Annotated in this window: 396 protein-coding genes, 7 tRNA genes, 16 pseudogenes, 2 CRISPR repeat arrays and 2 riboswitches (2 of these 423 only partly in view); of the genes and pseudogenes, 233 read left to right on the top strand and 186 right to left on the bottom strand. The window is 70.0% G+C overall.

Going from position 1 to position 460,354, the window contains the following annotated elements; genetic code table 11:
* On the top strand, window positions 1-219 hold the 3' portion of the coding sequence (locus OG741_RS14180; protein ID WP_266476408.1) for a nucleotide sugar dehydrogenase. It extends 1,065 nt beyond the left edge of the window; the window shows 219 of its 1,284 coding nt (coding positions 1,066-1,284); the start codon falls outside the window, past its left edge; it ends in the stop codon at window positions 217-219.
* A gap of 79 nt (window positions 220-298) precedes the next feature.
* A complete protein-coding gene (gene galE / locus OG741_RS14175; RefSeq protein WP_405597649.1) occupies window positions 299-1,279 on the top strand; it encodes a UDP-glucose 4-epimerase GalE in 981 nt (326 codons plus the stop codon).
* 72 nt (window positions 1,280-1,351) lie between these two features.
* Here galE and OG741_RS14170 read toward each other — a convergent pair whose 3' ends face one another.
* From OG741_RS14170 to wecB, 3 genes are all read right to left on the bottom strand, one after another.
* Window positions 1,352-3,475, bottom strand: coding sequence for a glycosyltransferase family 1 protein (locus OG741_RS14170; RefSeq protein WP_405597647.1), 2,124 nt, complete (start codon window positions 3,473-3,475; stop codon window positions 1,352-1,354).
* Entirely contained in the window at window positions 3,472-4,827 is a 1,356-nt protein-coding gene (locus OG741_RS14165) for a glycosyltransferase (RefSeq protein ID WP_405605554.1), read from the bottom strand. Before OG741_RS14165 ends, OG741_RS14170 begins: the two co-directional genes overlap by 4 nt.
* Window positions 4,828-4,993: 166 nt before the next feature.
* Entirely contained in the window at window positions 4,994-6,097 is a 1,104-nt protein-coding gene (gene wecB, locus OG741_RS14160) for a non-hydrolyzing UDP-N-acetylglucosamine 2-epimerase (RefSeq protein ID WP_266476415.1), read from the bottom strand.
* Window positions 6,098-6,507: 410 nt separating this feature from the next.
* Here wecB and OG741_RS14155 point away from each other — a divergent pair, with 410 nt between their 5' ends.
* Window positions 6,508-7,563, top strand: a complete 1,056-nt coding sequence (locus OG741_RS14155) for a hypothetical protein (protein WP_405597645.1) — start codon at window positions 6,508-6,510, stop codon at window positions 7,561-7,563.
* 73 nt (window positions 7,564-7,636) lie between these two features.
* Here OG741_RS14155 and OG741_RS14150 read toward each other — a convergent pair whose 3' ends face one another.
* Both OG741_RS14150 and OG741_RS14145 read right to left on the bottom strand, forming a co-directional pair.
* Window positions 7,637-8,239 carry an acyltransferase gene (locus tag OG741_RS14150; RefSeq protein ID WP_266476420.1) on the bottom strand — a complete coding sequence of 201 codons (603 nt, stop codon included), beginning with the start codon at window positions 8,237-8,239 and terminating at the stop codon, window positions 7,637-7,639.
* 76 nt (window positions 8,240-8,315) lie between these two features.
* Entirely contained in the window at window positions 8,316-10,142 is a 1,827-nt protein-coding gene (locus OG741_RS14145) for a hypothetical protein (RefSeq protein ID WP_405597640.1), read from the bottom strand.
* Window positions 10,143-10,449: 307 nt separating this feature from the next.
* Here OG741_RS14145 and rplU point away from each other — a divergent pair, with 307 nt between their 5' ends.
* The 11 genes from rplU (at window position 10,450) to OG741_RS14090 (ending at window position 24,070) form a co-directional block, all read left to right on the top strand.
* Window positions 10,450-10,770 (top strand): 50S ribosomal protein L21, encoded by a 321-nt coding sequence (rplU, locus tag OG741_RS14140; RefSeq protein WP_223774625.1) that lies wholly within the window; start codon window positions 10,450-10,452, stop codon window positions 10,768-10,770.
* 14 nt (window positions 10,771-10,784) lie between these two features.
* Window positions 10,785-11,039, top strand: a complete 255-nt coding sequence (gene rpmA, locus OG741_RS14135; protein WP_142217134.1) for a 50S ribosomal protein L27 — start codon at window positions 10,785-10,787, stop codon at window positions 11,037-11,039.
* 121 nt (window positions 11,040-11,160) lie between these two features.
* Window positions 11,161-12,597 carry a GTPase ObgE gene (gene obgE / locus OG741_RS14130; RefSeq protein ID WP_405597636.1) on the top strand — a complete coding sequence of 479 codons (1,437 nt, stop codon included), beginning with the start codon at window positions 11,161-11,163 and terminating at the stop codon, window positions 12,595-12,597.
* 328 nt (window positions 12,598-12,925) lie between these two features.
* Complete coding sequence (locus OG741_RS14125) at window positions 12,926-14,986, top strand: glycosyltransferase family 4 protein (RefSeq protein ID WP_405597634.1); 2,061 nt, start codon at window positions 12,926-12,928, stop codon at window positions 14,984-14,986.
* A 193-nt stretch (window positions 14,987-15,179) separates the two neighbouring features.
* Window positions 15,180-16,679 carry a bifunctional cytidylyltransferase/SDR family oxidoreductase gene (locus OG741_RS14120; protein WP_266476429.1) on the top strand — a complete coding sequence of 500 codons (1,500 nt, stop codon included), beginning with the start codon at window positions 15,180-15,182 and terminating at the stop codon, window positions 16,677-16,679.
* A gap of 151 nt (window positions 16,680-16,830) precedes the next feature.
* Complete coding sequence (locus OG741_RS14115; RefSeq protein WP_405597632.1) at window positions 16,831-18,939, top strand: hypothetical protein; 2,109 nt, start codon at window positions 16,831-16,833, stop codon at window positions 18,937-18,939.
* A gap of 85 nt (window positions 18,940-19,024) precedes the next feature.
* Window positions 19,025-20,152, top strand: coding sequence for a glutamate 5-kinase (proB, locus tag OG741_RS14110; protein WP_405597630.1), 1,128 nt, complete (start codon window positions 19,025-19,027; stop codon window positions 20,150-20,152).
* Window positions 20,153-20,283: 131 nt separating this feature from the next.
* Complete coding sequence (locus tag OG741_RS14105) at window positions 20,284-20,802, top strand: hypothetical protein (protein ID WP_405597628.1); 519 nt, start codon at window positions 20,284-20,286, stop codon at window positions 20,800-20,802.
* 74 nt (window positions 20,803-20,876) lie between these two features.
* Window positions 20,877-22,169, top strand: coding sequence for a glutamate-5-semialdehyde dehydrogenase (locus OG741_RS14100; RefSeq protein WP_361914144.1), 1,293 nt, complete (start codon window positions 20,877-20,879; stop codon window positions 22,167-22,169).
* Window positions 22,170-22,247: 78 nt separating this feature from the next.
* On the top strand, window positions 22,248-22,862 hold the full coding sequence (locus tag OG741_RS14095) for a hypothetical protein (protein ID WP_405597625.1): 615 nt from the start codon (window positions 22,248-22,250) through the stop codon (window positions 22,860-22,862).
* A gap of 134 nt (window positions 22,863-22,996) precedes the next feature.
* Window positions 22,997-24,070 (top strand): hypothetical protein, encoded by a 1,074-nt coding sequence (locus OG741_RS14090; protein ID WP_405597622.1) that lies wholly within the window; start codon window positions 22,997-22,999, stop codon window positions 24,068-24,070.
* 368 nt (window positions 24,071-24,438) lie between these two features.
* Here the strand turns inward: OG741_RS14090 and OG741_RS14085 are convergent, their stop codons facing one another.
* The gene (locus tag OG741_RS14085) at window positions 24,439-25,566 is read right to left on the bottom strand and encodes a M48 family metallopeptidase (RefSeq protein WP_405597620.1); all 1,128 of its coding nucleotides are present in this window, start codon (window positions 25,564-25,566) and stop codon (window positions 24,439-24,441) included.
* 317 nt (window positions 25,567-25,883) lie between these two features.
* Here OG741_RS14085 and OG741_RS14080 point away from each other — a divergent pair, with 317 nt between their 5' ends.
* The 6 genes from OG741_RS14080 to OG741_RS14055 all read left to right on the top strand — a co-directional run bounded on the left by OG741_RS14080 (window position 25,884) and on the right by OG741_RS14055 (window position 29,815).
* Window positions 25,884-26,045: a hypothetical protein gene (locus OG741_RS14080; RefSeq protein WP_405597618.1), complete on the top strand. Its 162-nt coding sequence runs from the start codon at window positions 25,884-25,886 to the stop codon at window positions 26,043-26,045.
* A gap of 53 nt (window positions 26,046-26,098) precedes the next feature.
* On the top strand, window positions 26,099-26,722 hold the full coding sequence (nadD, locus tag OG741_RS14075) for a nicotinate-nucleotide adenylyltransferase (RefSeq protein WP_142217123.1): 624 nt from the start codon (window positions 26,099-26,101) through the stop codon (window positions 26,720-26,722).
* Between the two features lie 19 nt (window positions 26,723-26,741).
* Window positions 26,742-28,460 carry an LCP family protein gene (locus OG741_RS14070; protein WP_405597617.1) on the top strand — a complete coding sequence of 573 codons (1,719 nt, stop codon included), beginning with the start codon at window positions 26,742-26,744 and terminating at the stop codon, window positions 28,458-28,460.
* Between the two features lie 83 nt (window positions 28,461-28,543).
* Window positions 28,544-28,975: a ribosome silencing factor gene (gene rsfS / locus OG741_RS14065; RefSeq protein WP_266478842.1), complete on the top strand. Its 432-nt coding sequence runs from the start codon at window positions 28,544-28,546 to the stop codon at window positions 28,973-28,975.
* Window positions 28,972-29,637: a histidine phosphatase family protein gene (locus OG741_RS14060; protein WP_405605552.1), complete on the top strand. Its 666-nt coding sequence runs from the start codon at window positions 28,972-28,974 to the stop codon at window positions 29,635-29,637. The genes rsfS and OG741_RS14060 overlap by 4 nt, the downstream gene beginning before the upstream one ends.
* Window positions 29,638-29,742: 105 nt before the next feature.
* A tRNA-Ala gene (locus OG741_RS14055) sits at window positions 29,743-29,815 on the top strand.
* A gap of 192 nt (window positions 29,816-30,007) precedes the next feature.
* On the opposite strand, the pseudogene OG741_RS14050 reads toward OG741_RS14055, so the two are convergent.
* Window positions 30,008-30,220 (bottom strand): annotated as a pseudogene (locus OG741_RS14050) (helix-turn-helix domain-containing protein); the annotation flags it as partial.
* Here OG741_RS14050 and OG741_RS14045 point away from each other — a divergent pair.
* The 4 genes and pseudogenes from OG741_RS14045 (at window position 30,179) to OG741_RS14030 (ending at window position 32,199) form a co-directional block, all read left to right on the top strand.
* A pseudogene (locus OG741_RS14045) lies at window positions 30,179-31,508 on the top strand (MFS transporter). The pseudogenes OG741_RS14050 and OG741_RS14045 sit on opposite strands and share 42 nt — an antisense overlap.
* A gap of 70 nt (window positions 31,509-31,578) precedes the next feature.
* Window positions 31,579-31,746 (top strand): hypothetical protein, encoded by a 168-nt coding sequence (locus tag OG741_RS14040; RefSeq protein ID WP_324980570.1) that lies wholly within the window; start codon window positions 31,579-31,581, stop codon window positions 31,744-31,746.
* Between the two features lie 3 nt (window positions 31,747-31,749).
* A complete protein-coding gene (locus tag OG741_RS14035) occupies window positions 31,750-31,983 on the top strand; it encodes a hypothetical protein (RefSeq protein ID WP_040916346.1) in 234 nt (77 codons plus the stop codon).
* A gap of 143 nt (window positions 31,984-32,126) precedes the next feature.
* Window positions 32,127-32,199 (top strand) — tRNA-Ala (locus tag OG741_RS14030).
* Between the two features lie 97 nt (window positions 32,200-32,296).
* On the opposite strand, the gene OG741_RS14025 is transcribed toward OG741_RS14030, so the two are convergent.
* Entirely contained in the window at window positions 32,297-33,892 is a 1,596-nt protein-coding gene (locus OG741_RS14025; RefSeq protein WP_266476450.1) for an NADH-quinone oxidoreductase subunit NuoF family protein, read from the bottom strand.
* Window positions 33,889-35,307, bottom strand: coding sequence for a hypothetical protein (locus OG741_RS14020; RefSeq protein ID WP_405597614.1), 1,419 nt, complete (start codon window positions 35,305-35,307; stop codon window positions 33,889-33,891). The genes OG741_RS14025 and OG741_RS14020 overlap by 4 nt, the downstream gene beginning before the upstream one ends.
* Before the next feature lie 585 nt (window positions 35,308-35,892).
* Here OG741_RS14020 and leuS point away from each other — a divergent pair.
* The 5 genes from leuS (at window position 35,893) to OG741_RS13995 (ending at window position 43,221) form a co-directional block, all read left to right on the top strand.
* Window positions 35,893-38,748, top strand: coding sequence for a leucine--tRNA ligase (gene leuS / locus OG741_RS14015; protein WP_405597612.1), 2,856 nt, complete (start codon window positions 35,893-35,895; stop codon window positions 38,746-38,748).
* 121 nt (window positions 38,749-38,869) lie between these two features.
* On the top strand, window positions 38,870-39,664 hold the full coding sequence (locus OG741_RS14010) for a hypothetical protein (RefSeq protein ID WP_405597611.1): 795 nt from the start codon (window positions 38,870-38,872) through the stop codon (window positions 39,662-39,664).
* Between the two features lie 77 nt (window positions 39,665-39,741).
* On the top strand, window positions 39,742-40,587 hold the full coding sequence (locus OG741_RS14005) for a DegV family protein (RefSeq protein WP_405597610.1): 846 nt from the start codon (window positions 39,742-39,744) through the stop codon (window positions 40,585-40,587).
* Between the two features lie 287 nt (window positions 40,588-40,874).
* Window positions 40,875-41,744: a helix-hairpin-helix domain-containing protein gene (locus OG741_RS14000; RefSeq protein ID WP_405597608.1), complete on the top strand. Its 870-nt coding sequence runs from the start codon at window positions 40,875-40,877 to the stop codon at window positions 41,742-41,744.
* A 10-nt stretch (window positions 41,745-41,754) separates the two neighbouring features.
* A complete protein-coding gene (locus tag OG741_RS13995; RefSeq protein WP_405597605.1) occupies window positions 41,755-43,221 on the top strand; it encodes a recombinase family protein in 1,467 nt (488 codons plus the stop codon).
* A 7-nt stretch (window positions 43,222-43,228) separates the two neighbouring features.
* Here the strand turns inward: OG741_RS13995 and OG741_RS13990 are convergent, their stop codons facing one another.
* Window positions 43,229-43,675, bottom strand: coding sequence for a hypothetical protein (locus tag OG741_RS13990; protein WP_405597603.1), 447 nt, complete (start codon window positions 43,673-43,675; stop codon window positions 43,229-43,231).
* Between the two features lie 386 nt (window positions 43,676-44,061).
* Here OG741_RS13990 and OG741_RS13985 point away from each other — a divergent pair, with 386 nt between their 5' ends.
* The 8 genes from OG741_RS13985 to OG741_RS13950 all read left to right on the top strand — a co-directional run bounded on the left by OG741_RS13985 (window position 44,062) and on the right by OG741_RS13950 (window position 47,975).
* A complete protein-coding gene (locus tag OG741_RS13985; protein WP_405597600.1) occupies window positions 44,062-44,298 on the top strand; it encodes a helix-turn-helix transcriptional regulator in 237 nt (78 codons plus the stop codon).
* Window positions 44,298-44,471 (top strand): hypothetical protein, encoded by a 174-nt coding sequence (locus OG741_RS13980; RefSeq protein ID WP_405597598.1) that lies wholly within the window; start codon window positions 44,298-44,300, stop codon window positions 44,469-44,471. The genes OG741_RS13985 and OG741_RS13980 overlap by 1 nt, the downstream gene beginning before the upstream one ends.
* A gap of 50 nt (window positions 44,472-44,521) precedes the next feature.
* Window positions 44,522-45,079 carry a DUF6907 domain-containing protein gene (locus tag OG741_RS13975; RefSeq protein ID WP_405597596.1) on the top strand — a complete coding sequence of 186 codons (558 nt, stop codon included), beginning with the start codon at window positions 44,522-44,524 and terminating at the stop codon, window positions 45,077-45,079.
* A complete protein-coding gene (locus tag OG741_RS13970) occupies window positions 45,076-45,606 on the top strand; it encodes a hypothetical protein (RefSeq protein ID WP_405597594.1) in 531 nt (176 codons plus the stop codon). Before OG741_RS13975 ends, OG741_RS13970 begins: the two co-directional genes overlap by 4 nt.
* Window positions 45,603-46,733, top strand: coding sequence for an AAA family ATPase (locus OG741_RS13965; protein WP_405597593.1), 1,131 nt, complete (start codon window positions 45,603-45,605; stop codon window positions 46,731-46,733). Before OG741_RS13970 ends, OG741_RS13965 begins: the two co-directional genes overlap by 4 nt.
* Window positions 46,734-46,935: 202 nt before the next feature.
* A complete protein-coding gene (locus OG741_RS13960; protein WP_405597591.1) occupies window positions 46,936-47,163 on the top strand; it encodes a hypothetical protein in 228 nt (75 codons plus the stop codon).
* 75 nt (window positions 47,164-47,238) lie between these two features.
* Complete coding sequence (locus tag OG741_RS13955; RefSeq protein WP_405597589.1) at window positions 47,239-47,631, top strand: hypothetical protein; 393 nt, start codon at window positions 47,239-47,241, stop codon at window positions 47,629-47,631.
* Between the two features lie 92 nt (window positions 47,632-47,723).
* Window positions 47,724-47,975, top strand: a complete 252-nt coding sequence (locus tag OG741_RS13950) for a hypothetical protein (protein WP_405597587.1) — start codon at window positions 47,724-47,726, stop codon at window positions 47,973-47,975.
* Window positions 47,976-48,086: 111 nt separating this feature from the next.
* On the opposite strand, the gene OG741_RS13945 is transcribed toward OG741_RS13950, so the two are convergent.
* Both OG741_RS13945 and OG741_RS13940 read right to left on the bottom strand, forming a co-directional pair.
* Window positions 48,087-48,572 (bottom strand): hypothetical protein, encoded by a 486-nt coding sequence (locus OG741_RS13945; protein WP_405597584.1) that lies wholly within the window; start codon window positions 48,570-48,572, stop codon window positions 48,087-48,089.
* A gap of 11 nt (window positions 48,573-48,583) precedes the next feature.
* Window positions 48,584-50,035 (bottom strand): hypothetical protein, encoded by a 1,452-nt coding sequence (locus tag OG741_RS13940; protein ID WP_405597582.1) that lies wholly within the window; start codon window positions 50,033-50,035, stop codon window positions 48,584-48,586.
* A gap of 578 nt (window positions 50,036-50,613) precedes the next feature.
* Between OG741_RS13940 and OG741_RS13935 the strand changes: the two genes are divergently transcribed.
* Both OG741_RS13935 and OG741_RS13930 read left to right on the top strand, forming a co-directional pair.
* Entirely contained in the window at window positions 50,614-50,781 is a 168-nt protein-coding gene (locus tag OG741_RS13935; RefSeq protein WP_405597580.1) for a hypothetical protein, read from the top strand.
* Window positions 50,782-50,993: 212 nt separating this feature from the next.
* A complete protein-coding gene (locus OG741_RS13930; protein ID WP_405597579.1) occupies window positions 50,994-51,335 on the top strand; it encodes a DUF397 domain-containing protein in 342 nt (113 codons plus the stop codon).
* Window positions 51,336-51,807: 472 nt separating this feature from the next.
* A CRISPR array of direct repeats spans window positions 51,808-52,437; the repeat unit is 27 nt; unit sequence GTTGAGACCCCTCACAGGGTCGATGAG.
* Window positions 52,438-52,601: 164 nt separating this feature from the next.
* Here OG741_RS13930 and OG741_RS13925 read toward each other — a convergent pair.
* Window positions 52,602-53,195 (bottom strand): Tn3 family transposase, encoded by a 594-nt coding sequence (locus OG741_RS13925; protein WP_405597577.1) that lies wholly within the window; start codon window positions 53,193-53,195, stop codon window positions 52,602-52,604.
* A 112-nt stretch (window positions 53,196-53,307) separates the two neighbouring features.
* Between OG741_RS13925 and OG741_RS13920 the strand changes: the two genes are divergently transcribed.
* From OG741_RS13920 to OG741_RS13880, 9 genes are all read left to right on the top strand, one after another.
* On the top strand, window positions 53,308-53,571 hold the full coding sequence (locus tag OG741_RS13920; RefSeq protein WP_405597575.1) for a hypothetical protein: 264 nt from the start codon (window positions 53,308-53,310) through the stop codon (window positions 53,569-53,571).
* Window positions 53,572-54,012: 441 nt separating this feature from the next.
* Window positions 54,013-54,435 carry a hypothetical protein gene (locus OG741_RS13915; protein ID WP_405597572.1) on the top strand — a complete coding sequence of 141 codons (423 nt, stop codon included), beginning with the start codon at window positions 54,013-54,015 and terminating at the stop codon, window positions 54,433-54,435.
* Between the two features lie 127 nt (window positions 54,436-54,562).
* On the top strand, window positions 54,563-54,766 hold the full coding sequence (locus OG741_RS13910) for a hypothetical protein (RefSeq protein ID WP_405597570.1): 204 nt from the start codon (window positions 54,563-54,565) through the stop codon (window positions 54,764-54,766).
* A gap of 2 nt (window positions 54,767-54,768) precedes the next feature.
* Window positions 54,769-55,305: a DUF6879 family protein gene (locus OG741_RS13905; protein WP_405597567.1), complete on the top strand. Its 537-nt coding sequence runs from the start codon at window positions 54,769-54,771 to the stop codon at window positions 55,303-55,305.
* On the top strand, window positions 55,302-56,141 hold the full coding sequence (locus OG741_RS13900) for a helix-turn-helix domain-containing protein (protein ID WP_405597565.1): 840 nt from the start codon (window positions 55,302-55,304) through the stop codon (window positions 56,139-56,141). Before OG741_RS13905 ends, OG741_RS13900 begins: the two co-directional genes overlap by 4 nt.
* 87 nt (window positions 56,142-56,228) lie before the next feature.
* Entirely contained in the window at window positions 56,229-56,426 is a 198-nt protein-coding gene (locus OG741_RS13895) for a hypothetical protein (protein ID WP_405597563.1), read from the top strand.
* On the top strand, window positions 56,423-56,602 hold the full coding sequence (locus tag OG741_RS13890) for a hypothetical protein (protein WP_405597560.1): 180 nt from the start codon (window positions 56,423-56,425) through the stop codon (window positions 56,600-56,602). The genes OG741_RS13895 and OG741_RS13890 overlap by 4 nt, the downstream gene beginning before the upstream one ends.
* Window positions 56,603-56,652: 50 nt before the next feature.
* The gene (locus OG741_RS13885) at window positions 56,653-56,808 is read left to right on the top strand and encodes a hypothetical protein (RefSeq protein ID WP_405597557.1); all 156 of its coding nucleotides are present in this window, start codon (window positions 56,653-56,655) and stop codon (window positions 56,806-56,808) included.
* A gap of 172 nt (window positions 56,809-56,980) precedes the next feature.
* Entirely contained in the window at window positions 56,981-57,322 is a 342-nt protein-coding gene (locus tag OG741_RS13880; RefSeq protein WP_405597554.1) for a DUF397 domain-containing protein, read from the top strand.
* A 374-nt stretch (window positions 57,323-57,696) separates the two neighbouring features.
* Window positions 57,697-58,251: direct repeats of the CRISPR family, unit length 25 nt; unit sequence GTTGAGACCCCTCACAGGGTCGATG.
* Window positions 58,252-58,262: 11 nt separating this feature from the next.
* On the opposite strand, the gene cas3 is transcribed toward OG741_RS13880, so the two are convergent.
* From cas3 to OG741_RS13855, 5 genes are read right to left on the bottom strand one after another with little or no spacing between them, the layout of a single operon-like run.
* Window positions 58,263-60,722, bottom strand: coding sequence for a CRISPR-associated helicase Cas3' (cas3, locus tag OG741_RS13875; protein WP_405597552.1), 2,460 nt, complete (start codon window positions 60,720-60,722; stop codon window positions 58,263-58,265).
* Window positions 60,723-60,745: 23 nt separating this feature from the next.
* Complete coding sequence (cas5, locus tag OG741_RS13870; RefSeq protein ID WP_405597550.1) at window positions 60,746-61,408, bottom strand: CRISPR-associated protein Cas5; 663 nt, start codon at window positions 61,406-61,408, stop codon at window positions 60,746-60,748.
* Window positions 61,405-62,433, bottom strand: a complete 1,029-nt coding sequence (gene cas7i / locus OG741_RS13865) for a type I-B CRISPR-associated protein Cas7/Cst2/DevR (RefSeq protein ID WP_405597548.1) — start codon at window positions 62,431-62,433, stop codon at window positions 61,405-61,407. Before cas7i ends, cas5 begins: the two co-directional genes overlap by 4 nt.
* Window positions 62,430-63,857, bottom strand: coding sequence for a hypothetical protein (locus tag OG741_RS13860; protein WP_405597546.1), 1,428 nt, complete (start codon window positions 63,855-63,857; stop codon window positions 62,430-62,432). The genes cas7i and OG741_RS13860 overlap by 4 nt, the downstream gene beginning before the upstream one ends.
* Complete coding sequence (locus OG741_RS13855; protein ID WP_405597544.1) at window positions 63,854-64,555, bottom strand: CRISPR-associated endoribonuclease Cas6; 702 nt, start codon at window positions 64,553-64,555, stop codon at window positions 63,854-63,856. The genes OG741_RS13860 and OG741_RS13855 overlap by 4 nt, the downstream gene beginning before the upstream one ends.
* 278 nt (window positions 64,556-64,833) lie before the next feature.
* Here OG741_RS13855 and OG741_RS13850 point away from each other — a divergent pair, with 278 nt between their 5' ends.
* From OG741_RS13850 to OG741_RS13835, 4 genes and pseudogenes are all read left to right on the top strand, one after another.
* The gene (locus OG741_RS13850; protein ID WP_405597541.1) at window positions 64,834-65,268 is read left to right on the top strand and encodes a hypothetical protein; all 435 of its coding nucleotides are present in this window, start codon (window positions 64,834-64,836) and stop codon (window positions 65,266-65,268) included.
* Window positions 65,269-66,684: 1,416 nt separating this feature from the next.
* Window positions 66,685-67,044: pseudogene (locus OG741_RS13845) on the top strand (ArsR family transcriptional regulator); the annotation flags it as partial.
* Window positions 67,045-67,355: 311 nt separating this feature from the next.
* Complete coding sequence (locus OG741_RS13840; RefSeq protein ID WP_405597539.1) at window positions 67,356-67,958, top strand: hypothetical protein; 603 nt, start codon at window positions 67,356-67,358, stop codon at window positions 67,956-67,958.
* Window positions 67,959-68,545: 587 nt separating this feature from the next.
* Window positions 68,546-69,076, top strand: a complete 531-nt coding sequence (locus OG741_RS13835; protein WP_405597538.1) for a hypothetical protein — start codon at window positions 68,546-68,548, stop codon at window positions 69,074-69,076.
* 216 nt (window positions 69,077-69,292) lie between these two features.
* Here the strand turns inward: OG741_RS13835 and OG741_RS13830 are convergent, their stop codons facing one another.
* The gene (locus OG741_RS13830) at window positions 69,293-69,517 is read right to left on the bottom strand and encodes a hypothetical protein (protein ID WP_405597536.1); all 225 of its coding nucleotides are present in this window, start codon (window positions 69,515-69,517) and stop codon (window positions 69,293-69,295) included.
* A gap of 26 nt (window positions 69,518-69,543) precedes the next feature.
* A complete protein-coding gene (locus OG741_RS13825) occupies window positions 69,544-69,876 on the bottom strand; it encodes a DUF6233 domain-containing protein (protein ID WP_405597534.1) in 333 nt (110 codons plus the stop codon).
* A 265-nt stretch (window positions 69,877-70,141) separates the two neighbouring features.
* Between OG741_RS13825 and OG741_RS13820 the strand changes: the two genes are divergently transcribed.
* From OG741_RS13820 to OG741_RS13805, 4 genes are all read left to right on the top strand, one after another.
* On the top strand, window positions 70,142-71,422 hold the full coding sequence (locus OG741_RS13820; protein ID WP_405597531.1) for a DUF6777 domain-containing protein: 1,281 nt from the start codon (window positions 70,142-70,144) through the stop codon (window positions 71,420-71,422).
* Between the two features lie 91 nt (window positions 71,423-71,513).
* Window positions 71,514-72,689 (top strand): hypothetical protein, encoded by a 1,176-nt coding sequence (locus OG741_RS13815; RefSeq protein WP_405597529.1) that lies wholly within the window; start codon window positions 71,514-71,516, stop codon window positions 72,687-72,689.
* A gap of 13 nt (window positions 72,690-72,702) precedes the next feature.
* Window positions 72,703-72,858, top strand: coding sequence for a hypothetical protein (locus OG741_RS13810; protein WP_405597528.1), 156 nt, complete (start codon window positions 72,703-72,705; stop codon window positions 72,856-72,858).
* Window positions 72,859-73,000: 142 nt separating this feature from the next.
* Window positions 73,001-73,585 (top strand): hypothetical protein, encoded by a 585-nt coding sequence (locus OG741_RS13805; RefSeq protein WP_405597526.1) that lies wholly within the window; start codon window positions 73,001-73,003, stop codon window positions 73,583-73,585.
* Window positions 73,586-73,948: 363 nt separating this feature from the next.
* Here the strand turns inward: OG741_RS13805 and OG741_RS13800 are convergent, their stop codons facing one another.
* Genes OG741_RS13800 through OG741_RS13785 form a run of 4 tightly spaced genes read right to left on the bottom strand, consistent with a single transcriptional unit; the run spans window position 73,949 to window position 74,962 of the window.
* Window positions 73,949-74,176 carry a hypothetical protein gene (locus tag OG741_RS13800; protein ID WP_405597525.1) on the bottom strand — a complete coding sequence of 76 codons (228 nt, stop codon included), beginning with the start codon at window positions 74,174-74,176 and terminating at the stop codon, window positions 73,949-73,951.
* A complete protein-coding gene (locus OG741_RS13795; protein WP_405597523.1) occupies window positions 74,176-74,451 on the bottom strand; it encodes a hypothetical protein in 276 nt (91 codons plus the stop codon). Before OG741_RS13795 ends, OG741_RS13800 begins: the two co-directional genes overlap by 1 nt.
* On the bottom strand, window positions 74,448-74,735 hold the full coding sequence (locus tag OG741_RS13790; RefSeq protein WP_405597521.1) for an HNH endonuclease: 288 nt from the start codon (window positions 74,733-74,735) through the stop codon (window positions 74,448-74,450). Before OG741_RS13790 ends, OG741_RS13795 begins: the two co-directional genes overlap by 4 nt.
* Window positions 74,732-74,962, bottom strand: a complete 231-nt coding sequence (locus OG741_RS13785) for a hypothetical protein (protein ID WP_405597518.1) — start codon at window positions 74,960-74,962, stop codon at window positions 74,732-74,734. The genes OG741_RS13790 and OG741_RS13785 overlap by 4 nt, the downstream gene beginning before the upstream one ends.
* Window positions 74,963-75,112: 150 nt before the next feature.
* Between OG741_RS13785 and OG741_RS13780 the strand changes: the two are divergent.
* The 4 genes and pseudogenes from OG741_RS13780 to holA form a co-directional block, all read left to right on the top strand.
* A pseudogene (locus OG741_RS13780) lies at window positions 75,113-77,704 on the top strand (ComEC/Rec2 family competence protein); the annotation flags it as partial.
* Window positions 77,705-77,817: 113 nt separating this feature from the next.
* Complete coding sequence (locus tag OG741_RS13775) at window positions 77,818-78,594, top strand: arylamine N-acetyltransferase (protein WP_405597515.1); 777 nt, start codon at window positions 77,818-77,820, stop codon at window positions 78,592-78,594.
* 11 nt (window positions 78,595-78,605) lie between these two features.
* Entirely contained in the window at window positions 78,606-78,851 is a 246-nt protein-coding gene (locus tag OG741_RS13770) for a hypothetical protein (RefSeq protein ID WP_405597513.1), read from the top strand.
* A gap of 51 nt (window positions 78,852-78,902) precedes the next feature.
* Entirely contained in the window at window positions 78,903-79,889 is a 987-nt protein-coding gene (gene holA, locus OG741_RS13765; RefSeq protein WP_405597510.1) for a DNA polymerase III subunit delta, read from the top strand.
* Window positions 79,890-80,553: 664 nt separating this feature from the next.
* On the opposite strand, the gene rpsT is transcribed toward holA, so the two are convergent.
* Complete coding sequence (rpsT, locus tag OG741_RS13760; protein WP_266476461.1) at window positions 80,554-80,820, bottom strand: 30S ribosomal protein S20; 267 nt, start codon at window positions 80,818-80,820, stop codon at window positions 80,554-80,556.
* A 210-nt stretch (window positions 80,821-81,030) separates the two neighbouring features.
* Here rpsT and lepA point away from each other — a divergent pair, with 210 nt between their 5' ends.
* Entirely contained in the window at window positions 81,031-82,896 is a 1,866-nt protein-coding gene (gene lepA / locus OG741_RS13755) for a translation elongation factor 4 (RefSeq protein WP_389369740.1), read from the top strand.
* Window positions 82,897-83,163: 267 nt separating this feature from the next.
* Complete coding sequence (locus OG741_RS13750) at window positions 83,164-85,053, top strand: AMP-dependent synthetase/ligase (protein WP_405597506.1); 1,890 nt, start codon at window positions 83,164-83,166, stop codon at window positions 85,051-85,053.
* A 60-nt stretch (window positions 85,054-85,113) separates the two neighbouring features.
* Here the strand turns inward: OG741_RS13750 and OG741_RS13745 are convergent, their stop codons facing one another.
* Window positions 85,114-85,698 carry a two-component system response regulator gene (locus OG741_RS13745; protein ID WP_405597504.1) on the bottom strand — a complete coding sequence of 195 codons (585 nt, stop codon included), beginning with the start codon at window positions 85,696-85,698 and terminating at the stop codon, window positions 85,114-85,116.
* Between the two features lie 10 nt (window positions 85,699-85,708).
* Entirely contained in the window at window positions 85,709-89,824 is a 4,116-nt protein-coding gene (locus tag OG741_RS13740) for a HAMP domain-containing protein (RefSeq protein ID WP_405605550.1), read from the bottom strand.
* Between the two features lie 251 nt (window positions 89,825-90,075).
* Here OG741_RS13740 and OG741_RS13735 point away from each other — a divergent pair, with 251 nt between their 5' ends.
* Entirely contained in the window at window positions 90,076-92,028 is a 1,953-nt protein-coding gene (locus tag OG741_RS13735; protein WP_405597502.1) for a SpoIIE family protein phosphatase, read from the top strand.
* Window positions 92,029-92,056: 28 nt separating this feature from the next.
* On the top strand, window positions 92,057-93,289 hold the full coding sequence (gene hemW, locus OG741_RS13730; RefSeq protein WP_405597500.1) for a radical SAM family heme chaperone HemW: 1,233 nt from the start codon (window positions 92,057-92,059) through the stop codon (window positions 93,287-93,289).
* Window positions 93,290-93,619: 330 nt separating this feature from the next.
* On the opposite strand, the gene OG741_RS13725 is transcribed toward hemW, so the two are convergent.
* Window positions 93,620-94,441, bottom strand: a complete 822-nt coding sequence (locus tag OG741_RS13725; RefSeq protein ID WP_405597498.1) for a DUF3097 domain-containing protein — start codon at window positions 94,439-94,441, stop codon at window positions 93,620-93,622.
* 10 nt (window positions 94,442-94,451) lie between these two features.
* Window positions 94,452-95,174: an MBL fold metallo-hydrolase gene (locus OG741_RS13720; protein WP_405597495.1), complete on the bottom strand. Its 723-nt coding sequence runs from the start codon at window positions 95,172-95,174 to the stop codon at window positions 94,452-94,454.
* A gap of 167 nt (window positions 95,175-95,341) precedes the next feature.
* Between OG741_RS13720 and hrcA the strand changes: the two genes are divergently transcribed.
* From hrcA to OG741_RS13700, 4 genes are all read left to right on the top strand, one after another.
* Window positions 95,342-96,367 carry a heat-inducible transcriptional repressor HrcA gene (gene hrcA, locus OG741_RS13715; protein WP_266478854.1) on the top strand — a complete coding sequence of 342 codons (1,026 nt, stop codon included), beginning with the start codon at window positions 95,342-95,344 and terminating at the stop codon, window positions 96,365-96,367.
* On the top strand, window positions 96,368-97,504 hold the full coding sequence (gene dnaJ, locus OG741_RS13710) for a molecular chaperone DnaJ (RefSeq protein WP_405597493.1): 1,137 nt from the start codon (window positions 96,368-96,370) through the stop codon (window positions 97,502-97,504). It begins immediately after the preceding gene.
* A gap of 127 nt (window positions 97,505-97,631) precedes the next feature.
* Complete coding sequence (locus tag OG741_RS13705; RefSeq protein WP_405597491.1) at window positions 97,632-98,705, top strand: nitronate monooxygenase; 1,074 nt, start codon at window positions 97,632-97,634, stop codon at window positions 98,703-98,705.
* Window positions 98,702-99,445: a 16S rRNA (uracil(1498)-N(3))-methyltransferase gene (locus OG741_RS13700; RefSeq protein ID WP_266476479.1), complete on the top strand. Its 744-nt coding sequence runs from the start codon at window positions 98,702-98,704 to the stop codon at window positions 99,443-99,445. Before OG741_RS13705 ends, OG741_RS13700 begins: the two co-directional genes overlap by 4 nt.
* On the opposite strand, the gene OG741_RS13695 is transcribed toward OG741_RS13700, so the two are convergent.
* A complete protein-coding gene (locus tag OG741_RS13695) occupies window positions 99,442-99,864 on the bottom strand; it encodes a hypothetical protein (protein WP_405597489.1) in 423 nt (140 codons plus the stop codon). The genes OG741_RS13700 and OG741_RS13695 overlap by 4 nt on opposite strands.
* A 76-nt stretch (window positions 99,865-99,940) precedes the next feature.
* On the opposite strand from OG741_RS13695, the gene OG741_RS13690 reads away from it, so the two are divergent.
* The 17 genes from OG741_RS13690 (at window position 99,941) to era (ending at window position 118,319) form a co-directional block, all read left to right on the top strand.
* The gene (locus OG741_RS13690; protein ID WP_405597487.1) at window positions 99,941-100,468 is read left to right on the top strand and encodes a hypothetical protein; all 528 of its coding nucleotides are present in this window, start codon (window positions 99,941-99,943) and stop codon (window positions 100,466-100,468) included.
* Window positions 100,469-100,514: 46 nt separating this feature from the next.
* Window positions 100,515-103,712 (top strand): S41 family peptidase, encoded by a 3,198-nt coding sequence (locus OG741_RS13685; protein ID WP_405597484.1) that lies wholly within the window; start codon window positions 100,515-100,517, stop codon window positions 103,710-103,712.
* A gap of 190 nt (window positions 103,713-103,902) precedes the next feature.
* On the top strand, window positions 103,903-104,262 hold the full coding sequence (locus tag OG741_RS13680) for a histidine triad nucleotide-binding protein (protein WP_266476484.1): 360 nt from the start codon (window positions 103,903-103,905) through the stop codon (window positions 104,260-104,262).
* 16 nt (window positions 104,263-104,278) lie between these two features.
* Complete coding sequence (locus tag OG741_RS13675) at window positions 104,279-105,187, top strand: ribonuclease Z (RefSeq protein WP_405597480.1); 909 nt, start codon at window positions 104,279-104,281, stop codon at window positions 105,185-105,187.
* Window positions 105,188-105,201: 14 nt separating this feature from the next.
* Entirely contained in the window at window positions 105,202-106,206 is a 1,005-nt protein-coding gene (locus tag OG741_RS13670) for an adenosine deaminase (RefSeq protein WP_405597477.1), read from the top strand.
* A 300-nt stretch (window positions 106,207-106,506) separates the two neighbouring features.
* Window positions 106,507-107,805, top strand: a complete 1,299-nt coding sequence (locus tag OG741_RS13665) for a glucarate dehydratase family protein (protein ID WP_405597474.1) — start codon at window positions 106,507-106,509, stop codon at window positions 107,803-107,805.
* Between the two features lie 96 nt (window positions 107,806-107,901).
* The gene (locus OG741_RS13660) at window positions 107,902-109,011 is read left to right on the top strand and encodes a carbohydrate kinase family protein (RefSeq protein ID WP_405597472.1); all 1,110 of its coding nucleotides are present in this window, start codon (window positions 107,902-107,904) and stop codon (window positions 109,009-109,011) included.
* 146 nt (window positions 109,012-109,157) lie between these two features.
* The gene (locus tag OG741_RS13655; RefSeq protein ID WP_405597471.1) at window positions 109,158-110,174 is read left to right on the top strand and encodes a PhoH family protein; all 1,017 of its coding nucleotides are present in this window, start codon (window positions 109,158-109,160) and stop codon (window positions 110,172-110,174) included.
* A 12-nt stretch (window positions 110,175-110,186) separates the two neighbouring features.
* Window positions 110,187-110,684, top strand: a complete 498-nt coding sequence (gene ybeY / locus OG741_RS13650) for an rRNA maturation RNase YbeY (protein ID WP_266476494.1) — start codon at window positions 110,187-110,189, stop codon at window positions 110,682-110,684.
* Window positions 110,681-111,979, top strand: coding sequence for a hemolysin family protein (locus tag OG741_RS13645; protein ID WP_405597468.1), 1,299 nt, complete (start codon window positions 110,681-110,683; stop codon window positions 111,977-111,979). The genes ybeY and OG741_RS13645 overlap by 4 nt, the downstream gene beginning before the upstream one ends.
* Entirely contained in the window at window positions 111,976-112,329 is a 354-nt protein-coding gene (locus OG741_RS13640) for an MmcQ/YjbR family DNA-binding protein (protein ID WP_405597466.1), read from the top strand. Before OG741_RS13645 ends, OG741_RS13640 begins: the two co-directional genes overlap by 4 nt.
* Window positions 112,330-112,661: 332 nt before the next feature.
* Window positions 112,662-113,522 carry a helix-turn-helix transcriptional regulator gene (locus OG741_RS13635; RefSeq protein WP_405605548.1) on the top strand — a complete coding sequence of 287 codons (861 nt, stop codon included), beginning with the start codon at window positions 112,662-112,664 and terminating at the stop codon, window positions 113,520-113,522.
* A 94-nt stretch (window positions 113,523-113,616) separates the two neighbouring features.
* On the top strand, window positions 113,617-114,360 hold the full coding sequence (locus OG741_RS13630) for a hypothetical protein (protein ID WP_405597464.1): 744 nt from the start codon (window positions 113,617-113,619) through the stop codon (window positions 114,358-114,360).
* A 56-nt stretch (window positions 114,361-114,416) separates the two neighbouring features.
* The gene (locus tag OG741_RS13625) at window positions 114,417-114,770 is read left to right on the top strand and encodes a cytidine deaminase (RefSeq protein ID WP_405597462.1); all 354 of its coding nucleotides are present in this window, start codon (window positions 114,417-114,419) and stop codon (window positions 114,768-114,770) included.
* A 204-nt stretch (window positions 114,771-114,974) separates the two neighbouring features.
* On the top strand, window positions 114,975-116,351 hold the full coding sequence (locus OG741_RS13620; protein WP_405597460.1) for a beta-xylosidase: 1,377 nt from the start codon (window positions 114,975-114,977) through the stop codon (window positions 116,349-116,351).
* A gap of 55 nt (window positions 116,352-116,406) precedes the next feature.
* Window positions 116,407-117,357: a WxL protein peptidoglycan domain-containing protein gene (locus tag OG741_RS13615; protein ID WP_405597458.1), complete on the top strand. Its 951-nt coding sequence runs from the start codon at window positions 116,407-116,409 to the stop codon at window positions 117,355-117,357.
* Window positions 117,358-117,368: 11 nt separating this feature from the next.
* Window positions 117,369-118,319: a GTPase Era gene (gene era, locus OG741_RS13610; RefSeq protein ID WP_405605546.1), complete on the top strand. Its 951-nt coding sequence runs from the start codon at window positions 117,369-117,371 to the stop codon at window positions 118,317-118,319.
* Window positions 118,320-118,612: 293 nt separating this feature from the next.
* Here era and OG741_RS13605 read toward each other — a convergent pair whose 3' ends face one another.
* On the bottom strand, window positions 118,613-118,879 hold the full coding sequence (locus OG741_RS13605) for a protealysin inhibitor emfourin (RefSeq protein WP_405597456.1): 267 nt from the start codon (window positions 118,877-118,879) through the stop codon (window positions 118,613-118,615).
* A gap of 25 nt (window positions 118,880-118,904) precedes the next feature.
* Entirely contained in the window at window positions 118,905-119,972 is a 1,068-nt protein-coding gene (locus OG741_RS13600; protein WP_405597454.1) for a M4 family metallopeptidase, read from the bottom strand.
* Between the two features lie 363 nt (window positions 119,973-120,335).
* On the opposite strand from OG741_RS13600, the gene leuA reads away from it, so the two are divergent.
* From leuA to OG741_RS13570, 6 genes are all read left to right on the top strand, one after another.
* On the top strand, window positions 120,336-122,096 hold the full coding sequence (gene leuA / locus OG741_RS13595; RefSeq protein ID WP_405597451.1) for a 2-isopropylmalate synthase: 1,761 nt from the start codon (window positions 120,336-120,338) through the stop codon (window positions 122,094-122,096).
* Window positions 122,097-122,298: 202 nt separating this feature from the next.
* A complete protein-coding gene (locus tag OG741_RS13590; protein WP_266476512.1) occupies window positions 122,299-122,991 on the top strand; it encodes a TerB family tellurite resistance protein in 693 nt (230 codons plus the stop codon).
* A gap of 174 nt (window positions 122,992-123,165) precedes the next feature.
* On the top strand, window positions 123,166-123,303 hold the full coding sequence (locus OG741_RS13585) for a hypothetical protein (protein WP_405597448.1): 138 nt from the start codon (window positions 123,166-123,168) through the stop codon (window positions 123,301-123,303).
* A gap of 565 nt (window positions 123,304-123,868) precedes the next feature.
* A complete protein-coding gene (locus tag OG741_RS13580) occupies window positions 123,869-125,059 on the top strand; it encodes an IS110 family transposase (RefSeq protein WP_405597445.1) in 1,191 nt (396 codons plus the stop codon).
* A gap of 116 nt (window positions 125,060-125,175) precedes the next feature.
* Window positions 125,176-125,529, top strand: a complete 354-nt coding sequence (locus OG741_RS13575) for a hypothetical protein (RefSeq protein ID WP_405597443.1) — start codon at window positions 125,176-125,178, stop codon at window positions 125,527-125,529.
* Window positions 125,530-125,814: 285 nt separating this feature from the next.
* Window positions 125,815-126,405, top strand: a complete 591-nt coding sequence (locus OG741_RS13570; RefSeq protein WP_405597441.1) for a tetratricopeptide repeat protein — start codon at window positions 125,815-125,817, stop codon at window positions 126,403-126,405.
* 136 nt (window positions 126,406-126,541) lie between these two features.
* Here OG741_RS13570 and OG741_RS13565 read toward each other — a convergent pair whose 3' ends face one another.
* Window positions 126,542-127,504, bottom strand: coding sequence for a response regulator (locus OG741_RS13565; RefSeq protein WP_405597440.1), 963 nt, complete (start codon window positions 127,502-127,504; stop codon window positions 126,542-126,544).
* A complete protein-coding gene (locus OG741_RS13560; RefSeq protein WP_405597438.1) occupies window positions 127,501-129,033 on the bottom strand; it encodes a PAS domain S-box protein in 1,533 nt (510 codons plus the stop codon). Before OG741_RS13560 ends, OG741_RS13565 begins: the two co-directional genes overlap by 4 nt.
* Before the next feature lie 801 nt (window positions 129,034-129,834).
* Here OG741_RS13560 and OG741_RS13555 point away from each other — a divergent pair.
* The gene (locus tag OG741_RS13555) at window positions 129,835-132,195 is read left to right on the top strand and encodes a putative bifunctional diguanylate cyclase/phosphodiesterase (protein WP_405597436.1); all 2,361 of its coding nucleotides are present in this window, start codon (window positions 129,835-129,837) and stop codon (window positions 132,193-132,195) included.
* A 111-nt stretch (window positions 132,196-132,306) separates the two neighbouring features.
* Window positions 132,307-132,542, top strand: a pseudogene (locus tag OG741_RS13550) (MMPL family transporter); the annotation flags it as partial.
* Between the two features lie 17 nt (window positions 132,543-132,559).
* Here the strand turns inward: OG741_RS13550 and OG741_RS13545 are convergent.
* Window positions 132,560-133,921: an FAD-dependent oxidoreductase gene (locus OG741_RS13545; protein ID WP_405597434.1), complete on the bottom strand. Its 1,362-nt coding sequence runs from the start codon at window positions 133,919-133,921 to the stop codon at window positions 132,560-132,562.
* Window positions 133,922-134,226: 305 nt separating this feature from the next.
* Here OG741_RS13545 and OG741_RS13540 point away from each other — a divergent pair, with 305 nt between their 5' ends.
* A complete protein-coding gene (locus OG741_RS13540; protein WP_405597433.1) occupies window positions 134,227-135,069 on the top strand; it encodes a hypothetical protein in 843 nt (280 codons plus the stop codon).
* Here the strand turns inward: OG741_RS13540 and OG741_RS13535 are convergent.
* From OG741_RS13535 to OG741_RS13525, 3 genes and pseudogenes are all read right to left on the bottom strand, one after another.
* Window positions 135,020-135,130, bottom strand: a pseudogene (locus OG741_RS13535) (DUF397 domain-containing protein); the annotation flags it as partial. The gene OG741_RS13540 and the pseudogene OG741_RS13535 overlap by 50 nt on opposite strands.
* 78 nt (window positions 135,131-135,208) lie before the next feature.
* A pseudogene (locus tag OG741_RS13530) lies at window positions 135,209-135,289 on the bottom strand (DUF397 domain-containing protein); the annotation flags it as partial.
* Window positions 135,271-136,104 carry a Scr1 family TA system antitoxin-like transcriptional regulator gene (locus OG741_RS13525; RefSeq protein WP_405597431.1) on the bottom strand — a complete coding sequence of 278 codons (834 nt, stop codon included), beginning with the start codon at window positions 136,102-136,104 and terminating at the stop codon, window positions 135,271-135,273. The pseudogene OG741_RS13530 and the gene OG741_RS13525, both read right to left, overlap by 19 nt.
* A gap of 115 nt (window positions 136,105-136,219) precedes the next feature.
* Here OG741_RS13525 and OG741_RS13520 point away from each other — a divergent pair, with 115 nt between their 5' ends.
* Both OG741_RS13520 and OG741_RS13515 read left to right on the top strand, forming a co-directional pair.
* Complete coding sequence (locus OG741_RS13520) at window positions 136,220-136,459, top strand: hypothetical protein (RefSeq protein ID WP_405597429.1); 240 nt, start codon at window positions 136,220-136,222, stop codon at window positions 136,457-136,459.
* On the top strand, window positions 136,456-136,671 hold the full coding sequence (locus OG741_RS13515) for a hypothetical protein (RefSeq protein WP_405597427.1): 216 nt from the start codon (window positions 136,456-136,458) through the stop codon (window positions 136,669-136,671). The genes OG741_RS13520 and OG741_RS13515 overlap by 4 nt, the downstream gene beginning before the upstream one ends.
* A gap of 26 nt (window positions 136,672-136,697) precedes the next feature.
* Here OG741_RS13515 and OG741_RS13510 read toward each other — a convergent pair whose 3' ends face one another.
* Window positions 136,698-139,223: a SpoIIE family protein phosphatase gene (locus OG741_RS13510; RefSeq protein ID WP_405597425.1), complete on the bottom strand. Its 2,526-nt coding sequence runs from the start codon at window positions 139,221-139,223 to the stop codon at window positions 136,698-136,700.
* A gap of 172 nt (window positions 139,224-139,395) precedes the next feature.
* Here OG741_RS13510 and OG741_RS13505 point away from each other — a divergent pair, with 172 nt between their 5' ends.
* The 3 genes from OG741_RS13505 (at window position 139,396) to OG741_RS13495 (ending at window position 141,460) form a co-directional block, all read left to right on the top strand.
* The gene (locus OG741_RS13505; RefSeq protein ID WP_266476529.1) at window positions 139,396-139,665 is read left to right on the top strand and encodes a DUF1905 domain-containing protein; all 270 of its coding nucleotides are present in this window, start codon (window positions 139,396-139,398) and stop codon (window positions 139,663-139,665) included.
* Window positions 139,666-139,838: 173 nt separating this feature from the next.
* On the top strand, window positions 139,839-140,585 hold the full coding sequence (gene recO / locus OG741_RS13500; protein WP_324977518.1) for a DNA repair protein RecO: 747 nt from the start codon (window positions 139,839-139,841) through the stop codon (window positions 140,583-140,585).
* A gap of 14 nt (window positions 140,586-140,599) precedes the next feature.
* On the top strand, window positions 140,600-141,460 hold the full coding sequence (locus tag OG741_RS13495) for an isoprenyl transferase (RefSeq protein ID WP_405597423.1): 861 nt from the start codon (window positions 140,600-140,602) through the stop codon (window positions 141,458-141,460).
* Window positions 141,461-141,609: 149 nt separating this feature from the next.
* On the opposite strand, the gene OG741_RS13490 is transcribed toward OG741_RS13495, so the two are convergent.
* Window positions 141,610-142,047, bottom strand: coding sequence for a hypothetical protein (locus OG741_RS13490; protein ID WP_405597422.1), 438 nt, complete (start codon window positions 142,045-142,047; stop codon window positions 141,610-141,612).
* Window positions 142,048-142,519: 472 nt separating this feature from the next.
* On the opposite strand from OG741_RS13490, the gene OG741_RS13485 reads away from it, so the two are divergent.
* Complete coding sequence (locus OG741_RS13485; RefSeq protein ID WP_405597419.1) at window positions 142,520-145,477, top strand: AAA family ATPase; 2,958 nt, start codon at window positions 142,520-142,522, stop codon at window positions 145,475-145,477.
* A 147-nt stretch (window positions 145,478-145,624) separates the two neighbouring features.
* Here the strand turns inward: OG741_RS13485 and OG741_RS13480 are convergent, their stop codons facing one another.
* Genes OG741_RS13480 through OG741_RS13465 form a run of 4 tightly spaced genes read right to left on the bottom strand, consistent with a single transcriptional unit; the run spans window position 145,625 to window position 147,544 of the window.
* Window positions 145,625-145,999, bottom strand: coding sequence for a hypothetical protein (locus OG741_RS13480; RefSeq protein ID WP_405597418.1), 375 nt, complete (start codon window positions 145,997-145,999; stop codon window positions 145,625-145,627).
* Window positions 146,000-146,042: 43 nt separating this feature from the next.
* Window positions 146,043-146,426, bottom strand: a complete 384-nt coding sequence (locus tag OG741_RS13475) for a hypothetical protein (RefSeq protein ID WP_405597416.1) — start codon at window positions 146,424-146,426, stop codon at window positions 146,043-146,045.
* A gap of 30 nt (window positions 146,427-146,456) precedes the next feature.
* Window positions 146,457-147,143, bottom strand: coding sequence for a hypothetical protein (locus tag OG741_RS13470; RefSeq protein WP_405597414.1), 687 nt, complete (start codon window positions 147,141-147,143; stop codon window positions 146,457-146,459).
* Between the two features lie 23 nt (window positions 147,144-147,166).
* Window positions 147,167-147,544 carry a hypothetical protein gene (locus tag OG741_RS13465; protein ID WP_405597412.1) on the bottom strand — a complete coding sequence of 126 codons (378 nt, stop codon included), beginning with the start codon at window positions 147,542-147,544 and terminating at the stop codon, window positions 147,167-147,169.
* 489 nt (window positions 147,545-148,033) lie between these two features.
* Here OG741_RS13465 and OG741_RS13460 point away from each other — a divergent pair, with 489 nt between their 5' ends.
* The 3 genes from OG741_RS13460 to OG741_RS13450 all read left to right on the top strand — a co-directional run bounded on the left by OG741_RS13460 (window position 148,034) and on the right by OG741_RS13450 (window position 152,751).
* Complete coding sequence (locus tag OG741_RS13460) at window positions 148,034-149,617, top strand: sigma-70 family RNA polymerase sigma factor (protein ID WP_405597410.1); 1,584 nt, start codon at window positions 148,034-148,036, stop codon at window positions 149,615-149,617.
* Between the two features lie 144 nt (window positions 149,618-149,761).
* Entirely contained in the window at window positions 149,762-151,114 is a 1,353-nt protein-coding gene (locus tag OG741_RS13455) for a carbohydrate-binding protein (RefSeq protein WP_405597408.1), read from the top strand.
* 287 nt (window positions 151,115-151,401) lie between these two features.
* The gene (locus OG741_RS13450; protein ID WP_405597406.1) at window positions 151,402-152,751 is read left to right on the top strand and encodes a hypothetical protein; all 1,350 of its coding nucleotides are present in this window, start codon (window positions 151,402-151,404) and stop codon (window positions 152,749-152,751) included.
* A 3-nt stretch (window positions 152,752-152,754) separates the two neighbouring features.
* On the opposite strand, the gene OG741_RS13445 is transcribed toward OG741_RS13450, so the two are convergent.
* The 4 genes from OG741_RS13445 to OG741_RS13430 are packed head-to-tail and all read right to left on the bottom strand — an operon-like array spanning window position 152,755 to window position 155,906.
* On the bottom strand, window positions 152,755-153,189 hold the full coding sequence (locus OG741_RS13445; RefSeq protein ID WP_405597405.1) for a Fur family transcriptional regulator: 435 nt from the start codon (window positions 153,187-153,189) through the stop codon (window positions 152,755-152,757).
* Window positions 153,190-153,244: 55 nt separating this feature from the next.
* The gene (locus OG741_RS13440; RefSeq protein WP_405597402.1) at window positions 153,245-154,138 is read right to left on the bottom strand and encodes a metal ABC transporter permease; all 894 of its coding nucleotides are present in this window, start codon (window positions 154,136-154,138) and stop codon (window positions 153,245-153,247) included.
* A gap of 2 nt (window positions 154,139-154,140) precedes the next feature.
* The gene (locus OG741_RS13435) at window positions 154,141-154,911 is read right to left on the bottom strand and encodes a metal ABC transporter ATP-binding protein (protein WP_266476556.1); all 771 of its coding nucleotides are present in this window, start codon (window positions 154,909-154,911) and stop codon (window positions 154,141-154,143) included.
* Window positions 154,912-154,931: 20 nt separating this feature from the next.
* A complete protein-coding gene (locus tag OG741_RS13430) occupies window positions 154,932-155,906 on the bottom strand; it encodes a metal ABC transporter substrate-binding protein (protein ID WP_405597399.1) in 975 nt (324 codons plus the stop codon).
* A 201-nt stretch (window positions 155,907-156,107) separates the two neighbouring features.
* On the opposite strand from OG741_RS13430, the gene OG741_RS13425 reads away from it, so the two are divergent.
* From OG741_RS13425 to OG741_RS13415, 3 genes are all read left to right on the top strand, one after another.
* On the top strand, window positions 156,108-157,490 hold the full coding sequence (locus tag OG741_RS13425) for a glycine--tRNA ligase (RefSeq protein ID WP_405597397.1): 1,383 nt from the start codon (window positions 156,108-156,110) through the stop codon (window positions 157,488-157,490).
* 209 nt (window positions 157,491-157,699) lie between these two features.
* A complete protein-coding gene (locus tag OG741_RS13420) occupies window positions 157,700-157,903 on the top strand; it encodes a hypothetical protein (protein WP_266476560.1) in 204 nt (67 codons plus the stop codon).
* A gap of 217 nt (window positions 157,904-158,120) precedes the next feature.
* The gene (locus tag OG741_RS13415) at window positions 158,121-158,324 is read left to right on the top strand and encodes a DUF6243 family protein (RefSeq protein ID WP_405597394.1); all 204 of its coding nucleotides are present in this window, start codon (window positions 158,121-158,123) and stop codon (window positions 158,322-158,324) included.
* A gap of 61 nt (window positions 158,325-158,385) precedes the next feature.
* Here OG741_RS13415 and OG741_RS13410 read toward each other — a convergent pair whose 3' ends face one another.
* Complete coding sequence (locus OG741_RS13410; RefSeq protein ID WP_405597391.1) at window positions 158,386-159,825, bottom strand: MFS transporter; 1,440 nt, start codon at window positions 159,823-159,825, stop codon at window positions 158,386-158,388.
* Window positions 159,826-159,926: 101 nt separating this feature from the next.
* On the opposite strand from OG741_RS13410, the gene OG741_RS13405 reads away from it, so the two are divergent.
* The gene (locus OG741_RS13405; RefSeq protein ID WP_405597389.1) at window positions 159,927-160,778 is read left to right on the top strand and encodes a helix-turn-helix transcriptional regulator; all 852 of its coding nucleotides are present in this window, start codon (window positions 159,927-159,929) and stop codon (window positions 160,776-160,778) included.
* Here OG741_RS13405 and OG741_RS13400 read toward each other — a convergent pair.
* Window positions 160,751-161,299 (bottom strand): MFS transporter, encoded by a 549-nt coding sequence (locus OG741_RS13400; protein ID WP_405597387.1) that lies wholly within the window; start codon window positions 161,297-161,299, stop codon window positions 160,751-160,753. The two genes, OG741_RS13405 and OG741_RS13400, sit on opposite strands and share 28 nt — an antisense overlap.
* A gap of 52 nt (window positions 161,300-161,351) precedes the next feature.
* On the opposite strand from OG741_RS13400, the gene dusB reads away from it, so the two are divergent.
* The 3 genes from dusB to OG741_RS13385 all read left to right on the top strand — a co-directional run bounded on the left by dusB (window position 161,352) and on the right by OG741_RS13385 (window position 167,402).
* A complete protein-coding gene (gene dusB, locus OG741_RS13395) occupies window positions 161,352-162,500 on the top strand; it encodes a tRNA dihydrouridine synthase DusB (RefSeq protein ID WP_405597385.1) in 1,149 nt (382 codons plus the stop codon).
* A gap of 687 nt (window positions 162,501-163,187) precedes the next feature.
* On the top strand, window positions 163,188-165,896 hold the full coding sequence (gene ppdK / locus OG741_RS13390; RefSeq protein WP_405597384.1) for a pyruvate, phosphate dikinase: 2,709 nt from the start codon (window positions 163,188-163,190) through the stop codon (window positions 165,894-165,896).
* Window positions 165,897-166,409: 513 nt separating this feature from the next.
* Window positions 166,410-167,402, top strand: coding sequence for an ArsR/SmtB family transcription factor (locus tag OG741_RS13385; RefSeq protein WP_405597381.1), 993 nt, complete (start codon window positions 166,410-166,412; stop codon window positions 167,400-167,402).
* A gap of 172 nt (window positions 167,403-167,574) precedes the next feature.
* On the opposite strand, the gene OG741_RS13380 is transcribed toward OG741_RS13385, so the two are convergent.
* The 5 genes from OG741_RS13380 to OG741_RS13360 all read right to left on the bottom strand — a co-directional run bounded on the left by OG741_RS13380 (window position 167,575) and on the right by OG741_RS13360 (window position 174,270).
* Complete coding sequence (locus OG741_RS13380; protein WP_405605544.1) at window positions 167,575-168,735, bottom strand: alkaline phosphatase PhoX; 1,161 nt, start codon at window positions 168,733-168,735, stop codon at window positions 167,575-167,577.
* A gap of 337 nt (window positions 168,736-169,072) precedes the next feature.
* Window positions 169,073-170,008 (bottom strand): oxidoreductase, encoded by a 936-nt coding sequence (locus OG741_RS13375; protein ID WP_405597380.1) that lies wholly within the window; start codon window positions 170,006-170,008, stop codon window positions 169,073-169,075.
* Window positions 170,009-170,145: 137 nt separating this feature from the next.
* The gene (gene nirD, locus OG741_RS13370) at window positions 170,146-170,496 is read right to left on the bottom strand and encodes a nitrite reductase small subunit NirD (RefSeq protein ID WP_405597377.1); all 351 of its coding nucleotides are present in this window, start codon (window positions 170,494-170,496) and stop codon (window positions 170,146-170,148) included.
* Window positions 170,493-173,090 carry a nitrite reductase large subunit NirB gene (gene nirB, locus OG741_RS13365; RefSeq protein WP_405597374.1) on the bottom strand — a complete coding sequence of 866 codons (2,598 nt, stop codon included), beginning with the start codon at window positions 173,088-173,090 and terminating at the stop codon, window positions 170,493-170,495. Before nirB ends, nirD begins: the two co-directional genes overlap by 4 nt.
* A gap of 1 nt (window position 173,091) precedes the next feature.
* Window positions 173,092-174,270 carry an NAD(P)/FAD-dependent oxidoreductase gene (locus OG741_RS13360; RefSeq protein ID WP_405597371.1) on the bottom strand — a complete coding sequence of 393 codons (1,179 nt, stop codon included), beginning with the start codon at window positions 174,268-174,270 and terminating at the stop codon, window positions 173,092-173,094.
* Between the two features lie 512 nt (window positions 174,271-174,782).
* On the opposite strand from OG741_RS13360, the gene OG741_RS13355 reads away from it, so the two are divergent.
* Together OG741_RS13355 and OG741_RS13350 are read left to right on the top strand one after the other, a co-directional pair.
* Entirely contained in the window at window positions 174,783-175,586 is an 804-nt protein-coding gene (locus tag OG741_RS13355; protein WP_405597369.1) for a putative protein N(5)-glutamine methyltransferase, read from the top strand.
* A gap of 84 nt (window positions 175,587-175,670) precedes the next feature.
* On the top strand, window positions 175,671-176,456 hold the full coding sequence (locus OG741_RS13350) for a sulfite exporter TauE/SafE family protein (protein WP_405597367.1): 786 nt from the start codon (window positions 175,671-175,673) through the stop codon (window positions 176,454-176,456).
* Between the two features lie 223 nt (window positions 176,457-176,679).
* On the opposite strand, the gene OG741_RS13345 is transcribed toward OG741_RS13350, so the two are convergent.
* From OG741_RS13345 to OG741_RS13335, 3 genes are all read right to left on the bottom strand, one after another.
* Window positions 176,680-177,321: a class F sortase gene (locus OG741_RS13345; protein WP_405597364.1), complete on the bottom strand. Its 642-nt coding sequence runs from the start codon at window positions 177,319-177,321 to the stop codon at window positions 176,680-176,682.
* A 93-nt stretch (window positions 177,322-177,414) separates the two neighbouring features.
* Window positions 177,415-177,921 (bottom strand): hypothetical protein, encoded by a 507-nt coding sequence (locus OG741_RS13340; RefSeq protein WP_405597361.1) that lies wholly within the window; start codon window positions 177,919-177,921, stop codon window positions 177,415-177,417.
* A 221-nt stretch (window positions 177,922-178,142) separates the two neighbouring features.
* Window positions 178,143-178,742 carry a Uma2 family endonuclease gene (locus OG741_RS13335; RefSeq protein ID WP_405597358.1) on the bottom strand — a complete coding sequence of 200 codons (600 nt, stop codon included), beginning with the start codon at window positions 178,740-178,742 and terminating at the stop codon, window positions 178,143-178,145.
* Window positions 178,743-179,018: 276 nt separating this feature from the next.
* Between OG741_RS13335 and cutA the strand changes: the two genes are divergently transcribed.
* A complete protein-coding gene (cutA, locus tag OG741_RS13330) occupies window positions 179,019-179,351 on the top strand; it encodes a divalent-cation tolerance protein CutA (protein ID WP_405597355.1) in 333 nt (110 codons plus the stop codon).
* Window positions 179,348-179,815 (top strand): gamma-glutamylcyclotransferase family protein, encoded by a 468-nt coding sequence (locus OG741_RS13325; protein ID WP_405597352.1) that lies wholly within the window; start codon window positions 179,348-179,350, stop codon window positions 179,813-179,815. Before cutA ends, OG741_RS13325 begins: the two co-directional genes overlap by 4 nt.
* A 234-nt stretch (window positions 179,816-180,049) precedes the next feature.
* Here OG741_RS13325 and OG741_RS13320 read toward each other — a convergent pair whose 3' ends face one another.
* The 3 genes from OG741_RS13320 to OG741_RS13310 all read right to left on the bottom strand — a co-directional run bounded on the left by OG741_RS13320 (window position 180,050) and on the right by OG741_RS13310 (window position 183,609).
* Window positions 180,050-182,203, bottom strand: a complete 2,154-nt coding sequence (locus tag OG741_RS13320; RefSeq protein WP_405597349.1) for a molybdopterin oxidoreductase family protein — start codon at window positions 182,201-182,203, stop codon at window positions 180,050-180,052.
* Between the two features lie 110 nt (window positions 182,204-182,313).
* Window positions 182,314-182,895 (bottom strand): TIGR03086 family metal-binding protein, encoded by a 582-nt coding sequence (locus tag OG741_RS13315; protein WP_405597346.1) that lies wholly within the window; start codon window positions 182,893-182,895, stop codon window positions 182,314-182,316.
* 99 nt (window positions 182,896-182,994) lie between these two features.
* Complete coding sequence (locus OG741_RS13310) at window positions 182,995-183,609, bottom strand: vancomycin high temperature exclusion protein (RefSeq protein ID WP_405605542.1); 615 nt, start codon at window positions 183,607-183,609, stop codon at window positions 182,995-182,997.
* 293 nt (window positions 183,610-183,902) lie between these two features.
* Between OG741_RS13310 and OG741_RS13305 the strand changes: the two genes are divergently transcribed.
* The 5 genes and pseudogenes from OG741_RS13305 (at window position 183,903) to OG741_RS13285 (ending at window position 190,869) form a co-directional block, all read left to right on the top strand.
* A complete protein-coding gene (locus tag OG741_RS13305; RefSeq protein WP_405605540.1) occupies window positions 183,903-184,802 on the top strand; it encodes a sirohydrochlorin chelatase in 900 nt (299 codons plus the stop codon).
* A gap of 46 nt (window positions 184,803-184,848) precedes the next feature.
* Window positions 184,849-186,180, top strand: a complete 1,332-nt coding sequence (locus OG741_RS13300) for a deoxyguanosinetriphosphate triphosphohydrolase (RefSeq protein WP_405597344.1) — start codon at window positions 184,849-184,851, stop codon at window positions 186,178-186,180.
* Between the two features lie 129 nt (window positions 186,181-186,309).
* The gene (locus OG741_RS13295; RefSeq protein ID WP_405597341.1) at window positions 186,310-187,572 is read left to right on the top strand and encodes an NAD(P)/FAD-dependent oxidoreductase; all 1,263 of its coding nucleotides are present in this window, start codon (window positions 186,310-186,312) and stop codon (window positions 187,570-187,572) included.
* 35 nt (window positions 187,573-187,607) lie between these two features.
* On the top strand, window positions 187,608-189,512 hold the full coding sequence (dnaG, locus tag OG741_RS13290; protein ID WP_405597339.1) for a DNA primase: 1,905 nt from the start codon (window positions 187,608-187,610) through the stop codon (window positions 189,510-189,512).
* A gap of 106 nt (window positions 189,513-189,618) precedes the next feature.
* Window positions 189,619-190,869: pseudogene (locus OG741_RS13285) on the top strand (RNA polymerase sigma factor).
* Between the two features lie 275 nt (window positions 190,870-191,144).
* Here the strand turns inward: OG741_RS13285 and OG741_RS13280 are convergent.
* The 4 genes from OG741_RS13280 to OG741_RS13265 all read right to left on the bottom strand — a co-directional run bounded on the left by OG741_RS13280 (window position 191,145) and on the right by OG741_RS13265 (window position 196,670).
* Complete coding sequence (locus OG741_RS13280) at window positions 191,145-193,067, bottom strand: ABC transporter ATP-binding protein (protein WP_405597337.1); 1,923 nt, start codon at window positions 193,065-193,067, stop codon at window positions 191,145-191,147.
* Window positions 193,064-194,797 (bottom strand): ABC transporter ATP-binding protein, encoded by a 1,734-nt coding sequence (locus tag OG741_RS13275; protein ID WP_405597335.1) that lies wholly within the window; start codon window positions 194,795-194,797, stop codon window positions 193,064-193,066. Before OG741_RS13275 ends, OG741_RS13280 begins: the two co-directional genes overlap by 4 nt.
* 91 nt (window positions 194,798-194,888) lie before the next feature.
* The gene (locus tag OG741_RS13270) at window positions 194,889-196,334 is read right to left on the bottom strand and encodes an FGGY family carbohydrate kinase (protein WP_405597333.1); all 1,446 of its coding nucleotides are present in this window, start codon (window positions 196,332-196,334) and stop codon (window positions 194,889-194,891) included.
* Window positions 196,335-196,370: 36 nt separating this feature from the next.
* On the bottom strand, window positions 196,371-196,670 hold the full coding sequence (locus OG741_RS13265; protein ID WP_405597330.1) for a YtxH domain-containing protein: 300 nt from the start codon (window positions 196,668-196,670) through the stop codon (window positions 196,371-196,373).
* Window positions 196,671-196,843: 173 nt separating this feature from the next.
* Between OG741_RS13265 and OG741_RS13260 the strand changes: the two genes are divergently transcribed.
* The 3 genes from OG741_RS13260 (at window position 196,844) to OG741_RS13250 (ending at window position 197,256) form a co-directional block, all read left to right on the top strand.
* Window positions 196,844-196,916: transfer RNA gene (locus tag OG741_RS13260), tRNA-Asn, on the top strand.
* Window positions 196,917-196,921: 5 nt separating this feature from the next.
* A tRNA-Asn gene (locus OG741_RS13255) sits at window positions 196,922-196,994 on the top strand.
* Between the two features lie 188 nt (window positions 196,995-197,182).
* Window positions 197,183-197,256, top strand: a tRNA-Ile gene (locus tag OG741_RS13250).
* Window positions 197,257-197,831: 575 nt separating this feature from the next.
* On the opposite strand, the gene OG741_RS13245 is transcribed toward OG741_RS13250, so the two are convergent.
* The gene (locus OG741_RS13245) at window positions 197,832-198,263 is read right to left on the bottom strand and encodes a transposase (protein WP_405597328.1); all 432 of its coding nucleotides are present in this window, start codon (window positions 198,261-198,263) and stop codon (window positions 197,832-197,834) included.
* 170 nt (window positions 198,264-198,433) lie between these two features.
* Between OG741_RS13245 and OG741_RS13240 the strand changes: the two genes are divergently transcribed.
* Complete coding sequence (locus tag OG741_RS13240) at window positions 198,434-202,090, top strand: SpoIIE family protein phosphatase (RefSeq protein WP_405597325.1); 3,657 nt, start codon at window positions 198,434-198,436, stop codon at window positions 202,088-202,090.
* Here the strand turns inward: OG741_RS13240 and OG741_RS13235 are convergent.
* The 3 genes and pseudogenes from OG741_RS13235 to OG741_RS13225 form a co-directional block, all read right to left on the bottom strand.
* Complete coding sequence (locus OG741_RS13235; RefSeq protein WP_405597323.1) at window positions 202,083-202,598, bottom strand: GNAT family N-acetyltransferase; 516 nt, start codon at window positions 202,596-202,598, stop codon at window positions 202,083-202,085. The two genes, OG741_RS13240 and OG741_RS13235, sit on opposite strands and share 8 nt — an antisense overlap.
* A 22-nt stretch (window positions 202,599-202,620) precedes the next feature.
* Window positions 202,621-202,992, bottom strand: a complete 372-nt coding sequence (locus OG741_RS13230; RefSeq protein ID WP_405597320.1) for an ArsR/SmtB family transcription factor — start codon at window positions 202,990-202,992, stop codon at window positions 202,621-202,623.
* A gap of 46 nt (window positions 202,993-203,038) precedes the next feature.
* Window positions 203,039-203,336 (bottom strand): annotated as a pseudogene (locus OG741_RS13225) (FAD-dependent oxidoreductase); the annotation flags it as partial.
* A gap of 105 nt (window positions 203,337-203,441) precedes the next feature.
* Between OG741_RS13225 and OG741_RS13220 the strand changes: the two are divergent.
* The 9 genes and pseudogenes from OG741_RS13220 (at window position 203,442) to OG741_RS13180 (ending at window position 213,002) form a co-directional block, all read left to right on the top strand.
* Window positions 203,442-203,660 (top strand): hypothetical protein, encoded by a 219-nt coding sequence (locus tag OG741_RS13220; RefSeq protein ID WP_405597317.1) that lies wholly within the window; start codon window positions 203,442-203,444, stop codon window positions 203,658-203,660.
* Between the two features lie 53 nt (window positions 203,661-203,713).
* Window positions 203,714-205,108: an NAD(P)-binding domain-containing protein gene (locus tag OG741_RS13215; RefSeq protein ID WP_405597315.1), complete on the top strand. Its 1,395-nt coding sequence runs from the start codon at window positions 203,714-203,716 to the stop codon at window positions 205,106-205,108.
* On the top strand, window positions 205,105-206,334 hold the full coding sequence (locus OG741_RS13210) for an MFS transporter (RefSeq protein WP_405597312.1): 1,230 nt from the start codon (window positions 205,105-205,107) through the stop codon (window positions 206,332-206,334). The genes OG741_RS13215 and OG741_RS13210 overlap by 4 nt, the downstream gene beginning before the upstream one ends.
* Before the next feature lie 2,459 nt (window positions 206,335-208,793).
* Entirely contained in the window at window positions 208,794-209,132 is a 339-nt protein-coding gene (locus tag OG741_RS13205; protein WP_405597309.1) for a MerR family transcriptional regulator, read from the top strand.
* A gap of 260 nt (window positions 209,133-209,392) precedes the next feature.
* A pseudogene (locus tag OG741_RS13200) lies at window positions 209,393-209,534 on the top strand (cold shock domain-containing protein).
* A 610-nt stretch (window positions 209,535-210,144) separates the two neighbouring features.
* Complete coding sequence (locus OG741_RS13195) at window positions 210,145-210,348, top strand: cold-shock protein (protein ID WP_266516097.1); 204 nt, start codon at window positions 210,145-210,147, stop codon at window positions 210,346-210,348.
* A 325-nt stretch (window positions 210,349-210,673) separates the two neighbouring features.
* On the top strand, window positions 210,674-212,185 hold the full coding sequence (locus OG741_RS13190) for a DEAD/DEAH box helicase (protein ID WP_405597306.1): 1,512 nt from the start codon (window positions 210,674-210,676) through the stop codon (window positions 212,183-212,185).
* A 61-nt stretch (window positions 212,186-212,246) separates the two neighbouring features.
* A complete protein-coding gene (locus OG741_RS13185; protein WP_405597303.1) occupies window positions 212,247-212,636 on the top strand; it encodes a CBS domain-containing protein in 390 nt (129 codons plus the stop codon).
* Between the two features lie 54 nt (window positions 212,637-212,690).
* Window positions 212,691-213,002 carry an SCO5918 family protein gene (locus OG741_RS13180; protein WP_405597301.1) on the top strand — a complete coding sequence of 104 codons (312 nt, stop codon included), beginning with the start codon at window positions 212,691-212,693 and terminating at the stop codon, window positions 213,000-213,002.
* Window positions 213,003-213,166: 164 nt separating this feature from the next.
* On the opposite strand, the pseudogene OG741_RS13175 reads toward OG741_RS13180, so the two are convergent.
* Window positions 213,167-214,099 (bottom strand): annotated as a pseudogene (locus tag OG741_RS13175) (DMT family transporter); the annotation flags it as partial.
* Between the two features lie 112 nt (window positions 214,100-214,211).
* Here OG741_RS13175 and OG741_RS13170 point away from each other — a divergent pair.
* The 3 genes from OG741_RS13170 to tgmB all read left to right on the top strand — a co-directional run bounded on the left by OG741_RS13170 (window position 214,212) and on the right by tgmB (window position 217,030).
* A complete protein-coding gene (locus OG741_RS13170) occupies window positions 214,212-215,117 on the top strand; it encodes a LysR family transcriptional regulator (protein ID WP_405597298.1) in 906 nt (301 codons plus the stop codon).
* A gap of 496 nt (window positions 215,118-215,613) precedes the next feature.
* A riboswitch (cyclic di-AMP (ydaO/yuaA leader) is annotated at window positions 215,614-215,769 on the top strand.
* A 105-nt stretch (window positions 215,770-215,874) separates the two neighbouring features.
* Entirely contained in the window at window positions 215,875-216,087 is a 213-nt protein-coding gene (gene tgmA / locus OG741_RS13165) for a putative ATP-grasp-modified RiPP (RefSeq protein WP_405605538.1), read from the top strand.
* A gap of 10 nt (window positions 216,088-216,097) precedes the next feature.
* The gene (gene tgmB / locus OG741_RS13160; protein WP_405597295.1) at window positions 216,098-217,030 is read left to right on the top strand and encodes an ATP-grasp ribosomal peptide maturase; all 933 of its coding nucleotides are present in this window, start codon (window positions 216,098-216,100) and stop codon (window positions 217,028-217,030) included.
* Window positions 217,031-217,044: 14 nt separating this feature from the next.
* Here tgmB and OG741_RS13155 read toward each other — a convergent pair whose 3' ends face one another.
* From OG741_RS13155 to OG741_RS13140, 4 genes are all read right to left on the bottom strand, one after another.
* Entirely contained in the window at window positions 217,045-217,464 is a 420-nt protein-coding gene (locus tag OG741_RS13155; RefSeq protein ID WP_405597292.1) for a cupredoxin domain-containing protein, read from the bottom strand.
* Window positions 217,465-217,682: 218 nt separating this feature from the next.
* Complete coding sequence (locus OG741_RS13150; RefSeq protein WP_405597289.1) at window positions 217,683-218,471, bottom strand: leucyl/phenylalanyl-tRNA--protein transferase; 789 nt, start codon at window positions 218,469-218,471, stop codon at window positions 217,683-217,685.
* Window positions 218,468-221,743: an amino acid adenylation domain-containing protein gene (locus OG741_RS13145; RefSeq protein ID WP_405597286.1), complete on the bottom strand. Its 3,276-nt coding sequence runs from the start codon at window positions 221,741-221,743 to the stop codon at window positions 218,468-218,470. The genes OG741_RS13150 and OG741_RS13145 overlap by 4 nt, the downstream gene beginning before the upstream one ends.
* 71 nt (window positions 221,744-221,814) lie before the next feature.
* Window positions 221,815-224,994: a putative bifunctional diguanylate cyclase/phosphodiesterase gene (locus OG741_RS13140; RefSeq protein WP_405597283.1), complete on the bottom strand. Its 3,180-nt coding sequence runs from the start codon at window positions 224,992-224,994 to the stop codon at window positions 221,815-221,817.
* Window positions 224,995-225,397: 403 nt separating this feature from the next.
* On the opposite strand from OG741_RS13140, the gene OG741_RS13135 reads away from it, so the two are divergent.
* Window positions 225,398-226,588 carry an MFS transporter gene (locus tag OG741_RS13135; RefSeq protein WP_405597280.1) on the top strand — a complete coding sequence of 397 codons (1,191 nt, stop codon included), beginning with the start codon at window positions 225,398-225,400 and terminating at the stop codon, window positions 226,586-226,588.
* Window positions 226,589-226,638: 50 nt separating this feature from the next.
* Here the strand turns inward: OG741_RS13135 and OG741_RS13130 are convergent, their stop codons facing one another.
* Together OG741_RS13130 and OG741_RS13125 are read right to left on the bottom strand one after the other, a co-directional pair.
* Window positions 226,639-227,058, bottom strand: coding sequence for a molybdopterin-binding protein (locus OG741_RS13130; protein ID WP_405597277.1), 420 nt, complete (start codon window positions 227,056-227,058; stop codon window positions 226,639-226,641).
* Window positions 227,059-227,395: 337 nt separating this feature from the next.
* Window positions 227,396-228,652: a S8 family serine peptidase gene (locus OG741_RS13125; protein ID WP_405597275.1), complete on the bottom strand. Its 1,257-nt coding sequence runs from the start codon at window positions 228,650-228,652 to the stop codon at window positions 227,396-227,398.
* Window positions 228,653-229,058: 406 nt separating this feature from the next.
* On the opposite strand from OG741_RS13125, the gene OG741_RS13120 reads away from it, so the two are divergent.
* The 4 genes from OG741_RS13120 to OG741_RS13105 all read left to right on the top strand — a co-directional run bounded on the left by OG741_RS13120 (window position 229,059) and on the right by OG741_RS13105 (window position 234,651).
* Entirely contained in the window at window positions 229,059-229,454 is a 396-nt protein-coding gene (locus OG741_RS13120) for a molybdopterin-binding protein (RefSeq protein ID WP_266476645.1), read from the top strand.
* A 94-nt stretch (window positions 229,455-229,548) separates the two neighbouring features.
* Complete coding sequence (gene modA / locus OG741_RS13115) at window positions 229,549-230,349, top strand: molybdate ABC transporter substrate-binding protein (RefSeq protein ID WP_405597273.1); 801 nt, start codon at window positions 229,549-229,551, stop codon at window positions 230,347-230,349.
* Window positions 230,350-230,415: 66 nt separating this feature from the next.
* Window positions 230,416-232,341, top strand: coding sequence for an ABC transporter permease (locus OG741_RS13110; protein ID WP_405597271.1), 1,926 nt, complete (start codon window positions 230,416-230,418; stop codon window positions 232,339-232,341).
* 315 nt (window positions 232,342-232,656) lie between these two features.
* The gene (locus OG741_RS13105; RefSeq protein WP_405597270.1) at window positions 232,657-234,651 is read left to right on the top strand and encodes a ricin-type beta-trefoil lectin domain protein; all 1,995 of its coding nucleotides are present in this window, start codon (window positions 232,657-232,659) and stop codon (window positions 234,649-234,651) included.
* A 10-nt stretch (window positions 234,652-234,661) separates the two neighbouring features.
* On the opposite strand, the gene OG741_RS13100 is transcribed toward OG741_RS13105, so the two are convergent.
* Window positions 234,662-235,075: a winged helix-turn-helix transcriptional regulator gene (locus OG741_RS13100; RefSeq protein WP_405597268.1), complete on the bottom strand. Its 414-nt coding sequence runs from the start codon at window positions 235,073-235,075 to the stop codon at window positions 234,662-234,664.
* Between the two features lie 143 nt (window positions 235,076-235,218).
* Between OG741_RS13100 and OG741_RS13095 the strand changes: the two genes are divergently transcribed.
* Together OG741_RS13095 and OG741_RS13090 are read left to right on the top strand one after the other, a co-directional pair.
* Window positions 235,219-236,181 carry an NADP-dependent oxidoreductase gene (locus tag OG741_RS13095; protein WP_405597266.1) on the top strand — a complete coding sequence of 321 codons (963 nt, stop codon included), beginning with the start codon at window positions 235,219-235,221 and terminating at the stop codon, window positions 236,179-236,181.
* A 253-nt stretch (window positions 236,182-236,434) separates the two neighbouring features.
* A complete protein-coding gene (locus OG741_RS13090) occupies window positions 236,435-237,157 on the top strand; it encodes a flavodoxin family protein (protein WP_405597264.1) in 723 nt (240 codons plus the stop codon).
* Between the two features lie 61 nt (window positions 237,158-237,218).
* Here OG741_RS13090 and OG741_RS13085 read toward each other — a convergent pair whose 3' ends face one another.
* Window positions 237,219-237,854, bottom strand: coding sequence for a LysE family transporter (locus tag OG741_RS13085; protein WP_405597263.1), 636 nt, complete (start codon window positions 237,852-237,854; stop codon window positions 237,219-237,221).
* Between the two features lie 70 nt (window positions 237,855-237,924).
* Between OG741_RS13085 and OG741_RS13080 the strand changes: the two genes are divergently transcribed.
* Window positions 237,925-238,365 carry an Lrp/AsnC family transcriptional regulator gene (locus OG741_RS13080; RefSeq protein WP_266476654.1) on the top strand — a complete coding sequence of 147 codons (441 nt, stop codon included), beginning with the start codon at window positions 237,925-237,927 and terminating at the stop codon, window positions 238,363-238,365.
* Window positions 238,366-238,389: 24 nt separating this feature from the next.
* Here OG741_RS13080 and OG741_RS13075 read toward each other — a convergent pair whose 3' ends face one another.
* Window positions 238,390-239,433 (bottom strand): rod shape-determining protein, encoded by a 1,044-nt coding sequence (locus OG741_RS13075; RefSeq protein WP_324989751.1) that lies wholly within the window; start codon window positions 239,431-239,433, stop codon window positions 238,390-238,392.
* Between the two features lie 143 nt (window positions 239,434-239,576).
* Entirely contained in the window at window positions 239,577-240,134 is a 558-nt protein-coding gene (locus OG741_RS13070) for a hypothetical protein (protein ID WP_405597259.1), read from the bottom strand.
* Window positions 240,135-240,277: 143 nt separating this feature from the next.
* On the opposite strand from OG741_RS13070, the gene OG741_RS13065 reads away from it, so the two are divergent.
* Window positions 240,278-240,979 (top strand): hypothetical protein, encoded by a 702-nt coding sequence (locus tag OG741_RS13065; protein WP_405597257.1) that lies wholly within the window; start codon window positions 240,278-240,280, stop codon window positions 240,977-240,979.
* 30 nt (window positions 240,980-241,009) lie between these two features.
* On the opposite strand, the gene OG741_RS13060 is transcribed toward OG741_RS13065, so the two are convergent.
* A complete protein-coding gene (locus OG741_RS13060) occupies window positions 241,010-241,453 on the bottom strand; it encodes a MarR family winged helix-turn-helix transcriptional regulator (RefSeq protein ID WP_405597255.1) in 444 nt (147 codons plus the stop codon).
* A gap of 91 nt (window positions 241,454-241,544) precedes the next feature.
* On the opposite strand from OG741_RS13060, the gene OG741_RS13055 reads away from it, so the two are divergent.
* Together OG741_RS13055 and OG741_RS13050 are read left to right on the top strand one after the other, a co-directional pair.
* Window positions 241,545-242,564 (top strand): NADP-dependent oxidoreductase, encoded by a 1,020-nt coding sequence (locus tag OG741_RS13055; protein ID WP_405597253.1) that lies wholly within the window; start codon window positions 241,545-241,547, stop codon window positions 242,562-242,564.
* Between the two features lie 65 nt (window positions 242,565-242,629).
* Entirely contained in the window at window positions 242,630-243,052 is a 423-nt protein-coding gene (locus tag OG741_RS13050; protein WP_405597251.1) for an organic hydroperoxide resistance protein, read from the top strand.
* A gap of 82 nt (window positions 243,053-243,134) precedes the next feature.
* On the opposite strand, the gene OG741_RS13045 is transcribed toward OG741_RS13050, so the two are convergent.
* Complete coding sequence (locus OG741_RS13045) at window positions 243,135-245,696, bottom strand: M14 family zinc carboxypeptidase (RefSeq protein WP_405597249.1); 2,562 nt, start codon at window positions 245,694-245,696, stop codon at window positions 243,135-243,137.
* A 110-nt stretch (window positions 245,697-245,806) separates the two neighbouring features.
* Between OG741_RS13045 and OG741_RS13040 the strand changes: the two genes are divergently transcribed.
* Window positions 245,807-246,598 (top strand): EI24 domain-containing protein, encoded by a 792-nt coding sequence (locus OG741_RS13040; RefSeq protein WP_405597248.1) that lies wholly within the window; start codon window positions 245,807-245,809, stop codon window positions 246,596-246,598.
* Window positions 246,599-246,758: 160 nt separating this feature from the next.
* Here the strand turns inward: OG741_RS13040 and OG741_RS13035 are convergent, their stop codons facing one another.
* From OG741_RS13035 to OG741_RS13020, 4 genes are all read right to left on the bottom strand, one after another.
* Complete coding sequence (locus tag OG741_RS13035) at window positions 246,759-247,475, bottom strand: carbon-nitrogen hydrolase family protein (protein WP_405597246.1); 717 nt, start codon at window positions 247,473-247,475, stop codon at window positions 246,759-246,761.
* 61 nt (window positions 247,476-247,536) lie between these two features.
* The gene (locus OG741_RS13030; RefSeq protein WP_405597245.1) at window positions 247,537-249,006 is read right to left on the bottom strand and encodes a hydrolase; all 1,470 of its coding nucleotides are present in this window, start codon (window positions 249,004-249,006) and stop codon (window positions 247,537-247,539) included.
* A 233-nt stretch (window positions 249,007-249,239) separates the two neighbouring features.
* Window positions 249,240-250,475 carry a pyroglutamyl peptidase gene (locus tag OG741_RS13025; protein ID WP_405597243.1) on the bottom strand — a complete coding sequence of 412 codons (1,236 nt, stop codon included), beginning with the start codon at window positions 250,473-250,475 and terminating at the stop codon, window positions 249,240-249,242.
* A 209-nt stretch (window positions 250,476-250,684) separates the two neighbouring features.
* Window positions 250,685-251,593: an SGNH/GDSL hydrolase family protein gene (locus OG741_RS13020; protein WP_405597242.1), complete on the bottom strand. Its 909-nt coding sequence runs from the start codon at window positions 251,591-251,593 to the stop codon at window positions 250,685-250,687.
* A gap of 260 nt (window positions 251,594-251,853) precedes the next feature.
* Between OG741_RS13020 and OG741_RS13015 the strand changes: the two genes are divergently transcribed.
* On the top strand, window positions 251,854-252,348 hold the full coding sequence (locus OG741_RS13015) for a DUF3145 domain-containing protein (protein WP_405597239.1): 495 nt from the start codon (window positions 251,854-251,856) through the stop codon (window positions 252,346-252,348).
* Window positions 252,349-252,409: 61 nt separating this feature from the next.
* On the opposite strand, the gene fabF is transcribed toward OG741_RS13015, so the two are convergent.
* From fabF to OG741_RS12990, 5 genes are all read right to left on the bottom strand, one after another.
* Entirely contained in the window at window positions 252,410-253,672 is a 1,263-nt protein-coding gene (gene fabF / locus OG741_RS13010; protein WP_405597237.1) for a beta-ketoacyl-ACP synthase II, read from the bottom strand.
* Window positions 253,673-253,750: 78 nt separating this feature from the next.
* The gene (locus OG741_RS13005) at window positions 253,751-253,999 is read right to left on the bottom strand and encodes an acyl carrier protein (RefSeq protein ID WP_078077492.1); all 249 of its coding nucleotides are present in this window, start codon (window positions 253,997-253,999) and stop codon (window positions 253,751-253,753) included.
* A 55-nt stretch (window positions 254,000-254,054) separates the two neighbouring features.
* A complete protein-coding gene (locus OG741_RS13000; protein ID WP_266476672.1) occupies window positions 254,055-255,059 on the bottom strand; it encodes a ketoacyl-ACP synthase III in 1,005 nt (334 codons plus the stop codon).
* A 16-nt stretch (window positions 255,060-255,075) separates the two neighbouring features.
* Entirely contained in the window at window positions 255,076-255,987 is a 912-nt protein-coding gene (locus OG741_RS12995) for an ACP S-malonyltransferase (protein ID WP_405597233.1), read from the bottom strand.
* Between the two features lie 89 nt (window positions 255,988-256,076).
* Entirely contained in the window at window positions 256,077-257,261 is a 1,185-nt protein-coding gene (locus OG741_RS12990) for a CdaR family transcriptional regulator (RefSeq protein ID WP_266476674.1), read from the bottom strand.
* Between the two features lie 90 nt (window positions 257,262-257,351).
* Between OG741_RS12990 and OG741_RS12985 the strand changes: the two genes are divergently transcribed.
* Window positions 257,352-258,011, top strand: a complete 660-nt coding sequence (locus OG741_RS12985; RefSeq protein ID WP_405597231.1) for a pirin family protein — start codon at window positions 257,352-257,354, stop codon at window positions 258,009-258,011.
* Between the two features lie 21 nt (window positions 258,012-258,032).
* Here the strand turns inward: OG741_RS12985 and OG741_RS12980 are convergent, their stop codons facing one another.
* A complete protein-coding gene (locus OG741_RS12980) occupies window positions 258,033-258,845 on the bottom strand; it encodes a serine hydrolase domain-containing protein (protein WP_405597228.1) in 813 nt (270 codons plus the stop codon).
* A 154-nt stretch (window positions 258,846-258,999) separates the two neighbouring features.
* Here OG741_RS12980 and OG741_RS12975 point away from each other — a divergent pair, with 154 nt between their 5' ends.
* The gene (locus OG741_RS12975) at window positions 259,000-259,455 is read left to right on the top strand and encodes a MerR family transcriptional regulator (RefSeq protein ID WP_266476679.1); all 456 of its coding nucleotides are present in this window, start codon (window positions 259,000-259,002) and stop codon (window positions 259,453-259,455) included.
* A 6-nt stretch (window positions 259,456-259,461) separates the two neighbouring features.
* Window positions 259,462-260,490 carry an aldo/keto reductase gene (locus OG741_RS12970; protein ID WP_405597224.1) on the top strand — a complete coding sequence of 343 codons (1,029 nt, stop codon included), beginning with the start codon at window positions 259,462-259,464 and terminating at the stop codon, window positions 260,488-260,490.
* A gap of 255 nt (window positions 260,491-260,745) precedes the next feature.
* Here the strand turns inward: OG741_RS12970 and OG741_RS12965 are convergent, their stop codons facing one another.
* Window positions 260,746-261,615 (bottom strand): DUF4429 domain-containing protein, encoded by an 870-nt coding sequence (locus tag OG741_RS12965; RefSeq protein WP_405597221.1) that lies wholly within the window; start codon window positions 261,613-261,615, stop codon window positions 260,746-260,748.
* Between the two features lie 75 nt (window positions 261,616-261,690).
* Window positions 261,691-262,902, bottom strand: a complete 1,212-nt coding sequence (locus OG741_RS12960) for an alpha/beta hydrolase (protein WP_405597218.1) — start codon at window positions 262,900-262,902, stop codon at window positions 261,691-261,693.
* A gap of 346 nt (window positions 262,903-263,248) precedes the next feature.
* Here OG741_RS12960 and OG741_RS12955 point away from each other — a divergent pair, with 346 nt between their 5' ends.
* Window positions 263,249-263,623: a peptidase inhibitor family I36 protein gene (locus OG741_RS12955; protein WP_405597215.1), complete on the top strand. Its 375-nt coding sequence runs from the start codon at window positions 263,249-263,251 to the stop codon at window positions 263,621-263,623.
* A 47-nt stretch (window positions 263,624-263,670) separates the two neighbouring features.
* Window positions 263,671-263,979, top strand: a complete 309-nt coding sequence (locus OG741_RS12950) for a small hydrophobic protein (protein ID WP_405597213.1) — start codon at window positions 263,671-263,673, stop codon at window positions 263,977-263,979.
* A 3-nt stretch (window positions 263,980-263,982) separates the two neighbouring features.
* On the opposite strand, the gene OG741_RS12945 is transcribed toward OG741_RS12950, so the two are convergent.
* The gene (locus OG741_RS12945; protein ID WP_405597209.1) at window positions 263,983-264,810 is read right to left on the bottom strand and encodes a potassium channel family protein; all 828 of its coding nucleotides are present in this window, start codon (window positions 264,808-264,810) and stop codon (window positions 263,983-263,985) included.
* A gap of 232 nt (window positions 264,811-265,042) precedes the next feature.
* Entirely contained in the window at window positions 265,043-267,790 is a 2,748-nt protein-coding gene (gene aceE / locus OG741_RS12940) for a pyruvate dehydrogenase (acetyl-transferring), homodimeric type (protein WP_405597206.1), read from the bottom strand.
* A gap of 459 nt (window positions 267,791-268,249) precedes the next feature.
* On the opposite strand from aceE, the gene OG741_RS12935 reads away from it, so the two are divergent.
* The 6 genes from OG741_RS12935 to OG741_RS12910 all read left to right on the top strand — a co-directional run bounded on the left by OG741_RS12935 (window position 268,250) and on the right by OG741_RS12910 (window position 272,675).
* The gene (locus OG741_RS12935; protein ID WP_266476695.1) at window positions 268,250-268,678 is read left to right on the top strand and encodes a DUF3052 domain-containing protein; all 429 of its coding nucleotides are present in this window, start codon (window positions 268,250-268,252) and stop codon (window positions 268,676-268,678) included.
* Window positions 268,679-268,792: 114 nt separating this feature from the next.
* Window positions 268,793-269,251, top strand: a complete 459-nt coding sequence (locus OG741_RS12930; protein WP_405597204.1) for a peroxiredoxin — start codon at window positions 268,793-268,795, stop codon at window positions 269,249-269,251.
* A gap of 150 nt (window positions 269,252-269,401) precedes the next feature.
* The gene (locus tag OG741_RS12925) at window positions 269,402-269,977 is read left to right on the top strand and encodes a TerD family protein (RefSeq protein ID WP_405597202.1); all 576 of its coding nucleotides are present in this window, start codon (window positions 269,402-269,404) and stop codon (window positions 269,975-269,977) included.
* A 98-nt stretch (window positions 269,978-270,075) separates the two neighbouring features.
* Window positions 270,076-270,651 (top strand): TerD family protein, encoded by a 576-nt coding sequence (locus tag OG741_RS12920; protein WP_405597199.1) that lies wholly within the window; start codon window positions 270,076-270,078, stop codon window positions 270,649-270,651.
* A gap of 49 nt (window positions 270,652-270,700) precedes the next feature.
* Window positions 270,701-271,840 carry a DUF475 domain-containing protein gene (locus tag OG741_RS12915; RefSeq protein ID WP_405597196.1) on the top strand — a complete coding sequence of 380 codons (1,140 nt, stop codon included), beginning with the start codon at window positions 270,701-270,703 and terminating at the stop codon, window positions 271,838-271,840.
* Window positions 271,841-271,937: 97 nt separating this feature from the next.
* The gene (locus tag OG741_RS12910) at window positions 271,938-272,675 is read left to right on the top strand and encodes a Tellurium resistance (protein ID WP_405597194.1); all 738 of its coding nucleotides are present in this window, start codon (window positions 271,938-271,940) and stop codon (window positions 272,673-272,675) included.
* A 10-nt stretch (window positions 272,676-272,685) separates the two neighbouring features.
* Here OG741_RS12910 and OG741_RS12905 read toward each other — a convergent pair whose 3' ends face one another.
* Entirely contained in the window at window positions 272,686-273,492 is an 807-nt protein-coding gene (locus tag OG741_RS12905; RefSeq protein WP_405597192.1) for a TerD family protein, read from the bottom strand.
* 203 nt (window positions 273,493-273,695) lie between these two features.
* Between OG741_RS12905 and OG741_RS12900 the strand changes: the two genes are divergently transcribed.
* The 3 genes from OG741_RS12900 to OG741_RS12890 are packed head-to-tail and all read left to right on the top strand — an operon-like array spanning window position 273,696 to window position 278,276.
* On the top strand, window positions 273,696-274,859 hold the full coding sequence (locus OG741_RS12900; protein WP_405597189.1) for an HpcH/HpaI aldolase/citrate lyase family protein: 1,164 nt from the start codon (window positions 273,696-273,698) through the stop codon (window positions 274,857-274,859).
* 1 nt (window position 274,860) lies between these two features.
* A complete protein-coding gene (locus OG741_RS12895; protein WP_405597187.1) occupies window positions 274,861-277,461 on the top strand; it encodes a phosphoribosyltransferase in 2,601 nt (866 codons plus the stop codon).
* Complete coding sequence (locus OG741_RS12890) at window positions 277,458-278,276, top strand: HAD family hydrolase (protein WP_405597184.1); 819 nt, start codon at window positions 277,458-277,460, stop codon at window positions 278,274-278,276. The genes OG741_RS12895 and OG741_RS12890 overlap by 4 nt, the downstream gene beginning before the upstream one ends.
* A 39-nt stretch (window positions 278,277-278,315) precedes the next feature.
* On the opposite strand, the gene OG741_RS12885 is transcribed toward OG741_RS12890, so the two are convergent.
* From OG741_RS12885 to OG741_RS12870, 4 genes are all read right to left on the bottom strand, one after another.
* Entirely contained in the window at window positions 278,316-278,549 is a 234-nt protein-coding gene (locus tag OG741_RS12885) for a zinc ribbon domain-containing protein (RefSeq protein ID WP_405597181.1), read from the bottom strand.
* Window positions 278,550-278,558: 9 nt separating this feature from the next.
* Entirely contained in the window at window positions 278,559-279,221 is a 663-nt protein-coding gene (locus OG741_RS12880) for a DUF4383 domain-containing protein (RefSeq protein WP_405597179.1), read from the bottom strand.
* A 118-nt stretch (window positions 279,222-279,339) separates the two neighbouring features.
* The gene (locus tag OG741_RS12875; RefSeq protein WP_405597178.1) at window positions 279,340-280,713 is read right to left on the bottom strand and encodes a hypothetical protein; all 1,374 of its coding nucleotides are present in this window, start codon (window positions 280,711-280,713) and stop codon (window positions 279,340-279,342) included.
* 71 nt (window positions 280,714-280,784) lie between these two features.
* Window positions 280,785-281,576, bottom strand: a complete 792-nt coding sequence (locus OG741_RS12870; protein ID WP_405597176.1) for a DUF4097 family beta strand repeat-containing protein — start codon at window positions 281,574-281,576, stop codon at window positions 280,785-280,787.
* A 192-nt stretch (window positions 281,577-281,768) separates the two neighbouring features.
* Here OG741_RS12870 and OG741_RS12865 point away from each other — a divergent pair.
* Window positions 281,769-281,843, top strand: a tRNA-Val gene (locus OG741_RS12865).
* A 55-nt stretch (window positions 281,844-281,898) separates the two neighbouring features.
* On the opposite strand, the gene OG741_RS12860 is transcribed toward OG741_RS12865, so the two are convergent.
* From OG741_RS12860 to OG741_RS12805, 12 genes are all read right to left on the bottom strand, one after another.
* Window positions 281,899-283,065, bottom strand: coding sequence for a tyrosine-type recombinase/integrase (locus OG741_RS12860; RefSeq protein ID WP_405597174.1), 1,167 nt, complete (start codon window positions 283,063-283,065; stop codon window positions 281,899-281,901).
* Window positions 283,065-283,253, bottom strand: coding sequence for a helix-turn-helix transcriptional regulator (locus OG741_RS12855; RefSeq protein ID WP_405597171.1), 189 nt, complete (start codon window positions 283,251-283,253; stop codon window positions 283,065-283,067). Before OG741_RS12855 ends, OG741_RS12860 begins: the two co-directional genes overlap by 1 nt.
* Window positions 283,250-284,536 carry a replication initiator gene (locus tag OG741_RS12850; RefSeq protein ID WP_405605536.1) on the bottom strand — a complete coding sequence of 429 codons (1,287 nt, stop codon included), beginning with the start codon at window positions 284,534-284,536 and terminating at the stop codon, window positions 283,250-283,252. The genes OG741_RS12855 and OG741_RS12850 overlap by 4 nt, the downstream gene beginning before the upstream one ends.
* A 142-nt stretch (window positions 284,537-284,678) precedes the next feature.
* Window positions 284,679-284,873, bottom strand: coding sequence for a hypothetical protein (locus tag OG741_RS12845; protein ID WP_405597168.1), 195 nt, complete (start codon window positions 284,871-284,873; stop codon window positions 284,679-284,681).
* Window positions 284,870-285,076, bottom strand: coding sequence for a hypothetical protein (locus OG741_RS12840; RefSeq protein ID WP_405597166.1), 207 nt, complete (start codon window positions 285,074-285,076; stop codon window positions 284,870-284,872). Before OG741_RS12840 ends, OG741_RS12845 begins: the two co-directional genes overlap by 4 nt.
* 93 nt (window positions 285,077-285,169) lie before the next feature.
* Complete coding sequence (locus tag OG741_RS12835) at window positions 285,170-285,496, bottom strand: SpdD-like protein (RefSeq protein WP_405597163.1); 327 nt, start codon at window positions 285,494-285,496, stop codon at window positions 285,170-285,172.
* Window positions 285,497-285,519: 23 nt separating this feature from the next.
* Window positions 285,520-285,714, bottom strand: coding sequence for a hypothetical protein (locus tag OG741_RS12830; protein WP_405597161.1), 195 nt, complete (start codon window positions 285,712-285,714; stop codon window positions 285,520-285,522).
* Window positions 285,715-285,731: 17 nt separating this feature from the next.
* Window positions 285,732-285,923, bottom strand: a complete 192-nt coding sequence (locus OG741_RS12825) for a mobile element transfer protein (protein WP_405597158.1) — start codon at window positions 285,921-285,923, stop codon at window positions 285,732-285,734.
* A gap of 20 nt (window positions 285,924-285,943) precedes the next feature.
* Window positions 285,944-286,627: a DUF2637 domain-containing protein gene (locus OG741_RS12820; protein ID WP_405597155.1), complete on the bottom strand. Its 684-nt coding sequence runs from the start codon at window positions 286,625-286,627 to the stop codon at window positions 285,944-285,946.
* On the bottom strand, window positions 286,624-286,896 hold the full coding sequence (locus tag OG741_RS12815) for a hypothetical protein (RefSeq protein ID WP_405597153.1): 273 nt from the start codon (window positions 286,894-286,896) through the stop codon (window positions 286,624-286,626). The genes OG741_RS12820 and OG741_RS12815 overlap by 4 nt, the downstream gene beginning before the upstream one ends.
* A gap of 138 nt (window positions 286,897-287,034) precedes the next feature.
* Complete coding sequence (locus OG741_RS12810; protein ID WP_405597151.1) at window positions 287,035-288,396, bottom strand: FtsK/SpoIIIE domain-containing protein; 1,362 nt, start codon at window positions 288,394-288,396, stop codon at window positions 287,035-287,037.
* A 5-nt stretch (window positions 288,397-288,401) separates the two neighbouring features.
* Window positions 288,402-288,743, bottom strand: coding sequence for a hypothetical protein (locus OG741_RS12805; protein WP_405597149.1), 342 nt, complete (start codon window positions 288,741-288,743; stop codon window positions 288,402-288,404).
* A 352-nt stretch (window positions 288,744-289,095) separates the two neighbouring features.
* Between OG741_RS12805 and OG741_RS12800 the strand changes: the two genes are divergently transcribed.
* On the top strand, window positions 289,096-290,229 hold the full coding sequence (locus OG741_RS12800; RefSeq protein ID WP_405597146.1) for an XRE family transcriptional regulator: 1,134 nt from the start codon (window positions 289,096-289,098) through the stop codon (window positions 290,227-290,229).
* Here OG741_RS12800 and OG741_RS12795 read toward each other — a convergent pair.
* Together OG741_RS12795 and OG741_RS12790 are read right to left on the bottom strand one after the other, a co-directional pair.
* Complete coding sequence (locus tag OG741_RS12795; RefSeq protein ID WP_405597143.1) at window positions 290,213-291,004, bottom strand: NUDIX domain-containing protein; 792 nt, start codon at window positions 291,002-291,004, stop codon at window positions 290,213-290,215. The two genes, OG741_RS12800 and OG741_RS12795, sit on opposite strands and share 17 nt — an antisense overlap.
* 519 nt (window positions 291,005-291,523) lie before the next feature.
* Entirely contained in the window at window positions 291,524-292,261 is a 738-nt protein-coding gene (locus tag OG741_RS12790) for a hypothetical protein (RefSeq protein WP_405597141.1), read from the bottom strand.
* A 153-nt stretch (window positions 292,262-292,414) separates the two neighbouring features.
* On the opposite strand from OG741_RS12790, the gene OG741_RS12785 reads away from it, so the two are divergent.
* Window positions 292,415-292,493: transfer RNA gene (locus tag OG741_RS12785), tRNA-OTHER, on the top strand.
* Window positions 292,494-292,597: 104 nt separating this feature from the next.
* Window positions 292,598-292,744: a hypothetical protein gene (locus tag OG741_RS12780; RefSeq protein ID WP_405597139.1), complete on the top strand. Its 147-nt coding sequence runs from the start codon at window positions 292,598-292,600 to the stop codon at window positions 292,742-292,744.
* Window positions 292,745-292,807: 63 nt separating this feature from the next.
* Here the strand turns inward: OG741_RS12780 and OG741_RS12775 are convergent, their stop codons facing one another.
* Window positions 292,808-293,551 (bottom strand): aquaporin, encoded by a 744-nt coding sequence (locus OG741_RS12775; RefSeq protein WP_405597137.1) that lies wholly within the window; start codon window positions 293,549-293,551, stop codon window positions 292,808-292,810.
* Window positions 293,552-294,601: 1,050 nt separating this feature from the next.
* Window positions 294,602-294,955 carry a hypothetical protein gene (locus tag OG741_RS12770; protein ID WP_405597134.1) on the bottom strand — a complete coding sequence of 118 codons (354 nt, stop codon included), beginning with the start codon at window positions 294,953-294,955 and terminating at the stop codon, window positions 294,602-294,604.
* A gap of 102 nt (window positions 294,956-295,057) precedes the next feature.
* On the opposite strand from OG741_RS12770, the gene OG741_RS12765 reads away from it, so the two are divergent.
* The 5 genes from OG741_RS12765 to OG741_RS12745 all read left to right on the top strand — a co-directional run bounded on the left by OG741_RS12765 (window position 295,058) and on the right by OG741_RS12745 (window position 303,015).
* Entirely contained in the window at window positions 295,058-295,216 is a 159-nt protein-coding gene (locus tag OG741_RS12765; protein WP_405597132.1) for a hypothetical protein, read from the top strand.
* Window positions 295,217-296,325: 1,109 nt separating this feature from the next.
* The gene (locus OG741_RS12760; RefSeq protein ID WP_405597130.1) at window positions 296,326-297,270 is read left to right on the top strand and encodes a peptidase; all 945 of its coding nucleotides are present in this window, start codon (window positions 296,326-296,328) and stop codon (window positions 297,268-297,270) included.
* Window positions 297,271-297,459: 189 nt separating this feature from the next.
* Window positions 297,460-300,294 carry an FG-GAP-like repeat-containing protein gene (locus tag OG741_RS12755; RefSeq protein WP_405597127.1) on the top strand — a complete coding sequence of 945 codons (2,835 nt, stop codon included), beginning with the start codon at window positions 297,460-297,462 and terminating at the stop codon, window positions 300,292-300,294.
* Between the two features lie 270 nt (window positions 300,295-300,564).
* On the top strand, window positions 300,565-302,163 hold the full coding sequence (locus OG741_RS12750; RefSeq protein ID WP_405597125.1) for an endonuclease/exonuclease/phosphatase family protein: 1,599 nt from the start codon (window positions 300,565-300,567) through the stop codon (window positions 302,161-302,163).
* Window positions 302,164-302,664: 501 nt separating this feature from the next.
* Entirely contained in the window at window positions 302,665-303,015 is a 351-nt protein-coding gene (locus OG741_RS12745) for a hypothetical protein (RefSeq protein WP_405597123.1), read from the top strand.
* Between the two features lie 809 nt (window positions 303,016-303,824).
* On the opposite strand, the pseudogene OG741_RS12740 reads toward OG741_RS12745, so the two are convergent.
* Window positions 303,825-304,015 (bottom strand): annotated as a pseudogene (locus tag OG741_RS12740) (hypothetical protein); the annotation flags it as partial.
* 169 nt (window positions 304,016-304,184) lie between these two features.
* Here OG741_RS12740 and OG741_RS12735 point away from each other — a divergent pair.
* Together OG741_RS12735 and OG741_RS12730 are read left to right on the top strand one after the other, a co-directional pair.
* Entirely contained in the window at window positions 304,185-304,616 is a 432-nt protein-coding gene (locus tag OG741_RS12735) for a hypothetical protein (protein WP_405597121.1), read from the top strand.
* Window positions 304,617-304,900: 284 nt separating this feature from the next.
* Window positions 304,901-305,314 (top strand): hypothetical protein, encoded by a 414-nt coding sequence (locus tag OG741_RS12730; RefSeq protein ID WP_405597118.1) that lies wholly within the window; start codon window positions 304,901-304,903, stop codon window positions 305,312-305,314.
* A 263-nt stretch (window positions 305,315-305,577) separates the two neighbouring features.
* Here the strand turns inward: OG741_RS12730 and OG741_RS12725 are convergent, their stop codons facing one another.
* Window positions 305,578-306,048, bottom strand: a complete 471-nt coding sequence (locus tag OG741_RS12725; RefSeq protein WP_405597116.1) for a hypothetical protein — start codon at window positions 306,046-306,048, stop codon at window positions 305,578-305,580.
* A 130-nt stretch (window positions 306,049-306,178) separates the two neighbouring features.
* Here OG741_RS12725 and OG741_RS12720 point away from each other — a divergent pair.
* Window positions 306,179-306,373 (top strand): annotated as a pseudogene (locus OG741_RS12720) (IS110 family transposase); the annotation flags it as partial.
* A 103-nt stretch (window positions 306,374-306,476) separates the two neighbouring features.
* Complete coding sequence (locus OG741_RS12715; RefSeq protein WP_405597115.1) at window positions 306,477-306,941, top strand: hypothetical protein; 465 nt, start codon at window positions 306,477-306,479, stop codon at window positions 306,939-306,941.
* 186 nt (window positions 306,942-307,127) lie between these two features.
* Here the strand turns inward: OG741_RS12715 and OG741_RS12710 are convergent, their stop codons facing one another.
* Window positions 307,128-307,382: a hypothetical protein gene (locus OG741_RS12710; RefSeq protein ID WP_405597113.1), complete on the bottom strand. Its 255-nt coding sequence runs from the start codon at window positions 307,380-307,382 to the stop codon at window positions 307,128-307,130.
* Window positions 307,383-307,959: 577 nt separating this feature from the next.
* Between OG741_RS12710 and OG741_RS12705 the strand changes: the two genes are divergently transcribed.
* The 3 genes from OG741_RS12705 to OG741_RS12695 all read left to right on the top strand — a co-directional run bounded on the left by OG741_RS12705 (window position 307,960) and on the right by OG741_RS12695 (window position 309,713).
* Complete coding sequence (locus OG741_RS12705; protein ID WP_405597111.1) at window positions 307,960-308,370, top strand: hypothetical protein; 411 nt, start codon at window positions 307,960-307,962, stop codon at window positions 308,368-308,370.
* A 200-nt stretch (window positions 308,371-308,570) separates the two neighbouring features.
* Entirely contained in the window at window positions 308,571-308,858 is a 288-nt protein-coding gene (locus OG741_RS12700; protein WP_266476800.1) for a DUF3303 family protein, read from the top strand.
* Window positions 308,859-309,161: 303 nt separating this feature from the next.
* Entirely contained in the window at window positions 309,162-309,713 is a 552-nt protein-coding gene (locus tag OG741_RS12695) for a tellurite resistance TerB family protein (protein WP_266476802.1), read from the top strand.
* A 234-nt stretch (window positions 309,714-309,947) separates the two neighbouring features.
* On the opposite strand, the gene OG741_RS12690 is transcribed toward OG741_RS12695, so the two are convergent.
* The 3 genes from OG741_RS12690 to OG741_RS12680 all read right to left on the bottom strand — a co-directional run bounded on the left by OG741_RS12690 (window position 309,948) and on the right by OG741_RS12680 (window position 313,545).
* Window positions 309,948-310,217, bottom strand: coding sequence for a hypothetical protein (locus OG741_RS12690; RefSeq protein ID WP_405597109.1), 270 nt, complete (start codon window positions 310,215-310,217; stop codon window positions 309,948-309,950).
* Window positions 310,218-310,386: 169 nt separating this feature from the next.
* Entirely contained in the window at window positions 310,387-311,940 is a 1,554-nt protein-coding gene (locus OG741_RS12685) for a protein kinase domain-containing protein (protein ID WP_405597106.1), read from the bottom strand.
* A gap of 141 nt (window positions 311,941-312,081) precedes the next feature.
* Window positions 312,082-313,545 carry an MFS transporter gene (locus OG741_RS12680; RefSeq protein ID WP_405597104.1) on the bottom strand — a complete coding sequence of 488 codons (1,464 nt, stop codon included), beginning with the start codon at window positions 313,543-313,545 and terminating at the stop codon, window positions 312,082-312,084.
* A gap of 197 nt (window positions 313,546-313,742) precedes the next feature.
* On the opposite strand from OG741_RS12680, the gene OG741_RS12675 reads away from it, so the two are divergent.
* The 4 genes from OG741_RS12675 to OG741_RS12660 all read left to right on the top strand — a co-directional run bounded on the left by OG741_RS12675 (window position 313,743) and on the right by OG741_RS12660 (window position 316,378).
* On the top strand, window positions 313,743-313,868 hold the full coding sequence (locus tag OG741_RS12675; protein ID WP_405597102.1) for a hypothetical protein: 126 nt from the start codon (window positions 313,743-313,745) through the stop codon (window positions 313,866-313,868).
* Between the two features lie 80 nt (window positions 313,869-313,948).
* Complete coding sequence (locus OG741_RS12670; RefSeq protein ID WP_405597099.1) at window positions 313,949-314,347, top strand: YybH family protein; 399 nt, start codon at window positions 313,949-313,951, stop codon at window positions 314,345-314,347.
* Between the two features lie 108 nt (window positions 314,348-314,455).
* Window positions 314,456-315,217, top strand: a complete 762-nt coding sequence (locus tag OG741_RS12665) for a tyrosine-protein phosphatase (RefSeq protein WP_405597096.1) — start codon at window positions 314,456-314,458, stop codon at window positions 315,215-315,217.
* A gap of 285 nt (window positions 315,218-315,502) precedes the next feature.
* Window positions 315,503-316,378, top strand: coding sequence for a glycosyltransferase family 2 protein (locus tag OG741_RS12660; protein ID WP_405597094.1), 876 nt, complete (start codon window positions 315,503-315,505; stop codon window positions 316,376-316,378).
* A gap of 157 nt (window positions 316,379-316,535) precedes the next feature.
* Here OG741_RS12660 and OG741_RS12655 read toward each other — a convergent pair whose 3' ends face one another.
* Together OG741_RS12655 and OG741_RS12650 are read right to left on the bottom strand one after the other, a co-directional pair.
* Window positions 316,536-317,024, bottom strand: a complete 489-nt coding sequence (locus OG741_RS12655; protein WP_405597093.1) for an SRPBCC family protein — start codon at window positions 317,022-317,024, stop codon at window positions 316,536-316,538.
* Window positions 317,005-317,358: an ArsR/SmtB family transcription factor gene (locus OG741_RS12650; protein WP_405597091.1), complete on the bottom strand. Its 354-nt coding sequence runs from the start codon at window positions 317,356-317,358 to the stop codon at window positions 317,005-317,007. Before OG741_RS12650 ends, OG741_RS12655 begins: the two co-directional genes overlap by 20 nt.
* A 202-nt stretch (window positions 317,359-317,560) precedes the next feature.
* On the opposite strand from OG741_RS12650, the gene OG741_RS12645 reads away from it, so the two are divergent.
* Window positions 317,561-318,718: a serine hydrolase domain-containing protein gene (locus OG741_RS12645; protein WP_405597089.1), complete on the top strand. Its 1,158-nt coding sequence runs from the start codon at window positions 317,561-317,563 to the stop codon at window positions 318,716-318,718.
* A gap of 56 nt (window positions 318,719-318,774) precedes the next feature.
* Complete coding sequence (locus OG741_RS12640) at window positions 318,775-319,050, top strand: DUF2277 domain-containing protein (protein WP_266476831.1); 276 nt, start codon at window positions 318,775-318,777, stop codon at window positions 319,048-319,050.
* Here OG741_RS12640 and OG741_RS12635 read toward each other — a convergent pair.
* The 5 genes from OG741_RS12635 to OG741_RS12615 form a co-directional block, all read right to left on the bottom strand.
* Window positions 319,004-319,663, bottom strand: coding sequence for a DedA family protein (locus OG741_RS12635; protein ID WP_266476833.1), 660 nt, complete (start codon window positions 319,661-319,663; stop codon window positions 319,004-319,006). The two genes, OG741_RS12640 and OG741_RS12635, sit on opposite strands and share 47 nt — an antisense overlap.
* 412 nt (window positions 319,664-320,075) lie before the next feature.
* Window positions 320,076-320,534: a DoxX family protein gene (locus OG741_RS12630; protein ID WP_266476835.1), complete on the bottom strand. Its 459-nt coding sequence runs from the start codon at window positions 320,532-320,534 to the stop codon at window positions 320,076-320,078.
* A gap of 58 nt (window positions 320,535-320,592) precedes the next feature.
* Complete coding sequence (locus OG741_RS12625; protein ID WP_405597086.1) at window positions 320,593-322,683, bottom strand: FAD/NAD(P)-binding protein; 2,091 nt, start codon at window positions 322,681-322,683, stop codon at window positions 320,593-320,595.
* Between the two features lie 96 nt (window positions 322,684-322,779).
* Complete coding sequence (locus OG741_RS12620) at window positions 322,780-324,474, bottom strand: alkaline phosphatase D family protein (RefSeq protein WP_405597084.1); 1,695 nt, start codon at window positions 324,472-324,474, stop codon at window positions 322,780-322,782.
* Window positions 324,475-324,567: 93 nt separating this feature from the next.
* Complete coding sequence (locus tag OG741_RS12615; RefSeq protein ID WP_405597082.1) at window positions 324,568-325,221, bottom strand: HNH endonuclease family protein; 654 nt, start codon at window positions 325,219-325,221, stop codon at window positions 324,568-324,570.
* A gap of 166 nt (window positions 325,222-325,387) precedes the next feature.
* Here OG741_RS12615 and OG741_RS12610 point away from each other — a divergent pair, with 166 nt between their 5' ends.
* Both OG741_RS12610 and OG741_RS12605 read left to right on the top strand, forming a co-directional pair.
* On the top strand, window positions 325,388-326,128 hold the full coding sequence (locus tag OG741_RS12610; RefSeq protein ID WP_405597080.1) for an ABC transporter permease: 741 nt from the start codon (window positions 325,388-325,390) through the stop codon (window positions 326,126-326,128).
* Window positions 326,129-326,396: 268 nt separating this feature from the next.
* Window positions 326,397-326,981, top strand: coding sequence for a TMEM165/GDT1 family protein (locus OG741_RS12605; RefSeq protein ID WP_405597078.1), 585 nt, complete (start codon window positions 326,397-326,399; stop codon window positions 326,979-326,981).
* Window positions 326,982-327,017: 36 nt separating this feature from the next.
* Here the strand turns inward: OG741_RS12605 and OG741_RS12600 are convergent, their stop codons facing one another.
* Window positions 327,018-327,695, bottom strand: a complete 678-nt coding sequence (locus tag OG741_RS12600) for an HAD-IA family hydrolase (protein ID WP_405597076.1) — start codon at window positions 327,693-327,695, stop codon at window positions 327,018-327,020.
* Between the two features lie 153 nt (window positions 327,696-327,848).
* Entirely contained in the window at window positions 327,849-328,754 is a 906-nt protein-coding gene (locus OG741_RS12595; protein WP_405597075.1) for a peptidoglycan-binding protein, read from the bottom strand.
* A gap of 162 nt (window positions 328,755-328,916) precedes the next feature.
* Here OG741_RS12595 and OG741_RS12590 point away from each other — a divergent pair, with 162 nt between their 5' ends.
* Window positions 328,917-330,968, top strand: coding sequence for a DHA2 family efflux MFS transporter permease subunit (locus OG741_RS12590; protein ID WP_405597073.1), 2,052 nt, complete (start codon window positions 328,917-328,919; stop codon window positions 330,966-330,968).
* A 334-nt stretch (window positions 330,969-331,302) separates the two neighbouring features.
* Here OG741_RS12590 and OG741_RS12585 read toward each other — a convergent pair whose 3' ends face one another.
* Entirely contained in the window at window positions 331,303-331,782 is a 480-nt protein-coding gene (locus OG741_RS12585) for a GNAT family N-acetyltransferase (protein WP_405597071.1), read from the bottom strand.
* A 61-nt stretch (window positions 331,783-331,843) separates the two neighbouring features.
* Window positions 331,844-332,986 (bottom strand): N-methyl-L-tryptophan oxidase, encoded by a 1,143-nt coding sequence (gene solA / locus OG741_RS12580; RefSeq protein WP_405597069.1) that lies wholly within the window; start codon window positions 332,984-332,986, stop codon window positions 331,844-331,846.
* Between the two features lie 271 nt (window positions 332,987-333,257).
* On the opposite strand from solA, the gene OG741_RS12575 reads away from it, so the two are divergent.
* The 4 genes from OG741_RS12575 to OG741_RS12560 all read left to right on the top strand — a co-directional run bounded on the left by OG741_RS12575 (window position 333,258) and on the right by OG741_RS12560 (window position 337,301).
* Window positions 333,258-334,238, top strand: a complete 981-nt coding sequence (locus OG741_RS12575) for a BTAD domain-containing putative transcriptional regulator (RefSeq protein WP_405597066.1) — start codon at window positions 333,258-333,260, stop codon at window positions 334,236-334,238.
* Window positions 334,239-334,381: 143 nt separating this feature from the next.
* On the top strand, window positions 334,382-334,804 hold the full coding sequence (locus OG741_RS12570; RefSeq protein ID WP_405597064.1) for a type II toxin-antitoxin system RatA family toxin: 423 nt from the start codon (window positions 334,382-334,384) through the stop codon (window positions 334,802-334,804).
* Window positions 334,805-334,830: 26 nt separating this feature from the next.
* On the top strand, window positions 334,831-336,075 hold the full coding sequence (locus OG741_RS12565) for an aspartate aminotransferase family protein (RefSeq protein WP_405597062.1): 1,245 nt from the start codon (window positions 334,831-334,833) through the stop codon (window positions 336,073-336,075).
* A gap of 53 nt (window positions 336,076-336,128) precedes the next feature.
* Window positions 336,129-337,301 (top strand): thioester reductase domain-containing protein, encoded by a 1,173-nt coding sequence (locus tag OG741_RS12560; protein WP_405597061.1) that lies wholly within the window; start codon window positions 336,129-336,131, stop codon window positions 337,299-337,301.
* A gap of 89 nt (window positions 337,302-337,390) precedes the next feature.
* Here OG741_RS12560 and OG741_RS12555 read toward each other — a convergent pair whose 3' ends face one another.
* The 4 genes from OG741_RS12555 to OG741_RS12540 all read right to left on the bottom strand — a co-directional run bounded on the left by OG741_RS12555 (window position 337,391) and on the right by OG741_RS12540 (window position 346,889).
* Complete coding sequence (locus OG741_RS12555) at window positions 337,391-340,153, bottom strand: LuxR C-terminal-related transcriptional regulator (RefSeq protein ID WP_405597059.1); 2,763 nt, start codon at window positions 340,151-340,153, stop codon at window positions 337,391-337,393.
* A 624-nt stretch (window positions 340,154-340,777) separates the two neighbouring features.
* Complete coding sequence (locus OG741_RS12550; RefSeq protein WP_405597056.1) at window positions 340,778-342,517, bottom strand: ABC transporter ATP-binding protein; 1,740 nt, start codon at window positions 342,515-342,517, stop codon at window positions 340,778-340,780.
* Window positions 342,517-344,310: an ABC transporter ATP-binding protein gene (locus OG741_RS12545; protein ID WP_405597053.1), complete on the bottom strand. Its 1,794-nt coding sequence runs from the start codon at window positions 344,308-344,310 to the stop codon at window positions 342,517-342,519. The genes OG741_RS12550 and OG741_RS12545 overlap by 1 nt, the downstream gene beginning before the upstream one ends.
* Window positions 344,311-344,690: 380 nt before the next feature.
* The gene (locus OG741_RS12540) at window positions 344,691-346,889 is read right to left on the bottom strand and encodes an MMPL family transporter (RefSeq protein WP_266476863.1); all 2,199 of its coding nucleotides are present in this window, start codon (window positions 346,887-346,889) and stop codon (window positions 344,691-344,693) included.
* A 245-nt stretch (window positions 346,890-347,134) separates the two neighbouring features.
* Here OG741_RS12540 and OG741_RS12535 point away from each other — a divergent pair, with 245 nt between their 5' ends.
* Both OG741_RS12535 and OG741_RS12530 read left to right on the top strand, forming a co-directional pair.
* Window positions 347,135-347,737, top strand: coding sequence for a WHG domain-containing protein (locus tag OG741_RS12535; protein WP_324979306.1), 603 nt, complete (start codon window positions 347,135-347,137; stop codon window positions 347,735-347,737).
* Window positions 347,738-347,948: 211 nt separating this feature from the next.
* On the top strand, window positions 347,949-348,323 hold the full coding sequence (locus tag OG741_RS12530) for a hypothetical protein (protein ID WP_405597049.1): 375 nt from the start codon (window positions 347,949-347,951) through the stop codon (window positions 348,321-348,323).
* Between the two features lie 28 nt (window positions 348,324-348,351).
* Here OG741_RS12530 and OG741_RS12525 read toward each other — a convergent pair whose 3' ends face one another.
* Window positions 348,352-348,858 carry a hypothetical protein gene (locus OG741_RS12525; protein ID WP_405597047.1) on the bottom strand — a complete coding sequence of 169 codons (507 nt, stop codon included), beginning with the start codon at window positions 348,856-348,858 and terminating at the stop codon, window positions 348,352-348,354.
* Window positions 348,859-349,079: 221 nt separating this feature from the next.
* On the opposite strand from OG741_RS12525, the gene OG741_RS12520 reads away from it, so the two are divergent.
* Window positions 349,080-349,484: a hypothetical protein gene (locus OG741_RS12520; RefSeq protein WP_405597045.1), complete on the top strand. Its 405-nt coding sequence runs from the start codon at window positions 349,080-349,082 to the stop codon at window positions 349,482-349,484.
* Complete coding sequence (locus OG741_RS12515; protein ID WP_266551577.1) at window positions 349,481-349,777, top strand: hypothetical protein; 297 nt, start codon at window positions 349,481-349,483, stop codon at window positions 349,775-349,777. Before OG741_RS12520 ends, OG741_RS12515 begins: the two co-directional genes overlap by 4 nt.
* Before the next feature lie 679 nt (window positions 349,778-350,456).
* On the opposite strand, the gene cyaB is transcribed toward OG741_RS12515, so the two are convergent.
* Together cyaB and OG741_RS12505 are read right to left on the bottom strand one after the other, a co-directional pair.
* Entirely contained in the window at window positions 350,457-351,014 is a 558-nt protein-coding gene (gene cyaB / locus OG741_RS12510; protein WP_405597043.1) for a class IV adenylate cyclase, read from the bottom strand.
* Window positions 351,015-351,028: 14 nt separating this feature from the next.
* Entirely contained in the window at window positions 351,029-351,880 is an 852-nt protein-coding gene (locus tag OG741_RS12505; protein WP_405597040.1) for a helix-turn-helix domain-containing protein, read from the bottom strand.
* Window positions 351,881-351,982: 102 nt separating this feature from the next.
* On the opposite strand from OG741_RS12505, the gene OG741_RS12500 reads away from it, so the two are divergent.
* From OG741_RS12500 to OG741_RS12490, 3 genes are all read left to right on the top strand, one after another.
* On the top strand, window positions 351,983-352,408 hold the full coding sequence (locus OG741_RS12500; RefSeq protein ID WP_405597037.1) for a hypothetical protein: 426 nt from the start codon (window positions 351,983-351,985) through the stop codon (window positions 352,406-352,408).
* Complete coding sequence (locus tag OG741_RS12495; RefSeq protein ID WP_405597034.1) at window positions 352,405-352,680, top strand: hypothetical protein; 276 nt, start codon at window positions 352,405-352,407, stop codon at window positions 352,678-352,680. Before OG741_RS12500 ends, OG741_RS12495 begins: the two co-directional genes overlap by 4 nt.
* A gap of 178 nt (window positions 352,681-352,858) precedes the next feature.
* Window positions 352,859-353,074, top strand: a complete 216-nt coding sequence (locus OG741_RS12490; RefSeq protein WP_405597032.1) for a hypothetical protein — start codon at window positions 352,859-352,861, stop codon at window positions 353,072-353,074.
* A 262-nt stretch (window positions 353,075-353,336) separates the two neighbouring features.
* On the opposite strand, the gene OG741_RS12485 is transcribed toward OG741_RS12490, so the two are convergent.
* From OG741_RS12485 to OG741_RS12420, 14 genes are read right to left on the bottom strand one after another with little or no spacing between them, the layout of a single operon-like run.
* Window positions 353,337-355,730 (bottom strand): SDR family NAD(P)-dependent oxidoreductase, encoded by a 2,394-nt coding sequence (locus OG741_RS12485; RefSeq protein ID WP_405597030.1) that lies wholly within the window; start codon window positions 355,728-355,730, stop codon window positions 353,337-353,339.
* The gene (locus OG741_RS12480; protein ID WP_405597028.1) at window positions 355,727-357,109 is read right to left on the bottom strand and encodes a cytochrome P450; all 1,383 of its coding nucleotides are present in this window, start codon (window positions 357,107-357,109) and stop codon (window positions 355,727-355,729) included. Before OG741_RS12480 ends, OG741_RS12485 begins: the two co-directional genes overlap by 4 nt.
* Window positions 357,106-359,850 carry a KR domain-containing protein gene (locus tag OG741_RS12475; RefSeq protein ID WP_405597025.1) on the bottom strand — a complete coding sequence of 915 codons (2,745 nt, stop codon included), beginning with the start codon at window positions 359,848-359,850 and terminating at the stop codon, window positions 357,106-357,108. Before OG741_RS12475 ends, OG741_RS12480 begins: the two co-directional genes overlap by 4 nt.
* Window positions 359,847-363,485, bottom strand: coding sequence for an SDR family oxidoreductase (locus tag OG741_RS12470; protein WP_405597022.1), 3,639 nt, complete (start codon window positions 363,483-363,485; stop codon window positions 359,847-359,849). Before OG741_RS12470 ends, OG741_RS12475 begins: the two co-directional genes overlap by 4 nt.
* A gap of 29 nt (window positions 363,486-363,514) precedes the next feature.
* Complete coding sequence (locus OG741_RS12465) at window positions 363,515-364,831, bottom strand: acyltransferase domain-containing protein (RefSeq protein ID WP_405597019.1); 1,317 nt, start codon at window positions 364,829-364,831, stop codon at window positions 363,515-363,517.
* 49 nt (window positions 364,832-364,880) lie between these two features.
* Window positions 364,881-365,639: a 4'-phosphopantetheinyl transferase family protein gene (locus OG741_RS12460; RefSeq protein ID WP_405597017.1), complete on the bottom strand. Its 759-nt coding sequence runs from the start codon at window positions 365,637-365,639 to the stop codon at window positions 364,881-364,883.
* A complete protein-coding gene (locus OG741_RS12455; protein ID WP_405605534.1) occupies window positions 365,636-366,979 on the bottom strand; it encodes a 3-deoxy-7-phosphoheptulonate synthase class II in 1,344 nt (447 codons plus the stop codon). The genes OG741_RS12460 and OG741_RS12455 overlap by 4 nt, the downstream gene beginning before the upstream one ends.
* 5 nt (window positions 366,980-366,984) lie before the next feature.
* Window positions 366,985-368,865, bottom strand: coding sequence for an anthranilate synthase family protein (locus tag OG741_RS12450; RefSeq protein ID WP_405597014.1), 1,881 nt, complete (start codon window positions 368,863-368,865; stop codon window positions 366,985-366,987).
* Window positions 368,862-369,530 (bottom strand): isochorismatase family protein, encoded by a 669-nt coding sequence (locus OG741_RS12445; RefSeq protein ID WP_405597011.1) that lies wholly within the window; start codon window positions 369,528-369,530, stop codon window positions 368,862-368,864. The genes OG741_RS12450 and OG741_RS12445 overlap by 4 nt, the downstream gene beginning before the upstream one ends.
* A 27-nt stretch (window positions 369,531-369,557) precedes the next feature.
* Complete coding sequence (locus tag OG741_RS12440) at window positions 369,558-370,334, bottom strand: 2,3-dihydro-2,3-dihydroxybenzoate dehydrogenase (protein WP_266476892.1); 777 nt, start codon at window positions 370,332-370,334, stop codon at window positions 369,558-369,560.
* The gene (locus tag OG741_RS12435) at window positions 370,331-371,815 is read right to left on the bottom strand and encodes an amidohydrolase family protein (RefSeq protein WP_405597006.1); all 1,485 of its coding nucleotides are present in this window, start codon (window positions 371,813-371,815) and stop codon (window positions 370,331-370,333) included. Before OG741_RS12435 ends, OG741_RS12440 begins: the two co-directional genes overlap by 4 nt.
* Entirely contained in the window at window positions 371,815-372,084 is a 270-nt protein-coding gene (locus OG741_RS12430; protein ID WP_405597003.1) for a phosphopantetheine-binding protein, read from the bottom strand. The genes OG741_RS12435 and OG741_RS12430 overlap by 1 nt, the downstream gene beginning before the upstream one ends.
* 1 nt (window position 372,085) lies before the next feature.
* Window positions 372,086-373,723: a (2,3-dihydroxybenzoyl)adenylate synthase gene (locus tag OG741_RS12425; protein ID WP_405597001.1), complete on the bottom strand. Its 1,638-nt coding sequence runs from the start codon at window positions 373,721-373,723 to the stop codon at window positions 372,086-372,088.
* Between the two features lie 10 nt (window positions 373,724-373,733).
* Window positions 373,734-374,771, bottom strand: a complete 1,038-nt coding sequence (locus OG741_RS12420; protein WP_405596999.1) for a ketoacyl-ACP synthase III family protein — start codon at window positions 374,769-374,771, stop codon at window positions 373,734-373,736.
* Window positions 374,772-375,056: 285 nt separating this feature from the next.
* On the opposite strand from OG741_RS12420, the gene OG741_RS12415 reads away from it, so the two are divergent.
* Complete coding sequence (locus tag OG741_RS12415; RefSeq protein ID WP_405596996.1) at window positions 375,057-376,367, top strand: phenylacetate--CoA ligase family protein; 1,311 nt, start codon at window positions 375,057-375,059, stop codon at window positions 376,365-376,367.
* A 111-nt stretch (window positions 376,368-376,478) separates the two neighbouring features.
* Window positions 376,479-381,620 (top strand): type I polyketide synthase, encoded by a 5,142-nt coding sequence (locus tag OG741_RS12410; RefSeq protein ID WP_405596993.1) that lies wholly within the window; start codon window positions 376,479-376,481, stop codon window positions 381,618-381,620.
* Between the two features lie 190 nt (window positions 381,621-381,810).
* Here the strand turns inward: OG741_RS12410 and OG741_RS12405 are convergent, their stop codons facing one another.
* Window positions 381,811-382,869 (bottom strand): VWA domain-containing protein, encoded by a 1,059-nt coding sequence (locus OG741_RS12405; protein WP_405596992.1) that lies wholly within the window; start codon window positions 382,867-382,869, stop codon window positions 381,811-381,813.
* A gap of 232 nt (window positions 382,870-383,101) precedes the next feature.
* Here OG741_RS12405 and OG741_RS12400 point away from each other — a divergent pair, with 232 nt between their 5' ends.
* Window positions 383,102-383,653: an RICIN domain-containing protein gene (locus tag OG741_RS12400; RefSeq protein WP_324979356.1), complete on the top strand. Its 552-nt coding sequence runs from the start codon at window positions 383,102-383,104 to the stop codon at window positions 383,651-383,653.
* Window positions 383,654-383,799: 146 nt separating this feature from the next.
* Window positions 383,800-384,345, top strand: a complete 546-nt coding sequence (locus OG741_RS12395) for a hypothetical protein (RefSeq protein WP_405596990.1) — start codon at window positions 383,800-383,802, stop codon at window positions 384,343-384,345.
* A 30-nt stretch (window positions 384,346-384,375) separates the two neighbouring features.
* Here the strand turns inward: OG741_RS12395 and OG741_RS12390 are convergent, their stop codons facing one another.
* Window positions 384,376-385,071, bottom strand: coding sequence for a TetR/AcrR family transcriptional regulator (locus tag OG741_RS12390; RefSeq protein ID WP_405596987.1), 696 nt, complete (start codon window positions 385,069-385,071; stop codon window positions 384,376-384,378).
* Window positions 385,072-385,320: 249 nt separating this feature from the next.
* Here OG741_RS12390 and OG741_RS12385 point away from each other — a divergent pair, with 249 nt between their 5' ends.
* From OG741_RS12385 to OG741_RS12340, 10 genes are all read left to right on the top strand, one after another.
* Window positions 385,321-386,868 (top strand): MFS transporter, encoded by a 1,548-nt coding sequence (locus OG741_RS12385; RefSeq protein WP_405596986.1) that lies wholly within the window; start codon window positions 385,321-385,323, stop codon window positions 386,866-386,868.
* Window positions 386,869-387,116: 248 nt separating this feature from the next.
* Window positions 387,117-389,072, top strand: a complete 1,956-nt coding sequence (locus tag OG741_RS12380; RefSeq protein ID WP_405596983.1) for a BTAD domain-containing putative transcriptional regulator — start codon at window positions 387,117-387,119, stop codon at window positions 389,070-389,072.
* Between the two features lie 320 nt (window positions 389,073-389,392).
* Complete coding sequence (locus OG741_RS12375; RefSeq protein ID WP_266476925.1) at window positions 389,393-389,659, top strand: acyl carrier protein; 267 nt, start codon at window positions 389,393-389,395, stop codon at window positions 389,657-389,659.
* 377 nt (window positions 389,660-390,036) lie between these two features.
* Window positions 390,037-396,915 carry an SDR family NAD(P)-dependent oxidoreductase gene (locus tag OG741_RS12370; protein WP_405596980.1) on the top strand — a complete coding sequence of 2,293 codons (6,879 nt, stop codon included), beginning with the start codon at window positions 390,037-390,039 and terminating at the stop codon, window positions 396,913-396,915.
* A 105-nt stretch (window positions 396,916-397,020) separates the two neighbouring features.
* Window positions 397,021-404,397, top strand: a complete 7,377-nt coding sequence (locus OG741_RS12365) for a beta-ketoacyl synthase N-terminal-like domain-containing protein (protein ID WP_405596977.1) — start codon at window positions 397,021-397,023, stop codon at window positions 404,395-404,397.
* A 41-nt stretch (window positions 404,398-404,438) separates the two neighbouring features.
* On the top strand, window positions 404,439-406,064 hold the full coding sequence (locus OG741_RS12360; RefSeq protein WP_405596975.1) for a PfaD family polyunsaturated fatty acid/polyketide biosynthesis protein: 1,626 nt from the start codon (window positions 404,439-404,441) through the stop codon (window positions 406,062-406,064).
* On the top strand, window positions 406,061-407,767 hold the full coding sequence (locus OG741_RS12355; RefSeq protein ID WP_405596972.1) for an acyl-CoA dehydrogenase family protein: 1,707 nt from the start codon (window positions 406,061-406,063) through the stop codon (window positions 407,765-407,767). The genes OG741_RS12360 and OG741_RS12355 overlap by 4 nt, the downstream gene beginning before the upstream one ends.
* Before the next feature lie 9 nt (window positions 407,768-407,776).
* The gene (locus OG741_RS12350) at window positions 407,777-409,570 is read left to right on the top strand and encodes an acyl-CoA dehydrogenase family protein (protein WP_405596969.1); all 1,794 of its coding nucleotides are present in this window, start codon (window positions 407,777-407,779) and stop codon (window positions 409,568-409,570) included.
* 20 nt (window positions 409,571-409,590) lie between these two features.
* A complete protein-coding gene (locus OG741_RS12345) occupies window positions 409,591-410,304 on the top strand; it encodes a 4'-phosphopantetheinyl transferase superfamily protein (RefSeq protein WP_405596966.1) in 714 nt (237 codons plus the stop codon).
* 8 nt (window positions 410,305-410,312) lie between these two features.
* Complete coding sequence (locus OG741_RS12340) at window positions 410,313-411,617, top strand: NAD(P)/FAD-dependent oxidoreductase (protein ID WP_405596965.1); 1,305 nt, start codon at window positions 410,313-410,315, stop codon at window positions 411,615-411,617.
* A gap of 67 nt (window positions 411,618-411,684) precedes the next feature.
* Here the strand turns inward: OG741_RS12340 and OG741_RS12335 are convergent, their stop codons facing one another.
* Entirely contained in the window at window positions 411,685-412,635 is a 951-nt protein-coding gene (locus OG741_RS12335; protein ID WP_405596963.1) for a BTAD domain-containing putative transcriptional regulator, read from the bottom strand.
* Window positions 412,636-412,864: 229 nt separating this feature from the next.
* Window positions 412,865-413,515, bottom strand: coding sequence for a MerR family transcriptional regulator (locus tag OG741_RS12330; protein WP_405596960.1), 651 nt, complete (start codon window positions 413,513-413,515; stop codon window positions 412,865-412,867).
* Between the two features lie 85 nt (window positions 413,516-413,600).
* On the opposite strand from OG741_RS12330, the gene OG741_RS12325 reads away from it, so the two are divergent.
* Complete coding sequence (locus OG741_RS12325) at window positions 413,601-414,014, top strand: DUF3291 domain-containing protein (RefSeq protein ID WP_266476943.1); 414 nt, start codon at window positions 413,601-413,603, stop codon at window positions 414,012-414,014.
* Window positions 414,015-414,150: 136 nt separating this feature from the next.
* On the opposite strand, the gene OG741_RS12320 is transcribed toward OG741_RS12325, so the two are convergent.
* Entirely contained in the window at window positions 414,151-414,822 is a 672-nt protein-coding gene (locus tag OG741_RS12320) for an O-methyltransferase (protein WP_405596957.1), read from the bottom strand.
* A 32-nt stretch (window positions 414,823-414,854) separates the two neighbouring features.
* The gene (locus OG741_RS12315) at window positions 414,855-415,937 is read right to left on the bottom strand and encodes a DUF2330 domain-containing protein (RefSeq protein WP_405596955.1); all 1,083 of its coding nucleotides are present in this window, start codon (window positions 415,935-415,937) and stop codon (window positions 414,855-414,857) included.
* Between the two features lie 251 nt (window positions 415,938-416,188).
* Between OG741_RS12315 and OG741_RS12310 the strand changes: the two genes are divergently transcribed.
* Complete coding sequence (locus tag OG741_RS12310) at window positions 416,189-418,216, top strand: bifunctional glycosyltransferase 87/phosphatase PAP2 family protein (protein ID WP_405596953.1); 2,028 nt, start codon at window positions 416,189-416,191, stop codon at window positions 418,214-418,216.
* A 212-nt stretch (window positions 418,217-418,428) separates the two neighbouring features.
* Here OG741_RS12310 and OG741_RS12305 read toward each other — a convergent pair whose 3' ends face one another.
* Window positions 418,429-419,685 (bottom strand): cytochrome P450, encoded by a 1,257-nt coding sequence (locus OG741_RS12305; protein WP_405596951.1) that lies wholly within the window; start codon window positions 419,683-419,685, stop codon window positions 418,429-418,431.
* 265 nt (window positions 419,686-419,950) lie between these two features.
* On the opposite strand from OG741_RS12305, the gene OG741_RS12300 reads away from it, so the two are divergent.
* Entirely contained in the window at window positions 419,951-421,120 is a 1,170-nt protein-coding gene (locus tag OG741_RS12300; RefSeq protein WP_405596949.1) for a steroid 3-ketoacyl-CoA thiolase, read from the top strand.
* 96 nt (window positions 421,121-421,216) lie between these two features.
* Here the strand turns inward: OG741_RS12300 and OG741_RS12295 are convergent, their stop codons facing one another.
* From OG741_RS12295 to OG741_RS12270, 6 genes are all read right to left on the bottom strand, one after another.
* Window positions 421,217-421,639 (bottom strand): transglycosylase SLT domain-containing protein, encoded by a 423-nt coding sequence (locus OG741_RS12295; protein WP_405596947.1) that lies wholly within the window; start codon window positions 421,637-421,639, stop codon window positions 421,217-421,219.
* A 317-nt stretch (window positions 421,640-421,956) separates the two neighbouring features.
* On the bottom strand, window positions 421,957-422,817 hold the full coding sequence (locus OG741_RS12290) for an ECF transporter S component (protein WP_405596944.1): 861 nt from the start codon (window positions 422,815-422,817) through the stop codon (window positions 421,957-421,959).
* Complete coding sequence (locus tag OG741_RS12285) at window positions 422,781-424,502, bottom strand: ABC transporter ATP-binding protein (protein WP_405596942.1); 1,722 nt, start codon at window positions 424,500-424,502, stop codon at window positions 422,781-422,783. Before OG741_RS12285 ends, OG741_RS12290 begins: the two co-directional genes overlap by 37 nt.
* A complete protein-coding gene (locus OG741_RS12280; RefSeq protein ID WP_405605532.1) occupies window positions 424,499-425,569 on the bottom strand; it encodes an energy-coupling factor transporter transmembrane component T in 1,071 nt (356 codons plus the stop codon). The genes OG741_RS12285 and OG741_RS12280 overlap by 4 nt, the downstream gene beginning before the upstream one ends.
* A 506-nt stretch (window positions 425,570-426,075) precedes the next feature.
* Complete coding sequence (locus OG741_RS12275) at window positions 426,076-426,738, bottom strand: SCO2322 family protein (protein WP_405596940.1); 663 nt, start codon at window positions 426,736-426,738, stop codon at window positions 426,076-426,078.
* Window positions 426,738-427,964, bottom strand: a complete 1,227-nt coding sequence (locus OG741_RS12270) for a prenyltransferase/squalene oxidase repeat-containing protein (protein ID WP_405596937.1) — start codon at window positions 427,962-427,964, stop codon at window positions 426,738-426,740. The genes OG741_RS12275 and OG741_RS12270 overlap by 1 nt, the downstream gene beginning before the upstream one ends.
* Before the next feature lie 132 nt (window positions 427,965-428,096).
* Window positions 428,097-428,169: riboswitch (cobalamin riboswitch) on the bottom strand.
* A 286-nt stretch (window positions 428,170-428,455) separates the two neighbouring features.
* On the opposite strand from OG741_RS12270, the gene OG741_RS12265 reads away from it, so the two are divergent.
* Complete coding sequence (locus tag OG741_RS12265) at window positions 428,456-428,794, top strand: SCO0607 family lipoprotein (RefSeq protein ID WP_405596934.1); 339 nt, start codon at window positions 428,456-428,458, stop codon at window positions 428,792-428,794.
* A 47-nt stretch (window positions 428,795-428,841) separates the two neighbouring features.
* Here OG741_RS12265 and OG741_RS12260 read toward each other — a convergent pair whose 3' ends face one another.
* The 4 genes from OG741_RS12260 to OG741_RS12245 form a co-directional block, all read right to left on the bottom strand.
* The gene (locus OG741_RS12260; RefSeq protein ID WP_405605530.1) at window positions 428,842-429,663 is read right to left on the bottom strand and encodes a MerR family transcriptional regulator; all 822 of its coding nucleotides are present in this window, start codon (window positions 429,661-429,663) and stop codon (window positions 428,842-428,844) included.
* A gap of 81 nt (window positions 429,664-429,744) precedes the next feature.
* Entirely contained in the window at window positions 429,745-430,785 is a 1,041-nt protein-coding gene (locus OG741_RS12255; RefSeq protein ID WP_405596931.1) for an MBL fold metallo-hydrolase, read from the bottom strand.
* Between the two features lie 924 nt (window positions 430,786-431,709).
* Window positions 431,710-432,381, bottom strand: a complete 672-nt coding sequence (locus tag OG741_RS12250) for a nucleotidyl transferase AbiEii/AbiGii toxin family protein (RefSeq protein WP_405596929.1) — start codon at window positions 432,379-432,381, stop codon at window positions 431,710-431,712.
* Window positions 432,378-432,725 (bottom strand): transcriptional regulator, encoded by a 348-nt coding sequence (locus tag OG741_RS12245; RefSeq protein ID WP_405596926.1) that lies wholly within the window; start codon window positions 432,723-432,725, stop codon window positions 432,378-432,380. The genes OG741_RS12250 and OG741_RS12245 overlap by 4 nt, the downstream gene beginning before the upstream one ends.
* Window positions 432,726-432,999: 274 nt before the next feature.
* Here OG741_RS12245 and OG741_RS12240 point away from each other — a divergent pair, with 274 nt between their 5' ends.
* Together OG741_RS12240 and OG741_RS12235 are read left to right on the top strand one after the other, a co-directional pair.
* Complete coding sequence (locus OG741_RS12240; RefSeq protein ID WP_405596923.1) at window positions 433,000-433,659, top strand: TetR/AcrR family transcriptional regulator; 660 nt, start codon at window positions 433,000-433,002, stop codon at window positions 433,657-433,659.
* A complete protein-coding gene (locus tag OG741_RS12235; RefSeq protein WP_405596920.1) occupies window positions 433,659-434,540 on the top strand; it encodes an alpha/beta fold hydrolase in 882 nt (293 codons plus the stop codon). Before OG741_RS12240 ends, OG741_RS12235 begins: the two co-directional genes overlap by 1 nt.
* Here OG741_RS12235 and OG741_RS12230 read toward each other — a convergent pair.
* Window positions 434,527-436,308 (bottom strand): helix-turn-helix domain-containing protein, encoded by a 1,782-nt coding sequence (locus OG741_RS12230; protein ID WP_405596918.1) that lies wholly within the window; start codon window positions 436,306-436,308, stop codon window positions 434,527-434,529. The genes OG741_RS12235 and OG741_RS12230 overlap by 14 nt on opposite strands.
* A 206-nt stretch (window positions 436,309-436,514) precedes the next feature.
* Here OG741_RS12230 and OG741_RS12225 point away from each other — a divergent pair.
* A pseudogene (locus OG741_RS12225) lies at window positions 436,515-436,686 on the top strand (RNA polymerase sigma factor); the annotation flags it as partial.
* 6 nt (window positions 436,687-436,692) lie between these two features.
* Here the strand turns inward: OG741_RS12225 and OG741_RS12220 are convergent.
* Entirely contained in the window at window positions 436,693-437,265 is a 573-nt protein-coding gene (locus OG741_RS12220; RefSeq protein ID WP_405596916.1) for a TetR/AcrR family transcriptional regulator, read from the bottom strand.
* 121 nt (window positions 437,266-437,386) lie between these two features.
* On the opposite strand from OG741_RS12220, the gene OG741_RS12215 reads away from it, so the two are divergent.
* The 7 genes and pseudogenes from OG741_RS12215 to OG741_RS12185 form a co-directional block, all read left to right on the top strand.
* Window positions 437,387-437,827 (top strand): nuclear transport factor 2 family protein, encoded by a 441-nt coding sequence (locus OG741_RS12215; RefSeq protein WP_405596914.1) that lies wholly within the window; start codon window positions 437,387-437,389, stop codon window positions 437,825-437,827.
* A 131-nt stretch (window positions 437,828-437,958) separates the two neighbouring features.
* Entirely contained in the window at window positions 437,959-439,419 is a 1,461-nt protein-coding gene (locus tag OG741_RS12210; RefSeq protein ID WP_405596912.1) for an aldehyde dehydrogenase, read from the top strand.
* The gene (locus OG741_RS12205; protein ID WP_389372476.1) at window positions 439,419-439,652 is read left to right on the top strand and encodes a ferredoxin; all 234 of its coding nucleotides are present in this window, start codon (window positions 439,419-439,421) and stop codon (window positions 439,650-439,652) included. Before OG741_RS12210 ends, OG741_RS12205 begins: the two co-directional genes overlap by 1 nt.
* 161 nt (window positions 439,653-439,813) lie before the next feature.
* A complete protein-coding gene (gene lanKC / locus OG741_RS12200) occupies window positions 439,814-442,465 on the top strand; it encodes a class III lanthionine synthetase LanKC (protein WP_405596910.1) in 2,652 nt (883 codons plus the stop codon).
* 54 nt (window positions 442,466-442,519) lie between these two features.
* Window positions 442,520-442,666 (top strand): SapB/AmfS family lanthipeptide, encoded by a 147-nt coding sequence (locus OG741_RS12195; RefSeq protein WP_405596907.1) that lies wholly within the window; start codon window positions 442,520-442,522, stop codon window positions 442,664-442,666.
* A gap of 82 nt (window positions 442,667-442,748) precedes the next feature.
* Window positions 442,749-444,440: an ABC transporter ATP-binding protein gene (locus tag OG741_RS12190; protein WP_405596906.1), complete on the top strand. Its 1,692-nt coding sequence runs from the start codon at window positions 442,749-442,751 to the stop codon at window positions 444,438-444,440.
* A pseudogene (locus tag OG741_RS12185) lies at window positions 444,433-445,779 on the top strand (ATP-binding cassette domain-containing protein); the annotation flags it as partial. The gene OG741_RS12190 and the pseudogene OG741_RS12185, both read left to right, overlap by 8 nt.
* A 285-nt stretch (window positions 445,780-446,064) precedes the next feature.
* Here the strand turns inward: OG741_RS12185 and OG741_RS12180 are convergent.
* On the bottom strand, window positions 446,065-446,673 hold the full coding sequence (locus tag OG741_RS12180) for a LuxR C-terminal-related transcriptional regulator (protein WP_405596904.1): 609 nt from the start codon (window positions 446,671-446,673) through the stop codon (window positions 446,065-446,067).
* A 172-nt stretch (window positions 446,674-446,845) separates the two neighbouring features.
* Window positions 446,846-447,493: a TetR family transcriptional regulator gene (locus OG741_RS12175; protein WP_405596903.1), complete on the bottom strand. Its 648-nt coding sequence runs from the start codon at window positions 447,491-447,493 to the stop codon at window positions 446,846-446,848.
* Window positions 447,494-447,692: 199 nt separating this feature from the next.
* On the opposite strand from OG741_RS12175, the gene OG741_RS12170 reads away from it, so the two are divergent.
* The 3 genes from OG741_RS12170 to OG741_RS12160 all read left to right on the top strand — a co-directional run bounded on the left by OG741_RS12170 (window position 447,693) and on the right by OG741_RS12160 (window position 451,106).
* Complete coding sequence (locus OG741_RS12170) at window positions 447,693-449,012, top strand: glycosyltransferase family 4 protein (RefSeq protein ID WP_405596902.1); 1,320 nt, start codon at window positions 447,693-447,695, stop codon at window positions 449,010-449,012.
* 292 nt (window positions 449,013-449,304) lie between these two features.
* Entirely contained in the window at window positions 449,305-450,039 is a 735-nt protein-coding gene (locus OG741_RS12165; RefSeq protein ID WP_405596901.1) for a class I SAM-dependent methyltransferase, read from the top strand.
* Window positions 450,036-451,106, top strand: a complete 1,071-nt coding sequence (locus OG741_RS12160; protein ID WP_405596900.1) for a prenyltransferase/squalene oxidase repeat-containing protein — start codon at window positions 450,036-450,038, stop codon at window positions 451,104-451,106. Before OG741_RS12165 ends, OG741_RS12160 begins: the two co-directional genes overlap by 4 nt.
* Window positions 451,107-451,297: 191 nt before the next feature.
* On the opposite strand, the gene OG741_RS12155 is transcribed toward OG741_RS12160, so the two are convergent.
* The 6 genes from OG741_RS12155 to OG741_RS12130 all read right to left on the bottom strand — a co-directional run bounded on the left by OG741_RS12155 (window position 451,298) and on the right by OG741_RS12130 (window position 455,805).
* Window positions 451,298-451,588 (bottom strand): hypothetical protein, encoded by a 291-nt coding sequence (locus OG741_RS12155; protein WP_405596898.1) that lies wholly within the window; start codon window positions 451,586-451,588, stop codon window positions 451,298-451,300.
* 35 nt (window positions 451,589-451,623) lie between these two features.
* Window positions 451,624-452,631: an LLM class F420-dependent oxidoreductase gene (locus OG741_RS12150; protein ID WP_405596896.1), complete on the bottom strand. Its 1,008-nt coding sequence runs from the start codon at window positions 452,629-452,631 to the stop codon at window positions 451,624-451,626.
* Between the two features lie 100 nt (window positions 452,632-452,731).
* Window positions 452,732-453,565: a hypothetical protein gene (locus tag OG741_RS12145; protein ID WP_266476982.1), complete on the bottom strand. Its 834-nt coding sequence runs from the start codon at window positions 453,563-453,565 to the stop codon at window positions 452,732-452,734.
* Between the two features lie 146 nt (window positions 453,566-453,711).
* Entirely contained in the window at window positions 453,712-454,671 is a 960-nt protein-coding gene (locus tag OG741_RS12140; RefSeq protein ID WP_405596895.1) for an N-acetylmuramoyl-L-alanine amidase, read from the bottom strand.
* Window positions 454,672-454,694: 23 nt separating this feature from the next.
* Window positions 454,695-455,345, bottom strand: coding sequence for a class I SAM-dependent methyltransferase (locus tag OG741_RS12135; RefSeq protein WP_405596893.1), 651 nt, complete (start codon window positions 455,343-455,345; stop codon window positions 454,695-454,697).
* Window positions 455,346-455,388: 43 nt separating this feature from the next.
* Window positions 455,389-455,805 (bottom strand): ATP-binding protein, encoded by a 417-nt coding sequence (locus OG741_RS12130; RefSeq protein ID WP_405596891.1) that lies wholly within the window; start codon window positions 455,803-455,805, stop codon window positions 455,389-455,391.
* Between the two features lie 84 nt (window positions 455,806-455,889).
* On the opposite strand from OG741_RS12130, the gene OG741_RS12125 reads away from it, so the two are divergent.
* A complete protein-coding gene (locus OG741_RS12125) occupies window positions 455,890-456,738 on the top strand; it encodes a Scr1 family TA system antitoxin-like transcriptional regulator (protein WP_405596889.1) in 849 nt (282 codons plus the stop codon).
* Complete coding sequence (locus OG741_RS12120; protein WP_405596888.1) at window positions 456,698-456,976, top strand: DUF397 domain-containing protein; 279 nt, start codon at window positions 456,698-456,700, stop codon at window positions 456,974-456,976. The genes OG741_RS12125 and OG741_RS12120 overlap by 41 nt, the downstream gene beginning before the upstream one ends.
* Here OG741_RS12120 and OG741_RS12115 read toward each other — a convergent pair.
* From OG741_RS12115 to OG741_RS12105, 3 genes and pseudogenes are all read right to left on the bottom strand, one after another.
* Window positions 456,945-457,214: a helix-turn-helix domain-containing protein gene (locus tag OG741_RS12115; protein WP_405596886.1), complete on the bottom strand. Its 270-nt coding sequence runs from the start codon at window positions 457,212-457,214 to the stop codon at window positions 456,945-456,947. The genes OG741_RS12120 and OG741_RS12115 overlap by 32 nt on opposite strands.
* A 23-nt stretch (window positions 457,215-457,237) precedes the next feature.
* A pseudogene (locus tag OG741_RS12110) lies at window positions 457,238-457,762 on the bottom strand (DUF6879 family protein).
* Window positions 457,740-457,970, bottom strand: coding sequence for a hypothetical protein (locus OG741_RS12105; RefSeq protein ID WP_405596884.1), 231 nt, complete (start codon window positions 457,968-457,970; stop codon window positions 457,740-457,742). Before OG741_RS12105 ends, OG741_RS12110 begins: the two are co-directional and overlap by 23 nt.
* On the opposite strand from OG741_RS12105, the gene OG741_RS12100 reads away from it, so the two are divergent.
* Window positions 457,959-458,216 carry a hypothetical protein gene (locus tag OG741_RS12100; protein ID WP_405596883.1) on the top strand — a complete coding sequence of 86 codons (258 nt, stop codon included), beginning with the start codon at window positions 457,959-457,961 and terminating at the stop codon, window positions 458,214-458,216. The two genes, OG741_RS12105 and OG741_RS12100, sit on opposite strands and share 12 nt — an antisense overlap.
* Window positions 458,217-458,238: 22 nt before the next feature.
* On the opposite strand, the gene OG741_RS12095 is transcribed toward OG741_RS12100, so the two are convergent.
* Complete coding sequence (locus OG741_RS12095) at window positions 458,239-458,580, bottom strand: DUF5713 family protein (protein WP_405596882.1); 342 nt, start codon at window positions 458,578-458,580, stop codon at window positions 458,239-458,241.
* A gap of 172 nt (window positions 458,581-458,752) precedes the next feature.
* Between OG741_RS12095 and OG741_RS12090 the strand changes: the two genes are divergently transcribed.
* Window positions 458,753-460,354: the 5' portion of an acyl-CoA dehydrogenase gene (locus OG741_RS12090; RefSeq protein WP_405596880.1), read on the top strand. It continues 549 nt past the right edge of the window; 1,602 of the gene's 2,151 nt are visible here — the first part of the coding sequence; it begins with the start codon at window positions 458,753-458,755; its stop codon lies off the right edge, out of view.

The raw sequence follows: 460,354 nt of genomic DNA, 5'->3' as shown, positions 1-460,354 counted from the left end.
GTGTCGGACCCGATGTACACGGCCGAGGAGCTCACCGCGCACGGCCTGACCCCGCACGAGGGCCAGACCGTCACCGCCGCGATCCTGCAGGCCGACCACGCCGAGTACCGCGAGCTGGCCGCATCCGACCTGCCGGACGTCCGCGTCCTGGTCGACGGCCGGCGCACCACCGACCCGGCGCGCTGGGAAGGCGTCCGCCGGGTTGTCATCGGCGGCTGATTTAGTACGCAGTACTGGAGCGACACAGTGGCCCCGTCCCGAGTCACCGGGACGGGGCCGTTCCACAAGGGGTATTGACATGACGTGGCTGATCACGGGCGGTGCCGGATTCATCGGCTCCCATGTGGTGAAGGCGATGACCGACGGTGGCGAGAGCGTCGTCGTCCTCGACGATCTGAGCACCGGCAGCGCCGACCGGCTGCCCGCGGGCGTACCGCTGGTGGCCGGCTCCGTCCTCGACGGTGAGCTGGTGGGCCGTGTCCTGGCCGAGCACGCGATCACCGGAGTCGTGCACATCGCGGGCAAGAAGCAGGTGGCCGAATCGGTCGAGAAGCCCCTGTTCTACTACCGCGAGAACGTCGAGGGTCTGCGGGTCCTCCTCGAAGCGTCGGCCGCGGCAGGCGTCGGCCGGTTCCTCTTCTCCTCGTCGGCGGCCGTCTACGGCATGCCCGACGTCGACCTCGTGACCGAGGCGACGCCCTGTCTGCCGATGAGCCCGTACGGCGAGACCAAGCTCGCGGGTGAATGGCTGGTCACCGCCGTCGGCAGGGCGCACGGCATGGCGACCGCGTCCCTGCGCTACTTCAACGTCGCCGGCGCTGCCTCGCCGGAGCTGGGCGACGAGGGCATCTTCAACCTTGTGCCGATGGTCTTCGAGCGTCTGACCGCGGGCGAGCCGCCACGTATCTTCGGCGACGACTACGCGACGCCCGACGGCACCTGCATCCGCGACTACATCCACGTCGAGGACATCGCCTCCGCGCATGTCGCGGCGGCACGGCGGCTCGCCGCGGACCCCTCGGCCTCTCTGGTCCTCAACATCGGCCGCGGCGAAGGGGTTTCGGTCGCGGAGATGGTCGGCATCATCCTCGACGTCACCGGTCACACGGACAGCAAGGCCGAGGTCACGGCCCGCAGGCCGGGCGATCCGGCCCGCGTCGTGGCCGCCGCCGACCGCATCCGCCAGGAGCTCGGCTGGGAGGCGCGCCACGACGTGCGCGCGATGGTGACATCGGCGTGGGAGGGCTGGTGCCTGCGCCACCCGGAGGCACGCGGCTGACCCGCGTTCGCACCCGTACGTACGACGAAGGGCCCCGGGAAGTCCCGGGGCCCTTCGTACTGCCTTACCGCCCTACTCGCCGAGCAGCAGCTCGTCGAAGCGACGGCTCACCACCGGCCAGTCCCACGCGGACAGCGCGTGCTCGGAGGCCAGCTTGCCCGCGTTCTGCCAGCTCTCCTCGGTCGCCGTGGTCTCGAGGATGCGCTTCGCGGCCTCCTCCGGGGAGCCGACGACCCAGCCCTCGGGGTAGAGGGTGCGGGCGCTGTGGTCGCGTCCGGCGTAGAACGGCCAGTCGCGCACGACGGGGACGGCGGCACTCGCCGCGCCCTCCATCAGACCGACGTGGCAGCCCTCACGCACCGAGGAGCTCAGGATCGTGCCGATCCCGGTGAGCGCGGACGGTACGTCGTCCGTCGGCCCGAGACGTACCACGGCACCGGACTCCACCAGCGGTTCGAGCTGCCGCTCGAACTCCTTCAGGTAGTCCTTGGTGGCACGGCTGGTCTTGGGGTCCATGTCACTGCCGACCAGCAGCAGCCGGTAGCGCTCGTCCTGCTTGCGTACGCGCTCCAGGACGTCGAGGGCCCACAGCGGGTCCTTCGCCACCTGCGAGACACCGATGAGCCCGAGGTTGAAGCGGGCGTCGGCGGACTTCGCGCGGTTGAAGACGCTCAGGTCCATGGCGTTGTCGATCATGTGCGTACGAGGCGCCTCGGGGCCGCGGAGCTGCGGCACCAGAGCGGTCGTCAGGTCCTGTACGTGGTCGGCGACATAGATGAGGTCGTCCACGCGGGAGAAGTCCACCAGGTGCGGCCACCGGGTGAAGGCCTCGTAGCTGTGCAGGCGCACCACGATCCGGGTGTCGCCCGGGTCGATCGTCGTGAGCATCACGGCCGGTGCCACACACCAGTCGAGGAACACCGTGTCGGCCCAGTCCAGATGGGGCCGCATGAGCTGCTCGACCTGCTCCGCGTAGAGGGCCTCGCCCCCGAGACGGTTCTCTATCATCCGCCGGCCGGCCCACGAGATGCGCTTCATGGCCGGCGTGGACGCCAGGTCCAGGTAGCGGACCTCGACGCCCTGGTGGGCCTCGTAGTGGGACAGGATCAGCTTGAGGAAGTTGTCGTTGGCGCTCGTGGTGACCAGCAGCCGCAGCGGCCGGTCCTTCGGAGGCGTCGCGGCCGGGGTCTTCCTGCCCTGCGGCTGCTGGATCTTCTTCATGACCGCCGAGCCGTGCACCGGCGCCGAGAAGGCGGCCGGGTCACTGGCCAGCGGCGAGCTGAGCTGGTCGATGTGGACGACCCGGTGGAAACCGAGGACGAGCGCACGGTCCAGCGTGGACGCCGCGCCCTCGGGATCCCCGGACGCGTACTGCTCGTCCGCGGCGGTCAGCAGCTCCTTGACCGTGCTGTCGAAGGCGCGCGGTGCGATGCCCCTCTTGAGCTCGGTCTTGGCCGCCTCGTCCAGCAGCGACGTCCTGATCGCGGGGTCCGAGATGCGCCGTGCGGCGGTGGTCAGAGCGAGCGTCGCGCCGCCCGGCCGGCCGGCCCAGCGCATGCCCTCGGCCACCTGGCGGGACAGGCGCGCCCGGACGTTGGCGGGAACACCGGGTGCGCCGAGCGCGGTGCGCCACAACCGGGCACCGACGCTGCTGCGCATCAGCGGACGCGCCGTGGCCGTACGGATCACGGTCTCGGGCAGCGCCTTGGCCTGACGGCGTACATCACTGACGATCACCGAGCGGGGCGGCAGAGCCCTCCGCCTGGCCGGGGCCGGGGTCCGCTGCGGATCCGACAGGGCCCGCAGCGCCGGCGCGATGCCGAAGCTGGCGTCCGCGTCGGTGTACTGGGACAGCCGCCAGACCGTGTACACGGCGTTGGCGTCGAGCGCGACGAGCTGCTGCGCTCCCAGGCCGTGGCGGCGCAGCCACGGATTGCGGCGCATCTGGATCCACAGGCGGCGGCTCGCCGGGAGCCTGCGCAGCCTGCGGCGGGTCGCGGTACGAAGATGCCCTATGCCGTACGGCAGTGCCTGGTACCCGTCCAGCTCGAGCCGGTCGAGCTCCTCCTGGCAGCTCTTCGTGTCGAAGGCGCAGGCCAGATAGACGCGGGCGCCCTGGGCGCGGAACTTCTGCACCGCGCCGGCCAGCACGCCGAGTTGCGGCTGGGCGGCGGCGACGAGCAACACATCGGTCACGGGGTGGGACCTCCGGCGACGATCGACTTCGATGAGAGGTCGTCCACATCCGTGGCTTCGGCAGTCAGGGGGACAATGCTCTCCGCGGGCGCGGCCGGCACACCGTGCTCGGTGGCGAGCCGGTCGACGAGGTTCTTCACGGCGAGGGACATCAGGGCCTCACGGGTGAACTGGTCGGCGTGCGCCATCGCTTCCGCGTGGACCTCGTCGCTCGTCTCGACGGCCATGTGGGCCGCCTTCACGAAGGACTCCGCCAGGCCTTCCTCGTCGATGCCGACGGCACCGGTCCACAGGGGATGACCGTTGAGAACGTTCGAGGCGTCGTGCTCGACGACATGCGCCGAGACGATCGGCAGGCCCGTGGCCATGTACTCGTACACCTTGCCGGAGGTCACGAAGCGACCGCCGATCAGGATGAGCACCATGGCGTCCCAGCGGGCGTAGATCGAGGAGACCTCGGCCTTGGCGGCGGGACCGCCGAAGAACACGCCGTCCGCTTCGGCCTGCTTGAGCATCTCGGAGTGCTTGTTCGCCTCGCGGCCCGCTCCGTTGCCGATGTGGCCGCGTACCTCGAAGCGCGCGTTGGCGAGCAGCGGCTCCTTCTCACGGGCCGCGCGCCAGGCGTTGAGCACCGTCTCCAGGTGCGCGGGCGTGAAGTTGACCGTGCCCAGATAGCCGAAGACCAGACCCGACTCGGGGTCGGGGTTGTGGGCGCGGCCGGGCGAGCTGTCCGCGTCGTAGCCGTTGCGCACGACCTCGACGCGGGAGGCGAACTCGGGGTAGCGGGCGCGGTAGTGGTCGGCGATCGGGTCGTTGACGACCCACAGCGAGACCGCGCTGTCGAGGACCTTCTGTTCCCAGCGGCCCATCTCGGAGTCCTTGGTGAACGCCTCGATGCCGGTGATCACATCGATCGACCAGCCGTCGCGGAAGTCCACGGCGTACGGGACCTTTGCCTCTTCCCAGAGCTTCCAGGCCGCGGCGAGATTCACGTACGGAACACAGCTGGCCACGAGCAGATCGGCCGGGTGCTCCGCGTGGATGTCGAGCACTGCCCGCTCCAGATCGCCGCGCCACTCGCCGAAGTTCGGCTCGGGGAACGCCTTCTGCTGCCGCTTGCGCAGCTGCGAAACCCACCTGTTGGGGTTGAGGGCGCGGTCCTCGCTGTAGAGCCGGATGTCCGTTTCCAGGTCCTCACGGGACAGCGGCAGCTCGACGATCTTCACCCGCGGGTCGACCTGCTCCAGCAGGGTGAGGTCGACACCCGAGTCCCGCTCCCAGGACTCCTGGGCGATGTTGACGACGGTGACGTCCCAGCCTGCTTTGCAGAACTGGTTCGCCGTCTCGCGCATGCGGTAGGCGCTGCTCTTGGCAGCCGGCGGGAAGCCGATGGCGAGATAGATGACGTGCGGTCGCGGACCTTCTGAGGGCAGCCCGGACCTGGGAGACGCTGACATAAACGGTGACGCTAGCACGGTGACAAGTACGGATTAGAGCCTGCATTGAGGCGCTTGTCCGTCACACGCGCCGGCTGCCCCCCTTCCACTCTTCCATGATCCGGACAACGTTCTGCGCGGCTCGTCCGTCGCCGTAGGGAGTGCCCGGGTCGGCCGTCGGAACGGCGCGGGTGACCGTGGCGGCCCACTCGTCGGCGGAGAGCTCGTGCGGGTCGGGAACCAAGACGTTCCAACCGGTGTCGACGGTTTCGACCCACTCGGTCTCGGGACGGATCGTGGTCGTGATCCGCTCCAGGAGGAAGGCCTCCTTCTGCAGGCCGCCGGAGTCGGTGACCACACCGGTCGAGGCCAGCACCGCGGCGACCAGACCCGCGTACGGCAGCGGACGGCCGACGTGCACCGAACCCTGCGCGAGCTCGATCCCGTGCTGCTCGGCACGCGCGACCAGGCGCGGGTGCGCGAGAAGCGCCACCGGCACCGGGAGCTTGGCCATGGCGCCGATGATCGCGGCCAGGCGCTCGGGGTCGTCGGTGTTGTCGGGCCGGTGCAGGGTCGCCAGCAGGAACGGCTTCGAGGGGTCGATGCCCTCGGGCAGCGCGGGCGCGGCGTGCTCGCCGGCGAGCACCGCGTCGCGGATGCGCAGGCAGATGTCGACCATCACGTCACCGGCCAGCACGGCGCGGTCCTTGAGGCCCTCGTCGGCGAGGTGGCGCATGGCCTCCTCGGTCGGGGCCAGCAGGACGTCGGCGCAGTGGTCGGTCAGTACGCGGTTGTGCTCCTCGGGCATGCGCCGGTTGAAGGAGCGCAGACCGGCCTCCAGGTGCGCGACCGGCAGGTGCATCTTCACCGCCGAGAGCGCACCGGCGATCGTCGAGTTGGTGTCGCCGTAGACGAGGACCCAGTCGGGCTGCTCGCGCTCCAGCACCGGGTCGAGCGCGGTGAGCACCGAACCGGTCTGGACGCCGTGGCTGCCGGAGCCGACACCGAGGTGGACATCCGGGTCGGGGATGCCGAGACCGTCGAAGAAGACGTCGGAGAGGTCGGCGTCGTAGTGCTGCCCGGTGTGCACGATGACGTGCTCGTGGTCGGTCTCGGCGAACGCGGCCGCGATGGGGGCGAGCTTCACCAATTGCGGACGGGCACCGACGATGCTGATGACTTTCACTGAACACTCTTCTTCTGGGTCAGGTCACTGGCGGGGCGTGCCACGGTCTCATACTGCGGGCCGACACCCCGCGCGATCGCGCCACCGCCGAGGCGGCCGGACCGGCCCGGCGAAGCGCGCGCTCCCAGGGGTGCTCCACGCAATGGTAGGCAATGGCCGAGGTGAGCGGACCGGCGGCCGGGGCTTCGCGCGGGGGCGCGCGTCCTCGATAACGATTTCGTGAACCCGGCACGGGAGTGAGGGCCGACCGCGGCCCGGTCGGTGCCGCGAACCTGTCGTACTATCGTCGCGCAAGTTTTGCGGGGCGGTCACGCGAAAGACGATGGTGAGCCATGGCGGTCTGGTCCGGACGGAAATCTGCGCGCGGCTCGGACGAGCCGCCGAGCCGAAAGGCCGCGCCGATACCCACCGTGGACACGTCGTCGGCCCCCACCACCGGCTGGCTGGTGCGCGGCAAGGACGGCAGGCTCACAGCGTACGCACCGGGCTCGGACGGCGTGCTGCGCTGGACCGAGACCCGGCCCGGTGGCCCCCAGTGGACCGGGCCCGAAGTGATCCCCGGACGCGGCGTGCTGCCGTACCTGTCCATCGCCCAGGGCGCCGACGGCTATGTCCACCTGGTGAGTCTGCGCCGCAGCCGCCTCGCGGACGGCCGGACCGGCACCGATGTGGTGTACGCCGTGCAGTACCAGTCCGGTCTTGCCGTACGCGACTGGTATCCGCTCGCCTCCCCGTACCCGAACGACCCCGATCTCGCCGGCCAGATCGGACTCCCGTCGGCCGTGATCGACGCCGAGGGCTCGCTGCATGTGTTCGTACGCAACGCGGGCGGCGGCGTCTGCGGACGCGCCCAGGTGCCTTCCGGCAAGTGGAACAAGTGGGCCGACCTCAAGGGCAGCGGCGGCGTCGGTACGGTCTCCGCCTCGCTGACTCCGGACGGCCTGATGGAGCTGCTCGTCCCGACCGCGGACCACATCATGCGCTGGGAGCAGGAGACGCCGGGCGTCAAGTTCCAGCGTGCCGACGACATCCCCGCCAAGGCCGCGGCCGACTCGCTCAGCTCGGAGCGCACCGGCGGCAACCGGCTCACGCACTTCTGGCACGACGCCGGGGACAACACGGTCCGCGCCTGGCGCCCGACCTCCGACGCGGCCCCGCTCGGCAACGGTGCGGGCACCGGACCTGTCGCGCTGCTGCGTACCCCGGTCGACGGTCACGACTGCACGATCCTCGCCCACCGCGATGCCGCCACCGGCCGCCCGGCGCTGGCCGCGTATCCCACGGAGGACGAGTCCTCGGGTGTCAGCTGGACTCTTACGGGTGAGCCCTGCGTGGGCGCTCCGGCGCTCGCGATCGACGCGAGGGGCCGGGTCGTGATGGCGGCGTTCGGTACGGACGGCACGCTGCGGGTCACGCGCCAGAAGGACGAGTCCGGCCTGGCGATGGAGGCCTGGAGCCGGGCCTGACCGAAGACAGGTATGCGAAACCCCCCGGACCCGGTCCGGGGGGTTTCGTCTGGCGTGGCGGAGCCGTCGCGCGTCAGACCGCCTGCTCGGCGAGGACGCCGTCCTTCTCCACGTACACCGTGCCGGACTGCGGGCACTCCCAGACGCCCGCCTCGCCCTCGCGCTCCACGAGACGGACACCGGCCCGGCCGACCCAGCCGATCTGCCGGGCGGGCACGCCCACGACAAGCGCGAAGTCCGGTACGTCCTTGGTGACGACCGCGCCCGCGGCGACCATGCTCCAGCGTCCGATCCGCACCGGCGCGACACACACCGAGCGCGCGCCGAGCGATGCGCCCTCGGCGACCTTGACGCCCACGGCCTCCCAGTCGCCGCCGCGCTTCTGCTTGCCGTCGGGGTCGACGGAGCGCGGGTTGTGGTCGTTGGTGAGCACCACGGCCGGGCCGACGAAGACACCGTCGCCGAGCTCGGCGGGCTCGTACACCAGGGCGTAGTTCTGCAGCTTGACGTTGTCGCCGATCTGCACGCCGGTGCCGACGTAGGCGCCGCGGCCGACGACACAGCCCTCGCCGAGTTTGGCGCCCTCGCGGATCTGGGCGAGCTCCCAGACGCTGCTCCCGGCGCCGATGACGGCGGTCTCGTCGACCTGGGCGGTGGGCTGGACCCTGTAGTTCACTGTTCTGCCTTCCGGTGCGCTGCTTCGCCCGGCGAGCATACGGCCCGCCGTCCTTTCATGGCTGGGTGCGTGCCTTTCATGGCCGCTGGGCCCGCGCCTTCCTGAGCTGGAGCGCCAGGTACAGCGCGGCCGCCGTCGGGACGATCGTGCGGTACCAGCTCACGTCCGGGGACCACCAGGCGTACGCCGCCGCGGGGACGAGGACCGTCAGGCCCACCATGCGCAGCACCCACCAGCGCCGCGGGCGGGGGACCGGCAGGTCCGGGGTGCCCAGGTCCGTCGACATGGTGTCGCGGATGCCCTTGAACACCCCGCGCTTGGCCAGGAGTTGGGCCCCGGGCATGCCGTCCAGGATCTCGTCGCGCTCGCCGAAGCCGTCCGGGAGCGGGGGCAGTCCGAGCGCGGCCACCAGCTCCGACTGCCGCCGGGCCGGGCTGTCGGTACCGCGCAGCAGCGAGACCAGCGGGCGCGGGTCCACCGCGGTGAACACGGCGGCGAGGGCCTGCGCGGTGGCGGTGGCCTGCGCGTGGTCGGTGACCGGGGCCGCCGGGTCCCACAGATGGGAGGCGCGCGCCCTGCCCTTGTGGAACAGCGTGAAGCCGCAGCGGTCGGCGGTGCGGCGCAGCACCAGGGCGGGCCATTTCTCGCCGGTGGTGAAGTTGTCCGCTGCCGCCGTCAGCATCTCCTCCCCGGCGAGGAGGCTCGCGCGTCTGCCGGGGGACGCGTCGGGGACGAGTTCGACGTAGCTCATCCCCGTCGCGGACGGGGCGGGAGCGATACGGAGCGAGATACCGCACATCAGCGCCGCCTCGGCGACCTGGTGGAGGCGGGCCGCCGCTATCGCCAGGGAGCGCGGCGCCGGGACGGCCAGTACGGGAGCGGTGGGCCGGGCGTGCCCCGGCGGGCGGCCGAAGAACGGGGTCTGGGAGGCGACCTGCATCCGTACGCCGAGCCGGAACTCCAGGAACTCCTTGCGGCTGTCACCCACGTACGCCCACGGGAATTCGCGGGCGTGCACGCCGATCGCCCGGAAGACCTCCAGGGCATCGCTCCAGCGCTCGGCGAAGATCAGCATCAGAGCCAGGTGGTTGCGGAAACCGGCGGCTTCGGGGTCGCCCGGCTCGTACCAGCCCGACAGCTCCAGGGCCCGGGTCACGGCGGCCTCGACCCGGGCGCGGTCGATCGGGCCGTCCTCGGTGGAGTCGTCGGACACCACCTCGTACTCGACGGCGGCCAGCAGCGGAAGCGCGTGCAGTTTCGAGCCGGGCAGCGCCCCTTCGGCGGCCCGCTCGGCGAAGGCGAACATCTCCTCGTGCGAGCCGTACCACTTGTCGCACAAGTACTGCAGGGCCGTGGCATGACAGCCGTAGTGGTGCGGCGCGCGGGCGACGGCCTCCGCCCAGTACGCGTCGAACACATCGCGGGGCGCCTGGATGCCGCGGGCGTGGGTGAGCGCGATCTCCCACGGCACCGGGTCGGTGGGGTTCAGCTCGGCCGCGGCGGCGATGACCGGAACAGCGTCCTCCAGGAGCGCGAAGAAGGCCCGGAACTGGTCCTGGGACACATGCCGGGCGCGGTGGCCGGTCCGTATCTCCCAGGCCTGCTGGATGCACAGATCCGCCTTCACCAGCACCGCGTCGGGGTCATCGGGCGACTTCGCCAGCCAGTCCTCCAGCCAGCCCGGGCTGTGCAGCGCGCACTCGGCGAGCTCCGAGACGCACACACTGCGCCGCTCCCACTGGGCGCCCAGCCGGGTCTCGGCGAGCAGTTCGCCGGCGGGTGCGGCATCGCCGCTCGCGGCCGCGGCGAGCGCGGCACGCAGGGCGGTGTCGGCGACAGCACCGACGGTGACGGCCTCGTCCGGTGGCAGATCCGCGCCCACGGCCGAGCCGTGGCGGAGCATGCGAGGCATGGTGATGAGGGAGCGCAGGGACACGAGCTGATATTGAACAGGCCGCGGTGAGCCTGCACCAGAGACGGGGGCCGGAGCCCGCAGAGACGGGGGCCGGGTACCCGGTTTGACCCCCTGGGGGCGGGCCCCGTAACCTTGACCCTCGGTGTGTTTCCATGCACACCCACCCCTGAGCAACTCCCTCCCGACGGCTCTGCCCGTTCAGGAGAGGCCGCTCATCCTTCCGGATCGTCGCGGGCTTCGGCCCGTGCGAGCGGCTGGCATCAGGGGATCCGTTCCGAGCGAGAGTGAGATCCGCGTGTACGCCATCGTGCGCAGCGGTGGTCGTCAGCACAAGGTTGCTGTTGACGACATCGTTGAGGTTGACAAGATTCCCACTGCCAAGGTTGGCGACACGGTCGAGCTCTCGACCCTGCTCGTTGTCGACGGCGACGCCGTGACCAGCGACCCGTGGGTGCTGGCCGGAATCAAGGTCACGGCCGAGGTCGTGGACCACCACAAGGGCGCGAAGATCGACATCCTTCGCTACAAGAACAAGACCGGCTACCGCCGTCGCCAGGGTCACCGTCAGCAGTACACGGCGATCAAGGTCACCGGCATCCCCACGGCTGCGAAGTAAGGGACTGAGGAGACATGGCACACAAGAAGGGCGCATCGTCCACTCGGAACGGTCGCGACTCCAATGCTCAGCGGCTCGGCGTGAAGCGCTTCGGCGGTCAGGTCGTCAACGCCGGTGAGATCCTGGTCCGCCAGCGCGGCACCCACTTCCACCCGGGCAACGGCGTCGGCCGTGGCAAGGACGACACGCTGTTCGCGCTGGACGCCGGCGCGGTGGAGTTCGGCACTCGCCGTGGCCGCAAGGTAGTGAACATCGTTCCGGTCGCCTGACTCAGGCGCCCGTAGAGCGGTTTGCTTCGCGAGGGCGGACCTCGCTTCCCGTTGATCGGGAAGCGGGTCCGCCTTTCGCTTGTTACGTAAGAGACATTCCGTACTTTCTGGAGGCACACCCATGACCACCTTCGTGGACCGCGTCGAGCTGCATGTCGCCGCGGGTAACGGGGGCCACGGCTGCGCCTCCGTTCACCGGGAGAAGTTCAAGCCGCTCGGCGGCCCCGACGGCGGCAACGGCGGCCGTGGCGGCGATGTCACCCTGGTCGTCGACCAGTCGGTGACGACGCTGCTCGACTACCACCACAGCCCGCACCGCAAGGCCACCAACGGCCAGCCCGGCGCCGGCGACAACCGCTCCGGCAAGGACGGCCAGGATCTGGTCCTGCCCGTCCCCGACGGCACCGTCGTCCTCGACAAGCAGGGCAATGTGCTCGCCGACCTGGTCGGCCAGGGCACCACCTTCATCGCGGGCCAGGGCGGCCGCGGCGGTCTCGGCAACGCGGCGCTCGCCTCCGCGCGCCGCAAGGCGCCCGGCTTCGCGCTGCTCGGCGAGCCCGGCGAGGCCCGTGACGTGGTCATGGAGCTCAAGACCGTCGCCGACGTGGCCCTCGTCGGCTACCCGAGCGCGGGCAAGTCCTCGCTGATCTCCGTGCTCAGCGCGGCCAAGCCGAAGATCGCGGACTACCCCTTCACCACGCTCGTACCGAACCTCGGTGTGGTCACCGCGGGGTCGACCGTCTACACCATCGCCGACGTCCCCGGCCTGATCCCCGGCGCCAGCCAGGGCCGTGGCCTGGGCCTGGAGTTCCTGCGCCATGTCGAGCGATGCTCCGTGCTCGTGCATGTCCTGGACACCGCGACGCTGGAGTCCGACCGCGACCCGGTCTCCGACCTCGATGTGATCGAGGAGGAGCTGCGGCAGTACGGCGGTCTCGACGACCGTCCGCGCATCGTGGTCCTCAACAAGATCGACATCCCGGACGGCCAGGACCTCGCCGACATGATCCGCCCGGACCTCGAGGCGCGCGGCTACCGCGTCTTCGAGGCGTCCGCGGTGGCGCGTACCGGCCTGAAGGAGCTGTCCTTCGCCCTGGCCGAGATCATCGCCGAGGCGCGCGCGGCCAAGCCCGTGGAGGAGGCGACCCGCATCGTCATCCGCCCGAAGGCGGTCGACGACGCGGGCTTCTCGGTCGTGCAGGAGGAGGACGGCCTCTTCCGGGTGCGCGGCGAGAAGCCGGAGCGCTGGGTCCGCCAGACGGACTTCAGCAACGACGAGGCCGTGGGCTACCTGGCCGACCGCCTCAGCCGCCTCGGCGTCGAGGACCAGCTGATGAAGGCCGGTGCCCGCGCGGGCGACGGCGTGGCCATCGGCCCCGAGGACAACGCGGTCGTCTTCGACTGGGAGCCCTCGATGATGGCGGGCGCGGAGATGCTCGGCCGCCGCGGCGAGGACCACCGCCTGGAGGCCCCGCGCCCCGCGGCCCAGCGCCGCCGGGACCGCGAGGCCGAACGGGACGACGCGCAGCGGGAGTTCGACGAGTTCGACCCCTTCTAGGGAACGTGCCGGACGGCTGAGCCGGGTCGGCGGACGGAGTCCGGCGCAGCCGTCCGAAGCCCGTGAGGCCGCTTGCGGCCGAGCGGCGCGAGGGCGGCGTTGAAGATCGGTCCGCGAGGCGGAACGGGACGACGCGCAGCGGGAGTTCGACGAGTTCGACCCCTTCTAGGGGTTCGTTCCGAGGACTCGGCCCCGATCGCCGGACGGGCTTGGAGAACAAGCCCGTCCGATTCGCTCCATTGCGTGAAGCGGCGCAACCTCTCGCCCCCAATGACCGTCTTGTACGGGGGGTGTGGCGTATCGCCCCGGCACACGGAACGGAGCGTCGATGAAGATTTCTTTCCTCATCCACACGATCTACGGCATCGGCGGGACCATCCGGACCACGCTGAACCTCGCCGAGGAACTCGCCGACCGGCATGAGGTGGAAATCGTCTCGGTCTTCCGGCACCGCGACGACCCGATCTTCGCCATCGACCCGCGCGTGAACGTCGTACCCCTCGTCGACACCCGCCCCGCCTCCCCGTCCAACGAGACGAAGCACCCGCTCCAGCTGGAGCCCGCAGCGTGCCTGCCCCGGTCCGAGGCGCGGTACAAGGAGTACAGCAGGCTCACCGACGAGCGGGTGCAGGCCCACTACGCGGGCTCCGACGCGGATGTGGTCATCGGAACCCGGCCCGGACTCGTCGCGTACGTCGCGCAGTTCGGCCCGGAGGGCGCCGTGCTCATCGGGCAGGAGCACATGACGCACAACCATCACAAGCCCGAGCTGCGCGCCGAGATGTACGACCACCTCGCACGGCTCGACGCCTTTGTGACGGTCTCCGAGGGCGACGCCGCCTCCTACCGCGCGCAGATGCCGCTGCCGGACACCCGCGTGCTCGCCATCCCCAACAGTGTGCCCGAGCCGATGGTCGCGCCGTCCGACACCTCGGGGACGACCGTGGTCGCGGCGGGACGCCTGGCCACGGAGAAGCAGTACCAGGTGCTCATCGAGGCCTTCGGCAAGGTCGTCGCCGCCCGGCCCGAGTGGACGCTGCGGATCTGCGGCTGGGGCAACCAGAAGGACCGGCTCCGCCGGAAGATCGACGAGCTCGGCCTCTACAACAGCGTCCATCTCATGGGTCCCCGCTCGCCCATCGAGCCGGAGTGGGTCAAGGGCGCGATCGCCGTTTCCACTTCACGGCACGAATCCTTCGGCATGACGCTCGTGGAGGCCATGCGCTGCGGTCTGCCGGTTGTCAGCACGGACTGCGACTACGGCCCGAGGGAGATCATCGAGGACGGGGTGGACGGGCTGCTCGTCCCGGTCGGTGACGTCGAGGCCATCGCCGATGCCCTGTTGAAGCTCATCGACGACGAGGAACTGCGCCGCCGGATGGGCGCGGCCGCGCTGCGCAACGCGCGTCGCTTCGCCCCAGGTCCGGTCGCCAAGCAGTACGAGGAGCTCTTCGCCGAGCTGGGCGCGGCCACGGCCTCGCGCGGAGGCGCGGGCCACGTAGCCAGGGCGGCGGGGGAGGGCGAGCAGTTCACACCCCTCGCGGACTGCGTGGTCGCCGATGACGGCGGGCTGACGGTCAGTCTGGTCCCCGGCGGCGGCCGCCCTGTCGGCCGGGGTGCCGGGCTGCACCTGGTGTGTACGCACCCGGACGCCGCGGTCGAGGCGCGGCGCTTCGCGTTCGACGCGGAGGGGCGGGCGAGGGTGCCCGCCGGAGCCCAGTTCCCGGAGGGCGTGTGGACCTGCCAGGTCGAGCTGCCGGACGGCGAGCGGATCGCGCTGGCGGCCCGGGCCGTCGACCAGCGCGGATCGATGCGGGCCGCGGGCCGTACGCCCGCGGGCGGCCCGGTCCGCAATCTCGTCCCGTATGTGAAGCAGGGAGTGCTCTCCCTGCGGTCCTGGATCAGGCCGGTCCACGCCGAGGTCGGTGAGATCCGGCTCACTGGGCAGAGGATCACCGTCTCCGGGCGGCTGTTCGCCCCGGGCACTCCGGCCGGCGACCCGGCTCTGCTGCTGCGCCGCCGTGGCACGGCTCACGCCGAGCTGACGTTCCCGGCGAGCCGCGAGGGGGCGGACGGCTTCCGGGCCACCGTCCCGTGTGCGGCCCCGGCGGACCGGCAGGCGAATGTGCACGACGTCTGGGACTTGTGGCTGCGCCCTGCGCCCGACGCGCAGCCGGTCAGGCTCGCGCGGGTCCTGGACGACGTGGTGGAGAAGGGTTCCCTCTTCCCGTATCCCGGCATCGACCTGCGCAAGCGGCGCCCCCTGGCGACGCTGCGCGCGGTGGCCCGCAGACTCGGCGGCAAACCGCAGGAGCTGGTGACGGTCAAGGTCTTCTACAGCGCGGCCAATGAGCTCGTACTGAACGTTGTCGACAAGCCGATCAAGTAGCCGTGCGCACTCGTGGCAACTGTGCTTTCAGTCACCCGGACCCCGCGCCGGGGCCCAGCAGTATCCCCTGTCCAGGGGGTGAACGCCCGGTTTCGAGGAGGTGTGGGGTGCTTGACCACCGCCTTGCGAGACCGTCACGGAGAGTGCGACCATCAGCCCGTCCCCCATTCGTCGCAAGGTAGGTCGGTCGTCTGTGTCTGTGCCGCACGTAGCCAAGCCCCGCACTACAGCCGTTGTGCTCGCCGGTGGTACCGGTCAGAGAGTGGGACTGGCGATCCCGAAGCAGCTGCTGAAGATTGCCGGCAAGGCCGTTATCGAGCACACACTGTCGATCTTCGAGCAGGCGGAGTCCGTCGACAACGTCATCGTACTGATGGCGCCGGGTTTCGTGCCGGATGTCGAGCGGATCATCGCCAGGGCCGGGCTCACCAAGGTGACGAAGGTGATTGAGGGCGGCGCGACCCGCAACGAGACCACCGAGCGCGCCATCGAGGCGCTCAGCGAGGGGCTCGCCGAGGGTGAGGACCACAACGTCCTCTTCCATGACGCTGTCCGTCCGCTTCTGTCACAGCGTGTGATCAAGGCGTGCGTCGACGCCCTCGACCGCTATCAGGCCGTCGATGTCGCAATTCCGTCCGCGGACACGATCATCGTGACCCGGACCCACGGCGAGGACGGCGAGTTCATCACCGACGTGCCGGACCGCTCGCGGCTGCGCCGTGGCCAGACCCCGCAGGCCTTCAAGCTCTCCACCATCCGGCGGGCCTACGAGATCGCGGCCGGCGACCCCAACTTCCAGGCGACCGACGACTGCAGCGTCGTGCTCAGGTACCTGCCCGACGTGCCGATCTATGTGGTCGCGGGCGACGAGTACAACATGAAGGTCACGCAGCCGGTCGACGTCTTCATCGCCGACAAGCTCTTCCAGCTGGCATCCAGCGCGGCTCCGCGCCAGGCCGACGCCGCCGCCTACCGCGAACTGCTGACCGGCAAGACGCTGGTGGTCTTCGGTGGTTCGTACGGCATCGGCGCCGACATCTGCGCGATCGCGAAGCAGTACGGCGCTCATGTCTACGCGCTGGGCCGCTCCACCACCGGTACGCATGTGGAGAATCCCGAGCATGTCGACGACGCCCTTTCCCGGGCGTATGCCGAGACGGGCCGCGTCGACTACGTCATCAACACGGCCGGTGTGCTGCGTATCGGCAAGCTGGCCGAGACCGACAACAGCACCATCCAGGAAGCGCTGAACGTCAACTACCTCGCGCCGGTGCAGATCGCTCGTGCCTCATACAAGTATCTGGCGGAGACGAAGGGGCAGCTGCTCCTCTACACCTCCTCCAGCTACACCCGCGGTCGCGCCGAGTACAGCCTCTATTCGTCGACCAAGGCGGCCATGGTGAATCTCACCCAGGCCCTTTCCGACGAATGGGCGGGCGACGGAATTCGCGTCAACTGCGTGAATCCCGAGCGCACGGCCACTCCCATGCGCACCAAGGCTTTCGGCACGGAACCGGAGGGCTCGCTGCTCTCTTCCGAGGCCGTGGCAAGGACCTCGCTCGACGTCCTGCTGTCCGAACTCACCGGCCATGTCATCGATGTCCGGCAGCAGGATCCGACGCGTGAGGCGAGCGAGGCATCAGACTTCGAGAAGGCCCTCGAAGCCGTCCTGGACCGCCAGGAAGATGTGTAACAATCGTTCGTTAAAGTAATTATCGGGCCTTTGTGGTCGCCCTGAGGCGAAAACCTTGAGGCGAGGACAGAGGCCCGAGTTTGTGAAGCCCCACCTTCACAAAACCCGCCAAACGTGAATCAACCGGCACCCCCCTTGGAGCAGGTTCTTCGTGATTTCGACCGCCATTCGACTCGCTCGCGTCGGCAGCCGGTCAGAGCTGGCCGCAGCGGCTCTGATGGGACTCGGCTATCCGTGCGTGATGATCGCCGCACTGATCCCGAACCTCTGGTTCTTCGCGGCTGCCGCTGCCGTGACCTACCTCGCCGACTGGTATCTGCACCAGAAGGGCAGCTACCTGGTCAACCGGCTCAACAAGGTCCGGGCCGGTCTGCCGATCCGCTTCCTGCTGCGTCAGCTGCTGCTGGTTCTGCTGCTCGCCCGTGAGGGTCTGGCGGAGACCAACTTCTTCTACGCGGCCGTCGCCGGGTTCCTGATCTTCTACGGCCTCCAGGCACCGCAGGGCGCGCTCACGACCCTGATCCGCCTGCGCCGCACGATGCCTGTCGTCACGCGCAACGTCGACCTGAACGCCGTCCGTATCCCCGACGCCCCGCCGAACGCGCTGCTGCGCCGCTCCGGCGAGAAGATGCTCCACCTCGACATCCCGGCGATGGCCGGCGTGGTGATCGCCGCGGGGACCGGCAAGCACGTCATCGGGTATGCGGGCGTCGCCGTCACCCTCGCCCTCGGAGTGCTCTACACGGCCGCCCTCGTCCCGTATCTGCGGCGCAGTCGCCGGGTGCCGGGCGCGGCCGCCGTGCTCAAGGGCGTCCAGACCTGGCTGCGCGAGTACCAGCCGACCGTCGTCCTGTACTTCTCCGGCTCCGACGAGTCCGCGTACCAGGTCAACATGTGGCTCGAGACGATGGAGCAGATCGACGGCCGGCCGCTGATCATCATGCGTGAACGCGGCATGGTGAAGAAGCTCACCGCGACCGCGGTACCGGTCATCTGCGTGCCCGGCGGCATGCATCTGATGAGCCTCGACCTGTCCTCGGTCCGCGTCGCGCTGTACCCGGCCAACGTCGGAAAGAACATCCACAATCTGCGCGTGCCGACCATGAAGCACGTCTTCATCGGACACGGCGACAGCGACAAGCTGGCCAGCGTCAACCCGTTCAGCAAGGTGTACGACGAGGTGTGGACCGCGGGCCGCGCGGGCCGCGACCGCTACGCGCTGGCCGACGTCGGCGTGCGTGACCAGGACATCGTCGAGGTGGGCCGCCCGCAGCTGGCTCCCATCACCTCATGGGCAGGCACCCCGAAGAACCCGATCCCCACGGTGCTGTACGCCCCCACCTGGGAGGGCTGGGACGACAACCCGGGCAACACCTCCCTGCTGCTGGCCGGCGAGAACATCGTCCGGCGGCTGCTGGAGGCCGAGAAGCCGGTCCGCGTCATCTACAAGCCGCACCCCTTCACCGGCATCCGCAACAAGAAGGCCCTGGCCGTCCACGAGCGCATCACCGCGATGGTGCGCGCCGCGGCCGCCGAGCGTGCCGTCGACCCCCGCTGGGCACCCGAAGCCGCCGCCACCCAGTCGGACCAGGCCGAGGCGAAGGCCGAACTGACCCGTATCCAGGCCCGGTTGACCGAGCTGTCCAAGCCCGGCCGCGCGGGCGGCGACGAGTCTGAGGAGTCGCGGGTCTCCCTCGCCGACCCGGAGCGCCAGGCCGAGATCAAGAGGCTGCGGGCCGAGTGGAACGACGCGTACTGGCGCTCCTGCGGCTGGTGGGAGCACCGGGTCGTCACGGGCTCCGAGCCCAAGCTGTACGACTGCTTCAACGAGGCCGACGGCATGGTCTCCGACATCTCCAGTGTGGTCTCGGACTTCATCGCGAGCGGCAAGCCCTACGCCGTGACCGACTCGGGCCAGCTGGGCGAGGAGGAGTTCAAGCGGCAGAACACCGCCGTACGGGCCGCGGTCATCCTCTCCAACAGCGCCGAGGAACTGAGCGAGCTGCTCGACGCGGTGGCGGATCGTTCCGGCGACAAGCTGGTGGACGCCAGGCGCGAGTTGAAGCGCTATCTGCTCGGCCCGGACGAGCCCAGCTCGATCGAGCTGTTCAACGCGGCCCTACGGCGGCTGTCGGCCAAGGCCGAGGCACGCAACGCCGGTGTGGAGCAGCGCATCGGAGGCCAGCTCATCGGCGAGCTCGACCCCGAGTCGGAGACCCCGGACGCGGAGTCCCAGGAGTCGACCCCGGTCGCACGCTGAACTGCGTGGCGCGGGGTGGGTGTGCGCTGTCCAGCCGGTGAAATGACCGCGCACCCGCCCCGCGCCCTGGCATAGATTCGGCACTGTGACAGTGGCAAGACAGCAGGTAACGCAAGCCCGCAGGATCGTCGTCAAGGTCGGCTCGTCCTCGCTGACCACGGCATCGGGAGGGCTCGACGCCGACCGCGTCGACGCCCTGGTCGACGTGCTGGCCAAGGTCCGCAGCGGCGGCGAGAGAGAGATAGTGCTGGTCTCCTCCGGCGCCATCGCCGCCGGTCTCGCACCGCTGGGCCTGGCCCGCCGCCCCAAGGACCTGGCCCGCCAGCAGGCGGCCGCCAGTGTCGGCCAGGGCCTGCTGGTCGCCCGCTACACCGCCTCCTTCGCCCGCTACGGCGTACGCGTCGGCCAGGTGCTCCTCACCACCGACGACACCAGCCGCCGCGCCCACTACCGCAACGCCTACCGGACCCTGGACCAGCTGCTCGACATGGGCGCCGTCCCGGTCGTCAACGAGAACGACACCGTCGCCACGGACGAGATCCGCTTCGGCGACAACGACCGGCTCGCCGCCCTCGTCGCCCATCTCGTACGCGCCGATCTGCTCGTCCTCCTGTCCGACGTCGACGGGCTGTACGACGGGGATCCGGCCAGGCCCGGCACATCGCGGATCGACGAGGTGCGCGGCCCGGAGGACATCGCACACGTCCAGATCGGCAGCGCGGGCAAGGCAGGCGTCGGTACCGGCGGCATGGTCACCAAGGTCGAGGCCGCCAGGATCGCCGCGGCGGCGGGCGTCCCCGTCGTCCTCACCTCGGCCGTACGCGCGGCCGACGCCCTCGCGGGCCGCGCCACCGGCACGTACTTCCACAGCACCGGACGCCGCTCGGCCGACCGGCTCCTCTGGCTCGCCCACGCCTCGACCCCGCAGGGCGCACTGACCCTCGACGACGGCGCGGTACGGGCGGTGGTGCAGGGGAGGAAGTCGCTTCTGCCCGCCGGGATCGCCGCCGTCGAGGGTGAGTTCAGCGCGGGCGACCCGGTCGAGCTGCGCGACACCGCGGGCCGGGCCGTGGCCCGCGGGCTCGTCAACTTCGACGCCAAGGAAATCCCGCAGCTGCTCGGCCGCTCGACCCGGGAACTCGCCGAGGAGCTCGGCCCGGCGTACGAGCGTGAAGTCGTACACAGGGACGATCTGGTCGTCCTGCACCCCTGAATCGGCTGAAAGTCCCGTCTTCTCTCGGAGACCTTCACCAAAAGCGCCCCACATCCCGTCCGGGACTGGTCAACTTTGTTGCGGAGGCATGGCGGGGACATCAGGACGACACATACAACAGGAGGCCGCCGGTGAGACGAGCGCGCCCAGGGGATGTGCCCCGAGGGCCGGGGGGCTTCCCCCACGCCCGGAGGGCCGTGGGCGAGGAACGAGCCCTGACCAGCGTCGGAGCGGGCGCCGACTTCGACGACGGCGCGGAGAGCCGGGAGAGTGCGAAGGAGACGGACACCCACGGCGAGGACCGTGTGCAGTCCAAGCTGTGGCACATCACGCTCAGCGTCTCCGGAGCCGAAGCCCCGCTCAAGGAGGTCCGCCGCGGTCTGGAACAGCTCGCGCACGACCATCCCTTCCTGCTGACCAGCCGGTACGCCAACGACCACGCGGAGATCCGCTACTGGGAGGAGGCGCGGGACCTGCACGACGCCGCGGCCGTGGCGCTGCGGCTGTGGGGCGAGCACCGCTCCAGCGCCCAGCTGCCGCCGTGGGAGATCGTGGGCCTGGAGGTCATCGACCGCCAGACCTACCACCTGCGCATCGCGGAGGGGTACGGTCCGCCGCCGGCCGCCCCGGTGGGCGTACATCCCTTCTGAGGCTTGCGTCTCGCAGTTCGGGACAGCCGACGACGCCCGCCGGGAGCCCCCGCAAAGCGCAGTACCCTGCGGTCATGACGACGTCCTCGCCGCTTTCGCCCTACGACAACCTCTCGCCCGTCGCCCGGGCCGCCTACCGGGCCCGTGGCGCCGCCGCCGACCTTGCCCCGCTGCCGCGCTCGGCGAAGGACGACGCGCTGCTGGCGATCGCGGACGCCCTCGAGGTCCGTACGAGCGAGATCGTCGCGGCCAACGCCGAGGACATCGCACGGGCCAGGGAGGCGGGCACCAGCGAGTCGATCATCGACCGGCTCACCCTGACCCCCGAGCGGGTGCGGGCGATCGCCGCCGACGTGCGGGACGTGGCCGCGCTGCCCGACCCGGTAGGCGAGGTGGTCCGCGGCTCGACCCTGCCCAACGGCATCGACCTGCGCCAGGTGCGCGTCCCCCTCGGCGTCGTCGGCATCATCTACGAGGCCCGTCCCAACGTCACCGTGGACGCCGCCGCGCTCTGCCTGAAGTCCGGCAACGCGGTCCTGCTGCGCGGCTCCTCCTCCGCCTACGCCTCCAACAGCGCCCTGGTGAAGGTCCTGCGCGACGCGGTGGGCGGCTCGGGCCTGCCCGCCGACGCGGTGCAGCTCGTGCCCGGTGAAAGCCGCGATTCCGTACGGGAGTTGATGCGCGCCCGCGGCCTGGTGGACGTGCTCATCCCGCGCGGCGGCGCCTCCCTGATCCGTACGGTCGTCGAGGAGTCCACCGTCCCCGTCATCGAGACCGGCACCGGCAACTGCCATGTGTACGTGGACGCGCAGACCGACATCGACATGGCCGTCGACATCCTGATCAACTCCAAGGCGCAGCGGCCGAGCGTCTGCAATGCCGCCGAGACCCTCCTGGTCCACCAGGACATCGCGGCCGAGTTCCTGCCGCGCGCGCTCGACGCCCTGGCCGAGGCCGGGGTGACCGTGCACGGCGACGAGCGGGTGCTGGAGTACGGCGACGCCACCAAGGCCACCGTCGTGGCTGCTACGGCCGAGGACTGGGAGACGGAGTACCTCTCCTACGACATCGCCGCCGCCGTCGTCGACTCGCTGGACTCGGCCGTCGCCCACATCCGGCTCTGGTCCTCGGGGCACACCGAGGCGATCGTCACCACCTCGCAGGCCGCGGCCCGCCGGTTCACCCAATTGGTGGACTCCACGACGGTCGCGGTGAACGCATCCACGCGTTTCACCGACGGTGGCCAGTTCGGATTCGGCGCCGAGATCGGGATCTCCACGCAGAAGCTGCACGCACGAGGTCCGATGGGCCTTCCGGAGCTGACCTCGACGAAGTACATCGTGACAGGAGACGGTCACACCCGGTGACTGTCGGGCGGGTCACCCGAGCGGGCAGAATTCGGACTCCGCCTGCCCAAAGTGACCGCCCAGGTTTACTCTGAAGGCGTGCCGGACGACGTGGGGGGCAGGCCGTTCCCGGACGGCTGGGAGCCCGACGACGACCGCGGGGGCGCGGACGAGGACTTCGCCTCCGTGGTGTTCGACGAGGATTTCGTGCGTGCAGCCGAGATCCATGAGCCGACCGCCGTCGAGCGGCTTCTGGCTGCCGCCGAGGCCCGCGCCGAAGCCGACGCCTCCCGAGCCGGATCCCGCGGCGGAGCGCCCGACGACGAGCTCTACGACGACGGCTACGGCCCCGGTCTGTACGGCCGCGAGCGGGCATACGACGACGATGACGACGGCCTGGACTTCGACGACGAGTACACCGGACCGTACGGCCGTCACGGCGGCGCTCTGCGCCCCTACCGCGGCAGCGCCCGCTGGCACCGCCCCGTGGCCTGGATCCTGGCCCTGCTGATGGGCATCGGCATGGTCGCCCTCGCCTTCACGGCCGTCTACCGCGGAGCCTCGGGCAACCGCCAGGACCAGGTGCCGCCGCCCGCCACGACCGGCGTCGACGCCACCCCCACCGGCGGCCCGGCCGCCGACCGGGTGGGCGGGCCCTCCGCCTCCGCGGAGTACTCCGCGCCACCGGTTTCGGCGGATCCGCGCACCCCGTGATCACCCCCTGAGCACCCTTGGACAAGCCCCTGATCAGGGGCTGTGCGCCCGCTTGACAAACTGCGTGAGAACTCGTCAGACATTGTCGTGTACCAGCGCGTTTACCGGGGCCCCGGCGGACCTACCCTGAAAGTATGGCTGGGCGCGGAGACCCGCCCGAGGGGACACCCGAGGGACTCCCCGGCGGTGAGGACGAGTACCGATCCGTCGTCTTCGACGAATCGTTTGTACGGGCTGCGCGGCTTCAGGAATTCTCCGCGCAGGAACGGATGGGCGAGCACGCGCGCGCTGTGCGCAGCCTTCCCGCGTGGAGCCGCAGGACGGGCTCCAAGCAGGTCCTGGTGCTCGTCCTGCTCGTCGCGATGGCCTTCGGAACCGCGATCTACCTCGGCATCCGCCACCCCTACCAGACACCGGCCATCAAGCAGGCCGAACCGCTGCGCATCACCATGATCCCGCTCGCCCCGCAGCGCCCCGTCCCGGGCGGCACCCCCGCCGAGCTCTACGCTCACAGCCCCGCCGCGAACTTCCGCCTCGGAGCCTCGGGCATCAATCTGCCCGGCGCCCGGCGCACCAAGAACTTCTCCGAGAGCCAGGTCATGACGGCCCTGACCACGGCGAAGGACTACCTCGTGGAGTCCTCGCTCGACCCCGACGTCCTCACGGGCGGCGCGGTGCGGCCGGTGCGGGTGCTGCTCGACCCGGACCAGCTGGAGCAGTTCGACCGGAGCATCGCCACGCCGGCCGCGGACGGCCGCCATGCCGCCACGGGCTGGCTGGTCCGCTTCGACCCGGCGAAGGTGGCGCTCGCGGACACGCACGTGCGGGTGCAGGGCACGCTGCGCTTCGCCGAGGCGGGGCCCGACGCCCTGGAGGTGACGTCGGACCACACCTTCGCCTATGCGCTGCGGCCGGTCGGCGTGAGCGGGCCCGGGGCGAACCAGGCCTCACTGTTCACCGTCCGCCGCGAGCTGCACTTCCGCTTCGACCGGGACGACCTGCACCAGCACCGCGCGGAGCTGCTGGTCAGCTACATCCAGGCCGGTCCGCAGGCCTGCTCGGCGGACGCCTCCGGAACCCTGCGTCCGCTGCTCGCCGGCGAGCGGGCGACCGCGGACGGCCCGGCCGGCACGGACCCGTATGCGACGGGCCAGGCCACCGCGGCACTCTGCGGCTCCCTGTCACCAGGCGCGCAGCCCTCGCCGTAACGGACGGGCGGGCGGTATGGGCGGTACGGGGCGTCGGGCGGGCGGCCGCCGACGGCCGCCCGCGCCGCCTGGCCAACGACGGCCGCCTGACCGTCTGGCCGACGACGGCCGCCCGCGCCGCCTGGCCAACGACGGCCGCCTGACCGTCTGGCCGACGACGGCCGCCCGCGCCGCCTGGCCAACGACGGCCGCCTGACCGTCTGGCCGACGACGGCCGCCCGCGCCGCCTGGCCAACGACGGCCGCCTGACCGTCTGGCCGACGACGGCCGCCCGCGCCGCCTGGCCAACGACGGCCGCCTGACCGTCTGGCCGACGACGGCCGCTTGGCCGCCTGCCCGACGACGCCCGGTTGGGCCGTTCCCCGTGCTCAGCTGCCGCCCTGACCGCCTCCGCCCCCGGTCTCAGGCGCCGGACCGCTGCCGTCGCCGTTGCCGCTGCTCTTCGTGCCGCCGGAGCCCGAGCCGCCGGCCGCCCCCGCGGCGGTGAACTTGTCCCGCAGCTTGCCGCCCAGGTCGCCCGCGCCGCCGGCTATGTCGCCGACCAGCTTCATCAGCGGATCCTTGCTGGTGCGCACGGTGTCCGCGTAGTGCGATGCGGACTCGCGGAAGGAGTCGGACACCGATGCGTCCTTGTCCTCCGTACGCCGCGGGTAGTGGCCGTCCATGATCCGCTGGTAGTCGCGGCTCGCGGCCCACTTCTTGAGCTCGGCCGCGCGCACCGTGGTGAACGGGTGCGAGCGGGGCAGCACATTGAGGATCTTCAGGACCGAGTCGCGCAGGTCGCCGCCCGCCTCGTACTCCTCGGCCTGCTCCAGGAACGCGTCGACATTCATCTCGTGCAGATGGTTGCCACCGGCGATCTTCATCAGGCCGCGCATCGACGCCTGGAGGTCCTGGCCGACCAGCAGTCCGGCGCGGTCCGCCGAGAGCTCCGACTTGCGGAACCACTCGCGCAGCGCGGTGACGATGGCCATGATCGCCACATTGCCGAGCGGGATCCACGCGATCTTCAGCGCGAGGTTGGTGAGGAACAGCAGGATCGTGCGGTAGACGGAGTGGCCGGAGAGGGCGTGGCCCACCTCGTGCCCCACGACCGCCCGCATCTCCTCCTCGTCGAGCAGCTCCACCAGTCCGGTGGTGACGACGATGATCGGCTCGTCCAGGCCGATGCACATGGCATTGGGCCGCGGGTCCTGCGTGACGTACATCGAGGGGACCTTCTCCAGGTCCAGGATGTAGCAGGCGTCCCGCAGCATGGTGTTGAGATGGGCGAACTGAGCGTCGCTCACCCGCACCGAGTCGGAGAGGAAGAGCAGCCGCAGGCTGCGCTCGGGCAGCAGGCCGCTCAACGCCTTGAAGACGGTGTCGAAGCCGCTGAGTTTGCGCAGCGCGACCAGCGCCGAGCGGTCCGCGGGATGTTCGTACGCCCGTGAGGAGATGCCGGCGAAGCGCTTGCGCTGCCTGCTCGGCACGTTCTCGTGGCTGCTTTCGGTCATTCAAGCCCCCTGTTGCGCCTGTTGGTGCGTCTTATGGCTCGTCCCCCTGACGGACCCCAGCGTAGGTGCTGCGGCTACGGCGTGGCGGGGGCTGTGGATAACTGAGGAGCACGCCCGGCATCGCTTGCCGGAGCGGGCCCCTCCCGCCTTTTCCTGCTGCGCGGATACCGCGGAAACGGCACCGACGAGCAGGACAACGACTGAGTCGGCGTGAGCGTGCCCGGGCGCCCCGCATACGATGTGCGCGAAGTCTCTCCGCTCCGTCGGAGGCGTCCGATTCCTGAGCTCCGACTCCCGATCGATAGGTCCTGCTGAAGATGAGCCTCACCAGCACCGCCGCCAGCCTGGTCACCCTCGCCGAAGGCGCCGAGCACGGTGGCAACCACGAAAGCCTCAGCCCGTACGTCACCGGTGGCGGCGCGCTCTTCGCGCTCCTCCTGCTGCTGTGGATCACCACGCGCTTCAACCGCGACCGCTGAGTCCGCGGCCGGCGAGTGGGGGCCGTTCTGCGGTGCCAGTAGGCTCTGCACGCATGGGAGAGCAGGAAGTGCCTACCGGTTCCGGTTCCGGCAAGCGCCGACTCGGTGTGATGGGCGGGACGTTCGACCCGATCCACCACGGACACCTGGTGGCCGCCAGTGAGGTGGCCGCCCTGTTCCACCTGGACGAGGTGGTGTTCGTGCCGACCGGGCAGCCGTGGCAGAAGACCCACAAGGCCGTGTCGCCGGCCGAGGACCGGTATCTGATGACGGTCATCGCGACCGCGTCAAACCCGCAGTTTTCGGTCAGCCGCATCGACATCGACCGCGGCGGGCCGACGTACACGATCGATACGCTGCGGGACTTGCGCTCCCTGAACAAGAACGCGGATCTTTTCTTCATCACCGGAGCCGACGCCCTTTCCCAGATCCTCGGCTGGCGGGACGCCGAAGAGCTGTTCTCGCTCGCCCACTTCATCGGTGTGACCCGGCCGGGGCACGATCTGACGGACGACGGGCTGCCCGAGGGCGGTGTCTCCCTTGTGGAGGTTCCGGCGCTGGCGATCTCCTCGACCGATTGCCGTGCGAGGGTGGCGCAGGGCGATCCGGTCTGGTACCTGGTGCCGGACGGCGTGGTGCGCTACATCGACAAGCGCCAGTTGTACCGCGGCGAGTGAGCCACGGAGAGGGGCACCTGTGAACGACCAGCAGAGCCACCCGTACGACCCGTACTACCAACAGCCGCAGATCATCGGCTACGACGAGTACGGGCAGCCGGTCTATCAGCAGCCCCAGCCGTACGACCCCTACGCGCAGCAGCAACAGCAGCACCCTCAGCAACAACAGGCTCCCGGCCAGGGATACGGCTACGACCCGTACGCACAGCAGCAACAGCAGGCGCCGCAGCCGCAGGCCGACCAGTCCCAGCAGTACGACCCGTACGGCCGTCCGCAATCTCAGCAGGGCCAGGCCCCGGGGTACGGCTACGACGGCTACGGCTATGACACCGGTCAGCAGCCCGCCGTCGACACCACCGGGCAGTGGAACATCCCGCAGCAGCCCCCCGCCCCGCCCGCGCAGGCGCCCAGGCAGGAGCGGGAGCAGCCCGCGGTGCCCGGCCAGCGCAGGCCCGCGCCCGATCGTGACTACCGCACCGAGCAGTTCTCCTTCATCGAGGAGCCGGACGAGGACTCCGAAGACGTCATCGACTGGCTGAAGTTCAGCGAGAGCCGCTCCGAGCGGCGCGAGGAGGCCAAGCGCCGCGGTCGCAACCGCGTCGTCGCTCTGTTCGTCGTCCTGGCGCTGGCTCTCGCCGGCGGCGTCGGCTACCTCTGGTACGCGGGCAAGCTGCCCGGTCTCGGGGACGCCGAGAAGAAGAACAACACGGCCGCCGGACCGCAGAAGCGGGACGTGATCGTGGTCCATCTGCACAACACCAAGAAGAAGGGCACCTCCACGGCCCTTCTCGTCGACAACGCCACCACCAAGCAGGGCACCACGGTTCTGCTCCCCAACGCCCTCTCCGTCGCGAACGACGACGGCACCGCCACCACACTCGGCAAGTCGGTCGATGACGACGGCTCGACGGGCACCCGCGAGTCGATCGGCACCCTCCTGGGCGCCAAGATCACCGGCACCTGGCGGCTCGACACCCCGTACCTGGAGAACCTCGTCGAGCTGGTCGGCACCATCGACCTGACCACCGACACCGCGGTGCCCGGCGCCAAGAAGGGCGAGGCGCCGCTGGTGAAGAAGGGCGAGAACCAGACGCTCAACGGTCGCGCGGCCGTCGCCTACGCCACCTACCTCGGGCCCGGCGAGGCCGAGGCGAAGCAGCTCCAGCGCTTCGGCCAGGTCATGCAGGGCGTCCTGAAGAAGTTCCCCGACGACCCGAAGTCCGCGACCGTCACCGTGGAGACGCTGGCGCAGATCCTCGACCCCTCGCTGCGTGAGAGCGATCTGGGCGCGTCGCTGGCCAAGCTCGCCGAGCACGCGAAGGGCGGCGACTACAAGACCGCGCTGGTGCCGGTCCAGCAGGACGGCACGCTCACCGAGCAGGCCGCCAGCAGTGTGGTCAAGGACATCCTGGGCGGCTCGGTCACCGCGCCGGACAAGGACGCAGCCCTCCGGGTGGGCATCAAGAACGCCACCGGGAACAAGGGCGCCACCGAGAAGGCCCGGATCGACCTGGTCAACGCCGGTTACGCGGTCCTCGACAACGGCAAGGCGGACACCGAGTCCACCTCGAAGATCACCTACGGCGACGAGGCGCAGAAGGCCAAGGCCGTCGAGGTCGCCAAGACCCTGGGCCTTGCGACGAGCGCGGTCAAGAAGGGCGCCGGCGCCCCCAACGCCGATGTCTCCGTCGTCCTCGGCAAGGACTACAAGTCCGGGAGCTCGTCCAGCGACGGATGATCAAGGTTTAATAATCCCGGCAAGGGGTGTCGGTGGTCCGTGAGACCCTTGAGGGGTACCTGACCGCCGACGAAAGCCTGCTTGTGACCGCCACGGATCGCTCCATCGAGCTCGTCAACACCGCCGCTCAGGCGGCTGCCGACCGGCTCGCGCACGACATCATCGCCTACGACGTCAGCGACGTGCTGTCGATCACCGACGCCTTCCTGCTCGCCTCAGCGCCCAACGACCGCCAGGTCAAGTCGATCGTCGACGAGATCGAGGAGCGGCTCAACAAGGAGCTCGGCGCCAAGCCGGTGCGCCGCGAGGGGGACCGCGACGCCCGCTGGATCCTGCTCGACTACGTCGACATCGTCGTGCATGTCCAGCACAGCGAAGAGCGTGTCTTCTACGCCCTGGAGCGACTGTGGAAGGACTGCCCCGAGCTGCCCCTCCCCGAGGACGCGCTGAAGACCCGCGGCAAGGCCGAGGAGCACGCTCGGCTCACCGGTGACCCGGACGGTGAGCTGAGCTGAACGGCAGAGACACCGGAAACAATCGCGGCGCGGGGCGCCGTGTCGTCCTCTGGCGGCACGGCCAGACCTCGTGGAACCTTCAGCGCCGCTTCCAGGGCTCCACGGACATCGCCCTGACCGATGCGGGCGCTGCCCAGGCGCGCCGGGCAGCCCGGCTGCTCGCCTCTCTCAGGCCCCACGCGATCGTCGCCTCCGATCTGAAGCGGGCGGCGGCCACGGCCGGCGAGCTGGCCGGGATCACGGGGCTCGACGTCTCCTACGACTCGGCCCTGCGCGAGACCTACGCGGGCGCCTGGCAGGGCCTGACCCACGACGAGATCGTCGAGCGGTACGGCGAGCAGTACGCCGCATGGAAGCGCGGTGAGCCAGTGCGCAGGGGCGGCGGTGAGCTGGAGACGGAGGTCGCCGACCGAGCCGCTCCTGTGGTGCTGCACCACGTCGAGAAGCTCCCCGAGGACGGCACGCTCGTCGTGGTCAGCCACGGCGGCACGATCCGTACCACCATCGGCCGGCTGCTCGGCCTGGAGTCCCACCACTGGGAGAGCCTCGGCGGCCTCTCCAACTGCTGCTGGTCGGTGCTCGGCCAGGGCGCGCGCGGCTGGCGGCTGCTGGAACACAACGCCGGCACGCTGCCGGAACCGGTCCTCGGCGACGACGACTGACCGGCTCCGGGCCCGGCATTCGGCCCCGTGACCCCGGATTTCACTTTCCGGCAGGTCGCAGGCTAAAGTTCTTCTTGTTCGCAGCGCGGAGCGCGAAGAACACGCGGGGCTATAGCTCAGTTGGTAGAGCGCCTGCATGGCATGCAGGAGGTCAGGAGTTCAATTCTCCTTAGCTCCACAATCCGGATCCCGTCCTCACCAGAGGGCGGGATCTCGCGTTTCCCGGCCGTCATCGTGCCCGTCATCCGGTTCGTCGTCCGCCGGTTTGTCGTCTCCGGTTCGCCAGCGGCCGCGGCGGTCGCGCAGCGCCTCGAGCCGCTGTCGGCTCTCCTCGTCGTTCGGGGTGTAGGCGACGATCCGGCACTCCGGCACCCTGTTCGAGCCAGGTGTACCAGGTGACACCGACGCCGGAGAGCTGGGCGACCTCCTCGCGGCGCAGCCCCGGGGTGCGCCGCCGCAGCCCGGGCGGCATGCCCACGTCGGCGGGCGTCACCCGCGCCCGGCGGCTGCGCAGAAACGCGGCGAGCTCGGGTCTGCGGCGGTGGTGTGTCGCCGCGCCCGTGGTGTTCGTCGTCGCCGTCATCGTGGTCACGAACTCGACGCGTCCGGCGCCGGGTTGCAGCTGGTCATCGCCGGCTACACCATCTCGTACGCCGTGCTCATTACCGGCGCGCGGCTCGGCGATCGGCTCGGACACCGACGGGCCTATCTGGGCGGGCTGTTGCTCTTCACCGCCGCCTCGCTCGCTGCGGACTCGCCGTGGACACCGGCCAGTTGATCGCCTTCCGGCTGGTCCAGGGCGCGGGCGCGGCGCTGATGATTCCCCAGGTGCTCAGCCTGATCCAGCGGAACTTCACCGGCGAGGGACGGGTGCGGGCGCTCGGCGCGTACTCGGCGGTTCTGGCCACCGGAGCTGCCGCCGGGCAGGTCGTGGGCGGTGTACTGGTCAGTGCCGACCTCCTCGGCGCGAGCTGGCGGCCGGTCTTCCTGGTGAACGTTCCGATCGGCCTCGCACTGCTCGTCCTGGGCGCGCGGATACTGCCCAGGGACCGGCGCGAGGAGCCCGAGCGCGCCCGCGGCCTCGACCTGCCCGGTCTGGTGCTGCTCGCAGCCGCTGTGTCGCTGTTAACCGTGCCGCTGGTGCTCGGGCAGGAGCAGGGCTGGCCCGCATGGTCCTGGCTCTCTCTCGCCGCCTCCGTGGCGTTCTTCGGCGCCTTCCTCGCGTACGAGTCACGGCTGGCCGCGCGTGGCGGCGCACCGCTGGTCGCGCCGCGCGTTCTGCGCATCCCCGGCATGGGCCGCGCGGTGCTCCGGATCACCTTGGTCATGGCGGTGAACGCGGGCTTCCTCTTCACCCTCACCCTGCCTGTCCAGGGTGGTCTCGGCCACAGTGCGCTGCGCGCGGGGCTGATGTTCGCGCCGACCGCGGTGATCTTCGGAGCGGTCGGGCTGACCTGGCGGCGCCGGCCCGCCGGCCTGCACTAGGCGCTGGTCCCGGGCGGGTTCGCGCTGACCGCCCTCGCCTGTCTCGCGGTCGGTCTGACGCTGCGGGACGGAAGCGACGGCGGGCTGTGGCTGTACGGCGCCTTCATGGGCGTCGAGCCGGTCTGGCGCTCGCCTACAGCCCCACGCTCACCGGCGCGCTCGCGACCGTACGACAGGAGGATGCCGCGGACGCCAGTGGGCTGCTCGTGACGATCGCGCAGCTCGGACAGCTGATCGGAGTTGCCGCATTCGGCACACTCTTCCTGAATCGGCAGACAGTACCCGGGGCGCAGGGGCCGGCTGATGCGCTGTGGGTGTGCGCGCTCGCGCTCGCCGCGGCTTCGATCTTGGGTTCGGTGGCCGGTCTGGTACGCAAACGCCGCTGACCCTCTTGCGTGGCCATGGCAGAATCGGACGGCCGGAGGGGACACCGGCCAGAACGGGAGGGAGAGCACGATGTCCGCCAGCGGGAGCGAGGAGGCCGAGGATGACCTGCTTGCCGCGGCGGAAGCACGCGCTCGTCTCAGCTGCCCGTCCTGTGGTTCGGCGCATGTCGCCCAAGTCCTCGGCGACAATGGCGGAGTGTCCTACGTGTGCACGGCCTGCGGCCACAGCTGGAGCTGAATGATGGGTGCACACAGGCGTAAATGCGACTGGTGCGGCAGTGGTACGCCCATCGTCCGGGACATGGACCCGATCAATCCCGAGTACCAGTACTGGTGCGAGGAGTGCGCGCGGGCGCTGATCATAAAAGGCGACCCCATCGAGACGTACAGAGAGCTCGAAGGGGAGCCGATCTACGGGCGGCTGCTGGACGAGCACTGCACCCTGAAGAGGTTCTACTCCTTCGCCACGGCGTGACAGGGACGGCTCGCGCCGTCGGCGGTGTCCCCTCTGAGCGTCCGTGTGAGGCCCGGAAACGATTTGGTGAAGCACCGGGGGGACCGTGTAATGTTGTCGACGTCGCCGCGGGGGAAGCCTTCCAGCAGGGCGGCACATCGCAAGGGGCTATAGCTCAGTTGGTAGAGCGCCTGCATGGCATGCAGGAGGTCAGGAGTTCAATTCTCCTTAGCTCCACAGAAGCAGTACAGATCGAGCAGTACACATGCAGTACGCATAAGGAAGCGGGCCACCCGGATCGGGTGGCCCGCTTCCTTATGTCCCGTCAGTCCCGTCAACCCCGGCCGCTGCCAAGGGCCTTGCGGTTGCCGCCGGGCAGTTCCCGTCGGCCGGAGGGCGCGGGGGCCCGCTCGGCGGGCATCTGCTCGATACGCATCGCCAGTGCGGGACAGCGGCGTACGGCCCGCTGAGCGCGCCCCTGAAGGTGCATGGGAACGACCGCGTCGGCCACCGAGGGGTAGCCGTCGGGGTTGAGCCGGATCAGCTCCGGGATGATGTCCGCGCAGAGCCCGTGGCCCTGGCAGAGCGTCCAGTCGATGAAGACCTTCTCGCCGCTCGGAATCGACTCTTCCGCCTCCTCGTAGCCGGGCAGCGGGAGCGGCAGCACGCCGGTCGTCTCGCGTCCGCAGCCGCCGTGGAGCACATGGGCGGCGAGATCGTCGGTGAAGGCGGACAGGGTCGAGGCGAAGAAGCGGGCCGAGCCGTCGGGGTGCTTGCACGCGCCCCGGCCCTTCACGGCCTGGGTCACCTCGCGCAGCGCCTCCAGGGCGGCCGGTCCACCGCCGTTGATGACATCGGACAGACCGCCGGCCGCGGCGGGCAGGCCCAGCTTGCAGGGGCCGCACTGCCCGGCCGTCTCGGCGGCGAGCCAGTTGGCCACCCTCAGCGCCTCACCCAGCGGGCAGGTCTCGGGGCCGATCGGGAGGATCGCTCCCGCGCCCAGCGAGCCGCCGACGGAGGCCAGGGACTCTCTCGAGACGAGCGATTCATGGACGGCGACCGAGTCGATCCAGTTGCCGTGGTAGCCGCCGGTCAGCACGCCCTGGGGGAGCGGCGGGGCGCCCGCCAGCTGGAGCACGTACCGCAGCGGCACACCCGTGGGGACTTCGACGACCATCGGGCGCGCCACCGCCCCGGAGATCGTCAGCATGACCGTGCCCGGCTCGGTGTCCAGGCCGGTGTGGCTGTAGCGGCGTGAGCCGATGCGGGCGCCGATGGCGAGCTGCGCGAACGTCTCCGCGTTCGACAGCAGGGTCGGCGCGCCGCCGACGCCCGTGTCGGAAGCGCGCTCACGGCGGCCCGGCGGCAGGGCGGGGCCGCCGTTGACGGCACGGATCACGGAGGAGGCCTCGCCGGAGACCATGCGCTCCGGGGTGCGCACCACCCGCGCGCGCAGCTGCTGCCCGCGCCGGTCGGACAGGCCGCGCTCGGCGAGCGCGGCGCGCATGGAGATCTCCGTGGAGTTGCGGGTGACCGCGACGACCAGAGTGCGCGCGCCGAGCGCCTCGGCGGCGAGCAGCGCGCCGTCGAGGATCAGATGGGGGGCGCGGTTGAGCAGGACGGTGTCCTTGCGGCAGGCGGGCTCGCCCTCACTGCCGTTGATCACGACGACGGGCCGCACCCCGCGCCGGATGGCGGACTTCGCAACCGCTCTGAGTTTCTGTCCGAATGGGAAGCCGGCGCCGCCGCGGCCGCGCAGGGATATCTCCTCGGCGAGCTGGGCGAGCCGCTCGCCGGTCATGGGTTCAAGAGGGCCGTGCACCTTGAGATGCATGGGGAGGTCGAGTCGTTCGACAAGGTCGAACCCCTGCGTCAGCTGGGGAAGGCCGACGACTCGGACCTCGGGGACATCAGGAAGGGGGGTGTTCACGGTCGGTCTCCTGCGGGCGCGTTCCAGGGCTCTCCCGCCGGAGGCGGAAAGAGGGGTCCAGGCATTGGCGCTGTGTCTTCGTAGCCACCGGCAGTGCCGGATTGGTACGGGGAGGGGGGTTCTTCGTACGGGGACGAGGGATCGTAAGCGGACGGTGTCTCGTACGAGGCTGTGCCGTACGAGGGGGAGGGAGGTGCTTCGTACACCGGAGGGGGCTCGTACGCCGAAGGAGCGGGGGGCTCGGACGGCTCCGGCAGGAAGGCCTGCGCGGGGGGCGGGGGCGACGGGGCCGGCCACAGGCCCGGCATGGGGCCCGACTCCGGGACGACGGGGATCTCCTCGGTCATCGGGATGCGCTCGGCCAGCGGGGCCGCCTGGTCGCCCGCAAGGGACACCGCACGATACGCGGCGGAGATCCCGGTGCCGGGGCCCATGCCGCCGCCCGCGGTCCTCTCGGCGGGGGTTTCCGCGATCGGGGGCGGCGGGGCTTCGTAGAGCTGGGGCGAGGGGGCGGCGAGCCGGCGGGGCTGCGCGCGCGACTGGCCGAGGGGGCCGCCGAGCGGGGTCTCGCGCTGGAACTCGGCCTCGTACGGGCGCTGCGAGGGGATGCCGTTCATGCCGTTGAGTCCGGCCGGTGCGGTCACTCCGCTCGCACCGGGGAGCGGGGAGGCGTTCAGATCGCGCCGTTCCCACTCCTCCGCGCCCTGTCTGTCGGCGGCCGAGCCGATCAGGGAAAGGATCTTGGCGGCGAGGCGGCGCTTCACAGGTTGCGGCAGCATCCGTATGGCGACGGCAGCGGCGACGGCGGTGAGCGTCAGGCAGTACATGGTGATCACCCACGTCGCGGCCGGCCGACCGGTGTACAGCCCGTGCACAAGGGCGAAGCACCAGGCCGGGTAGGCCAGCATGTGGAGCGGACGCCAGCGGCCCGCCACCTTGACGTTGGCCGCGAGGGCGCTGCGCAGCGCGCCGGTCGTGGCGGCCACCACCATCAGGAACCCGGCGAGCGAGCCGAAGCCGATCAGGCTGGACGTCCCGGTGACGCCGAGTCCGAACGGGACCAGGGCGCCGATGAGTTCGACATGGCCCAGCGACACCTTCACGGTGGCGTGCAGCAGCAGGAAGCCGAGCGAGGCGATCGCGGTGCTCCGGTGGATGCCCTGGGCGAGGAGGCGGTGGCGTGTGGAGAGCAGCAGCCGGTCGGTGGCGATCAGGCCCCACGCCACGGATGCGGTGAGGGACACCAGGGACAGGACCCCGGTCGTGAAGTCCAGCGCTGCGCGGAAACTGTCGCTCCCGCCGACGGCGAGCAGGGGTATGAGTACCAACGCCGCAGCGGTCAGGCCGCCTTGGACCTGGCGACTGAGCCCGGGGCCCGGCGCTGGCGAAGAACGGCTTTTGCGATGAGGGTTCATGGGGCGACTCCGAATGGTGCGGGAAATGCGGTCCCGTTGACGCATGCTAGGTCGACCCATACCAAGTGGTCTGAGGTTTCGGCGTTTAGAGAGCGGAACCACAGTCAACTGACTCTGGGGTTGCCCCGGATAAGCCCGATACGCGGAGTAACTTGAGTGCCTTGAGGTATTGGCCTATGCCAATCGGGGGTGCTCCGGGGCGCGACGTGGGGCGTGCGCCGGTGGCGCGTGAGGGGTGCGTGGGGGTGTTCGGTGGTTCGACGGGGAAACGGTGAGTGTCATGCGCGGGGTATGTGCGCGGGTTAGGTGGGGGAAGTGTGCAGAGGTGCGGATCGTACCGCCCTGATCCCCCCGGTCGGGTACTGGAGTGGCTCGGCGACCCCGCTCGGGTGCCATGCGGCCGGTTCGCCCGCTGCGGTACCCTGACGCCATGCGTGCCGTACGCCTTCTGCTTAGCGAGCCGCGCTGATCAGTCCCGACGGATGAAAGATCCGGTCGGAATCGGCGCGGCGTCCCCTCCTGTGCGAGGGGTTTTTTCGTTTTGGATTCCGCTGGCAGAGACGAATCGATGGAGCTTCAAAGATCATGAGCGAGACGAATTCAGCTGCAGAGGTGGCCGCAGCACACCGCTATACGGCTGCCATGGCGGCCGACATCGAGGCACGCTGGCAGGACTTCTGGGACGCCGAGGGCACGTACGAGGCGCCGAACCAGACCGGCGACCTGGCCGGGGACCCCGCCCTGGCGGCCAAGCCCAAGAAGTTCGTCATGGACATGTTCCCGTACCCCTCGGGCGCGGGTCTGCACGTCGGCCACCCCCTGGGCTACATCGCCACCGACGTGTTCGCCCGCCACCAGCGCATGACCGGGCACAACGTCCTGCACACGCTGGGCTTCGACGCCTTCGGCCTGCCCGCAGAGCAGCACGCGGTCGCCACCGGCACGCACCCGCGGGTGTCCACCGAGGCCGCCATGGAGAACATGAAGCGGCAGCTGCGCCGACTGGGCCTGGGCCACGACCAGCGCCGGTCGATCGCGACGATCGACCCCGAGTACTACAAGTGGACCCAGTGGATCTTCCTGCAGATCTTCAACTCCTGGTACGACGAGGATGCGCAGAAGGCCCGTCCGATCGACGAGTTGGTGGCGCAGTTCGAGAGCGGTGAGCGCGCCGTTCCGGGCTCCACGCGCGCGTGGAGCGAGCTGAGCGCCGTCGAGCGCGCCGACGTACTGAGCGGCTACCGGCTGGCGTACGCCTCCGACGCGCCCGTCAACTGGTGCCCGGGCCTGGGCACCGTACTGGCGAACGAGGAAGTCACCGCGGACGGACGCTCCGAGCGCGGCAACTTCCCTGTCTTCAAGGCCAAGCTGCGCCAGTGGAACATGCGCATCACCGCCTACGCCGACCGGCTGCTGGACGATCTGGACGGCCTGGACTGGCCCGAGGCGATCAAGCTGCAGCAGCGCAACTGGATCGGCCGCAGCGAGGGCGCACGCGTCCACTTCTCCGTCGACGGCCGCGACGACGCGCGGATCACGGTCTTCACCACCCGCCCCGACACGCTGTTCGGCGCCACCTACATGGTGCTGGCGCCCGAGCACGGCCTGATCGACTCCATCGTCCCGGCGGAGTGGCCCGAGGGCGTCAAGGAGCAGTGGACGGGCGGTGCCGCCACTCCTGCGGAGGCGGTCGCGGCGTACCGTAAGCAGGCTCAGACGAAGAGTGATGTCGAGCGGCAGACCGAGCACAAGGACAAGACCGGTGTCTTCAGCGGTTCCTACGCCCTGAACCCGGTCACCGGCGAGAAGATCCCGGTCTTCGTCGCCGACTACGTGCTGATGGGCTACGGCACGGGCGCGATCATGGCCGTCCCCGGCCAGGACGAGCGCGACTGGGAGTTCTCCGAGGCCTTCGACCTGCCCATCATCCGTACCGTCCAGCCCCCCGAGGGCTGGGAGGGCGAGGCTTTCACCGGCCAGGGCCCCGCGATCAACTCCTCCAACGACGAGATCTCGCTGGACGGCCTGGGTGTCGCCGAGGCCAAGGCGAAGATCACCGAGTGGCTGACCGGTCGCGGCATCGGCGAAGGGACCGTCAACTTCCGGCTGCGCGACTGGCTGTTCAGCCGGCAGCGCTACTGGGGCGAGCCCTTCCCGATCGTGTACGACGAGGACGGCGTGGCACACGCCCTGCCCGAGTCGATGCTGCCGCTGGAGCTGCCCGAGGTCGACGACTACTCGCCTCGTACGTTCGACCCGGACGACGCCGACACCCAGCCCGAGACGCCCCTGTCGCGCAACGAGGACTGGGTCGACGTCGAGCTGGACCTGGGCGACGGCGTCAAGCGCTACCGCCGCGAGACCAACACCATGCCCAACTGGGCCGGTTCGTGCTGGTACGAGCTGCGCTACCTGGACCCGCACAACAGCGAGAAGCTGGTCGACCCCGAGATCGAGCGGTACTGGATGGGGCCGCGCGAGGGCCTGCCCCACGGCGGCGTCGACCTGTACGTGGGCGGCGCGGAGCACGCCGTACTGCACCTGCTGTACGCGCGGTTCTGGTCGAAGGTGCTGTTCGACCTGGGGCACATCTCCTCGGTCGAGCCGTTCCACAAGCTGTACAACCAGGGCATGATCCAGGCGTACGTCTACCGGGACAGCCGCGGCTTCCCGGTGACGGCGGCCGAGGTCGAGGAGCGGGACGGGAAGTTCTACTTCAACGGCGAACCCGTCAAGCGCGAGCTGGGCAAGATGGGCAAGTCCCTGAAGAACGCGGTCACTCCGGACGAGATCTGCGCCGAGTACGGCGCGGACACGCTGCGTCTGTACGAGATGGCGATGGGCCCCCTGGATGTCTCGCGGCCGTGGGACACCCGGGCCGTGGTCGGCCAGTACCGGCTGCTGCAGCGGCTGTGGCGCAATATCGTCGACGAGGCGACCGGTGAGATCACGGTCGTCGACACCGAGGCCGACGAGCCGACGCTGCGCGCGCTGCACAAGGCGATCCACGGCGCCGGACAGGACCTGGCCGCGCTGCGCTTCAACACCGCCATCGCCAAGATCACCGAGCTGAACAACCACCTGACCAAGGTGGGCGGTCCGCTGTCGCGCAGCGTGGCGGAGCGGCTGGTGCTGCTGATCGCCCCGCTGGCCCCGCACATCGCCGAGGAGCTGTGGCGCAAGCTGGGCCACGCCGACTCGGTCGTGCACCAGGACTTCCCGGTCGCCGACCCGGTCTATGTCGTGGACGAGTCCGTGACGTGCGTGGTGCAGATCAAGGGCAAGGTCAAGGCGCGGCTGGAGGTCTCCCCGTCGATCTCGGACGAGGAGCTGGAGGCGCTGGCGCTGGGTGATGCGGCAGTGGTCGCGGCGCTGGGCGGCGCGGGCATCCGCAAGGTGATCGTGCGGGCGCCGAAGCTGGTCAACATCGTCCCCGCGTAGCGCAGGGCCGGTTGACGGCAGGGGTTTTCCCCTACGGGCAGGTTGGGGGTTCCGATGGAACCCGCGGCCTGCCCGTTCCGTTTACGGTGGAGGGACAACAGCCGACGCCGGAGGGGCGCTCATGGAAGCCGCGATTCTGATACTGGCGCTTCTTTTCGTCGCCTTTGTGGCGTTGGGGGTGTATGTCAGCGTGAAGGTCATCGGCGCGGCCAAGCGAGGTGTGGAGCGCACGGTCACGCAGGCGCGCCGCACCGTCGAGGAGACGACGCTTCGCGCGAAGAGCTACGGACAGGGCGGCGTGGTCGGCGAGCTGGCGCAGCTGCGGCTGTCGCTGCGTACGTCGATGAGGGCGACCCAGGACGCGCTGCACGCCGGCGCTGCCGAGGACGCCTCGCTGTCGGAGTCGATCGGCCTGTTCCAGCGGCTGAGTGCGCACGGCCATGAGCTCGACGGCGAGCTGAAGCGACTGGAGCGCGAGCCGGACCGCGCGACGGTGGCGTCGCTGCTGCCCGGGCTGCGTGAACGTACGGAGCGGATCACGCGCTCGGCCGAGTCCCTGCGGTGGGCGGCGCGGGACCGGGCACGCAAGTTCGCCGACGACGATCTGGACGCGCTGAGCACGCAGATCGATGTGGAGTCCGGCGCGCTGCGGCACTGGTCGGGAGCGGAGACGGCGGAGCCGCAGGCTCCTGCGGCGGCGTCGTGGCCGGAGGCCGGGGGCACGGGCGGTGCCGGTGTTGGCGTTGACGGTGGTGGGGACCGTGGTGTCGCGGAGCAGACTTGGCCGGAGGCCGGGGCCGGCGTTGGGCCCGGGCAGACCGTGGCAGAGCAGCCGCAGGCGATCACGGCACCCGATCCCCGGCAGCAGACGTCCTACCCCTGGCAGAAAACAGCCCGTCCGGAGACCACGAACTGAACCACCAGGCAGGCGACGCGACCACCGACGAGGGCCCGGGCTGCCGTCCGGCCGCCCCTGCGGGTAACCTCCCGCTCATGTCCCGCCATGTCGCGATCGTCACCGATTCAACGGCCTACCTGCCGCCGCCGACGATGGAGCGCCACGGCATCATCGCGGTGCCGCTGACCGTCGTACTTGGTGATCAGGCGCTCGAGGAGGGCACCGAGATCTCGGCCCGCTCGCTGGCGCTCGCATTGCAGAAGCGACGGCCGGTGACCACCTCCAGGCCGAGCCCCGAGGTGTTCGCCGAGACGTACCGTGCGAGAGCCGAGGCCGGAGCGACGGGAATCGTCTCCCTGCATCTGTCGGGCGAGTTCTCGGGGACGTACGACGCGGCTGTGCTGGCCGCCAAGGACGCGCCGGTGCCGGTGCGGGTGGTGGACACCGGGATGGTGGCCATGGCCCTGGGGTTCTGCGCACTCGCCGCCGCGGAGACGGCGGAGGGGGGCGGCACGCTGGACGAGGCGGTGGCCGCCGCCGAGAAGCGCGCCGCGGGCACGTCGGCCTACTTCTACGTGGACACCCTGGACTATCTGCGCCGGGGCGGCCGGATCGGTGCCGCGCAGGCGCTGCTGGGCTCGGCGCTTGCAGTGAAGCCGCTGCTCCAGCTGGACGGCGGCCGGATCGAGCTGCTGGAGAAGGTGCGTACGGCCTCGAAGGCGATCGCCCGGCTGGAGGAGATCGTCGTCGACCGGGCGGGCACGAGCAGCGTCGACATCGCCGTGCACCATCTCGCCGCGCCGGAACGGGCCGCGGCACTGGCGGAGCGACTGCGGGAACGGGTTCCCGGCCTTGTGGATCTGCATGTGAGCGAGGTGGGCGCGGTGATCGGGGCGCATACGGGACCGGGGCTGCTGGGGGCTGTGGTCTCGCCTCGCTGAGGAGCCGCCGACGCTCTTGTGGGTGACGGGGTTATCCACAACAGGGCGGTTGTCCACGGAAATTGAGCCTGCTCAGCGGGTTCGGGCGGATGTGCCTACCGTCCTGTGACATGGCTCTGAGAACACGTTCCGCACGTAGTGGCCCGGGCAGGGCGCGGGCTTCGGACGGCCGCGCCCGCGATGGCCGCGTCGCTGATGGCCGCGCCCGCGACTTGGGCTCGCGTAGTGGCCCCGGCCGTGGCATCTACCGTCCTGCTCGCCGACGCGCTCGTCTTCGCGGCGGGCGGGTGGCTGCCGCGTCGATCACAGCCCCGCGCCGGCGCGCGGACGCCCTGTTCGACGGATCGCCGGGCGGTACGGGACCTGCCGAACCGCCCGGAGCGATTCTCGACGCTGCTGTCGGGCGCTCGCGTGCCGAAGGGCGCGCCGTCGCGGCCGCGGATGTGGACGTCGGCGCGGATGTGGACTTCGGTACGAGCGCCCGGCAGCGCATGCGGCTGGCGGTGCGGGAGCGCTTGCCGCTGTGGCTGCAGCTCAGATGCGGTCTGGAGCCCAGGGCTCTCGCCGCCCTGGCCGTCGTGCTCCTGCTGGCCGCGGGCTTCGCGGTCCAGCACTTCTGGGTGGGGCGGCCCCAGACCGTACGGGCCCCGGAGCTCGTCCAGCAGGGCGCGGTCACGCCGGAGCCCCGGACGGCCCCCGGGCCGCCGCCGCCCGATCCGGGGCCGGGCGGCGGGCGGATCGTCGTCGTCGACGTCAGCGGCAAGGTGCGGCGGCCGGGGGTGCACCGGCTGCCGGCGGGATCCAGGGTGGCCGACGCGCTGCGGGCGGCAGGTGGCGTCAGAGCGGGTACTGACCTGACCGGCCTGAACCGGGCTCGGGTGCTCATGGACGGAGAGCAGGTGGTGGTGGGCGTCGCCGTACCGTCCGGGTTGCCCGCCACCGGATCGGGCCCGGGTGCACCGGGTCCGGCAGGGGCTCAGCCGGCGGGGCCGGTGAGCCTCAACTCGGCGACCGTGGAGCAGCTCGACACCCTGCCCGGGGTCGGTCCCGTGCTTGCCCAGCACATCGTCGACTACCGCACCCAGCACGGGGGTTTCCGGTCCGTCGACGAACTCCGAGAGGTCAACGGGATCGGCGATCCGACATTGGCAATGTAACCTATCGAACATGACGCCAACAAGGGCCGTACTCCTGCTCCGCATCAGCTACCGCAAGGCTGAGGACGACGAGCAGACCAGCGAAGTCGAGGCGGCTCGGGCCGAGTTCTCCAAGGGCATTGGCCGCCAGGAGGAGGACGGGCGCGCCCTCGCGAAGCGTCTCGGCTGGACCGTCACCAAGGTGATTCCCGAGGACGACACCTCGGCATTCAAGCGGCGCAAGATCAAGCTTCCCGACGGCACGACCGCGCTGCGCACCGTACGGCCCGGATTCCGCGCGGCCTTGGACATGCTCGCGTCGGGGGAGTGCGACGGCCTGATTGCCGACGACCTCGACCGCGTGGCCCGCGATCCTCGGGACCTTGAGGACCTGATCGACGTTGTGGAGTCCCGTCGGCCCCGTGTGCCTGTCGAGTCCGTCACGGGCTCCCTGCGGCTCGCGAACGACGCCGATATCACCATGGCTCGCATCATGTGCGCCGTCGCGAACAAGAGCAGCCGGGACACCTCCCGCCGTGTCTCCCGCAAGCATGAGGAGTTGGCGGCCGAGGGCAAGGTAGGCGGCGGCGGCTTCCGCCCGTACGGGTACGAGCGCGACGGCATGACCGTCTGCGACCCCGAGGCCGAGGTCATCCGCTGGATGGCGGCGTGCGTCCTCAACGGCTGGTCACAGAACGAGATCTGCGACGACCTCAACGCCCGCGGCGTCAAGCCGGCCAAAGCTGAGGAGTGGAACTCGCGCTCCGTGTCCTCGATCCTCCGGGGCCCCCGCATCACCGGACTCCGGCGGTTCCGCGGCGAGATCATCGGTGACGCCTCATGGTCCGCGATCATCGACCGCGAGACCTGGCACGACGTGCAGGCCCGCCTCAACGAGCGCGGCGGCGGCTCTCGCAACGACTTCGTACGGTGGCTCACCGGCGCCCTCATCTGCTCGCGGTGCAACCGCCCGCTGTGCGGTTGGCAGGGCAACCGGGGCCCGCGGTACTGGTGTGCCACGCCGCGGGGCGGCTGCGGGAAGATCACCATCAATGCTGCGCACGCCGAAGCGGAAGTAGAGCACCAGGTGCTCGACTTCCTCGGCAAGCGGGACGTCCTCGCGCGGCTGCGGTCACTCGCGAGCACGGAGACGAGCGACGCGGCGCGCGCCGAGCTGGCCGAAGACGAGGCACAGCTAAAGGAGTTGGCGGCCATGTGGGCGCGCAGAGAGATGGGGCTCCAGGAGTACACCGAGGCGCGGCGCATCATCGCCGCGCGGGTGAAGGAGTCGGAGGCGCTGCTCACGTCGCAGGCTCCACGGGTGCTGCGGGCGCTGCTCGCCGGGGACGTACGGGCGGGTTGGGCGGAGTTGAAGCCTGCCGGCCGCCGTGAGGTGCTGCTCGCGATCCTGCCCGGCTACCGGGTGATGCCCATGGCAGAAGGCGTGGCCCGCCGGTTCGACCCGGCGCGGCTCATCCCGCTCGATCCGGCAACTTAGGCCGACGTCACTCGGGGGCGTTCTGCCCAGCCTCACGCATGGCTGCCTGAGCCGCGGCCAGTCGCGGCCCGGGCTCGGCGCCCTCGCGGCCAGCAGCTCCAGGCCCGAGCCACCCTTCCTTTCGCGCACGCGCTACCCAACGCGAGACCGTCTCTTCTGGGCGCTTGAGCACTGCGGCCAGCCTTTTGACGGCACCTCGCGGCTTTCCCGGTGCGGATTCGGCGATGTACCCCTCCGCCACCGCCATCAGGAGCTCGTCCGGCAGTGCCGCGCGCCCGGGACTGGGCTTGTCTGAGGTCGTGGACGCCGCAATGATCTCGTCAGCCGTCCGCTCTGGCGGATTGATCATGATGGCCCACGGTCCAGTGTTGGCAATCTCGTTCATGGCCGTCCACTGGCGAGCAGCATCCAGGATTTCGCCAACAGGGATATCACGAAGGAGGCGAGAGGTCACGCTTGGGCCGATCGGTTCGCCCGGCTGCCCCGGGATGACCTCAAGCCGAGTGATGACCAGGCCCTGAGGACCTCGCGCCACGGTGCCGGCGGCCGTCCATCCAGCGCCCAAGCGCCGAAAGTGACCGACCACCCCTGCCGATTTCTCGTCGGCGGTCGGATGGAACAGGGCTGTGGCCGTGGCTCTTGAGCTGCCGCGGAAGACAGGCGCCGAGGCGTCTTGCTGATCATCTTGGGGGCTACTCACCCTGAGAATGTCGCACTCTCCGTCACGTGCGGTCAACGCCGGTGAGCCAATTGGGCCGGATTGGGCTCACCCCGACATTGAAGTGACGGATTGAGCCCACCTCGTAGACAAACTGACGGGGTGGGCCCAATACTGGTCACGTGAACGCAACAGCGGAGCACATCCGCAGCCGCCTGCGCATTCGGCGCGAGCTTCCCGCTCCTCGTGAGCGTCGGGAGCTTCGGGCCGCTGCCGGGCTGACGCAGCAGGAACTCGCCGACGCCATCGGCGTCACTCGCGCAGCTATCTCGCAGTGGGAGGCCGGCACACGCACCCCCCGCGGGGTGCTGCTGGACCGATACGTGGACGCCATCCGCGAGCTTCGGGATGCCGCCTGATGGCCGCCCAGCGGACCATCTCCGACGTCTACGCGGACCGCGAGCTCACCGAGACCCAGGTACGCCGCCTCTTCGCTCTCCTCGGCCTCGGACGCGAGCGACGACACCAGAACGGCGCCGAGATTCCCGTCTCGACGCCGCCCAACGAGAACACCCGTCAGCGCGCTAGCTGAAAACACAGACGGCCGGGGTGCAACCCGGCCGTCAGAAGTGGAGCATCCTCATGCAGAACGCTACGACCACCATCCCCGCGGACGCAACCGCGCCGACCGGCAAGACGCTGCCGCTCCTCGCCGGACTGCCGCCGCAGCCCGCCTCCCTGATCGAGGCCGCCGAGTCGCCGCTCACCCGGTTCGAGACGGAATTCGAGCGGTTCGCCGAGCAGCTGGGCAGCCCCGCTGAGGCCGCCGGCCGAATCCTCGCCGCGCTGGAGCAGGACCGGGCGCAGACCGCTGCGGTCCCCTCGGGAGACAGCACCTGCCCCGACGGGCGAGCCTGGTGCACGGGTGACCCCGACTCGCACGCAGACCCGCGTGAGCACATCCACCACGGCCCCGCGCACGCCATCACCGACCCCGCAGGGCAGCGGGTGATGGAGTTCTCCATCGTCCAGTGGCACGAGGGTCGGCCGGAGCTGGAGTTCGAGAGCGGCGGCAGGTGGGAGACGTTCGACCTTGACCAGACTGACGAGCTGATCGCTGCCACGGCCGCGCACCTGGGCAAGCTGCGCAAGGCGCGGAACCACCTCGCCGAGTTGCTCGCCGCCGAGGCCCGCGCGTGACGGTCCAGGCCCGCCCCGGAGCCCCCGACGCCACCACGGCGCCGGGGGCCTCCGGCGTGACCCCGGGCGACGTCACCGCCCTGTGGGCCTCCGCGCAGGTGACTGCACTCGATGTCGAGAACTTCCCCGACTACGGCAGCGCCGCATGGCTGGCCCTCAGAGCGACCGATCCCCGCCGCGCGGCCGCCATCCTCACGGCCGCCGAGCAGTGGCGCCGCCACACCGAGCGTGAGGCATGGCTCGACCAGCTCCTCGATGAGGACCCCGAGCGCTGGTACCGCATCGTCACCGCGGACGCCGAGGCGTACGCCCGCCGCGTCGCTCCTTCCATTGCCCGTCGCCCCACACACGCCGAAGTCCAGGCCCGCAGAACCAAGGCACCCGCCGCGCGGGCGGTGGTCGCTACTCCCGGCTGGCCTCCCATCGCCATCCCCGGACGCCCCGGTTGGTACCGGCACTGCGGGCCCAACGGCGAACAGATCGACCGCCCGGACAACCAGCCCATCGGTCAGGAGAGAGCAGCTTGACCACGCACCACGAAGTAGACGCGCCGCCGGCCGAGCGCCCGCCGCTCGATCCGGTGGTGAGTCTGCTCGGCGCCGTTCCGGCCGCTCCCGATGGGATCGACTGGAGCGATCTGGCCCCGCAGGGAGACACCGCCGACGCGGTCGCGGACCAGCCGCTGTCGACATCCTTCAAGGCTGGTGGCGCGTTCTTCCACGACGTGCCGGACACGCCGCCGGCCGTCTGGGGAGCGGGCAGCGATGTCCTGTGGGCCGAGGGCGAGGCGCTGCTCATCGCGGCTCCGCAGGGCGTCGGCAAGACCACCTTGGCCCACCAGATCATCCGGGCCCGCCTCGGCCTCCAAGACGGCGTGCTCGGCTACCCGGTCGTACCCGGCCGCAGGGTGTTGCTGCTCGCCATGGACCGGCCAGCGCAGACGCGCCGTGCGGGCAACCGCATCTTCGCGAAAGACGACCCCGTGTTCCTAAACGAACATCTCGTCGTCTGGGAGGGGCCGCCACCCTTCGACCTCGCGAGGCACACGGACATCCTCGCGGCAATGTGCGACCGAGCGAAGGCCGACACGGTCGTCATCGACAGCATCAAGGACGCCGCAATCGGCCTTGCTGACGATGCGGTCGGCGCCGGATACAACCGCGCCCGGCAGAAGGCTTTGGCCGAAGGCGTCCAGGTCATGGAGAACCACCACGTCGTGAAGCGGGGCCCCAACGGGGCCGCGCCCAACACCATGGCGGACATCTACGGCTCGACCTGGATCACGTCCGGCGCGGGCTCCGTCGTCCTGCTCTGGGGTGAGGCAGGCGACCCGGTCGTCTCGTTCCGCCACCTCAAGCAGCCCATGGACGAAGTGGGGCCGTTCCAGCTCGTACACGACCACGCGGCAGGCCTCACGACCGTGCTGCACTCCGCTGACCTCCTAGAGCTCGCAGGCCTTGGAAGCGTCCACGGACTCACCAGCGCTGGTGCCGCTGAGGCCATCTTCGAGACGAAGAAGATCACCCCGGCGCAGAAGATGAAGGCGCGCCGGAAGCTCGACAAGCTCGTCAACTCCGGCCATCTGGCCCGCATCGAGCCGAAGACCCCCGGCGAGCCCACCCGCTACTACCTGGCCCGAGCGGACGCCTCATGAACCGCGCGGGGGTGCACGCAGGGGTATACGCACTCCCTCAGCCGTGCACCCGCACGCACCCCGTACGCGGGTGCACGATCCGCGAAACATGCCAGGTCACAGCCGTACGCACGGGTGCACGCACCCGCACACGCCTTAGGTGCACGTTCCCCACCCCCCTTACAGGAGGGGAACCGTGCACCCCACCAGAAAGAGAGACCCCATGAGCAACGGCCCGGAGCGCTCCGACATCGTCGGCGGCCCCGCCCTTCTCATCGCCGCTCTCCTCTCCAACTACCAGTGCGGCCACTGCGACAGCGAGACCGAAGTGCGACACGACCGGCACGGAAACCCCCACCTGATCATTCACCACGACGACGGATGCCCCGTTCTCACCGGCGCCATCAGCAGCATCCCCGACACCGTCCGGGCCGCAGCCGGACAGACCTGACCCACCGCGCTCATCCGGTTACAGACCCCCCGCGCACATTCGCCTGCTCACGCGCGACACCACACGGAGACCCTCATGACAGACACCACCCCCACCCCCGCCGTACAGCCCGTCAAGCGCCGCGGCGGCTATCCGGGCCGAACCGAACTCAACGCCGCCGGCGACCAGTTCCGCCGAGCCGTGGCCCGCCTCCACCGCGAAGGCGTACGCCACGACCCCGCGCTCATCCCTCGCATGACCGCGATCGTCACCGAGGCGACCGACACCCTCAACCGTCTCGCCAAGGAGGCCGCGCAGGCTGAGGGCAACTCCGTACGCCATCAGCGCGCGCTGAAGGCCGAGGAGGACAAGTTGCGTGCCACCCTGCGCAAGGGCGTACGGCAAGGCAGCACACGCGCTGCGGCACTCCTGGTGCAGCTCGACGAGCGTCGGCCGCAGAGCGGACCGCACGGTGACGACGCGGCATGAACTGCCGCCCGGGGCCAGGCATCCTCACGCGAGGGGCCGGGCGTTGAGCCATCTCGCGCACACCGCCAGCCAGACGCGTCTATCGTCTCGCCATGAGTCAGTCATTCGAAGCACTCGAAGCGCAGTACAAAGCCGCTCTGAACCGTGTCAGCAAGGCGCACGCGGAACTCCAGCAGATCATGGGTGACCCCAAGCCACTCGGCGCCGGAGAACCGCCGGTCCTCACCAAGGTGGAGCGCGACGCGCAGAGTGAGGCACACCAGGCGTACGCGACGTACATCCCCATCCGTGACCTGTACTGGGCGACACGGTGGGGGCGCGAGGGCAACCCGCCAAAGTCCTGACGGCCGTACGCCCGCGCCCGGCTCCTCGCCCCGAGGACGCGGGCGCTGCTGCATCACCATGTGACCGGCGTCCCTCCCCGCCCGGGAAGGGACGCGTTCGTGCGTCCGGGGTCAGGCGCGGCGTGCTGCCCCGGCTGGCCACACCACATCCACAGGGATACCAGCCTCACGGGCCTCGATCACCACGTCCGCGGTACCCCCGCCCTTGCCTGACGGCGGCTCACCGTTCCACACCGCGACCAGACGATCCGCCCGTTCCAACAGCATCTTGTTCGCCGTCTCGTATGCCTCGCGATTCGCGGTCGCATGAGGAATGACGAGAACCTCGGCAGCGGACGCGACGAGGCGATCGAACACGACCGCGTGGTCAGGCTTCACCTTCGCTGCCCGATAGTCCTCGGACGGAATCACCACCACCAGCCGGCCACCGGCCTCGACGACCGCCTCAGCGAAGAGGGAGTCGCTGCCAGCCGCGATGCACGACACCCCCACGAGGCCCTCTCTGTGCGCCTGGAGCAGTTCGCGCAGCGCTGCCCGGACGAGCGGCACGCTTCCCTCGGTCAGGTCCATGTGCCCGGTCACGGCTAGCGTCGCCATGCGGCACCTCCTCAGCTCGACAGCAGGTCGCGGATACTATCGCGCGCCTCCCGAACGGACCGCGACGCGCCGTGACCCACGGTGTACGGGTAGAGCTCGCTGAGTTGCGTGCGTACCCGGCCGGACTGCGTGAGCCGCGCGGCGTCGACCGCTCGGTGAGTCTCCTCTACGGCGCCCGCGACGTCCCCGACGAGGAAATGGCATTCGGCCAGGCCGATGCGGTCGAGGGCGTGCGAGCGGCCGGCCTCGGGGCCGCGGGCTAAAAGTGCGCTGCGGATCTCGGCGGCGGCGCGGTCAGCGTGCTTGCGCGGGTCCTTCCTGGCCAGATCGAGGAACCGGCCTCCGGTGACCCCGGCGAGTTCGGCCTCGTCGAAATAGGCGATCCAGTACGGCTCTTCCCCGCCATCGTCAGCATGAGCCAGCGCCTCCGCTGCCCACGCGGTTGCTCTCTGGAACCCCGCGGTACGCCCCTGTGCTGCGTACGCCCATGCCTCGCGGGTGTGGAGCATGGCCCGCACGCGCGGACCGATGACGTCGCGAGCTCCCTCCTGGGCGAGGTTGATCAGCTGCAACGCATCGTCGGGCCGGTCGCGGTAGAGCATCTGTCGGGCCATCCCCGCAAGGACATTGGCGCCGAACACGGCATCGCCTCCGGCGTGCGCGGCTCGCAGCGCAAGCCGGTAGTACTCCTGCGCGCGCCGCTGCAAACCCGAGTCCCATGCCATTGTGGCGGCGATCCCGGCGAGCTGCGCCATGATCCGGTACAGGCGTGTTTCGACGTCCGGGGCCTGGTGCTCATCGAGGGCACCGGCGACTTCGTTGAGCTGCCCGAGCACGGCCTTTCGGCGCAGGCCTCCGCCGTACCGGTGGTCCCACTGGCGGAACGCGCGCGCGGTCGTTTCCAGCTCGTCTATCTCCCGCAGTCCCAGGCGCCCTCGACGCCGCGGCCCGGTAGCAGGGGTAGCCGGCAGGAGCCATCCCTCAAGGGAGTCGAGGAGCGCGGCACCGGTCACCGCCGCTCCAGCCAGGGCGCGCGTAACAGCGCGTCGGTCCATCACGAGATCGCTCCTCGTCAGGTGTGAGGCCAGGTCCACGGTGGCGTCGGGCCGCCACGGAACCTCGTCTGCTGGCCGTTCACCCGGCGGCTCTGGCGGGTGCTGCTCTGTCTGCTTCTGGGTCTCCCAGGGCCGGGGCGCGAGGCCGAGCAAGTTCCCGGGGATGCGGAGTCCGTCGGCGATCCGGCACACCACGTCGAAGGAGGTGACGCGCTGGCTGCCACTGATGATTGTGCTGACCTTGCCAGGGGTGAGCTCGCAGGACACCGCGATGCGGTTCTGGGAGAGCCCGCCCCACTTCTTGACCAGGGTGAAGACGGCGGCGAAGTCGTGCTCAGCCAGCGCCCGTCGGATGTCGTCCCTGTCGAGGACTTCGGCGGCAAGGGGGCCGGGGGTGGTGGCGTCCATGGGCCGACTTCCGGAGCGATCTTATGCACACGGGTGCGCCTGACTGGAGCGTTAACGAGTGTATTACCGCCTCGGTAACCCCCGCCGGTTATCCCGGAGTTGAGCGCCTCGGTCGACGCTACTGGAACAACGAATCCGAGGGCGACGACGAGGGGCCAGGCCGTGATGACGTTGAGGGTGTGCCGGGTGGACGTCGCCTCACGCTCGGTGGAAGCCGAGACAACGCCAGACCCTCGCGACCGCTCGCGACGGTCCGGGGGCGTGGCCGACTGCGAAGGAGTCGACATGCGACAAGGTACCGCCCGAACGGACAGGTGCGAGCCCGCCATCGATGATCTGGTCTGGGACACGAGCACCCGGCGGGTGGGTCAGGTGATGGACCACGTCGGGAGTCGCTGGCTCCTCCGCCCGGCGGGGGGTGGGTGCGAGTGGGAGGCGGACGCGGAAGGCCTTCGCCCGGCCACGCCCAGCGAGCGGCTGACGTTCGGCGTGACGCAGGCGAACGCTCGATCAACCGGAGGGCTGCTGTGACAGCAGCCCCGTGGAAGAGCCATCTCGGTGGCGTGTCGAGCCCCCTCATGAGCGCCATCAGCGCGGTCGAGACCGCGATGCAGGGCACCTATCGCCAATGGATCGAGCACGCCTCGAAGTGCGACGAGTGCCGTGCCACGGGGAACCGGTGCAGCACGGCCGAAACGGTCTGGCAGGCATACAAGGCCGCACAGCGCGAGGTGCGGTCGTTATGAGGCAGTGGCTTGCCGTGCTCATGTACGTCACGGCCTGCGCGTTCTTTGTTCACCTTCTTGTCTGGCCGTGAGCGGTCACGCAACTCCCCACCCAGGCGGCCGCAGGTCAGGGCCGCAGCCCCATTGATCCCCGCCCCGGCCGATGCATCCGGCCAGGAGACCCGGCCGGGGCGGACTGCAAGGCAGAACACATCCACGAGAGGACACCACGCATGGGCACCATCAGCAATGGACACGGCACGAAGTCGTTCGAGAACGTCCACGCCCCCGGCCTGGACTGGCGCAAGTCCAGCCGAACCGACCTGGACCCGATCTTGAAGGACTGCGTCATCCTCGCCGAGGCGCCGGACGCGAAGGATCACCCGCACGACAGCATCCCGGACGGCACCCGCATGGTCGCCCTCTCGGACGACAAGGACCCCAACTCGCCCGTCCTGTACTTCAGCCGCGCCGAGATCCGGAAGTTCGCCGAGGGCATCCGGGACGGAGAGTTCGACGCCCTCATGGCCAGCGACGAGGAGATGGAGCAGGCCGCCGCGGTCGTGGCTGTCTGACCATGGACGCGGGCCAGGTCGATGCGGCACACAGGTCTATCCAGCCGCTCCGCGGTACCCCGTGTGGGGAGTGCCGGGGTCGGCAGACGGTTCCGATGATCTATCAGGGCGTGGTCATCGTCTCCTGCGAGGCCTGCGGAGGGGCCACCCGGAAGGGCCGTCTCGTTCGTATGGCGCCAGCCACCGCCTAACCCCGTCCCCGTGCCCGCCCGCTACTCCGATAGGGCCGTGCGGGCACGGAAGCGAGACGCCCGGTTGGCAGAGCAGTACGGGCGTCTCGCTGCCTGGCCCCGGTCTGCCACTTGTCCCCCGTCATGGGGCAGGCCGAGGCCAGCGAACGGCCCCCGAAGCGCGTACGCGTGTCCGCGCCTCGGGGCCGTGGCGCGCCGAACCTGCGCCTTACGGTGGAGACCCCCTCACAGGGTCGATGAGGACAGGACGCCCGGCAGCTCATCACCCTCGCGCACGTCTAGTTGAGACCCCTCGCAGGGTCGATGAGGACGGCGGCAATCTTCGCTCGCTCCGCCTCAACATCGAGGTTGAGACCCCTCACAGGGTCGATGAGGACGCCCAGTCAGCCACCGCGATCCGGTGCCATGTCGCGTTGATACCCCTCACAGGGTCGATGAGGACCTGATCCGGAAACAGACCGCCCACCCCAAGGCCATGATGTTGAGACCCCTCATAGGGTCGATGAGGACCATCATCACCGCCCCCATCCTCGCGTCCTGGGCCATGTTGAGACCCCTCATAGGGTCGATGAGGACCGGAGCCCGAGTGCGGCAGCCATGTGCTCGGGATGAGTTGAGACCCCTCACAGGGTCGATGAGGACATGTGGCCGCCTGAGCGCGTCATCATCCGCCCCGCCAAGTTGAGACCCCTCACAGGGTCGATGAGGACACAACCACTCCCACGGCATGTACGCGGACCGCATGGTGTTGAGACCCCTCACAGGGTCGATGAGAGGACACGGCTCCGCCTGGGGCGGCCACGTCCGCATGAACTCGTTGAGACCCCTCGCAGGGTCGATGAGAGGACCGGCCCGCTCCGCCCGGTCGGCCTGCGCCCACTCGAGTTGAGACCCCTCACAGGGTCGATGAGAGGACCCCAGGGTAAAGCCGGTCCCTATAGCGCTTGTCGGCATAGCCTTCACTGCAGCAACAACGGGGCCGCTCGAGCCGGGGCTGCTCACTCTCGTCGCCCCCAGCGTGCTGGTCCCGGCGGCCGCATCGGTATACCTCTTCCGGGCAGGGCGCCGCATGTCGTCATGATGAGGAATCGCCTGTTCTGGCAGCGTCACCGACCGCATGGCGCGGACCGGGCACCCTGACGGCCGGCGCAAGTTCGAGCCGCTTGTCCATGTCGAGGCGGAAGGTGCCGTACGGGTTGATGTTCGACCAGAACAACGCGGTCAAACCGCGCCGGTCCTCGTCGGACAGCTTCTTGGCCCAGGCCGGTTCGGCGAGGACCTGTTGCAACAGCAGGGTGTTGACGTGGACGAGCGCAGACTGGAGCAGGTGCAGGGCGAGCATCGAGGTCTCGGCGTGTTCCTTGTCCGGGCCGGTCAGGGCGCCGTCCTTGCCGTAGTGCAGCGCGGTGTTGGCGCTGTTCCAGTTCTCCACGATCTGGAGGCCGCCGTGGATCTCCCGACGCAGGTCGGGGCTGGCCAGGTAGTCGCAGGCGAAGATCGTGCGTACGGCGCGGCCCAGCTCTTCGAGGCCGGCGGGGTGTTCCTGCCCGCCGAGGTCTGCGACCCCTATGGCTGGCCCTGCGCGCGCAGCTCGCCCGTCACCGCGCGGACGGGGGCCAGGTGCGGCCCGAATTCGTTGCGGCCCTCGATGCGTTGCGGGCAGCGGCACTTGACCACCTCAACGGCCCGTCCGCGAACGGACATGCAGAGCCGACACCAGCGGACATCAGCGCACCCTCGACACGTGCCCTGGTCACCAACGAGGTGCCCTCACGGCGATCGTGGACAACTCGGAGGGGCACGCCATCCGCGATTGGGCACGTGAGCACCTGACCACGGCCGGATACCTCGATGAGGTCACTGTGCTGCGTGCCCAACTCAGCGGCACCTCAGGTGATGCCCGGCAGGCGTGCAGGCCCGTACGCGTCCCGGAGGAGGTTCGGCAGCTGCCGCAGCTCCTGCGCCTGCGGGACGCGGAGCAGTCTGCTGCTTCCGTGGCGCACTCCGTGGCGCACTCTCGCTTCCCTCAGCCCGGCCGTTTCTGACCTCTGCCGCCCTCGTCGCCCGGCTTTCTCACGAAGGGGCCGGGCGCACGGCGTTCTGGCCATAGCCTGGCCTCCTCATCACCGCAGGGGGGACCTGTGAACGCAACGCCACCACAGCGACCGCCAAGACCTGACGAGGACCTTGAGCGGTTTCACAACGGGGACACCCTCGACAACATCCCGATCATCAGGGAACGCAGGCGGTTCCCATGGAAGACGATGACGGCAGCTTCTGGCGGGGTGCTCCTGGTCGCCGTGTGTTCCCTGTCGCTGGTGTTCCACCCTGGCAATCGCAACAACGAGGCTTCAGACCTGCCAAGGTCCAGCCCCACCACTGCCGGCGCCACACGCGCCGAGAGCTCGCCGCCCGCCAGCAGCCCGACGGCTAAGCAGGAGACCGCCCCCTCAACTGCGCCTCCGACTCAGACATCAGATCCCACGGTGCGCTCCCAGAAAAGCTGCGTCCCGGTCTCCTACAAGTTGCCCGACGGCCCGGGTCTCTGCGAGTCGAAGGCCGACGTCTGCGCCCTCGGGTCGCCCATGTACACCCCGGACATCGAGACCATCTGCGGAGCGGCTCCCGTCGCGCACATCTACGTGCAGAACACGGACTTGGTAGAGGCCGGAGGCTGCCTGTCGCTGGAGGGCACGGCATGGGTCACGGGCACGGCCAGCTATCTCGGCGCAGGCGCACCGGGCTACCAGTGCCATGCGTTCGTCGACCGCACCGACCTTGAAACGGGCGGAGTGCCGCTGACTGTCTGCCAGGAGTACTACCCGAACACCCGGCAGACGTTCCTCGCGGAGCTCACGACGCCGGCGGGAACCATGACGGCCTGTCTCACAGCCCATCACGGCGCCTGACGACTTCATAGTCCATTGCACGCAATCCACGGTCCGCCCGCGGGCTCCCGCAATCTTGCGCAACTGCCACCCGCACCACTGCCGGTGGCTCCATCCTGGTGCTCCACCCAGCGAAAACGGAGCACCCATGAGGCTCAGGTTCATTGGCACCACCTCCGAGCACGGGAACTGCCCGACCCTGTACGAGGTCGAGGAGACCGGCGACATCGTCGTCCAGGGCGACCAGCTGACCGACCCCGAGCACCTTGCTCAGCTCCGCGACGTCGGTGAGCATGAGACGTTTGTCGTCATCCCCCGCGAGCTGCTGACCCGCTTCGCCCCGAAGGAGTAACCGTGCCGCCGCTGATCCCCTTCGAGGAGATCACCCACCTGTTCACGGAGTTCGAGCACACCGCGTTCCGGCTGGAGACCCGCCGCGGCTACGCCTCCGACCGGCAGGGCGCCCGCTTCCAGGCGTTCATGCACGGCATCACCCCGCAGCCGGAACCAGGCCACCCGTGGAACCTCAACGTGCGCGCGAAGGCCGAGCAGGGCGCAACGTTCTCCCGCGTGCGGATCATCGATGAACCACCGACCGACGGGCAGCGGTTCCTCATGGCGACCGCGGCAGGCAACGTCGAGGCGGGAGAGGACATCCGTGTCCTGCCCCGGTCCGAGGCTGAGCGGCTGGAGCTGCCGGACTTTGATCTGTGGCTGTTCGACTCCCAGATCCTGGTCCGCATGCACATCGACGACACCGACACGACGATCGGCGTTGAGGTTGTCGAGGACGAAGCCGAGGTCCTCGCGGCGTGCCGGGTGAGGGACGCAGCATGGCGCGTTGCTGTCCCTACTGCTGAGGTGTGGGCGCAGGTACGTTCGTCCGTGTGAGCACGGACTTTCAGAGCGCGAGGGTTGCCCTCGGCGCGCGCTTGCGCGAGCTGCGCGCCGAGGCGGGCCTGAGCGGCAAGGACATGGCCGAGCGGCTCGGCTGGCAGCGCTCGAAGGTGTCGAGGCTGGAGACCGGAAAGCAGACCGCGACCGCGGCCGACCTCACCGCGTGGGCGGCCGTCACGGACTCGTCGCAGGCGTCCGATCTGGAGAGCCGCCGCCGCGGGCTGGAGTCCCAGCAGCGGTCATGGCGCCGGCAGCTGTCCGCGGGGCACCGCTCCGTGCAGGACCGGTACGTCGTCGAGTACCAGCGCACGGCCACCATGCGCGGGTACGAGGCCACCGTCATCCCGGGCCTGTTCCAGACGCCGGGCTACGCGCGGCACTTGCTCGTCAAGAATTCCGAGTTGATGCGGTCCCCTCGCGACACCGAGGAGGCCGTGCATGCCCGCATGCGCCGTCAGGAGGTGTTGTACGAGGCGGGCAAGTTGTTCCGCGTGCTGGTGTGGGAGGGCGCGTTGCATGCGCTGATCTGCCCCCGTGAGGTGATGGCCGGGCAGCTCGACCGGCTCGTTGGGCTGATCGGGATGAGCACGGTGGAGCTGGGCATCGTGCCCCTCGGCGCGCCGCTGCCGCTGACTCCGAAGCATGGTTTCTGGATCTTCGATGAGGAGCGGGTCATCGTCGAGACCATCAACACGGAGCTGTCGTATGACTCGGCCGAGGACGTCGAGCTGTACGGCAGGGTGTGGGACGGACTCAACGAGGCCGCGGCGTACGGGCCGCGAGCGCACCGGCTGATTGCACGGGCCCGGGTTCAGCTCCAGTCCGTGTGAGCAACCCCGATCAACCGCCCACGCGGCTCGCGCAATCCCGCGCAATCGTGGCGCGCGCCACCGCCGGCCGTTCCTACGGTCCAGAGCATGGACCTAGTAACCCGCCCCTCGGGAGCCTCGGAAGCGGGACAGTCCGGCTTCTGCCACTTGCACGGCGGCGAGTCCGCGACGGCCGAGGTGATCCAGATCGTCGAGCGGCCGTCAGGCGCCGCACCGTACGCTCTGTCCGCCTGCGCCCCGTGCCGCAAGGAACGCGGCCTGGCCGTGCTGGCGGTGGCGGCATGACGCGGCTGACGGATGTGACCCGGTACCCGGCCAAGTCGATGACGCGGTGCGGAGAGCTCGACCCGGAGCGGCCGCGGACGTTCTGCACGCGCGACGACCCCGACCACCAGAGCGACCACGAGCACGAGTACACCGGGCGCACTTGGCCCTGTGAGTCCAACTCCGGGCCGAAGTGACCACCGCAGCGCGGGCGCGCCGCGCTGTGAAGCTCTGCCGGAGACAGCCCGTGCCGGACGCGGGCGACCTTTCGTGGGAGCAGTACGCGGGCCGGGCCTGCTTCGTCTGCGGCAAGCAGCTCACCGTCGGTGCCGTCTCGTGCGGGCGGGCCGTCGGCCGGCAGGGCGTGCATGTGCTGGACGTTGAGGTGTGGTCGTGCCCCTGATCTCTGCGCGCGCTGCCTCGGCTGAAGGCAAGAGCGACGAGCCCGCTGAGAAGGCGCGCGGCCGAGTACGTACACCCCATTGATCCCCGCCCCGGCCGACAACTCCGGCCAGGAAATCCCGGCCGGGGCGGATTGCAAGGACCGAGCACTTCCACGAGAGAGGACACCACTCATGGGCACACTCAGCAATGGCCGCGGCACGGTCTCGTATCAGAACTCGCATGCCCCCGGGCTGGACTGGCGCAAGGCGAGCAGGACCGACCTTGACCCGATCCTGAAGGACTGCGTCATCGTCGCCGAGGCGCCGGACGCGAAGGATCACCCGCACGACAGCATCCCGGACGGCACCCGCATGGTCGCTCTCTCGGACGACAAGGACCCGAACAGTCCGGTCCTGTACTTCAGCCGCGCCGAGATCCGGAAGTTCATCGAGGGCGCCAAGGACGGCGAGTTCGACGACCTCATGGCCAGCGACGAGGAGATGGAGCAGGCCGCCGCGGTCGTGGCTGTCTGACCATGGACGCGGGCCAGGTCGATGCGGCACACAGGTCTATCCAGCCGCTCCGCGGTACCCCGTGTGGGGAGTGCCGGGGTCGGCAGACGGTTCCGATGATCTATCAGGGCGTGGTCATCGTCTCCTGCGAGGCCTGCGGAGGGGCCACCCGGAAGGGCCGTCTCGTTCGTATGGCGCCAGCCACCGCCTAACCCCCTTGACCGCCCCGGTCTGCCACTCGTCCCCCGTCATGAGGCAGGCCGAGGCCAGCGAACGGCCCCCGAAGCGCGTACGCGTGTCCGCGCCTCGGGGGCCGTGGCGCGCCATGACTGTGCACCCCTCACAGGGTCGATAAGGACGTTCTTCGTCCGGGAGTCCCGCGAGACCGGCTACCGGTTGAGACCCCTCACAGGATCGATGAGGACGCCCGGATTTCGCGGACCACACTGACCGGCTCGTCGAGTTGAGACCCCTCACAGGGTCGATGGGGACTGGGTGTGTTCCGTGTCGACGAGATAGGCGGGGACGTGTTGAGACCCCTCACAGGGTCGATGAGGACCTGATCCGGAAACAGACCGCCCACCCCAAAGCCATGATGTTGAGACCCCTCATAGGGTCGATGAGGACTCTCGATGCGGAGATAGAAACCGCCATCGATGAGAGGTTGAGACCCCTCACAGGGTCGATGAGGACCAGGTCCTGATGTGCCGGGTCCATTGCCGGAAGCATGTTGAGACCCCTCACAGGGTCGATGAGGACTGGTGATCTGCTACGACCCGGACACGACCGGCGGCACGTTGAGACCCCTCACAGGGGCGATGAGGACTGTCGCCATCGGACGCGGCGCCCCCGTCAACATCATGTTGAGACCCCTCACAGGGTCGAAGAGGACGGCACGCATGGGCAAAGAGAGCCCGGGCTACACGTTGAGGCCCCTCACAGGGTCGAAGAGGACCGTCGATCACAGGACCTCCCCGGCCCGGTAGGTCTGCTGGGGCAGTCCGCGTACGGCGAGCAGGCCGTGGTCGGGGTCGTAGTCGCCGTCGACGATGCGGATCTTGAGGTTTTCCTCGTAGCGGGTGAGCGACCCGGCCCAGTGGGGCATGGGGATGAGGTACTCGTCGGCGAGGAGCCGGCCGGCGGACTGGTGGTCGTGTCCGGCTTCGGCGAGGGCATCGGCGTAGTCGTCGCGGTCTTCAGCGAGGATGGCCTCGGTGCCGTCGAAGAGTTCGTCGAAGGTCTCGGACAGTGCGGTGCGGTCCTCGAAGGGGTAGCGGAACTGCAGGAAGGCGCGGTCGAAGCTGTCGCGGCGTTCTAGCACCTCGTTGCGCCACTGGGCACCCCAGTCCGTGGCGTACACCTCGTCCAGCCAGCCGGTGGCGTCCGACTCGTCGATGGCCCCGCCCTTGTGGCGGGTGAGGATGTGCCAGGCGCTCTCGACCGGTTCGCGTGGGTAGATGCCGTCGGCGTACTCGCCGCTTTGACGGCGCCGGGCGGTCCAGGCGGGGTGGTGGACGATCACGTCGGCGGGCGGGCGGGCTCCGATGCGGTTGATCCGGCCGAAGCGCTGTAGCAGAGCCTCCAGCGGGGCCGCGCTGGTGAACAGGACGTCGAAGTCGACGTCGAGGCTGACCTCTACGACCTGGGTGGCGACCAGCAGGCCGGGGAGGCGGGTGTGCTGGGCATCCGGGGCTACGGTCCCGAACCGGCGGGCAATCTTCTTCTCGATACGGGAGCGGTCCATTCTGCGGAACCGCGAGTGCAGCAGGAGCGCGGCGTCGTCGCCGTGGCGTGCCCGGACGGCGGGGGCGAGCTCCTCGTACAACTCCAGGGCAAGGGCGACGTTGTTGGCGATGACCAGGACGGACTCGTCCTGTGCCAGTCGCAGGCGGATCTCCTCCAGCGCGGAGGGGTCGGTGAGGTGGTGGCTGCGGGTGCGCAGGAGATGACGGGTCGGCAAGCCGAGGTCGGGGGTATCCAGCAGGGCAGTCCGTCCGGTGAGGGTCTCCTCGAACAGGCTGGCCAGGACACCCGGCAGGGTCGCGGACAGGACGGCGATCCGCCCGCCGAGGCGCTCCCACAGCCGGGCGCTGGCCAGGATGTAGCCGAGTCGGCGGGCATCGTAGGCGTGCAGCTCGTCCAGGATGAAGACGGAGTTCGCCGCGTCGACCAGGATGCCGGAGTGCGCTGGACCGGCCAGGGCAGCCCGCAGCAGCTGGTAAGGGGTGCCGACGCGGACGCTTTCGTGGAACAGCTTGGTGGCCGCGGCGCGTGACAGAGCCTTGGTGGCGGCGTCGACACGGCACGGGGAGCCGTCCTCGTGCTCCTCGTCCCCGTCTTCCGCGGAGATCGCTGCGGCGAGGTGGTACGAGGCGGCGCGGGAGTGGGCGACACCGACCGCCGTGGGGTCGCCGAGTGTCTCGCCCAGCCGTTTGGCCATGGCGTTGATGGAGGACAGGTACGGGAGAGTGAAGAAGACGCGCGGCGCCCCGCCGTCGGCCGCCGCCAGAGCGGCGACTTGGCGGGCAGCCCAGAGCAGGGCGGCTTCGGTCTTTCCGCTGCCGGTCGGCCCGCGCAGCAGAAGGTGTTCGGTGATGTCCGCGGCCTGGAGTTGGTGCTTGCGCAGTGTCCTGCCGCGGTCGGCGAACTGCTTCTCCAGCAGGAGGCGGAAGGTGGCGTCCAGCGGCTGGACAGTGGACAGGGCCTGGTGGGCGGAGGAGAGGTGGTCGGCCAGGGTGACGGCGCCCTGCAGGAGCACGGCGGCTAGGCCCTCCGTGCGGCCCACGCGGTCGGCCCAGCGGTCGAGGACCTCCCCCAGCATTTGGTGGGCGGAGGTCACCAACTGGACGGTGGTGAGGTCGTCATGGTCCTGGGAGGCTGTCACCGGCAGCCCCGCCCGCCTGGCGGTTTCACGCAGCCATGCCTCCAGAGCCGCGACAGCACGCGGGTCGACCGTGCCGAAGCGGTCAGCGAGTTCTGTAGCGGTGACGCTTCCGTAGAGGGTCTCCAGGTCGTGTCCGGTCTGGCCGGTGAGCGCGCGGTGGTGGGTGGCGACCGCGGTGGCCACCCACGACAGGAGGTCGGGGTCGTTGATGAGGGAGGGCAGGAAGCCAAGTGAGGCGACTTCGTGGCGCTCGCCCCAGCTGCGGATCCGGCCGGTGAGCATCTTCTGGAAGCCCTCGGGGACCTTGCCTCCGTCGTGGGTGAGGCCGGCGAGTTCCACGGCCGTCCAGAAGCTGCCGTCGAAGATTTCCTCTGCCGCGTTCAGCCGACCCACACGCCGCCGCAGCTGGGCTGCGGCGGCGCGGGTGTACGCGAGGTGGGTGGTGAGGAGTTCCGCTGGGCGCTGCCGTTGGGCGCTCTTGGCCCGCAGCGTGGACAGGATGTCCGTCATCGCGAGGGTGATCCGTCTCTGTGGCACGGGCCGGGGCTGGGACAGGTCTGTCAGAAGCGCAGGCCGGTATCGGGATGGGAGGTGGGCAGCAGGGTTACGGCTTGCCCGTCGGTTGTCGACCGACTGCCGGTGACGGGGTGTTCGGAGCGTCCGGAGGAGTCGAACCGGTAGGCGTCCCATTGGGTACGGTCCCGGCCGAGCGCGATCGCGGTGGGCAGCCGCAGCAACGTGCCCGCCGTACCAGCCCCGTCTGGCACGACCGCGGAACGCTGTGCTCCGGGCGTCGTACGGAGCGAGATGCGCTCCATACGGATGCCGACCAGGTCCTGGCTGCGGCCCAGCCGAAGCGGCCACACCGGTCGGCGTAGCCTGCGCTGCCAGGCTTCGGGCTCGTCGAGCAGCCACACCGTCAGTACGGCGTCGGTGAGGAACTCGCGGTTGCGCGGGGTGGGAGATGCCTTCTTCCCGGAAGCGTCCAGAGGGTGGTAGGTCTCGTAGTCCACTCCCTTGCTGCCGGCGCGGAAGGCCATGGCGAAGCGCAGCCCCGGATCCACCCGTGGCCATCCGCCGGCCGCGGCGGCGAGCAGGCCGCCGACGGTGGCCGGTGGCGGGCACGGCAGGGTGACCTGCACCCCGGCGTACAGGGGGTTGCGGAAGGAGACGACGGGCGCGGTGAGGGTGACCTCCAGCGCCGTGGTGTCCGTAGCGGTCATGCCGTGGGGTCCTCGAACCACGCGTCGTGGTCACCCTGCTGGATCTGTTCGGCCAACTGGTTCAGCAGCAGGCGCGGGTGTTCCAGGAGCAGACGGCCCTCGTCGATCAGATCCTTGAGTTCTCCTCGGACCTGCTCACGCTGCTCGCCGAGGAAGCCGGGGGCCCAGCCGAGCAGCACCGGGCCGTCCTCCAACTCATCACTCCAGGCATGGAGCTCCTCGCGCAGTACGTCGGGGAGAAAGACCGGCTTCCCGTCGCGGGCGCCCAGGACGCGAGTGAACGGGTTGACGCCGCCCTTGAGGGGAGCGAGCAGGACCAGTGAAGGCGTGCGGTCCCCGTAGTGCAGCGCCTGCTTGGCGCCGCCACGTACAGAGGCCAGGGTCTGCAGCAGGGTGGCGATCCGGCGGCGGCGCTCCGCGAGCGGCAACCGGACAGCTGCGGTGCCGCGCAGTGTGGTGGCCTCCGCGCCGGCGGCCTGGGCCTCCTCGGCGACGGTCTGGCTGATGGCCACCCGCAGGCCGTTGCCGTCGGTCTCGAAGACCCCGGCGCGCGGCAGGTCCAGCAGCAGATCCCCGGCGAGGGTGGCGCTGTAGAGCTCGTGGGAGTGGATGACGGGGTGCTCGCCGACCGGGAAGTCCCGGCTCATCGTGCCGAAGTCCATGGTGGGGCGTTGCGGAACCACAGAGACCAGTGTGCCGGTGGCCAACACGGTGTCACGCTGATAGTTCTCCTTCTTCACCGCGACCATGTAGCCAAAGAGGTCGTCGTCCAGGTGCCGGTCGGGGCGACCCGCGGTGTACGCCTGCTGCTTGGCCCCCTTGCCGATGCGGGTGACCGCCGAGCGAGACTCCTCGAGCGGCAGCGAGTCGCGCACCCACCGGCGGAATGCCTGCGCGGAGACGTACGGGTATTCCTCGCGCCCGACCCTGAGCTTTTTGATCCGGCCGGTGTTGTCGTCGCCCTCCCCGTTGTTGGGAGCACCTGCGACCACATCCAGCACGATCTTGCCCACCAGAAAACTCACTGCTTGTCCTCCGCTTCGTCGGTGATGAACTTCCGGTCGAGAGCGTCGAGTTCGTCGTCGCCCCCGTCATCCATGACGTCCTTGGGCCAGCCGAGGCGGGACAGTTCCTCCAGGACCCCGACCAGCAGCAGCTCCCGGTGAAACCAGGCCGGGTTGTCCGATCCGGGAGCGAAGAGCAGGACGAAGGCCCGCTCGGTCACCAACGGTCCCTTGGAACCCTCGGGCGGCCGGATAGCCCACCCCACCCCCTCGCCGATCAGCCACCTCCGCAGCCTGGGCACGTCCTTGAGGTAGGTTTTGAATGTGTTGAGCTTGCCGCGGGAGGTCTCCTCGCTGAGCAGGCTCGCGATCCTGCTGGCGGTCGCCCTGATCTCGGACAGGTCTTTCTCGTTCATCAGCATCACCTCGGTGACGAAGGAGTCGAGCAGAGCCACCAGGTTGGCCACCCGCTCGCGGTCGGGGGCCATACCGGTCACCAGCCGGTCCAGGCGGCGCACACCGCTGCTCAGGATCCGCGCGGGCTCCCGGAAAGCATTGCGGGCCAGGCCCACCACACCGGCGTCGGCTTTGGTGGCGTGGGCACGCAGCAGGTCGGTGAATCCGCGCCGCAGATCGGAGTCGCGCGAGGTGCGCCGCAACCACTCGGCCAGGGGCTGTTCCAGGCTGTACTGCTCCAGGGCCTGGCCCCGGTTGTTGTTGTTGAAGACCAGCAACTCCACCCCGGCAGTGACCCTGTCGCCGTAGTGCCGCAGAGCGGTCAGCGCCACGACCTCGCGGACATCGGTCTGACGCCGTCCGGGATCGCCGGTCTCCGCGAGAGGCAGGTTGCGCTCAACCTGACGCGTTGCGATGCGCTTGAGGAAACGCTCGTCCCAACTGTGCACAGCGATAGAGGAACCGCCGGTCAACTGACTTCCGTACGGAAGCGCGTGGAAGCTGGCCCGGCATGGGTGGCACAGGGCCATCCCCGCGTGCCCGCGAGGGGTGGTGTTCCGATACGCCTCACTCTCCGCCAACGCGACATCGAGCTTCCCGAAGAACCCGACAGCCTGACGACCGCACAGGACGCAGCTAGCCTCGGGCCAGGAGGCCGGGTCGGGCATGCGGCGCCAGATACAGATCGCGTCCCGTACGGCATCGTCGGTCTTCTTGCCGTTCCCCGGGTGGTTCATCGGCGCGTTGGGGAAGAAGGAGTAACTGGCCTTCAGCCAGAATCCGTTAGCACCCTTGCTGTCCCGAACCAAAGCCGCGTGGATGGCGTGCTGGGTGATCTGCTCAACCGCTCTGTCGAAGCCCTCTGGTGTCAGATCCTCCGGACGATTGTCCTCGGCCAGCGCGGTGATCGCGTACGCCCCGATCCGCTGCAGCGGATGCGCGGTGAGTACCAGCCGGGACTGCGCGCCCAGATCGGGCGCGGCGTTCACGCGGCTACCCATCCGAAGCCAGCTGCGTTCGCCTGGCCGAGTCCCCAGCTCCACAGGGCTTGCAGGGTCTCCGGAGGACCGGCCAGTTTCACCTCCACAGCGGCGCCGGGCTTCAGTCCCTGGCCTACGCTGAACGACCGCTTCGGTCCGATCCAGGTGACGGACTCCAGCTCCACATCCGGGGCAAGCCCCAGGGTCTCGGCCTTACGGCGAAGGTTGCCCTGGAAATATCCGGCCCACTGCGGCTCGGTCGGCAACAGCCAGTCCTGCCGGGTGGTACGAACACCGTCCTCGCCGCGTCCGGAGCCCTTCATCACTACCGGCGTCGTCGTACGCAGAATGGCCCGGCCGAAAGTGAAGTCCGGAGGGGTGAGCGCCGTGACACCGGTCAGCCGGAGCGCGACGCCGCCCCAGTCAAGCACGTCTCGCCCGGCGAAGCCCCGGCCCAGCGCTTCCATCACCTCCGGCATCGGGCTGCCGAACTCCACCACACCGCGTCCGCCAGCCGCGTAACGACCCGACTTGCGCGGCGCCGAGGCGAACACTGGGGCGCTGTGGCCGAACGGCACCATGCCGTGCACCCCGGCACCCTTCTCGTGGAGTTGTCTGCCTAACTCGGGGGCTGTACGGGCCAGTACGTCGTAGACAAGGCCACGCCCCGGTGCCAGAACAGCCGCCCAGGGCAGCTCAGAGGCCATTGTTGTGACAGCTAACCTCAGTCGCACACCACTCACTCTCCGAAGCCTCAGCATCGATCGGGACGGGACAGCAGATACCGATCTCCCAAACGGTGCAGAGCCTAGAGCGCCCCACTGACAATCGCTCCGGAAGCCTGATCAGACGCCTACCTCCAGCGTTCATTCGCTATCTTGGCAACTGTCTTGTACCTGACGGCTGCCGGACGATGCGCGCTCCGACGCCTCCTTTCACCTGCCGTGCGGGCTCTCATACCTCGCGAGAGAACTACGCTCCGCTTATGACAGCCACAGTCCTATCAATCTGCGCGCTCGTCGTCAGCCTCACATCCCTCGGCTGGCAGGTGGTGTCCTGGCTCAGAACCGGGCCGGTGATCAAGGTGAAGCGGCACTACGTCATTGCCGTCATTGCAGGCGCAGTTGCCCCCGGGCATTACCTTGCAGTGGCTGCCACCAATCGCGGCCGAGCGCCCGCGTCGATCACAAACTGGGGACTGCTGCTGCCCGACGACGTGACGACGTCATCCATCAGTGCTCCACTGCCAGGCGTTGAGCCGCTGCCCCACCGGCTCGATCCGTACGCCGAGGTGAGCTGGTACCTCGGGGAAGAGGAAGTGGACAGGATCTGTCAAGAACGCGGGATCTCAAGAGCGCAGATGCGCCCGTTCGTCAATGTTTCGGGGCAGGGGCGGAAGGTTGGCAAGCCCCTCGGATGACTCGCGAATGTGTCGTGAGCCCCGCCGCGAGGGACGACAGCGGCGGGGCTCGACCGTGCGGGTGCTTCTGCGGGAGGATTCGTCAGTGGCTGTGCGGTGGGTACCACCAGCCGCAGACCTCGCAGTACGCGAAATCGGCAGCGGCGATCAACAGGCGTCGGATCACGGCTCGTTCACCCCCCGACGCACTGTGTGGATGGTGCACCTAACCCCTTCCGAGCCCCACTCGACGCGGTCAACTTCCTCTGTCTCACCTGCGTATTCATCCGAATCGAGGCCAGGGGGAAGCGGTGGGGGAGTGGCAGACGAATCGGACACCCGGTACGCGGCCACCACCCACGTGAAGACAGCCACCCACCAGGTGACGGGAGTTGCGATGGCGCAGCCGCCGAGCATCCAGGCGGCCATGACCGAGCCGAGCACACGGCCGATGGCGGACTTCCAGCCGCCTGCCAACAGCCACCGCCCATGGCGGCGGGTGAGGACTGCGCTCCCGGCCGCGACGCGGGCGACCTGCGGGAAGGGCCCGGTCATCCGAACGCCCCGGTGAAGCCTGCGCCGAGCATGTTCACGTCGCGCGCGAAGCCGTCACCCGGATCGAGGCTGTCCTCGACGTCGCCGACGGGTGCAAGGAGCTCAGTGACGAGCACACGTGCGCGTGCGGCGGCCGGATCGTGGTGTACGGCGGGGCTGGCGCCACCCCATGCGCACGCTGCCAGGGTTGTGGCGCACTGTGGACCGAGGAAGGCGTCATCGCCGCATAGCCACCACTCGCCACTCTCGTCCCCCCAACCAGCGCTCTGGAGGGCGGCTTGGCACAGATCACGCCAAAGCCCTCCCCGTAGTTGGCGTCCATCGCTACGGTCGAACCGGCAAGCAAGAGGGGGAGTCGTGGACGAGGCAGCACGCCGGTTCGGCTTATTCATCGTCAAAGCAGCCCACGATCAGTCCGGCGGTTGGGAAAGGGACGCGGAAAAGCTCGCCGCCGTCCTCGCCTATATGGCGCGGGAAGCCAGCAGTAGAGACCGGGACCGGGACGACTGGAAGAGTCGGCTCGTTCGAACGCGCGCGATCCTCCAAGGCGACGTATCGCCAGTGGTCGTGACGGCAGAAGTCGATGCCTGGGCACGAGAGATCCGAGCTCTGGATCAGGGCTGGGGTCCTCGGCAAGCCGATCTGCTGCGGGCCAGCGAGCATGCGACGAACCCCAGACTTGGGGATCTTGTCTTCGCGCTCACTCATCTACCGTCCAACCGTGGCCCGGTGAACCAAGAGCTGATGGACAGCCTCCGCAGGATCGGTGACGGTCCCTTGGAGGAGACAGATGACTCTTCTAGCCAGGAGCGCCAACTCAGTCCGCGGAATGAGCCAGTTGACCCTTCTAACCAAGGGCGCCCCGTCAGTCCGTGGCGGGGCGTGGGCTCGTTAACGCGTCGTGAGCGCCCCTCATTCTTTGACCCCGAGGACAATACTGGGGAGGCCCCTCCGGAGGAGTACGCGACCTGGGAGCGGTCCACGCGCAACCGTGTCGTGCGGTCCATCCTGGATTCTGGGCCGTCCACCGTCGCCGATCTCGCGAGGCGCCTCGGTCTGACCCCAAGCAGCGTTCGCCGCCATCTCGACCAGCTGGTCTTCGAGAGTGTGGTCGAGGCCAGTGGGCTGGATAGCGCCCAGCTGTTCGCACTCACCGACTATGGCCGGGACGCCTTCGAACAGTCGAACGACGCCCTCGCCGTGGACGCCCGCCGCCGGATCGAGGACAGCGCCAGCGGCGAAAGACTGCAAAATTCTCCGTTCGTCGACATGGAGAGCGTGTCGCCGGAGCGGATTCTGGACCTTGTCAGACTTCTTCGCGAGGCTCACGAGGAAACTGAGATCGCTCGTCGTCGGGCGATGCTCTGGGACAATTCGTGGCGCGGGGAGGACTTCCCTGACCCCCCGGACACCTTCGACGCCGAGGACATTGCGCCTGCGGTCGCCACGATGAACCACGCTCTCGCCGCGCTGTTCCTCCGGCTCGGACCGCCCCCATCACCAACCGAACAGGACTTTGCCCCGGTCGGCAGTGGAGACGGAGGTGCGCAGGCATGAGCCTTGATGACCACCGCCCCACTGTTCCCGGGGCGGACCCGTTCATCGCCGCGGGCATGAGCGTCGCCGCCCAATGGGGCGCCGCCCTGGGAGGACCCGAGAAACTTGAAGTATCCCTGAAGGCGCTGGAACCCATTCTCAAACGTGAGCACCAAGTCCGTCTCCGTCAGCTGGATTTTCAGGAGGCAGCAGCAACCCGAAAGGAGGCAGCAGCAGCCCGAAAGGAGGCAGCCGAGGAGGCAGCAGCAGCCCGAAAGGAGGCAGCCGAGGAGGCAGCCGAGGCGCGGAGGGCAGCGGCCGCTCAAGCGGACGCAGAACGCGTAGCGCTGGAAGCGGACAATAAGCGCCAACATACCTATCGCATAGCAACTCTCATCGCGGGCATGGTTGCGTCCATCGTCATGCTCGGCAGCGGTATCTATGTCGCTCCCGACAACGCGTGGCTGGCCGCAGGCCTGTGCGGGCCCAGCATGCTCGCTCTGGTGAAGATCTTTGTCCTAAAGAAGAGCGACGCCGCCGACATGCGCGCATCTGAGAGGACCGCACGAGAAGCTGCGAACGTCGGCGCCCCGCCCCCGGGCGGTCCGCCAGTGCTTTGACCCGTGCCAGTGCGGCGGCACGATCGAGGTGTACGGCGGGGCCGGCGCACGTCCGGTCGCCCGCTGTAAGGCCTGCGGTGCGCTGTGGACCGAGCGGGGTGTAATTGCCGCGTGACAACTACCCCGCCCAACCGGATCCCAGACCTCGGGTTGCGGACAAGCCCGCGGAGCATGGCGAGACTTGCCGAATCGACATCGCGAAATGGGGAGCGTAGGCTCGAAAGCCGAGAGAAGTCCACCCATGATCTGTCGGGTTGAACTATCCTCCGCGGTCGACTGGTTCTCATGCCGACCGCCACAACTCGGGGGCCTGACTCTCTTCAGCGTTGCGCGCATTCCCTCTCGGAGATGGTTGTTCAGTTGCGACTCTGACCTTTCGTTGCTGGGTGACTGTGCCGCTTCGGGGATGCATACTTCCGCGGAGGTCGCCCGGCTTGTCGCTTTCCATGAGGGAGATGGTCACATTGGCCTGCCACTCGACTTACGCAGCGGATTCAAGAGGCGACGTCGGTTTGCCTCTGGCATCTGAAGAGTTCCGATCGCTGTGGGCCCGGCGAGATGAACCGATCAAGCGACAGCAGCCGTACATGCCGACCGTACCCCTGGTCCTCAACGGAGAACTCGTCGAAGACCTTGAGCGCATGAACAAGGAGTACCCCGGAAATCTGTACGTCACGCCGGTGGTATACGGCGGAGCCTTCGCTCTTGCGGCCTTCACTGACGGTAAAGAGATGTTGGCCGAGGCGCAAAGAATGGCGGACAGTGCCGAATTTCGTTGGCACATGGAGGAGCGCGCAATCGGCTGCCTTCCGGAAGACGCACCAGCACCCCAGACGTTGGAATGCTGGGACCTCCCAAATCTTCGGGGTGAAGTACTGCGCACACGTCCCGGAAAGCATCGCAGCGATCTGTCTGCCATTCCTCGCAGGGGGTTCCTCAACTGGGACAACGCCATCCGGTCTGTTGACGCGTGCGCTTACCCCTACTCCGCTTCCAGCGAGAAGGACTTCCACGGGGTAACGCACTTCATCAACTTCCGCTGCGGGTTTAATCCGACCGCGTTTGGAATCAACACATCGTCGATAGTTAATTGGGGGACCCTGCCGCCCGATTTCTGACGGCCTGTCCGGTGGGTGCGGAGCGCGTCCGCAAAAGACGTGGCGATCGCTCCTACCGGCCCACCCCGTGTCCCTCACCTCGATCCCGCCGAGTTACGTCACGTTGGTGATCCAGCACCGTCGGGCGAACGCGGACACGGCGACGGCGGTGGCCATGCCCCCGCGTTCGGCGAGCGTAGGCGACCCCTGTGGAAAACCCGGTCAGGGCGGCCCCGGTCAGGGCGGCGACTCGGCCCACACATGCGGGCCGCCGCCCCGCCACTCGATGATCTCGGAGCGGGCGACGTCGTCCTCGTCAAGGCCTTCGAGTCCAGCTCGGCGCAGGAACTCAGCCACGTCCTTCAGATCGTGGGCGAGGCCGAGGATCTCCCCATCCACACGCACGCGTCGGCCGCCCGTCGGCGATGGCGGGTAGACGATCACAGGCAGTGGTCCGGCCATGCCTCCAGCCTGCGTCACATCGGCAGTCACAGCAGCCCCAGCGCCGTATCCGGCCGGCAGAACTGGCACGCCTCGACACCCTCGCCGATCGCCCGCCGCGCATCCTCCTGACTGACCACCTTGCGGTGCTTGGCCATGCCGCAGTCCCCGATGTGCACCTCGATGGGCCGCCGATCGGCGCCGATGCCGTACGACACGCACCAGCCCGGATCCTTCGGCGGCTGGAGACGCTCGGCGCGCGCCTGCTCGGCTGCGTGCTGCTCCTCCTGCACGATCCACCGGTCCGTCTGCTGGAGCTGCTGCTCCTGGACACGGCGGAGGAACCGGAGCAGCTCCAGACGAGGCAGATTTTCGGACACATATTCGATTCTAGATCCGGCCAGGCAACGCGAACCCCCCGACGCTCGGCGACGACTTGACATGTCGCGGATAGGGGAGAAACGTGAATAGTGGGGGCGAGGTGTGACGTGAATAGATTGCCCACCGGGGTCACAGCTCATGTCCGATCCGCTTCGGGCCGGACCCCCGTCCGGTCCACCGTTCTGGCCACCATCCGGCCTACCGCCTGAGACGCCGCCGCCGGGAGAGGGGCCCCCTGCGGGCCCGCGTCGGAGCAAGGCGAACGTGATCAAAGTCTTGATCGGCGTCGTCTCGTTGATTGTGGCGGGCGTTCTGTTCTTCCAGACGAGGCAGGGCCAGGAGCAGAAGGGGGAGATCCTTCTGCAGCCCGCCGCGGAGGCGGGCCCCGACCCGTTCACCTCGTCGGTCGCGGCCGGCTCCCCCACACCCACCACCACCGGGGGCGCGCGGCCTCCCCCCGCGGACACCGGTAGGGGGACCGTTCTCGCCAGTCGGCGGGGAGGGGAACCCGGTCTGTTCGGCGGCACCAGGAAGGTGTCCCAGTGCGACTCCCGTCGCATGGTGGACTTCCTGGCCCAGAACCCCACCAAGGGCCAGGCCTGGGCAGGGACCCTCGGCTTCACCTCAGCGGACATCCCCCGATACGTCGCGACGCTGACCCCCGTGCTGCTTGTCACGGACACCCGGGTCACCAACCACAGCTTCCGCGGCGCCCGGGCGGTGCCGTACCAGGCGGTCCTGCAGACGGGCACCGCGGTCCTGGTGGACCGGTACGGGGTACCGCGTGTGCGCTGCGCCTGCGGCAATCCGCTGATCCCGCCGACGCCGGTCAAGAAGAAGCCGGCCTACAGCGGTCAGCGCTGGCCAACGTTCCAGCCCGTGACGGTGGTCGTGGTGGTCCCGGCCGCCCAGCCGCTGCAGTCCCTGGTGCTCCGAGACGTGAACACCGGGCGCGGGATCGTCCGGCCGGTGACCAGCACCGGGTCCACCGACAGGGACGCGCCCCCACCGCCCCCACCACCCCCTCCACCCACCAGCCCACCGGGGACGCCGACGACGCCGGGGACGCCGACGACGCCGACTCCCACAACTCCGACGGCGCCGCCCACACCGACGACGCCGCCCGGCAGTCCACAGCGCCCGGCGCCCCCGCCGACGGTCCAGCCCACGGACACCGCCCGCCAGCTTCGGATCAAGGTGGTCACCACGCAGGCGTGCAGCGACGCGGGCGCCGCCGAACCCAAGCCGGACGCCACCGTCCGCATCGGCAACACCGAGATCAAGACCGGCCCGGACGGCACGGGCAGCGGCACGATCCCCCCTGGGCAGCACCAGGTGACCGGCACACCGCCGCCCGTGATCTCGGTCAACGTGGCCCTCACCGTCGGCACGGGCTCGGGCGTCCGCGGGCCGAACGAGTCGGAAGTCGTCTTCGAGCCGATCCCCGACGACGTTCCGGAAACTGCGAGCGACTACGAGGTCGCGGTGCGCTTCGAGAGGACCGACGGCAGCTGTCCCAGCCCCGGGACGGGGGGACCGCCTTGACCACCATCAGGGTCCGAGCGCCGAACGGGGCGAGGCTGTGGCAACCCCGGACGCGGCGGACCGCCGTGAACCAGCCGAGCAAGGAGCCATCATGACCACGCAGCCGGACCAGCCGGGTCCGGAAGGACCGGGCTTCCTGAGTCGAGTGATCGACACCTACAAGAGCATCGAAAGCAAAGTGACCGAGTGGGTCAAGAGCGGGGCCCGGCTGTACGAGAAAAAATACCAACTTGGGCTACAAGGGCGCACCATCACAGACGCCCTGAAGGGCCTCTGGCCCCCGAGAGTCGGTTTTCACAACCTCATGGCCTTGATCGGCGGCGCCATCACTTTCACTCTCGGCTGGGGGCGCGCCGCACTCACGGCCATCGGCGCCTTCTTCACCGGTCTCAGCTGGCCTGCGGTCCTTGCTGGTCTCGGGATAGCCGCGGTGCTGGCTGCCGGAGGCTACGCATTGAGCAACACCGGCGGCACACCCGACACGGCAGGGAACCAGCAGCAGCAACAGCAACAGCCGGGTGGTCAGGAGCCGCAGGGCGGGGTCGAGCCCCCGCCACCTGGTGGTGGCCCGGCACCCCCGCCACCTCCCGGCAGAGAGCCAGCACCGGCGCCACCGCCCGGCGATGAGCCGGCGCCCCCGCCACCTCCCGGCAGAGAGCCAGCACCGGCGCCACCGCCACCCGGGAACCAGCCGCAGGGCACCGCGCTGCGGGTCAAGGTGATCACCACGGAGTCCTGCACCAATGAAGGACCCGCCGCCGTCAAGGGGGGTGTGACCGTCCGGATCGACGGTGTTTCCATCACGACCGGGGCCGATCCGCAAAGCAATGACGAAGGGGTGGGGCGTAAGCCCGTGCCTCCCGGCACCCACACTGTGACGGCTCCGGGGCAGATTCACGAGATCAGGGTGACCCCCACCGGAGAGCCCGCCAAGTTCAAAACGGGTGGTAACGGGATGAGCGCGGACTTCGTCAATGCCAACCCGGGCGGGAGCCAAAGCGACTACGAGGTCGCAGTCAGATTCAAGGCCGCCGACTGCCCGGCGGAAGGCGAACCGGCTGAACCGGGCGTGCCGCCAGCCCCGCCGCCGCCAGTCCCGCCACCCGAGCCGCCCGCCCCGCCAGCCCCGCCGCCCGAGCCGCCCGCCCCACTGCCCGAGCCGCCCGCGCCGCCAGCCGAGCCGCCCGCCCCGCCGCCCGAGCCGCCCGCGCCGCCAGCCGAGCCGCCCGCCCCGCCGCAGCCAGTCCAGCCAGCGCCCCAGCCGTAACAACCCGCTGGTCGTGGTGCTCCCGGCCGCCCAGCCACTGCCCGCGAAGAACGACCCCCGCCTGAAGGGGCACGAGACAACGTACAGCGCGTCCCGCGGCGGCTGGGTCAAGCCGACCAAGAAGCCCGCCCCGGGCACGACCAAGAAGCAGCCCAGAGCAGGACACTGAATACGAAGGCCCCGACCAACCCCTCCGGTCGGGGCCTTCACCGCGTGTCACACGTTTGGGCGGGCCTCCGCCGTTCCTGTGACGTGCGCATCCGACGTGCCCGACGATGTCGCCCTCACACGCAACGTCCTGGGGGGACGCCATGCGCACCCGCACCGCCGCCATCACCGCGGCCCTGCTCCTCGCCCTCACCGCTTGCGACAGCAGCAGCGAGGGAGACGACAAGCCTGCCGCCGAACCCAGCCGCAGCCCGAGCACCTCCGCGGCTACGACGCCCGAACCGACTGCCACCGAGACCAGGAGCATCCGAGCCGACTTCAAGGTCGGGCAGGAGGCATCGAATTACGGCACCATCGTCACGATCAACAAGGTGCAGGAGGCCAACACGATCACCATCGCCGGCACCACCAAGCAGGCCGACGCAGACGCCAAGTACGTGACCCTAGAAACCGTTGTCCGCAACGACACGAAGACCAGCATGGACCTCACGTGCTCGTTGCCCATCATCAATGCCCTGATCGATGACCAGGACCGGCGTTTCGACACGATCGACGATCTATACGAGATCCCGGGGAACCCCGAGTGCAACGCAGGGTTGCAGCCCGGTTTCAAGGACGAGATGAAGTTCGTTTACCTCGTACCCAAGGACGCGAAGATCGTGCTTTGGGAGTTTCAGGAGTACGACTTGGAAGCTGAACTGGTGCCGACTCTCGTCGATTTGACCTGATCGCCACTCGGCCGGGGGCGGTCATGCAGCTGCTGCGGTCCGGGTCGGGTGGCAGCCAACGACGGGCCCGTGACCGTGCTGCTTCCCTATGGCGCATAGGACAGGCGATCGTGTCTAACGTCGGCTTCGACCGTCACCTGTGGACTGTGGATCTGACGGGCACGGGTCCGGCACCGGCGTGGTCGGTCGGCCCCTTGCCAACCTGGTAGCTACGCGCCGGATAATGCCCGGCACCCCCCGAGGGGAAGCCCCGTCGGCCGTGCTGGCGGGGCTTCGACGTGTCCCGCGCCGGTAACAGATCCGACTGAATCCGATACGGCCCGCTACCCCCACCGATACATTCACGTTCCCCCCCACACCACATCAGCTCCACACGAGGGGACAGGCGATGAGCCACCAGTACCCGGGCCCGCAGCAGCCCGACCAGGGCGGTCCCGCGCCCGACCAGCCGCCGCCCCCACCCAAGAAGGGCATGTCCGGCTGGGCGACGGTGCCTGTAAAACGGGGCACGTCGTGAAGCGCGACGGCGCAGAGGCCGAACAGCGCGAGCAGCGCGGAACCGGCGAAGAACACGCCGAGGACGGCGAACATCACGGCCCCTTGTCTGACGCTGTCGTACGGCCGCCAGGGGCTGTCATACGCGCGTCGTACGGGGCCAGTCCGCAGTCGGTGACCTGCGGCATGACACCTTCGGGGTAGTGACCGGACTCCCACGCGTGGCGCCACGCCCCGGCGATCAGGGAGACCGCTTCACGGACGGCATCGGACGCTGTAATACCGGCGCGCATCATCACGGCGAGGTCGTCATACAGCGTCTCGTCGACGCGGACGGACAGGCCCTTGCCAGGCTTCGGCGGGGTGCTCACGCAGCCACCCTCCATGCGTCGCGGCCGCCAAGGAGCAGCACCAGGCCGAGCGGCAGCGCGGAGCCCTTCGCCCCGTTGCAGGGCTCGCAGGCCAACACGAGGTTGAAGGGCCGGTTGGTGGGCCACAGGCAGTACGGGACGTAGTGGTCGAGCGTCGCCGTGGTGACGTCCGGGAAGGGCGTACGGCAGTAGAAGCAGCGGCGTCCGTCGCGGCGGGCGAGGCGGTGGCGCAGGGCTCGGCCTCGCTCGCCTCGGATGCAGCCCGCGCGGTGCCGGCGGCTCACTGGGTGGCCTCGGCGTCGAGCGCGTCGAGGAGCTGGCGCAGCGCGACCGTGAGGGCGCCGTGCGAGCCGTAGACCTGAACGGGCCGGTCGTAGTCGACCGCTTCGGCCTCGGCGAGGAAGCCGCGGGCGACATTGCGGGCGACGTTGAGCGGGACGACGTGGGCGAGCGCGTTGCGGCCGCCGACCGAGGGCTTGCCGGGCGCGGGCAGGGGCGTGGGAAGATCCATGGAGCCGTACTCCTTGCGTGATCAAGGGTTCGGTCAGGCCCCGTTGCGGTGTTCCACCACCGCGGCGGGGCCGTTCTGTTGGGCTTAGATAGGTTCGTACTGCACTATCGGCGACCGCCGGTTCGCGGACCTCCAGACCCTCGTACGGCCATGACGCGCCCCGCGGTGCATGCCGCGTCGGGCCATCGGCTGGGGGCGTCCGACCCGCGGCAGGAGGGACCGGCCGATCTTCGGCTGGTGCCCCCTGCCCTGGCGGCCTGGGCCGCGGCTGCTCTCGCCGTGGGCGTGCCGGGCTGGTGGACCGGGCTGGCCGTGACCGTCTGTGTTGTCGTCGCGGGGCTGCTACTGGCTCCAATGTCGGTGCGGGCGCTGCGTGTCGGAACGGGCGGCGGAGATCCGGCGGCCGATGGCGAGGATGCGGGTGCCGGGCGACGCGGGCTCCGGCTCAATGCCACCGCGCTGGCGGCCATGTTGCTGTGCGGCGCCGCGGGTGCGGCCTCGGCCGGTCTGCACGGCGCGGATCTGCGGCGCGGTCCGCTGCCGGAACTGGCGGACCAGTATGCACACGTCACGGCCGAATTGACCGTCATCTCAGATCCGCGACTGACCCGGCCCCGGGTCCGCGGCGATCAGTTGGCCGGACGATCCGTGGTGCTGGACGCGGAGGTGAGCCGAGTGACGGGGCCGGGCGGCTCTGTGACCGTGACCCGGACGCCCGTGCTGGTGATCGTGCGGGCAGGTGCGTCCGGCAAGGCGGGCGATTCCACAGCCCGGTGGCTGCGACTGCTGCCCTCCACCCCGCTCCGGCTGGCCGGACGGCTCGCGCCGCCTTTGAATGCCGACGACCGGTTCGCCGCGGTCCTGCGGCCGGACGGGGCCGGTCCGCCGCCGATCACGGGGCCGCCGACCGCCCTTCAGCGCACGGCCGGAGGGCTCAGGGCAGGACTGCGCGCTGCGACGGACGGGCTCGCCCCGGATGCCCGCGCTCTGCTCCCCGGGCTGGTCGTGGGCGACACCTCTCGGGTCCCGCCCGACCTCCAGGATGCCTTCGAGGCAACGGATCTCACGCATCTGCTTGCCGTATCGGGCAGCAATCTGACCGTGGTGCTCATACTGCTGATCGGACCGCCGGGCACCGCGCTGCTGGCCGAACGGCGGGGTCTCGCGCCCCGGTTGGGCATCACGCTGCGAGGGGCCGCACTCCTCGGCGGTGGGCTCACGCTCGCGTTCGTCGTCGTGTGCCGACCGGAACCGAGCGTGCTGCGGGCCGCGGCCTGCGGAGCCGTCGCCTTGCTCGCCATCGGCACGGGACGCCGCCGGTCGCTGCTGCCCGCGTTGGCCGCCGCCGTACTGCTGCTCGTCCTGTACGACCCGTGGCTCGCGCGGAGTTACGGCTTTCTGCTCTCCGTTCTGGCCACGGGCTCGCTGCTCACCATCGGCCCCCGCTGGAGCGCGGCGCTTCAACGCAGACGGGTGCCGCCCCGGCTAGCCGAGGCGCTGGGTGCGGCGGCTGCCGCACAGGCGGTATGCGCTCCCGTGGTGGCGGTCTTCGCGGCCAGGGTCAGCCTGGTGGCGATCCCCTGCAATCTCGTCGCCGAGCTCGCGGTCGCCCCGGCCACGGTTCTCGGGTTCGCCGCTCTCGCCGTGGCGCCGGTGGCGATGCCGGTTGCCGAGGCGGTGGCCCGCTGTGCCGGGTGGCCCGCGGGGTGGATCGCCTCCGTCGCGCGCACCGGGGCGGCATTGCCCGGGGCTGAGGTGGGGTGGCCGGACGGCTGGCCGGGCGGGCTGCTGCTGGCCGCCGTCACGGTCATGGTCGTGCTCGCCGCCAGGCGCCTTCCCAGGCATCCCTGGTGGGCGGCAGGCTGCACGCTGCTGCTTCTGCTCGCCGTGCTGCGTCCCGCCCCGCTCACCAGAGCCATGTCCGGCTGGCCGCCACCAGGATGGACGTTCGCGATGTGCGATGTCGGTCAAGGGGACGCCACCGTGCTTGCGGCGGGCGGGGGTTCGGCCGTCGTCGTGGACGCGGGGCCCGATCCGGAGCTCGCCGACCGCTGCCTGCGTGACCTGGGCGTCACCCGCGTTCCGTTGATCCTTTTGACGCACTTCCATGCGGATCATGTCCGCGGGCTGCCAGGTGTTTTGCGGGGCAGAGCTGTCGGTGCGGTCCAGACGACGACGTACGACGAGCCCTGGGAGCAGAGCGCGTTCGTACGGAGGACGACGGCCGCGGCCGGCGTGCCCGTGATCCGTGCGGGGCCGGGGGAGCGGCGGAGGGTCGGGCGGCTCGCCTGGCAGGTGCTGTGGCCGCCTGCTGCCCGTGCGTCGGGGGCAGCCCCTGCGGCCGGGCTTGGCCTTCCGGGGGTGGGCTACGTACCGGAGGGGCCCAATGACGCCAGTGTGACGCTGCTCGTACGGATCGAGGGCGGCCCGACCCTGCTGCTCCTGGGTGACCTCGAACCACCGGCCCAGAGGGGGCTGTTGCGAGCCTTCCCGGCGCTCCCTCCCGTCGATGTCCTCAAGGTCGCCCACCACGGCTCGGCCCATCAGCACCCCGGTCTGCTGCGGGGCGTACGCGCACGGCTGGCGCTGATCTCTGTGGGCGCGGACAACACGTACGGCCATCCCTCTCCTCGGACGATCGGCGCGTTGCGGGCCGGGGGCGCGGTGGTGCTGCGTACGGACACCGACGGGGCGATCGCGGTGGCGGGAGGCGGCCGGGACCTGCGGGCGGTGCCGCGAGGCCCCGACCCGCCGCCGCGGCTGACGTCGGCGCATCGGACAGACGGGACTTTGAGGACACGACCTAGGACCAGGGGTCGATGGTGTGCGGACAACCCGCGCGCCACACTTCCCTCATGGATGCCTACCTCCGCCGTATCGGCGCGAGCCGCCCGCGGCGCGCCGATGCCGACGCACTGCGCGAGCTGCAGCTGCGGCACTTGCAGACAGTCCCCTTCGAGAACCTCTCCATCCATCTCGGCGAGGACATCGTGCTGGAGGAGAAGGCGCTCCTGGCCAAGATCGTGGAGGCCGGGCGCGGGGGCTTCTGCTACGAACTCAACGGCGCCTTCGCCGCGTTGCTGCGCGACCTCGGCTTCGGTGTCAGCCTCCTCCAGGGACGGGTCTTCGGCGACGGGGGCCGCCTCGGTGTCCCGTACGACCATCTCGCCCTGCTGGTCGAGACCGCCGACTCGACTGGTCCCTGGCTGGCGGATGTCGGCTTCGGCGATCACTGCCACTACCCGCTGGCGTTCGACGAGCGGGGGGACCAGGAGGACCCGGCCGGTACGTTCCGGATCGTCGAGGTTCCCCAGAGCGGTGATCTCGATGTCCACCGCGACGGGAAGCCGCAGTTCCGCCTGGAGCGGCGGCCCCGCGTCCTGGACGACTTCCGGGCGGGGGCCTGGTGGCACCGCACCTCGCCCGATTCCCACTTCCCGCGGTCGCTCGTGTGCTCGCGGCTCACCCCGGAGGGCCGGATCACGCTCAGCGGCCGCAAGCTGGTCACCACCCTGCGGGGCGAGCGCCACGAGCAGCCGCTGGCCGACGACGCGGCGGTGCTCGCGGCCTACCGCGAGCACTTCGGGCTGGTGCTCGACCGCCTGCCGTCGGCTCCCGGCCGGGCGACCTGAACAATGTCTCTGTGAGTGCTGTGAGACATGTACTGGTGCTGCCCGACCGCGACGCCGCGGAGGAGACGGCCGAGGCCCTGCGGGACCGCTTCGGTATCGCCGATGAGCCCTTGCTCGTACGGGACGCGCTGGCCGGTGAGGACGATGCCGAGGACGCCCAGTGGCTGGTGGTCGTCGAGGACCCGGAGCGACGGCTCGATCCGGTGAAGCTGGACGAGTTCGCGGGGGAGTGGGACGGCTGGCTCGAGGGGCCGTGATGATTGCGAGGCCGGGGGCGGTGTCAGTGGTGCGTGGGATGCTGGACCGCGATGGCCACCAGGAAGAATTCGACCGACGATCCCCTCGCCCCCGTCACGCTCGCCGTGGGCCAGGAGGACCTGCTCCTCGACCGTGCCGTACAGCAGGTGGTGGCGGCCGCCCGGGCCGCCGACGCCGATACGGACGTGCGCGACCTCACCGCCGATCAGCTGCATCCGGGCACCCTTGACGAGCTGACAAGCCCTTCGCTCTTTGCCGAGCGCAAGGTCGTCGTCGTGCGGAACGCGCAGGATCTGTCCGCGGACACGATCAAGGACGTCAAGGCGTATCTCGACGCGCCCGCGGAGGAGATCACGCTCGTTCTGCTTCACCCCGGCGGGGCGAAGGGGAAGGGGCTGCTGGACGCGGCTCGTAAGGCGGGGGCGCGCGAGGTCGCCTGCCCCAAGACGACGAAGCCCGCGGAGCGGCTCACGTTCGTACGCTCCGAATTCCGTGCGCTCGGGCGGTCGGCGACGCCCGAGGCGTGTCAGGCGCTGGTCGACTCGATCGGCAGCGATCTGCGGGAGCTTGCCAGTGCGGTGTCCCAGTTGACGGCCGACGTAGAGGGGACCATCGACGAGGCGGTCGTCGGGCGCTACTACACCGGCCGGGCCGAGGCCTCCAGCTTCACGGTCGCCGACCGTGCGGTGGAGGGGCGGGCGGCGGAGGCGCTGGAGGCGCTGCGCTGGTCGCTGTCGACCGGGGTCGCCCCTGTCCTGATCACCAGCGCGCTGGCGCAGGGGGTGCGGGCGATCGGCAAGCTGTCCTCGGCCCGCGGCGGGCGGCCCGCGGATGTCGCGCGTGAGCTGGGCATGCCGCCGTGGAAGATCGACCGGGTGCGGCAGCAGATGCGGGGCTGGACGCCGGACGGGGTGGCGGTGGCACTGCGGGCGGTGGCGGATGCGGACGCGGGGGTCAAGGGCGGCGGGGACGACCCGGAGTACGCGCTGGAGAAGGCGGTGGTGGCGGTGGCGCGGGCGGCGAGGTCGCGGCGCTGAGCCCTGCGGTGGGCTTTCCCCACCCCGCCCCTGCCCGAACCGGGGGCAAGCCCCCGGACCCCCGGGGAGGTGGAGACGTGGGGGTACTTCGTACCCCCACACCCCCGAAGCGCCGGCTCCGCGGCGCGAGAGGCTGACGAGGACGCCCAGGCGCGCCAGGCGCACCCGGGCTCGGCGCCATGCGGCCTGGACCCGAGCGCCAGCTCCGCGGCGCGCAACGCGGCCCGGCCGCCCCTGTGCCCCGGCGTACCCTAAGCGCCGCCTGCTTGGTGCCATGCTGCCTGGACCCCGAGCGCCAGCTTCGCGGCGCGCGAGGTTGATGAGGATGCCCAGGCGTGCCGGGCGCACCCGCTTCCGGGCCCGGCGCCAGCTCCGCGGCGCGCTGCGCCGGCGCATGCTGCCCGACGTGACGGCGCACCCTCGGTCCAGGGCGCCCCCGATGCCCGGCGCACCACGAAGCGCCGCCTCGCCCGCCCCGCCCCCGAGCCCCCCAAACGCCGAAAGCCCCGGTCCCGTCCTGGGGAAGGACGGTGGCCGGGGCCGCGGATCAAGCTTGGTGCGCCGCACCCGCGTGGCGAACGCAGGCCGCGTGCGGCGCGGAGGGTGCCGGGTCAGGAGCGGAAGAGAGGGCCCGCTGAGTCCCTACCGGCGACAATCAAGAGGTTCAGCCCTGCAGGGAGCCAACCTTGGCGGCCAGCGCCGACTTCTTGTTGGCGGCGGCGTTCTTGTGGATGACACCCTTGGAGACGGCCTTGTCCAGCTTCTGCGACGCCTCACGGACGGCCACAGTGGCCTTCTCGACGTCACCCGCTACGACAGCCTCACGGGCCTTGCGGATCGCGGTCTTGAGCGACGACTTGACGGCCTTGTTGCGCAGGCGCGCCTTCTCGTTCGTCTTGTTCCGCTTGATCTGGGACTTGATGTTCGCCACGAAAGAGCCTTTTCAGGTTCGGTGAAACTTCGATCTCTGAGGTTGCGTCCCGCACTGAGAGGGCACGAGACACAGCTGCCCACGTTACCAGCCGTTCATCCGACGGCCCAAACCGGGCGCAGCCCCGCAGCCATGGGACGATAGAAGCTACGTATCGATCCGACATCGCCCGAGACGAGACGCCCCGCGTCTCAAGAATCAGGACCCTGCGTGCCCGCGACGCCTACCAACGTGCCCGAGCCGAGCCGTACCGACCCGGCGCTGATCCGCAATTTCTGCATCATCGCGCACATCGACCACGGCAAGTCGACCCTTGCCGACCGGATGCTTCAGCTGACCGGGGTGGTCGAGCAGCGGCAGATGCGTGCTCAGTACCTCGACCGTATGGACATCGAGCGCGAGCGCGGTATCACGATCAAGTCCCAGGCAGTCCGGCTGCCCTGGGCGCCGACCGAGGGGCCGGATCAGAGCAGGACCCACATCCTGAACATGATCGACACCCCCGGGCACGTCGACTTCACCTACGAGGTGTCGCGGTCCCTCGCCGCCTGTGAGGGCACGGTCCTGCTGGTCGACGCCGCGCAGGGCATCGAGGCGCAGACCCTCGCCAATCTCTATCTGGCGATGGAGAACGACCTCACGATCGTTCCGGTCCTCAACAAGATCGACCTGCCGGCCGCCCAGCCGGAGAAGTTCTCCGAGGAGCTCGCCAACCTCATCGGCTGTCAGCCGGAGGACGTCCTCAAGGTCTCGGCCAAGACCGGCGTCGGCGTGGAGGCCCTGCTGGACCGCGTGGTCCGCGACGTCCCCGCCCCGGTCGGTGTCGCCCCCGCCCCCGCCCGCGCGATGATCTTCGACTCGGTCTACGACTCGTACCGCGGTGTCGTGACGTATGTACGAGTCGTCGACGGGCAGCTCAACAAGCGCGAGCGCATCAGGATGATGTCCACCGGCGCCACCCACGAACTCCTCGAGATCGGCGTCTCCTCTCCCGAGATGACCCCGGCCGACGGCATCGGCGTCGGCGAGGTGGGCTACATCATCACCGGCGTGAAGGACGTGCGTCAGTCCAAGGTCGGTGACACGATCACCTCCCTCACCAAGGGCGCCACAGAGGCGCTGGGCGGCTACAAGGACCCCAAGCCGATGGTGTTCTCCGGCCTGTATCCGCTGGACGGCTCTGACTACCCCGAGCTGCGCGACGCCCTCGACAAGCTGCAGCTCAACGACGCCGCCCTGGTCTACGAGCCGGAGACCTCCGCCGCGCTCGGGTTCGGCTTCCGCGTCGGCTTTCTCGGGCTGCTGCACCTGGACGTCATCCGTGAGCGCCTTGAGCGCGAGTTCGGGCTCGACCTGATCGCCACCGCCCCCAACGTGGTCTACCGCGTGGTCATGGAGGACGGCACCGAGCACACCGTCACCAACCCGAGCGAGTTCCCCGAGGGCAAGATCGACGAGGTGCACGAGCCGGTCGTACGGGCCACGATCCTCGCCCCCAGCGAGTTCATCGGCTCGATCATGGAGCTCTGCCAGACCCGCCGCGGCACGCTGCTCGGCATGGACTACCTCTCCGAGGACCGGGTCGAGATCCGCTACACCCTCCCCCTCGCCGAGATCGTCTTCGACTTCTTCGACCAGCTGAAGTCCAAGACCCGCGGTTACGCCTCCCTCGACTACGAACCCACCGGCGAGCAGGCCTCCAGCCTGGTCAAGGTCGACATCCTGCTGCACGGCGACAAGGTCGACGCCTTCTCCGCCATCACGCACAAGGACGCGGCGTACGCGTACGGCGTGCGGCTGGTCGCAAAGCTCAGGGAGCTCATCCCGCGGCAGGCCTTCGAGGTGCCCATCCAGGCCGCCATCGGCTCTCGGGTCATCGCCCGCGAGACCATTCGCGCCATCCGCAAGGACGTCCTCGCCAAGTGCTACGGCGGTGACATCTCCCGTAAGCGGAAGCTGCTGGAGAAGCAGAAGGAAGGCAAGAAGCGGATGAAGATGGTCGGCAGCGTGGAGGTCCCGCAGGAGGCCTTCATCGCGGTGCTGTCCAGCGACGAGGGCGGCAAGGCGAAGAAGTAGTCCAGGAGACATGACAAGCGACAGCGCCCGCCGGGGGTCCGGACGGGCGCTTTTCGCGTGTCGGGCGAGCGCGTCCCCGGATACGTGAGACGTGCACCGATTATCGGTTCCGGCACGTGATCCTGCCGTCTCTTCGTTATGAAGCGGCAGCCCGCAGCCTCTTACGCACCGGCTTGGTGCGCTCTACTCTGATCACGGCTCGATGGTTACTCGCCAGTTAAACAACCAGCCAGTCGTGCAGTGCTTGCCGCAGGCCCGGAGGACGTCGTGAGCGACACACAGACCCTGATCGAGAACCGACCGCCCTCGGTGGCGACCCTCTTCGCCGAGCGCGTGGCGGCCACGCCCGACGCCGAGGCCTACCGGTATCCGGTGGCCCCCGCCTCCGGCCATGGACCCGACGACTGGAAGTCGTTGAGCTGGGGCCAGGCCGCCGAGCGGGTCTACTCCATCGCGGCCGGCCTGATCGATCTCGGCGTACAGCCCGAGGAGCGGGTCGCGCTCGCCTCCTCCACCCGGGTCGAGTGGATCCTCGTCGACCTCGGCGTGATGTGCGCGGGCGGCGCGACCACGACGGTCTACCCGTCCACCAACGCCGAGGAGTCGGCGTACATCCTCGCCGACTCCGTCAGCCGGGTGCTGATCGCGGAGGACGCCTCCCAGCTCGCCAAGGCGCGTGAGAAGCGGGCCGATCTGCCGGAGCTGAAGCATGTCGTGGTCATCGACATGGCGGGCGTCGAGCCGGACGAGAGCGACCCCGAGGGCTGGGTCCTCTCGCTCGCCGACCTGGAGGCGCGCGGCGCGGAGTATCTCGCCAAGCACCCGGAGGCCGTCAAGGAGCGGGTCGGCGCGATCAGGGCCGACCAGCTGGCGACGCTGATCTACACCTCGGGCACCACGGGCCGCCCCAAGGGCGTCCGGCTGCCGCACGACAACTGGTCGTACATGGCCAAGGCCATGGCCGCCACCGGCCTGATCGGCCCGGACGACGTCCAGTACCTCTGGCTGCCGCTCGCGCACGTCTTCGGCAAGGTGCTGACCTCCGGGCAGATCGAGGTCGGCCATGTCACCGCCGTCGACGGCCGCGTCGACAAGATCATCGAGAACCTGCCGGTCGTGCAGCCGACCTACATGGCCGCCGTGCCGCGCATCTTCGAGAAGGTCTACAACGGCGTCGCGGCCAAGGCGCGGGCCGGCGGCGGCGCGAAGTACAAGATCTTCCAGTGGGCGGCCGGGGTCGCCCGCGAGTACGCCAAGGCCACGCAGGACAACTACCGGCGTACGGGCACGGCCGCCGCGCCCTTCGGGCTCAGCGCCAAGCACAAGGTCGCCGACGTGCTCGTCTACTCCAAGCTCCGCGACGCCTTCGGCGGGCGGCTGCGCGCAGCGGTCTCCGGCTCCGCGGCCCTCGCACCGGACATCGGTTACTTCTTCGCCGGCGCAGGGATCCACATCCTGGAGGGCTACGGCCTCACCGAGTCCAGCGCGGCGTCCTTCGTCAACCCGGGCGAGGCGTACCGCACCGGCACCGTCGGCAAGCCGGTGCCCGGCACCGAGGTGCGCATCGCGGACGACGGCGAGATCCTGCTGCGCGGTCCCGGCATCATGGAGGGCTACCACGGGCTGCCGGAGAAGACGGCCGAGGTCCTGGAGCCCGACGGGTGGTTCCACACCGGGGACATCGGCGAGCTGTCCGCGGACGGCTATCTGCGGATCACGGACCGCAAGAAGGACCTGATCAAGACGTCGGGCGGCAAGTACATCGCGCCGGCCGAGGTCGAGGGCCAGTTCAAGGCGGTCTGCCCCTTCGTGTCCAACATCCTGGTCCACGGCGCGGACCGTAACTTCTGCACCGCGCTGATCGCGCTCGACGAGCCCACGATTCTCGGCTGGGCCAAGGAGAACGGTCTTGACGGCAAGTCGTACGCCGAGGTCGTGGCCACGAAGGAGGCCGAGCAGCTCATCGAGGGCTATGTGAAGCGGCTCAACGAGGGGCTGCAGCGCTGGCAGACGATCAAGAAGTTCCGGCTGCTTCCGCGGGACCTGGACATTGAGCACGGTGAGCTGACGCCGAGCCTGAAGCTGAAGAGGCCGGTCGTCGAGCGCGAGTACAAGGACCTGATCGAGGACATGTACGCGGGCTCGCGCGAGGCGTAGGGGAGGTCCGGGGCGGAGCCCGGCGGAAGACCCGGACCTTCCCGCCAGGCCCCGCCCCCGCTACACGCACCTGCCGCGGCGCAGGTCCGTCAGGAGTTCCTCCATCCGCGTCAGCTGCGTCCGCAGCTCCGGCACATCAGCCGGACCGCTGCGGCCCAGTTCCGTTTCTATCGTGCTCAGCCGCTCCGCGAGCTCGCCCAACTGCTCCTGCTCGCGCGCCAGCATCCGCTCCAACTGGCGGTTCTTGCGGTGCAGATCGAGGAACACGTTCACCTTCGCCCGCAGCACCCACGGGTCGAAGGGCTTGGTCAGAAAGTCCGCCGCCCCCGTCGCATATCCCCTGAACGCATAGCCGCTGTCCGCCTCCGTCCCGGTCAGGAAGATGATCGGAACGTCCTTCGTCTGGTCGAGGCGCTTGATGTTGGACGCGGTCTCGAAGCCGTCCATGCCCGGCATCCGTACATCCAGCAGGACCACCGCGAACTTCTGCCGCAGCAGTGCCTTCATCGCCTCTTCCCCCGAACGCGCGCGGACCAGCGGCTCGTTGAGGGACCCCAGGACAGCCTCCAGGGCGACGAGATTGTCCTCCATGTCGTCCACCAGGAGGATGCTCGCGCGGTCGGCGGTGGTCGCCTCTGTGCTCATCGTGTCTGCCTCACGTGATCGTCGGTGGGACGGCTGCCGGATTCCCATCGCCGGTTGACTGTCCCGGTATCGCGGGTGCTGCTCCAGGTGTCGCGCCGTCCGGTCCGCCCGTCCCGCTGCCCTCCGGGTCCAGCAGGGCGCAGACGACGGTCAGCAGACGGTCGACGTCCACAGGTTTGGGCACGTACTCGTTCGCGCCCTGGGCGATCGACTTCTCACGGTCGCCGGGCATCGCCTTGGCGGTGAGAGCCACGATCGGCAGATCCGTCCACAGCGGGCTCCGTCTGATCGCCTCGATCGTCTCGTAACCGTCCATCTCGGGCATCATGATGTCCATCAGAATCAGTTCGACGTCGGTGTTCCGCTCCAGCGTCTCGATGCCTTCCCGGCCGTTCTCCGCGTACAGCACGGGCATGCCCACCCTGCCCAGCACATGGGTGAGGGCGAAGACGTTGCGGATGTCGTCGTCCACGATGAGGACGCGCCGGCCCGTCAGGATCCGGCCCCGGCCCGACTTCCACGCCTCCAGCTTGGTCGTGGTCGGCCAGCCGTCGTCCAGCTCCGTGCGCTGCATGTGTTCGGCGTGATGGCGCTCCGGCGAGGTCATCGGCACGTCGTGGACGTCGTGGATGCCCAGGCCGTCGTGGGAGCCGTCGCTGTCGGCGCCGATGTGGCCGGGGTAGAGGACGGGGACGTACAGCGTGAAGGTGGAGCCGCGGCCCGGCTCGCTCTCCGCGATGATCCGGCCGCCGAGCAGCCCGGCGATCTCCCGGCTGATCGACAGGCCCAGGCCCGTGCCGCCGTATTTGCGGTTGGTGGTCCCGTCGGCCTGCTGGAACGCCTCGAAGATCACCGGCAGTTTCTCCGGCGCGATGCCGATTCCGGTGTCCGTGACGGCGAAGGCGATCAGGTCGTCGATGCCCTTGAGCAGCTTGTTGTCGGGGTCCTTGAGCCGGTTCACCCTCAGCTCGACACGGCCGCTGGAGGTGAACTTGATCGCGTTGGAGAGCAGATTGCGCAGGATCTGCTGGAGCCGCTGCTCGTCGGAGTACATCTCGCGCGGTACGTCCTCGCCGACCGCGACCTCGAAGGCGAGCCCGCGGTCGAGCGTTATCGGGCGGAAGGTGGCGTGGACGTAGTCGAGGAGTTTGATCAGCGGCAGCTTCTTCGGACGCACATCCATCCGGCCCGCTTCGATCTTCGACAGGTCCAGGATGTCGTTGATCAGCTGGAGCAGGTCGGAGCCCGAGCGGTGGATCGTGGTGGCGAACTGCACTTCCTGGTCGGAGAGATGGCCGTCCGGATTGTCGGAGAGCAGCCGGGCGAGGATCAGCAGGGAGTTCAGCGGGGTGCGCAGTTCGTGCGACATGTTCGCCAGGAACTCCGACTTGTACTGCGAAGAGGTGGCCAGAAGCGCCGCCTTCTCCTCCAGTTCGGCGTTGGAACGCTGCAACTCGGCCTGCTGGCGCTGGAGTTCGTCGGAGCGCTCCTGGAGCTGGATGGCCAGGCGCTGGGACTCGCCGAGGAGCGATTCCGTACGGGAGTTGGCGATGATCGTGTTGATCGCGACGCCGATGGTGTTCACGAACTGGTCGAAGAAGGCCAGATGGACATCGGAGAAGCGGGAGAAGGACGCCAGCTCGATGACGCCGAGCAGCTTGTCCTCGAAGAGGATCGGGATGATGACGACGCTGGCGGGGGACGCCTCACCGAGCCCCGAGTTGATCTTGATGTAGTCCGGCGGGGCCTCCTCCAGGAGAATCCGCTTCTTCTCCAGGGCCGCCTGGCGCACAAGACCGTGTCCCGGCATTCCGGTCGTGTCGATGGTGGCGGACTGGGCCGAGCCGTAACCCGCGATGAAGGCGAGTCCCTTGGTGGTCGATGTCGTACGGGACGGAGTGCCGTCGCCGTCCGGGTCGGCCAGGAAGAAGGCGCCGTACTGCGCGTTCACCAGCGGGGTCAGCTCGCGAAGGATCAGGTCGGCGACCTCCATCAGATCGCGGTGGCCCTGCATCAGACCCGCCAGGCGGGCGAGGTTGGACTCCAGCCAGTCCTTGGCGCGGGTGGTCTCGCGGAGGTTGGACACCATCAGGTTGATGTTGTCCTTGAGCTCGGAGACCTCGCCGCGGGTCTCGACGGTGATCGAGCGGGACATGTCGCCTTGGGCGACGGCGGAGGCCACCTCGGCGATGGCGCGGACCTGGGTGGTGAGGTTGAGCGCGAGCTCGTTCACATTGGTGGTCAGGCGCTTCCAGGTGCCGTACACGCCCTCGACGCGCGCCTGGCCGCCGAGCTGGCCCTCGCTGCCCACCTCGCGGGCCACACGCGTGACCTCGGAGGAGAACGAGGAGAGCGTGTCCACCATGGTGTTGATGGTGGTCTTGAGCTCCAGGATCTCGCCGCGGGCGTCCACGTCGATCTTCTTGGACAGGTCGCCCTGAGCCACGGCCGTCGCCACCTGGGCGATGTTCCTCACCTGCGAAGTGAGGTTGTCGGCCATGTAGTTGACGTTGTCGGTGAGGTCCTTCCACAGGCCGGTGACGCCGAGGACCTGGGCGCGGCCGCCGAGCCTGCCGTCCGTGCCGACCTCGCGGGCGACCCTGGTCACCTCGTCGGCGAAGGCGCGCAGCTGCTCCACCATCGTGTTGACGGTGTCCTTGAGCTCCAGGATCTCGCCGCGGGCGTCGACGGTGATCTTCTTGGAGAGGTCGCCGTTGGCGACGGCGGTGGTGACCTGGGCGATGTTGCGGACCTGCGAGGTCAGGTTGGACGCCATGAAGTTGACGTTGTCCGTGAGGTCTTTCCAGACGCCGGATACGCCGCGGACCTGGGCCTGGCCGCCGAGGTTTCCTTCGGTGCCGACTTCGCGGGCGACGCGGGTGACCTCGTCGGCGAAGGCGGAGAGCTGGTCGACCATGGTGTTGATGGTCGACTTGAGCTCCAGGATCTCGCCCTTCGCCTCGACCGTGATCTTCTTGCCGAGGTCGCCCTGGGCCACGGCCGTTGACACGAGCGCGATGTTCCTCACCTGTGAGGTGAGGTTGTCGGCCATGAAGTTGACGTTCTCGGTGAGGTCTTTCCAGACGCCGGAGACGCCGCGGACCTGGGCGCGGCCGCCGAGGTTTCCTTCGGTGCCGACTTCGCGGGCGACGCGGGTGACCTCGTCGGCGAAGGCGGAGAGCTGGTCGACCATGGTGTTGATGGTCGACTTGAGCTCCAGGATCTCGCCCTGGGCGTCGACGGTGATCTTCTGGGACAGGTCGCCGTTGGCGACGGCGGTGGTGACCTGCGCGATGTTGCGGACCTGGGAGGTCAGGTTGGACGCCATGAAGTTGACGTTGTCCGTGAGGTCTTTCCAGACGCCGGAGACGCCGCGGACCTGGGCACGGCCGCCCAGCTGGCCCTCCGTGCCGACCTCGCGGGCGACGCGGGTGACCTCGTCGGCGAAGGCGGAGAGCTGGTCCACCATCGTGTTGACGGTGAGCTTCAGCTCCAGCAGCTCACCGGTCGCCTCGACCGTGACCGTACGGGTCAGGTCGCCGCGGGCGACGGCGGTGGTCACCGCCGCGATGTCCCGCACCTGCGCGGTCAGCCGGGAGGCCATCGTGTTGACCGCCTCCGTCACATCCCGCCAACTCCCGGACAGGCGCTGGACCTTGGCGCGTCCGCCGAGGCGGCCTTCGGTGCCCACCTCGCGCGCGACCCGGGTCACTTCGCCGGTGAAGAGCGAGAGCTGGTCGACCATCTTGTTCACGGCGCGGCCGAGTCGGCGCAGATCTCCACGCAACTGGCGGTTGCCGTCGTGCAGATCGACCCGCTGGGTCAGATCGCCGCCGGCCACCGCGTCCAGCACCCGGGTGGCGTTCGCCGCGGGCACCACGAGGGCGTCGAGGAGCGCGTTCGTACTGATCACGCCAGAGGTCCAGGCGCCCTGGCCGGGGCTCGCCGCCAGCCGGTCGTCCAGGCGTCCGTGCCGTACGACTTCCCTGCGTACGCGCGTCAGTTCATCCGTGAAGTGCCGATTGCGCACCGCGATCTGGTTGAACATCGCCGCCAGCTCGGCGGACATCCCTTCATGCGTCTCCGCCACCCGTATCTTGAAGTCCCCGTCCCGCAGGGCCGTCATGGCGGCCAGCAGAGGGCGGAGCTCCGAGACCCGGATCCAGGCACCGTCGGGCGGCGGCTCGGCACCCGGCCGGGATCCCGACGGGGCGGGCGGCCCGGAGGACTGGGCGGGCGACAAAGCACTCTGTTCGTTCATAACCGCCCACTTCAGTGACTCGGCGCTTATGGGCAGGCTCAGTCTGTCACTCTGTCGGTGTCATAAGCGGCGCATTGCCAGAACCGACCAGGAGCCGCACAGTGGGGCCCGTTCCGATGCAGCGAGACACCGTCCAGCGCCCAACCCCGTTGTACCCACTACGGGATGACGCGCGGTCGGTTTCCCGCACGAGCCTGCCCGGAAACCCTCTCGCGCCCTGTGCGGCGCGACGTTTCGTCCGAGCCGCACTCGCCGACTGGACCAACCTCGGACTGCTCGCCACCTGCGCCTTCTGCCGGGGCACGGCGGGCCGCGGGGGCTGCCCGCCGGGCAGGCACAGTACGGACCGGCTCGCAGACGATGCCGTACTCGTCGTCAACGAGCTCGTGACAAACGCCGTAGTCCATGCGGGCACCACCGTCGAACTCCTCTGCCGGCTCGATGAATCGGCCGAGGGCGAGCCCGCCGCGCTGGTGATCGAGGTCTCCGACCACCACCCCGCCAGGACCGTACGCAACGAACCGCACGGCGAGGACCGCACCGGCACCCCCGAATACGGACGCGGCCTCCATCTCGTCGGCGCCCTCGCCGAGCGCTGGGGCATCACCTATCGCGCCGCCCTCAAGACCGTCTGGGCCCGCCTGCCCGTCGACGGCCTGGAGTCCTGCCCCGTGCCGGGCGCCGAACCCGCGCTCCAGCGCGGGCTGCGCGCGGCCGAGATCCTCGCCCCCACGCCGCGGCGCACCGCCCGTGAGGACCCGGACTGGATCAGCCGAGGGGCGCTCTCCTTTCTCGCCGAAGCCTCCGACCTGCTCGCCGGACAGCTCGACGAGGACATGGTCGCGGCGCTCGCCGCCCAGCTGCTGGTGCCACGGCTCGCCGACTGGTGCGCGATCTGGCTCGACGGCGAGGGCGGACACCCCAGGTGGGGAACGGGCCGCCCTTCGGGAGCCGCGCCCCGGCTCGCCCGGGTCTGGCACAGTGACGAGTCCCGGATCGAGGAACTGCGCGAGATCCTGAGCAAGGAGCCCCCGCGGCTGCCCGACACCCCACGCAACGGCCCTGTGCCGATCCCCTGGCCGCGCGAGGGCGAGCCGGGCGCGGGCGAGGGGACGGTGCTGGCCTTCCGTCTCGTCACCGGCGGGCGCGGTCTCGGCACGCTGCTCGTCGCCCGGCAGGGTCTGGCACGTGTGCCCGACGAAGTGACCGCTCTGATCGAGGACTTCGCGCGGCGGCTCGCCCTCGCGATCGGCGCGGCCCGGCAGTACACCCGGCAGGCCACCATCAGCAAAGTCCTCCAGCGGGGTCTGCTGCCCGGCAAGGTCGGCGAGATCCCCGGCGTGGACCGCTTTCTCGTGTACGAGCCGAGCGACGACGGAGTCGCGGGCGGCGACTTCTACGACATCTTCCCGGCGAGCTCGGGCGGCCGCTGGTGCTTCATGCTCGGCGACGTCCAGGGCAGCGGGCCCGAGGCCGCCGTCGTCACCGGCCTCGCCCGGCCCTGGCTGCGGCTGCTCGCCCGCGAGGGCTACCAGGTCGGCGAGGTGCTCGACCGGCTGAACGGACTGCTGCTCGACGACGCGATGGAAGCGGCGGAGGCGGCCGCGCTGATGGTCGCAGCGGCCGGCGGCCAGGGCCTGCCGGAAGGGCCGCAGGCACGGTTCCTGTCCCTGCTCTACGGCGAGCTGGTGCGCTCGCCCCTGGGCGGTGTGCGGTGCACCGTCGCCAGCGCCGGGCATCCGCTGCCGCTGCTGCTGCGGCCCGACGGCACGGTGCGTACGGCGGCGGAGCCGCAGGTGCTGCTCGGGGTCGTCGACGAGGTGGCGTACCAGAGCCAGACCTTCGACCTGGAGCCCGGTGACACGCTGCTCTGTGTCACGGACGGGGTGACCGAGCGGCGCTCGGGGGCGCGGATGTTCGACGACGGCGACGGTCTCGCGACGGTGCTCGCGGGGTGCGCGGGGCTGACGGCGCAGGGGATCGCGGAACGGATCAAGCAGGCAGTGCACGAGTTCGCCGAGACGCCGCCGGGGGACGATCTCGCGCTGCTGGTGCTGCAGGCGATGTAAGCCTCGCGGGTGACGGACAATGGGAGGCATGCCTTCCGTACTGCCCGATGGTGAGCCCATGCCCGAGGACGGGGCGCTGCCCGCATCCGCCCTCGAAGAGGCCGCCGGCCGGCCGCTCGCCTTCTATCTGCATGTGCCGTACTGCGCGACGCGCTGCGGCTACTGCGATTTCAACACCTACACGGCGACCGAGCTGCGCGGCTCGGGCGGCGTCCTCGCCTCCCGCGACAACTACGCCGCGATGGTCGCCGAGGAGATCCGCCTCGCCCGCAAGGTGCTCGGCGACGACCCGCGGCAGGTGAAGACGGTCTTCGTCGGGGGCGGTACGCCGACGCTGCTCGCCGCCTCGGATCTCGTACGGATGCTGTCGGCGGTACGCGAGGAGTTCGGCCTCGCGGACGACGCGGAGATCACCACCGAGGCGAACCCGGAATCGGTGGATCCGGCGTACCTGGCCGAGCTGCGGGAGGGCGGCTTCAACCGGGTGTCCTTCGGGATGCAGAGCGCGCGGCAGCACGTACTGAAGGTGCTGGACCGTACGCACACGCCGGGGCGGCCCGAGGCGTGCGTCGCGGAAGCGCGGGCGGCGGGCTTCCGGCATGTGAACCTCGACCTCATCTACGGCACGCCGGGGGAGAACGACGACGACTGGCGCGCGTCCCTCGCGGCGGCGGTGGGGGCCGGCCCCGACCACATCTCGGCGTACGCGCTGATCGTGGAGGAGGGCACCCAGCTGGCGCGGCGCATCCGGCGCGGCGAAGTGCCGATGACCGACGACGACGTCCATGCGGACCGCTACCTGATCGCGGACTCGGTCCTCGCGGAGGCGGGCTTCGACTGGTACGAGGTCTCCAACTGGTCGACCTCACAGGCCGGCCGGTGCCTGCACAACGAGCTGTACTGGCGCGGCGCGGACTGGTGGGGCGCCGGCCCCGGAGCGCACAGCCACGTCGGCGGGGTGCGGTGGTGGAACGTGAAGCACCCGGGGGCGTATGCGGCGGCGCTCGCGGAGGGCCGGTCGCCGGGAGCGGGCCGCGAGGTGCTCGCGCCGGAGGACCGCCGGGTGGAGCGGGTGCTCCTGGAACTGCGCCTGCGCGAGGGCTGCGAACTGTCGCTGCTGCGGCCGGCGGGGCTGGCGGCGGCGGGGCGGGCGTTGGCGGAGGGCCTGCTGGAGGCGGGGCCGTACGGGGAGGGACGCGCGGTGCTGACGCTGCGGGGGCGGTTGCTGGCGGACGCGGTGGTGCGGGACCTGGTGGATTAGGGGTGCGGTGGCGCGGGGTGCGCCTGCGGCGGGCTTTCACCCCACCCCGCCCCTTCCCGCTGTGACATTTTGCGGCTCCGCCGCGTGGGGGGCTCCGCCCCAGACCCCGTGCGGGGGCTCCGCCCCCGGACCCCCGCGCCTCAATCGCCGGCGGGGCTGAATCATTCAGCCCGTCCGGCGTTTGAGGACATGCGGCCGAAGGTCGCATTCGGGGTCCGGGGCGAAGCCCCGGCGGGGGTCTGGGGGCTTCGCCCCCAGTTACGCGATGGGGGTACCTCCCACGGCCGCCAGGCCGTAGGGGGAGGGCGGGGTGGGGAAACAACCCCCGGGTCACACCTCCGCCGCCGTCACGAAATCGATCAGCTCCTCCACCCGCCCCAGCAGCTCCGGCTCCAGGTCCTTGTACGACCGCACCGCCGACAGGATCCGCTGCCACGCCGCCCCCGTGTTCTCCGGCCAGCCCAGCGCCCGGCAGACCCCCGTCTTCCAGTCCTGGCCCCGCGGGACCGACGGCCACGCGCTGATGCCCACCGAGGAGGGCTTCACCGCCTCCCACACGTCGATGTACGGGTGGCCCACCACCAGTACGTCCTCGCCCGTGACCTCCGCCGCGATGCGGGACTCCTTCGAGCCCGGGACCAGATGGTCCACCAGCACCCCCAGGCGCGCGTCCGGGCCAGGGGCGAACTCGCGGACGATCGAGGGGAGGTCGTCGATGCCTTCCAGGTATTCGACGACGACCCCCTCGATCCGCAGGTCGTCACCCCACACCCGCTCCACGAGCTCCGCGTCGTGGCGGCCCTCGACATAGATGCGCCCCGCCCGCGCCACCCGCGCACGCGCCCCTGGGACCGCGAGCGAGCCGGACGCGGTGCGGGCCGGGCGCACCGGAGCGGCGGCGGAGGGGCGTACGAGGGTGACGACGCGGCCCTCCAGCAGGAAGCCCCGCGGGACCATCGGGAACACCCGGTGCTTGCCGAAGCGGTCCTCCAGAGTGACCGTCGGCCCCTCCGCCGTCTTCTCGCAGCGGATCACCGCACCGCAGAAGCCCGTACCGACCTCCTCGACGACCAGATCGTGCTCGGCCGGCACCTCCGGCGCGGGCTGAGACTTCTTCCAGGGCGGGGTCAGATCCGGGCTGTAGCTGCGCATTCGCCAGACGCTACGACACCCCGAAGCGCGCCGCCAGCAACTCGCGTTGGGCGCGTACGAACGCCGCGTCGACGACCGCGCCGTGCCCCGGTACGTACACCGCGTCCTCGCCGCCCAGTGACAGCAGCCGGTCCAGTGCCGCGGGCCAGCGGGAGGGCATCGCGTCCGGGCCCGCCTGAGGTTCGCCCGACTCCTCCACGAGGTCGCCGCAGAAGACGACCTCCGGGCTGCCGGGCACCAGGACCGCCAGATCGTGGCCCGAGTGGCCGGGGCCGATGTTCGCCAGGAGCACCTGGCGGCCGCCCAGGTCCAGCGTCCACTCGCCGAACACCAGATGGTGCGGCGCCACCAGCACGTCGGCCGCCTCCGTCGCGTCGGCCTCGGTGACCCCGTGCCGTACCGCGCTGTCGCGGATCTCGTCCCGCTCCCGCCGCATCAGTTCGGCGATGCCGACCGCTCCGTACACCTCCGCGCCCGAGAACGCCGCCGTGCCCAGCACATGGTCGAAGTGGGGATGGCTCAGTGCGATATGCGTCACCCGTCGGCCGCCGAGCAGGGCTTGCGCCTGGGCCCGCAGCTCGGCCCCCTCGCGCAGTGTCGAGCCGGTGTCGTACAGGAGGACACCGTCCTCTCCGGCGATCAAACCACTGGTCGCGTCCCAGCCGGGAAGCCGCCGGCGCCCCACCCCGTCGGCCAGCCGCTCCCAGCCGAAGTCTTCCCAACTGACGTCCATACCGCGACGCTATCCGCAACCGACCAGCACTGTCGCTCGGTGGCGTGGTCGGCCGCCCTTGCTAGGGATGTACCCCACGGCCGTACACTGGCACGGGGAAATGCTGGCACTCGTACGCATCGAGTGCCAAGCGGTCACCGAGGAATCACAGCTTGGAGGTGTGCGCGATGCTCAGCGAACGCAGACTCGAGGTGCTGCGCGCCATCGTCCAGGACTATGTCGGCACCGAGGAGCCCGTCGGCTCCAAGGCGCTCACGGAGCGTCACAAGCTCGGGGTCTCCCCGGCCACCGTCCGCAATGACATGGCGGTGCTGGAGGAGGAAGGGTTCATCGCCCAGCCTCATACGAGCGCGGGGCGTATCCCCACGGACAAGGGCTACCGGCTCTTCGTCGACAAACTGGCCGGCGTCAAGCCGCTGTCGTCGCCCGAGCGCCGTGCCATCCAGAACTTCCTCGACGGAGCCGTCGACCTCGACGACGTCGTGGGCCGTACGGTGCGGCTGCTGGCGCAGCTGACCCGGCAGGTCGCGGTGGTCCAGTACCCCTCGCTGACCCGCTCCACCGTCCGGCATGTGGAGCTCCTCTCCCTCGCGCCCGCCCGGCTGATGCTCGTGCTGATCACGGACACCGGACGGGTCGAGCAGCGCATGATCGACTGCCCCGCGCCCTTCGCGGAATCCTCGCTCGCGGACCTGCGGGCCCGGCTCAACAGCCGGGTCGTCGGGCGCCGCTTCGCGGATGTGCCGCAGCTGGTGCAGGACCTTCCCGACTCCTTCGAGGCGGAGGACCGGGGTACCGTTTCCACGGTGCTCTCGACCCTGCTCGAAACCCTGGTCGAGGAGACCGAGGAGCGGCTGGTGATCGGCGGTACCGCCAATCTCACGCGCTTCGGACACGACTTCCCGCTGACGATCCGGCCGGTGCTCGAAGCTCTCGAGGAGCATGTGGTGCTCCTCAAGCTGCTCGGCGAGGCCAAGGAAGCGGGCGGCATGGGCATGACCGTGAAGATCGGTCATGAGAACGCCCACGAGGGCCTCAACTCCACGTCCGTCGTCGCGGTCGGCTACGGTTCGGGCGACGAGGCAGTTGCCAAACTCGGCGTGGTCGGACCGACCCGCATGGACTACCCCGGAACGATGGGAGCGGTACGCGCAGTGGCACGTTACGTCGGACAGATCCTGGCGGAGTCGTAAGTGGCCACGGACTACTACGCCGTACTCGGCGTACGCCGCGACGCGTCCCAGGACGAGATCAAGAAGGCCTTCCGCCGGCTTGCCCGTGAACTCCACCCGGATGTGAATCCGGACCCGAAGACGCAGGAGCGCTTCAAGGAGATCAACGCCGCGTACGAGGTGCTGTCGGACCCGCAGAAGAAGCAGGTCTACGACCTCGGCGGAGACCCGCTCTCGCAGGCGGGCGGCGGAGGCGCGGGCGGCTTCGGCGCCGGTGGCTTCGGGAACTTCTCGGACATCATGGACGCGTTCTTCGGTACGGCTTCGCAGCGCGGCCCCAGGTCGCGTACGCGGCGGGGCCAGGACGCGATGATCCGCCTGGAGATCGAGCTCAACGAGTCTGCCTTCGGCACGACGAAGGACATCCAGGTCGACACGGCCGTCGTCTGTACGACGTGTTCGGGCGAGGGCGCGGCGCCGGGTACCTCGGCGCAGACCTGCGACATGTGCCGCGGCCGCGGTGAGGTCTCGCAGGTGACGCGGTCCTTCCTCGGCCAGGTCATGACGTCGCGGCCGTGCCCGCAGTGCCAGGGCTTCGGAACGGTCGTCCCGACCCCGTGCCCCGAGTGCGCGGGCGACGGGCGGGTACGGTCCCGCCGCACCCTGACGGTCAAGATCCCGGCCGGTGTCGACAACGGCACGCGCATCCAGCTCGCGGGCGAGGGCGAGGTCGGCCCGGGCGGTGGCCCCGCCGGCGACCTCTACGTCGAGATCCACGAGCTGCCGCACCCGGTGTTCCAGCGCCGGGGCGACGATCTGCACTGCACGGTGACGATCCCCATGACGGCGGCGGCGCTGGGCACGAAGTGCCCGCTGGAGACGCTGGACGGCGTGGAGGAGGTCGACATCCGCCCGGGCACCCAGTCCGGCCAGTCGATCCCGCTGCACGGGCGCGGCATCACGCACCTGCGGGGCGGGGGCCGTGGCGACCTGATCGTCCATGTCGAGGTGATGACCCCGTCGAAGCTGGACGTGGATCAGGAGCGGCTGCTGCGGGACCTGGCGAAGCTGCGCGGCGAGGAAAGGCCTACGGGTCAGTTCCAGCCGGGGCAGCAGGGACTGTTCTCCCGCCTGAAGGACGCGTTCAACGGGCGTTAGGCCCTCTCGAACGCCGGAGGGGCTGAATCTTCAGCCCCTCCGGCGTTTTCAGGACAGCGGCCCGCAACCGCGGCCGTTGCGGAACGCCCGATTCGATGGGCCGCGAGCGGCATGGCACCATGCCTGCATGTCCTCCGCACTGACCGATCTTTGCCGTCATCCGATCGTGCAGGCCCCCATGGCGGGCGGCGCATCCTGCCCCCAGCTCGCCGCCGCCGTGTCCGAAGCCGGCGGGCTCGGGTTCCTCGCTGCCGGATACAAGACCGCGGACGGCATGTACCAGGAGGTCAAACAGGTGCGCGGGCTCACCGCGCAGCCGTTCGGCGTCAATCTCTTCATGCCGCAGCCCAACACCGCCGACCCCGGTGCCGTCGAGATCTACCGGAATCAGCTCGCCGGTGAGGCCGCCTGGTACGAGACTCCTCTCGGCGACCCCGACTCCGGGCGCGACGACGGCTACGAGGCCAAACTGGCCATCCTCCTCGACGACCCCGTGCCCGTCGTCTCCTTCACCTTCGGCTGCCCGACCCGCGATGTGCTCGACTCCTTCGCCAAGGCCGGGACCTTCACCGTCGTCACGGTCACCACGCCCGAAGAGGCGCAGGCCGCGCAGTGGGCCGGGGCCGACGCCGTGTGTGTGCAGGGCATCGAGGCCGGCGGCCACCAGGGCACCCACCGCGACGACCCCGAGTCCGACGGCGCCGGGATCGGTCTGCTCTCGCTCATCGCGCTGATCCGCGAGACCGTGCAGCTTCCCCTCATCGCCGCAGGCGGCCTGATGCGCGGCGGCCAGATCGCGGGCGTGCTCGCGGCGGGGGCGGTCGCCGCGCAGCTCGGCACAGCGTTCCTGGTCTGCCCCGAGTCCGGTGCGAACGCGCTGCACAAGCAGGCCATGACGAATCCTTTGTTCGTACGCACCGAACTCACCCGCGCCTTCTCCGGGCGGCCCGCCCGCGGCCTCGTGAACCGCTTCATGCGCGAGCACGGCCCGTACGCGCCCGCCGCGTACCCCCAGGTGCACCACCTGACCAGCGGCCTGCGCAAGGCCGCGGCCAAGACGGGCGACGCGCAGGGCATGGCGCTGTGGGCCGGGCAGGGCCACCGGCTGGCGCGTGAGCTGCCCGCCGGCCGCTTGGTCGACGTCCTCGTCGCCGAAACGGACTCCGCGCGCGCCGCGCTGGCGCTGGGCGGTTCCCGATGACCGCGCCGGTCTTTCTCGTCGACTCGCTGGAGGGCGTCGGCCCGGGGGCGACCGTCACCCTGGACGGGCCCGAGGGGCGGCACGCCGTCTCCGTACGCAGGCTGCAGCCCGGCGAGGACATCGTGCTGACGGACGGCCGCGGGCGGGGGGCGGCGGGGGTCGTCGTACGGACCGAGGGCAAGGACCGGCTGATCGTCGAACCGCGGGAGTTCCCGACGGAACCGGAGCCGACGCCCCGTATCACCGTCGTCCAGGCGCTGCCCAAGGGCGACCGCGGTGAACTCGCCGTCGAGACGATGACGGAGACCGGAGTCGACGCGGTCGTGCCGTGGGCCGCCGCGCGCTGCATCACGCAGTGGAAGGGCGAACGGGCTGCCAAGTCGCTCGCGAAGTGGCGGGCGACGGCACGCGAGGCGGGCAAACAGTCGCGCCGGCTCCGTTTCCCGGAGGTCGCGGACGCGGCAACGACCAAGCAGGTTGCGTCACTTCTGGCCGAAGCGGATTTCGCGGCGGTGCTGCACGAGGAGGGCGCAGAGCCGCTGGCGACGGCGGAGCTGCCAGCGGAGGGTTCGATCGTGCTGGTGGTGGGCCCCGAAGGGGGCGTGTCCCCGGAGGAGTTGGCGGCATTCGCCGAGGCGGGCGCGAAGCCGTACCGGCTGGGCCGGAGTGTGCTGCGCACGTCGACGGCGGGCACGGCGGCGACGGCGCTCCTGCTCGGCCGCACCGGCCGCTGGTCCTAGCTTGTCCTCAATCTCCCCCAGACTTCGTCCGGGGGGACCCCCAACGGGCTTGAGAGGTTCCGGCTCACCACCGCGTCGAACAGTGGCCAGCCGTCGAGCTCCACCGTCCTGCCGTCTGCCGGCAGAACGCCGCGGGCCTCGGCCTCGTCCACGAAGCGGCGTACGACGCCGGGTTCATGCAGGTTGAGCCAGTGGTCCCGGTCGTCCGCCACCGTGCCCGAGGGGACGTAGGCATCGGGTGTGAACCGCCCCGGACCCGCCCGGAAGACCAGTCGCAGCCGCGTCTGTGTGCCCTCGCGCGCGAGGGAGAGCACTTCGGCGCAGTGTTCGCCGGTGCTGTCGTGGTGGCGGTGCCGTACCGACCACAGATGGATGGTGTCGCCGACGACGAGGCGCCTGACCTTCCGGCTCGCTCCCATGACGTCACCCTACGGTGTTCACGAGTGGCGGCAACCGGACTACCGCAGCCGGTGACACAGTGGGAGGCTGCCTCTCATGGGGGCCTTGAGACGCGTACTCCACCCGCGCACCCTCGCGGCAATCTGCGCTGCGGGGGCGGCAGTTGCAGGGGTTGCGGCATGTGAGCCGTCGACCGGCGGGCTGAGTTCCGTCGCGGTCGCGGTCACCACCGACAAGACGGCGACCAGCACCCTGGAGCGGATCGGCTTCAAGGTGCGCTGGCTCAGTTGTACGGCGAACATCGACGACGGCAAGGCGCCCGTCACCGCCTCCGCCTCGCCGTCGAGGCCGAGCGTAGCCACCGTCGACTGTCACGGTGAGACCGAATCCGGCCAGGAGATCACGCTCAAGGGCAAGGTGACGGACGAGCGTTCCGGCAGGTGCGTACGCGGTCGTCTCGTCGCGAAGGTCGGCGGAAAGGTCGTCTTCGAGGCGAGCGTGCTCGGCAACTGCAGTGCCGCGCCCAGCAGTACGCCGCAAACCCGGCCGCCGGGCGGGCCGGCGCGTCCCACGGTCACCGTCACGGTGACCGTGACCGAGACGGCCGACCCGCCGGGCAAGTGATCCGAAAGCCGTGACCGGGCGGCGGCCACCTGCCTAGGGTGACGGTGTGACGCACCCTGCCTACCTCCGGTATCCGCATGTCCACGGCGAGTTGATCGCCTTCACCGCAGAGGACGACGTCTGGGTCGCCCCGCTCGACGGCGGGCGCGCGTGGCGCGTCAGCGCCGACAACGTTCCGGTGAACCATCCGAGGATCTCCCCCGACGGCACGCACATAGCGTGGTCCTCGCAGCGGGCAGGCGCCCCCGAGGTGCATCTCGCGCCCGTCGACGGCGGCCTGACGAACCGCCTGACGTACTGGGGCAGCAACAAGACGTCCGTCCGCGGCTGGACCGCCGACGGCCAGGTCCTCGCGATCACCACCCACGCCCAGGCCTCGCTGCGCCGCACCTGGGCGCGAGCCGTGCCGCTCGACGGCGGGCCCGCGGCCGTCCTGCCGTACGGGCCCGTGGGCGATGTGGCACACGGGCCGCACACCGTGCTGCTCTCCGCCACGATGGGCCGCGAGGCTGCCGCCTGGAAGCGCTACCGGGGCGGCACCGCGGGCAAGTTGTGGATCGACCGGGACGGCGAGGGCGAGTTCGTACGCCTCCACGAGGAGCTCGACGGGAACATCGAGTACCCGCTCTGGGTGGGGGACCGGATCGCCTTCCTCTCCGACCACGAAGGCACCGGCGCGCTCTATTCGTCGGCCGCCGACGGCTCCGGCCTGCGCCGGCACACCCCCCTCGACGGCTTCTACGCCCGCCACGCCGCCACCGACGGCACCCGCGTCGTCTACGCGTCCGCCGGTGAACTGTGGCTCCTCGACGGCTTGGACGCCGCCGAGCCGCGCCGCCTCGACATCCGCCTCGGCGGCCAGCGCACCGATCTGCGCCCGCACCCCGTCAAGGCCGACCGCCACTTCGGCACCGCGACCCCCGACCACACGGGCCGCGGCAGCGCCGTGGAGGTCCGCGGCGCGGTCCACTGGGTCACCCACCGGGAGGGGCCCGCGCGGGCGCTCGCCGCGGAGCCCGGCGTACGGGCCCGCCTGCCCCGCACCTTCCGTGTCGAGGGCGAGGAACAGGTCGTCTGGGTCACCGACGCCGAGGGCGAGGACGCACTCGAATTCGCCCCGGCCACCGGCCCCGCGCCCGGCGCGACACCCCGCAGGCTCGGCGCGGGACGTCTCGGCCGCGTACTGAGCCTCGCCGTCGCACCGGACGGCAGCCGCGCCGCCGTCGCCTCGCACGACGGCCGCGTCCTGCTCGTCGAACGCGAGTCGGGCGAAGTCCGCGAGGTCGACCGCAGCGAGCACGGCGACGCCACCGGCCTCGCCTTCTCGCCCGACTCCGGCTGGCTCGCCTGGTCGCACGCGGGACCCGACCCGCTGCGTCAGCTCAAGCTCGCCAACACCGCCGATCTGTCGGTCGCCGAGGCGACCCCGCTGCGCTTCTGCGACTACCAGCCCGCCTTCACGCTCGACGGAAAGCACCTCGCGTTCCTCTCCGAGCGCGCCTTCGACCCGGTCTACGACACGCATGTCTTCGACCTGGCCTTCGTCCGCGGCTGCCGCCCGCACCTGATCACGCTGGCGGCCACCACGCCCTCGCCGTTCGGGCCGCAGCGCCACGGCCGGGCGTTCGAGACGGACAAGGACCAGGGACGGCAGGACGGCGAGGACAGCGGCGTCCCCGTGACCCGTATCGACCTCGAAGGGCTCGCCGACCGGATAGTGCCCTTCCCCGTCGAGGCCGCCAGCTACTCCACGCTGCGCGCCGCCAAGGACGGACTGCTGTGGCTGAGTCACCCGCTGCGCGGCGTCCTCGGCGCGACCCGTGCGACGCCCGACGACCCGGGGCCCCAGACCGCCCTGGAGCGGTACGACCTCGTCCAGCAGCGGATCGAGGAGCTCGCCCCGGACGCGACGAGCTTCTCCGTCAGCGGCGACGGCAAGCGGGTGCTGCTGTACACCGACGGCAAGCTCAAGGTGGTCCCGAGCGACCGCAGGGCCTCACGCGACGAGGAGAGCGACTCCAACATCACCGTCGACCTCTCGCGGGTGCGCGGCAGCGTCGACCCGGCCGCCGAGTGGCGGCAGATGTACGACGAGGCCGGGCGGCTGATGCGCGACAACTTCTGGCGCGCGGACCTCGGCGGCACCGACTGGGACGGCGTGCTGGACCGCTACCGCCCGATCCTGTCCAGGGTGGCCACCCATGACGATCTGATGGATCTGCTCTGGGAGGTGCAGGGCGAGCTGGGCACCTCGCACGCCTACGTCATGCCGCGCGGCGGGTACGGAAGCGCGAGCACCCGCCAGGGCCTGCTGGGCGCGGACATCTCCCGCGCGGCGGACGGCGCCTGGCGCATCGACCGCATCCTGCCGTCCGAGACGTCCGACCCGAACGCCCACTCCCCGCTCGCCGCGCCCGGCGTCGCGGTCCGCCCGGGCGACGCGATCCTCGCGGTGGACGGAAGGCCGGTGGACCCCGTCGCCGGGCCCGGACCGCTGCTCGTGGGCGCCGCGGGCAAGCCCGTCGAACTGACCGTCTCCCCGGCGGGCGGCGGCGATCCGCGCCACGCCGTCGTCGTACCGCTCGCGGACGAGGAGCCGCTGCGCTACCACGCCTGGGTCGCGGACCGGCGTGCCTACGTCCACGAGAAGTCCGGCGGCCGCCTCGGCTATCTGCACGTCCCCGACATGCAGGCGCCCGGCTGGGCCCAGATCCACCGGGATCTGCGGATCGAGGTGGCCTGCGAGGGGCTGGTGGTGGACGTACGCGAGAACCGCGGCGGGCACACCTCCCAGCTCGTCGTCGAGAAGCTGGCGCGCCGGATCGTGGGCTGGGACCTGCCGCGCGGGATGCAGCCGTCCAGCTACCCGCAGGACGCGCCGCGCGGCCCGGTCGTCGCGGTGGCGAACGAGTTCTCGGGCTCGGACGGCGACATCGTCAACGCGGCGATCAAGGCGCTCGGCATCGGCCCGGTGGTGGGGACGCGCACGTGGGGCGGCGTCGTCGGCATCGACAGCCGGTACTCCCTGGTGGACGGGACGCTCGTCACCCAGCCCAAGTACGCCTTCTGGCTGGAGGGATACGGCTGGGGCGTGGAGAACCACGGCGTCGACCCGGACGTGGAGGTGGTGATGACGCCGCAGGACCATGCGGCGGGGCGTGACCCGCAGCTGGACGAGGCGGTACGGATGGCGCTCGCGGTGCTGTCCGAGAACCCGGCGAAGACTCCTCCGGACCTGCCGTAGGGCTGTTCTGCGACGCCGGGCGCCGGTCCTCATCGGACGGCGCCCGGCGTTGGGGGCGGCGCTCTGCGGCTCGCCCGCGAAGCCCACCACCGGACAGCAACCGTCAACGCCCCCTGGCCCACGGCGCCCGCGAACCCGGTCACTCGATACGATGCAAGTCGTAGTGAAACCACGCGAGGAGGATCCCGGCATGGCGGGAGAACCGCAGGCTGACTGCCTGTTCTGCAAGATCGTCGCGGGGGAGGTGCCCGCCACCGTCGTGCGGGAGACCGAGCGGATCGTCGCCTTCCGCGACATCAATCCCCAAGCCCCCACCCACATCCTGGTCATCCCCAAGGCGCACTACCGCGACGCCGCCTCGCTCGCCGCAGCCGAGCCGCAGCTCGCCGCCGATGTGCTGCGCGAGGCGGGCGAGGTCGCCGCCGAGGAGAAGGTCGACGGCGCCGGATACCGGATCGTCTTCAACACCGGAAGCGGCGCGGGCCAGACCGTCTTCCACGCCCACGCGCATCTGCTGGGCGGCCGCGGCCTCGAATGGCCCCCGGGATAAAGGGAGCCGACTCGCCTTGTCCGTACGTGAATTGGTCGTGCTCGGCACCGCCAGTCAGGTCCCGACCCGCCACCGCAACCACAACGGCTACCTGCTGCGCTGGGACGGCGAAGGCATACTCTTCGACCCCGGCGAGGGCACCCAGCGCCAGATGCTGCGGGCCGGGGTGGCCGCGCACGACATCAACCGGATCTGCGTCACGCACTTCCACGGCGACCACTCACTCGGCCTCGCCGGGGTGATCCAGCGCATCAACCTCGACCGGGTCCCGCACGAGGTTTCCGCTCACTATCCGGCGAGCGGGCAGCGCTTCTTCGACCGGCTGCGGTACGCGACGGCCTACCGCGAGACCGTCGAGCTGATCCAGGCCCCCGTCGTCGCCGACGGTGTGCTGGCCGAGAACGGCTCGTACACCCTGGACGCCCGCAAGCTCTCGCACCCCGTCGAGTCGTACGGCTACCGCGTCACCGAGCCGGACGGCCGCCGGATGCTGCCCGAGAAGCTTGCCGAGCACGGCATCAAGGGCCCCGACGTCGGGCGGCTCCAGCGCGAGGGCGAGGTGAACGGCGTCACCCTGGCCGAGGTCAGCGAGGTCCGCAGGGGACAGCGGTTCGCCTTCGTCATGGACACCCGCCTCTGCGACGGCGTGCACGCGCTCGCGGACGGCTGCGACATGCTCGTCATCGAATCGACCTTCCTCGACGAGGACGAACAACTGGCCACGGACCACGGCCACCTGACCGCCGGGCAGGCCGCGCGGGCCGCCCGCGACGCGGGAGTGCGGCATCTGGTTCTCACGCACTTCTCACAGCGCTACAGCGACCCGGACGAATTCGAACGGCAGGCACGGGCGGCCGGGTTCGAGGGCGAACTGACCATCGCCCAAGACTTGTTGCGCGTCCCCCTCCCCAAACGCCACCAGTGAACGAGGCGAGAGCCGTGTCCGTCCAGCCCCTCCCCAAGGCCGAACTGCACCTCCACATCGAAGGCACCCTCGAACCCGAACTCGCCTTCGCGCTGGCCGCGCGCAACGGCGTGGAGCTGCCGTACAAGGACACCGAGGCGCTGCGCCGCGCCTACCTCTTCGAGGATCTGCAGTCCTTCCTCGACCTCTACTACGGCCTGATGACCGTCCTGCACACCGAGGACGACTTCGCCGAACTCGCCGAGTGGTATCTGGCACGCGCCGCCGAGCAGGGCGTACGGCATGCGGAGATCTTCTTCGACCCGCAGGCGCACACCGCGCGCGGCGTCCCGCTAGGCACGGTGATCGAAGGGCTGGCCCGGGCGCTGGACCACAGCGAGGAGCGGCACGGCATCTCGACGCGGCTGATCATGTGCTTCCTGCGGGACGAGTCCGCCGAGTCGGCGATGCAGACGCTCACGGCCGCGAAGCCGTATCTGCACCGGATCACGGCCGTGGGCCTCGACTCGGCGGAAGTCGGGCATCCGCCGTCGAAGTTCCGCGAGGTCTACGAGGCGGCGGCGGCGCTCGGCCTGCGCCGGGTGGCCCACGCGGGCGAGGAGGGCCCGCCGTCGTACATCACCGAGGCCCTGGACGTCCTCGGCATCGAACGCATCGACCACGGGCTGCGCTGCATGGAAGACCCCCAACTCGTGGAACGCCTGGTCCGCGAGCGGATCCCGCTGACGCTCTGCCCCCTGTCGAACGTCCGCCTGCGCGCGGTCGACACCCTGGAGGACCACCCGCTGCCCCGGATGATGGCGGCGGGCCTGCTGTGCACGGTGAACTCGGACGACCCGGCGTACTTCGGGGGGTATGTCGGCGAGACGTTCTACGCGGTGCGGGAGGCGCTGGGGCTGGACGAGGGGGCGCTGCGGGAGCTGGCGCGGAACTCGTTCGTGGCGGCGTTTCTGGAGGACGACGAGGGGCGGAGGGCGGGGCTGATCGCGGAGGTGGAGGCGTACGAGTTCGGGCGGTAGGCGGGGCGGGGGCGGTGCCGCTGCGCGGGGCTTGTTCCCCTACCCGCCCCTTCCCGAACTGGGGGCAAGCCCCCAGACCCCCGTACGCGCTTCGCGCGTGTCCTCAATCGCCGGACGGGCTGAATAGTTCAGCCCCGCCGGCGTTTGAGGCGCGGGGGTCCGGGGGCAGCGCCCCCGGTTACGGGAAGGGGCGGGGTGGGGGACAGGCCCGCCGCAGGCGCCCCATTGACGGCCCCAGCTCCCATACCTAGTCTCGATCACGTTCTCATCCATGTACGCCATCTACATAGGGAGACAGCGGTGACGCACAACCTCACGATCACCGACGTGCGGCTCACCCCGATCCTCGTCGCCGATCCCCCGCTGCTCAACACCCAGGGCGTGCACCAGCCGTACACCCCCCGCCTCATCGTCGAAGTCGTCACGGCGGACGGCGTCACCGGCGTCGGTGAGACCTACGGGGACACCAAATACCTCGATCTGGCCGCCCCCTTGGCGGACGCGCTGCCCGGCTGTCAGGTCAGCGATGTGAACGGCCTGCACCGGCTCGCCGAGCTCGTGTGCGGCGACTCGCCCGAGGCCACCGGCGCGGGCGCCGTCGACGCGGGTGGACTGCGCGGGGTGCAGACGGCCGACAAGCTGCGGCTCTCCGTCGTCTCCGGCCTCGAGGTCGCCTGCCTCGACGCGCTCGGCAAGGCACTGGGCCTGCCCGTGCACGCGCTGCTCGGCGGCAAGGTGCGCGACGCCGTCGAGTACAGCGCCTATCTCTTCTACCGCTGGGCCGAACACCCGGGCGGGGCGGGGGAGCCGGACAACTGGGGCGCGGCGCTCGACCCGGCGGGCGTGGTCGCCCAGGCCAGGCGCTTCTCGCGCGAGTACGGCTTCGCCTCCTTCAAGCTCAAGGGCGGCGTCTTCGAGCCGGACCGGGAGATCGCGGCCGTACGGGCGCTCGCGGAGGCGTTTCCCGGACAGCCGCTGCGGCTGGACCCCAACGGCGCCTGGTCGGTCGAGACCTCGCTGAGGGTCGCGGAGGAACTCGGGGACGTACTGGAGTATCTGGAGGACCCGGCGAGCGGCACCGACCGGATGGCCGCGGTCGCGGCCGCCACCGGTGTCCCGCTGGCCACCAACATGTGCGTGACCACGTTCGCCGAGATCCCGGAGGCCTTCACGCGCGGCGCCGTTCAGGTCGTACTCTGCGACCACCACTACTGGGGCGGACTGCGCAACACCCGTGAACTGGCCGCGATCTGCCGGACGTTCGGCGTCGGCCTTTCCATGCACTCCAACACGCACCTGGGCATCAGCCTGGCCGCCATGACCCATGTCGCGGCCGTCGTCCCCAACCTCGACCACGCCTGCGACAGCCACTACCCCTGGCAGACCGAGGACGTCATCACCGAGCGCCTCGACTTCAAGGACGGCCGCCTCGCCGTCAGCGATCTGCCGGGGCTCGGCGTCGAGCTCGACCGGGACAAGCTCGCCCGCCTGCACCGGCGCTGGCTCGACGACGACGGCACGATGCGCGAACGCGACGACGCGGCGGCGATGCGGGTCGCCGAGCCGGGCTGGGCCGCACCGCCCGTCCCGCGCTGGTAGCCGGGCACGGGCCCGGCTACCACCCGCCGCACCCGCACACGCGCCGCTCCATCAGGCAGACTGGCCTGATCTGCACCACGTACCAGGAGCGGCACGGTGAGCACTCGACACGGTGAGCAACGGGATCACGCGGCCGCCTGCCTCGACCCGCTCGCGGGCCTGCGGACCCCCGAGGACCCCGCCTGCGACGTCTACCTGACCGGCAACGTCTTCCTGGACATCATCTTCACCGGCCTCGACTCCGCCCCCGTCCGCGGCACCGAGTCCTGGGCGCGCGGCATGGGATCGAGCCCCGGCGGCGTCGCCAACATGGCCACCGCCCTTGCCCGCCTCGGCCTGCGCACCTCGCTCGCCGCCGCCTTCGGGGACGACCACTACGGCGAGTACTGCTGGGACGCCCTCGAACAGGGCGAGGGCATCGACCTCTCCCTCTCGCGCACGGTCCCCGGCTGGCACTCGCCCGTCACCGTCTCCATGGCGTACGAGGGCGAACGCACGATGGTCTCCCACGGCCACGAGGCCCCGCCGCCCGAGCCCGCCCCCGACTGCCCGCCGCCCGCGCGCGCCGCCGTCGCATCGCTGACCCCCGGCCGGGCCGACTGGATCGCGCAGGCCGCCCGCAAGGGCGCCCGCATCTTCGCCGACGTCGGCTGGGACGAGACCGGCCGCTGGGATCCTCAGGACCTCGCCGATCTGGAGCACTGCGAGGCCTTCCTGCCCAATGCGGAGGAGGCAATGCGCTACACCCGCACCGACCGCCCCCTCGCCGCCGCGCACGCCCTCACCGAACGCGTTCCGGTCGCCGTCGTCACGCTGGGTGCGGAGGGCGCGTGCGCCGTGGACGGGGCGACCGGCGAGAGCGCCCAGGTTCCGGCCATCGCGGTGGAGGCGCTGGACCCGACGGGCGCCGGGGACGTGTTCGTGGCCGGGTTCGTCACCGGCACCCTCGCCGGCTGGCCGCTCGCCGACCGGCTCGCCTTCGCCGGGCTGACCGCCGCCCTGTCGGTGCAGGAATTCGGCGGATCACTCTCCGCGCCCGGCTGGTCGGAGATCGCGGCCTGGTGGCAGCACGTCCAGGGCGCCGCCGGCCAGGACCCGGCAGCCCTGCAGCGGTACGCCTTCCTCGAAGCGCTGCTGCCCGCCCCCGCCAGGCCCTGGCCGCTGCGCAGGGCCGTCCCGACCATCGGCTTCGGCCGCTCCGCTTAGGGGGTGGCACCGGACGGACCACGGAGGGACCCCCTCGGAAAAGCCCTCGGTGTTGTCAGTGCCAGGTCGTACGCTGGGTATCTCAGAGGTTGTCGAGCAGCGAGAACCCTGCAACGGGAGGTATGTGCAGGCCACAGAGCCGGCCCATGACTCAGACACCCACAGCCCAGAGCCCAGCACCGGGGCAGGCACGAGCCCACTTCACCGTCCCCGCCAAGCATCCGATGGTGACGGTCCTGGGTTCGGGTGACGCCCTGCTGCGCGTGATCGAGAAGGCCTTCCCGGCGGCCGACATCCATGTCCGGGGCAATCAGGTGAGCGCGGTCGGTGACGCGGCGGAAGTCGCCATGATCCAGCGCCTGTTCGACGAAATGATGCTGGTGCTCCGCACCGGTCAGCCGATGACGGAGGACGCAGTGGAACGCTCGATCGCCATGCTCAAGGCGAGCGAGAACGGCAACGGGTCGGACGAGACCCCGGCCGAGGTGCTCACCCAGAACATCCTCTCCAGCCGCGGCCGCACCATTCGCCCCAAGACCCTCAACCAGAAGCGGTACGTCGACGCGATCGACAAGCACACGGTCGTGTTCGGCATCGGCCCCGCCGGTACGGGCAAGACGTATCTCGCCATGGCCAAGGCGGTCCAGGCCCTGCAGTCCAAGCAGGTCACCCGGATCATCCTGACCAGGCCCGCCGTCGAGGCGGGAGAGCGGCTGGGCTTCCTGCCCGGCACGCTCTACGAGAAGATCGACCCCTATCTGCGCCCGCTCTACGACGCGCTGCACGACATGCTCGACCCCGACTCGATCCCGCGGCTGATGGCGGCGGGCACGATCGAGGTCGCGCCCCTGGCGTACATGCGAGGACGGACCCTGAACGACGCCTTCATCATCCTCGACGAGGCGCAGAACACGAACCCCGAGCAGATGAAGATGTTCCTGACGAGGCTCGGCTTCGACTCGAAGATCGTCATCACGGGCGACGTCACCCAGGTGGACCTTCCGAGCGGCACGAAGAGCGGTCTGCGCCAGGTCCGGGACATCCTGGACGGCGTCGACGACGTGCACTTCTCGCTGCTCACGTCCCAGGATGTCGTACGGCACAAGCTCGTCGGCCGTATCGTCGACGCGTACGAGAAGTACGACAGCCAAAACGGGAAGTAGCAAAAGCGCGCCATGTCGATCGACGTCAACAACGAGTCCGGAACCGAGGTCGACGAGCAGGCGATCCTCGACATCGCCCGCTACGCGCTCGCGCGGATGCGTATCCACCCGCTCTCCGAGCTCTCGGTGATCGTCGTGGACGCCGAGGCCATGGAGCAGCTGCATATCCAGTGGATGGACCTTCCCGGTCCGACCGATGTCATGTCCTTCCCGATGGACGAGCTGCGTCCGCCGGTCAAGGACGACGAGGAGCCCCCGCAGGGGCTCCTCGGTGACATCGTGCTCTGTCCCGAAGTCGCCAAGAAGCAGGGCGAAGAGGCCGAGACGCAGCACTCCATGGACGAGGAGCTCCAGCTTCTGGCCGTCCACGGAGTGCTGCACCTGCTCGGTTACGACCACGAGGAGCCGGACGAGAAGGCCGAAATGTTCGGGCTCCAGGCTGCGATCGTCGACGGCTGGCGGGCGGAGAAGGGCCTTTCCGGTCCGTCCCCGGCGCCGACCGTCTCATGAGCGGCCAACTGATCTTCGGCGCGATCCTGCTGGTCGTCGTCGCCTGGCTGGCCGCCTGCGCCGAGGCGGGCATCGCCCGCACCTCCAGCTTCCGCGCCGCCGAGGCCGCCCGCTCCGGGCGCCGCGGCTCCGCCAAGCTGGCACAGGTCGCCGGCGACCCGACCCGCTATCTCAACGTCGCCCTGCTGGTACGGGTGTCCTGCGAGATGGCGGCAGGGGTCCTCGTCACCTACGCCTGCCTGCAGGAGTTCTCCGAGACCTGGGAGGCGCTGGCCGTCGCCATCGGCGTGATGGTCCTCGTCTCGTACGTCGCCGTGGGCGTCTCACCGCGCACCATCGGCCGCCAGCACCCGCTGAACACCGCGACGGCCGCGGCGTACGTGCTGCTGCCGCTCGCCAGGATCATGGGTCCCATCCCGCAGCTGCTGATTCTGCTCGGCAACGCCTTCACGCCCGGAAAGGGGTTCCGCAAGGGCCCGTTCGCGAGCGAGGCGGAACTGCGGGCCATGGTCGACCTCGCCGAGCAGGAGTCACTGATCGAGGACGACGAGCGCCGGATGGTGCACTCCGTCTTCGAGCTCGGCGACACGCTCGTACGCGAAGTGATGGTCCCGCGGACCGACTTGGTCTGCATCGAGCGATACAAGACCATCCGCCAGGCCCTGACGCTGGCGCTGCGCTCGGGCTTTTCCCGGATCCCGGTGACCGGGGAGAACGAGGACGACATCGTCGGGATCGTGTACCTGAAGGACCTCGTCCGCAAGACACATATCAACCGGGACTCCGAGTCCGACCTGGTGTCGACGGCGATGCGGCCCGCCGCGTTCGTGCCCGACACCAAGAACGCGGGCGATCTGCTGCGCGAGATGCAGCAGGAGCGCAACCATGTCGCCGTCGTCATCGACGAGTACGGCGGCACGGCGGGGATCGTCACCATCGAGGACATCCTGGAAGAGATCGTCGGCGAGATCACCGACGAGTACGACCGCGAACTTCCGCCGGTCGAAGAACTCGGCAACGGACGCTTCCGGGTGACCGCCCGGCTCGACATCGGGGACCTCGGCGAGCTCTACGGCCTCGACGAACTCGACGACGAGGACGTGGAGACGGTCGGCGGCCTCCTGGCGAAGGCACTCGGCCGGGTCCCGATCGCGGGCGCGTCCGCGGTGGTCGACCTGCCGGACGGCCGCGAGCTGCGCCTGACGGCGGAGTCCCCGGCGGGCCGCCGGAACAAGATCGTGACGGTGCTTGCGGAGCCGCTGCCGAAGCGGCCGGAGGGGGGAGCGGCGGCGTGAAGGCGAAGGAACTGAAGGCGTTCTGCCTGGAATTCAACGCGGCGGTGGAGGAATTTCCGTTCGGGCCCGAGGTGTCGGTGTTCAAGGTGCACGGGAAGCTTTTCGCGCTGACCGCGCTGGATGCGGAGCCGCTGAAGGTGAACCTGAAGTGTGAGCCGGAGATTGCGGTGCAGCTGCGGGCCGATCACGCGGGGATCGCGCCGGGCTATCACATGAACAAGCGGCACTGGAACACGGTGACGGTGGGGGAGTTGCCGGACCGGCTGGTCCGTGAGCTGATCGAAGACTCCTACGACCTGGTGGTCGCGGGCCTCCCAAAGGCGGTCCGGCTCCGCCTGGACCGGGGCTGAGGGTTTCGCCTGCGGCGGGCGTTGCCCCCACCCCGCCCTCCCCCAGACTCCGTCCGGGGGGACCCCCAACCTCCCCGTACGCGCTTCGCGCGTGTCCTCAAACGCCGGACGGGCTGAATGATTCAGCCCCTCCGGCGATTGAGGAGCGGGGGTCCGGGGGCAGCGCCCCCGCAAGGGGTCTGGGGCGGAGCCCCAGTTCGGGAAGGGGCGGGGTGGGGTGAAGCCCGCCGCAGGCGCTCCGTTTCGGCGCCGCGGGCGACCTATCCTGTTGGTCGCACCAACACGCGGACGCACAGGGGGAGTACGTGGCCACCTCGGCCGAGCACGCTGCGATGAAGGCGTACCGCCTCGGTGAGCTGCGCGAGTTCCTGATGAGCAGGCGGGCCCGGATCAGCCCGGCCGAGGCGGGCCTGCCGGCAGGCGGAGCCCGTCGTCGTACGCCCGGACTGCGACGGGAGGAGGTCGCCGTCCTCGCGGGCGTCGGTGTCTCCTGGTACCAGTGGCTGGAGCAGGGCCGGGACATCACCGTCTCGCCCCAAGTCCTCGACTCGGTGGGCCGGGTGCTGCGGCTGAGCAGCGCCGAGCGCCGCCATCTGTACGTGCTGGCGGGGCTGAATCCGCCCGCGCCCGAGGTCGATCCGGGCGACGCCGGCATGTGCGCCGGGCTGCGGAGGCTGATCGAGGCGTGGATGCCGTTCCCCGCGCACATCATGGACCGGTACTGGAACACGGTCCTGTACAACGACGCCGCGGGGATGATCCTCGGAATGCGCCCCGACCTCGTCCAGAACTGTCTGATCGCCTTCTTCACCGACCCCGTCTTCCGGGCCCGGGCCACGAGCTGGGAGCACAACGCCCCTTATGTCGTCGCGCAGTTCAGGGCCGCGTGTTCGGAGTGCCCGGACGACGAGGGCTTCCAGGCGGTCGTGGAGGAGGCGAAGGCGGTCAGCGAGGAGTTCACCGGGCTGTGGGAGCGGCGCGACATCGCGCCCGGCGGTCAGGTCCGCAAGGAGATGGAGCATCCGCTGGTGGGGACGCTGTTCATGGAGGCGACCCAGCTGCGGGTCCCGGCGCGTCCGGATCTGGCGATCGTGATGCACACGCCCCTGCCGGAGGCGGACACCGCCCGGAAGCTGGAGTGGCTCGCGAGCCCGGAGGGCAGGCGGGGGTCGATGTATCCGGTGGCGGGCTGACCTGTGCGTATGTGTATCCTCGGCCCGTGAAAAAAGGGGAGGGGGGAAGCTCCCCACGAGCGTTTTGAGCTTGATTCAAGGGGAGTTACTGCTGATGCGTACCCGTATGCGCGGCGTGGTCGCCGCTGTCGCCGTTTCGACGCTGTGCCTCACGGCGGCGGCATGCCAGAGCTCGTCCGGCGATGACAAGAAGCCCGCCAAGACGGATTCGGCCACGACGGATTCGGCCAAGCCGCAGGAGACCAAGACGGAGGAGCCTGCGGCCAACACGCCGCTGACGGCCGCGCAGATGAAGGCCGCCACGGTGGAGCTCAAGGACCTGCCGGCCGGCTGGAAGTCCAACAAGGTCTCCGCCGGCGACGACCCGGCGCCGAAGGCCGACCGCCCCGGCTGCCAGCCCATCGCCGACATGATGGGCGACGAGATCAAGGGCGCCACCAAGGGCCCCGACGTCGACTTCAAGCAGGCCGACGGCAAGTCCGAGCTGAGCCAGAAGGTCTTCACGTTCGCGGGCACGGGCGCCGCCGACTTCACCAAGGCCATCGGCACGGCGCTGGGCACGTGCACCACCGTCTCCTTCGACATGGCAGGCCAGAAGGTCCCCGTCAAGATCAAGAAGCTGGAAGCCCCGAAGGTCGGCGAGGAGTCGCACACCTTCCAGATGGCCATCGTGTTCGGCCCCGGTGTGGAGATCAAGGCGAATCTGCTGGTGGCCCACCAGGGCACCGGCGCCACCCGCGTCGCGTACGTGAACACCGGCAACGCCGCCCCGCAGAAGAGTTTCGAGGACCTGGTCCAGCTGATCGGCGACAAGTTCGTCAAGGGCGTCCAGAGCTAGGTCGTGTCCGACCGGCCGCCCGGGCCCCGTCCGGGCGGCCGATCTATGCTCGGGGCATGACGCAGAGCACCGACCTCAGTCCCGAGGACCGCAAGATCATCACGCTGGCGCGCAGCGCCCGGGCCCGTAACGGTGTGCCCGAGGGTGCGGCCGTACGGGACGAGACCGGGCGTACCTATGTCGCCGGGACCGTGGCTCTGGAGTCGCTTCAGCTCAGTGCGCTCCAGACCGCCGTCGCCATGGCAGTCGCCAGCGGCGCGCAGTCCCTGGAGGCCGCGGCCGTCGTCTCCGAGGCGGACACCGCCTCCGACGCGGACCGCGCGGCGGTGCGTGATCTGGGCGGGCCCGGGACGCCGGTGCTGCTCGCCGGGCCCGACGGGGAGCTCAAGTCCTCCGTGGCCGCGGGCTGACCGCACGCGCCGAGGCGGGCGTGACAGCACGAATGTGACAGGGGTCGGCGTCATCAACCGGTGGCGCCGATTCCCCTTTCTGCCTGCGAGAATGCGGATCTTGACAGTATCTGATGGGTCATCAGACGGTGCATTTCGATTCCATTGACTTCTTTCGGCCATGACACGTCAATAGCCCCCGGCATTCCTCAGAAGGGGGCAATCATGGCTACGGCCACCCGAAGATCAGCAACCCGGCCCACCCGAAGATCCATCGGCCGGTTCGCCAGCCGGACGCGGCGCTGGACCGCCGCGCTGGGAGCGGTCGCCCTTGTCGCCGGTACGGCGGCACTCGCCGGGCCCGCGCACGCGCTGGCCGCCGCATCCGCACCGGTGGACTTCGCGACACACTGCGTACCGCCGCCCATCGCCGGTATCCCGCCCATCGACGGCACCACGACCGCCCAGATCACCGTCGACAAGGCCGCACCGAAGGTCGGCGACACCGTCACCGTCACCTACACCGTCACCAAGCCCGCGGCCAGTAACCCGGTCGACCTCGCGCTGCCCGCCGACATCATGACGCCCAGCGGCAAGGTCGCGCTCGGCGGCGCCCAGGCCGGAAGCGTCACGGTCACGGGGCCCAAGAAGAACCCGCCGGTCCCCGGCAAGGGGGCCTTCCCGCCGTTCTCGATGACCGGCACGTTCACGGTCACCGCGCCCGGCTCGATCACCCTCTCGCCCGGCGACTACAACATCCACACCAGCTACATCATGGAGCTGGACACCCCCTGTACGGTCATCAATCCGCCCGCACCCGTCTCCGAGACGGTCACCGCGACGGACCAGCCCGGAGCCAATGAGCGCTCCGTCCAGCTGGCGACGGCCTCCGGCAAGCCCGGCGACAGCGTCACCGTCACCGGCGCCAAGTTCACTCCGCTCGCCGACGTCACCGTCGTCGGCCGGGCCGGAGCGGCCGAGACCGCCGACAGGACAACCGTCAAGGCGAACGCGGCAGGCGGCTTCACGGCACCTCTCGCGGTCAACGACAAGGCGACCACGGGCATCGTCGCGTACGAGGGCAGTGCCTGGTCGGCGGAGAAGGGCGCGGGCCCGGCGGCGTACACCGTCATCGACGACACCCCGCTGCCCGGCAACAGCCAGAAGCTCAACTCCTCCGTCGCGGCAGGCACGTTGTCCATGTCCCAGGCCGGTGACACCGTCGCCATGTCGGCGGTCGACTTCGGCACGGGCGGGGCATCCACCGGCGATCTGAAGACGGTGACGGTCAAGGACTTCCGCGGCGGGCCCGCGGGCTGGTCCCTGACCGGCAAGGTCACCGACTTCACCGGTCCCGGCGGAAAGATCGACGCCGGAAAGCTCGGCTGGACTCCGGCCTGCACCACCAAGCCCGGCAGCCCCAGCACCTGCGTGGCCGGTTCGGCGGGAGCCGTGGGCAGTGCGGGCGCGACCCTGGCCTCCACCCCCAACGGGGCGCTCACCGGAGGCGAGTTCACCGTGGACGCGAAGGTCTCGCTGAACGTCCCGGCGTACACCGCCCCCGGCGCGTACTCCGGCGTCCTGACCCTCACGCTCACCTGACACCCGGCGGGCCGGGCGCGCACCCGGTCGGCCCGCCTCGGCCTGTGGGGGTTTCATGCGCAAGCTCTACGCCATCGTGCTGCCCGTCCTCGCCATGCTGTTGTACGGGCACGGAACCGCGCGCGCCGCCGACAACGGCAACTGGTCCGTCTACCCCGCAGCCTCCGAACTGGGCGGGCGGCCCTACTTCTATCTCTCGGCCGATCCCGGCACGACCCTCACCGACCAGGTGACGGTCACCAACAAGACCGCGGCCCCGCTGACCTTCCGGCTGTACGCGGCCGACGCGTACAACACCGAACGGGACGGCGGCTTCGCCGTACGCACCCGCGGCGAGAAGCAGCGCGGCGTCGGCGCGTGGGCCAGGCCCCAGCGCGAGCGGGTCACCGTCCCGGCGAACAGCTCGGTCACCGTGCCCTACACCCTCACCGTCCCCGACGACGCCGAGCCCGGCGACCATCCCGGTGCCCTGGTCGCCCTCGACGAGCGCATCGGCGCCGCGAGCGGCCCGGTCGCCGTGGGCATACAGCAGGCCGTCGGCGCACGCGTCTATCTGCGGGTGGGCGGCCCCACCGTGGCCGCGCTCTCCGTCGAGGACGTGAGGTTCACCCACGACCAGCCCCTCGTCCCTGGCACCGGCGAGAGCAGCGCGCTCATCTCGTACACGCTCTACAACCGCGGCAACGTCACGCTCAACCCCAAAGTCGCCCTCAAGGCCGAGGGCCTGTTCGGGCGCGATCTGCTGAGCCGCGACCTGAAGAAGGTCCCCTCCGAACTGCTGCCGCGCCAGAAGATCCGCCTCACCGAACGCTGGTCGGGCGCACCCCAGCTCGAATGGGGCGAGGTGAAGCTCACAGCCAGCGCGCGGGACGTACGCGAGTCGGCCGGGGTCTCGTTCTTCGCGCTTCCGTGGCTGGTCGCGCTGCTGCTCGTGGCTGCCCCGGCGGGTGCCGGGGTGTGGGTCAGGGTGCACCGGCGGCGGGCGCGCGTAACCGGGGGCGCGTGACATCAGGGACAATGGGCGCCATGAGCGCTCGTACAGATGAGAACAACGCCCCCCACCGGGCAGGCTTCGCCTGCTTCGTGGGCCGCCCCAACGCGGGCAAGTCCACCCTCACGAACGCTCTGGTCGGCCAGAAGGTGGCGATCACCTCCAACCGGCCCCAGACCACCCGGCACACCGTGCGCGGCATCGTGCACCGCCCCGACGCGCAGCTGATCCTGGTCGACACCCCCGGCCTGCACAAGCCGCGCACGCTGCTCGGCGAGCGGCTGAACGACATCGTGCGCACCACCTGGGCCGAGGTCGACGTGATCGGCTTCTGCCTGCCGGCGAACGAGAAGCTCGGCCCCGGTGACCGCTTCATCGCCAAGGAGCTCGCCGGGATCAAGAAGACCCCGAAGGTCGCGATCGTCACCAAGACCGACCTGGTCGACTCCAGGACCCTCGCCGAACAGCTGATCGCGATCGACCGGCTCGGCAAGGAGCTGGGCATGGAGTGGGCGGAGATCGTCCCCGTCTCCGCGGTCGGTGGCAAACAGGTCAAGCTGGTGGCGGACCTGCTCATCCCGCTGCTGCCCGAGGGCCCGACGCTGTACCCGGAGGGCGACCTCACCGACGAGCCCGAGCAGGTCATGGTCGCGGAGCTGATCCGCGAGGCCGCGCTGGAGGGCGTACGGGACGAGCTGCCGCACTCGATCGCGGTGGTCGTCGAGGAGATGCTGCCGCGGGAGGACCGCCCGGCGGACAAGCCGCTGCTGGACATCCACGCGAACGTCTACATCGAGCGCCCGAGCCAGAAGGGCATCATCATCGGCCCGAAGGGCAAGCGCCTGAAGGAGGTCGGGGTGAAGTCCCGGCACCAGATCGAGGCGCTGCTGGGGACGCCGGTGTTCCTGGACCTGCATGTGAAGGTCGCGAAGGATTGGCAGCGGGACCCGAAGCAGCTGCGGAAGCTGGGCTTCTGACGCGTCGCCGGGTCCGGTGGTGGCGGTGCCGCTGCGCGGGGCTTGTTCCCCACGCCGCCCGTTCCCTTAACCGGGGCTCCGCCCCGGACCCCGCGCCTCAAACGCCGGAGTGGCTGAATTATTCAGCCCGTCCGGCGTTTGAGGACACGCGCGAAGCGCGTACGGGGGTCTGGGGGCGGAGCCCCAGTTCGCGCCGCGAGCAGGCGCAGGGGTCTGGGGCTTGCCCCAGTTACGGGAAGGGGCGGGGTGGGGAACAAGCCCGCCGCAGGCGGCGGGTCTGGCGACCGGTCCCGTCACGCACCTTCCTTGAGTACCCGCGAGATCAGCTCGCGCTGCGCCTCCGACAGGCGCGGATCAGCGCAGTGGACGGTCCGCCCGTCGACGGTGATCTGGTAGCTGAAGCCGTCCGGCACCCCCGCCGGCGGCGTGCCCGAGCCGTCGGCCATCGCCCGCTCGGCCAGGGCACGCCATTCGCTCGCGTCGGTCCGCCCCGAGGTGTCCACCTCGGCGAACCGTTCGATGCCGGCGAATCCGCCTGTGCGCCTTACCTGGATACGCATGGGTCCTGTCTAGTACGAGAACGCCTCAGTTGGTAGGCACGCCGACCTGGGACCATGCCTTCAGCAGAGCTTCCTGCTCCGCGCCCTCGCCGTAGCGCGCGCGGGCCGCGGCCACCGACAGGGCCGCGAAGTCGGTGAACTGCGCGGTCGTGGAGAGCTGTCCGCCGGTCAGCACGTCGTACCAGATCTGGCCCGCCCGCTCCCACGCGTTGCCGCCCAGCGCGGTGGCGACCAGGTAGAAGGCGTGGTTCGGGATCCCCGAGTTGATGTGGACGCCGCCGTTGTCGCGACCGGTCCTGACGTAGTCCTCCATCGTCGCGGGCTGCGGGTCCTTGCCGAGGACGTCGTCGTCGTACGCCGTGCCCGGCTCCTTCATCGAGCGCAGGGCGATGCCCGACACATTGGGGCCCAGCAGGCCCGCGCCGATCAGCCAGTCGGCATGGTCGGCGCTCTGGCCGAGCGAGTACTGCTTGATCAGCGAGCCGAAGACGTCCGACATGGACTCGTTCAGCGCGCCGGACTGGCTGAAGTACTCCAGGTTCGCGGTGTACTGCGTGACTCCGTGCGTGAGCTCGTGCCCGATCACGTCCACGGGCAGGGTGAAGTCCAGGAACAGATCGTTGTCGCCGTCGCCGAAGACCATCCGCTCGCCGTCCCAGAAGGCGTTGTCATAGTTCTCGCCGTAGTGGACGGTCGCGTTGAGCGGGAGGCCGGAGCCGTCGATGGAGTGACGGCCGTAGGCCTTCAGATACAGCTCGAAGGTGGCGCCGAGGCCCGCGTGGGCGCGGTTGACCGTGGCGTCCTGGGCGGGCTGGTCGCTCTCGGAGTGGACCTTCCTGCCCGGCACCGTCTCCTGGTGTTCGGCGTCGTAGATCGTGCGGTTCGGCTTGTCCGACACCGTGCCGGTGACGCCCGGGGCGAGGCCGCGGACCGTGGTCAGACGGCGGCGGGTGCGCTGGAGGGCGTCGTGCTCGAGGGTGCGGGCGGCTGGGTCGGCGATGGCGGGGTCCTCGGCGCGGGCCAGTTTGTCGAGGACATGCGGCGGCACGATGGTGCAGAAGACCGGGTTGATCCGGCGGGCGTTGGCGTCCATGCCCCCGGACTGTGGCACTGGGTCATGACGCTGTCACTAGTTGCCACCATGATTAGTGAAATGGAGTGATAACGGAGGACTGGCGTCCACGGCACGGGCCGCTGGTGTACCGCTGACATGGCACGCGAGTGCGGTACGTCACTATTTGTCCGTTTGTGGAGTCGCGTCCCGCATACTGATACGGCACCGCCGTCCCCGCCCGCACTGGGCTACGCTGCTCCGCATCATGCGTTTCGGGCTGCTTCTTCTTAGCTGCCGCGGCGAGGGCCTGTAGTCGTAGGCCGACCCCCTCCCCGCGGGATCTGGTGCTGCTTCGACTCAGTCGGCCGTCCTACTTGATGGACCCCGAGGAGCCCTACGCAAATGTCTGACAACTCTGTCGGTCGCCCCACGCCCGTCACCAACGCGACCCACACCCAGAAGCCGTCCGGGATGCCCATCCACAAGTACGGGCGGTACGAGGCCGTCGACATCCCCGACCGCACCTGGCCCGACAAGCGGATCACCAAGGCCCCCCGGTGGCTGTCGACCGATCTGCGCGACGGCAACCAGGCCCTGATCGACCCGATGTCGCCCGCCCGCAAGCGCGAGATGTTCGATCTGCTGGTCCGCATGGGCTACAAGGAGATCGAGGTCGGCTTCCCCTCCTCCGGCGAGACCGACTTCGCCTTCGTACGCTCCATCATCGAAGAGGGCGCGATCCCCGAGGACGTGACGATCTCCGTCCTGACGCAGGCGCGCGAGGACCTGATCGAGCGGACCGTGGAGTCCGTCGTCGGCGCCCACCGCGCGACCGTTCACCTGTACAACGCGACCGCGCCCACCTTCCGCCGGGTCGTCTTCCGCGGCTCGAAGGACGACATCAAGCAGATCGCAGTGGACGGCACCCGGCTGGTGATGGAGTACGCCGAGAAGCTGCTGGGACCGGAGACGACCTTCGGCTACCAGTACAGCCCGGAGATCTTCACCGACACCGAGCTGGACTTCGCGCTGGAGGTCTGCGAGGCCGTCTGTGACGTGTGGCAGCCGGAGGAAGGCCGCGAGATCATCCTCAATCTGCCTGCCACGGTGGAGCGTTCGACCCCCTCCACGCACGCGGACCGCTTCGAGTGGATGTCGCGCCATCTGTCGCGCCGCGAGCACGTGTGCCTGTCGGTCCACCCGCACAACGACCGCGGCACCGCCGTCGCCGCCGCCGAGCTGGCGATCATGGCCGGGGCCGACCGTATCGAGGGCTGTCTGTTCGGGCAGGGCGAGCGCACCGGCAACGTCGACCTGGTGACGCTGGGCATGAACCTGTTCTCGCAGGGCGTCGACCCGCAGATCGACTTCTCGCAGATCGACGAGATCCGCCGTACGAGCGAGTACTGCAACCAGATGGAGATCCACCCGCGCCACCCCTACGCGGGCGATCTGGTCTACACGGCCTTCTCCGGCTCCCACCAGGACGCCATCAAGAAGGGCTTCGACGCCATGGAGGCCGACGCGGCCGCCCAGGGCAAGACGGTGGACGACATCGAGTGGGCCGTGCCGTATCTGCCCATCGACCCCAAGGACGTCGGCCGTTCCTACGAGGCGGTCATCCGGGTCAACTCCCAGTCGGGCAAGGGCGGTGTCGCGTACGTCCTGAAGAACGAGCACAAGCTGGACCTGCCGCGCCGGATGCAGATCGAGTTCTCGAAGATCATCCAGGCGAAGACGGACTCCGAGGGCGGCGAGGTCACACCGAAGGCGATCTGGTCGGTCTTCCAGGACGAGTACCTGCCGAACCCGGGCAATGCGTGGGGCCGTATCCAGCTGAGTTCCGGCCAGACGACGACCGACAAGGACGGCATCGACACCCTGACCGTCGAGGCGGTCGTGGACGGCGCCGAGACGGTCCTGACCGGCACCGGCAACGGCCCGATCTCCGCGTTCTTCGAGGCGCTGAACGCGGTGGGCGTCGACGCGCGGCTGCTGGACTACCAGGAGCACACGATGAGCGAGGGCGCGTCCGCGCAGGCCGCGTCGTACATCGAGTGCGCGATCGACGGCAAGGTGCTGTGGGGCATCGGCATCGACGCGAACACGACGCGTGCGTCGCTGAAGGCGGTCGTCTCGGCCGTCAACCGCGCGGGGCGCTAGTACCCCCGGACAACCGGGGTCCGGTCCTGATCGCCGGACAGGCTTGAAAACAAGCCTGTCCGGCGTTCGTGTGTGCGGGCGACAGGCGAGGGAATCGGCCATGTCCCGGTGCACTGCTGCCGGGGGTGCTGACGTGACATCACCGATGTGGCTAACATCACGCCAATGCGGCAATGTTGCCGGAGCGTTTCGGAGGTGCGAGGTGCAGCCAGACCGGGGACTGTTCGGCCGAAAATTGCTGGTCTGCGGCGTTCATACCTCTTGGAACACTGTGGGGGACGGTGAGTTCTTCTGCCCCGATTGCGGAGGCGACCGCAACTACCGCCGCCGCACCGGCCGCCGGCGCTTCACCTTCCTCGGTGTGCCCCTGCTGCCGCGCGGCTTCGCGGGCCCGGTCGTCGAATGCGCCGCCTGCCACGGCCACTTCGGCATGGACGCCCTCGACCACCCCACCACCGCCCGCTTCTCCGCGATGCTCCGTGACGCCGTCCACACCGTCGCTCTCGCCGTCCTTGCCTCCGGCGGCACCTCCTCCCGCCCGGTCCGGGAGACCGCCGTCGCCACCGTCCGCGCGGCCGGGCTCGACGACTGCACGGAGGACCAGCTCACCGGCCTGATCGAGGCGCTTGCCGCGGACACCGGCCGTTTCGTCACCGACACCGGGCCCTATGGCGCGGCCCTCGCGATCGAACTGCACGAGGCGCTGGAGCCGCTGGCACCCCATCTGGCGCCCGCGGGGCGGGAGTCGATCCTGCTCCAGGGGGCACGGATCGCACTCGCGGACGGGCCGTACAGCGCGGCGGAGCGAGAGGTGCTGACGACGGTCGGTACGGCGCTGCAGCTGTGCGCGGACGATACGGCGCGGCTGCTGGCGACGGCGCGTGCGCCCTTCTAGTCCGGTTCTGGTCCGCCTTCGGCGCGTACTCCCCGGGGAGTAACGGGGGGCCGCTGCCACCCCGGGCAGTAGGGACCGTCTCCGCCGCCCGCGCGACGTATTGAGCACTCCCCGACGGGAGTCTGGTGATCGGATCCGACACCGGACGCCACCCGTGACGAAGGGGAGACACCCATGGGGCCCGTGCCCGCAAGCAATCGCCGCCGAGCCGTGCCCTGGGCGGTGCTCGCGCTCTGGATCGCCGTCATCGCCCTGGCAGGACCCTTCGCGGGCAAGCTCGGTGACGTACCGCGCGACAACGTCGTGGACTAGACAAGGCCCGCACGGGCTCAGTGACCGTCCCCAGGAACCACGTAGAACCAGCACCACCAGGCAGCCGGTGAGCCCGACCGCGCTGCCTAGTCGCGGAGCCAAGGGCGGCCTCGGCGGAGCGTCAGGTCCCACTGGTCTTCAGACCGGCATCGGCTTCAGTCTCGCCCTCTGCTCCGTAGGAGCCATTGGCTACACGGTCGCCCGACGCCGACGCGGCATCTGACAGGTCCGACTTCAGCGCGTTCCCGCTCAAGCACGCCCGGGAGATCCACTTCAGGCGCGAGTTCGGCGGGGCCATCGCCAGCGCAACAAGCCGACTTCAATCTCAGCTTGTCCTACCTTTCAGGCGTGGGTCTGAGTCGGTCATTCGTAAGATCGGCGGGCCCAGGGGTTCTGGGTATGGCTGTGAGCTTGTCGCCGTTGGATGGCTCAAAGAACTTGGCCGCCCGGAGCTCCGCGACGACTCGACCGCTGATTGGGATACGCGACTCGATCGCTGTGTAGGACAACGTCGGCGAGGTCGTCTGCGGGATCGATCTGTGACGACGAGCTGGCGGAGGTGACCGTGCCCCAGATCTGGGCCGGAGTGGACATCGGCAAGGAACATCATCACTGCGTGGTGATGGACGCTCAGGGAGAGCGCCTGCTCTCGCGCCGGGTCCTCAACGACGAGCCGGACCTGCTGCAGCTGATCTCAGACGTGCTCGCGCTCTCCGAGGAGGCGTTGTGGGCGGTGGACATCAACCACGGCGGTGCCGCCTTGCTGATCGGACTGCTGCTCAGTCACGACCAGCCGATGGTCTATATCACCGGACTGGCCGTTCACCAGGCATCGACGGCTTACCGGGGTCAAGGCAAGACGGACGAGAAGGACGCGTTCGTCATCGCCGACCAGGCGCGGATGCGCAAGGATCTCGGCCTGCTCCGGCCCGGCGACGAGATAGCCGTCGACCTGCGGACCCTGACCGCCCGCCGCACTGACCTGGTCAACGACCGCACCCGCCAGATCAACCGACTGCGAGCCCAACTCCTAGAGATCTTTCCCGCGTTGGAGCGGGCACTGAACTTGAGCAAGAAGGGCCCGGTCGTCCTGCTGACCGCATATCAGACACCGGCAGCGACCCGCCGAAGCGGGGCCAAACGGATCGGGACCTGGCTGAAGAACCGCAAGGTCAAGAACGCCGCCACGCTCGCCGAGACCGTCGTCGAGGCGGCCCACTCTCAGCACACCGCACTGCCCGGAGAGAAGCTGGCGGCCACGATGGTGGCCCGCATCGCGAAGGGGGTGATGGCCCTCGATGAGGAGATCGCCGAGCTCGACGCACTCATCGAGGCCCGGTTTCACGAGCATGCGCACGCTGGCGTAATCCGCAGCCTTCCTGGCATGGGTGCCCTGCTCGGAGCCGAGTTCATCGCCGCTACGGGCGGTGACATGGAGGCGTTCGGCACCGCCGACCGGCTGGCCTCGTTCGCCGGCCTGTCACCCGTGCCTCGTGACTCCGGCCGCGTCAGCGGCAACATGCGCCGGCCCCGCCGCTATCACCGCGGCCTGCTGCGGGCCTTCTACCTCTCCGCCATGGCCAGCCTGAGAACCTGCACCGCCTCCCAGGCCTACTACTCGCGCAAGCGAAACGAAGGCAAGGGGCACAAGCAAGCCCTGCCGGCTCTGGCCCGTCGCAGAGCCAACGTTCTATGGGCGATGATCCGCGACGGAGCGTGCTACCAAGTCCGACCGTCCGTCACCGCAGCAGCTTGACATCGTCATTGGGAAGTTCTTTATGGTCTGCCTGGTCACAACAGTAGGCTGCCGAACGCCGAGATGTCGGAGGTCGGCAGGAGACCCCGCACCGGCCGGAATGAGTCGAGGAGCCGATGCAGCGACGGCGGGCAGTCTCTCCCGAGAAGCGGTACGAGCAGCTGGTCGCGCAGTTCGCGGAGCTGGACGGGGTGACTATCCCTGGCGACGAGCTGGGACGGGAGGGAAAGTTCGGCGCTGCTGCGCTCAAGGTCGGCGGGAAGATTTTCGCGATGCTCGCGCAGGGCCGTCTGGTGGTGAAGCTCCCGCGGGCCCGGGTCGACGAGCTGGTGGATGCCGGTGAGGGCGAGCGCTTCGACCCGGGGCACGGGCGGCTCATGCGCGAGTGGCTCAGCCTGGACCCCGGCTCGGAGCTCAGCTGGGACGGACTGGCCCGTGAGGCCCTGGACTTCGTCAACCCTACCCACTGAGCCGCACAAGGATGGCTTTCCAGTCCAGGCGACCCGCAGGCCGCCGATCTGGCGGCAGCGCGTAGCGATCGTGGGAGTGTCAGCTTGTTCTTATCGACGACGGACCTGCCTACGGCGGTCATTGACGCTGGACGCTCCACTCAGCAACCGTGGTCGTCTAACACCCCGGGAGGGCCAGTGGCATGGTGGCGCAAGCAGCGTGAGCAGTCCGGTGAACCGTCGGGTGGGCTGCCTCCGAGCATCACTCAAGTCGGGGGTGGCAGACCATGGCAAGTAGTCCTCCAAATGGCTGCTGACCGGCGAGAGCAGGGGGATCTGGACGGTGCGCAGGAGCTGTTCGTCCAGGTCATGGAGTCCGGGGACTCGGAGTACTTCCCGCTGGCCGCAGCCAGCCTCGGCCATTTGCTCGAGCTGCGGGGCGACGAGGCTCAGGCGGAGTCCGTCTATCTCCATGGCGTGGCGTCCGAGAATCCGGATGCTGTCGTGAAGTGCGCCTTCAACCTCGCTTTGCTGATGCGCAAGCAGGGGCAGGCACGGACAGCGCCGGCACCATCGGCCGCCTCGTTCGCGATCACCGGGCCGAGGATCTGCCAGACACCCATGTTGACGGCGTTGAAGACGGCGAAGGCCAACGTCACCCGTCCAGATCCACGGCTGGGAGCTGAAGTAGCTCCAGCCCTCCCGCAGTTCGCCGAGCAGCGTCGGACCGCCCTCGGCGCGCGGTGGCAGGTTGGGCAGCGACATCCGGGCGAAGAACGCAGCTGCCAGGAGGAAGGAGGCAGCGATCGCGGATCCGACTCGCACGCCAGGGCGGGCAATCACCCCACTTGGGGCAGCGGCACGGCCGCCCGTCTCGGTAGCCCTGAAGGGTGTTAATAGGCTCCGATCAGGCCGCTGAGCTGGGGAGCTCCTGCGGGCCGCGGGGGCGCGCTCATCGCGGATCCACCGCGTGTGTGATGCGCTTGTCTACCACGTTGGACTGCCTGGGCCCGGCAGCCGGGCCCCCGCCTCGTCATCCGCGAGGCACTCCGCGCCGCCGTTGCCGTATCCGCGGCACCCAGGTGCTCCGGCTGTGGTGCGGTTTGGCTTCGAGTTCCTTGCGGTGCGTGAGATCCGTGATGACCTTGATTTCGCCGGTCGTGCGTCCATCAGGGTCGGTGAGTGCGGCGCGGGCGATCTCCACGTACACCGTGCCGCCGTCGCTGCGCGTGTGCTGCGAGGGCTCTGGGTTGGCGGGTCCGTCGGCCAGGTGGACGGCCCGAGGCGGTGTGGGGTTGGGGTCGGGTCGGCCGAGGACGTCCTCTGCGCTCCATCCGTAGATGCGCTCGGCGGCGCGGTTCCAGCGCAGTATCCGGTCGGCGGTGTCGGTTTCGACGATCCCGACGGGAGCGGCGTCGAGCAGGCCGGCCAGCCGTGCGCTGAGCGCTTGGTTCTCGGCGTGACGCTCGGCGAGATCGCGTGCTTCGGCTTCGGCTTCGGCTCGCAGTTTGCATTCCGTGGTGAGGGTTTCGACCAGCCGGTCCACCAAGGGTTTGGTCAGTGATCCGGACACACGAGTCTCGCCGCGGGCGGCGGCCTCGATCGCGTGGGTCAACTCGTTGGCGTCGGCGCCCTTGAGTAGGTAGCCTCGGGCGCCGCGCAGGAGGGCTTTGACAACCAGGGAGTCGTCGCCGTAGGCCGACAACACGATGACGGCGGTGTCGTTATGCTTCGCCGCGATCTTGCCGGTGGCTTCCAGGCCGTCCATGACCGGCATGCGCATGTCCATGAGGACCACCGCAGGCCTTAGCTCATCGACGAGCCGCACCGCCTGCGCGCCGTCGCCGGCCGTGCCCACCACCTCGATCGTGGGGATACGGGCGAGCAGCCGGGCGAGCCCGTCACGTACCTCATCGACGTCGTCGACGATGAGGGTTCGTACGGCGGGCCGTGCCCGGTCCGGATCGCTGTCGGGAAAAGCGCCTGCAGTGGTCATGGCTGCCCTTCCTTCTCGCCGGCGGCCGTCCGGCCCCGGCCTACTGGTATGCGAACCTCGATGCGGGTACCGGCGCCCAGGGACGAGGTGAGGGTGTAAGTCCCGGAGGCGATATGGACGCGTTCGCGCATCGAGGCCACGCCGAAATGCCCGTCGGCGACGAACCCGGGGGTCCGCGTCGTATCGAAGCCGACGCCGTCGTCGGCCACGGTGAGGACCACGGTGCTGTCGGAGGGGTGGCTGGACCCGGGCGCGGAGTCGGCCAGGGTTACGGCGGCGTTGGTGGCGTGCGCGTGTCGCGCGATGTTGGCCAGGGCTTCCTGGACGACGCGGTAGAGCACGGTCTCGACGTCGGGGGCGAGCCGATGCGAGACCGATATCGTCACGGGGCAGCGCACGCCGTGCCGTCGGCTGAACTCGTCGGCGAGGTCCCGCAACGCCACCGCCAGGCCCTGCTCGTCGAGGGCGGGCGGGCGCAGGACGGTCATGAGCGTGCGCAGGCCGCGGATCTCCTCGCCCAAACGCGCGCGGGCCTGGGCGAACAGCGCCCGGCTCGCCTGCACGCCTTCGCGGTCGAGGACGAGGCAGGCTTCCTCGAAGCCGTAGCCGACGGCGGTGAGCCGCTGGATCGGGCCGTCGTGCAGCTCTGCGGCCAGCCACGTGCGTTCCTGCTCGCGGCTGCGAATGGTCTCGGCCAGCAGGTGCCTGCGTTCGGTCTCAAGGACCAGGGCCTGCTCGGCCTGCTTACGCTCGGTGATGTCCCGGATGAAGGCGTTGAAACAGCGGATGGCTCTCGATTCCAGCCGCCATACCCCCAACTCGACCGGCAGCTCATGCCCGTCGCGGTGCAGTGCCGAGATCTCGATCTGCCTGTCGAGCACACGCGGCTCCCCGCCTGCCAGTACGCGCTGCAGACCGGCCAGGTGCGCAGCGCGGTAGCGCTCGGGGATGATGGTCTCGACCAGGGCCCGTCCCAGCACTTCCTGGCGCGTCCACCCGAAAAGGTTCTCGGCACTCTGATTCCAGTCGAGAACCACGCCCTGTTCATCGATGCGCACGAACGCGTCACGAGCGGTGTCGATGATCGAGCGTGCCTGCTCCTGCACCGCCCGTAGCGTCTCTTCCCCCTCCTGTGGCCCCTCAGCCTCCCGGGTGAAGCCGCGTACCTCGATCGGCGTGCCCCGGTCGTTGCGGACGACCCAGGCAGTCGACTCGGTCCACACCCAGCGCCTGTCGCTGCGTCGCAGCCGCACACATACGACCACCCGGCCCGAATCGGCCAGAGTCCGCTCCGCAGTCTCAAAGGCTTCCATGTCGTCGGGATGGATCCACTCGGCCACGGAGGTCCCGACAACTTCCTCGCAGGGGCAGCCGAGCAGCGCCCAACTCGCCGGGGACACATCCAGGTACGTCCCGCCCACGCTGCGCCTGAAAACCATGTCGGGGGAATTCTTCAGAAGCAGGCGGAAGCGCTCCTCCTCCGCCACGTCCGGCCACTCCTGCGTCGGCGCTTTCGGGTCTGGCTCCACGCCACCTCCCCGTACATTGAAGTGGCCCTGCGGCCACCGCTTTGTATCTCCCGAGTCGACCCGCGTCCCAGGTCCCAGGAAAGAAGCCACTGGGATGGACCGCCTACGGAATTCTCCGGCCACACCCTGGGACCGGGCTCGTGTCTTCGTTCGGCACATGTCCTCCCGAAGTCAGGCGGCCTCGTCTGAAAGCCGGCCCAGTGAGGAGGCTGAGACAGCGCCTGATTACCCTTCGTACTCTTTTGGATACTGCAAGGTCCACTTTACTGCTCCATTGCCCACCTCGCACCCATGGTGACCGCCGGCCGGAGGCAGGAGGATGGCTCTGGTCGGCGCACCCGGGCAGGCGTCTCCCGCAGGCGCCCGGTGCCCTGTCTACGCTCTCGGCTCGGTGGCCAACAACACGCACCGCCACTAAATTTGCGTTGCCGGTCGAGCTCGGCCGCGAACAAAAACGCCGATTCCTTGAGGAACCGCCGCACCGCTCTGTCCGCCGTGGCACCCGGTGAGAGCCAAGCACCGAACCGTGCTCCCCTGACCGGCAACCTGCTGATCGCACGCTGGCCGGCCGCCAGGCGAGTACGCCCGGGCGCCCCCCGAAGTCGTTACCAGATGGCCGCTGAGATGGGCTGTTACGAGGCATCGACCCGTCGGCGCTGGTCGGTTGAGTCGATTTGCGATTTTCCGTAGTCAGGTCTTCGCTTGAAGTGACCGTTTCAGGCTTTGGCACGAATCACGCCCCTGTCTGCCCCAGGCCACGTACGGCACCTTCGCGCCGTGCGGGCCCGCGTAGGAGGGCTCATGGACGACGTTCAAGGCCGGGTGAGGGCTGGTCGTCAATCCGCGTGGTGGCTGTACCTGGTAGCGGGGGCGGGGGTGATCGTCGCCTATCTGCTCATCTCCGTCCCGGTCCGCCACCTGATCTCCCCGCTGCTGGCTGCCTCAGCCACCGCCGCGATGCTGGCCGGGATACGCATGAACCGGCCACGCCCGGCCACCCCCTGGTATCTGTTCACCGCGGGGATGGGTCTGTTCGCTGCGGCGGACGTGATCTTCGGGCTGTACCAGTTCCAGGGCACCTCCGTGCCCTTCCCCTCGGCGGCCGACGTGCTCTACCTGGCCGCCTACCCCTTGTTCGCCGCGGGCCTGATCACCCTGACCCGGGTGCAGAGCCGACGCCTGCGCTGGGCGGGCCTGCTGGACGCGGGCATCATCACCCTGGGTGCGACCACCCTGGCCTGGGCCTTCATCATCGCCCCCTACCTGCGCAGCCACCTGTCCCCGCTGCCGCTGACGGTCTCACTGGCCTATCCGGTGGCCGACCTGGTGCTTCTGTGCATGGCCACCCGGCTGGTGCTCACCACCGGCACCCGCACCCCCTCCTTCCTACTGCTAACCGCCTGGTTGGGCGCCACACTTGGTGCCGACGCCCTCTTCTACTCCACCCTGGCCACGACCGGCGCCCCGATCGCACCGGAGGTGTCCTACGCCACCTGGATGACTTCCTACCTCTTCATGGGTGCCGCCGCCCTGCATCCGTCGCTGGTCAGGACGGCAGAGCTGATGGAAGGGCGCCAGACGGCCCTGTCCGGCACCCGCCTGGCGCTCCTCATGCTGCTCGCGGTCATTGGGCCGGTGCTGGTGATCGTCGAGGCCGGCGATGTCCGCGACCAGTCCTCGCACGTCGCGGTTGTCTCCGCCATCGTGGCCTGTCTGACCCTGCTGCTGGTCCTGCGGGTCGCTCTCCTCGCCCGGTACGCCCAGAGCCAGGCCGGCCAGGCGCACACGCGGGCCGAGGCCCTGGAACGGTCCTTGCGTGAGCAGACGTCGCTTCAGAAGCAGCTCAGCCACCAGGCATTCCACGACCCGCTGACGGGCCTGTGCAACCGGGCCCTGTTGTCCGAACGGCTGGAACACGTACTGAGCCGCCCTTCGGCGGTGGGTACCACCGGCCTTCTGCTGATCGACCTCGACAGGTTCAAGGATGTCAACGACAGCCTGGGCCACCCCGTCGGCGACGAGGTGTTGATCGCGGTCGCCCACCGGCTGTTGGGCGGCGTACGCCAGCAGGACACCGTGGCCCGGGTGGGCGGGGACGAGTTCGCCGTGCTGGCGGAAGAACTGCCGCCCGACGCCATTCTTGCCTACGCCCAGCGGTTCCTCGAGCGGTTCAAAGACCCCTTCGCGCTCTCCGGCAACCGCTCCGTCTACGTGACGGCCAGCATCGGCTTGGTCGCGATCGACGAGCCGACATCACCCGCCGAAACGCTGCGCGCCGCGGACCTCGCTCTCTACGTGGCCAAGGACCAGGGGCGCAACCGCACGGTCGTGTTCGAACCGAGCATGAGCGCCGCCCAGCAGGACCAGGCCCGCATCGCCCAGGACCTGCGCTACGCGCTCACCCGGAACGAACTCACCGTCCTCTACCAGCCCGTGGTCGAGCTGGACACCGAAGAGACCACCGGAGTGGAGGCCCTGATCCGCTGGCAGCCACGTGGCCGCGCCCCGATCCCGCCCGAGCATTTCATCCCCATCGCCGAGGAGACCGGCCTCATCATCCCCATCGGCGACTGGATCCTGCGCGAGGCGTGTCGCCAAGGCCGGCGCTGGCAGGACCGCTCACTCGGTCGACGGGCGCTGACCATCGCCGTCAACGTCTCCGGCCGCCAGCTCAAGGACCCCACCTTCCTCGACAATGTCACCCGGGTCCTGTGCGAGACCGGCTTCCCCGCCTCCTCTCTGGTCCTGGAGGTCACCGAGAACGTGCTCATCGCCGACGCCGAGACCGCTGCCGCTCACATCTCCGCCCTGCGCAGTCTCGGCGTCCGCATCTCCATCGATGACTTCGGCACCGGCTACTCCTCCCTGTCCTACCTGCGCAATCTGCCCGTTGACATCGTCAAGATCGACCAGAGCTTCGTCAACACCCCCGGCGTCGCGACGGACAACGGCCTCATCCAGGCCATCCTGTACCTGAGCCATGCCCTCGGCGTGGACACCATCGCCGAAGGCATCGAAACCCCGGAACAGGCCGACCGCCTCTACACCCTCGGCTGCCCCCACGGCCAGGGCTTCTACTACGCACGGCCCTTGACAGCACACGCACTGGAGGAGCACCTCACCAACCACCCCGCACCGGAACTGCACCGGCCCGCCCGATAGGCATGGTGGTGCCGGGGCCCGGGTGTTCCCGTCTGATCTTCGAGGTGGTCGTGGAGTGCCGTGCGAGCGAGGTGAGTATGGGGGGAGAGGCACCACCTTCAGCGGATCGGCCGAACCCTCGCAGGTCTCCCGGCCGGCGCGGACTCCACCCAGGTCGCCAAAGTCCAGCAGCAGCTGCCCGGTGTGAGTCCACCGAGCTCGTCCTCGTCTACCACCGCGACGGCGGGCTGACCGCGGCCTACCGTTCCGCCGCGGACCGGCAGCTGGGGGAGATTGCCGCGGCCCATCAACTGGCTGGCGGAAAGCGGACGTTGAGCGTCCCGTCCAGGGACGGCACGACCCTGATGCAGCGGCCCGCCAAGGGCTACGCCTGGCTCGCCCGCAGCATCTCCTCGCGCTCCACGATCTTCACCCGCTCGCGCCCCTCCGCCTCACCGCGCGCCCGCTCCGCCGCGTCCAGCCGGTGCCAGCCCTCCCACGTGGTGTACGAAACGCCCTTCCCCTCAAGGAAGTTGACGACCGCTTCCTCCTCCGGCGCAGCCGGAACACGCAGCCGCCCGTTGCCGTGGTCCTCGAGCAGGTTCGCGACCGTCTCGTTCGCGTCGCCCTTCGTGTGGCCGATGAGCCCGACCGGGCCGCGCTTGATCCAGCCGGTCACATACGTCGACTGGAGGTGCTCGCCGGCCTCGATGACGCGGCCGCCCTCGTGCGGCACGGTCCCGCTGATGAAGTCGAAGGGCAGCTTGGGCAGTTCGTCGGAGAGGTAGCCGACCGCTCGGTAGACGGACTGTACGTCCCAGGTGTGGAACTCGCCGGTACCGGTGACGTTGCCCGTGCCGTCCAGCCGCGTCCGCTCCGTACGCAGCCCCGCCACCCGGCCGTCTTCGCCGACGACTTCGACGGGGGACTCGAAGAAGTGCAGGAACAGCTTGTGCGGCCGGTCGCCGACGTCGCGGATCGCCCAGTTCTCCAGGGTCTTCGCGACCATGTCCGCCTGCTTGCTGGATCGGCGGGTGGCGATGGAGCCGTCGTCGTAGTCGATGTCCTCGGGGTCGACGATCACCTCGATGTTCGGCGAGTGGTCGAGCTCCCGCAGTTCCATCGGGCTGAACTTGGCCTGTGCCGGGCCGCGCCGTCCGAACACGTGCACTTCGAGGGCCTTGTTGGCCGCCAGGCCGTCGTACACGTTCGGCGGGATCTCGGTCGGCAGCAGCTCGTCCGCTGTCTTGGCCAGGATGCGGGCCACGTCGAGGGCGACATTGCCGACGCCGAGTACGGCCACCTTCTCCGCCTCCAGCGGCCAGGTGCGCGGCACATCGGGGTGCCCGTCGTACCAGGACACGAAGTCCGCGGCGCCGTACGAGCCGTCCAGCTCGATGCCGGGTATGTCGAGGTCCCGGTCCGCGTCCGCGCCGGTGGAGAAGATCACCGCGTCGTAGAACTCCTGCAGATCGTCCAGGGCGATGTCGCTCGGGTAGTCGACATTTCCGAAGAGACGTATCTGCGGCTTGTCGAGCACCTGGTGGAGTGCGGTGATGATGCCCTTGATCCGCGGGTGGTCGGGCGCGACGCCGTACCGGATGAGACCGAACGGCGCGGGCATCCGCTCGAAGAGGTCGATGGACACACCGGGCTCGACTGCGGCCTCGGACTTCAGCAGGGCGTCGGCGGCGTAGATTCCGGCCGGGCCGGCACCGACGATCGCGATCCGCAGAGGGCGGGGCATGAATGGTTCCCTTCGAACGATGTCCACGGGCGTGACCCGGCGAGTGAGACGGCCAGGCGTGTGCGGAGGGAGCCGACTCTCGTGCGCCACCCTGGCAACAGCGCTCCCACCGCGGTACCCGCCCTGCACCTATGGACCCATAAGCCTGATCTATGACCCGGCACCCGGGGGGGGCGGGGTAAGGACACCCTAACCTCCTGCCCTGCGGCCGCCCTCGGCGGCCCCGGCCTACCGCTGTAGCGCGGCGGGGGATCTCGGAGCACGCTGGAGAGCAGGAGGATCTGCCCGGCGAAGGGGCCCCCGCCATGAACCCTGCGTCACGCACGGCACCCGGCGGCCGTCTCGCCGCCGCGCTGGAAAGCCCGATCGTCGGTCTGTCCCCGTGGATCGTCTTCTCGGTCCTCGTCGGCCCCGGCCGCTTCGGACTGGCGGTGAGCCTCGCCCTCGCGCTGTCGGTGGTGCTCTTCTGCGCGGGGCGGATGGTCTACCGCGGCACCCCGCTCAAGATCCTCGAAGTGGCGGGCGTCGTCTCCTTCGCCGTCCTGGCCACCGTCGGAGTCACCGCGTCGCCCGGCACCTATCGATGGCTCGACACCTACGCGGGCGAGATCTCCAACCTCACGCTGGTGGTCATCGCCTTCGGCTCCATGGTCGTACGGGTGCCGTTCACGATGCAGTACGGACGCGAACGGGTCGGCCCCGAGTACTGGAAGTCCCCGGAGTTCCTCCACATCAACTATGTGATCACCGGCGCCTGGGGAACGGCCTTCCTCGTCGCGGCCCTCGCGGGCGGCTTCGGCGACCTCGTCCTGCACAACCCGGACAACCTCTGGACCACCTGGATCATCCAGATCGCGGCGATGGTCACCGCGATGAGCTTCTCGGAGTGGTACCCCCATGTCGTCCGCGCCCGCAGCCATGGCGCCGGGACCCCACCGCCGGTGCGCAACCTGCTGACCCCGCTGGCGGGCCTCATCATCCCGGTGGGCGTCGTCTCCCTGATCTTCGACGCAGCGGCGTCCTGGTTCAGCGTCGGGCTGATCCTCATCGGGGTGATCATGGCCCGCGCCATCAACAAGGACGTGGAGATGACACCGCCTAGCGGCGAACACCCTCGACGAAAGCGGTCCAACTGGCGGCTCCGATGACGAGAACGGGGCCGGTGGGGTTCTTGCTGTCGCGGACGGGGACGACGCCGGGGACGTTGTCGAGGACTTCGACGCACTCGCCGCCGCTCCCGTCGCTGTGCGTGCTCTTGCGCCAGGCGGCGCCCGGGAAGTCGTAAGCCACTTCGACGCAGTCGCCGCCGTGCCCGTCGCTGTAGCTGCTCTTGCGCCACTGGGCGGTGCTCAGGTCGTACTCACGCATCGTCTGAAGTCCTCCGCCGCCGAGTCGATCAGGGCCAGGGACGCCTCCGGCGACAGCGCGGCGGCCCTCAGCAGATCGTAGGCCGCTTGTGTCCGCTTCACCACTGCCGGATCGTCCAGCAGATTCCCCGAAAACACCGCCTCTGTATAGGCCGTTGGCGGAGCGTCCTCGAACTCCATGAGCTTCAGGGCCTTGCCCATCTCCGGGTACGCACCGGCGGCGTACGGCAACACCTGGATCAGGGTCTTGCGCTCGCGCACGAGCGCCGCGATGTGGTCCAGCTGGCGCGCCATGGCGGCAGGGCCGCCCGCGGGGATCCGCAGAGCGGTCTCGTGCAGGATCGCCCAATACACGGGCCGTGCAGCGTCCTTCAGGATCTGGGCGCGGTCTATCCGCGCCTTGACCGTCTCCTGGACGTACTCGTCGGAGGCGAGCGGATTGCTGGCCAGAACGACCGCCTGGGCGTAGTCCGCGGTCTGGAGGAGCCCGGGGACGACGGTGGGCGCGAACTCGCTGATCCTCGTCGCCAGCGCTTCAAGCTCCGCCGCGGCCGCGAAGTAGTCCGCGTACCGCGAGCTATTGATCAGCTTCCGGCACATCCGCTCGAAAAAGCCTCCGGTTTGCAGCGTCTCGTCGATCCGCTGAGCCACATCCAATTGCGGCTTCCGAATGGCCTGTTCGAATTGGCCGATGTATCCGCCTGACACAAAAACGCTTGCCCCCAAGGCCGCCTGAGTGATTCCCGCGTCCTCCCGGAGCCGCTTCAGCTCGGCACCGAAGAACTCCCAAGCCGCCTGTCGTGAACCGTTGGCCATGGATCAAACCCCTTGTTACTGCTGCCCAGTTGTAGTGCGCGGCCCTCTGTTGAGCGTAGCTGCGAGCCCTCACAGTTGTAATGCGAAAGGTGAAACCGGATCGGGAAGGGCAGTCATGGCGAGCAAGGAAAACCCGCGGCACTCGATGGAATGCATCGAAGAGGCCGAGGAGGCTGTGAACAAATTACGGACGGCCCTGGAGCGTTCCGGCATCACTCTGCCGTCACTGCGCCTGGAGCCCGCTTCGTACGCACGGGAGGCGCCCTGTCCCCTGGTCGAATTGGGGCGCTGCACGATCGACATCGTCCGGATGCTCACGGCAGTACTGCCGAAGGAAGAGGGCGCGGCACGGTGACCGCGCCCATCGGGACGTACGTCGTCGACATGCGCAGCGGCACGGTGGGCCGGCTCATGGGGGAGGCGGGGGTGCGGCTGCTGCTGAGACCGGTCGGCGGGGGCCGGGAGTGGGAGTGCGAGCCGGACCAGGTGCGGCTCGCGACCGCGGTGGAGCGGATCAGTGCGACGACGGCGTACGTGAACGCGCGCAGCCGGGGCGAGGTGACCTGAAGCGGCCGTCCGGTGCCCGCTTCCGCTCACCCGGCGGGGGCTGTCGGCGGCGATGCACGGGTGTACTTCGTGAGCAGCAGCGCGATGTCGTCCATGCGGTTCGGGGACTGGCGGGCGTCCCGCAGGAGGGCGTCGGCCAGTTCTTCGAGGGAGCCCGCAGCGGCATGGGCCAGCAGGGTCCGCAGCCGGTCCATGCCGACACCGATGTCGGACTCGCGGGTCTCGATCAGTCCGTCCGTGTAGAGGGCCAGGACCGAGCCGGGCACGAGACGCAGCTCCGATTCCGGGTAGTCGGCGGCGCGGTCCACCCCGAGGAGCAGGCCGCCCGGCAGATCCAGGATCTCGGTGTGCCCGTCGGGTCGGCGCAGGAGGGGCTGGCAATGCCCCGCGCGCACCACGTGGGCCACTCCCTGCCCCGGGTCGAGGAGGACGTAGCAGCAGCTGGCGAGGAGCCCGGGGTCGAGGTCGATGAGCAGCCGGTTGGTACGGGCGATCACATCGCTCGGTCGGTGGCCTGCGGAGGCGAAGGCCCGTACCGCGCTTCGCAGTTGGCCCATGGCGGCCGCAGCGGCGACGTTGTGGCCCTCGACGTCCCCGACGACCAGCACGACGCCGCGGTCCGTGGGGATCACGTCGTACCAGTCGCCGCCGATGTGCATCCCGCGCGTACCGGCCAGGTACCGGCCGGTGACGCGGACGCCCGGCAGTACGGGCAGTCGGTGCGGAAGCAGCGCGTTCTGCAGGCCCCGGGCGAGGGTGAATTCGGCGTCGTAGAGCCTGGCACGTTCCAGTGCCTGGGCGATCAGGCCGCTCAGCGCGGTAAGGAGGCTCCGTTCCTCGTCGGAGAAACGGTGGACCTCGTCGAAGCCCATGATGCAGGCACCCACGGGGCGGCTGGAGGCGATCAGGGGCAGGAACACGAAGGAGCTGGACTCGGGCTGGAGCTCGGGATAGGCCGCATTGAACCCTTCCCGCGATTCGATGAACAGCGGCACCCCGGAGGTCAGCGCCCCGGTCACGGGCTCCCGGGCGGCGTCATGCAGCGGCAGGCCCTCGAGCCGCTCCAGAAAGTTCTCACGGTAGCCACGCTGCGACAGCACATATACGTGCCGCTCGTGCACCACGAGCATCGCCAGTCGGTCTCCGCCGACGGCGGGCATGAGCTGGTCGGCGACGACGTCGCACACTTCGCGCGCGGTGACCGCCTCGGTCAGCGCGCTGCTCATCTGAAGGACGCGATAGATGGCGCCCAGGGGCGTCGGCGCGGGCCGCGCCGAGGACGGAGCGGCCCCGCCTGCCTCCTCGGGGGGTGCCCCGGGCTCGGCACCGGCCGGGACCGCCTGACCGGCCGGGGCGGCCCAGCCGGTCAGGCCCTGCGCATCCGGGCGGAGCGAGAAGACGAGCCACCGCTCGGGGGATCGGGCCAGGAAGGAGACGGGCTGCTGGGAGACCCTGGCGGCCCGGAAACGGTCTTCGTAGGCGGGTTCGGCCAGCCACGGCAGTACGTCCCAGGGGCGGCGGCCCACCAGATCCTCCCGGCGTACGTGCAACAGCCGCACCAGGCTGTGGTTGGCGTAGGCCACGCGCCCCTCGCGGTCGAGCGCGAAGAAGCCGTCCGCGAGCCGTTCGATCGCCGCGACGGCGGCCATTCCGGCTCCGAGGTCGAGGACCCCGCCCACCAGGTGGGGCGGCGACTCCCGGACGGCGCCGGGTTCGGGTATCCGGCCCCACAGCTCGATGGTGCGGTGACCGCCGCCCTTCTCCGGCACGCGCAGACTCTGGGCGAGGACGCGGCCGTCCTTGAGGGCGGCACGGGCGGCACCGCGGAAACCGGGACGGTCCGCGGGGTGCACCTGGGCCTCCAGCGTGGCCGCTCGTCCGTCGTACTCGTCCGGGGCGAGGCCGAAGGCCGCGCACACGGTGGCATCCGCTTCCAGGGCTCCGGTGTCGAGGTTCCAGTCGAACAGGCCAACCCGTACCGCTGAGGGGGAAGGTACCGGGACCTCCAGCGGACCGGTCTCCATTTCGTACCCGACGTCGACGCCGCGCGCGTTCAGATGGGCGAGCGCGGTGCCGAGGCGGCCGGCCGCGGTACGCAACTGCCGTCGCTGGGCCTTGGACAGCCCTTCCCCTCCGGACCTGGCGGCCCAGACCGCGGCCATGGAGCCGAAGGTCTCCTGCCCCGCCGTGACCGGTACGGAGGCGGAGCCGAAGGGGTAGGGCAACGCGACAGCGAGCTGAGGAAAACGCCGCATGGTGTCCTCGGCGTCGACCAGATGGACCGTGCGCCGGGAGCGGAACGCCTCCGCCACGGGAATGGAACTGTTCACAGGAATCCGCCGCCAGCCGCCGAGCAGGGAAGGCGGCATCCCGGCCGCCGCGGCGAGTATCAGCGTCTGACGGTTGCGCGAGACCAGGAACACACTCGCCGCATGGGCCCCGGTCACCTCGACGGCTTTGAGGACGGCTTCAGCCAGTGCGTCGTCACGCTCCGCCGTGCCGTCGGCGTCCGTGCCGTCGGCGCTCGTGGTGCCGAAGGGATGCGTACTCAACCTGGTATCGCTGGACGACACGCTGGCCCCGATCGCTGCAATGGTGGCGTGGCCCGCACGTCAGGGGTGTCTGCCCAATTCTTCTATGGAATGGGTCCGTGCGAAACCTGGCGGGACGCCGCACCGATCGGGAGGGGCGATGAGTTTGCCCGCCTCGCGCCGTCCTATCTGCATGGACAAACAATTCAGCGCGACGCTGCAGAAGAGCCCTGAGAAGGGCGGCTGGACGTATCTGGTGTGGCCCGAGTCGGTCGAGTACTTCGGCACCCGGGGCCTGGTCAAGGTCAGGGGGACGATCGACGGTCATCCGTTCCGCAGCTCCTTCATGGCGCTCGGGGACGGCACGCACAAGCTGCCCGTGAAGGCGGACGTGCGCAAGGCGATCGGGAAGGAGGCCGGGGACTCGGTGACCGTACGCCTTGAGGAGCGCGTGGAGGATTGACGATGCGATGGCGGGCGGCCGTTGTCCGTACGGGACAATGGCTCCATGAGCCTGTTCCGTGATGACGGCGTCGTGCTGCGCACCCAGAAGCTGGGCGAGGCCGACCGCATCATGCTGTGCTCACCCGGGGGACACCCCCCGTGCCCCCGGCCGCACACCCGTGGGGGCGCGCGATGAGTCTTTTTCGTGACGACGGCGTCGTGCTGCGCACCCAGAAACTCGGCGAGGCCGACCGCATCATCACGCTGCTCACGCGCGGGCACGGGCGCGTGCGGGCCGTCGCCCGCGGCGTGCGGCGGACCAAGTCCAAGTTCGGGGCGCGGCTGGAGCCCTTTTCGCATGTGGACGTGCAGTTCTTCGCCCGCGGCAGCGAACTCGTCGGCCGCGGGCTTCCTCTGTGCACCCAGAGTGAGACCATCGCCGCGTACGGTGGCGGCATCGTCACCGACTACGCCCGCTACACCGCGGGCACCGCGATGCTGGAGACCGCCGAGCGGTTCACCGACCACGAGGGCGAGCCTGCCGTCCAGCAGTACCTGCTCCTCGTCGGCGCCCTGCGCACCCTCGCCCGTGGCGAGCATGCGCCGCACCTCATTCTCGACGCGTTCCTGCTGCGCTCCCTCGCCGTCAACGGCTACGCGCCCAGCTTCGAGGACTGCGCGAAATGCGGCATGCACGGGCCGAACCGGTTCTTCTCCGTCGCCGCCGGCGGCGTCATATGCGGCGACTGCCGGGTGCCCGGCAGCGTCGTACCCTCTGCGGAGGCCATCGGTCTGCTCAGCGCGCTGCTGACCGGCGACTGGCCCACGGCGGACGCGTGCGAGGCGCGCCACGTCAGGGAGGGCAGCGGGCTGGTGTCCGCCTATCTGCACTGGCACCTGGAGCGCGGCCTGCGCTCGCTGAGGTACGTAGAGAAATAGGAGATGTGAGCCGCATGGCACGACGCGGAATCCTGGGCCGGTCCCGCCGCGAGTACAAGGTCCCCGAGCCGCACCCGTCCGGCGCGCGCCCGCCGAAGATCCCCGGCGAGCTGGTGCCAGGCCATGTGGCGTGTGTCATGGACGGCAACGGCCGCTGGGCCAAGGAGCGCGGGCTGCCGCGCACCGAGGGGCACAAGGTCGGCGAGGGTGTCGTCCTCGATGTGCTCAAGGGCTGCCTGGAGATGGGCGTCAAGAACCTCTCGCTCTACGCCTTCTCCACCGAGAACTGGAAGCGCTCGCCCGACGAGGTGCGCTTCCTGATGAACTTCAACCGGGACGTCATCCGGCGCCGGCGCGACGAGATGGACGAGCTGGGCATCCGTATCCGCTGGGTCGGCCGGATGCCGAAGATGTGGAAGTCCGTCGTCCAGGAGCTCCAGATCGCGCAGGAGCAGACGAAGGACAACGACGCCATGACGCTGTACTTCTGCGTCAACTACGGCGGGCGCGCGGAGGTCGCGGACGCGGCGCAGGCGATCGCGCGGGACGTGGCGGCGGGGAAGCTCGACCCGTCGAAGGTCAACGAGAAGACCTTCGCGAAGTACCTGTACTACCCCGACATGCCGGACGTGGACCTGTTCCTGCGGCCGAGCGGCGAACAGCGGACGTCCAACTACCTGATCTGGCAGAGCAGTTACGCGGAGATGGTGTTCCAGGACGTGCTGTGGCCGGACTTCGACAGGCGGGACCTGTGGCGGGCGTGCCTGGAGTACGCGCAGCGGGACCGTCGCTTCGGGGGCGCGATCCCGAACGAGGAGCTGGAGGCGATGCGCGGTCGGCCGGAGGGTACGTGGGCAACCGACGAAACTCGCTGACCTGCTGAAACGCGGCCTGCTTCCCGTGGAGATCGCGTACTGGGTCGTGGCGATTCCCGGTGAACACCGCAGGCGGGCTGTCGTCGCAGGGCCGCATTTCCGGGGCGGTGCCCGGGTCGGCCGCCGACCCGGGCACCCAGTTCGGGCCTCTACTCCATGAACTGGAAGGTCCACGCCTGGCGTCGTTCGCTGACGTCGAGTGGCCTCAGGGCGGTTCGGGGAGGGAAGATCCTCAGCAGGCTGAGGTCCAGGGCCAGCTCCTCGCCGTCGACGGGGCCTCCAGGGACGACGACGTGGAACGTGTGCGGCTCCGCGCTCTGGTAGAGCGCCCACTCGCGCGGCTCGGGGTACCCGACGACCGGCTTGTTGATCTCCGGGTCGCCGTCGAAGGACAGATACGTCTGGGTCCTCAGATTGCGGATCGTGCAGTTGCCGTTGCTGAGCCCCTCCAGCTGCCATTCCTGCTCGCCGGGGTTGCCGGTGGGCGGCAGCAGGACAACGGGTGTCTTGGGCTCCTCTTCGCCCAGCGTGAGCAGTTGCTCGCCAGGACGGGCGATCATGTAGAGGCCGTTCGGTACAGGCGCCAAGGCCGACTCCACTTCTGACGTGCGGCGCCCGCGCGGGATGCCGCCGAATCTTTCGGGCCTCCGAATCACTTCCCCGCCAAGGCGCGACAATGGTCGGAAAGGCTCTGCGTCACCCTTCGGGAGTACAGCGCATTCGTCCTGGGGGCTGGCGCCCCCACACCTGGGCGGCAACTTCGCGCCGCGGCGCTTCGCCGCGCGGGGTGCGCCGGTTCCGTTCCGCACGCAGGGGACGCGTAGGGGGCGTGTTCTGGACGTAAAGCGGCGCAGCTCGCGCGAAGCGCGGTGACCACGCGGCGGAGCCGCAAATCGAATGCAGCGCGGTCCAGAATACGAGCCCCGTAGCGGCCCCAGACGGTGCGCACCCGGCGCGGGAGCCCGCAACCCGCGCCCCGGGTGAGGAATACGCTGCTCCGGCGCAACCTGGACCGATGAACCGTCGTCTCGCATTCCGAACGACGGAAGTGGGCACCGGATGCACAGCAGCCAGCGAAGCGACGGGACAAGTCGGGGTGAATCACCTGGTTCGGACCCGCTGGAGAGGGGCTTACGGGCCTACGGGGAGTGGCCGGTCGTCGGGCGCGCCGATGAACTGGCGGCCTTGGATGCGGTGGCCGAAGAGGTCCTGTCGGAGCGGACGCGCGTGGTGCTGCTGGACGGGCACGCAGGTATCGGCAAGTCGGCTCTGCTGCACTTCTGGCTGGACCGGGCCCGGCAGTTCCACATTCTGCGGGTGCGCTGCCGGCAGCTGGAGCGGGACTTCGCATTCGGTACGGTCCGCCGGCTGTTGCAGCCCCTCATGGCCGCCACCTCCGACAGCGATCGCCGGTCCCTGCTGGAAGGAGCGGGCGATACGGTGCTGCGCATCCTGGACCCCGAGAACTGCAGGAACGACGACGGGCCCGGCGTGTGCTCCGACGCCACCGAGACGCTGCTGAGTCTGGACAACCTCGCCTTCCGCCTGTCCCGCCGACAGCCGTTGCTGCTGGCGATCGACGACCTGCAGTGGATCGATCCGCCGTCGCTGCGCTGGCTGGCACGCCTGGTCCACCGGGCGGACACGCATCCGATCCTCGTGGCCGCCACCACCCGCACCGGTGAGAAACCGGCCCCCGGCCATCTGTTCAATGATCTCGTCCACCCCTCGACGTGCCGCAGCGCCGTCCTGGAACCGCTCGGTGTCCACAGTGTGGAGAAGCTGGTGGCCGCGGTGTTCGGTGCGGACCGGCCGGATCCGTCCTTCTGCGCCGCCTGCCACGCCGCTACGGATGGAAACCCACTCTTTCTGCGCGCGTTGCTGTGCGACGCGTGGCGCAGCGGCGTACAGCCCACGAGGGACGACCGGGAGAAGGTCAGGACATTCGGGCTGCATACGCTCAGTCGCGAGATCGGGCACCGGCTGGGCCACGGATCCGAGGACATGGCCGCACTGGCGCGGGGGCTGGCGATCCTGGGCGACCACAAGCCGCCCGCGCTGCTGGCCGCGTACTGCAGCAAAGGGGAGGCCGTGATCCGGTCGGCGGCGGCGGAGCTCCACTCCTCCGGTCTGCTGCGCGCGGGCGATGGACTGCGCTTCGTACATCCCGTGGTCAGGGAAGTCGTCCTGGCCCAGTGGCCGCCCCAGGAGATCGGTGAGGCGCACGCACGGGCGGCTCATGTGCTGCATCTCAGCGGCCGCCCCGACGAGGAAGTGGCGGCGCACCTTCTGGCCGCCGGACCGGTGCCAGGGCACTGGGTCCTGACGGTGCTGCGCCGGGCTGCCGGAGAGGCGCTGCGCCGAGGCGCGGCCGAGGCGGCCGTGACATATCTGCGTCACGCCGTGCACCAACCGGTTCAGCCGGGGGAACGCGCCCAGGTGCTCCTTCAGCTCGCCGTCGCCGCGAGCCACTACGACACGGGACTGGCGGTGTCGTACGGGACGGCCGCGCTTGAGGGCCTGACCGACGACTCCGCCCGCTCGGAGGCCGTCGGCGTACTGACGTACTCCCACCTCCTGTCACGAGGCAAGGCGTATGCGCCGGATCTGGGCCACCTGACCGCAGAGTTGTCCGTGCGGGCAGACCCCACATCCTCCGACCGCGAGCCATTGCTCCGCATGCACGCGCTGCGCTCGTGGCTGGAGTTCGAGCGACCCTCCACCCGGGCCGAGGCGACCGCATCCCGTGCCGTCCTCGACACCGAACTGGCCGGCAATACCCCTGGGGAACGGCAACTCCTCGCGATCCGCGCCTTCAACGCCTTGCGGGCGGCGCAACCGGCCCCCTGCATCGCCGAAATGGTGGACCGGACTTCCGTCAATCTGCCGACGTTCTCCCACGACCTCTTCCCCTTGCACTACTTCGTCGCCCAGGCCCTGCTGTATCTGGACGAGCTCGACAGGGCCGACGACCTGTGCACTCATCTGCTCCGGGAGACCAGGGGGAGGGGTCTGGAGCTGCTGGCCTCGTCCCTGCTGGTCTACCGGGCCGGGATTTCGCTCCGCAGGGGCGACATCGGCAAGGCCGCAGCGGCGGCGCGGGCCGCGTCCGAGGGACCCTCCGCGGCCGGCGAACGGCCGTACACGATGACGATGGACACGATCAGGATCGACACCCTCCTCGAACAGGGCGACCTGGAGGCCGCCGAGCACATCGCCGGCGCCTACTCCACCGCGGATCCCACTGAGGTCTCCTGGGAGTGGCCACGGTTCCTGATGAGCCTGGCAGCACTGCGTACGGCGCGGGGGGATGTCCGTGCGGGTCTGTCGCTGCTCCGTGAGTGCGGTCACCACTTCGATGCGGCGGGCACGGTCAATCCGGTCATCTGCCCTTGGCGTTCCCGCGCTGCCGCCGCCCAGCTCGCCCTGGGCCACCACGGCGACGCGCGAGCCTTGATCGAGCAGGAGCTCGAACTCGCGCGGCGCTGCCGGATCCCGCGGGCCCTCGGGGTGGCGCTGCTCGCCGCCGGAAGTGTGGCCGGAGGAGCGCGAGGGCTGGAACACCAGGCTGAGGCAGTGAGCCTTCTGGAGCGCACGCCGGCTCACCTCGAACTCGCCCGCGCTCTCCATGAGTACGGGTCCGCGCTGCTCCGGCGCGGCGACAAGCACGGTGCCCGTACAGCCCTGCGGCGCGGGCTGGACATCGCGGTCAGGTGCGGAGCTTCCTCGCTCGCGGGGCGCCTGCAGAAGCGGCTGTACGACGCAGGCGGCCGAGTCGGCAGCCGGGGGACGTACGGCTGCTCCCTGACGGCCGGCGAAGAACGCGTCACCGCTTTGGCCGCCCAGGGATACAGCAACAAGCAGATCGCCGAGCGCCTCTTCGTGTCGTTGAGGACAGTGGAGACCCACCTCACCGGGGCCTACCGCAAGCTCCGCATCACCGGCAGGTCCGAACTCGTCGCCGTGCTGGGTGACGTCTCGTCCCGTGGCCCAAGAGACCCCCACGCCGAGGGGTGACTCCGACAGGCCAGTGAGTGGCGGGCGCATGAAGGGGCCCCCGCGCTCCGGTACTCGTGGAGAGCCCGGGGAACGCGGGGGCCGGCTGCGGATCTTCCCGCGGCTATCGTTCGTGCTCCGTCGTTTCCGAGCCGCCGGACGGGAAGCTCAGCACTGCACGCGGAGGACGTGGCCGTTCGGCCAGACCCCTGTGAACTTGAAGCAGTGATTCGTGTTGGCGTCGTCGATGTAGATGGGTACCGAGTGACTTCCCGTGAAGTTCACGGTGACGGTGACTCCGGTCGCTTCCGCCGGGAAGTACGCCTCCCAGCCCGTCCCGACGGGCTTGGCGTGGTGACAGTAGTTCTTGCTCTCTGTGCCGTCCGGGCCCTTCCAGGTGTAGCAGGTGTCGATGAAGTACCCCGAGTCGTTCGTGAACCGGATGTAGTTGTCCGAACTCGCGGACGCCGGCGGTGCCGTCATCACCGCGCCGGCCAGAGCAACTCCGAGGGCAGCGGCACCATATGCCGCCGATCGTTTCATCTTTCGCAGCCCAGCGTTCATCTTCTCGCTCCCGTAGTCGGGTCTAGCAGTCCTTCTTGGCGATACTCGGGCCGAACGTGGTGCCCTTGAGTTCGTAGCAGTGGCTGCGATTCAGGTCGGTGATCTGCGGCGACACGTTGCCTCCGGCGACCTGTCCGGCGACGGTCACCTCGACCCTGACACCCGTCGCATCCTCCGGTATTTCCACCCGCCAGTCCGTATTGATGGGCTTGGCGTAGTCGCACGAGTCCGGGGTCGTCGAGGACTGCCACTTGTAGCAGGTGTCGACCACGAACCATCCGTTGTTCGTGAACCCGATGTAATTGCCCGATCCGGCCGAAGCCGGCGGCGCAGTACACACCGCGCCGGCCAGAGCGATTACGAAGCCGGTGGCACCCCATGCCGCCGACCGCTTCACATTTCGCATGGGATTGACCTTTCTGCAGGACCTGCTGGATCAGCGGCCGTTCAGCAGGGTGCCACCGCACTGCACTACGTCGGTGCCCACCCGCATGCCACCCTTGAGGGGAATCTCCAGCCGCAGTCCGGAGATTTTCGCACCGCCGAACTTGCCGCCCTGGATGGTTACATCGGAGATACTGCGCTCCATGTCGTATCCCATCTTGAGCATCCCCTTTTCTCCCTTCTTCACGGTGATCCTGATGTCACCGCTCTTGGCTTCGGCGGTGCTCTCGTTGTATTGCGCAGTGGCGCCCACCTTCAGCACGTCTTTGATGGTTACATCCACGCTGCCGCCGACGTTCCACCCCCAGGTGAAGGTGTGGGTCCCGCCGATTGTCTGGTTGATTTCCCCTTCGCCCTGGCCGCAGTTTTCGATAGGACCGGTGCCCGTGCCGGTGTTTTCCACGTCGAACCACTTCGTCACCTGGGTCGGGGTGCTGACGGTGGTCGTCACGCACGACACGGATCGGTCCTTGCACTGATCCAGAGCGGCCCGGACCTCGGCTTGTGAGTCGACCTTGTACCCGTTGTCGTACTCGACCGACGGAGTTCCCTCGTTCACCCAGTTGTCCGTGTGACCGTTCACCTCGGGGAAGGGAGCCGCGGACGCTGTCGGTACGGCTGACGCAACTGCGATCGTGAGCGCACCGGCGACGAGACCTGTTCGGGATATCGAGATCACTGTTCTTTCCTCCTGTCCTGCGTTCAGCAGCCGGTTTCGAGCAGCGTCGGATTGAGGGCACTGCCGCTGATTTCGAAGCAGTGGTTCCGGTTGGTGTCGGTCACCACGGCGCTGGCTTTGGCGGTGTAGCCGGGCCAGATACTCAGGTCGATCATGGCTCCGGTCGCTTCCGCGGGGAAATATGCCTTCCAGGAAGTCCCGACCGGCCGTGCGTTGTTGCAGTAGTTCTTGTTCTCGGCGTCGCGCCAATTGAAGCAGGTGTTCGCGACGAAGCCGGCGTTGTGCGTGATCTGGATGTAGTTGTCGGTTCCTGCGTGTGCAGCAGGTGTCAGCGCCACGATTGAGAGGCACGTAACCCCCAACGTGACCAAGCCGAGTAGGCCTTTCCGGCGATTGTTCACGGTTCCACTCCCTTCTCTGTGTCATGGAGGCTCTGTCTGTACTGCGGCAGCGACGAGCATTTCTTTCCGTGCCTGCTTTTCATGCCGAAGCTCGGGCCGCGTCCTCGCCACGTTAGGCCGGGCAGGGGCGTTGACGTAAAGCGCTGTGCCTGAATTCTTCGGTTCACGAGTGAAGGGGGTGTGGGCGACCACGAGAGTCTGCGGAAGGAACCACGGGATCAGCGGGCCAGTTCCCCCACGAGACGATCCAGGATTCAACCGTGTACCAAACCTCGTTGACGACGCAGAGGCCTCGACGTGCCAGAACGCCTCGGCGTTGGGAGGGAGCCGGATTACCTGAAAGCGCTTCCGTCGATATTCGAACATCGGCCAGAATGCCGTTTCCAGCCAAGTGGAAGGCCTCGGTGACGCATGCCCGATGACCAGGAGACGTCCCCATCTGACTCCGAACTCACCGCAGCCATCAGAGAGTTGGAGTCAGACGCTCCAGTGGATGAGCTGTACCGCCGGCACCGGTCCGCCGTTTTCTGCTACGCACTCGCCTGCTGTCGCGATCGGCATACCGCCGAAGACCTCACCTCGGAAGCCTTCGCCCGCACACTCCGAGCCGTACGGTCCGGCGGCGGTCCCGAAGCCGCCTGGCGCCCGTACCTCCTCACCATCGTCCGCCGCACCGCCGCCGACTGGGCGGGCACAGCTCGCCGCACCGAACTGTCACCGGACTTCGAGCAGTGGCTCGCCAACGTGCCCGACACCCCCGAGGCGGAGAGCGGCGAGGAGCGGATACTCCGCCTGGAGGAGAACAGCCTTGTCCTACGGGCGTTCCGCTCGTTGCCCGAGCGCTGGCAGACCGTCCTGTGGCACACCGCCGTCGAGGAGGAACCGGCCACGAAGGTCGGCCCCCTGCTCGGCCTGGGCGAGAGCGGTGTCAGCTCGCTGGCGTACCGCGCCCGGGAAGGTCTGCGCGAGGCATATCTGGCGGTGTACGCAGAGCACGCGTCCGGCACCGAGGAATGCCGCCGTTACAGTTCCCTGCTCGGCGCGGCCGTGCGCCGCACCGGCCGCCGTGCGAACAAGGACCTCGACCGGCACCTTGCAGAGTGCGAGCGCTGTCGCGCGGCGCTCATCGAACTCACCGACCTCAATGAGCGGCTGAGCTCGGCGCTGCCGGCCGGGGTGCTGCTGTGGGGAGGCTCGGCGTATGTGGCGGCGCGGCTGGCGGAAGCGGGCGCGAGTGCTGGTGGTATGGCCGTCGCACCCGGCGCACCGGACGGCTCCGTCCCCCTGGACGGCGGTACGGGGTGGTGGGCCAAGGCCAAGGACTCCCCGTTGTCCTCGGGCGCGGTCGCCGGTTCCGTTGTCGCCGCTATCGCGATCGGAGTTCTCGTCCTGCCGATGCCTTTCGGTGACGACGGGAAGGGGCCTGCGAGCTCGCCGCCTGCGCACATAGGGCAGCCGCCCATTACGGTCTTCGAGCAGCAGCCGCCCGTCACCCTCACGGCCACGCCCTCCCAGGCCGCTGCGGCGCGCCGTGCCGTGCCCTCCGCCACAGAGTCAAAACCGGCGCAGCCATCGCCCACCGGGGCAGACCTCGGGGCCGTTAAATGGTCAAGCCGCCTCCGCAACGCAGGAATCAGCACAGTGTGCCTCGAGCCCGCCGGTAGGAGTGTCGTCCAGAACGCGTGCGACGACAGTAAAGACCAGGTGTGGGAGACCTTCTCCTTCAAGCGCGATGCGAACTACACCTGGCTGCGTAACGCCGCCACCGGCGAGTGCATCGACTACCGCGAAGGCACCCTCGTACAGGGGCAGGCCGACCACATTCCCATCGCGATGAGACCCTGCCGCACGGACGCCACAGGACAGCTGTTCCGCTTCGACCCGTGGTGGGGAGAGAGTGACGGCAGCTACCTGGTGCGTGCCGAACTCGAAGACGGCAAGCCCTGGGACGAGATGCAAATCGGCATGCTGGACTGGTGGGCCGATACGCCGCCTGAGAAGGACGCCCCCGTCGTGATCACGTACAACTACTACAACAGCGCACGGCTCCGATACCTCCTCGACGGCAAGTGACTGACTGGCCGGGGCCCGTGCGACGCCCGTCACCGCCGCACGGGCCCATTGAGCAAAGTGTTAGCAAAGTGGCGGGAGGGTCTCCGCCGGGCGCCGTCCTCCTTGTGACCGTCTGTACATACGACACACATCCCGGGGGACCCGATGGTCCGAAGTGTCCTCGCGCATCACCTCCACCGGCGCTTCAGTGATGCGGAGATCGGACAGCTCGTACGACACGGCAGAACGGCGGCCTTTCAGACCGTCGTGGTGCGTCACTGGCCCGCCGTCGTCGCTTACCTCACCACCTGTTTCAAGGACCGGGCCGCTGTCTCGAGGGGCACCGAACAGGTATTCAGCGACCTCTACGACGCGACGGTGGGCGGTAGCCCACCCGCAGGCTCGATACGGGTGCACCTGTTGACCACCGCGCGCACGCTGGCGCTGCGCGAGTGGAACCGCGCGCCGGAGGCGTGGGACATGGCGGACGGGTTCCGCAACTGGGCGGCGGCAGGGGGCACATGGCCGCTGTCAGTGAATTCCAGAATCACCGAGGCGTACCACCTCCTGCTCGGGCGATCGCAGGGATTCCTGTGGCACGCCGTCGTCGAACGGGACCCGGAGGCCCACGTCGCGCGTGTGCTCGGCATGAAGAAGCAGGAATTCGGGGCTTTCGCGGAGCTGTCCCGCACCGCTCTGCGCGAGGCGTACCGGGCGCTGCAGGGTAATGCCCCCGACGCCGACATCACGGAGCCGGCTCTCTCCCGCGAAGCGCGAGTTGACCTGAGCGATCTCGACGGGCAGCTTCGCGCTCAGCTCCCCGTCATACTCCTCGGGTGGTGGGAAGGGACCCGGTATGAGGAAGTGCGCGCCGCGACAACACCGCCTGCCGGCTTCCCGCCCTTCCTCGCACGTGCCGTGCGCGCCGCTTCCCGGGTCCCACGTGTCCGCCGCCGGAACAACATGCTGCGTTGTTTCGCCGGTCTGAGGCTGGGCCTGGCAGCCGGTGGTGCGGCAGCCACGGGAGTGGTCCCCGCTCCGAGCAATCTGAGCGCGTCGCACGACGACGCGGCCCCGTGCGCTCCTTCCCCCAGTCCTTCGACCGCCCCGGACGGGAGTCAGGCAGGCCATGTGAGTCCCCGCCTCGTCCCCGCGACGGACGTGATCCGTGCCGCCGACTACACGGCGGAAAGCGGCACCCTGGCCGCGGGGGGCACGGTCCGCACCCTCACCGACGGCAGCTTGCTGCGCTTCGACACCGTCGATTTCGGTGACGACGCCAGGATTGGCATCACGCTCGGCCTCATGGGCCAGGGCCCGCCCGGCGCGGAGGTCGCCGTCCGCCTCGACCGGCCCGACGCTCCGGTGGTGGCCACGATCCCGGCCCCCGAAGCGGGTTCGGCACGTTGGGTGCGTGCGCCCATGCGGCCCACCGCCGGTGTCCACACGGTGTATCTCACGGCGTGCTGTGCCGCGGGCAACTCCTGCGTCAGCATCACCGCATTCACCTTCAGCTGAGTCTCCCCGGAATTCTCTGCCGGCTCCGGAGCAAGACGACGGCCGGCAGGCCGGTGACGCCATGCGGGCCCTTCACCCATGGCCGCCACCGGACTTGAGTGGAAGGTTTCTCGATGCAATTGGTCCTGGGTTCGCGACCGTCACAGCAGCCCCTTTCCGATACAGCTCTGATTCAGGCGGTGCGCAAAGGACGAGTCGAACTCTTTCGGCATCTCTATCGCCGCCACTACGCCGCCGTGCAGGCGTACGCCTCCCAATGCATGCCGGGTCCACTGCATGCGCACGAGGTGACATCACAAGTCTTCGCGCAACTGCTGCAACGGATGGTGTCCGGGGAGGGCTTCGTCGGACAACGTCATCCGGGCTGCCTGCGACCCCAGTTACTCGGCAACGTCCGCACCGCGGCGATCACGAGCTGGCACCGGGAGCGCGAAGCGCTGTCGCCGGACTTCCGGGCCTGGGTCGCGGCGGGAGGCCGGTGGCCGTGGGGAGAGGACGGCCAGCTCGCTCTCGCGTTCCAACGCCTCCCGGCCACCACCCAGTGTCTGCTGTGGCACTCGGTGGTGGACCGGGACGATCCCGCGTCGACGGCCCGCATCACGGGGCTGGCCCTCCATGCGGTTCCGGCTGCATGCGAACAGGCCAGAAGCGCGCTGCGCCAGGCCCGTACGGACCTGTACCTCGAGCGGCTGGAGCGTCAGGACTGCAGGGAGGTGATCAAACGGCTGTCCCAGCGGCCCGAGGCGCCGCCGACCGAGGAGGCCGCGGAACATCTCCGCATCTGTCCGGCATGCATGGGTCTCTACAAGGATGTGTCCCGGCTCGACGGACAGCTGGAAATGCAGCTGCCCGTACGGCTGTTGGGATGGTGGACCGGTCAGGATTACCTGCGTGCCAAGGCCGCCATCCCCGTGCCACTGGACGATCCGCCGTTCCTGACGAGGCTGTTGGAGCGATCCCGGGTCGAAACCCCCGCACAGCGGTCGCGCGTACGCCGGGCCCCGGCGGCCACCGCCCCGCGGCACCGGGGAAGAAGGGGGGCGGCGTCCCAGCGGATCGTTCGTGGCTCCCGGGCCGCCGTCGCGGTCATCGGCTTCCTGACCGGTGTTGGCGTGGGCATGGCCGCGCTGGCCGCCTGCGATCAGCAGCGCGGCGGCCAGGGACACCCGCCATCTGCGTCCCGGTCCTCGCCCGCGCCGGACGACCAGCCGTCGCCCGAAGCACCGACTGCCCCTACGCTCCGGGCCACAGACCGCGTCCCTGCCGATGCGTACACGTCCCAGCAGGGGACAACTGCCGGCTCCGCCCCGGGCACCCGTGTGCTGGGAAGCTCCGCCCTCCTGCACTACGACCGTGTCGAATTCGCCATCGGGGACACCCTCGCCCACGCCAGGCTCGCCGGGCCGCCGGGCGGCGGTGCCTGGATAGAGCTCGTGCTCGATTCCCCTGCCCGATTACCGCTGGCGCGGATCACTCCAACCGCCGACGGTTCCGTGCACGACATCTCGGTGCCGATCATCCCCGTCGACGGCGCGCACCGTGTCCACGTCACCGCGCACTGCCCGACGACCACCGAGCCGTGCATCGAACTCCGGGCATTCGGTACCGCGTCGTCCATGCCGCCGGCACCGCTGTGACCTTCAGGCCGAGGCCGCCGCTGCGCACTCCGCGCAGGTGCCGAAGATTTCCACCGTGTGTGCCACGTTCACGAACCCGTGCTGCGACGCCACCGTCTCCGCCCACTGCTCCACCGCCGGGCCCTCCACCTCCACCGCCTTGCCGCAGACGCGGCACACCAGGTGGTGGTGATGGTCGTCCGTCGAGCAGCGGCGGTAGACGGACTCGCCGTCGGACGTGCGCAGTACATCCACCTCGCCCGCGTCCGCGAGCGACTGAAGGGTCCGGTAGACCGTGGTCAGGCCGACCGAGTCGCCGCGGTGCTTGAGCATGTCGTGCAGGTCCTGCGCGCTGCGGAACTCGTCCACCTCGTCGAGCGCCGCCGCCACCGCGGCGCGCTGCCGGGTCGACCGGCCTCGCACTGGGGCCGTGTTCCCGCCGGTTGGCGCCGTCACCACAGCTGCCTCCTCGCTTCGCCCGCACATCCGTCGGGCCATTCTGCCAGGCCCGCGATCAGACCTTGACGTCGTCGCCGGCCTGCCGGGTGCCCGGCAGGTCCGCCGTGCACTCCGCCGCGTTCGCCTCCAGTGTGCGTGCACGCCGCCTCGCCAGCGGTGTCGCCAGCGCGGTCAGCGCCACGAAGACCCCGATGGCCATCAGTACGATCGTCGCTCCTGGCGGCACGTCCTGGTAGTAGGAGGTGGTGGTTCCGGCCAGAGTTACGGCGACTCCGATCGCCACGGCCACCGTGAAGGTCGCCTTGAAGGAGCGGGAGATCTGCTGGGCCGCGGCCACCGGGACCACCATCAGGGCGCTGACCAGCAGCAGCCCGACGACCCGCATCGCCACGCTCACCGTGACCGCCGCGGTGACGGCGATCAGCAGATTCAGCCAGCGCACCGGAAGTCCGGTCACCCGCGCGAACTCCTCGTCCTGGCTCACGGCGAACAGCTGCCGCCGCAGCCCCAGCGAGACGAGCATCACGAACGCGGCGAGCAGCGAGATCGCGGTGAGGTCCGCGTCGGAGACCGTGGACAGCGAGCCGAACAGGAACGAGCTGAGATTCGCCGTGGAGCCGGTGTCCGAGATATTGATCAGCAGGACACCGCCCGCCATACCGCCGTAGAAGAGCATCGCCAGCGCGATGTCGCCGCGGGTGCGCCCGTACGCCCGGATCAGTTCCATCGCGACCGCGCCGACGACGGAGACGAGCGTCGCCATCCAGATCGGGTTGGTCGACAGCAGAAAGCCGAGGCCGACGCCGGTCATCGCGACATGGCCGATGCCGTCGCCCATCAGCGCCTGCCGGCGCTGCACCAGGTAGATGCCGATGGCGGGGGCCGTGATGCCGACCAGCAGGGCGGCGATGAGCGCCCGCTGCATGAAAGCTGTATCGAGGATTTCCATGATCAGGTCAGCAGTCCCGTGCGGAGCGGCTCGTCGGCCGCGTGCGGATGTACGTGGTCGTGGCCGGGCAGGGCATGCTGGCCCACCGCCTTCGGCGGCGGCCCGTCGTGGACCACGCAGCCGTCGCGCAGCACCACCGCGCGGTCGATGAGCGGCTCCAGCGCGCCCAGCTCGTGCAGCACGAGCAGGACCGTCGTACCGGCGGCGACCTGCTCGCGCAGTGTCCCGGCGAGGATCTCCTGGCTGACCAGGTCCACGCCCGCCATCGGCTCGTCCATGATCAGCAGTTCGGGGTCGGAGGCGAGCGCGCGGGCTATCAGCACCCGCTGGTGCTGGCCGCCGGACAGTGCGCTCACGGAGTCCTTGGCGCGGTCGGTGAGGCCGACGAGCTCGATGGCGCGCTGCACGGCGGCCCGGTCGGCCTTCGACAGCAGGCCCAGCCTGCTGCGGGACAGCCGGCCCGAGGAGACGACCTCGCGCACGGTCGCGGGCACGCCGCTCGCGGCGGTGGTGCGCTGCGGTACGTAACCGATGCGCGCCCATGAGCGAAAGGCGCGCAGCTGTGTGCCGAACAGGGCGATCTCGCCGTCGGTGAGCGGCACTTGGCCGATCAGGGACCGTACGGCCGTGGACTTGCCCGAGCCGTTGGCGCCGAGCAGGGCGACGACCTCACCGCGCTGGACGGTGAGGTCGATGCCGCGCAGCACCGGTCGCGAGCCGAGCGAGGCCCTGGCCCCGCGGACGGATATGACGGGCTCGCTCACCGATGCCACGGTTGCCTCCACAACAGACTTCACTTCGCGCCGAGCGCCTTTTGCAGCGCGGCCAGGTTGGACTCCATGACCTGCAGATAATCATCGCCCTTGGACTTGTCCGTAATTCCCTCGAGGGGGTCGAGGACGTCCGTCTTCAGACCGGTGTCCTCGGCCAGGGTCTTGGCGGTCTTGTCGCTGGCGAGCGTCTCGAAGAAGACCGTGGTGACCTTGTCCTTCTTCGCGATGGTCTGGAGCTCCTTGATACGGGCGGGGCTGGGCTCGGACTCGGGGTCGAGGCCCGCGATGCCCTCCTGGTCCAGGCCGTACCGCTCGGCGAGGTAGCCGAAGGCGGAGTGGGTGGTGATGAAGGTCTTGGTGGCGGTGGTCCTCAGGCCCTGCTGGTACGCGGTGTTCAGCCCGTTCAGCTTGGTGACCAGCGCGGCGGTGTTCTTCTTGTACTCCGCGGCGTGGTCCGGGTCGGCCTTCTCCAGGGACGTGCCGACCCCCTTGGCGACCTCGGCGTACTTCACCGGGTCGAGCCAGATGTGCGGGTCGGCGCCCGCCTCGCCCTCGCCCTCGTGCTCGTCGTGGCCGGCCTCCTCGCCCTCGTGGCTGTGGCCGCCCCCGGTGCCGTGGTGCTCCAGCTCGGTGAGGGTGGCGGCGTCGACCTTGTTCTTCGCCTCGGACTGGGCGATGGCCTTGTCGACGGCGGGCTGGACGCCCTTGAGGTAGAGGATGCAGCCCGCTTCGTTGAGCTCTGCGGTCTGCCGGGGCTTCAGCTCCAGGTCGTGCGGCTCCACGCCGGGCTTGGTGAGGCTGGAGACGGTGACGTGGTCACCGCCGATCTGCTCGGCCAGGTACTGCATGGGATAGAACGACGCCACCACCTTGAGTTTGCCGTCGCCGTTCTTGCCGTCGGCGGCGCTGGAGGTGGAGCAGGCGGAGAGGGTCACGAGGCCGAGGGTGACGGCTCCGGCGGCGGCGGTGGCGGGTATGAGGCGGCGTACGTTCATGACAGTCATTTTCAACAAAACTGGAAACGATTGTCAACAACGACCTTGGGCTCCCCCTACCCCGAACCGATTTGATCCGGGGGGTGCGGCCGCCGGTAACCTGAAGCATTGCCTGCCCGTCTCCCGACCACCACCCCTCACCGAGGCGCTTCGCGCCGCACCCTGTTTATTTCCCGTCGTCGTCGTAATGAAGAGAGCACCGTGGCCGCCGACAAGATCGACACCATCGTCAACCTGAGCAAGCGCCGTGGCTTTGTCTACCCGAGCAGCGAGATCTACGGCGGTCAGCGTGCCGCCTGGGACTACGGGCCGCTGGGTGTCGAGCTGAAGGAGAACCTCAAGCGCCAGTGGTGGCGCTACATGGTCACCTCGCGCGAGGACGTCGTCGGTATCGACTCGTCGGTGATCCTGGCCACCGAGGTCTGGGAGGCCTCGGGCCACGTCGCCACCTTTACCGACCCGCTCACCGAGTGCACCTCCTGTCACAAGCGGTTCCGCGCGGACCACCTGGAGGAGGCGTACGAGGAGAAGCACGGCCACGCCCCCGCGAACGGCCTCACCGACCTCAACTGCCCCAACTGCGGCAACAAGGGCACCTTCACCGAGCCCAAGCAGTTCTCCGGCCTGCTCGCCACGCACCTCGGCCCCACCCAGGACTCCGGCTCCGTCGCCTACCTGCGCCCCGAGACCGCGCAGGGCATCTTCACCAACTTCGCGCAGGTGCAGCAGACTTCGCGCAGGAAGCCGCCGTTCGGCATTGCCCAGATGGGCAAGTCCTTCCGGAACGAGATCACGCCCGGCAACTTCATCTTCCGCACCCGCGAGTTCGAGCAGATGGAGATGGAGTTCTTCGTCAAGCCGGGCGAGGACGAGAAGTGGCAGGAATACTGGATGGAGCAGCGCTGGAACTGGTACACGGGCCTTGGTCTCCGTGAGGAGAACATGCGCTGGTACGAGCACCCGGCCGAAAAGCTCTCCCACTACTCCAAGCGCACCGCCGACATCGAGTACCGCTTCCAGTTCGGCGGCAGCGAGTGGGGCGAGCTCGAGGGCGTCGCCAACCGCACCGACTACGACCTCACCGCGCACTCCAAGGCGTCGGGCCACGACCTGTCGTACTTCGACCAGGAAGCCGGCGAGCGCTACACGCCGTACGTCATCGAGCCCGCCGCCGGTGTCGGCCGCTCCATGCTCGCCTTCCTCCTCGACGCGTACAACGAGGACGAGGCGCCGAACGCCAAGGGCGTCATGGAGAAGCGCGCCGTGATGCGCCTCGACCCGCGCCTCGCGCCCGTCAAGGTCGCCGTGCTGCCGCTGTCCCGCAACCCGCAGCTGTCCCCGAAGGCCAAGGGCCTCGCGGCCGACCTGCGCAAGCACTGGAACATCGAGTTCGACGACGCGGGCGCCATCGGCCGCCGCTACCGCCGCCAGGACGAGATCGGTACGCCGTTCTGCGTCACCGTCGACTTCGACACCCTCGACGACAACGCGGTGACCGTGCGCGAGCGCGACACCATGCAGCAGGAGCGCGTCTCCCTGGACCAGATCCAGCAGTACCTGGGCAGCCGTCTGCTCGGCTGCTGATCCCCAAGTACCCAGTAGGCACTGCGCAGTACGCACTGCGCGGTCGCCGAGGAGCCCCCGGTGTCGCCGACGCCGGGGGCTCCGGCGGTTCTCCGCCACGTGGGGGCGGCGCCTGAGCAAGCGGTGAAGCCTGAGCAACAGAGCGGGAAGAATCCGCTGTTGATGTTGTTCGTGCTGCACACTGGGCGCAATCGTCACCAGGAGGACCGATGCCGTCCATGACCACAAGCAAGGTCAGCAGATGGGATCAGCACGGCCGCGAACACGTCGTGCACGTAGCCAAGTCGGGCATGCAGCGCACGCTGACCTGCGACACCTGCGGCTGGCGCAAGGGGGCGCAGTTCCTGCCGTGGCTCAAGGCCGAGGAACACCTCGCCGAGGCGCACCAGGCGACGGTCGACCCGAGCGCCTGAGACCGCGGGCCGCCCCGCGGTCATGCCCCGCAGCACCGGATCCGCGACGCCCTCCGGGGCAGCTGTCACGCCGGAATTGTGTGCCCCACCCTTCCCGGCGCGGTACCGTCGCCTGCATGTATGCGTATCTCCCGATCTACGAGTGAGAGGGCGGCGGGCAGCCCCCGCCCCCGTCTGACGATCCCCAGTCACTTCTCACCACCAATGGGAGACCCCCATGGCCAAGAGCCGCAACAACCTCCTCGGCGTCGGCGGACAGCGAAAGAAGCTGTCCCGGGCCGACCAGCAGGGCAACGGTCCGGCGCGCAACGCCGACCGCAAGACGTCCGCCGAACAGAAGCAGGAGCTGGTGCGCAAGATGCGTGAGCGCGCCCAGGGCAGCAGTGGCGGCGCGGAGGCGCCGCAGGACGAGCAGGCCTGATCACAGCCGTGGGCCCGGACCGCGTGACGCGGTCCGGGCCCACGGGCGTGTACGGCCTGCGTCAGCTCACCGTGCGCGGCAGCCGCAGGCTCAGCAGCGCCGTCAGCGCGATCATCCCCAGCTGCACCAGCAGCGTGACGGTCAGCGCCTGACGCATCCCGCCCGAGCCGGCAAGCGACAGGAACAGCGAGCCCAGGGTGGCCACGCCCAGTGCCAGGGCCGACTGCTGCGTCGTCACCATCACCCCGCTGCCCACTCCGGCCCGCTCCGCCGGTATTTCCGAGAGCACGATCCGGAAAATCACCGGCAGTTGGAGCCCCTGGCCGAACCCGGCCAGTGCGACGCCCGGCATCAGTTCCAGGACGCCCAGGTCCGGCCAGTCGCGCCGGACGGTCAGTACCAGGATCGCGATGCCCACGGCCTGGATCACCGAGCCCGCCGTCACGATCCGGGTGCCGTACCGCACGACCAGCCGCGGACCGGCCAGCGATGCCCCGAAGAAAGCCACCGCCATCGGCACCAGCGCCAGGCCGGAGGCGATCGCCCCCATCCCCAGGCCCTGCTGAAGCGCCACCGCGATCACGAACATGAAGCCGCCGAAGCCGATCGAGAACGGCAGCACCATCGCGAGACCGCGCCGCAGCGAGAGCAGCCCGAACAGGCTCGGCGGCACCAGCGGCGTGCGCCCCTGCCGGTCGGCGTGTCGCTCCACCCGGTAGAAGGCGACCGCGGCGAGCGGGAACACCGCCAGCGCCACCCACGTCCACAGCGGCCAGCCCGCCGCACGGCCCTCGGTCAGCGGCGCCAGCAGCGTCAGCAGGGCAACGGTCAGCAGCAGCGTGCCGGGCACGTCGACGGGTGCGGGGTGCGCGGAGCGCGTATCGGGGACCGAGCGGGCGGCGAGCACCAGGCCGATCAGCACCACCGGCACGTTCACCAGGAAGACCGCCCGCCAGCCGCTGCCCGCAATGTCGGCCGCGACGAGCACGCCGCCCAGGATCTGCCCGGCGACCATCGAAAGGCCCGCGGTCGCTCCGTACAGGCTCATCGCCCGGGCCCTGCGCGGTCCGGCCGTCGCCGACTGGATGGTGGCGAGCACCTGCGGCAGCATCAGCGCGGCCGCGGCGCCCTGCGCCACCCTCGCGCCCACCAGCGTCCAGGCGTCCGGGGCGAGTCCGCAGGCCAGTGAGGTCAGTCCGAAGGCCGCCATGCCCGCCAGGAAGAGCCGGCGGCGGCCGAACATGTCCCCGAGGCGTCCGCCGAGGACGAGCAGCACGGCGTACGAGAGCCCGTAGCCGGCGATCACCAGCTCCAGCAGTGCGGGGCCCGCGGCGAGATCGTGGTCGATGGTGGGCAGGGCGACATTGACGATGAAGAAGTCGATCAGCGGAAGTGCCGCGCCGAGCAGCAGGGTGAACAGGCCGAGCGGGCCGAGGGCCGGTTCGTTCGAGGTGCCGGTGGCGCGGACGGGGGTTGGGGGAAGGACACGGGTCTCACTCACGGCCTCGACGATCCTCGCCCGCCCAGCCTGGTACCAGAGTCTCTTTATCCTGGTACAAGTAGTACCTGGCAACGGGCTGAGCCGTTCGGCACTCTGGGAGTATGACCACGATGGCGCAGGAGACCGACGTGCGACGGCACGAGCTCGCGGGTTTTCTGCGCAGCCGTCGCGAGCGCATCGCCCCCGAGCAGGTCGGTCTGCCGCACGGCCGCCGCCGGCGCACCCCCGGTCTGCGCCGGGAGGAGGTCGCCCAGCTCTCCGCGGTCGGCGTCACCTGGTACACCTGGCTGGAGCAGGCCAGGGACATCCAGGTCTCCCCGCAGGTGCTCGACGCCATCGCCCGCGCCCTGCTCCTCGACGCGAGCGAACGCGCCCACCTCTTCGCCCTGGCGGGCGCGGCCGATCCGGCGCCCGGCACACCGTGCCCGACCGTGACTCCGTCCCTGCGGAAGATGCTCGAGCAGCTGGAGCCGCTCCCGGCCTGCGTCCAGAACAGCCGGTACGACATCCTCGCCTACAACCGCACGTACGGACGGCTGCTGTGCGACCTCGACGCGCTGCCGCCCGAGGACCGCAACTGCATGATCCTGGCCTTCACCAACGACGACTGGCGGGCCTCGGTCGCCGAACTCAGCGATGCCAAGGGGATGATGGCCGCCAAGTTCCGTGCGTCGATGGCCGGGCATCTCGCCGAGCCCGCCTGGAAGTCGCTGCTGGCGCGGCTGGAGAAGTCCACGGAGTTCCGCGAGGTGTGGGCGCGGCACGAGGTGGTCGGCCCCGGCGGCAGGAACAAGCTCATCCGCAACGCCCATGTCGGGCTGCTGCACCTGGAGCACCAAGACCTGTGGCTGGGGCCGAGCGCCGGTCCCCGGCTGATCACCTACGTACCCCTGGACGCCGAGAGCCGCGAGCGGCTGGAGAAGCTTCAGGCACTGGCGCTCGCCGAGGTCTGAGGACCCCTCCGCTCGTCCAGACGTTCCGCCGTGCGCCGCGCCGTCTCCTGCGCCCAGGCGCCGCTCGTCAGCGCGCCGATCCCGAGGACGCACAGCCCGCACCCGGTGATGACCCACCAGGCGGGGCGGCTCGCCGCGACAAAGCCCTGCGCGTACGAGGTGGAGGCGACCCCGGCCGCGATGACCGCCCCGATGACCGCGACGCCGAGGATCTGGCCGATCTGGCGGCTCGTGGAGGCCACGGCCGCGGCGACGCCGAGTGTGAACAGGACCAGCCCGGCCTTGAAGACCCGGCGGCGGCCGATCCGGTCGGCGGTCGAGCCGGAGAGGATCAGCAGTGAGGCGAGGACCAGGGTGTACGCGTCGATCGTCCACTGCATTCCGGCGACGGAGGCGCCCAGCTCCTGGCGGATGGAGGGCAGCGCGACATTGAGGATCGTGTTGTCGATGCTGACGATCAGCAGGCTCATACAGCAGATCGCCGGCACGAGCAGCCGCCGTCGGTGTGTGAGCTCGGACATATGCGGATAGTACGGCTAACTAACGAGTCCCGTCGTACGCGACAATGGACGGATGACCACGCTTGCCCCGTCCCCCTCGATGCTCACGATCGGCCCGCACGCCGTACAGCCCCCGGTGGTGCTCGCGCCGATGGCGGGCATCACCAACGCGCCCTTCCGCACGCTGTGCCGCGATTTCAGCGGCGGCAAGGGGCTGTTCGTCAGCGAGATGATCACGACGCGGGCGCTGGTCGAGCGCAATGAGAAGACGATGCAGCTCATCCACTTCGACGAGACCGAGACGCCGCGGTCGATCCAGCTGTACGGAGTGGATCCGGTGACCGTCGGCAAGGCGGTCCGCATGATCGTGGACGAGAATCTGGCCGACCACATCGACCTGAACTTCGGCTGCCCGGTCCCGAAGGTGACCCGCAAGGGCGGCGGCTCCGCGCTTCCGTACAAGCGGCCGTTGCTGCGGGCGATCCTGAACGAGGCGGTGTCCAACGCCGGGGCGCTGCCCGTGACCATGAAGATGCGCAAGGGGATCGACGACGATCACCTCACCTTCCTGGACGCGGGCCGGATCGCCGTCGACGAGGGCGTGACGGCGATCGCGCTGCACGGGCGCACGGCGGCGCAGCACTACGGCGGTACGGCGGACTGGGACGCGATCGCCCGGCTGAAGGCGCACGTCCCGGAGATCCCCGTTCTCGGCAACGGCGACATCTGGTCGGCGGACGACGCGCTGCGGATGGTGCGCGAGACCGGCTGCGACGGGGTGGTCGTGGGACGGGGGTGCCTGGGGCGGCCGTGGCTGTTCGGGGACCTGGTGGCGGCGTTCGAGGGTACGGGCACGTACGCGACGCCGACGCTGAAGGAGGTCGCGGTCGTCATGCGGCGGCATGCGGAGCTGCTGGGGGAGTGGATCGGCGACGAGGCGCGCGGGGTGATCGACTTCCGTAAGCACGTGGCCTGGTATCTGAAGGGCTTCGCGGTGGGCTCCGAGATGCGCAAGAAACTGGCGATCACGTCGTCGCTGGGGGAGCTGGACGAGCTGCTGGGTGAGTTGGACCTGGACCAGGCGTGGCCGGTGGGGGCGGACGGGCCTCGGGGCCGTACGTCGGGGAACAACCGGGTTGTCCTGCCGGACGGGTGGCTGAAGGACCCGTACGACTGCGCCGGGATCAGCGCGGAAGCCGAGCTGGACACGTCGGGCGGCTGAAGGGGCTTCGCCTCCTGGACCCCTGAGCGCGCTTCGCGCGTAGCTCAACTCCGATTGGCTGAAATCAAGCCGCGGCCGGGCCGGACGCTCATCTGATACGGGTCGCGGGAGCGGATGGCCCGGACCGGATGGCCCTGAGTGCCACCGCGGTGGCAGCGGCGCTGACCGCCGGTTTCCACACACCGTACGGACCAGCCGCATCCCGATCCTTATCGGGCGGCCGCCGAGCGGTGCCGTCGTTGCTGCCGGTGCCCGCGTCCCGGGGCCTGGAGGACGTGGATCTTGCCCTGCTCAGCCGGTGTGTTGCGGCCCGGGACAGGGGTCCGGATGATGGGACGGAAGGCTCTTCGGCCGCGTGATTCTCGCCACCCCTGATAATGGGCACGCTCAGATGAGCGATTCGGGATGGATGCACCTCCCGAAGGATGGCACGGAGTGCCACCCTTCGGGGGTTCAAGTCTTGAACTCAACAGCGACATTGGCTGCTCATTCGAGCGGTGAAGGTCTGCTTTGAGTCAAGCTCTCTTCGGAGGGTGAAAGGTTTTCTACTCGCCAGTTACTTTCGATCTGGTGGCGGACGTGTGGTTACAGCCGCATGACGGCTAAGTGGACGTACCCAGACGCCTTCGATCTGGGTATGTTCCTCGCCGTCAGGGCAGCCACCGAGTCCTCGAGGAGTCGAGACCCGTGTCGGAAAACAAAGATCAGAAGTTCGTCTACGACTTCACCGAGGGGAACAGGGACCTCAAGGACCTGCTTGGTGGCAAGGGCGCGAACCTCGCCGAGATGACCAACCTCGGGTTGCCCGTCCCTCCGGGCTTCACGATCACCACCGAGGCGTGCAAGGTCTACCTCGAGAGCGGCCAGGAGCCCTCGGCGCTGCGCGACGAGGTGAGCGCCCATCTCGACGCCCTCGAGCAGTCGATGGGCAAGAAGCTCGGCCAGGCGGACAACCCCCTTCTCGTATCCGTACGCTCGGGCGCGAAGTTCTCCATGCCGGGCATGATGGACACCGTCCTCAACATCGGCCTCTCCGACGCGTCGGTGGTCGGGCTCGCCAAGCAGTCCGGTGACGAGCGCTTCGCCTGGGACTCCTACCGCCGCCTGATCCAGATGTTCGGCAAGACCGTCCTCGGCGTCGACGGCGAGCTCTTCGAGGACGCGCTCGACGAGGCCAAGACCGCCAAGAAGGTCACCGTCGACACCGACCTCGACGCCGCCGACCTCAAGAAGCTGGTCAAGCAGTTCAAGAAGACCGTCGCCCGCGAGGCCGGCCGGGACTTCCCGCAGGACCCGCGCGAGCAGATGGATCTCGCGATCCGCTCGGTCTTCGAGTCCTGGAACACCGACCGCGCCAAGCTCTACCGCCGCCAGGAGCGCATCCCCGGCGACCTCGGCACGGCCGTCAACATCTGCTCCATGGTCTTCGGCAACCTCGGCCCCGACTCGGGCACCGGTGTCGCCTTCACTCGTGACCCCGCCAGCGGCCACCAGGGCGTCTACGGCGACTACCTGCAGAACGCGCAGGGCGAGGACGTCGTCGCGGGTATCCGCAACACCGTGCCGCTCGCCGAGCTGGAGACGATCGACAAGAAGTCGTACGACCAGCTGATGCAGATCATGGAGACCCTCGAAACGCACTACAAGGACCTGTGCGACATCGAGTTCACCATCGAACGCGGCCAGCTGTGGATGCTGCAGACCCGGGTCGGCAAGCGCACCGCCGGCGCCGCCTTCCGTATCGCCACCCAGCTGGTGGACCAGGGCCTGATCGACGAGGCCGAGGCGCTGCAGCGCGTCAACGGCGCGCAGCTCGCCCAGCTGATGTTCCCGCGCTTCGACGAGGACGCGAAGGCGGACCTGCTCGGCCGCGGTATCGCCGCCTCCCCGGGTGCGGCCGTCGGCAAGGCCGTCTTCGACTCGTACACCGCGGTCAAGTGGTCGCGCTCCGGCGAGAAGGTCATCCTGATCCGCCGCGAGACCAACCCCGACGACCTCGACGGAATGATCGCCGCCGAGGGCATTCTGACCAGCCGTGGTGGCAAGACCTCGCACGCCGCCGTCGTCGCACGCGGCATGGGCAAGACCTGTGTCTGCGGCGCCGAGGACCTCGAAGTCGACACCAAGCGCCGCCGGATGACGGTCAACGGCACCCTCGTCGAGGAGGGCGACGTCGTCTCCATCGACGGCTCCACCGGCAAGGTGTACCTCGGTGAGGTCCCGGTCGTGCCCTCCCCGGTCGTCGAGTACTTCGAGGGCCGGATGCACGCGGGCGCCGACGACGCCGACGAGCTGGTCGCCGCCGTGCACCGGATCATGGCGTACGCGGACCGAGTACGCCGTCTTCGCGTACGGGCCAACGCCGACAACGCCGAGGACGCGCTGCGCGCACGGCGCTTCGGCGCGCAGGGCATCGGCCTGTGCCGCACCGAGCACATGTTCCTCGGTGAGCGCCGCGAGATGGTCGAGCGGCTGATCCTCGCCGACACGGACGACGAGCGCGAGCAGGCGCTGGGTGCCCTGCTGCCGCTGCAGAAGAAGGACTTCGTCGAGCTCTTGGAGGCGATGGACGGGCTGCCCGTCACCGTGCGGCTGCTGGACCCGCCGCTGCACGAGTTCCTGCCGGACATCACCGAGCTGTCGGTACGCGTCGCCCTCGCCGAGTCCCGCAAGGACGCCAACGAGAACGACCTGAGGCTGCTCCAGGCCGTGCACAAGCTGCACGAGCAGAACCCGATGCTGGGTCTGCGCGGTGTACGCCTCGGTCTGGTCATCCCCGGTCTGTTCGCCATGCAGGTGCGGGCGATCGCCGAGGCCGCGGCCGAGCGCAAGAACGCCAAGGGCGACCCGCGCGCGGAGATCATGATCCCGCTCGTGGGCACCGTCCAGGAGCTGGAGATCGTCCGCGAGGAGGCCGACCAGGTCATCGCCGAGGTGGAGGCCGCCACCGGCACGAACCTCAAGCTGACCATCGGCACGATGATCGAGCTGCCCCGCGCCGCGCTGACCGCCGGTCAGATCGCCGAGGCCGCGCAGTTCTTCTCCTTCGGCACGAACGACCTCACCCAGACGGTGTGGGGCTTCTCCCGCGACGATGTCGAGGCGAGCTTCTTCACCGCGTACCTGGAGAAGGGCATCTTCGGGGTCTCCCCGTTCGAGACGATCGACAGGGACGGCGTCGGCTCGCTCGTACGCAGCGCCGTCGAGGCCGGTCGCGCCACCCGCCCCGACCTGAAGCTGGGCGTGTGCGGTGAGCACGGCGGCGACCCGGAGTCGGTGCACTTCTTCCACGAGGTGGGCCTGGACTACGTCTCCTGCTCGCCCTTCCGGATCCCGGTGGCGCGCCTGGAGGCCGGCCGCGCGGCGGCCGAGTCGAAGGGCAGCGACTCCCGATAGAACGCCGGAGCCGTCACCGGTCTGCTGGGGGCCTCGGCCCCCGGGAGATCGGTAACCCTCACCCTCACCGACCCGGTGGCGGCTCCGGAACACAGAAGCGGAAGAGGCGGGCGCCTGTGCGGGGCGTCCGCCTCTTCCGCTTATTTCACGCTTGCCGGAAAGTCCATGTTGAATTCCGGACCGTTACCATGAATCGAATTTTTGCCATTTACTGCGCAAACAACGGGCGGAGCGCGGCCTGTGGATCCCCATCCGCAGGCCGCGCCCCATTACCCGTGCCGGACAGGGAGCCGCAACCCTCTGTCGCCCGCCGCCGGACGCGCAAAGCCCCCCACGGTCTTCGCTGCGTCCATCGGAGACAGAAGATTTCCTGCCCGACGTCGTACAGCCTTTCGGTTGGCACCCACCCCTCGCGAGGCGTTTCAACTGTGGCTGAAACACCGTGGTAACGTCCTGTGATTGCATGCATACTCAGTGGTGGGGGCGATTGCGGATGCAACAAGTGGGGGTTCAGTGCTGCGTATCCATTTCACTGGGGATGACCTAGCCAGAGTTCGGATGGCGGCCAGACCGGATGTTCTGTGGGAAACGATTCTCAGCTTTCATCGATTGAGGGAGCGCCGGCGCGCGCTGATGTTCGGCGAATGGCGTGCGGAAACCCGGGTCCGGCTGAGTGGTGAAACACGCCTGCTGGCCGCGCTGGTTCCGCCGCGGGGCTATTTCCCCGACTTTCTGACACCCCCCGAGGGGGCCTACGGGCTGGAGGCGGGCCTGGAAGCCCTGCGGGCCACCCCGCCCGCCCGGCTGCACTCCGAACTCGCCCTGGCGGCCGCGGGACGGGCCACCACGCCCGTACTGCCGGGCCGGCTCTCCGCACTCGCCGAGGGCAGACCCGAGGCGCTCGCCGGTCTCGTCGGCGCGCTGCGCACCTACCACCGGGCCGCCATCGAACCGTACTGGCCGCACATCCAGGCGACGGTCGAGGCGGACCGCGCGGTGCGCGGCCGGGCGCTGCTGGACGGAGGCGCCGGAGAACTGCTCGCCTCACTGCCGCCGGTGCTGCGCTGGCGGGCGCCGGTCCTGGAAGCCGACTATCCCGCGGAGCGCGAACTGCATCTGGACGGGAGGGGGTTGCTGCTCCAGCCGTCGTTCTTCTGCCGCGGCACCCCGGTGGTCTACCGGGACACCGGGCTCCCGCCGGTGCTCGTCTACCCCGCCGCCCACAGCTGCGCTCCGGCCTTCGGCGAGTCGGGCGACCCCTCGCTCGGCAAGCTCGTCGGCCACACCCGCTCGGTCGTCCTGCAGGCGATCCGCTACGGCTGTACGACCAGTGAACTCGCCCGCAGGGCAGGGGTGTCGCTCGCCTCCGCCAGCCAGCACGCGGCGGTCCTGCGCCAGGCGGGCCTGGTGGTGACCCTGCGCCACGGCAATGCCGTCCTGCACACGGTCACCCCGCTGGGCGCCGCCCTGCTCAGGGGCGGCGCCACAGCGGAGGCCGCGGGCTGACGGGCAGCCGCTAGGCCCTGTCCGGCCGATCTTGCCGGGCTCGCGGGCCCTGGCACGGCACCTCGCTGCGTTGTCGTCAGTCGCCTACGCTCCGCGTGGGCTCCATCCTCCGCCTTGCGATGCACCACGCCAGACCCCGCTCACTGATCCGGCCTGATCGACCGGACAGGACCTAGGCCCGGAAGGGGCCCGTCACCTCGTACGTGATGCCGCCCGACGAGGAGCCGCTCGTACCGCGCTGGCTGGAGAAGTACAGCCGCGTGCCGTCGGGGGAGAAGGCCGGTCCGGTGATCTCCGACGAGGACTGGCCGTTGATCCGCAGGAACACGGCCACCACATCGTCGGGTGTGATGATGCAGATCTCCATGTTGCCGCCGTCCTCGGCCACGAAGAGATCTCCGGAGGACGAGCCGGTGACGTTGTCCACGCCGGTCAGCGGGGCGCCGCCGCCGACCACCAGCGAGTCGTCGTAGGCCAGCTCGTAGGTGCTGCTCGCGAGGTTGAGCTGCCAGACCCGGTTGTCGCCCTTGGTGGTGAACCAGACGGTGTCATTGGCGTAGTGGCAGCCCTCGCCGCCGTTGAAGTGCTTGGCGCCGGAGACCTGGGTACGCGTCGTGGTCGGCGAGCCGTCCGGGTCTGGCACGTTCTGCCAGCTGAAGGAGCCGGAGGTGCCGGAGCCCGCGACGAGAACCTGGAGGGTGCCGGAGGCGAGGTTGCCCCAGGTGGTGGGGATGAACCGGTACAGGCAGCCGTTGGACTCGTCCTCGGTCAGGTAGATCACCTTGCGCACCGGGTCGGCGGCGGCGGCCTCGTGCTTGAACCTGCCCATCGCGGACCGGCGCACGGCGGCGTTCACGCCGTACGGGTCGGTCTCGTAGACGTATCCGAGGCTGACCTCCTCGCACGAGAGCCAGGTGTTCCACGGCGTCTTGCCGCCGGCGCAGTTCTGGCGGGTGTTGGAGAGGATTCTGTACGCACCGGTGATCGCGCCGGCCGAGGAGAACTTGACCGCGCTCGCGCCGCCGGAGGGGTTGATTTCCGAGTTGGAGACATAGATCCAGCCCGAGCCGTCGGCGAAACAGGCGCCGCCGTCGGGGGCGTTGTGCCAGGTGTACGAGGTCGAGCCGACCCGCTGGCCGGACCGGGCGATCACCCTGCTGCTGAACCCGCTGGGCAGCTGGATGCCGTTGGCGTCCGCCGTACGGAGGGCCCCGTAGGGACCGGGGCCCGGCTGGGCGGGAGCCGCGTAGGCGGCGCCCCGCATCAGCGTGCCCCCGAAGGCGGCGGCGGACGTGCCGATGACCGCTCCGCGCAGGAAATTGCGACGTTCCACTGTCACTCCAGGTGAGGGTGGTGACCGCCCCGGGACGTCGGCCGACGACCCGGGGTAGCGCGCTACCGGAACCTAGGAGTCCTGAATTGACAGCACGTCAACACGTGGTGACGTAGAGCGGTCCACTCACCTCGGGGGTGTCTTTCGGATCTTGCCGGGCTCGCGTGCCCTGGCACGCGCGCTCGCTGCGTTGTCGTCAGTCGCCGACGCTCCGCGTCGGCTCCTTCCTCCGCCTTGCGATCGCACGCACCAGAGCCCGCTCCCTGATCCGGCCTGATCCGAAAGACACCCCCGAGCCCTGGCCGTGATCGCCCGGCTCCGCCGCCGTGACGTGCTCTCAGGACACGGAGGACCTGAGGCCCTCGTACGTCACACCGGTGAGCTGCTCGGAGGCGACCCACAGCCGCTCACCCGTCGCGTCGTTCTTCGACCACTTGATCCGCCACGAAGGCGCGGGCGCACCGCGCCAGCCGAGCAGCCGCGGCCCGGTGAAGGAGTCGGGCCGCACACCCGGCGCGGTGGCCGCGTACAGCGTCGGCAGCGCGCCCGACTCCGCGGACTGCGCGAAGAGCCGGTTGCCGACCGCCATGAACTGCTCCTTCGCCTTCTTGCCCTCCATCCGCGCGCCCGCGGTCTGCAAGTTGGTGTTCGAGTAGCCGGGGTGGGCGGCGGCAGCGACGATCTCGGAGCCCGCCGCCGCAAGCCGCCTGGCCAGCTCGTGCACGAAGAGCAGGTTCGCCGTCTTGGTGCGGGAGTAGGCGGTCCAGGGGCTGTAGCGGCGTTCGCTGTTGAGATCGCCCATGTCGAGGCCTGCCATGGCGTGCATGAAGCTGGACACGCTCACCACCCGCGCACCCTGCGCCTTCTGCAGCTTCGGCAGCAGGAGTCCGGTCAGCGCGAAGTGCCCGAGGTGGTTGACGCCGAACTGCCTCTCGAAGCCGTCGGCGGTCTTCCCGTACGGAAGGGCCATCACGCCCGCGTTGTTGATGAGCAGATCGAGGCTGTCGTACGGGTAGCGGGCCGCGAACTCCCGTACCGAGGACAGGTCCGCCAGGTCCAGCGGGCTGAACTCCACCTTCGCGCCCGGCACCCGGCCCGCGATGTGGGCCTCGGCCTCCTTGCCGCGTGCCTCGCTGCGGCAGGCGAGAATCACCCGCGTGCCGCGGCGGGCCAGCTCCCGTGCCGTGATGAGTCCGATGCCGCTGTTGGCCCCGGTGACGACGGCGGTGCGCCCGTCCTGGTCCGGTATGTCGCTCGCGTTCCAGCCCGACATGGCTGAACTCCTCAATAGGGAAACTGGGTTGAGTTCAGCCTATGAACGAACGGGCCCGGGAGCCACAGTCGGCGCCCAGATCTGATCCGGCCGCTCCTCCCGCGTCAGCGGATGTCAGGCCGGACAGCGGGCGCGACTCACCCCACGCGCACCTCGTACGCCGTCACCGACACCGCATCGTCGTCCAGACAGCGGCCCGTGCGCAGGTCGAAGCGCTGCTTGAGCAGCGGCGACGCGACGAAGGGGCCGCCGGCCGCCGAGCCGAGCAGGCCGCGGGAGAGGACCTGGGCACCGGTGAAGGGGTCCCGGTTGTCGATGGCGTGGACAGCGCCCTCGCGGTCCACGAACACCGCCGCCTGGGTGCCGTCGGGCAGGAGGGCCGCGACACCGCGGCCCGGCGTCAGCAGCGACAGGGCGCAGAGAGCGAACCACTCCTGGCCCACACGGAGTTGGACCTGAGTTTGCGTCTTCTCGGGGGCGATCGTCATCGGGCGGCAGTACCTTCCAGGGCTTCCAGCGGACGGATGGACAGCAGCGGCAGATCAGGCTTGACCTGGTCGCGCTCGGGCACGAACTTCACCGTCGGGTCCGGGACGTCGGGCGCGTTGACGAAGGAGACGAAACGGCGCAGCCTCTCCGGGTCGTTGATCGTCTCGGACCACTCGTCGCGGTAGTTCGCGACATGGTTCGCCATCAGCGACTCCAGCTCGGCGCAGATGCCCAGCGCGTCATGGACCACCACGTCCCGTACGTGATCGAGGCCGCCCTCGATCCGCTCCAGCCAGGTCGAGGTGCGCTCGAGCCGGTCGGCGGTACGGATGTAGAACATCAGGAACCGGTCGATCAGCCGGACCAGTTCGGCGTCGGAGAGATCCTGGGCGAGCAGATCGGCGTGGCGCGGAGTCGCGCCGCCATTGCCGCCCACGTACAGATTCCAGCCGTTGGCCGTGGCGATGACGCCGAAGTCCTTGCTCTGCGCCTCCGCGCACTCGCGCTGGCAGCCGGAGACCGCGGACTTGAGCTTGTGCGGGGAGCGCAGGCCCCGGTAGCGCAGCTCCAGGTCGATGGCCATCTTGACCGAGTCCTGTACGCCGTAGCGGCACCAGGTCTGCCCCACACAGGACTTCACGGTGCGCAGCGCCTTGCCGTACGCGTGCCCCGACTCGAAGCCCGCGTCGACCAGCCGGGCCCAGATCTGCGGCAGTTGGTCCACCCGGGCGCCGAACAGGTCGATCCGCTGGCCACCCGTGATCTTCGTGTAGAGGCCGTAGTCGCGGGCCACCTCGCCGATCACGATCAGCTTCTCGGGGGTGATCTCACCGCCGGGGATGCGCGGCACGATCGAGTACGAGCCGTTCTTCTGCATATTGGCGAGGAAGTGGTCGTTGGTGTCCTGGAGCGCGGCCTGCTCGCCGTCCAGCACATAGCCGCCCGCGCCGATCGTCGGGGCCAGCGAGGCGATGATCGAGGCGACGGCCGGCTTGCAGATCTCGCAGCCGTTGCCGCCGCGGGCAGCCTCCCGGCCGTGCCGGTCCAGGATCTCCTGGTACGAGGTGAGGCGCAGCGTGTGCACGATCTCGTACAGCTCCTGGCGGCTCTGCCCGAAGCAGCCGCACAGGCCCTTGTCGACCTCGACGCCCGAGGCCTCCAGCTCGGCGTTGACCAGCTGGCCGAGCACCTTGACGCAACTGCCGCAGCCCGTACCGGCCTTGGTGCACTTCTTCACCTCGGGCACGGTGGTGCAGGAGTGCTCGGTGACCGCGCCGCGGATGGTGCCCTTGGTGACGTTGTGGCAGGAGCAGATGACCGCGTCGTCGGGCAGCGCGGAGGGGCCGAGCGCCACCGGGCCGCCGATCCCCGCGGGCATCACGAGCTGCTCGGGCGCGACGGGCGGGATGGAGCCGGTGAGCGGGCGCAGCATGCCGTACGCGTCGGCGTCGCCGACCAGTACGCCGCCGAGGAGTTCGCCCTCGCTGCCGATCACCAGCTTCTTGTAGACCCCGGAGCGGGAGTCGGAGTACACGACGTCCAGGCAGCCCTCCGCCGCGCCGTGCGCGTCGCCGAAGGAGGCCACGTCCACGCCGAGGAGCTTGAGCTTGGTGGACATGTCGGCGCCGGTGAAGCTGCGGGCTTCCTCGGTGATCGTGGCCGCCGCCGTCTCAGCCATCTCGTAGCCGGGCGCGACGAGTCCGTACACCCGGCCGTCCGAAGCCAGCGCGCACTCGCCGATCGCGAACACGGCGGGGTCGGAGGTACGGCACTGCTCGTCGACCACGATGCCGCCGCGCTCGCCGATCGCGAGACCCGCGTCACGGCCGAGCTGGTCCCGGGGCCGTACACCCGCGGAGAAGACGACGAGATCGGTGTCCAGGACCGAACCGTCCGACAGGGCCATGCCGTTCACGGCGCCCGCCTCGTCGACGGTGATCTCCTGCGTGCCGGTGCCCGTGTGGACGGTCAGCCCCATGCGCTCGATGGTGCGCAGCAGCGCGGCGCCACCGCCGTCGTCGACCTGCGCCGGCATCAGCCGGGGCGCGAACTCCACGATGTGCGTCTTGAGCCCGAGGCCCTTGAGCGCGCCCGCCGCCTCCAGACCGAGCAGCCCGCCGCCGACGACCGCGCCCGTGCGGGCCGTCTTGGCGTACTCCTCGATCGCCAGCAGATCCTCGATCGTGCGGTAGACGAAACAGCCCTCGGCGTCCTTGTTCGGCACCGGCGGCACGAAGGGGTACGAGCCGGTGGCGAGGACGAGCGTGTCGTACGTGAAGCTGCGGCCGGCGCGCGAGGTGACCGTGCGCGCTTCCCTGTCGATCGTCTCGGCCGGGTCGTCCAGATGCAGCTCGATACCGTGCCGCTCCATGAAGTCGCCCTCGACGAGGGAGAGTTCGTCGGGCGTACGGCCGGAGAAGTACGAGGTCAGCTGAACCCGGTCGTAGGCGGCGCGAGGCTCCTCGCACAGCACGACGATCCGCGCCCGCCCGGCCACGCCGCGCTCGGCGAGTGCCTCCAGGAAACGCTGGCCGACCATGCCATGGCCGACGACCACGATCGTGGGAGTCGTGGGGGTGGTCATAGCGGGCATGTCAGAGGCCTCCATCATTGGTGAGCAGGTGGAGCAGGGGCACCGTCTCCGGCAGGGCCTCGTCGCCCTCCCAGGCCCGGGCGAGCGCGCCGACCGCGGCGAGATCCCCGAGCAGCACCCCGCCGACGAGCCGGTCCCCGCGGACGACGACCTTGCGATAGGCGCCGCGGGTGGCGTCGGCGAGCTGGACGACGTCGTCCCCGGGGCGCGGGGTCGGATCGCCGAACGCGGCGAGATCGAGTGCGCCGGGACCGCTGAGGGTCAGCCGGGTCAGGGCGCGGGTGCCCGTGTAGCGGGCGGGCTTCCCGGTGAGCAGGCAGGCCAGCACATCGGCCTGTTCGAGGGCCGGACCCGCGAGCCCGTACACCCGTCCCTCGTGCTCGGCACAGTCGCCGACGGCGTGGATGTACGGGTCGGAGGTGCGCAGCTCGTCGTCGACGAGGATGCCCTTGCCGACGTCGAGCCCGGCATCCTGCGCGAGCTTGGTCCGCGGTCGCACCCCGCAGGCGAGGACGACGAGCTCCGCGTCCAGGACATATCCGTCGGCGAGCTCGACATCCGTGCCGCGCAGTCCGCGCACCCGGCACTCGGTGTGGACCTCCACGCCCATCGCTTCGAGATGCGCGCGGACCAACTGCGATGCGGAGACGTCCAGTTGGCGCTCCATGAGGTGCTCGCCCTGCTGGGCCAGCACCACCTTCGCACCCCGCTCGGCCAGCGCCCGCGCCGCGGAGACACCGAGCAGCCCGCCGCCGACGACGACGGCCCGGATCCCGGGCCGTACGGCGGCGGACAGGGCCGCGCAGTCGTCGAGCGTACGGAACGGATGCACGCCGTCCGGGAGCCCCTGGGCGATCCCGCGCAGGGCGGGCAGCACGGGGTTCGAGCCGGTCGCGAGGACCAGCCGGTCGTACGGCACCGGAGTCCCGTCCTCGCAGAGCACCAGCCGGCGCTCCCGGTCGATGGCAGCTGCCCGCACGCCCCGGCGCACCGGTACGGCGGGCAGCGCGATCACCTCCGGGGCGTAGCGCCCCGCGAGCACTTCCGCGAGCAGCAGGCGGTTGTAGGGGGCGTGCGGCTCCTCACCGATCACGGTGACGGGCGCGCCGACGGCGACGAGCTGCCGCGCGAGCCGCGCGCCTGCCGTCCCGCTGCCGATCACCACGGTTCCAGATGCCATAGCCGCAGCGTGCGGGGTCGGTGTTACCTCGCAGGTGCGGGGCTGTTTCCCGGGGGGAACGCTGCGCTCAGCGCGGCGGGGTGGGGGGTGTGAGGGCGCGGCGCCTGCGGCGGGCCTTGTCCCCTACCCGCCCTCCCCCAGACTCCGTCCGGGGGGACCCCCAACCTCCCCGTATGCGACCTTCGGCCGCATGTCCTCAATCGCCGGACGGGCTGGATGTGCGGCCCAGCCGCACATTCCAGCCCCGTGGGGGTCCCCCCGGACGAAGTACTGGGGGAGTTTGAGGCGCGGGGTCCGGGGCGGAGCCCCGGTTGAGGGAACGGGCGGGGTGGGGAACAAGCCCGCCGCAGGCGGTAAAGTTGCCGTCTCCACACGACGTGGACCTACCGAGGAGGTGAGACCCATTACCGCTGTCGCAGTCCGGGTGCTCTCATCTCTCAAGGACCCGCGGTCCCTCCCGCATAGGTGACCGCCCCTCCCGAGCGCGCCCTTCGGTTCCCCGAAAGGCTCTCATGCCGGTTTCACCGTCACTCCTGACTTCTCCCGCCATCGTCACCCGGCTTCGCGCCGCCGGCTGCGTCTTCGCCGAGGACGAGGCGGAACTGATCCTCTCCACCGCACGGACGCCGTCCGACCTCGCCACCATGGTGGACCGGCGCGCTGCCGGACTGCCCCTTGAACATGTCCTCGGCTGGGCCGAGTTCTGCGGTCTGCGGGTGGCCGTGGACCCGCACGTCTTCGTACCGCGCCGCCGTACCGAGTTCCTCGTTCGCCAGGCCGTCGCCCTCGCCCGCCCCGGGGCCGTCGTCGTCGACCTGTGCTGTGGCTCCGGCGCGGTCGGTGTCGCGCTGGCCGCGGCGCTGGGGCAGGTCGAGCTGTACGCGGCCGATGTCGACCCCGCCGCGGTGCGGTGCGCCCGGCGCAATGTCGGGGGCGCCGGCGGCCGGGTGTACGAGGGCGACCTGTTCGCGGCACTGCCCGCCGCGCTGCGGGGCCGTATCGATGTACTGGCCGCCAACGTGCCCTACGTACCGACCGAAGAGGTGGGACTGCTGCCCTCGGAGGCCCGCGAACACGAGCCACTGGTCGCGCTCGACGGCGGCGCGGACGGGCTCGACGTCCTGCGGCGGGTCGCGGCCGATGCCCCGCGGTGGCTGGCGCCGGGCGGCTGCCTGCTGGTGGAGACCAGCGAGCGTCAGGCGCCGCTCGCCGTGGAGGCCTTCAGCGGCAGCGGGCTGATCCCGGCGACGGCCGTTTCCGAGGAGTTGTACGCCACGGTGGTGATCGGAACGAGGCCCGCCGGGCCGTCGGCTTGATCGGCGCCCCCGGAACCTCAGGCGTCGCTCAACTCTCCCGGGATCGATGGACGCCACACGCATCACGTCCGTAGGGTCGCGGGCATGCCCGACATATCGCTGACCACGCTCGTCTTCCTCTGCCTCGCCGCCGCTGCGGCCGGCTGGATCGACGCGGTGGTCGGCGGTGGCGGGCTGCTGCTCCTGCCCGCCATGCTGCTCGGCCTGCCCCATGTCCAGACCGCGCAGATCCTCGGCACCAACAAGGCAGTTGCCATCGTCGGCACGTCGGGCGCCGCGATCACCTATGTGCGCAAGGCCCCTGTACAGGTGAAGACCGCGGTACGGATCGGGCTCGCCGCGCTCGCGGGCTCGATGGGCGGCGCGTTCTTCGCGGCCGGGATCAGCAGCGACGTACTGAGGCCCGTGATCATGGTGGTGCTGCTCGGCGTCGCCGCCTTTGTGATGCTGCGCCCCACCTTCGGCACCGCGACCGACGCCGAGCGGCGGACCGTCACCCGCGCCCGTACGATCGCCGCGATCGTGCTCGTGGGCGGCGGGATCGGCTTCTACGACGGGCTCGTCGGGCCCGGCACCGGCACCTTCCTGGTGCTCGCGCTCACCGCCGTACTCCATCTCGACCTGGTGACCGCGTCCGCCACCGCCAAGATCGTCAATGTCTGCACCAACGGCGGGGCCCTGGCGATGTTCGCCTACCAGGGCACGGTGATGTGGCAACTGGCCGCGGTGATGGCGGTGTTCAACCTGGCGGGCGGCATGTTCGGCGCGAGGATGGCGCTGCGCAAGGGCAGCGAGTTCGTCCGCGGAGTGCTGCTCGTCGTGGTCTTCTCGCTGGTCGCGAAGCTCGCCTTCGACCAGTGGACGGCTTAGGCCCTGTCCGGCCGATCTTGCCGGGCTCGCGTGCCCTGGCACGGCACCTCTCCCCCGTAGCCCTTCGGGCACGGGAGGTACCCCCACCGTTGTCGTAGTCGCCTACGCTCCGCGTGGGCTCCATCCTCCGCCTTGCGATGCTCCCCCGTAGCCCTTCGGGCACGGGAGGTGCCCCCATCGCCAGACCCCGCTCGCTGATCCGGCCTGATCGACCGGACAGGACCTAAGCGGACGATTTCGGCTCGCGCACCCCGATGAGATGCGCGAAGGCCACCACGTTGCCCTTGTAGCCGGTCTTCTCGGTGAAGCCGCCCCCGCAGGTGATCACCCTCAGCTCGGCCCGGTCCTTGGGCCCGTACACCTTCGCGTCGGGGAACGAGTCCGCGTCGTACACCTCGATCGCGTCGATCGTGAAGACCGCCGTGCGGCCGTCCTCGCGGGTCACCTCGATCCGGTGGCCCTTCTTCAGCGCGCCCAGGCTGTAGAAGACCGACCGGCCGCGAGCGTTGTCGACGTGCCCGGCGACGATCGCCGTGCCCTTCGCGCCCGGGGTGGTGCCGTCCCGCCACCAGCCCACGAGGTTGCGGTCGGTGGCGGGCGGCACCTCAAGGCTGCCGTCCCCGGCGAGGCCCAGCGGCATGACGGGGGCGTGGACGCGTATATGGGGTATGCGAAGGCGCACGGGCACGGACGGCGGCAGCGGGTCGGCGGCCGCGTCCGTGTGGAAGTCGGGACCGGCCGCGAAGGCCTCCGCGGCGGAGGGGACCGGAGGGGTCACATCGACGGAGCCGTTCTGGACCAGCCAGGCGCCGATGCAGACGGCGACGGCTATGGCCCAGCCCTTGCCCTTGCCCGTGGCGCTCATCGGTCCTCCGGATACATCTCGCCCGCTCCCGGCAGGCTCGGGGCCTGCCGGGAGCGGGGACACGGCGGAACCGGAACGGTGGAAACCGCTCCGTCAGCTGCCCTGCGCGCCGCTCGCCCGGCGGCGCAGGAGCACGGTCCCGCCGACGGCGGCCGCGGCCAGAATGGCCGCGCCCGCCGCGATCTTGGTGGTGTCGGGGCCCACGCTGCCTCCGACGCCGGTGTGCACATGACCGCTCGGCCAGCCGTGGTGCTCTACGGTCACGTCGCCCGAGGCCTGCCGGCCGTTCTTGCAGATCACCGAGATGGCGTAGGTCCCCGCGTGGGTGTGCCCGGGAATCGTGAACCGACCGACCGCGACGTCCTTGTGCGTCCCGGGCGCCAGCCGGAACTCGCCGGCGCCCAGAGCGCGCGCGTCGCCGACACCATGGCCGCCGGGGCCGCAGGCGGTGGTGCTCACGGTGATGACGGCGCCCGGAGCGGCGATGGACGGGAAGACCTCCAGCGTGCCGAAGTCCCAGGCGTACGCCGGGTGGACGCCCAGTCCTGTCGCGGCGGCCGCCAGCGCGGTACTGGCCAGCAGGCGGGCGGTGGTGCGCATGGTGATCCTCCGAGAAGCGCGCAGGTGCGAGGTGCTCGTCTTCTCTCAGAGGTAAGGCTCAGCCCGTCGTGCCCGCCTGCTGATGGGGAATCAGATCAGTGTGTCCGGCTCGGCGTGTCGCGCTGGACAGGATGCGTTGCCGCAGGTCATCGCGGGTGATGGGGAATCAGATGCCGGACGCGCTGAACGGGTGACGCCGCGCGGCGAGCCCGGCTCCGGGTCTATTCGGCGGGCTCCGCAGACTCGGCGGCGAAGCCGGTCGTGTCGAGGTCGAAGTCGAACGGCGCGGGCACATGCAGCGGCTTCCCGAAGGACACCGTGGTGTGGGATCGGTAGCCCTGCGGCGACGGGTCCCAGAACGCGGCGATCTCCTCGGCCTGCATGTCGAGGATCAAATACACCGGCACCTGCCTGCCGTACGCCTCCAGCTTGTCCTGCCAGTCGGCGTCCTTGGTGGAGACCGACGTGAGTTCGGCGACGAGGGACAGTGCTTCTCCGTCGGCGTGGCGGCCGTCGGCGTCGAACGCGGCTTCGTCGGCGACGAAGAGATCGGGTCCGAAGCCGCGCTCCGAGGCGGACAGGCGGAACAGGAACGGTGCGATCTCTGCGATGTGCCCTTCGGGCGCATGTGTTTCCAACTGCCGCCGCAGAGACCTCATGGGGTGCAGGTAGCGAAGCTTGGACCACGGCGACACGACGATCTTCCCCCGGATGAGCTCGGCCTTGTAGCCGTCAGGTGTGTCCAGTTCCTCCACGGTCCGGAGCAGGCTCTCGAAGTCTCCGGAAGACGGTGCGTCTATCGGCGTCGGCCGTTCCATCATGGTCGTCACGGTAGTCCTCCGAGCGCTCGTACGCAGGGCTGGTGGAGCTCCAACGGTAGTGATGCTCTGCTGCGCCGACGGGGCTACGGCAGGGGCTCACCCGTTCGAGCTAACCCAGCGTGACCCTTGGATCCGCTTGACCTCAACCAGACTTGACGTAAGCGCCAAGTCGGCGCACCCGTACGGACAGGCGTGAAGGGGCTGCCGGGACGGTGTGTGTCAGCCGTGCGTACCGTGGTCTGACCGAGTGGCCCGTCGACCCGAAGGAGATTGTCGGTGGCCCAGGCACTGACCGTACTCACCGTACTGACCACGACCGACAGCGTTGAGAAGGCCGAGCGGCTCGCGCGGGGCGTGGTGGAGGCGAGGCTGGCGGCGTGCGCGCAGATCTCCGCGCCCGTCACCTCCGTCTTCCGCTGGAAGAGCGCCATCGAGACCGCGGAGGAGTGGCAGGTCCTCTTCAAGACGACCGAGGCCTGCTATCCGGCGCTGGAGGCGCATCTGATCGCGGCACACGACTACGAGACGCCGGAGATCATCGCGACGCCGGTGGTGGGCGGCGGCGCGGCGTATCTGGCGTGGATCGACGCGGAGACCGTGGCGCAGTGAGAGGACCGGGCTTCGGGGAGGGCCCCGGGGAGAGTTTCGGGGAGGAGCTTCCCTTCTTCGTCTACGGCACGCTGCGCCCGGGCGAGGGCAACCACGACCTGTTTCTGCACGGCCGCACCGCCGCCGAGGAGCCCGCGCTGCTCGCGGACGCGGTGCTGTACGAGGGCCCCGGCTACCCCTACGCCCTCCTCGAACCCGGTGGGGGCACGGTCGCGGGCGAGGTGGTGACGGCGGCGCCGGGGGAGTACGGGGAACTGCTCGCCGTACTCGACCGGCTGGAGGAGTACGTCGCGCCGGGCCACCCGCGCAATCTGTACGACAGGGTGGCGCGCGAGGTCCGGCGCCCGGACGGCACTGCCGCACGGGCCTGGGTGTACGTCGCGGCGCCCGGCGTGGCCCGGAAGCTGCGCGCGACGGGCACGCCGATCCCGGGCGGCGACTGGACGGGCCGCCTGCCCGGCTAGGGCGTGTTTGAGAAGTCCCTCCCCCAGAGCTTCGCCTGGGAGGTGCCCCCACCCCGCGACGCCTGGTACGCGCACTCGCGGTGTTGTCGGAGTCGCCCAAGTACGTGCAGTACGAGGGCGATCTCCCCCAGACTTCGTCCGGGGGTGCCCCCACTGCCTTGCGATTGCACGCACCAGACGCCGCGGGGCCCGCCCTGCGGGCGGACGGCGCTACTTCTCAAACACGCCCCAGCCCTACCGCTCCTCGGCCGCGACCCGTTCCACCCGGACCGCGCACACCTTGAACTCGGGCATTCGCGAGGTCGGGTCGAGCGCCGGATTCGTCACCGAGTTGACCCGGCCTTCGCCGGGCCAGTGGAACGGCATGAAGACGGTGTCGTCCCGTATCCCGGTGGTGATCCGCGCGGGCCCGACGGCCCGCCCGCGCCGGGACACGACGGCGAGCGGCTCGCCCTCGACGGCCCCCAGCCGTTCGGCGAGCAGCGGATGCAGCTCGACGAAGGGCCCCGGGGCGGCGGCGTTGAGCTCGTCGACCCGCCGGGTCTGCGCCCCGGACTGGTACTGCGAGACGACGCGTCCAGTGGTGAGCAGGACGGGATACGCCTCGTCGGTCTCCTCGGCGGCGGCACGATGCGCGACCGCGATGAACCGGGCGCGCCCGTCGTCCGTTGCGAACCGATCGAGAAAGAGGCGCGGCGTACCGGGGTGCGGGGCGCCCGCGTGAAGGGCACCAGCATCCGGGGCGGCCGTGTCCTGTGCCGGGCAGGGCCAGAAGACCCCGTTCTCCTCCGCGATCCTCCGGTACGTGATGCCCGAGTAGTCCGCCGGGCCGCCCGCCGACGCCCTGCGCAGCTCCTCGAAGACCTCCTCCGGTGAGGCCGGGAAGCCCTTCTCGTGGCCCAGCAGGGACGCCAGGCCGCCCAGGACTTCCAGGTCGCTCCGTACTCCCGGCGGTGGCGAGACCGCACGGCGGCGCAGCAGGACCCGGCCCTCCAGGTTGGTCGTCGTGCCGGTCTCCTCCGCCCACTGGGTGACCGGCAGCACCACGTCCGCCAGCGCCGCCGTCTCGGACAGCACCACGTCCGCGACCGCGAGGAAGTCCAGCGAGCGCAGCCGCTCCTCCACATGCCCGGCGCGCGGCGCGGACACCACCGGGTTCGAGCCCATCAGCAGCAGCGATTTGATGTCCCCGCCGAGCGCGTCGAGGAGTTCGTACGCGCTGCGCCCCGGGCCCGGGAGTGTCTCGGGCTCCACACCCCATACGCGGGCGACATGGGCCCGCGCCGCCGGGTCGTCCAGCTTGCGGTAACCCGGCAACTGGTCGGCCTTCTGGCCGTGTTCGCGGCCGCCCTGCCCGTTGCCCTGGCCCGTCAGGCAGCCGTAGCCGGACAGCGGCCGCCCCGCCCAGCCCGTCGCCAGACACAGGTTGATCCAGGCGCTGACCGTGTCCGTGCCCTTGGAGTGCTGCTCGGGCCCGCGCGCCGTCAGCACCATCCCCGACTCGGCGTCGCAGAACATCCGTACCGCGTCCCGCAGTTGGGGAACACCCACACCCGTGATCCGCTCGACCAGCTCGGGCCAGTGCGCCATCGCCGCCGCCCTGGCCTCCTCCCAGCCGCTCGTGCGGTCCGCGATGAACTCCTCGTCCGTACGCCCCTCCGCCACCGCCACATGCAGCAGCCCCAGCGCGAGCGCCAGATCCGTCCCGGGCCGGGGCGCGAGGTGCAGATCGGCCTGCTCCGCCGTCCGCGTACGGCGCGGGTCGACGACGATCAACGTGCCGCCGTTCTCCCGCAGTTCGGTCAGATAGCGCAGCGCCGGCGGCATCGTCTCGGCGAGGTTCGAGCCGACCAGGATCACGCACCCGGTGCGCGGAATGTCCTCCAGCGGGAACGGCAGCCCGCGGTCCAGACCGAACGCCCGCTGATGCGCGGCCGCGGCCGACGACATGCAAAAACGCCCGTTGTAGTCGATCTGCGAGGTGCCGAGCACGACCCGCGCGAACTTCCCGAGGGTGTACGCCTTCTCATTGGTGAGCCCCCCGCCGCCGAAGACGCCGACCGCGTCGGGGCCGTACGCCGTGCGCGTACGCCGCAGTCCCGCCGCGACCGTGCGCAGGGCCTCCTCCCAGGTGGCCGGCTCGAGCCTGCCTGTGGCGGGGCGACGGACCAGGGGCTCGGTCAGGCGCACCCGGGAGGAGAGCAGTGCGGGCGCGGTGCGGCCCTTGCCGCACAGCGCGCCCCGGTTCACGGGGAAGTCCGGCCGTTCCACGATTTCGACCGCCTCCGCCTCGCCGCGCAGGCTCATGCCGCACTGCAGGGCGCAGTAGGGACAGTGGGTCGGCGTGATGGGGGCGGTCGGGGCGGTCGTGGCGGTGGCGTCGGGCATACGCCCAGGTTGGGGCGCCCGTGTTACGTGGGCGGGCGCCCCGGATTACGGTCGGGGTACGACGGGCTCCGCCTGCGCCCCGCCGTCCCGTGAGGCACGGGCGACGTTCCTCACGCGCGGCGGCCGAGCAGCGCCAGCAGCCTCGTCTGGTGGCTGTCGCCCGGCGGCGGCTCGATCGGAGGCGCGAAGAGACCGGACTTCGCCAGCTCCGCGGCGTACGGCGTGACCTCGTCGAGCGCGAAGAGGACCAGCGCGTCCGGCAGCCGCTCCGGCGCGCCGATCGCCCGCGACAGATCCCAGGCGTGCACGACGGCGTCCGTGACCATCTGTGCGCAGTACGCGACCGCGGGCGCCTCCCCGTACGACAGCTGTACGGTCCGCTCCAGCGCACCCGGCGCCGCGAAGGCCTTGCGCGCGGCGCGCGCGGCGGTGTCCCAGCTGGTCTTCGGTTTTCTGCCGAGGACGTCCCCGTCGTAGGCGTCGCCCACGTCCCCGGCGGTCAGCCCGTCGGTCACCAGGGCGGGCACCCACAATTGTTCCGCGGTGAGATGGTTGACGAGATCGCGTACGGACCACTCGGTGCAGGGCGTCGGATCGTCCCACTGATCGGCCTGTACGGCGTGCACGCGGTCCGTGAAGAGCGCGAGCGCTTCGGCGTGACGGCTGAGCAGGGTGGCTACGTCGTTTTCCATACGCCTCACTGTCGCGCGCCGCGCATGCCGACGCGAGTCTGCGGCCCGCAAGCGCAGGGGCGTGTCATCGCGGGCGTCGCCACGGCATTGCCGAGGGCGTCACCCCGCCGCCGCGGCCAGCGCCTCCTTCACACCCGGTTCCTGAGCCCCCAGGAACCGCGGATCCGGCGTGAACGTGGCGTCCAGCGCCGCCTTGCCCGCCGCGAACATCTCGCGCGTCCCGCCGTACAGCCAGGTCGCATCATGCGGCTCGGCGACCCCGACGCCGTACGACTCGACCCCGGCCGCCCGGCAGAGCGCGACGGCCCGCCGGATGTGGAAGCCCTGGGTCACCAGAACCGCCCGGTCGACCCCGAAGATCTTCTTTGCGCGTACGCAGGAGTCCCAGGTGTCGAACCCGGCGTAGTCACTGACGATCCGCTTGTCCGGCACGCCACGGGCGGTGAGATACGCGCGCATCGCGTCGGGCTCGTCGTACTCCACGCGGCTGTTGTCGCCGGTGACCAGCACGACCTTGACCTTCCCCGCCCGGTACAACTCGGCGGCGGCGTCCAGACGGTGCGCGAGATAGGGCGTGGGACGGCCCTTCCACAGCCCGGCCCCGAAGACGACGGCGACATCCTGCGCGGGGACCTCCGCGACGGTGCGGACCCGGCTGTCGGCGACGGCGTGCATCCAGGTCGCGGGCGCGAGCGCGAACACGCACGCGAGCATGACCGTCTGCACGATCCGCCGCTGGGCGCGCCGGGTGCGGGGCAATCTGAGTCTTGGTCGCTTCACACCTGGTCAGACGCTTTGCGGTCCGGATCGGTTCGGTCCCGGATCGGTTCGGTCCCGGATCGGTGAGGAGGCTGACAACGCCGGGGCCGAGCCGGTGAGCCCGTGGAAAACACCCGTCACCCCCACGCAACGACCCCGCAATCTCGACCCGGCAGGATCGGTTCATGACGGAGTCGGCAGTACACCCTCGCGAGTCCCTGCCCCTCGACGCAACGCTCCTCGGCGCCATGCCTCTCGGCGCCGGGTCGCTCGACACGACCCCCCTGGACACCACCGCGCAGCTGCTCTCGCGCATCACCGACCAGCTGGGCACCCAACTCAGCCACGTCACACGGAACGGAACCCGCAGGCGTATGCCACCTACCGAACGGCCCACCCTCGTCGCCGTCGCCCACGGCAGCCGCGACCCGCGCGCCCTGCGCACCGCCACAGCGCTCCTCGATCTGGTCCGTGAGCTGCGCCCCAGCCTCGACGTACGCCTCGGCCACATCGAGCTGAACGAGCCGCTGCTGCCCGACACCCTCGCCGCGCTGCACGGCGAGCGGGGTGCGCAGGGCACCCGGGCCGTCCTCGTCCCTCTGCTTCTCGGCCGCGGCCACCACGTCAAGCACGATCTGCCCAAGGCCGCCGCCGCGCTGCCGGCCGCGGACATCCGCATCGCGGCCCCGCTCGGCCCGCACCCCCTCCTCGTCGAGGCGCTCTGCTCCCGCCTCGCTGACGCGGGCTGGCGGCCCGAGGACGGCACCAGCCGCAGCGCCGGGGTGGTCCTGGCCGCCGCCGGATCGCGCGACCCCGACTCCGCGTCGGACACCCGCCGCACGGCGGACCTGCTCAGTGAGCGCCTGGGCGGAGTGCCGGTCGTGCCCGCGTACGCCTCGGCCGTCGCGCCGACCGTGCCCGCAGCCGTCCGCGCGCTCACCGCACGCGGCCGCCACCGCATCGCCGTCGCCTCCTACTTCGCCTGCCCCGGCCAGTTCGCCACCGCCAGTGCCGCCGCGACGCCGTGGATCGCCGCCGCACCGCTCGGCGCGCACCCCGCCCTGGCCCGGCTGCTGCTCCAGCGCTACGACGAGGCCCTGAGCACACCGGCGTACGCCACGCAGCGGCGCGAACTCGCCACCGCGTAATCCGCTCGGTCGCCCGTCCGCGACCCGCTCCGGTTACCTTCGGTGCATGGCAGGCACCACCAGCAGCACCTCATCAGGACCCGACGGACCCCCCGGAACCGACGGACACGACGCGTACGACGAGGCAGCCACCGACCGCTTCGCCCCCGAACCGGACAAGCGCCCCGGCCGCACGGCCTTCCAGCGCGACCGCGCGCGCGTGCTGCACTCCTCCGCACTGCGCAGGCTCGCCGGGAAGACCCAGGTGGTGACCCCCGGCACGCGCAATCAGGCCTGGGACGCCAGCCCGCGCACCCGGCTCACCCACTCCCTGGAGTGCGCCCAGGTCGGACGCGAACTCGGCGCGGCACTCGGCTGCGACCCCGATCTCGTCGAGGCTTCCTGCCTCGCCCACGACATGGGCCACCCGCCCTTCGGGCACAACGGTGAACAGGCGCTCAACGACTTCGCCAAGGACTGCGGCGGTTTCGAGGGCAACGCCCAGTCACTGCGCCTGCTGACCCGTATCGAGCCCAAGCGTTTCGTCCACGACGCGTACGGCGAACTCGTCAGCGTCGGCCTCAACCTCACCCGCGCCGCCCTGGACGCCGCCACCAAATACCCGTGGCCGCGCGGCGGACACCCCACCGACCCGGACTCGACGAAGTTCGGCGTCTACGAGGACGACCTGCCGGTCTTCGCATGGGCCCGCGAGGGAGCGCCAGCGTACGGGAAGTGCTTCGAGGCCCAGGTCATGGACTGGTCCGACGACGTGGCGTATTCGGTGCACGACTTCGAGGACGGACTGCACGCCGGCCATGTCGACCCCAACCTCCTGCTCGCCGAAGCGGAGCGCAGCGACATCTTCCGGGTCGCGATCGGCCGGTACGTCCCCGAGGACACCGATCCGCAGGAGCTGGCCGAGGCCCTGGACCGGCTCGTCGACCAGGAGTGGTGGCCGCACCACTACGACGGATCCGCGGTCGCGCAGGCCCGGCTGAAGGACGCCACCAGCCAGCTCATCGGCCGGTTCTGCCTGGCCGCGGAGGGCGCGACCCGCGAGGCGTACGGTTCGGGCCGGCTCACCCGGTACGCCGCCGAACTGGTCGTCCCGCCCGCCGCCCGCAACGAATGCGCCGTGCTCAAGGCCGTCGCCGACCGCTATGTGATGCAGCGCGCCGAACAGGAGGCACTCCGCGCCGACCAGCGCATCGTGCTGGCGGAACTGGCCGAGGCGCTCACCGCCCGCGCACCTGAGAGTCTCGACCCGCAGTTCCGCGCCCTGTTCGACGCCGCACCCGACGACCGCGCGCGCAAGCGGGTGATCGTCGACCAGCTGGCCTCGCTCACGGACGACTCGGCCCGCACCCTGCACACCCAGCTCACGACACGCCGCTGAGCAGCCGGGAGAGCCGCCTGGGCGGGTCCACGATGACACGCCCAGGGGTCACTCCCTCTTCCGCCATAACGCTCCGTGCGGGACGCTCGCTGAAGGCTTGGCAGCGTAGAAGCAAAGAGGAGGCATCAAGTGGTCGACGCACATCGGACATTCGTCATCGTCGGCGGTGGGCTGGCCGGGGCCAAGGCCGCCGAGACCCTCCGTGCCGAGGGATTCACCGGACGAGTGATCCTCATCGGTGACGAACGCGACCACCCCTACGAACGCCCGCCGCTCTCCAAGGGCTATCTGTCGGGCAAGGAGGAGCGCGACAGCGTCTTCGTCCATGAACCCGCCTGGTACGCGCAGGCCGATGTCGAACTGCACCTCGGCCAGACCGTCGTCGCCGTCGACCGCGACGCCAAGTCCGTACGCCTGGGCGACGGCACCGTCCTGCACTACGACAAGCTGCTGCTGGCCACCGGCGCCGAGCCGCGCCGGCTCGACATTCCCGGCACCGAGCTGGCCGGCGTCCACCACCTGCGCCGCCTCGCCCACGCCGACCGGCTGCGCCGGGCGCTCACCGCGCTCGGCCGCGACAACGGCCAGCTGCTCATCGCGGGCGCGGGCTGGATCGGCCTGGAGGTCGCCTCGGCCGCCCGTGGCTACGGCGCCGAGGTGATGATCGTCGAACCGGAGGCGACCCCGCTGCAGCGGGTCATCGGCCCCGAGCTGGGCCAGATGTTCACCGAGCTCCACCGCGAGCACGGCGTCCGCTTCCACTTCGGCGCCCGTCTCACCGAGATCACCGGGCAGGACGGCATGGTGCTCGCGGCCCGTACCGACGACGGCGACGAGCATCCCGCGCACGCCGTCCTCGCCGCGATCGGCGCCGCGCCACGCACCTCTCTGGCCGAGACGGCCGGTCTCGCGATGGCGGACCGTGAGCACGGCGGGGGCGTCGCCGTCGACGCGAGCCTGCGCACCTCCGACCCCGACATCTACGCGGCGGGCGACGTCGCGGCGGCCCACCACCCGCTCCTGGGGTCCCGGCTGCGCGTCGAGCACTGGGCGAACGCCCTCAACGGCGGTCCGGCGGCAGCGCGCGCGATGCTCGGCAAGGAGGTCTCCTACGACCGGATCCCGTACTTCTTCTCCGACCAGTACGACCTCGGCCTGGAGTACTCGGGCTGGGCGCCGCCCGGTTCGTACGACGCGGTGGTGCTGCGGGGCGACGCGGGGAAGCGGCAGTTCATCGCCTTCTGGACGAAGGACCACCGGGTGATCGCCGGGATGAACGTGAACGTGTGGGACGTCACCGACCCCATCCAGCAGCTGATCCGCTCCGGTGCCCCGGTGGACCCGGACGCCCTCGCCGACCCTTCCGTACCGCTCACATCCCTCAACAGCTGACAGGAGTGTCACCGCGCCACCGTAGACTTCCGCGTGTGGCAGGCAGGATCAACGATGACGACGTGAAGGCGGTCCGGGACGCGGTCCCGATCGACGCCGTCGTTTCGGAGTACCTCCAGCTGCGCAACGCGGGCGGGGGCAATCTGAAGGGGCTCTGCCCCTTCCACGACGAGAAGTCCCCCTCCTTCCAGGTCAGCCCGAGCAAGGGTCTCTTCCACTGCTTCGGCTGCCAGGAAGGCGGCGACACCATCGCATTCGTGATGAAGATCGACCATCTCTCCTTCTCCGAGACGGTCGAGCGCCTCGCGGCGACGGCGGGCATCACCCTGCGCTACGAGGAGGGCGGGTACAACCCGACCCACCAGCGGGGCGAGCGCATCCGTCTGGTCGAGGCGCACAAGATGGCCGCGCAGTTCTACATCGAGCAGCTGGAGAACGGCCCCGAGGCCGAGACGGGCCGCAAGTTCCTCGCCGAGCGCGGCTTCGACCAGGCGGCGGCGCAGCACTTCAGCGTGGGCTACAGCCCGCAGGGCTGGGACCACCTCACCCGCTTTCTGCGCGGCAAAGGGTTCAGTGACAAGGAGCTGATCCTCTCCGGCCTTTCCCAGGACGGCCGCCGCGGGCCCATCGACCGTTTCCGCGGGCGCCTGATGTGGCCGATCCGCGACATCTCGGGCGATGTCGTCGGCTTCGGAGCGCGCAAGCTGTACGAGAGCGACAACGGGCCGAAGTACCTCAACACCCCCGAGACGGGCATCTACAAGAAGTCGCAGATGCTCTACGGCATCGATCTCGCCAAGAAGGAGATCGCCAAGACCAGCCGGGCCGTCGTCGTCGAGGGCTACACCGACGTCATGGCCTGCCATCTGGCCGGGGTCACCACCGCGATCGCCACCTGCGGAACCGCCTTCGGCGGCGACCACATCAAGATCCTTCGCCGGCTGCTGATGGACAACGCCACCGCCGAAGTGATCTTCACCTTCGACGGCGACGCGGCCGGCCAGAAGGCGGCGCTGCGGGCCTTCGAGGACGACCAGAAGTTCGCCGCCGAGACCTCCATCGCGATCACCCCGGGCGGCATGGACCCCTGCGAGCTGCGCCTCGCCGAGGGCGACGGCGCCGTCGAGAAACTGGTCGAAACGCGCACGCCGCTCTTCGAGTTCGCGATCCGCCACAGCGTCCGGCGCCACAATCTGGAGACGCCCGCGGGCCGCGCCGCCGCGCTCGACGAGGCCGCGCCGATCGTCGCGGGCATCAAGAACATCGCCATCCAGCACGAGTCGGCGGTGCAGCTCGCGGGCATCCTCGGCATCCTCGACACCCAGTTCGTGGTCAAGCGGGTCGCCCAACTCGCGCGCTGGGCCCGCGACCGCGGCGGACGCGGCCCGGCGACCCAGTCCCGCGCCCCCCAGTCGTACGAGACCCAGAGCGCCCCGCGGATCGCCGCGGGCCCCGCGCTCAACCTCCGCAGCCCCGCTCATCGCACCGAGCGCGAACTGCTCAAGCTCGCGCTCCAGCACCCGGCCCTGGTCTCCCCGGCCTTCGACGCGTACGGCATCGACGAGTTCACCGCCCCGCCCTATGCCGCCGTCCGCCAGACCATCGCCGAGGCCGGCGGAGCCGAACAGGGCACCGAGGACACCCCCGACTACCTTGCCCGCGTCCGCGACACCGCCCCGAACGACACGGTGCGCGCCCTGGTCACCGAGCTCGCCGTCGAAGCGGTCCACGCGCGCGTGGTCGACGAGAGCTACGCCGGAGTCCAGCTCGTCCAGGTCCGCCTGCGGGCGGTCGACCGCCGCATCCGCGAGGTCCAGGGCACCCTCGCCCGCCTCGGCCAGCACGCCGACCCCGAGCAGCACACGGCAGTGCAGAACGAACTCTGGGTCCTCCAGCAGTACGCCCAGTCCCTGCGCAACCAGGGCGCGGACGTTCTCTAGAGGCTCGGCAGCCCCGCTTCGGTAACCACCCGGTCACGCACGGGACTCAAAAAGTGCTCGCAAGCCCCTCGTGGCGGCTGTGTGTCGTACCCCACACTGGGGTGCGGTGCCTGAGTCCTCGGAGCGCGGCCGTCCACCACGGTGGGCCTCTCACTCCCGCGGATCCGCTCATCGTGTACGGGACGGAAAGCGGCCCGGCCGCCCCCGTCCCGCTGCCGCACACCCCCGACCCGGCAGCGATCACCTGGAGGTCGCCCCCGTGCAGACCCAGACCCTGACCGAGACCGATGCTGTCGCGGCCGTTTCCGCGCAGGTCCCCGCGCAGAGCCGGGCCGTACATCACCCCGAGGCCGTGCCCCAGGCGGCCCCGGAGACCGTCGTCGAGGAAACAGTGGATGTGCCCGAGCCTCCGGAGCCCCGGGCCGGCCGCGTCGACAGCGGCGGGCCCTCCTCCGACCTGTTCCGGCAGTATCTGCGGGAGATCGGCAGGATCCCGCTGCTCACGGCCGTCGAGGAGGTGGAGCTGGCGCGCCGAGTCGAAGCCGGTCTCTTCGCCGAGGAGAGGCTTGCCAACACCCCCGACATCGACGACTCCCAACTGGCCGTCGACCTCGACAAGTTGGTCGTCATGGGCAGGATGGCCAAGCGCCGGCTGATCGAGGCCAACCTGCGGCTCGTCGTCTCCGTCGCAAAGCGGTACGTCGGGCGCGGACTGACCATGCTCGATCTCGTCCAGGAGGGAAACCTGGGCCTGATCAGGGCGGTCGAGAAGTTCGACTACGCCCGCGGCTACAAGTTCTCGACGTACGCGACCTGGTGGATCCGCCAGGCCATGTCCCGGGCCCTCGCGGACCAGGCACGCACCATCCGGGTCCCGGTCCACGTCGTCGAACTGATCAACCGGGTCATCCGCGTCCAGCGCCGGATGCTCCAGGAACGCGGCTACGAACCCACCCCCGAAGAGGTGGCCGTCCAGCTGGACCTGTCGCCCGAGCGGGTCAGCGAGGTGCTGCGGCTCGCCCAGGAGCCGGTCTCGCTGCACGCGCCGGTGGGCGAGGAGGACGACGTGGCGCTCGGCGACCTCATCGAGGACGGCGACGCGGCGTCTCCCGTCGAGTCGGCGGCCTTCCTGCTGCTGCGCGAGCACCTGGAGGCAGTGCTCTCCACGCTCGGCGAGCGGGAGCGGAAGGTCGTACAGCTGCGGTACGGGCTGGTGGACGGGAGGCCGCGGACGCTCGAGGAGATCGGGCGAATCTTCGGCGTGACGCGGGAGCGGATCCGCCAGATCGAGTCCAAGACGCTGAACAAACTCCGCGACCACGCGTTCGCGGACCAGCTGCGGGGTTACCTGGACTGAGGGGCGCGGTCCGCTGCGCGGGGCTTTTTCCCCACCCCGCCCCTTCCCGAACTGGGGCTCCGCCCCGGACCCCGCGCCTCAAACTCCCCCAGACTTCGTCCGGGGGGACCCCCACGGGGCTGGAATGTGCGGCTGGGCCGCACATCCAGCCCGTCCGGCGTTTGAGGACATGCGGCCGAAGGTCGCATACGGGGGCCTGGGGGCCTGCCCCCGGTTACGGGAAGGGGCGGGGTGGGGTGAAGCCCGCCGCAGGCGCCCCCGCACCCCCCCGCCCCCTACTCCACCTCCACCACCGCCTGGGCGAACTGCGCCGCATACAGCCGCGCATACGCCCCCTCCGCCGCCAACAGCCCCTCATGCGTGCCCTGTTCGACGATCGCCCCGCTCTCCATCACCAGGATCACGTCCGCGTCCCGGATCGTGGAGAGCCGGTGCGCGATGACGAAGCTCGTGCGGCCGTGCGCGAGCCGCGCCATCGCCTTCTGGATGAGTACCTCCGTACGGGTGTCCACCGAGCTGGTCGCCTCGTCGAGCACCAGGATCACCGGGTCGGACAGGAACGCCCGCGCGATGGTGATCAGCTGCTTCTCGCCCGCGCTCACGCCCGAGCCCTCGTCGTCGATCACCGTGTCGTAGCCGTCGGGCAGCGTACGGATGAACCGGTCGGCGTGCGCGGCGCGCGCCGCCTCCTCGATCTCCTCGCGGGTCACCTCCCGGGAGGCGCCGTACGCGATGTTGTCCGCGATCGTGCCGCCGAACAGCCACGTGTCCTGGAGCACCATCCCGATCTGGGACCGCAGTTCCTCGCGGGACATCCTGGCGACGTCGACCCCGTCGAGGCTGATCCGCCCGCCGGTGACCTCGTAGAACCGCATCAGCAGGTTCACCAGGGTCGTCTTGCCCGCGCCCGTCGGGCCGACGATCGCGACCGTGTGACCCGGCTCCACGCTCAGCGACAGATCCTCGATGAGCGGCTTGTCCGGCTCGTAGCGGAAGGCGACCTTCTCCAGGGAGACCCGGCCCTGCGGGCGTTCGGGCCGCTCGGCGGACGGCGCGTCCGCCTCCTGCTCCTCCGCGTCGAGGAGTTCGAAGATCCGCTCGGCGGACGCGACGCCCGACTGCACGAGGTTCGCCATCGAGGCGACCTGTGTCAGCGGCATCGAGAACTGCCGGGAGTACTGGATGAACGCCTGCACGTCGCCGATCGACAGCGCGCCGGACGCGACCCGCAGCCCGCCGACCACGGCCACCAGCACATAGTTGAGGTTCGAGACGAAGAACATCAGCGGCTGCATGACCCCGCTGTTGAACTGCGCCTTGAATCCCGCCTCGTACAGCGCCTCGTTCTGCTCGGCGAAGTCCCTGGCGGACTCGTCCTGCCGCCCGAAGACCTTCACCAGCGCATGACCGGTGTACATCTCCTCGATATGGGCGTTGAGCTTGCCCGTGGTCTTCCACTGCTGCACGAAGTGCGGCTGCGAGCGCTTGCCGACCTTCGTCGCGACGACGACCGACACCGGCACGGTCACCAGTGCCACCAGCGCGAGCAGCGGCGAGATCCAGAACATCATCGCCAGCACGCCCACGATGGTCAGCAGCGAGTTGATCAGCTGGCCCATCGTCTGCTGCAGGGTCTGCGAGATGTTGTCGATGTCGTTCGTCGCCCGGCTGAGCACCTCGCCGCGCTTGGCCCGGTCGAAGTACGACAGCGGCAGCCGCGACAGCTTCGCCTGTACGTCCTCGCGCATCCGGTACAGGGTCCGGTTGATCACTCTGATCGACAGCCGGGTCGCCACCAGCATCAGCAGCCCCGCGGCCACGTACACCGCGAGCGCCGCCAGCAGCACATGGCCGACGGCGGTGAAGTCGATGCCGTCGCCGGGCGTGAAGTCCACGCCGGACAGCAGGTCCGCGAGCCCGCCCTGGTCCTTGTCCCGCAGGCCGTCGATCGCCTGTTCCTTGCTGGTCCCCGCGTCCATGTCACGGCCGACGACCCCGGCGAAGACCAGGTCGGTCGCCCGGCCCAGAATCCACGGGCCGACCACGTTGAACGCGACGCTCAGCACCGCCGCCGCGAGCATCACCCACAGCGTCATACGCTCCGGCGCGAGCTGCCGCAGCAGCCGTTTGCCCGAACCCTTGAAGTCCATGGACCGCTCGACCGGGCCCATCATCATCCGTCCGCCCGGCCCGCTCATGCGGCCTCAGCCTCCGTCAGCTGCGAGAGCACGATCTCTCGGTAGGTCTCATTGCTCTCCATCAGCTCGTGATGGCTTCCGGTCCCCACGACCTGCCCCTCGTCCAGGACGACGATGCGGTCGGCGTCACGGATGGTGGACACCCGCTGGGCGACTATCACCACCGTCGCCTCGGAGGTCTCGCGGGAGAGCGCCCCTCGCAGCGCCGCGTCCGTGGCGTAGTCCAGGGCCGAGAAGGAGTCGTCGAAGAGGTAGATCTCCGGACGCTGCACCAGGGTCCGCGCGATCGCGAGGCGCTGGCGCTGACCGCCGGAGACATTGGTACCGCCCTGCGCGATCGGGGCGTTCAGCCCGCCTTCGAGTTCCCGTACGAAGTCGGCCGCCTGCGCCACGTCCAGCGCCTGCCACAGTTCCTCGTCGCTCGCGTCGGGCTTCCCGTAGCGCAGATTGGTGGCCACGGTCCCGGAGAAGAGATACGGCCGCTGGGGCACGAGCCCCACCGTCTTCGCCATCAGCGCCGGATCGAGGTCACGCACATCCACGCCGTCGACGAGCACCTCCCCGTCCGTCGCGTCGAACAGCCGCGGTACGAGCCCGAGCAGCGTCGACTTTCCGCTGCCCGTCGACCCGATGATCGCGGTGGTCTCGCCGGGCCGCGCCAGCAGGGTGACATCGCGCAGCACCGACTCCTCGGCTCCCGGATAGCGGAACTCCACGGCCCGTACCTCCAGATGCCCGTGGCGGCGCAGCTCCCGTACGGCCTTGATCGGCGGGATCACGCTCGAGCGAGTGTCCAGCACCTCCTCGATCCGCTCGGCACAGACCTCGGCGCGCGGCACCATCATGAACATGAAGGTGGCCATCATCACGGCCATCACGATCTGCATCAGATACGCGAGGAACGCGGTCAGGGCGCCGATCTGGATCGCGCCGCTGTCGACCCGGTGTGCGCCGAACCAGACGACGGCGACGGACGACACGTTCACGACCGTCATCACGGTCGGGAACATCAGCGCCATCAGCCGGCCGGTGGACAGGGACACATCGGTGAGCTCGTTGTTGGCGCCGCGGAAGCGCCCGGCCTCGTACTCGTCGCGTACGAAGGCGCGGATGACGCGGTTGCCGGTGATCTGCTCCCGCAGCACCCGGTTCACCGTGTCCAGACGCTCCTGCATGGTCCGAAACAGCGGCCGCATCTTCTTGACGATCAGTGAGACGGCGATGCCCAGCACCGGCACGACCGCGAGCAGGACCGCCGACAGCGGCACATCCTGGCCGAGCGCCATGATGATGCCGCCGACGCACATGATCGGCGCCGACACCATCAACGTGAACGCCATCAGGACCAGCATCTGCACCTGCTGGACGTCATTGGTCGTACGGGTGATCAGGGACGGAGCGCCGAAGTGGCCGACCTCCCGTGCGGAGAAGCTCTGCACCCGGTCGAAGACAGCGGCCCGGACGTCACGCCCGAGCGCGGCGGCGGTCTGCGCGCCGATATAGACAGCTCCGATGTTGCAGAGCACCTGGACGACGCTCACCGCGATCATGAGGGCGCCGAGCCGCAGGATGTAGCCCGTGTTCCCCTTCACCACACCGTTGTCGATGATGTCCGCGTTCAGGGTCGGCAGGTAAAGGGTGGCGCTGGTCTGGAGCAGCTGCAGCACCACAAGGAGGGTGATCGGTTGTCTGTACGGACCCAAGTGCGTCCGCAGTAGTCGTATCAGCACACGCTGTCTCTCGGAGTCGGCAAGATCTGGGAGTCACCCCCATCTTGCGACACTCCGCCCGCGGAACCTCAAGGGTTTATTCAAGGCGGGGTCAAGATGTCGGGTTGAACGCCCCGGGGTGGATCTGTTCCCGCGTCGCGCCGTACTGCTGGCGCACCGCGTGACCCACCGCCAGCTCGTCGCCGGGCTCGAAAATCTGGGCGGCCGCGCCCTGCCAGGCCGGGGGAGCGCCGGGCGACAGCGTGCCCTGCGAGACCCCGAGCGCCCACGCCGCCTGCCGGGCCGCGCCGAGCGCCGCGTAGTCGGCGGGCTGCGGTACGACGACCTGCGCCCCGAAGATCGCGGGCGCCGCGGCCTGCACGGCGGGCAGCTCGGCCGCCGCACCCAGCAGAAAGACCCTGCGCACCTCGACCCCGCGCCCGCGCAGCACATCCAGGGCGTCCGCGAGCGAGCAGAGCATGCCCTCGAAGGCGGCCCGCGCCAGATGCTCGGGCTTCATCGACTCGCGGCGCAGACCGCTCAGCGTCCCCGCGGTGTGCGGCAGTTGCGGAGTGCGCTCGCCCTCCAGATACGGCAGCAGCACAAGCCCCGACGAACCGGGCGTCGACTTCATCGCCATCGCGGACAGCTCCTGGAGCTCGCCGAGCCCCAGCAGTTCGGCCGTGCCGCGCAGCGCCCGTACGGCATTGAGCGTGTGCACCACCGGCAGGTGCATCCCGGTCGCGTCGGCGAACGACGTAATCATCCCGCTCGGATCCGCCAGCGCCTCGTGGTGCACGGTCATCACCGAACCCGAGGCCCCCAGCGACACCACCGCGTCACCGATCCCGACGCCGAGCCCGAACGCCGCCGCCATCGTCTCGCCGGTCCCGGCGGAGATCAGCAGCCCCTCGGGCGTCGTCCCCGCGGCCTCGGCCGGGCCGAGCACCTCGGGCAGCGCGACCTGGTGCCCGAGCGCCAGCTCGACCAGATCGTGCCGGTAGGAGCCGGTGCCGGCCGACCAGAAGCCGGTTCCGGAAGCGCCGCCGCGGTCCGTGGTCCTGCGGCCCGGACGGCCGAGCAGCTGCCACACCAGCCAGTCGTGCGGCTGCAGGACAGCCGCGACGCGACGCGCCGTATCGGGCTCGGCGCGTGCCATCCAGCGCAGCTTCGACACCGGCTGCGCGGCCTGCGGCACCGAGCCGACAGCCTCGGCCCAGGCCTGCCGCCCGCCGAGCGCGTCGATCAGATCCGCGGCGGCGACCTGCGCCCGCTTGTCGTTGCCGAGCAGCGCGGGGCGTACGAGATTGCCCTGAGCGTCCAGCGGCACCAGGCCGTGCTGCTGGGCGGAGACGCCGATGGCCTGCACGCCTTCGAGCAGCCCGCCGGCCGCCGCGTCGCCGAGCGAGAGCAGCCAGGCCTGCGGATCGATCTCGGTGGCTTTCGCCTCGGCGGGGTGCGGTGCGTACCCCTGGCGCAGCACAGCACCCGTGTCCGCGTCACAGACGACGATGCGCGTGAATGCAGACGAACTGTCCAAGCCGGCGACTATCCCCATGACACAAGATTCTGCCGCACGTGAGGAGAGTCGGCGTCACGTGTTGGTGGTTCCCCAGTCGTCCTCGCCGTTCGCGGTCCGCTCCCGGAGCGACCGCACCCGCTCGGCCACCGAGTCGGGCACCCGGTCCCCGACCTTGTCGCTCACCGCGTGGAAGGCCTTGCCCGTCACGTGGCGTCCGTTCTGCGCGGCGGACTCCACGGCATTGCGCACCGCGGGATTCTGGGAGAACTGGCGGACGGACTTCTTCAGCTGCTCGTAGCGCTCGCGCCCGGCCCGTGTGCCGATCACGTAACCGAGGGCCAGTCCGGCGACGAACGTCAGCTTGTACCGCATGGCTGCCACCCTTCCCTTGCGTCGGTGCAGGCCGCCTACCCGTCGTGGCCCGTGATCACCCGGGCCCATACCGATTGGCGGAGCACCCCCCTGCTTGCGCTAATGTATGTGTCGCAGCGGGCACACGCCCCCCGGGACGCCCGGGGTAGGTACGTTCGGTGCATACGCAGCAATCCCCTGTAGCTCAATTGGCAGAGCAGCCGGCTGTTAACCGGCAGGTTACTGGTTCGAGTCCAGTCGGGGGAGCGCGATCCCCTGTAGCTCAATTGGCAGAGCATTCGGCTGTTAACCGGAGGGTTACTGGTTCGAGTCCAGTCGGGGGAGCGGAACCGGAAGAGGGCCCCTTGGGGGTCCTTTTTCGTGTGTGATCTGCGAGTTCGACGACTTCTGGAACCGGGCAGGGGGCAGCGCAGTCTTCATGATTGCGCGTTGCCGACCATCCGAGGCAGGAGATCGTATGAGCGGCTATGCTGCGGCAGACGGCGCGCACATTTGTGCGCGACGCGCCGTTAGGGGCGGTAGCTCAGCCGGTTAGAGCAGCGGACTCATAATCCGTCGGCCGTGGGTTCGAGTCCCACCCGCCCCACTACGCAGGCCTCTGACCTGCAGAAACGTCTCATCGCGGGTGCGGATTCAGGACTTTGGCCCAACGGACTGAATCCGCTGCCCATGAGTTCGACAGCGTTGCCGTCGGCGGTAGTTCGAACTGGCCTGACCTACGCGGATGTGGTGGCCCCACGGTCCGGGAAGTCACCGCATCCGGCCAGTGTGAGCGGCTGGACGGCGAATTCGGGACGCTGGCAGGACGCAGGGAATCGGAAGCGACTGCCTCGGCACCATGTTGCCCGACACCGCTCCGGACGTGGGTGGTGTAGTCCGCGCGGTGTGGCGGCAGGCGGCCGGGGTGCTGCGCGGCCTTTGGACCGGAGGGCTGTCGCCCGACCGAGGCGCGGGAGAAACGGCCCGTACTGGAAATGGCCCGAAGGACACTTCGGTTCGCGCGGAGACGCCTTACGGGGCGCGGCTGTACGAGCGCCCGCGGGGAGCTGGGTTCGGAGAGTCAGGCTCTCCAGGGCTGGTGATCTACGTGAGCGTTCCCCGGCGGAGACATGGACGCCCGCGAGTCTGGGAAGCAGGCTTCGGGCCCAGACTCGCGGATGCCTAGGATGTTGTTTGGTCCCACGGGGTCGGGTCGCGCCAGGTTGGGGTGGCTTCGCCGGTGAGGCGGCGAGGCAGGACGACGAACCCCGTGGCATCATCGGTGCGTTTGACGATGGTGAGCGCGAGGCGGAGCCGGGTGCGGGCCCCAGTCGACGAGTAGGCGTATCCGCCGTCGGCCCACACCAGGGTGATCCTGCGGTGGAGTTCACGCAGTCGCTGCAGCAGCCGCATCGCGGCATCCCGGTCCTGGACGCTCGCGGCGGTGACCAGCACAACCAGCAGCAAGCCCAGGCAGTCCACGACCTGCCCTTTGTGGCCCGCCACCTTCTTCCCGCCGTCCCGGCCGACACCGTCGGCGCCGACGGTGTCGGCCGCCCACGGGGACTGCGAGACGACGATCGCCGCCGTCGGCGTGCGGCTGCAAGCGTACACTGCTGGGCAAATCGCACTTTTTATTATTTTAATCTTGCAATTCTGGCGGGAGCGTAGCCAGAACCGCCGGATCCGGCGTCCGATCTGCCCGGAAGGTCCGCTGCGAGTGGCCGTCGGCAGCTTGGGAGGGCGCGGGCGGATCACATAGGCGCCAGGAGGAAGATTTCTCGATGACCCGGCCCGATGACCCGCGCACTGCGGCGGCCCGGATGTTCGCCGAGGCCGGCGCGTTCGGCGAGCTTCTGGCCGGGATCGAGTGGGCGGCGACGCCGCTCGGGCCCCCCGAGTCCTGGCCGGGGCCCCTGGTGGACACCCTGCGCCTCATGCTCACTTCTGAGCATGGCATGGCTCTGTACTGGGGCGCCGAATTCGCCACGCTGTACAACCTGGGCTCCTCACCCATTGTCGGCGCCAAACACCCCTGGGCGCTCGGCAGGCCCTATAAGGAGGTGTTCCCCGAGGTCTGGGTCCACCCCGTGAGCTCCCACTTCCACTATGTGACCGACACCCGCAAGCCCCTGCTGATCCCCGATGAGCCGCTCATCATGGAGCGCCACGGCTTTCCGGAACAGTGCTACTTCGACTCCGCCTTCCAGCCCGTGCTGCTGGACGACGGCACCGCCGGCGGCGTGCTGCAGATCATCACCGAGACCACCGGCCGGGTACTGGGCGAGCGCCGGCTGCGCCTGCTGAGCGAGACCGGCGCCCGCACCGCCGGGCTGCCCACCCCGGGCGAGGTCGCCCGCGTCGTCGCGGAGGTGCTGGGCTCCTATCCCGAGGAGATCCCGTTCCTGGGCCTGTACCTGGCCTCCGAGCCGGGGATGCTGCGGCCGGCGGCCTCCGCCGGGCTCCGGCCAGCGCCCGAGGCCGTCTCGCTGAGTGCGGCCGACGGGTCGAAGGTCGCGGCCCGGCTGGCGCAGGTGGTCGCCGACGGTGCCCCTGCCACGCTGCCAGCCGCCGCGCTCACCGGCGGCAACACGGCCGGGCAGCACGCCGCGGCCCCCCGGCTCCCAGTCGAGCAGGCGCTGGCCCTGCCGCTGGACTGCGCGGGCCAGGTGGAGGGCGTCCTGGTGGTGGGCGTCAACCCCTGCTTCCCGCCGGCCGGGGCCTACCGGGACTTTTTGGAGGTGCTCGCCGCCGCCGTGGCCGGGGCGCTGACGGCCGCGCTCGCCCACGACGAGCAGCGCCGGCGGGCGGAGGCGCTGGCCGAGCTGGACCGGGCCAAGACCACCTTCTTCGCCAACGTCAGCCACGAGTTCCGCACCCCGCTCACCCTGCTCCTGGGCCCGCTCCAGCAGGCCCTGGCCGACGAGGACCGGCCCGAGCGGCGCGAGCAGCTGGAGCTGGCCGAGCGCGGCGCCCTGCGCCTGCTGAAGCAGGTCAACACCCTCCTGGACGTCGCCAGGGCCGAGGCCGGGCAGATGCGCCCGGCCCTCGAGCCGGTCGACCTCGCCGGTGCCACGGCCGAGCTGGCCGGGGTGTTCCGCTCCGCCTTCGAGGCGGCCGGGCTGACGCTGGAGGTGGACTGCCCGCCGCTGCCCAAGCCGGTGTCCCTGGACCGGGAGATGTGGGAGAAGATCATCCTCAACCTGCTCAGCAACGCCCTGAAGTTCACCTTCACCGGCGGCGCCCGGGTGCAGGTGGCCGCGGCCGGCGACCGGGCCCGGCTGACCGTGACCGACACTGGCACCGGCATCCCCGCGGACGAGCTGCCGCGCCTGTTCGAGCGTTTCCACCGGGTCCGCGGAGCCCGCTCCCGCTCCCACGAGGGCAGCGGCCTCGGCCTGGTGCTGGTGAAGGACCTGGTGGAAGCGCACGGCGGCACCGTCGGCGTGGACAGCCGGCTCGGCCAGGGCACCACCGTCACCATGGACCTCCCCTTCGCCGCCGCCCACCGGCCCCGCCCGGCCCCGCCCGCGGCTGGCGCCGGATCCCCCGGGGAAACCCCCACGGAAGGCGGAGGCGGCCGGCCCGGCCGCGCCGCGGCCTACGTGGACGAGGCGCTGGGCTGGCTGGCGGCCGACCCCGTCCCCGCCGCGGCCACCCCCGCGGCACGCACCCCGCACGCCCCCGCGACCCACGATGCCCCCCACGGCCCCGGCCCGCACGAAACCGACCGCCCCCACCGGGCACGCCTGCTGGTCGTCGACGACAACGCCGACATGCGCGCCTACCTCACCCAGCTCCTGCAGCCCGACTACGACGTGCTGCTCGCCGCCGACGGCCGGGCCGCCCTGGAGATGGCCCTGGCGCAGCCGGTGGAGCTGGTGCTCAGCGACGTGATGATGCCCCGTATGGACGGCTTCGAGCTGGTCCGGGCGCTGCGCGCCGACCCGCGCACCGCCCGCCTGCCCATCGTCTTGCTTACCGCCCGCGCCGGCGAGGAGGAATCCGTGCAGGGCCGGCACGCCGGCGCCGACGACTACCTGGCCAAACCCTTCTCCGCGCGCCAGCTGCTGGCGCGCGTCCGCACCGGGTTGGAACTGTCCCGGCTGCGCGAACAGGTCCTGACCGAGACCCGCAACCAGCTGGCCGTGCTGGCCTCCCTGGCCGACGCGGGCCTGCGGCTGTCCGCCACCCTCGACCCGGACCAGATACTGCAGACTGCCGGCCAGATCCTGCTGCCCGACTTCGCCGACCAGATCAGCATCCACCTCACCGCCGCGGCACCCGCCCCGGCGCAGTCGCCCCCGGCATACATCGCCGGCACCCCCCTTCTTGCCCGCGAGGCCCTGGCCACCGCCGCCACCCACGCGATCAACGGCACCGCCCCAGCCCCAGACACCCCGCACCCGCCGCCCGCCGCCGTGCTGGCCCTGCCGCTGCATGCCCACGACCAGACACTGGGGGCCCTGGTACTGGTCCGGCACACCGACTACTCCGCGGTCGAACACAAGTATCTGGAGAACCTCGCCCACCGCCTGGCCCTGGCCTACGACAACGCCACCCGGTACCATAACGAGCGCCGCCTCGCCCTGACCCTGCAGCGCGCCCTGCTGCCCCACCGCCTGCCCCAGGTGCCCGGGGTGCGCCTGGCCACCCACTACCGGGCCAGCAACCGCGGCGCCGAGGTCGGCGGCGACTGGTACGACGTGCTCGCACTGCCCGACGGTGCCGTGGGGCTGGCCATCGGCGACGTCATGGGCCACGACGTGGAAGCCGCCACCGTGATGGGCCAACTCCGCTCCGCCCTGCACAGCCTCGCGATGGAGGGCGCCGGCCCGGCCCGGGTGCTGGCCAAGCTGGACGCCTACCTGCAGTCGCTCGCCACCGAACGCTTCGCCACCTGCCTGTACGCGGTCTACAACCCACACCGCCACCGCCTGCGCTACGCCGCCAGCGGGCACCTGCCGCCCCTGCTGGTAGCCGCCGACACCGCCTACCTGGAGCTGCCCCCGGCGCTGCCGCTGGGACTGGGCAGCACCCCAGTCGACCGCGAGGTGGCGTTCCCGCCCGGCACCAGCCTGCTGCTATACACCGACGGCCTGGTGGAAAACCGGGCGCTGTCCCTGGACGACTGCCTGGCGGCCCTGCGCCAGACCTGCGGCGCGCTGCCCGCCGCCGCCCGCACCGACCCCCAGCAGATCACCGAACGGGCTCTGGAGCTGCTGAACACCCCCGACCGGGTCGACGACGACACCGCCCTGCTCGCCGCCACCGCCGAACCATCGCGTCGAACCGGCGCTACCGATGCCCGACCCAGCACTTCGACTTCCACCGCCGCCAGCTCACCCTTGACGACGGCGACTGACCAGCTGGGTACAAGCGAGCCGACACGCCACACGGAGCCGACAGCCGCAGCCCCGCACGCGCCTGAGGTCAGCTGATTGCCGGGCTGCGGCGCTCCAGCAACACCACGTCCCGCCACACACCGTGGTGGCGCCCAACGCGCTCACGGGTGCCGATGATGCGGAAGCCCGCGCGCGCGTGCAGGGCGAGGCTGGAGGTGTTCTCGGGGAAGATCCCGGACTGGATCGTCCAGATCCCCGCGTCCTCGGTCGAGGCGATGAGCGCGTTCAGCAGCGTGGAAGCGACACCGCGGCCGCGGGTGTCGGGGTGCACGTACACGGAATGCTCCACGACCCCGGCATACGTGCAGCGGTCGGAGACTCCTGTGGCGGCGACCCAGCCGAGCACCGCACCGCTCGAGTCGAGGGCGGCGAAGCGGTGCCCGGGCAGCTTCGCGGCGTCGAAGTTTTCCCAGCTGGGGGCGCTGGTCTCGAACGTGGCGTTGCCCTCGTCGATGCCCGCCTGATAGATCGCCAGGACTTGGTCGGCGTGCTGGGCGGACAGCGGCACGATGACCGCGGCCGACGGGCCGGTGTGGCTGGACATGTGCTGGAACCCCCCGTGGTGGTCAGGCGGCCGTCGCGGCGGTGGTGAGGAGCTTGCCCATGGCGGCGAGCACGGAGGGCTCCACGCGGTAGTAGACCCAGGTGCCGCGCCGCTCGGAGGTCAGCAGCCCGGCCTCCTTGAGCTTCTTCAGGTGATGCGACACGGTCGGCTGGGAGACGCCGACGTCGGAGATGTCGCACACGCACGCCTCGCTGCCCTCGTGGGAGGCGATCGCGGAGAACAGCCGCAGCCGGACCGGGTCGTCGAGCGCCTTGAACATCTTCGCGGCCGTCTCGGCTTCTTCGGCCGTCATGGGGCGCTCGGTCAGCGGCGGGCAGCACGGCGCCACGACCTCGTCGGGTTCCAGCAGCGGCAGCACCTTGGTATTCGACATACGTCTATGTTGACACACGTCGAACTATTCCGTGGAGGGGCCCGTCCCGGTGCCCGGTGCGGATGTCGGCATCGAGCCGGGAGGCGTAGGCAGTCAGGTAGTCGACGACGTCGTCGCGGTGCGGATGCCGGCCGGGGGCACCGCCGCCGAAGGGCATGCCGGGCAGGGAGCTGTACCCGGGCTGGCGAGAACAGGGTGAGGATTTCGTAGCGCCGCGGCCACGAGCCGGCCGCCCGGTCGGACGCCTCCAGCACCACCGGCCTGAGTCCCTGCCGCATAAGGGCGTTCTCCGTGGCGAGACCCGACTGGCCGCCACCGATCAGTGCGACGTCGACGTGCTCCATGAAAAGCTCTCCAATTCGACGAATGTCTATGTTGACGTTCATCGAAGCAGGTGTCATGCTGGCGGCGCAGGACATCGACAGATATCGAAACACCGAGGAGTCGTCATGAACGAGCCCGTCGCCCCCGCCACCGGCACCCCCTATAACTCCGCCGAGGCCGCGCCGTCGTGCTGCGGACCGGCCCCCGCACAGCCCGCCGATGCCACCGCTCCGGCCGAGTCCTCCCCGTGCTGCGGCACCAGCGAGGGCGCGAAGGCGGCCGGGGCCTGCTGCGACCCGGCAGCCAAGCGCGAAGCCGTCGCCACCGGCTCCGGCTGCTGCTGACAAACCGACCCCACCACCGCCCCCTGCACTTCGCACGAGTCCGGAGACATGTGATGAGTGAGAGCACCACCGCCGAGTTGCCCGTTGTCGTGATCGGTGCCGGGCCCGCCGGCCTGGCGGCCGCCGCCCACCTGATCGAGCGCGGCCTCGAGCCGCTGGTTCTGGAGGCTGGCCCGGCCGCGGGCTCCGCGGTGCGCGAGTGGTCGCACGTGCGGCTGTTCTCCACCTGGGGCGAGGTCACCGACCCGGCAGCCGAGAAGCTGCTCGCCCCCACCGGATGGGTGAAGCCCGACGCCGCCACCTACCCGTCCGGTGGGGACTGGGCCGAGCAGTACCTCCAGCCCCTCGCCAACGTCCTCGGCGACAAGATCCGCCTCGGCGCCACCGTCACGGGCGTCTCCCGCACCGGCCGCGACCGCATCGTCGACGCCGACCGCGAAACCCAGCCCTTCGTCCTCCACGTTGAGCACGCCGACGGCAGCGAGGAGCGCATCTTCGCCCGCGCCGTCATCGACGCCTCCGGCACCTGGACCACCCCCAGCCCCGCGGGCGCAAGCGGCCTCCCGGCCCTGGGCGAGCGCGCCGCCGCCGACCGGATCACCTACCGCGTCCCCGACCTCAAGGACCCCGCTGTCCCCACCCGTTACGCCGGAAAGCGCACTGCGGTCATCGGCTCCGGCGCTTCCGCCTTCACCGCCCTGGCCTACCTGGCCGACCTCGCCAAGGGCGACGGCGGTGCGGGAACACATGGGGTCTGGGTCCTCCGCCGCGGGATCAACGGCTCCACCTTCGGGGGCGGCGAAGCCGACCAGCTGCCCGCGCGCGGTGCCCTCGGTCTGGCGGCGAAGGCCGCCCTCGACCAGGGATACGCCGACGCGGTCACCGGTTTCCGCACCGAGGCGATCGAACGGGACGGCGACGGCCGCTTGGTGCTGGTCGCCGAGGACGGCCGCCGCCTGGACCCCGTCGACGAGGTCATCGTGCTGACCGGCTTCCGCCCCGACCTCACGTTCCTCTCCGAGATCCGCCTCGGCCTGGACGAACGCCTCCAGGCCCCGGTGGACCTCGCCCCGCTGATCGACCCCAACCAGCACTCCTGCGGCACCGTCTACCCGCACGGCCACCGCGAACTGTCCCACCCAGAGCAGGGCGTCTACCTCGTCGGCACGAAGTCCTACGGCCGCGCCCCCACCTTCCTGGCCATGACCGGATACGAGCAGGTCCGCTCCGTCGTCGCCGCCATCGTAGGCGACATCGAAGCAGCCGACCGCGTCGAACTCACCCTCCCCGAAACAGGTGTGTGCGGCGGCGCCGGACTCTTCGACACCCCCGACACCAGCGAGACGTCCGGCGGCGGCTGCGCCCCCGCGCCCGCCCTGGTACAGATCGGCAGCGCCGCGGCTACCGAGCCCGCCGAGGCCCCGTCCGGCGGATGCTGCGGCTCGTGACCGACCTCAACGCCGGCAACCGCGGGCCCGCGACCGGAATAGGGGAACGGTCGCGGCCCCGCGCCGCCCTCCCTGCCCTGTGCCTTACGCAGGTCACCAGCTGGGGCATCCTCTACTACGCCTTCCCCGTCCTGAACCCGCAGATCACAGCCGACACCGGCTGGCCGACGGGCGCCACGACCGCAGCGTTCTCCGCCGCCCTGCTCATCTCCGCGCTTGCCGGGATCCGCATCGGCCGAGTCCTCGACCACCGAGGCCCACGCACCGTCATGACGGCTGGCTCGATACTTGGCGCCCTCAGCATTCTCGTCATCGCTACCGCCCCCAACCTGACGGTGTTCGCAGCGGGGTGGCTGCTCGCCGGACTTGCGATGGCGTCCACCTTCTACCTGCCCGCCTTCGCGGCATTGACCCGCTGGTGGGCACCGGATCACGTCCGCGCCCTGACCATCGTCACCCTCGTCGGCGGCCTTGCCTCCACTGTCTTCGCCCCCCTGACCGCCGCGCTCGCCAACCACCTCTCCTGGCGTGCCACTTACCTGGTGCTCGGCGGGATCCTCGCCGTCGTCACGGTGCCTGCGCACGCGCTCGCACTGAACACCCCCTGGCCCAAGGCGCCTCCACCCGCCACCGCGCATACCGACTGCAGTGCGGCATCCGTTACACGCAGCCGACCGTTCTGGATGCTCGCCGCATCCCTCACTCTCTCCGCCTTCGCCATGTACGCCGTCGTCGTTGCCCTCGTCCCCCTCCTGCTCGAACGCGGCTACACCACCACCCAGGCCGCCTGGGCCCTCGGACTCGGCGGCGCAGGACAGACCCTCGGCCGAACCATGTACGCCACGCTCGCCCGCCACACCGGAGTGACCATGCGGACCACCGCCCTGGTCGCCCTCGGCAGCGTCACGACCGCCGCCTTGGCGCTCGCGCCGGGCCCGTACGCCCTGCTAGTCACCTTCTCGATCGCGGCGGGGACCGTCCGCGGCAACATGACCCTGCTTCAGGCCACCGCCGTCACCGACCGCTGGGGCGTCACCCATTACGGCCGCCTCTCCGGACTCCTCGCAGCACCCGGCCATGTCGCAGCCGCCCTTGCGCCCTTCGCCGGGGCTGTGCTCGCGGCGCCGCTGGGCGGCTATCCGCACTTGTTCGGCCTCCTCGCCGCGGCGTCCGTCATCGCCGCCGCCCTCGCCCTGAATACTCTGCCCCGTCACACAGGCGCGTAGAAACGGCGACTGCCGCCCCGCTGTGGGTTCATCCTCCACACCGCGCGTCCGAAGCCGGTTCGCATGGATGACGTACAGCTCGCCTTGGTGTAATTCGCAGTCGATCGATAGTCTTCTCGCAGACGTCCGGCCTGCGATAACGGCCACAGGGGCTCCGCCCCCGAGTTACCGGGGTGGAGCCTCGACGCGTCGGAAGGGGAATCCGCTGCGCGGAGGTTCGAGTCCCTTTTCCGAGCTGTCGCGATCGCTCCTGTGCCCTTCGATTCCGTCCAACTGGGACGCGGTCAGGACGCGTTCGGGACGCAAGGACAGGAACAGACTGACAAAGACGAAGTAACGTCGACACAGCTCGCCTGCTCTGACCTGCAAGAACGCCATGGATCAGCGTAGATCGACAAGGGCCGCCAAGATCCCCAAAGGACTCATAATCCGTCGGCCGTGGGTTCGAGTCCCACCCGCCCCACTCCAGTAGTGCCCTGACCTGCAGAAACGTCCCTCTTGGGGCGTTGGGGCGCGAACTCGGGCTCAGCGGAGAGAATCCGCTGCTCACGGCTTTGGAGCGTAGTGCAGCTCCTGTTGCTCGTGGAGTGGAGGACTTCTCTGACCTGCGATGACGTGGGCGATCAAGGTCGTTGCTGCCTGGAGGGACGGCCTCTGCCGGGCTGGAATTCAAGATCGAGGGGACGCACAGGGGACGCGGGGCGTCGGTAGTGGACCCGCGACCCCGCTCGTATGCCCGTTCTGGGGGTATTCCGGCGGGTGCTGCGTGGTCGCCTTTTGAGTGCCGGAGAGCAAGATCACCTTCGCGGGGGCTGCTCGCCTCCCCCCTGTACCCAAGCGGGAGCAGACGAGGGGGCTGGGCCTGAAGCGGCCCGAAGAGCAGCCCGAACTGAAACGGTCCGGCTGGCCGTTGCTGACGCGCAGTTCTACCCGCCCGGCACGAAATCGCCGTCTCCTACGTCAGCCGGCTGGCCACTCTCCACGGGCTGGACACCCACGCCCTCTGGATCGCAGTCACCCGTTCGGAACCGCCTGGTCCGCCCGCCGGGTTCCCATCCCCGAACGACTCGCCGCGCTGACCGGCCGCGGCGTTCACGCCCTAGCCGGAGCCTTGCCGGAAATGCGCGAACCCGTCACCGGGCTGGGCGATGTTTCCGCCACGCGCCGCAGGCCGGCTGCCACCTCTGCGATGCCCGTCACCGCGGTGGCCGGGTGGTCCGGCTCCTGCCGGACCACACTTACGTCTGTCTGCGGCACAACACCTGATCGCCCCGCCCGACCTCGACCAGCCGGCCGTCGATCTCGCTCAGCTTCCGGAGGTCGTCAACGCCCAGCGCCGGCACCTGCGCATCATGCAGCGTTACTGCTGGGAAGCGACCTACGACGCGGTGCTGAGCGCCCTCATGATCTGCGCGCACATCTGGGCCGACTGACGTCTGCCGGGCGAGACGTTCCACTCCTGGTACACCTGGGACAGCCGGACGCACACCCTCATCCCCTTCGATCACGGCCCGGTCCTGTCTGCCCGGTGCTTTGTGCCGGCTGCGGCGCGTCAAACGCACGAAGCCCCGGCTGTAGAGCGTGCCTGGCCGATCATCCACGCAGTCAGGCGGGGAAACTGTGGTGCTCGCGGAGTCGAGGCCGGGGTAACGGCGCTGCTCGGAGCGGGTGCCCCCGGCTGGAGTGGGCAGCCGCGTGCCCCTTCTGTGGTCGAGGTCGACTATCTATCTGACCAGCGCGCAGAAATCTATGTCGGCCGGAGTAGACATTGAGTGGTGGTGTGGTTATGGTTTCTCTCGTAGCCGAGATCAAGCAAGGCCCGGCAGAGACGAACTGCCGGGCAGCAGTACAGGCAGTTCGCAGGACGGTGCGGTGGTGGAGTTCCGGAGCCAAGGTTGTTGCAGGACGGCGACGGGACTGGCGACCGGACCGGGTGGCCCGCAGTGATCAGGGGCCGCCGTGAGCAGTACCGCAGTGGCAATACCCGTAAGTGCAGTACTCAGCAGTGAAGTCAGTGAGCAGCACCTCGGTGAAGGCGTCGGCTGCGGACGCGCGCACCGGGAAGTTCGGCAGTGGGGTTCTAAGCCAGAGCAGATGCAGGACGGGCGACGGGGCTGGCTGCCGGAGAGTGGCGCTGTTCGAGGCCACGAGCAGTTCGCAGTACCAGCAGTACGCAGTTCCCGTTTGGTAAGTAGCTCATCCAGAGGGAAGAACGGAGGAGTTGAGCGCCATCAGGATCGCCCGGGCGAATCTTGAGCCCGGGTACCGCAGGACATCGATAGTGAGGTGGTCTCCGGTCAGGCAACCGCGATCCCCGCAACCCCGACAACTTCCAGGTCGGGTCGGCGGAAACAGAAGGCCGGCGCAGTACCAGGGCCGGCAGATGGTGTAGCAGTTCCTTCGGGGCCCTGGTGCCATATGGCACCAGGGCCCCTCCACGCGTTCCACAGAGAGGTGCAATGACAGCAGACGACTCGTACAGCCGTCTCGACGACGACGACTACCCCGCCTACACCATGGGCCGGGCCGCTGAGATGCTCGGCACCACCCAGGGCTTCCTCCGCGCCCTCGGCGAAGCCCGCCTGATCACCCCGCTCCGCTCCGCGGGCGGACACCGCCGCTACTCCCGCTACCAGCTGCGCATCGCGGCCCGCGCGCGTGAGCTCGTCGACCAGGGCACCCCCATCGAGGCTGCCTGCCGCATCGTCATCCTCGAAGACCAGCTCGAAGAAGCCCAGCGCATCAATGCCGAATACCGCCGCGCCGCCGAATCGGTGAATTCACCACCCGCGGTCTGAGGTGGCGCGCGCCCGCCCGGTACCGGCGGGTCCCGCACACGCGGGGTGTGGGCGCATGGGTCGCTTCCTGTGGTGACAGGGTGTGCGGACGTTTAGCGTCTGGTCAGCTGTCATGGTTCGGAAGTTCCCCTTCGCCCACGTCTTCGGCGTGGGCATTCTGCTGTGCTGTGCCGCCGGAAACAGGGGCGATCACCTCCGCCTTCCGCATGTCGTGGGAGGCGTTCATCGACTGGAAGGCATGAGACACGGCTACGGGAACTGTGAAGTGGTTCAACGCGGAGAGGGATCGCCTTCATCGCCCAGGGCGGCGGCGCGGACGTCTTGGCCCACTACTCCGCGATCAACTCGTCGTGCTTCCGTGAGCTCCAGGAAGGCCAGGCCGTGACGTTTGATGTCACCTAAGGCCCGAAGGGCCCCCAGGCCGACAACATCAACCCAGCCTGACATCCGCCCGCGTTCGGAGGGTACGGCTGCCCCGGGGCAGGCCCTGCTGTCCGACGGGTTCACCCGAACAGCTGGCGCCGGCCTTCAGGCGACGGTGGCGGGATCTGGGGGCGCACGGGATCAGGGCCGCGCAGCAACAGCTGCGCGGCCCTGATCTTGTCGGGACCGGCGTACGGGCCGAAGAGGCCGGCGCAGGGCTGAACGGTACGGATCGTGCCACCGAAATAGTCGTGTCCTCCGAGCCGTGAAGGGCGACCGCTCTTGAAACGCTGTGCTCCGGGTGGATCAATATCTATGACCGCGAGGCGAGGGTTTACCGCGCCACGCGGGGAGTGTTATTGCCGCAACTAACTGAGTGGAATTATTTACCGTACACGGGCCGCTACCGCATGCTACTGTCGATCTCAGTTGCAGTTGTGGTTCCCAAAACTTCAAGCGCCTTCGCCGGTATTTTCAGCAACTGGAAGCGTTTGCGTATTGCCGGTCATTTTCCGGACGGGGCATCATCGCGGCGACCCGGTATCCGTGCATCGCGGGTCCCGGCGTACTGCCCCAAAGGAGATATGACATGGCGTCAGGCACCGTGAAGTGGTTCAACGCAGCCAAGGGTTTCGGCTTCATCGAGCAGGACGGTGGCGGCCCTGACGTGTTCGCCCACTTCTCGAACATCGCCGCCCAGGGCTTCCGTGAGCTGCTCGAAGGCCAGAAGGTCACCTTCGACATCGCGCCGGGCCAGAAGGGCCCGACGGCCGAGAACATCGTTCTCGCCTGACGCTGACGCCCACTTTGTAGCTGGGGCCCGCATCCCTCGGGGTGCGGGCCCCAGCTGCGGGTATTTCCCGCAGTGGTGCCACCTGTGGGACAACACCGTCCGCAGCCCTTTTCCCAGGGATGCGCGCCTCTTCGGAGCTGCACCCGTCGACGTCCGGGGTTTCACGTCCACATGACGTCACCCATTTCATCGCATGCGCCCCGCACTGGATTCACTGCAAGCCAGATTCGCTTTCGCATTCTATTCGGCCCGTTCTTGTGATTCCCCGCGCTGCTCTTCCGCTGCGGGAATTCCTTGATGCGTGCCGTATCAAGGAAGGTTCTCAATGAATCCCACACGTACGAACGGCCGTTCCTCCCGCCCCCGCCGCACCGACGGCCCCGCTTTCGGCTCCGGCGCCCGTTCGGGGCGGGGCGGCCGCTTCGGCTCGCCCGCCCCGAGCCGTTCAGGGGGTCCGAGCCGCTCGGACGGCCACGGCCGGCGGCCCGCAGCGGTCCAGGGCGAGTTCGCCCTGCCGAAGACGATCACTCCCGCGCTGCCCGCCGTCGAGGCGTTCGCCGACCTCGACATGCCCGAGCAGCTGCTGGCCGCGCTCACCGCGCAAGGCGTGAGGGTCCCGTTCCCGATCCAGGGCGCGACCCTGCCCAACACCCTCCCGGGCCGCGACGCCCTGGGACGCGGGCGCACCGGCTCGGGCAAGACCCTCGCCTTCGGCCTGGCGCTGCTGGCCCGCACCGCCGGACAGCGCGCCGAGCCCCGCCAGCCGCTGGCCCTGATCCTCGTGCCGACGCGTGAGCTGGCCCAGCAGGTGACCGACGCACTCACCCCCTACGCCCGCTCGGTGAAGCTGCGCCTGGCCACCGTCGTCGGCGGAATGTCGATCGGCCGGCAGGCCGGCGCGCTGCGCGGTGGCGCCGAGGTCGTCGTCGCGACGCCGGGCCGCCTCAAAGACCTCATCGACCGCGGTGACTGCCGACTGAACCAGGTCGCGATCACCGTCCTGGACGAGGCCGACCAGATGGCCGACATGGGCTTCATGCCCCAGGTCACCTCGCTCTTGGACCAGGTACGCCCCGAGGGCCAGCGGATGCTGTTCTCCGCCACCCTCGACCGCAACGTCGACCGGCTGGTCCGCCGCTACCTCACCGATCCGGTCGTCCACTCCGTCGACCCGTCCGCGGGTGCGGTCACCACGATGGAGCATCACGTGCTGCACGTCCACGGCGCCGACAAGCTCCGGACGACGACGGAGATCGCGGCGCGCGAGGGCCGGGTGATCATGTTCCTGGACACCAAGCACGCCGTCGACCGGCTGACGCAGGACCTGCTGAACAGCGGTGTCCGGGCCGCCGCCCTGCACGGCGGGAAGTCGCAGCCGCAGCGCACCCGGACCCTGGCCCAGTTCAAGACCGGGCACGTCACCGTGCTCGTCGCGACGAACGTCGCGGCGCGCGGCATCCACGTCGACAACCTCGACCTCGTCGTCAACGTCGACCCGCCGACCGACCACAAGGACTACCTCCACCGCGGCGGCCGTACCGCGCGGGCCGGCGAGTCCGGCAGCGTCGTCACTCTGGTCACCCCCAACCAGCGCCGCGACATGACCCGCCTCATGACGGCCGCCGGCATCGTGCCCCAGACCACCCAGGTCCGCTCCGGCGCAGAGGCACTCCGCCAGATCACCGGCGCCCAGACCCCCTCCGGCATCCCCGTGACGATCACCGTGCCGGTGGCCGAGCGGCGTAAGCGCAGTGCGGCCTCACGCGGCCGACGCAGCCCCGCTTCGGCTGCCCGGCGCGTGACCGTGCGGCAGTCCTCCTTCGATGCGGCGGCCTAGAACCTTCGTGATCAGGAAACTGGCCCATCTCTGCAGGAGGCACGTTTCGACGCTGGTTCAGATGCAGCCCCGCTCGGCGAATGCCACCCCCGTACACAGGACGGCGACCGACGCCATGGACACAGGCGCACCGCAGGTCTGCGACGACATGACCATCGAGGTCGCCCTGTCCGTCATGACAAGCGCCCGCACCGGGCACCTGCTCGTCTGCGACAACGACGGCCTGTGCACCGGACTGGTCACCCAGGCCCAGATCGCCGCAGTCCGCGACAGCTCCGCGTACACGGACCGGGTCCAGCTGCGCGACATCCTCGGCGACCGCCAGCCGTTCACCTCGCCCGTGACCTCGATGGCCCCGGCCGAGCACGCGATGCGCTGCCGCCGGCTCGATGCCCTGCCTGTCGTCGACGAACGAGGCAGTGCTCTGGGCGTCCTCGCCCTTGCTGGCTGAACCGCCTCACCACGGCAGAACCATCCCCCTTCGTTCTTCTCCTTGTGAGGCATCATGCGCTGTGTCATCGCCCGCTTCCCGTTCGACCTCACCAAGAGCGGCGTACTGGAATCGATGAAGGGCATCAGGCCCGAGCAGGTCTTCGGCGAGTCCGTGATCATCGGCCGCCGCACCTACCCCGTCAAGCAGGTCGGCCAGATCGTCACACGCCAGGACCGCCGCGATTTCAGCGCCGGCGAAGTCCTCCGGGCCATGACCCAGCTCGGTTTCACCTGCCGCGGCCTTCCCCAGGCCGCCGCGCCCACGCGCGTCCTCAACCCGTTCCAACAGGCTTCCGCGATGCTCGGCGCCCCCGCGGTCGTCTGACCGACGGGCAGGCGCGAGCCGCCACCAAAACAGCGGTGAGGGCCCGATCGGCATGCGCCGGTCGGGCCCTCACCGCATACCGGCGGCTTCTCGAAGCGGCGGGGGTCAGTGGTCGGAGTAGCTGAAGTCGCCCATGGTCCAGGCACTGACGTCCTCGATCGCCACGCGGTACAGGCCGGTTCTTCGGCAGCAGCCACAGCTTCCGCAGCCGCCCCCCGCCGCCGGGTCATCCCCACACCCGCCAGCACCACGGCCATCCCCAGCACCACCCGGACGCTCAGGTCCTCGCCCAGGACGACCGCCCCCAGCAGCACGGACACCACCGGCAGCAGATAGCCGACCACGGCGGCGTTGGTCGCGCCCTCGTCGTTGATGATCCGGTAGGTGAGGTGGAAGGTGATTGCGGTGCAGAAGACGCTGAGGACGACGGCCGCGACCAGGACCGTCGGGCCGGGGTCGATCGACTCCAGGCCGCCGATCGGCACCGCGAGGGCGGTCAGTCCGCTCGCGGCGACGAGCTGGGCGGCGGAGAGCGAGATCGTGGCCGTGCCCCTGCGGACCAGGGTGCGGCCCATGTACGTGAACGCGACGGCGTAGCTGGCGGCGGCGCCCAGGATCGCGAGGGCGCCCCAGCCGGTGGCGCCGGTCGTCTGCCAGGGGGCGAAGATGACGATCGTGCCGGTGAAGCCGAGCAGAAGACCCGCCAGCCGTACGGGCCGCAGCCCGCGCTCCGAGCCGAGGGCGAGACCGAGGGTGATCGACCAGAGCGGGGTCGTGGCGTTCAGGACGCCTGCGAGCCCGGAGCCGACGGTCTGCTGGCCCACGCTGAACAGGGCGAACGGCAGGGCGTTGCAGAAGAAGGCCGCGACGACGATGTGCCGCCAGGCGGCGACGCCTCTCGGCAGCCGGTGCCCCGTCGCGTAGCAGGCGACGACGAGGACGAGCGCACCGAGGACACAGCGCGCGAGCGTGACCTGGAGCGGGGAGAGCCCGCGCAGCGCCAGCTCGGTCCAGAGGAAGGTCGAGCCCCACAGCAGGGCGAGCACGGCCACCCGTAATCCACCCCACAGGCCCCGCGCACCGCTGTTGTCGCTCATGGCGTTTCCCCATTCTCGTTCGGTGGGTTTCTCGTCGCTGTCCTACGAAGGTGCCTCAGCTAAGATTTGAGGACAAGCAAATGGTTCTACTCATACTGTTAACCTGTGCTACATGCTTGATGTGAAGCGACTGCAGGTCCTGCGCGCGGTGGTCACCAGCGGTACGGTCACCGCCGCCGCGGCCCACTTGGGCTACACCCCGTCCGCCGTCAGCCAGCAGGTGGCGGCGCTGGAGAAACAGGCAGGTACGGCGCTGCTCGAGCGGGTCGGCCGCGGGGTGCGCCCCACGGCGGCCGGGCTGCTGCTCACCGAGCACGCGGCGCTGATCGGCTCGGCGGTCGCCCAGGCGGAGACCGCGCTCGCCGACCTCCGCGCCGGACGCACCGGCCGGCTGTCGGTCCGCTACTTCGCCACGGCCGGCTCCACGCTGGTGGCGCCCGCCCTGGCCAGACTCCGCGCCGAGCACCCCGGCGTCCGCGTCGACCTCGAACTCACCGACCCGGAGGACCCGTTCCAGGAGGTGGCGCGGGGCCGGGCCGACCTGGCCGTGGTCGTCCAGGCGCAGCACCGCACAGGCAACGGCTTCCGGCTCGTCCACCTCCTCGACGACCCGTACGCGGCCGTACTGCCCCACGGCCATCCGCTCGCCGGCAAGGAGGTGATCGACCTGCACGAGTTGTCCGGTGAGCAGTGGGTCGGCAGCGAGCCCCCCGGCCCCTGCCTCGAACCCGTCATCGACTCCTGCGCGGCGGCCGGCTTCAGCCCCGACTTCGTCATCCAGAGCGAGGACTACGCCACCGCGCAGGGCTTCGTCGCGGCCGGTCTCGGCGTGGGTCTGATGCCGCGGCTCGGGCTGCGCAACCAGCACCCCGGTGTCGTCGTGCGCCCGGTCCGCAACCCCGAGCCGCTCCGGGTGATCTCGGCCGCCGCCCGGGAGACCGCCCTCGAACAGCCGGCCCTGCGCGGCCTGTTGGACGCGCTGCGGGACGCGGCCGCCACCGCCGACCCCGCCCGATGAGCCCCGGTCGGACTGACCGCGGCCTACGGGGTGCGGGTCTGCGGCGGGGGCGTAAGGGGCGCATGTCAGGCGCCGTGCGCGCTGGGTACGGCGGCCAGGGTGAGGTGACCACGCTGGCGAAGATCTCCTTGCCGTGCTGCCGGGCGCTGATCCGCACCTGGTCGGGGTCCGCCAGTTGCTCGGCCTCCACCCCGCCACTTCACCCAGCCGCCGCGCGGGACGCAGCCGATGGCCGCCCGCCAGACGCGCTGTGGTCGCGGGTCGACACCGTCATAGCAGCCTGGATTGTCCACACGCAAACGCCTGCACGCATCCCCCCTTACCGGGGGTACCGGGCGTACATATCACGAACTCCCCTGTAGGAAAAGCCAGTTGATGCAAGTCCGCTTGTGGAGACCTTGTGCTCGAACACAAGGTCCCCCTAACGTGCTCGGCGTTCGGAGAAGTCGAACACCGCGCGGCCGGACCGCCGAATCCTGCCCCCGGCGCGCGGCAGCACATCACCACACCGCAGGCAGGAGCGGGGGACCCACTTGCGCCGTACGGGACAACGCGTATCCGGCGGCTTGGGGTGAAGCCGTGAGAACCACGGCCGGGCAACTCTCCAGCCCGAACCCGACAGCTCACCTCGCAGGCGTTCGGAGTAGGAGCCACCGTGATATCCGCAGTCGGAAGACACCGCGTCCCACACCCCCACGCCACCACCCGCCGGCTCGACGGCCCCATCGACGCCGAAACCGCAGCAACCGGCGGCACCGTGGTCTCGACGGGCTGGGACGCGAGACCGTTCGCACTGAACTACGCCCGGCCCGCCGTGAACCCGCCGGCCGTGGTCCCCTACGCCTATGACCCCCTGCGTCAGTTGAACGTCCTGCCCGACGGCCGCCCGGCCATCAGCGACCGCGACCTGCTGCTGGCGTGCGGCACCACCACGTCCACCGCCGGTTCCCAGACGCACTTCGATGACTGACGGTCGCCCCATGACCGTGCTCGTACTGACCTGCGAGGAGGACGTGACCGCGGACATGGTGGTGTCCGTCCTGGATGGAGCGGGAGTCCCGGTCGTACGCCTGGATCCTGCCGATCTCCCGGGCCAGGTTGCCGTGTCGGCCGAATACGTGCGGGGCGACTTCGACGGGCACCTGTCGGCCGGTGGTCGTGTGGTGAGCATGAGCGGACTGCGCTCGGTCTGGGTACGCAGGCCCGGCCGTCCGGCAGCGCGTGCCGCCCATCAGTCCGCATGGCTCACCGCCGAGGCCGAACAGGCCCTGTACGGAACGCTGAACTGCACAGGGGTGCGCTGGATGAACCATCCGGCGGCCGCCGCGCAGGCCCGCTGGAAACCGTGGCAGCTGCGCGTCGCCCACCGCAGCGGCTTCGCCGTACCCCCCACGCTGATCACCGGCTTTCCGCGGGTTGCGCGCGAGTTCGCCGCCCAGTACCCGGACCTCGTCGTGAAGCCGGTTTCGGGAGCGCATCCCGGCGACCCGGCGCTGGCACTGCCCACCACCCCCGTCGGGCCGGACGCCGACTTCGGCGCGGTGACCGCCGGCCCCACGCTCCTGCAGCAGCGCGTGCCCAAGCGTGCGGACATCCGGCTGACCTGTGTGGGGGACGAGCTGTTCGCCGCGCGGCGGGCGTCCGACCCGGACGAGGTGGACTGGCGTTTCGCCGACAACGGCGGTGCCTGGGCTCCGGCCGAGGTACCCACCCGCATCGCGAAGGCGGTCGGCGCCTATATGTCGCTCGCCCAGCTCGCGTACGGCGCCTTCGACTTCGCTGAGGACGGTGACGGCACCTGGTGGTTCCTGGAGTGCAATCAGGGCGGGCAGTTCGGCTTCGTCCAACTGGAGACCGGTCAGCCCATCGCCGAAGCCGTCGCAGCCTGGCTGGCTTTGGGTCCTGCGGTGTGAGCCGACCCGGGGCGTCAGCTCACGGTGAGGGTGCCTTTCATGTTCGTGTGGATGGTGCAGATGTAGGGATAGCTGCCGGATGTGGACGGAGCGATGAAGGTGGCTGTTTCGCCGGGATCGATGTCGCCGGTGTCGAATGGCTTGTCCCCGGTGGCGGTCAGGGTGTGCGTGACCGAGTCCTGGTTCTCGACGATGACCTTCGTTCCGGGGCGTACCTGAAGTGTCGCCGGGATGAAGGTGAAGTTCTTGATCGCGATGTTCGCCGCGCCGACGTTGGAGGTGCTTGGGGCGGATGAGGCGCTGGTGGTTGCGGGGGTGGCGGTGTCATTGCCGTTGCCGTCGCCGTTGCTCGAACAGCCGGCCAGGGCAAGCAGGACGCAGGCTCCGCCCACCCTGAGGGCGGTGTGGACCCGGTCCGGATAGGTGAGTGACATGCCGGGCGGACCTTTCCGACGAGGGATGCCGTGGTCTGGGCGCGGCTGGTGATCGGCCGCCGCATTCAGGTTCGCCGTCCTCGGTGGCGCTCGCCAGGGCGGTACCGCCAGTCGCGGTGCCGTTCACCTGAATGCCGACGGGAGCCGCGCTTCATCCCGGGCGGGCGGGGGAGCGCCGACATGGTTCACCCAATGGGTGAGCGACGCGACGGGCGCGGTCAGCCCGGTCCCCTCGGCTGGGCGAGGCGGCCGGCCGGCAAGGTGGCGGTGGGTATCGGGAGGCTGCCCGGCGCGGTGCCGCGCAGGTCCCGCACGTATTGCTCGCGCGGTACGAGATGGGCGCCGAGGCCGCGGACGTGCGGGCTGTCCCGCTGCGCGTCGAGCAGCGCGCCGCCCGCCTCTGCGAAGCGCGCCGCGAGGTCGGACACCGCGACCTTCGAGGCACCGGGACGGTGGAAGAACATCGAGTCCATGCTGAAGACCGGTCCGACCTGGAGGCCGAAGACGCCGCCGACCACATCGCCGTCCTCCCACACCTCGACGCTGTGGGCATGACCCAGCTCCTGCAGGCGGATCAAGCTTGCGATCAGCTCTTCGGTGAGCCACAGGGGGTCGCGGTCGGCGCCGCATTCGCGGACGACCTGCTCGAACCTCTGGTCCAGGCTCGTCGACCACGGCAGCTGGTTGCGCACCCGCCGGGCGAGGCTCCGGCTCAGGTGCGCGGCCGAGACGGGCAGTACCGGCCTGGGGTCGGGCGACCACCAGGAGACGGCGTAGGGATCGGCCGATTCCTCCCCCACGAGCGGGATGTGGCCCTCTTCGACCTGATCGGCGAAGACCACCTCGTTGAGGACGCGGGTGTACTCGTCGGACGCCGGGAACGGATAGACCCCGGCGCGGTATGCCGCCAGGAGGCTGGCGGGACTGAGGTCGGCGGAGAAGGCCACCGGACCGTCGGGCGCCGCTTTGCGTACGTCCAGCGCCTCCCAGTCGGGGCATCGGTTCACCACCGTGACGCTCCGTGCCCTTGGCTGTTCCCGGGCCGGACGTAGTCGGCCTGGGAAAGGTAGTCGATGAAGCGGTCCATCATCTCCGCGTCCACCGGCGGAATGTCGATCCCGGCGTCCGTCAGCGCCCGTTCCGCGTTGTCGCGGGTGAACTCCGGGAAAACGCCCTGGAAGTACATCTCGCTCACGGTGATGTCGGCGCGGCTGCAACGGTCGACGAAGAGCGGGACGAACGGGGTTATCGGGTCGGTGGGGTGCCCGGCCGCGTACTTCACCAGAACGGCTATCCACTCGGCGTAGGGGATCTCCTGGACCGGGTAACCGCGCTGGCGCAGGCGCTCGGCGAGTGAATGCAGCAGCGTGGAACGGGGGTTGGTGAGGTGGTAGACCTCGCCGCGTGCGGGATGGTGGGTGGAGATGTGTCCGATCGCGCGGGCGAGGTGGTCGGCCGGCAGGAAGTCCAGCGTCAGCCGGACGTCAGGGCACAGCCCGGTCCGCGCGATGAAGCCGAAGAGGGCGGCCAACTCGCTGCTGGTGTTCATCACGCTGGTTCCGCTGCCGCCCGTGATGTCCATCAGGCGGTAGATGGCGACTGGCAGGCCCGCATCGGACGCCTTCTTCAGCAGCGCCTCGCCGACCCATTTGGCCTCCACGTATCCCACCGACAGATAGTCCGGGAAGCGAAGCGGCGTGCTCTCTGTCACCTCGCGCACCCCGGCCGGCCCGAATCCGGCGAGCACCGCCATGCTGGAGGTGAAGTGGACGGGGACTGCCCTGTCGGCGGCGAGGCGGATGATCTCGTATGTTCCCTCGACGTTGGCCGCGCGCAACTCGTGGTACGGGTAGATGAAGTTGACCTGGCCGCCGAAGTGGTAGACGGCGTCGATGGTCGACCCCAGCTCCTCGAACAGGCCGGGAGGCAGCCCCAGTCCGGGCTTGGCCAGGTCGCCGACGACCGGCTGGACACGCTCGCTGGACAGATCGCTGAGGACGTACCGCTTGTGACTCGCGCGGATCCTCTCCATGCCGTCGAGCTCGTCGGAGGCCCTGACCAGACACAGGATCCGTCCCGTCGTCCTGCGCAGAAGCTCGTCGATCATGTACGCGCCGCAGAACCCCGTCGCCCCGGTGAGGAGGACGTCGCCGGGTTGCTCAGGGTGCGGAGCCGGCGCGTCATGGCCTATCGCCGGAACGCTCCGATCGGTCTCGGCGGCGAAGTCGACGCTCCCGCCTTCCGGGTGGGCCAGTGTGCCGGCACGTGCCTGGCGCACGGACTCGGTGAAAGCGGCGAGCATCGGCTGCCGCAGCAGTGAGCGGGTCAGCTCGCGGATCTGTGTGACGCCGATGCCGAAGATGACGCGGGTCCGGGCGAGCATCTCCATGGCCAGCAGCGAGTTGCCGCCCAGCTCGAAGAAGTCGTCGTGCGGACGGACGTACTCCACACCCAGGATCTGGCCCCACAACTGGGCCATCCCCTGCGGCACCGGGCGGTCGTCGGCGGTGGGCGTCGTCGCCGCGGGCTTGGGTTCGGGCACGGCCTTGCGGTCGAGCTTTCCGCTGGGCGCGACGGGCAGTTGTTCCACCGCGTGGAAGGCCGCCGGGATCATGTAGCCCGGCAGGACCTCGGCGAGTGCCGACCGCAGCCGCGTGCGCAGCGCCGCCTCGCCGCCGGCCGGCGGTGCGGCCAGCGTGTAGTACGCGATGAGGTGCCGGTCGCCGTTGTCGCGCGCCCGGGCCACCACCATCGCCTGGCCGATCTCCGGGTGGGAGACGAGCGCGGCCTCGATCTCGGCCGGGTCGACCCGGAACCCGCGGATCTTCATCTGGTCGTCGACCCGGCCCAGGATTTCCAGGTTGCCGTCCGGGCGCATGCGGCCCAGATCCCCGGTGCGATACATCCGGTCCCCCGGAGCGGAGCCGTGCGGGTCGGGCAGGAACTGCTGGGCGGTCAGGGCGGGTTGCCGCCAGACACCGCGCGCCAGCCCCGCGCCGCCGATGTATATCTCGCCGCGCTCGCCCGCCGGCACCGGGCGCAGTTCGGCGTCGAGCACATGGACGTGACTCCCGTCCAGGGCCCTTCCGATCGGGGCTACGGCGGTGTCCGGGGCCGCGAGCACCTCCTCGTTCAGGTCGCAGAGTGTGGAGGTGATGGTGGTCTCGGTGAGCCCGTAGGCGTTGACGAGCCGTGCGCCGGGCATCCGGTGCAGAATGGCGCGGCAGTCCTTCGCGGTGACGATCTCGCCGCCGACGATGACGAGCCTCAGCGACGCGAGGATCTCGCCGCGGTCCGCGACGGAGACGATCCGGTGCCAGAAGGCGGGGGTCAGGTCGGCGACGGAGATCCCGTGCTCGGGGAGGCGGTGCAGCAGGTCCGTGGGTGCCCATGTCGTGGTTCCCGCGAGGACGAGCGTCGCGCCGCTGATCAGCGTGGCGAAGACCTGCTCCAGCGAGGTGTCGAAGCCGAGCGCCGCGGCGTGCAGCACCCGGTCGTCGGGCCTCAGTTCGTATGCCCGGGCCACCGCGGCGAGGGAGTGGGCCAGCGACCGGTGGGTGATCATCACCCCCTTGGGTGGCCCGGTGGATCCGGAGGTGTAGATCACGTATGCCAGGTCGTCCGGCTGGGGGCCGTGTGCCGGCGGAATTCCCTCCAGCGGTCCCTGGGTGGCCTGTTCCCCGGCGTAGACGATCCGCGCCTCGCACCCGGCGAACAACGGGGCGTGCTCGCGGCTCGAGACGATGTGGCGTGAACCGGTCTCCCCGACCAGTGCGACGATCCGTTGCTGCGGAGTCGCCGGGTCGAGAGGGAGGAACGCGCCGCCGGAGCCCAGCACCGCCAGCAGCGCGACGATCAGTTCGGGCTCGCGGTCGAGGCACACGGTGACGACGGACTCCGCGCCGACGCCCGACTCCCGCAGTTCGAGGGCAAGCCGGTCGGCGCGGCCGGTCAGCTCGGCGTAGCTGAGCCGGCCCTCGTCCGAGAGCACCGCGAGAGCGGACGGCTCATCCCGCGCCCGCTCCCGGACCAGCTCGGGCACGGTGCCCGGCCCGGATCCCGGAGGCCGCCCCTCGGCGCGGGCGCTCGCGGGCCGCATGTCGGTCCACAGGTGTTCGACCAGGCTCCCGCACTCCGCGGCGGACGCCGGTCCGCCGATCCGGCGCCACCCGTCCGGAATCCGGCGATCGGCGGGCCAGATCGCGTACTGCTCCTCGTCGTTGCGCAGCACGACGCACGGCGCGGCCGACTCCGCCGGAGCGTCCTGGCCTTCTGTCACCTTGGGTCTCCTGCCTCCCGCGGCGTCCTGCGGAGCACGGCCTGCGCCCCCCGAGGGAGAGACCGGGTCCATCACCGCTTCCTCTCCGCGGGCGCCTCCTCAGGCAATCCGGTCAGGCGGCCGAGCGGCGGTGCGAGGACGAGCTGCTCCGCCTCCTCGGCGCTGACCGGCTCGGCGAAGAGGTATCCCTGACCGAACTTGCAGCCAATGGAGGTCAGCAACTCCTGCTGCCTCACGTCCTCCACTCCTTCGGCGATCACCGTGAGGCCGAGTGTGTCCGCGAGATGGGTGATGCCCTCGACAAGGGCGTACTGTTCGGGCGAGCGCCCGAGTTCGTCGACGAACGACTTGTCGATCTTGAGTATCGAGATCGGGAACTCACGCAGATAGCTCAGCGACGAGTAGCCCGTTCCGAAGTCGTCGATCGCGATGCGGATCCCGAGGTCGGTGAGCGAACTCATCTCGGCCAGGATGCGTTCGTCGTTGTACATCAGCACGCTCTCGGTCAGTTCCAGTACGAGAGACGACGGTTCGATGCCGGAGAGATCCAGGGCGCGCCGGATCACCTGGTAGAACTCGGCGTCCCGGAACTGACGCGGCGACACATTCACGCTGACGTAAGGCTGGATGCGGTCGGCCGTCCCGTCGCGCAGCACGGAGCCCTGCCACCGGACAGCCTCGGCCGCGGCCTGATCGAGCACCCAGGCGCCGAGCGGTACGATCTGCCCGCTCTCCTCGGCCAGCGTGATGAACTGCTCCGGCAGCACCATGCCGCGCGTGGAGGGCCAGCGAACGAGCGCCTCGAAGCCGGAGATCCGCCCGCTGGCCAGCTCCACGATGGGCTGGTAAAGCACCAGGAACGAAGTCTCGATCGGCGAACTGTCCAGGCCCTCCTGCAACTTGGCACGCTCGGCCATGCCGCTCTGCAGCTCCGGTTGGTAGCGGCGCCACTGGCGCTTGCCCGCCGTCTTCGCCGCGTACAGCGCGAGATCGGCGTGTGTCAGCAGTTCGACCGAGTCGATGCTGTCCTCCGTCGTCGCGACGCCGATGCTCGCGTATGTGCTCACCGGCCCCACGCTGAGCCGGAACGTCTCGGCGAACACGGTCATCACGTTTTCGGTGAACCGCTCCACGCCCTCGGGTCCAATGGAGCCCTCCACCAGCAGTGCGAACTCGTCGCCGCCGATGCGCGCGGCGGTGTCGGAGGCGCGGACGGTGGTCGACAGCCGGAGTGACAGCGCGACCAGGAGTTCGTCGCCCACACTGTGGCCGTGTATGTCGTTGACGACCTTGAAGTCGTCCACGTCGACGAAGAGCACGCCGACCACCGTGCCGTCGCGCTGAGCCTGAACCAGTGCGTGGTTGACCCGTTCCTGGAAGAGGATGCGGTTGGCCAGGCCGGTGAGCGGGTCATGGAACGCCTGGTGGGTGAGTTCGCGTTCGAGCTTGCGCTGTTCGGTCACGTCCTGAAGGGTGAGCACCACTCCACCGACGGTCGCCTCCTCGCGCAGGTCGCTCCACCTCACCTCGACCTCGATGGTTGCCCGGTCGGTGCGGACCATGCGCCAGTGCTCGCGCCTGCCCTGGTGTTCGCGGGTCCGTATCCGGCCGAGCGTCTCGACCACCCCGCGGCTGTCCTGCGGCGGCACCAGATCGATGAGGAGGGTGCCCTCCAGGTCCGGAATGCCGAGCACCTGGTCGGCGGAAGGGCTGGCGTAACGGATCCGGTCGTCGTCGTCGAGGATCAGGATGACGTCGGAGGCGTTCTGCACCAGCGTGCGGAAGTACACCTCGCTGTTGCGCCGGTTGACCTCCTGTGCAAGGCCGACCCGTGCCACGGCAAGTGCCGTCTGAGCGGCGAGAGTCGCCAGCGTTTCGCGGAGCACGAGCAGGTCCTGCTCGTCCCCGGCCACGATCAGCGCCCCGATCAGCGGATCGCCCGAGGGGTGATCCTGCGAGCTGAGCGGGCAGACGAGCGCCTGGTCGGTGCGGCTCGGCTCCTCGTCCTGGCTCGTGAGGCAGTCGGCGAGATCGGGCCCCAGACCGTCGAGGGGCACCAGGCGGTTCTCGCCGGACGCGGTCAGTTCCCGTACGGCTGCGGTCACCCGTTCGGCCGCGGGCCCGTGTACGCCGCCGTCCGCCCCGTTCACCCAGAGCGTGTTGTCCGGCGGGGTGAGCAGCACGGAACGCGGCGGGCCGTGCGGCATCAGCTCCGTCACGGCGGAGTGGGCGGAGGCGGCCACATCCCGCACGTCGCGCGCTCCGCCCAGCGATGACACCGCGACACGCAGCACCTTCTCCCGGCCGACCGCCTGCCGGTGGGTCGCCGCCACGCCCGCCAGGCGGTAGAGCACGAGGACGAAGAGCACCGCGGAGAACACTCCGATGACGCCGACATTGGACCTCACGCCGCGCAGCGCCTCGATCAGGAGGATGGCCGGCGCGATCAGCGACGCCAGGGTGAGCAGGCTCAGCCGGCCCACACCGGTCTCACCGCGCCATGCCACGGGCTGGGTCAGCGACCGCATGGACGGATGGAGCGCGGCGGCCGCCCAGGCGCCGTACAGGACGGCCCAGCCGAGCTCGACGACGCTACCCGTGCGCCACGTTCCGTTCAGTACTATCAGGCCGTAAGCCACGTCTGCGGCGAGCAGGCCGACGGTGCCCGCGGTGAGCAGCATGAGCGCGGGGCTCCTGCCGCCACGGCCGGCGAGCAGGCGCAGCAGCATCGCCAGTACGAGGATGTCGCCGAGCGGATAGGCGATGGAGAACGCCTTCTGCACCCAGGTAAGACCCTCGATGTGGGCGAGCGGATCGATGAGGAAGATCCACGAAAGCAGCGCCAGGCCGACGGTCAGCGTCAGTGCGTCGACGAGGCTCGCCCGGTCGCGCCACCCCGTGCGCCAGTGGACGAAGCCCAGCAGCCCGGCCGCATAGAGCGGATATGCCGCGAGATAGAAGCCGTCGGCGATCGACGGAAACGGCATCTCCTCCTGGAGCAAGTCGATGAGGATGATCTGGGTGGCCTGGCCCGCGGCGAAGGCGAAGTTTCCCGCGGCGAGCAACAGCCAGGGGAGTCGATGCGCCGGGCGGTTGAGAAAGACACCCAGGGAAATGCCGATGACGCCGAGCGCTCCAATTCCTACGAAGATCAGCCGATTCTGCGGAAATGTGTAGTAGAGCGCCGTCAGCAGGATGATGCATGTGCTGACGGCGGCCATCGCGGCCAGGCTTCGCAGTCGCGGGTTCACCCCAACTCACCTCCAGGGAGGGCCACTTGTCGGGCGGACCGAGCTGGGCGAACGGCACCGGGCGTCGGCGGAGAAGCCCGTGGGATCGGGCTGAAAAAAGAGAATCTCTCCGGGGCCGGGATTCGGTCCTGGTTGCACGGGAACACGATCGCCGGTATACGCAGTCACCGGTACACTCGGTCGCCGGTATACGGGCTCCTTCTCGCCAATAGACATCGACGTGTCTTTCACCCAGCTTACCCGGCTCGCCATTTCCCGCACGCGCAGGGAGAGATACCCCAACGCGCAAGGAGAAATACCGTGTCGCGTCGCGAGATGCCGCGCCGTACGTGAAAATGGAGGACGCGGAAACCGGACCGGATCCGCCCAGCGACGATCGGCTCCTGATGGAGCGTGGAGTCCCATGCTCTCCGATTACCGCCGGATCTTTTCTCCTGCAGGCACTCTGCCCTTCTCCGCCGCGGGCTTCATTGCCCGTCTTCCGCTGGCGATGATCGGCGTCGGCATCATCACCATGCTGTCGCAGCTCGGCTTCGAGTGGTGGCTCGCCGGCTCGGTCTCCGCCACCCAGGCGATCGCCGCCGCGGCAATCGGACCGCAGATCTCCCGGCTGGTGGACCGTCACGGCCAGCGCCGGGTGGTCCTTCCGGCGACGGCCGTGACGGTCGCCGCCATCGGTGCGCTGCTGCTGTGCGCCCGGTACGCCGCCCCGGCCTGGACGCTTTACATCGCGGCGGCGGTAGCCGGCTGCATGCCCAGCATGGGCGCGCTCGTCAGGTCCCGCTGGGCGGAGATCTACCTGAAATCACCGCGGCTGCTGCACACCGCGTACTCGCTGGAGTCGGTGCTCGACGAGGTGATCTACGTCGTCGGCCCGGCACTGGCCATCACTCTGTCGACCAGCGTCAGCGCCGAGGCAGGACCGCTGGCGGCCGGGATCCTGCTCGCCGTCGGCGTCCTCCTGTTCGCCGCCCAGCGGCGTACGGAACCGCCGGTGCGCCACGAGTCGCAGCGCCCCGGGGGCAGCGTGCTGCGCATCCCGGGACTCGGCCTGCTGGTGCTGACGCTGACGTCGGTGGGAGTGGCCTACGGTTCGGTGGAGGTCGCGACGGTGGCGTTCGCCGACGCGCACCAACACAAAGGGTTCTCCGGCCTGCTGCTGGGCGTGTACGCGCTCGGCTCGGGCCTGGCGGGCGCGGCCTTCGGAGCGATCAGGCCGCGGGGGTCGATCACGCGGCGGTTGCTGGTCAGCGTCTGCGCGATGGCGGCGACGATGGCACCGCTGTTGTTCGCGCCGAATCTCGCGGTGCTGGCCGGGATGCTCTTCGTGGCGGGCATGGCCATCGCGCCGACCCTGATCACCGCGATGGGGCTGGTGAGCCACCTGGCGCCGGCCTCTCAGCTCACCGAGAGCATCACCTGGCTCGTCTCGGGCCTCTCCGTCGGGGTGGCGCTGGGCTACGCCGCGTCCGGATGGGTGGTCGATGTGGCGGGGGCCTCGGCCGGCTACCGCGTGCCGTGCGGGGCGGCCCTGCTCGCCGCCGCGACGGTCTCCCTCGCCCTGCCACGGCTGACCCGCGCCGGCGTGCAGTGAGCCCGCCGCGGGTGGTTGGGCGCCCGGGTCTGCCGATGCCAGTGGCGTCGTCAGTCCGTCGCGAGCGAGATCTCCGTCGACTTGATCAGCGCGACGACCGAGGACCCCGCCGCCAGGCCCAGGTCGGCGACCGCGTCCTTCGTGATCGCGGCCGTCAACTCGCCGCCGACGACACCGATCTTGACGCTCGCCATCGCGCCACCGGAGGTGATGCCGTTGACCGTGCCCGGGATCTGATTGCGGATGCTCACGCCCTCGACCGCGGCCGTGGCCAGGGAGACCTCCGTGGACTTCACCAGGACGCGTACGGCCGAGCCCGGCGCGAGGCCCAGCTCCTGGGCGGCCTCCAGCGTGATCGCGGCGGTGATCTCCTGGCCGCCTTCCAGGCGGACCTTGACGGTCGCCATGACCTCGCCGGGACGGACGGAGAGAACCGTACCGGGGATCTGATTGCGGATGCTCAGCCTCATGGAAGCACCGTAGCCACGGGCGCGGGCGGAGGCCGGTCGGCGCGCTTAAGGTCCTGTCCGGCCGATCTTGCCGGGCTCGCGTGCCCTGGCACGGCACCTCTCCCCCGTAGCCCTTCGGGCACGGGACGTACCCCCACCGTTGTCGTAGTCGCCTACGCTCCGCGTGGGCTCGCCCCCTGCCTTCGGCGGGGGGACCCCCATCGCCAGACCCCGCTCACTGATCCGGCCTGATCAACCGGACAGGACCTACGTCACCCTGCGGCGGCGGTCGGGACGGGCCGGACGCACGTGGGCGCGCCCCTCAGCGGGGCGCGCCCACGGGTCCGGTGACCGCCGGTCAGAAGGACGAGACCCGCAGGAGGCTCTCCTTGGTGCCGTCGGGGTCCTGGGAAGGCCAGGTCCAGTCGAGGCTGCCGGCGGCCTGCAGGGCCGTCTTGACGGACAGGGGTGATGCGGTGGGATGGGTGGCTCGGTACAGCGCCGCGCCGCCCGCGACGTGGGGTGCCGCCATCGAGGTGCCGGACAGCGTCGAGTAGCCGCCGAACCTGAAGGTGGAACGGATGCACACGCCCGGCGCGATCAGGTCGACGTCGGCGCCGTAGTTGGAGAAGTCGGCGAAGGTGTCGTCCTGGTCGGCGCGGCACGTGGCGGTGCCGGCGCCTCCGGACTTGCCGTCGAAGTCGGCCAGGGCGCTGACGGTGATCACTTCGTCGTACGCGGCGGGGATGGTGTTCTTCGCGTCGGCGTGGGCATTGGCCGCCGCAACGGTGTAGGTGACGCCCTTGGCGACCGAATCGCAGATCGCCCGGTGCTCGGCATCGCCGTTGGTCCTGCCGCAGTTGCCGTCGTCGGTGCCCTCGCCGCCCAGACTCATGTTGGCGACGTCGATCTGGTCGGCGTGCTGGGTGACGTAGTCGATGCCGCAGATGACGTCCGACGTGCTGCCCCAGCCGGCGGCGTTGAGCACCTGCACCGGCCAGATCCGGACGCCCGGTGCCATACCGACAACTCCGATGCCGTTGTCCTTGGCGCCGATGATTCCGGCGACATGGGTGCCGTGGCCGTGGAAGTCCTCGGGCTGAAGGAAGGGGATCGTGCAGTTCTTGGCGCCGGCTCTGTACACATTCAGGTCCGGGTGGCTCAGATTGACTCCGGTGTCGATGACCGCGACATCGGCGTTGACCCGGGTGTCCACGCCGTCGATGGCGGCAGTGGGGCTCAGGTCGGCATCCGCACGGTTCACACCGGTCGGGACCGACTGGGCGGCGGCTCGTACCCACTTGTCGGGCTGCACCGAAACCTGGGGGTCGGCGGCGAGCGCGGCCGCGGCGCCCGGGGTCATGGATGCCGCATAGCCGTGGACTGCGTAGCGGTAGACGTGGTGCACCACGGCACCGAAGGTGGAGGCCTGCTCCACAGCCGCGTCCACAGCCGCGTCCATTTCGGCTTCCCCGCGAGTGGTGGTGTCCGCGAGGGTCACGATGTACCGGCCGGGGATCTGACCGGACGGGACGGACTCCTTGGCCGCGGAAGGAGTCGGTGAAGCAGTCAACAGGGCCAGAGCAAGGAGGGCGGCGCCGAAAAGTTTGGGCATCCCGGACCTTTCGTGAGAGCGGTGGAGGGCGAGCCAACCCGGCAATTCCGGGGCATTTGCCCTGGAAATATTCGGTTCGCTATCGCGCTCACAGCTAGCAGGTTTGCGGCGATGCGACAGCCCGACATACGGCGCCCAGGGGATTCTCTGACCCTCTGTCAACCATGTGGCCCTGTACGGACCCTCGCTGCCTCGCCCCGCCGCCCGGGCCGGTTCCGGGCTCGGGCCATATGGGTCCGTAGCGGGGGCCGGCCGTGGATGCTCAGGCTCATGAATCCGCCGTGAGGGCGGCGGCGCCCGCTCGCCGGGCTGCGCTTTGGGCCTTCGTCCAAGCGATCTGGCATTTGCTATGAAGCAGCGCTCCATGGCTTGTAAATGCTGGTCCATGCTGCCTACCGTGTCGCATATGCAGTCCTACACAATCGGCCAGGCGGCGCGCCTGCTGGGCGTCAGCGCCGACACCGCGCGCCGCTGGGCCGACGCCGGCCGGGTCGTGACCCATCGCGACGAGAGCGGTCGGCGCCTTGTCGACGGCCGTGATCTGGCCGCTTTCTCGGTCGAGGTCGCCCAGAGCGGCACGGGCGACGAGGAGGTCTCGTACACCTCGGCCCGCAATGCCTTTCCCGGCATCGTCACCGCCGTGAAGCTCGGCGATGTCGCCGCGCAGGTCGAGATTCAGGCGGGTCCGCACCGGCTGGTCTCCCTGTTGACCCGGGAGGCCGTCGAAGAGCTGGGACTGGAAGTCGGCATGCAGGCCACCGCCCGCGTGAAGTCGACCAGCGTGCACATCGACCGCACCTGAGCAGCTGACAGCACACCTCTTCCGCTTCCTCCGCAGTGGCGTCGTCCGTCCCCGACGCGGCCTTTCCCTACCGCTTTTGCCAAGGAGTCCCGTCATGTCGTACGCCTTCACCCGGCGCCGTACCGCTGCCGTCGTCCTGACCGCCGCCCTGCTCGTGCCGCTGGCCGGCTGCGGCAGCGACGATGCCGAGAAGAACAGCGGCGCGAAGACCGGCGCGTCCGGCACGCCGAAGGCCGATCTGACCGTGCTGGCCGCCTCCTCACTGACCGACGTCTTCAAGACCGCCGGGGCCGCGTACGAGAAGTCCCACCCCGGCACGAAGATCACCTTCTCCTTCGCCGGGTCGCAGGAACTCGCCGCCCAGGTCAAGCAGGGCGCCCCCGCCGACGCGCTGGTCACCGCCGACACCAAGACCATGGACGGTCTGAGGTCCGACACCGGCACCCCGACGGTGATCGCCAAGAACCGTCTGGTCATCGCCACCGTCGAGGGCAACCCGAAGAAGGTCGACGAACTCAAGGACCTCGCCGACAGCACGCTGAAGGTCGTCCTCGCAGCGCCCGAGGTCCCCGTCGGCCGCTACAGCAAGAAGATCCTGGACTCCCAGAAGATCGTGGTGAAGCCGGTCTCGGAGGAGCCCAACGTCCGGGCCGTCCTCAGCAAGGTCGAGCTCGGTGAGGCCGACGCGGGTCTCGTCTACAAGACGGATGCCGCCACAGCCACCGGCAAGGTCGACGCCGTCGAGATCCCCGACGCGCAGAACGCCATCGCCCAGTACCCGGCCGCGACCCTGAAGACGTCCAAGAACAGCGAGGCCGCCGCCGCGTTCGTGCAGTGGCTGTCCACGCCCGAGGCACAGAAGATCCTCAAGGACGCGGGCTTCCAGCAGCCGTAACCGCCGTACGCGGGCCGCCCGGTGCGGGGGGCCGGGCAGCCCGCCACCAGACCCCGGGAACATCCGATGAGACCTCCGCGCACGCGTGGCATCCGCACCACCCCGGTCGCGCTCGCCGTGCCCGCGCTCCTCGCGATCGCGTTCCTGCTGATGCCGCTGATCGGCATCCTCGCCCGGACCGCCTGGGGCGATCTCGGTACGCATCTGACCAGCCCGGGCGTCACCGAGGCGCTGCGGCTGTCGCTGCTCGTCTCCTTCTGGGCGCTCGGTCTCTCCCTGTTGCTCGGGGTGCCGCTGGCCTGGCTGCTGGCCCGCGTCGATTTCCCGGGCAAGGCGCTCGTACGCTCCCTCGTTCTGCTCCCGATGGTGCTGCCGCCGACCGTCGGGGGCGTTGCGCTGCTCCTCGGCTTCGGGCGCCGGGGACTGCTCGGCCCCTGGCTGGAGGGGACGTTCGGCATCACGCTGCCCTTCCACACCTCGGGCGCCGTCGTCGCGGCGACGTTCGTCGCGATGCCGTTCCTCGTCATCAGCCTCGAAGGCGCCATCGGGGGCCTGCGTCCCAGCTACGAGGAGACCGCGGCCTCGCTCGGAGCCTCGCCGCTGCGGGTGTTCCTCACCGTCACGCTGCCCATGGTGGCTCCCGGGCTCGTCGCCGGGGCGGCCCTCACCTGGGCGCGTGCGCTGGGCGAGTTCGGCGCGACCATCACCTTCGCCGGCAATCTGCCCGGCACCACACAGACTCTGCCCCTCCAGGTCTATCTGCTGCTCCAGTCCCAGCCGGAAGCGGCCACCTCGCTGTCCCTGCTGCTGCTCGCCATCGCCATGACGGTGCTCGTCGCCCTGCGCGGGCGCTGGACCGGCGGGACCCCGGCCCGGGCAGCACGCGTACAGCGTCCTCAAGACAGCCCCGAACCGCCTCCGGCCGGCCCGCGGGCGGACTTTCCCGTATTCGACGAGAACTGGCCGCTGCACGCCCGTGTCACCGGCTTCAACGAGCTCACCCTGGACGCCGAGCCCGGCACCACCATCGCCGTCGTCGGCCCCAACGGCGCGGGCAAGACCACCTTGTTGCGCGCCCTGCTCGGCCTGACCCCGCGCGCCCATGCCGTGCTGCGTCTCGGCGACGCCGATGTCACCGATCTGGCCCCGCACCGCCGCGGCGTGGCCTGGGTGCCCCAGGACGGCGCCCTCTTCCCGCACTTGAGCGCCCTGAGCAATACGGCCTACGGGCTGCGCGCCCACGGCGTCCCGCGCGCCCAGGCCCGCCGCAGCGCCCAGGACTGGCTGGACAGGCTCGGCGTCGGCCACCTCGCCCACCGCAGGCCCGCCCAGCTCTCCGGCGGCCAGGCCCAGCGTGTCGCCCTGGCCCGGGCGCTGGCCGCCCGGCCCCGGCTGCTGCTGCTCGACGAGCCGCTCGCCGCACTCGACCAGACCACCCGTGCCCGGGTACGCCACACCCTGCGCACCCATCTCGACGGCTTCGGCGGCGTCTGCCTGATCGTCACCCACGACCCGGTGGAGGCCGTCTCGCTGGCCGACCGCGTTCTCGTACTGGACGAGGGCCGCGCCATCCAGGACGCGCCGCCCTCCGAGGTCACCCGTCACCCCCGCTCGCCGTGGGTCGCCCGGATGCTCGGCCGCAACGCCTGGCCGGGCACGGCGACTTCGGACGGCCTTGCCCTGCCGGGCGGCGGGCTTCTGGTCGTCGCCGATCCGCTGCCCGTGGGCACCGAGGCGCTGGCGATCATCGCGCCGGAAGCGGTCGCCGTGCACCGCGACAAGCCCGGCGGCAGCCCGCGCAACGTCTGGCCGGGCACCGTCAGGGAGATCACCGCCAGTGGCAGCCGACTGCGGATCCTGATCGCCTCGCCGCAGGCGCCGGACCTCGTCGCCGAGATCACCCCTCAGGCGGCAGCCGAACTCGGCCTCGCCGAGGGGACTTCCGTATGGACAAGTGTCAAGGCGACAGAAGCCGTTGTTGTCACTCTGTGAGTATTGATCGTCGAACAGGGCGGGGAACCGGCCAACTCTGAACAAAAGTCGAGCACTCTTTATCCTTTCCCGGCAGCGGTCGGAATGGTCGCCGGTTCCCGGAACTCTTGTTCCCCGCCTGGGGTTTGTGTAAGGGTGAGCTTCCTCGCGTCTGAACATGGTGTTTCTTGTTCAGTCGTTCGAATTTCACCGCGGTATAGACCAAGTAGGGCGCATCCTTTCAAGCGACAGAAATTTCTCCGGGCCGTCAACTCGGACCGGGGAACCGGCAACCGTTCAACCCCCCACCGCAATGCCCTGGATGGAAACACGTCTATGCAGAATCCCCGTACTCCGGGTCCCGTCCCTCCCTCTCGCACCGGCCTCAGCTCCGGGGACTCCGACGAAGGTCTCGCGGCGACACTGCGGACCGGCGGGGGGACGGACGAGATACGTCCCGTAGCAGTGCTGCTGGCGAGGCACTGGCAACCCGTCTTCGACTACACGTCGATCTGCACTCCATCGGCCACGGGGGCGTCCATGCTCGCCACGGCCGCCAGCAACAAGGTGCTGGAGAATCTCCGGCAGGTGCGGACGACGGCAGCGCTTCGTCCGCTCCTTTTGGTGACGGCCCGTCAAATCGGCAAGGCGTGGGCGGCCGACGAGCGGATCACCGCACTGCCAGAACTCCAGAATCCGGACACCGGCCGCTCCGTTCCGGTCGACATGTTCACCATCCCGGAGAATCGGACCCTCGTCGCCCGGGCATTCCAGGCATTGCCCGGGCCCGCCCAATGCCTGCTGTGGCACGCCGAGGCCGAGGGCGAGGGCATATCCGTACCGGCCGGTTTGCTGGCCATTGATCCGCGGGGTGCGGCGGCCCAGCTGGAGCAGGCCCGGGAAATCTTCCGGGCGGCGTGCCTGCGGCTGCACGTGGAACTGGCCCCGGACAGCGAATGCCGCCACTTCAGCAGGCTGCTCGACGTGTCCCTGCGGCGGGGCGGCACGCTGATCCCCGACATCAAGGCGCACTTGGCGAAGTGCCGGCACTGCCGCTTCGGCGCGGAACAACTCGACCAAACCGGCGGCCGGCTGGCCCTGCTGCTGGCCGAGGCCGTACTCGGCCGGGCCGCCCAGCCCTATCTCGACTCACGGCCCGCCCGCAACAGCGCCCGCTTCCAGGCGAGGGCCGCCAGGGCGGAGGGGGTGTCCGGCGTCGCCGGAGTGCGCGCGGCGGTACGCGGCGCCGGACGGCACTCACGCGGCGGACGCCCGCGCGCACTGCCCCGCCTCTCGCTGAGCCCGCGCGGGCGCGGCGCGGTCGTCACCGGGCTCGGGATCATGACCGGCCTGCTCGTCGTCGCGACCGCCGTCACCGAACTCTGGCCCGACGACGACAGCCACGCGGGGCCCGCCGTCCCGAGCGGCTCCGTCACGGCGATGCCCGCGCCCGGATCCCGTACCCCCTCCGACCCCGGCCCCCAGCCGTCCACCACCTCCGCCGCGATGCCGACCGGCCCGCTGAACACCACGCTGCGCAATCTCGGCGCGGACCTGTGCCTCGACATCAAGGACCAGAGGGTGGAGGCCGGTGCGGAGGCGACGATGGCGGCGTGCTCGTCGGCGGTGACCCAGCAGTGGGTGTACGAGACGGACGGGCTGCTGCGCAGCGCGGCGGCCGTCAACCTCTGCCTCGACTCCCACGAGCTTGACGGGGTCGCCGAACTCGGCACCTGTACGCAGGAGTCGGCGGCCGATGCGGGGGATGTGCGCTACGACCTGACGATCCAGGGCGATGTGATCCCGCGCTGGAACGAGGGACTGGCTCTCGTGCCCGCGTCGGCCGACGCCGGGTCGGCGGTGGTGGTCAAGATGAGGGACGGGTCGCCGGGGCAGCGATGGGCCACTGACAACGTTGCCGCACGGGTGCCGAGGGCGCGGCCGAGCGCGGACACGGGGCATCCCTCGACCAAGGAGGTCAACATGCCTCCGGCCGGGAACACCGGCAGTGCGCCCGCCGGAACGGGCACGGCGCCGGACCTGGAGCCGCCCGCGCCGACGCAGCGGTACGGCGAGGCCCGCTCGAGCGTGCGCCGCGTCAACGACGGTGGTACCGGCTGGGGCTCCGAGTCCGCTGCGGGCGAGGAGCGCGCGCGCCGGGGGCGCCCGGCGGCTGCGACGAACCTGCTGAGGCCGACGGCCGAGGGTGCGACCGTCACGCTGAATTCGAGGGTCCCCGAGAAGGCGGAGGCTGATCCGGCGGCCGGACCTGAGCCCATCGGGGCTCGTATCAAGGCCGCCCCCACTCACCCTGACCGAGCGTCACTCTGACGGGAGAGAGCTACGTGTCGCTTCGTGGCAGCTTCGGGAGCGCAGGGCTGCCGGAGCTGCCCGGCACTCTCGTGGAGTTGTCGAGGTTCTCCTCGACCCAGGTCCGCAGCAGACGCAGCGGAACAGCTGCGCCGTGACCGAGGTCGGTCAGGGCGTACTCCACGTGGAGGGGCACCGCGGGGTAGATGGTGCGGTCGACGAGCCCTGTGTCCTCCAGGCGTCGCAGCGTCTGGGTGAGCACCTTGGGGCTGACGCCCTGCAGGAGTCGCTGCAGGGCGCCGAAACGCTGTGGGCCGCCTTCCAGAGCTCCGATGGCCAGGGCCGACCACTTGTTCGCGAGCAGGTCCAGCATGGCGCGGCAGGGGCACTGGGCCGCGTAGACATCGTGGTGGGCGTGCTGCCCGGTCTGGCAGTCGGTGGTCACGGGAACGCTCCTCAGCAGCATGCTTCCCATTGGGAAGTAGATTCCCTTGATGGTAACTACCTCCCTGGGGATACGGTCAAGCCCGCTGGACCGGGGGCCGATAAGTGGCCTTTCGGCTGGTTTGGTTTCAAGGGAGACGACTCATGTCCTCGATGCGCGCGGTGGTGCAGCACACCTTCGGCGGCTCCGACGTCCTGCGGGTGGAGGAGGTGCCCCGGCCCGTGCCGCTGCCGACCGAGGTCCTGGTGCGGGTGCACGCCGCGGGGATCAACCCGGTCGACTGGAAGACCCGGGGCGGCGGCGGCATGGCCGGGGTGCTCGGCGAGCCGCCGTTCACCCTGGGCTGGGACGTCTCCGGCGTCGTGGAGGAGACCGGCTTCGGTGTGACCACCCTCAAGGCCGGCGACGAGGTCTACGGGATGCCGTGGTTCCCCCGCGCGGCCGGCGGCTACGCCGAGTACGTCACCGCCCCCGCCCGGCAGTTCGCCCGCAAGCCCGCGAGCATCAGCCACGAGCAGGCCGCCGCCGTACCGCTGGCAGCCCTCACCGCCTGGCAGGCCCTGGTGGACACCGCCGACATCCGCCCCGGTCAGCGCGTGCTGATCCACGCCGCCGCCGGAGGCGTCGGACACTTCGCCGTCCAGTTCGCCAAGCACCTGGGCGCCCATGTCACCGGCACCGCCAGCAGCGCCCGCCACGACTGGCTCACCGCACTCGGCGCCGACGAACTCATCGACTACACCGCGGTCCGCTTCGAGGAGGCCGCCAAGGACATCGACGTCGTCATCGACCTCGTCGGCGACGTGCACGACAACACCAGCACCCGTTCGCTCGACGTGCTGCGCCCCGGCGGACTGATCGTCGCGATCCCCGCCGGCGTCTCGCCCGAACTCCTCCAGGCGGCCGAGTCCCGGGGGCTGCGCACCAGCGCCTTCCTGGTCGAGCCCGACGGCCCGGCCCTCACCCGTATCGCCGAACTCATCGACGCCGGCGAGGTGAGCGTGGAGGTCGAGGAGGTCTTCCCGCTGGAGCAGGCCACCGATGCCCACACCCGCGGCGAGAGCGGCCGCACGCGCGGCAAGCTCGTCCTGCGCGTCGCCTCCTGACCCCCTGCCGCAGAGACCGGCCGCAGCCTGCCAGGCTGCCGGCCGGTCGCGGGCGTCATGGAGCCGACCGGAGAAAGCCGTTGGATACAGGCGCAGTTGCACGCTGCCCATGACACCCGTTCAAGCGCCGTCGTGCGCCTTCTTACGAATCGCTGACGCCGCGGGCGTCCCGGCCGTAACGGCACGCTCGGATGCCACGCTGGGGTACTCACCCGGAGCTTCCCCCGCGACCCGAGGAATCACCATGGCCACGATGGACCGTAGCGAGAATCCGCACCGCTTCGACGACCTGCGCGCGCTGTTCGTCAACTGCACGCTCAAGCGCTCGCCCGAGATCAGCCACACCGAGGGCCTCATCGACAAGAGCCGCGCCATGATGGAGAAGAACGGTGTCACCACCGAGGTGATCCGCGCCGTCGATCACGACATCGCCGTCGGTGTCTGGCCCGACATGACGGAACACGGCTGGGAGGCCGACGCCTGGCCGTCGCTGTACGAGCGGGTCATGGCGGCCGACATTCTCGTGCTGTGCGGACCCATATGGCTCGGCGACAACAGCTCCGTGATGAAGCAGGTGATCGAGCGTCTCTACGCATGCTCCGGCATCCTCAACGAGCAGGGCCAGTACGCATATTACGGTCGGGTCGGGGGTGCTCTTCTCACCGGGAACGAGGACGGTGTGAAGCACTGCGCCATGAACATTCTCTACAGCCTGCAGCACCTCGGGTACACCATCCCGCCGCAGGCCGACGCCGGGTGGATCGGTGAGGCGGGTCCGGGGCCCTCGTATCTGGATCCTGACTCCCACGCCCAGGAGAACGAATTCACCAACCGCAACACCGCCTTCATGACCTGGAACCTGATGCACATGGCCGCGATGCTCAAGCGCGCGGGCGGCATCCCGGCGTACGGCAACCAGCGCTCCGGCTGGGATGCGGGACTTCGCTTCGACTTCCCCAACCCCGAGTACCGCTGAAGGTGTTCACCGTGCGCGCACGGGGCAATGATCAGCGCGCAGCCCCGTGCGCGCACGATCGTCAAGGCAGCGGCAGCGCCACCCTGACCGCGTACACGGCCACCAGCCCGTACCCGATCCGGAAGGTCCATGCCCGGGCGGTGTCCGAGATCCGCGTGCCCGCGAACCCGCTGGCCGCCACCAGCAGTTGCTGCCAGCCGAGCGAGGCGAGGAACACCGCGCCGACGAAGACCGCCCCCGCCGCGCCCGTGCTCAGGGTCGCCCCCTGAGCGGTGGTCAGGGCGGCGAAGTACAGCGCCGTCGTGGGGTTGATCAGCGTGATCGCGGCGAACCGGGTGAAGGTCCGCACCGGTCCCTCGCCCGCCCCCGTGCCCTCTCCCTCGCCCTCGCTCGCCACGGCGGGGCGGGGGCGCCGCGAGGCGAGCAGCCCGCGTACCGCGATCACCGCCAGCACGGCGGCCGACACCAGCCGGACCCAGGCCTCCACACCGGAGAGCGCGGAGGCGACGAGAGGGCCCAATGCCGTCGCCACGGCGGCGTAGGCGCAGTCGACGACGGCGACGGCGGCCGCGGCGGCCACGGCTCCGCGGCGGTCGCGCATGCCCTGCTGGATGAGCAGCACGCCCACCGCCCCCAGGGGCATCGCCACTCCCAGGCCCGCCGCCGCGCCCGCCATCGCCGTTGTCCACATACTCATGGCGGACACTGTCCGGCCCGGACCGTGATCGGCGCGGCCGCATTCCGCCTCGTACTGCGACAATCGCCGTATGGACCGACTCGACAGCGAAATCCTCGGTGTGCTGCGAGAGGATGCGCGGATCTCCTACCGCGATCTCGGCGTACGCGTGGGCCTCAGCGCCAATGCCGCCGCCGAGCGCGTGCGCCGGATGCTCCGCGACGGCGTCATCCGCGGCTTCACCACGATCGTCGACCCCACCGCCGACTCCCGCGCGGGTCTCGTCGTCTTCATCGACATCACACTCCGGCTCGACACGACGAACGAGGAGTTCGAGCGGGTCGTGCTGAAGCTGCCCGGCATCACCGAAGTCGTGCATGTGACGGGCGCGCACGACTATCTCGTACGGGCCAGAGCCGCCGACCCCGCCGAACTGGACGCACTGCTTCGCACCCTCAAACGAGAGGCGGGCGTCGCCCAGTCCAGCACCCGGATCGCGCTGCGGGCCGCTACCGGGGGACCTGCCAGGTGAGCGTCCTCTGCCCCTGACCGGCCTTCATTCGGCCCCGGTGAGAGGATCGAGGACCAGCGGCCGGATCTTGCCCTCCAGCATCGAACCGAGGCCCAGGATGGCGCAGATGTCGGGCCGTTCGGCGATGTGCACCGGCATGCCGGTCGCGTCGCGCAGCATCTGGTCCAGGCCCGGCAGCAGCGCGCTGCCGCCGACCATCATGATCCCGCGGTCGGCGAGATCGGCCACCAGATCCGGCGGGCAGTCCCGCAGCACCTTGCCGATGCCGTCGAGGACGGAGGTGAGCGGGGTGTGGATCGCATCGCGTACGGCAGCGGTGTCCACGCGCACCGAACGGGCCAGGCCGGTGGCCACGTCCCGGCCGTGGATCTCGGTGGACGCCGGGCCATGAGGGGTCAGGCCGTTGCCGTGCAGGGCGAGTTGCAGGGGCCGTACCGACTGGCTGGGCAGCATCAGCTCGTGCTGGTGGCGCAGGTGCTGGATCACCGCGTGGTCGATGGCGTTGCCGCCCACCGGGATCCGCTCGGCGGTGACGATCGCGCCGAGCGAGAGCACGGCGACCTGGGTGGTCGCCGCGCCGCACACCAGGATCATGGTCGCGACGGGCTGCTCCACGGGCAGCCCGCAGCCGACGGCCGCGGCGATCAGGGTGTCGACGAGCTCGACCCGGCGGGCGCCGAGTCCGACGAGGGTCTCGACGGCGGCCCGCTGGGCGAGCGGGTCGCTGTCGTGCGGGGTGCAGGCGGCGGCGCGCAGCCTGGGCTTGCGGCGCAGCTGGCGGCGGAGCTTCTCGCCGAGGAGGTGACGGAGCATCCGCTGGGCCATGTCGATGTCGACGACGGTGCCGCCGGAGACGGGGCGGGCGACGCGGATGTAGTCGGGCGTACGGCCCGTCATCTGCTCGGCGAACGAACCGACGGCGATCAGCGCGCCGGTGCGGGTGTTCACGGCGGCGACGCTCGGCTCGTCGACGACGAGCCCGGCCCCCTTGACGAAGACCCTGGTCCTCGCGGCTCCCAGGTCGACGGCGACATGGCAACGGCGCAACTGCTCAAGGCTGACGGTCACGGCGGATCCTCCCGAGTGCGGTACCTGATCGCATCGTGCGATCGCCGCGGGAGGTGCGCGCGCTGGGTGAGCCGGTCGGGGGTATAAAGCTGACGACCCGCCAGATCAGCTCCGCCGTTCGGGGGGTCCCGGCCCCACGGCCCCTATCGCAGCCTCTGGAGCAGTCCCCACGTGAACTCCGCCACGCACCGCTCCCCGCCCGGAAGCGTCAGCTCCAGCTGCCACCGCGTCGGAGCCGAGCCCTCCATCGGCCGTGCGGGCGGGAACGCCCTCGCCGCCTCGTCCACCGTGCACGACCACGGCTTCAGGTCCTGCGCCGTACGCAGTGAAGGAGCCGGCGCCCCGGGCGCGCGGACCAGCCATTCGTTCCACACCGCCCCGCCGCCGGCCGCCAGCACCTCGAAGCGCAGATCGGGCCAGAGCGGTACGGGCCACAGCAGCGCGTCGCACTCCAGATCGCCGATCCTGCGGCGTACGACCCGTTCCGGCTCGCCGAGCACCGAGCGGTAGCGGGCCAGCGCGCCGCGGCTTCTGGGCGCGCGGACCATCGCCTGCCAGCGGCGGTTGGCCTCGCGCATCTCGGCGAGCGAGGCTCCCAATTGGTGGCGGGCGTCCTCGACGAGGCCCGGCTGGTGGTCGGCCATGCGGCGCAGCAGCACCAGTTGGAAGTCGCGGGGCCCGAAAGGCGCGGCTGGGGTCATGCCCGACATCCTGCCCCGCTGACCGGCTCGAACGCGCCGTCAACCGCGCGAAGCCGACCCGCCGCGGAGTCGAAGATTCCACACACAACCCTCACAGAGTCATTCACCACTGGTCCCCTCGGGCCGCATAATCTGCGGGCGCCATGGATTACTGCCACCAGTGTCAACGGCACCTCAACGGCGCTCTGGCCTGCGCAGGCTGCGGCACGCCCGTCGAGGAGCTACGGCATCTCAGCCCCAGTGCGCCCGCGGCGGACCCCGTCTTCGAACTCGACGAGGTGTCCGAGCCCGTGGGCCACAGGCGTTCGCGCCGTCAGCCCGCTCCCCGCCGCAGAGCTCCTGCGGGGCGCCGGGCCCGTAAGAGGCGTGGCCGCAAGGTGCTGTTCGGCACGGTCGGCCTGGCCCTGGCAGTGGGTGCGCTGAGCCTCGCCGAGCTCGCTTACGAGAGCGGGGGCGATGACGGCGCGGCCACCGCGGTCAAGGAAGAGGACAGCGTCGAGACGGAGCCCGCTCCGGAGCCGACGGACAGCCTGACTCCGCAGGGTCCCGACGAGGTGACGGACGCGCCGGTGACCTCGTCCGGCTCCCCGCGCCCCAGGCGCACGGCCACCCGTACCGCCGTGGGCGGCAGTGGCAGTGGCACCGGAAAGCCGACCGCGACCGGGTCCGGCCGGGCCGGCACGCCGTCCGCCTCGTCCTCCGCCGCGGATCCCTCGGGCAGTGCGCAGCCGTCGGGCTCCGCGCAGCCGACCGGGTCGAACCCCGGCGAGCCTCCTCCGCCGAACCCGGTTCCGACCCCCAGCCCCAGCGAGACGTGCGACCAGTTCCTCTGGTGGTGCATCTAGAACGCGGGGTGCTCTTGACGCGGCGTGCTCTTACGGCACCGCGGGGGCCTGGTCTCCCAGCATCCGCCTGAGCAGGTCCCGCAGTACCGTCCGCTCCTCCTCCGAGAGCTGGGCCAGCGGCTCGCGCGCGAAGTCCAGCGACTCCCGCAGCCGGCGCGCGGTGTCCTTGCCCTCCTCCGTCGGTGCGGCGAGCTTGACCCTGCGGTCGCCCGGATCGGGCCGCCGCTCCACCAGGCCGCGCGCCTCCAGCCGGTCGACGATGCCGGTGATGTTCGACGGCTCGCATTTCAGTGTCTGGGCGACCTGCCGCATGGGCAGGGGCTCAAGGGCCAGCAGTCCCAGTACCCGGGCCTGCGCCCCGGTGAGCGAGTGTTTGGCCGCGGCCTGCTCGTACTCCGTGTAGTAGCGGGCCACGACGGTGCCGATGAGCTCGACGACTTCGCGGGTCAGGGGGTCTGTGCGTTCAGTGGCCATGGGCACCAGGATACCCAGTTACTTGACAACATGAAATATCGAGGCGCATGGTTGTTTCAGATGGTGAAGCTTTTTCTAGGAGGAACGCAGCATGTCCACACTTCCCACGTCCAGTCGTGAATGGCACCTGATCGCCCGCCCGCACGGCTGGCCCAAGGCTGAGGACTTCGCTCTGCGTGAGGCTCCAGTGACCGAGCCGGGCGAGGGCCGCATCCTCGTGCGCAACCACTACTTCTCGGTCGACCCGTACATGCGCGGCCGGATGAACGACGTGAAGTCGTACACCCCGCCCTTCCAGCTCGACCACCCCATGGAGGGCGGCGCCGTCGGCGAGGTCATAGCCTCCAGCGCCGAGGGCTTCGCCGTCGGCGACCACGTACTGCACGGGCTCGGCTGGCGTGAGTACGCCGAGGTGCCCGCCCAGTACGCCACCAAGGTCGACGCTTCCCTCGCCCCCCTCTCCACGTACCTCGGTGTGCTGGGCATGACCGGCCTCACCGCCTACGCCGGTCTCTTCGACGTCGCCTCCTTCAAGGAGGGCGACGCGGTCTTCGTCTCCGGCGCGGCCGGTGCGGTGGGCAGCCAGGTCGGCCAGATGGCCAGGCTCAAGGGCGCCTCGCGGGTCATCGGCTCGGCCGGATCCGACGACAAGGTCAAGCTCCTCGTCGAGGAGTACGGCTTCGACGCGGCGTTCAACTACAAGAACGGCCCCGTCGCCGAGCAGCTGAAGCAGGCCGCCCCGGACGGCATCGACGTCTACTTCGACAACGTCGGCGGGGACCACCTGGAGGCCGCGATCTCCTCGCTCAACGTGCAGGGCCGCGCGACCATCTGCGGCATGATCGCCCAGTACAACAACACCGAGCCGACGCCCGGCCCGCGCAACCTGGCCATGGTCATCGGCAAGCGGCTGCGTCTGCAGGGCATGCTCGTGAACGACCACAAGGACCTCCAGCCGGAGTTCGTCCGTGACGTCGCGGGCTGGATCGCCTCCGGCGAGCTCAAGTACAACGAGACGGTCGTCGAGGGCATCGAGAACGGCTACGACGCGTTCCTCGGCCTGCTGCGCGGTGAGAACACCGGCAAGATGATCGTTTCGCTCACCCAGTAGTCTCGACCTCAGCCGCCGCGGTCGTGGGCGCGAGCCGCGGTGAACCAGCAGGAGGAAATCTCTTCATGTCCATCCAGCATTCCGACGTCCTCTACACCGCCGTCGCCACCGCGGAGAACGGCCGTGACGGCCGGGTCGCCACGCACGACGGTCAGCTCGATGTGGTCGTCAACCCGCCGAAGGAGATGGGCGGTTCCGGCGCGGGCACCAACCCGGAGCAGCTCTTCGCCGCCGGTTTCAGCGCCTGCTTCCAGGGTGCGCTGGGTGTCGTCGCCCGCCGGGAGAAGGCCGACATCTCCGGCTCGACGGTCACCGCCGAGGTCGGCATCGGCAAGAACGACGAGGGCTTCGGGATCATCGTCAAGATCTCCGCGACGATACCGAACGTCGACGCCGCCACCGCCAGGGACCTGATCGAGAAGGCCCACCAGGTCTGCCCGTACTCCAAGGCGACCCGCGGCAACATCACGGTCGACCTCGCGGTCTGATCGCGTCACGCCATACGAGAGGGCCGCACCCCGGCGGGGGTGCGGCCCTCTTCGCATGCTCAGTGCGTCAGCCTTTGCCTGCTCAACGCGTCAGCAGCGCCCGGCCGACCTGTGCGAACACCCCCTTGGGGTGGTCGCGGAACAGCGGCTCGGTGCCGAACAGCACCACCGGCGCGCCCTTGGCGCTGATGCCGCTGACGATCGACGCCTGTCCGGCAGCGTCCTTCGGGCCGCCCTTGCCGTCGTCCGTCGTACGCCAGTGGCCCGCGACGAGCGGGTTCCCGGCGGCGTACGACTGCTCGACCCGCACGCCCGGGCCCAGGCCGGTGAACCAGAGCGGCGAGTAGACAAAGGTGTGCGCGAGCGCGCCGCCGGTGACCGGGCTGCCGGCCGCATTGGCCACCCGGACCACGCCGTTGGCATCGCCGTTGCCCGCCACCGGCCTGGCGGCGAGCAGTCCCGCGCCGGCGTTGAAGGCGGCGCCGCCCGCGCCGAGCCCCACGACACCGCCGCCGCGCTCGAGGAAGGCGCCCAGCGCGCCGCGGGCCTTCGGGTTCAGACTCCCGTACTCCAGACCGCTCGACACATACAGCGCGTCCGTGGTCGACCAGTCGTAGCCCGCGTTGAGCGCGGCCGTCGACACCGGCCGGACCTCGAAGCCCATCTCGCGCAGCGCGAACAGCTCACCCGCCGTCACCGCCGCCGCCACCCGGGTCCGCTTCAGCAGCGCCGTGCCCTTCTCCCTGGTCGCCGGAAAAGCCACCCCGAGGCGATCGGCGAGCACCGACGCCACCCCGCGGGCCGAACCGGGCACCACCGCCGAGCCGTCCGCCGCACGCCGCACCCGCACGCCCTGCGCGAGCAGGGAGTTGAGCGCGGCGATCTCCTTCGGGTCGTCGAGCCGCAGTCGCAGGTCCCCGAAGGGGGCGACATGGCCGGTGGGTGCCGCGGCATGCACCGGGCGGCCCACGACGCGCAGTTCGCCCGTGGCGGCCTTGTCGACCCTCGCGCCCCACAGCAGCCCGAGACTCCAGCCCGAGATGTCATACATCGTGGCGACATCCGCGCTGATGTCCCGGCCCTCGGCCAGGATCACATTGGCGATGGCGCGCTTGGGCTGGTGCATGTCGACGACATACGAACCCGCCGGGTAGACGCGGCCCGCGAGCCGGAAGGGCAGCAGCGCCCGCACCACCCGTACGTCATTGGCGACCAGATGGTCCACGAGTCTTGCCGCCGCGGTGGCCGACCTCTGACCCCGACCGGCCGGAATGACATACGCGCGCGGGAAGGTCGTCGTGTACACATCCTCGGGACCGATGCCCGGCACACCCGGCACGGTCTTCTCCGACACCGGCCGCTGCGCCTCGCCCGCCGCGGCCCGCCGGAAGGTCTCGATCTGGTCGGCGATCACCGAAGTACGGTGCGTGCGCGTGTAGTCGAGGGTCGCGCGCATCGCCGCGCCCGCGACGGCGGTGTTGATCGCGGCCCGGCGGCGCAGTTCGGCCACCGGCAGCGAGTCGTACTCCTCGTTGTTGACCGCCATCGGGAACTCGACGGTGTGCGCGGCGACCGCGCCCTGGAAGGGCATGTACTGCGGGGTGAAGATCGGGGGCCAGTCGTCCCAGCCCTCCTGCTGGTCCCGGAAGGGGATGACCGCGGGCTCGACGCCGTCCTTCGCGGGCGTGTAGCCGAGCCCGTTGACCGCCTTCTCCATTCCGAGCGCGTTGGCGTAGGCGTTCTTCAGAAAGAGGTCGTACTCGTAGTTCTCGCCGTGCGGCGGGGTCGTCGGCTCGATCAGCGTGCCGTTGACGTAGCCGTGCAGATCGAGCATGAGAGCCGGCTGCTTGTCGATGGCGATCTGCCGGATGGCGCGCGCCTCGGGCTGGGATCCCGTAATGAAGTCGCGGTTCAGGTCGAAGCCGTTGGCATTTGTACGGGTTCCGGCGATGCGGCCGTCCGGGTTGGCCGTCACATTGAGATGGACGCGGTTCTTCGACAGCAGCTCGCGGGTCGTCGCGTCCTTGGCCTTCGCCAGCCGCTCGATGAGGCGCAGGGCGGCGTCCGTGCCCTCCCACTCGTTGCCGTGGATGTTGTTGTTGATGAACACCGGCGTCTTGTACGAGGCCTTGATGCGCCTGTCCTTGGCCGCGGCGGCGGGGGAGTTCTCGATGCGCTCCCGCATCCGCTCCTGCTCGCGCGCCTGCCCGGAGCTCTCGGGCGCGGTGACGGTGACGAGATACAGCTCGTGTCCGCCGGCGGAGTGCCCGGCGACCTCGACGCTCACCCGGTCGCCCAGCTTCTGCAGGGCGTTGAGCCTCGGTGCGAGCGAGTGGTACGGCGCGAGCCCCAGCTTTATCGACTTGTCGGCCGGGTTCACGGGCGGTACGTCGAGGACGGTGCGCCGCGGATAACCGCCGTTCTTCGCGAGCCCGGGGGTCGTTCCTGTTCCGGTCCGCAGGGCATTGACGGCGGCCGAGAGGGGAGTCCTCGCGACCTCGGCGTCGCGTCCGCCCCCTTCGCGTACGGGATGCGGAGAGTCGCGACCCGGTGCGCCGGGAACGGCGGTCGCGGGCGGCGGCGCGAGTAACAGCGCACCGGCGAGCGCCGCCGTGGCGGCCAGGGCGGGTCGGGGAATGCCCATGCGTACGTGCCTCCATGGTGTCGAAAAATCGAACAGCACAACGATCAGTACGCAGGGGTCTACCGGATCCGACTGCCCGGCAACAAGAGGCCCCCGATAGGCTGAGCCCCATGCGTGATCTTGGGGTGGGCTTCGGCTACTTGGTCAAGGGACAGCGCTGGGTCACCGGGCACGGCCGGTGGTTCGGCTTCGGGCTGCTGCCCGGGCTTGTGGCCATGGTCCTGTACGCGGCCGCGCTGGTCGGACTCGGTTACGGCGCCGACGATCTCACGGCATGGGCGACACCCTTCGCCGACGACTGGTCCTCGCCCTGGCAGGGCCTGTTCCGCGGTTTCCTGACGGCCCTCGTCGTCGGCTTCGGGCTGTTCACCGCGGTGATCACCTTCACCGCGGTGACCCTGCTGATCGGCCAGCCCTTCTACGAGTCGCTGTCCGAGCAGGTCGACCGCACCGAAGGCGGAGACGTACCCGAGTCCGGGCTGCCGCTGTGGCGGGAGCTGTGGATCTCCGCCCGCGACTCGCTGCGGGTCCTGACGCGTGTCGTGCTGTACGGAGTCCTGCTCTTCGCCCTCGGCTTCGTCCCGGTCGTCGGCCAGACCGTGGTCCCGGTGATCGGCTTCTGCGTCTCGGGCTTCTTCCTCGCCGAGGAGCTCACCGCGGTCGCCCTCCAGCGGCGCGGAATCGAGCTCAAGGAACGCCTCGCTCTGCTGCGCGGCCGCAGGCTGCTCACCCTCGGCTTCGGGGTTCCGCTCACGCTGGCGTTCCTGGTGCCGTTCGTCGCGGTGTTCCTGATGCCGGGGGCGGTGGCGGGGGCGACGCTGATGGTGCGGGACCTGGTGGCGCCGCGGGACGAGGACGAGGCGCCGGGGGCGCGGGCGCCGTTCAGCCTGAACAAGGGGTAGGCGTGCGGGGTGCGGGTCGCCTGCGGCGGGCTGTTCCCCACCCCGCCCCTTCCCGTAACCGGGGGCTCTGCCCCCGGACCCCCGCTCCTCAAACGCCGGAGGGGCTGGATGTGCGGCCCTGCCGCACATTTCAGCCCCTCCGGCGTTTGAGGAGCGCGCCCTACAACCGGAGCTCCGCCACCGCCAAGCCCGGCGTCTCCGCGCCCGCCGTGGCGAGCAGCGCACCGTCCGGACCCCAGATCGCGCTGCCACCCCCGCACTCCCCGGCCTCGCTCCGGCCCACCGGATTCGCGAGGAGCACATACAGCCCGTTGTCCCGGGCCCGGACGGGGTAGACCGATTCGAACGAGTCATTGCCCACTTCGAGGGCCGAACTTGCCACATATGCCCGGCAGTTGTCGGCGCGGGCCCGCTCGGCGAGCTCCGGGAAGCGGTTGTCGTAGCAGATCGTCATCGCGAACCGTACGCCGTCGAGCGTGAACCGTCCGTCCTCGGTGCCGGCCTCGAAGAGGTCGAGCTCGTCCCCGTACGGATGCAGCTTGTCGTAGCGGGCGAGCAGTTCGCCGTTCGGGCCGAGGGCGAGCGAGGCGATGGTGGGCCGTCCGCCGGGGGTGCGGGCCGCGCAGTTGACGACCGCCGCGGTGGAGGTGGCGCGGCACGCGTCCCTGACCGGCTCAAGACGTGGATCGTCCGGCGCCACACACAGCTCCGGGTTATCGGCGATCAGCTTCAGCTCGTAGCCCGTCACCGCCAGCTCGGGGAAGACGACGAGCCGTGCGTCCTGCGCGGACGCCGCCCGGATCAGGGCGGACATGGAACGGACGTTGGCCTCGATGTCACCGGGTACGGGTGTGAACTGCCCTGCCGCTGTCTTCATGCGTCCCATCATCGGACACGGTCTCCCCCAGGTGCCGTGCTGGGGGAGACCGCCGTCGGCCTCAGCTCACATTGAGCGCCGCGTCGTCGACGACGAACGACGTCTGCAGCTGGGAGCCTTCCGTGCCGGTGAACTTGAGCGTGACACTCTGCCCGGCGTACGCGCCGAGGTTGAAGCTGCGCTGGGTGTAGCCGCTCGCCGCGTTGAGGTTGGAGTACGTGGCGAGCGTGGACAGGACCGTGCCGCTGCTGCTCAGGACCTGGACCTTGAGGGTGTCGTAGGCCGTGCTCGTGGTCGTCTCGGCGGTGTCGATGTGCAGATGGAAGCTGAGGGTCGCACTGGTGCAGCCGGACGGGATGGTCACCGCCTGGGACAGGGTGTCGGTGTGCGCGGAGCCGTAGCCGTTCAGCCAGGCCTTGTAGGAGCCGGTACGGGCGGCCTCACCGCTGTCGGTGGTGATGACGCCGCCGGTCGCGGACCAGGAGGCGGCGCCGGACTCGAAACCGGGGTTGGCGATGAGCTGGGCGGCGGTGCAGGTGCCGCCACCGCCGCCTCCGCCGCCCGTGCCGCCGGACAGCCACTCGGTGGCGTTGAGGGCGAGCGCGGCGTTGGTGCCCGCGGTGTCGTTCCAGCCGTCGTAGAGGGTGTTCCCGGACTGGCCGGTGCCGTCGTCGATGGGCGAACTGTCGCCCCAGACCGCGACCCGGCCGCTGCCGAAGGTACTGGTGGCGAAGAAGACGCCGGTGTTGCCCGAGTAACCCGTGCGGTAGACCAGGCCCTTGACGGCCGGATTGTCGGCGGGCTTGAGCGTGACGGTCGTACCGCTGCGGATGATGCTGCCGGTGACCTTGCCGAAGGGGCCGTTGAGCACCGGGTTGGTGGTGTCGCTGATGGCGCGCGGGTTGTTGGTGGAGACGGACAGCGTGTCGACGGAGAACCCGAACGGGTCGGTGCTGTCGACGCTGTTGTTGCTCATCAGGTCGTTGATGACCTCGACTGCGTCGTAGCCGTCGTTGTTGCGGTCGGCCCCGGTGTGGTCGGAGACCAGGAAGAGCCCGCCGCCGTTCTGCACGAACTTCATGACCGCGGTCTTCTCGGCCGCGCTGAGCAGGACGTTCGGCTCGGGCAGCACGAAGGTGTCGAAGTTCTGCAGGTCGAGCGCGGCGGTGGTGCCGTACGTGATGCTGTTGCCGGAAGGCAGCGTCTTGAGCTGGTAGTTGCCGGTCTTCTGCAGCGCGACACCCCAGGCGGAGATCGCGCCGGTCCAGTCGGTCTCCGCGGAGGGCGTCGCGTCCTGCCCCAGCGGGTCGGGCTGGCTGGTACCGATGATCCAGTCGGCGTTGCCGGCGGTCTCGGCCTTGCTGTTGTCGAAGAGAACCCGGTGGGGAGTGGCGGCGACGGCGGCGGGGGCGGTGGCGGCCTGAACGGTGGTTCCGGCGACGAGGGCGGCGAAGACGGCGAGGGCGCTGACGAGTCCGCGACCGGGTCTTCTGGAGCTGTTGGACCTTCTGGAACCTCGGAATCCGAGCATCCGGCAGTACCTCCGTGAGGGGTGGGGAGAGGCGGTGCGGGCGTCGATTCTGCGCGCGTAGAACAGCGGGCGGCGAACCGCGGGACGACGCGCGCTTGAACGGTACATGGCGAACCCGGTACCAATAATGGCTTGTTCCCCACCCCACCGACCCCCACGCCTCAAACGCCGGCGAGGCTGATTTTCAGCCTCTCCGGCGTTTGAGGAGCGTGGTCCGGGGCGGAGCCCCGGGATTACTCGGACGACTCCGCCGCCACGCGAATGATCGCGCGGACCTGCGCGATGATGTCCAGCCGGTTCCTGACGAACTCCGGGTCCGTCACCTCCGTCGTGTTTTCCGGCCCGAACTGCAGTACCGGCGTGTGCACATGACCCCCCGGGATCTTCAGCCCCAGCCGGTCCCGCAGCAGCGTCGCCCGGTACGCGATCTCGTTCGACAGGTAGTCGCCCCCGCCCCCGGCCCGCGCTGTCGAGCCCGCCGTCGGGCCGTCGGGGCGGACCACCGGGGCCGAGCCGCCCGCCGGGATCTCCGTCACCGTCGTGTTGTCGTACACCGGGAAGCGCCCCGTCTGCGCCCCGACGATCGCCTTGTACGGAAGCGTCGTCGTCGTCCACTGCGGCTGCGACGCCGGGTCGGCCACCGGCACCGTCTCCGTACGCGAGACGTTCTCGTTGTCGCCGAACCCGCCCCGCCATGCCCCGTTCGTGCGCTCGATGTCGATACGGCCGACCCGGCCCTGACTCACCGTCGTGAACAGATCCGCCTTTGGAAGCTGCGGGCGCAGTGTCCGCTCGACCGTGCCGTCCGCGAAGTCCTGCCAGCGCACCGGGAAGACCGCCGTCTCGATACGGGCCGGGCCGTCCGACGTACGGATCCACGTACCGTCCAGCGCCAGCGCCGTCGCCCCGGACGGGTTGCTGATACGGATGTCACGGTCCAGCGTGAAGGGGTCGAAGCCCGTCATCACGATGCGCTTGATGCCCTTGCCTGCGGGGAGGTTCATCGAGTCCTGGCCGCGTGAGGAGCGTTCGAGCCGGTCGAGGAGCCGAGTCCGCTGGCTCTCGGAAAGCCCGAACTCCGGCTGCCACTGCCGCAGTTCGCGGGTCATGCCGAGCCGCGCCCAGTACAGCGGCCGGTCGTCGTCCCGGCTGAGATCACCGAGAGCGGGGCCGCGGCCCTGGGCGCGGTCGACGGCCCGGTCCCACAGCTGTGAGCCCTGGCGTACGACGGCCCGCTCGGCCTGCCGGTACGTCCGCGCCCCGGCAAGCGCGTCCGCGAACCGCTGTGCCACGGCGTCGAATCCGCTGCGCCGCAGGATCTCCTGGGGCACGGCGCGGTCGAGCCGCTGTTCCTCCACCGTGGAGGGTGAAGCCGGTGCGGGCTCGGCCGCGGCGAGAGGTGAACCGGCGAGCGTGAGGGTGACGAGGGCGGCGCCAACTACGTGCAGGCGGATGCGTATCCGGGACACGAGATTCCTTCCGTCGGGTGGCGGAAGTATCGCCGCCGCCCAACCACCCTGGCCAGTACGTCACTTCGGCCGCGCGGGCCCCAAGAGCCTCAGGCCACCCGGTCAACAAGGCGCCGAGCACGCCACTTTCCGCCATCATGTTCTCCCTCAACCACATCGGCCCGCAGCGCGACGGGCCGCGGGCCTGTTCCCGGGTAGGGGAACCCGGGTCAAGCCGGCGGCTTCGCCGACGTCACGTTGCGGTAGGCGATTTCCGCCAGCCGTTCCTGGCCGTCCCTGCTCGGGTGGAACCAGTCCCACCGGCTCAACTGCTCGCCGCTGAAGCGGAAGTCGAACACCGCCCCGCCGTCGTAACGGCACCGCGGGTCCTTTCCGCAGACGGCCTTCAGCACCTCGTTGTACGCGACGACCCGGTCCTGTACCCGGGCCCGCCGCGCCTGCGCCCTCGTGCTCACGTCGTCCGCGTCGCCCAGCATCGACGCGCAGATGCCCAGCTTCCAGATCTGCCTGCCCAGCGGATTGCCGCGCCCGGCCGACCACAGCCGTTTGAGGTCCGGCACGCTCGACACGTACACCTGGGTCTTCGGTGCCGTACGCCGCAGCTGCTTCAGTGCGTCCTCGAAGGACCGGCGGAAGTTCTCTACCGTCGTCATTCTCTCCGCCGAGTCCGCGCACGCGTCGTTCGCGCCGACCATGACCGTCACGAGCTCGGGGTTCTTCGCCGCCGCCTGTGCCATCTGCTCGGGCAGGTCGGCGACATCGGCCCCCGAGCGGGCGTAGTTCCAGCTGCGCTCGGCGATCGCGGGTTCGCCGATCAGGCGCATCGCCAGGCTGCGTACCTTCGTGTCCGTGCCGGTCGCCCAGGACACTTCCGGGCAGTCGGAAAGCACCACACACGCGTCGAAACCGCGGGTGATGGAGTCGCCGACCGCGGCGATCGAGTCCGGGCTGCGGTCCCAGACGGGGGTGGGGGAGGGCCGCCGTTTGGCGGGCGATCCGTGCGCGTTCGGGTCCGACGAGGAGTCACAGCCCGTCAGTGCGCCGGTCATCAGGAGGAAAGCCGCCGTCAGGGCCCCCGCCGCCCTGCGCGAGCGGCGCGTCCGACGTGTCTCCCGCATCCCCAGTTCCCCTCCGCATCAACGGTCCCAGACGTCCTGCCGAGTGAAAGCTTGGTACGTACGGGCCCCGGGACCGACATTACGTCACCCGTCAGCCACCTACTCACGGTAGCTTTTTCCCGTCGACCCAGAGGCACCGAGCCCATCGGCCCCAGTAAATTACATCACGTCACATGCTGTCCCTTTTGTGGAGTTTGACTCCCGATGCTGTTTACTGAGGCCGCTGGGAAGACGATCCTCGTCCCACACTGGAGGTCCCGGTGACGACACGTGGCGTTCTGTACGTTCACTCCGCACCTCGCGCGCTGTGCCCGCACGTCGAATGGGCGGTCGCGAGTGTTCTTGGCGTGCGCGTCCAGCTCGACTGGATCCGGCAGCCGGCATCGCCCGGCACCTGGAGAGCCGAATTCTCCTGGCAGGGCGAGGTGGGCACGGCCTCCAAGCTCGCCTCGGCGCTGCGCGGCTGGCAGCTGCTGCGCTTCGAGGTGACCGCCGAGCCCTGCTCCACGGCGGAGGGCGAGCGCTACAGCGCCACGCCCGAACTCGGCATCTTTCACGCCGTCACCGGGATGCACGGCGACATCCTGATCCCCGAGGACCGGCTGCGCGCGGCGCTGGCGCGGTCGGTGCAGGGCGAGACGGAGCTGGAGGCGGAGATCGCCAAGCTGCTGGGCAAGCCGTGGGACGACGAACTGGAGCCGTTCCGGTACGCAGGGGAGGGCGCACCGGTCCGCTGGCTGCACCAGGTCGTCTGAACGACGTAGCCGAAAGGGCCCCCACCACGCGGTGGGGGCCCTTTCGGGTGCGTACGGAAACTCAGACGGTACGGAACGCCAGAACCACGTTGTGGCCGCCGAAGCCGAACGAATTGTTGATCGCCGCGATCGTGCCCTGGGGGAGCTTGCGGGGCTCGCCGCGCACGATGTCCGCGTCGACCGCCTCGTCGAGGTCGTCGATGTTGATCGTCGGCGGTGCCGTGCGGTGGTACAGCGCGAGCACCGTGGCGACCGTCTCGATGCCGCCCGCGCCGCCCAGCAGATGGCCGGTCATCGACTTCGTGGCGGACACCGCGACATGGTCGAGATCGTCGCCCAGGACCTTGCGCAGGGCCTTGATCTCGGCGATGTCGCCCTGCGGAGTCGACGTGGCGTGCGCGTTGAGGTGCACGACCTCGGACGGCTTGAGGTCCGTCGCGTCCAGCAGGTTCTGCATCGCGGTGGCGATGCCGCGGCCGGTCGGCTCGGGCTGCGCGATGTGGTGGCTGTCCGCGGACAGGCCCTGGCCCAGCACCTCGCAGTAGACCTTCGCACCGCGCTTGGCGGCGTGTTCGGCCGACTCCAGGATGACGACGCCCGCGCCCTCGCCGAGGACGAAGCCGTCACGGGCCGTGTCGTACGGACGGGAGGCCTTCTCGGGCTCGTCGTTGTTCTTGGACATCGCCATCATGTTGGCGAACGCCGCGATGGGCAGCGGGTGGATGGCCGCCTCGGTGCCGCCGGCGACCACGACGTCGGCGCGGCCGGTGCGGATCATCTCCACCGCGTAGCCGATCGCTTCGGCACCCGACGCACAGGCGGAGACCGGAGTGTGCACGCCCGCCTGGGCGTTCACCTCCAGGCCGACGTTGGCGGAGGGGCCGTTCGGCATGAGCATGGGCACGGTGTGCGGGGAGACGCGGCGTACGCCCTTCTCCTTGAGCACGTCGTACTGGTCGAGCAGAGTCGTCACGCCGCCGATGCCGGAGGCGATGACTGTGCCCAGACGCTCGGGGAGAACGTTGACGTCCTCACCGGCCGGTGCGCCGTAGCCGGCGTCCGCCCATGCCTCGCGGGCCGCGATCAGCGCGAACTGCGCCGAGCGGTCCAGCTTGCGGGCGAGCGGGCGCGGCAGGACCTCGCCCGGGTCGACCGCCGCGGGTGCGGCGATCCGGACCGGGAGTTCGGCGAAGCGCTCGCCCTCGAGCGGCTTCACTCCGGAGCGCCCGGCGAGCAGACCCTCCCAGGTCGATGCGCTGTCGCCACCCAACGGTGTGGTTGCGCCGATACCGGTGACGACCACGGTGCGATTGGTCGAGCTCACAGGAATTCTTTCTCCACGTGTAGGGGGTGCTGAATTTTCACGGCGCCACCGCCGGGTGGCGACAAACGCGATTCAGGCTCAGGCCTGGTGCTTGGCGATGTAGTCCGCGGCGTCGCCGACAGTCTTCAGGTTCTTGACGTCGTCGTCCGGGATCTTGACGTCGAAGCGCTCTTCGGCGGCGACGACAACCTCGACCATGGACAGCGAGTCGACGTCCAGGTCGTCGGTGAAGGACTTGTCCAGCTGGACGTCCTCTACCGGGATGCCGGCGATCTCGTTGACGATCTCCGCGAGACCGGTGACGATCTCTTCCTGAGTGGCGGCCATGTGGCGCTCCTTCGGTGTTGTATCAGAGGGTGTGGCGTCCGGAAGATCCGGTTGCCTAGGGGAGGGTAACGACCGTGGCTGCGTAGACGAGACCCGCCCCGAAGCCGATGACGAGCGCGGTGTCGCCGCTCTTGGCCTGTCCGGTCGCCAGGAGCCGCTCCATTGCGAGCGGGATCGAGGCGGCCGAGGTGTTGCCGGTGGTTTCCACGTCACGGGCGACCGTGACGTGCTCCGGCAGTTTCAAAGTCTTCACCATCGAATCGATGATCCGCATATTGGCCTGGTGCGGGATGAAGACGTCCAGGTCGTCCGCGCTGATTCCGGCCGCGTCCAGCGCCTGCTGGGCGACCTTCGCCATCTCGAACACGGCCCAGCGGAAGACCGCCTGGCCCTCCTGCGTGATCGCGGGAAACTTCTCGACGGTGCCGTTGCGGTAGTCGTCCCACGGCACGGTCTGCTTGATGGTGTCGGACTTGTCGCCCTCCGAGCCCCAGACGGTCGGGCCGATCTGCGGGTCCTTGGAGGGGCCGACGACGACCGCGCCCGCGCCGTCACCGAACAGGAAGGCCGTCGCGCGGTCCTCCAGGTCGGTCAGGTCGCTCAGCCGCTCGACGCCGATGACCAGTACGTACTGCGCCGAGCCTTCGACGACCATGCCCTTGGCGAGCGTGAGGCCGTAGCCGAAACCGGCACAGCCCGCGGAGATGTCGAACGCCGCCGGCTTGACCGCGCCGATCTTGTCCGCGATCTCGGTGGCGATGGCCGGGGTCTGCTTGAAGTGCGAGACGGTGGAGACGATGACGCCGCCGATCTGCTCCGGGGTGATCCCGGCGTCGGCGATCGCCTTGCCCGCCGCCTCCACGGACATCGCGCTCACGGTCTCCTCGGGCGAGGCCCAGTGGCGCGTCGCGATGCCCGAGCGCGAGCGGATCCACTCGTCGGAGGAGTCGATCGTCTCGAGGATCACCTCGTTCGGCACGACCCGGATGGGGCGGTAGCCGCCGACACCCATGATGCGTGCGTACGGGGCGCCCTGGCTGGGCTTGATCTTCGTCGACATGCGCTACGGCTCCTTGTCAGGCTGAATGCTCGGCGACGAGCGTGCGGGCCGCGTCGAGGTCGTCGGGGGTCTTGAGCGCGAGCGTCTGCACGCCGGGCAGGGCGCGCTTGGCGAGGCCGGTGAGCGTGCCGCCGGGGCAGACCTCGATCAGGGCGCTGACGCCCTGATTCTTGAAGGTCTCCATGCACAGGTCCCAGCGGACCGGGTTGGCGACCTGGCCGACCAGCCGGGCGATGACCTGGTCGCCGGTGGAGACCGTACGGCCGTCCTTGTTCGAGATGTACGGCAGGACCGGGTCGGAGACCGTGAGGTTCTCGGCGGCCTCCTGGAGTGTCGCGACCGCGGGCGCCATGTGGTGCGTGTGGAACGCGCCGGCCACCTTCAGTGCGATGACGCGGGCCTTCTCCGGCTTGTTCTCGGCCAGTGCCGCGAGCTGCTCGGCGGTGCCGGCGGCGACGATCTGGCCGGCGCCGTTCACGTTGGCCGCGGTCAGGCCGAGGCTTTCGAGATGGGCCATGACCTGGTCGGGGTCGCCGCCCAGGACGGCCGACATGCCGGTCTCGGTGACCGCGGCGGCCTCGGCCATGGCCAGTCCGCGCGTACGGACGAAGCCGAGCGCGGCGACCTCGTCGAGGACACCGGCGAACGCGGCCGCGGTGATTTCGCCGACGCTGTGACCTGCGACGGCGCCGGGGCGTACGTCACCGAGCGCAGCGGCCGAGAGCAGGCCCGCGGCGACCAGGAGCGGCTGTGCCACGGCGGTGTCGCGGATCTCGTCCGCGTCGGCCTTCGTGCCGTAGTGGGCAAGGTCGAACTCGATGGCGTCGGACCAGGCCGCAATGCGGTCGGCGGCGCCGGGGAGGTCGAGCCAGGGAGTCAGGAAGCCGGGCGTCTGAGCGCCTTGGCCGGGAGCGACGAGTACGAGCACCCTCACACTTTCTCTTGTGGACGGCTCCAACCGCCCGTGGGGACAGGGACCAAGAAACGTCAGGGGAATTGTGGGCTTACTACAAAAGTCTAGGGCTGCGAATCCGCGTCGGCCAGACGCCCCAGAATGAGCGCGATCCGCAGGGTGAACGCGGAGCGTACATCGGAGGGTGACCATCCGGTGACGTCGGTCACACGTCGCAGCCGGTAGCGCACGGTGTTGGGGTGGACGAAGAGCATCCTTGCAGCGCCCTCGAGACTACTCGCCTGCTCTAGATAGACGCTCAAGGTTTCCAGAAGTGCCGACCCCGCTTCTTCCAGCGGTCTGTAGATCTCCTCCACCAACTGCTCCCGCGCGGCCGGATCCGAGGCGATCGCGCGTTCCGGCAGCAGATCGTCCGCGAGGACCGGGCGGGGGGCGTCCTGCCAGGCGAAACATGCCTTGAGCCCGGCGGCCGCGGCCTGCGCGGACTTGGTGGCGGCGAGCAGGTCGGGCACGACGGGCCCCGCGACCACGGGACCCGCGGCATAAGGTCCGATCAGGGCCTTGGCGACCTGGAGCGGGTTGTCGCTGCCGCCCGCGATGACGACGAGCCGGTCGCCGAGGACTCCGGTGAGGACCTGGAGCTTGGCATGCCGGGCGGCCCGGCGGATGGCCTCGACGGTGAGTTCGCTGTCGCCGTCGGGTGCGGTGCCGAGGATGACGCAGACATGCTCGGGGGAGTTCCAGCCGAGCGCGGCGGCGCGGGAGACGGCGCCCTCGTCGGCCTCGCCGGACAGTACGGCGTTCACGACCAGCGATTCGAGCCGGGCGTCCCAGGCGCCGCGGGCCTCGGCTGCCTGCGCGTACACCTGGGCGGTCGCGAAGGCGATCTCGCGTGCGTAGACGAGCAGGGCCTCGCGCAGTACGGACTCGTCACCCGGCGCCGCGACCTCCTCGATCGCCGACTCCATGACCTCGATGGTGGTGCGCACCATCTCGACGGTCTGGCGCAGGGTGATCGCGCGGGTCAGCTCGCGCGGAGCGGTGCCGAAAACGTCGGTCGAGATCGCCTGCGGGGTCTCCGGATGCCGGAACCACTCGGTGAACGCGGCGATACCGGCCTGGGCGACAAGGCCGATCCACGACCGGTTCTCCGGGGGCATCGCGCGGTACCACGGCAGCGTCTCGTCCATGCGGGCGATGGCGTTCGCGGCGAGCCGGCCGGAGGACTGCTCCAGTCGGCGCAGGGTCGCGGTATGCGGGTGGGCGGAGTTCGCTGCAGGTTCGGGCACGGGGACAAGAGTGCCTTATCGGGACGGGTGAGCGGAGTGGCGGGGCTCGGGTACGTCCGTCGGGCCGCCGTCTCGGACTACGGTGGACCCGTGATTGACGTACGGCGCTCCGCCGGCCGCTTCCGCGGTGGCGACCCCGCCTCGGGCATCGAATCCCTGCACGCCTTCTCCTTCGGGCGGCACTACGACCCCGACAACTTGCGCTTCGGTGCGATCCTCGCCTGCAACGAGGAACGCCTCGATCCCGGTGCCGGCTTCGACGAGCATCCGCACAGCCACACCGAGATCGTCACCTGGGTCGTCGAGGGCGAGCTGACCCATCGCGACTCGACGGGCCGTGCGACCGTCGTCCGGCCCGGCGACGTCCAGCGGCTCAGCTCCGCGGACGGCGTCCGCCATGTGGAGCGCAATGACGCGGACGCGCCGCTGACCTTCGTCCAGATGTGGCTCGCACCGCTGGCGCCGGGCGGCGATCCGGCGTACGAGATCGTGCGCGGCATCGCTGACTCGACGCCGTACGCACTCCCCGAGGCGGGCGCGCTGCTGCATGTCCGCCGCCTGGGCCGGGGCGAGCGCACGGCGGTGCCGGACGCGCCCGCGGTGTACGTGCATGTGGTGCGGGGCGAAGTCCGCCTGGGAGATGCGGAGTTGGCCCCGGGCGACGCGGCGCGCATCACCGACGCGGACGGTCTGGAGCTGGCGGCCCTGGCACCCGCCGAGCTGCTGCTCTGGGAGCTGAACGAGTCCTGAGCCCGGTTCTGAGACCGGACCTCAGCCCAGCTCGGCCAGCACCGCGTCCGTGAACGGCGGCCACGCGTCGATCGCCCACTGCCCGAAGGCCCGGTCCGTGAGCGCCACACACGCCGCGCCCGCCGCCGGGTCGATCCACAGGAACGTGCCCGACTGGCCGAAGTGGCCGAACGTACGCGGCGAGGACGAACTGCCCGTCCAGTGCGGCGACTTGGAGTCCCGGATCTCGAAGCCCAGGCCCCAGTCGTTCGGCTTCTGGTGCCCGTAGCCGGGAAGGATGCCCGACAGGCCCGGGTGGACGACCGTCATGGCCTCAAGGACCGTACGGGCGTCAAGGAGCCGCGGCGACTGCACCTCGGCCGCGAAGCGCACCAGGTCGCCGACCGTCGAGACGCCGTCCTTCGCGGGCGAGCCGTCCAGCGTTGTCGCCGTCATTCCCAGCGGTTCGAGGACCGCCTGGCGCAGATACTCCGCGAACGGGATGTCCGTCGCCTTGGCGATGTGGTCGCCGAGAACCTCGAAGCCCGCGTTGGAGTACAGCCTGCGGGTACCCGGCGGGGCCGTCACCCGGTGCTCGTCGAAGGCCAGGCCCGAGGTGTGGGCGAGCAGATGACGGACCGTGGAGCCCTCGGGGCCCGCCGGTTCGTCGAGCTCGACCGCCCCTTCCTCGTACGCCACGAGCGCCGCGTAGGCCGCGAGCGGCTTGGTGACGGAGGCGAGCGGGAAGCGGTGCGCGAGGGGGCCGTGCGATCCGGCGACGGTGCCGTCCGCTCGTACGACGGCGGCCGCCGCGGTCGGTACCGGCCAGTTCTCGATCATCGCCAGGCTCTGCATGCGTACGAGCCTAAAGGGTGAGTCTCATCGCCGGATCGGGGGTCCGGACGAAGCCGAGCGAGGTGTAGAGCGCCTCGCCGTCGGCGGAGGGTACGAAAACTGCCATCCCTTTCTGCTTGCTTAGAGTGCACTCCAAGGTTTTAGCGTTGAGGACATGACGCTGATCGAGAGCACGCCGGCCGGAGTGGACCTCTGTAAGCCGCCTCCCCGCGCGCATCCCCGCCCCGAGGGCCAGGACCGCTACACGATCAGCGAGGTCGTCGCTTTCACCGGGCTCACCGCGCACACCCTGCGCTGGTACGAGCGGATCGGGCTGATGCCGCACATCGACCGGTCGCACACCGGACAGCGGCGCTTCACCAATCGCGATCTGGACTGGCTCGCCTTCGTCGGCAAGCTGCGGCTGACCGGGATGCCGGTCGCGGACATGGTCCGCTACGCCGAGCTGGTGCGCGAGGGCGAGCACACCTTCGAGGCACGGCAGGAGCTGCTGCAGCAGACGCGGCGCGATGTGCGCAGACGCATCGCGGAGCTGCAGGACACGCTCGCCGTGCTGGATCACAAGATCGACTTTTACGCGGACGCCCGGCGGGCGTCGGAGAGGCTCTGAAACCTGATGGCTGAATCCTTGAGGAGCGGCAGCACGATCGCACAGGTGCGGCTCGGGACCGGCGGACCGCTGGTCGGCATACAGGGCCTGGGCTGCATGGGCATGAGCGAGTTCTACGGAGAGACGGACCTGGCGGCCGCCCGGGACACCCTGGAGGCGGCGCTGGATGCGGGCGTCACGCTCTTCGACACGGCGGACGTGTACGGGCGGGGGGCGAACGAGGAGTTCCTCGCGCCGTTCGTCGGGGCGCACCGCGACGAGATCACCCTGGCCACGAAGTTCGCCATCGAGCGGACCGACGACCCGCGGTACCGGGCCGTCCGCAATGACCCGGCGTACATCCGCACGGCCGTCGAGGAGAGCCTGCGGCGGCTGAAGACCGATGTCATCGACCTGTACTACATGCACCGCCGGGACCCGGCCGTGCCGCTCGCCGAGTCCGTCGGCGCGATGGCCGAACTGGTGGAGCGCGGCCTCGTCAGGCAGCTGGGGCTGAGCGAGGTCACCGGCTCGGAGCTGCGCGAGGCGCACGCCGTGCATCCGATCGCCGCGCTGCAGTCGGAGTGGTCGCTGTTCAGCCGGGATGTGGAGCGCAGCGCGGTGGGCGCCGCGGCCGAACTCGGCGTCGCCTTCGTGCCGTACTCACCGCTCGGCCGCGGTTTCCTCACCGGCGCTTTCGCCGACGCGGGCAAGGACCTCTCGGAGGGCGACTTCCGCAGGCACCAGCCGCGCTTCACCGGCGACAACGCCAAGACCAACGCCGCGCTCCTGGAGCCGGTCCACAAGATCGCCGCGGCGCACGGCGCGACGGCCGCGCAGGTGGCCCTCGCGTGGGTGCAGCAGCGGGCCGAGGTGCACTCGCTCGCCGTGGTGCCGATCCCCGGCACCCGCAAGACGAGCCGGCTGCTGGAGAACTTCGCGGCGACCCGGCTGAAGCTGACCCAGGAGGAGCTGGCGGTACTGGAGCCGATCGCCGGGCAGGTGGCGGGGGACCGCTACCCGGACATGTCCTCGACGTCGGCGGCGCGCGAGTAGCCGTACGTGGCCAGTCATGAAACGAAGCCCGCCGCGGGCAGTGCTGCTGCCGCGCGGCGGGCCCAAGGCCGTGTTTTAGAACTCCCGCCTGGCCCGCGACGCCTGGCACGCACACTCGCTGCGTTGTCGGAGTCATCCAAGTACGTCCAGTACGAGGATGATCCTCCGCCTTGCGATTGCACGCACCAGACGCCGCGAGCCCCGCCCTACGGACGGACGGCGCTAGTTCTAAAACACGGCCTAGTCACGTACGACTCACAGCTCCGCGAGCAGCTGCGCCTTCTTCGTGCTGAACTCCTCGTCCGTCACCAGACCCGCCTGGTGCAGCTCCCCGAGGTGCCGGATCCGCTCGGCGATGTCCGCCGGGTCGCGCCGCCCCGCCCGCAGCGCCATCACCGGCGCCGAGCCGCTGCTGCGTACGGACTCGAGCACCGCGGCCGCGAACGGCAGCGACTCGTGCACCGGCCCGCGGCTCACCCCGAAGAGCACCGCCGCCGGATCCTGGTCCGCCTTCCTGGGCGCGGCCGCCTCGTCGCCCGGATCGTCCGCCCGGCGCAGCAGCCGCAGATACCCGTCGAAGGCTTCCGGCGAGCGCCACTCCACGCCGCTCAGCTCAGTTACCGGGAAACTCTGGTCGCCCGCCCGCCACTTGGCGGACGACGCGGCCGTCCGGGACCAGCGGAAGGAGACCATCGAGCCGTCGAAGAAGGCCTTGCCGTCGTACGCCTTGAAGTGCATCGGCCCCTCAGGCGCGGCCACAACGTACCGCTCGGCCGGGGTGTCCGCGTCGGCGGGGAGCAGGGCGCGCAGTTCGTCGGCGTAGTACTCGGCGAGCGTCTCGCGCTCCGCGGGCAGCACCAGCCGGTACGGGTCGCAGCCCTCCTTCAACTGCCCTGCCGCGGCATCCATCAGCGGATCGGCGCCGGGTCTTGGCAGGGCGTGCAGCACCACCGTGCCGCGCTTGCCGGGGGAGAGGGTCACCGACGCCAACGCCTCGTGGGGGATGCGGCGTTCGCGAAGCGTCTGGAACAGCTTCGGCGCACGCAGCCCCCGTTCGAAGCGGATGAGCACGGAGTCGGTCTCGAACTCCCAAGTGGCTTGAATTCCGGCCAGAACATCACCCATACGCCTCATCGTAGGCGGCGTCTGCTTGCGCGTCGCCCCTCGGTGCTCAGGCCCGGCCACGATGCTCTACGCGCGTCAGGCCGCCTCGTCACCGTAAATACCACTGCGGCATGTGTCCCCGCCGCTCTCACAGGTCACGCCGTCGTACGAACCGACGCCTATCTCGGCGAAGTTGCTGACGCTCTCCGTACCCGGCTCGAAATAGCCGGTGTGACCGACCGCGTCCGCCGCGGACAGCACCCGCGCGCCGAACGCCTCAGTCACCGGGTCCTCGCCGTGGCCGAGGCCGCCGACCGCCAGATGCGGCACGTCCTCGATCCAGTCGTCCCTGTCGCGCATCGCCCAGACGCGGGCGCGGGCGTGGAGCCCGGCCACGTTCTCGGCGCGCATGCCGGGGCTGCCGGCCACCGCCACGTCACGCACGCGGGCGGGAAGATGGCGGGCGGCGACGCCGCACACGACGGAGCCGTAACTGTGGCAGAACAGCGCGATCCTGGAGCTGCCGGGCAGCGCGCCGGTGAGCGCGGTCAGGCGCACGGCGCCGTCCTCCGCGCGGCGGCCCGTGGCCGAGTCCATGCCGAGGCCCGCGGGTGCGGTGTAGTCGGCCCAGGCGATGACCGCCGTGCGCGTACGCGGGGACGCGGCCCGCTCGGCGGCGTACAGCGACTCCGCCATGCCGACCGGCGCGGTGTACTTGCGGGAGGTCTTCTGGAACGTGAGCACATTGGTGTCCACACCGGGGACGATCACCGACACCCGCTGGGCGCGGTCGAGATCGCCGAGCACCTCGGCGACCTTGCCGGGACCGGACGGGTCGAAGGCGAGGATCTGCCGCTCGGCGCTCATGAGCGCCTCGAAGCGGTGCATACGGCGGACCGCCTGGTGACGGCCGTCCGCGGTCAGGTTGACGTCCTTCGCGCGCTTGCGCTCCTCGGCGATCGAGAGCGCGAGGGCTTTGCGGTTGGCGCGGTAGCGCAGGGTGACCGGGGCGCCGTTGAGATTGCCGACGAGGATGGGGTACCGGTCGGCGAGGCGGGCCCGCTGCGTGCTGCCGATGGAACCGAAGAACGCGGCGAGCCGCTGCGGCGGCGACGCCGGATCGGGCAGTGCCCGCACCCCGATCCTGGCCTTGGCCCAGCCGGACAGCTCGGCCTCGAGAGCGTCGCGAGGACCGCCCTGATGTCGTATGGCGGTCCAGCCGGTCGTCGCCAGCATCATGAACACGACCGCGAGCGCGAGCAGGGCGCGCCAGGCGGTGATGGTGGGGGAGGAGTCGAAGGAAGTCACTGTGGGACACCCTAGGAGACGCGCGACGCGGCTCGTGAAGACCGTGAGACAGATCACGTGTCCGGGGGGAGTGCGGGGGGTACGTCGTCACTTTCCGTGCGCGGGCGCGCCCCTGTGGTCACCTGGATCGCGGTGGGCCGACCCCGCCTTCGAGCGCCGGGGCGCGTGCGGGCGCGACGCACATCTGGGGGCGGCCGCGCGTCAACCTTGTGCGTACGACAGCTCCGCCGCGCCCGCCCGGCGGAGCCGTCCCCTATCAGGGTGATGCGCCCCGAACCCCGTTCCCCGACCCCGGCCAGGGGGCAGGGTGCGGTCAAGTGATCAGTACGACACGGGGGTTACCGACATGCGCATGATCGTCACGGCCGGATTCCTGGCCGCATCAGCCCTGGCCGCAGCAGTGCTGGCGCCGCAGACGGCGGCCGCCGCGCCGCCCCGCCTCGGGGAGTGCGCGGCGGGCGAGCTCTGCCTGTGGGAGAAGGGGAACTTCAAGGGCACACGCCAGGCCCACGAGTTGTCCGGCACCGATATCGAGAGCTGTGTTCCGCTGCCGCCCGGCAGCACCGCCGAGGCACTCGCCAACCGGACCGGGCGGCCCGTCACCACGTACCAGTCGGCGGAGTGCGAGGAGACGGGCGAATTCGAGACCTACCCGGGCGGTGGCACGTGGGTGCCCCAATCCCCGTACCAGGTCAGGGCCTTCAAGGTCTGGGAGCGCTGAACCGGGGTACCCGCTGACGGAGCCCCGATTCGACGACTCGAGGAGTGATGATGGCGGGCTTCGGACACACAACGCGCAGGCACCCTCGCTCACGCAGCCGCAACTGGTCGCGGAGCGGGCCGGATCGTGCGGCACTCGGAATCATCGGCCTGATCTGTGCGATCGCCGGTTTCTTCGTGCTGGGGATCGTCCTCGGCCCGATCGCGATCGTCTGCGGATGGCTCGGTATGGGCCGCCGCTGGAACGGCGCACAGCCGGTCCCGGCACTGGCCGCGGTCGTGCTCGGCGGCATCGACACCCTGCTGGCGATCGTCTGGCTCGCGGGAGCCACTCTTCCCGCCAGCGGAATGTGGTGATCGTCAGCCACGCACGGCTGGCTCGTCGGACGGACCGACCGGGGTGGGCATCGCGCCCGCCCCGGTTTCCGCCGGCATCGCCGTATCCGGGAGCTCCGTGACCGCGCGGGCCTGCGACAGCGTGGCCACCTGCTCCCGCAGCGCCCGTACTTCCGCCGTCAGCGCCTGGAGCAGCGCCGTCTGCTTGCGTTCCTCCGCGTCGTCCCGCTCGAAGCGGGAGATGAACCACGCCGCGATATTGGCGGTGACGACACCGAGCAGCGCGATCCCCGAAATCATCAGCCCGACCGCGAGCACCCGCCCCAGACCTGTCGTGGGCGCATGGTCGCCGTACCCGACCGTCGTCATCGTGGTGAACGACCACCACACCGCGTCGCCCAGCGTCTTGATGTTCCCGTTCGGCGCGTCCCGCTCCACATGCAGCACGGCCAGCGAGCCGAACATCATCAGCCCCACCACCGCGCCACCGACATACGTCGTCAGCGTGATCTGGGGCGCCATCCTGGCCCGGCGGCCCACCAGCAGCAGGGTCGAGACGACCCGCAGCAGCCGCAGCGGCTGCACCAGCGGCAGCACCACCGCCACCAGATCCAGCGGATGCTTGCGTACGAAGAGCCACTTGGCCGGTGCCAGCAGCAGCCGTACGAGGTAGTCGACGGCGAAGGTCCCCCACACCACCCACTCGGTGACCGTGCACACGGTTATCACCGACCCACTGGCGTCGGGCGCCACGATCGGCACGGCGTACGCGAGGCCGAACGCGATGGCGAGTGCCAGCAGGGGGGTCTGCATGCGCTGTTCCCACCGGACCTGCGCTGTTCGCTGCTTCATGCCTGCATGTTAGAGACGCGTAGGTCCTGTCCGGTCGATCAGGCCGGGTCAGGGAGCGGGGTCTGGTGTGGTGCATCGCAAGGCGGAGGATGGAGCCCACGCGGAGCGTCGGCGACTGACGACAACGCAGCGAGGTGCCGTGCCAGGGCACGCGAGCCCGGCAAGATCGGCCGGACAGGACCTAAGGGCGGCGGAACCCGGCCGGGTGCCGCCGCCCTTCACCGTGCCTTCGTTACGCGTCGCCGCCGGCCGCGCCCGGGTCCGCCGCGGCCACGTCGAGCAGCTGGTAGCGGTCCACCGCCTGCTTCAGCACCGAGCGGTCGACCTTGCCCTCACGCGCGAGCTCGGTGAGCACCGCGAGGACGATCGACTGCGCGTCGATGTGGAAGAAGCGACGCGCCGCGCCCCGGGTGTCCGCGAAGCCGAAGCCGTCGGCGCCCAGCGACTGGTACGTGCCGGGAACCCAGCGCGAGATCTGGTCAGGGACCGAGCGCATCCAGTCCGAGACGGCCACGAACGGGCCCTCGGAGCCGGAGAGCTTCTGCGTGACGTACGGGACGCGCTGCTCCTCCTCGGGGTGCAGGAGGTTGTGCTGCTCGACCTCGACGGCCTCGCGGCGCAGCTCGTTCCAGCTCGTCGCCGACCACACGTCGGCGCGTACGTTCCACTCCTCGGCGAGGATCTTCTGCGCCTCGATCGCCCAGGGCACGGCCACACCCGATGCCATGATCTGCGCGGGAATCGCACCGGCCTCGCCCGCCCTGAAGCGGTGGATGCCCTTGAGGATGCCCTCGGCGTCCACGTTCTCGGGCTCGGCCGGGTGCTGGATCGGCTCGTTGTAGACGGTGAGGTAGTAGAAGACGTCCTCGCCGTGCGGGTGCTCCTCGGACGAGCCGTACATCCGGCGCAGACCGTCCTGGACGATGTGCGCGATCTCGAAACCGAAGGCCGGGTCGTACGCGACACAGCCCGGGTTCGTCGAGGCCAGCAGCTGGGAGTGGCCGTCGGCGTGCTGCAGGCCCTCACCGGTCAGCGTCGTGCGGCCCGCGGTCGCGCCCAGGACGAAGCCGCGCGCCAGCTGGTCGGCCATCTGCCAGAACTGGTCGCCGGTGCGCTGGAAGCCGAACATCGAGTAGAAGACGTACACCGGGATCAGCGGCTCGCCGTGCGTGGCGTACGCGGAACCGGCGGCGATCAGCGAGGCCGTGCAGCCCGCCTCGGAGATGCCGTCGTGCAGCATCTGGCCGGTCGGCGACTCCTTGTACGCGAGCAGCAGCTCGCGGTCCACGGCTTCGTACTGCTGCCCCAGCGGGTTGTAGATCTTGGCGCTAGGGAAGAACGAGTCCATTCCGAAGGTGCGGTACTCGTCCGGCGCGATCAGCACGAAGCGCTTGCCGATCTCCTTGTCCCGCATCAGGTCCTTGAGCAGCCGGACGAACGCCATGGTGGTGGCGATCGACTGCTGGCCGGAGCCCTTCTTCACCGGGGCGTACGTCGTGTCCTCGGGCAGGACCAGCGGCTTGGACCGCACGACACGGGTCGGTACATACCCGCCCAGCGCCTTGCGGCGGTCGTGCATGTACTGGATCTCCTCCGAGTCGCGGCCCGGGTGGTAGTACGGCGGCGCGCCGTTCTCCAGCTGCTGGTCCGTGATCGGGATGTGCAGACGGTCGCGGAAGCGCTTGAGGTCGTCGACCGTCAGCTTCTTCATCTGGTGCGTCGCGTTGCGGCCCTCGAAGTTCGGGCCGAGCGTCCAGCCCTTGACCGTCTGGGCGAGGATCACGGTCGGCTGGCCCTTGTGGGCCTTGGCCGCCGCGTACGCCGCGTAGACCTTCTTGTGGTCGTGGCCGCCGCGTCCCAGGTGCAGGACCTGGTCGTCGGTCATGTTCTCGACCATGGCGCGCAGCCGGTGGTCGTCGCCGAAGAAGTGCTCGCGGATGTACGCGCCGGTCTCGGTGGCGTACGTCTGGAACTGGCCGTCGGGCGTGGTGTTCAGCTTGTTGACCAGTACGCCGTCGCGGTCCTGTGCGAGCAGCGGGTCCCAGGAGCGGTCCCAGACGAGCTTGATGACGTTCCAGCCGGCGCCGCGGAACTGGGACTCCAGCTCCTGGATGATCTTGCCGTTGCCGCGCACGGGGCCGTCGAGACGCTGGAGGTTGCAGTTGACCACGAAGGTCAGGTTGTCCAGGCCCTCACGGGCGGCGATGGAGAGCTGGCCCAGCGACTCGGGCTCGTCCATCTCGCCGTCGCCGAGGTAGGCCCAGACATGCGACCTGGAGGTGTCGGCGATGCCGCGCGCCTCCATGTAGCGGTTCATCCGCGCCTGGTAGATCGCGCCGAGGGGGCCAAGGCCCATGGAGACGGTCGGGAACTCCCAGAAGTCCGGCATCAGCCGCGGGTGCGGGTAGCTGGACAGACCCTCGGGTGCCTTGGACTTCTCCTGGCGGAAGGCGTCGAGCCGGGCCTCGCTGAGGCGGTCGAGCAGGAAGGCCCGGGCGTAGATGCCGGGGGAGGCGTGGCCCTGGAAGAAGATCTGGTCGCCGCCGTCGCCATGGTCCTTGCCGCGGAAGAAGTGGTTGAAGCCCACGTCGTAGAGGGAGGCGGAGGAGGCGAAGGTGGCGATGTGGCCGCCGACGCCGATGCCCGGGCGCTGGGCGCGGGAGACCATCACCGCGGCGTTCCAGCGGGTCGCGTTGAGGACCTTGCGCTCGATCTCCTCGTTGCCGGGGAAGAACGGCTCGTCCTTGGTGGCGATGGTGTTGACGTAGTCCGTGCTGCGCATCTCGGGCACGGCCACGCGCTTCTCGCGGGCTCGCTCGATCAGGCGGAGCATCAGGTAGCGGGCGCGCTCCCGGCCCCGCTCGTCGACGGCGGCGTCGAGGGAGTCCAGCCACTCCTGGGTCTCTTCAGGATCGAAGTCCGGGACCTGGCTGGGAAGGCCGCCAATGATGATCGGGTTGCGATCTGATCCGGAAGCCACGCTAATCCTTCGCTGTTCGGTGGGTTCTGCCCCTGCGGGAGACACGGAATGTCCAGGCGGTGTCGCGCCGCCTCCCATCGTGTACCGCGGGGAGGAAAACGTCATCTCTACCGGGGGGTAACCCTTGTTCCGACTGACATCCTGACCCAACCCCGGTTCCGGGTACGGTCAAATCGCAACCTTACGCCCAAGCCGCCAATGTGTTTCGTTTGGCTGTTCGGTTCCGATTGGCCCACCGAAGGGAAAGATTGCCGCAAAGATGGTCGAATGGTGTGCCATGAATCACGAGACGGGATCGAGCGTGTCTGGAGTTGGGCCGAGACGGCCGCAAACGTCACCGTTTCGGCGGTCTGAACGGCCGGGTACTTGCGCGATCCGTCCCGCCCGTGTGGACTACGGCCAACGCCACGCGTACGCGCGCGGCCGCAGGATTTTCCAAACATGATCAGGAGGCAAGCCGTGAGCGCGACCGCGGACCACGCGGAGGAGCGGACCAACCCGGCCGTCAGGCTGGGGTTCGAGCCCGGACAGGTGGTCCAGGAGATCGGCTACGACGACGACGTCGAGCAGGAACTCCGTGAGGGCATCGAGGCCGTTATCGGCCAGGAACTCGTGGACGAGGACTATGAGGACGTCGCCGACGTCGTCGTGCTCTGGTTCCGTGACGAGGACGGCGACCTTACGGATGCGCTGGTGGACGCCATCGGCCTGCTGGACGAAGGCGGCGACATCTGGCTGCTGACGCCCAAGACCGGCAGGGACGGATACATCGAGCCGAGCGACATCAACGAAGCCGCGCAGACCTCCGGTCTCTCCCAGACCAAGAGCATCAACGCGGGCAAGGACTGGTCGGGCACCCGGCTGAGCGCACCCAAATCCAAGCGCTGAGCCCCCGTACGCCCTGAGGGCCCCCGTCGGCAACTGCCGGCGGGGGCCCTCTGCGTAGGGTGGACCCACCCGAACGGACCAGTCGGGCCCAGACCGGTGAAGGGACGCAACGTCATGGCGATCGAGGTCGGCACCAAGGCCCCGGACTTCGAGCTGAAGGACAACCACGGCCGCACCGTGAGCCTCGCCGAATTCCGCGGCGAGAAGAACGTGGTGCTCCTCTTCTATCCCTTCGCTTTCACCGGTGTGTGCACCGGCGAGCTGAGCGCGCTCCGTGACGAGCTGCCGCGGTTCGTCAACGACGACACCCAGCTGCTGGCCGTCTCCACCGACTCCATCCACACCCTGCGCGTCTTCGCCGAGCAGGAGTCTCTGGAGTACCCGCTGCTCTCGGACTTCTGGCCGCACGGCGAGACCTCGCGGGCGTACGAAATCTTCGACGAGGAGAAGGGGTGCGCGGTGCGCGGAACCTTCATCATCGACAAGGAGGGCGTGGTCCGCTGGACCGTCGTCAACTCTCTGCCCGAGGCGCGCGACCTGAACGACTACGTCAAGGCGCTCGACGCGCTCTGACGCGCGCCCTCCTACGCGCGCCCCGATTCATCGGCCGACCCCCGCCCGAAAGGGTGTTTTCGATGGGAACCGGTCACTAGGATCCACTCGTTGATCCGATACATCACCGCACCACGGGGGCGCTGCCCCTGACAAACAATGGAGGGACTCGTGGGAGTCAGCCTCAGCAAGGGCGGCAACGTCTCGCTGACCAAGGCCGCGCCCAACCTGACCGCGGTCACCGTGGGCCTGGGCTGGGACGCACGCAGCACCACCGGCACCGACTTCGACCTCGACGCCAGCGCCCTGCTGACCAACGCCGAGGGCAAGGTCGCCAGCGACGGCAACTTCGTCTTCTTCAACAACCTCAAGAGCCCCGACGGCTCCGTCGAGCACACCGGTGACAACATCACGGGTGAAGGCGAGGGCGACGACGAGCAGATCAAGGTGAACCTCGCCTCGGTGCCCGCCGACGTCGACAAGATCGTGTTCCCGGTCTCGATCTACGAGGCCGAGAGCCGCCAGCAGTCCTTCGGCCAGGTGCGCAACGCCTTCATCCGCGTTGTCAACCAGTCCGACAACAACGAACTCGCGCGCTACGACCTGAGCGAGGACGCCTCGACCGAGACCGCCATGGTCTTCGGCGAGCTCTACCGCAACGGCGCGGAGTGGAAGTTCCGTGCCATCGGCCAGGGGTACGCCTCGGGTCTGCGCGGCATCGCGCAGGACTTCGGCGTGAACGTCTGAGCCAGCGGTTCATTCCCTGTCCGGCGCCGCACCTTCCGGTGCGGCGCCGGACGCGCCTGTACCACCTTTGCTTCGTCACCTCGGGGAGGACCACAAACATGGGCGTCACGCTCGCCAAGGGGGGCAATGTCTCCCTCTCCAAAGCCGCACCGAACCTCACACAGGTGCTGGTCGGGCTCGGCTGGGACGCGCGCTCCACCACCGGAGCGCCCTTCGACCTCGATGCCAGCGCCTTGCTCTGCCAGTCCGGCCGGGTGCTCGGCGACGAGTGGTTCGTCTTCTACAACAACCTCAAGAGCCCCGACGGCTCCGTCGAGCACACCGGTGACAACCTCACGGGCGAGGGCGAGGGGGACGACGAATCGATTCTCGTGGACCTATCCCAGGTGCCGGCCCATGTCGACAAGATCATCTTTCCGGTCTCGATCCATGAGGCCGACAACCGGGGCCAGACCTTCGGCCAGGTCAGCAACGCTTTCATCCGGGTGGTCAACCAGGCGGACAGCCAGGAGCTCGCGCGCTACGACCTGAGCGAGGACGCCTCGACGGAGACGGCGATGATCTTCGGCGAGCTTTACCGCTATGGCGGCGAATGGAAGTTCAGGGCCGTGGGGCAGGGGTACGCGTCGGGTCTGCGAGGCATCGCTCTAGACTTCGGGGTCAACGTTTCGTAAAGCCGCGCACGGCGCGGGGGAGACCCGTACACACATGATTGGGTAGCCAGTGGTTCTGAAAACCTTCGGCTGGTCGTTCGCGGTCACCGCGCTCGGTCTGGTCGCAGCGGTGCTCTATGGAGGATGGACGGCGTTCGGGATCGTTGCGATCCTGTCCGTACTCGAGATCTCGCTGTCGTTCGACAACGCGGTGGTCAACGCCGGAATCCTGAAGAAGATGAGTGCCTTCTGGCAGAAGATCTTCCTCACGATCGGTGTACTCATCGCCGTCTTCGGTATGCGGCTGGTCTTCCCCGTCGTGATCGTCGCCATCAGCGCCAAGATCGGTCCCATCGAGGCCGTCGACCTGTCGTTCAACGATGAGGAGCGCTACGAGCAGCTCGTCACCGACGCCCACCCGTCGATCGCCGCCTTCGGTGGCATGTTCCTGCTGATGATCTTCCTCGACTTCATCTTCGAGGACCGTGACATCAAGTGGCTCGGCTGGCTCGAGCGGCCGCTCGCCAAGCTCGGCAAGATCGACATGCTGTCGGTCTGTATCGCCCTGATCGTGCTGCTCGTCAGCGCCATGACCTTCGCGACCCAGGCCCACCAGCACGACGGGCACGCCGACAAGGCGGCGACGGTGCTGCTCTCCGGCGTCGCGGGTCTCATCACGTACCTGATCGTCGGCGGTCTCTCGGGCTACTTCGAGAGCAGGCTCGAAGAGGACGAGGAGCGCGAGCACGAGGCCGAGGAGGAGGCCAAGAAGAGCGGCAAGCAGGTGCCGGCGATCCAGATGGTCGGCAAGGCAGCGTTCTTCATGTTCCTCTACCTCGAGGTCCTCGACGCGTCGTTCTCCTTCGACGGCGTGATCGGCGCGTTCGCCATCACCAACAAGATCGTGCTGATGGCGCTCGGCCTCGGTATCGGCGCCATGTATGTCCGGTCGCTCACGGTCTACCTGGTCCGCCAGGGCACCCTGGACGACTACGTCTACCTGGAGCACGGCGCGCACTACGCGATCGGCGCCCTCGCCGTGATCCTCCTCGTGACCATCCAGTACCAGATCAGCGAGATCATCACCGGTCTCGTCGGCGTCGTGCTGATCGCCTGGTCCTTCTGGTCCTCGGTGCGCCGCAATCGGGCGCTCGCGGCGGAGGGCGGGGACAACTCCGACGAGAAGCAGGAAGTCACCTCCGGGGTGTGACCCGGAGGGGATTGAGGAACGCTCTGAGCGGGGCGGCTCCGAGGCACCGGCCTCGGAGCCGCCCCGCTGGGTTCATCGACGCATGTGGGGGTGGGGCATGGCCTTCTGGGACGGCCTGTGGCGGGGCAGGTCACTGCAGTTCGACTCCGGCAGCGCAGCGACCAATTCGATCGAGCTGACCAAACGGCACCCGACGGTCTCGCTCACCAAGCAGGGCGCGGCCACCGGCAATCTGCGCGTCAACCTCTCCTGGCGGATGCGCACGTCCGACATCGAGGGCAGGTCCAGGCAGAGCGGCAGACTGCTGCGGCACCCCTTCAAGCTCTTCCAGCCCGATGTGGTCCAGGCCCACACCCAGGGCGTGGTCAATGTGGACCTCGACCTGGGCTGTCTCTACGAGTTGACGGACGGCAGCAAGGGCGTGGTGCAGCCGCTGGGCAGCTTCTTCGGCAGCATCAACGAGGCGCCCTATGTGAAGCTCAGCGGCGACGACCGCTTCGGCTCCCCCTCGGGCGAGACGATCTACGTCAATCTCGACCACCGCGAGTCGATCAAGCGGCTGCTGTTCTTCGCGTACATCTACGACCAGACACCGGCCTTCGACCGTACGCACGCGCATGTGACGCTCTACCCGAGCAATGGTCCGCGGGTGGAGATAGAGCTCGACGAGCGCGCGCCGCAGGCCCGTTCCTGCGCGATCTTCTCCATGGAGAACGTGAAGGGGGAGCTGGTCGTGCGCCGCGAGGTGAAGTTCGTATACGGCTTCCAGGCGGAGCTGGACCGGCTGTACGGCTGGGGTCTGCAGTGGGGACGCGGTTACAAGAACCGGGTGTAGTGGCGACCACTCAGGGGCGTACGAACTGGGGGCCCATGGGCGGCAGCCGGAAATTCGGGTCGGGCGCGGGCGCCGCCGCGGCGGCGGGCTGCGGATAGCCGTACGCCGGTGCGACCGGCTGGGTCGCCGGCTGCTGCGGGTAACCGTACGCGGGCTGAGGGTAGCCATAGGCGGGCTGGGCGGCCGGGGGCTGGGCGGGCGGCGCGGGGTGCGGGTCGGTCTGCGGCTGAGGCTCGGGCTCGGCGGACGGCTCGGCTGCCGCCTCCGCCTCGTCCACCGAGATGCCGAACGCCGTGGCCAGACCCACCAGGCCGGTCGGATAACCCTGCGCCACCGCGCGGAACTTCCAGCCCTCCCCGCGCCGGTACAGCTCGCCGCAGATGATCGCCGTCTCCAGGCCCGTCTCCGGCTTCACATCGAAGACGGCGAGCGGGTCGCTGTCGGCCAGGGCGGCGTCGTAGAGCAGTATCCGCAGATCGCGTACATGCTGGAAGGTGTCGCCGTCGGACGAGGCGGCGAGTACCACCTGGTCGACGGACGGGTCGAGGGAGGAGAGATCCGCCTCGACGGTGTCCGTCAGATGCTCCGCGACGCGCTTCTTGGACAGCCGCCGCACCAGACCCGACGGATGGCGCGGCTGGTTGTAGAAGACGAAGTCCTCGTCGGAGCGCACACGCCCGTCGCCGCCGAGCAGCAGGGCCGAGGCGTCCACGTCGGGGACCCCGGCGCCCGGGGTCCAGCGCAGCACGGCCCGTACGGCCGTGGCATCGAGAGGAACGTTCGAGCCCTTCACCATCGCGTGCGTCATGTCCGTCATCCTGCCTTCCCGATGGGCACCCGGACAACGCGGGGGCCCCTAGGGAGTGTTCGAAGGAGACCCCCTTGTCGTCAGGCCAGGACATGGGCATGGTGCAAGCGGGTTACCTGGAATTCATGGGCTTGGGGAACTCTTGACACATGGTCGTACGTACTATTACCGGCCACGCCAGTTGGGCCGCCAAGGCAGTACGGGGGAAATATATGCGTCACTTTGGGCAAATTTCGCCTACTGTGCGTGACAGTCTGTTCCATCAAGAGCCGTGCGAATTCACCGCCGCCTCGCCCGCGCGCACTCTCGCGGCCGCGCTGGGCGCCACCCTCTACAGCCCCGCCACCCGGCCCAAGCTCGCCGACGACGTGCTCAAGCTGGCGGCTCGCGGAGTCGTCTCCATGGTGCTCTGCCTGGAGGATTCCATCGACGACGCAGAAGTCGCCGAGGCCGAGGAGAACCTGGTCCGGCAGTTCGCCGACCTCGACGCGCGCGGCGAAGAGCTGCCGCTGCTGTTCATCCGGGTCCGCGAACCCGGGCAGATCCCGGATCTCGTGCAGCGGCTCGGCCCCTCGGTCCGACGACTGTCCGGTTTTGTACTTCCCAAATTCACCGAAGAGCGAGGCGTTCCCTTCCTGGAAGCCCTGGCCGACGCGGAGTCCGCGAGCGGACAGCGGCTTTTCGCCATGCCCGTCCTGGAATCCCCGGAACTTCTCCACCTCGAAACCCGCACCGAGACGCTCACCGGCATCGCGGCGACCGTCGACAAATACCGCGACCGGGTCCTGGCGCTGAGGCTCGGCGTCACCGACTTCTGCTCGGCGTACGGGCTGCGCCGATCGCCCGACATGACGGCGTACGACGTCAAGATCGTCGCCGCGGTCATCGCCGACGTGGTGAATGTCCTGGGGCGGGCGGACGGCACCGGCTTCACGGTGACCGGACCCGTATGGGAGTACTTCCGCCTCCAGGAGCGCATGTTCAAGCCCCAGCTGCGCCGCAGCCCCTTCATGGAGGGCAGGGCCGAGGAACTGCGTGCCACCCTGATCGAGCACGACCTGGACGGACTGCTCCGCGAGATCGAACTGGACCGGGCCAACGGCCTGCAGGGCAAGACCTGCATCCATCCCTCGCACGTCCTGCCCGTGCACGCGCTGTCGGTCGTCAGTCACGAAGAGTTCAGCGACGCGCAGGACATCCTGCGGCCGGAGCGGGGCGGCGGAGGCGTGATGCGTTCCGCGTACACGAACAAGATGAACGAAGTGAAGCCCCACCGGGCCTGGGCCGAGCGCACGCTGCTGCGCGCGGGGGTCTTCGGGGTGGCCAGGGAAGAGGTCGGCTTCGTGGAGCTGCTCACGGCCGGACTCTCCGGCTGACATGACGAAGGAAGAGACTGTAAGCGTGGTGTGGTCGGGTGCATGGGTCGCTGAACGGCTGGGCGTCGGGCTTGTCGGAGACGCCGAGCTGAGCGCTCTGCTGGGACTGGCCCTGCGGCGCAATCCCAAGCGGGCGCATCTGCTCGTGTCGAACGTGCTGGGCAAGCATGTGCCGCAGTCGCCGCAGGTCGTGTACGACGCCGGGTACGGGCTCGGTGAGCAGGTCCGCAAGCTGCTCGGCGACGAGGAGGCGGCCCGCGCGGTCGTCCTCGGCTACGCGGAGACGGCGACGGGGCTTGGCCACTCGGTGGCGGACGGGGTGGAGCTCGCGCCGTATCTCCACTCCACGCGCCGCCCTGTCGACGGGGTCGAGCGGGCGGGCGGCTTCGAGGAGTCCCACTCGCACGCGACCTCGCATCTGCTGCTGCCCGAGGACCCGGTGCTGCTGGCCGGTGACGGACCGCTGATCCTCGTCGACGACGAGTTCTCGACGGGCAACACCGTGCTGAACACGATCCGGGATCTGCACGAGCGGTATCCGCGGGAGCGGTACGTGATCGTGGCGCTGGTCGACATGCGCTCGGAGGCGGACCGCGAGCGCTTCGAGCGCTTCGCCGAGGAGATCGGCGCGAGGGTCGACCTGGTGGCCTTGGCCTCGGGGACGGTCCGGCTCCCGGAGGGCGTGCTGGAGAAGGGCCAGGCGCTGGTCGCGGAACAGGAGGCGATCGCGACACGGACCGCGGCCGGCGCCGGTACCGGGGCCCTGACGCGGGCGGCATCCGGTGACGCCCTGCGAGGGGAGCCGGGGCTCCTGGCCCAGGCTGCGGCGATCGACGGCGCTCCTGGCGAGGCCGTGCCCGGCGGCGCGGAGCCCGGGACGCGGGGCGCGTCCCCCGCCCACGTCCGGGTGGAACTCGGCTGGCCGAGCGGCGTGCCCGATGGTGGGCGGCACGGGTTCACTCCCGCCCACCGCGCCGCGCTCGAAGCGGCCCTGCCCGGTATGGCCGAGCGAACAGCCGAGGCCGTAGGCGAGGCATCCCGCGTACTCGTCCTCGGCTTCGAGGAGTTGATGTACGCCCCGCTGCGCCTCGGCACCGCCCTTGAGCAGGCCCTCGACGCCGACGTCCGCTACTCGACCACCACCCGCTCACCCGTCCTCGCCGTCGACGACCCCGGCTACGCCATACGCACCCGGCTCGTGTTCCCGGCGCACGACGACCCCGCCGACGGCCCCGGCGAGCGGTACGCCTACAACGTCGCCGGCGCCGGCTTCGACGCCGTCGTCGCCGTTGTGGACTCCGCCGCCGACACGCCCCAACTGCGCGCCCCCGACGGCCTGTTGGCCCAGCTAGCCGCGCACGTCCCGCACGTCGTCCTGGCCGTCGTACCGAGCTACGTACCCCAAGCACCCCAGGCACCTGAAGCTGCCGAAGTGCCCCAAGCACCCGAAAGGGCGTCCATGCTGCCCGAGCCCCTCCGCGGCCCCGCCTTCTCCTCCTACGCCGCGGACGAGGTCGGCTGGCTCCTCCAGGATCTGTCCGAGGTCGATCTCGAGGCCCCGACCGAGGAGCGCGAAGAGGCCATACAGAGCGGCGGCGCGCACTACGCCGAGTCGCTTCCCGTCGAGTACCAGCCCAGCGCCCAGTACCAGGAGCTGTTCAAGTCCGCCCTGGAGATATCGGCGGCCCGTATCGCCCGCGCCGTCGGCACCGTCACCGAGACCGTCATCGCCGAGCGGTCCCCGAGCCCCGTGCTCGTGTCGCTGGCCCGCGCCGGTACCCCCGTCGGCGTGCTGATGCGCCGCTGGGCGCAGCACCGGCACGGCCTGGACCTGCCCCACTACGCCGTCTCCATCGTCCGCGGCCGCGGCATCGACGCCAACGCCCTGCGCTGGCTCCAGCAGCACCACGACCCGGCCGACGTCGTGTTCGTCGACGGCTGGACCGGCAAGGGCGCGATCACCCGCGAACTGGCAGATGCGCTGGAGGAGTTCGAGGGGTTCAACCCCGAGATCGCGGTGCTCGCCGATCCCGGCGGCTGCGTCCGTACCTACGGCACCCGCGAGGACTTCCTCATCCCCTCCGCCTGCCTCAACTCCACCGTCTCCGGCCTGATATCGCGTACGGTGCTGCGCGCCGACCTGGTCGGCCCCAACGACTTCCACGGCGCGAAGTTCTACCGCGAACTCGCCGGCAGCGATGTCTCGGAACACTTCCTGGACACCGTCGCCGCCCGCTTCGACGAGGTCGCGACCGCCGTCGACGCCGAGGTCAAGGAGCTGCTCGCGGCGGACCGCGCACCCACCTGGGAGGGCTGGGCCGCCGTCGAGCGGATCAGCGAGGAGTACGGCATCCACGACGTGAACCTCGTCAAGCCGGGCGTCGGCGAGGCCACCCGCGTACTGCTGCGCCGCGTTCCCTGGAAGATCCTCGCCAAGCGTGGCGCGGGCGCGGACCTCGACCATGTCCGGCTGCTCGCCGAGCAGCGCGGCGTACCGGTCGAGGAGGTCGACGAACTCCCGTATACCTGCGTCGGGTTGATCCACCCCCAGTACACCCGCGGCGCCACGGGCGCGGACGGCAAGGCGGTGTCGGCGCTGTGAGCACGCCCGGCACATCCCTGATCGCGAGCGATCTCGACCGCACCCTCATCTACTCCAACGCCGCGCTCGATCTGCGCATGCCGGACGCGGACGCGCCCCGCCTGCTGTGTGTCGAGGTGTACGGGAGCAAGCCGCTGTCGTACATCACGGAGACCGCGGCCGGGCTGCTCGACGAGCTGGCCCGCAGAGCCGTCTTCGTACCGACCACCACCCGCACCCGCGAGCAGTACCAGCGGATCCATCTCCCGGGCCCCGCTCCCGAGTTCGCGATCTGCGCGAACGGTGGACATCTGCTTGTCGACGGCGTCTCGGACACCGGCTGGCAGCGGCAGGTCGCCGCCCGGCTCGCCGACGAGTGCGCCTCGCTCGCCGAGGTCCGCGCCCATCTCCTCGCGGCGGCCGACCCCGCCTGGCTGCTGAAGGAGCGGGTCGCGGAAGACCTGTTCGCGTATCTCGTCGTCGAGCGCACCCTGCTGCCCGAGGGCTGGGTGAAGGAGCTCTCCGAGTGGGCCGAGGGCCGCGGCTGGACCGTCTCGCTCCAGGGCCGCAAGATCTACGCGGTGCCGCAGCCGCTCACCAAGAGCGCGGCGGTGCGCGAAGTGGCCCGGCGCAGCGGCGCGAAGCAGATCCTCGCGGCCGGGGACTCCCTCCTCGACGCCGATCTGCTGCTCGCCGCGGACCGCGGCTGGCGCCCGGGCCACGGCGAGCTCGCCGACAGCGGCTGGGTCGCCCCCAACGTCGAGGTGCTGTCCGAGACGGGGGTCGCGGCGGGCGAGGAGATCCTGCGCCGCTTCGGCCGCGCCGCGACTGCCTGAGCGCGCGGGGGGTGGCCGCGTGGGGGTGACCGGAAGTGGTCAGCCGCAGCAGCCGCCCCCGCAGCAGCCCCCTCCGCCGCCTCCGTTTCCGCCTCCGTTTCCGCCGCCGGGCGCGGGCGCGGACTTCGTACCGCCGACGGCGACGGCCGAGAGCAGCTTGACGGTGTCCTCGTGTCCGGCGGGGCAGTTCGCCGGGTCGGAGGACTGGGCCATCGGCCGGTTCACTTCAAAGGTGTCGCCGCAGCTGCGGCAGCGGTATTCGTAACGAGGCATGGCCTCAGGCTAGCTGCCCTGCCCCTTGCCTTGCCCCTTGTCCAGCGTCGGTCCCGGGCCCGGTCCTGGTTCGGCGGGGCGGGCGGGCTGTTCCTGTTGCTGTGCCTGTGCCTGTGCCTGTGCCTGTGCCTGTGCCGGGGCCTGGGCCGCGCGGTCGGGGTGGCGGGCCTTCCAGTACGGGTTGTCGTGCGGCAGCGTCGAACTGACCCTGCCGTACATCCCGAAGAACATCAGCAGCACGCCGACCACAAAGCTGAAGAGGACGTTCTGGATCTCGAAGGCGAGGGGGTTGAAGGTCGTGTCGATCAGCGCGAGGTTGATGAAGCCGCTGAGGATGAAGGCGATGCCGAGGACCATGTTGAGGGTCGAGGCGAAGTTCCCGCCGATGACCATGCCGACGAAGAGCAGCAGGCCGATGCAGATGGACAGCACGCTGAGCGCGCCGTTGGTGTTGAGGCCCGCGACGGTGTCGCCGTCGGTGTCGAAGAAGCCGACTTCGTCGATGAGCCCGAGAATCCCGAAGGCGAGCAGCACGAGCCCCATCAGCCCGGCGCCCACGCGGTAGACCTGGTTGAGCCGGTGGTCGACGGGGAGGTGTTCGTCGAGCAGGGGCGCGTTCCGGCTGGTTTTCGCGTTCCGGCTGGTTTTGGGGAGCGGTACGTGTGCGGCCATGTCCGGCCTCCTTTGGACGTACGTACTCCTAGGATCCGCCCGAGTGCGACAGCGTTCAATCGGTGGGTTCTGGGCCAGGCGGACGGGGGCCGGGGCCGGGCCGCCGGGCGGGCGTGGCTCAGGCGTGGCCCGCGCCGCGCTCCTCGCGGATCTGCTCGACCACGTGCGCGGCCGTGTTCCGCACCGCCTCGGTTTCCATCAGAAAGTGCCAGTAGTCGGGGTGACGGCTCTCGAGCCCCGCGACGGCCCGCTCCAGCCGCCCCACGGCGTCGTCCAGCGGCCGTGCGTGCCGGGGATCGGGGGTGTTGCGCCCGGCCATGGCGAGGCGCTGCGCGTCCCGGATGGCGAAGCGGGTGCGCTCGATCTCCTGCTGCGGGTCTTTGGCGACGGCGTTGAGCCGCTGCAGCCGGTCGCCGGCGGCCGATACGGCTTCGTCGGTGGTGTTCAGCAGCGCCCGCACCGTGCTGAGCAGGGCCGTCGCATCCGCCCACCGCTGCTCGTCGCGCGCCTTCGCCGCCTCCGTGAGCTTTTCCTCGGCCTGGCGGACGCTGATTGCAGCCTGCTCGGGGATTGGCTGCAGATCCTGCCAGCAGGCGGCGGAGAAGCGCCGCCGGAGCTCGCTGAGGACGGGCTCGACGGATCCGGCGCGGTTGGTGAGGGCCTGGGCGCGCGTACGGAGGGAGACGAGGCGTTTGTCGGTCTCGGCGGCGCGCTCGGGGAGCCGCTCGGCCTCGGCCCGTACGGCTTCGGCGTCGCGCAGGACCCGGTCGGCGCGCTGGAGGGTCTCGGCGACACCGTGCCGGCCCGCGCCCTGATTGAGCATGGTCAGCTCGGGGGCGAGGGCCGCGAGTCGGGCCGCGAGATGATCTGCTCGCAGTCCGGAGCTCCGCACCGAATCGAGAGCATTGCTCGCGGAAAGGAGCGCCTGTCTTGCCCGCTCGACGGCGGGCGCGAGCCGGGCGAGCTGTGTCTCCGCCTTGTCGAGCAGCGGCCCGAGCCCCTGAGCGAACCGGTCGAGATCGCCCTTGACCCGTACGAGCTCGTCCTTGGCCCGGTCCAGCTCACCGCGCGCCCGCGTGGCGACCGAGGCTTCCAGATCGTCCCGGTCGAGATCATGCGCGTCGACGGCGGTGATGTACCGATCGCTCGCCTCGTCGATCCGCTGCCCCAGCGCGGCGAAGTCGTCCACGGCCCGGCGGGCCCCCGGCGTACTGTCGACGGCGCTGATCGTCTCGATCGAGATCCGCAGATCGCGCTGGGCGGTGTCCAGCTCGTAGAAGGCGGCGGCCGCGGCATCCTTCGCGGCCTGCGCATCGGCCCGGTGACTCTCACCCCGCCCGCCGAACCAGCGCCGCGTCCCCCCGCTGGCGAACGTGCCCGGCAGCGCCACGGCGATCAACGGCAGGGGCAGCAGCACAAGCGCGAGGACGTCCCGGACGGCACTCGCTCGCGCCTGCGCTCTGGCGTGCGGCCGCGCGTGTGTCGCCGTCACATCCCTCTCCCGTGCTGTGTCGCCCTGCCCGGTTCATTCTCCCACCAGGTAAGGACGAACACACGGGCCCGTTAGTTCGCGCTTCGCACGGTGACTTTGCCATTGTCGCTGCGCGCCTTCACGACATGTGAGCTGCTGCTGTCGTTCGGCACGTCGACGTCCACGTCGCCGTTGTCGCTCTTGGCCGTCACGGCGTACGGAGCCCCCGCGCGCGGCAGCTCGATGAGGACCGACCCGTTGTCACTGGCGGTGTCGACCAGCTCGGGCACGGCAAGGAGCCCGAGCCGCACGTCCCCGTTCGCCGAGTCGGCACTCACGGTCCTGGCCTTGACGCGCTCGGTGACGACGTCCCCGTTGTCGCTGTCGAGCTCCAACGGCCCGCTGGAGTCCCGTACCGTCACGGAACCGTTGTCGGACCGGATCGTCAGCGCGGTGTCGAACCCACTGGCGGTCACGCTCCCGTTGTCATCCTCGACGGTCACGGCGACGCCGCGGGGCACCTTCACGATGTGCCGCGCCTCGCAGTCACTGGCGACGGCATCGCACTTCACCCGGAGGGTCAGCTTCCCGCCCTCCATCTCCCAGGTGGCCTCGGGCCCGTTCCCGAGAAACACCCACCCGTCGACCTGCCGCGTCACCTGCACATCCTTCACATCGGCGGGCTGCAGCTCGATGTCGGAGTCGTCACTGTCGATGGTGAGCGCCTTCCCGGCAAACGGAAACGCCCGCTTCTCGACGGGCGCCTCCCCGGCATCGGCACTCCCGCACCCGGTCAGCGAGAGCCCGAGGACCGCCGCGCCCCCGAACACGGCGATCGCCCGACGGCCGGTACGGCGGGTGCGGCGGGTGCGGAGTGCGTCCATGGTGATCGTTTCCCCCAGGTCTGGTTCAGGCGGTCTCGCCGATGTGGCTCTCACCGTATGAGGGGGGAGGGGGCTGGAACGATCCGGGCGACCACCGTGTGCGGGGTGGGGGTAGCCCCAGTAGCAGCCCGGTCACGGGGAACGGGTTTGCAGGGCGGCCCCATCTGCCATGTACGCTGTTGCCTCATCCACGGGTGCGTAGCTCAGGGGTAGAGCGCTGCTCTTACAAAGCAGATGTCGGCGGTTCGAAACCGTCCGCGCCCACCAGTGCAAAGGCCCCCAGCCGATCATGGCTAGGGGCCTTTGACATCCACCTCTGACATCAACCGGGGCGGTCATTGACGACCGGCCGCCGCTTGAGCATCCGGTCCAGGTGGCTCACTGCCTCGCGCTGCGTGTCCTGCACGACGTGCGTGTAGATGTTCATCGTCACGGCGATCTGGCTGTGCCCGAGGATCTCCATGACGACACGGGGAGCGACGCCCGCGGCGGTCAGCAGCGTCGCGCAGCCGTGCCGGGCATCGTGCAGCCGGATCACGCGCAGATCCGCTTTGTCAGCGACACGGGTGAAGGAGCGATACAGGTTCCGCGGCTCGATCGGTCGGCCCGTGCGGGTCGTGAAGACGTAGCCGGTCTCCTCCCACCGGTCCCCGGCGCGCTCGCGCAGGGCAGCCTGTCGCATTCGCTGCCACCGCAGAGGAGCAATGCAGAGAGCGGGAAGCGGCAGGGTCTGCCGACGACGGCGGCCCTTGGGGTCGTCCTCGTAGGCCTCACCGAGGACACGCTGTCGTTGCGTGCGTACCCGGATCTCGCGCTTGTCGAGATCGACGTTTTCCCAGCGAAGGCCGACGATCTCACCGCGGCGGAACCCGAGCGCGATGGCGAGCACGAAGGCCGCGTAGAGCGGGTCCTTGCGCGCTGCCGTCAGGAAGTCGAGCGTTTCGCCCAGAGACCACGGAGAGAGGTCGCGAGCCTCTGCCGTGGGCGGCTCAACCAGCGTCGCCACGTTCCGTATGACCAACTCCTCCCGGCACGCAGCAGTGAGCGCCGTACGAAGCACGCGGTGAGACTCCTTCGCGGTCGCCGCGGTGGTCTTCTTCTCCAACTGGTTGAGGAAGCGCCGGACATCAGCGACGCTCAGCGATTCCAGCCGCTTGGAGCCGAGCATGGGCACCAGGTAGAGCCGGACGTGAACCTCGTACTTCGCGTATGTGGTGCGCTTCCGTCGCGGCTTGATGATGTTGTCGAGCCAGTACGGCAGCCACTCCGAAAGCTTGGCCGACCGGGTAGGCACGGGAACACCCTTGTCGACCTTGTCGAGGAGTTCGCGGCGTTTGGTATCGCATTCGGCCCAGGTCTTGCCGTAGGCGAATTTCCGGGCGCGGGTGCCGTCCGGCTGGAGGACGTACACAGCGGCCTGATAACGGCCGTCCTTGCGCCTGGTGATGGTGCCCGCGCCGTTGGGGTTGCGCCTGCGCTGGCTGGCCATCAGGCAGCCTCCTCGATCCGATTGCGGATGTAGTTCCGGACTGCGACTTCGGGGATGCGGCGGCAGCGTCCTTCGGTGATCGAGACGAGACGCTTGGAGCGGATCAGGTCATAGACCTTGGACCGTCCGTACTTGAGCCGCGCCATGACCTCGGGCACGGTCAGCAGTTGGTCGGCGGCGGTGGTCATGCTGCGGCTCCTTCCATGTCAGTGGTGTCGGGGGTGATGGAGGCGGCGAGCCATTCCTCGCCGCGGGTAAGGCCGGTTCCGGCGAAGGCCCAGTGCGCGAGGACGAGCGTCGACTCGTCGCTGTCCGGGTTGGCCGGCACAGGGTTTTCGTCACCGTGCGCAATGGCGGCTTGGAGGCGTCGCCATTCGGCGCGGGCGGTGCGCAGGGCGCCGAGGGTGGTGGAGTAGCGGCGGGTCTTGGTGGAGAAGTGGCCGCGGAAGCCGAGCATGTGGGCCCAGGCGCGGAGCCGGAGGTCTTCCAGGTCTTTGCGTGAGCCGAGGGTCCATGCGGTGCGGATGAGTCGGCGGGCGTGCTCGGGGATGGACTTGCGGCCGAGTTCGGCGAGGAACTTGATGGGGCGGTCGAGGGTGCCGGTCGCGGTCTCTGCTCCTTTGGTGGCGTACTTGGCGATGTAGGCGGCGACAGCTCGCTCGGTCAGCTCCGTGGCGCCGTCGAAGTCGGCCGAGCGGATCGGGCGGATGTCGAGCTGGGTACCGAAGGCGAAGGTGTGGGCGCGGCCGTCGAGGACGGGGCCGGGAACCTCGGCATCAGCGGCGGCGCGGATGGCGTCGGCGAGGAGGTCGGCGGTGGCCCAGGCGGGGGGTGCTGTGGTGCCGCCGTCGGGGCCGTCGAGGCGGATCACGGCATGGAAGTGGATCGCGCCGCGGCGCTGGTATTCGGCGACCTTGGCGAAGGAGATACGGGCGTGATCGCGGAATTCCCGTTGGCTGAGTCCGGCGCGCTTGGCGACTTCGCGGCGGAGGTAGATGGAGAACCGGGCCCAGATCTTGGATGCGTGTGCGTTCCAGAGAACGGCTGCTTCGTAGTCGTACGTCTCGGGGTTGAGCGGGGTCCCCAGCTCGGGTGCGTCGGTGGGGTGCTGGATCCCGCAGCGGCAGCGGCCTTTGGTGGGGCGGTTGTGGACGGGTCCGAAGCTGGGGGCGGTGAAGGTGGCGAACACCCGGGGGTGTGTGGCGACCGCCTCGGGGGTGCCCTTGCCGCCGCGCAGTCCGGCGGTGATCAGTTGGTAGGTGTCGCGGCGGTAGGTCTCCGCGCAGGCGGCGCAGCGGGTGGCGCGCCGGTTGTTGCAGCGGACCAGGAGGTTTCCGGCAGGCAGATCACTGGCGTGGAGTTCGGCGAGGATCTCGCCAGTGCCCGAGTGGACGTCGGTGCGGTGGCCGTCGAGGCGGATCGGGGTGGTGCAGCCGCCCAGGCCCCGCAGCTGCCGCATGAGGCCGGGCATGGTGCCGAGCGAGGCGAGGAAGGCGAGGTCACGCACGGGCGGGGGCGTGGTCGCGGTCAAGGGAAGAGTCCTCCTCTCAGAGGTCATCGGGGGAAGCCGGGGCACCCGCCGCGGGAGTGGCGGACGGTGCCCCGGCTGGGGTTCAGCGGTGGGGGCAGGTGTTGCGGTGGTCGATCCACTCGGCGACGAGGTCGCGTACGTCGTCGTCGCCCTGGGCGCGGCCGGAGGCACCGCAGCAGCAGGCGTAGGAGCCGTGGGCGGGGACGTCCCGGGCCGGTTTAGCGACGTGCACCCCGGGCCGTTCGGGCGTGGGTGCGAGGTCAGGCACGCCCGTCATCGGCGGACGAAGGTGGCAGTCGCGGCGGCGTTGAGCAGCTGCCGCAGGGGCGGGACGGTGCCGGTTCCGTGGCAGGTGCGGCAGTGCGCGGTGATGGTGCGCCGGTTGCCGTTGCGGTCGCGGCCGCCGAGGGTGACGGCGGCGGAGGCGAAGCCGTCGCAGCCGGGGCAGACGCGGACCGGGGCATGGCTGGGCTGGGGCATGATGTGGGGTCCTTCCGGTTGATGAAGTCGGGTAGGGGCTGGGCCGTCCGGGCGGCGGAGACTTGGCGGTTTCAGGGCCGCCCGGAGGGCCGGTCAGCGATGGCGCGGGCTGTTGAGCATCGAGCGCAGGACGACGGCGCAGACCGCGACGGATGCGGCGGTGACGGCGACTGCGAGCAGCAGTGAGACGAGGACCGCGCCGACGACGAGCACGACCGCGGCGCCACCGCCGACGACGGCGAGTAATCCGGCCGGGGTGAGCCGGACCGCGGGGATGGCGCGAGCCGTAGCGAGTGCAGGGGCGGGGTGCTGGCAGGTGCACGCGGTGGTGTGTTGCTGCTGCTCGATCGGGGCCACATAGACGGTTGGGGCGACGATGCCGGTTGGGGTGGGCATGGTCGGGATGCGCGGGCGGAGCATGGTGGATCTCCTTTCTGGGTGGGTTACTTGGTGGTGCCGTTGACGACGTCGACGCCGGTCTGGGTGCCGGATTCGATGGCCGGGGCAAGGAAGGTGTCGGCGAGGAGGAAGCCGCCGAGGAGGAGCACGACGATCAGCCAGGTCGGCGGGCGCATGAGCTTGATGCCGAAGTAGCCGAAGATGGCGACCAGGACGATCAGCGGAAGTTCGACGTTCATGACGGGCTCCCTGGGGGTCAGTTGGCGCGGCAGCGGTGGGTGCGGGCGGCGAGTTCGGCGGCGGAGCGGGTGGTGTAGTCGGATGACCAGCCGCAGTCGTCGCGGGAGCAGACGGCGGCGTGCTTGGTGCGTCCGTGGCGGTCGCGGTGGGTGCCGATCTGTACCGGGCCGATCCGGGTGATGGAGTGGAAGAAGTCGCGGGCAGGCATGAGCGGTTCCCCTTGTCTGGTCAGGTGAGTTGGGCGGCGAGCTGGGCGGCCATCGGGCCGGGCAGGCCGAGGCGGTCGCGCAGGGTGTCGGCGTCGATCGGGTGGCCGGTTGTGGTGCGGTGGGCGTCGGCGAGCTTGCGGGCGTGGTCCACGAGCGCGGGCGGCACATCAGCGGGCGGCGGTGCAGCGGGCAGGGCCGGAACCGGCTCGGGAGTCTCGGCGGAATCCGGCGCGGGCACGGGGGTCGGTTCGGCCGGCAGAGACTCCGGCTGGGTGACCTGCTCGACGACGGGCAGCCGGTCAGGGGCGACCGGTCCAGTGGGAGCGGTGGTTGGGGTGTGGACGAGGAGGGTGCCGCCGAGGAAGGCCAGGGCGGGCCATCCGGCGACGAGGATGCGCAGCCAGTCGGGCACGTCGCCCAGGTCGAGCAGGCCCGCGGTGGCGACGTTGGCGCCGAGGGATGCGGCCAGGGCGACCGTGAACCAGGTCCAGGCGGCGCGGGCCGATTCGCCCTGGGCGCGGAGGACGCGCAGGCGTCGCCAGGCCGCGACGAGCAGCAGGTCGACGGAGATGGGGTAGGCCCAGGCTTTCCAGCCGTCCTGACCGGCAGCGTCGGCCAGGTCGTGCAGGTGGGCGAAGGACAGAGCACCGGCGATGACGGCCTGGACGAGTACGGCATCCGGTCGCGGGATAGAGGGCGTCACCGCTGGCTCCGGGGCGCGTGGCCGACCGCACGGGCAACCGTGTCGAGATCGGCGGCGGTGTAGGCGGTGCGGACACCGGAGATGGACATGCCCGCGGCTTCGGCCAGCACAGCCAGGGTGTACGGCCGCGGGCGGGTGAACTCCCGGGCGTAGGCCAGGTAGGCCCGGATCTCCTGGTCGTGGCGGTCACGCTCGGCCCGCAGCGCGGAGAGCCGTCCCAGGAACTCATCTGGGGCAAGACCGTCCAGGGCGGCCAGCGGCTCGGACATGGACTTCTCCCTTCGGTGTGGGCCGGGGCCAGGCGAGGCATCAAGGCCGGTCGCCGGGCCCCGGCAGCCGGTTTCAGGCATGGCGGGGATAAGGAGCTGGCGCGAGAAGGTCACGCCAACCGGAGTGGGAAGGTGCGGTCAGACGGTGGCGGGACGAGCCGCCGGGGCCGGGATCTCGACCGGGTCCAGGGCGGGCAGCACCGGGCGGAAGGCATCCAGGCCATCCAGCGCGGGAGTGCGGTACGCGTGCGCATTGCAGGCGTTCACGGCCTGGCGCATCGAGGTGAACGGCGTACGGATGCGGACCCAGCCGCCCGTGGAGTCACCGGCCACCGCCATACCCGGGCGCGCGACCGGGATCTGTGTCGTGGCCAGCACGGCGTCGGGGGAGATGTCTCCGAAGGCCATCTTGGCGGAGGCTTCGTCGTTGACGCGGTGCGAGATGCGGCCGGTGAGCTGGGCGCGGAGCATGGTGATTCCGTCCCCGAGTTCGGCGCCGAAGCGCTGCCCGCAGATTTCCACGTAGATCCCCGCGGCACGGCCGAGCTGGACGAGGCGGACCAGGGCGGTGACGATCCGCTCGCGGCGCTTCTTCTCCGTGGTGTTGGAGAACAGCGCCAGCTCGGCGACCTCGTCGACCAGGAGGACGACGGGTACCGGCCGCAGGTGCTCGGGCAGGCCCCAGATGTCGGCGGTGATCTCCGCATCCGGGGTGTCCGCGCTGATGCGCTGTTCGCGCCGGATCACCTGATAGGTGTCGGTCATCCGCTCTACGAGGGCTTCGAGCAGGTCGGCTGCATCGTCCGGGTTGTCGGCCAGCGCGGAGAACCGGCGGGCCAGCGGGGCGAGTTCGACGCCCTGTTTGCAGTCGATGCCGACCAGGGCGACGTGCCGGGCAGCGAGTTCCTTGACCAAGTGGCGCTGATAGACCGACTTCCCCGACTTCGTCGTGCCGAGGTTCAGCGAGTGCGGCACCTCCTGATAGTCGCGGTAGTGGACCTCTCCGTCTTCCCGCAGCGCGACCGGGATGCGCAGGCCTTCACGCTCGACCTTCGCGGGCATCTGCACCCGTGCCAGGACGTCGTAGCCGGTCATGCGCAGCTCGACCACGCCCGACTTGACCTCACGCGAGGTGATGCCGTGCATGGAGAACGAGTGCCGCAGCCGGTCCGTGGAGGCAGCGAAGTCGAACGCGTCCTGACCGGGCCGCAGCTTCAGCCGCAGCACCAGACCGGTACGCGTCGGCCGCATCCGCAGAATCCGCGGCACCCGGGACTCAGGAGCCGGACGGCCCGTCATCCGAGCCAGGGTCAGCCGCACCCGCGACGGCGGCACAGTGAGCCCGCACGCCTCCATGACCGAGGCCCACCGGAAGACCACCCGCAGCATCGCGAAGACGACCCCGAACGTGAGCCAGTACCAGGCCGGGCGAAGCTTCCGCAGCACCAGCGCCGCAGCGGTGACGACCAGCGCTATGACGAGGAACCAGGTTCCCGACACGGCGCTCAGCCCTTGGCCTGGGACGGGGCAACCAGCGCGACCGCGCGGAACGCGATGCCGAAGCGCTTCTCACCGTTGAACGTGTTCTCCCAGTCACGGGCCTTCAGGCCGATGACCTTGACCGGCATGCCGAGCGTGAGCCCCGCCGGAACACCGGTCTCCGGAATCGAGACGGTGTAGAGGTTGGCCTCGCCCTCATCCGCGATGGTCAGGCCGACCGTCATCATCTTCGCGCCGGTCTCCCGGTCGACGGCGACCTCTTCGGTCTGCTTGTTGATGATCTTCATCTTCGGCTCAACCGCAACGAACACGACAGCGGTCGAGGTGTCGATCTTGAACGATGACATGATGGAGGCTCCCTTGTAGGGGCGGAAGCGGCGACTTGCTTGGCGGTGGGGCGTCGCTTCCTGCATTGAGTCGTTGGAGCCCTGTGGCAGCGCCGCAGGGCTTCTGCGTTTCCCAACTGGTGCGCACCAGTAGGTTGTATCTGGTGCGCACCAGCTGTCAAGCGATGTCGCCGTCCGGTTTTCTCAACTCGCCTTCCTGCGACGCTTCTAGAGAACCGCGCCGCTCAACGACCCGGTAGCCAACAGAGGTTCACTGCCGCACCGTTAACCCGACCTGTTAACCCCTGCCGACCTGCTGCGATGTGAGGCATGCTTCTTTCAGGAGCTGTCGGAACCAGCGGGGGCGGTACAGGTGCTCAACCGGCTGCGAGAGGTGAGGACCGCGCGCGAGTGGTCCCAAGCGCGCCTTATCCACGAGATCGAGAAGTACGCGAGACGTCATGTGCTTGACGTCGGTTCGACCGCCAGCCTGCGCGTCTACGTTTCGGAGTGGGAGAACGGCAAGCGCTCGATCAGCGAGCGCTACGCCCAGATCCTGCGGCCGGTCTTGGGCGTCACCGACGAGGAGCTATTCGGCCGGCAGAGTCCTGCAGTCCCGCCCCCAGCAGTCGGCGGATACGACGACCTGATCAGCCGCATCGACTCCGCACGCAGCGTCAGTCTGACGATGGTGAAGACCTTCATGGATCAGACCGAGCTGCTACGCACGGTCGACCGCCAGATGGGCGCGGCGGCACTCGTCGACCAGATGACGGGACACCTGGCGACACTCGAGGACGCGCTCACCTTCGCCGTGCTCCCCGAGACACGCCGTCCTGTTGCTCTCGCTCTTGCCGGAGCCGCCACTCTCGCAGCCTGGCAAGCTCTTGATGCCGGAGGCGTCGAAAGGGCTTGGCGACACTACGAGTTGGGCAAGCGGGCAGCGCAAGAGGCAGGCGAGCCGATGTATCTCGCGCACGCCACGGCTGAGCAGGCGTATGTGCTCAACGACGCCGGGCGACCGGAGATGGCGGTTGATCTCGTACGCGAGGCTCAGCGTTTGGGTGGTAACCAGATGTCGCCGCGGTTGCAGGCATGGCTGTACGCGGCCGAGGCGGAGCTCTGCGCCAAGGCCGGGCTGGCGGATGACTGCCGTCGCGCCCTCGACAAGGCTGACTCTGTTCTGCCCGCGGGCATCGAGGCCCGGGACGCGGACATGCTGAGCATCTTCCTCAACGGCGGTCATCTGGCCCGATGGCGTGGGAACGCACTCGCGATGCTGGGCGACGACGAAGCGCTCGGCAGCCTCTACACCGCGCTCGATGAAGCCGACCCGACGTTCATCCGCGCCACATCGGGCCTTCGATGCGACCTTGCCCAAGCTCACCTTGCGCGCGAGGAGCACGCCCAGGCCCAAGAGCATCTACAGCAGGCACGCTTGTTGGCCAACCGCACGGGGTCCGTGCGCCACCGGCGACGTATCGAGCAGCTCACGCAGAAGCTGTAGGAGCTCCTTCGCCGCGCGCGGCCAGCAGGTGCAGGAGTGCAACGAGGGTGCCCGAGCCCATCAGCTCGTCTCTGGCCATCAGCCCCGGGATGTCCGAGAGCGGCACCCAGGCAACGTGCCCAGCTTCCTCAACGTCCGTCGGATCGCCGACATGCTCCGCGCCCTTGCCGACGTAGATGTCATGCGGTGAGTCGACCATGCCGACCATGGGCTGATAGGTGACCACGTGATCCAGCGACTTCGGCCGCCAGCCCGTCTCTTCCTCAACCTCGCGGAGCGCGGTCGCATGGGGGTCTTCCCCGTCGTCCACGATTCCGCCAGGGAGCTCCCAGCCCCACTTGTCAGGCACGAAGCGGTAGCGCCAGAGCATGAGCACTCGGTCTTGGTCATCGAGCACGGCTGCGATCGAGACGTGGTGCAGCCGCACAACGTGATGCTCGAAGCGCTCAACACCCGGCGGCTCAACGTCGACAAGCGCCAGCTTCACCCAGCGGTTGTCGTAGACAGTCCGCTCGCCATGGATCTGCCACGACTCCAGATCGTCCGGCCGCTCGACACTCACAGCACGGGACGGCACCCGGTAGGAGCTGCGGGCGTACGACTCGATCACCTTCTCGGCAACGAGCTTCGCCAGTACGGTCCGCAGCTGGGTGCGGCCGATCTCCAGCTCCTTTTCGAGGGTGCGCTCAGAGGGCAGCTTCTCGCCGGGCTTCAGCCGACCCGACGCAACCCACTCGCGAATCGTGCGGTAGACCCGCTCCGACTTCGGTCCCATCCCGTGCGCCCACTCCCTCAGTCATCAGCTGGCCGCACCAGCGTAGCCGTCAGGACTGACCCCCAACAGGTGACGATCATTGGCCGTCCCCAGGCAGGGCAGTGAGTAGAAATCTTCTCTACGGGTTCAAGGCGCCGCGCAAGCGCGGCGCGCGCCGCAGCCCCCGGCTCGGGGGCTGCCTTTGTCTTCGCCCGGCTGCCCCCAGCCGGGCGGCGGCGCACCGAGCGTGAACGCCAACCCGAGAGAAAACGGCCGGCACGGTGGTGGGGAGAACCCCGCTGTGGCTGGGGCGGTCGGCTCCACGGCTTTACGCAGCCACCATGGGGCGAGCCTCGAAGATCGGGGCCCACATCGGGCTATTGCGGGCAGGTCCAGAGACTGCCCGAGTCGCGGGAAGCTTACGGGCCCCGATCTCTCGCCCCATGGCAGCTCCCGCCCAAAGCCGCTCCCGCCGACCTGATCCGACACGCTGACCCGCGTCGGGGGCTGGAGTACGAGAAATTAATGGCAAAGCAGGTCTTAGGAAGCCTGTGCAGCGGCAGCGAGTTCCTCCATGAACGCAGTCACGCCAGAGGAGTCGGCTTGGTCCTTTACCAGAGCCTGAGCCAGAACATCATTGGACTGACGGAGCCGCATGAGACCTCGAAAGACTAGCCAGATCGGCAGGGCAAGCGAGAACAAAAAGTACGGATCATGTGAGCTGAGCACAGCCACCGGTCCAAGGAGTGCGATACCAACGTTGACCCTGAAGTCGGCTTCAGCCGCCAGGCGGTCGTGGTCCGCGTACATCTCTCGTCTGGAGTTTTGGAGTCGGATTGCGATCTGGTCGCGATCGTTTGCGATGATTTCCCAAAGACGAGCCTCCAATTCCTCTCGGTCGCCCGCCTCGGCAGGCCGAAGAGGCGCCAGCCTCGTCCGGACGAACTGTGCGAGATTTGCACTCGCTGAGCTGGTCACCCATTCGATTGGCTTTGCTCGCGGAATGTGTTTGAGGACAACGTTGATAGCCGCGAGGAGCCAGTTGGAATTGACCTCGGTGATTGCCCCAACGATGTATGCGAGCAGGGTGATGGCGGCAAGGCTGCCGGGGCGTCCTGCAGCGTCAGAGAGCTGATAGATGTCGGCTACGATACCGGTCGCGCTATCGCGATCGGGAACACTCTGGTGGAAGGCCAGCCACAGAGTAAGCAGCCACATATAGCCGATAGCCAATGGAGTCCGGAACTCACGAAGTCCGGGAAGTAGCGTGGTGAGCACGCACTCATCATGACGGAGAGGACGGGGTGTCGAGGCTCATTCGCCGAATGCTGGTGGCAGCCTCAGCCGCGCAACCGGTCTGACATCCACAGCTGACATCAACGACAGCGGACAGCCGCAGCGTTGAACGGCCACCGGCGGCCTCGTTGCCCAGGGTGCGGGCAGGTATGACGCCTGCCCGGTCGAACTTACAAAGCAGATGTCGGCGGTTCGAAACCGTCCGCGCCCACCAGTGCGAAGCACGACGAAGGCCCAGGTCACCGGTTGCGAACCGGGAGCCTGGGCCTTGTTCGTTCGTGGGCCATGCGGGCCGGAGCGAGGCGTCGTGCCGTTTACGTGCCAAAACTACTGACGGTACGTCTGCTCGACGCTTTGCCGACCGTGTTTCAACTGCCCGAGACGCTCGACCCATCGGTGAAGCCGGACATCGCCAACCTCATGCACCGGGCGATCAGCGTGCGGGAGTGGGTCAAGCGGGCCTGATGATCCCTGTTGCCGCAGAGCCGCCGCTATCTAATTGACTCCGTGGCGGCGGGCATCGCCCTTTTATTCAACGCCGCTAGCCAAGGTTTCATGCGGGACGGGTTCAGACTTCGGGAAGATCAGCCGGTAAAGGCCGGCTGCCAGGATGCCACCCGCGAGGGGGGCGATGATGAAGAGCCAGACCTGGGAAAGGGCCGTCCCGCCGACGATGAGGGCAGGACCGAGACTGCGGGCCGGGTTCACCGACGTTCCAGTGATCGGAATCCCGATGAGGTGGCACACGGCGAGCGCCAGCCCGATTGTCAGCCCTGCCACGGTGGCATTCGCGGCCTCATCTGTCGCGCCGAGGGCGACGAAGACAAAGAGAGCGGTCAGCACCACCTCGGTCAGGAAGGCGCCGCCTCCATTGATGTGGATAGCGCTGGCGGCACCCCAGCCGTCGGCCCCAAGGCCGGTGACCGAACGGCTGTACCTGGGTGAACCGGCGAACGTGGCCCACAGGAGCAAAGCCCCGAGGATGCCGCCGATGAACTGCGCAACCCAGTAACCGACCGCCTGGACCAGCGGAATTCGGCCCGTCAACAGGGCTCCGATGGTGACGGCTGGGTTGACGTGACAGCCGGAGACAGGCCCGAGCACGTACGCCAGTGCCAATAGGACGAGACCGAACGCGAGCGCGGTAGCGACCACACCAGCGGCGTAACTGCTCCCCGCAGTCCCGAAGCCGAAGGATAGGGTTGCCACCCCGACGGCGAAATATACGAGCAGTCCTGTTCCCAGCAGTTCCGCAGCCAGCTTGCGGATCATGTTGTTCCCTTTCCGGACGGATGGGCGCCCGGCGAGTATTTCGGTCTGCGAAGTCCCGGGCTGAGCCAGAATCTCTACTCTATACATGGAGTGATCGAAGAATTGCGTAGAGTGAGGCTTGTTCCAGGCCGGTCAGAGAGTGCGACGGGCAGGCACGGAGCACAGCCTGATTCGGACCCTGGCCAAGGACCCTCGTCAGCTGATCCCCTGGCGCCGCAACTTGGTGCGGCACGGCCGCATGGGCGCGGCGGGTTCGCTCGGCCACGCGCCCGTCCGATGACGGAGGCGAGGCCGTGCCGTCAGCGGGCGGCAGCGTGAGCAGAAGCGGTGGCCACCGGCCCCGGCCGCGCCGGCGCCACGGCTACGAAAATCCTGGAAGGGCCCCGGAGGTTGGGCCTGGGTATTCAGTGGGCTTGAGCGATCTGATGCCCCGATAGCAGAAAGATGCCGTTGAACTGCAAGGATGCGAGTGTCGAGACGCATCGTGGCTGAGAGCAAGGCACTTTCCGGTGGTCGAAAGTACAGGGTGGGACCGTCGGCTGTCCGTGGTGGCTGACGGGAAGAAGCTGATCGGGCATGCCGGGGCGGTGCTGCTACGCCGGTGCGCGGACCACACCGGGCTGACGGACGCGCTGTCCAGGGTGTTGCCGTCCAGCTCGGCGGCCGGATGGCGGGTGCGGGCAGGGGTGCTGGTGCACCTGGCGTCCACCATCTGCTGGTCACGGCGCTGGTTACCACTCAGGCGGGTGTCGGTGACGCCGCGCGTGCCAGATCCGTGCCAGATTGAGCGGTCAGCCACGGTCAATTGGGGTGTGAGGCGGTGCAGCAAGCGCCGATAGGCTGAGCGCTGTTGTGCGCCTGTTGACCAGGCAAGACCGGCCTGTGATCGGCGCCAGGCTTACAAAGCAGATGTCGGCGGTTCGAAACCGTCCGAGCCCACCAGTTAAAGGCCCCAGCCGGCGTTGATTCCCAAGCTGGGAGCGGGTTCGATTCCCGTCACCCGCTCCACGACGAAGGCTCAGGCCAACTCCCGCCCTCGCGCGCTGAGAGTCAGAGGAGGTCACGCCAGAACGGGACCGTTGCTCTTGGGTCCCAGCTCTCATCAACCTCGCCCCGTGCCTCGTTGAACTCCCGGTGCATGTAGTCGACCAGGTCCAGCCCGTAGTAAATGATGTCGGTCTGCCACACCGAGAGCACCGGATGCCCGAAGCTTCCCCTGCCGCCGGGAAGGTACCGATGGGCGTACACAGGAACTAACACCGTCACATCTGCAAGATGGGGCCGTGCCGTGGCCAGTGCAGCCGCATCATCGGCCGGACGTTCACCCCAGCCCTGATACCAGAACCCGTTGTGCTCGACGTCGAGGAGAACGCCCTCGACCGGCCAGCCGAGCTGATCGCGCAACGTGTCCGGATCCCCGCTGCGCCACTCGGGCCAAGGCTTGGGCCAGGCCTGCCCCTCCTCGGGAGGAACATTGACCGGAAGGCCTGCAGCAAGGAATGCGCGGTGATCGTCCGCGAACTCGAAGCCGTACTCGCGCTCGATGCGCGCGAACTCGGCGTCCGTGAGCCCCGGCTCGAACTCATAAAGACCTGTCTGTGCCAGGCGACGCGCGGCCTCCGCACCAAGGCGTCCCCCTCATTGCTGATCACCGCTGCACGCTAACGCCAACCGGAACCCGTCGTCACCCGAGTTAGGCACGCGCTCCGTCTCAGTTTCCGTCCCATTCAGCTACGTTCAGCTGGACCCAAGCACCAGACGTCAGCCAGTCAGCAGCCGACCGTGGCTGAGACCACGACCCGACGAAGGCCCCGACCGTGATCGGTCGGGGCCTTTCGTCTGTCCCTGGTGGGCAGTGGCGGAGGATTCGCGATCACAGCCTCGCTCGTCGACGTGGAACCATCACTCGCTGCACCTGCCCAAGGCCGGCACAGGTGCGCCGTTCCCCACCTCGCCTTCCCGCCCGACCTTGCCAATACGTGCATGTGGTCCGGGCCCTGCCTGCACATGGGCTACGCCAGCGCGCCATGACGAAGTGTGATCAATAGTCTACATATGGTGCACCTGGGCGCCCTCCAGGTCGTGTGCGGACCGAGCCCTCTCGTGGGTGCGGCCAGGAGACGGAGGAGTTGCTGTGCGATACAGATACAGATATATCGGGCTGCTCGCCGCGGGAGGGGCCACCTTCGCACTGGTTGCGGTTCCCGGCTCCTCAGCGCAAGCGGCCCCGTGCACTCCGCCGGCTGATGGCTGCGGCACCACCACGGTGACGTTCGATGTGACGGGCGATGGTCTCCTCATCTCCGTGCCAGACGGCCCCGTCGACCTCGGAGCCGGTGCTCCGGGCACCACGACCACCCCCGTGTCGCTTGGCACCGTGACCGTTACCGACGCCCGAGCGGGTGATCTTGTGTGGACGTGCAGGGTCCAGTCGACCGCATTCACGGCGACGGGAGTGAACCCCATCCCGGCCTCCGCGGGGAGATACGTCCCCGGGACCGTCAACACCAATAACGGGACTGCGAGCAGTCAGAACTCGAATGACATGAGCGCGAACAACCCGATCGCAAGTCACCAGGCGGGGACTGGGAACAGCACGAGCACATGGACCCCGACGATGTCGATCGTCATCCCCAACACAGCCCAGGCGGCCACTGATTACACCGGGACGGTGACCCATTCTGTCACTCCCACATAGGCGAGCGGTTCCGCTGTTCCTGGTCCTGCTGCTGGCCGCGCTCTTTCAGGGCGCGGCCAGCAGCGATGCCCGGTCGATGAGTACTGAGCACACACGGGACGAGGGATCCAGGGAGCCGGAAGCGCAGTTCGGTCTCCGACTGCTTGAGGCGCCGGTCATCCGTCGTGACGATCCCCGCGCGTATACCTCCATCGTCGATCACCTCAATCCGGGTACCACCATTCAGCGGCGGGTGGAGGTCAGCAATAAGTCCTCGGAGCCGCTGCGCATCGACCTCTACGCCGCCGCGGCTTCCATCAATGAGCGGACATTCGCCTTCGCCGCCGGTCGCGCTCAGAACGAAGTGACGGAATGGACCTCGGTCGACCACCCCGTGCTCAGGCTTCCCCCTGGCAGCAAGGAGACCGTGCGGGTCACCATCAAGGTGCCGCCAAGGGCCTCGCGAGGTGAGCGGTACGGCGTTGTCTGGGCCGAGGTCGCCAGCTCCGAGAAGGGCACCGTCAAGCTGGTCAACCGGGTCGGCATCCGCATCTACCTGGATATCGGCCCTGGTGGTGAACCACCCTCGGCCTTCCGGATCGAGAAACTAACCCCCGCACGCTCCCGCGACGGCCAACCGCGGATCACTGCCCAGGTGCGCAACACCGGGGAACGAGCATTGGAGATGTCCGGCAAGCTCTGGCTGTCCGAGGGGCCGGCTGGTCTGCGTGCCGGTCCGTTTCCTGTGACGCGGGGCACCACTCTGGCCCCCCGTGATACGGGCCTGGTGAGCGTCACACTGGACGACAGTCTGCCCAACGGTCCCTGGAAAGCACGGCTGTCTTTGGCCAGCGGCAGGGTCAAGGAGACCGTCACCGCCACCGTCACGTTCCCGACCGCGGGTATGCAGGGCTCGTCCCTCGTCCCCGACTTCGCGCAGCGGCCTTCGACGCTGTCCTGGGGACTCGGCGCTCTGCTGGCCATCCTGGCCGCCGTCGGCATCCGCCGGCTGAAACGGCGACTCGGGCGGCGCGGAGACTGACGGCACAGCGCCGCCGGAACGACGGTCTCGGCCGCGAACAGAAGGCCAGTCTGCGCCAGGAACCCATCAAGCTGTAAAGAGTTTGTTTTGCCCCAATAGAGTTATTAGCCAATGTTTCGCATCGGTATCCGGCGCAGCCGCTCATAGTGTGCGCTCATGGCGAGAATGCGGCGCGGAGCGGGGCGACTCATGGCCGTCCTGCTGGCGGTGGTGATGCTGCAGGTCGTCTCGCCCCATATCGCGGGCGCGGTCCCCCCGTCCTTCGGGCCGAAAGCTGACTTCGGTGCGGGGACCAATCCGTATTCGGTGGCAGTGGGTGATTTCCGGGGGAACGGCCGTAAGGACCTGGCCGTCGCCAACAACGGCTCGGACACAGTCTCGGTGCTGCTGGGGAACGGCAACGGCACCTTCGCGGCGAAAGTCGACTACGCGACGGGCCTCGACCCGTATTCGGTGCAGGTCGCTGACGTCAACCGCAACGGCACCCTCGACCTGATCGTGGCCAACTACGCCGGGGACAGCGTGTCGGTGCTGCTGGGGAGGGGGAACGGCACCTTCACGGCGAAAAGCGACTACGCCGCCGGCGACGGAGCGGAAAAGGCGGCGATTGGCGACCTCAACGGCGACAAACGCCCCGACCTGGCCGTCGCCAACTACTTCGCCGATACCGTGTCGGTGCTGCTGGGAAACGGAGACGGCAGCTTCGCAGCGAGGGTCGCCTACACCGCCGGTGATGGCACATCCTGGGTAGAGATGGGCGACTTCAACGGCGACAACCGCCTCGACCTGGCCGCCACCAACTATCTCGCGAACACAGTGTCGATTCTGCTCGGGAACGGGAACGGCACCTTCGCCGCGAAAACCGACTACCCAACCGGTACGGCCCCATGGTCGGTGACGGTCGGTGACTTCAACGGCAACGGCTCCCCCGACCTGGCCGTCGCCAACTACACAGGAGACAGCCTGTCGGTGCTGCTGGGGAACGGCAACGGCACCTTCGCAGCCAAAGTCGACTACACCGCCGGCGACGGTGCGGAGACGGTGACGGTGGGCGACCTCAACGGCGACGGCACCGCCGATCTAGCCGTCGCCAACTACCTCGGGAACACCGTGTCGGTCCTCACGGGCAACGGGAACGGCACCTTCGCGGCGAAAGTCGACTACGCCATCAGTGGAGGCCCGGCCTGGGTGTCGTTGGGTGACTTCAACGGCGACGGCGCCGCCGATATGACCACCGCCAACTGGACCGCGGGCACGGCGTCAGTGCGCCTCAACACCACTCCGCAGCCACCGGCGATCATCAGCGCGGACCACACGACGTTCGGCCGGGGAACGGCTGGCACGTTCACCATTACCGCGAGCGGCACTCCCACGGTCACCCTGACGCGAACCGGCGCGCTGCCCGCCGGAGTCACCTTCACCGACAACGGCAACAGCACCGCCACACTGGCCGGCACAGCCACCACCGCCGGCGCCTACCCCCTGACCATCACCGCACACAACACCACCGGCCCGGACGCCACCCAGAACTTCACCCTCACCGTCGCCTCGGCTCCAGCCTTCGGGGCGAAAGTTGACTTCGGTGCGGGGACCAATCCGTATTCGGTGGCGGTGGGTGATTTCCGGGGGAACGGCACGAAGGATCTGGCCGTCGCCAACTACGGCTCGGACACGGTCTCGGTGTTGCTGGGGAACGGGAACGGCACCTTCGCGGCCAAGGTCGACTACGCGACGGGCCTCGACCCGTATTCGGTGCAGGTCGCTGACGTCAACGGCAACGGCTCCCCGGACCTGATCGTGGCCAACTACACCGGGGACAGCGTGTCGATTCTGCTCGGGAACGGGAACGGCACCTTCGCCGCGAAGGTCGACTACGCCGCCGGCGACGGAGCGGAAAAGGTGGCGATCGGTGACTTCAACGGCAACGGCACCCTCGATCTGGCCGTCGCCAACTACTTCAGCGACACCGTGTCGGTGCTGCTGGGGAACGGGAACGGCACGTTCGCGGCGAGGGTCGCCTACACCACCGGTGATGCCACGTCCTGGGTGGAGATGGGCGACTTCAACGGCGACAGCCGCCTCGACCTGGCCGCCACCAACTACTTCAGCGACACCGTGTCGATTCTGCTCGGGAACGGGAATGGCACCTTCGCCGCGAAAACCGACTACCCAACCGGTACGGCCCCGTGGTCGGTGGCGGTCGGTGACTTCAACGGCAACGGCTCCCTCGACCTGGCCGTCGCCAACTACACAGGAGACAGCCTGTCGGTGCTGCTCGGGAACGGCAACGGCACCTTCGCAGCCAAAGTCGACTACGCCGCCGGCAAGGGCGCGGAGACGGTGACGGTAGGCGACCTCGACGGTGACGATGACCTCGACCTGGCCGTCGCCAACTACTTCGGGAACACCGTGTCGGTCCTCACGGGGAACGGGAACGGCACCTTCGCCGCGAAGGTCGACTACACCACCGGTGGAGGCCCGGCCTGGGTGGCGATGGGTGACTTCAACGACGACGGCGACGCCGATCTGACCACCGCCAACTGGACCGCGGGCACGGCGTCGGTGCTGCTCAACACCACTGCGCAGCCACCGGCTGACTCGCTCTCGATCAGCGTGCCCTCACCCGTGAACCTGGGCAGCGGAGCGCCCTCAAGCACGATCAGCGACCAGCTCGGCACCGTGCAGGTAAGCGACACCCGAAACGACATCACTACATCCTGGACGGCCACCGTCTCAGCGACGGACTTCACCACCGGCGGCGGCACGCCCGCCGAGACCATTACGAAATCAGCCGTGTCCTACTGGTCCGGACTAGCCACCAGCACCACCGGAATCGGCACTTTCATCCCAGGACAGGCCACCGCCCTGAACGCACAGACCCTCACTACCACCCGCACCGCCTTCACCCTGGCCCTCGGCACAGGGAACAACACCGCGAGCTGGAACCCCACCCTCGTCATCGCGGTGCCCGCCACCGCCGTCGCAGGCACCTACACCGCAACGATCACACACTCCGTCGCATGACCAGCGGGACTGATCGGCCCTCGACCGCCGGCGCGACGAGATCCTCCCGCCGTTTGCAGCCGAGACCGTTCTGCGATGCCGGCATCGAACACCTCGCTCAAACGGCCCGGAAGCCTCGTGCGCTCTGCCCGCCTGTCCGCATCACCCGATCAGCGGCCCCCTGAAAGGGCTCATTGGTTCATCCCGGCATGAAGGGATCAAACTGGTTGATGAGTTGCTATGTTGCCTGATGCACCGTTAGGACTCTGTCACCATGCGGGAGAGCCGCGTATGAGATCAAGAAGTCGCTACCCGAGCCGCGGCACGAGGATGAGCCTGCGAGCACTGGTGATCACGATCGCCGTGTTGCTGGGCATGGCTTTTCCGCTGCCCGCCTCCGCGGCCCCCTCCGGGACGATGAGCTTGAATCAGCTCGACTACCGGACGAACCAGCAGATCACGGTTACCTACACCACGACCCAGCCCAGTTCCGCCAACTGGGTCGGCATCTATGCCGATCCCGGCAACGGCCCGGTCAACGGCCAGTCTCTCGGGGCATCGACGAAGTGGAAGTACGCTCCCGGCGGCTCCGGCCAGATCTCGATCCCGGCCTCCGGCCTCAGCGCCGGCGCCTACGTTGCCTACTACCTGTACAACGACGGCTACAGCTGGCTGGCCAACCCGGTGAAGTTCCGCATCACGAGCTCAGCGCGGACACCAACCGGTTCGATGAGCCTGGACCAGCTCGACTACCCGGCGGGGGACCCGATCCCGGTCACGTACAGCACGAGCCAGCCCAGCGCCCTCAACTGGATTGGCATCTACTCCGATCCCGGCAACGGCCCGGTCAATGACCAGTACGTCGGGCCCGCGAGCAGGTGGCTCTACGCCCCTGGTTCCTCAGGCCAGATCTCGATCCCGACCGCCGGCCTCAGCCCCGGCCACTACGTGGCCTACTACCTGTACAACGACGGCTACAGCCGGGTGGCCAGCCCTCTGAAGTTCCGCATCGTGCCCTCCACCGTGGCCACCACACTGAAGGTGGCGTCCTTCAACACCTGGCATGCCGCCACCCAGGTGACCGGCGGTCTCACCAAGGCCACCAACTTCGTCACCTCCAGCGGCGCGGACGTGCTGGCCCTGCAGGAAACTCAGGGGTACTTCGCCGTGGATCTGGCAAGAAACCTGGGCTGGTACTACTACCAAGGCCCCGCCAGCGTGGCGATCATCAGCAGGTACGCGATCACGCAGACCTTCGGGCTCGCGCTGGACGACTCCGGGCTCGGCGCCCGGCTCAACCTGGGTGCCGGTAAGGAAGCCGTGGTGTGGTCGGTCCACTTGGACTATCAGTACTACGGGCCTTACAACGCGTGCTACGAGGGCATGACGCCGGCACAGGTCGAGGACATCGAGCAGAATACTTCCCGGCGGGTTGTGGAGATCAACGACATCCTCAACAGGGCGGCACCCGAGATCGACGCGGCCACGAGCGGCGGGCCGCCGGTGTTCCTGGCTGGTGACTTCAACACGCCGTCGCATCTGGACTGGGTGCCTGAGGCCGCGAGCCAGAACTGCGGTTACAGCTCCGTCAACTGGCCCGCCACCAGGGCCGTCTCCGACGCCGGACTCAACGACTCGTACCGGGTCATCAACCCCCTTCCGGCGATCTTGACAGGCGACACGTGGTCCCCCGTTTACCCCAAGCACAACGGCTCCACCGGGCCGGACGAACCGCAGGACCGCATCGACTTCGTGCACTACATCGGCGCAGCAACGCCGGTCAGCTCGACGGCCGAGGTCCGTGGCACGCCACAGCCGGTTCCCAACCATCAGAACAACGAATGGGTCAGCGATCACCGCGCCGTGGTGACGACGTTCAGCCTGACCTGAAGTACCGCTACACAGCAGCGAGGATGCTGTGTGTTTGAGAAGCCACCCTCTTAACCGCTCAAATGGGCTTGATCAGCCGAACAGGTTTCCTGTTCGGCTGATCCGGCGATGGTCGGGGCACAACGGCAGTGCCTCTTGGCAGCTCGGTGGATCCAGCCGAGCAGCGCCAGGAGGCCCTGTTGTCTCAACCTTCCGTCCGATGAAACCCTTCCCGGGGCGAGCGTCGAATGCAAGCGCCATGGTCGGCTGACACTGCCCACCAACTAGGTAGTGGCGTGACAGTCCGGCGCCAGCCTTTAGCTGGTGGCCCCGTCTCAGTTTCCGTCTCATTCGTCCACGTCCGCGGCCGTTCAGGCGGGTACTAGAGAAGTCACCGCCCCGACCGCCGATCCGCCATGAACGCAGATGAACGGCCCCGGACGCGACCCTGGGACGGCCAACAGACTTGGAAAGAGTCCGCGTGCCAACGGTCATGTCAGTGGACAGCTGTAGCGTCCGCACATGGCAATCAGACCTTCCGCGACGTGGCGGGACGAGGTGTCGCAGAACGCAGACGCCGCAGAGCTTTACACCCCGATGATGCTAGAGGCGACCGACGCCGCCCTGGCCGCGTTCGAAGATGAGGCTCGATCTCTCGGCGAAGCATCGGACGAGCGCATACTCGCGGCTGTCGAGCGAGTGGTGGAACAGCTCAACACCATCGATGGCGAGCACGGTGCGTTCTGCACCATCGAACGCGAGGACCTGTGCGAGTACATAGACCAGGCCGTCACCGAGCAGGGCATCGACGTCTCAGATCTCCTCGCCCGCCAGGACATGGAGGAACTCACCGAGCGGTGGCGCGACTGGTAGGGCCATCTGCGCCGTGCCAGAAGCGTGCCAGATAGGGCGGCGACCACCGGTCAACCACGGTCACAATGAGGTGCCAGCGCCCACCTCGGTTCCTGTGTTTTCCACAGGTCAGCAGGCATGCCAGCTTGGAACGGCCGGTGATTCCCAAGCTCAGGGCGTGCGGTGCACGCCATACGATCAGTGGATGTCTACGGAAGAACCCGAGGCCGTCTGGGCCCTGGAGGGGTACAGCAAGACGGACGACTTGTTGCGCACCGAGCACCCCATCAGCCGCGAGCAGGTCCTACAGCTTCGCGAAGTAGTCAAACCGGACGCTGACGACCCCTGGATGCTCCATTGCTACCCCGTACCAGTCGAGGTGTGGCCGGCAGTAGAGGCGATCCTTCGATGCGGGCCGCCCGACCCCACGCTTGACTATCTAACGGGGGCCAGCGCCGCGACCGGTGCTGGTGCTGGTGCAGAAGACGACCCGAGTAGAGAGCGGTCTGACATCCAAAGTTGACATCAACGGCGCTGAACAGCAGCAGCGTTGAGCGGCTGTCGGCGGTGCTGTTCCCCGTGTTCCGGCCAAGTGCGATGGCGGTCTGGTCGAACTTGCAAAGCAGACGTCGGCGGTTCGGATCCTTCCGCGCCCACCAGTGAAAAGGCCCCGACCGATCATGGTCGGGGCCTTCGCCGAGGCGCACCCTGCCGCCGCCACCAGCCCCGGAGCCTGATCCCACGGGGCCGGGCACGGACACCTTCGTGAGTCCGGGATCAAGTTGTGGGGCGTTTGTTGAACGCGGCAAGCGTTGCCTTGTTCGTCGAGGAACCTCGCGCGTTATTTGATGAGGACACGAGACCGGCCGATGCGAGCGGTCCGCCAAGCCCGCCAGACCCAACTGCTCGTACTTGAACACCCAGGTATGCATCGACTGCCTTGAGCGCCATACCGGGCCGTGACTTGAGTGGAACGCCCCCGGTCACCTCTACAACCGCCGCCCCTGATCTCTCGCCCCATGGCAGAGCTCCCGCCCAAACCGCTCCCGCCGACGTCACGCGGTCTCGGAAGCCAGCTTGCGTGATCAAGCCCCTACCTGCGGATTTGTCTGGGCAGGAGATTTGATCGTTGTTACTCTCCCTGCAGATCGATGCATCGACATATCGATGCTTCTCGGGTTGGGGGCAAGGTGCAGAAGAAGCACAAGGTGGGGCTGGCCGCGGCTGCGGCGGTGCTTGTGGCGGTGCCCGGCGGGCTTTTGGTGAAAACCCAGGCCGCGGCGGCCGAGCGTGAGGCGGACCAGAACTCTCTCGAGCAGGCCGCCGAGGAGGTCTTCCAGCGGCGCGCGGATGCACCTGAGGCTCACTGGCGGAAGTATGCCCCGCCGGCGGGCAAGGTCTGGAACCAGGCCGACGCCAGAGCCGTCGTGCGGGAAGCGAAGAGACAGGGCGGCCAATTCGCCGTGGACGTAGATGAGATCACCACTCCGTACGCCTCCGACACGTACGGAAGGAAGCTAGAGCCGACCACGCCCTATGCTGGGTCCTACCGGTTCGTCTTCGAGCAGGACGGGGGCGACTGGCGTCTCGTCGAGGACCTGACGGCGCAGTTGTCGAAGTAGCGCGCCTGCCTGCGTGCCGACGGGGATGGTCAGCCGCCACGGGCCGCGCCCAGTCTCAGGACCAACTCCGCCCCCGCCGTCTGACGGCAACCTCAGCTGACGCCACGGTACGCAGGCCGCGTGCCCGCTGAGGCGGCATCTGTCGGGGACCCACGGGGAAACGGCGCCGTAGGAGCTCCCGTGCAGGTCAGTGACTGCCAGGTCAAGCCGCATGGCTCGGCTGGCAGCATGCTCACAGGGAATCTCGGTTGCCGTTCCTTCTCAACGACTGGCGATACTCCCTCATGAGCAGATTTGCCGAAGTCATCGTGCTGGCCGGCAACGAAAAAGAGACCATGGAGCCGCTGACCCAGCCAGACGACAGTCGAGAGTGGTCAGGGTGTTTCACCGATATCGGGCAGGGCATGTTCGGCGGCTGGGCCATTGAGTTCGTGCGGCGGTCCAGATGGATCGGATTGCTGGAGCACCTTGAGTCGTTGCCCTGGAAATCACCACACTCAGTGCAGGTGCTGGTTCACGACGAGGAGGACGAGTGCTTTGGCCTGTGGATGATCCACGACGGCCGACTCGTGGAGATACCTTTGCCGCGCACCCGCCGGGCGTTCTGGCCGAGCCATTACACGGGTGAAGTTGATCAGGACGACCCCGGGATCCTCATCCGCACAGACGGACCCGGCGGCTGGCCTGACGGGGGCTGAGCGTGGCATGGCAGGGTGCCCGGGGGCTGGTCGACCTCTGGTTGTTGTATAGCGGCCCAGTACGGCAACCCCAGCAACCGCCCCCGTCCGCAACCGTCACTCCGGGGCCTCGGAGCGGCCGGTATGGACGTCGCTGACCATCTGGCCAGAGCTACGGATCAGAAGGTCTCTGACGTCAACGACGCCGGACAGGGGCGTATATGGGCACCCTTGTCCGGTCGTCATGACGGCCGAGCCCCAGAGCTACATCAGCGCCGTTGGCCTCACAGGGAGGCGAGGCTCGCGCGGGCTGCGGTCATGAAGGCGGTCTTGTGTTCCTCAAGGTGCTCGTTGACCTCGGTGTCGCCGATCTCGCGCCACACCGCTTGGTTGAGCGCGCGGCCATATGCGTGGACAGGAGCGTGCACGACCGGCTCGCAGAGCAGCACGAGATGCCGTTCAGCGGCCCAGAGGCTGGTCATGGTGGCCGAGGCCAGGTCTCTCCAGCCTTCGTCATCGCCCCACGCCTCGGGACGGCTGTAGGCCGCCCGTTCGGCATCCTGGGCGCACGCGATGAATTCCTTGATCGTCTGCATCTGTTCTGCCCGGCGAGCCTCGGCGGTGGCCACTGCCTGTCGGCGTTCCTCCGACCGTTCAGCTGACCGCTGCGTGGCGCGCTGGGAGAGCGCCGCCAAGCCACCGCCGAGGGCGACACCCGCGAGTGAAAAGACGGGTCCCCACACTTCCACCGCCACCCGAGCGCCCCTTACGACAAGTTCTTGCGCATCATCGTGAACATGGTCCCGTATCGGTGCAGCGAGCCGTCCGGCACCTCCACATCTACGACCGCCCGCCCGTAATTCGCATCGAGAGGCCAGCCCGTGCTTCTGCCTGTCCGCGCAGACCAGCATCATCCGCGAAGGCCCGAACCGGGACTTCTACCTCAAGCAGCGCGCCGAAGGTCTCAAGCACGTCCAGGCCGTCATCGCCCTTGCCCGCCGACGGGCGAGTGTGTTGTGGGCACTCCTGCGCGACGGGCGGGTGTTCACCCCAGCTCCACCGGTCGCGCAAGCGGCTTGACTCCGTCATTGAGACTCCCGCCCAAAGCCGCTGCACCGACCGCCCGATACCGTGCGGCCGACGCATGGCCTGCGTACCTTGAGGCACCGACCGAGGGGGAAACGTGAAGTACGCAGTCGTTGAGCAGCAGGGGCAGGGAATCTACTGGCACGACCCCAGCCCCTACGTCGCCAAACTTCCCGAGATCCTGCCGACGCTCCCTCCTGGGGCACGTGCCTTCGTTTCGCACCCTGAGCACTACGACTTCTCAGCGCCCGGCTGCGTGAAGGACCTGAGGCCCCAGGCGTTGCCTCCCGCTGTCGACCGCCAGGAGCGGTATGAGATCCGTTTTGCCTGGCCAGGTTGCGAGGACGACGTGCTCACGATTCGCTACAGCGGTGTCAGCAGCGTTGAGATCACGGCTGACGGTGGCGGCCCCGTCGAACCATCGGACTTCAACACCGTGCGCCTGGACGAAGTCCTGCCGCACGAAGCCGGATGCAGCCATGAGCTGAGGCTCACGAGCGGCACGGTGCGGATCGTGTGCGCGGATCTCGCGGCAGAGTGGGCTCCCACCATCGCTGAGTGAGGCGTGCCCCTTCCGTGCTCGATCAAGCGGGGAACACCGGGGAACAGCGGGCACCCATGGGAAGGCAAGAGAACGACCCCTGACCTAGTCTCCCTGGTCAGGGTCGTTTCACCTGGCAGTGGGTGTGGGATTTGAACCCACGGTGACATCGCTGCCACGACGGTTTTCAAGACCGCCGCGCGGCGTTCACGGGGCCTCCAGCCGGCGTCTCCACCACGGGTCACGAGACGAAGCGAACGGATCGTTGAGCGTGCGGGCGAGGAAGCGCTCGTCGAGCGGCTTGAGCACCATGCGGAGCTCACGCGCGGAACTCCGCGAGAGACCGCAGCACAGCTCCTCCAGAAACGCACGGGAGTCAGCGCCCGTGAAGGGATCACAGCACTCGCACCCGACGCCCTCCGGCGAGGCATACATCACCCACGGGCCGGGCTTGAACGCCATCGCTCGCCATCGCACCAACGCTCGGTGCGCATCACCGGACCAGTACCGGCGCCGCTCGATCCGGGCAACCTCGGCAAGAGCCTTGGCGGATAGCCCCGGTATCACCGCTCTGCTGTCCCACGATCGTGGTCTCTGCGACAGGTCCAGCCTGACCTGCGAGGGAGCCCTACGCGGCATAAGCCTTTCGTCTGTTGATCACGCCCTCATCATGCCCCGCCCACATGAGGCTTGGCCACCACTTTCCCCTTACCCTCGCCTGAACGTCCAGGACTTGAAGTGGAGGGGGACGAACCCGTCGGGAACGCCGGCCTCCGCAGCGACCGCTTCGGGGGCGTTGACGGTCATAGTTGGCGGCAGTCGGTGAGGCCGCGTCGGCGAGGCAGCAAGAAGAGGCTATGCATCGGCCGCGGTAGAGGTTTCCCAACTCCACCAAGACACTGCGCGCGGCGCTGTGCAGCCCACCCTCGGCGGGCGCGGGCCGACACCTGTCTTCGCCTGGTCGGCTCGCGCCCGTAGGCGGGCCGCAATGGCGCAACAGTCCCTTTCCCCGGCGATCACGCTCAGCCAGGCTGCGTCCATGGCGACCAGCGACTCACAACCGATCAACCGTGTCACCTTCACGGACTTCCTGCCCGACCCGCACGATGAAGACTGCTTACGGCGGGCCGTCAACGTGCCCGCCGACCTGGTGACCTTCGAAGGCAACCATGGCGTCCTGTGGCTCGCCGGTGTCGAAGCCGCCCGGTACCCGCTGCCCGACATCACATCAGTCGCTCCGGCAGGCCCTCGTGGCAGCAGCCGTCAACCCAAAGACCCCGCGGCCATACGAGCCAAGTACCCCAACGCCTATCAGCCATGGTCGTCGCAGGATGAGGAGCGCCTCCTGACCCGGTACCGAGCAGGGGCTACCGATCCTGCTGAGCTCGCCCGACGAGTTCGGCCGACAGCCGAGCGCCATCCGGTCTCGTCTCGCCAAGCTGGGGCTTGAACACCTGGCTGCGGGCGATGGGGCGTAGGAGTCGGCGGCTGGAGCGGACGGCTCCTGGCAGCGTCGCCCGTGCCTGGTTCACGTAGGGCGTAGGAGATGTTGCGGCCGGTGATCAGTGAGGGGAATCTGAGCGGGAAGCACCGGATCCCAGCGAGCGCGGACGGAACCGCGCAGGTCGTGGTGCGCGAGGAGAGCGTGCGATGCGGATGATGATGAAAGCCCGCATGGACACCCAGATGTCGAATCAGGTGACGAAGGGTGGAGCCATGCCCGCGTCGGTGAAGTCAGCCATCGAGCGGCTGAAGCCGGAAGCCGCCTACTTCACCCCTGAGGGCGGGCGCTCCATGATTCTCGTATTCGACATGCAGGACAGCTCGCAGCTCCCTTCCATCGCCGATCCGTTCTTCCAGGAGATGGGCGCCGACGTCACATTCGAGCCGGTCATGAATCTCGAGGATTTGCAGAGGGGCCTTGCTGCCCTGAAGTAGCGGTGCCGACCTCGGCGACCGCACGCTGATCAGCCTGAGAGACCCCAGCTATCGCCCCGCCGTAGTTCGCATCGAGGAGCAGGCTGACTTCTCCCTGAAAAGGCCCCCAGTCGATCACCGCTGGGGGCCATTGACGTCTATTTCCGAAGTCAACGAGGGCGGTCACTCACGGCTGAGCTTCGCGCATCCAGCGACACGGCAGGCCGATCGCGGAACTTAGACGGGGCCGGGAAGCGTTGGAAGGAGAACGCGCGAAATCGCGGGACGACCGGAACGACATGGGCAGAAGCCGAGGTGGCACGAGTGGCGATGTGGGATCGGATCAAGGACCAGGCCAAGAATCTGCAGCAGCAGTCGCAGGGGACGCGGGGCTCCGGCGGACACGGGCGGCCGGGTGCGGGGTCGTCCGGCGGATCGCGGGCTCAGCTGGTGAACACGCTCAAGTCCCAGCTCACCTCCCTCAAGGCCGAGCTGAAGAGTGGCGCCTACCGGGATGCCAGCATGGCGATGTGCGCCTTGGTCGCGGCCGCCGACGGGCATGTCGATCCGGCCGAGCGGCAGCATGTGGAGTCGTTGATCCTGAACAACGACGTCCTGCAGAACTTCCCGTCCGACCAGCTGCGGCAGCGGTTCAACAAGCACGTCGACCAGCTGGCGTTCAACTTCCAGCAGGGCAAGGCGGAGGTCATGCAGGAGATCGCCAAGGCGGCGAAGAAGCCGACGGAGGCCAGGGCGGTCGTGCAGACCGGATTCGTCGTCGCCGGTGCGGACGGATTCGTCGCGCCGGCCGAGGAGCAGGTCCTGCGTGAGGCGTGCTCGGTGCTCGGCCTGTCCCCGCAGGAGTTCGGCATCTGACCGCCTGCCCCCACCGCCTGTCGCCGTCGGTGACCCTTCGACCGCGCCCACCAGTGACAAGGCCCCCAGCCCGATCATGGCTGGGGGTCTTTCGCTGTGCCCCGTCGACCCTCGCGCGAGTTGCCTGATGAGGAAGACAGGCACAGACGGTCTGCCGGTTCGAGGCGAACAGGCGAACCGTGTCCGCGCTGGGCAGCACCGAATGAACCGGGGGTCGAGCAGCCGTTGGGGCCATCACTTACGCGGAATCAGCGTCACTTCGACTTCTCCCGCCTTGGCCGTCCAGCGCTCTCCCCGTTCTACGGCCGCGCGACCATCGCTGAGCATCCGATCGCGGATGACTCGCGCCGATCCAAGCAGGGCCGCAGCGTCCCTAGGGAGCATGGCTCGTTCCTGAATCCGCTGCACCGACTGCTCAAGAGCCTCTACGGCGCCCTCGATGTCGCCCACATCCTCACCCGCCGCGGCGATCGGCGAGACTTCCCAGGACATCCATAGAGCCATGGTCGAAGCATAGGAGCAGGCCAGGGAGTCCGTCGTCGTCACCAGGCCGAACGAGGGCGGCCGGGAGACTGCGGGGAACAGCGGTCGCCGGCGGACAACGCCCATGAGAACGGCCCTGACCGAGTCGCCCGGTCAGGGGCCGATCACCTGCGGTGGGTGTTCGCGTCCGTCAGCGCCGGGTGAGGGTGGAGGGCGCGCCGGCGGACTGGGCACCTTCGTGGCCCAGGTCCAGGGTGTCGCGGCCGGTCATCGTGACGACGTAGATATTGCCCTTGGGACAGGAGACGGCGGCCGATTGGTCGGTGGGGTGGCTGGTGACCGCCTCGAAGACCATCGATGTCCGGCGCACCTCCCGCAGTTGCAGTGCCTCGGTGCAGCCCAGCTCACGGCCGGTGCCGACCTCGGTCAGCTTGCTGACCTGCTTGCCCGCCAGTTCACCCCGCAGTGCCGGGTGGAGGGTCAAGGTGACGGCGAACCGGCCGGTCCGGGCCTGGGTGATGCCGTCGGCGGTTGGGGTGCCCGGGCCGGTGCCGACCCATGTACCGGTCCAGGACGCGGGAAGGGAAGCGACGGTGGGCGACGGCGAAGGCGTCGCGCCGGATGCGTCATCGCCGGAGAAATGCTGCACGAGGAGCGTGCCCGCCGTGGCGATCAGGGCCGCGGCAACGGTCCCTGCGACAGCCCAGGCGGTACGGCGGGACAGGCGCGGCCGCACGGAAGTGGCAGTCGGCGGGGCGGTGGTGCCTGCGCCGTCCGAAGCCGGGGCATCCGCAGCCTCACGTGACACGGGCGCCACCGGCGGCGGTTGCGCTCCTGCGGAGACCAACACGTGCGCCTCCTCCTCCCGTACCGCGAGGTCCCTCTCCAGCGCGTCGGGCAGCAGCTGCGGCCAGGTACCGGTCCGGCCGCCCAGGCGTTCCAGCATCGCGCCGATGGCGCCGGCCGTAGGGCGCTGCTGCGGGTTCTTGGCCAGGCAGGACCGCAGCAGCGAGACCAGGGCCGCCGGAACCCCGTCGAGGTTCGGCTCCTCGTGCACGATGCGGTAGAGCAACACCGCCGCCGAGACCTCCTCGTCCCGGTGCGAAAACGGGCCCAGTCCGGTCGCCGCGTACACCAGCACCGCAGCCAGGGAAAAGACATCACCCGGCGCACCCGATCCCCCGGCGCTCGCCTGCTCCGGCGCCAGATAACCGGGAGAACCGATCACGCCGCCGGTCATGGTGTGGCGCGAGTCCTCCATCGCACGCGCGATCCCGAAGTCGATGAGCAAAGGGCTACGACGGCCCAACAGCACATTGGACGGCTTGACATCCCGGTGGGCCAGCCCCGCCGCGTGCACCGCTCCCAGCGCCCCGCACAGCTCGGCCGCCAGAGCCAGTACGGACCGCTCGGGCAGCCGGCCGTACCGCTGCACCCACTCCGCCAACGAAGGCGCGGCCACGTACTCCGTGGCGAGCCACTGCGGGCGCTGTCCCACAGGGCTGTAGTCCACCACCGCCGTGGTCCACGGGGAGCGCACCCGGTCGCTGTTACGGATTTCCCGCGCGAACCGCTCCTCGAACCCCGGATCCCGCCCGAACTCGGCACGCACCGTCTTCAACGCCAGCGGCCGCCCCGACACAGTCCGGGACAGATACACCTGCCCCATGCCGCCCTCACCGAGCCGCGCAAGCAGTGGATAACCACCAATGGCCCCCGGATCCGACCCATCCAGCAACTCCACGCCCCCGCCGCCCCCTCACACCCGCACACTGCCAACCAGGTTCAGCCCCCGGACCGGCCCAACCAGGCGCCGTATCCATAACGTCCGCACCAAGCATCACCTGCCGCACCCACAACAGACCACCCGGGCCTCAATTTCCTGTCAGCAGCGACGGGTCTGGTACGGCACGGGGGCGGGGTGCGGTTCGGGCGGTGTCGGGCACCGGCTCACGGCGACGAGGAAGGTCAGCGCGATTCCGCCCGCCACGACGAAGAGCGCCGATCTGATCCCGTCGGCGGTGGCGACGCGAAGCTGTTCACCGGAGAGGCCGTCGAGGCCGGCCGTCGCCACCAGGACGAGGATGGCGAGGCCGACAGCCGCTCCCGCGCCCGAGCCGGTGGAGGCAATGCCGGAGGCGATGCCTTGTTGTCGGTCGGGGACTCCCGTGGCGGCGGCGATGAACATCGTCGTGAAGACCACCCCGTCGCCGATGCTGAGCGCCACCAGGCCGGGGACGAGTTCGGCGTAGGAGCCGTTCGGCGAGATCGCGAGGCCGAGTGCGAGCGCACCGAGCGCACCGACGGCGAGGGCGGCGGCCAGAGTGCGCCGGAGACCGAACCGCGTCACGAACTGGCCTGCGGTTGTCGAACCGGCCACCACCACTGCCGTGGGGATGAGGAAGCCGGCGCCGGTCTGCAGTGCGTCGTAGCCCAGAATCTCCTGGAAGTAGAGGGACAGGAAGTAGAGCACGGAGCCGAAGGTCGCCATGAACATGAACGCGATCACGGCGCCGGTGATCAGGTTGGGGTTGGAGAGCAGCCCGGGTGGCATGAGCGGGTCGTCGCTGTGCCGCTCGATGATGACGAAAGCCACGATCAGCAGCGGGCCCGCCACTGCGCTGATCAGGATGCCCGGTGACAGCCATCCCAGTCCGGGGCCTTGGACGAGGGCGAACACGATGAGTGTGACGCCGAGAGTGACGCTGAGCGCACCGGGGAGGTCGAACGTGCGGCCCTTTTCGCGTTCACCGTCCCGGGGGATCAGTACGAAGACAAGCAGCAGCGCGGGGCCGGCCAGGGCGACGTTGACGAGGAAGACCGCTTCCCAGCCGAACGCCTGCGTCAGAAGACCGCCGAGCAGCACACCGATGACGAGTCCTGCCGCGCCTGACCCTCCCCAGATTCCCAATGCGCGGTTGCGGGGGCGGCCTTCGGCGAAGGTGGTGTTGATGAGTGCCAGGGTGGTGGGGAAGACGAGGGCTCCGCCGAGACCTTGGAACGCGCGGGCGGCGAGGAGCACACCGGGGCTGGTCGCGAGTCCTCCCGCGAGTGCTGACCCGGCGTAGAGCGCGAGGCCGGTCGCCAGGATGCGGCGTCGTCCGAGCAGGTCGGCGGCACGCCCGCCGAACAGCAGGAAGCCGGCCGAGGCCACTGCGTAGGCGCTGATGACCGACTGGAGCGTCTGCGCGGAGTAGCCGAGGTCGCGTGCGATGTCGGGGAGTGCGACGACCACGATGTACTGGTCGAGCGAAACGATCAGCATGGCGAAGGACAGCAGCGCCAGCATCGCTGTCTCACGGTTCCAGCCGAGGCTTCCGGGCGCTGGTGATGTCTCTCTGGGGCCCACGGCAGCACTCCTGATCGGTTGCCAAGACCCTATACAGCTCGCCTTGTCCAACTCCGTCAACGACCCACGCCCGTCGGACGGCGCATTGGCGACGGACCACATGCGTTGCCCCGCGCGGTTCGACGGGCCGCCACCGCCCGGTGGACGCCGCAGGACGCCGCCCGGTGGACGCCGCCACCCGTTCGGATGTGCGCCTGTTGCCCGGCACTCAGGGAGGCAGGGCCATGGCCCGGGAGCTCGCCGACGCCCGCCTGCTCACCCTCGACGGGTATGGCCACACGGCGCTGGACAATCCGAGCTGGGTGGTGGGGAGCGCGCGATGAGTTCCGGTCGTCGGGGCGGTCCCCCCTGTGTACGTACTCGAAGAAGCCCGCCTACGGGCGGCATCCTGGAGGGCGGAGCCGTGGTTGACGATGCGACGCAGATCCGGACGTTGATCGAGCGCTGGGCGCAGGCCGTGCACGCCGGTGATCTGGACGGTGTTCTCGCTGAGCATGCCGAGGACATCGTGATGTTCGACGTGCCGCCGCCGAATGACGGCGTGCGGGGCATCAGCGCCTACCGGGAGACGTGGCCGCCCTTCTTCACCTGGCAGCGGAAGGGCGCCTCCTTCGAGATCGTCTCGCTCGAGGTCACGGCGGGCGACGACGTCGCGTTCGCGCACGCGTTGCTGCGCTGCGGCATGCCCCAGGAGCTGGAGGAGGACCCCGAGAACCGCCTGCGCCTGACGGTCGGGCTGCGTAAGGAACGCGGACGCTGGGTCGTGGCGCACGAACACCATTCGTTCCCGTCCAAAGACTGACGGAAGCGGATCTCGTGCGCTTGGCACGCCAAGAGCCTGTTGACGTTGGGCAGTTGACGCTCTCCACGGCCGCCAGTGACCGCGGGGGAGTTTCGTAGGGTGTCCGACGTGAGACGACACATAGACTTCGAGCGCCTGCACAACTTCCGCGACCTGGGCGGCTATCGCACCCACGACGGCCACACCGTGCGATGGGGCCGCCTGTACCGGTCCGACTCGCTCTCCAAGCTCCGCGGAGCCGACTGGGACCGCTTCCTTTCCCTGGGAGTACGCACGGTGATCGATCTGCGCTACCCGTGGGAGATCGAGGCCAAGGGCCGGGTACCCGAAGCCGACGGGCTGACCTATGTCAACCTCAGCGTGGAGCATCGCCCCTACGACCAGGCGGAGATCGACCCCGGCCTCGACCCCTGGCGCTTCCTCGCCGACCGGTACGCGGAGGTCGCCCTGGACGGTGCCGAGGAACTTCGGCAGGCGCTCGAACTTATCGCCGCCGAGAGCGCCCCGCAGGTCTTCCACTGCGCCTCGGGCAAGGACCGCACCGGGCTGCTGGCCGGCCTGGTGCTCTCGCTCCTGGGCGTGGACGAGGACGACATCGCCGTGGACTTCGCACTCACCGAGCTGGCCACGGACCGCCTCATCTCGGACTGGGAAGCGGCCAACCCGACCCGGACACTGACGTGGCCTGGCTACGGGCGGGCACCGGAAGAGATCATGCGGCTGTTCCTGTCCGACCTTGCCGCCACGTACGGCTCGGTGCACGAGTACGCGGTCAAGCAGCTCGGCGTCGACGAGGCCCTGATCTCCCGACTGCGCGCGCGGCTGCTGGACGGAGCTCAGGAGGCGGAGAAGGTCGCGCACCCCTGCTGAGCGCGGTCGCGGACTCTCGCCGCTTCCCTTCCTCTAGGGCGTGTTTTAGACGTCGCGCCTGCCCCGCGACGCCTGGCACGCGCACTCGCGGTGTTGTCGGAGTCGCCCAAGTACGTCCAGTACGAGGGCGATCTCCCCCAGACTTCGTCCGGGGGTACCCCCACCGCCTTGCGATTGCACGCACCAGACGCCGCGGGGCCCGCCCTTCGGGCGGACGGCGCTACTTCCAAAACACGCCCTAGCATTGTCCCTTCTGCCGTCGCCGAGAGCTGGAGTGATCTGGACGTGACCCGACCGCGCGTGGGTGTGGCCGTACTCACCATGGGAACCCGGCCCGCCGAACTGCGGGCTCTCCTCGATTCGGTGGTCAAGCAGGGCGAGCCCGCTGCCCGTGTCGTCGTGGTCGGCAACGGCTCGTCCCTGCCGGAACTGCCCGACGGGGTGGACGGAGTGGAGCTGCCGGAGAACCTCGGGGTCTCCGGTGGCCGGAATGTCGCGATCGACAAGCTCCGCGAAGCCGGGGATGTCGACGTCCTGGTGGACCTGGATGACGACGGGCTTCTGATCGACAACGACGTGTTCACACGGATCGCCGATCTGTACGCCGCCGACCCCGGGCTCGGCATCGTCAGTTTCCGAATCGCCGACGAGACCGGCTTCACCCAGCGGCGGCACGTGCCCCGGCTACGAGCCGGCGACCCGATGCAGCGTGGCCTGGTGACCACGTTCCTCGGTGGCGGCCATGGGCTGTCGATGCGGATGCTCGACGAAATCGGCGGCTGGCCCGACCAGTTCTTCTTCACGCACGAGGAGACCGACCTCGCCTGGCGGGCGCTGGATGCGGGCTGGAAGATCCTCTACGAGCCGGATCTGGTGCTCCAGCACCCACGCACATCGCCGGCCCGCCATGCGAACTTCTATCGCATGACCGCCCGTAACCGCGTCTGGATGGCCCGCCGCCATCTGCCCGCCCCGCTCGTGCCGGTCTATCTCGGCACATGGATCGCGCTCACACTGGCCCGAACCCGCTCCTTGTCCGGTCTGCGGGCTTGGTTCGGCGGCTTCGCGGAGGGCGTGCGGAAGCCGTGCGGCCCGCGCCGCCCCATGCGCTGGCGCACTGTCCTGCGCATGACTCGCCTGGGCCGCCCGCCGATCGTCTAGACGACGCGAGGCCGAACTCGGGAGGTCGTGGCTCGACGCGCTGGAGGATCTCTTCGACAGGCTCGCATCAGATACGGCGGATCCGCAGCCGGTCTCCATCGTCCCAGCCGTCGTCCCGAGACGCCCCCAGCGCCCCGCCCACGTCGCCGGCCCGCACTCAGGCCATCGTCCGCAGGTGCTCGTCGAGGCGTTCGTACGTCTCGACCACTCCCGCCTCCATGCCCATGGCAATGGCTCCGGCGAGGACCTCCGCCGAGGGCCAGACCGAGGTGCTGGTCAGGGTCGTCCGGCCGTCCTTCTCCTCGAAGGTGAGGGTGGTCAGGACCGCGGGGCCCGGCATCTGTTCGAAGATTTCCGTGTAGACGATGCGCTCCGGCGGCACGATCTCCTTGTACTCGCCCGAGAACACGACGGCGTTCCCGTCGGGTCCCGTCTGGCCCCAGCGCCACGCGCCGCCCGGGCGGAAGTCGATCTCGCAGACGGACGTCGTCAGCGAGCGCAGGCCGTACCACTGGCGGACGTGTTCGGGCTTGGTCCAGGCCTCGAAGACGAGGCTGCGCGGGGCGTCGAAGACGCGCGTGATGACGAGCTCTCGGTCGGACGGGGTCGTCAGCGTCGTCGGGTGCTCACTGGCTTTCGATGTCATTGTTCCGCTGCCTTTCCTGAAGATCGATCAGGTACTCGTCGAGCCGGCCGAAACTCTCCTCCCAGAAGCTGCGGTAGCGCTCCAGCCACGCGGTGACGTCTTTGAGCGGGCCGGCCCGCAGATGGCAGGGCCGGTACTGGGCGTCACGGCCCCTCGTGATCAGGCCGGCGCGTTCGAGCACCTTCAGGTGCTTGGAGATGGCCTGCAGGCTGATGTCGAACGGCTCGGCCAGCTCGTTGACCGTCGCCGCGCCGTCGGCGAGGCGCGCCAGGATGGCCCGGCGGGTCGGGTCGGCGAGGGCGCCGAAGGTGGTGCTGAGCGGGTCGTCTGGCATCTGTAATCAACCATCTAGTTGTTTAACCGATAGGTTGAGCATGCGCCTCGTGCCACCCACTGTCAAGCCCCGTCGCGGGTCATCGGCAACCGCCATGGGCGTCGGGCTGCGTACGTCGCCGTGAACTGCCGGACGTGGCAGGCGGCGTGGCGTATGTTGCGGGCGACGCGCGGAACGTACAGCGGATCACTGGGGAGGACGCATGACCGCCGAAGCCGGCGTGCAGGGGACCGTGGCCGAGGGCTTCGAGGCCGTACGGGAGGAATTCGCCGCCGTATTCGACGAGGGGATCACCACGTCCGGGGTGCAGCTCGCGGCCTGTGTCGACGGGCGGCAGGTCGTCGACCTGTGGGCCGGGGACGGCATGGAATGCGACTCGCTCACCGCCGTCTACTCCGTCACCAAGGGCGCGGCGCATCTGATCGTGGCGCTGCTGGTCCAGGAGGGGACGCTGGAGCTGGAGCGCGAAGTCGCCCACTACTGGCCCGAGTTCGCGGCCGAGGGCAAGGGCGCACTCACCGTGCGGCAGCTGCTCACACACCAGTCCGGGGTGATCGGTGCGGACGGCGGCCTCAGCAAGGCGGAGCTCGCGGACGACCGGCTGATCGCCGAACGGCTGGCGGGTCAGCGCCCGTTCTGGGAGCCCGGCACGGCGTACGGCTATCACGCCCTGGTGATCGCCGCCCTCACCGGCGAGGTGGTGCGCCGGGTCACCGGGCAGTCGATCCAGGAGCTCTTCGAGGAGCGGATCAGGGTTCCGTACGGTCTCGACTTCTACCTCGGCCTGCCCGAACCGCTCGAGGCGCGCTGGCTCGACGTCCAGCCGATGGAGCCCACCCGCGAGCAGCTCGCCGACCTCGTGGCCAACGCGCCGGCGCGCGACAGCCTGATGGGCATCGCCTTCAACGCCCATGCCAAGCCGCCGACGGACCTGGTGCGCTTCGCCAACAGGCGTGACGCACGCGCAATGGGCCAGGCCTCGGGGGGCGGGGTCGGCAACGCGCGCGGTGTCGCGGGGATGTACGCGGCCGCCATCAGCGAGACCGGCGGCCGGGCACCCCTGCTGAAGCCGGACACGATCGCGGAGTTCGGCCGCCTCCACACCGTGGGCACGGACGTGGTCACCGGCGACGTGGACCACTTCGGCCTCGGCTTCGAGGCGATGGGCGTGCGGTATCAGTTCCTCGGCCCGGAGGCCTTCGGCCACAGCGGCGCGGCGGGCGGGATGGGCTTCGCCGACCCGGCATCCGGCGTCGCGTACGGCTATGTGCGCCGGCGCTTCGCCTACCCGCCCGGTGGTGGAGCCGCGGAGAACGACCGTCTGGCGCAGGCGGTGGTGCGGGCGGCGGCAGCGGTCTGACCAGCACAGAGACGCTTTCGCGGACGACTGTCACACCCGCGAGGCACACTGAAGACATGTGCCGCAGCATCAAGACTCTCCGCCCGCCCGTCCTCCCCGAAGAGGCCACGGAGGAGGACATCCGTGCCGCCTCCTTGCAGTACGTACGCAAGGTGTCCGGCTTCCATGTCCCCGCCGCGCACAATCGCGAGGTCTTCGAGCAGGCCGTCGACGAGATAGCCGAGGCGACCCGCAAGCTGCTCGAAGGGCTCGAGGTGCGCGGTTCCGGTGGCAGCCGGACAGGGACTAAGCGGCAGGCTCCGGAGCCGGTTCCCGCTTCGGGCGCCGCATGACGTAGGACGCCAGCGCGCCCGCCGCGAAGAGCGCCAGTACGGACACGGCCGCGCCGACCCAGGTCGCGCCCAGCCAGTGGCCGCCGAAGTAGCCGAGGCCGACGCTGTAGCCCGCCCAGGCCACGCCCGCGAGGGCGGACCAGGGCAGGAAATCCCTGGCCTTGCGGTGGGCCGCGCCCGCTCCCAGCGAGACGACCGAGCGTCCGGCCGGGGCGAAGCGTGCGATGACGACAAGGGCGCCGCCGCCGCGGCTGAGAGCCCAGCCAAGACGTTCCTGCGCGCTGGTCAGCTTGCGGGAGCGGGCGATGGCACGGTCCAGCCGGTCGCCGCCGCGCCAGGCGAGGCGGTATGCGACGAGGTCGCCGAGTACGGAAGCGGTGGCCGCGCACAGGACGAGGGCAAGGAGCGAGGGCACTTCGTGCGGGACCTGCCCGGCCGCGCTCTGGACGGAGCCGCCTGCTGCGGTGGTCGTACCCGCGGCGGCCGCGGTCGCGGCCGTGATCACCAGGACTCCGCTGGGGAGCACGGGCAGGAAGACGTCGAGAAGTACGGACAGCGCCACTACGGCGTAGATCCATGGGCTGCCGGTCAGCGACCCCACACTCTCGAGCACCCGAACTCCCCGGTTTCGTGAAAAGGGCCGCGACGTCGCAGGGGAGCGGCAGGGGCGGCAAGTACAGCTGTACAGCGTACGCCTGGGGTTCGGCTCGAGGATCGCCAGGGTGGGGGATGTAGTGATCGTCACGTGTCGGGCAAAACGGAACACACGGATCCACCTCAAGGGGACCCGGGCGCTCCGGAATTCGGCGTGGCTGGACCTGGATCTGGACCTGGGCCCAGCCCTGGACCTAGGCCGTGTTTTAGAACTAGCGCCGTCCGCCCGTAGGGCGGGGCTCGCGGCGTCTGGTGCGTGCAATCGCAAGGCGGAGGATCATCCTCGTACTGGACGTACTTGGATGACTCCGACAACGCAGCGAGTGTGCGTGCCAGGCGTCGCGAGCCAGGCGGGAGTTCTAAAACACGGCCTAGACCGCGACCGGCGTGGACTGTTCCTTGCGCTCCTCGTCCGCCGCCCGGCTCCCGCCGCGCGCGAACAGCCGGTCCAGCGCCAGCGCGCCGGGGCCGGTGAAGACCAGCAGCAGGAAGGCCCAGCAGAACATCGCGGCTCCCTCGCCGCTGTTCTGAATCGGGAACAGGCCCTTGGGCTGGTGGACGTTGAAGTACGCGTACGCCATCGAGCCCGAGGCGATGAACGCGGCGCTGCGGGTGCCGAGGCCGAGCAGCACCAGCGCGCCGCCGACCAGTTCGATCACCGCGGCGTACCACTCGGGCCAGGTGCCGGCCGGGACGGTGGTGCCGCCGAGCAGGCCGAAGAGTGAGCGGGCGCCGTGGCAGGTGAAGAGCAGGCCTACGACGATGCGGAACAGGCTCAGCACATACGGCTGGGCGTTGTTGAGCCGGGTGGACAGCGAGGGGTGCGCCATGGGGGGCTCCTTCGGTCTGGGGACGTGAACCGACGAGGGGGCCCCAGGTTAGGCAGACCTAATCAATGCTTGCAAGTTCAACTTTCGACCGGAGGTCGATTTCTGCCAGTGATTCCGTTTCGCTGCCCGTCCCGCTGTCTGTTGCGCACTCCCGCCGCCCTCGGAGCGTGCGCAGCGCGGCGCGTGCCACCGCGTCCGCGTCCGAGAGCGTCACCGAGTCGACGCCAGGCCTGGCCCCGGCCGCGGTCACCCAGTGCACGCCCTCGGTGGGCACGCCGATCGCGAAACGCCGGGGGTGCGGGCGGCCCTGACGGTTGATCAGACGGTACGGGCGCTGCGTTACGTCCAGCCCTCCGGTTTCGTAACCGTCGATCGCGTGCGGGCGGCACTGGCCCGTCTTCATCAGCCGGCCCAGCAACTCGTCGCAGGTCCGTCGCAGATCCGGCTCCGGCAGCCGCGCCTCGATGAGCGTCGTCGCCGTGACGAGCGATCCGGGCACGTCGGGCGACTCGGCGGTGAAGACCCCCTCCGCCGTTGCGAAACACGTGCGCGGGCCGACCACATCCAGCACGCCCGCCTCGATCAGCGCCGTCATCTCCTCGATCCGGCGGCGCGGCGGGCCGATGGAGAGGAAGGCGTTCAGCGGGGTGTACCAGCGGTCCAGGTGGTCGCGCCGGGACGTGCCGGAGAGCCCTGCGTGGTCCACGATCAGCCGCAGTTCGTTGCGGAGATCGCGCAGCACGTCGAGCGCGGCCTTCAGCGGGCCCGCGACATTGCCGAGCGCGGCCTGGGCGGCGTCCCGGCGCAGATGCGCTAGAAGCCAGCCGCGGTGCTCGGCGGGGGAGTTGAAGCTCTGGCCGTCGTACGGGCGGGAAACACGGTCCCAGGACCAGCGGTCCGCGCGCGCGATCGAGAACTCGTCCAGTACGGCGGTCTCCTCGGGGCTGCCGTGCGGGGCGTCGAGATAGCGGGAGCGGAAGCCGCGGGGCACGAGGCCGTCGGGACCCGCGAGCAGTGCCTCGTAGTGGACCGTCTCCACCTCCTTGGCGACCAGCGGCCAGACCTCGGTCAGGAACTCCGGTGGATCGCCCTCGTCCGCGCGCTTGCGGAAGACCGCGATCACGTCCGGGGTGAGAAGGAGGGGTTCGTGCCGGCCCGATGCGCCCTTGGCGTTGTCGCCGCGTGCCTGGTACGGAACGCCGCGCCGCGATCCCGCGTGCATGCGCGGCTCGCGGCCGGAGGGGCGGTAGACGAGCGCGCCCCTGCTGTCGCGTACGAAGGTCCCGCCGCGGCCGGTCGTCAACAGGGCCATGTGGTCGAAGAAGTTGAGGCCGAGGCCCCGCAGCAGGACCGATTCGCCGGGAGCTACGGCGGAGAGGTCGAGGTCGGCGGGGTTGGCGGGCTCGTAGTAGCGCAGACGGCGGTGGCGGGAGGCGTACTCGGCGAGATGTGCCTGGGCCTGTCGGGAGACCACGGGCAGATGCCCCTGGGCGAGGATCACCGCGGACAGGCCGGTGAGCGTGGTGTCGTCGTCGAGTGTGAGGGTCTGCCGCCGCGCGGCCGGACGCCGAACCCCGCCCCCGTCATCGGCGCGAGCAGCCTCGTGCACGGCGTCGGCCCCGGCCGCGTGCACGCCGTCGACACCGGCCGCGTCGCGGGCCCCATCGTCCCGGTCGTCCTCAAGCCGTATCGCCCGCGCCCGGTGGACCCGGACCGTCACCGTCTCCGGGGCGGCGTCCGCCGTCCTGCGGAACGCCCACTCCAGATAGCGCCCGTAACAGGCCCGCGTCGGATAGTCGTCCGGGCCCAACTGCTCGTCCGTGTGCGCCGAAGCCCACTCGTACAGGCTCGGACCGGGGCGTATCGGACCTTCGCAGTCAACGCTGTCATCCGTGAACAGAGTGACCTGCGAGGCCACGGTGTTCATCAGCAGCTCCACCGGCTGGTCGGTGCGCCACACCCGGCCCGGGCCGGGTGGTGCGGGGTCGACCAGGTGGACCGTCAGCGGCGTGTCCGGGGTCAGCTCGGGCACCGAGGCGCAGAGCCGCTCCAGGACGGAGGTGCCGCGCGGGCCGACCCCCACGACTGCGATGGCGCGGGCGCCGGAGGGGGGAACTACGGACCGTGCGTCGTCGCGTACGTCGGACAAAACGGGAACTCCCGGTGCATGTGGGGTGCTTGGAAGCGGAGTGTCCGGCTCATCATGCCGGGGCCGCGCCCGGAGTCGAACCCCTGGGACCGATGATCACCCTCCGCTGTGGGAAGGATCACGGTGCGCTGTCAGCTCCCGCTCATCCGCCGTGACCAGCCGCGCACCGCCGTCCGGACCCATGTCCTCGGCTCCCACCGCCCGCGCCTGATCGAGCCGAAGATCCGCCGAGCGCCCGCGCAGCGTCAGCGTCATCAGCTGATTGCCGAACCAGGGACCGCCCGTGCGCCCCCAGTGGACGGTCGGCCTGCCCGCTCTGCCGTGCCGGGCCAGGGCATGACCGAGCCGCCGTCCCGTCCGGCTCCAGCCGAAGCGGAAGCCGAGCTGCACGGAGCGGGGGATGGAGTTGTGCACGGGCGAACAGGTCAGTTGCAGCACCCGGGCACCGGGCGCCTCGCCGGGCCACTCGGGTTCGGCGACATACGCGTGGTGGACGTCGCCCGACAGCACACACACCGTCGCCGGTGCGTCCGGGCCGCTGCCCGCCTCCGCGATCAGCCGCGTCAGCTTCTCGAAGGAGTCGGGGAAGGCGGCCCAGTGCTCCAGGTCGGCCCGTCTGCGCAGATCCTCGCCGAAGCGCGCCCACCGTGCGCCCCGCTCGCCCCGGCACAGCGCGGCGTTCCAGCTCTCCGCGTCATGGATCAGGGGCGGCAGCAGCCAGGGCAGCGAGGTGCCGATCAGGAGATGGTCGTACGAGCCCCGCCCGGCCAGGGCCTGTTCGCGCAGCCAGTGGGCCTCGTCGGGGTCCAGCATCGAGCGCCGCTGCTCGTCCAGGACCCGGCCCGCGCGGGTGTCCACCATCAGCAGCCGGGTCCGGCCGAAGTCGCGGCGGTAGCTCCATCGCACACAGGCCGGGTCGGCGTCCGCCCGCCCCGCGAAGCTCCTCAGCAGGTCGGTCCCGTCGGGCGCCGCCCGTACCGCCGCGTACAGCTCGTCCGACTCCAGTTCGGCGGGGGAGAGATTGCCCAGGTGCTGGTAGACCCAGTACGACATCAGGCCGCTGACGATCCGCTCCTGCCACCACGGCGTCCGGCGCATCTCGGCAAGCCAGGACTCGCTGGTGTTCCAGTCGTCGATCACGTCGTGGTCGTCGAAGATCATGCAGCTGGGGACCGTGGAGAGCAGCCAGCGCACCTCGGGGTCGGACCAGGACTCGTCGTAGAGGTGCGTGTACTCCTCGTAGTCCGCGACCTCCGCGCCCGGGGGCTCGCGCAGATCCCGGCGGGCCGCGAGCCATGCCCGGGTCGCCTTCGACGTCGCGTCCGCGTACACCTGGTCGCCCAGCAGAAGCAGCACGTCGGGGCGCTCGGCCGCGGGTTCGGCGGCGAGCTTGACCGCGAGGGTGTCCAGCGCGTCCGGGCCGACCGGGTCGTGCTCCCCGGCGGGCGCGGCCGACCAGCGGCACGAGCCGAAGGAGACGGTGACGCCGTCACAGGGCACATCGGGTGTACGGATCGTGCTCGGCGGGAAGCCGGAGCCTTCGAGCGGCCAGACGCGGCGGCCGTCCAGCAGCACCTCGTACGCGGTCGTGGTGCCGGGTGTCAGTCCGGTGACCGGGACCAGGGCGTAGTGGTGCCCCGCGATCTGGAACGTGCGCGAGGAGCCCTGCGCGCCGTCCGCGCACCGGACCTCGGCCGTGCACGGCCGGTCGGCCTCGACCCAGACGGTCGCGCTCCCGCCGGTCTCCCAGTCGACAAACCGCAGTAGTGGTCCCAGGCGCAGGCCCGCCATGTGTGCCCTCCTCTGTCGCCCCGTACGGTACGGAACGACAGAGGTGGGCGGCCAGGTTCCGGCCGTGATCGTGGCCGAACCGTCAGGCGCAGGTCAGCAGCCGTTCAGGACGCCCTGCAGCGCGCTCTTCTCGGCCGAGTCCACGGACAGGTTGTAGTAGTACTTCACCTGCACCCACATCCGCGTGTACATGCAGCGGTACGAGGTGCGTGAGGGCAGCCACTCGGCCGGGTCGAGGTCGCCCTTCGCCTGGTTGACGTTGTCGGTGACCGCGATCAGCTGCGGACGGGTCAGGTCGTTGGCGAACTGCTGGCGCTTGGCGGTGGTCCAGCTGTTGGCACCGGACTTCCATGCCTCGGAGAGCGCCACGACGTGGTCGATGTCCAGGTCGGAGGCGAGGGTCCAGGTGGCGCCGTCGTACTCGGAGAACCAACTGCCGCTGACGGCAGCACAGCTGGAGTCCTGGACGACGTTCGTGCCGTCGCGCTTGAGGACGACCTCACGGGTGTTGCACGTGCCCGACTGGGTGATCCAGTGCGGGAACAGGTCGCGGCTGTAGCCGGTGGAGGAGCCTTCCGCCTTCACCGTCAGCTGGCTGAGGTAGGTACGGGCGGTGGAGGCGCTGACCGGGGTGGGCGGGGAGGCCTGAGCCGCGGGTGCGGTGGCCAGCAGGCCGGTCACGGCGAGTGCGGAGGTTGCGGCGAGTACGGCTATTCGGCGAGCATTACGCGCGTAGACACCAGGCATGCGAACTCCTTTGATGTGGGGGGAGCTTGGCCGTTCGGGCGTGGCCATGCTGGCGGCACCAGGTTTCCTTGGGGGGTGCGCCAGGTAACAGGGTGGCGACATGGGCACGTCATATCAAGGTTTCTGACGCCCCGGCATACGCCGTGTTACGTCGTAGGGTTGCCGGGTGCTGCTGACGGTCAATGTCACCTTCGGGGTCGTACTCGCCGTGCTGCTGGCCGCGGCGGCCACGGTGGCCGCCGGCGCCCACCTGGGCAGGGCACGCGAGATCGCCGTGGCGGGCGTGCGCGCGACGGTCCAACTCGCCGTCGTCTCCCTGGTGATCCGCTGGGTCGTCGACTCCCTGCCGCTGCTGCTCGCGTTTCTGCTCCTTATGTACGCGGTCGCCGTACGCACAGCGGGCCGGCGTATCACCAAGAACGGAACCTGGTGGTGGGCCTGGCTGCCGATCGCCGCGGGCGTCGCGCCCGTCGTCGGCGCCCTGCTCCTCACCGGTCTCGTTCCGCTCAAGGGCATCGCGCTGATCCCCGTCACCGGGATCCTCATCGGCGGCGCGCTCACCGCGACCGTCCTCGGCGGGCGGCGGGCCCTCGACGAGCTGGGGCTGCGACACGGAGAGGTCGAGGCGGGGATGGCGCTCGGGCTGCCGGATCGCGACGCCCGGCTGGAGGTGGCCCGCCCGGCCGCGTCCGACGCGCTGCTGCCCGGGCTCGATCAGACCAGGACCGTGGGACTCGTCACCCTGCCCGGCGCGTTCGTCGGCATGCTGCTCGGCGGGGCCTCCCCGCTGCTGGCCGGGGCGGTGCAGCTGTTTGTGCTGGTCGCGCTGATGGCGGTGCAGGCGGTGGCGGTCTCGCTGGTCCTCGAGCTGGTGGCGCGGGGGCGGCTGTACCGGGATCCGGCGTGAGGGGGCGTACGCGGGGTGTGCCCCGCGTGTGCCGGAGGCGCTTGGGTACCCTTGACGAGCAGAAGGGGAGTAGCTCTTCGCCGGAACGTCGACATACTGCCGGGCCTCGTGCCCGGCCGGCGCCCGGAGGCGGCCTCGGTGAGGTCCGCCAGCGAGGCCTTCGGCCGCAGTGCCCATGTACGTATTCATGGCGCTGCCGTGCCGAAGCGACCCCTGAAAAGCTCAGGACTCTCGGCAGGGCCGCGCCCGACCGATTGAGGAATCACCCGTGATCAGCTTCACCGTCATGGCGATCACCTTCGGCGTCGTCTTTCTCGCCGAACTGCCCGACAAGACCGCACTCGCCGGTCTGATGCTCGGCACCCGTTACCGCGCCTCGTACGTCTTCGCCGGTGTCGCCGCCGCCTTCGCCGTCCATGTCACGCTCGCCATCGCCGCGGGCAGCGTACTGACCCTGCTGCCGCACCGGCTGGTGCAGGCGGTGGTCGGGCTGCTCTTCCTCGCGGGAGCGCTGATGCTGCTCATGAAGAAGGACGAGGGCGACGGGGAACACGTCAAGGCCCCGGCGGACCAGTCCTTCTGGAAGGTCTCCGGGGCGGGCTTCATGCTCATTCTGGTGGCGGAGTTCGGCGATCTGACCCAGATCATGACCGCGAATCTCGCGGCGCGCTACGACAGCCCCGTCTCGGTCGGGATCGGTGCGGTGCTGGCGCTGTGGGCGGTCGCGGGCATCGGGATCGTGGGCGGGCGGACGCTGATGAGGTACGTGCCGCTGCGGCTGATCACGAGGGTGGCGGCGGGGCTGATGCTGGGGCTGGCGGGGCTCAGCCTGGTGGAGGCGGTCGCGGGCTGAGGGGGGTGGTTCGGGTGGGGGCGGGGGCGCCTGGCCTCAGACGTGGGCGGGGCCGAAGGTGAGGTGGATGAGGCCGTCGGGGCCCGCCGTCACCCGCAGGCCCGTCAGGTCCTCCACGTGGACGTCCGGGGAGAGCGACTTGGCGCGCGGGCCCACGCCCACCACCCGCATGCCCGCCGCGCGTGCCGCCTCGATGCCCGCCTCGGAGTCCTCGAAGGCCACGCAGTCCGCCGGAGCGAAGCCCAGTTCCGCCGCGCCCTTGAGGAAGCCCTCCGGGTCCGGCTTGCTGGCGCCGACGCGTTCGGCCGTGACGCGGGTCTGGGGCATCGGCAGGCCCGCCGCGGTCATCCGGGCCCGGGCGAGGGTCTCGTCCGCCGAGGTGACCAGGGCGTGGGGGAGCCCGGCGATCGCGGCCAGGAAGGCCGGGGCGCCCGCGACGGGGACCACGCCTTCGGTGTCCGCGGTCTCCTGGGCGAGCATCACGCGGTTCTCGGCGTAGTTCTGCTCCATCGGCCGGTCCGGCAGCAGCGCCGCCATGGTGGCGTACCCCTGGCGGCCGTGGACGACCTTCAGTGCCGCCTCCGGGTCCAGGCCGTGCTCGGTCGCCCACTGGCGCCAGCAGCGTTCCACCACCGCGTCCGAGTTGACGATGGTGCCGTCCATGTCGAGCAGGAGGGCGCGGGCGGTCAGGACGGACGGTGCGGTTGCCGGCATCGGCGTACTCCAGAGCGCGGGAGAAGAAAACGCGGGAGAAGAAAACAAGGCGGCTCCGCCCGCCGGTCAGGGAGTACGGGCGGAACCACTTTGTTCCACCACGATACAAAGCGCGGGCTCCCGCGTCCACCCGGGCTCCCGCGTCCACCCCGGCTAGTTCGTCTCCGCCTCCAGGGCCCGGCGCGTCTTGGGGCCGTAGACGCCCTTGGGGTCGCCCTTGACATGCCGGGTGTTCTGGAAGGCCCGCACCGCATCCGCCACGGACTGGTCGTACTCACCGTCCATCGGACCCACGTACAGCAGCACCTCGGCCAGCCGCTGCTGCAGATCCACGACCGCCGCCCCGCTGTCCCCGCTGCGCAGCGTGCCCGAGCCCTGCGTCTGGGACGCCTGGGACGCCGAGCCCGTGGTCTGCGCCGTGGACGACGCGGGATCCGCCGGTGAGGAGTCGCGGGAGGCCACCGAGGTCGCGGACGGATCCGCGGACGCCGTACCGGACGCCGTACCGGACGCCGAAGCCGACGCGTCGGCCGAAGCGGAACCGGTCGGCCCGGATGTGGGTGCATCCGGCAGCCGACTGACGGTCGGCGCGACCGTCCCCCTGTCCGGCAGAGCCTTCTCCTTGTCGTCGTCCCCGGAGAACAGGCCGCCGGCGAACGCCGCGGTCCCGGCCACCGTCACCGCCGCCGCGGCCACGACGAGCCCCTTGTACGAGCGCTTGCGCCGACGATGGCGCGCGGGGGTGACGTTGGCCGGCGTGAGGTCCACCGGGTCGAGCGTGTCCCGGCCGGGAGCGTCCGGCCCGTCGTGCGGCGCGGCATCCACCACGCGCGGCAGCGGCACAGTCCCCCCGTCCGGCGCCACCCCGCTTTCGGCCACGTTCTGCAACGTCACATAAGGCCGTACGCGCAGCGGATCGAAGTCCCCTGCCGTCGCGGCATCCGCATCCCGCTCTGCCCGCACCGCGTCCGCGGCCCGCTCCGCACAGGCGCAGCCGGGCCCGGCTCTGCCCCCGGCATCTCGCGGCGTACCGCATTCAGGACACTGGTGTCCGGTCATCGCTGGATCCCTCCCCTTGCACTGCGAGCGATTATGCAGCCGCCCCTCGTGACGCCCAACAGCGCCCGCCCTCCCGGCCGCACACTCGGCAGGCCATAACCGGCCACAACCACCAGGATGGGGAGGAGAGTGGTCAAGAGACCGGCGAGGAGTGAAAACGGCATGGCTCAGGGGATGAGCACCGAGGCCGTGAGCCCGGCCCCCGGCGAGGGGCAGAACCGGCAGACCGTCATGGTCGCCATCGGTGCACTCCTCCTGGGCATGCTGCTCGCCGCCCTCGACCAGACGATCGTCTCCACCGCGCTGCCCACCATCGCCAGCGAACTCGGCGGCCTGAACCATCTGTCGTGGGTGGTCACCGCATACCTGCTGGCCTCGACCGCCGCCACCCCCCTGTGGGGCAAGCTCGGTGACCAGTACGGCCGCAAGAAGCTGTTCCAGGCCGCGATCGTCATCTTCCTCATCGGCTCCGCGCTGTGCGGCGTCGCCCAGAACATGGCGCAGCTCATCGGCTTCCGCGCACTGCAGGGCCTGGGCGGCGGCGGCCTCATCGTGCTGTCCATGGCGATCGTCGGCGACATCGTCTCCCCGCGCGAACGCGGAAAGTACCAGGGCCTGTTCGGTGCGGTATTCGGCGCGACCAGCGTGCTCGGCCCGCTGCTGGGCGGCCTGTTCACCGAACATCTCAGCTGGCGCTGGGTCTTCTACATCAACCTCCCGATCGGCGTCGTGGCGCTCCTTGTCATCGCCGCCGTACTGCACCCCCCGGTCCGGCCGACCCGGCACACCATCGACTACCTCGGCACCTTCCTGATCGCCTCCGTCGCCACCTGTCTGGTCCTCGTCGCCTCCCTCGGCGGGACCACCTGGGCCTGGGGCTCGGCGCAGATCATCTCCCTCGCCGCTCTCAGCGCCGTACTGCTGGTCGCCTTCGTGTACGTCGAGCAGCGCGCCACCGAACCGGTGCTGCCGCTCAAACTGTTCCGGATCCGCACCTTCACGCTCGTCGCGGTCATCAGCTTCATCGTCGGGTTCGCGATGTTCGGAGCGATGACCTATCTGCCGACGTTCCTCCAGGTCGTGCAGGGCGTCTCGCCCACCCTGTCCGGCGTCCACATGCTGCCGATGGTGCTCGGCATGCTGATCGCCTCCACCGCGTCCGGGCAGATCGTCAGCCGCACCGGACGCTGGAAGATCTTCCCCATCGCGGGCACCGGCATCACCGCCGTCGGCCTGTTCCTGCTCCACCAGCTCGACGTGTCCAGCTCCACCTGGGAGATGAGCACGTACTTCTTCGTCTTCGGCGCCGGGCTCGGTCTGGTCATGCAGGTACTCGTACTCGTCGTCCAGAATTCCGTCGGATACGAGGACCTGGGTGTCGCCACCTCCGGCGCGACCTTCTTCCGCTCCATCGGGGCCTCGTTCGGCGTCTCCATCTTCGGCACGATCTTCACGAGCCGCCTGGGGGACAAACTCTCCGACGCGCTCGCCGGAGAGTCCGTGCCCTCAGGCACGGGCCCCGGACAGCTGGCCGCCGACCCGCGCGCCATCACCGAACTGCCGCCCGCGCTGCGGCCGTCGGTGCTCCAGGCGTACTCCTCGTCCATCACGGACGTCTTCCTGTACGCGGTACCCGTGGTGGTCCTCGCCTTCCTCGTCTCCTGGTTCCTCAAGGAGGACAAGCTGCGCGGCTCGGTCACCGCGCCCGACCCCAGCGAAACCCTTGCCTCCAACCCGGTCGAGCGCTCCTCCCACGAGGAGGTGGCGCGGGCGCTGTCGGTGCTCGGCTCGCGCGAGGGGAGGCAGCGGATCTACGAGAAGATCACGGCGAAGGCGGGGTACGACATGCTGCCCGCGGCCAGTTGGCTGCTGCTGCGCATCCGGCGGCACGGCATGGTGCAGCCCGCGCTGCTCGCGGACACCACGCCGGTGCCGCTGCGGGCCATCACCGAGGCCGCCCGCCAGGTGGAGGTGCGGGGCCTCGCCCGCCGCGAGGGGCTGCAGTTGCTGCTCACCGACCGGGGCGACGAGGTCGCCGTCCGGCTGGCGCAGGCGCGGGAGGAGTCGCTCGCGGAGTTGCTGGGGGACTGGTGGGGGCCGGAGAGGCCGACGGATCTGGTGCAGCTGGTGAGGGAGCTGACGGCGGAGCTGTGCGGCTCGGACGCGGAGCGGCCGTACAGCCGCCCGCCGCCGGGGGACCACCAAGCGCCGTGACCGCCTCTGCGGGTGCGCCTGCGGCGGGCTTGTTCCCCACCCCGCCCCTTCCCGAACCGGGGGCGCTGCCCCCGGACCCCACCGGGGCTCCGCCCCGAACCCCGTGCGGGGGCTCCGCCCCCGGACCCCCGCTCCTCAAACGCGGGAGGGGCTGAATTTCGCGTCCGGGACCGCGCCTCAATCGCCGGCGGGGCTGAGTTGTTCAGCCCGTCCGGCGTTTGAGGACATGCGGCCGGAGGTCGCATACGGGGGTCCAGGGGGCGAAGCCCCTTGGTTACGGGAAGGGGCGGGGTGGGGGAAACGCCCCGCGCAGCGGCACCCGCACCCGCGCCCCCTACAGCTCCTTGCCGTACCAGATCTCCATGTACGGCCCCGTGCAATACGCCGGGATCTCCCCATACCCGTGCCGCACATACAGCCCCCGCGCCTCGACCAGGTCCAGTCGTGTGTTCAGCACCATCCGTCTCGCGCCCAGGACCCGCGCCTGTGCCTCCAGCAGCTCCATGAGCAGACCGGCGCCCCCCGTGCCCCGGAAGGCGGGCCGTAGATACACACGCGTGAGTTCCGCCCGCTCGGCGTCCAGCATCAGGATGCCGCCGCAGGACGCCGCCTTGCCGTCGTGGCGGCCGACTACGAACTGGCCCGTGGGCGGCACGAGTTGCTCCGCGCCGTCCCCGGCCAGGCCCTGGTCGATCTCCTCGTCGGTCGCGGGGCGCTGCCAGTAGCGGCTCGCGACCTCGTCGTAGTACTCGCGCCGCAGCGCACTCGCGTCGGGGGAGTCGAAGGCCTCGGGGGCCAGGGTCCAGCTCGTCATGACGATCTCTGTACCGGAGCGGCGCAGCCGTTGGCCAACGATTAACGGTCAGGCGAACCCGTCAGGCGAACCGGTCGGGGGAGAGGAAGTCCAGCGGCACCCTCGTCGGCCGGTTCTGGACGAGATCCGCCAGGGCCTCGCCGATGCCGGTCGCGTGCTGGAAGCCGTGCGTGTTGTCGCCGCCCGCGACGATCACGCGCGGGTCACCCCCGGGGCGGCCGATCACGAACTGCCCGTCCGGGGTGCGGGTCGCCATGCAGACCGCGACCCGTGCGGGCACCGGCTCGAGGCCCGGGATCTTGGCGGGCAGCATGGCCGCCAGGTCCGACCAGTCCTCGGACGCCACCGAACGGTCGCTGTCGTCGGGGTCGATCGGCTTGGCCGACACACTGCGGTCCTCCAGGCTCAGCTGGATGTCGTGACCGCCCTCCATCCCGCTTCCCCGCAGCACCCGGACGTCGTCCAGCTCCCGCATGAAGACGGGGAAGCTGTCCAGGGTGAAGCTGTCGTCCGGCTCCAGCTGCCGGAACCAGGTGATCGGCATGCGTACCGTCTCCAGCGGCAGCCCCGGTACGAGCGACGCCAGCCAGGAGCCGGCCGTCACGACGACCTGCCGCACCCGTACGGTCCGCTGCGCCGTGTGCAGGAGAACTCCGCCCGGCACCGGCTCGATCGAGGTGATCCGGGTGTCGGTGTACACGCGGGCGCCCGCGTGCCGGGCGAGTGCGACGGCGGAGCGTACGGTCCTCTCCGGCCGTACGATCCCGGCGGTCGGTTCCCAGACGCCTATGTGATGGTCCGGTACGGCGGTGTGGCGCGGGTACTGGAAGCGCAGGGCGCGGGCCGTGAAGGTGCGTACGTCGATGCCGTGCTCGCGGGCCGAGCTGAGCGTGCCGCCGGCGATGTGGCCGTTCTCGGGGCCGATCATGAGTCCGCCGGTGGGGACGAACAGCTGCTCCTGTGCCGCGTCTTCGAGCTCCGACCACAGCTCACGGGACCGCTGTGCGAGCGGGACGAGCCGAGGGTGCTCCAGACAGGCGAGCCGGAACATCCGGGCCCCGCCGTGGGAGGAACCGAGTGAATGACCCGGTGTGAAGCGCTCGAAGCCCAGGACGTCGACGCCCCGGGCAGCCAGTTTCCACAGGGCCGAGGCGCCCCAGGCCCCGAGTCCCACGACCGCAGCTTCAGCGTCCCACCGAGTCATGTCACTCACTCCCGCCTGTCGTCAGGTGCTCAGGGTCCACACCACCACGCGCCCCCGCGCGTATGCCTGAGTACCGGCTACTCACCTTGTGGCCGCCCCTGACCGCCCGGCGGTTGGCCCTCCGGGGGACCGTCGGGGGCCGGGTCGGGGCGCCGCGAAGCCGGGACGCGGAAGAGGTTTGAGTACCTGAGTACTCATGAAGCCGGGTCCCGGCGCGTGGTCAGCTCATGGCGCCGCGCGGTGCAGCGCGCGACGACCGGTGGAGGTTTGGATGCAATTCCGTGTACTGGGGACTCCCGAGATCTACGACGAGGTCAGACAACGGAGCGTCCAGCTGACCAGTCCCAAGCAGCGGGTGCTGCTCGGGGCGCTGCTGGTCCGGATGGGATCTCCGGTGCCCACGGAAGCGCTGATCAACGAGCTCTGGGGACGCAACGCACCGGACAAGGCCATCAACGCGCTGCAGGCGCACGTGTCCCGGCTGCGGCAGCAGCTGATCGAGGTGGAGCCCTCCCGGGCAAATACGCCGCGCCTGGTCGCGCGGGGTTCCGGTTATCTGCTGCAGGCGCGGCCCGACGAACTCGACAGTGTGCAGTTCCGGCTCCTGGTGGCGCGCGCCCAGCGGCAGTTGGAGTCCGATCCGCATTCCGCGTGCGTCCTGCTGCGCAAGGCCCTGAAGCTGTGGCGCGGTCCCGCGCTGGCCGGCGGCTCGCACGGACCGCTGAGTGCGGGTGTCGCCGCGCGGCTGGAGGAGGAGCGGCTGCTCGCTCTGGAGGACCTGTGCGACGCCTCGCTCCGGATGGGCCAGCACCGCCAAGTGATCGCCCAGCTGGAGGAGTTGGTCGCCGATCACCCTCTGCGGGAGCGCTTCCGCGACCAGTTGGCCCTCTCGCTCCAGCGCAGCGGCCGGCCGGGCGAGGCGCGCACCGTGCGCGACACCGTACGGCGACGTCGCGCCGCCGAGGTCGGTACGGGCGCGGCGCCGGTGCTGACCGTGCCCGTACGCCAGATCCACGAGGCCGGAAGCCGGTGGCAGGCCCAGGCGCAGGCCGCGGTCGAGCACACGGTGGCGGAGGAGTACGGCGACGGTGACACCCCGCACCGCGAGGGTGCGAGCAACCTCGAACTGCTGCGGCTGCGACGGCGGGTGGACCAGCTGACCTCCGAACAGCACACACTCCGCTCGGAACTCGACCGCCTCATGGCACTGGTGGAAGAGCGCGTCCCTGCCCGGCGCAGGGATTCCGCGTGAACTCCCGGTGCCGGATCGGGCCCGTTTGTCAGTCTGTCAATTGCGTGTCAGATATGGGCATTTGAATGCCCAGGTGAGTGGCGCGTCAAACTACAATGCGAATCGCTGATGAGCGGGAATTCGATTTCTGAGAGGAGATTTCCGTGGCCGTGCTGCACACGACTCACAAGAGTGCCGGGACACCGGACCAGGTGTGGAAGGTGCTTCTGGACTGCGAGGCGTTCCCTTCGTACATGGAGGGCGTCAATGAGGTGACCGTCAACGGCGAGGAGGACGGTCGGCGGACCAGTAGTTGGGTGGTCGAACTCAAGGGTTCCGAGATGGAGTGGGACCAGGAGGACGTCATCCACGCCGAGCGGCGGCGTCTGGAGTTCCGCCAGACCGAGGGGGATCTCGCCCACTACGAGGGCTATTGGCAGGTCGTCGAGGACGGCGACGGTGTTGTCGGCCTCGAACTGAACGTGGAATTCGACATCGGTCTGCCGATGGTTGCCGAAATGATTCATCCCGCGGTGGCCAAGGCGCTGGAAGGCTACCAGGCCGGAATTGTCGGCCAGAGCCTCTAGGACCAGAGCCTCTAGAAGGAGAAGCAATGAGTGACCTTCGCTCGGGTGACGCCAAGGAAACCTTCCGGCGCGTGAAGCGCCATTTCTCTCCGGCGCTTTCCGTGGCCGGTAAGTTCTCCGGGCAGGGTGCCGTCGAGTCCTCGTCGGACGGCTGCCGGGTGACCCTCTCGGACGGCCGGTCCGTCCTCGACTTCGGCTCGTACGCCGTCGCACTCCTCGGCCATCGCAACGCGGCGGTCATCGACGCCGTACGCGGCCAGCTGGACGTGATGCCGGCGTCGACCAGGACGGTCCAGAGCCCCGTGTCGCCGATGGCCGCGGAGAGCCTGTCGGAGTACTTCGGAGGAGTCCTCAACCGGGTCTTCTTCGGATGCGGCGGCGCTGACGCCGTCGAGGTGTCCCTCAAGCTGGCCCGGATGGCCACCGGCCGGATGACCGTCATCGCGGTCGACGGAGCCTTCCACGGAAAGACCCTCGGCGCCCTCGCGCTGACCCACAACGAGCGCTTCAGGGCGGGCCTGGAGCCGCTGCTCCAGGGCGTCGTCCATGTCGACCCGGACGACCCCGAGGCGGTCGCGCGGGTCATCCGCGAACAGGACGTCGCTGCCGTCATCTTCGAGCCCGTACAGGCCGAGAACGGTGTGCAGGTGCTGGACGAGGCCGTCCTGGCGCAGTGGTGCCGCGACGCCCACGAGCACGGTGCCTTTGTCATCTCCGACGAGATCCAGGTCGGCCTGCGGCGGTGCGGCGCCAAGTCCGTGGCGCTGGAGGCAGGGCTGCCGGTGGATGCCGTACTGCTGGGCAAGCCCCTGGGCGGCGGCGTCGTCCCGGTCTCGGCCGCGGTGGGCAACGACCGGCTCTTCCAGCCCCTGCTGACCGATCCGATGAAGCACACCGCCACCTTCAGCGGCCATCCGCTGGGCACCGCGGTGATTCCCGTGGCCCTGGCCACCATCGAGCAGCACGCCGAGGACGGCGCCCGCGTCGCCGCGGCGATGGCGGAAGGACTCGCGCGGATCCAGGAGGAGCACAGCGACATCGTCGTCGCCGTGCGAGGCCGTGGACTGCTGTGGGGCATCGACTTCCGCTCGCCGGAGCTGTCCGGCGACGTACTCGCGGGACTCGCCCAGAGCGGTCTGGTCGTCTCCCCCTGCATCAGCCGTCCGACGACCGTGCGGCTGCTCCCGCCGATCGTCGCGACCGACGAGGACGTGAAAGAGGCGCTGTCACTGCTCGCCGGCGCGATCGCAAAGGCCGCCGCCGGCGCATAACTGCCGCGGCACCGAACCGGACGAATGTCCCGGGGAAGGAACGAAGATAACTGATGACTTCGCTCACGCATTCAGAAGTCACCGAGGAGTTCGCCGACGATGTCGTTCTGCACGAGGACATCACCGGTTTCACGGCTCCGGATCCGCACACCGTATCCGAAGTGTTCCTCACCGGCGCGACCGGTTTTCTCGGGGCATTTCTGCTGAAGGAACTGCTGGCGCGTGGCCTTGTCGTGCACTGCCTGGTGCGAGCCGCGGACGCCGAAGCGGGACTCGGCCGGCTGAAGGCCAACCTGGACACGTACGAAATCGACGAGGTCGATCTGGACCGGATCAGGGTCGTTCCCGGGGATGTGACGAAGCCCCGGTTCGGTATGGATGAGCCCGCCTATGCCGAACTGGCCGGGCGGATCGGCGCCATTTACCATTCCGCGGCCAAGGTCAACTTCCTTACGCTGTACAAGTGGCTGCGCAAGTCGACGGTCGACGGAACACACGAGATCCTGCGATTCGCGTGCGCGGCGAAGGCCGCCCTGCACCATGTGTCGACCACGGGTGTCTTCGAGCCCAAGGCCGCCCTCGGGCCGAGGCGAGAGGCCGATCCCACCGGACCGCCGGAGAAGCTGTCGCTCGGCTACACCAAGAGCAAGTGGGTTGCCGAGCAGCTCGTGCGCGAGGCCGGGCGCAGGGGTGTGCCCACGACCATCCACCGCCCCGGGCAGGTGTGGGGCGACACGCGCAGCGGAGCGTGCCAGCCGAACGACTTCGTCTGGCGGTTCATCAAGGGATCCATCCAGGCGGGCCTTTATCCGCGCAAGTTCCGCCTCGACATGAACATGGTGCCGGTCGACTACGTCAGCGCCGCCATCGTCGCGATCTCCCGGGACCCGGCGTCCATCGGCAGGGCGTTCCACGAGGTGAGCCCCGGGTCGCTGGACTCCGACGAGATTCTGGGCCTCATCCGCAGCTCCGGGTACGAGCTGAAGGAAGTCAGCATCATCAAGTGGATGAAGGGCATTTCGGCCGACGTCCACAACTCCATGTACCCGCTGATGGCCATGATCGTGGACCTGGAGAAGGTCGAGGTCGCGGAGTTCGCCGACGGCGACACCAGGGAGTTCCTGAGCGGCTCCGGGGTCGAGTGCCCGAGCATCGACGAGAAGGTGTTCGCCGCCTACGTGGCGTACTTCGTCCGCCATGACGTGCTGCCGGACCCGTGCCTGTGAACCGCTGACGAAACAACGGTGTCCCGCGAGGAACCTCGCGGGACACCTTCATGTCGGCGGACCACCGTGCCGGCGACCTCAGGAGAGCTTCAGGAGGCGGGCCGGTCGACGAACCGGAGGCTGGACTCGCGGGGCGTGCGCCGGTCGGTGTCCTTGTTCTCCGGAGCCGGAGATCCGGGCTCGGCCGAGCGGATCAGCTGCATCGATGCCATCCGGCTCATGCTGTCGGACTGCGTGGTCGCCTGGTCCAGGCCCTGCTTGAGGTTGTTACGCGCGGTGATGCCCAACTTGTGGTAAATGCGGTGCAGATGGTTCTCCACGGTGCGCACGGAGACCACCAGCTGGTTCGCGATGTCACGGTTCGACAGACCCGTCGCCGCGAGCGCGGCGACCTCGCGCTCCCGCGGGGTCAGCGGCGCGATGTCGCTCTCGCCGCGGCTCTCGCTCACCATCCACGGCGGCAGGGCGCCACCGCGGGCGCGGAGCATGTCCTGGCAGGCCGCCCAGGCCTCGCGGCCCTTGCGGCGCTGGCCCGATGCCCGGTACGCGCGGGCCGCCTGCGCGGCGGCCTCGGCGGCGAGCGGAAACGCTCCCATGTCGCGGAACTGCTTGGAGACCTTGGCGAGCACATTGCCGTCGGCCTCGGCGAGCGCCTGGATGTGATCGGCCATCACCCGTACCAGGCCCCCGGTGCTCTGCGCGGCGAGCTCGCGGGCCTGGTTGCGGAAGCGGCACGCGGCGCTCTCCTTGATCCGGGCCGCCAGATGCAGCGCGATCACCGCCGTGACCGTGCGTCCTGAGGCCGCGGCGCCCTCGGCCAGCTCGACGGCCTGGGCGACGGCACCGGTGAGGTCTCCGGTGTGGGCGAGCACCAGTGCGCGGTCGTGTGCGATCTCGTCCTCGGCGATCGGGTGCGACACCGCCTCGCGCTGGACGAGACGGGCTTCGACGAGGGTGCGCAGGGCCTCCGAGTGCAGGCCCGACTCGGCGAGCGCGCCCGCCAGTTGGGCCAGCGGCCAGGCCCGTGTCGCCGGCCATTCGTGGCCCGTCTCGAAGGCGATCGCCTGCCGCAGCAGTACGACGGCCCGCTCGGGCTGGCCCAGCAGCCGCAGCAGCCTGGACCTGGCGATGATGCTCTGTACCAGTACGGGCCAGCGGTCGGTGGAGTCGTAGCGGCGCGGGGCGTCCAGGGTGTCGGCCGCCTCCTGCAGATTGCCCGCGAGGTAGGAGCAGCGTGCGGCGACGGCGTCGACGAGCACCAGCGCGTCGGTGTCCCAGTCGTACGAGACGTCCCGGTAGCTGTTCAGCAGCTCCAGGGCGCCCGCGGGGTCCCCGAGTTCGGTCCGTGCGAACGCCACGACGGGCACCAGCGCCTGGGCGACGGGAAGACCCGCGGCCTCGGCGCCCAGCACGGTGTCACCGATGGCGACGGCGTCCTGGAGGCGGTTGGACATCACGGCGATCATGGCGCGGCTGCCGTGCAGCACCCCGGCCTGCTCGGAGCCGACGGCCTTGATGGCGTGGGCCAGTACGGCCCCGGCGTCCGGCACCCGCCGCAGCCTCCAGGCCAGGTTGATGACCCGGGTGTGCACCGCGGCGATGTACTCGGCGTGCGGCACCTCGACGCCGCATTCGAGCGCCGTGGCCAGGACCGCCTCGGCCTCCTGGTGGGATCCCTTGCCGATCAGGACCTGGCCGAGCAGCAGAGCGGCGCGGATGCAGTCCGAGGGCTCGGAGCTCCGGGCCGCGCGGGTCACCACGCGGCACAGGTCCGTTCCGTACTCCACGGAGTCCGGCACCGGGCGATAGGGCGCCGACTCGGCCTCCGAGGGGGTGTCGCGCAGCGCCAGCAGGCACAGGCGTTCCGCGAGTACGAAGTCCCGGCGCTGGATCGCGGTGCGGGTGGCGGCGAGGAGCTGGTCCCGCTCGGGGACGATGCCCGCCTCCATCCGCAGGGAGACGATGCGCAGGACGTCCTCGACCCGGCGGGCGCCCGTACGTTCCAGGGCGTCGGCGACCTGCCGGCGCAGTCGCTGTGCGGTGAGGTCGGACATCCGGGAGGCGACCACGACGCGGCTCAGCGGTACGGCGAGCCGCAGGTCCACGCGGGCCCCGGTGCGCTCGACGGTCACGATGCCGCGCAGGTCGAGTGACTCCGCCGCGTGGGCGAGGCCCGACGCGGCGGCGATGTCGACTTCCAGCGGCTCGGCGACGGCGAGCATGTTCACGAGTTCGTTCTCGTCGTGACTGAGGTCCCGCAGTCCGAGTCGTATGACGTCGGACAGCCGCTTGCCCGGGCGTTCGGTCAGGCCCTGCCAGACCCAGGTCCCGTTCAGGCAGCGCAGCGACTCGTCCTCGAGAGAGTGCTCGATGAGTTCGCGCAGCATCAGCGCGTTTCCGTGGGTCGCTGCCCACAGACGCTCCAGCGTGGAGGTGTCGGTGTGGCCGCCGAGGCGGGCGCGCAGGACGTCGCCCAGCGCGGCCCTGTCGAACGGAGCCACTTCGACGTGGTCGATGAGCCTGTCGACCCAGAGCTTGTCGATGCCGGCCGGGGTGATCGCGTCCTTGCGGCTGGTGGCGAGCACGCTGAGGCGGCCCGCTGCGACGAGCCGGTGGAGGCGGTGGCCGGATGCGGCGTCGACCAGATGGGCGTCGTCGATGCCGACGACCGGACGCTCGGCCGCGGCGCCGTCCAGGGTGGACGGTTCGACGGACTCCAGGCATTCGGCGAGCGATCCGAACCCCTTGGCCCGCGTGCCACTGTTCCAGCTCGCCCCGCCGACGGACAGGACCGTCCGGCCTTCGTCGGCCGCCCGCTCCAGTGCGGTGGACAGAAGCAGACTTTTGCCCACACCGGAGCCGCCGACCAGAATCGCCCCGCTGCCTCGCCCCAGGGCGCTTTCGACGGCGTCGAGTTCGGTATCTCGTGCAGTTATTGGCCAGTGGAAAACAACATCTGTTGACATATGTTCTCAAGCCCCCGCAGGAAGAATGTCAGCACCCTTCGATGAATGTCCTGGAACCCTCAGATGTCTTGGCGTGTTGGCTGATTAATGAGCCCGTAACCTGGGAGAAGCGTGCTTCTTCAACTACTCTGCTCCCCGGTCGGCCGAAAATCAGCGCTGCTTTTTCGTCACTCGAACCTGGTGGGTCATCAGGACGATTGCAAGTATAGACCGGCATGTTGCAAGCGGGACTTGAATGATTATGGCGGGGGCGGCAGACGTTGAATTGCCTGGTGGTTCGGGCATTCAGGTCCTGCGCGGCAGGGGAGCGGCAAGATGGACCGGCAATTCTGACATCCTGCAAGACGCCGTTCCGGTTGAGGGGACTTCAGGCCACGCATTCTGCTAGAGGGTTCCGTTTGCCGTGCTGAGGGGGGAGATGCCTCCTTCGTGTCCGCGTCCGGATACCACTTGTCCCCGGTCGTGGACCGGGGACAAGTGACCGTGCAGGGTGGCTGAATTGAATATCCGTCAGGAGTACTGACGGGTAAGACGCCAGCGCTGAGCACGGCTCCGCTCCGCCCAGAAGTCGGCGTACCGGCCATCCGCGGCGATCAGCTGCTCGTGCCTGCCGCGCTCGGCGATCCTTCCGCCGTCGAGCAGCAGGATCTGGTCGGCGGCGGCCACGGTCTGCAGCCTGTGCGCGATGACCAGGAGCGTCCGGCCGGCGGTGAGATGGCTCAGTGCCTCCTGGACCGCCTGCTGGTTCTCCGGGTCGAGCGAGGCGGTCGCCTCGTCGAGCAGCACGATCGGTGCGTCCTTGAGGATCGCGCGGGCGATCGACACCCGCTGGCGCTCACCGCCCGACAGCAGGGCGCCGCCCTCACCGACCTTGGTGTCCCAGCCGTCGGGCAGCCGCTGCACGATCTCCTCCACCCGGGCCAGCCGGGCGACCTCGCGGATCTCGCTCTCGGTGGCCGAGGGGCGGCCCACCCGGATGTTCTCCATGATGGTGCCCTCGAAGAGGTAGACATCCTGGAACACCACGGAGATACGGGACATCAGCACCTCGGGGTCGATGTCGCGCACGTCGACGCCGCCGACCCGCACCACACCGGAGTCCACGTCCCAGAACCGCGGAATCAGCTTGCTGACCGTGGTCTTGCCGGAACCGGAGGGGCCGACCAGCGCGGTCATCGTGCCCTCCTCCATGACCAGCGACACCCCGGAGAGCACCGGAGTCCCGTCGTAGCTGAAGGACACGTTCTCGAACTCGATCGCGTTGCCGAGCGGGACCCGCGGGTCGTCCTGCTGCGGGAGCTGGGGCTGCTCGAGGAGATCGGAGACCCGGTCGAGTGCGGAGCGTGCCGTACGAAGGGTCGAGCCCAGCACCGCGGTCTCGGCGATCGGTTCGGTGAACCGGGCCGAAAGGACCAGGATCGCCAGCAGCTTGGCCACGTCCAGGCCCCCGTCCAGGGCCAGATACGTGCCGGTCACCAGGATGACGGTGAACGCCGCCTGGACCACGAGGGCGAAGCTGATCAGACCGGGCACGCCCGTGACGAGGACCTTGCGGGACGCCTCGTACTGGGTGTGCAGCGCGTCGTCGAGCCCGCGCGTTCCGGCGCCCTTGCCGCCCCGGCCGAAAACCCGCAGAACGGGCTGGAGCTGGGCGAACTCGACGACCCGGCCGCCGGTCACGGCGTGTGCGGCGGTCCGTGCCTCGTCTGCCTTCTGGTTGAGACCGGCGCTCCACCGGTAGACCACGACGATCACCGGCACGGTGAGCGTGGCCGCCAGCGCGAGGCGCCAGTCGAAGGCGTACATCACCAGCACGACGGTGGCGGGGGTGAGGAAGCTGGTCACCAGGGGCCGCAGCAGATGCGCCGGCACGCCCATGATGTCCATGACGCTCTTCGTCGCGAGCTGGCCGAGCTGCCCGACCCGCTCCGGTGCGAACCAGCCCAGCGGCAGAGAGGCCACCTGGTCACCGATCCGGTGGTGCAGGGTCCTGGAGAGCGTCGCGCCCGCCTGGAATCCGGTGCGCAGGCTGTCGTAATAGACCGCGCAGTAGAGGAAGGACACGCCGAGCAGCGACCAGATCCACGGCCAGACCGAGTCGGGATCGGAGCCGAACAACGCCTCCAGAATCGGGACCAGCAGGGCGAAGGCGATGCCCTGGAGCACCGCGCCCACCGCCAGGGCGACGAGCATCCTGCGGACGGGAGCTCCCTGCTCGGGGCCCACCACATTGAGCAGTTGGCGGATCATCAGCTGTTCCCTCCCACCGGAGCGGCGCTCACGGTCGTGATCAACGTGGGCTGGTGGGGTTGCCACTGAGCCGTCTTCTCATGGGCGTGCCACATCCGCGCGAACCTGCCGCCCCGGGCGACCAGTTCGGAGTGTGTGCCCCGCTCGACGATCTTTCCGTCGTCGAGCACCGCGATCACGTCCGCGTCGACCACCGTCGACAGCCGGTGGGCGATCAGCAGCACGATCTTGCCGCGGGTCAGCTCGGAGAGCGCGTCCTGCACCTTGGCCTCGGACTGCGGGTCGGCGAAGGCCGCCGCCTCGTCGAGGACGATGATCGGGGTGTCGGCCAGCAGCGCCCGGGCGATCGAGACGCGCTGCGCCTGGCCGCCGGACAGCCGTGCGTCCTCGCCGATCACCGAGTCGTAGCCGCGCGGCAGCGCCTCGATCACATCGTGGACGCAGGCGGCGCGGGCGGCGGCCTGCACCTCGGACAGATCGGCGTCGGGCCGTGCCATCCGGATGTTCTCGGCGACCGTGTCCTGGGTCAGTTTGACGTCCTGGAAGACGAAGGCGACCCGGCTGTACAGATCCTCCAGGGCCAGTTCCCTGATGTCGACGCCGCCGATGGTGATCGAGCCGCCGGTCACGTCGCCGAACCGCGGAAGCAGGGTGGCCAGGGTGCTCTTGCCCGAACCCGAGGGGCCGACCAGAGCGGTGACCGTGCCCGGGGCGAGCTCCAGATCGACACCGGCCACGGCTTCCTTCTTGCCGTCGTAGGAGAAGTGCACGTCCTTGTAGCTGACGTGGTTCCCGGCGGGGGTACGGGGCGCGACGGAGACCGGGAGCTCCTCGGTGGCGAGGATCTCGCTGACGCGCTCGGCCGCGCCCTTGGCGAACCGCAGTTCGTAGCTCGCGTAGAACAGGGCGAGCACCGGCGCGGTGAGACCGATCCCGAGCAGGGCGAACGGCAGCAGATCCACGGCGGCGATCCAGCCGTTCGTCACGAACAGCGCGCCGCCGGTCAGCACCGCCACCAGGACGGCGATCGGGGACAGCACGATCTCGGCCGCGGCCTTGGAGTTGAGCGTGGAGCGCACCCAGTTGAGGAAGAACGAGGAGAAGTCGTCCGCCGCCGCACCGAACTGCTGGTGCGCCCGGCGGGTCTGCCCGAAGGTCTTGACGACCGCGATGCCCTGGACGAATTCGACGGCGCTGCCGTTGATCCGCTCCATCGCCTTGTCGTACTCGGGAAGGTGGCTCGCCATCCCGGCCATCGTGATGCTGTACAGACCGAGCCCGATGACCAGCGGGGCGATCGTCACCAGGGTCATCTGCCAGTCGACCCAGAACAGATACGCCAGCGAGGTGACCGGCACGACCGTCGCGGCCGTCATGTCGAGCACCGAGTGGGCGATCATGTGGTGCATCGCGTCCACGTCGTCCTGCACGGCCTTCTTCACCGAGCCGGAGTTACGGGCGGAGAACCAGCCCAGCGGGACGCGGCCGAGCCGGTCCACGAGGCTTCGCCGGATGTGCAGCTGCAGTTCGTTGTCCGCGAAGTGGGAGATGGCGCCCGATGCCAGCAGAAAGATCAGCCGCACCAGGAGGGCGCCCGCGCCGATCGCGGTGATGGTCCAGGCATCGCTGTTGCGGTCGGGCTCGTTGTCGAGCAGTACCCGGCCGAGTTCGGCGATGGCGATGAAGGGGACGACGCCGGCGACCGCCGAAACGGCCTGGGCGGCGACGGCCAGTCGTAGCCGTCCCTTGATCGGGCGAAGGATCTCGCCAAGTGCGGCCTTTTCCGCGGCCATCCGGTCCTCCAGAGGCTCAGTTAGACGTTAGACGGTGTCTAATAGATGGAATGACTGTACCCGACGCGCGACTTGGTGCGTCAAGCGTTGAGGGGTGTTACGTAGAGCCGGACATCACCGATGACCGGCGGGAACGGCCGATGGCCGAGCCCGGGTCGAAGTGCCGTGAGAAGCACGGCACTTCGACCCGGGAGCTAGGCCGTGTTTTAGAACTCCCGCCTGGCCCGCGACGCCTGGCACGCACACTCGCTGCGTTGTCGGAGTCATCCAAGTACGTCCAGTACGAGGATGATCCTCCGCCTTGCGATTGCACGCACCAGACGCCGCGAGCCCCGCCCTACGGGCGGACGGCGCTAGTTCTAAAACACGGCCTAGGCCTGTCAGCTCGGGACGGGCACACGCTCGGTGGACTCCGGGGCCTCGACCCCGTCGCCCTCCTTGATGCCGTACTTGGAGTACAGCTTCTGCAGGGGGCCCGGAGCCCACCAACTGGCGCGGCCCATCAGCTTCATGACGGTCGGCACCAGCAGGATCCGCACCACGAACACATCCAGCAGGATCGCGATGACCATGCCCACACCGAACAGCGTCATGGTCAGCACACCGCTGGTCGCCATGGCCGCGAGCGGCACGCACATCAGCAGCGCGGCACTGACGATCAGCTTGCCGATGCTCTGCAGTCCCGTGGCCACCGCGGCGGTGGGCTCGCCCAGCAGGTCGTACTGCTCCCGGATCCTGGACACCAGGAACACCTCGTAGTCCATGGAGAGTCCGAAGATCAGCGCGAACAGCATGATCGGCATATTGGGCTCGATGTTGCCCGTGGGATCGAAGCCGATCACATCGGAGAGGTGCCCGTCCTGGAAGATCCACACCAGGATGCCGAAGGTCGCCGAGAGCGACAGCAGGTTCATCGCGATCGCCTTGAGCGGCAGCAGCACCGAACCGAAGGCGAGGAACAGCAGGATGTACGTCGCGACGGCAATGTAGAGCAGCATCATCGGCAGCGTGTCGGCGAGCGCGTCCAGGGTGTCGTCGAACACCGCGGTCTCACCGCCGAAGTACGCCTTGGCGCCGGGCGGCGGTGCCACCTCGCGCAGATCGTTCACCAGGTCCCGGGCCGGGCTGGAGACGGCGACCCCGTCGAACTTCACCGAGACCCGCGCGGTCGTGCCCTCGGCTCCGGTGATCTGCGCACCCTTCGCGCCGGGCACCTTGCCGAGCTTGTCGGCGTACGCCTGGAGCGCGGCGCCCTGCTCCTTGGAGGTGGCCTCGCCCGCCAGGGTCAGCAGCGAGTCGATGGACTTCACGCCGTCGCCGTCGAAGTCCTTCTCCAGCATGTTGTGAACCTGGCGGCCCTCCGCGCTGTTGGGCAGCTGCCGGGCGTCGTTGGCGCCGAAGTCGATCCGCAGGAACGGCGACGCGAGGGCGATCAGCACGCCCAGCGTGACCACGGTAATGGCCACCGGACGCCGCATCAGAACGTGGGCCAGCCGGTACCAGGCGCCTTCGCCCTCGGCCTCGGTCCGAGCCGCCGGTGCCTGTGCCGCACGCTTCTTGCGGCGCAGCGACAGGGCGTTGACCTTCGGGCCCATGACCGCCAGAGCCGCCGGCAGAGCGATGATCGAGAAGAAGACTGACAGGACGACCGCCGCCACACCGCCGTACGCCATGGACTTCAGGAAGGCGAAGGGGAAGAAGGTCATTCCGAACAGCGCCACCGCGACGGTGATTCCGGAGACCACCACCGTGCGTCCGGCGGTGGCGACTGTGCGCGAGATTGCGTCGGCTCCGGTGCGCCCGCGGTCCAGTTCCTCCCGGTAGCGGCTCACGATCAGCAGGCCGTAGTCGATGGCGACCGCGAGACCGAGGACGGTTACAAGGCTCATCGCGAACACCGAGACATCGGTGAACTGCGCGATGACCCGCAGGACCGCCATCGAGCCCAGGATGGACAGACCGCCGACGAGGAGCGGAAGGCTGGCCGCGGCGAGTCCGCCGAACACGATCACCAGGAGCAGGAAGAGCACGGGGAAGGAGAAGCCCTCGGCCGCTCCGAGGTCCTCGCCGATCTCTTCACCGGCCTGATGGCCCGTCGGGACCGGGCCGCCGCGCAGGGTCTTGAAGCCCTGCAGATCCAGCTTGTCCTTGACCGCCTTGTAGGACTCTTCCTTGATGTTGTCGTCGCTGCCGTGCAGGTTCATCGCGACATAGGTCGCGTGCCGGTCCCGGCTCACCTGCTCCGGCATCTTGGTCATCCAGAAGTGGGCCGACCCGGTGACCACCGAGCGCGGCAGCGAGTTCACCTTGTCGGTGACCGCCTTCTGGAACGCCGGATCGTCCACGGTCAGGTCGTCGTTGCGGTAGACCACGACCGCGTCGGGTGCCCGCTGAGGAAATGCCTTCTCGGCGAGGAGGGCCGCGTGGCGGCTCTCCGACTTCGGGTCTTCGAAGCCGCCCGGTTTCATGTCGCCGAAGACGCCGACGCCATAGACCCCGGACAGTACGGCGAACAACAGCGTGAAGATCAGCAGAGGCTTGCGCCCCCGGTGAATGAACCGCCCCAACCCCTCGAACATCACGTCTCTCCCTAGATCGTCAGCGAGCGCAGGTTGCCTTGCCTGACCTCGACGGTACGGCAACAGTAACACCGTTATCAATCACCTTCAGGGCGGAGACGGGCGTCACGGTCGAGAGGTGAGCACGAGTAAGCGTGCTCTGACCTGCGCAAATGTCCGACCGATTTTTCGGTGACGAGAGTGGCCCGGAAGTGTCTACGCGGAGCGACCCAGCTTGTAAAACACTGTTGCGGTACATTTAACGTATGGCCAGGCTCAAGACTTACGACGAAGCACTCCGACTCAGGCTGATCAACCGCGCCGCCGCCACGGTCTTCGACCGGGGCACCGCGGCGCTGAGCCTGCGGCGGCTCGCAGCCGATGTGAAGACCTCGACCACGGCGGTCTATTCGCTGTTCGGAAACAAGGCGGGTCTGCTCGACAGTCTGTACCGGGAGGCGGCCCGGCTCTTTGTCGCGCGTCTGGCCACGGTCGATTCGAGCGACGATCCCGCAAACGATGTGATCCGGCTCGGCGTCGCCTATCGCGAGTACGCACTCGCAAATCCACACTTGTACGCGATCCTGTTCGCCGACCGCACCGTCGAGTACGAGCCGACGGACGAGCGCAAGAGCGAGGTCGGAGACACCATCCAGCCGCTCGTGGACGCGGTGGTCCGCGGACAGAAGGCCGGCCGGTTCAAGGCCGACGCCCCGCCGGAGGTCATCGCGCTGTCCTGCTGGGGGTCGGCGCACGGGCTGGTATCGCTGGAGCTGTCCGGGAACGAGCCGCCCGGTCTCGACATCGGCGACTGCTACGAGGCCACGCTGCGCGCGGTCGTCTCCGGGTGGCGGCCGGACCCCGAGTGAGACCGTTCGCGGACGGGCCGGGCGACTCCCGCCCCGCACTCGGCACCACCCCAGTACACTCCCCACCATCCGGCGGCAGACCAGGCAGGACATCAAAGTCCGGCTGGAGTACCAGCCGTGGACTTCGCGGCCGGAAGCGCGGGAGTAGTGGCGCCCCTGTCGTCCAACCCCGCGGATGCGCTGCTTCCTCGGCCCGCTTGAGGAGACGTTCGTGCTGGATTCCGCTACCGCGCAGTTCATCGAGGCTGTCGGGAAGCTGCCGCCCGACACGCTCGTCGCAGTGTTCGATCACGCACTGCGACTGCACCGCAGCGGCGGCCGTGAGGCGAGCCGCGCGCTCCGGCTGTCCGCATCGGAGTTCTCCGAGATCGACCACGCGGTCCGTTCGACGCTGCTTCCGCGCGCGGATCAGCTCGATGCGTTCCGCACCGGGCTGCACTCGGACGCCAAAGCTGTGTGCTGCATCGCGGCAAGGGCGATCCACACACGCGCAAAGTGTGCCGAGGCGCACTACCGCGTGCTGATCGAGCCGTTCGCAGCCGCCGGCGTCGACACCCCTGCTCACCCGGCAACCCCACCGTCCTGATCACCGGTCGCCGTCCCCGCCGGCCGGGTCAGTGCCAGTTCTCGGCCGTGTGGACGAACCAGAGTGCCGCCCGTCCCTCGTTCCGGGAGGCCTCGGCCGCCAGCTCGAACGCGGCAGCGCGATCGTAGGCATCCTCAGAGCTCGTCGCCGGACCAGAGGGGGTGTTGACCAGATATCCGCATACGCTGCGCAGCCACGTGGCGTGCGACGACGCCAGCTCGCGAAGCGTTGCGGCGTGGGGCGACGCCGTGCGCGCCGGCGTTTCCGGCGGATCGACGCGCGGGGCGCGGTGGAGCCCCGGCCATTCGCGCTCCACCTCACCGTGACTGAAGACAGCCACCTTCTGCGCATGCCGAAGGATCATGTAGCCCATCGGGATCCATTCCGCCAGATGCCCGTCGTACCTCTTCGCCGGGTCGGCGAACGCATAGGTGGATCGAGGGCCGCCGAAGATCACGTACTGCGGCCCGGCCTGCTCGCTGTCGAACGGGTCGATGCGGTCCGCCTCGACCGGCGGGTACCGGTAGTGCTCCATACCCACGATGGTGTCAGAGCGCTCGGAGGGGGTGTTCCAGCAGGGGCCTGGTGTTCCGAGTCTTGGCGCGTGCGGCGGCGGCCCGTCTTGAACGCGCCACGCCGACGCCGTGGTCACGGGCAGGGAAGGGCTGTTCCGAGCTCGGTCGGCCTCGGTCCCGGGCGGGGGCCGGCCCGGCACTCGGCCCGCGCTGTCACGCCGCCCCGTCATACGCTTCCGCCATGAGCGTCTCTCTCTACTACAGCGCGCACCGCACGACACCGCTGACCGGGGCCGAGTCGGCCTCCGTCGCGCGCGTCGTCGCCGCGCACATCACGTCGTTTCCGTACGACGACGGGGAAAGCCTGTACGTGTACGACCGGCGTGCGGCCGGGCCGGAGGAGATCGTCGCCGGGTCCACCAAGATGCCGCTCGATCCCGGTCGTCTGATGCCGGTGATCGCCCATGTGCTGGATTCCGTGACGGAGTTGCGCCGGGCCATGCCGGATGCCGAGTGGCGCGTGCACATGGACGACCTCGACGTCCCGTGGGACGAGGCCGAGGGGTACGCCCTGCCCGGGATGAGCGAGGCGGACCTGATCGCGGAGCTCGCGGCGGTCCACGACGGTGACGGGGCAGCGGGATGAGGGAGGAGAGCGCGGGGAAGGCCGCGGACGCCGTGGCGCCCACCCCGGATCAGTGGCGCCTCATCGAGTTCGGCGAGGCGCTGTACCGCCGCATCGCTGCGGACGCCGAGATCGGTCACGTGCTGCTGCCCGAGGACGGTGCTGTCGCTGTCGTGCACCGCGTGCGGGGCGGTGGGACGATCCTCGTGGCGGCCGACCGGTCGGTGCTCTTCTTCGGCTCGGCGCTCGACATCAGTGCCGCCCTGATCGAGTTCCGGGCCGGCCGGCGCACGCCTGTCGAGCTGTTCCAGTAGCGGGAGACGCGGGGCAGGGACAGCCCGCCGAGGGCCCGCTTCCGATCAGTCCCGGCGGCCGATCGACGCGATGGTGTCACCGCGCTGCTCATGCGTCACTCGGACCCCCGTCCGGAGCCTCACCATCGGAACGGCTGGGCCGTGTTTTAGAACTGGCGCCGTCCGCCCGTAGGGCGGGGCTCGCGGCGTCCGGTGCGTGCAATCGCAAGGCGGTGGGGGCACCCCCGGACGAAGTCTGGGGGAGATCATCCTCGTACTGGACGTACTTGGATGAATCCGACAACGCAGCGAGTGTGCGTGCCAGGCGTCGCGGGCCAGGCGGGAGTTCTAAAGGTCCGGTCGGCGGCGTGAGCATTCGCCAACCTGGCCAGGTGCAGCCCGCGCTCACGCTGATAGACAGGGGGCCAGGTGCCCCGGGCCTTCGGGTGGGTAGCCACGGCGTCGGCCGGTCCACACAGACGCAAGTGACAAGCTGCGCGTTGGGCGTCGACGTAGGAGGGGACGCAGTATCCGCCCAGTTGATCGCTCGGGGTGTGATCTCCGGCGGCATGTGCTTCGTCGGGATGACCGAGATCAGGCCGCTGCTGGTGCACGAACAGTCAGCGGAGGACCCACCCAGCATCACCACGTGACAGATGCAGAGGCCGGCACCCCCTTGAGCTGTCACGTGCCGCTGATGTCAGGCGGAGCGTGTGGCCACCACTGCGTCGGTGTACTGCTCTCGCGTTAGATCCTCAGCGTCGATCCCCAACTCGGCGAGGACTGCCCGGACATCGTCCAGTGCCGGGCTCACCTCGTCATCGTCGACGAGGGTCTCAAGCTCCAGGAACGTGCCGTCGATCTCCGGGACGCGTACGAGTGTGGCAAGCATCCGCCGCCCCCGCGCCTCGAACTCGTAGTTCCGGCACCGCTTCTCGAAGGCGATCACCGGCACGTACCCCAGCCCCTTCAGCATGGCGTGGACCGCGGCAGCGTCCGCCACTCGCGTCTCATGCTCGGGCTTCGAGCCAGACGCCTCGTCGACGGTTGCCTCCTTGAACGTCAGGACCGTGCGCGTGTCGTCGAGCCCGTGCACCGTGCGCACCCGCAGCTCCTGATCCTTCACCGCGAGGCCGCCGCCCGCATCGTCGTAGTACGTATCGCGGTACACCTCGGCCCGCCCCGTCGCTCGCTCCTCCAAGAGCCTGAGCACCGTCTCGGGTGCCTTGACGCGCGCTTTCAGCTCCGCCTCGATCACCAGCCGTTCCCCTCTCACACTGTCCGCTCAGCCCCGTCGATCACGGCCTCGAACATCCGCCGAAACCCGCGGTACAGAGGCCCGTGAGGCGTCTCCATCACCTTGTACGTCGCCGACTCGTGCCCTTCCCACCCGGCATCGAAGGCGCCCACGAACATCGTGCTGTCCGTGCGGATGACACGCCAGGTCGGCAGCATGCCGTACCGGTAGACCTGAACGTCGCAGGTATCCGCGAGCTCGCGCAGCCGCGCCTCTGCGAGCTGCACGCCGCTGGCGAGGGACTCAGCCGACTCCCCAATTTCCGCGGCACGTTGGGTGAGTGCCGCCGACTCCGGGTCGAGGAGCAGTACGCGGACGCGCAGGCCCCGGCCGCCCTGCTCGCGGGGCAGGCACGCCCGCAGGAGCGAGTCATTCAACCCGATCAGTCCCAGGCCACGCACAGCGAGCACGTCGAGCTCCTGGGCATCGCGGGCCTGTTGCTGGATCTCCTCGCCTGCCGATCCCTGTGAGGCGTACACGCGGACTACCTCGGGGAATGCCGCAAGGTCGAAGGCTGCGCCGCCGCTTCGCTTCTCTCTGCTTGCTGCAAGGCCGAGGAGATGCCGGGCATCGTCGGGCATTCTGAGGCCGTCGGCGATCCGCTCGTACACATCAAGGCGCGACACCTCACGGCGGCCGTTGATGATCTCGTTGACGCGGGCCTGCGTCATGCCAATCGCGGTGGCAATCTTCGACTGGCTGACGCCTGCGTACTGCTGCGCGTACCGGAACACCGCGCCGATGTCCCTGCCTCGGAGCGCTTGTCTGACCTCGGCACGCTCCCATGCCCAATCGGGTAGCTCGATCGGCGCGAGTGACGTCGCCATGCCGCAACCCCCGGTATCCACAACTGGTATGGGAAGTCATCCCACGGTGAGATTACCGCTCGGGTATCGAGTCGACACGCTACGTCACAAGATCCTGAGGGCATGACGAAGCGAACCGCGCACAGACTGGACTGGGTCCCACCCGGACGTGTCGTCTCGATGCGCCCTGCCGGCGAATGGTGGGATGCCGTCCGCGTGCCGCGCGCCATCGGACTCTCTGTCCTGGGGCGGCTCGGAGACGACACCGGAGCAGTCATCGAGGACCCCGGCGGCAGCCTCTTCTACTGGCTGGTGCCGACAGGGCATGCAGTGGCGTGGGAGTTCCACCCGGCCGCACAGGTGCAAGTCCTTGGCGAGACGGCGCACGTTGCCGTGCCCGGCCCTCAACGCACTGCCGGCCCCCAGTGGCGGGTGCCGCCAACCCGGGGCCGCTGCCTGACGGACGCCTCGCAGCTACGGGTCGCGCTGGAGGCAGCCGTGTCGGCCGCCCTCGGACCTCGTGAGATCGCAGGGGAGCGGGCATCGTGAGCGTGCGCAGCGTCATCAAGTTCGCCGACTGGATCCTCGGCATCGACCGCAGCCCCGGCGCGTCTGGCCCGATCTTCGAGCTGACATGCACGACGTGCGACGAAGGTTCGCAGGCCAGCGAGGACAAGTCCGACCCGGAGCTGTGGGCGCTGACGCACACGGGCCGGAAGACCGATCACCGCTCGTTCCGGGCGACGACGACGGCCTTCTTCCGCACCGTGCCCGCCCCCGGTAACCCGCTGCACCGTGAGCAGCAGGACAGCACGCGCTGAGCCCCCGTCCCGACCGGAGCACCTCGCCAGGAATCCCGGCCGGGACGGGTTTACCACCCATCCATCACAGAGGGAGGCACAATGCAGTGTCCCAAATGCGGAGCCGGAATGACTCAGGGCCCAGGGGGCTGGTGGATCTGCTACGCCTGTGGCGCCAGCCAGCCCGGATAGAGGAAACGTGAGTTGTCCACTGTGCGCTGCACAGCTCGCCCCGGTCGGCTCGGAGTGGTGTCGGTGCGGCGGATGCGGATACGAGATCTCGACGGAGGCGCACCAGCTGCACCGCGAGCTGGTCGACTTCTTCGAGCGCGACCCGGACAAGTTCTTCACCGAGGTTCGCGAACGGCGCGACGCCATAAGGGCGCTTGAGCCCGTGTGGCAACGCTCCTGCTAGATCCCCGGAGGCGGCTGACTGGGGTTGGCCGCCAGCGGGTGCCGGCCCCGGTCTGCCACTCGTCCCCCGTCATGGGCAAGCCGGGGCACGTCGGGCCCCCGAGACGTGTACGCGTGTACGCGCCTTGGGGGCCATCGGTGCGGTCTACCCGCCCGCGCATGGGTGACTGCCGTGTACTTGGACTCTCTCCTGGGTAAGAAGGCTGCTTTAGCCAGCCATGGGCCGCGCAGGTCCGCGTACGTTGCGCCGCCCCGGGCCGGGCTCACACCGTCAGGCCGACCCCCTCGGCAAGAAGCACGCCAACTCCCTCCCGCGTCCCCGTCCATCGCCGCAGACCGTCCGTGGCGTACAGGCGCTCGACGTGCTGCGCGCCCGGGCTGAGTACCAGCCGGCGGATCGTCAGGGTCCCGGCCGTGGCCCGTGCCGTGCGGCGGTCCGTCTCGCGGACGATCGCCTCGACGGCCGCAGGCGCGACGGTCGGGTCGGGCGGGAAGGGGACCGTCCACAGATCGGCGGGCAGTACGGGCGGGACGACGAGCCGACGCCCCCGGCCTGCCTCCCCCTCCGGGAAGACCACACCGGCCCAGCTCAGCCAACCCGCTTGCGCGGTCGGCCAGTTGCCGCCGTCCTCCTCGTCCGGCACCGCGGTCCGCCCGGCGGGCTCGGCACCGTAGACGAGCGTCACCGATGCGATGTCGGTGCCTTCCCGGTCGCGAATGGTCACATCGACGCACCACTCGCCCTCGGCATAACCGCCGCGCGCCTCGCGGTGCAGATCGAGACTGCCGCAGCCGAACCGCAGCCCGTCGAGCCGGACCTTCAGCTCGCGGAGCTCGCGCAGATGCAGCAGGGGCCAGCCCTCCGGCACCACCCAGTCGCCCGCGGCCACCGCGTGCTCCAGCAAGACGCTGACGGGGACGGCGGGGGCAGCGCCGACGCGTACGTCCGACAGGCAGGGATGCTGCCCGGCGTTCAGGCGCAGGGTCGTCCGCAGCGACCGGAAGATCTCGTACTCCTCGACCTCACCGAGATGATGGTCCAGCGCGTGGAGCCGGGGCAGATCGGGGTGGCCGGTGAGCATTCCGAAGCCGCGGAGCTGGCCGGGGGCGAGCACCGCGCCGATCCTGCCCAGGAACACGGCCTCGTCGGTGTGACCGGAGGCGAGTTCCTCGGTCCAGCGGCGTGCGCCCTCCACCGGGTCGAGCGTGGAGACGTAGCGGACGGCGGCCGAGTAGTTCGCGATCACGCCGAGCCGTTCCCAGGTCGGCCAGCACAGGGTCTGCACCGGCAGGCCGAGGTTGTCGCGCGCCCAGAAGCCGAGCCGGGCCAGGGCCTCGTTGCCCGCCGCGTAGTCGATCTGGCCGACCATCCCGCCCATGCGGCCGGCGAGCGATCCGACATTGCTCAACAGGCGCAGCGCATCGCGGCGTTCGGGCCGGGCCAGGATCGCGGCGACCAGGTTCGCGAAGCCGGTGACCTTGACGTCGACCGTACGCACCACACCGTCCGCGGATTTGCGGTCGAAACGGGCCGGATCGTCGATCCCGGCGTTGTGGACGACGAACTGCGGGCCGTCACCGAGTGCGGCGAAGGCCCGCTCGACCTGCTCCATGTCGGTGCAGTCGCAGCGCAGATAGTCGATGCGCAGCCCGTCCGCCGCGGCCCCTGCGAGGTTGCGGTGGACGGTGCGGTCCTCGTCCGCGCGGCGGATCTCGCCCCGGGCCGCGGCGAGGTCCTGCGGGGTACGGGCACTGGAGAGCCGCCTGCGGCGCCAGGCCGCGAACTCCTCGTCGTCCAGGGAGCTCACCTCGCTCGCCGCTGGACGCATTCCCCGGCCCGTGACGACGACGCGGCAGCCGAACGACTCGGCGAACGCGCGGGCCGCCGCGAAGCCGACCCCGCGCGCGCCGCCGGTGATCAGGACGGTGTCGTCGGGGCCCGGCGGCCGCGAGCCGGGCGGTCCGAGAGGTGCGGGACGGCCCACCAGCACATGGCGGCGGCCGTCCCGGTAGCCGACCTCGAAGTGGCCGGGGCGTACGTACTCACGCTCCACCGCGTCGGCGATCGCCGCGGGCTCCGCACGGTCCAGGTCCACGACGACGATCCCGGCGGCGGGCAGTTCGCGCGGCAGACACTTGGCGAGACCGGCCCAGATGCCGCCCAGCGGCTGCGGCACCTGTCCCTCGCCGTGGCCCGCGTGCCCGCCGAGATGGGTCACGGCGAGATAGACATGGCGGCCGAAGCGCGGCTCGGCGGCCCACTGCTGATAGGCGGCGCGGACCGCTTCGGTGGTGCGGGTGAGCGCCGAGCGCCAGGTGGTGTCGCCCAGTTCGTATCTCTCGCCCATGACGTTGAGGTCGACGATGCCGTCCCATCCGCCCGCGCTCAGCGGCGTATCGGGATCGGAGCGTACGACCAGCGCGCCGCGCTCGCCCAGCTCCCCGGCGACGGCGCCGACCAGGTCCGCCGACTCGCCGACGAGCAGCAGCCTGCGGCCGGCGAGCGGGCGGGCCTCCCGCGGCCCGGTGTGCGGGACGTGGACGGGCTCCCAGACGAACCGGTCGACCGGCCGGACGAAGGCGTCCGGGTCGAAGGAGGACAGGTGCGGGCGGATCGCCGGCCACCCGTCGGCGGCCGGCAGATCAGTGGTCGTCATCGGTGCCGCTCCTCGGCCGTGACATGGATGCCGCCCTTGGGGAACAGCGTGATGAACGCGCCGGAGCGGGCGTCCTCGCGCGCGAGCGTGAGCCGGAAGCGGCCGGATGCCGCGGCGACCGCCTGCTGGAGCAGCGCGAGCCCCATCTTCTTGCCGATGCACTGGCGGCGCCCGCCGCCGAAGGGCAGATAGGCCGAACGGTCCTGGCTGGGCGCGCTGCCCGGCCGGAACCTCTCCGGGTCGAACCGCTCGGGGTCCTCCCACTGCTCGGGGTTGTAGTGGGCCCCGTACACGGACACCAGCAGGGGTGTGCCCGCCGGAATGTGGTGGTCGGCCAGTACGTCGTCCTCGATCGCCTCGCGCGTGAACTGCCAGACCGGCGGGTGCATCCGCAGTCCTTCGTCCACGACCATGCCGGCGTACGGGAGTTCGGCCAGATCCTTCGTCGTGGGCATCCGGCCGCTCAGCACGCGGTCCGTCTCCTCCTCCAGACGGTCACGCGCCACCGGGTCGCGGGCGACTTCGTACAGCGTCCAGGACAGGGACAGCGCCGTGGTCTCGACACCGGCGAGGAAGAGGGTCACGAGGTCGGCCCACAGGGCGTCCTCGGGCAGGTCCGACTCCCGGATGAGGGTGGCCACTTCGCCGCCCACACCGAGGTCGACGTTCGTGGCGGCTTCGGCGATGACGCGCTCCAGCGTGCGCCGTGCCCTGGCCACCTTGCGGCGGTACGGGGTCGGGATGAACGAGGGGATCGCCTTGTCCACCGAACCGACGTTCTTGAAGATCGCCTCCAGCGCGACGGACACCGCCTCGGCGAACTCGCCGCCGTCCTGGGACAGATCCTTGCCGACCAGGGCATGTCCCATCACTCGGCAGGTCAGTCTCATCGACTCGGTGAACAGGTCGAACGAGCGGCCCGCCCTGGTGTGTTCGGCCCAGCGGTCGAGCAGGTCGGCGACGGCCGCGTCGGACTCGGCCGCGCGCGCGGCGATCGCGTTCGGTGTGAAGGCCGGGTTGACGACCTTGCGGTGGCCGCGCCAGTCGCCGTCGTCCAGGGTGAGCAGACCCCGCCCCATGAACAGCTCGAACGCCTCGTAGTAGGCGCCGCGCGAGTAGTTGTCGGCATTGCCCTGCAGGACCCGCCGGATCGCCTCGGGCGAGGAGAGCTGGACCGTCGGATTGTGGGGCAGGATCGGGATCTTGACGACGGTGCCGTGGTCCTTCTGGGCCCGCAGCGAGAAGCCCGGCGGATCCGCGGCGTACCGCACCGTGGAGATGATCGGCGAGGACATCGGGAAGCCTGTCGGCCCCTCGACCTGCCTGGGCCCGGCACCGGTCACCGGGCAGACGCCCTTGGTCACGTTTTCCTCGGTCATGCTGCTGCCTCCTCGGCGGGGCGCCGGCGCTCGCGGTACTCGCCGGTGGACTGGTTCACATGGCCGAGTACGACGCCGGTCATGTCCTTGATCTGCAGTACGACGTCCCCGGCCGTGGTGACCGCGAGGGCCCGGTTGTCCTCCTCGCTCTCGAGATCGAGACGGGAGGGCAGGGAGTAGAGCTCGACCCCGGTGCCCGCCGCGGCGAGCGAGGCGTCGGTGTGACCGCCGTACAGATCGATACGGCGGATCGTGCGCGGCACGGCCAGCGGGGTCCAGTCGCCCTCGCTGCGGTCCAGGACCGAGACACGGGCCAGGCCGTCCAGGAGGACCGACGGGACGACGAGGGAGGAGAACCAGCGCTCGATGCCGGGCCGGTCGGGTACGTAGCGGGCGCGTCGGCCGTTGGGATGTGTTCGGGTGTCGGCCGTGGAGACGAAGACACCGCTGAGCAGCACCGCCGGATTGGGCACGTGGTACGGGTCCGCCATGCGCTCGGCACCCTGGTCGTCCCAGTGGTCCCAGCGCGGCGGCGCGACGTGCTCGTCGCGCAGCCGTACGCGGGCGGAGAAGTGGCGGCGGTCCTTCACGAGCAGCCGCCCGTTCGGGGCCAGCACGTCACCGGTCACCTCGATGTCGACGACCGACTCCTGCGGCCCATGGCTGACGAGGTGGGCCTTGATGCGTTTGGTCTCGTCGCGGCCCGGCTTGTAGACGCGCAGGAAGGAGTCGAGCCGGATGTCCTCGAAGACGACCGGGACCCGGCCGGGGACGAGGTGCATGGCGGCCTGCGCGGCGAGTTCGGGCACGAAGGTGCCGGGCAGCGTCGGGAAACCGTTGACCACGTGCTCGTGGAGGTACGCGTCCCGGTCCTGGTTGAAGGTACGGACGACGGTGAGCCGGTCGGGGCCGCGGTCGACGATGTCGTCGACGAAGAAGTCCGGCAGGGCGGGTGCGGGAGCGATCGGTGCGGGAGGCGTCGGTGCTGTACGGCAGAAGTCCAGATAGCCGGGGACGGCCGCCTCGATCGCGGCTCGTTCCGGGTCTCCGAACAGGACGGTGACCGGCGTGTGCGCGGCCTGGTCCAGCTCGTGCAGGAAGTGGTCGATCCCCTCGGCCGTAGGCATCGCGGTGAACTGCGCGCTCTTCGCGAGGAACGTCCGCATGATCGGTGTGGCGCCGAGGCCGACGTCCCGCCACAGTGTCCAGCCGATCGTGAACTCCCGCACACCGCGTGAACTGCTGTACAGGGCCGCGGTGTTGAAGTAGTCGTTCGCCGCTCCGTAGTCGGTCTCGCCGGTCTGTCCGGTGAAGCCGACGAAGGATCCGAAGTTGCACCAGCGGCGCGGCTGCCCGCTGCCGAAGGCCGCCTTGAGATTGGCGTACGTCCGCACCTTGAGGTCGCGGACCGTACGGAAGTCGCCGAGGCTCTTCTGGTCCACCGAGGCGGCGCGGTTGGTCCCGGCGATATTGAGCAGCAGGTCGACGCGGCCGCCGCCCCGCGCGTCGGTGATCTGTCCCACGACCGCGTCAACGGCGGCACGATCCCGCAGGTCGCAGGCGTGGTACGTGACCCTGCCCGGACCGCAGATCTCCTCCAGGGCCGTCAGATTGGCCTTGACCTCGCAGGCGGCGGACAGCCGGTCGAAGGCGGCGTTCGCCTCCCGCACGGTGAGCCGGCCGGCGCCGGTCGCGGTCGTACGGGTGCGGATGAAGTCCTTCCGGGTCAGCAGGACGTCCGCGTCGGTCACCGTGTCGAGGCGTGTGGAGCCGATGACATGGAGGCGGGGACGTTCGCGGCGGGCCAGCGCGAGGAGGAGCTCGGCGCCGATGCCGCGTCCGCCGCCGGCCGCGACGACCGTGTACTCCGCGGTGCTGGACCGCTGGAGCCTGCTCTCGCCCGGCTCGGGCGCCGCCTGCCACAGCAGCCGGGTGCCGCCCGCGAAGCAGACGACGGGCAGCAGCTGTTCGGCGACGGCCTCGGCCGCGGTGTCCGCCTCGGCGGGCGCGAGGCCGGTGGCCTCGTGGACGACGGCGACGACGGACGAGTCCGGCCATTCGAGCGCGAGGCTCTTCGCGAAGCCGGTGAACAGGCCGCTGCACGGGTGCGGCACCCGCGCGGCGTCGATGCCGCCGAGGACGAGCACGACGAACGACTCGGGCCGCTCGGGGAGTTCGGTGCAGGCCTTGGCGGTACGGAAGAGGGCGTCGTGCAGGCGCAGCAGCCGCTCCGAGGGGCCGGTGTCCTTGTCCTGCGAGGACAGGTCGACCAGCACGCGCACATGGCGCGGGCGGGCACGAAGGACGTCGGCCTCGATCGTGTCGTCGGCCTGGAGAACCGTGCTGTCGCCGGGCAGTTGCGAGGTGTTGAGGTTGGTCAGGACGGCGGTGCCGGGCGGGAAGAGCGGCGGCGGCCCCTCGTCGCGGGCCGGACGGGGCGCGGGCGCAAGCCGCAGGACATGCCGGTCGAGGAGGTGCGGCTCGGCGGGGCGGGCCGGGGCGGCGGGTTCCTTCGCCTCGGGTTCCGTTGCCTGGGTTTCCCTTGCCTCGGGTTCCTGAGCCCCGTCGGCCGGAGCAGCTTCCGGGTGGCGCAGCCGCAGCCGGTGGACCGGGCCGCCTTCCTGTACGGCGCGTTCGATCACCGCGGTCCGCGACGGCGCGGGGGCCGTGAGGAACGCGATCAGTTCACGGGCGCCCTCGGCGCCCAGCAGGGTGGTGGAACCCTGACGCGGGGCACTCACACTCCCACGCTCCTTTCCATGACGGCCAGCACGGGCAGACCGGCCTCTTCGGCGAGCGACCTGCGGGTCACGACGAACAGGAAGGCGCCTTCCGTGGCGTTCCGTCCCGCCGTGTCGTTCCAGCCGGGCAGCGCCGTTCCGTTGACCCCGGCCACCAGGGCGACATCGATCTCCCTGAAGTCGAGGTAGGAACCCGCCACGTCGAACGCCTCGAGGAGCGAGGCCTCGCCCGCGTCGACCGTGATGTTGAGGCCGCGGAGGTCGAAGTAGTTCGACAGCCTGGCTGCGATGACATTGGGCATCTCGCCCGGGAACGAGTCCTCGGTCGGCGCGGCGATCAGGCCGGTGGCCCGTTCCTCCAGCCGCTGGAGGAACTTCGCCGTCGTGGCCCGCTCGTCCGCACCGGCCACCGCATGGCCGATCTCGTCGAGATAGGCACGGGTCTTGTAGAGGAGGGCGTTGCGGGTGGCGCCGGTGTGCCCGACCACGACACCGGTGGTCTTGTGGTGGTCCAGGCACAACTGGCGTACCGCTTCGTCCAGTTCCTGCATGCAGCGCACCATCATCAGCTGCGTACGGTCCGTGGCGCGCGCGGTGGGCGGCGGCATGCGCAACTGCTGGAACGGCGGCACCGGATAGGTCGTCCCGAACGAGGGCTCGGGGTCCTCGCCTCTGCCGGCCGCCCATGCGGCGACCGCGTCCGCGTCGGGGCCGCCGGGCTGGTGCGAGGACCAGCCGACCAGCACCAGGTCCTCGCCGACCGGGGCGGGCAGCGCGGCGGGATGGCCGGACCGGCTTCCCCGGTGGTCCTCGGAGATGATCATGTGGGCGTTCGTGCCGCCGAACCCGAAGCCGGAGACCGCGGCGCGTCGGGGACGCGCCGCACTGGCGGGCCAGGGCACCGGCTGTTCCGGCACCGTGAGCCCGTCCGCCTCGTCGGCCAGGGCGTCCGGCAGCCGCTCGAAGCGGTACTGCGCCGGGATCGTGCCGTGCCGCAGGGCGAGCAGGGTGTGGATGACCGAGACCACGCCGGCGGCCCAACCGCAGTGCCCCACCAGCGACTTGTTGGAGGTCACCAGGGTCTTGCGGGCACCGGCGTACCGCTGGGCGAGGCTCGTGAACTCCGCCTCGTCGCCCGCCGGGGTGCCGGTGGCATGCGCGACGATCCAGTCCACGTCGTCCGGGCCGAGCCCGCTGCGGTCGAAGGCCCGCTCGATGGCGAGCTCCTGACCGGCGCGGGCGGGAGCGTAGATCGCCTTTCCGCGGCCGTCGGCCGACAGCCCGATCGCCGAGACGATGCCGAGCACCTGGTCGCCGTCGGCGCGGGCGCGCGAGAGCCGCTTGAGCACGACGAGCCCCGCACCGTCGGAGAACAGCGCACCGTCCGCGCCGGCGTCCAGGGCGCGTACGGCACCGCCCGCGGAGAGTCCGTTGAGCTTGGCGAACAGGATCGAGCCGCTGGGCGCCAGCGCGAACGAGCCGCCGCACACGGCGATGTCGCTGCGCCCGGAGAGCAGATCGCGCACCCCGAGATCCATCGCGTAGAGCGAGGAGGAGCAGGCGGTGTCCACCATGTGCACCCGGGTGGCGGGCGGCAGGATGCCCGCCATCGCGTCCTGGCCGATGCGGTGGGGCAGATACGAGGCCGACGGGTCGTCGCCGCGGCTGAACCGGCGCCGCAGTGCATCGCCGATCGGTCCGTCGACGGCGTCGTCGCCGTCCTCGGCGAGGGTGTCCAGCGAGGAGCGCAGGACGAAGGCCTCCTCCAAGTGCTGGCTGCCGTCGGGGGTGTAGCCGACACAGAAGGAGAACCGGTCCCGCGCGTTTCGCCGTACGCCGTCGAGCGCCTGGTGGAGGCTGTGCCGCAGCCAGAGCGCGGTCTGATCGAGACCGGCCTCGGCCAGGCCCTCCGCGCGCAGCTTCTCGTGCGGGCGGAAGTCGGTGATGAAGCCGGAGCGGCGTTGGTACGTCTTGTCGGGGGCGCCGCGGTCGGTGGCGTGGAAGCGTGCGATGTCCCAGCGGTCGGCGGGAGCGTCGACGAAGAGCTCGGCCCCGTCGATGAGGAGCCGCCAGAACTCCTCGGGGGACGAGGCACCGGGGACGGCCATGCCCATGCCGACGACGGCGATGGGGTCGTCTTCGGGCACGCCCGACTCGACCTCGGGCACATCGGCGGGCGCGGCCTCGGTCTCGACGACAGCATCCGCCACGGCCTCGGCCCAGGCCCCGCCAGAGGCGCGGCCCACGAGGTCGGCCCGGGTCTTGATTGGCCCCTCGCCGGGGGGCCCGGCCGCACGGCCGGTCCGGGTCCCGACCGGACTGTCTGCCGCAGCGTCGTACCGGGCCCCGCCCAGGAGGTCGGCCGCGACGCCCGGCCGGGCACCGGCCGGGGTCTCGGCCTCGCGGCCCAGACGGGCCCCGGCCGCGACGCCCGGTCGAGCCTCGGCCACGAACCCGGCCTGGGGCTGTGTGACTTCGCCCGGCAGGGGCTCGGTCGGAGCCTGGGCCACAAGGTCGGCCCGGGTCTCGATCCGAGGCTCGGCCGCGGCGTCGTCCCGGGCTTCCGCCGCGGCGCCGCGCCGGGTCCCGCCCACGAGGACGGCCGCAGTGTCTGGCCGGGCACCGGCCGGGGCCTGTGCCCCTGCGCCCGCCGACGCGCCGGTCGGGGTCTGGGCCTCGCGGCCCAGGCGGGTCCCGGCCGCGACGTCCGGCCGGGCCTTGGCCGCGTTGTCGGCCGGGGGTTGTGCCGCCGCGCCCGGCGACGGCTCGGTCACAAGGTTGGCCGGGGTGCCCGGCAGGGTGTCGGCCGCGAGCCCCGCCCGGGGCTCGACCCCGTATACGGCAGCCGCCACCTCCCGCGGTGGCGACATCGCCGACCGGAGCAGTGTCAGGCCGCCGTCCGCCAGGACCGTCTGGCCCGTGACCCAGCCCGAGCGTTCCGAGGCCAGGAACAGTACGACCTCCGCCAGGTCCTCCGGGCGGCCCAGGCGCGACAGCGGTGTGGCCGCGACCGTGTTCGCACTCACGCCCGCGAAGTCCGGGAACATCTGGCCGACCGGGTTGTCGATCAGGCCGCACGACGCGGCGTTCACCCGGATCAGGTCCTCGGCGAGCTCCGCCGCCAGATAGCGGGTCAGTGCCTCCAGGGCCGCCTTCGACACCCCGACCGGCAGGTAGTTCGCGGGTGTGGTGACCGCGCCCAGCGAGGAGACGTTGACCACCGAGCCACCGCGCCCCCGCGCCGCGGCGAGCAGGGGGCGGGCGTAGCGGGCGCACCACAGGGGGCCCTTGACGTTCGTGGCGTAGGTGCGGTCGAGGAGTTCCTCGGTGATCTCGTCGAAGGGGACGAACGACCCCGCCGCCGCGTTGTTGACCAGAATGTCGAGGCGGCCGTGCTCCTCGCCGATCTCCGCGAACATCCGCTCGACCTGGGCCGGGCGGGCCACCGAAGCCCGCACCACCCGGACGTCCAGGCCGCGTTCGACCAGGCCGCGGGCCTGTTCCTTGGCGGAGTCGTACGAGTGGAAGCAGTTGAGCAGGACCGTGGCGCCGCGCTCGGCGAGCCGCTCGACGATCACCCGGCCGACGCTTCCCGCGCCGCCGGTGACCAGTGCGATCCGTCCGGAGAACTCCAAGTCCCCACCTGCCGTGGGGTGGTGCGGGCTCACGGGGCGATCCCGGCGGCGACGAAGTCGACGACCTTGCCGAAGGTGTCGTAGTCGGCCACCCGCAGCCCGGACGGAGGGACGCCGAGCCCGAAGCGGTCGCCGAGCCTGCTCAGCAGCTCGGTCTGCTTGACCGAGTCGATCCCGAGGTCCGCCTCAAGCAGCACGTCGTCGGTGAAGACCTCGTCGGGGTACTCCATGGCCTCGGCGTACAACGCCCGTACCTGGGCGGTCAGTTCATCCCGGTCCATCTGAACCGGAGCGCTCTGCGCCGGAGCCACAGCAGGAACCGCAGCAGGAACCGCGACAGGAACCGCAGCCTGAACCGCCGCCGCAGGAACCGCGTCCCCGCCCAGCGGGTCCCGCAGCGCCTCCGCCGCCTGCGCAAGTCCCGCCTCGTCGTCGCGGCCCGCCAGCGGTGCCACCGCGTGCACCCCGGGCAGCGCCTCCGTGACCAGCGCGGTCAGCACCCGCCCCGCGCCGATCTCCACGAACTCCCGTGCACCGGCGGCATGCAGTGCGGTCACCGACGTACGGAAGTCGACGGGCGTCACCAGGTGCAGGGCCAGCAGCTCGGCGAGGTCGTCCCCGTCGCGGTAGAAGCGGCCCAGGATCGGCGAGTACACCGGGACGGTGAGCGGCCGGGTCCGCAGCGGTGCGATACGGGCGGCGAGCTGACGCCGTGCCTCGGCGAGCAGCGGGTTGTGGAAGGGGTGCGGGGAGCGCAGCTGGGTGGATGTGATGCCGAGCTGCGCGGCGATCCCCGCAGCGGTGGCGATGGCGTCCGCGGGGCCGGAGACGACGGCCTGGCCGGCGCTGTTGTCGACGGCGAGGACCAGGTCGGGGTGGTCGATGAGCGCCACCACGCGCTCGGCCCGCTCACGACCGCAGCCGAGCGCGAGCATCGCGCCGCCGCTGGTGTCGTACTCGCGCAGTACGGAGATCCGCTCGCAGAGCACGGCCGCCGCGTCCGCCAGGTCGTACGCGCCCGCGCAGGTCAGGGCGGCCAGCTCGCCCAGGCTGTGTCCGAGGTGCACCGAGGCCTGCGCCCCGCGCTCGGCGAGCAGGCGGTGGGTGGCCACGGAGGTGGTGAAGACGGCCAGCTGCAGGGTGTCCGGGGCGGATGCCAGCAGGGTGGCCGGGCTCGGCGGCGACGGCCGGAAGACGGTCGAGGACACATTGCGGCCGAGTTTTTCCTTGGCGACCGCGTCGACCTCTTCGTAGGTGTCGCGTACGGTGTCGTCGCCGCGCTCCCAGAGTCCCGCGAGGGTCCCCGGCCGGTAGGCGCCCTGCCCGGGGAAGAGGGCAACACTCATGTGCAGTTCTCGGTTCATGGGAAGGTCCAATCTCTGCGCTGCCAGCGCGCTATATGCCGGATAAGTCGGTCCGTTGCAGCGCACCGGAGTGCGTTCCCTCGACGGCGATGGCGAGGATGTGCTCGGGGCCGGGACGGAGCAGCTCGAACGACCAGCCGTCGCCGGGTCTCTCTCGCTGCTCGGGGTCGTTGACGGTGATGCGTCCCGCTCTGCCCGCCGGCTGCGCGGCGAAGGAGAATCCGTCGAGACTCCGGTGCAGACCGGTGCCGAGAGCTTTGAGGTACGCCTCTTTGAGCACCCACAGCTCGCTGCCGCGGGCGATCCGCCCGGCGGGGGTGAGGGCGGCCAGCTCCGCGCGCTCGTCGGCGGCGAAGTAGCGGCTCACATAGTCGGTGGTTTCACTGGTGGCGGGCAGCCGCTCCACATCTGCTCCGCAGACCCGCCCCTGGGTGACGGCGCAGACGATGAGCCCCTCGGTGTGGGAGAGGCTGAACCGCATGCCGTCGTCGTCCGGTTCGGCCTCGGGCCGCCCGTGCGGGCCGGCCCGGAAGCGCCAGTGGTCGAGCGGGCGGCCGGTGCCGTCGCTGAGCGCGTACCGGCACAGCAGCCGCCGGGCGAGGAAGCGCCGTCGCAGCGGAGCCGTCAACAGCCGGTCCATGCGGGCCCGTTCGTCCTCGGTGAGGAGCCGGGTGCCGCCGAGACCCGCGGCGAAGGAGTCCACGGCATCCTCGGGCAGCAGCCAGATATGCGTCAGCCCCGCGGCGGCCACCTGCTCCGCCACGGTGCTGACATCGGCGCCACCGGTCACCCGAACGCCCGGGCACGGACGAGGTCGGCGAGCCGGAACGCGAGGTCGAGCGACTGCTCCCGGTTCAGCCGGGGGTCGCAGACCGAGCGGTAGCCCGCGGGCAGATCGTCGAATCCGAGCCCCGCGCCGCCGCCGACGCATTCGGCCACATCGTCACCGGTCAGCTCCAGGTGTACGCCGCCGGGATGCGCGCCGAGTGAGCCGACCACCTCGAAGAACCCGGACAGTTCGTCGAGGATGTCGTCGAACCTGCGGGTCTTGCGCCCGCACGGCGCGCTGATCGTGTTGCCGTGCATGGGATCGGACACCCACGCGACGGGCAGACCCTCGGCCGTGACCCGCTCGACCAGGCCGGGCAGTACGGCGCGTACCTTTCCGGCGCCCATTCGGACGACGAGGGTGAGCCTGCCCGGCTCGCGCCTCGGGTCGAGCCGGTCGACCAGACGCAACAGTTCGTCCTGGTCGACGGTCGGTCCGATCTTGACGGCGATCGGGTTGCTGATGCCGGAGAAGTACTCCACGTGCGCGCCGTCGAGCTGCCGGGTGCGCTCGCCGATCCACAGCAGATGCCCGGAGGTGGCGTAGGGCTTCCCGGTGTCGGAATCGGTCCGGGTCAGTGCCGCTTCGTAGTCGAGGAGCAGTCCTTCGTGCGACATGAACAGCTCGCCGGGCGTGTGCCAGCCGTCGGTTCCGGTGAAGCCTCCGGCCTCCTCGATCTCGGCGATGAGCCTCTCGTGGCGGGACCGGTCCGGCGAGTCCACGGCGAACTTCTTGATGTTCTCCAGGGCTTGGCCGGCACTGGCCGACTCGCCCGTGCCGAAGGCTCGCACCAGATTCAGGGTTGCGGCGGACGCGTTGTAGACGCGCACCATGCGATGCGGGTCGGGGGTACGGGCCGCGGTGGTGAAGGCGAACCCGTTCACGGCGTCGCCCCGGTACGCGGGCAGCTCGATGCCGTCGCGGGTCTCGGTCGTCGCCGAGCGCGGCTTGGCGTACTGCCCGGCCATGCGCCCCACCGTGACCACCGGCAGGGACATCATGTATCCGAAGACCGTGGCCAGTTGCTGCAGGGTGCTCGCGCTGCGGCTGATCGACGTGGCGTTGACCGCGTCGAGGGATTCGGCGCAGTCGCCGCCCTGGACGAGGAAGGCCTCGCCCTGGGCGACGGCGGCGAGCCGCTTCTTGAGGAGGTCGCACTCGCGCGGAACGACCAGGGGAAGGCTGCCGGTGAGGGTGTCGACCGCGGCGTCGAGCGCGCCGGGGTCCGGCCACTGGGGCTGCTGCTTGGCCGGCAGCGACCGCCAGGTCTGCCCGGCGCGTACGGAAGGGACGTCGACCATGGGGGTCACGCCGTGAGCTCCACTCTGTGAGGCACCGGCGCGAGAGCACCGGTGACCAGGCTGTCGAGAATTGCTGATCCGTGACGGGTCATCACCGACTCGGGGTGGAACTGCACGGAGGTGAAGCCGGGACCGCGCAGGCCGTGCACCTCGCCCGTGACCGGATCGCGCGAGACCTCCACGAAGTCCCGGCACAGGGGGCTCTCCAGCAGTTCGCTGCCGGAGCGTGCGGTGAACGCGTTGTAGAAGTAGACCGGTTCCGGGCTGCCGAAGAGATCGATCGTGCGCCGCACGCCCTGGTTCGGGAAGTCCAGCTTGTGCAGGGACAGGCCGAGCAGTCCGCTGAGGATCTGGTGGCTCAGGCACACCGATACGAACGGCACGCGAAGGTTGAGCAGGCTGCGGGTCACCGCCCGCAGATACACGATCTTGGGGTGGTTCTCGTCGCGCGGATCACCGGGACCCGGGCCGAGTACGACGAGGTCGTAGCCGGTCAGCCGGTAGGGCTCGTCGAAGCGGCGCACCGTCACCTCGAAGCCGAGCGCCCGCAGCTGCAGCGCGCCCATCGCGGTGAAGTTGTCCTCGGCGTCGATGATCAGCAGCTTGCCGCGGGTGGCGAGCCGGGGCACGGCGGGGGCGAGCCAGAAGTCCGAGAGTGCTCTGTTGCGGTCGGTGAGTGCGGCTCTGATCCGCGGGTGTGAGTCGAGGCCCGCGGGGCGGGCGTGTTCGGCTACGCGGCCCAGGGCGTCGAGCAGCCCGGCCGCCTTCGCCGCGGTCTCCGCGGCCTCCTTCGCGGGGTCGGAGTCGCGCACCAGCGTCGCGCCGACGCCGATCCGCATCCGGCCCTTCAGGTCGACGTCCGCCGTCCTGATCATGATCGCGGAGTCCATGCGCCGCCGGTTCGAGGCGTCCCGGCCGATGAGTGCGGCGACCCCGGAGTAGTAACCACGCCCGGCCGGTTCGAACTTGGCGATCACCTCGCAGGCGCTCTGCACCGGGCTGCCGGTCACTGTGGGCGCGAGCAGGGTCTCGTGCAGGATCTCCCGTACGTCACGACTGCTGTGCCCGACGATGCGGTACTCGGTGTGGGCGAGGTGCGCCATCTCCTTGAGCTGCGGCCCGACCACGCGCACGTCGTCGCAGACCCGGCTCATCATCTTCAGTTCCTCGTCGAGCACCATGTACAGCTCGTTGGTCTCCTTGCTGTCGGCGAGGAAGTCCAGCACGCCGTCCGGGGCCGGGCCGCCCGCCGGGTAGCGGTAGGTGCCGCTGATCGGGTTCATCACGGCGACGCCGCCGTCGAGGCTGACATGGCGCTCCGGGCTGGCCCCGATGAAGGTGCGCTCGCCGGTGTGGATCAGGAACGTCCAGTACGCACCGGGCTCCGCGCGCAGCAGCCGGCCCCAGAACGCCAGCGCGGTACGCACAGACCAGTGGGGTATCTCGGTGACGAAGGTGCGCTTGAGCACGAAGTTGGCGCCCGCGCCGTGGCCGATCTCCTCGGCGAGCACCCGGCGCACCAGATCGCCGTACTCCTCGTCGTCCAGGTCGAAGGTGCCCTCGCCCATCTCGATCGGCCAGCGCAGCACCAGGTCGAGCACCTCGTCCACGGGCAGCAGCGACTGCTCGTCGACCGGCATCGCCAGCACCGGCTCGCCGTCGTCGTGGTGGTCGTAACCGCGCTCGCCGATCACCCGGTACGGCAGCAGGACGAGCGTCTCGTGCGTGTCGGGCTCACCGAGGTCGGGGACCGGCAGCTCGGCGGTCCCCGCGACCTCGGTGAACTCGCCGAGCAGCAGGTCGACCATCTGCTCCCGGCCGCTCTCGGGCCGGTGCAGCACCGCGAACGGCCTTCCGCCCCCGGCCAGTTCGTCGAGGCGGGTCATCGTGAGTCTCCTACGGACGCGGTGGTCACCGTCGCGAGCGCCTGGAGCACCGTCGCGGTCGGAAGGGTCATGGCGCACCGGGTCGCCGTGTACTGCAGCGCCATCCGGTGGAACTCGGGCGTGAAGTCGGCGATCGCGTCGGCCACCACGAAGGGCTGGATGTTGTGGGCGAAGGCGTCGCAGGCGGTGAGCAGGATGCCGACATGCGCGTAGATCCCGCAGATGATCAGCTGGTCGCGGCCCTGCGCGTTCATCAGGTCGAGCAGCCCGGTGTTGTGGAAGGCACTGGCCCGCCACTTGGTGAGTACGGTGTCCCGCTCACCGGGCGCGACCGCGTCGGGAATGCCTCTGTCCTCGGGCGCGGCCGACATGCCCGGTCCCCAGAAGTCCTGGAGCAGACCGCGCTCTTCGGGTGTCATTCCGCCCGGCTGGGCGGTGTAGACGACCGGGACGCCGTGCTCCTCGCAGCTGTCGCGCAGAGCGCTGGTGTGGGCGATCAGATCGGTCAGCGGCTGCCTGCCGCCGGCGAACGGGGCGAGGAAGTAGTGCTGCATGTCGTGCACGAGCAGCACGGCCCTGCGGGTGTCGACGGTCCATGTTGCGGTGTTGGCCGGTAGGTCGACGGGCCGCGGCATCGGATAGGAGTCGATCGGCGCAATCGCCACTGGTCGTGTCCTCTTCTCATCGGTCGGTCAGGCTCCGAGCGCGGCGCCGCCGTCCACGGTCAGGTCGTGCATGGTGATGTGGGAGGCCCGCTCCGAGAGCAGGAAGAGCACGGCGTCGGCGATGTGGGACGGCTCGGCGATACGCCGCAGGGGGATGCCGACCCGGTAGGCGTCGGGCACACCCTCGATCGAGGCGCGCTCGGCGGCGTCGCCCTGAAGCGCGGTCAGCATCGGGGTCCTGGTCGAGCCCGGGGCGACCACGTTGCAGCGGATGCCGTGCGCGGCCAGTTCCAGGCCGAGGCACTTGGTGAACATCGCCGACGCGGCCTTGGACGCGGCGTACGCGGACATCGACATCCGCGGGGTGGCAGCGGCATTGGACGCGACCGTGACGATCGAGCCGCTGCCGCGCGGCACCATGACGCGGGCCACCGCGCGGCTCATGTGGAAGACCCCGCCCGCGTTGACGGCGAAGGTCGTGTCCCACTCCTCGTCGGTCAGCTGGGCGGCCTGCCCGCTGCGCAGCACCCCGGCGGCGTTGACGAGGTACTCGATCGGGCCGAGTTCGACCTCGACCTTGGCCACCGCGCTGTCCACGTCGCCGCTGTCGGTGACGTCGGTGGCCACCGCGAGGACGCGTACGCCGGTCGAGTCCAGCTCGGCCGCCAGCTCCCACAGCGCCAGTACGTCGCGGTCGAGCAGCGCGACCGGTGTCTCGGCGGCGACCAGAGACCTGGCGATCTCGGCGCCGATCCCGCCGGCCGCCCCGGTGACGACGGCGACGCCGGACAGGCCGCCGGTCACCGTCGCACCTGGCCGAGTATGCGCCCGACCACCTCTGAGGGCACCCGCAGCGTGCGTGTCGTGAACGCGCCGAGCGCCTCGAGATAGCGCTCCTGAAGGCCCGCCTCGTCGACCTCGACGCCCTTGCCGCCGGACAGCAGCGTGCGGCCGCCGACGATCACGGTGTCCACATCGGCAGAACCGGCCAGCCACAGGAAGCTCTCCAGCGGCCGGGGGTTGAGCAGATAGCGCCAGTCGTCGGCCCGTACGAGCACCAGGTCGGCCTGCTTGCCGACCTCCAGGCTGCCCACCGCGTCGTCCCAGCGCAGCCCCTTCGCCGCGATCCGGGTGCCCATCGCCAGCGCGTCGCTGGGCAGCACCTCGGTCTGGTCGGCGCTCATCTCGTTGTACATCTGCCAGGCCGCGCGCATCGTCTCGGCGATCCCCGCGTTCGGCATCGACGATCCGTCCGTCGACAGCGACACGTCCAGGCCCGCCCTGCGCAGCGCCGGGACGGCGCCGGTCTCGGTCAGCGACGACTCGCCGGACGGCCCGTACTTGCCGGGGGAGTGGCTGATGTGGGCGCGGGCCTCCAGCAGGAGCTTCTGCTCCTGCTCGTCGAGGAACGCACAGTGCCCTGCCATCAACCGCTCGTCCACGAGACCGAGTTCGGCAAGCCGGCGCACACCCGTCTCGCCGTAGTAGGTGCGCATCAGCTCGACCTCGTTGCGCAGCGCGCCGACGTGCGTCGCGAACCCGAGGTCGTGCGCGGCGACCAGGTCGGCCATGCCGCGCGCCAGCTCGTCGGTCATGTTCGTGACGTAGGCGATGCTCGGACGGCACCTGATGCGGCCCGAGGTGTCCTTGCCGACGAGTTGCAGCAGCGACTCGAAGTTCGCGAGAACGCCGTCGGCGTCCCTGGTGCGCAGATACGTGTCCTGGTCGGGCGGGCAGATCGCGTCGCTCGCCCAGGTGCTCGCCGAGAACCGGATGCCCAGGCGCTGTGCCGCGGCGACCATCGAGTGCGGGCGGTTGAGCGAGCCCATGTCGCCCAGCGTGGTCACCCCGCCGCGCAGCTGCGTCCACATCGAGTACTCGGCGATGGCCTGTGCCTCGTCCGGCGTCATGCCGTCGATGAGGTCGTCGAAGCGGTCGAAGGTGGCGGAGATCTCGTGCATGTTGCCGCCGCCGCCCATGAACGCGACCTGGTCCTCACGGTCGGAGACCGGCCGCAGGGCGCCGCGCATCGGGAAGCGCATGGCGAACATCTCGTGCCAGTGCGCGTTGACGAAGCCCGGCAGCACCATCATGCGGCCCGCGTCGGTCCTCTTCATCGCGGCCTTCTGCGCCGGGTCGAGGGCGGCGGCCGCCTCCTCGACCTCGGCCGCGCTGCCGACAGCGGCGATCGTGCCGTCCACGATCAGCACCGCGCCGCGGGCGTGCACACTCTCCTCGGCGTCCGCCGTGTAGACGGTGCCGCCGGTGATCAACTGGACGCTCATCAGGCCACCCCGGGCTCGGTCGACACGGGCGCTGCGAGGGAGGCGAAGTGCGCGAGCCAGCCGTTCAGCGTGGGAGCGGCGACCAGCTCGTCGAACTGGACCGGGATCTTGTTCTTGCGCCAGCGGCTGACCAGCCGCATGATCTCCAGCGAACTCAGGCCGAGAACCACCAGGTTGGCGTCCGGCTCGATCGCCTCGGGCTCAAGGCCCAGCAGCGGCGCGACCGTTGCGCGCAGATCGAGCTCAGTAGGGGTCGGAGTGATGTCCACGTCAGCCTTCCTGCTCGGACGCGGCCAAGACGGCCAGCGCCTTCTTGTCGACTTTGCCCAGCGGCGTCAGGGGGAGCTCGAGCACGTAACGCACCACGTCGGGCAGCTTGTAGTCCGCGACGCCCCGGGAGTGAATGGCCTTCTTGAGCTCGGCCGGCGCCAACTGATCGCCGTCCGGGACGAGATACGCGCAGATCCGCTCGCCGAGGAACTCGTCGGGCACGCCGATCACGGCGGCCTGGGCGACCGACGGCAGCGCGAGCAGATGGTCCTCGACCTCGCCCGCGGAGATCTTGTCGCCACCGCGGATGATCATGTCCTTGATGCGGCCCTCGATCACCAGGTCACCGTCCTCGGTGAGCCGGGCGAGGTCACCGGTGCGGTAGAAGCCGTCCTCGGTGAAGGCGCGCGTGTTGTACTCGGGCACCCCGTAGTAGCCCCGCAGGGTGTACGGGCCGCGGGTGATCAGCTCACCGACGGAGCCGGCGGGCAGTACGTTGCCGTCCTCGTCGACGATGCGGAGCTCGTCGGCGTCCGAGATCGGCTTGCCCTGGGTGGTGAGCACCGACTCGGCCGGGTCGTCCGGCCTGCTGAAGGTCAGCAGACCCTCGGCCATGCCGAACACCTGCTGGAGCGAGCAGCCCAGCGTCGGCGCGATGCGCTCGGTGAACTCGCGCGTCATCCGCGCCCCGCCGACCTGCACCAGCCGCAGGCTGCTCAGATCGTCCTCGCTCCACTCGGCGGCCTCCAGCCACAGCTGCATGATCGAGGGCACCATCGAGGTGACGGTGACGCTGTGCTGCTCGATCAGCGGGAAGCAGTCCAGGGGGTTGGGGGTGTCGGCCAGCACGACGGTTCCGCCGGTGTGGAAGGTGCCGATCACTCCGGGGCAGCCGTAGGCGAAGTTGAACTCGACCGGCAGCACGGCGAGATAGGTGTCATCGCTGGTCAGCTCGCACACCTGGGCCGCGCGCCGGGACTGGTAGACGTAGTCGTCGTGGGTGCGCGGGATCAGCTTGGGCAGCGCGGTGGTCCCGCCGGAGAGCAGGAAGAACGCCACATCGGCCGCGTCGGGCTCGGGCAGCGGCCCGGACTCGGAGTTGGACTCGGGCTCGGTGGAGGCGAGCTCCAGCTCGGACACCGAGACGAAGCCCTCGCTCTTCTCGCCGAGCACGAACAGCGTGCGCAGCTCGGGGGCTTCGGCCTGGATCTCCAGCGCCATCTCGCGGTGGTCGAACCCGCGGTGCGTCTCGGGCAGTACGTAACCCGTGGCCCCGCTGAGCTCCACCAGGTGGGAGATCTCAGTCGAGCGGTGCGCGGGCAGCGAGAAGACCAGCTTCGCGCCGATACGCATCAGGGCGAAGGCGATCGCCACGAACTCCGGGACGTTGGGCAGCTGCACCACGAGCCGGTCGTTCTCGCGCACCCCGTGCGCGGCGAACCCGGCGGCCAGCCGGTCGGCCCACTGGTCGAGTTCGACGTAACTGATCCGCCGGCCGCCGTGCACCAGCGCGGTGGCGGAGCCGTACCGGCCCGCGGCGCCGCGCAGCAGAGCGCCGAGCGTCTCACCGCGCCAGATGCCCTGCTCGCGGTAGCGCTGCGCGACATCGGACGGCCAAGGAGTGCATCCGGCAAGCATCTTCGAACTCCTACTCGGCGTCGGGTGCGGATTCGGTGATACGTACGACGGCGGCGCCCGCCTCCATGCCGGTGCTCGCGCCGATCAGCAGGACGTGGTCGCCGGGTCCCACCTGGCCGGTGCGCCAGACGTGCTCAAGACCCAGGAACAGGTCGGCCGCGCCCGTGTGCCCGATGGTGTTGACGTACTCCCACAGGGCCTTGTCCTCGTCGACGTCGAGCGGCAGCAGGAACATGGCTTCCAGCGCGGGCCGGCCGAAGCCGACGTGGCAGACCCTGGCGACCTGATCGAGGGTCAGGTCCGCCTCCTTGAGCGTGCGCTCGGCGATCTCGGCGACCTTGTCGCCGAAGTTCTTGATGGGCGGGGCCTGGCCGGCCGCCCACTGCTCACGGACCTTCTGGGCCCGCTCGCCGAAGTTCAGGCCGCGGCCCCGGGTGACACCCGGCGGGAAGAGCTCCTCGCCCGCCCGGTGGAGGATCTCCATCGAGGAGTCGGACAGCGAACCGACCGCGAGAAGCTCGGCGAAGCCGCCGCGCCGCGAGAGCACCACGGCGGAGCCGGCGTCGGCGAGCACGAAGAGACCGGAGGCACGCCAGCGCTCCACACCCGGAGTTGAGTAGTTGTCGCCCGTGGTGATCAGCGCGGCGTCGTGGGTGGGGTTGGCGATCAGCCGGTTGGCCGCCACCTCGACGGAGGCGAGCATGCCGAGGCAGCCCTGCTTGATCTCCACGGCGGGCACCGGGCGGTCGACGGTGTTGTTGAGGATGTAGTGCACCGCCGACCAGCCGTCGGGACCCTGGTGGTGGGTGTAGCTGTGCAGCAGGATGCCGATGTCGTCGGGCCCGTGGCCGGATGCGGACAGTGCGGCCCTGGCCGCGTCGATCGCCATGTCGGGCGCGGGTGTCGACTCGCTGACGGCCGCGGAACGCATGCCGGAGGCCTGCCGGCTCTCCTCGTCGTACAGGCCTTCCTCGACCGCGCGCTCGGCCGGGTACAGGGGCGGCAGATGGCTGCCGATCCCGGCGAGATACAGGTTCTCGGTCCTCATCGCGCCGACTCCTTCGTGGGGTGGATGCGTTTCGCGGCAAGCACAACACGGGGGCTGACGGGCCTCATGAGTAGGCGCTACTCAAGGTCCCGTCTTAGACACTGTCTAAGACGGGAGCCGACTAAGGGTCCCCTACGCAGGTGATCCGGCCCCTGCCGGCCTGTGCCGCCGTTGGCTGATTTGAGTAGCGACTACTCGGGCCCGGGCCCGGACCGCGGTGTGTGCTGGGCGGGTATCCGCCGCGTGCCGTCCGCTCGCGGCCCCCGGCACAGACGAGGAGATCCGATGTCGTGGTCGCGTCCGGAACTGGGCGACTGGTCAAGTCCCGCCGAACTCACGCAGCTGCAGCGGGCGGAGCTGCCGCGGGTGATCGCCCAGGCGATGCGCTCGCCGTTCTACGCCGCCCGCTATGACGGCCGCGCTGTGCCGCGCGACGCGGAGGACTTCGCCGGCATCGAGCTGACCACCAAGCAGGATCTGCGCGACCAGTACCCCTTCGGAATGCTGGCGGTGGACCGCCAGAAGCTGGCCACCTACCACGAGTCGAGCGGCACGGCCGGGGATCCCACCGCCTCGTACTACACCGACGACGACTGGGCCGACCTCGCCGAACGCTACGCACGCAAGTGGGTCGGCATCACCCCCTCGGACACCTTCCTGGTGCGCACCCCCTACGGCCTGGTGATCACCGCGCATCTGGCACAGGCCGCCGGACGGCTGCGCGGCGCCACGATCGTGCCGGGCGACGCCCGTTCGCTCGCCACCCCGCTGCCCCGGATGATCCGCGTCATGCGGGCCCTGGACGTCTCGCTGACCTGGTGCAACCCGACCGAGATCATGATGCTCGCCGCCGCGGCCAAGGCCGCCGGGCTGCGCCCGGACCAGGACTTCCCCGCACTGCGGGCCATGTTCACCGCGGCGGAACCGCTGACCGAGGTGCGACGGCGCCGGCTCAGCGAGATCTGGGGCGGCATCCCGATCGTCGAGGAGTACGGCTCGACCGAGACCGGCACCATCGCCGGCCAGTGCCCGAACGGCGCCCTGCACCTGTGGGCGGACCGCGCGATCTTCGAGGTCTTCGACCCCGAGACCGGTGAACTGTCGCAGTCCGGCCGCGGCCAGCTGGTCGTGACCCCGCTCTACCGCGAGGCCATGCCGCTGCTGCGCTACAACCTCGCCGACGACGTCGAGGTGTCCGACGACGGGTGCTCCTGCGGCTGGCTGCTTCCGACGGTCCGCGTGCTCGGGCGGTCAGGGACCGGCTATCCGGTCGGCGCGGCGACGGTCACCCAACAGCGGCTCGAGGAGCTGGTGTTCAGCCTCCCCGGCAGCTACGAGGTGATGTTCTGGCGGGCCATGGCCCATCCGGACGTACTGCGCCTGGAGTTCGAGGCACCCGACGAGAGCCGCGACCAGGCGGTCAAGGAGCTGGCCGGACTGATCGACCGCGAGCTCGGCGTACCGCACCGCATCACCGGGCTGCCGCTGGGCACGCTCGTTCCCCGCGAAGCGCTCACGGCGCAGCGCGACATCCTCAAGGCCCGCTATCTGTTCGGCGAGGGCGAGGACTGGGACAAGGCGGTCATGTACGCATGAGCCGCCTCCCGCTGCCCGCCCTGCGAGCGAGTTCCGCCGATTCCGGCCGACTTCTTCTTGTCCCGTCGCCGTCCGCTGTGGACGACGCCCGACCCGTAAGCGGTGACCCCCATGGTGAGTGAGTTGTCCCCCCTGCCGCCGACCTCCGAAGACCGGATCGCCATCGTCGGCATCGGCTGCCGTTTCCCCGGCGGCGCCAACTCGCCACAGGAGCTGTGGGAGTTGCTGATGGGCGCGGTCGACGCGTCCGGCCCGATTCCCGAGGACCGGTGGGCGCCGCAGCGCGCCCAGTCGCGCGAGAACGCCGCCGTCCTGTCGCGGGTGACCTCCAACGGCGCCTTCCTGGGCGACATCAGCGGATTCGACGCCTCCTTCTTCGGCATCTCGGCCACCGAGGCCCGCCAGCTCGACCCGCAGCAGCGGATGGCGCTGGAGGTGGCCTGGGAGGCGCTGGAGCACGCGGGCATCCCCGCCTCCACCCTCGCGGGCAGCGACACCGGTGTGTTCGTCGGCGTCGGCACCGACGACTACGGCCGCCGGCTCCTGGAAGACCTGCCCGGAGTCGAGGCCTGGACCGGAATCGGCTCCTCGCTGTGCGGTGTGCCCAACCGGATCTCGTACACCCTCGATCTGCGCGGTCCGAGCGTCGCAGTGGACACCGCCTGCTCGTCCTCGCTGGTCGCACTGCACCAGGCTTGCGCCAGCCTCCAGCGCGGTGAGGTACCGGTCGCGCTCGCGGGCGGCATCATGCTGATGGCCGGCCCGGGCCTGACCACCGTGCTCGACATCGCCGGCGCCATCTCGCCCGACGGCCGCTCCAAGGCCTTCGACGAGGCCGCCAACGGCTACGGCCGCGGCGAGGGCTGCGGCATCGTCGTACTCAAGCGGCTCGCCGACGCCCGGCGCGACGGCGACCGGATCATCGCCCTGGTCCGCGGCAGCGCCGTGCACCAGGACGGCCGCACCGACGGCATCATGGCGCCCAGCTCCTCCGCGCAGGCGCATCTGCTGCGCAAGGCGTACGAGTCGGCGGGCGTCGCGCCGTCCGAGGTCGACTACGTCGAGGCGCACGGCACCGGCACCAAGGTCGGCGATCCGATCGAGGCCGCCGCGCTCGCCGAAGTCGTCGGCGCCCGCGCCGAGGGACAACGTCCCTGCCTCATCGGCTCGGTGAAGACCAACATCGGGCACTGCGAGGCGGCGGCCGGCATCGCCGGGCTGATCAAGACCGCGCTCGCCATGCAGCACGGGATCATCCCGCCGACCCTGACCGTGGACGGTCCGCGCAAGGACATCCCGTGGGCGGATTCCGGGCTCAGCCTGGTCGGTGAGGCCACGCCGTGGCCCGACTCCGGCCGGCCGCGGCTCGCGGGAGTCGCCAGCTACGGATACGGCGGCACCATCGCGCACGCGGTCCTTGAGCAGGCCCCGGTCGCCGCTGAGGCACCTCTCACCGCTGAGCCCGAGGAGGCCGAGCAGGCGGAGTCGGCGGAATCCGCCGGGCTCACCGTCTACCCGCTGTCGTCGGCGACAGCCCCCGGGCTCGCCGCCCAGGCCGCCCGGCTGGCCGAGGCGCTGCACGCGCACGCGCTCCCCGATGTCGGGCACACCCTCGCGCACCGCAGGGCGCACCTGTCCGCCCGCGCCGTCGTGATCGCGGCTGACCGGGCCGAACTCGCCGACGGTGTCGGCGCGTTGGCCGAGGGCGAAGCCCTTCCCACGGTCGTGACCGGCGAGACGTCCGGACCGCCGCGCTCGCCGGTCTGGGTGTTCTCCGGACACGGCGCACAGTGGTCGGGCATGGGCCAGGACCTGCTCGCCCAGGAGCCGGTGTTCGCCGCGGCCGTCGACCGGCTCGGACCCATCTACGCCGAGGAACTGGGCGTCACCCCGCGCGAGATACTCAGCAGCGGTGAACTCGGCTCGGTCGACATCATCCAGTCGATGCTGTTCGCCATGCAGATAGGCCTCGCCGAGGTCTGGCGCCGCTACGGCGTCACGCCCGGCGCGGTGATCGGGCACTCCGTCGGCGAGATCGCCGCGGCGGTCGTCGCCGGAGTGCTGTCCGAGGAGGACGGCGCGCGGCTGGTCTGCCGCCGCTCGGGACTGCTGCGCAAGGTGGCCGGCCGGGGCGCGATGATCATGGTCGACCGGCCCTTCGACGAGGTGCAGGACGCCATCGGCGCCACCGACACCCTCTGCGCCGCCATCGCCGCCGCCCCCTCGTCCACCGTCGTCGCCGGAGACATCCCGGCCGTCGACGAAGCCGCCGAGCAGTGGGCCGAACTGGGCTGGACGGTACGCAGGGTCGACTCCGACGTCGCCTTCCACAGCGCGCACATGGACGCGATCAGCGCCGACCTCGCCGCCGCCGTCGCCGATCTCCAGGCAGGGCCCGCGCAAGTGCCGCTCTACCTCACCGCGCTCGACGACCCCAGGTCGACGCGACGCCAGGACGCCTCCTACTGGGCGCTCAACCTGCGTAATCCGGTGCGCTTCCAGCAGGCGGTCGAGGCCGCGTTCGAGGACGGCCACCGGCTGTTCCTGGAGATCTCCGCGCACCCCGTCGTCGGCCACTCGATCAACGAGACCGTCTCGGGCGCCGGGGACACCCTGGTCACACCCAGCCTTCGCCGCCACCGCCCGGAGCGGACCACCCTGCTCACCTCGCTCGCCGCACTGCACTGCCAGGGCGTCCCGGTCGACTGGTCGGTCCTGCAGCCCGCAGGCAACCGCACCGACCTGCCCACCACCGCCTGGCAGCACGCCCGGCACTGGGTCGACGCACGCGACCGCGGCGAGTCGCCGGTCGACACACTGCTCGGCACCGAGACCGGGGTCCACGGCTCCCGGCTGCGGGTCTGGCAGACCACACTCGACCTGCGCACCCGGCCCTACCCGCGCCGCCACCCCGTACTGAACACGGAGATCGTCCCGGCCGCCGTACTGGTCAACACCTTCCTCACCGCGGGCCGCACCGACGTACTCACTGATCTGCGGCTGCGTCAGCCGGTCGTGGTGCCGGAGCAGGAGACGCGGGAACTGCAGATCGTCCGCGACGACACCGCTCTGAGCCTGGTCTCCCGCCGGCTCGGCGCACCCGACTCGGCCTGGTCCACCCACACCCTCGCCACCGTCGGCGGGGGAGCGGCCCCCGAGCCCGTACGCATCGGAGAGGCCACCGAGACCCTCGACCCCGGCCATGTCATCGAGCGGCTCGCCGAACTGGGCGTGGCCGACATGGGTTACCCGTGGCGGATCGAGGAACTGCGCCGCGGCGAGGGCACCTTGACCGCCACCGCGAGTGCCGAACTGGACCGCAGCTGGGCCGCCGTCCTGGACGCCGCCCTCTCCATGGCCTCGGTCATCTTCTCCGGCCCGGGCGTGCTGCGGATGCCTTCGTACGTGGACCAGGTGACCCGGACCGGGCAGCCGCCCCGGACGGCGACGATCTCGGTCAGCCTCGACGAGGAGCACCCCACGACCGTGCACGTCGACATCCGCGGCGAGGCGGACGGCGCCGAGTCCGTACTCACCCTGCGCGGGCTGCGCTACAGCGAGCTCGAAGGCGACCTGTCCGGGGAGGAGCAGAGCACCAGCGGGCGCTTCGAACTGGACTGGCAGCCCTTCCCCGTGGACACCGGCGCACACACCGCCCTGCCGGACCGCACCGTGCTGGTGCTCGGCCCCGACGGCCTGGCCCGCGCGCTCGTTCCCGCCTGCGCCGAGCACGGTGCGACGGTCAGCGTCGACCGGGCGGACCTGGACGGCGCGGACCATGTGCTGTTCGCGCCGCACGCGATACCCGCCGCCGACGTCGCCGTGGCCTTCACCGAACTCGTCGGCGCGATCGCCGCGCTGCCCGGCCGCAAGCCCACGCTGTGGTGCCTGACCACAGGCGTACGGGAGGCAGCATCGGCCGACGAGCTCAACCACGCCCCGCTGTGGGGCATGGGCCGGGTCGCCGCGAGCGAACACCCCGAATTCTGGGGCGGCGTGGTCGACCTGCCGGCCGGGCCGCTGGAGGAACTGCCCGCCGGGCTGCTGCTGAGCCTGCTGCACCTGCGCCCGGCCGAGCCGGTGCTCGCCGTCACCGACGGCGAGGTGCGGGTGCCCCGGCTCGTACCGGCCGAACTCGCCGAGGACGGCGAGCCGTTCACCTGCCGGGCCGACGGCACTTATCTCATCACCGGTGGTCTCGGAGTGCTCGGCCTGGTGCTCGCCGAGCACCTCGCCCGGCGCGGCGCCCGCCGGGTCGTGCTCCTCGGCCGCACCGCGGTGCCGCCGCGGGCACAGTGGTCCGACGACGACCCCCGGGTCGCCGCGCTGCGCCGACTGGAGGCCGCCGGGGTCACCGTCACCACCGTGGCCGCCGACATCACCGACCTCGGCGCCACCCGGGCGGCGCTCGACGCGCTCCAACTGCCCCCGATCCGGGGTGTGGTCCACGCGGCGGGCACCGTGCACAGCGCGCTCCTGCACCGGCTGGACGCCGGGCACCTGCGGGACGTAATGCGGCCCAAGGTGGACGGCGCGATGGTGCTCCACGAGCTGTTCCCGCCCGGGTCGACGGACTTCTTCGTCCTGTTCTCCTCGTGCGGCCCCCTGCTCGGACTGCCCGGCCAGGGCGCGTACGCGGCGGCCAACGCCTTCCTCGACGCACTGGCCGACCACCGGCGGGCCGCCGGTCACGAGGAGACGGTGAGCATCGCCTGGACCAGCTGGCGCGGCATGGGCATGGCGACGGCGGCCTCGGCCACCGACGCCGAACTGGCCGCCCGTGGCACCGCGGACATCGCCCCCGACCAGGCACTGCGCGCCTTCGACCAGACCGTCGGCCGCGCGCCGAGCGGCCTGGTCACCGTCCTGAGCCTGCTGCGCGGCCACACCGGCCCGCGGCCCGCCCTGCTGGCGGAACTGGCCCAGAGTGACACCTCCCAGCCGGCCGAGGTACCCGACTGGGTCGGCCTCACCGGTGACGAACTGGCCGCGTATCTGCTCGACGACGTACGCCAGCGCGTCGCCGTCGTCCTCGGCGTCCAGCCGGCGGCGGTCGGCGTCCACCGCCCGCTCACCGAGGCGGGAGTCGACTCACTGCTGGCGACGGCGGTACGGGTCGCGCTGGAACGGGACCTGGGCGTGGCTCTGCCGGCGACGCTGCTGTGGAACTACCCGACGGTGAGCGAGATCGCGGGCTTCCTGGCGGGCGTGCTGGGGGAGGGCGCGGACGCCTCGAACCGGACCTCCGCCTGACGGGGGCTCCGCCCCGAATCCCGCCTCGTGGATCTCCCGGACGACGTCCGGGGGAGCCCGGCGCGGGTTCGGGGCGGAGCCTTGCCGGCGGGCTGCCGGGATCGTGCAATTGCGGGGAGGCGAGGAGCCGGCCCGATGCGCGGGTCAGCGTAACGGGCACACCACCTGCTCCACTCCCTTCTCGTGAATTTCAGAGCATGATGAGCAGACGCGTCTTCGGCTTGAGCTTTCTGTTCACCGAACGACTCTGCACGTATACCTCCAACTTGGGATTACGCCCCGCCTTCACGGAGACGGTGCCCTGGATACCCGTGCCGAACAGAAGACTGCGTGCCGCGTCGCCCGTGTATGCGCGGTCGGTGTCCTTCTCGACCACGATGACTTCCTTGTCGGGCTGAACCTGAACCCGGCTGCCCAACTGGTAGTAGCACGACCCGCGTTCGTACGTCACGCCCGGATGCGAATCAACGAAGGATCGAATCTCGACCTCCGTGTCGACCTTCAGGAGTCGATACTTGTCGGCCGGGACCGGTTCGAGGTTCGCCCGCACGTCGTCGACCGATATGTCCTGGCCGACCGCGAACAGGTTCTTCGTCCCGCGCACGCCCTGCTCGCGGCCACGGAGGAAGCTGGTGGCGGCAGCGCGCACGGTACCAATCGCCTCCTCGACACCCTCCTGGGAATCCGCATCCCAGATGGCGATGTTTCCCGCCGGGAAGCCGTAGTTCTGGGCGGTTCGCTTCGCCAGGGAGTTCGGAACGAGGATCGCGGAAGTCCAGTGGCCCGGAAGCGCACCCATCTTCGCCGTGATCTTGTCGAGCCAAGGGCCGAGGATGGCCATGTCGCCGTCGTGCCGTCTGTCGCCGCCGGAGGCGTTCTCCTCGCCGTCCGTCACCACGATCTGGAGGAAGCTGTGCTCGCCGTACGCCTCCCAGATGTGGCCCAGGTCGTCCAGGGACTTCAGAGAGGCTTCGATGAGGGCCGTAGCGCCATTGTTGACCTTGTACAGACCCCGCATGGACGGCAGATGCTTCACGTCCATGTCCCAGACCAGGTTCTCCACCCTATGGTCGAAGGAGTAGAGGCTGATCCGGGTCTCATGACCGAGGCTGTCCGACTCGGCCTTCAAGCCCGCCACGAACTCGTCTACGACTCGGACGAGTTGACTCTGGTGCTGATGCATGGAACCCGAACAGTCCACTACCAGCGCGACGTGATTCACCTTGTGCTGGATCTTGTTGGCGGACACGTTGCTACTCCTTCTCCGAGGCTCCCCAAGTGATGTCTCCACACTATGGGGAGGCACTGACAACGGAGCTTGACGGACGATCACCCGCCTCCCCACGGCGGGAGGCAGCGGGTGATGTGGAACAGGGGTACGTGCCTGGGGCTGGACACATCTGGCACTTGGCCTGACGCACCGTCCGGGAGCCTCTCAAACACCACACTTCGAAGTACCCCGCCATCCTAGGATGGCGGGCATGCCTCCGAGAGACCGTCAGGTCAGTGCCGAGATAGGCCTTCCGTTCCTGAAGATCGGGACGAACGATGTGGGTGCGTTTTTCAAGCGTCGTGGGCGTCAACCGAGCGGTCCCTTCCTGTTCATTTCAGTGAGCTGCGGATTGGCGCTCGACACTGCCCTTCACAGCAATGACGGCAGCCATCCGCACCTTTGGGGGCCACACGGTCAACCCCACCAGTTGTGGTACCTGGAGGCATCCGGCCACGGGCGGGAAGTGCACATCATCTCCGCAAGCAACAACCTGCTGCTTGATGGTCAGGCGTCAGCGGCCGGCCATCATCCCCGGATGCGAGGACGCATTGAGAACGGTGCGGCTTGGCAACGGTGGCATGTCTTCCCCGCGCCTGGACTTCGGGCGCATCGCATCATCAATGCAGGAACAGGCCATGCGTTGGACAGCCCTCACGAAGCTGAGGCAAGGACGATGCCCGTGTTCTGGGAGCCGCACGACGGGGAGAACCAGCAGTGGCTACTGGCCATGCCCTTCGTAATACCGGAGGACGGCTCCTGATTTCGGAGAGGCGGGCCGGCTGCACAGTCACCCTGGCGAGTATCCCAGGGTGGCTAGGTGGCGGTTGCGGATGAACGCGCGCTGTGTCGTGCTGCTACGAACCAAGATTTGCGAGGCGGTATCGCGTAGTTCGAAGTGGGGGCCGCATGGAAAGTCTGATCAGTCCGCTCATCGTGGCGGTCTTTGGGATTCTCGGAACCTTGCTTTCGCCGATCGTCGGCGTGCGGGTAACTGCTCGCATGCAACGGGAACTTGCCAATCAGCAGTTATGGCAGGCCACGGAGTCTAGAGATCATGATGACCACCGCCAACTGTTGGCCTCGAAGCGGGCGTGCTACGTAACTGTCAACGCGGCAGCGCGCTGGTATCGGATAGCGCAGATGAACTATCTTCATGCTCTCCACGAGAGGCGCTTACTAGAAGAGGATCGCAGTGAATTCCATGCCGCCCGCCGGGCCTATGCGGCCGCCTTGGCGGAAGGGCAATTAGTCGCATCCCGCGCGGTTCTAGACGAAATGGAGATCGTATTCTCCGGCCTCTCCCGCACCTTCCAAAGGATCAAGCGACTGGAACGCGGGGACGCCGACGAAGGGGGATCATTCGATGAGATACGCACCGACTTGCTAGCCCTCTGGGACAAGTGGATTGGCTTGAGAGACGCCATGCGGCGGGATCTTGGGACGCATGACTAAGTCCGGGCGGGCGGCGCCCACGCCGCCGCGTCAGGCCTTCAGCAGTGCCTCCGCGCCGTCCAGGGATCGTTCCACCGTCAGTTTGAAGAACGCCAGGTCCTGCGCCGCCAAATCCGCCGGGTCGTCGCTCGCGACCGCCTGCGCGCCAGCCGCCGCCAGGCCGGGGCGCGTCTCGTCCTCCGCGAACGCGGCCATGGCGCGGCCCATTTCCGCGCGTGCCGCCGGGAAGTAGTTGTCGCGGTCGTCCTCCACCGCCACCAGCATGAACGCGCTGTTGAGCAGGTAGCGGTAGATCTCGGTCGCGTGCTTGCCGAACCCCGCCCCCAGCAGCACCTTGATGCCGACGTCGATCGTCGGCAGAGCGGCCGGCACGTTCGGGCCGACCAGGACCAGGCGGCGAGCCACGCCCGGGTACTGGCGCAGGACGGCGCGCCCTTCGAGCATCAGTGCGCTGAACCAGTCGCGCCACCCTGCGTCCGCGTCGGGCACCGGAATGCGTGCGATCACCCGGTCGGTGACCGCCATGACCACCGCCTCGCGGTCGCCGACGTGATGCGCGACCACACCTGGCCATACGTCCAGCTTGGTGGCGATCTGCCGGATCGACCAGCCGTCGAGTCCGTGCTCGGCGGTCAACTCGACCGCGGCATCGATGATTTTGTCCGCCGTGATGGGCGGCAGGCCTGCCGAGGCACGTGAACGGCGGCGGGGCGCTGACCCAGACATGACTAAAAACCTAACGCTGGAGGGGGTGTGACCGAAGCGACTTGACGCCCGGCGACCCGCAGGGCATAGAGTCAGCCTAACCTATTAGTCACTGTCTAAGAGGTGCCCGCACAGACCGCCCGTCACCGGCGCCGCGTCCTGCGGCACCGGTTGTTACGCAGCAGTGCACAACCCGGCCGCCGGGCGACCCGGCCGACCGGCCGGATGTATTTGTCCTTTTTCGTCACGCAATCTGAGAGGCTCCGCGTCATGCGCAAATGGATGCCGCTGCTGGCGGTCTGCCTTGGCACCTTCATGCTGTTGATCGACGTGACCATCGTCAGCGTCGCCCTTCCGCAGATGACCGACTCGCTCGACGCGTCGTTCTCCGATCTGCAGTGGGTGGTCGACGTCTATGTGCTGGTCCTGGCCGCCCTGCTGATGGCGATCGGCTCGCTGTCCGACCTCAAGGGCGCCCGGCGGGTCTATCTCGTCGGCCTCGCCGTCTTCGCCCTCGCCTCGCTGGCCTGCGGCCTCGCGGACAACAGCGGTCAGCTGATCGCGGCGCGCGGTGTGCAGGGCCTCGGCGCCGCCGCGATGTTCGCCACCAACACCGCCCTGCTGGCCAGCAACTACCGCGGTCGCGACCGCGGAATCGCCTTCGGCCTGTGGGGCGCGGTCAACGGCGCCGCCGCGGCGGCCGGACCGATCCTGGGCGGACTCCTCACCGAGCATCTGAACTGGCGGTGGATCTTCCTGGTCAACCTGCCCGTCGCGGCGCTCGCGCTGATCGTCGGCCGTAAGTACCTGGAGGGTTCTGCCACCCGCACCGACCGCCGGGTCGACCTGCCCGGCACGATCGGCTTCACCCTGATGGCCACGCTGCTGATCTTCGCGCTGATCCGCGCGGGCGACGACGGCTGGGGCGCGAACACCACGCTCGCCCTGTTCGGCGGTGCGGCGCTCGCGCTGGTGACCTTCGTTCTGGTCGAGCGCGGCAAGCGGGATCCGATGCTCGACCTGGCCCTGCTGCGTACCCCGTCCTTCGGCGGGCTGATGGCCGGTGCCGTGGTGTTCAGTGCCGCGGCCTTCGCCAACCTGGTGTTCGTCTCGGTGTGGGCGCAGTCGGTGCTCGACCTCAGCCCGGTCAAGGCGGGTCTGATCCTTACGCCGCTGAGCGGAATGTCCTTCCTGGCCGCCGGACTTGCGGGCCGGTTCCTGGCGAGCGTCGCTCCGCAGTGGCCGATCGGTATCGGTCTTCTGCTGATCGGCGCGGGCACCCTCCTGGAGATGCTCGTCACCGGCGACTCGGGCTGGACGGCCCTGCTCCCCGGCATGATCGTCACCGGTATCGGTGTCGGTATCGCCTCGCCGACTCTCGCGTCGGCCGCGCTGGCCGCTGCGCCGGCGAGCAGGGCGGGCATGGCGGGCGGTGCGGCGAACACGTTCCGTCAGCTCGGCTTCGCGGTCGGCATTCCGATCGTCGGCGCCATCCTGACGGGTGTGGTCGGCCGGAACCTCGACGACAGCAAGGCGTTCGCCGGCGCGAACGAGGTGGCCGAGCAGGTCAGCAGCGGTCAGGCCGCCGGCGTGGTCGCCTCTCTCCCGGAGCAGTCTCGGGCCGCGGCGACCACCGCGATCGAGGACGCCTGGGCGGCAGGTCTTGATCAAGTGTTCCTGATCAGCGGTGTCGCGGCCGCGCTCGCCGGGGTGCTGGTGCTCGCGCTGGTGCGCCGGTCCGCCGAACAGCCGGACACCGATATTCCCGAGTACGACGGGCAGTCGCCGGCGGCGGAAAGTCCGCTCCGGACCGCCTGAGAGTGGTGCGTGGGTCCGTCGGCCGCTCGGCCGGCGGGCCCAGGAATGTGGTTGAGGGTTCGACTGGATTCCCACAAGACCACAGTCCATGGTCACTTGGTGTCAACACCCTGGGACCGTGTTTCGTAGGACTGTTGGCAATGACAAAGTCGGAGTCTTCACTTCCGCAGAATCTTCACAATAGAGTGACCGGTGGCGAGACGTATGTCAGTCCTTATCGAACTGGCGTCGCCAAATGCGCTTGAAGGGTGGGGGGATGGTTGAGGATTGCCAGGGGGGACGGTCTGCGGGCCGCACGCATCAAGGCAGGATTAACGCAGGACGAAGTGGCGCGAAGGGCCGAAATCAGCGTCAGAACCGTCCGTCATATTGAACGTGGCCAGGTGAAGAATCCGCGCCACGAGACCTTGGCGCGGATGGCCGAGGTGGTCGGGTACGACTACGAGGCGGCGGGGCCGGGGAGTGAGCCCGACACCGATCTGCAGCCCGACCAGCCCGGATTCCGCTATGAGATACGCCTGCTGGGGCCGCTGACGGTTCTGTGCACGGGGCTGCCCGTGGCCATGCCGCTGAAGCAGCGGGCACTGCTCGGGCTGCTCGCCGTACAGCCGGACCAGACCGTGAGCCACGAAGAAATAGCGGATGTGCTCTGGAGCGGTGAAGCGCCGCCCGCTTACCAGAAATTGGTGCATACCTATGTGGCGCGACTGCGCCGCCTCATCGAGCCGGGGCAGGGCAGGCACGGAAGAGGAGCCCGCCGTATCAGTACGGTGCGCGGCGGATACGTCTTCAACAGTAGAGGCGTTGAGCTGGACCTCCGTCAGTTCGAGGAACGCAGCGCACAGGCCAAGCAGACGGCGGCGGCCGATCCGATGGCCGCGCTCGAATTGTTCGGCCAGGCTCTGCGCGGCTGGCAGGGGCGGCTCCTGCAGGATCTGTCGCAGTTGTGGCAGCACCCCGCCGTCGTCAGGGTGGCGCAGCGGCATATCGATGTGGCGATCGATTTCGCGGATCTGGCAATCAGGCTGAACCGTTCCGCCTTTGCGGTCGAACATCTCAGGGTCGCGTCGTACGAGGAGCCCCTGCACGAGGCACTCCAGGCGCGGATCATGCTCGCGCTCGCCGGCTCCGGGCGGCGGGCGGCAGCGCTGCGCCTCTTCGCCGATCTGCGGATGCGGCTGAAGAAGGAACTGGGCGTCGAGCCGAGCGAAGAGATCTGGCAGGCGCGCAACGCCATCCTGATGGACGACGGCCCCGACGGGCGCACCGATCAGGCGGCCGCCGGGCCGCCCGGCTCGGGGACGACCCATGCGTACGGCACGGCCCGCGACTCCTGGCCCGCGCCCACCCCGTCGCCCTTCGTGGCAGAGGCGGCCCGCCCCAGAAGCCTTGCTCCACCGGCGCAACTTCCGCCGGTCATCACGCCTTTCATCGGCCGGCAGGAGCAACTGGGGATTCTGGACGGTCTCTTGGCACACCAGCGCAAGGGGCACCCCTCCGTGGGCATCGCCGCCATTCACGGACCGCCCGAGATCGGAAAGACGGCACTGGCCGTGCGGTGGGCCCATCACCGTCACGAGGAATTCACCGACGGGCAGCTCTACGCCGATCTGCAAGGCAGCGCCGAATCCACGGGGCGGCCGGTCGACCCCCGCACGGTGCTCAACCGCTTCCTGCGGTCCCTCGGAGTGCCGGACACCTGGATCCCGGACACCCGGGAAGAGGCGTCCGCCCTGTTCCGCAGCCTCCTCGCCGGGCGCCACTTCCTGGTGCTGCTCGACGACGCGGCGGACGCGGCGCAGGTCCGCGCACTGCTGCCGGGCACTCCGGGAAATCTGGTGGTCGTCACCAGCAGATCGCCGCTGATGGATCTGGTGACCCGCGAGGGCGCCCAGTCCATCGCCCTGGACGTCCTGTCCGCGGCGGAGTCGTACGCCCTGATCGAGACGCATCTCGGTCCCGAGCGTACGCAGGCGGAGCCCGACGCCACGGCCGAACTGGCCGCGGTCTGCGGGCAGTATCCGCTGGAGCTGCGCATGGCCGTCGCCAGGCTCGCGGCGACACCGCACCTGTCGATCCACGCACTTGTCACCGAACTCGCGCGAAGGGCCGCCGACCACTCCTATGCGCTGCGGTCCAAGCAGTCGGTGACTTCGACCAGGACTCGCAATGCAGGCAACGGCCGGTGGCACCGGCTGACATGACCGCTGACAGCCTTGCGCGAGGCTGACAGGACATCTTCTCCCGTCTTCCTCCACTCAATCACCGCAGCTCAGCACGGGAATTCCGCCCAGCACAGGCCGAACGAATGATTGCCATGAGGTAAATCGGCCTTTGCTGGTGCGGAGTTCGGTTGCTCGGACAGGGGCTCAGACCTATGGTCAAAGCTCGCGGGCAAGTCCCGAATAATGGCCGGGTTTTCGGTCATTGCTGATGATTGTTTGCGCCTCCATGTGCGAGGCGCCCTTACGGGGAATGCGAAAGTCCCCGAAGGCGTGCAATAAGCCGTGGGAGAGGATGGGAAATGGCGAACGTTACGGCCGAAGAAGCCCAGAAATGGCTGATCGACGAGATCGCACAGCGCCTGGGTGTGGAGCCGACGGAGGTCCCGGCCGACCAGTACTTCGACGAGCTCGACCTGGACAGCACCCAGGCGCTCATCATCGCCGGTGAGATGGAGAGCTGGCTCGGCTTCGAGCTCGGTACGACGGCGCTGTGGTACCACCCGACCATCGAGGCTCTCGCGGCGCACATCGCCGAGGAGTGCGCGGCGCGTTCCGCCGCGGCGTAGCGCCTGCGGCGCCGGGCCGGTGGCACTGGCCGGCGCCGCTCGACAGCGCGGCCGGCCCCGTCCGTACCCCGGCGACCACGTCCGTACAGCCGCTCGCCGGCACGGCCCCAGAGCCTCGTCCCACGGGAGGCGAACCTCAGCCCCGTCCGCCATCCCGTGGGACGAGACACCCGGCCGCGCCGAACGGTCCGAACGGACCGGTCGCGCACACCGCACCAGGCGACCCCTCCACGATGCGGACCCGCCCGCTGCAGCAACCGTCGCCGACCTGGTCCGCCGCCCCCGAGGGCGCGCGCCGCCCGCCTCGGGCCGCCGGCCCCCGTGCCACAGGCGCCGAGACCGAAGTCCCTGTTCGCCCAGATCCAGAGAGACTTGCCGTGAACTCATCGCAGGAATCCGACCTCGACCGTCGGCTCGCCCGGGACCCCATCGCCATCGTCGGCCTCTCCGCGCTCTACCCCAAGTCCAGCAACCTGCAGGAATTCTGGGCGAACGTCGTCTCGGCCGCCGACTGCATCGACGATGTGCCCGCGGACCACTGGGACGTCGACGAGCACTACGACCCCGACCCCACGGTGCCGGACAAGACGTACTCCACGCGCGGCGGGTTCATCCCCGACGTGCCGTTCAACCCCCTGGAGTTCGGCCTTCCGCCGAACACGCTGGAGGTCACGGACGTACTGCAGCTGCTGAGCCTGGTCGTCGCGCGCGATCTGCTCAAGGACGCCGGAGCCGACCAGCCCTGGTACGACGCCTCGCGCACCGGCGTCGTCCTCGGCATCACCGGCGCCAACCAGCTGACCCAGCCGCTGACCGCACGGCTCCAGAGCGGAGTGCTCAAGGAGGTCGTCCGCAGCTGCGGACTGTCCGCCAAAGATGCCGAGGAGATCGTCGCCAAGTTCCGCCTCGCGTACGCGCCGTGGGAGGAGAACTCCTTCCCTGGCATGCTCGGCAACGTGGTCGCCGGACGGGTCGCCAACCGACTCGACCTCGGCGGCATCAACATGACGATCGACGCCGCCTGCGCCAGCTCGCTCGGCGCCGTCCGCACCGCCGCCAGCGAACTGCTCGAAGGCCGCTCCGACACGATGCTGGTGGGCGGCTGCGACGCCGAGAACACCATCTTCATGTACCTGTGCTTCAGCAAGACGCCCGCGCTGTCCAAGTCCGGGCGCATCCGCCCGTTCGACAAGGACGCCGACGGCACGCTGATCGGCGAGGGCATCGGCATGCTCGCGCTGCGCCGCCTCGCCGACGCCGAGCGCGACGGCAACCAGATCTACGCGGTACTGCGCGGCATGGGCACCTCCAGCGACGGCCGGTTCAAGTCCATCTACGCCCCCCGCAAGGAAGGGCAGATGGTCGCGCTGCGCCGCGCGTACGAGGACGCCGACTGCTCGCCCGCGAGCATCGAGCTCTTCGAGGCGCACGGCACCGGCACCGCCGTCGGCGACGCCACCGAGCTGAGCGCCCTGTCCGCCGTCGTCTCCGACGGCAACGAAAGCCGTCAGTACGCGGCCGTCGGCAGTGTGAAGTCGCAGATCGGCCACACCAAGGCGGCCGCAGGCGCGGCCGGCCTGATCAAGCTGGCGCTCGCGCTGCACCACAAGGTGCTGCCGCCCACCATCAACGTGGACGAGCCCAACCCCGCCATCGACTTCGACTCCGGACCGTTCTACGTCAACACCGAGGCCCGGCCCTGGATCCGCGACCCCGAGCGCCCCAAGCGCCGCGCCGCGATCTCCTCGTTCGGCTTCGGCGGCACCAACTTCCACATGGTGCTCGAGGAGCACGGCGACGGCGAAGACCTGCGCGTCAGCTACCCGGTCGCGGCCGTGCACCTGTGGCACGCCCCGGACACCGCCGCCCTCATCGAGGCGCTTGCCGCTGGTACGCCCGCGACCGGAGGACCGGCCCCCGAGAGCCACGCCCGCGTCGCGCTGGTCGCCCGCACCGAGGACGAGCTGAAGACGCTGCGCGAGCTGGCTCTCGGCGAACTGCGCTCCCGGCCCGAGGCGGACGCCTGGTCCCACCCCAAGGGCGTCCACTTCCGCAAGACCGCTGCACCGGCCGGCAAGGTCGCGGCCCTCTTCGCCGGTCAGGGCAGCCAGTACGTCAACCTCGGCCAGAGCGCCGTCATGGCGCTGCCGCCGCTGCGCGCCGCCTTCGACCGGGCCAACCTGCACTTCGAGGGCTCCGAGCCGCTGTCCCGCATCGCCTTCCCGCCGCCGCTGTTCGGCGACGGCGTACGCACGGCGCAGGAAACCGCGCTCCAGGCGACCGCCTACGCCCAGCCCGCCATCGGCGCGCTGTCGGCCGGACAGTTCCGCTACCTTTCCGAACTCGGCTTCGCCGCCGAGGGGTTCCTCGGCCACAGCTTCGGGGAACTGACCGCCCTGTGGGCCGCGGGCGCACTCGACGACGACGCCTTCTTCGCGCTGGCACGAGCCCGCGGCAAGGCGATGGCCCCGCCGCCGGAGACCGGCTTCGACGCCGGTGCGATGGCAGCGGTCTCCGCCCCCGAGGAGCGCGTGGCCGAACTCCTCGCCGACCGTGCGGGTCTGGTCGTCTGCAACCGCAACGCGGCCGACCAGATCGTGATCGGCGGCGGCACCGAGGAAGTGGAGCGCCTGGTCGCGGCAGCCAAGGCGGCGGGCCTCCGCGCCAGCCGACTGCCGGTCTCGGCCGCCTTCCACACCCCGTTCGTCGGCCACGCGGTCGACGCCTTCCGCGGCGACGTGGAGCGCTTCGAGGTCCGCCGGCCTAACGGCACCGTCTTCGCCAACACCAAGGGCGCGGTCTACTGCGACGACATCGCCGCCAACCGCAAGGTCCTGGCCGAGCAGCTCATCAACCCGGTCGACTTCGCCGCCCGCGTCGAGGAGATGTACGCGGCCGGGTTCCGGGTCTTCGTCGAGTTCGGCCCCAAGAGTGTGCTCACCCAGCTGGTACGCCGCATCCTCGGCGACCGCGAGCACACGGTCGTCAACCTCGACGCCGGTCCCGGACGCGACGCGGACGTCGCGCTCAAGCAGGCCGTCGCCCAGCTCGCCGTCCTCGGACTGCCGCTGGCCACCGCCGACCGCTACGTGGCGGCGCCGGTGGAGAACGCGCCGACCAAGGGGATGTCGATCCTCCTGAACGGCATCAACTACGTCTCGCCCCAGCGCAAGGCGGCCTACCGCGACGCGATCGACAACGGCTACCGCATCGCGGTCCCGGCCACTCCGGCCGCTCCGGCGCCGTCCGCGCCCGCTCCGGTGCCGGCACCGGCGGCACGTCAGGCCCTTCCGGCGGCCCCGGACCGGGGTCCGGTGCGAAGCCCCGGGACGCCGGCACCGGCCACCGCCTCCGCCGCGACCGGTGTCGCCACGGCCACCGCCCTGGCCACCGCACCGGCACCCGCACCCGCTCCGGTTCAGGCGGCGCCCGCCCCCGCCCCCGCTCCCACCGTCATGGAGACAGCCCACGTGGACAGTGACCGCCTGGCCGATCTTGTGGCCGACCATCTTTCCCTGCACGACGAGTACCTCAACGGCCAGCTGCAGAGCGCCGAACGCCTCACCGGTCTGCTGGAGCGCGCCGCCGACCAGGGGCAGCTCGGCCAGGTGCTGGCCGGGGTCAACGCCGTCAAGGAGCACGGCCTGGACATCGGCCGAAGCCACCTGCGGGCGAACGAGATCCTGCGCGACCTGGCCGGCCTGGAGCTGGGCAACGCCCCGGCCCCGACTCGCGCGGCTGCCCCGCAGCAGATCGCACCGGCCGCCCTCGCCACGGCACCCCAGGCCGTGACTCCCGCCCAGGTCCCGGCCGCGCTGACGGCGGCCCCGGCTCCCGCCGCGCCGCAGGCTCTGCCCGCCGCCGCGCCCGCCGTCGTCGCTCCGGTCCCGGCCGCCACCCCGGCTCCCGCTCCGGCGGCGGTCGTGGTCGCACAGCCCGCGGTGGACGTCGAGGCCGCGCTGCTCGAGGTGGTCGGTGAGAAGACCGGTTACCCGGCGGACATGCTTGAGCTGGACATGGACATCGAGGCGGACCTCGGTATCGACTCGATCAAGCGGGTCGAGATCATGGGCGTGTTGCAGGAGCGACTGGGCGAGACGGTCTCCGCCGGACCGGAGCAGCTCGGTGAACTCCGTACCCTGCGCCACATAGTCGACTTCATGGCCGAGGCCGCGGGCTCTGCTGCCGCCGCTCCCGCTCCCGCTCCGGCCGCGGCGGTTGCCGCGAAGCCCGCGGTGGATGTCGAGGCTGTCCTGCTCGAGGTGGTCGGTGAGAAGACCGGTTACCCGGCGGACATGCTTGAGCTGGACATGGACATCGAGGCGGACCTCGGTATCGACTCGATCAAGCGGGTCGAGATCATGGGCGTGATGCAGGAGCGCCTGGGCGAGACAGTCTCCGCCGGACCGGAGCAGCTGGGTGAACTGCGTACCCTGCGCCACATAGTCGACTTCATGGCCGAGGCCGCCGGTGCCGCTGCCGCCCCCGCTGCCCCGCAGCCCGCCGCCCCCGCTCAGACCGCAGCTCCGGCCGCCGCGCAGGCCGGCCCGGACGCCGCCGGTCTGGAAGCCGCGCTCCTCGAGGTCGTCGGTCAGAAGACCGGTTACCCGGCGGACATGCTCGAGCTGGACATGGACATCGAGGCGGACCTCGGTATCGACTCGATCAAGCGCGTCGAGATCATGGGCGTGATGCAGGAGCGGTTCGGCGAGTTGGTGGCCGCCGGTCCCGAGCAGCTCGGTGAACTGCGTACGCTCCGCCACATCGTGGATTTCATGGCGGGCGGCACTGACGCGTCAGTCGCCGCCCGGACCTCCGCGACCCTGGCCGCCGACGCGACCGCCGCCGAGCCCGCCGCCGACAACTCCCGCGCCGGTATCGGCCGGGCCCAGGCCGCGCTCGTCACCCTCCCCACCCCCGACCTGCTGATCGGCGCCTACCCGGAGGGCTCGGGCGCGCTGGTCGTGGACGACGGTGCGGACCTCGCGCCGGTCCTCGTGAACCGTCTCATCGAGTCGGGCCGCCACGTGCACGTACTGCGGCTGCCGGGTGTGGCCCAGCGCGTCAGCGGAGTCAAGGACCACTCCCTGACCGGCTGGGGAGTGACCGAACTCGCCGACCGGATGGAGGAGATCCTCGCCGACCGGATCAGCCTGGTCATCGACCTCTCCGCCGCGCACGGCGGTGACTGGACCGAATCGGTACGCCGCCTCGCGCACACGCTGCTCGTCGCCAAGCACGCGGTCGAGCCGCTGAGCACCGCGGCCACGGCGGGCCGGGCCGCCTTCGTCACCGTCACGCGCCTCGACGGGGCCTTCGGCCTCGGCGGAGTCGACGAGGAGCTCGCCCCCGCCGGCGGTGTGGCGGGCCTGGTCAAGACCCTGGCGGTGGAAGCGCCCCAGCTGTTCACCCGGGCTCTGGACCTCGCCCCCGCCCTCACCCCCGAGGCCGGCGGCGACCTCGTCCTGAACGAGGTCCACGACGCCGTCACCGACACGGTGCAGGTCGGCCACGACGGTACGCGCCGGGTCGGCCTCACCCTCGCCGAGCGGCCGCTGACCGACACGGGCGCCGATGTCGCACCGCTCACCTCCGACGACGTACTGGTGGTCACCGGCGGCGGACGCGGCATCACCGCGGACTGTGTGATCGAGCTGGCGAAGCAGTACAAGCCGGGGCTGCTGCTGCTCGGCCGCACCCCGCTGGACGAGGAGCCGCAGTGGGCGTACGGCGTCGAGGCCGCCGCTCTCAAGGCCGCGGCAGCGGGCCAGTTGAAGGCGGCGGGCGAGAAGCCCACCCCCAAGCGGGTCGAGCAGCTCTACCGGGCCGTCGTCGGTGCCCGTGAGATCCGTAAGACCATCGAGGACGTACGGGCCGCCGGAAGCCAGGTCGAGTACCTGGCGGTGGACATCACAGACCCGGCTGCCGTTGCCGCCGCCCTCGCTCCGCACAAGGAGCGCATCAGCGGCCTGGTGCACGGTGCGGGTGTTCTGGCCGACCAGCTGATCGCCAACAAGAAGGCCTCCGAGATCGAGCGGGTCTTCGCTCCCAAGCTGGCCGGGCTGCGCGCCGTGACCGCCGCGCTGCCCGCCGACGCACTGCGCCACGTGGTGCTCTTCTCCTCGGTCGCCGGATTCTTCGGCAACCGCGGCCAGTCGGACTACGCCATGGCCAACGAGGTCCTCAACGCCTGGGCGTCCTCCTGGAAGCAGCGCCACCCGGCCGCCCGTGTCACCTCGCTCAACTGGGGTGCCTGGGACAGCGGGATGGTCTCCCCGGAGGTCAAGGCGGTCTTCCAGGAGCGCGGCATCACGCTGATCCCGGCGGACACCGGAGCCCAGATGTTCACCGAGCAGTTCGCCCCCGAGCACGCCGGGGACGTGGTGACCGTACTCGGCCCGACGACGCCCCTCTCGGAGCCGGAGCGGACCGTGCCCACGGCCACCGTCACCGTCGAGCGAAACCTCGGCGAGCTGGCGGGCGACCCGATCCTCACCGACCACGTCATCGGCGATTCGCCGGTGCTTCCGGCGGCCGTCGCGCTCGGCTGGGCGATCGGCGCGGTCGAGCGGGCCGGTGCCACCGAGGTGCGCCGGGTCAGCGACTTCTCGGTCCACAAGGGCATCGTCTTCGACGGTACGCAGCCCGAGCAGGTCAGCCTGGCGATGACCCCGGCCGGGGACACCGTCAAGGTGGCCATCCGCGCGACCGACGCCGAGGGAGTCGCACGACCGCGCTACGCGGCCACCGTCGCCCCGGGGACCACGCTCGCCGATGCCACCGTCGCCGGACTGCCGGCGCTCGGCTCCGGCCGGGACGCCGCCGGCTTCTACAGCGACGGAACGCTCTTCCACGGACCTGCCCTGCGCGGTGTGCGCCGGGTGCTGGCCGAGGACGAGTCCCGGCTGGTCCTCGAGTGCGAACTGCCCGAACTCCGGCCCGCCGGAGGCGCCTTCGGCGGCTCCCGCTTCGCGCCGGGTACGGCGGACCTGTTGCTCCAGGCGGGCCTTGTGTGGGTGAGGCTGTTCCGCGGCACCGCGGGGCTGCCCCTCTCCGTGGGCCGGGCCGATCTGCACCACCCGCTGCCGGACGGTGAGCCGTTCCTGATCGTGGTGGAGCCCGCACCGTCGGGCAGCAGCATCGGCGCCTCGCTCACCATCACCGCCTGCGCCCCCGACGGACGGGTGCTCACCCGCTTCGACGGCGTATCCGTGGTCTCGGCCCCGCAGTTGGCGGCCAAGTTCATCAGCAGCTGATTGACGCCTCGTAGCTGACGCAAGCGATCGGGTCGGCCCGGACGGTGCTCACCGTGCCCCAGCCGTCCGGGCCGGCCGCCCCTCAGAAGGGACCCCAGAGCTCTCATGAGCAAGTACGCCATCGTTGGCCTCTCCTGCCTGTTTCCAGGAGCGGAGACACCTGCCGAGTTCTGGCAGAACCTCCGTACCGGGGCGGACAGCCGCAAGGAAGGGGGCGAAGAGGTCTTCGGCCCCGCCCTCGACGCCCGGGACACCGACCCCCAGCACGGCATCTACTGCAGCCGGGGCGGCTTCATCACAGACTTCGACTTCGACCCGTCCGGCTATCTCCTCGACCCCGGCCATCTCGCGGGACTCGACCGCATCTTCCACTGGTCCCTGCATGTCGCCAGGGAGGCGCTGCGCGACAGCGGCCACGCGGACCGCCCCGAGATCCTGGCCCGTACCGGACTGATCCTGGGCAACTACTCCTTCCCCACGCCCACGTCCGCCGAGGTCAGCGTGCCGCTGGTCCAGGAGGCGGTGCTGGAGGGGCTGCGCGTGGCCGGACACCCGGCGCTCGGCGCGCTCGCCGAGCAGAACCGCCGTATCGACCGCGACGCACTCAAGCCCGAGGACCTGCGGGTCAGCGGCTCCCCGTCGTCCCTCGCCGCCACCGCCCTCGGGCTCGGCGGCCCCCGCTACGCGCTCGACGCCGCCTGCTCGTCCGCGCTGTACGCGCTCAAGCTGGCCTGCGACCATCTCGCCGCGGGCCAGGCCGACCTGGTGCTGGCCGGCGGTGTCTGCGCGCCGGACCCGACGCTGATCCACCTGTCGTTCTCGGACCTCCAGGCCTACCCCCGCGACGGCTTCAGCCAGCCCTTCGACGACAGGTCCGGCGGCATCCTCACCGGCCAGGGCGCGGGCATGGTCGCCGTCAAGCGGCTGGCCGACGCGCTGCGCGACGGCGACCGGATCCACGCCGTCGTCGACGGCATCGGCCTGACGAACGACGGCAGCGGACGCCATCTGCTGGTCCCGCAGGGCGGCGGCCAACTCCAGTCGTACGAACTGGCGTACGCGCAGGCGGGCATCGACCCGACCACCATCGACTACCTGGAGTGCCACGCCACCGGTACGCCCATCGGCGACTCGACCGAGGCAGATTCGGTGGCCGCGTTCTTCGGCGACGCGGGCAAGGTCCCGCTGATCGGCTCGGTCAAGGGCAACATCGGCCACCTCCTCACCGTGGCCGGGCTCAGCAGCATGCTCAAGGTCATCCTGGCCATGGGCAACGGCCACATCCCGCCGACCATCGGCGTGGAGCGGCCGGTCGCCTCCAAGGACGGACGCGTCGGCGAGGACACGCTGGTCCGCACGGGCCGGGAGTGGCCGCGCGGTGAGGACCCGCGCCGGGGAGCGGTCTCCGCCTTCGGCTTCGGCGGCACCAACGCGCATGTGGTGCTCTCCGAGCCGGTCGCCGAGACCGTCACCGAAGCGGCCGCGGCCACCGTGCCCGCCCTCGATGTGGTGGGCCTGGGCGCGCACTTCGGCTCCTTCGACTCCCTCGACGCCTTCGAGCGTGCCGTCCACGAGGGCAGCGACGCACTGGGCCCGCTGCCCGAGCGCCGCTGGCGCGGACTCGACCAGACCCGCGGCGGCTCCCTGGAGCACGGCACCGGCGTCTCGCCCGACGCGCTCCCGCACGGCGCCTTCGTGGACGGGCTCGGCATCGACCCCGTAGACCTCAAGATCCCGCCGTCGGACCTGCGGACGTACAACCTCCAGCACGCGCTCGCCTCCAAGGTGGCCGACGAGGCCCTGCACGACGCCGGCTTCAGCCGCGCCGTCGCTCAGGGCCAGACCGCTCCCGCACCACGCCGGGTCGCGGTCGTGGTGGCCATGGAGATCGAGCCCATGACGCATCTGCGGCTCACCCGCCGCACGCTCGGGGCCTTCGTACGCGAGGAGTTCGAGCGGGCCGGAGTCGCGATCGACGAGGAGCAGCTGGCCGCCGTGACGGCGGTCGGCCGCGACGCGGTGGTCGACCCGATCGTCGCCAACGAGGTCCTCAGCTTCATCGGCAACGTGATGGCGAGCCGTATCTCCTCGCTGTGGAACCTGACCGGACCGTCCTTCACCGTCTCCTCCGACGGTTCGGGCACCGCCGAGGCCCTGGAGGTCGCACGGCTGCTGCTGCTCGACCCCAGCATCGAGGCGGTCCTCGTCGGAGCGGTCGACCTGGCGGGCTCGGCGGAGAACCTGCTGCTGCGGCCCGATGTGGTCGCCGAGGCCGGGCTGACCTTCGGCGAGGGCAGCCGTGGCCGCCGTATCGGCGAGGGCGCGGGCGCGATCGTCGTCACCCGCCCCGGCGAGTCCGAGTCGACGGTGTACGCGCGCCTGGACTCGGTCGCCATCCGGCATGCCGCACCGGTGGCCGGCGCTGTGCCCGAGGCCGACGCGGCGACCCTCGCCTCCGCGGCCGAGGCGGCGCTGACCGCCGCGGGCGTCACGGCCGCCGACATCGGCTATCTGGAGGCCCACGCCGGCGGCACCGACATCCAGGACCGGGCCGAGATCGCCGGACTGGCCCGGGTCTACCCGGCTGCCGGCGGCAGTGTGGCCCTCGGCAGCGCCAAGGCGCAGATCGGCGAGGCCGGTTGTGCCGCGACCATGGCCGGACTCATCCGGTCCGTGCTCTGCCTGCACCACGGCTATCTGCCCGGCACCAGCGGCTGGAGCCGCCCCACCGGTGAGCTGGCCGACGACTTCGCTGCCTCCGCGCTGTACGTCCCGGACGCGTCGCGCCCGTGGCTGCGCGAGACCAAGGGCGCCCGCCGGTACGCGGCCCTCAGCTTCATCGGCGCCTCCGGAGCCCACGGCCACCTCGTGCTCTCCGCCGAGGCCACCCGTGGCGCGGTCACGCCGAGCGACTGGCAGCGCGCGGGCGGCCCCGTCGTACTGCCCCTGGCCGCCGACTCCTTCGAGGCCCTGCACGCCTCGATCGAGCAGCATCTGGAACTGCTCGAAGTCGCCGACCCGTACGCGCTGGCCCGCGAGGCGGCCAAGGAACTCGCGGGCAGGAAGCTGCGCGCGGTCTTCGTCGGCCGTGGCCGCGCCGAGCTGCGGGCCCAACTGGAGCTCGCCGCACGGGATCTGCCCGGCGTGCACGCCGAGGGCGGCGAATGGGCCACCCCGGCCGGGAGCTTCTTCACCGCCCGGCCCATCGGCTCCGACGGCAAGGTCGCCCTGGTCTACCCGGGCGCGTTCAACTCCTACCCGGGACTCGGCCAGGACTTCTTCCGGGCCTTCCCGGGACTGCTCGACCGGTTCGAGAGCCAGGCGGACGAGCCCGCGCTGCACCTTCGTTCCCGCGCCCTCTACCCGCGCACCCAGGTCACCCCGGGGCGGCGCGAACTGATGGGCCTGGAAGCCGAACTGGGCGAGGACATCCCGTTCATGCTCGCCACCGGAACCAGCTTCGCGATCCTCTACACGGACCTGGTCCGGGAGGTGCTCGGCGTCCGGGCGCACGGCGGATTCGGCTACAGCCTCGGCGAGTCGAGCATGCTCTTCGCCACCCGGGGCTGGCTCCCCGAGAGCCGCCGCGACGAGCTGATCAGCGATACGCCGATCTTCAAGGACCGGCTGTGCGGGCCGAAGCGTACGGTGCGCGAGCACTGGGACCTGCCCGAGTCCGTCAAGGACGCGGAGGTGTGGGCCAGCCATGTGCTGCTCACCGACGCGGACACCGTGCGGGAGGCGCTGACCCGCTACGACCGGGTCCACCTCACGCACATCAACACCCCCAACGAGCTGGTGATCGCCGGAGACCCGGCCCAGTGCAAGGCCCTGGTCAAGGAACTGGGCTGCCCCGCCGCGCGCTCACCCGTCAACGCGGTCATGCACTGCCCGGTCGTCGACGCCGAAGTCGGCGGCCTGGCCGGTCTGAACGACTACCCCACCGGCTCGTTCGGCGATCTGGAGCTGTTCAGCGCCTACGACTACGAGGCGCTGCCCGGCCTGGCCCGCAAGGAGATCGCCCGGCGCATCGCCCACACCCTGCGCTCCCCGATCGACTTCCCGCGCCTCGTACAGGGCGCGCACGACCGCGGATTCCGCTACTTCCTGGAGGTCGGCCCCAGCGCGACCTGCTCGCGCTGGATCCACGACACGCTCGGCGACGCGGCCCATGTCGCGCTGCCGGTGGACCGGCGCGGGGCGCCGGCCACGAAGTCCGTCGCGCAACTGGTGGCCCGCCTGGTCAGCCACGGCCTGGAACTCGATCTGAGGCCGCTGCTGGGTACCGAGGCGGACCAGGTCCCGGCCAGGTCCGCCCGCGCCTTCCGGTTCAAGGTAGGCGGCGGTGACCCCGTACCGGCGCGCGTCGCCCGGGGGATCGCGGCGACCCGCCCGGCGCCCGAGCCGGTCCGGGCACCGCAGCCCCTGGCCGCCGCGGCGGCACCCGCCAAGCCCGCCCCTGCCCCCACGCCAGCCCCTACCCCTGTGCCCGTACCGCCCGCGCCCGTCCCGTCCGTACCGCCGGAGGACTCCGTCATGCCTGCCGACCCGACTCTCGCTGACGCGGAGGTCATCGCCTTCGACGGCACCCCGATCTCCTTCCTGCCGTGGGCGCCGGCCGCGCCCGGGGCGCCCGAGCCCGCTGCCTCAGGACCGGTGCCCGCGGCACCGGTCGCCGTACCGGTCGCGGCACCGGCTGCTCCCGCCAAGACCGCCAAGCCCGCCCCTGCACCCGCCACCGCATCCGCCGCCTCCGGGGACCCCGCCGCCGATCTGGTCCGGGAGATCCGCCAGCAGATGGTCGCCACCCACTCGGTGGTGATGGAGACCCAGCGCATCCTCCAAGGCGCCACGCTCAGCCGGATGGAGGCGCTCCTCGACGGAGCCACCGCCCCGGCACCCGCACCCGCCCCGCGCACCGCGGACCTCGCACAGCAGCCGGCCCTGACGGCGGCCGTGTCCGACCAGGCCGTACGCCCGGCCCTGCCCCCTGCGGCTCCCGCCCGCGCCGCGACGCCCGCCGCTTCCGGCCCCGCCACGCCGCCGCCCCCGCCCGCAGACCGTGAGGTCAAGGAGGGCGTCATCAAGGAGGGCGTGATCTGGGACGAGGCGGATCTGCTGGAGTTCGCCGTCGGCTCCGTCGCCAAGGTCTTCGGCCCGGAGTTCGGCGTCATCGACGGCTACGCCAAGCGCGTCCGGCTGCCCGCACCCCCGTACCACTTCGTCACCCGCGTCACCGAACTCAGCGGTACGACAGGCGAGTTCAAGCCCGCCACCATCACCACCGAGTACGACGTCCCCGAGGACGCCTGGTACGCCGTGGACGGCGGCGTGCCGCCGGCCGTGACCGTCGAGGCCGGCCAGTGCGACCTGCTGCTCGTCAGCTACCTCGGCATCGACTTCCGCAACAAGGGCGAGCGCGTCTACCGGCTGCTCGACAGCACGCTGATCTTCCGCGGCAATCTGCCCCGGGTCGGCCAGACCCTGCGCTACGACATCTCCATCGACCGCTTCGTCCACCAGGGCGACACCACGCTCTTCTTCTTCAGCTACAAGTGCTACGCCGACGGTGAGCTGATCCTCGAACTCCACGACGCCTGCGCCGGGTTCTTCAGCCAGGCGGAGCTCGACACCCCGCTCGGCGTCGTCATGACCGAGAAGGAGAAGGCCGCCCGCGCCGCGCTCCCCAAGGGCTGGTTCAAGCCCCTCGCGTACACCGAGAAGAACCACCTGACCTCCGGCGACCTGGAGCTGCTCGCCCAGGGCCGCATCGGTGAGGTCTTCGGCCCTGACCACGCCCAGGACCCGGGCATCAACCCGGCGATCCGGCTGCCCGACGCCAAGCTGCGGATGGTCGACGAGGTCACCATCGACCGCAAGGCCGGTCCGCGCGGCCTCGGCACACTCAGCGCGATCAAGAAGCTGACGCCCGACGCCTGGTACTTCACCTGCCACTTCCCGGACGACCACGTGCTGGCCGGCTCGCTGGTCGCCGAGGGCGCCGTACAGCTCCTCCAGATCTACCTCATGCACCAGGGCATGCATCTGACGCTGCCGGACGCGGCCTTCCAGTGCGTGACCGACGTCCCGATCGAGGTCCAGGTCCGCGGCCAGATCACCCAGCAGCACGAGGAGATCCGCTACGAGGTCGAGGTCATGGAGCTCACGCTCCTGCCGCGCGCCACGGTGATCGCCGACGTGCTGATCTACCTGGGCGACAAGCCGGTCATCAAGATGAAGGGCCTCGGCCTCCAGGTCCGCGAGAAGGAGGGCACGCCCTACCGTCCCGAGGCGGGCGGTGTGCCGCAGTTCCTCGGCCGCCGCAACAGGAACGGCGAGCCCGCCATGATCAACGAGATGCATCTGGCGCACGCCGCCAAGGGCCTGCTCGACGTCGCGATGGGACCGGAGTTCGAGGTCTACCGCAACAGCCGCGCGCCGTACATCCCCAACGGGGACTTCCAGTTCGTCGACCGGGTCATGTCCCTCAAGGGCACGCGCGGCGACCTGCGCACCCCCGGCTCGGAGATGGTCACCGAGTACGACTCCCCGGCGGACGCCTGGTACTACGAGCAGAACTCCCACCCGCACATGCCGAACGCGATCTACATGGAGTCCTCGCTCCAGGCGGCGATCTTCCTCGGCTACTACCTCGGCGCGACCCTCGAACGCCCCGAGGAGCAGTACGCCATCCGCAACCTCGACGGCAGGGCGACGCTGGTCAAGGACATTGACCTGCGCGGCAAGACCATCCGCCACCACTCCAAGCTGCTGATGACCAGCGCGGTCTCGGGCGCGGTGCTGCAGAACTTCTCCTACGAACTCTCCGCCGACGGCGAGGTGTTCTACGTCGGCGAGTCGCTGTTCGGCTACTTCAGCGAGGCGGCGCTGGCCAACCAGGTCGGCCTGGACAACGGCAAGTGGGTCGCTCCCTGGATCGAGACGGCGAACGTCGACACCGCCAGGGTCCGCCGGATCGAACTCCCGGAGAACGCGCCGGCGTTCACCGACCCGGCCGGCGGCCATCTGCACCTTCCCGGTGGGCACTTCGCGCTCGTGGACCGGGTCGACCTCGTCGAGGACGGCGGCAACCACGGCAAGGGCTATATGCACGGGTTCCGCGAGATCCGGCCCGACGAGTGGTACTTCGACTGCCACTTCCACCGCGACCCGGTGATGCCCGGTTCGCTCGGGGTCGAGGCGATCCTCCAGGCGATGCGCCTGTTCGTGATCGAGCAGAACCTCGCCGACGGCATGGAGCGGCCGCACTTCGCGATGGCCACCGATGTGGAGATGGCCTGGAAGTACCGCGGCCAGATCCTGCGCCACGACAAGGAGTTGCAGTTCGACGTGCACATCAAGGAGGTCCGGCGCGAGGCGGACCGCCTGCTGGTGATCGCCGACGCGGATCTGTCGAAGCCGGGGCTGCGCATCTACGAACTCACCGACGTGGCCATCGAGGTCCGTTCCGCCACCGCCTGACGGTCCGCACCCGCGCACAGCCCAAGGAGCTTCGTTTCCCCATGGATATTCGCGACACCCCTCTCCGGTGGACCGGAGAGCGGTACCCCAGCACCGACCCGGCCGGGATCTACAACGCGCTGGCCGACCTGGACCACCCCTGCTTCATCGTCGTCACCCCGGACGGGATCGGTGCCGTCTCCGGCGGCTCGGTGACCGGCGGCGGTGACGGCCTGCCGCTGCTCGCCGCCGCTCAGCCGCTGCCCCCGCAGCGGCTGGGTTCGGCCGCCTTCCTCGCCGCCCACCGGGTGCGCCAGCCGTACATGGCGGGCGCCATGGCCGGCGGGATCGCCTCGGCCGACATGGTGATCGCCCTGGCCCGTGAGGGCTTCCTCGCCTCCTACGGCGCGGCCGGGCTGCTGCCCGAGACGATCGAGAAGGCGCTCGGCCGGTTCGCCGCCGAGATCCCGGGACTTCCCTACGCCGTCAATCTGATCCACAGCCCCAGCGAGGACCGTCTGGAGCGGGAGGCGGTGGAGCTGTTCCTGCGGCACGGCGTGCGGTGCGTGGAGGCGTCCGCCTTCATGGACCTCACCCCGCATGTCGTGCGCTACCGGCTGGCCGGACTGCGCACGGACCAGGACGGCCGGGTGGTCGCCGAGAACCGGCTGATCGCCAAGATCTCCCGCTCCGAGACCGCCGAGCGCTTCATGCGTCCGGCACCGGCCACCCTGGTCAGCTCCCTGCTCGAGCAGGGCCTGATCACCCACGACCAGGCGGCACTTGCCCACCATGTGCCGCTGGCCGACGACATCACCGTCGAGGCGGACTCGGGCGGCCACACCGACCGGCGTCCGCTGCCCGCGCTGCTGCCGACGATCCTGCGGCTGCGCGACACCGTCCAGCGCGAGCACCGCTACGCCGTGCCGATCACGGTCGGAGCAGGCGGCGGCCTCGGCACACCGGTCGCGGTGGCCGCGACCTTCGCGATGGGCGCCGCCTACGTCGTCACCGGCTCCGTCAACCAGTCCTGCCTGGAGTCCGGGGCGTCCACCGAGTCCAAGGCGATGCTCGCCGAGGCGGGCATCGCCGATGTCGACATGGCCCCGGCCGCCGACATGTTCGAGATGGGGGTGGACCTCCAGGTCCTCAAGAAGGGCACCCTCTTCCCGATGCGGGCCCGTCGGCTCTACCAGATCTACCAGGCATACGAAGGCATCGACGCGATCCCCGCGCCCGACCGGGCCAAGCTGGAGCAGCAGGTCTTCCGGCGGCCGCTGGAGGACGTCTGGCAGGAATGCGTCGGCTACTTCCAGCGCCGCGACCCGGAGCAGCTCACCCGCGCCGCGGGCAACCCCAAGCGCAAGATGGCGCTGATCTTCCGCTGGTACCTGGGCATGTCCTCGCGCTGGGCGGTCGTCGGCGACAAGGACCGCGCCATGGACTACCAGATCTGGTGCGGCCCGGCGATGGGCAGCTTCAACGACTGGGTGACCGGCAGCTATCTGAAGACCCCGGGCAACCGGCGGGTCGCCGACGTGGCCCACCATCTGATGCTCGGCGCCGCCTTCCACACCCGGCTCGCGCAGCTGCGCAGCACCGGTGTGCACATCCCCTCCACGGCGGGCGACTACCGTCCGGTGCCGCTGGAGACCCCGGCCCACGGCTCGCCGGCGGGTATGCGATGACCCTGCTCACGCCGGACGAGCTGGAGGCGCTGCTCGGCGACCCCGGCGACAACACCAATCCGTACGGCTTCGCCGCCGCCGTCGAGCGTGACGAGCGCGACGAGTTCCCCACCGCGCTCTGCGACGAGCTGCGCCGGGCCGGGTTCCACCTCAACTACCTGCCCAAGTCGTGGGGCGGCGAGCTGGAGTCCTTCGACCGCAGCCTCACCCTCGTACGCTCGGCGGCCCGCCGGGACGTCAACATCATGCCCGGCACGATGTTCAGCATCATCGCCGCGACCTGTCTGCAGCTGCACGGCACACCGGAGCAGCAGCGCCGGGCCGCGGGGATCCTGACCGGCGGCGGGGCGGTGGCCTTCGCGCTCACCGAGGCGGAGCACGGCAGCGATCTGCTCACCAACGAGGTCCGGCTGAGCCCGGAAGGCGAGCTGACCGGCGAGAAGTGGATGGTCGGCCTCGGCATGAGCTGCGAGGCGGTGTACGTGATCGCCCGCACCGGCGAGCGCGGCCCCGGCGCCTTCTCGGCGGTCCTGCTCGATCTGGCGGACATCCCCGAGGGACAGCTGGAGCGCACTCCCGCGGTCCGTACGGGCGGTATGCGCGGCATCGACATGGCCAGGCTGCGTTTCAACGGCCTGAAGGTGCCCGAGAAGGCGCTGGTCGGCAAGGAGGGCGAGGGGCTCGAAGCGGCCGTCAAGGCCCAGCAGGCCGTGCGGCTGATGAGCATGGCGGGCAGCCTGGGCATCGCGGACACCGCGCTGCGGCTCGCGCTGGACTTCGCCACGACCCGCAGGATCGGCCGCGCCGTCCTCACCGAATCGCCGCACCCCCGGCGTGAACTGGCCGTCGCCGCCGCGGCGTTGCTGGCCGCCGACACGGTGGCGCTGACCGCGGCACGCGGCGTCCATGTGGTGCCCGAGGCGTTCAGCGTCTGGGCACTGGCCGCCAAACACGTAGTGGCGGAGGCTACCGACGAGCTCATCCGCCGCTGCGGCACAGTGCTCGCCACCCGCTCGGTCCTGCGTGAGGGCGAGCGGGGGGCGGGCCTGTTCCAGAAGCTCCAGCGGGACTCGGCGGTCGTCCGGGTGATCGACGCGAGCACCCTGGCCAACCTCCGTTCCTTCGCGGGCCAGTTGCCCACGCTGACGGAGGGCGCGGCGGAGCCGGACCCGGCGGCCGTCGCCGCCGTCTACGGGCTCGACGCCGATCTGCCCGCCTACGAACCGGCCAGGCTCGACATGTTCGCCCGCGGCGTCGACCCCGTGCTCGCCGGACTCCCCGACGCCGCCACGGACGTGGCCGGAGCCCTGGGCGACGACGAGAGCGCGGCCCCCGTCGTCGAACTGCTCGGGCAGCTGGCCGGGGCCGTGGCCGGGCTCGGCGATCTGACCCGGACCGCACGGGAGCGCGGCGCCGACCCGAACGCACTGGTGGACGCCGCCGAGCGGTACGCCTGGCTGCACGCCGCTGCCTCCTGCGTCCACCTGTGGTGGGCCAACCGGGACCGGTCGCTGTACGGCACGCCGCCCGGCTCCGCCGGCTGGCTGGGCGCGACGCTCGGCTATCTGCTCGCCCGGGCCGACGGCGTCGACCCCCGTCACCACGGGGACGTACTGACGCCCGCGCTCGACGCCGTCGTGGCGCTGCGGGAGACCGGCCGGCTGTTCTCCGCCCTGCCCGTCCGACTGGCCACCACCCGATAGGAGTTCTTCATGTCCAAGGCCGACCTGACCGCGCTGGCCGCGCAGTTGGAAGAGCACCTCGGTGACCCGCACGACCCGGGCAGCCGGATTCCCTTCACCCGGGTGCTGGACCACGACGAGAACCAGGAGTACCCGCACGCCTTCGTCAACCAGCTCCGCCGCTGGGGCGTGCTCGACCACACCCTGCCCGCCGCGCACGGCGCCCGGGCCGACGACATCGAGACCGGCTTCAACCTGATGCGGCTCGTCGCCCGCCGTGACGTGACGACCGCCACCGCCCTGGTCATCAACGTCCTCGGCTTCCTGCCCGCGTGGATGGGCGGAACGGACGAGCAGAAGCGCTCCCTGATCGAGGAGATGCAGCGCGGCCGCGGACTGTCCTGGGGACTGACCGAACGCGAGCACGGCAGCGATCTGCTCGCCAACGAGGTGGTCGCCGAGAAGGTCGACGGCGGCTACCGGCTGACCGGCGAGAAGTGGCTGATCGGCAACGCCACCGTCTGCGACAAGGTGGCCGTCCACGCCCGCACGGGCAAGCGCGGCGGCCCGGCCGCCCACTCCATCCTCATGGTGGACAAGTGGCTCCTCGACGCCGACACCGTCGAGGAACTGCCGGTCGAGAAGCTGCACGGACTGCGGGCCCTCGACCTCAGCGGGCTGCGCTTCAAGGGCGCGTTCGTCCCCGAGTCCGCGCGGATCGGGGCCGAGGGCCAGGGCCTGGAGCTCGCGCTCAAGTCCGGCCAGCTGGCGCGCGCCGTGATCAGCAGCTTCGCGATGTCGGCCACCGACACGGCGCTTCGGCTCGTCCTCGACTTCACCGAGGTCCGGGTCCTGATGGGCGCAGCGGTCAGCGATGTCCCCTACAGCCGCCGCCAGTTGACCGAGTCCTTCGCCGACCTGATGCTGGCCGACGCCGTGAGCCTGGGCGCGGTCCGCGCGCTGCAGGCGGCGCCGGAGCAGATCAGCGTGTGGTCGTCGGTGGTCAAGTACCTGGTGCCGACGCTGCTCGAGAAGACCATGTCGCAGCTGAACGTGGTCCTCGGGGCGCGCTTCTTCCTGCGGGACCACCCGCACTACGGCATGCACCAGAAGATGCTGCGGGACCTCATGGTCGCCAACTTCGCCGACGGCAACACCGTGGTGAACCTGCGCAACATCGGCCAGCAGCTGGGCGGTCTGCTGACCACCGCGGGCGCCGCCGCCCCGGAGGTTCTTCAGGCCTCGGCCGAACGCGCCGCCACCCTCTTCGGCATGGACAGCGAGCTGCCGCCGTACGAGCCGGTGAAGCAGGAGATGTTCAGCCGCGGGCTCGACGACGCGGTGCTCGCCGGCCCCGACGCGGTAGGCCGACTGCGCGTCCTGGCCGAGGATGCCAAGGGCACCGAGCGCGACTGGCTGCTGAAGGCGGCCGACGTGGCGGGCGAACTGCTCGGCCGGGTCGCCTCGATGAGCGAGCGGTCCGCGGCGCTCAAGGCCGAACTGGGCCGGGACTACGCGCAGTCGACGGAACTCTTCGAGCTGTCCAAGGAGTACTGCCTGCTCCACGCCACGGCGGCCTGCGTGCTCACCTTCGTCCACTCGCACGACGCGCTGGAGGACCCGCTGCCCAGCGGCGCTCTGCTGCTGCTCCAGATGGAACGGCTGCGCAAGCACCTCTACCCGTACGAATCCGTCACCGACCAGGCGGTCATCGACGAGGTGATGCGCGTACTGCGCCATCTGCACCGCGAGAACCTGCTCTTCTCGCACTGGCAGTTCCCGCTCGCCGAGCGCACCGTCGACGCCGCAGCCACCCGCCTCTGACCGGCCGGGGACCGACGCCGATGCATCCCGACCCGACGTTCCTGTGGCTGCTGCCCGAGCACGCCGTGGACCGCTTCGCCACGGCGCTCGGCGGGACGCGGCTGCTCACGGCGCCGGAACGCGCCGGGCTGGAACGGCGGCTCACCGCGGGAGCGCGGCGCCGGTACCTCGGTGCCCGGCTGCTGTGCCGTTACGCGCTCAGCGCCCGCACCGGCCGCCCGCCCGACCGGTGGCGCTTTCGCACCGGCGAATTCGGGCGCCCCGAACCGGAGCCCGAGGAGGGTGTGCGCTTCAACCTCTCCCACACCGAAGGCCTCATCGCGTGCGTCGTCACCCAGGGGCGCGGCTGCGGGGTCGACGTGAGCCCCACTCCCTCCACCGACCGCCTGATGACCCATCTCGCCCACCGGCTCGCCCCCGCCGAACGCGCGGAGCTCGCCGCCGCCGCTCCCGGCGTCCGGGCGGCCCTGGTCAGTGAGTTCTGGGTGCTGAAGGAGGCGTATCTCAAGGCCCTGGGCACCGGGTTGTCCCGGGGCCTCGGCGGCTTCTCCTTCGCGCCGCGTACCGCGGACCGGATCGCCGTGCACGACCCGGAGCAGCCGGCGGGGACCGATGCCCGCTGGTGGTTCGACCTGCTCCACCCCGGCCCGGGGCACGTCCTGGCCGTCGCCACAGAGAACGGGCGGCCAGGTGCCCTGCGCCGCACAGACCTCTCCGACCTCTCGTACGTATGAGACCGACCATGAAGGACAAGCTCATGCCGCAGCCCACCACCCCACGAGTCGCCGTCGTCGGTGCCGGCGTCGCCGGCATCTCCGCCGCCTATCACCTGCGCGACCGCGCCCGGATCACCGTCTTCGAGCGGGAGGACCGCCTCGGCGGGCACGCCAACACCGTCGAGGTCGAGGAGAACGGGAAGATCCTCGGCATCGACACGGCCTTCGTCGTCTTCAACCGTCCCGCCTACACCAACCTCTGCGAGTTCTTCGACGAGCTGGGCGTCGATGCCGTCGAGCACCGCGGGGCCTTCAACTTCTTCGACCTGGACTCCGGTCTCGAGTACGGCACGAAGGAGCTCGGCCTCAGCGAGGAGGAGGTGGCCGGGCGTTACTCCGAGGAGTTCCTGACCATCTGGCAGGAGGCCAGGCGCTTCCACACCGAGGGCCGCAAGGACTTCGTCCGCAAGCGGGCCGACATTCCGCTCGGTGAGTACCTCGACCGCGGCGGATACAGCCAGGCCTTCCGTCACTCGTACGTGATCCTGCTCTGCTCGGCGGTCTGGTCGATTCCCGCCGAGCTGATCTGGGAGATGCCGGCGAGCACCGCGATCGCCTTCTTCATGGGCCACGACGAGGGTGGTCTGGGCGGCCAGCACGTGGACTGGCGGACGGTGGGCGGCGGTTCGATCTCCTACGTACGCAAGGCGATCGCCGCGATCGGTCCCGAGGTCCGCCTGGGCGAGGCCGTCAGCCGCATCCACCAGGAGGCCGACGGCGTCACGGTGACCACGGACAAGGGCAGCGAGAAGTTCGACTACGTGGTGGTCGGCGCCCACGCGGACGAGGCGCTCGCGATGCTCGACAACCCCACCGAGCGCCAGCACGAGGTGCTCTCCAAGGTGGAGTACAACTCCTCCAAGGTCATCCTGCACACCGACCCCTCCGTGGTGCCCGAGGACAAGAGCCGCTGGGAGGCCTGGAACTACGGCAAGGTCGAGGTCGGCGGACAGCCCAGGACGTTTGTCGCCTACTACATGAACAAGCTGCACGGATTCACCGCCGAGAAGGACTACTTCGTCACCCTCGACTACCCGGGAGAGGTCGACCCGGCGACGGTGATCGCGGAATTCCCGTACACGCACCCGATCATCAATGTCGATGTGCGCGAAATGCAGAACGACATCTACAACGTCAATGAGGGAACCCGCGTGAAGCTGTGCGGCTCCTACTTCCACGCCAAGCGGCACGGCGTGGACCAGATCGGCTCCCACGAGGCCGGCTACTCCTCCGGAATGGAGATCGCGGCCCAGCTCATCCGCGAACTCTGATCCCCCGGAATACACAAGCGCCCCTGCGTACCGCGTCCGGTACGCAGGGGCGCTTGGTGTGTGCGGATCATGCGCCCCCTGTGCGCAGAGCCTGCCCGCTGAGGATGTTCGTCAGATAGCCGACGACCGACCGGGCCGTCTGCTGTTCCGCCTCGATCTGGTTCATCTCCTGCCGCAGCCGGTCGATTTCGCGCCCGCCGGCCGCAGGCGACGTCACCCGGGCGCGCTTCCTGGCATCGGGACGTTCCGTCTCGTGCGCGAACAACGCGGGCGCCTGCACGCTGATCTGCTCAAGACGCGCGGTCAGCAGGGGAGTGCCGCCGTTCGCCGCGGTCAGCCGCCGGCGGGCCCGCGTATAGACACGGATCGCGTCCGCCCCGCGCCCGCAGCGGCACAGGGCCAGCATCAACTGGTCGTGGAAACGCTCGCGCAGCGGGTGCGCGGCGGTCAGTTCCTCCAGCTCCGGGATGATGCCACGGTGCTCCCCGGTGCGCAGCGCGCAGTCGAAGAGGATTTCCAGAGCCTGCTGCCGCTCCTCCTCCAACTGGGCGACCAGCGCCGCGCAGACAGGACCGTGGGAGCCGCCCTCCAGCGCGTTGCCGCGCCAGAGCCCGAGCGCCCTGCGCAGCGAGTCGTACGCACCGCGCGGATCGTCCTGCGCCATGCGCTGGGCCTGCGCCACGGCCAGGCAGAACCGGCCGCTGTCCGTCTCCGCCGGGCGGGCCTCCAGCAGATAGCCCGCCGCCCTGGCGACGATGCGCGGTGTGTGGGCACGCTCGGGCTCCACCTCGAGGAGGACCTTGCGGAGCCCGGAGACATGGGCGTTGAGCGTGTTGCGCGCCTTTCGCGGGGGCAGCGCGCCCCACAGTTCCCGGATCAGCCGCTCCCTCGGAACGGGGGAGTTGGGACGGGCGAGCAGAGTGCCGAGAAGCAGTCTCTGCTTGGGGCTGGTCAGTGGGATGCGCCGGTGCCGCTTCTCGTCGTACAACTCGGGCGAGCCCAGAATCCGGAACTGCATGCTCTTGCCTCCCCGTGCGCCGTCCACGGCGTTCGCCGTGTTGCGTTCAGCTCACGAGCAGACCACCCGGCGGGCAGGCCGGGCCTGAGTCATGGGTACTCACCTTCGCCGCCGCGAGCCGGGTGCGCCGGGCCCCGGGGGGCACGTGGCTTTCCAGCCATGTGAGTACTGATCACTCACGTCCGGGCGGGCGTCGCGTGGTGAAGTAGGCGCAGCGCCGGAAGTGCTGTCAGCCGCGGTACCTGACGGTTGACTCGGCTTCCTGCGCGAGCCGGCGCAGGGCCAGCAGCGCCGGTTCGAGCAGGAACGTCAACAGGACGGCACGCTCGGCCTTTTCGATCGGCTCGGCCGGATCCTGGAGCTGATCGAGATCCAGAACGGCGGTCTTTTCGGCGAGCTGCGCGTACGGAACGAGGTTCTGCCAGTCGTAGTCCATACCGAGCGATCTGAGGGTGTCCAGTGTCTGGGATATGACCTGCCGGGCGGGGTTGTGCTCCGAGACGTTCCAGCCCATCTCGGCCAGCAGCGCACTCACTTCGGAGCTGTCCGAGTCGGGGTCCTCGTCCTTCGCGGCGGAGTCCTTGGCAGCGGAGTCCTTGGCACCTGAGGCGGGCCAGACACCGAAGACGAGCCCGAGCAGGTCATGGGTGTCCGTCTCGACGTCGGAGAGGGCGTCGAGTACGTCCTTGGCGGCACTGACGGTCAGACCCCGCACCCCGATCAGGGCGCGGATCAGCCGGAGGCGCTGCACATGCGACTCGCCGTACTCCGCCTGGGTCGCGGCGGTGGCGCGGCCGGGCGGCAGCAGCCCTTCGCGCAGGTAGTACTTGATCGTCGCGGTTGCTACCCCGCTGCGGCGGCTCAACTCGGAAATTCGCACCTGGTCCCGCTTCCCACTGGCAATTGGGCAGCTTCACTGTCTAATATAGATACTGCCACTCACCAACTGTGGATGCGAGGATACCGTGCCGACTCTTCCTTGGACGACGCCGAACCCTGCCCGACCCGACACCCGCGCCTTCGTCATGGCCTCGCGTCTCGAGGTGAAGTCCAAGAAGGACGTGCCGCGCTTCTTCCTGAAGTCCCTCTCCGCCTGGGGCCAGGTGCGGTCCGCGCCCGGAGCCCTCGGGGCGTCCCTGGAGGCCCAGCTGTTCAAGGGGGTCTTCTTCACCCTCTCGGCCTGGGAGGACAGGGACGCGCTGTACAAGTACGCGCGCACGGAGCCCCACAAGAGCGTGATGACCGGCCTGCGGTCCACGATGAGCGGGTCTACGTTCACGTTCTGGGAGGTGCCGGTGGAGGAGCTGCCGATCTCCTGGAAGGACGCGAAGCGCCGCATCGACGAGCAGGCCCGTGCGGACGCGAACCGCACCACCTGAACTCCCGGCCCGGGGTCGCCCCCGTCCCCGGGCCGGGGCACCAACGGACGGGCTGAGTAATCAGCCCGTCCGGCGTTTGAGGAGCGGGGTCCGGGGCGGAGCCCCGGTTACGGGAAGGCCCGCCGGCGCAACCGCCTCAGGCGACGACCCGCGCCAGCAAGAACCCGTCCCACCCCTTCGTCCCCACCGTCTGCACCGCCGTCGCCTCCAGCCTCTCCTCCCGCGCCACCAGCTCATACATCGCCCGCGTCCCCGCGATCGCCGGGTCCGCCCGGTCCGCGTCCACCACCCCGCCGCCGCGGATCGCGTTGTCGACGATGATCAGGCTGCCGGGGCGCGTGAGCTTCAGCGCCCACTCCACGTAGTGCGCGTTGTTCTGCTTGTCCGCGTCGATGAAGACCAGGTCGAACGGCCCCGCCCCCGGCTCCTGCACCAGCTTCGGCAGGGTCTCCAGGGCCGGGCCCACCCGTACCTCCGCGATCTTGTCGAGGCCCGCGTGCGCGAGGTTCGCGCGGGCGACCTCCGCGTTGTCGGGGCTGTACTCCAGGGAGATCAGCCTGCCCTCCTCCGGCAGCGCCCTGGCCAGCCAGATCGTGCTGTAGCCGCCGAGCGTGCCGATCTCCAGGACGGTTCGCGCCCCCTGGATCCTTGCCAGCAGATGCAGCATCTTGCCCTGGTTCGGGGCGACATTGATGGCGGGCAGCCCGGCCGCGTCGCTCGCCGCGAGGGCCGCGGTCAGGGCTTCGTCGTCGGGTACGAGGAGATCGGTGACATAGCGGTCGACTGCGTTCCACTGCTCCTGGGTCATACGCCCAACCTATTTCAGGCGGGCGGGAGTTTTCAGGGCAACGGCGGCGGCGCATGGACGGGCGGCGGCGGCAGCACCGGCCTCCTCCGCCGTGTCGTCGTCCGCCACACTCCGGCGCCCACCAGCACCACCAGGCCCCCGCCCACCGTCAGCAGCCACACCGGCACACCGCCCGCCGTCAGCAGTTCGTCCTCGTACACCACCCGACGGAACGGGGTGTCCGCCCCCGCCGCGCGAAGCTCATGGTCGTCGTCGATCCGCTCCGGCTCGGGGAAGCTCTGGTCCAGGGCCGTCAGAAAGGTCTCCCGGCCGCCGGTGAACCCACCCAGCGGCCCGTCCGGTTCGACCTTCCCCGCGTACGTGACCTCCGGCCGGTTCCCGCCGATCGAGCTCCGCGGCTCCATCCGGTGCGGCGCGAGGACGTACAGGCCCAGCGACTGCGCGGTCTTCGCGAGCCGCGACAGCCGCATCGGATAGATCAGCTTCGCGCTGGCGAAGCGCAGCCGCAGCGGATCGAGGGTGCCGCGCAGCACCGCGCCCTCCGCGTCCGGCGCCAGCCGTACGGCGACGTACTCCCACTTCTGCTCGACGTACGGCTTCAGCTCGCGCGCCAGCCCGTCCGGCAGCTCGAAGCCGTTGCTTTCCAGCCAGCTTCGCAGCGCCCCAGGATCCGTCGCCGTCAGACGTGCGACATCGAAGTCGCCGAGGCGCTCGCGCCCCACGACGCCCACCGGGGCCCCGGCCCTCGGCGCCGAGTCGCCCGCGCTGTCCGTGTCCGTGCCCGAGAAGGGCCAGTCCCTGGCCCGCGGCCAGAAGTAGTGCCGCTTGCGGTGTGCGGGCGCGGTGACCGTCTCCAGCTTCTCGAAAAGGGCCGCGTCACCGAGCTCGACCGTCGCCCGGCTGGGCACGGGCATGATCCACGCAGCCTTCGGGGCGTCCCCGTCAACCGTGAAGCGCATGACGATCTGCTCTGTACGGCCGTCCCAGCCGACCACCGAGGTTTCCCGGTCGACTGCCATATGGGACCCGCGGCCCGGGACCATCGCGCCGCAGCCGCAGGCGTACGCCGGGCTGATCAGCGAGCCGAGCTGCAGCGCGAGCAGCGCCAGCACCACGAACAGCGTTTTCTGTCGCCTGCGACCCGGCAAGTGGCCAGGCCTGAAGTCTTGTATGTTCCCCCGCATGCTTCCTGTGACGAGGCCGCGGACCACATGGTTCCGGTGCCGTTCAGCGAGATAATCAGTCAAAACGGAGTGACACTCAGGCGAAGAGGGGGTTGCCTGAGTCTCCCTCATGGGGCAGTGCGACCCTCTATGGATCGCAAATCCGGGACGGACTACACAACGCAGGGGAGGCTCGGCGCGAGGTGGCGAACGCGGAGCACAGTGTGCACGGGAGTGCGACGACGGACTCGAGGATGGGTGCTGCCAGGGTCGCACTGTGGCTCGTAGCCGCCGTACTCGCGATACGGCAGACGGCAGCGGTGCTCCGGCAGCCACCCGGTGAGCGGCTCACCGACCTGGAGACCTGGATCGGCGAGAACGGTGTCCTGCGTCTGAAGGGCTCGCTCTACGACGCGGACAAGTTCACCGGTACGCCCTTCGCCGGGCTGGTGCTCAAACCACTCGCGCACTCCGCCGAGCAGAGCCTCGGCGTCGCCTGGACCTTCGGCACGCTCCTGCTCGTCGTCGGCATCGGCCTGGTCGTGGCCCGCGCCCTGCCGGGCCCCGTGTCGCGCCGCAGCACCGTCCTCGCGACGCCCATTGCCATCAGCCTGCTGATGCTGTCGCTGCCCGTGCGCAACAGCTTCTACCTCGGGCAGACCAGCATCATCCCGGTCCTGCTGGTGCTGCTCGGCTGCTTCGCCGTCCGCGGCGAGAGATCCTCCGGCCTACTGATCGGTATCGGCGCCGCCCTGCAGCCCACCGTCCTGCTGTTCGCGCCGCTGTTCTGGTTCACCGGACGCAGACGCGCCGCCGTCACCTCGGCCGGCACCTTCGCGCTGTGCTCGGGGCTCGCCTGGGCCACGCTGCCCGGCGACTCCTGGACGTACTGGGTCCACCACGTAGCGGGCGCGGGGCTCGGCGCCAGCCCGGACAGCCTCGCCAACCAGTCCCTCCACGGAGCCCTCCTCCGCTTCGGCCTGGAGGGCCCCCTCGAAATCTCCGTCTACATCGCGCTCGCCGTCGCCGTCTGCCTCGTCGGCCTGCGCCGCGCCGTCCGCTACGCCGAGGACGGCCAGCTGCTTCTCGCCGTCGCCCTGACGGGCTGCGTGGCCGTCGCCGTCTCGCCCACCGCCTGGCAGCACCAGCTCCTGTGGGTGCTGCTCGCCGTCGTCGGCCGCGTCGGCAAGCGGGCCTCCGACCGCATGCTGTGGCCGGTCCTGATCATCCTGGCGATGACCCTGCCCGGGAAGATGCTGCTGCCCAACATGGTGGTGCTCTATCCCGTACGCGACAACGTGCTGCTGGTAGCGGCTCTCGCCGCGGCCTGCGCGGTGCCCTTCATGCCGCGCACCTCGCCGTACTTCCGCCGGCCCGTCCCCACCCGGTACGCGATCCCGGCCCCCGCCCGCTGGAGCCGGGTGCCGCTGCTGCCCTACTGGCGCCGCGTGATCAGCCGCCCCAACCTGCTGCTCGAACTCCTGGTGATCCGGGTCGGCTACTCCGCCTACTCGCACATCCGCGCCGCCGCGACCGGCGGCGTCGCCGCCGCCGAGGAGCACGGCCGCCAGATCTTCGACATCGAGCAGGCGCTCGGCATCGACGTCGAGCACTGGATCAACCACGCGGTGGTGAAGGCGAAGTGGGCCGAGGCCTTCTTCGACTTCTACTACACGTCCTTCCACTTCGTGGTGCCGCTGACCATCCTCGGCGTCCTGTACGCCCGCCGCCCCGCCGACTACCGCTGGGCGCGCGCCTCACTCGCCTTCGCCACGCTCCTCGCGCTGCTCGGCTTCTGGCTCTACCCGCTGGCCCCGCCGCGCCTGATGCCCGGCATGGACTACATCGACACGGTCCACGGCCCGCAGGACCTCGCCAACCCGGACTACGGAGCGATGACCGCGGTCACCAACCAGTACGCGGCGATGCCCTCGCTGCACTTCGGCTGGTCCCTGTGGTGCGGGCTCGTCATCCTCGTCCTCGCGCCCAAGCTGTGGATGAAGCTGCTCGGCCTGCTCCACCCGCTGTTCACGGTCTGTGCGATCGTCGCCACGGCGAACCACTGGGTTCTGGACGCGGCGGGCGGCGCCGCGGTCGTCGGCGCGGGCTTCGGCCTGACCTATCTGCTGGCCGGGCGGCGGCAGCTGAGGCTGCCGGGAGGCGCGCTGCCGCACGCGAGGGCGGATGCCGCCGCGCAGGCGGAAACGCCGGTCGCGGCCGCACCGAAGTAGTACACGAACAGCCGCCGCACCGACGTAGTACGCGAACATGCGTGGCCCCAGGGGGTACGGGAAGTCCCGTACCCCCTGGGGTGGATCGTCGCGTCTTGCCAGGATCCGCCGGCGGCGCCGGTTCCGCCACTCGGGGATCCATGAGGTGCGTTCCGGCGGGAGGCAGGGGCGGGGCGTGGGATCGGAGCCCCTGCCTCCCACGGCTCGGCTCGTCAGCCGTGGCTGACCTGGAGCTCCTTGATGCCGTTGAGCCAGGCCGAGCGCAGTCGGCGGGGGTCGCCCGCCAGGCGGAGGTCGGGCAGAACGTCCGCTATCGCGTTGAAGATCAGGTTGATCTCCATGACCGCGAGGGACTTGCCGAGGCAGAAGTGCGGGCCTCCGCCGCCGAAGCCGAGGTGCGGGTTCGGGTCGCGGGTGATGTCGAACTGCTCGGGGGCGTCGAAGACTTCGGGGTCGTTGTTGGCCGACGAGTAGAAGAGTCCGACCCGGTCGCCCTTCTTGATCTGCCGCCCGCCCAGTTCGAGATCCTGTGTGGCGGTGCGCTGGAAGGAGACCACGGGCGTCGCCCAGCGCACGATCTCCTCGGCGGCGGTCTCCGGGCGTTCGCGCTTGTAGAGCTCCCACTGACCGGGATGGGTGAGGAAGGCGTGCATGCCGTGGCTGATGGCGTTGCGCGTCGTCTCGTTGCCGGCCACCGCCAGCAGGATCACGAAGAAGCCGAACTCGTCGTTGGAGAGGTTGCCTTCGTCCTCCGCGGCGACCAGCTGGCTGACGATGTCCTTGGCCGGGCACTCCTTGCGGGCTGCGGCGAGGTTCATCGAGTACGAGACGATCTCCATCGCCGCCTCGGCGCCGATCTCCTCGGTGATCGCGTACTCGGGATCGTCGTAGGCCGCCATCTTGTTGGACCAGTCGAAGATCTTGGTGCGGTCCTCCTGCGGTACGCCGATGAGCTCGGCGATCGCCTGGAGCGGGAGTTCGACGGCGATGTTGGTGACGAAGTCGAAGCTGCCGCCGTCCTTCGCACCCGCCAGCGCGGTCTCGACGATGGCGCGGGCGCGACTGCGCAGGGCCTGCTCCAGGGAGCGGACGGCCCGCGGGGTGAAGCCGCGCTGGACGATCTGGCGTACGCGGGTGTGCTCCGGCGGGTCCATGTTGAGCATGATCAGCTTCTGGACCTCGATCTGGTCGCGGCTGATGGACTCGTTGAAGCGGATGACGGCCGTGTTGGTGTTGGAGGAGAACAGTTCGGGATGTGTGGAGACGTGCTTGACGTCGGCGTGCCGGGTAACGACCCAGTAGCCCTCGTCCTGGAAGCCGGAGATGCCGGCCGGTTGCGCGCACCACCAGACCGGGGCGGTCTGCCGCAACTCGGCGAACTCCGGGTAGGGGATACGGGCGTGGAGCAGATCGGGATCGGTGAAGTCGAACCCTTCGGGCAGATGGGGGCAGTCCTTCGGCAGCTTCAAGGTCAACTCCAGGTCCGGCGGCGGTGTCGGTGACACGGATTTGTCTGACGACCCATCAGAAGTTGACCGAAAGGTAGTAACGAGTTCTACAAGTGGCAAGGGCCATGGCGGGTTCTGTTGCCTGCGGCGCTCGCAGCGGAGGCGTGCAAGAGTCTTGCGTACCGGGGGTAACTCTCATCAGACTGCACCAAGAACTAGAACGCGTACTAGTTCCAGCTGCGAGGCGCCGGGACGCCCAGCGGCTGGGTGAGGAGAGGACGAGCTCATGGCCGCGGAACCCGTCATCGTCGAAGCAGTACGCACTCCGATCGGCAAGCGCGGAGGCGCGCTCGCCAACCTCCATCCCGCCTACCTCCTGGGCGAGACCTACCGCGAACTCCTCGGCCGCACCGGCATCCACGCCGACTGCGTCGAGCAGGTGGTGGGCGGCACCGTCACCCACGCCGGCGAACAGTCCATGAACCCCGCGCGCAACGCCTGGCTGGCGATGGGGCTTCCGTACGAGACCGCGGCGACGACCGTGGACTGCCAGTGCGGATCCTCGCAGCAGGCCAGCCACATGGTCGCCAACATGATCTCGGCCGGCGTCATCGACGTCGGCATCAGCTGCGGCGTCGAGGCGATGTCGCGGGTGCCGCTGGGCAGCGGGTCCAAGCACGGGCCCGGAAAGCCCTTCCCCGACGAGTGGAACGTCGACCTGCCCAACCAGTTCGAGGCTGCCGAGCGCATCGCGCGCCATCGCGGACTCACGCGCGAACGGGTGGACTCCCTGGGGCTGTTGTCACAGGAACGGGCGGCCGTCGCCTGGTCCGAGGAGCGCTTCAAGCGCGAGACATTCGCCGTGCAGGTGCCGACGACGGAGGAGGAACAGGCCGCAGGACAGGGCATGTGGCGCCTCGTCGACCGCGACGAGGGACTGCGGGACACCAGCATGGAGGCGCTGGCCCGGCTGAAGCCGGTCATGCCGACCGCCGTGCACACCGCGGGCAACTCCTCACAGATCTCCGACGGCGCGGCGGCGATCATGTGGGCGTCGAAGCGGATGGCACGCGCGCTGAAGCTGAAGCCGCGCGCGCGGATCGTCGCCCAGGCACTGGTCGGCGCGGACCCGCACTACCACCTGGACGGGCCGATCGACGCGACGCGGGCAGTGCTCGGCAAGGCGGGGATGTCGCTCAGGGACATCGACCTGGTGGAGGTCAACGAGGCCTTCGCGTCAGTGGTGCTGAGCTGGGCGCAGGTCTTCGAACAGGACCTGGAGAAGGTCAACGTCAACGGTGGCGGGATCGCGATCGGGCACCCCGTGGGGGCGACCGGGGCGCGGCTGATCACGACGGCGCTGCATGAACTGGAGCGCAGGGACAAGGAGTTCGCGCTGGTGACGATGTGCGCGGGGGGTGCGCTGGCGACGGGCACGATCATCCAGCGCCTGTAGATCACGCGCTGGGGGGCCCGTGCTGGGGGCAGGCCCCCAGACCCCCGTATGCGACCTTCGGCCGCATGTCCTCAAACGCCGGACGGGCTAATGGGCTCAGTACCAGCCCTGGGACTGCCACGCGGACCACGCGCCGCACGGGCTGCCGTAGCGCTCGTTCATGTAGTCCAGGCCCCACTCGATCTGCGTCTTGGGGTTGGTCTTCCAGTCCGCGCCTGCGGAGGCCATCTTGCTGCCGGGCAGCGCCTGGACCAGGCCGTACGCACCGGAGGACGGGTTGGAGGCGTTGGAGTCCCAGCCGCTCTCGTGCGACACGATGTTGCTGAAGCACTCGAACTGCGCGTCGTCCTTGATCATCTGCTGGGCGATCGCCTTCGCCGGCCCCGTCTGCGAGGGAGCGGCGGCGGCCGAGGCCGGGTTGGCGCCCAGCACCATGGCGGCCGAGCTCAGCACGAGAGCGGAGCCGACCAGAGCGGTCTTCGGACGGTTGGCGATGCGGCGGACGATCGAGCGGGACACAGAGAGGCCTAACGTCGGGAACAGGGCGGTCGCACGGGCATGCCGGACTCTCGTACGTACGAGGGATTCCGGCCGCCCGAGTGGCGCGGCGGCTCTGTGGCGAGCCCGTTGGCGCCTTGCGACCTGAACAGTTCTAGCGAGCGGATCAGACCCTCGCAAACAGCGCTGTTACTAGTGGAGGTCGCACCCGGGGTGACCTGCCCGGGGGGCTTGACGGGCCGCGTTCGTACAGGTCGCCGCCGCAATGACGCGGTTTGTCCGGGGTGCCGGAAGGCTCCTACTCCGCCTAGTACGGGACCCAGGTCATGTGGGGCGGCTCACGCCGGAGGGACCCTTCCGGGGGCCTCGAATGTGACCTGCGCCTCGAAGTTGGCGCGTCGCGTGGCCCGGCGCAGCGCCTTGAGGACGGTGGAGCCGATGGTGAGGGTCAGGACGACGGTGAGCGCGGCGCGGCCCAGGTCCCAGCCGAAGGAGGTCGCAGCGCAGTAGGCGAGGAAGCGGACCAGGTTCTCGTGGACCGGATCGCCGGGATGGAAGGAGATCCCGGAGGACAGGCCGCCGATGTACGTCCAGCCCTGCAGGTTCATGACCGTGCCGTACGCGAACGCCGCGACCGCGCCGTAGAGCCCGAGCATCGCCAGTTCGGCCCGCCCGCGCATCCGGTCCGGGCCCGGCAGGAGCCCGGCGCCCATCGTGAACCAGCCCATCGCCAGCATCTGGAACGGCATCCAGGGGCCCACACCGCCCGTGAGCAGGGCGGACGCGAACATCGTGACCGAACCCAGGACGAAGCCGAAGCCCGGGCCGAGGACCCGGCCGCTCAGCACCATCAGGAAGAACATGGGCTCCAGGCCCGCCGTGCCCGCGCCGAGAGGCCGCAGCGCCGCGCCGACCGCCGCCAGCACGCCGAGCATCGCCACCGCCTTGGCGTCCATACCGGTGTCGGCGATCGTCGCCACGACGACGGCGACGAGCAGCGGCAGCAGTGCGGCGAAGAGCCAGGGGGCGTCGGCGGAGTGGGCCAGCCCGGAATCGGCGTCGGCGAGCAGCGGCCAGCCGAAGGCGATCACACCGATACCACTGATCAGGACGAGGGCGGCGATGGAACGCGGGCCGAGCCTGATCGCGCGGGCGCGGGCGCTCACAGGGCCTCCTCGACCTGGGCGACGGTCAGCCACGGCTGAGGAGCCAGGATCTTGGCGACCTGCGGAGCGAAGGCGGGGGACGACACCACGACCTCGGCGGTCGGGCCGTCCGCGACGACCTCGCCGTCGGCCAGGATCACCACGCGGTGCGCGAGCTCGGCGGCCAGTTCCACGTCGTGGGTGGCCAGGACGATGGCGTGGCCCTCGGCGGCGAGGCCCTTCAGCACGGCGACCAGCCGCGCCTTCGCGGCGTAGTCCAGGCCACGGGTCGGCTCGTCGAGCAGCAGCAGCGGGGGCCTGCCGGTCAGCACGACCGCGAGCGCGAGCGCGAGGCGCTGCCCCTCGGACAGATCGCGGGGGTGAGTGGCGTCCGCCAGGCCGGGAAGCAGCTCGCCGACCAGGTCGCGGCAGGTGCCGGGCGCTGCGCCCGCGTCGGTGTCGGCGGCCGCGCACTCGGCCCCCACCGTGTCCGCGTACAGCAGATCGCGCGGCTCCTGCGGTACGAGACCGACCCGGCGGACCATCTCGCGCGGGTGGGTGCGGTGGGGCGTCCGGCCACCGACCAGGACGGTGCCGGAGGTGGGCTCGATCATGCCGACGAGGGCGGCGAGGAGGGTGGACTTCCCGGCGCCGTTGCGTCCCATGAGGGCGATGGCCTCACCGGGCGCGACCGTGAGGCCGACGTCACGGAGAGCTTCGACGCGGTCACGGCGGACGGTGAGTGCGGTGGCCCGGGCGAGCGGGCCGTTGCTGGGGCTCCGCCCCAGACCCCGCGCCTCAAACGCCGGCGGGGCTGTTTTCCCGCCGGTTCGCCGGGAAAACCAGCCCGTCCGGCGATGGAGGACTGGGGAGGTTGGGGGCGTCCCCGGACGGAGTCTGGGGGAGGGCGAGGTGGGGGAAAGCCCCGCCAGGCGCTCCCGCAGCGCACCCGCCCTGCGCCTCGCGTCCCGTACCGACAGCGGCAGCGGGTCCCACCCCGCCAGGCGACCCAGCGCCACCACCGGCGGCCGCACCGGCGAAACCGCCATGATGTCCGCCGGAGCGCCCATGACCGGGGCCGCCCCCGGCGCGGGCAGCAGGATGACCTGGTCCGCGTACTGCACCACCCTCTCGAGCCGGTGCTCGGCCATCAGCACCGTCGTACCGAGGTCGTGCACGAGCCGCTGCAGCACCGCCAGCACCTCCTCCGCCGCCGCCGGGTCCAGCGCCGACGTCGGCTCGTCGAGGACCAGCACCCCGGGGTGCGGGGTCAGCACCGAGCCGATCGCGACCCGCTGCTGCTGACCCCCGGACAGCGTCGCGATCGGCCGGTCGCGCAGCTCGGCCAGCCCGAGGAGGTCCAGCGTCTCCTCGACCCGGCGGCGCATCACGTCCGGGGCGAGGCCGAGCGACTCCATCCCGTACGCCAGCTCGTCCTCGACCGTGTCGGTGACGAAGTGGGCGAGCGGGTCCTGGCCCACCGTGCCGACGAGGTCGGCGAGTTCGCGGGGCCTGTGGGTGCGGGTGTCGCGGCCGCCGACGGTGACGCGCCCGCGGAGGGTGCCGCCGGTGAAGTGCGGGACGAGCCCGGACACGGTGCCGAGCAGGGTCGACTTGCCGACGCCGGACGGGCCGACGAGCAGCACCAACTCGCCCTCGGGGACGGTCAGATCGACGCCGCGGATCGCGGGCGCGTCCGCGTCGCCGTAGGTCACCGACACGTCTTCGAAGCGGATCACGGTTTCTCCTGCGAAGGCTGCGCGGGGGCGGGTGCGACGAATGCGGGCAGCAGCCCGATGAGGATGCTCGCCGCGGGCAAGAGGGGAAGCGTGGGCGCGGTCAGCGGTACGACGCCGGGGTGCAGGGCCTCGGGGGCGTACACGCTCGCCCGGATCATCAGGGCCGCGACCGCCGCGCCGGAGCCCGCGACCAGCCAGGCCCGAGGCCCCCAGCGGTCGGGGCGGTAGCGGGTGCGTACGGAGCGGCGGCCGCCGAGCCAGAGGCCGCCCGCCGCCGCCGCCGCGAGCCCCGCGACCAGCAGAGGCACCCCGTAGGCGAGGCTCGTCGGGTCGAGCAGCCCGTACGAACCGACACAGACGCCGAGGAGACCGCCGAGGGTGAGGGCGGTGGTGGTGTGCCGTACGGCGGGCGGCACCTGGGCGGTACGCCCGTATCCGCGCGCGTCCATCGACGCGGCGACGGCGACGGAACGCTCCAGCGCGCCCTCCAGGACGGGCAGTCCGATCTGGACGAGCGCCTTGATGCCGCCGGTGGGGCGTCCGCGCAGTCGGCGGGCGGTACGCAGGCGCACGACGTCGGCGACCATGTTCGGCGCGAAGGTCATGGCCACGACGACGGCGACACCGGCCTCGTACAGCGCGCCCGGCAGGGACTTGAGCAGACGCGCGGGGTTGGCGAGGGAGTTGGCCGCGCCGACGCAGATGAGGAGGGTGGCGAGCTTCGCGCCGTCGTACAGCGCGAAGACCAGCTGCTCGGCCGAGACCCGGCCGCCGACGCGGATGCCCTTCGCCCAGTCGGGGAGGGGGACTTCGGGAAGGGTGAGGAGGGTGTGCGTGCCGGGGATGGGCGATCCGAGGACGACGGAGAACAGGACGCGGACGGCGATGACGACAAGGCCGAGCTTGACGAAGGCGCCGTAGGACCGGGCCCAGGGCGCGTCGGTGCGGCGCGCGGCGACGACGTATCCGGCGACGCCGACGATGAGTCCGAGGAGCAGCGGATTGGTGGTCCGCGACGCGGCGACGGCCAGCCCGAGGGCCCAGAGCCACCAGGCCCCGGCGTGCAGGGCGTTACTGCGACTGGCCTCGGGCGCGAGCCTCGGCCGGCGGGGGTGGCGGGGTTTGGCGTTCGCGGTGCGGGGTTTGGCGTTCGCGGTTCGGCTCCCGGGACGGCGGTGCGCAACGGTTCGCCCGCGAAGCCACCCACCGTGCAGGAACCACCAACGCCCCCTGGCCCACGTCCACCACGAACCCGGTACAAGCCCCGTCGGGCTCGACTCCTCGGCGTCGGGCGGCAATGAGGCGTCCGCGTTGAGCACCCGGTGCTGGCCGCCAATCGGGGGTTCCCCCGTGAGCCACCCACCGTGCAGGAACCACCAACGCCCCCTGGCCCACGTCCACCACGAACCCTGGAAACGCGGGGACGACCCTTCACGGCCCCTCCGCACGTGGAGGTGCCACAGTGCGCGGGGGTTCGCCCGCGAGACCCACCACCGGCAGCAACCACCAACGCCCCCTGGCCCACGTCCACCACGAACCCGGGTGACTTCCACCAACGCCCCCTGGCTCACGTTCACCGCGGACCGGGGTACCTGCGGCGACGGGACTGCCACACCGCCGCCGCCCCCAGCGCCGCCACCGCCGCGATGCCCGCGATGACGCCGACCGACGGGCCGCCACCGTCCCCGGCGTCCGCCGAAGGCTTCGGTGAGGCGGACGGCGTGGGCTCGGATGCCGCGACCTGTTCGCCGCAGCCCGACTTCGGGTAGCCGGAGATCGCGCACAGCAGCGCCTCGCTGTTGTAGCGCAGCGGCTTCGCCACCGACGCCAGTGCCTCCGCGCTTGTCGCGTCCTTCGGCACCTGCGCGCACGCCACCCGCAGCGCGGGCGGTGTCTCGCCCGACGGGGCGTCCGCCGGAGTGCCGGAGTCGATGACCAGCGCGATCCGCTTGGCGTCCGCCTTCGCGGGCGTACCGGCGCAGATCGCCTTGAAGTCGGGCGCCCTGCGCGGCTTCGCCGAGTCCGCGCTGTCCTGGCTCACCGAGAAGCGGAAGCCGTTCACCGCCCCGTCCTCGGGCCGAGCCGTCGCCGGGCCCTCGGTGGCGTACGTCCAGGTGTCGCCACTGCTCTGCCAGAACGACCAGTAGCGGTACCCGGCCGCCTGCGCCGGCCCCGCGCCCAGCACCGTCAGCGCGGCGCCGAGCGCGAGGACCAGGGCGAGAAGTCGCGTACGCATCAGCGCTGCTGGTTCTTCCGGCGGCCGCTGATCAGGAAGCCGGCGCCGACGCTCGCGATGAAGAAGACGCCGATGATCCACCACACCCCTATGCCCGAGTCCGAGTCTTTCTTCTCGGACTTCTCGGGCTTATCGGCCGCCGCGGCCTTGTCCGGCGCCGGGCCCGTCGCGTTCAGGCCCGCCACCAGGTCCGTACCCCCGAAGCTCTTCGGGTCCGTACCGGCCGCGTGGGCCGCGAAGATCAGCTGGGCGTACGCCGCTGGACCCGCGCCCTTCGCCCACGCCGCGGAGTTCTGCTCCAGCCACGCCAGCGGCTTCTTCGCCTGGTCGCCGAGGCCCTGTGCGCTGAGCGCCACGACCGCGTCCGCCGTGTTCCCGAAGTCCGGCTTCTCGGTCGGGTCCTCGGAGCCCGGCATCGGGGCCGTGTCGAGGTGGCCGGTCTTGGCGAGCGCGGTCGCCAGGTACGCCGCGCCGTTGTGCGCCGCGCCTTCGACCGTCGTCGACTTCTCGCAGACCGTCCCCTTCGCGTCCTTCGCGCCCGCGGTGGCGACGAACCCCGTGCCGTGCGCCCCGAGGACCGCCGCCGAGGTCGAGTCCGCGACGATGCCCGGCTGCTTCGGCTGGTAGACGAACGCCCCGCCGTTCTTCCCGCCGCACGGCTGCGCGAACGTCAGCAGCGCGTCGTACGGCGTCTTGCCGCCCTTCGACTTCACGCCGTCCGGCTTCTCGCCCGCCGCGGCGAGCGCGCCGATCACGATCGAGGTGGAGTTCGCGTCGCTGGCCCCGCCGGGGTTGTAGCTCCAGCCGCCGTCAGCGTTCTGTACGGACTTCAGCCAGCCCACCGACTTCTTCGCGGCGGCGTCCTGCCCGCCGAGCGCGGCGAGCGCCTGCACCGCGGCAGCGGTGGCGTTGGAGTCCAGCGGCAGCTTGACGTCGCAGGGCTTGGCCGTGTCCGCGCGGTACGAGGGGAAGGCCCCGCCGTCGCACTGCTGCCCGGTCAGCCAGTCGACCGCCTTGGCCGCGGGCTTCACGCCCACGGTGTCCTGTGCGAGCAGGGCGAGCGACTGCCGCCAGACGCCGTCGTAGGTCGGGTCGCCCGTCCCGTACAGGCCGGAGGGGATCGTGGGTGCCGGCGTCGGGCTCGGCGCCGCGACGGCAGCGGGGCCGGCGGCCACGCAGAGCACGGCGGATGCGGCGAGCGCGGCTGCGCTGCGGCGAACGGTCATGGCGGGCGGTGCCTCTCCACTGGGGAGCCGGGCACGGGCGCACTCGGGCACCAGGGCTCCGGCTCCGTATTCCTCGACGGTGCCGGCCACCGGCGGGCTGCCGGTGGCGCGAGCCGGTCACACCGGTGTACGGGGCATTCCGACTCACCGCCTGTGACGGCGGCTCACGGTTGCGGGTCAGTGCCGGATTTGCACCGGCTTCCCCCCGTACGGGTGTGATGACGACGGGCTTACTCTACCGGCCGGTCACCAGCACCCGGCGGGGCGCATCCTGTCTCCGGCCGGCCTCGGCGGAGGCCGGCCTCTCGGGACGACGCCCGTGGTCCGCGGCCCGACACCACGGCGGGACCGCTCTGCCCGTCAAGGGGGTGTGGAATGCGGCGTGTTGAGATGAAGGACGGGTGCGCTTCTGAGTACGCGTACTCAAGGCGCGGCGGTCAGGGTCGGCGAGAGTGGTGCGCACACCGAAACGACAGGAGACCGCCGTGCCCATGTCCCGCAGAATCAGCCGACCCGCCACCGCCTCCCGGCGCGGCAGGGTCCGTGTCGCAGCTGCTGCCGCACTTGCGGGCGCGGCAGCAGCCGTGGCACTCACCGGATGCTCCTTCGCGTACGAGGAGGACATCTGCAGCGAGGGTGAGTACCCCGTCATGACGGTCGGAGGCACCGGGTCCGCATGCGTCTCGGATGACAAGCAGCCTCCGAAGGACTACACGCGATACCCCGAGGGCAAGGTGCCGAAGCAGGTCGACGACAAGTGGGACGTGTACTGGCGCACCCACACGCTCGACAAGGACGGCAAGATCATCGACGCCCCGGACGCCGGCTGACCGCCCGGACCCGTGTGGGCCTCGGGCGGGACCGGCGCCCCTGGGTGTCAGGGCTTGGCTACCGGCACCTGCAGTTCGGTCACCCAGTCGTCGCGGTTGTCGGGGCACTCCAGGTTTATCTCCCGGGGGTATCCGGTCGACTGGTGTCCGTTGCCCTCGATCCAGCGGGCCAGGGCCTGCGCCGTGGGCAGCACCGTATCCATCGAGCCGCGGTGCACGATCGTCGCCGCCAGGTCGATGGGCGGCAGGTCGAGCACCCGGAAGGCGCCGTTCTGGAGGGGAGCCTCGACCTGGACGGCGGCGTGGACCCTGATCCTGCCGTCGCCCTCCGTAACGTCCTCGTAGTAGGCGACACCGGGCCCCGCAGTCGTGACGCCCGCCGCCTCCAGGCGCCGGAACAGCTCGTCGTAGAGCGGCCCGATGACCGGGCTGATGTCCTCCGGCCCGTAGCTCGCGGCGGTCGCGGTCAGCTCCGCCACCCGGATCGCCGGGACGCTCTTGATGACGACGTCGTTCGTGGGCATGTGCCCCTCACTCTCGATCGACCGGAGCCTCGCCTCGACCTGGACCAGCCGCGCCGCCGCGGCGGCCATCGTGACCTCCAGCTCGGCCCTCCGCAGCCGCAGCATGCCGCGCAGTTCCTCAGTGGTGACCTTCTCGTCCAGGATGTCCTGGACCTGCTGGAGGGTGAAGCCGAGGTCCTTGAGCGCGATGACGCGGTTGAGACGGGCCAGCTGGGCGGCCGTGTAGTGGCGGTAGCCGGTGGCAGGGTCGACATGGGCCGGGCGCAGCAGGCCGGTCGCGTCGTAGTGACGCAGCATCCGGACCGATACGCGGCCGTGCCGGGCGAAGTCTCCGATGGTGAACATGATGTCTCCGAGTTCAGCGCCTGACACGGTGTGAGGGTCAAGTGACTGGAGTGCTCACCGGGCGGACCCGAGTCCGGTGGGTTAGATCGTCGCCGCGTACACCGTCGGGCCGCACCCCATCCGTGCCTCCGCCTTCCCCAGCTTCACCAGCCTGCGCAGGTGCGCCTCCGCCTCCGAGACCGCGATGTTCCGTGATCCGTACGGAATCTGGTCCCAGGGCCGGTTCCACTCCATTCGCTCGGCGACCTGCCACGGCGTGAGCGGCTCGGCCAGCAGCGCGAGCAGGCCGGCCAGGCGCTCCTCGTGGTGGGCGAGCAACTCCCGTACGCGTGAGGCCGCGTCGGGGAAGGCGTACTGGTGCGCCGGGAGCACCTCGGCGGGGGCGAGGCGGCCGATGCGCTCCAGTGAGTCGAGGTAGTCGCCGAGCGGGTCTGTGACGGTGGCGTCGTCCGGGTCCTCGTACAGACCGATGTGCGGGGTGATCCCGGGCAGCAGGTGGTCGCCGGAGAACAGCCTGCCGTTCCCGGGCCGGTTCGCCGGATGGTCCTCCTCCAGATGCAGGCAGACATGCCCGGGGGTGTGCCCGGGCGTCCAGATCGCACGCAGCCGCCGCCCTGCCAGGTCGAGGAGCTCACCGGGCACGATCTCCCGGTCGGGCAGCGCGGCCCGCAAGCCGGGCAACGTACGCATCCGCCCCGACGCGCGGGCCTCACGCAGCGGGGCGGTGTGCTCGTCGGGCGCACCGGCTCTGGTGAGCTTGTCGGCCAAGTAGTCGAGCCAGAGCCCGGGTTCGGCCTCGCGCGTGCGCCGCACGACGGCACTGTCGGCGGCGTGCATCGCGATCCACGCGCCGGACGCCTCGCGGACCTGGCCCGAAAGACCGTGGTGATCGGGATGGTGGTGGGTGATGACCACACCATGAATGTCAGCGATGCCGACCCCGAGCGACCCGAGCCCGGCGGCAAGCGTGTCCCAGGAGGCGGGATCGTCCCAGCCGGTGTCGATGAGGACGGGGCCGCGGTCGGTGTCGAGGAGGTGGACGAGGGTATGGCCGAGAGGGTTGTACGGGATGGGCACCTCGATGGACCAGACGCCACCGCCGTGGTCGATCACCTGAGTCATGAGGCTCTCATCTCTCTTCGGCGGCACGGCCATTGCTCACTATAACTAGAACTCGTTCCAGTAGTCGCCCAAGTCGACCGTGTTCTCAGGGGAGTTGGCTGACCTGGGGTGATCCCTGATGGGTCGTGTGACCAAGGATCTGACCGCTGTGGGTCGACTCGTCCGACGTCCGATTGCTCACCGAGCCTGCGTAACCGTTGCTAGCCTGGCCAGCGCCGAATGTGGTTGCAGAGTAGGCCTGTTGGTGCGGGGGAGCCCATGAGTCTGGGAACGCAACTCGTCACTCTCCTCAGCGTGGTGATAGGAGGGGCGGTCTCCTTCGTGGGGGCGACTCTCTCCGAACGGTCCCGCTGGAAGCGTGACCTGGGCAGACAGTGGACGCAGCACCGATTCGACGCCTGCCGCGAGTTGATCCACATTGTTCACGTCCAGGTGGGAGCCGCCCGGTCTCTCGCCACGACGCGGAACTTACTCGAAGGGCCGCCGCCCGTTTCTGCCGAGGAGGGCGTCCGAGAGATCGCCGACTCCGACCGCCGGCTGGCGCTTGCCTACGAAACGGTGCAGATGTTGTGTAATGAGCGGACGGGGGAGGCCGCTCGTGTGTGGCGCTCAACGGTATGGCAGCTGAGCGACTACGCCCGCGGAGTCATAGAAGCGGACTCGCACCAGTGGGAGGCGGCGTACACCCGCTACCGCGTGGCGCGTGATGCGTTCCATGGGGCTGTTCGGCAAGACCTCGGGATACCGGGGCGGGGCTATGAGCGTCATACATTCGGGCCGTCCTCCCGCCCACCGGGGCTCGGACCTACCACGTGAGTCGTCGTGCCTTGCGCAGGGGCAGCGGGATGCTCTGCAGGGCACGGAACTGGCACGTCGGACGGACTGGGGCCGCAGCCCATTGATCGTCTGGGGCAGCGAGGGCGATCAGTCTACGTGCGGGTCCGCCAGTTCCTGGAGTCGTTCGGCGATGTCGTCGGCCCACTCTTGCGCCCACCTGCGCAGTTCGGTGATGGCGCGTTCGTCGAGTCCGTAGGCGACGAACTCGGTGTCGTCGATCCAGTCGGCTCCGGCGAGGCGGGCCTGGAGGTCGCCGAGGTCGAAGGAGTCCCGGGCGTGGCGGCGGCCGAGTTCTTCAAGCTCGGTGCGGCTCCAGCGGTCGGTCGCGGCGCGGACATCGATCAGGTCGCGGGCGAGCCCTCGGTCGGCCAGTGCACGGACCTTCGTGCCGACCACGTCTTCGAGAGAGAGCACGAGGCCGTACTCAGTCTGTACGGGCGGACGCCAGAGCACTTCCTTCAGGACATCGACCTCGCACTCTTCACCGCTGTCCGGGTCGCTGACGATCAGCCGCGAAGAGAGCGGGTCGGTCTCCAAGGCCCGTACGAGCCAGCCTCGTTCCTCCAGCCCGGCGCGGACGGTAGCGGCGATGGTCTCCATTCGTTCCGGATTCTCGGTGGCGACGTCGAGGTCCTGGCTGAGCCGATTCACCAGGCCGTGCGCCTGGACGGCATAGCCGCCAGTGAGCGCGAGCGGATAGTGAGTGCCTACGGCCAGTACGTCGGCGAGTAGCCGTCGGTGCAGTTCAGTGAGGTTCACGCAACGGCCTGGGCGTCCGGGGCAAGCTCGGTGAAGGTGCTCTCCCAGACGTCCCGGATATCGCGGCTGATCAGGGTGCGAAGGACGGGCCACATGCTGATGAGCAGATCCTGGTTGAGGTACTGGACCAGATCCTCGCGCATGCCCTCGGCCAGAACGATCCGATAGCAGCTCATCCGCAGGCGGGGCTGGTCGAGGTCGAACTGGGTCAGCCCGGACCAGGCCAGGTGCAGGGGCAGGTGCACGATGCCCCGGCTGGGACCGGTGAGTGCCAAGAGCTCGCTGGGCAGCCGACGTGCGAACTTGGCGCGGCGGAGATCCGGGATGCTGGGCGGTGATGCCATGCCTCGATTATTGCCCGGAGACTCCGGGCACGTGCGGGAACGGCAGGCTCAGGTCCCCCTGCTGGTGAAGGGGGTGGTCCCCGGCGGCCGTGCGGCCGAGGATCTGACCGAGAACAGGCAACTGTGACGGTTTCTCCCGAAATCCAGTACTGGGCGATGCTTGGTGTTCAGCCACCTGGTCGGGGACCTCCCCGAGCCAATCAATTGATTGGCTCCGCGCCCCGTCAAGCGTTCCCAACACTGAGCATCATTGTTAGATTCTCCCAATCAAACGATGGGGGACCGCATGCCGGAGCGGGCACGATCCGCGGACGCGTCTGCCGGGCTGCCCCCGCGGGCCGTCCCGCCAGGCACCGCGGGGCGGATTCTCGCGGCCGGTCTTGAGCTGTTCGCCGAGAAGGGCTTCAGCGGAACGTCCATCCGTGACATCGGGGCCAGGGCGGGGATCAACTCGGCCACCCTGTACTCGCACTACCGCTCCAAGGAGCATGTGCTGGCCGACCTGGTGCTGCTGGGCCATCAGGAGCTGCACGGCCGGCTGCAGCATGCGCTGGTCACGGCCCGCGGCGGCCCCGCCGGGAAGCTGGCGGCGCTGGTGCGGGCGCATGTACTGGCGCATGCCGAGTACGCGCAGCTGGCGCGGGTCGCCAATGCCGAGCTGCATGTCCTGGGCAGCGAGGCCGCCGCGCCCTCGCTGGCACTGCGCGAGCAGTCCCGGCAGTTGCTGCTCGCGCTGCTCGACGAGGGCGTACGCGGCGGAGAGTTCACCGCGGCCGATCCGCTGCTGGCGGCCGCCGCGATCGTCGGTATGGGACGCCAGGTGGCCCACTGGTACCGCCCGAACCAGCCCTACACCCCCGAGCAGATCGCCGACACCTTCAGCGGCTACGCACTGGCGCTCGTCGGCGCCGCCGAACACGACCGGGAGAAATGATGACTGAGCCGACCGCGATAGACCTGCCCGTCGAGGGCGGCACACTGCGAGTGCTGCGCTTCGGCAGCGGATCGCGCACCGCCGTTGCCGCGCACGGCATCAGCGCCTCAGGGATGGCCTTCCGGGCGGTGGCCCGGCAGCTGCCCGCCGAGTGGAGCCTGTACGCACTGGATCTGCGCGGCCGCGGCGGCAGCTCCGGCACGCCGGGCCCGTACGGCATCGACTGGCATGCCGCGGATCTCTGCCGCGCCGCCGAGGAGTTGGGCGACGACGGCCCGGTCGCGCTGACCGGGCACTCGATGGGCGCGTACATCGCGCTGCGCGCGGCCGCCCGCCGGCCCGAACTCTTCGACCGGCTGCTGCTCGTCGACGGCGGTCTGCCGCTGCCCGCGCCCGAGGGCGTCGACCCGGACGCGATCCTCGACCTCACGCTCGGCCCGGCCATCGCCCGGCTCTCCCGGACCTACGAGAGCGACCAGGCGTACGTGGACTTCTTCCGCGCACATCCGGCGCTCGGCCCGGACTGGAGCCCGGACATCGAGGCATACGTGCGCTACGACCTCACCGGACCGCAGGGCGCGCGCCGTTCCAAGGCCCGCGAGGATGCCGTGCGGCAGGACGGTCGGGATCTGCTCGGCTCCGCCGATGCCTTCGCCGCGGACCTCGGCCGGCTCGCCGTACCCACTCTGCTGCTGTACTCCCCGCTCGGTCTGCTCGGGCAGGAGCCCGCGATGCTGCCCGCGCCGCTCGTCGAGCACTGGGCGCGCGAAGTGCCCGGCCTGCAGGCCGAGTTCGTCGAAGGCTCCAACCACTACACGATTCTCATGGGCTCCCACGCCAAGACCGTCGCCGAGCGGCTGGCCGGTGTCAGCTTCCCGTGAGGTGCAGCTTGAGCGCCAGATGTACCTGAAGGGCGCGGTCGCCGTGGCGCCAGTCCGCGCCCAGTAGCGCGCCCACCTTGTCGATGCGCTGATACAGCGTGTTGACGTGGACGTAGAGGGCCCCGGCGGTGCGCGCGAGAGACCCGTCGCAGCCGAAGTAGGTCAGCACGGTACGGGCCAGTTCACTGCCGCGCGCCTCGTCGTGCGCGAGCAGCGGCCCCACCGTGCGTTCCACGAAGCGGTTCAGTTCGGCCCGTCCCGCGTGGCTCAACAGCAGTCCGTAAATACCGAGTTCGTCGCGGCAGGCGCCCTCACCGTCCCGGTCGAGGGCGAAGAGCACATCGAGGCAGCGCGCGGCATCCCGGTGTGCCTCGACCAGGGCCGCCGCGCCGGGGCCCGCGCTCTCGCCGCCGACTGTCACCGGCCGGCCCGCCCCCTGGGTCAGTACGGCAGTCAGCGCCCGCGCCGCCTCGCCCGCGCCCGGGCCGCCCGGCAGGACGACGACCGTGTTGCCACCGTACTCCCCCGCCAGCCCGCCGAGCCGCAGGGCGTAGCGGCCCGCGGCGTCCGTGACCTGGCGACGGCGGTCGCCGTCGCGGCAGCGTGCCGCGAGCACCACATGGCCGCGGTCCAGATCGAGGCCGACGAGTGCCACCCTGCGGCGGAGGCCTTCGGGGTCGCGGTGCGGGGCGCCGAGGAGGTCGTCGAGGATTTCGCCGCGCAGCCGCTGCTCGGCCTGGGCGACCGTGCGTTCGCTCAGCAGCATCAGCGCGGCGATCTGGGCGGCCCGCTCCAGGGCCTGGACGTCGGAGGCGTCGAGCCGGTGCCGTACGAGCAGCAGGGTGCCGAGCTGCTCGCCGCCCCCCACGATCGGGGTGACACACGCCGCGTCGTCGTCGAGAACGAGACGTCTGCTGCCGTTGCCCTTGCAGCGCGGAACGGGATCGGGCAGCGGAGCCTCGCCCGCCGCGGCGAGCCGGCGGCCGTGAGCGTCCAGGACGAAGACGCTGCCGCCGAGCACCTCGGCCAGCGTGCGCGCGAGCCCCGCCGTGCCGCCGCCCTCCAGCGCCACGGCGGTCAGCCGCTGGTGGACGGTCGCGGCCCGCTGCACCTCTTCGAAGAGCGTGGCGTTCTCGATCGCGAGGGCGGCGTGGTTGGCCAGCGAGATGAGCAGGTCGACCTCTTCGGGGGCGAACGGCCGCACGCGCCGGTTGGCGGCGAACAGCACCCCGTAGACCTGATCACCGGACTTCAGCGGCACCCCTTGGATGGCGACGAGTCCCTCTGCCCCGACGACGCCGTCGACATAGTCGGAGTGCGCGAAGCGTGCGTCGTTCGGATAGTCGGCGGTGTGGTAAGGCCGGGCGGTCTCGGCGATCAGGCCCCCGAGACATGCGCCGACCGCGAGCCGCCCGTTCTTGAAGGCCTCGGTGTGGATGCCGTCGGTGACCCGCACATAGGTGTCGCCGCGCTCGGGGTCGTACAGCAGCAGATACGCGACATCGGTGCCGATGAGAGTGCGGGCGCGGCGCACGATGGCCTGGAGGACCTCCTCGAGGTCACGCAGCGAGGCGAGGTCGCCCGCCGTCTCGTACAGCGCGGCCAGCGCGGCCTCGCGCCGTGACTGCGCGACGAGCCGGGCCCGTACCTCCAGGGCGTCCTCGACCTGCGGGGCCGGTGCGCCCAGGCCGAGGAACGCGTCCTCGTCCGCGCCCTCACGCAGCAGGCGCAGCAAGGCTTCGGTGTGCTGGTCAAGCTTGTCGGTCACCTGGCCAGTGATACCTCATGTCTCCCCGCCTGTGGTGAGTTTCCCAGCCGCGTGAACTGGCGCAGATCTGCCTCGACGCAGCCGGGGAGTGACCGCAGCGGTTGACTTCTGCAGGTCCCCTTTTCCTGGCCCGGCGGCGTGCTGGTGGGCCCGGCGACGGGCATGACCACTCGCTGCAACTTGTAGGACGCCCTCAAAGTGCTCGCCCCGAGGAGCGCAGCGTCGTCCTGTTGCGCCACTGGGAGCAGATATCCACGCAAGAGACGGCCGCCGCCCTCGTCGACCGGCACGGTCAAGAGCACGCTGCACCGGGCACTCGCCCGCCTCCGTCAGGAACTGGAGCGCCGCGAACTCGATTTCAGCTCAGTATCAGCCTGAGGTGATTCAGTGTGGCCGCAGCCCGTCGAAGACGACCTCGAAGATCCGCTCCCGGGCCGCCGCATCCGCTGCGAGCTGTTCCATCGCCCTGCCGACGCCGGCCAGGAGGGCGATGAACTCCGGCAGGCCCAACTCCGGGCGGACCGCCCCCGCCTGTTGCGCCCCGGTCAGCAGATCGGCCAGCCGGGCCTGGATCTCCATGGTCGGTTCCTGCAGGGACGCGTGTACGTTCACCCCGGCCGCGGCGAGTGCCTGGGCGAACTCGTTCTTGCCCGCGGACTGATCCACCACCAGACGGAAGCAGGCGAAGAAGGCGTCGGCGGGCTCGGCCTCGGCAGCCAACTGCGCCGTCTGGGACGCCATTTCCTCCAGTCTGCGCACCATCACCGCCTCCAGCAGGGCCTCCTTGGTCGGGAAATGCCTGAAGAGCGTGCCGACTCCGACCCCGGCGATGCGGGCGATCTCCTCGGTCGGCACGCCGACGCCGCGGGTGGTGAACACCTCCGTGGCGACATCCAGCAGCCTGGCCCGATTGCGGACCGCGTCCGCCCGCAGCGGGCGCTCCTGAGCGCCACCCATCCCTCTCCCATCCCTTCGCCGTCGACGGCGGAACCACCCTGGACAACCGGAGTCTCCAGTCCGTATCGTGAAAACGGAGTCGCTAGTCCGATTCTAGCGTGGATCCCACCGGAGGTTTGTCATGCCTGAAACGCTGTCACCGCGCGAGGTCTTCCAGAAGCTGATCGAGGGCATCGGTGCGGGGCGGTTCACGGAGCTCGCCGAACTCTATGCCGAGGACGCCGTGGTGGAGACGGTCTTCGAGCCGGTCGGTCCGCGCCGGGTCGAGGGGCGGGCCGCACTTGAGGAGCGGTTCGCTCAGGTCGCCGCAAGTTCGCCCGTGGAGCTGACCCCAGCGAACGTGGTCGTCCGGGAAACCGACGACGCGGAGGTGGTAGTCGCCGAGTTCGACTACCACGTGCGCCACCGGCTGACCGGACGGACCTTCGAGGCCTCCAACATCCAGGTGCTGCGGGTCCGCGACGGTCTGATCGTCAGCAGTCGGGACTACCACGACCACCTTGCCCTCGTCGTGGCCGGCGGCAACCTGTCTCAGCTGGTGGCGGCACTGGAAGGCGAGTAGCACGAGTGCGGTGCTCAGGGCCGGGGCGCCGGTCGGGGGTTCGTTCGTCCCTGCCGTGGACTACTCGAACTAGAACTGGTATCAGTTCTGAAACAGTGTCAGAAACGCCGGGGCCCCGGGAGGCAGCAGCCATGACCGAGCTTGTGGAACACGGAAAGCTGTTCATCGGCGGGGAGTTGACCGATCCCCTCGGCGGCGACGCCATCGAGGTCGTCTCGCCGCACACCGAGCAGGTCATCGGGCGCGTGCCGCATGCCTCCCCGGCGGATGTCGACCGGGCCGTGGCCCTCGCGCGGGAGGCGTTCGAGCGTGGGCAGTGGCCGCGGATGAGCCTGGAGGAGCGGATCGGCGTCGTGTCGCGGATCAAGGACGCGATCGCCGTACGGCATGAGGAGATCGCCCGGTCCATCAGCTCGCAGAACGGCTCCCCGTACTCCTGGAGCGTGCTCGCGCAGGCGCTCGGCGCGATGATGGTGTGGGACGCGGCCATCACCGTCGCGCGGGGTTACGCGCACGAGGAGCGGCGGGACGGGGTGCTGGGGCCGATTCTGGTGCGGCGGGAGCCCGTTGGGGTCGTCGCGGCGGTTGTGCCGTGGAACGTGCCGCAGTTCACCGCCGCCGCCAAGCTCGGGCCCGCGCTGCTCGCCGGTTGTACGGTCGTGCTCAAGCCGTCGCCCGAGTCGCCCCTCGACTCGTACATCCTCGGCGAGATCGCCACGGAGGCCGGGCTTCCGGCGGGTGTTCTGTCGATCCTGCCCGCGGACCGTGAGGTGAGTGAGTATCTGGTCGGGCACCCCGGGATCGACAAGGTGTCCTTCACCGGGTCCGTCGACGCGGGCAAGCGGGTCATGGAGGTCGCCTCGCGCAATCTGACCCGCGTCACCCTGGAGCTCGGCGGCAAGTCGGCCGCCGTGATCCTGCCGGACGCGGATCTGGAGTCGGCGGTCGCCGGGATCGTGCCCGCGGCCTGGATGAACAACGGGCAGGCGTGCGTGGCCCAGACCCGTATCCTCGCGCCGCGCAGTCGCTACGACGAGTTCGCCGAGGCGTTCGCCGCTGCCGCCTCCGCGCTGGTGGTCGGCGACCCGCTCGACCCGGCGACCCAGGTCGGGCCGCTCGTGGCCCGCCGCCAGCAGCAGCGCTCGCTCGACTTCATCCGGATCGGCCAGGAGGAGGGCGCCAAGATTCTCACCGGCGGCGGCCGGCCGGCCGGTCTCGAACAGGGCTGGTACGTCGAGCCGACCCTCTTCGGCGGGGTCGACAACTCCATGCGCATCGCCCGCGAGGAGATCTTCGGGCCGGTCATCTGTCTGCTGCCGTACGGCGACGAGAGCGAGGCCGCGAAGATCGCGAACGACTCCGACTACGGGCTCAGCGGCAGCGTCTGGACGGCCGACGTCGAGCGCGGCATCGACTTCGCGCGGCAGGTCAGGACGGGGACGTACAACATCAATACGTTCAGTCTCGACATGCTCGGTCCGTTCGGCGGCTACAAGAACTCCGGTCTGGGGCGGGAGTTCGGGCCCGAGGGGTACGGCGAGTACCTGGAGCACAAGATGATCCATCTGCCCTCCGGATACGGAGAGAACTGATGGGGGACCGCTGGCACGTCGAGGTCGACCGGAGCGTGTGCATCGGCTCCGGCATGTGTGTGGGGCACGCCCCGGACGGCTTCAAGCTCGACTCGGGGCGGCAGTCGCATCCGGTGGCCGAGGACGCCGACGCCAATGAGCGGATCCTCGCGGCCGCGGAGAACTGCCCGGTGGAGGCGATCGCGATCACCTTGCTGGAGAGCGGGGAGCCGGTCTTCCCGCCGGAGGAGTAACCGAGCAGACCCGAGCGCCCGAGCGCCCGTAGTCGAACTCCCGCCGCTCGAACAGAGGTTGACTCGTGCGTATCGCACGGTGATCTCGTGACATGCGTGACTGTCCGGCCCCCGGACGCCGTGGAAATCTCGTTGCCACGTCGCCGACGGGGGGAAGCACGATGGACAAGCGGTATGAGGTCTTCTGTCTTGCGGACAGGATTTTCTACGAGACCCCTGACCGCTTGTCCTCCGTGCGCGGGCCGTCCCGCAGAGCGGAGCAGGGGGATGCGGGGGAGAGCGTCCCTCTCTTCGAAGCGGCGCGGCGCCCGGTCCCCGAAGGGTGGCGGCGTTTCCTCTCCGGGGACTGGCTCCACATCAGCCCGGTGGGCACGGCCCGCCCGCTTCAGGGCTGGAAGATCCATGTCTCGGCCACTCTGGACAACGCCGAGAAGACGGCGGCCAGAGTGTGGGACTACTGCGTCCCGCGCTCCGTCCCCTTCAAGTTCGTCCCCGGACGGCAGCCGCTGCACCTGCGCAACTCCAAGTATGCGGGCCGCGGCTCCAGCGGGAAGTTCGCCACGATCTATCCGGCGGACGAGTCCGAACTCCAGCTGATTCTGGACGAGTTGGGCCAGGAGCTCGCGGGCGAACCGGGCCCGTACATCCTCACGGATCTCCGCTGGATGGAAGGCCCGCTCTATGTACGGTACGGAGGCTTCGCCAAGCGGCACTGTGTCGACGAAGCCGGCTCGGGCGCGCTCGTGCCCGCGATCGAGAACGCCGAGGGCGTGCTGGTGCCCGACCGCAGGGATCCGGTCTTCCGGCTGCCCGAGTGGGTGACGCTGCCCCCCTTCCTCGAACCCCAGCTCGCGGCGCGCAACGCGACCACCACCCAGGATCTGCCGTACCGCATCGAGCGTGCCCTGCACTTCTCCAACGGCGGGGGCGTGTACGCGGGTACCGATCTGCGGACCGGTGAGCAGGTGGTACTCAAGGAGGCGCGGCCCCACGCCGGGCTCGCCGCGGACGGGGCGGACGCCGTCACGCGGCTGGAGCGCGAGCGGGCCGCGCTGGAGCGGCTCGGCGGCCTGGGCGTGGCTCCCGGGGCGCGGGACTGGTTCACCCTCGGCGACCACCGCTTCCTCGTCATGGACTTCCTGCCCGGCCGGACGCTCAACTCCTTTTTCGCCGAGCGCCATCCGCTGCTGGCCGTCGAGCCGGACCCGGCGGCGGTCGCCGACTACACCCGCTGGGCGCTGGGGGTGCTGCACGCGGTGGAGGAGGCCGTGGCGGCCGTGCACGGTCGCGGTCTCGTCTTCAACGACCTGCACATGTTCAACATCATGGTCGATCCGGACGACGACTCCGTACGGCTGCTCGACTTCGAGGCGGCGACACCGGTCGAGGAGCATCGGGGCCAGGCCATGGCCCACCCGGGATTCGTCGCGCCGGGCGACCGCGTCGGCTTCGAGGTGGACCGCTACGCGCTCGCCTGTCTGCGGCTCGCCCTCTTCGTGCCGATGACGACGCTGCTGGTGGTGGACCGGCACAAGGCGGCGCACCTTGCGGAGGTCGCGGGGGAGCTGTTCCCGGACCTGCCGGACGGCTTCCTTGCGGAGGCGGTGGAGGTCGTACGAGGCGGGCGGCGAGAAGGGCAGCGACAAGAGCAGCGACAAGAGCAGCGACAAGGGGAGCCCGTCGCCGGGGGCGGCGCTTCCCTATCGGCGCCGCGGGACCGCTATCTGCCCGTGCCCGTACAGGACTGGCCCGCGAGCCGCGACTCCATGGTGCGCGCGATCCTCGCCTCCGCCACACCCGAGCGCGAGGACCGGCTCTTTCCCGGCGACATCGCGCAGTTCGGCGACGGAGGCGGACTCGGCCTGGCGCACGGCGCCGCCGGGGTGCTGTACGCCCTCGCCGAGACCGGCGCCGAGCGCTACGAGGCGGGTGAGGAGTGGCTGCTGAGCCATACGGACCCGCCCCCGTCCGGTACCCCGCTCGGGCTCTACGACGGGCTGGCCGGCGTCGCCGACGTCCTCGGCCGGCTCGGCCACCGCGAGCGCGCCGTCGAACTCGTCGGCCGCGTGATGGACGAGAAGTGGCAGCGCCTCGCCCCCGACCTCCACGGAGGACTGGCCGGTATCGGTCTCGTACTCGACCGGCTCGGGCTGCGCGCGCAGGCGCTTCAGGCCGCGTCCGTCCTCATCGACCGGCCGCAGCCGCCCGGGCGCGGCAGGCGCGCGGGGCTGCTGCGCGGCGCGAGCGGGCCCGCCCTGTTCTTTCTGCGGCTGTACGAGTCGACGGGCGACCCGGCCCTTCTCGACGAGGCCGCCCGGGCCCTGCGCCGGGATCTGGCCACCTGCGTACCTGACCGCACCGGAACCCTGCTGGTGGACGAGGGTGCACGCACCATGCCGTATCTCGGCGCGGGCAGCACCGGAATCGGCGCGGTCCTCGACGACTTTCTCGCCCATCGCCACGACGAGGAGTTCGCCCGCGCCCGCGAGGCGATACTGCCCGCCGCGCGGCTGCGTTACTACGCGCAGCCCGGGCTGTTCAACGGGCGCGCCGGGATGGTGCTTCATCTGGCCCGGACGCGCGCCCCGCGACCGCACCTGGACGCCCAGATCGCCGCGCTCGACTGGTATGCCGTGCCGTACAGCGGCGAACTCGCCTTCCCCGGCGACCAGATGATGCGGCTCTCCATGGACCTCGCCACAGGAGCCGCGGGCGTCCTGCTCGCACTCGGCGCCGCGCTGGGCCATCACGAACGGCCCGCACGGCTGCCCTTCCTGCCGCCACCGAAGGCGGCTCCTCGAACGACCCCGTGAGGGGTCGAGCAAAAGAGCACCACGCACCACGCACTACGCATTTCAACTGTCCCCATGAACAAGGAGATCACCATGGCACTTCTCGACCTGCAGACGATGGACGTCCCCGAGACCGACGGCGGCGGCCACGGCGGCGAGAGCAGCGTCAGCCTGCTGCTCTGTGACAAGCACAGCTCGCACAGCAACCTGCTCTGCCTCTGATCGACTGAGGATCGCGGCCCCGGGTGGCACCGCTCACCGGCCACCTGGGGCCGCATCTACCGCAGCGACGTAGGAGTCCTGCATGTTCCTCCGGGAGATCGTCCGGCGCGGCGCGCCGCGTGCCGTCCTCGTCCTGCTGCTGACCTGCGCCTCGGCCGCCGCCGGGCTCGCACTGCCCGCGGTGCTCGGCCACGCCCTCGACCTCCTGCTCGCCGGAACCGGAACCGGAGCCGGAGCCGGAACCGCAACCGCAACCGGAGCCGGGGCTCGCGCGGACGCCGGTCCATGGCTCGCCCTCTGCGCCGGTCTCACCGCCCTGTCCGTGCTGCTCGGCGCGGTCGACGGGCTCGTCACCGCAAGCGCCAACGCCCGTACCACCGCCTGGATACGGGCACGGGTCCTCGGGCATGTCCTCGCTGCCGGACCCGAGCAGCGCCTGTCCTCCGGTGAGGTAGTGGCCCGGCTCACGGGGAACGCCGCGCAGGCCGGAACCGTACCGACCGCGCTGGCCGCCGCGCTCGCCGCCGTACTCACGCCCGTGGGCGGCCTCGTCGCACTCGCCCTCACCGACGCGTGGACAGCACTCGTGGTCATCGCCGGAATGCCGCTGCTCGCCCTGCTGCTCAGGATGTTCATCCGGGCCTCCGGCGAGAGCAGCGCCCGCTATCTCACGGCCCAGGGCGAGATCGCGGGACTCCTGGCTGAAGCGGTACGAGGCATCCGCACGATCACCGCGGCCGGTGCGCAGGAGCGCGACGCGGCCCGCATTCTCGCGCCGCTGCCCGAACTGACCCGCCAGGGGCGGCTGATGTGGCGCATCCTGGGCAGCTCGACCGCCCGCGCCGCCGCTCTGCTGCCGCTGCTCCAGCTCACCGTGCTGGCCGTCGCCGGGCTACGCCTCGCGGACGGCGCTCTGAGCGTCGGCGGAATGCTGGCCGCCTGGCGGTACGGGGTGCTCGCCACCGGCACCGGCGTACTGGTGGGGCAGCTGAACGGCCTGGTGCGCGGCCGGACAGCCGCCGGACGGCTCGCGGAGATCCTCGAAGCCCCCGCGATGACGTACGGATCGCGTCAGCTCCCGCCCGGCAAGGGTGAGTTGCAGCTCAAGGGCGTAGCTCGGCGCGGGCTGCGCGGCATCGATCTGGTGGTTCCGGGCGGCTCGGTCACCGCCGTCGTGGGGCGCTCGGGCAGCGGCAAGTCCGCGCTGGCCGCCGTTGCCGGACGGCTGGCGGACCCCGACGCGGGCGCCGTCCTCATCGACGGCGTCCCGCTGACGTCGCTCTCCCGCGACGCGCTGCGCCGCGAGGTCGGCCATGCCTTCGCCCGTCCGGCGCTGCTCGGCAGAACCGTCGCGGGCACGATCGCCTTCGGCTCCCACCCGCCCGCGGGCGAGGCCGTGAGGGAGGCCGCGCGTGCCGCCTGTGCCGACGACTTCGTACGCCGTCTGCCCCTCGGCTACGACACGCCCTGCACCGCCGCGCCGCTGTCCGGTGGCGAAGCCCAACGCCTCGGCCTGGCACGGGCGTTCGCGCACAACGGGCGGCTGCTCATCCTGGACGACGCGACCTCCAGCCTGGACTCCGCCACCGAGCGCAAGGTGTCCCAGGCCCTGTTCGCGGGGGCCCGCCGGACCCGGCTGATCGTCGCCCACCGCGCCCCGACCGCCGCCCGCGCGGACCTCGTGGTGTGGCTGGACGAGGGGCGCGTCCGCGCGGTCGGCCCGCACGCCGAGCTCTGGCAACTGCCGGAGTACCGGGCGGTGTTCGATGAGTGAGCTCCGGCTCCTGCGCGCCCGGCCCTCCGTGCTCGTACGCCTCGCCGCCTGGTCCGCGCTGGAGGCCGGGCAGACCTTCCTCCTCGGCTACGCCCTCGCCCGCGCCGTCGACGGCGGCTTCCTTGCCCACGACCCCGTCCACGGTCTGCGCTGGCTGGCCGCCGCCGCGCTCGCCGTCGTCCTCGGGGCGTACGGCACCGGCAGGGTCCACCGGGTGGTCGCCGACCTCGTGGAGCCCGTGCGGGACGCACTCGTACGACGGGTGGTCGACCGGGCGCTGCGCGACGGGGACGACGCTGCCGTGTCCCGGCTGACCCACCAGGTGGAGATCGCCCGGGACACCTTCGCGGGCCTGGTCCTGGTCTCGCGCACCTTCGCTTTCACGGCCGCCGGAGCCCTGGCCGGACTGTTCTCGCTGGCGCCCGTACTGCTCCTGGTCGTCACGCCGCCCCTGCTCGCCGGGCTGACGCTCTTCGCGCTGACCCTGCGCCCGATGGCGCGCAGACAGGAGGCCTTTCTCGTCGCCGACGAGGCGATCGCCACCGAACTGGGCGCGCTGACCTCGGGGTTGAGGGACATCACCGCGGCCGGGGCGGAGGAGCGGGTGATCGCTGACGCCCGCGTACGGTTCGCCGACGAGTACCGGGCCGCCCGCGCGCTGGCGCGCTGGGGCACCCTGCGCGTTCTGGCCGTGGGCATCGGCGGCCGTCTGCCCGTCGTGCTGCTGCTGGTCACGGCTCCCTGGCTGCTCACACACGGGGTGAGTGCGGGTGCGCTGGTCGGCGCCCTCGCCTATCTCAGTCAGTCCCTCCTGCCCGCCCTTCAGGCGCTGATGCAGGGCCTCGGGACCTCGGGCGCGCGGCTCGCGGTCGTCCTGCGCCGGCTCACCGCCGAGGGGGAGCGGCAGCCGGGTGCGGTGTCCCCGGCGCGGGGAGCGGAGCAGGCGGTCCGGCTGCGCGGGGTGACCTTCGCCTACGGGCCGGGTGCCGCCCCCGTCGTCGAAGGGCTCGATCTGGACGTCCCGTACGGCGGGCACCTCGTCGTCGCCGGTCCGAGCGGCATTGGCAAGTCCACGCTTGCCGCGCTGATCGCCGGGGTGCTGCGGCCCGACCGCGGGGAGATCGCGCTCGGCGGCGAGCGGGTTCTCGTACCGCAGGAGGCGTACGTCTTCACCGCCACCGTGCGCGAGAACCTCGGCTACCTGTGCCCCGAGCCGCCCACCGCCGCCGCGCTTCTCGCCTCCTGCACGGCCGTCGGCGCGCTGGGGCTCGTCGAACGGCTCGGCGGGCTCGACGCGAAGCTCGACCCCGGAGCCCTGTCGGCCGGTGAGCGTCAGCTGCTCGCGCTCGCCCGCGCCCATGTGGCGCCCGCGCCCCTCGTCCTCCTCGACGAGGCGACCTGCCATCTCGACCCGGCGGCCGAGGCCCTGGCGGAGCGGGCGTTCGCCGCCCGCCCGGGCGGCACGCTCATCGTCGTCGCGCACCGGATCGGCTCGGCGCGGCGGGCCGGGTGCGTCCTGCTCATGGACGGTACGCACACGCAGTGCGGCACCCACGAGGAACTGCTCGCCCGCTCCTCCTTCTACCGCGAGCTGACCGGCTCCGAGCTCACCGGTTCCGAAGCCTCACACCCACCCCTCCCCCTGGGAGATCCTTATGGCGTCGACCCGGTTGCGCGCCCCCGTCTTGCGGGTGATGGCCGCCATGTAATTGCGCACCGTGCCGCTGGACAGATGGAGACTGCTCGCGATGTCGGCGATCGAGGCTCCCTCGGCCGCGAGTGACAGCACACTCAACTCCCGTCTCGTCAGCGGCATCTCGGCCGCCTTGAGAAAGCTGAAGCCCAGGGAGTGGTCGACGAAGCGCTCCCCCCGCGCCACCTGCCGGATCGCCGCGATCAGGCGCTCGGGAGTGCCCTCCTTGTCGACGTAGCCGATGGCGTGTGCCTCGACCGCGCGCCGGAGAGGACCTGGCCGGTTTGCGCTGGCGAGTACCAGCAGCCGGCCGCTCGCGGCTCCCTTGCGCCGCCCGCGCAGCTCACCGAGCGGCGCGATGCCGTACGAGTCCGCGCACTCCAGGTCGACGGCGCAGACGTCGGGCGCCAGCGAACGCGCGAGCCCCGGCGCGGTGCGCCACGGCGCATGGGAGACCTCCAGGTCCGGCTCATGGGCGAGCCTGTCCGCCAGCGCCGAGCGCAGCAGACCCTCGTCGTGCACGAGAAGTACCCGGATCACGTTTCGCCCCCTCAGCTCCAACCCACCGGTTTGCTCCGTGCAGCACGCGAACATTGTGGTCGGCGTTGCGCCGCGAGGAGCACGGAGATCCAGCCAAAGGGGTGGCAAGAGGGGCGCACAGGCCGGGAGTGAACGCCCGGCGTGCGCGACCGCGTGCGCCGGTCAGGCCTCTCTAGCGGGCGCGCCCCGGCGTAGCCGGCCTCGACGGTGCCGACGGAGTCGTCAGGTCGATCAGACGGCAGACGGTCTCGATGTCGATCTTCACCTGTGCGATCGACGCGCGCCCCGACAGCCAGGTGATCAGCGCGGAGTGCCAGGTGTGCTCGATCACGCGGACCGCGGACAGCTGCTCGGGCGTCGGGTTCTCCAGGCCCATGGCGTCGAGGATGATCGCCGTCGTCTGCCGGGAGACCGTGTCCACTTCGGGGCTCACGCTGCGGTCCGCGAAGGTCAGCGCCCGCACCATCGCGTCCGCGAGGTGCGGCTCGCGCTGCAGCGCGCGGAAGGCCCGCATCAGCGTCTCGGAGACGCGCTCCGCCGCGCTGTCACCGGCCGGGGGGCGTTTGCGCAGCGTCGTGTGCATGTGCTGGAGCTGGTCCTGCATGGTCGCGACCAGCAGATGGATCTTGGAGGGGAAGTAACGGTAGAGCGTGCCGAGCGCGACCCCGGCGGCCTCGGCGACCTCGCGCATCTGCACCGCGTCGAAGCCGCCGCGGCTGGCCAGCTGCGCGCTGGCGTGCAGGATGCGACGGCGGCGCGCCTCCTGGCGTTCTGTCAGGGGCGGCGACGCAGGCCCCGCCGACTTGGCTTCCGCTGTCATGTTTCCCGTTCCACGCACGAGTCCGGATCGCACAGCATGGCAGCGTGCCCGTCGTGGCGCGAATCACCTGATCCGGCTCTTACAGCGGCGCTACCTGCCGGTAGATTCGAAGCTCCTTGAGCGATCAAGTCTGAAACTTGTTCTAGATTAGCGTGAGCGGTTACGCTCCGGCGAAAACGCAGTGAGAAGGGGGCCGTGGGTGACCGCTGAGGCCATAGAGGCCGGCCCTCGTACGGGTCGGTCCGGCGGCGGTGACGAGCCGCTGCGCATCGCGCTCCTCACCTACAAGGGCAACCCCTTCTGCGGCGGCCAGGGCGTCTACGTACGCCACCTCTCGCGCGAACTCGCCCGCCTCGGTCACAGCGTCGAAGTGATCGGCGCCCAGCCCTATCCCGTACTCGACGAGGGTGTGCCGCTCACCGAGCTCGCCAGCCTCGATCTGTACCGCAGCCCGGACCCCTTCCGCACCCCGAAGCGCGGCGAGTACCGCGACTGGATCGACGCGCTCGAAGTCGCGACGATGTGGACCGGGGGCTTTCCCGAGCCGCTGACCTTCTCGCTGCGCGCGCGGCGTCATCTGGCCGCGCGGCGCGGCGAGTTCGACGTCGTCCACGACAACCAGACCCTGGGCTACGGGCTGCTCGGCGACCTCGGCGCTCCCCTGGTCACCACGATCCACCACCCCATCACCGTCGACCGGCAGCTGGAGATCGACGCCGCGGAGGGCTGGAAGCGGCGGGCCTCCGTACGGCGTTGGTACGGCTTCACGCGGATGCAGAAGCGGGTCGCGCGGCGGCTGCCGTCCGTACTGACCGTCTCCGGCTCCTCGCAGCAGGAGATCGTCGACCACCTCGGTGTACGGCCGGAGCGAGTCCGGGTCGTCCACATCGGGGCCGACACGGATCTCTGGTCGCCGAACCTCGCGGTCGCGGAGGTCCCCGGCCGGATCGTCACCACCTCCAGCGCGGACGTCCCGCTCAAGGGCCTCGTGCACCTGGTCGAAGCGCTCGCGAAGCTCCGTACGGAGAACCCGGCCGCGCACCTCGTCGTCGTCGGCAAGCGGGCCGAGGACGGGCCGGTCGCGCAGCTCATCGAGCGGTACGGGCTCCAGGACGCGGTCCGGTTCGTCAAGGGCATCACCGACGCGGAGCTCGTCGACCTCGTACGCGGCGCGCAGATCGCGTGTGTGCCGTCGCTGTACGAGGGCTTCTCGCTGCCCGCGGCCGAGGCGATGGCGACGGGGACGCCGCTGGTCGCCACGACCGGGGGAGCGATCCCGGAGGTCTCCGGGCCGGACGGGGAGACCTGCCTGGCCGTCCCGCCGGGCGACGCGGGCGCGCTCGCCGCGGCTCTGGGCCGGCTGCTGGGCGACCCCGAACTGCGCTCCCGGCTGGGGAGAGCGGGCCGGGAACGGGTGCTGGCGCGCTTCACCTGGGCGCGGGCGGCGCAGGGGACGGCGGAGCTGTACCGCGAGGCGATCGCGGTACGCGGCCGCGCGATACGGGGGGTTGCGCGGTGAGCTCTGCCCGCTCCGCGGCCACGTCTTTCGGCCGCTCCGCGGCCACATGTGTGAGCCGGAGGCCCACGGCGCGAGTCGGCGTCCGGCGCACCGGCGTCTTTGCCCGCTCCGCGGTCGGGTCTCTCGGCCGCTCCGCGGCCACAAATGTGGGCCACAGGCCCCCGGCCCGGACCTGCCCGGCCACGGCACCCGCCCGCACGGCCACAGCCACGGGCCGCAGGCCCCCGGCCCCGCCCCCCTCGGCCACCGCCACGGCAACTCGAACCACCCCCGACCGCGAAAGCAGGTCCACGTGCTGACCGTCGACTTCTCCCGCTTCCCGCTCGCCGCAGGCGACCGCGTGCTCGATCTCGGCTGTGGCGCCGGGCGGCACGCGTTCGAGTGCTACCGGCGCGGAGCTCAGGTCGTCGCCCTCGACCAGAACGCCGAGGAGATCCGCGAGGTCGCCAAGTGGTTCGCCGCGATGAAGGAGGCCGGTGAGGCCCCGGAGGGCGCCACCGCCACCGCCATGGAGGGCGACGCCCTCAACCTCCCCTTCCCCGACGAGTCCTTCGACGTCGTGATCATCTCCGAGGTCATGGAGCACATCCCCGACGACAAGGGCGTCCTCGCCGAGATGGTCCGGGTGCTGAAGCCCGGCGGACGGATCGCCGTCACCGTGCCCCGCTACGGGCCCGAGAAGATCTGCTGGGCGCTCAGCGACGCGTACCACGAGGTCGAGGGCGGCCACATCCGCATCTACAAGGCCGACGAGCTGCTCGGCAAGATGAAGGAAGCCGGACTGAAGCCGTACGGCACGCACCACGCGCACGCGCTGCACTCGCCGTACTGGTGGCTCAAGTGCGCGTTCGGCGTCGACAACGACAAGGCGCTGCCGGTCCGCGCGTACCACAAGCTGCTGGTCTGGGACATCATGAAGAAGCCCCTGGTCACCCGGCTCGCGGAGCAGGCGCTCAACCCGGTCGTCGGCAAGAGCTTCGTGGCGTACGCGACCAAGCCGCACCTGCCTGCGGTGGCTGCCAAGTGACAACTCCCGGGCGTACGGAACACCTTGTCCTGCCCGGAGTGCTCACCGCCGAGCAGGCCGCCGAGACGGTCGCGGGCATACGCGCGATGCAGCGCGAGGACGGTGCGATCCCGTGGTTCAGGGGGCATCACCTCGACCCGTGGGACCACACCGAGGCGGCCATGGCGCTGGACGCGGCCGGTGAGCACGAGGCGGCGGCCCGTGCGTACGAGTGGCTGCTGCGGCACCAGAACCCCGACGGGTCCTGGTACGCGGCCTACCACGACGGCGAGGCCGGCCGGCCCACCGACCGCGGCCGCGAGAGCAACTTCTGCGCGTACATCGCCGTCGGCGTCTGGCACCACTATCTGGCCACCGGGGACGAGGTGTTCCTCGACCGGATGTGGCCCGCCGTGTTCGCGGCGATCGAGTTCGTGCTGGAGCTGCAGCAGCCGGGCGGCCAGATCGGCTGGAAACGCGAGGCGGACGGTACACCGGTCAACGACGCGCTGCTGACGGGCAGTTCGTCAGTCCACCAGGCGCTGCGGTGCGCGCTGGCGATCGCCGAGGAGCGCGAGGAGCCGCAGCCGGACTGGGAGTTGGCGGCGGGCGCGCTCGCGCACGCGATCCGCAAGCACCCCGAGCGCTTCCTCGACAAGAGCCACTACTCCATGGACTGGTACTACCCGGTCCTCGGGGGCGCGCTGACCGGCGCGGAGGCCAAGTCCCGTATCGAGGAGTCGTGGGACGACTTCGTCGTGCCGGGCCTCGGTGTGCGGTGTGTGCTGCCCAACCCGTGGGTGACAGGCGGCGAGAGCTGCGAACTCGCACTGGCGCTGTGGGTGATGGGGGAGTCCGACCGGGCGCTGGAGATCCTGCAGTCCGTGCAGCATCTGCGGACCGAGGACGGGATGTACTGGACGGGTTACGTCTTCGAGGAGAACCGCGCGGTGTGGCCGGAGGAGGTCACGTCGTGGACGGCGGGGGCGCTGCTGCTGGCGGTTGCGGCGCTGGGGGGCGACGAGGCGACGGTGGCGGTGTTCAGCGGGGAGCGGTTGCCGGTGGGGCTGACGCCGGACTGCTGCTAGCGGTGCGGGGTGCGGTGGCCGTAGCCGGGGGCTCCGCCCCGGACCCCGCTCCTCAAACGCCGGAGGGGCTGAATTATTCAGCCCGTCCGGCGTTTGAGGACATGCGGCCGAAGGTCGCATACGGGTCTGGGGCGAAGCCCCAGTTCGGGAAGGGGCGGGGTGGGGAACAAGCCCCGCGCAGCGGCACCCCGCTACCTCCGCAGACGCCCCGCCACCGCGTGGCCCACGAACAGGTACACCACCGCCGCCAAGCCGTACCCGGCCACCACCCTCGCCCACGCCTCGTCGAACGTGAACAGGTCGTAGGACCAGCCGGCCAGCCAGCGGGCCACGTCCTGGATGAAGCTCACCAGGTCGTTGGCGCGGTTGGCGTCCAGTAGGTACATCAGGATCCAGAGGCCGAGGATGACGGCCATGACATCGGCCACGATGGTGATGACCTTCGCGGCCTGCAGCGTTCCGTTCCGACGACTAAGGCTCATACACATCGGGTTGCCGCTTGGGAGCCTGTGAAACCTCAGTTGAGCTCGGCCAGCACACGCAGGGTGTGCGGGTCCGGCGCGGTCACCAGCAGATCCGTCACCGCGCCCTTGCGCCACAATTCCAGCCGTTCCGCGATCCGGCCGCGCGGTCCCACGAGGGAGATCTCGTCGGCGAAGGCGTCGGGCACCGCCATCACCGCCTCCTCGCGGCGGCCTTCGGCGAAGAGCTGCTGGATGTGCCGGGCCTCCGACTCGTATCCCATGCGCGCCATCAGGTCGGCGTGGAAGTTACGGGCCGCGTGGCCCATGCCGCCGATGTAGAAGCCGAGCATCGCCTTGACCGGCAGCAGCCCTTCGGCGACGTCGTCGCAGACCTTGGCGCGGGCCATGGGGGCGATCAGGAAGCCCTCCGGAAGGCCGGTGAGCGAGGCCTCGTACACGTCCGTCCGCAGCGGGGACCAGTACAGCGGGAGCCAGCCGTCGGCGATGCGCGTCGTCTGGGCGATGTTCTTCGGGCCCTCGGCGCCGAGCAGCAGCGGCAGCGAGGCGCGCAGGGGATGCGTGATCGGCTTGAGGGCTTTGCCGATGCCGGTGGCGTCGTCGCCGCGGTACGGGTGGGAGTGGTAGCGGCCCGCCAGTTCAACGGGGGCCTCGCGCCGAAGGACTTGGCGGATCACGTCGACGTATTCGCGGGTCGCCGTCAGCGGGCTCTTGGGGAACGGGCGCCCGTACCAGCCCTCCACGACCTGCGGGCCCGACAGCCCGAGCCCGAGCATCATCCGGCCGCCGGAGAGATGGTCGAGGGTGAGCGCGTGCATGGCGGTGGCCGTCGGCGTGCGGGCGGCCATCTGCGCGACCGCCGTGCCGAGGCGGATCCGGGATGTGTGCGCGGCGATCCAGGTGAGCGGGGTGAAGGCGTCGGAGCCCCAGGCCTCGGCCGTCCACACGGAGTCGTAGCCGAGGCGTTCGGCCTCGCGCGCGAGCTCCAGGTGGGCGGGGTCGGGGCCGCGGCCCCAGTAGCCGAGTGCGAGCCCGAGTCGCATGGCGCGATCCCTTCTGACGGTATGTCAGGTCGGGCCAGACTGTACGACAACGGCCCCCCGCCCGGAAGGGCGAAGGGCCGTGCTCGGTCGGGGCGCGGGATCAGCCGCGCTGGATACCGCTCGTGTCCTGCAGGACACCCCGGCGGCCGTCCTGCGTCTGGGCCACCAGGCCCGGACCGCGCTGCTCGACAGCGAGGTACCACGTGCCGGGCGCGAGCTCGGCGATCGGGGTCGGCGAACCGTCCTCGCCGAACAGCGGACGGGCCACCGGCACCGCGAACCAGAACGGCGTGAAGTCGGCCGGAGCACCGGCCTGCTGCGGCGCGGCCGGAGCCGGCTGCTGCTGACCCGGCTGCGGCTGGGCGCCGTAGGGCTGGGGCTGACCCGGCTGAGCGCCGTAGGGCTGCGGCTGGCCGCCGCCCGGGTAGCCGTAACCGGCTCCGGCGACGCCCGGCTGCGCGCCGTACGGGGTCGCCGGGGGCTTCGGGGCGCCCATGAGCGGCGCCTTGAAGGCCGGGACGATCAGCGAGCAGACCGCGCCCGCCGCGAGCGCGAGCGCCGCGATGAAGCCGAGGATGAGGCCGGTGCCCGAGTCGATGCCGCTGTCGCCGAGGTCCAGCGAGCCCGCCGGGTCGAAGATCGCGCCGAGCGCGCTCCACGCCGTGAAGAGCGTCAGGGCGACACCGAGCTGGCCGAGGTCGAGGCCGATGACCTTCGGCGGCTGCGGCAGCGCACGGGAGGTGACGATCAGTGCCGCGCCGATGATGCCCGCCAAGTAGACACCCAGGAGCAGGGAACCGTTGTCCCAGGCGGTCGGCACGTCGTCGCAGTTGGAACCGGAGCAGTCGAACGTGTCGAGGAACGAGGCGATGAACAGCAACACCGCTGCTCCGATCACCACGCCATCGCCTCGAGTGAGGGAGCGGATGTTCACGTAAAAGTCCTTCGTCGGTCGTCTCATCGGGGCGGTCGTCGCTGCCGCCGGTGCGGCGGTGTGCACGGCGCGGAGCTCGGGGTGGCTCCCCATCGTAGAGGTGAATGTATCGTCTGCCCGATCCGGCCGTCTGCCGGGTATCGCAGTTACCCCTGGAGGTAGCCGGCGATGCCGTCCGCCATTCCCTGGGCGGCCAGTTGGCGCCACGCCGAGTCTTTCAGCAGGGCGGCGTCCTGTGGGTCACGCATATTGCCGCATTCGATGAATACCTTGGGCACGGTGGACAGATTGAGGCCGCCCAGATCCTTGCGCACGTCCAACCCGGTGCCGTCGCCCACGTAGTTGGAGGGCGCGCTGCCGGTCGCGCGTACGAACCGTCCGGCGATCCTTGTCCCCAGTTCACGCGAGGGGCCGACGATGTTCGTCGTGTCTGCGGCACCCGCTTTGACCAGGGCGGGAAGGATGACATGGAAGCCGCGGTCGCCGACGGACGCGCCGTCCGCGTGGACGGAGATGACGGCATCGGCCTCGGCCTTGTTGCCGATCCGGGCGCGCTCGTCGACGCAGGGACCGAACGCCCGGTTGTTGTCGTGGGTGAATTGAACCGTTGCGCCCTGCTTTTCCAGCAGTCTGCGAAGACGTTGTGAAACATCGCGGGTGAATTCGGCCTCGGTGTAACCGTCGGCGGTGGCCGTGCCCGTGGTGTCGCATTCCTTGCGATTGGTTCCGATGTCCACGAGCTTGTTGATCTCGCTCGTGTGCTGGAAATTGCCGGAGTTGTGCCCGGGGTCGACGACCACGACCTTCCCGGCCAGCGGCCCCGTCCCGCCCTTCTCTCCGTCCGAAGACTTCGAGGGCGACTTCGAGGGAGAGGCGGGGGTGCGGCTCGGGGAGGTCGCCGGGCCGCCCGGCTTGCCCGCCGTGGCCTGCCCGCTCGGCAGCGGCAGCACCTTCGGCGGCTCGTTGTCCTCCGGGCCGCTCATCGTCTGCCACACCAGCCACCCCGCCAGTGCGGTCGGCACCAGCGCGGCGATCGCGATGGTGAGATTGCCCCGCCCGATACGGCGCGGCCGGGCAGCGGGAGGCTGGTTCTCGTCGTACGACACCCTGGCGATGCTAGCTGGGCCGCTCAGATCCCCGGCCCGCTGCGACGCAGGACGCGCAGCGAGTCCGTCACCGAGACCTCGGTGAACGCCCCGGACGCGAGTGCCCGCAGGTACACGCGGTACGGCGCCTGGCCCGTCCACTCGTCGACCGGGTCGGGGAAGACGTCGTGGATCACCAGCAGTCCGCCCTCGGCGACATGCGGCGCCCAGCCTTCGTAGTCCGCGGCCGCGTGCTCGTCGGTGTGCCCGCCGTCGATGAAGACCAGTCCCAGTGGCGTACCCCACACCTTCGCGACCTGCGGGGACCGGCCCACGACCGCGATGACGTGGTCCTCCAGACCGGCCCTGTGCAGGGTGCGACGGAAGGTGGGAAGCGTGTCCATCCGGCCGATCTCGGGGTCCACGGTCTCCGCGTCGTGGTAGTCCCAGCCCGGCTGCTGCTCCTCGCTGCCCCGGTGGTGGTCGACCGTGACGGCCGTCGTACCCGCCTCACGGGCGGCGTCGGCGAGCAGGATCGTCGAGCGCCCGCAGTACGTGCCCACCTCAAGCAGCGGCAGGCCAAGACCGCCCGCCTCGGCGGCGGCGGCATACAGGGCGAGCCCTTCCCGTACCGGCATGAAGCCCTTGGCGGCCTCGAAGGCGGCGAGGGTCTCCGGCTTGGGCGCGGCGGCCATGGTTCCTCCTGGTCGTACGGGGTGTCCGGCCGCCCATCGTGCCTCACGCGTCGCACTCGAACCACATCGTCTTGCCGCCGGGCATCGGCATCACGCCCCAGCGGTCGGTCACCGCCTCGACGAGCAGCAGCCCGCGCCCGCCCTCGTCGAGGTCGCCTCCGCATTCGGGGCGTACCGGGCGGGGGCAGTGCGGGTGATTGTCCGCGACCTCGACCCGCAGCCCGTCGGGCCGCCGCAGGATGAGCAGCGTGCACCGCCTGCCGGGCACGTGCCGCACCACGTTGGCGACCAGCTCGGTCAGCGCCAGCTCGGCGGCGTCGGTCAGCCCGGGCATCTCCCAGCGGGTCAGGAAGGTCCGCAGGATGCGCCGCAGATGCCGCGCGGAGTGAGTGCCCACCGTGAAGCCCATGCGGTAGCAGCCTTCAATCGTCCCTGGTGGGCAGTCAGTTACGTGATTCATGTCACCAGAGTGGAGTGGCGCGCTTACGCTCGGCTATGACCGGAAACGTACGCCGCGAGGCGTTTGCTTGGGGGTGACCGCCGCGTGGTCAACATCCGCGACCTGGATCCCAGCGCATCACCGCTGGACTACTACGGCTCCGAACTGCGCCGCCTGAGAGAGGACGCCGGGCTGAAGCAGGGCGAGCTGGGCGTCAGCGTCTTCTGCACGGCCTCGCTGGTCGGCCAGATCGAGACGGCGAGGAAGGTGCCGACGCGGGACTTCTCGGAGCGCGTGGACGCGGCGCTGGGGACGGGCGGGGTGTTCTCACGGCTGGTGGGGCTGGTGCTGCGGAGCCAGCTGCCGAGCTGGTTCCAGGCGTACGCCGAGATGGAGGCGCGGGCGGCGTACATCTCGTCATTTCAGGCGCAGTTGGTGGATGGCCTGCTGCAAACCGAGGCGTACGCGCGGGCAGTGCTCGGCGTCAGGAACGAGGAGAACCTTGATGCGAAGGTGGCCGCCCGAATGGAGCGTCAGCGCATCCTGGAGCGCGAGAACCCGCCACTGAGCTGGGTGGTCCTGAGCGAGGCCGTCCTGCACCAGGAGATCGGCGGTCGGGACGTCATGCGGAACCAACTCGCCCACTTGTTGGGCCTTCAGGGGCGGGAGTGGGTGCAGGTGCAGATCCTGCCCTTCGCGGCCGGGGCTCATGCGGGGCTGCCGGGCTCGTTCACTGTCCTGCGGTTCGAGGACGACCCGGATCTCGTCTACAGCGAGGACTTTGTCCAGGGCCACATGACGGCCAATCCGCAAGCTCTCAGGGAAGGTTCGCTCCGTTACGATCACTTGCAGGCCGCCGCGCTCTCCGTGGAGGATTCGGCGGCACTGATCGCCCGCGTAATGGAGGAGCGTTATGGCCACGAACCAGGATCTGACGGGCGCGCGGTGGCGTAAGTCGTCGTACAGCTCCGACACCGGCGGCCAGTGCATCGAGTGCGCGCCGCTCGGTGCGACCGCCTGGCGCAAGTCGACGTACAGCGGCGACACCGGTGGCCAGTGCATCGAGGTCGCCGCCCAGCCCTGCCGTATCGCCGTCCGCGACTCCAAGAACCCCGACGGCCCCGCCTTCGCCGTCACTCCCGCCGCCTTCGCGGCCTTCGTCACGGCCGCCGCCGCCGAGGGCGGTCTCTGACTGCTGCAAGCGAGTCGGCCGGTGGAGCCGAGGTCCATGATTCCTCTCTCCGCTCCACCGGCTCGTCGGACGGCGTCGTCACGCCGTTCTCTATGCGGGACGCTTTCGACTCGCTCCAGCCGGCACGGGCCGCGAAGGCCCGTGCGGTCCTGAAGCCGCCTGCCTTACGGATCTCTCGAAGCCGACCGCCCAGGGCTTGCCGGGCGTCCTGGACGGCTGAAGAAGGCGACGATGCCACAGCTCTACTTCGGTGTCGTGCGCTCAGGCGGGCCGGTATTCCGCGTGGGGGACCGCGCGTTCCCACACGGCTTCGAAGGCACTCGCGCACAGCTTGAGAACCGTCGGGTCCGTCGTGAGCTCCATCCAGTCAGGGGCCGTCTCACCGTCCCCAGTGAAGTGGAGGACCAAGACTGTCTGATTGTCGAACACCCAGAAGTCATTGCCGGGGAAGGCAATGTCCGTTGCCCGGCGGCGCGGCAGCCAGCGGATCTGCTCGCCTGCCTCCACGTTGGCATCCGAGACGTAGTGCTCGAACCGGATGTAGTCCGACTCCGGGACCGAGAAGACCCGGGCCCGGCGAATGGCGACCCCACGCTCGGTGGCATCGCGTACCCACTTGAGCTACTGCTCGAAGTCGGCGTCATCACCGACCGGATCTGTCAGAGTCCCCCTCTGCCAGGCGATGAACGCCGGGTCCGAGGCCATGTACCCGTCGCGCATCTCCAGGTGCACGGCCGACTGCTGGGCTGACGCCAGCAGATCCTCAAAGGTCGGTGCCTTCGTCACGTCGCATCTCCAAGAAGAACTGGACCATCCGCCGGGGGATCTCGACGACGGTCTCGTGGCCGGGGATGTCATCGAGCTGCTTCAGGCGGTCCTCGTCCTCGATCCGCCATCCCTGGACGACATACGTGTCCTTCTCGTCGTCCAGGTAGATCGTGGGGGATCCGCCGGACTTGCTCTCCGGGTCCTTGCCAAGCTTGTGCAGAGCCATGGTGTCCGCCGCGGGATCCGCTGCACCATCCCGGACAAGGCCGACCAGGCGCGCAACTGCCAGAAGCTCGGCTCCCGTGGCGGCCGGCCGCCGTATTTCGACCCGCACGACTACCGCGAGCGCCACGCGGTCGAATGCCGTATCAATCGGCTCAAGCGCCACCGCGCGGTGGCCACGAGATACGACAAGCTCGCCGTCCGCTACGAGGCGACCGTGCTGGTCGCAGTCCTCAACGAGTGGCTGTGACCAGCAGACAGCCTTCTGGTGCTCACCAATCCCGGGTGGCGATCAGTTCCTCTACGTCCGCATCCGTGAATCCGTAGGACGACGCAACAAACCAGAAGTCCTCGGCAATCTCCTCGCGCGCTACCGTCTCGATCTCACTTCCGGCCGCCTCGAACTCCGCCTCCAGCAGGTTGAACTCCTCCGTCGCGGCCTGGGTGAGCACATACAGGCCTGCCAGATCCGACGGCTGCTCAGCCTCAATCCGCTCGCACAGCCGAATCAGGATCGCCTTGCCCTTGTCAACGACGTGACCGGGGAAGTACGTGTCTGCGTACAGCGGCTGCAGAAACGCACGCCCCGCTACCTGCTGGTTTGTGATCGGCATAGCGTCCCAACCCCGTAGAAGAACTGACGCGCCGATCTTGCACCAGACCACTGACAAAGCGCTGTCACCCATGCCCGCCCAGATGGGCGCAACCAGCACTTTCGCAACAGGTCTCAGGTCGACACCTGCATCTGACCTTCCGTCAGAATGGAACGTGTTCTAGTCTGCCCGCATGGGCATCGGAATCACGCAGGAGCAGCTCGCGTTGGCCGAGTCGGTGCGCGGCTGGCTTGCCCGCGCCGTGCCGCCCGAGGCCGTGCGGAAGCTGCTCGACGCGCCCGGGGACGGGACCGGGCGGCCCGGGTACTGGGACGGTGCCGCCGAGCAGGGCATCCTCGGCCCGCATCTCGCCGAGGAGCACCGCGGTGGGGGCGGGACGGTGCTCGACCTCGCCGTCGTCCTGGAGGAGACGGGCCGGGCCGCGCTGCCGGGGCCGTATCTGCCCAGCGCGCTCGCGTCCGCCGTGCTGGCCCGCGCGGGCCGGGGCGATCTGGCGGGCGCACTCGCGGGCGGGGAGCGCATCGGGGCCGTCGCGCTCGGCCCCGGGACGCTCACCGCCACCGAGACGCCGGAGGGCTACCGGCTCGACGGCACCGCGCCGCCCGTGCTCGGCGGCGGGCAGGCGGATCTGCTCGTACTCGACACCGGGACCGCGTGGCTCGCGGTGGACGCGGACCAGTTCACCGTCCGAGTGCACGAGAGCGCCGACCCGACCCGGCCCACCGCCGAGGTCACCGCGCACGGCGTGACCGTACCGCCGGACCGCGTACTGGACATCGACACCGGTCTCGTACGGGACCTCGCCTGCGTGCTGTACGCGGCAGAGGCGTGCGGCACCGCCGCCTGGGCGCTGCACACCGCGGCCGAATACGCCAAGGTGCGCGAGCAGTTCGGGCGGCCCATCGGGCAGTTCCAGGCGGTCAAGCATCTGTGCGCCGACATGCTCGTACGCGTCGAGCAGGCCCGCGCGCTGACGTGGGACGCGGCCCGCGCGGTGGACGAGGCCGAAGACGTGCGGGGACTCGCGGCCGCGCTGGCGGCGAGTGTCGCGCTCGACGCCGCGTACTCCTGCGCCAAGGACTGCATCCAGGTGCTCGGCGGGATCGGCTTCACCTGGGAGCACGACGCGCACCTGTATCTGCGCCGGGCCCTTGTCGCGCGCCAGTTGCTCGGACCCGGCGACAGCCATCGGCTGCGGGCGGTCCGGCTCGCGGCGGGCGGGGCGCGGCGGGAGCTGCGGCTGGAACTGCCCGCGGAGGCGGCGAGCCACCGGGGACCGGCCCGGGCGGCGGCCGCGAGCGTACGAGGGCTCGACCCCGCCGCCGTACGCAGGGAACTCGCACCCACCGGGTACGCCGCACCGCATCTGCCGGAGCCGTACGGACTTGGCGCGGGAGCGGTCCAGCAGCTCGTCGTGCAGGAGGAGTTGCGGGCCGCCGGGGTGCGAGTGAGCGATCTCGGGATCGCGACCTGGGTGGTGCCTTCGCTCATCGCGTACGGGACGCCCGCGCAGCGGGAGCGCTTCCTCGGGCCGACGCTGCGTGGCGATCTGCGCTGGTGCCAGCTGTTCTCCGAGCCGGGCGCCGGATCGGACCTGGCGAGTCTGCGGACCCGGGCAGAGAAGACCCCGGACGGCTGGCTCGTCAGCGGCCAGAAGGTGTGGACGAGCTCCGCCCAGCGGGCCGACTACGGCATCCTGCTCGCCCGTACCGACCCCGAAGCCCCCAAGCACAAGGGACTCACCTACTTCGTCGTCGACATGAAGCGGACGGAC

Source organism: Streptomyces sp. NBC_01410 (assembly GCF_045040195.1).
In the GTDB taxonomy this organism is placed as follows: Bacteria; Actinomycetota; Actinomycetes; order Streptomycetales; family Streptomycetaceae; genus Streptomyces.
The sequence above is the reverse complement of the archived record's forward strand: the minus strand, read 5'-3'. Positions and strand labels throughout refer to the sequence as shown.

What these genes read in the sequence shown, in the direction of transcription:
- solA (WP_405597069.1), bottom strand. Translation starts at nt 332,986, where the DNA reads ATGACTCGGTGGGACGCTGAAGCTGCGGTCGTGGGACTCGGGGCCTGG.
- obgE (WP_405597636.1), top strand. Translation starts at nt 11,161, where the DNA reads ATGACCACCTTCGTGGACCGCGTCGAGCTGCATGTCGCCGCGGGTAAC.
- OG741_RS13020 (WP_405597242.1), bottom strand. Translation starts at nt 251,593, where the DNA reads ATGCGGGAGACACGTCGGACGCGCCGCTCGCGCAGGGCGGCGGGGGCC.
- OG741_RS12130 (WP_405596891.1), bottom strand. Translation starts at nt 455,805, where the DNA reads ATGAATCACGTAACTGACTGCCCACCAGGGACGATTGAAGGCTGCTAC.
- OG741_RS13950 (WP_405597587.1), top strand. Translation starts at nt 47,724, where the DNA reads ATGAGTCAGTCATTCGAAGCACTCGAAGCGCAGTACAAAGCCGCTCTG.
- OG741_RS13265 (WP_405597330.1), bottom strand. Translation starts at nt 196,670, where the DNA reads ATGCGGTACAAGCTGACGTTCGTCGCCGGACTGGCCCTCGGTTACGTG.
- OG741_RS13485 (WP_405597419.1), top strand. Translation starts at nt 142,520, where the DNA reads ATGCACAGCAGCCAGCGAAGCGACGGGACAAGTCGGGGTGAATCACCT.
- OG741_RS13995 (WP_405597605.1), top strand. Translation starts at nt 41,755, where the DNA reads ATGACGCCAACAAGGGCCGTACTCCTGCTCCGCATCAGCTACCGCAAG.
- OG741_RS12905 (WP_405597192.1), bottom strand. Translation starts at nt 273,492, where the DNA reads ATGACGGACATGACGCACGCGATGGTGAAGGGCTCGAACGTTCCTCTC.
- OG741_RS13205 (WP_405597309.1), top strand. Translation starts at nt 208,794, where the DNA reads ATGACAGCAGACGACTCGTACAGCCGTCTCGACGACGACGACTACCCC.
- OG741_RS13960 (WP_405597591.1), top strand. Translation starts at nt 46,936, where the DNA reads ATGAGCAACGGCCCGGAGCGCTCCGACATCGTCGGCGGCCCCGCCCTT.
- OG741_RS13220 (WP_405597317.1), top strand. Translation starts at nt 203,442, where the DNA reads ATGAACGAGCCCGTCGCCCCCGCCACCGGCACCCCCTATAACTCCGCC.
- OG741_RS13575 (WP_405597443.1), top strand. Translation starts at nt 125,176, where the DNA reads ATGCAGCGACGGCGGGCAGTCTCTCCCGAGAAGCGGTACGAGCAGCTG.
- OG741_RS14090 (WP_405597622.1), top strand. Translation starts at nt 22,997, where the DNA reads ATGGCTGGGCGCGGAGACCCGCCCGAGGGGACACCCGAGGGACTCCCC.
- OG741_RS13195 (WP_266516097.1), top strand. Translation starts at nt 210,145, where the DNA reads ATGGCGTCAGGCACCGTGAAGTGGTTCAACGCAGCCAAGGGTTTCGGC.
- OG741_RS13300 (WP_405597344.1), top strand. Translation starts at nt 184,849, where the DNA reads ATGGCAGGCACCACCAGCAGCACCTCATCAGGACCCGACGGACCCCCC.
- OG741_RS12860 (WP_405597174.1), bottom strand. Translation starts at nt 283,065, where the DNA reads ATGGCCAGCCAGCGCAGGCGCAACCCCAACGGCGCGGGCACCATCACC.
- OG741_RS12840 (WP_405597166.1), bottom strand. Translation starts at nt 285,076, where the DNA reads ATGCCCCAGCCCAGCCATGCCCCGGTCCGCGTCTGCCCCGGCTGCGAC.
- OG741_RS13190 (WP_405597306.1), top strand. Translation starts at nt 210,674, where the DNA reads ATGAATCCCACACGTACGAACGGCCGTTCCTCCCGCCCCCGCCGCACC.
- OG741_RS12340 (WP_405596965.1), top strand. Translation starts at nt 410,313, where the DNA reads ATGAAGGACAAGCTCATGCCGCAGCCCACCACCCCACGAGTCGCCGTC.
- OG741_RS12525 (WP_405597047.1), bottom strand. Translation starts at nt 348,858, where the DNA reads ATGGAGCACTACCGGTACCCGCCGGTCGAGGCGGACCGCATCGACCCG.
- OG741_RS13690 (WP_405597487.1), top strand. Translation starts at nt 99,941, where the DNA reads ATGGGGGCCTTGAGACGCGTACTCCACCCGCGCACCCTCGCGGCAATC.
- OG741_RS13090 (WP_405597264.1), top strand. Translation starts at nt 236,435, where the DNA reads ATGGACCGTAGCGAGAATCCGCACCGCTTCGACGACCTGCGCGCGCTG.
- OG741_RS12880 (WP_405597179.1), bottom strand. Translation starts at nt 279,221, where the DNA reads ATGGCCGCACACGTACCGCTCCCCAAAACCAGCCGGAACGCGAAAACC.
- OG741_RS13135 (WP_405597280.1), top strand. Translation starts at nt 225,398, where the DNA reads ATGCTCTCCGATTACCGCCGGATCTTTTCTCCTGCAGGCACTCTGCCC.
- OG741_RS13525 (WP_405597431.1), bottom strand. Translation starts at nt 136,104, where the DNA reads ATGGCCAACGGTTCACGACAGGCGGCTTGGGAGTTCTTCGGTGCCGAG.
- tgmB (WP_405597295.1), top strand. Translation starts at nt 216,098, where the DNA reads ATGACCGTGCTCGTACTGACCTGCGAGGAGGACGTGACCGCGGACATG.
- OG741_RS13230 (WP_405597320.1), bottom strand. Translation starts at nt 202,992, where the DNA reads ATGTCGAATACCAAGGTGCTGCCGCTGCTGGAACCCGACGAGGTCGTG.
- OG741_RS13235 (WP_405597323.1), bottom strand. Translation starts at nt 202,598, where the DNA reads ATGTCCAGCCACACCGGCCCGTCGGCCGCGGTCATCGTGCCGCTGTCC.
- OG741_RS12255 (WP_405596931.1), bottom strand. Translation starts at nt 430,785, where the DNA reads ATGACTCAGGTGATCGACCACGGCGGTGGCGTCTGGTCCATCGAGGTG.
- OG741_RS14010 (WP_405597611.1), top strand. Translation starts at nt 38,870, where the DNA reads ATGGAAGCCGCGATTCTGATACTGGCGCTTCTTTTCGTCGCCTTTGTG.
- OG741_RS12155 (WP_405596898.1), bottom strand. Translation starts at nt 451,588, where the DNA reads ATGAGCCTTAGTCGTCGGAACGGAACGCTGCAGGCCGCGAAGGTCATC.
- OG741_RS13705 (WP_405597491.1), top strand. Translation starts at nt 97,632, where the DNA reads ATGTCCTCCGCACTGACCGATCTTTGCCGTCATCCGATCGTGCAGGCC.
- OG741_RS13895 (WP_405597563.1), top strand. Translation starts at nt 56,229, where the DNA reads ATGGACCTAGTAACCCGCCCCTCGGGAGCCTCGGAAGCGGGACAGTCC.
- OG741_RS12205 (WP_389372476.1), top strand. Translation starts at nt 439,419, where the DNA reads ATGGGGGACCGCTGGCACGTCGAGGTCGACCGGAGCGTGTGCATCGGC.
- OG741_RS12190 (WP_405596906.1), top strand. Translation starts at nt 442,749, where the DNA reads ATGTTCCTCCGGGAGATCGTCCGGCGCGGCGCGCCGCGTGCCGTCCTC.
- OG741_RS12220 (WP_405596916.1), bottom strand. Translation starts at nt 437,265, where the DNA reads ATGGGTGGCGCTCAGGAGCGCCCGCTGCGGGCGGACGCGGTCCGCAAT.
- OG741_RS12500 (WP_405597037.1), top strand. Translation starts at nt 351,983, where the DNA reads ATGACGAAGCGAACCGCGCACAGACTGGACTGGGTCCCACCCGGACGT.
- OG741_RS12930 (WP_405597204.1), top strand. Translation starts at nt 268,793, where the DNA reads ATGGCGATCGAGGTCGGCACCAAGGCCCCGGACTTCGAGCTGAAGGAC.
- OG741_RS13630 (WP_405597464.1), top strand. Translation starts at nt 113,617, where the DNA reads ATGCGTACCCGTATGCGCGGCGTGGTCGCCGCTGTCGCCGTTTCGACG.
- OG741_RS13955 (WP_405597589.1), top strand. Translation starts at nt 47,239, where the DNA reads ATGACAGACACCACCCCCACCCCCGCCGTACAGCCCGTCAAGCGCCGC.
- hemW (WP_405597500.1), top strand. Translation starts at nt 92,057, where the DNA reads ATGCCTTCCGTACTGCCCGATGGTGAGCCCATGCCCGAGGACGGGGCG.
- OG741_RS12195 (WP_405596907.1), top strand. Translation starts at nt 442,520, where the DNA reads ATGAACAAGGAGATCACCATGGCACTTCTCGACCTGCAGACGATGGAC.
- OG741_RS13005 (WP_078077492.1), bottom strand. Translation starts at nt 253,999, where the DNA reads ATGGCCGCCACTCAGGAAGAGATCGTCACCGGTCTCGCGGAGATCGTC.
- OG741_RS12620 (WP_405597084.1), bottom strand. Translation starts at nt 324,474, where the DNA reads ATGGCGGGCCTGCGCCTGGGACCACTACTGCGGTTTGTCGACTGGGAG.
- OG741_RS13890 (WP_405597560.1), top strand. Translation starts at nt 56,423, where the DNA reads ATGACGCGGCTGACGGATGTGACCCGGTACCCGGCCAAGTCGATGACG.
- OG741_RS13030 (WP_405597245.1), bottom strand. Translation starts at nt 249,006, where the DNA reads ATGCTCGGATTCCGAGGTTCCAGAAGGTCCAACAGCTCCAGAAGACCC.
- galE (WP_405597649.1), top strand. Translation starts at nt 299, where the DNA reads ATGACGTGGCTGATCACGGGCGGTGCCGGATTCATCGGCTCCCATGTG.
- OG741_RS14085 (WP_405597620.1), bottom strand. Translation starts at nt 25,566, where the DNA reads ATGACCGAAAGCAGCCACGAGAACGTGCCGAGCAGGCAGCGCAAGCGC.
- OG741_RS12235 (WP_405596920.1), top strand. Translation starts at nt 433,659, where the DNA reads ATGACTGAGCCGACCGCGATAGACCTGCCCGTCGAGGGCGGCACACTG.
- OG741_RS14125 (WP_405597634.1), top strand. Translation starts at nt 12,926, where the DNA reads ATGAAGATTTCTTTCCTCATCCACACGATCTACGGCATCGGCGGGACC.
- OG741_RS12910 (WP_405597194.1), top strand. Translation starts at nt 271,938, where the DNA reads ATGGCCTTCTGGGACGGCCTGTGGCGGGGCAGGTCACTGCAGTTCGAC.
- OG741_RS13805 (WP_405597526.1), top strand. Translation starts at nt 73,001, where the DNA reads ATGCGCACCCGCACCGCCGCCATCACCGCGGCCCTGCTCCTCGCCCTC.
- modA (WP_405597273.1), top strand. Translation starts at nt 229,549, where the DNA reads ATGTCGTACGCCTTCACCCGGCGCCGTACCGCTGCCGTCGTCCTGACC.
- OG741_RS12885 (WP_405597181.1), bottom strand. Translation starts at nt 278,549, where the DNA reads ATGCCTCGTTACGAATACCGCTGCCGCAGCTGCGGCGACACCTTTGAA.
- OG741_RS12965 (WP_405597221.1), bottom strand. Translation starts at nt 261,615, where the DNA reads ATGGGTGATGTTCTGGCCGGAATTCAAGCCACTTGGGAGTTCGAGACC.
- OG741_RS13680 (WP_266476484.1), top strand. Translation starts at nt 103,903, where the DNA reads ATGGCGGGAGAACCGCAGGCTGACTGCCTGTTCTGCAAGATCGTCGCG.
- OG741_RS13430 (WP_405597399.1), bottom strand. Translation starts at nt 155,906, where the DNA reads ATGAACGTACGCCGCCTCATACCCGCCACCGCCGCCGCCGGAGCCGTC.
- OG741_RS13050 (WP_405597251.1), top strand. Translation starts at nt 242,630, where the DNA reads ATGTCCATCCAGCATTCCGACGTCCTCTACACCGCCGTCGCCACCGCG.
- OG741_RS13545 (WP_405597434.1), bottom strand. Translation starts at nt 133,921, where the DNA reads ATGCCCCGCCCTCTGCGGATCGCGATCGTCGGTGCCGGCCCGGCCGGA.
- OG741_RS12655 (WP_405597093.1), bottom strand. Translation starts at nt 317,024, where the DNA reads ATGACATCGAAAGCCAGTGAGCACCCGACGACGCTGACGACCCCGTCC.
- OG741_RS13585 (WP_405597448.1), top strand. Translation starts at nt 123,166, where the DNA reads ATGGGGCCCGTGCCCGCAAGCAATCGCCGCCGAGCCGTGCCCTGGGCG.
- OG741_RS13880 (WP_405597554.1), top strand. Translation starts at nt 56,981, where the DNA reads ATGGGCACACTCAGCAATGGCCGCGGCACGGTCTCGTATCAGAACTCG.
- OG741_RS13080 (WP_266476654.1), top strand. Translation starts at nt 237,925, where the DNA reads ATGGACCGACTCGACAGCGAAATCCTCGGTGTGCTGCGAGAGGATGCG.
- OG741_RS13975 (WP_405597596.1), top strand. Translation starts at nt 44,522, where the DNA reads ATGCAGAACGCTACGACCACCATCCCCGCGGACGCAACCGCGCCGACC.
- OG741_RS13070 (WP_405597259.1), bottom strand. Translation starts at nt 240,134, where the DNA reads ATGACCCCAGCCGCGCCTTTCGGGCCCCGCGACTTCCAACTGGTGCTG.
- OG741_RS12845 (WP_405597168.1), bottom strand. Translation starts at nt 284,873, where the DNA reads ATGACGGGCGTGCCTGACCTCGCACCCACGCCCGAACGGCCCGGGGTG.
- OG741_RS12705 (WP_405597111.1), top strand. Translation starts at nt 307,960, where the DNA reads ATGGCGACCAGCGACTCACAACCGATCAACCGTGTCACCTTCACGGAC.
- OG741_RS13785 (WP_405597518.1), bottom strand. Translation starts at nt 74,962, where the DNA reads ATGGATCTTCCCACGCCCCTGCCCGCGCCCGGCAAGCCCTCGGTCGGC.
- OG741_RS12455 (WP_405605534.1), bottom strand. Translation starts at nt 366,979, where the DNA reads ATGGTCGACGTCCCTTCCGTACGCGCCGGGCAGACCTGGCGGTCGCTG.
- OG741_RS13940 (WP_405597582.1), bottom strand. Translation starts at nt 50,035, where the DNA reads ATGGACGCCACCACCCCCGGCCCCCTTGCCGCCGAAGTCCTCGACAGG.
- OG741_RS13095 (WP_405597266.1), top strand. Translation starts at nt 235,219, where the DNA reads ATGTCCTCGATGCGCGCGGTGGTGCAGCACACCTTCGGCGGCTCCGAC.
- OG741_RS13335 (WP_405597358.1), bottom strand. Translation starts at nt 178,742, where the DNA reads ATGATGGAACGGCCGACGCCGATAGACGCACCGTCTTCCGGAGACTTC.
- rpmA (WP_142217134.1), top strand. Translation starts at nt 10,785, where the DNA reads ATGGCACACAAGAAGGGCGCATCGTCCACTCGGAACGGTCGCGACTCC.
- OG741_RS13280 (WP_405597337.1), bottom strand. Translation starts at nt 193,067, where the DNA reads ATGAGCGGGCCGGGCGGACGGATGATGATGGGCCCGGTCGAGCGGTCC.
- OG741_RS13120 (WP_266476645.1), top strand. Translation starts at nt 229,059, where the DNA reads ATGCAGTCCTACACAATCGGCCAGGCGGCGCGCCTGCTGGGCGTCAGC.
- OG741_RS13035 (WP_405597246.1), bottom strand. Translation starts at nt 247,475, where the DNA reads ATGAAGACAGCGGCAGGGCAGTTCACACCCGTACCCGGTGACATCGAG.
- OG741_RS14165 (WP_405605554.1), bottom strand. Translation starts at nt 4,827, where the DNA reads ATGCGCGAGACGGCGAACCAGTTCTGCAAAGCAGGCTGGGACGTCACC.
- OG741_RS13215 (WP_405597315.1), top strand. Translation starts at nt 203,714, where the DNA reads ATGAGTGAGAGCACCACCGCCGAGTTGCCCGTTGTCGTGATCGGTGCC.
- OG741_RS12590 (WP_405597073.1), top strand. Translation starts at nt 328,917, where the DNA reads ATGGCTCAGGGGATGAGCACCGAGGCCGTGAGCCCGGCCCCCGGCGAG.
- OG741_RS13605 (WP_405597456.1), bottom strand. Translation starts at nt 118,879, where the DNA reads ATGCGTATCCAGGTAAGGCGCACAGGCGGATTCGCCGGCATCGAACGG.
- OG741_RS13040 (WP_405597248.1), top strand. Translation starts at nt 245,807, where the DNA reads ATGCGTGATCTTGGGGTGGGCTTCGGCTACTTGGTCAAGGGACAGCGC.
- OG741_RS13930 (WP_405597579.1), top strand. Translation starts at nt 50,994, where the DNA reads ATGGGCACCATCAGCAATGGACACGGCACGAAGTCGTTCGAGAACGTC.
- OG741_RS12150 (WP_405596896.1), bottom strand. Translation starts at nt 452,631, where the DNA reads ATGCGACTCGGGCTCGCACTCGGCTACTGGGGCCGCGGCCCCGACCCC.
- OG741_RS12505 (WP_405597040.1), bottom strand. Translation starts at nt 351,880, where the DNA reads ATGGCGACGTCACTCGCGCCGATCGAGCTACCCGATTGGGCATGGGAG.
- dusB (WP_405597385.1), top strand. Translation starts at nt 161,352, where the DNA reads ATGACCACGCTTGCCCCGTCCCCCTCGATGCTCACGATCGGCCCGCAC.
- OG741_RS12550 (WP_405597056.1), bottom strand. Translation starts at nt 342,517, where the DNA reads ATGATCCGCCAACTGCTCAATGTGGTGGGCCCCGAGCAGGGAGCTCCC.
- OG741_RS12105 (WP_405596884.1), bottom strand. Translation starts at nt 457,970, where the DNA reads ATGGCTCTGCACAAGCTTGGCAAGGACCCGGAGAGCAAGTCCGGCGGA.
- OG741_RS13055 (WP_405597253.1), top strand. Translation starts at nt 241,545, where the DNA reads ATGTCCACACTTCCCACGTCCAGTCGTGAATGGCACCTGATCGCCCGC.
- OG741_RS12980 (WP_405597228.1), bottom strand. Translation starts at nt 258,845, where the DNA reads ATGCAGAGCCTGGCGATGATCGAGAACTGGCCGGTACCGACCGCGGCG.
- OG741_RS12385 (WP_405596986.1), top strand. Translation starts at nt 385,321, where the DNA reads ATGCGCAAATGGATGCCGCTGCTGGCGGTCTGCCTTGGCACCTTCATG.
- OG741_RS12645 (WP_405597089.1), top strand. Translation starts at nt 317,561, where the DNA reads ATGACCGCCGAAGCCGGCGTGCAGGGGACCGTGGCCGAGGGCTTCGAG.
- OG741_RS13520 (WP_405597429.1), top strand. Translation starts at nt 136,220, where the DNA reads ATGGCGAGCAAGGAAAACCCGCGGCACTCGATGGAATGCATCGAAGAG.
- OG741_RS13170 (WP_405597298.1), top strand. Translation starts at nt 214,212, where the DNA reads ATGCTTGATGTGAAGCGACTGCAGGTCCTGCGCGCGGTGGTCACCAGC.
- OG741_RS12360 (WP_405596975.1), top strand. Translation starts at nt 404,439, where the DNA reads ATGGATATTCGCGACACCCCTCTCCGGTGGACCGGAGAGCGGTACCCC.
- OG741_RS12400 (WP_324979356.1), top strand. Translation starts at nt 383,102, where the DNA reads ATGCCTCCGAGAGACCGTCAGGTCAGTGCCGAGATAGGCCTTCCGTTC.
- OG741_RS12395 (WP_405596990.1), top strand. Translation starts at nt 383,800, where the DNA reads ATGGAAAGTCTGATCAGTCCGCTCATCGTGGCGGTCTTTGGGATTCTC.
- OG741_RS13400 (WP_405597387.1), bottom strand. Translation starts at nt 161,299, where the DNA reads ATGTCCGAGCTCACACACCGACGGCGGCTGCTCGTGCCGGCGATCTGC.
- OG741_RS13830 (WP_405597536.1), bottom strand. Translation starts at nt 69,517, where the DNA reads ATGGCCGGACCACTGCCTGTGATCGTCTACCCGCCATCGCCGACGGGC.
- OG741_RS13980 (WP_405597598.1), top strand. Translation starts at nt 44,298, where the DNA reads ATGGCCGCCCAGCGGACCATCTCCGACGTCTACGCGGACCGCGAGCTC.
- OG741_RS12565 (WP_405597062.1), top strand. Translation starts at nt 334,831, where the DNA reads ATGAGTGACCTTCGCTCGGGTGACGCCAAGGAAACCTTCCGGCGCGTG.
- OG741_RS12855 (WP_405597171.1), bottom strand. Translation starts at nt 283,253, where the DNA reads ATGACCACCGCCGCCGACCAACTGCTGACCGTGCCCGAGGTCATGGCG.
- OG741_RS13315 (WP_405597346.1), bottom strand. Translation starts at nt 182,895, where the DNA reads ATGGAAAACGACGTAGCCACCCTGCTCAGCCGTCACGCCGAAGCGCTC.
- OG741_RS12465 (WP_405597019.1), bottom strand. Translation starts at nt 364,831, where the DNA reads ATGAGTGTTGCCCTCTTCCCCGGGCAGGGCGCCTACCGGCCGGGGACC.
- OG741_RS12830 (WP_405597161.1), bottom strand. Translation starts at nt 285,714, where the DNA reads ATGAACGTCGAACTTCCGCTGATCGTCCTGGTCGCCATCTTCGGCTAC.
- OG741_RS13155 (WP_405597292.1), bottom strand. Translation starts at nt 217,464, where the DNA reads ATGTCACTCACCTATCCGGACCGGGTCCACACCGCCCTCAGGGTGGGC.
- OG741_RS12240 (WP_405596923.1), top strand. Translation starts at nt 433,000, where the DNA reads ATGGGGGACCGCATGCCGGAGCGGGCACGATCCGCGGACGCGTCTGCC.
- OG741_RS12515 (WP_266551577.1), top strand. Translation starts at nt 349,481, where the DNA reads ATGAGGGAGGAGAGCGCGGGGAAGGCCGCGGACGCCGTGGCGCCCACC.
- OG741_RS12425 (WP_405597001.1), bottom strand. Translation starts at nt 373,723, where the DNA reads ATGCTTGCCGGATGCACTCCTTGGCCGTCCGATGTCGCGCAGCGCTAC.
- OG741_RS14005 (WP_405597610.1), top strand. Translation starts at nt 39,742, where the DNA reads ATGTCCCGCCATGTCGCGATCGTCACCGATTCAACGGCCTACCTGCCG.
- OG741_RS12375 (WP_266476925.1), top strand. Translation starts at nt 389,393, where the DNA reads ATGGCGAACGTTACGGCCGAAGAAGCCCAGAAATGGCTGATCGACGAG.
- OG741_RS13240 (WP_405597325.1), top strand. Translation starts at nt 198,434, where the DNA reads ATGACCCGGCCCGATGACCCGCGCACTGCGGCGGCCCGGATGTTCGCC.
- recO (WP_324977518.1), top strand. Translation starts at nt 139,839, where the DNA reads ATGAGTCTTTTTCGTGACGACGGCGTCGTGCTGCGCACCCAGAAACTC.
- OG741_RS12630 (WP_266476835.1), bottom strand. Translation starts at nt 320,534, where the DNA reads ATGGCGCACCCCTCGCTGTCCACCCGGCTCAACAACGCCCAGCCGTAT.
- OG741_RS12345 (WP_405596966.1), top strand. Translation starts at nt 409,591, where the DNA reads ATGCATCCCGACCCGACGTTCCTGTGGCTGCTGCCCGAGCACGCCGTG.
- OG741_RS13700 (WP_266476479.1), top strand. Translation starts at nt 98,702, where the DNA reads ATGACCGCGCCGGTCTTTCTCGTCGACTCGCTGGAGGGCGTCGGCCCG.
- OG741_RS13345 (WP_405597364.1), bottom strand. Translation starts at nt 177,321, where the DNA reads ATGAGCGCCACGGGCAAGGGCAAGGGCTGGGCCATAGCCGTCGCCGTC.
- OG741_RS12355 (WP_405596972.1), top strand. Translation starts at nt 406,061, where the DNA reads ATGACCCTGCTCACGCCGGACGAGCTGGAGGCGCTGCTCGGCGACCCC.
- OG741_RS12870 (WP_405597176.1), bottom strand. Translation starts at nt 281,576, where the DNA reads ATGGACGCACTCCGCACCCGCCGCACCCGCCGTACCGGCCGTCGGGCG.
- OG741_RS12520 (WP_405597045.1), top strand. Translation starts at nt 349,080, where the DNA reads ATGAGCGTCTCTCTCTACTACAGCGCGCACCGCACGACACCGCTGACC.
- OG741_RS13185 (WP_405597303.1), top strand. Translation starts at nt 212,247, where the DNA reads ATGCAGCCCCGCTCGGCGAATGCCACCCCCGTACACAGGACGGCGACC.
- OG741_RS13745 (WP_405597504.1), bottom strand. Translation starts at nt 85,698, where the DNA reads ATGAGCACAGAGGCGACCACCGCCGACCGCGCGAGCATCCTCCTGGTG.
- OG741_RS12815 (WP_405597153.1), bottom strand. Translation starts at nt 286,896, where the DNA reads ATGTCCGAGCCGCTGGCCGCCCTGGACGGTCTTGCCCCAGATGAGTTC.
- holA (WP_405597510.1), top strand. Translation starts at nt 78,903, where the DNA reads ATGGCCACCAGGAAGAATTCGACCGACGATCCCCTCGCCCCCGTCACG.
- OG741_RS13405 (WP_405597389.1), top strand. Translation starts at nt 159,927, where the DNA reads ATGACCACGATGGCGCAGGAGACCGACGTGCGACGGCACGAGCTCGCG.
- OG741_RS13475 (WP_405597416.1), bottom strand. Translation starts at nt 146,426, where the DNA reads ATGCGAAATGTGAAGCGGTCGGCGGCATGGGGTGCCACCGGCTTCGTA.
- OG741_RS12730 (WP_405597118.1), top strand. Translation starts at nt 304,901, where the DNA reads ATGAGCAGATTTGCCGAAGTCATCGTGCTGGCCGGCAACGAAAAAGAG.
- lanKC (WP_405596910.1), top strand. Translation starts at nt 439,814, where the DNA reads ATGGACAAGCGGTATGAGGTCTTCTGTCTTGCGGACAGGATTTTCTAC.
- OG741_RS13480 (WP_405597418.1), bottom strand. Translation starts at nt 145,999, where the DNA reads ATGAAACGATCGGCGGCATATGGTGCCGCTGCCCTCGGAGTTGCTCTG.
- OG741_RS13655 (WP_405597471.1), top strand. Translation starts at nt 109,158, where the DNA reads ATGACTCAGACACCCACAGCCCAGAGCCCAGCACCGGGGCAGGCACGA.
- OG741_RS12955 (WP_405597215.1), top strand. Translation starts at nt 263,249, where the DNA reads ATGCGCATGATCGTCACGGCCGGATTCCTGGCCGCATCAGCCCTGGCC.
- OG741_RS12825 (WP_405597158.1), bottom strand. Translation starts at nt 285,923, where the DNA reads ATGCCTGCCCGCGACTTCTTCCACTCCATCACCCGGATCGGCCCGGTA.
- OG741_RS13310 (WP_405605542.1), bottom strand. Translation starts at nt 183,609, where the DNA reads ATGCTCGCGTGCGTGTTCGCGCTCGCGCCCGCGACCTGGATGCACGCC.
- OG741_RS12245 (WP_405596926.1), bottom strand. Translation starts at nt 432,725, where the DNA reads ATGGCATCACCGCCCAGCATCCCGGATCTCCGCCGCGCCAAGTTCGCA.
- OG741_RS13735 (WP_405597502.1), top strand. Translation starts at nt 90,076, where the DNA reads ATGCAGCGAGACACCGTCCAGCGCCCAACCCCGTTGTACCCACTACGG.
- OG741_RS12745 (WP_405597123.1), top strand. Translation starts at nt 302,665, where the DNA reads ATGGCAATCAGACCTTCCGCGACGTGGCGGGACGAGGTGTCGCAGAAC.
- OG741_RS13815 (WP_405597529.1), top strand. Translation starts at nt 71,514, where the DNA reads ATGACCACGCAGCCGGACCAGCCGGGTCCGGAAGGACCGGGCTTCCTG.
- OG741_RS13130 (WP_405597277.1), bottom strand. Translation starts at nt 227,058, where the DNA reads ATGAGGCTGAGCATCCGCAATCAGATCCCCGGTACGGTTCTCTCCGTC.
- OG741_RS13800 (WP_405597525.1), bottom strand. Translation starts at nt 74,176, where the DNA reads ATGTTCGCCGTCCTCGGCGTGTTCTTCGCCGGTTCCGCGCTGCTCGCG.
- OG741_RS12975 (WP_266476679.1), top strand. Translation starts at nt 259,000, where the DNA reads ATGACGCTGATCGAGAGCACGCCGGCCGGAGTGGACCTCTGTAAGCCG.
- OG741_RS12320 (WP_405596957.1), bottom strand. Translation starts at nt 414,822, where the DNA reads ATGACCCAGGAGCAGTGGAACGCAGTCGACCGCTATGTCACCGATCTC.
- OG741_RS13835 (WP_405597538.1), top strand. Translation starts at nt 68,546, where the DNA reads ATGCCGACCGTACCCCTGGTCCTCAACGGAGAACTCGTCGAAGACCTT.
- OG741_RS12640 (WP_266476831.1), top strand. Translation starts at nt 318,775, where the DNA reads ATGTGCCGCAGCATCAAGACTCTCCGCCCGCCCGTCCTCCCCGAAGAG.
- OG741_RS13455 (WP_405597408.1), top strand. Translation starts at nt 149,762, where the DNA reads ATGGTCCGAAGTGTCCTCGCGCATCACCTCCACCGGCGCTTCAGTGAT.
- OG741_RS12535 (WP_324979306.1), top strand. Translation starts at nt 347,135, where the DNA reads ATGGCCAGGCTCAAGACTTACGACGAAGCACTCCGACTCAGGCTGATC.
- OG741_RS13645 (WP_405597468.1), top strand. Translation starts at nt 110,681, where the DNA reads ATGAGCGGCCAACTGATCTTCGGCGCGATCCTGCTGGTCGTCGTCGCC.
- OG741_RS13105 (WP_405597270.1), top strand. Translation starts at nt 232,657, where the DNA reads ATGCAGAATCCCCGTACTCCGGGTCCCGTCCCTCCCTCTCGCACCGGC.
- OG741_RS12750 (WP_405597125.1), top strand. Translation starts at nt 300,565, where the DNA reads ATGAGATCAAGAAGTCGCTACCCGAGCCGCGGCACGAGGATGAGCCTG.
- OG741_RS12275 (WP_405596940.1), bottom strand. Translation starts at nt 426,738, where the DNA reads ATGCGTACGCGACTTCTCGCCCTGGTCCTCGCGCTCGGCGCCGCGCTG.
- OG741_RS12575 (WP_405597066.1), top strand. Translation starts at nt 333,258, where the DNA reads ATGCAATTCCGTGTACTGGGGACTCCCGAGATCTACGACGAGGTCAGA.
- OG741_RS12300 (WP_405596949.1), top strand. Translation starts at nt 419,951, where the DNA reads ATGGCCGCGGAACCCGTCATCGTCGAAGCAGTACGCACTCCGATCGGC.
- OG741_RS13540 (WP_405597433.1), top strand. Translation starts at nt 134,227, where the DNA reads ATGAACCCTGCGTCACGCACGGCACCCGGCGGCCGTCTCGCCGCCGCG.
- OG741_RS13085 (WP_405597263.1), bottom strand. Translation starts at nt 237,854, where the DNA reads ATGAGTATGTGGACAACGGCGATGGCGGGCGCGGCGGCGGGCCTGGGA.
- OG741_RS12215 (WP_405596914.1), top strand. Translation starts at nt 437,387, where the DNA reads ATGCCTGAAACGCTGTCACCGCGCGAGGTCTTCCAGAAGCTGATCGAG.
- OG741_RS14035 (WP_040916346.1), top strand. Translation starts at nt 31,750, where the DNA reads ATGGGTGCACACAGGCGTAAATGCGACTGGTGCGGCAGTGGTACGCCC.
- OG741_RS13565 (WP_405597440.1), bottom strand. Translation starts at nt 127,504, where the DNA reads ATGACCACTGCAGGCGCTTTTCCCGACAGCGATCCGGACCGGGCACGG.
- OG741_RS13305 (WP_405605540.1), top strand. Translation starts at nt 183,903, where the DNA reads ATGCCTCTCGGCGCCGGGTCGCTCGACACGACCCCCCTGGACACCACC.
- OG741_RS14100 (WP_361914144.1), top strand. Translation starts at nt 20,877, where the DNA reads ATGACGACGTCCTCGCCGCTTTCGCCCTACGACAACCTCTCGCCCGTC.
- OG741_RS13355 (WP_405597369.1), top strand. Translation starts at nt 174,783, where the DNA reads ATGCCGGTTTCACCGTCACTCCTGACTTCTCCCGCCATCGTCACCCGG.
- leuA (WP_405597451.1), top strand. Translation starts at nt 120,336, where the DNA reads ATGTCTGACAACTCTGTCGGTCGCCCCACGCCCGTCACCAACGCGACC.
- OG741_RS12450 (WP_405597014.1), bottom strand. Translation starts at nt 368,865, where the DNA reads ATGACCCGCCTCGACGAACTGGCCGGGGGCGGAAGGCCGTTCGCGGTG.
- OG741_RS13060 (WP_405597255.1), bottom strand. Translation starts at nt 241,453, where the DNA reads ATGGCCACTGAACGCACAGACCCCCTGACCCGCGAAGTCGTCGAGCTC.
- OG741_RS12415 (WP_405596996.1), top strand. Translation starts at nt 375,057, where the DNA reads ATGTCGTGGTCGCGTCCGGAACTGGGCGACTGGTCAAGTCCCGCCGAA.
- OG741_RS12615 (WP_405597082.1), bottom strand. Translation starts at nt 325,221, where the DNA reads ATGCCTGGTGTCTACGCGCGTAATGCTCGCCGAATAGCCGTACTCGCC.
- OG741_RS13635 (WP_405605548.1), top strand. Translation starts at nt 112,662, where the DNA reads ATGAAGGCGTACCGCCTCGGTGAGCTGCGCGAGTTCCTGATGAGCAGG.
- OG741_RS12700 (WP_266476800.1), top strand. Translation starts at nt 308,571, where the DNA reads ATGCGGATGATGATGAAAGCCCGCATGGACACCCAGATGTCGAATCAG.
- OG741_RS13850 (WP_405597541.1), top strand. Translation starts at nt 64,834, where the DNA reads ATGACAGCCACAGTCCTATCAATCTGCGCGCTCGTCGTCAGCCTCACA.
- OG741_RS12365 (WP_405596977.1), top strand. Translation starts at nt 397,021, where the DNA reads ATGAGCAAGTACGCCATCGTTGGCCTCTCCTGCCTGTTTCCAGGAGCG.
- OG741_RS12350 (WP_405596969.1), top strand. Translation starts at nt 407,777, where the DNA reads ATGTCCAAGGCCGACCTGACCGCGCTGGCCGCGCAGTTGGAAGAGCAC.
- OG741_RS13360 (WP_405597371.1), bottom strand. Translation starts at nt 174,270, where the DNA reads ATGGCATCTGGAACCGTGGTGATCGGCAGCGGGACGGCAGGCGCGCGG.
- OG741_RS13045 (WP_405597249.1), bottom strand. Translation starts at nt 245,696, where the DNA reads ATGGGCATTCCCCGACCCGCCCTGGCCGCCACGGCGGCGCTCGCCGGT.
- OG741_RS12260 (WP_405605530.1), bottom strand. Translation starts at nt 429,663, where the DNA reads ATGTTCACCATCGGAGACTTCGCCCGGCACGGCCGCGTATCGGTCCGG.
- OG741_RS12545 (WP_405597053.1), bottom strand. Translation starts at nt 344,310, where the DNA reads ATGGCCGCGGAAAAGGCCGCACTTGGCGAGATCCTTCGCCCGATCAAG.
- OG741_RS12650 (WP_405597091.1), bottom strand. Translation starts at nt 317,358, where the DNA reads ATGCCAGACGACCCGCTCAGCACCACCTTCGGCGCCCTCGCCGACCCG.
- OG741_RS12895 (WP_405597187.1), top strand. Translation starts at nt 274,861, where the DNA reads ATGACGAAGGAAGAGACTGTAAGCGTGGTGTGGTCGGGTGCATGGGTC.
- OG741_RS13065 (WP_405597257.1), top strand. Translation starts at nt 240,278, where the DNA reads ATGGATTACTGCCACCAGTGTCAACGGCACCTCAACGGCGCTCTGGCC.
- OG741_RS13725 (WP_405597498.1), bottom strand. Translation starts at nt 94,441, where the DNA reads ATGCGCAGCTACAGCCCGGATCTGACCCCGCCCTGGAAGAAGTCTCAG.
- OG741_RS13000 (WP_266476672.1), bottom strand. Translation starts at nt 255,059, where the DNA reads ATGTCGACGAAGATCAAGCCCAGCCAGGGCGCCCCGTACGCACGCATC.
- OG741_RS12335 (WP_405596963.1), bottom strand. Translation starts at nt 412,635, where the DNA reads ATGCAGTTCCGGATTCTGGGCTCGCCCGAGTTGTACGACGAGAAGCGG.
- OG741_RS13570 (WP_405597441.1), top strand. Translation starts at nt 125,815, where the DNA reads ATGGCTGCTGACCGGCGAGAGCAGGGGGATCTGGACGGTGCGCAGGAG.
- OG741_RS13340 (WP_405597361.1), bottom strand. Translation starts at nt 177,921, where the DNA reads ATGCGCACCACCGCCCGCCTGCTGGCCAGTACCGCGCTGGCGGCCGCC.
- leuS (WP_405597612.1), top strand. Translation starts at nt 35,893, where the DNA reads ATGAGCGAGACGAATTCAGCTGCAGAGGTGGCCGCAGCACACCGCTAT.
- OG741_RS13615 (WP_405597458.1), top strand. Translation starts at nt 116,407, where the DNA reads ATGCGCAAGCTCTACGCCATCGTGCTGCCCGTCCTCGCCATGCTGTTG.
- OG741_RS12175 (WP_405596903.1), bottom strand. Translation starts at nt 447,493, where the DNA reads ATGACAGCGGAAGCCAAGTCGGCGGGGCCTGCGTCGCCGCCCCTGACA.
- OG741_RS12920 (WP_405597199.1), top strand. Translation starts at nt 270,076, where the DNA reads ATGGGCGTCACGCTCGCCAAGGGGGGCAATGTCTCCCTCTCCAAAGCC.
- OG741_RS13110 (WP_405597271.1), top strand. Translation starts at nt 230,416, where the DNA reads ATGAGACCTCCGCGCACGCGTGGCATCCGCACCACCCCGGTCGCGCTC.
- OG741_RS13600 (WP_405597454.1), bottom strand. Translation starts at nt 119,972, where the DNA reads ATGGACGCCAACGCCCGCCGGATCAACCCGGTCTTCTGCACCATCGTG.
- OG741_RS12410 (WP_405596993.1), top strand. Translation starts at nt 376,479, where the DNA reads ATGGTGAGTGAGTTGTCCCCCCTGCCGCCGACCTCCGAAGACCGGATC.
- OG741_RS12120 (WP_405596888.1), top strand. Translation starts at nt 456,698, where the DNA reads ATGGCCACGAACCAGGATCTGACGGGCGCGCGGTGGCGTAAGTCGTCG.
- OG741_RS14040 (WP_324980570.1), top strand. Translation starts at nt 31,579, where the DNA reads ATGTCCGCCAGCGGGAGCGAGGAGGCCGAGGATGACCTGCTTGCCGCG.
- OG741_RS13350 (WP_405597367.1), top strand. Translation starts at nt 175,671, where the DNA reads ATGCCCGACATATCGCTGACCACGCTCGTCTTCCTCTGCCTCGCCGCC.
- OG741_RS12775 (WP_405597137.1), bottom strand. Translation starts at nt 293,551, where the DNA reads ATGATCCGCAAGCTGGCTGCGGAACTGCTGGGAACAGGACTGCTCGTA.
- OG741_RS12210 (WP_405596912.1), top strand. Translation starts at nt 437,959, where the DNA reads ATGACCGAGCTTGTGGAACACGGAAAGCTGTTCATCGGCGGGGAGTTG.
- OG741_RS12420 (WP_405596999.1), bottom strand. Translation starts at nt 374,771, where the DNA reads ATGAGGACCGAGAACCTGTATCTCGCCGGGATCGGCAGCCATCTGCCG.
- OG741_RS12850 (WP_405605536.1), bottom strand. Translation starts at nt 284,536, where the DNA reads ATGCCCGGCCTCATGCGGCAGCTGCGGGGCCTGGGCGGCTGCACCACC.
- OG741_RS14020 (WP_405597614.1), bottom strand. Translation starts at nt 35,307, where the DNA reads ATGAACCCTCATCGCAAAAGCCGTTCTTCGCCAGCGCCGGGCCCCGGG.
- OG741_RS12600 (WP_405597076.1), bottom strand. Translation starts at nt 327,695, where the DNA reads ATGCCGGCAACCGCACCGTCCGTCCTGACCGCCCGCGCCCTCCTGCTC.
- OG741_RS13505 (WP_266476529.1), top strand. Translation starts at nt 139,396, where the DNA reads ATGGACAAACAATTCAGCGCGACGCTGCAGAAGAGCCCTGAGAAGGGC.
- OG741_RS13695 (WP_405597489.1), bottom strand. Translation starts at nt 99,864, where the DNA reads ATGGGAGCGAGCCGGAAGGTCAGGCGCCTCGTCGTCGGCGACACCATC.
- OG741_RS12805 (WP_405597149.1), bottom strand. Translation starts at nt 288,743, where the DNA reads ATGTCATCGTTCAAGATCGACACCTCGACCGCTGTCGTGTTCGTTGCG.
- OG741_RS13740 (WP_405605550.1), bottom strand. Translation starts at nt 89,824, where the DNA reads ATGACGGCCCTGCGGGACGGGGACTTCAAGATACGGGTGGCGGAGACG.
- OG741_RS12950 (WP_405597213.1), top strand. Translation starts at nt 263,671, where the DNA reads ATGATGGCGGGCTTCGGACACACAACGCGCAGGCACCCTCGCTCACGC.
- OG741_RS13555 (WP_405597436.1), top strand. Translation starts at nt 129,835, where the DNA reads ATGGACGACGTTCAAGGCCGGGTGAGGGCTGGTCGTCAATCCGCGTGG.
- OG741_RS12795 (WP_405597143.1), bottom strand. Translation starts at nt 291,004, where the DNA reads ATGGGACCGAAGTCGGAGCGGGTCTACCGCACGATTCGCGAGTGGGTT.
- OG741_RS12270 (WP_405596937.1), bottom strand. Translation starts at nt 427,964, where the DNA reads ATGACCGTTCGCCGCAGCGCAGCCGCGCTCGCCGCATCCGCCGTGCTC.
- OG741_RS13625 (WP_405597462.1), top strand. Translation starts at nt 114,417, where the DNA reads ATGACGCAGAGCACCGACCTCAGTCCCGAGGACCGCAAGATCATCACG.
- OG741_RS12835 (WP_405597163.1), bottom strand. Translation starts at nt 285,496, where the DNA reads ATGCTCCGCCCGCGCATCCCGACCATGCCCACCCCAACCGGCATCGTC.
- OG741_RS13415 (WP_405597394.1), top strand. Translation starts at nt 158,121, where the DNA reads ATGGCCAAGAGCCGCAACAACCTCCTCGGCGTCGGCGGACAGCGAAAG.
- hrcA (WP_266478854.1), top strand. Translation starts at nt 95,342, where the DNA reads ATGCTCAGCGAACGCAGACTCGAGGTGCTGCGCGCCATCGTCCAGGAC.
- OG741_RS12755 (WP_405597127.1), top strand. Translation starts at nt 297,460, where the DNA reads ATGGCCGTCCTGCTGGCGGTGGTGATGCTGCAGGTCGTCTCGCCCCAT.
- OG741_RS12595 (WP_405597075.1), bottom strand. Translation starts at nt 328,754, where the DNA reads ATGACCGGACACCAGTGTCCTGAATGCGGTACGCCGCGAGATGCCGGG.
- OG741_RS13375 (WP_405597380.1), bottom strand. Translation starts at nt 170,008, where the DNA reads ATGTCGGGCTGGAACGCGAGCGACATACCGGACCAGGACGGGCGCACC.
- ybeY (WP_266476494.1), top strand. Translation starts at nt 110,187, where the DNA reads ATGTCGATCGACGTCAACAACGAGTCCGGAACCGAGGTCGACGAGCAG.
- OG741_RS12900 (WP_405597189.1), top strand. Translation starts at nt 273,696, where the DNA reads ATGCGTCACTTTGGGCAAATTTCGCCTACTGTGCGTGACAGTCTGTTC.
- OG741_RS13270 (WP_405597333.1), bottom strand. Translation starts at nt 196,334, where the DNA reads ATGGGGATAGTCGCCGGCTTGGACAGTTCGTCTGCATTCACGCGCATC.
- OG741_RS13440 (WP_405597402.1), bottom strand. Translation starts at nt 154,138, where the DNA reads ATGGAAATCCTCGATACAGCTTTCATGCAGCGGGCGCTCATCGCCGCC.
- OG741_RS12390 (WP_405596987.1), bottom strand. Translation starts at nt 385,071, where the DNA reads ATGTCTGGGTCAGCGCCCCGCCGCCGTTCACGTGCCTCGGCAGGCCTG.
- OG741_RS12095 (WP_405596882.1), bottom strand. Translation starts at nt 458,580, where the DNA reads ATGCCGATCACAAACCAGCAGGTAGCGGGGCGTGCGTTTCTGCAGCCG.
- cas5 (WP_405597550.1), bottom strand. Translation starts at nt 61,408, where the DNA reads ATGACCGCTACGGACACCACGGCGCTGGAGGTCACCCTCACCGCGCCC.
- OG741_RS13720 (WP_405597495.1), bottom strand. Translation starts at nt 95,174, where the DNA reads ATGGACGTCAGTTGGGAAGACTTCGGCTGGGAGCGGCTGGCCGACGGG.
- OG741_RS13910 (WP_405597570.1), top strand. Translation starts at nt 54,563, where the DNA reads ATGAGGCTCAGGTTCATTGGCACCACCTCCGAGCACGGGAACTGCCCG.
- OG741_RS12970 (WP_405597224.1), top strand. Translation starts at nt 259,462, where the DNA reads ATGGCTGAATCCTTGAGGAGCGGCAGCACGATCGCACAGGTGCGGCTC.
- OG741_RS13855 (WP_405597544.1), bottom strand. Translation starts at nt 64,555, where the DNA reads ATGGCCTCTGAGCTGCCCTGGGCGGCTGTTCTGGCACCGGGGCGTGGC.
- OG741_RS12135 (WP_405596893.1), bottom strand. Translation starts at nt 455,345, where the DNA reads ATGGCCGCCGCGCCCAAGCCGGAGACCCTCGCCGCCTTCGAGGCCGCC.
- OG741_RS13180 (WP_405597301.1), top strand. Translation starts at nt 212,691, where the DNA reads ATGCGCTGTGTCATCGCCCGCTTCCCGTTCGACCTCACCAAGAGCGGC.
- OG741_RS12265 (WP_405596934.1), top strand. Translation starts at nt 428,456, where the DNA reads ATGTCCCGCAGAATCAGCCGACCCGCCACCGCCTCCCGGCGCGGCAGG.
- OG741_RS13495 (WP_405597423.1), top strand. Translation starts at nt 140,600, where the DNA reads ATGGCACGACGCGGAATCCTGGGCCGGTCCCGCCGCGAGTACAAGGTC.
- OG741_RS14080 (WP_405597618.1), top strand. Translation starts at nt 25,884, where the DNA reads ATGAGCCTCACCAGCACCGCCGCCAGCCTGGTCACCCTCGCCGAAGGC.
- OG741_RS12485 (WP_405597030.1), bottom strand. Translation starts at nt 355,730, where the DNA reads ATGACGACCACTGATCTGCCGGCCGCCGACGGGTGGCCGGCGATCCGC.
- OG741_RS13620 (WP_405597460.1), top strand. Translation starts at nt 114,975, where the DNA reads ATGGCTACGGCCACCCGAAGATCAGCAACCCGGCCCACCCGAAGATCC.
- OG741_RS12435 (WP_405597006.1), bottom strand. Translation starts at nt 371,815, where the DNA reads ATGAGCGTCCAGTTGATCACCGGCGGCACCGTCTACACGGCGGACGCC.
- nadD (WP_142217123.1), top strand. Translation starts at nt 26,099, where the DNA reads ATGGGAGAGCAGGAAGTGCCTACCGGTTCCGGTTCCGGCAAGCGCCGA.
- OG741_RS12945 (WP_405597209.1), bottom strand. Translation starts at nt 264,810, where the DNA reads ATGAAGCAGCGAACAGCGCAGGTCCGGTGGGAACAGCGCATGCAGACC.
- OG741_RS12560 (WP_405597061.1), top strand. Translation starts at nt 336,129, where the DNA reads ATGACTTCGCTCACGCATTCAGAAGTCACCGAGGAGTTCGCCGACGAT.
- OG741_RS13935 (WP_405597580.1), top strand. Translation starts at nt 50,614, where the DNA reads ATGAGCGCCATCAGCGCGGTCGAGACCGCGATGCAGGGCACCTATCGC.
- OG741_RS12585 (WP_405597071.1), bottom strand. Translation starts at nt 331,782, where the DNA reads ATGACGAGCTGGACCCTGGCCCCCGAGGCCTTCGACTCCCCCGACGCG.
- OG741_RS13125 (WP_405597275.1), bottom strand. Translation starts at nt 228,652, where the DNA reads ATGCCCAAACTTTTCGGCGCCGCCCTCCTTGCTCTGGCCCTGTTGACT.
- OG741_RS12710 (WP_405597113.1), bottom strand. Translation starts at nt 307,382, where the DNA reads ATGGCGTTCAAGCCCGGCCCGTGGGTGATGTATGCCTCGCCGGAGGGC.
- OG741_RS13945 (WP_405597584.1), bottom strand. Translation starts at nt 48,572, where the DNA reads ATGGCGACGCTAGCCGTGACCGGGCACATGGACCTGACCGAGGGAAGC.
- OG741_RS13420 (WP_266476560.1), top strand. Translation starts at nt 157,700, where the DNA reads ATGCCGTCCATGACCACAAGCAAGGTCAGCAGATGGGATCAGCACGGC.
- OG741_RS13320 (WP_405597349.1), bottom strand. Translation starts at nt 182,203, where the DNA reads ATGCCCGACGCCACCGCCACGACCGCCCCGACCGCCCCCATCACGCCG.
- OG741_RS12760 (WP_405597130.1), top strand. Translation starts at nt 296,326, where the DNA reads ATGAGTACTGAGCACACACGGGACGAGGGATCCAGGGAGCCGGAAGCG.
- nirB (WP_405597374.1), bottom strand. Translation starts at nt 173,090, where the DNA reads ATGCCCGCTATGACCACCCCCACGACTCCCACGATCGTGGTCGTCGGC.
- OG741_RS12540 (WP_266476863.1), bottom strand. Translation starts at nt 346,889, where the DNA reads ATGTTCGAGGGGTTGGGGCGGTTCATTCACCGGGGGCGCAAGCCTCTG.
- era (WP_405605546.1), top strand. Translation starts at nt 117,369, where the DNA reads ATGGGCGCCATGAGCGCTCGTACAGATGAGAACAACGCCCCCCACCGG.
- OG741_RS14145 (WP_405597640.1), bottom strand. Translation starts at nt 10,142, where the DNA reads ATGCTCCGCCACGGCTCGGCCGTGGGCGCGGATCTGCCACCGGACGAG.
- OG741_RS13775 (WP_405597515.1), top strand. Translation starts at nt 77,818, where the DNA reads ATGGATGCCTACCTCCGCCGTATCGGCGCGAGCCGCCCGCGGCGCGCC.
- OG741_RS12480 (WP_405597028.1), bottom strand. Translation starts at nt 357,109, where the DNA reads ATGACCGAGGAAAACGTGACCAAGGGCGTCTGCCCGGTGACCGGTGCC.
- OG741_RS13840 (WP_405597539.1), top strand. Translation starts at nt 67,356, where the DNA reads ATGAGCCTTGATGACCACCGCCCCACTGTTCCCGGGGCGGACCCGTTC.
- OG741_RS12690 (WP_405597109.1), bottom strand. Translation starts at nt 310,217, where the DNA reads ATGGCTCTATGGATGTCCTGGGAAGTCTCGCCGATCGCCGCGGCGGGT.
- nirD (WP_405597377.1), bottom strand. Translation starts at nt 170,496, where the DNA reads ATGACGATCGCCCCCGAGAAGACGCAAACTCAGGTCCAACTCCGTGTG.